Annotated in this window: 435 protein-coding genes, 10 tRNA genes and 1 other RNA gene (1 of these 446 only partly in view); 209 read left to right on the top strand and 237 right to left on the bottom strand. The window is 64.0% G+C overall.

The window, feature by feature from the left end; genetic code table 11:
• Window positions 1-396: the 5' portion of a component of SufBCD complex gene (locus KUW17_RS02210; RefSeq protein ID WP_222475593.1), read on the bottom strand. The gene continues 126 nt to the left of window position 1, outside the view; only the first 396 of its 522 coding nucleotides appear in the window; its start codon is at window positions 394-396; its stop codon lies beyond the left edge, outside the window.
• A 184-nt stretch (window positions 397-580) separates the two neighbouring features.
• Here KUW17_RS02210 and hemB point away from each other — a divergent pair, with 184 nt between their 5' ends.
• Entirely contained in the window at window positions 581-1579 is a 999-nt protein-coding gene (hemB, locus tag KUW17_RS02205; RefSeq protein ID WP_222475591.1) for a porphobilinogen synthase, read from the top strand.
• A gap of 148 nt (window positions 1580-1727) precedes the next feature.
• On the top strand, window positions 1728-2303 hold the full coding sequence (locus KUW17_RS02200; RefSeq protein WP_222475589.1) for a YSC84-related protein: 576 nt from the start codon (window positions 1728-1730) through the stop codon (window positions 2301-2303).
• A 102-nt stretch (window positions 2304-2405) separates the two neighbouring features.
• Here the strand turns inward: KUW17_RS02200 and KUW17_RS02195 are convergent, their stop codons facing one another.
• Window positions 2406-3407 (bottom strand): NAD(P)-dependent oxidoreductase, encoded by a 1002-nt coding sequence (locus tag KUW17_RS02195; protein ID WP_261396935.1) that lies wholly within the window; start codon window positions 3405-3407, stop codon window positions 2406-2408.
• On the opposite strand from KUW17_RS02195, the gene KUW17_RS02190 reads away from it, so the two are divergent.
• Window positions 3399-5876 carry a penicillin acylase family protein gene (locus KUW17_RS02190; RefSeq protein ID WP_222475586.1) on the top strand — a complete coding sequence of 826 codons (2478 nt, stop codon included), beginning with the start codon at window positions 3399-3401 and terminating at the stop codon, window positions 5874-5876. The genes KUW17_RS02195 and KUW17_RS02190 overlap by 9 nt on opposite strands.
• Before the next feature lie 48 nt (window positions 5877-5924).
• On the opposite strand, the gene hflX is transcribed toward KUW17_RS02190, so the two are convergent.
• From hflX to trkA, 4 genes are all read right to left on the bottom strand, one after another.
• Window positions 5925-7196 (bottom strand): GTPase HflX, encoded by a 1272-nt coding sequence (hflX, locus tag KUW17_RS02185; protein WP_222475584.1) that lies wholly within the window; start codon window positions 7194-7196, stop codon window positions 5925-5927.
• Window positions 7196-7435 (bottom strand): RNA chaperone Hfq, encoded by a 240-nt coding sequence (gene hfq / locus KUW17_RS02180; RefSeq protein WP_005611588.1) that lies wholly within the window; start codon window positions 7433-7435, stop codon window positions 7196-7198. Before hfq ends, hflX begins: the two co-directional genes overlap by 1 nt.
• 121 nt (window positions 7436-7556) lie before the next feature.
• A complete protein-coding gene (locus tag KUW17_RS02175) occupies window positions 7557-9092 on the bottom strand; it encodes a TrkH family potassium uptake protein (protein WP_222475582.1) in 1536 nt (511 codons plus the stop codon).
• A gap of 1 nt (window position 9093) precedes the next feature.
• On the bottom strand, window positions 9094-10470 hold the full coding sequence (gene trkA / locus KUW17_RS02170) for a Trk system potassium transporter TrkA (RefSeq protein WP_222475581.1): 1377 nt from the start codon (window positions 10468-10470) through the stop codon (window positions 9094-9096).
• Window positions 10471-10613: 143 nt separating this feature from the next.
• On the opposite strand from trkA, the gene KUW17_RS02165 reads away from it, so the two are divergent.
• From KUW17_RS02165 to KUW17_RS02155, 3 genes are all read left to right on the top strand, one after another.
• Window positions 10614-11051, top strand: a complete 438-nt coding sequence (locus tag KUW17_RS02165; RefSeq protein WP_226428499.1) for a hypothetical protein — start codon at window positions 10614-10616, stop codon at window positions 11049-11051.
• 317 nt (window positions 11052-11368) lie between these two features.
• Window positions 11369-11509 carry a hypothetical protein gene (locus tag KUW17_RS02160; RefSeq protein ID WP_222475579.1) on the top strand — a complete coding sequence of 47 codons (141 nt, stop codon included), beginning with the start codon at window positions 11369-11371 and terminating at the stop codon, window positions 11507-11509.
• Window positions 11506-13863: a caspase family protein gene (locus KUW17_RS02155; RefSeq protein ID WP_261396934.1), complete on the top strand. Its 2358-nt coding sequence runs from the start codon at window positions 11506-11508 to the stop codon at window positions 13861-13863. The genes KUW17_RS02160 and KUW17_RS02155 overlap by 4 nt, the downstream gene beginning before the upstream one ends.
• Before the next feature lie 42 nt (window positions 13864-13905).
• Here the strand turns inward: KUW17_RS02155 and KUW17_RS02150 are convergent, their stop codons facing one another.
• From KUW17_RS02150 to dusB, 5 genes are all read right to left on the bottom strand, one after another.
• On the bottom strand, window positions 13906-15315 hold the full coding sequence (locus KUW17_RS02150; RefSeq protein WP_222475578.1) for a sigma-54-dependent transcriptional regulator: 1410 nt from the start codon (window positions 15313-15315) through the stop codon (window positions 13906-13908).
• Window positions 15312-17591, bottom strand: a complete 2280-nt coding sequence (locus KUW17_RS02145) for a sensor histidine kinase NtrY-like (protein WP_222475577.1) — start codon at window positions 17589-17591, stop codon at window positions 15312-15314. Before KUW17_RS02145 ends, KUW17_RS02150 begins: the two co-directional genes overlap by 4 nt.
• Window positions 17592-17691: 100 nt before the next feature.
• A complete protein-coding gene (locus KUW17_RS02140; protein WP_222475575.1) occupies window positions 17692-19059 on the bottom strand; it encodes a response regulator in 1368 nt (455 codons plus the stop codon).
• A 3-nt stretch (window positions 19060-19062) separates the two neighbouring features.
• Complete coding sequence (locus KUW17_RS02135; protein ID WP_222475573.1) at window positions 19063-20142, bottom strand: two-component system sensor histidine kinase NtrB; 1080 nt, start codon at window positions 20140-20142, stop codon at window positions 19063-19065.
• A complete protein-coding gene (gene dusB, locus KUW17_RS02130; protein ID WP_222475571.1) occupies window positions 20139-21125 on the bottom strand; it encodes a tRNA dihydrouridine synthase DusB in 987 nt (328 codons plus the stop codon). Before dusB ends, KUW17_RS02135 begins: the two co-directional genes overlap by 4 nt.
• Before the next feature lie 182 nt (window positions 21126-21307).
• Here dusB and KUW17_RS02125 point away from each other — a divergent pair, with 182 nt between their 5' ends.
• The 4 genes from KUW17_RS02125 to KUW17_RS02110 all read left to right on the top strand — a co-directional run bounded on the left by KUW17_RS02125 (window position 21308) and on the right by KUW17_RS02110 (window position 24762).
• The gene (locus tag KUW17_RS02125) at window positions 21308-22444 is read left to right on the top strand and encodes a bifunctional 2-C-methyl-D-erythritol 4-phosphate cytidylyltransferase/2-C-methyl-D-erythritol 2,4-cyclodiphosphate synthase (RefSeq protein WP_222476277.1); all 1137 of its coding nucleotides are present in this window, start codon (window positions 21308-21310) and stop codon (window positions 22442-22444) included.
• Window positions 22441-22947, top strand: a complete 507-nt coding sequence (locus KUW17_RS02120) for a phosphatidylglycerophosphatase A (RefSeq protein WP_039187561.1) — start codon at window positions 22441-22443, stop codon at window positions 22945-22947. Before KUW17_RS02125 ends, KUW17_RS02120 begins: the two co-directional genes overlap by 4 nt.
• Window positions 22948-22949: 2 nt before the next feature.
• Window positions 22950-23441, top strand: coding sequence for a CinA family protein (locus KUW17_RS02115; RefSeq protein WP_222475569.1), 492 nt, complete (start codon window positions 22950-22952; stop codon window positions 23439-23441).
• 139 nt (window positions 23442-23580) lie between these two features.
• Window positions 23581-24762, top strand: a complete 1182-nt coding sequence (locus KUW17_RS02110; RefSeq protein WP_222475567.1) for an ammonium transporter — start codon at window positions 23581-23583, stop codon at window positions 24760-24762.
• 99 nt (window positions 24763-24861) lie between these two features.
• On the opposite strand, the gene tmpT is transcribed toward KUW17_RS02110, so the two are convergent.
• Together tmpT and KUW17_RS02100 are read right to left on the bottom strand one after the other, a co-directional pair.
• Entirely contained in the window at window positions 24862-25503 is a 642-nt protein-coding gene (tmpT, locus tag KUW17_RS02105; RefSeq protein WP_222475565.1) for a thiopurine S-methyltransferase, read from the bottom strand.
• 94 nt (window positions 25504-25597) lie between these two features.
• The gene (locus KUW17_RS02100; protein WP_222475564.1) at window positions 25598-26044 is read right to left on the bottom strand and encodes a type II toxin-antitoxin system RatA family toxin; all 447 of its coding nucleotides are present in this window, start codon (window positions 26042-26044) and stop codon (window positions 25598-25600) included.
• A gap of 74 nt (window positions 26045-26118) precedes the next feature.
• Here KUW17_RS02100 and hpt point away from each other — a divergent pair, with 74 nt between their 5' ends.
• Both hpt and KUW17_RS02090 read left to right on the top strand, forming a co-directional pair.
• Complete coding sequence (gene hpt / locus KUW17_RS02095; RefSeq protein WP_222475563.1) at window positions 26119-26664, top strand: hypoxanthine phosphoribosyltransferase; 546 nt, start codon at window positions 26119-26121, stop codon at window positions 26662-26664.
• 268 nt (window positions 26665-26932) lie between these two features.
• Entirely contained in the window at window positions 26933-27262 is a 330-nt protein-coding gene (locus KUW17_RS02090) for a hypothetical protein (RefSeq protein WP_222475562.1), read from the top strand.
• A gap of 3 nt (window positions 27263-27265) precedes the next feature.
• Here KUW17_RS02090 and KUW17_RS02085 read toward each other — a convergent pair whose 3' ends face one another.
• Window positions 27266-28408, bottom strand: coding sequence for an amidohydrolase (locus KUW17_RS02085; RefSeq protein WP_222475561.1), 1143 nt, complete (start codon window positions 28406-28408; stop codon window positions 27266-27268).
• On the bottom strand, window positions 28405-29355 hold the full coding sequence (gene lipA, locus KUW17_RS02080) for a lipoyl synthase (protein ID WP_222475560.1): 951 nt from the start codon (window positions 29353-29355) through the stop codon (window positions 28405-28407). The genes KUW17_RS02085 and lipA overlap by 4 nt, the downstream gene beginning before the upstream one ends.
• 208 nt (window positions 29356-29563) lie before the next feature.
• On the opposite strand from lipA, the gene KUW17_RS02075 reads away from it, so the two are divergent.
• Both KUW17_RS02075 and KUW17_RS02070 read left to right on the top strand, forming a co-directional pair.
• Entirely contained in the window at window positions 29564-30478 is a 915-nt protein-coding gene (locus tag KUW17_RS02075) for a hypothetical protein (protein ID WP_222475559.1), read from the top strand.
• A 174-nt stretch (window positions 30479-30652) separates the two neighbouring features.
• Entirely contained in the window at window positions 30653-31201 is a 549-nt protein-coding gene (locus KUW17_RS02070; protein ID WP_222475557.1) for a peroxiredoxin, read from the top strand.
• Between the two features lie 72 nt (window positions 31202-31273).
• Here the strand turns inward: KUW17_RS02070 and KUW17_RS02065 are convergent, their stop codons facing one another.
• The gene (locus tag KUW17_RS02065) at window positions 31274-32347 is read right to left on the bottom strand and encodes a DUF6456 domain-containing protein (protein ID WP_222475555.1); all 1074 of its coding nucleotides are present in this window, start codon (window positions 32345-32347) and stop codon (window positions 31274-31276) included.
• A gap of 233 nt (window positions 32348-32580) precedes the next feature.
• Here KUW17_RS02065 and KUW17_RS02060 point away from each other — a divergent pair, with 233 nt between their 5' ends.
• Window positions 32581-32931, top strand: coding sequence for a DUF6477 family protein (locus KUW17_RS02060; RefSeq protein WP_222475553.1), 351 nt, complete (start codon window positions 32581-32583; stop codon window positions 32929-32931).
• A 17-nt stretch (window positions 32932-32948) separates the two neighbouring features.
• Here KUW17_RS02060 and KUW17_RS02055 read toward each other — a convergent pair whose 3' ends face one another.
• Window positions 32949-34496, bottom strand: a complete 1548-nt coding sequence (locus tag KUW17_RS02055) for a trimethylamine methyltransferase family protein (protein WP_222475551.1) — start codon at window positions 34494-34496, stop codon at window positions 32949-32951.
• Between the two features lie 9 nt (window positions 34497-34505).
• On the bottom strand, window positions 34506-34634 hold the full coding sequence (locus KUW17_RS23275) for a hypothetical protein (RefSeq protein WP_261396933.1): 129 nt from the start codon (window positions 34632-34634) through the stop codon (window positions 34506-34508).
• Between the two features lie 105 nt (window positions 34635-34739).
• On the opposite strand from KUW17_RS23275, the gene guaA reads away from it, so the two are divergent.
• From guaA to KUW17_RS01995, 12 genes are all read left to right on the top strand, one after another.
• Entirely contained in the window at window positions 34740-36308 is a 1569-nt protein-coding gene (guaA, locus tag KUW17_RS02050) for a glutamine-hydrolyzing GMP synthase (RefSeq protein ID WP_222475548.1), read from the top strand.
• Window positions 36309-36457: 149 nt separating this feature from the next.
• Window positions 36458-37147: a sulfotransferase family 2 domain-containing protein gene (locus KUW17_RS02045; protein ID WP_222475546.1), complete on the top strand. Its 690-nt coding sequence runs from the start codon at window positions 36458-36460 to the stop codon at window positions 37145-37147.
• A 20-nt stretch (window positions 37148-37167) separates the two neighbouring features.
• A complete protein-coding gene (locus KUW17_RS02040; protein WP_222475544.1) occupies window positions 37168-38007 on the top strand; it encodes a glycosyltransferase family 1 protein in 840 nt (279 codons plus the stop codon).
• Between the two features lie 78 nt (window positions 38008-38085).
• A complete protein-coding gene (locus tag KUW17_RS02035) occupies window positions 38086-38964 on the top strand; it encodes a DMT family transporter (protein ID WP_222475542.1) in 879 nt (292 codons plus the stop codon).
• 103 nt (window positions 38965-39067) lie between these two features.
• Window positions 39068-40186 (top strand): OmpP1/FadL family transporter, encoded by a 1119-nt coding sequence (locus tag KUW17_RS02030; RefSeq protein ID WP_222475541.1) that lies wholly within the window; start codon window positions 39068-39070, stop codon window positions 40184-40186.
• A gap of 174 nt (window positions 40187-40360) precedes the next feature.
• Window positions 40361-41224, top strand: coding sequence for an ATPase (locus KUW17_RS02025; protein ID WP_222475539.1), 864 nt, complete (start codon window positions 40361-40363; stop codon window positions 41222-41224).
• A 59-nt stretch (window positions 41225-41283) separates the two neighbouring features.
• Window positions 41284-42201, top strand: a complete 918-nt coding sequence (gene metA, locus KUW17_RS02020) for a homoserine O-succinyltransferase (RefSeq protein WP_222475537.1) — start codon at window positions 41284-41286, stop codon at window positions 42199-42201.
• Window position 42202: 1 nt separating this feature from the next.
• Window positions 42203-43156 (top strand): alpha/beta fold hydrolase, encoded by a 954-nt coding sequence (locus KUW17_RS02015; protein ID WP_222475535.1) that lies wholly within the window; start codon window positions 42203-42205, stop codon window positions 43154-43156.
• Between the two features lie 133 nt (window positions 43157-43289).
• Window positions 43290-43445: a DUF995 domain-containing protein gene (locus KUW17_RS02010; protein ID WP_222475534.1), complete on the top strand. Its 156-nt coding sequence runs from the start codon at window positions 43290-43292 to the stop codon at window positions 43443-43445.
• A gap of 12 nt (window positions 43446-43457) precedes the next feature.
• Window positions 43458-43775 (top strand): DUF995 domain-containing protein, encoded by a 318-nt coding sequence (locus KUW17_RS02005; protein ID WP_222476276.1) that lies wholly within the window; start codon window positions 43458-43460, stop codon window positions 43773-43775.
• Between the two features lie 184 nt (window positions 43776-43959).
• Entirely contained in the window at window positions 43960-44829 is an 870-nt protein-coding gene (gene ppk2 / locus KUW17_RS02000) for a polyphosphate kinase 2 (protein WP_222475533.1), read from the top strand.
• On the top strand, window positions 44822-45439 hold the full coding sequence (locus KUW17_RS01995) for a TetR/AcrR family transcriptional regulator (RefSeq protein WP_222475532.1): 618 nt from the start codon (window positions 44822-44824) through the stop codon (window positions 45437-45439). Before ppk2 ends, KUW17_RS01995 begins: the two co-directional genes overlap by 8 nt.
• Before the next feature lie 9 nt (window positions 45440-45448).
• On the opposite strand, the gene KUW17_RS01990 is transcribed toward KUW17_RS01995, so the two are convergent.
• From KUW17_RS01990 to KUW17_RS01965, 6 genes are all read right to left on the bottom strand, one after another.
• Window positions 45449-46507 carry an adenylate/guanylate cyclase domain-containing protein gene (locus KUW17_RS01990; RefSeq protein ID WP_222475531.1) on the bottom strand — a complete coding sequence of 353 codons (1059 nt, stop codon included), beginning with the start codon at window positions 46505-46507 and terminating at the stop codon, window positions 45449-45451.
• Entirely contained in the window at window positions 46504-46872 is a 369-nt protein-coding gene (locus KUW17_RS01985; RefSeq protein ID WP_222475530.1) for a group I truncated hemoglobin, read from the bottom strand. The genes KUW17_RS01990 and KUW17_RS01985 overlap by 4 nt, the downstream gene beginning before the upstream one ends.
• Window positions 46873-47008: 136 nt before the next feature.
• A complete protein-coding gene (locus tag KUW17_RS01980; RefSeq protein WP_222475528.1) occupies window positions 47009-47620 on the bottom strand; it encodes a CatB-related O-acetyltransferase in 612 nt (203 codons plus the stop codon).
• A 154-nt stretch (window positions 47621-47774) separates the two neighbouring features.
• Complete coding sequence (gene rpsI, locus KUW17_RS01975) at window positions 47775-48260, bottom strand: 30S ribosomal protein S9 (protein WP_222475527.1); 486 nt, start codon at window positions 48258-48260, stop codon at window positions 47775-47777.
• A 5-nt stretch (window positions 48261-48265) separates the two neighbouring features.
• Complete coding sequence (gene rplM, locus KUW17_RS01970; protein WP_174146423.1) at window positions 48266-48724, bottom strand: 50S ribosomal protein L13; 459 nt, start codon at window positions 48722-48724, stop codon at window positions 48266-48268.
• Window positions 48725-48890: 166 nt separating this feature from the next.
• Complete coding sequence (locus KUW17_RS01965; protein WP_222475525.1) at window positions 48891-50294, bottom strand: PLP-dependent aminotransferase family protein; 1404 nt, start codon at window positions 50292-50294, stop codon at window positions 48891-48893.
• A gap of 96 nt (window positions 50295-50390) precedes the next feature.
• On the opposite strand from KUW17_RS01965, the gene KUW17_RS01960 reads away from it, so the two are divergent.
• Both KUW17_RS01960 and asd read left to right on the top strand, forming a co-directional pair.
• Window positions 50391-50624: a DUF1127 domain-containing protein gene (locus KUW17_RS01960; protein ID WP_222475523.1), complete on the top strand. Its 234-nt coding sequence runs from the start codon at window positions 50391-50393 to the stop codon at window positions 50622-50624.
• A 170-nt stretch (window positions 50625-50794) separates the two neighbouring features.
• The gene (gene asd, locus KUW17_RS01955; RefSeq protein WP_222475521.1) at window positions 50795-51685 is read left to right on the top strand and encodes an archaetidylserine decarboxylase; all 891 of its coding nucleotides are present in this window, start codon (window positions 50795-50797) and stop codon (window positions 51683-51685) included.
• Here asd and KUW17_RS01950 read toward each other — a convergent pair.
• A complete protein-coding gene (locus tag KUW17_RS01950; RefSeq protein ID WP_222475519.1) occupies window positions 51682-52104 on the bottom strand; it encodes a PaaI family thioesterase in 423 nt (140 codons plus the stop codon). The genes asd and KUW17_RS01950 overlap by 4 nt on opposite strands.
• Before the next feature lie 58 nt (window positions 52105-52162).
• Here KUW17_RS01950 and KUW17_RS01945 point away from each other — a divergent pair, with 58 nt between their 5' ends.
• From KUW17_RS01945 to gluQRS, 4 genes are all read left to right on the top strand, one after another.
• On the top strand, window positions 52163-52948 hold the full coding sequence (locus tag KUW17_RS01945) for an enoyl-CoA hydratase (protein ID WP_222475518.1): 786 nt from the start codon (window positions 52163-52165) through the stop codon (window positions 52946-52948).
• 327 nt (window positions 52949-53275) lie between these two features.
• A complete protein-coding gene (gene trmFO, locus KUW17_RS01940) occupies window positions 53276-54631 on the top strand; it encodes a methylenetetrahydrofolate--tRNA-(uracil(54)-C(5))-methyltransferase (FADH(2)-oxidizing) TrmFO (RefSeq protein ID WP_222475517.1) in 1356 nt (451 codons plus the stop codon).
• A 33-nt stretch (window positions 54632-54664) separates the two neighbouring features.
• Window positions 54665-55279, top strand: coding sequence for a class I SAM-dependent DNA methyltransferase (locus KUW17_RS01935; RefSeq protein WP_222475516.1), 615 nt, complete (start codon window positions 54665-54667; stop codon window positions 55277-55279).
• The gene (gene gluQRS, locus KUW17_RS01930) at window positions 55276-56136 is read left to right on the top strand and encodes a tRNA glutamyl-Q(34) synthetase GluQRS (protein WP_222475515.1); all 861 of its coding nucleotides are present in this window, start codon (window positions 55276-55278) and stop codon (window positions 56134-56136) included. The genes KUW17_RS01935 and gluQRS overlap by 4 nt, the downstream gene beginning before the upstream one ends.
• Before the next feature lie 48 nt (window positions 56137-56184).
• On the opposite strand, the gene hisI is transcribed toward gluQRS, so the two are convergent.
• Complete coding sequence (gene hisI, locus KUW17_RS01925; protein WP_222475514.1) at window positions 56185-56544, bottom strand: phosphoribosyl-AMP cyclohydrolase; 360 nt, start codon at window positions 56542-56544, stop codon at window positions 56185-56187.
• Window positions 56545-56621: 77 nt separating this feature from the next.
• On the opposite strand from hisI, the gene KUW17_RS01920 reads away from it, so the two are divergent.
• Window positions 56622-57074 (top strand): iron-sulfur cluster assembly scaffold protein, encoded by a 453-nt coding sequence (locus KUW17_RS01920; protein WP_222475513.1) that lies wholly within the window; start codon window positions 56622-56624, stop codon window positions 57072-57074.
• 287 nt (window positions 57075-57361) lie between these two features.
• On the opposite strand, the gene KUW17_RS23270 is transcribed toward KUW17_RS01920, so the two are convergent.
• The 5 genes from KUW17_RS23270 to KUW17_RS01900 all read right to left on the bottom strand — a co-directional run bounded on the left by KUW17_RS23270 (window position 57362) and on the right by KUW17_RS01900 (window position 63265).
• Window positions 57362-57484 (bottom strand): hypothetical protein, encoded by a 123-nt coding sequence (locus KUW17_RS23270; protein WP_024090279.1) that lies wholly within the window; start codon window positions 57482-57484, stop codon window positions 57362-57364.
• A 148-nt stretch (window positions 57485-57632) separates the two neighbouring features.
• Window positions 57633-59723, bottom strand: a complete 2091-nt coding sequence (recG, locus tag KUW17_RS01915; RefSeq protein ID WP_222475512.1) for an ATP-dependent DNA helicase RecG — start codon at window positions 59721-59723, stop codon at window positions 57633-57635.
• The gene (gene ligA / locus KUW17_RS01910) at window positions 59720-61963 is read right to left on the bottom strand and encodes an NAD-dependent DNA ligase LigA (protein ID WP_222475511.1); all 2244 of its coding nucleotides are present in this window, start codon (window positions 61961-61963) and stop codon (window positions 59720-59722) included. Before ligA ends, recG begins: the two co-directional genes overlap by 4 nt.
• Window positions 61964-62140: 177 nt before the next feature.
• On the bottom strand, window positions 62141-62860 hold the full coding sequence (gene ctrA / locus KUW17_RS01905) for a response regulator transcription factor CtrA (protein ID WP_222475510.1): 720 nt from the start codon (window positions 62858-62860) through the stop codon (window positions 62141-62143).
• Between the two features lie 117 nt (window positions 62861-62977).
• A complete protein-coding gene (locus KUW17_RS01900) occupies window positions 62978-63265 on the bottom strand; it encodes a DUF1153 domain-containing protein (protein WP_222475509.1) in 288 nt (95 codons plus the stop codon).
• A gap of 147 nt (window positions 63266-63412) precedes the next feature.
• On the opposite strand from KUW17_RS01900, the gene mnmA reads away from it, so the two are divergent.
• On the top strand, window positions 63413-64558 hold the full coding sequence (gene mnmA / locus KUW17_RS01895; RefSeq protein WP_222475508.1) for a tRNA 2-thiouridine(34) synthase MnmA: 1146 nt from the start codon (window positions 63413-63415) through the stop codon (window positions 64556-64558).
• 267 nt (window positions 64559-64825) lie between these two features.
• Here mnmA and lpxB read toward each other — a convergent pair whose 3' ends face one another.
• The 13 genes from lpxB to pyrH form a co-directional block, all read right to left on the bottom strand.
• Complete coding sequence (lpxB, locus tag KUW17_RS01890; protein WP_222475507.1) at window positions 64826-65992, bottom strand: lipid-A-disaccharide synthase; 1167 nt, start codon at window positions 65990-65992, stop codon at window positions 64826-64828.
• Window positions 65989-66777, bottom strand: coding sequence for an LpxI family protein (locus KUW17_RS01885; protein ID WP_222475506.1), 789 nt, complete (start codon window positions 66775-66777; stop codon window positions 65989-65991). The genes lpxB and KUW17_RS01885 overlap by 4 nt, the downstream gene beginning before the upstream one ends.
• A 4-nt stretch (window positions 66778-66781) precedes the next feature.
• On the bottom strand, window positions 66782-67567 hold the full coding sequence (gene lpxA / locus KUW17_RS01880; RefSeq protein WP_222475503.1) for an acyl-ACP--UDP-N-acetylglucosamine O-acyltransferase: 786 nt from the start codon (window positions 67565-67567) through the stop codon (window positions 66782-66784).
• Between the two features lie 2 nt (window positions 67568-67569).
• Window positions 67570-68037 (bottom strand): 3-hydroxyacyl-ACP dehydratase FabZ, encoded by a 468-nt coding sequence (gene fabZ, locus KUW17_RS01875; RefSeq protein WP_222475501.1) that lies wholly within the window; start codon window positions 68035-68037, stop codon window positions 67570-67572.
• A gap of 75 nt (window positions 68038-68112) precedes the next feature.
• Window positions 68113-68649: an OmpH family outer membrane protein gene (locus tag KUW17_RS01870; RefSeq protein WP_226428539.1), complete on the bottom strand. Its 537-nt coding sequence runs from the start codon at window positions 68647-68649 to the stop codon at window positions 68113-68115.
• 73 nt (window positions 68650-68722) lie between these two features.
• Window positions 68723-71113, bottom strand: coding sequence for an outer membrane protein assembly factor BamA (gene bamA, locus KUW17_RS01865; RefSeq protein WP_222475497.1), 2391 nt, complete (start codon window positions 71111-71113; stop codon window positions 68723-68725).
• 127 nt (window positions 71114-71240) lie between these two features.
• On the bottom strand, window positions 71241-71366 hold the full coding sequence (locus KUW17_RS23265) for a nucleolar protein 16 (RefSeq protein ID WP_261396924.1): 126 nt from the start codon (window positions 71364-71366) through the stop codon (window positions 71241-71243).
• Window positions 71367-71511: 145 nt separating this feature from the next.
• On the bottom strand, window positions 71512-72861 hold the full coding sequence (rseP, locus tag KUW17_RS01860; protein WP_222475494.1) for an RIP metalloprotease RseP: 1350 nt from the start codon (window positions 72859-72861) through the stop codon (window positions 71512-71514).
• A gap of 4 nt (window positions 72862-72865) precedes the next feature.
• Window positions 72866-74038, bottom strand: a complete 1173-nt coding sequence (dxr, locus tag KUW17_RS01855) for a 1-deoxy-D-xylulose-5-phosphate reductoisomerase (protein ID WP_222475492.1) — start codon at window positions 74036-74038, stop codon at window positions 72866-72868.
• Between the two features lie 16 nt (window positions 74039-74054).
• Window positions 74055-74831 (bottom strand): phosphatidate cytidylyltransferase, encoded by a 777-nt coding sequence (locus KUW17_RS01850; protein ID WP_222475490.1) that lies wholly within the window; start codon window positions 74829-74831, stop codon window positions 74055-74057.
• Entirely contained in the window at window positions 74828-75586 is a 759-nt protein-coding gene (locus KUW17_RS01845) for an isoprenyl transferase (RefSeq protein ID WP_222475488.1), read from the bottom strand. The genes KUW17_RS01850 and KUW17_RS01845 overlap by 4 nt, the downstream gene beginning before the upstream one ends.
• 8 nt (window positions 75587-75594) lie before the next feature.
• Window positions 75595-76158, bottom strand: a complete 564-nt coding sequence (gene frr, locus KUW17_RS01840) for a ribosome recycling factor (protein WP_222475486.1) — start codon at window positions 76156-76158, stop codon at window positions 75595-75597.
• Window positions 76159-76419: 261 nt separating this feature from the next.
• Window positions 76420-77169 carry a UMP kinase gene (gene pyrH / locus KUW17_RS01835; RefSeq protein WP_222475484.1) on the bottom strand — a complete coding sequence of 250 codons (750 nt, stop codon included), beginning with the start codon at window positions 77167-77169 and terminating at the stop codon, window positions 76420-76422.
• 129 nt (window positions 77170-77298) lie between these two features.
• Here pyrH and miaA point away from each other — a divergent pair, with 129 nt between their 5' ends.
• From miaA to KUW17_RS01810, 5 genes are all read left to right on the top strand, one after another.
• Window positions 77299-78159, top strand: coding sequence for a tRNA (adenosine(37)-N6)-dimethylallyltransferase MiaA (gene miaA, locus KUW17_RS01830; protein ID WP_222475482.1), 861 nt, complete (start codon window positions 77299-77301; stop codon window positions 78157-78159).
• A 559-nt stretch (window positions 78160-78718) separates the two neighbouring features.
• Window positions 78719-80383 carry an ABC transporter substrate-binding protein gene (locus KUW17_RS01825; protein WP_222475480.1) on the top strand — a complete coding sequence of 555 codons (1665 nt, stop codon included), beginning with the start codon at window positions 78719-78721 and terminating at the stop codon, window positions 80381-80383.
• Between the two features lie 117 nt (window positions 80384-80500).
• Complete coding sequence (locus KUW17_RS01820; protein ID WP_222475478.1) at window positions 80501-81553, top strand: ABC transporter permease; 1053 nt, start codon at window positions 80501-80503, stop codon at window positions 81551-81553.
• 15 nt (window positions 81554-81568) lie between these two features.
• Window positions 81569-82786 (top strand): ABC transporter permease, encoded by a 1218-nt coding sequence (locus KUW17_RS01815; protein ID WP_222475476.1) that lies wholly within the window; start codon window positions 81569-81571, stop codon window positions 82784-82786.
• Window positions 82787-82888: 102 nt separating this feature from the next.
• Complete coding sequence (locus tag KUW17_RS01810; RefSeq protein WP_222475474.1) at window positions 82889-84979, top strand: ABC transporter ATP-binding protein; 2091 nt, start codon at window positions 82889-82891, stop codon at window positions 84977-84979.
• Between the two features lie 53 nt (window positions 84980-85032).
• Here the strand turns inward: KUW17_RS01810 and KUW17_RS01805 are convergent, their stop codons facing one another.
• The 3 genes from KUW17_RS01805 to KUW17_RS01795 form a co-directional block, all read right to left on the bottom strand.
• Window positions 85033-85479: a sulfotransferase gene (locus KUW17_RS01805; RefSeq protein WP_222475472.1), complete on the bottom strand. Its 447-nt coding sequence runs from the start codon at window positions 85477-85479 to the stop codon at window positions 85033-85035.
• A 289-nt stretch (window positions 85480-85768) separates the two neighbouring features.
• Window positions 85769-86143, bottom strand: coding sequence for a hypothetical protein (locus tag KUW17_RS01800; RefSeq protein WP_222475470.1), 375 nt, complete (start codon window positions 86141-86143; stop codon window positions 85769-85771).
• Between the two features lie 118 nt (window positions 86144-86261).
• A complete protein-coding gene (locus tag KUW17_RS01795; protein WP_222475468.1) occupies window positions 86262-86846 on the bottom strand; it encodes a lytic transglycosylase domain-containing protein in 585 nt (194 codons plus the stop codon).
• 232 nt (window positions 86847-87078) lie between these two features.
• On the opposite strand from KUW17_RS01795, the gene KUW17_RS01790 reads away from it, so the two are divergent.
• Both KUW17_RS01790 and KUW17_RS01785 read left to right on the top strand, forming a co-directional pair.
• Window positions 87079-87603 carry a single-stranded DNA-binding protein gene (locus tag KUW17_RS01790; RefSeq protein ID WP_222475466.1) on the top strand — a complete coding sequence of 175 codons (525 nt, stop codon included), beginning with the start codon at window positions 87079-87081 and terminating at the stop codon, window positions 87601-87603.
• A 393-nt stretch (window positions 87604-87996) separates the two neighbouring features.
• Complete coding sequence (locus tag KUW17_RS01785; RefSeq protein ID WP_222475464.1) at window positions 87997-90198, top strand: methyl-accepting chemotaxis protein; 2202 nt, start codon at window positions 87997-87999, stop codon at window positions 90196-90198.
• A 78-nt stretch (window positions 90199-90276) separates the two neighbouring features.
• Here the strand turns inward: KUW17_RS01785 and aroB are convergent, their stop codons facing one another.
• A complete protein-coding gene (gene aroB, locus KUW17_RS01780) occupies window positions 90277-91383 on the bottom strand; it encodes a 3-dehydroquinate synthase (protein ID WP_222475462.1) in 1107 nt (368 codons plus the stop codon).
• Complete coding sequence (locus KUW17_RS01775) at window positions 91383-91973, bottom strand: shikimate kinase (protein ID WP_222475460.1); 591 nt, start codon at window positions 91971-91973, stop codon at window positions 91383-91385. The genes aroB and KUW17_RS01775 overlap by 1 nt, the downstream gene beginning before the upstream one ends.
• A gap of 81 nt (window positions 91974-92054) precedes the next feature.
• On the opposite strand from KUW17_RS01775, the gene KUW17_RS01770 reads away from it, so the two are divergent.
• From KUW17_RS01770 to KUW17_RS01740, 7 genes are all read left to right on the top strand, one after another.
• The gene (locus KUW17_RS01770) at window positions 92055-92204 is read left to right on the top strand and encodes a hypothetical protein (RefSeq protein ID WP_222475458.1); all 150 of its coding nucleotides are present in this window, start codon (window positions 92055-92057) and stop codon (window positions 92202-92204) included.
• Entirely contained in the window at window positions 92194-93711 is a 1518-nt protein-coding gene (locus KUW17_RS01765) for a hypothetical protein (RefSeq protein WP_222475456.1), read from the top strand. The genes KUW17_RS01770 and KUW17_RS01765 overlap by 11 nt, the downstream gene beginning before the upstream one ends.
• A 1-nt stretch (window position 93712) precedes the next feature.
• Window positions 93713-94654: a site-specific tyrosine recombinase XerD gene (locus KUW17_RS01760; RefSeq protein WP_222475454.1), complete on the top strand. Its 942-nt coding sequence runs from the start codon at window positions 93713-93715 to the stop codon at window positions 94652-94654.
• A gap of 77 nt (window positions 94655-94731) precedes the next feature.
• Window positions 94732-96048, top strand: a complete 1317-nt coding sequence (locus KUW17_RS01755) for an HlyC/CorC family transporter (RefSeq protein ID WP_222475453.1) — start codon at window positions 94732-94734, stop codon at window positions 96046-96048.
• A gap of 13 nt (window positions 96049-96061) precedes the next feature.
• Complete coding sequence (locus tag KUW17_RS01750) at window positions 96062-97696, top strand: hypothetical protein (protein WP_222475452.1); 1635 nt, start codon at window positions 96062-96064, stop codon at window positions 97694-97696.
• Window positions 97697-97804: 108 nt separating this feature from the next.
• On the top strand, window positions 97805-100222 hold the full coding sequence (locus tag KUW17_RS01745; RefSeq protein ID WP_222475451.1) for an FAD-dependent oxidoreductase: 2418 nt from the start codon (window positions 97805-97807) through the stop codon (window positions 100220-100222).
• Between the two features lie 253 nt (window positions 100223-100475).
• A complete protein-coding gene (locus tag KUW17_RS01740) occupies window positions 100476-101054 on the top strand; it encodes an NTP transferase domain-containing protein (RefSeq protein ID WP_222475450.1) in 579 nt (192 codons plus the stop codon).
• 95 nt (window positions 101055-101149) lie between these two features.
• Here KUW17_RS01740 and KUW17_RS01735 read toward each other — a convergent pair whose 3' ends face one another.
• The 10 genes from KUW17_RS01735 to KUW17_RS01690 all read right to left on the bottom strand — a co-directional run bounded on the left by KUW17_RS01735 (window position 101150) and on the right by KUW17_RS01690 (window position 113790).
• Window positions 101150-102817 carry a Hint domain-containing protein gene (locus tag KUW17_RS01735; RefSeq protein WP_222475449.1) on the bottom strand — a complete coding sequence of 556 codons (1668 nt, stop codon included), beginning with the start codon at window positions 102815-102817 and terminating at the stop codon, window positions 101150-101152.
• A 958-nt stretch (window positions 102818-103775) separates the two neighbouring features.
• Window positions 103776-103865 (bottom strand) — tRNA-Ser (locus KUW17_RS01730).
• Between the two features lie 81 nt (window positions 103866-103946).
• Window positions 103947-104672: an alanyl-tRNA editing protein gene (locus tag KUW17_RS01725; RefSeq protein ID WP_222475448.1), complete on the bottom strand. Its 726-nt coding sequence runs from the start codon at window positions 104670-104672 to the stop codon at window positions 103947-103949.
• Window positions 104659-107109, bottom strand: a complete 2451-nt coding sequence (locus tag KUW17_RS01720) for a DUF3772 domain-containing protein (RefSeq protein WP_222475446.1) — start codon at window positions 107107-107109, stop codon at window positions 104659-104661. The genes KUW17_RS01725 and KUW17_RS01720 overlap by 14 nt, the downstream gene beginning before the upstream one ends.
• Window positions 107106-108140, bottom strand: a complete 1035-nt coding sequence (locus KUW17_RS01715) for a cysteine synthase A (protein WP_222475445.1) — start codon at window positions 108138-108140, stop codon at window positions 107106-107108. Before KUW17_RS01715 ends, KUW17_RS01720 begins: the two co-directional genes overlap by 4 nt.
• Window positions 108141-108208: 68 nt before the next feature.
• Window positions 108209-109333 carry an NUDIX domain-containing protein gene (locus tag KUW17_RS01710; RefSeq protein ID WP_222475444.1) on the bottom strand — a complete coding sequence of 375 codons (1125 nt, stop codon included), beginning with the start codon at window positions 109331-109333 and terminating at the stop codon, window positions 108209-108211.
• Between the two features lie 28 nt (window positions 109334-109361).
• On the bottom strand, window positions 109362-109802 hold the full coding sequence (locus tag KUW17_RS01705) for a TrgA family protein (protein WP_222475443.1): 441 nt from the start codon (window positions 109800-109802) through the stop codon (window positions 109362-109364).
• 30 nt (window positions 109803-109832) lie between these two features.
• Window positions 109833-111038, bottom strand: a complete 1206-nt coding sequence (locus KUW17_RS01700; RefSeq protein ID WP_222475442.1) for an SAM-dependent methyltransferase — start codon at window positions 111036-111038, stop codon at window positions 109833-109835.
• An 80-nt stretch (window positions 111039-111118) separates the two neighbouring features.
• Complete coding sequence (locus KUW17_RS01695) at window positions 111119-112543, bottom strand: cryptochrome/photolyase family protein (RefSeq protein ID WP_222475440.1); 1425 nt, start codon at window positions 112541-112543, stop codon at window positions 111119-111121.
• A gap of 23 nt (window positions 112544-112566) precedes the next feature.
• The gene (locus KUW17_RS01690; protein ID WP_222475439.1) at window positions 112567-113790 is read right to left on the bottom strand and encodes an aminotransferase class V-fold PLP-dependent enzyme; all 1224 of its coding nucleotides are present in this window, start codon (window positions 113788-113790) and stop codon (window positions 112567-112569) included.
• A 262-nt stretch (window positions 113791-114052) separates the two neighbouring features.
• On the opposite strand from KUW17_RS01690, the gene KUW17_RS01685 reads away from it, so the two are divergent.
• Entirely contained in the window at window positions 114053-114433 is a 381-nt protein-coding gene (locus tag KUW17_RS01685) for a VOC family protein (protein WP_222475438.1), read from the top strand.
• Window positions 114434-114490: 57 nt separating this feature from the next.
• On the opposite strand, the gene KUW17_RS01680 is transcribed toward KUW17_RS01685, so the two are convergent.
• From KUW17_RS01680 to KUW17_RS01665, 4 genes are all read right to left on the bottom strand, one after another.
• Window positions 114491-116131, bottom strand: a complete 1641-nt coding sequence (locus tag KUW17_RS01680; protein ID WP_222475437.1) for a BCCT family transporter — start codon at window positions 116129-116131, stop codon at window positions 114491-114493.
• Between the two features lie 69 nt (window positions 116132-116200).
• A complete protein-coding gene (locus KUW17_RS01675) occupies window positions 116201-116620 on the bottom strand; it encodes a universal stress protein (RefSeq protein ID WP_222475436.1) in 420 nt (139 codons plus the stop codon).
• A 192-nt stretch (window positions 116621-116812) separates the two neighbouring features.
• Window positions 116813-117805: an acryloyl-CoA reductase gene (gene acuI / locus KUW17_RS01670; protein ID WP_222475435.1), complete on the bottom strand. Its 993-nt coding sequence runs from the start codon at window positions 117803-117805 to the stop codon at window positions 116813-116815.
• Window positions 117806-117916: 111 nt separating this feature from the next.
• Window positions 117917-119011, bottom strand: coding sequence for a dimethylsulfoniopropionate demethylase (locus tag KUW17_RS01665; RefSeq protein WP_222475433.1), 1095 nt, complete (start codon window positions 119009-119011; stop codon window positions 117917-117919).
• Window positions 119012-119214: 203 nt separating this feature from the next.
• On the opposite strand from KUW17_RS01665, the gene KUW17_RS01660 reads away from it, so the two are divergent.
• The 6 genes from KUW17_RS01660 (at window position 119215) to KUW17_RS01635 (ending at window position 123794) form a co-directional block, all read left to right on the top strand.
• Window positions 119215-119943, top strand: coding sequence for a FadR/GntR family transcriptional regulator (locus KUW17_RS01660; RefSeq protein ID WP_222475432.1), 729 nt, complete (start codon window positions 119215-119217; stop codon window positions 119941-119943).
• A 101-nt stretch (window positions 119944-120044) separates the two neighbouring features.
• Window positions 120045-120394: a transfer-messenger RNA gene (gene ssrA / locus KUW17_RS01655) on the top strand.
• A 168-nt stretch (window positions 120395-120562) separates the two neighbouring features.
• The gene (locus KUW17_RS01650) at window positions 120563-121018 is read left to right on the top strand and encodes an ester cyclase (protein ID WP_222475431.1); all 456 of its coding nucleotides are present in this window, start codon (window positions 120563-120565) and stop codon (window positions 121016-121018) included.
• Window positions 121019-121115: 97 nt separating this feature from the next.
• Window positions 121116-121931, top strand: coding sequence for a chromate resistance protein ChrB domain-containing protein (locus tag KUW17_RS01645; protein WP_222475430.1), 816 nt, complete (start codon window positions 121116-121118; stop codon window positions 121929-121931).
• Window positions 121928-123199 carry a chromate efflux transporter gene (gene chrA, locus KUW17_RS01640; protein ID WP_222475429.1) on the top strand — a complete coding sequence of 424 codons (1272 nt, stop codon included), beginning with the start codon at window positions 121928-121930 and terminating at the stop codon, window positions 123197-123199. The genes KUW17_RS01645 and chrA overlap by 4 nt, the downstream gene beginning before the upstream one ends.
• Window positions 123200-123317: 118 nt before the next feature.
• A complete protein-coding gene (locus KUW17_RS01635) occupies window positions 123318-123794 on the top strand; it encodes an SspB family protein (protein WP_222475428.1) in 477 nt (158 codons plus the stop codon).
• 60 nt (window positions 123795-123854) lie between these two features.
• On the opposite strand, the gene KUW17_RS01630 is transcribed toward KUW17_RS01635, so the two are convergent.
• The gene (locus KUW17_RS01630) at window positions 123855-124349 is read right to left on the bottom strand and encodes a hypothetical protein (RefSeq protein ID WP_226428570.1); all 495 of its coding nucleotides are present in this window, start codon (window positions 124347-124349) and stop codon (window positions 123855-123857) included.
• Between the two features lie 269 nt (window positions 124350-124618).
• Between KUW17_RS01630 and fumC the strand changes: the two genes are divergently transcribed.
• The 4 genes from fumC to KUW17_RS01610 are packed head-to-tail and all read left to right on the top strand — an operon-like array spanning window position 124619 to window position 126658.
• Window positions 124619-126013 (top strand): class II fumarate hydratase, encoded by a 1395-nt coding sequence (gene fumC / locus KUW17_RS01625; RefSeq protein ID WP_222475425.1) that lies wholly within the window; start codon window positions 124619-124621, stop codon window positions 126011-126013.
• Window positions 126013-126189 carry a DUF4169 family protein gene (locus KUW17_RS01620; protein ID WP_222475423.1) on the top strand — a complete coding sequence of 59 codons (177 nt, stop codon included), beginning with the start codon at window positions 126013-126015 and terminating at the stop codon, window positions 126187-126189. Before fumC ends, KUW17_RS01620 begins: the two co-directional genes overlap by 1 nt.
• Window positions 126186-126404 carry a ribbon-helix-helix domain-containing protein gene (locus KUW17_RS01615; RefSeq protein WP_222475421.1) on the top strand — a complete coding sequence of 73 codons (219 nt, stop codon included), beginning with the start codon at window positions 126186-126188 and terminating at the stop codon, window positions 126402-126404. The genes KUW17_RS01620 and KUW17_RS01615 overlap by 4 nt, the downstream gene beginning before the upstream one ends.
• A 23-nt stretch (window positions 126405-126427) precedes the next feature.
• Entirely contained in the window at window positions 126428-126658 is a 231-nt protein-coding gene (locus KUW17_RS01610) for an N-(5'-phosphoribosyl)anthranilate isomerase (protein ID WP_226428574.1), read from the top strand.
• A 35-nt stretch (window positions 126659-126693) separates the two neighbouring features.
• Here KUW17_RS01610 and KUW17_RS01605 read toward each other — a convergent pair whose 3' ends face one another.
• From KUW17_RS01605 to KUW17_RS01595, 3 genes are all read right to left on the bottom strand, one after another.
• Window positions 126694-128064 carry a cytochrome P450 gene (locus KUW17_RS01605; protein ID WP_222475420.1) on the bottom strand — a complete coding sequence of 457 codons (1371 nt, stop codon included), beginning with the start codon at window positions 128062-128064 and terminating at the stop codon, window positions 126694-126696.
• Complete coding sequence (locus KUW17_RS01600) at window positions 128061-129311, bottom strand: hypothetical protein (protein WP_315899378.1); 1251 nt, start codon at window positions 129309-129311, stop codon at window positions 128061-128063. Before KUW17_RS01600 ends, KUW17_RS01605 begins: the two co-directional genes overlap by 4 nt.
• 110 nt (window positions 129312-129421) lie before the next feature.
• Window positions 129422-130174, bottom strand: coding sequence for a cytochrome c biogenesis CcdA family protein (locus KUW17_RS01595; RefSeq protein ID WP_222475419.1), 753 nt, complete (start codon window positions 130172-130174; stop codon window positions 129422-129424).
• A 94-nt stretch (window positions 130175-130268) separates the two neighbouring features.
• Between KUW17_RS01595 and KUW17_RS01590 the strand changes: the two genes are divergently transcribed.
• Window positions 130269-130502, top strand: coding sequence for a sulfurtransferase TusA family protein (locus KUW17_RS01590; RefSeq protein WP_222475418.1), 234 nt, complete (start codon window positions 130269-130271; stop codon window positions 130500-130502).
• A gap of 196 nt (window positions 130503-130698) precedes the next feature.
• Here the strand turns inward: KUW17_RS01590 and KUW17_RS01585 are convergent, their stop codons facing one another.
• From KUW17_RS01585 to purC, 6 genes are all read right to left on the bottom strand, one after another.
• Window positions 130699-133686: a ribonuclease E/G gene (locus KUW17_RS01585; protein ID WP_222475417.1), complete on the bottom strand. Its 2988-nt coding sequence runs from the start codon at window positions 133684-133686 to the stop codon at window positions 130699-130701.
• A gap of 587 nt (window positions 133687-134273) precedes the next feature.
• Window positions 134274-135611 carry a sigma-54-dependent transcriptional regulator gene (locus KUW17_RS01580; RefSeq protein ID WP_222475416.1) on the bottom strand — a complete coding sequence of 446 codons (1338 nt, stop codon included), beginning with the start codon at window positions 135609-135611 and terminating at the stop codon, window positions 134274-134276.
• Window positions 135612-135641: 30 nt separating this feature from the next.
• Window positions 135642-137414, bottom strand: coding sequence for an ATP-binding protein (locus KUW17_RS01575; RefSeq protein WP_222475415.1), 1773 nt, complete (start codon window positions 137412-137414; stop codon window positions 135642-135644).
• Between the two features lie 36 nt (window positions 137415-137450).
• Window positions 137451-138119 carry a phosphoribosylformylglycinamidine synthase subunit PurQ gene (gene purQ / locus KUW17_RS01570; RefSeq protein ID WP_222475413.1) on the bottom strand — a complete coding sequence of 223 codons (669 nt, stop codon included), beginning with the start codon at window positions 138117-138119 and terminating at the stop codon, window positions 137451-137453.
• Window positions 138119-138349 (bottom strand): phosphoribosylformylglycinamidine synthase subunit PurS, encoded by a 231-nt coding sequence (purS, locus tag KUW17_RS01565; protein WP_019297460.1) that lies wholly within the window; start codon window positions 138347-138349, stop codon window positions 138119-138121. The genes purQ and purS overlap by 1 nt, the downstream gene beginning before the upstream one ends.
• 102 nt (window positions 138350-138451) lie before the next feature.
• The gene (gene purC / locus KUW17_RS01560) at window positions 138452-139213 is read right to left on the bottom strand and encodes a phosphoribosylaminoimidazolesuccinocarboxamide synthase (RefSeq protein ID WP_222475411.1); all 762 of its coding nucleotides are present in this window, start codon (window positions 139211-139213) and stop codon (window positions 138452-138454) included.
• Window positions 139214-139486: 273 nt separating this feature from the next.
• Here purC and KUW17_RS01555 point away from each other — a divergent pair, with 273 nt between their 5' ends.
• The gene (locus tag KUW17_RS01555) at window positions 139487-139804 is read left to right on the top strand and encodes a DUF1476 domain-containing protein (RefSeq protein WP_222475409.1); all 318 of its coding nucleotides are present in this window, start codon (window positions 139487-139489) and stop codon (window positions 139802-139804) included.
• 311 nt (window positions 139805-140115) lie between these two features.
• Window positions 140116-141138 (top strand): betaine--homocysteine S-methyltransferase, encoded by a 1023-nt coding sequence (gene bmt / locus KUW17_RS01550; RefSeq protein ID WP_222475407.1) that lies wholly within the window; start codon window positions 140116-140118, stop codon window positions 141136-141138.
• A 123-nt stretch (window positions 141139-141261) separates the two neighbouring features.
• Here bmt and KUW17_RS01545 read toward each other — a convergent pair whose 3' ends face one another.
• Window positions 141262-141540, bottom strand: a complete 279-nt coding sequence (locus tag KUW17_RS01545) for an acylphosphatase (RefSeq protein ID WP_222475405.1) — start codon at window positions 141538-141540, stop codon at window positions 141262-141264.
• A gap of 73 nt (window positions 141541-141613) precedes the next feature.
• Window positions 141614-142666: a PA0069 family radical SAM protein gene (locus tag KUW17_RS01540; protein WP_222475403.1), complete on the bottom strand. Its 1053-nt coding sequence runs from the start codon at window positions 142664-142666 to the stop codon at window positions 141614-141616.
• A gap of 249 nt (window positions 142667-142915) precedes the next feature.
• Here KUW17_RS01540 and KUW17_RS01535 point away from each other — a divergent pair, with 249 nt between their 5' ends.
• On the top strand, window positions 142916-143614 hold the full coding sequence (locus KUW17_RS01535) for a corrinoid protein (RefSeq protein WP_222475402.1): 699 nt from the start codon (window positions 142916-142918) through the stop codon (window positions 143612-143614).
• A 1-nt stretch (window position 143615) separates the two neighbouring features.
• On the top strand, window positions 143616-144326 hold the full coding sequence (locus KUW17_RS01530; RefSeq protein WP_222475401.1) for a DUF1638 domain-containing protein: 711 nt from the start codon (window positions 143616-143618) through the stop codon (window positions 144324-144326).
• Window positions 144327-144419: 93 nt separating this feature from the next.
• On the opposite strand, the gene KUW17_RS01525 is transcribed toward KUW17_RS01530, so the two are convergent.
• Both KUW17_RS01525 and KUW17_RS23260 read right to left on the bottom strand, forming a co-directional pair.
• Window positions 144420-144830: a SufE family protein gene (locus tag KUW17_RS01525; RefSeq protein ID WP_222475400.1), complete on the bottom strand. Its 411-nt coding sequence runs from the start codon at window positions 144828-144830 to the stop codon at window positions 144420-144422.
• A 91-nt stretch (window positions 144831-144921) separates the two neighbouring features.
• A complete protein-coding gene (locus KUW17_RS23260; RefSeq protein WP_261397007.1) occupies window positions 144922-145110 on the bottom strand; it encodes a hypothetical protein in 189 nt (62 codons plus the stop codon).
• Here KUW17_RS23260 and KUW17_RS01520 point away from each other — a divergent pair.
• On the top strand, window positions 145109-145471 hold the full coding sequence (locus KUW17_RS01520) for a hypothetical protein (RefSeq protein WP_315899377.1): 363 nt from the start codon (window positions 145109-145111) through the stop codon (window positions 145469-145471). The genes KUW17_RS23260 and KUW17_RS01520 overlap by 2 nt on opposite strands.
• Before the next feature lie 94 nt (window positions 145472-145565).
• Here the strand turns inward: KUW17_RS01520 and rnd are convergent, their stop codons facing one another.
• Window positions 145566-146723 (bottom strand): ribonuclease D, encoded by a 1158-nt coding sequence (gene rnd, locus KUW17_RS01515; RefSeq protein ID WP_222475398.1) that lies wholly within the window; start codon window positions 146721-146723, stop codon window positions 145566-145568.
• A 229-nt stretch (window positions 146724-146952) separates the two neighbouring features.
• Between rnd and KUW17_RS01510 the strand changes: the two genes are divergently transcribed.
• A complete protein-coding gene (locus tag KUW17_RS01510) occupies window positions 146953-147138 on the top strand; it encodes a hypothetical protein (protein WP_222475397.1) in 186 nt (61 codons plus the stop codon).
• Here KUW17_RS01510 and purN read toward each other — a convergent pair.
• The 3 genes from purN to KUW17_RS01495 form a co-directional block, all read right to left on the bottom strand.
• Window positions 147135-147731 (bottom strand): phosphoribosylglycinamide formyltransferase, encoded by a 597-nt coding sequence (gene purN / locus KUW17_RS01505; RefSeq protein WP_222475396.1) that lies wholly within the window; start codon window positions 147729-147731, stop codon window positions 147135-147137. The genes KUW17_RS01510 and purN overlap by 4 nt on opposite strands.
• On the bottom strand, window positions 147728-148774 hold the full coding sequence (purM, locus tag KUW17_RS01500; protein ID WP_222475394.1) for a phosphoribosylformylglycinamidine cyclo-ligase: 1047 nt from the start codon (window positions 148772-148774) through the stop codon (window positions 147728-147730). The genes purN and purM overlap by 4 nt, the downstream gene beginning before the upstream one ends.
• A gap of 112 nt (window positions 148775-148886) precedes the next feature.
• Complete coding sequence (locus KUW17_RS01495) at window positions 148887-149867, bottom strand: MBL fold metallo-hydrolase (protein WP_222475392.1); 981 nt, start codon at window positions 149865-149867, stop codon at window positions 148887-148889.
• 119 nt (window positions 149868-149986) lie between these two features.
• Here KUW17_RS01495 and KUW17_RS01490 point away from each other — a divergent pair, with 119 nt between their 5' ends.
• The 3 genes from KUW17_RS01490 to KUW17_RS01480 all read left to right on the top strand — a co-directional run bounded on the left by KUW17_RS01490 (window position 149987) and on the right by KUW17_RS01480 (window position 152458).
• On the top strand, window positions 149987-150922 hold the full coding sequence (locus KUW17_RS01490) for a LysR family transcriptional regulator (protein ID WP_174146315.1): 936 nt from the start codon (window positions 149987-149989) through the stop codon (window positions 150920-150922).
• 37 nt (window positions 150923-150959) lie between these two features.
• Window positions 150960-151035 (top strand) — tRNA-Ile (locus KUW17_RS01485).
• 238 nt (window positions 151036-151273) lie between these two features.
• The gene (locus KUW17_RS01480) at window positions 151274-152458 is read left to right on the top strand and encodes a hypothetical protein (RefSeq protein WP_222475390.1); all 1185 of its coding nucleotides are present in this window, start codon (window positions 151274-151276) and stop codon (window positions 152456-152458) included.
• A gap of 53 nt (window positions 152459-152511) precedes the next feature.
• Here KUW17_RS01480 and KUW17_RS01475 read toward each other — a convergent pair whose 3' ends face one another.
• The gene (locus KUW17_RS01475) at window positions 152512-153831 is read right to left on the bottom strand and encodes an ATP-binding protein (RefSeq protein WP_222475388.1); all 1320 of its coding nucleotides are present in this window, start codon (window positions 153829-153831) and stop codon (window positions 152512-152514) included.
• Between the two features lie 82 nt (window positions 153832-153913).
• On the opposite strand from KUW17_RS01475, the gene KUW17_RS01470 reads away from it, so the two are divergent.
• Both KUW17_RS01470 and KUW17_RS01465 read left to right on the top strand, forming a co-directional pair.
• Window positions 153914-154831 carry an MBL fold metallo-hydrolase gene (locus KUW17_RS01470; RefSeq protein ID WP_222475386.1) on the top strand — a complete coding sequence of 306 codons (918 nt, stop codon included), beginning with the start codon at window positions 153914-153916 and terminating at the stop codon, window positions 154829-154831.
• A gap of 69 nt (window positions 154832-154900) precedes the next feature.
• Window positions 154901-154975: transfer RNA gene (locus KUW17_RS01465), tRNA-Asn, on the top strand.
• Window positions 154976-155161: 186 nt separating this feature from the next.
• Here KUW17_RS01465 and KUW17_RS01460 read toward each other — a convergent pair.
• Together KUW17_RS01460 and KUW17_RS01455 are read right to left on the bottom strand one after the other, a co-directional pair.
• Window positions 155162-155737, bottom strand: coding sequence for an exopolysaccharide biosynthesis protein (locus KUW17_RS01460; protein WP_222475384.1), 576 nt, complete (start codon window positions 155735-155737; stop codon window positions 155162-155164).
• Between the two features lie 199 nt (window positions 155738-155936).
• The gene (locus KUW17_RS01455) at window positions 155937-156851 is read right to left on the bottom strand and encodes a LysR family transcriptional regulator (protein ID WP_222475383.1); all 915 of its coding nucleotides are present in this window, start codon (window positions 156849-156851) and stop codon (window positions 155937-155939) included.
• Window positions 156852-156968: 117 nt separating this feature from the next.
• Between KUW17_RS01455 and KUW17_RS01450 the strand changes: the two genes are divergently transcribed.
• Both KUW17_RS01450 and KUW17_RS01445 read left to right on the top strand, forming a co-directional pair.
• Window positions 156969-157979: a zinc-binding alcohol dehydrogenase family protein gene (locus KUW17_RS01450; protein WP_222475382.1), complete on the top strand. Its 1011-nt coding sequence runs from the start codon at window positions 156969-156971 to the stop codon at window positions 157977-157979.
• A gap of 758 nt (window positions 157980-158737) precedes the next feature.
• A tRNA-Asn gene (locus tag KUW17_RS01445) sits at window positions 158738-158812 on the top strand.
• 150 nt (window positions 158813-158962) lie between these two features.
• Here KUW17_RS01445 and dmdD read toward each other — a convergent pair.
• Together dmdD and KUW17_RS01435 are read right to left on the bottom strand one after the other, a co-directional pair.
• A complete protein-coding gene (dmdD, locus tag KUW17_RS01440; protein WP_222475381.1) occupies window positions 158963-159769 on the bottom strand; it encodes a methylthioacryloyl-CoA hydratase in 807 nt (268 codons plus the stop codon).
• Window positions 159770-159823: 54 nt separating this feature from the next.
• Window positions 159824-161575, bottom strand: coding sequence for an acyl-CoA dehydrogenase (locus KUW17_RS01435; RefSeq protein ID WP_222475380.1), 1752 nt, complete (start codon window positions 161573-161575; stop codon window positions 159824-159826).
• 113 nt (window positions 161576-161688) lie between these two features.
• On the opposite strand from KUW17_RS01435, the gene KUW17_RS01430 reads away from it, so the two are divergent.
• Window positions 161689-162714, top strand: a complete 1026-nt coding sequence (locus KUW17_RS01430) for an AraC family transcriptional regulator (RefSeq protein ID WP_222475379.1) — start codon at window positions 161689-161691, stop codon at window positions 162712-162714.
• A gap of 32 nt (window positions 162715-162746) precedes the next feature.
• Here the strand turns inward: KUW17_RS01430 and KUW17_RS01425 are convergent, their stop codons facing one another.
• A complete protein-coding gene (locus tag KUW17_RS01425; RefSeq protein WP_222475378.1) occupies window positions 162747-163976 on the bottom strand; it encodes a cytochrome P450 in 1230 nt (409 codons plus the stop codon).
• A gap of 162 nt (window positions 163977-164138) precedes the next feature.
• Between KUW17_RS01425 and KUW17_RS01420 the strand changes: the two genes are divergently transcribed.
• The 3 genes from KUW17_RS01420 (at window position 164139) to KUW17_RS01410 (ending at window position 165305) form a co-directional block, all read left to right on the top strand.
• On the top strand, window positions 164139-164486 hold the full coding sequence (locus KUW17_RS01420; protein WP_222475376.1) for a TfoX/Sxy family protein: 348 nt from the start codon (window positions 164139-164141) through the stop codon (window positions 164484-164486).
• Between the two features lie 143 nt (window positions 164487-164629).
• Entirely contained in the window at window positions 164630-164800 is a 171-nt protein-coding gene (locus KUW17_RS01415) for a YqaE/Pmp3 family membrane protein (RefSeq protein WP_222475375.1), read from the top strand.
• Complete coding sequence (locus KUW17_RS01410) at window positions 164793-165305, top strand: DUF4112 domain-containing protein (RefSeq protein ID WP_222475374.1); 513 nt, start codon at window positions 164793-164795, stop codon at window positions 165303-165305. Before KUW17_RS01415 ends, KUW17_RS01410 begins: the two co-directional genes overlap by 8 nt.
• Before the next feature lie 72 nt (window positions 165306-165377).
• On the opposite strand, the gene ndk is transcribed toward KUW17_RS01410, so the two are convergent.
• Window positions 165378-165800 (bottom strand): nucleoside-diphosphate kinase, encoded by a 423-nt coding sequence (gene ndk, locus KUW17_RS01405; RefSeq protein ID WP_222475373.1) that lies wholly within the window; start codon window positions 165798-165800, stop codon window positions 165378-165380.
• Window positions 165801-166001: 201 nt separating this feature from the next.
• On the opposite strand from ndk, the gene KUW17_RS01400 reads away from it, so the two are divergent.
• The 5 genes from KUW17_RS01400 to KUW17_RS01380 all read left to right on the top strand — a co-directional run bounded on the left by KUW17_RS01400 (window position 166002) and on the right by KUW17_RS01380 (window position 169993).
• Window positions 166002-166277: a hypothetical protein gene (locus KUW17_RS01400; protein WP_222475372.1), complete on the top strand. Its 276-nt coding sequence runs from the start codon at window positions 166002-166004 to the stop codon at window positions 166275-166277.
• Window positions 166278-166360: 83 nt separating this feature from the next.
• Window positions 166361-168217 carry an ABC-F family ATP-binding cassette domain-containing protein gene (locus KUW17_RS01395; RefSeq protein WP_222475371.1) on the top strand — a complete coding sequence of 619 codons (1857 nt, stop codon included), beginning with the start codon at window positions 166361-166363 and terminating at the stop codon, window positions 168215-168217.
• The gene (locus KUW17_RS01390) at window positions 168214-168834 is read left to right on the top strand and encodes a MarC family protein (RefSeq protein ID WP_222475370.1); all 621 of its coding nucleotides are present in this window, start codon (window positions 168214-168216) and stop codon (window positions 168832-168834) included. Before KUW17_RS01395 ends, KUW17_RS01390 begins: the two co-directional genes overlap by 4 nt.
• 44 nt (window positions 168835-168878) lie before the next feature.
• Window positions 168879-169460, top strand: a complete 582-nt coding sequence (locus KUW17_RS01385) for a TIGR02281 family clan AA aspartic protease (protein WP_222475368.1) — start codon at window positions 168879-168881, stop codon at window positions 169458-169460.
• 116 nt (window positions 169461-169576) lie between these two features.
• Window positions 169577-169993 (top strand): globin domain-containing protein, encoded by a 417-nt coding sequence (locus KUW17_RS01380; protein WP_222475366.1) that lies wholly within the window; start codon window positions 169577-169579, stop codon window positions 169991-169993.
• A 20-nt stretch (window positions 169994-170013) separates the two neighbouring features.
• On the opposite strand, the gene KUW17_RS01375 is transcribed toward KUW17_RS01380, so the two are convergent.
• From KUW17_RS01375 to KUW17_RS01365, 3 genes are all read right to left on the bottom strand, one after another.
• The gene (locus KUW17_RS01375) at window positions 170014-170565 is read right to left on the bottom strand and encodes a CHAP domain-containing protein (RefSeq protein ID WP_222475364.1); all 552 of its coding nucleotides are present in this window, start codon (window positions 170563-170565) and stop codon (window positions 170014-170016) included.
• Between the two features lie 167 nt (window positions 170566-170732).
• A complete protein-coding gene (locus KUW17_RS01370; RefSeq protein WP_222475362.1) occupies window positions 170733-171191 on the bottom strand; it encodes a DNA polymerase III subunit chi in 459 nt (152 codons plus the stop codon).
• 6 nt (window positions 171192-171197) lie between these two features.
• Window positions 171198-172673 (bottom strand): leucyl aminopeptidase, encoded by a 1476-nt coding sequence (locus KUW17_RS01365; RefSeq protein WP_222475361.1) that lies wholly within the window; start codon window positions 172671-172673, stop codon window positions 171198-171200.
• Between the two features lie 203 nt (window positions 172674-172876).
• Between KUW17_RS01365 and lptF the strand changes: the two genes are divergently transcribed.
• From lptF to KUW17_RS01325, 8 genes are all read left to right on the top strand, one after another.
• Complete coding sequence (gene lptF / locus KUW17_RS01360) at window positions 172877-174004, top strand: LPS export ABC transporter permease LptF (RefSeq protein WP_222475360.1); 1128 nt, start codon at window positions 172877-172879, stop codon at window positions 174002-174004.
• On the top strand, window positions 174001-175104 hold the full coding sequence (gene lptG, locus KUW17_RS01355) for an LPS export ABC transporter permease LptG (protein WP_222475359.1): 1104 nt from the start codon (window positions 174001-174003) through the stop codon (window positions 175102-175104). Before lptF ends, lptG begins: the two co-directional genes overlap by 4 nt.
• Complete coding sequence (locus tag KUW17_RS01350) at window positions 175088-177268, top strand: LPS-assembly protein LptD (RefSeq protein ID WP_222475358.1); 2181 nt, start codon at window positions 175088-175090, stop codon at window positions 177266-177268. Before lptG ends, KUW17_RS01350 begins: the two co-directional genes overlap by 17 nt.
• The gene (locus tag KUW17_RS01345; protein WP_222475357.1) at window positions 177253-178512 is read left to right on the top strand and encodes a peptidylprolyl isomerase; all 1260 of its coding nucleotides are present in this window, start codon (window positions 177253-177255) and stop codon (window positions 178510-178512) included. The genes KUW17_RS01350 and KUW17_RS01345 overlap by 16 nt, the downstream gene beginning before the upstream one ends.
• The gene (pdxA, locus tag KUW17_RS01340) at window positions 178509-179480 is read left to right on the top strand and encodes a 4-hydroxythreonine-4-phosphate dehydrogenase PdxA (RefSeq protein ID WP_222475356.1); all 972 of its coding nucleotides are present in this window, start codon (window positions 178509-178511) and stop codon (window positions 179478-179480) included. Before KUW17_RS01345 ends, pdxA begins: the two co-directional genes overlap by 4 nt.
• A gap of 84 nt (window positions 179481-179564) precedes the next feature.
• On the top strand, window positions 179565-180407 hold the full coding sequence (gene rsmA / locus KUW17_RS01335; protein WP_222475354.1) for a 16S rRNA (adenine(1518)-N(6)/adenine(1519)-N(6))-dimethyltransferase RsmA: 843 nt from the start codon (window positions 179565-179567) through the stop codon (window positions 180405-180407).
• Between the two features lie 37 nt (window positions 180408-180444).
• Window positions 180445-181224 (top strand): pyridoxine 5'-phosphate synthase, encoded by a 780-nt coding sequence (locus KUW17_RS01330; RefSeq protein WP_222475352.1) that lies wholly within the window; start codon window positions 180445-180447, stop codon window positions 181222-181224.
• 94 nt (window positions 181225-181318) lie between these two features.
• A complete protein-coding gene (locus tag KUW17_RS01325) occupies window positions 181319-181858 on the top strand; it encodes a GNAT family N-acetyltransferase (RefSeq protein ID WP_222475350.1) in 540 nt (179 codons plus the stop codon).
• Between the two features lie 99 nt (window positions 181859-181957).
• Here the strand turns inward: KUW17_RS01325 and KUW17_RS01320 are convergent, their stop codons facing one another.
• From KUW17_RS01320 to prfA, 3 genes are all read right to left on the bottom strand, one after another.
• Window positions 181958-182626 (bottom strand): DUF4167 domain-containing protein, encoded by a 669-nt coding sequence (locus KUW17_RS01320; protein ID WP_222475348.1) that lies wholly within the window; start codon window positions 182624-182626, stop codon window positions 181958-181960.
• Window positions 182627-182839: 213 nt separating this feature from the next.
• Window positions 182840-183691, bottom strand: coding sequence for a peptide chain release factor N(5)-glutamine methyltransferase (gene prmC, locus KUW17_RS01315; protein ID WP_222475346.1), 852 nt, complete (start codon window positions 183689-183691; stop codon window positions 182840-182842).
• 2 nt (window positions 183692-183693) lie between these two features.
• Window positions 183694-184749 carry a peptide chain release factor 1 gene (gene prfA, locus KUW17_RS01310; RefSeq protein ID WP_222475344.1) on the bottom strand — a complete coding sequence of 352 codons (1056 nt, stop codon included), beginning with the start codon at window positions 184747-184749 and terminating at the stop codon, window positions 183694-183696.
• A gap of 60 nt (window positions 184750-184809) precedes the next feature.
• On the opposite strand from prfA, the gene KUW17_RS01305 reads away from it, so the two are divergent.
• Window positions 184810-185109, top strand: a complete 300-nt coding sequence (locus KUW17_RS01305) for a hypothetical protein (protein ID WP_222475342.1) — start codon at window positions 184810-184812, stop codon at window positions 185107-185109.
• 200 nt (window positions 185110-185309) lie between these two features.
• On the opposite strand, the gene KUW17_RS01300 is transcribed toward KUW17_RS01305, so the two are convergent.
• From KUW17_RS01300 to KUW17_RS01285, 4 genes are all read right to left on the bottom strand, one after another.
• Entirely contained in the window at window positions 185310-185513 is a 204-nt protein-coding gene (locus KUW17_RS01300) for a hypothetical protein (protein WP_222475341.1), read from the bottom strand.
• Window positions 185514-185864: 351 nt separating this feature from the next.
• On the bottom strand, window positions 185865-186305 hold the full coding sequence (locus KUW17_RS01295) for a DUF1499 domain-containing protein (RefSeq protein ID WP_222475340.1): 441 nt from the start codon (window positions 186303-186305) through the stop codon (window positions 185865-185867).
• Window positions 186306-186377: 72 nt separating this feature from the next.
• The gene (gene speB, locus KUW17_RS01290; protein ID WP_222475339.1) at window positions 186378-187325 is read right to left on the bottom strand and encodes an agmatinase; all 948 of its coding nucleotides are present in this window, start codon (window positions 187323-187325) and stop codon (window positions 186378-186380) included.
• Window positions 187326-187476: 151 nt separating this feature from the next.
• Window positions 187477-188643, bottom strand: a complete 1167-nt coding sequence (locus KUW17_RS01285; protein WP_222475338.1) for a M20 aminoacylase family protein — start codon at window positions 188641-188643, stop codon at window positions 187477-187479.
• A gap of 63 nt (window positions 188644-188706) precedes the next feature.
• Here KUW17_RS01285 and mazG point away from each other — a divergent pair, with 63 nt between their 5' ends.
• A complete protein-coding gene (mazG, locus tag KUW17_RS01280) occupies window positions 188707-189522 on the top strand; it encodes a nucleoside triphosphate pyrophosphohydrolase (RefSeq protein ID WP_222475337.1) in 816 nt (271 codons plus the stop codon).
• A gap of 75 nt (window positions 189523-189597) precedes the next feature.
• Here mazG and KUW17_RS01275 read toward each other — a convergent pair whose 3' ends face one another.
• Entirely contained in the window at window positions 189598-190152 is a 555-nt protein-coding gene (locus KUW17_RS01275; protein ID WP_222475335.1) for a hypothetical protein, read from the bottom strand.
• Window positions 190153-190419: 267 nt separating this feature from the next.
• Here KUW17_RS01275 and KUW17_RS01270 point away from each other — a divergent pair, with 267 nt between their 5' ends.
• From KUW17_RS01270 to KUW17_RS01260, 3 genes are all read left to right on the top strand, one after another.
• On the top strand, window positions 190420-191361 hold the full coding sequence (locus KUW17_RS01270; protein WP_222475334.1) for a nucleoside hydrolase: 942 nt from the start codon (window positions 190420-190422) through the stop codon (window positions 191359-191361).
• Entirely contained in the window at window positions 191358-191807 is a 450-nt protein-coding gene (locus tag KUW17_RS01265; protein WP_222475332.1) for a GNAT family N-acetyltransferase, read from the top strand. Before KUW17_RS01270 ends, KUW17_RS01265 begins: the two co-directional genes overlap by 4 nt.
• A 240-nt stretch (window positions 191808-192047) precedes the next feature.
• Window positions 192048-192323 (top strand): glycine zipper 2TM domain-containing protein, encoded by a 276-nt coding sequence (locus tag KUW17_RS01260; RefSeq protein WP_222475330.1) that lies wholly within the window; start codon window positions 192048-192050, stop codon window positions 192321-192323.
• Window positions 192324-192682: 359 nt separating this feature from the next.
• On the opposite strand, the gene KUW17_RS01255 is transcribed toward KUW17_RS01260, so the two are convergent.
• The 3 genes from KUW17_RS01255 to KUW17_RS01245 form a co-directional block, all read right to left on the bottom strand.
• Complete coding sequence (locus KUW17_RS01255; RefSeq protein WP_222475329.1) at window positions 192683-193135, bottom strand: MEKHLA domain-containing protein; 453 nt, start codon at window positions 193133-193135, stop codon at window positions 192683-192685.
• A gap of 162 nt (window positions 193136-193297) precedes the next feature.
• Window positions 193298-194572: a phosphopyruvate hydratase gene (eno, locus tag KUW17_RS01250; RefSeq protein ID WP_222475328.1), complete on the bottom strand. Its 1275-nt coding sequence runs from the start codon at window positions 194570-194572 to the stop codon at window positions 193298-193300.
• A 173-nt stretch (window positions 194573-194745) separates the two neighbouring features.
• Window positions 194746-195639, bottom strand: coding sequence for a DMT family transporter (locus tag KUW17_RS01245; RefSeq protein ID WP_222475327.1), 894 nt, complete (start codon window positions 195637-195639; stop codon window positions 194746-194748).
• A 259-nt stretch (window positions 195640-195898) separates the two neighbouring features.
• Here KUW17_RS01245 and KUW17_RS01240 point away from each other — a divergent pair, with 259 nt between their 5' ends.
• Window positions 195899-196462: a hypothetical protein gene (locus tag KUW17_RS01240; RefSeq protein WP_222475326.1), complete on the top strand. Its 564-nt coding sequence runs from the start codon at window positions 195899-195901 to the stop codon at window positions 196460-196462.
• Between the two features lie 22 nt (window positions 196463-196484).
• Here KUW17_RS01240 and KUW17_RS01235 read toward each other — a convergent pair whose 3' ends face one another.
• Window positions 196485-196898 carry a Fur family transcriptional regulator gene (locus KUW17_RS01235; protein WP_222475325.1) on the bottom strand — a complete coding sequence of 138 codons (414 nt, stop codon included), beginning with the start codon at window positions 196896-196898 and terminating at the stop codon, window positions 196485-196487.
• A 350-nt stretch (window positions 196899-197248) separates the two neighbouring features.
• On the opposite strand from KUW17_RS01235, the gene KUW17_RS01230 reads away from it, so the two are divergent.
• Complete coding sequence (locus KUW17_RS01230; protein ID WP_315899376.1) at window positions 197249-198568, top strand: DEAD/DEAH box helicase; 1320 nt, start codon at window positions 197249-197251, stop codon at window positions 198566-198568.
• 233 nt (window positions 198569-198801) lie between these two features.
• Here KUW17_RS01230 and KUW17_RS01225 read toward each other — a convergent pair whose 3' ends face one another.
• Together KUW17_RS01225 and KUW17_RS01220 are read right to left on the bottom strand one after the other, a co-directional pair.
• On the bottom strand, window positions 198802-199506 hold the full coding sequence (locus KUW17_RS01225) for an endonuclease/exonuclease/phosphatase family protein (protein WP_222475323.1): 705 nt from the start codon (window positions 199504-199506) through the stop codon (window positions 198802-198804).
• 153 nt (window positions 199507-199659) lie between these two features.
• Entirely contained in the window at window positions 199660-201078 is a 1419-nt protein-coding gene (locus tag KUW17_RS01220) for a protein adenylyltransferase SelO (protein ID WP_222475321.1), read from the bottom strand.
• Between the two features lie 57 nt (window positions 201079-201135).
• Here KUW17_RS01220 and KUW17_RS01215 point away from each other — a divergent pair, with 57 nt between their 5' ends.
• Complete coding sequence (locus KUW17_RS01215) at window positions 201136-201555, top strand: cupin domain-containing protein (protein ID WP_222475319.1); 420 nt, start codon at window positions 201136-201138, stop codon at window positions 201553-201555.
• Window positions 201556-201597: 42 nt separating this feature from the next.
• Window positions 201598-202500 (top strand): fatty acid desaturase, encoded by a 903-nt coding sequence (locus KUW17_RS01210; RefSeq protein ID WP_222475317.1) that lies wholly within the window; start codon window positions 201598-201600, stop codon window positions 202498-202500.
• Between the two features lie 79 nt (window positions 202501-202579).
• Here the strand turns inward: KUW17_RS01210 and KUW17_RS01205 are convergent, their stop codons facing one another.
• Window positions 202580-203689: an anhydro-N-acetylmuramic acid kinase gene (locus tag KUW17_RS01205; protein WP_222475314.1), complete on the bottom strand. Its 1110-nt coding sequence runs from the start codon at window positions 203687-203689 to the stop codon at window positions 202580-202582.
• A gap of 143 nt (window positions 203690-203832) precedes the next feature.
• Here KUW17_RS01205 and tyrS point away from each other — a divergent pair, with 143 nt between their 5' ends.
• Entirely contained in the window at window positions 203833-205089 is a 1257-nt protein-coding gene (tyrS, locus tag KUW17_RS01200; protein WP_222475312.1) for a tyrosine--tRNA ligase, read from the top strand.
• 298 nt (window positions 205090-205387) lie between these two features.
• Here tyrS and KUW17_RS01195 read toward each other — a convergent pair whose 3' ends face one another.
• The gene (locus tag KUW17_RS01195; protein WP_222475311.1) at window positions 205388-205525 is read right to left on the bottom strand and encodes a hypothetical protein; all 138 of its coding nucleotides are present in this window, start codon (window positions 205523-205525) and stop codon (window positions 205388-205390) included.
• Between the two features lie 46 nt (window positions 205526-205571).
• Here KUW17_RS01195 and KUW17_RS01190 point away from each other — a divergent pair, with 46 nt between their 5' ends.
• The 3 genes from KUW17_RS01190 (at window position 205572) to KUW17_RS01180 (ending at window position 208229) form a co-directional block, all read left to right on the top strand.
• Window positions 205572-206489, top strand: a complete 918-nt coding sequence (locus tag KUW17_RS01190; RefSeq protein WP_222475310.1) for a GNAT family N-acetyltransferase — start codon at window positions 205572-205574, stop codon at window positions 206487-206489.
• Window positions 206490-206577: 88 nt separating this feature from the next.
• Window positions 206578-207333 (top strand): SDR family NAD(P)-dependent oxidoreductase, encoded by a 756-nt coding sequence (locus KUW17_RS01185; protein ID WP_222475309.1) that lies wholly within the window; start codon window positions 206578-206580, stop codon window positions 207331-207333.
• A gap of 338 nt (window positions 207334-207671) precedes the next feature.
• Window positions 207672-208229, top strand: a complete 558-nt coding sequence (locus KUW17_RS01180) for a sugar O-acetyltransferase (protein WP_222475308.1) — start codon at window positions 207672-207674, stop codon at window positions 208227-208229.
• 134 nt (window positions 208230-208363) lie between these two features.
• Here the strand turns inward: KUW17_RS01180 and KUW17_RS01175 are convergent, their stop codons facing one another.
• The 3 genes from KUW17_RS01175 to KUW17_RS01165 form a co-directional block, all read right to left on the bottom strand.
• The gene (locus tag KUW17_RS01175; protein WP_261396910.1) at window positions 208364-210172 is read right to left on the bottom strand and encodes an ABC-F family ATP-binding cassette domain-containing protein; all 1809 of its coding nucleotides are present in this window, start codon (window positions 210170-210172) and stop codon (window positions 208364-208366) included.
• Between the two features lie 69 nt (window positions 210173-210241).
• Window positions 210242-210982, bottom strand: coding sequence for a GNAT family N-acetyltransferase (locus KUW17_RS01170; protein WP_222475307.1), 741 nt, complete (start codon window positions 210980-210982; stop codon window positions 210242-210244).
• 64 nt (window positions 210983-211046) lie between these two features.
• The gene (locus KUW17_RS01165) at window positions 211047-211520 is read right to left on the bottom strand and encodes an outer membrane protein assembly factor BamE (protein ID WP_222475306.1); all 474 of its coding nucleotides are present in this window, start codon (window positions 211518-211520) and stop codon (window positions 211047-211049) included.
• A 100-nt stretch (window positions 211521-211620) separates the two neighbouring features.
• Here KUW17_RS01165 and KUW17_RS01160 point away from each other — a divergent pair, with 100 nt between their 5' ends.
• From KUW17_RS01160 to KUW17_RS01125, 8 genes are all read left to right on the top strand, one after another.
• Window positions 211621-212157 carry a YceD family protein gene (locus KUW17_RS01160; RefSeq protein WP_222475305.1) on the top strand — a complete coding sequence of 179 codons (537 nt, stop codon included), beginning with the start codon at window positions 211621-211623 and terminating at the stop codon, window positions 212155-212157.
• A gap of 225 nt (window positions 212158-212382) precedes the next feature.
• Window positions 212383-212589 carry a 50S ribosomal protein L32 gene (gene rpmF, locus KUW17_RS01155; RefSeq protein ID WP_008558107.1) on the top strand — a complete coding sequence of 69 codons (207 nt, stop codon included), beginning with the start codon at window positions 212383-212385 and terminating at the stop codon, window positions 212587-212589.
• A 37-nt stretch (window positions 212590-212626) separates the two neighbouring features.
• On the top strand, window positions 212627-213739 hold the full coding sequence (gene plsX / locus KUW17_RS01150; protein WP_222475304.1) for a phosphate acyltransferase PlsX: 1113 nt from the start codon (window positions 212627-212629) through the stop codon (window positions 213737-213739).
• A 17-nt stretch (window positions 213740-213756) separates the two neighbouring features.
• Complete coding sequence (locus tag KUW17_RS01145) at window positions 213757-214728, top strand: beta-ketoacyl-ACP synthase III (protein WP_222475302.1); 972 nt, start codon at window positions 213757-213759, stop codon at window positions 214726-214728.
• Between the two features lie 101 nt (window positions 214729-214829).
• Complete coding sequence (gene ihfA, locus KUW17_RS01140) at window positions 214830-215132, top strand: integration host factor subunit alpha (RefSeq protein ID WP_008207184.1); 303 nt, start codon at window positions 214830-214832, stop codon at window positions 215130-215132.
• 18 nt (window positions 215133-215150) lie between these two features.
• Window positions 215151-216689 (top strand): MerR family transcriptional regulator, encoded by a 1539-nt coding sequence (locus KUW17_RS23255; RefSeq protein ID WP_261396909.1) that lies wholly within the window; start codon window positions 215151-215153, stop codon window positions 216687-216689.
• A gap of 131 nt (window positions 216690-216820) precedes the next feature.
• Window positions 216821-216897, top strand: a tRNA-Pro gene (locus KUW17_RS01130).
• A gap of 127 nt (window positions 216898-217024) precedes the next feature.
• Window positions 217025-218104: a 2'-deoxycytidine 5'-triphosphate deaminase gene (locus tag KUW17_RS01125; protein WP_222475300.1), complete on the top strand. Its 1080-nt coding sequence runs from the start codon at window positions 217025-217027 to the stop codon at window positions 218102-218104.
• 44 nt (window positions 218105-218148) lie between these two features.
• Here KUW17_RS01125 and KUW17_RS01120 read toward each other — a convergent pair whose 3' ends face one another.
• Complete coding sequence (locus tag KUW17_RS01120; protein WP_261396908.1) at window positions 218149-218709, bottom strand: Lrp/AsnC family transcriptional regulator; 561 nt, start codon at window positions 218707-218709, stop codon at window positions 218149-218151.
• A 44-nt stretch (window positions 218710-218753) separates the two neighbouring features.
• On the opposite strand from KUW17_RS01120, the gene KUW17_RS01115 reads away from it, so the two are divergent.
• Window positions 218754-219908 (top strand): MFS transporter, encoded by a 1155-nt coding sequence (locus KUW17_RS01115; RefSeq protein ID WP_222475298.1) that lies wholly within the window; start codon window positions 218754-218756, stop codon window positions 219906-219908.
• Here the strand turns inward: KUW17_RS01115 and KUW17_RS01110 are convergent.
• The 10 genes from KUW17_RS01110 to KUW17_RS01065 all read right to left on the bottom strand — a co-directional run bounded on the left by KUW17_RS01110 (window position 219889) and on the right by KUW17_RS01065 (window position 228700).
• A complete protein-coding gene (locus tag KUW17_RS01110) occupies window positions 219889-220074 on the bottom strand; it encodes a hypothetical protein (protein ID WP_222475297.1) in 186 nt (61 codons plus the stop codon). The genes KUW17_RS01115 and KUW17_RS01110 overlap by 20 nt on opposite strands.
• A gap of 77 nt (window positions 220075-220151) precedes the next feature.
• Entirely contained in the window at window positions 220152-220835 is a 684-nt protein-coding gene (scpB, locus tag KUW17_RS01105) for an SMC-Scp complex subunit ScpB (RefSeq protein WP_222475296.1), read from the bottom strand.
• Entirely contained in the window at window positions 220835-221629 is a 795-nt protein-coding gene (locus KUW17_RS01100) for a segregation and condensation protein A (RefSeq protein ID WP_222475295.1), read from the bottom strand. The genes scpB and KUW17_RS01100 overlap by 1 nt, the downstream gene beginning before the upstream one ends.
• The gene (gene nagZ / locus KUW17_RS01095; protein ID WP_222475294.1) at window positions 221622-222626 is read right to left on the bottom strand and encodes a beta-N-acetylhexosaminidase; all 1005 of its coding nucleotides are present in this window, start codon (window positions 222624-222626) and stop codon (window positions 221622-221624) included. Before nagZ ends, KUW17_RS01100 begins: the two co-directional genes overlap by 8 nt.
• Window positions 222627-222744: 118 nt before the next feature.
• Complete coding sequence (locus KUW17_RS01090) at window positions 222745-223953, bottom strand: SPOR domain-containing protein (protein ID WP_222475293.1); 1209 nt, start codon at window positions 223951-223953, stop codon at window positions 222745-222747.
• Window positions 223954-224070: 117 nt separating this feature from the next.
• On the bottom strand, window positions 224071-225816 hold the full coding sequence (argS, locus tag KUW17_RS01085) for an arginine--tRNA ligase (protein ID WP_222475292.1): 1746 nt from the start codon (window positions 225814-225816) through the stop codon (window positions 224071-224073).
• A 178-nt stretch (window positions 225817-225994) separates the two neighbouring features.
• Window positions 225995-226333: a YciI family protein gene (locus KUW17_RS01080; RefSeq protein ID WP_222475290.1), complete on the bottom strand. Its 339-nt coding sequence runs from the start codon at window positions 226331-226333 to the stop codon at window positions 225995-225997.
• Window positions 226330-226629: a YciI family protein gene (locus tag KUW17_RS01075; RefSeq protein WP_222475288.1), complete on the bottom strand. Its 300-nt coding sequence runs from the start codon at window positions 226627-226629 to the stop codon at window positions 226330-226332. Before KUW17_RS01075 ends, KUW17_RS01080 begins: the two co-directional genes overlap by 4 nt.
• Before the next feature lie 149 nt (window positions 226630-226778).
• The gene (locus tag KUW17_RS01070) at window positions 226779-227108 is read right to left on the bottom strand and encodes a GFA family protein (RefSeq protein WP_261396906.1); all 330 of its coding nucleotides are present in this window, start codon (window positions 227106-227108) and stop codon (window positions 226779-226781) included.
• A gap of 440 nt (window positions 227109-227548) precedes the next feature.
• A complete protein-coding gene (locus tag KUW17_RS01065; protein ID WP_222476265.1) occupies window positions 227549-228700 on the bottom strand; it encodes a deoxyguanosinetriphosphate triphosphohydrolase in 1152 nt (383 codons plus the stop codon).
• A 102-nt stretch (window positions 228701-228802) separates the two neighbouring features.
• On the opposite strand from KUW17_RS01065, the gene KUW17_RS01060 reads away from it, so the two are divergent.
• The gene (locus KUW17_RS01060) at window positions 228803-229126 is read left to right on the top strand and encodes a HesB/IscA family protein (RefSeq protein WP_222475284.1); all 324 of its coding nucleotides are present in this window, start codon (window positions 228803-228805) and stop codon (window positions 229124-229126) included.
• Window positions 229127-229237: 111 nt separating this feature from the next.
• Here the strand turns inward: KUW17_RS01060 and KUW17_RS01055 are convergent, their stop codons facing one another.
• From KUW17_RS01055 to KUW17_RS01045, 3 genes are all read right to left on the bottom strand, one after another.
• Entirely contained in the window at window positions 229238-230155 is a 918-nt protein-coding gene (locus tag KUW17_RS01055) for a DMT family transporter (protein WP_222475282.1), read from the bottom strand.
• A complete protein-coding gene (locus tag KUW17_RS01050) occupies window positions 230155-231216 on the bottom strand; it encodes a DUF6902 family protein (protein WP_222475280.1) in 1062 nt (353 codons plus the stop codon). The genes KUW17_RS01055 and KUW17_RS01050 overlap by 1 nt, the downstream gene beginning before the upstream one ends.
• A 98-nt stretch (window positions 231217-231314) precedes the next feature.
• On the bottom strand, window positions 231315-231983 hold the full coding sequence (locus KUW17_RS01045; RefSeq protein WP_261396904.1) for a DUF6749 family protein: 669 nt from the start codon (window positions 231981-231983) through the stop codon (window positions 231315-231317).
• Between the two features lie 359 nt (window positions 231984-232342).
• Between KUW17_RS01045 and xth the strand changes: the two genes are divergently transcribed.
• Window positions 232343-233149, top strand: coding sequence for an exodeoxyribonuclease III (gene xth / locus KUW17_RS01040; RefSeq protein ID WP_222475278.1), 807 nt, complete (start codon window positions 232343-232345; stop codon window positions 233147-233149).
• Window positions 233150-233245: 96 nt separating this feature from the next.
• Here the strand turns inward: xth and KUW17_RS01035 are convergent, their stop codons facing one another.
• On the bottom strand, window positions 233246-234412 hold the full coding sequence (locus KUW17_RS01035; RefSeq protein WP_222475276.1) for an FAD-dependent monooxygenase: 1167 nt from the start codon (window positions 234410-234412) through the stop codon (window positions 233246-233248).
• Window positions 234413-234515: 103 nt separating this feature from the next.
• Window positions 234516-234938: an RNA polymerase-binding protein DksA gene (gene dksA / locus KUW17_RS01030; RefSeq protein ID WP_222476260.1), complete on the bottom strand. Its 423-nt coding sequence runs from the start codon at window positions 234936-234938 to the stop codon at window positions 234516-234518.
• 175 nt (window positions 234939-235113) lie between these two features.
• Between dksA and KUW17_RS01025 the strand changes: the two genes are divergently transcribed.
• The 4 genes from KUW17_RS01025 to KUW17_RS01010 all read left to right on the top strand — a co-directional run bounded on the left by KUW17_RS01025 (window position 235114) and on the right by KUW17_RS01010 (window position 238901).
• Window positions 235114-235953 (top strand): AAA family ATPase, encoded by an 840-nt coding sequence (locus KUW17_RS01025; RefSeq protein WP_222475274.1) that lies wholly within the window; start codon window positions 235114-235116, stop codon window positions 235951-235953.
• A gap of 121 nt (window positions 235954-236074) precedes the next feature.
• Window positions 236075-237496, top strand: a complete 1422-nt coding sequence (locus KUW17_RS01020) for a DUF2927 domain-containing protein (RefSeq protein ID WP_222475272.1) — start codon at window positions 236075-236077, stop codon at window positions 237494-237496.
• Between the two features lie 33 nt (window positions 237497-237529).
• Window positions 237530-237697 (top strand): hypothetical protein, encoded by a 168-nt coding sequence (locus tag KUW17_RS01015; protein ID WP_222475270.1) that lies wholly within the window; start codon window positions 237530-237532, stop codon window positions 237695-237697.
• 19 nt (window positions 237698-237716) lie between these two features.
• Window positions 237717-238901, top strand: coding sequence for a vWA domain-containing protein (locus KUW17_RS01010; protein ID WP_222475268.1), 1185 nt, complete (start codon window positions 237717-237719; stop codon window positions 238899-238901).
• A 209-nt stretch (window positions 238902-239110) separates the two neighbouring features.
• Here KUW17_RS01010 and KUW17_RS01005 read toward each other — a convergent pair whose 3' ends face one another.
• On the bottom strand, window positions 239111-239479 hold the full coding sequence (locus KUW17_RS01005) for a hypothetical protein (protein ID WP_222475266.1): 369 nt from the start codon (window positions 239477-239479) through the stop codon (window positions 239111-239113).
• Between the two features lie 186 nt (window positions 239480-239665).
• Here KUW17_RS01005 and KUW17_RS01000 point away from each other — a divergent pair, with 186 nt between their 5' ends.
• From KUW17_RS01000 to KUW17_RS00980, 5 genes are all read left to right on the top strand, one after another.
• Window positions 239666-241108: an alkaline phosphatase D family protein gene (locus KUW17_RS01000; protein ID WP_222475264.1), complete on the top strand. Its 1443-nt coding sequence runs from the start codon at window positions 239666-239668 to the stop codon at window positions 241106-241108.
• Window positions 241109-241331: 223 nt separating this feature from the next.
• Complete coding sequence (gene minC, locus KUW17_RS00995; protein ID WP_222475263.1) at window positions 241332-242081, top strand: septum site-determining protein MinC; 750 nt, start codon at window positions 241332-241334, stop codon at window positions 242079-242081.
• Window positions 242082-242110: 29 nt separating this feature from the next.
• The gene (gene minD / locus KUW17_RS00990) at window positions 242111-242929 is read left to right on the top strand and encodes a septum site-determining protein MinD (RefSeq protein ID WP_409996768.1); all 819 of its coding nucleotides are present in this window, start codon (window positions 242111-242113) and stop codon (window positions 242927-242929) included.
• Window positions 242930-242932: 3 nt separating this feature from the next.
• A complete protein-coding gene (minE, locus tag KUW17_RS00985) occupies window positions 242933-243196 on the top strand; it encodes a cell division topological specificity factor MinE (protein ID WP_222475261.1) in 264 nt (87 codons plus the stop codon).
• A 152-nt stretch (window positions 243197-243348) separates the two neighbouring features.
• Window positions 243349-244791: an HD-GYP domain-containing protein gene (locus KUW17_RS00980; protein ID WP_222475260.1), complete on the top strand. Its 1443-nt coding sequence runs from the start codon at window positions 243349-243351 to the stop codon at window positions 244789-244791.
• Here KUW17_RS00980 and KUW17_RS00975 read toward each other — a convergent pair.
• Window positions 244788-245960: a threonine/serine exporter ThrE family protein gene (locus KUW17_RS00975; RefSeq protein WP_222475259.1), complete on the bottom strand. Its 1173-nt coding sequence runs from the start codon at window positions 245958-245960 to the stop codon at window positions 244788-244790. The genes KUW17_RS00980 and KUW17_RS00975 overlap by 4 nt on opposite strands.
• A 161-nt stretch (window positions 245961-246121) precedes the next feature.
• Between KUW17_RS00975 and KUW17_RS00970 the strand changes: the two genes are divergently transcribed.
• Entirely contained in the window at window positions 246122-246808 is a 687-nt protein-coding gene (locus KUW17_RS00970) for a M48 family metallopeptidase (protein WP_222475258.1), read from the top strand.
• A gap of 49 nt (window positions 246809-246857) precedes the next feature.
• Here KUW17_RS00970 and KUW17_RS00965 read toward each other — a convergent pair whose 3' ends face one another.
• The 4 genes from KUW17_RS00965 to KUW17_RS00950 all read right to left on the bottom strand — a co-directional run bounded on the left by KUW17_RS00965 (window position 246858) and on the right by KUW17_RS00950 (window position 251772).
• Entirely contained in the window at window positions 246858-247406 is a 549-nt protein-coding gene (locus KUW17_RS00965) for an RSP_2648 family PIN domain-containing protein (RefSeq protein ID WP_222475257.1), read from the bottom strand.
• 5 nt (window positions 247407-247411) lie between these two features.
• Complete coding sequence (locus tag KUW17_RS00960) at window positions 247412-248626, bottom strand: RSP_2647 family RNA methyltransferase (RefSeq protein ID WP_222475255.1); 1215 nt, start codon at window positions 248624-248626, stop codon at window positions 247412-247414.
• 85 nt (window positions 248627-248711) lie between these two features.
• Window positions 248712-248984, bottom strand: coding sequence for a hypothetical protein (locus KUW17_RS00955; protein WP_222475253.1), 273 nt, complete (start codon window positions 248982-248984; stop codon window positions 248712-248714).
• Window positions 248965-251772: a glutamine-synthetase adenylyltransferase gene (locus KUW17_RS00950; RefSeq protein ID WP_222475252.1), complete on the bottom strand. Its 2808-nt coding sequence runs from the start codon at window positions 251770-251772 to the stop codon at window positions 248965-248967. Before KUW17_RS00950 ends, KUW17_RS00955 begins: the two co-directional genes overlap by 20 nt.
• Before the next feature lie 784 nt (window positions 251773-252556).
• On the opposite strand from KUW17_RS00950, the gene KUW17_RS00945 reads away from it, so the two are divergent.
• From KUW17_RS00945 to KUW17_RS00925, 5 genes are all read left to right on the top strand, one after another.
• Complete coding sequence (locus tag KUW17_RS00945) at window positions 252557-253402, top strand: DUF6236 family protein (RefSeq protein WP_222475250.1); 846 nt, start codon at window positions 252557-252559, stop codon at window positions 253400-253402.
• Window positions 253403-253818: 416 nt separating this feature from the next.
• A complete protein-coding gene (locus tag KUW17_RS00940; protein WP_222475249.1) occupies window positions 253819-254274 on the top strand; it encodes a DUF2852 domain-containing protein in 456 nt (151 codons plus the stop codon).
• A gap of 80 nt (window positions 254275-254354) precedes the next feature.
• Entirely contained in the window at window positions 254355-254786 is a 432-nt protein-coding gene (locus tag KUW17_RS00935) for an RDD family protein (RefSeq protein WP_222475247.1), read from the top strand.
• A 130-nt stretch (window positions 254787-254916) separates the two neighbouring features.
• Entirely contained in the window at window positions 254917-255741 is an 825-nt protein-coding gene (locus KUW17_RS00930) for an arginyltransferase (protein ID WP_222475246.1), read from the top strand.
• Complete coding sequence (locus KUW17_RS00925; protein WP_222475245.1) at window positions 255741-256124, top strand: VOC family protein; 384 nt, start codon at window positions 255741-255743, stop codon at window positions 256122-256124. Before KUW17_RS00930 ends, KUW17_RS00925 begins: the two co-directional genes overlap by 1 nt.
• 148 nt (window positions 256125-256272) lie before the next feature.
• On the opposite strand, the gene KUW17_RS00920 is transcribed toward KUW17_RS00925, so the two are convergent.
• The 3 genes from KUW17_RS00920 to KUW17_RS00910 all read right to left on the bottom strand — a co-directional run bounded on the left by KUW17_RS00920 (window position 256273) and on the right by KUW17_RS00910 (window position 260781).
• Window positions 256273-258627: a TRAP transporter large permease subunit gene (locus KUW17_RS00920; protein ID WP_222475244.1), complete on the bottom strand. Its 2355-nt coding sequence runs from the start codon at window positions 258625-258627 to the stop codon at window positions 256273-256275.
• Between the two features lie 15 nt (window positions 258628-258642).
• Entirely contained in the window at window positions 258643-259569 is a 927-nt protein-coding gene (locus KUW17_RS00915; RefSeq protein WP_222475243.1) for a TRAP transporter small permease subunit, read from the bottom strand.
• A 129-nt stretch (window positions 259570-259698) separates the two neighbouring features.
• Window positions 259699-260781, bottom strand: a complete 1083-nt coding sequence (locus KUW17_RS00910; protein ID WP_222475242.1) for a TRAP transporter substrate-binding protein — start codon at window positions 260779-260781, stop codon at window positions 259699-259701.
• A 283-nt stretch (window positions 260782-261064) separates the two neighbouring features.
• Between KUW17_RS00910 and KUW17_RS00905 the strand changes: the two genes are divergently transcribed.
• On the top strand, window positions 261065-262492 hold the full coding sequence (locus KUW17_RS00905) for a cache domain-containing protein (protein WP_222476257.1): 1428 nt from the start codon (window positions 261065-261067) through the stop codon (window positions 262490-262492).
• A 54-nt stretch (window positions 262493-262546) separates the two neighbouring features.
• On the top strand, window positions 262547-263191 hold the full coding sequence (locus KUW17_RS00900) for a response regulator transcription factor (protein ID WP_222475241.1): 645 nt from the start codon (window positions 262547-262549) through the stop codon (window positions 263189-263191).
• A gap of 20 nt (window positions 263192-263211) precedes the next feature.
• Here KUW17_RS00900 and KUW17_RS00895 read toward each other — a convergent pair whose 3' ends face one another.
• Window positions 263212-264360, bottom strand: a complete 1149-nt coding sequence (locus KUW17_RS00895) for a lytic murein transglycosylase (RefSeq protein WP_222475240.1) — start codon at window positions 264358-264360, stop codon at window positions 263212-263214.
• 157 nt (window positions 264361-264517) lie between these two features.
• Window positions 264518-265369: a hypothetical protein gene (locus KUW17_RS00890; RefSeq protein ID WP_222475239.1), complete on the bottom strand. Its 852-nt coding sequence runs from the start codon at window positions 265367-265369 to the stop codon at window positions 264518-264520.
• A gap of 404 nt (window positions 265370-265773) precedes the next feature.
• On the opposite strand from KUW17_RS00890, the gene KUW17_RS00885 reads away from it, so the two are divergent.
• Window positions 265774-267525: an acetolactate synthase 3 large subunit gene (locus KUW17_RS00885; protein WP_222475238.1), complete on the top strand. Its 1752-nt coding sequence runs from the start codon at window positions 265774-265776 to the stop codon at window positions 267523-267525.
• Between the two features lie 87 nt (window positions 267526-267612).
• Window positions 267613-268173 (top strand): acetolactate synthase small subunit, encoded by a 561-nt coding sequence (gene ilvN, locus KUW17_RS00880; RefSeq protein ID WP_222475237.1) that lies wholly within the window; start codon window positions 267613-267615, stop codon window positions 268171-268173.
• 30 nt (window positions 268174-268203) lie between these two features.
• On the opposite strand, the gene KUW17_RS00875 is transcribed toward ilvN, so the two are convergent.
• Window positions 268204-268557: a hypothetical protein gene (locus tag KUW17_RS00875; protein WP_222475236.1), complete on the bottom strand. Its 354-nt coding sequence runs from the start codon at window positions 268555-268557 to the stop codon at window positions 268204-268206.
• Window positions 268558-268792: 235 nt separating this feature from the next.
• Here KUW17_RS00875 and KUW17_RS00870 point away from each other — a divergent pair, with 235 nt between their 5' ends.
• The gene (locus KUW17_RS00870; RefSeq protein WP_222475234.1) at window positions 268793-269590 is read left to right on the top strand and encodes a helix-turn-helix domain-containing protein; all 798 of its coding nucleotides are present in this window, start codon (window positions 268793-268795) and stop codon (window positions 269588-269590) included.
• A gap of 2 nt (window positions 269591-269592) precedes the next feature.
• Here the strand turns inward: KUW17_RS00870 and KUW17_RS00865 are convergent, their stop codons facing one another.
• From KUW17_RS00865 to prfB, 3 genes are all read right to left on the bottom strand, one after another.
• Window positions 269593-270363: a DUF2189 domain-containing protein gene (locus KUW17_RS00865; RefSeq protein WP_222475233.1), complete on the bottom strand. Its 771-nt coding sequence runs from the start codon at window positions 270361-270363 to the stop codon at window positions 269593-269595.
• Between the two features lie 187 nt (window positions 270364-270550).
• Window positions 270551-271960: a calcium-binding protein gene (locus KUW17_RS00860; RefSeq protein ID WP_222475232.1), complete on the bottom strand. Its 1410-nt coding sequence runs from the start codon at window positions 271958-271960 to the stop codon at window positions 270551-270553.
• Between the two features lie 189 nt (window positions 271961-272149).
• Window positions 272150-273277, bottom strand: a complete 1128-nt coding sequence (gene prfB / locus KUW17_RS00855; protein ID WP_222475231.1) for a peptide chain release factor 2 — start codon at window positions 273275-273277, stop codon at window positions 272150-272152.
• Between the two features lie 224 nt (window positions 273278-273501).
• Between prfB and KUW17_RS00850 the strand changes: the two genes are divergently transcribed.
• On the top strand, window positions 273502-275484 hold the full coding sequence (locus KUW17_RS00850; protein ID WP_222475230.1) for a Hint domain-containing protein: 1983 nt from the start codon (window positions 273502-273504) through the stop codon (window positions 275482-275484).
• Here the strand turns inward: KUW17_RS00850 and KUW17_RS00845 are convergent.
• The 3 genes from KUW17_RS00845 to KUW17_RS00835 form a co-directional block, all read right to left on the bottom strand.
• Entirely contained in the window at window positions 275478-277979 is a 2502-nt protein-coding gene (locus KUW17_RS00845; protein ID WP_222475229.1) for a penicillin-binding protein 1A, read from the bottom strand. The two genes, KUW17_RS00850 and KUW17_RS00845, sit on opposite strands and share 7 nt — an antisense overlap.
• 177 nt (window positions 277980-278156) lie before the next feature.
• A complete protein-coding gene (locus KUW17_RS00840; protein ID WP_222475228.1) occupies window positions 278157-279386 on the bottom strand; it encodes an N-acetylmuramoyl-L-alanine amidase in 1230 nt (409 codons plus the stop codon).
• A 104-nt stretch (window positions 279387-279490) separates the two neighbouring features.
• The gene (locus tag KUW17_RS00835) at window positions 279491-280636 is read right to left on the bottom strand and encodes a pyridoxal phosphate-dependent aminotransferase (protein ID WP_222475226.1); all 1146 of its coding nucleotides are present in this window, start codon (window positions 280634-280636) and stop codon (window positions 279491-279493) included.
• Here KUW17_RS00835 and KUW17_RS00830 point away from each other — a divergent pair.
• Both KUW17_RS00830 and KUW17_RS00825 read left to right on the top strand, forming a co-directional pair.
• A complete protein-coding gene (locus tag KUW17_RS00830; protein ID WP_222475224.1) occupies window positions 280635-282014 on the top strand; it encodes a M48 family metalloprotease in 1380 nt (459 codons plus the stop codon). The genes KUW17_RS00835 and KUW17_RS00830 overlap by 2 nt on opposite strands.
• Window positions 282011-282775 carry a DsbA family protein gene (locus KUW17_RS00825; RefSeq protein WP_222475222.1) on the top strand — a complete coding sequence of 255 codons (765 nt, stop codon included), beginning with the start codon at window positions 282011-282013 and terminating at the stop codon, window positions 282773-282775. The genes KUW17_RS00830 and KUW17_RS00825 overlap by 4 nt, the downstream gene beginning before the upstream one ends.
• Before the next feature lie 79 nt (window positions 282776-282854).
• On the opposite strand, the gene ispG is transcribed toward KUW17_RS00825, so the two are convergent.
• From ispG to hemA, 3 genes are all read right to left on the bottom strand, one after another.
• Window positions 282855-283976, bottom strand: a complete 1122-nt coding sequence (gene ispG, locus KUW17_RS00820) for a flavodoxin-dependent (E)-4-hydroxy-3-methylbut-2-enyl-diphosphate synthase (protein ID WP_222475220.1) — start codon at window positions 283974-283976, stop codon at window positions 282855-282857.
• A 104-nt stretch (window positions 283977-284080) separates the two neighbouring features.
• The gene (locus tag KUW17_RS00815; protein WP_222475218.1) at window positions 284081-285313 is read right to left on the bottom strand and encodes a helix-turn-helix domain-containing protein; all 1233 of its coding nucleotides are present in this window, start codon (window positions 285311-285313) and stop codon (window positions 284081-284083) included.
• 130 nt (window positions 285314-285443) lie between these two features.
• Complete coding sequence (hemA, locus tag KUW17_RS00810) at window positions 285444-286679, bottom strand: 5-aminolevulinate synthase (protein WP_222475216.1); 1236 nt, start codon at window positions 286677-286679, stop codon at window positions 285444-285446.
• 388 nt (window positions 286680-287067) lie between these two features.
• Here hemA and KUW17_RS00805 point away from each other — a divergent pair, with 388 nt between their 5' ends.
• From KUW17_RS00805 to KUW17_RS00790, 4 genes are all read left to right on the top strand, one after another.
• Complete coding sequence (locus tag KUW17_RS00805) at window positions 287068-288459, top strand: M20/M25/M40 family metallo-hydrolase (RefSeq protein WP_222475215.1); 1392 nt, start codon at window positions 287068-287070, stop codon at window positions 288457-288459.
• Between the two features lie 299 nt (window positions 288460-288758).
• Entirely contained in the window at window positions 288759-289637 is an 879-nt protein-coding gene (locus tag KUW17_RS00800; protein ID WP_222475214.1) for an alpha/beta fold hydrolase, read from the top strand.
• A 127-nt stretch (window positions 289638-289764) separates the two neighbouring features.
• The gene (locus KUW17_RS00795; RefSeq protein WP_222475213.1) at window positions 289765-289986 is read left to right on the top strand and encodes a hypothetical protein; all 222 of its coding nucleotides are present in this window, start codon (window positions 289765-289767) and stop codon (window positions 289984-289986) included.
• Window positions 289987-290054: 68 nt separating this feature from the next.
• Window positions 290055-290438, top strand: coding sequence for a DUF4440 domain-containing protein (locus tag KUW17_RS00790; RefSeq protein ID WP_222475212.1), 384 nt, complete (start codon window positions 290055-290057; stop codon window positions 290436-290438).
• Window positions 290439-290444: 6 nt separating this feature from the next.
• Here KUW17_RS00790 and KUW17_RS00785 read toward each other — a convergent pair whose 3' ends face one another.
• From KUW17_RS00785 to KUW17_RS00745, 9 genes are all read right to left on the bottom strand, one after another.
• The gene (locus KUW17_RS00785; protein WP_222475211.1) at window positions 290445-291428 is read right to left on the bottom strand and encodes a DUF922 domain-containing protein; all 984 of its coding nucleotides are present in this window, start codon (window positions 291426-291428) and stop codon (window positions 290445-290447) included.
• Between the two features lie 120 nt (window positions 291429-291548).
• Window positions 291549-291625, bottom strand: a tRNA-Asp gene (locus KUW17_RS00780).
• A 67-nt stretch (window positions 291626-291692) separates the two neighbouring features.
• Window positions 291693-291769, bottom strand: a tRNA-Asp gene (locus KUW17_RS00775).
• A gap of 82 nt (window positions 291770-291851) precedes the next feature.
• Window positions 291852-291928: transfer RNA gene (locus KUW17_RS00770), tRNA-Asp, on the bottom strand.
• 200 nt (window positions 291929-292128) lie between these two features.
• A tRNA-Val gene (locus tag KUW17_RS00765) sits at window positions 292129-292204 on the bottom strand.
• Window positions 292205-292280: 76 nt separating this feature from the next.
• Complete coding sequence (locus KUW17_RS00760) at window positions 292281-292850, bottom strand: histidine phosphatase family protein (protein WP_222475210.1); 570 nt, start codon at window positions 292848-292850, stop codon at window positions 292281-292283.
• 114 nt (window positions 292851-292964) lie between these two features.
• Window positions 292965-293039, bottom strand: a tRNA-Val gene (locus KUW17_RS00755).
• Window positions 293040-293106: 67 nt separating this feature from the next.
• Window positions 293107-293529 carry an HU family DNA-binding protein gene (locus tag KUW17_RS00750; RefSeq protein ID WP_222475209.1) on the bottom strand — a complete coding sequence of 141 codons (423 nt, stop codon included), beginning with the start codon at window positions 293527-293529 and terminating at the stop codon, window positions 293107-293109.
• A 133-nt stretch (window positions 293530-293662) separates the two neighbouring features.
• Window positions 293663-294118: an Lrp/AsnC family transcriptional regulator gene (locus KUW17_RS00745; protein WP_222475208.1), complete on the bottom strand. Its 456-nt coding sequence runs from the start codon at window positions 294116-294118 to the stop codon at window positions 293663-293665.
• A gap of 132 nt (window positions 294119-294250) precedes the next feature.
• Between KUW17_RS00745 and KUW17_RS00740 the strand changes: the two genes are divergently transcribed.
• Complete coding sequence (locus KUW17_RS00740) at window positions 294251-295306, top strand: Glu/Leu/Phe/Val family dehydrogenase (RefSeq protein ID WP_222475207.1); 1056 nt, start codon at window positions 294251-294253, stop codon at window positions 295304-295306.
• 323 nt (window positions 295307-295629) lie between these two features.
• Here KUW17_RS00740 and lon read toward each other — a convergent pair whose 3' ends face one another.
• The 4 genes from lon to tgt all read right to left on the bottom strand — a co-directional run bounded on the left by lon (window position 295630) and on the right by tgt (window position 301415).
• Entirely contained in the window at window positions 295630-298041 is a 2412-nt protein-coding gene (lon, locus tag KUW17_RS00735; protein WP_222475206.1) for an endopeptidase La, read from the bottom strand.
• 236 nt (window positions 298042-298277) lie between these two features.
• The gene (locus tag KUW17_RS00730) at window positions 298278-298922 is read right to left on the bottom strand and encodes a hypothetical protein (protein ID WP_222475205.1); all 645 of its coding nucleotides are present in this window, start codon (window positions 298920-298922) and stop codon (window positions 298278-298280) included.
• A gap of 137 nt (window positions 298923-299059) precedes the next feature.
• Window positions 299060-300145, bottom strand: a complete 1086-nt coding sequence (locus KUW17_RS00725) for an alkene reductase (protein ID WP_222475203.1) — start codon at window positions 300143-300145, stop codon at window positions 299060-299062.
• A gap of 139 nt (window positions 300146-300284) precedes the next feature.
• On the bottom strand, window positions 300285-301415 hold the full coding sequence (gene tgt, locus KUW17_RS00720) for a tRNA guanosine(34) transglycosylase Tgt (RefSeq protein WP_222475202.1): 1131 nt from the start codon (window positions 301413-301415) through the stop codon (window positions 300285-300287).
• A gap of 70 nt (window positions 301416-301485) precedes the next feature.
• Between tgt and rimK the strand changes: the two genes are divergently transcribed.
• The 3 genes from rimK (at window position 301486) to KUW17_RS00705 (ending at window position 304301) form a co-directional block, all read left to right on the top strand.
• The gene (gene rimK / locus KUW17_RS00715) at window positions 301486-302892 is read left to right on the top strand and encodes a 30S ribosomal protein S6--L-glutamate ligase (protein WP_222475200.1); all 1407 of its coding nucleotides are present in this window, start codon (window positions 301486-301488) and stop codon (window positions 302890-302892) included.
• Between the two features lie 243 nt (window positions 302893-303135).
• Window positions 303136-304026 carry an SPFH domain-containing protein gene (locus KUW17_RS00710; RefSeq protein WP_222475198.1) on the top strand — a complete coding sequence of 297 codons (891 nt, stop codon included), beginning with the start codon at window positions 303136-303138 and terminating at the stop codon, window positions 304024-304026.
• Window positions 304026-304301, top strand: a complete 276-nt coding sequence (locus tag KUW17_RS00705) for a hypothetical protein (protein WP_222475196.1) — start codon at window positions 304026-304028, stop codon at window positions 304299-304301. The genes KUW17_RS00710 and KUW17_RS00705 overlap by 1 nt, the downstream gene beginning before the upstream one ends.
• Window positions 304302-304344: 43 nt before the next feature.
• On the opposite strand, the gene KUW17_RS00700 is transcribed toward KUW17_RS00705, so the two are convergent.
• Window positions 304345-305097: a hypothetical protein gene (locus tag KUW17_RS00700; protein WP_222475193.1), complete on the bottom strand. Its 753-nt coding sequence runs from the start codon at window positions 305095-305097 to the stop codon at window positions 304345-304347.
• Between the two features lie 242 nt (window positions 305098-305339).
• Here KUW17_RS00700 and KUW17_RS00695 point away from each other — a divergent pair, with 242 nt between their 5' ends.
• The 4 genes from KUW17_RS00695 to tpiA all read left to right on the top strand — a co-directional run bounded on the left by KUW17_RS00695 (window position 305340) and on the right by tpiA (window position 308456).
• On the top strand, window positions 305340-305702 hold the full coding sequence (locus KUW17_RS00695) for an SUF system Fe-S cluster assembly protein (protein ID WP_222475191.1): 363 nt from the start codon (window positions 305340-305342) through the stop codon (window positions 305700-305702).
• 111 nt (window positions 305703-305813) lie between these two features.
• Complete coding sequence (locus tag KUW17_RS00690; RefSeq protein ID WP_222475190.1) at window positions 305814-307037, top strand: glycerophosphodiester phosphodiesterase family protein; 1224 nt, start codon at window positions 305814-305816, stop codon at window positions 307035-307037.
• A gap of 169 nt (window positions 307038-307206) precedes the next feature.
• Window positions 307207-307566, top strand: a complete 360-nt coding sequence (locus KUW17_RS00685; RefSeq protein ID WP_222475188.1) for a HesB/IscA family protein — start codon at window positions 307207-307209, stop codon at window positions 307564-307566.
• Between the two features lie 140 nt (window positions 307567-307706).
• Window positions 307707-308456: a triose-phosphate isomerase gene (gene tpiA / locus KUW17_RS00680; protein ID WP_222475186.1), complete on the top strand. Its 750-nt coding sequence runs from the start codon at window positions 307707-307709 to the stop codon at window positions 308454-308456.
• A 212-nt stretch (window positions 308457-308668) separates the two neighbouring features.
• On the opposite strand, the gene KUW17_RS00675 is transcribed toward tpiA, so the two are convergent.
• The 5 genes from KUW17_RS00675 to KUW17_RS00655 form a co-directional block, all read right to left on the bottom strand.
• Window positions 308669-310045 (bottom strand): TRAP transporter large permease, encoded by a 1377-nt coding sequence (locus KUW17_RS00675; RefSeq protein WP_222475183.1) that lies wholly within the window; start codon window positions 310043-310045, stop codon window positions 308669-308671.
• Window positions 310045-310722 (bottom strand): TRAP transporter small permease, encoded by a 678-nt coding sequence (locus KUW17_RS00670; protein WP_222475181.1) that lies wholly within the window; start codon window positions 310720-310722, stop codon window positions 310045-310047. The genes KUW17_RS00675 and KUW17_RS00670 overlap by 1 nt, the downstream gene beginning before the upstream one ends.
• 102 nt (window positions 310723-310824) lie before the next feature.
• Window positions 310825-311826, bottom strand: a complete 1002-nt coding sequence (locus KUW17_RS00665) for a DctP family TRAP transporter solute-binding subunit (protein ID WP_222475180.1) — start codon at window positions 311824-311826, stop codon at window positions 310825-310827.
• Window positions 311827-312564: 738 nt separating this feature from the next.
• A complete protein-coding gene (locus KUW17_RS00660; RefSeq protein WP_222475178.1) occupies window positions 312565-313794 on the bottom strand; it encodes a sigma-54-dependent transcriptional regulator in 1230 nt (409 codons plus the stop codon).
• A complete protein-coding gene (locus KUW17_RS00655; RefSeq protein WP_222475176.1) occupies window positions 313791-315536 on the bottom strand; it encodes a sensor histidine kinase in 1746 nt (581 codons plus the stop codon). The genes KUW17_RS00660 and KUW17_RS00655 overlap by 4 nt, the downstream gene beginning before the upstream one ends.
• A 59-nt stretch (window positions 315537-315595) precedes the next feature.
• Here KUW17_RS00655 and KUW17_RS00650 point away from each other — a divergent pair, with 59 nt between their 5' ends.
• The gene (locus tag KUW17_RS00650) at window positions 315596-316780 is read left to right on the top strand and encodes a cytochrome P450 (RefSeq protein ID WP_222475174.1); all 1185 of its coding nucleotides are present in this window, start codon (window positions 315596-315598) and stop codon (window positions 316778-316780) included.
• A 115-nt stretch (window positions 316781-316895) separates the two neighbouring features.
• Here KUW17_RS00650 and KUW17_RS00645 read toward each other — a convergent pair whose 3' ends face one another.
• Entirely contained in the window at window positions 316896-317804 is a 909-nt protein-coding gene (locus tag KUW17_RS00645; protein WP_222475172.1) for a LysR substrate-binding domain-containing protein, read from the bottom strand.
• Between the two features lie 144 nt (window positions 317805-317948).
• On the opposite strand from KUW17_RS00645, the gene KUW17_RS00640 reads away from it, so the two are divergent.
• A complete protein-coding gene (locus tag KUW17_RS00640; protein WP_222475170.1) occupies window positions 317949-318191 on the top strand; it encodes a hypothetical protein in 243 nt (80 codons plus the stop codon).
• A 55-nt stretch (window positions 318192-318246) separates the two neighbouring features.
• Here the strand turns inward: KUW17_RS00640 and KUW17_RS00635 are convergent, their stop codons facing one another.
• Window positions 318247-318714 (bottom strand): Lrp/AsnC family transcriptional regulator, encoded by a 468-nt coding sequence (locus KUW17_RS00635; RefSeq protein WP_222475168.1) that lies wholly within the window; start codon window positions 318712-318714, stop codon window positions 318247-318249.
• Window positions 318715-318924: 210 nt separating this feature from the next.
• On the opposite strand from KUW17_RS00635, the gene cobA reads away from it, so the two are divergent.
• From cobA to KUW17_RS00600, 7 genes are all read left to right on the top strand, one after another.
• Window positions 318925-319680: a uroporphyrinogen-III C-methyltransferase gene (gene cobA, locus KUW17_RS00630; protein WP_222476255.1), complete on the top strand. Its 756-nt coding sequence runs from the start codon at window positions 318925-318927 to the stop codon at window positions 319678-319680.
• Window positions 319680-319988 carry a DUF2849 domain-containing protein gene (locus tag KUW17_RS00625; RefSeq protein WP_222475167.1) on the top strand — a complete coding sequence of 103 codons (309 nt, stop codon included), beginning with the start codon at window positions 319680-319682 and terminating at the stop codon, window positions 319986-319988. Before cobA ends, KUW17_RS00625 begins: the two co-directional genes overlap by 1 nt.
• Window positions 319981-321645 carry a nitrite/sulfite reductase gene (locus tag KUW17_RS00620; RefSeq protein ID WP_222475164.1) on the top strand — a complete coding sequence of 555 codons (1665 nt, stop codon included), beginning with the start codon at window positions 319981-319983 and terminating at the stop codon, window positions 321643-321645. The genes KUW17_RS00625 and KUW17_RS00620 overlap by 8 nt, the downstream gene beginning before the upstream one ends.
• Window positions 321646-321649: 4 nt before the next feature.
• Window positions 321650-322411, top strand: coding sequence for a phosphoadenylyl-sulfate reductase (locus KUW17_RS00615; protein WP_222475162.1), 762 nt, complete (start codon window positions 321650-321652; stop codon window positions 322409-322411).
• Window positions 322412-322416: 5 nt separating this feature from the next.
• Window positions 322417-322812, top strand: a complete 396-nt coding sequence (locus KUW17_RS00610; RefSeq protein ID WP_222475160.1) for a DUF934 domain-containing protein — start codon at window positions 322417-322419, stop codon at window positions 322810-322812.
• Between the two features lie 144 nt (window positions 322813-322956).
• On the top strand, window positions 322957-323823 hold the full coding sequence (locus KUW17_RS00605) for a ferredoxin--NADP reductase (RefSeq protein ID WP_222475158.1): 867 nt from the start codon (window positions 322957-322959) through the stop codon (window positions 323821-323823).
• Window positions 323824-323958: 135 nt separating this feature from the next.
• Entirely contained in the window at window positions 323959-324471 is a 513-nt protein-coding gene (locus tag KUW17_RS00600) for a hypothetical protein (protein WP_226428710.1), read from the top strand.
• A 96-nt stretch (window positions 324472-324567) separates the two neighbouring features.
• On the opposite strand, the gene KUW17_RS00595 is transcribed toward KUW17_RS00600, so the two are convergent.
• Window positions 324568-325107 (bottom strand): hypothetical protein, encoded by a 540-nt coding sequence (locus KUW17_RS00595; protein ID WP_222475154.1) that lies wholly within the window; start codon window positions 325105-325107, stop codon window positions 324568-324570.
• Between the two features lie 370 nt (window positions 325108-325477).
• Here KUW17_RS00595 and infC point away from each other — a divergent pair, with 370 nt between their 5' ends.
• The gene (infC, locus tag KUW17_RS00590) at window positions 325478-326026 is read left to right on the top strand and encodes a translation initiation factor IF-3 (protein ID WP_222476253.1); all 549 of its coding nucleotides are present in this window, start codon (window positions 325478-325480) and stop codon (window positions 326024-326026) included.
• Between the two features lie 136 nt (window positions 326027-326162).
• Here infC and KUW17_RS00585 read toward each other — a convergent pair whose 3' ends face one another.
• The 9 genes from KUW17_RS00585 to KUW17_RS00545 all read right to left on the bottom strand — a co-directional run bounded on the left by KUW17_RS00585 (window position 326163) and on the right by KUW17_RS00545 (window position 335742).
• Entirely contained in the window at window positions 326163-326951 is a 789-nt protein-coding gene (locus KUW17_RS00585) for an FAD binding domain-containing protein (RefSeq protein ID WP_222475152.1), read from the bottom strand.
• 86 nt (window positions 326952-327037) lie between these two features.
• Complete coding sequence (locus tag KUW17_RS00580) at window positions 327038-329401, bottom strand: xanthine dehydrogenase family protein molybdopterin-binding subunit (RefSeq protein ID WP_222475150.1); 2364 nt, start codon at window positions 329399-329401, stop codon at window positions 327038-327040.
• 99 nt (window positions 329402-329500) lie between these two features.
• Window positions 329501-329986 (bottom strand): (2Fe-2S)-binding protein, encoded by a 486-nt coding sequence (locus tag KUW17_RS00575; protein ID WP_222475148.1) that lies wholly within the window; start codon window positions 329984-329986, stop codon window positions 329501-329503.
• Between the two features lie 162 nt (window positions 329987-330148).
• Window positions 330149-331150, bottom strand: coding sequence for a molybdopterin-binding protein (locus KUW17_RS00570; RefSeq protein ID WP_222475146.1), 1002 nt, complete (start codon window positions 331148-331150; stop codon window positions 330149-330151).
• Window positions 331147-332127: an XdhC family protein gene (locus KUW17_RS00565; RefSeq protein WP_222475144.1), complete on the bottom strand. Its 981-nt coding sequence runs from the start codon at window positions 332125-332127 to the stop codon at window positions 331147-331149. The genes KUW17_RS00570 and KUW17_RS00565 overlap by 4 nt, the downstream gene beginning before the upstream one ends.
• Window positions 332128-332272: 145 nt before the next feature.
• On the bottom strand, window positions 332273-332863 hold the full coding sequence (locus tag KUW17_RS00560; protein WP_222475143.1) for a DUF6691 family protein: 591 nt from the start codon (window positions 332861-332863) through the stop codon (window positions 332273-332275).
• Between the two features lie 3 nt (window positions 332864-332866).
• Entirely contained in the window at window positions 332867-333418 is a 552-nt protein-coding gene (locus KUW17_RS00555) for a YeeE/YedE thiosulfate transporter family protein (RefSeq protein ID WP_222475142.1), read from the bottom strand.
• Window positions 333419-333527: 109 nt separating this feature from the next.
• Entirely contained in the window at window positions 333528-334778 is a 1251-nt protein-coding gene (locus KUW17_RS00550) for a vWA domain-containing protein (protein ID WP_222475141.1), read from the bottom strand.
• Between the two features lie 58 nt (window positions 334779-334836).
• Entirely contained in the window at window positions 334837-335742 is a 906-nt protein-coding gene (locus tag KUW17_RS00545) for an AAA family ATPase (RefSeq protein WP_222475140.1), read from the bottom strand.
• Window positions 335743-335959: 217 nt separating this feature from the next.
• Between KUW17_RS00545 and KUW17_RS00540 the strand changes: the two genes are divergently transcribed.
• From KUW17_RS00540 to KUW17_RS00425, 24 genes are all read left to right on the top strand, one after another.
• Entirely contained in the window at window positions 335960-337021 is a 1062-nt protein-coding gene (locus KUW17_RS00540) for a glycosyltransferase family 2 protein (protein ID WP_222475139.1), read from the top strand.
• A 138-nt stretch (window positions 337022-337159) separates the two neighbouring features.
• Entirely contained in the window at window positions 337160-338116 is a 957-nt protein-coding gene (locus KUW17_RS00535; protein WP_222475138.1) for a phosphoadenosine phosphosulfate reductase, read from the top strand.
• A gap of 64 nt (window positions 338117-338180) precedes the next feature.
• On the top strand, window positions 338181-339221 hold the full coding sequence (gene pyrC, locus KUW17_RS00530) for a dihydroorotase (RefSeq protein WP_222475136.1): 1041 nt from the start codon (window positions 338181-338183) through the stop codon (window positions 339219-339221).
• 132 nt (window positions 339222-339353) lie between these two features.
• A complete protein-coding gene (locus KUW17_RS00525) occupies window positions 339354-340763 on the top strand; it encodes a calcium-binding protein (RefSeq protein ID WP_222475135.1) in 1410 nt (469 codons plus the stop codon).
• Window positions 340764-340893: 130 nt separating this feature from the next.
• The gene (locus tag KUW17_RS00520) at window positions 340894-341571 is read left to right on the top strand and encodes an orotate phosphoribosyltransferase (RefSeq protein WP_222475134.1); all 678 of its coding nucleotides are present in this window, start codon (window positions 340894-340896) and stop codon (window positions 341569-341571) included.
• 334 nt (window positions 341572-341905) lie between these two features.
• Window positions 341906-343426 (top strand): replicative DNA helicase, encoded by a 1521-nt coding sequence (locus tag KUW17_RS00515; protein WP_222475133.1) that lies wholly within the window; start codon window positions 341906-341908, stop codon window positions 343424-343426.
• Between the two features lie 192 nt (window positions 343427-343618).
• On the top strand, window positions 343619-344656 hold the full coding sequence (gene alr, locus KUW17_RS00510; RefSeq protein WP_222475132.1) for an alanine racemase: 1038 nt from the start codon (window positions 343619-343621) through the stop codon (window positions 344654-344656).
• Window positions 344653-345435: an MlaE family ABC transporter permease gene (locus KUW17_RS00505; RefSeq protein ID WP_222475131.1), complete on the top strand. Its 783-nt coding sequence runs from the start codon at window positions 344653-344655 to the stop codon at window positions 345433-345435. Before alr ends, KUW17_RS00505 begins: the two co-directional genes overlap by 4 nt.
• Complete coding sequence (locus KUW17_RS00500) at window positions 345432-346178, top strand: ABC transporter ATP-binding protein (RefSeq protein ID WP_222475130.1); 747 nt, start codon at window positions 345432-345434, stop codon at window positions 346176-346178. The genes KUW17_RS00505 and KUW17_RS00500 overlap by 4 nt, the downstream gene beginning before the upstream one ends.
• Window positions 346179-346198: 20 nt before the next feature.
• Window positions 346199-346852 carry a hypothetical protein gene (locus KUW17_RS00495; RefSeq protein ID WP_222475127.1) on the top strand — a complete coding sequence of 218 codons (654 nt, stop codon included), beginning with the start codon at window positions 346199-346201 and terminating at the stop codon, window positions 346850-346852.
• Complete coding sequence (locus tag KUW17_RS00490; protein WP_222475125.1) at window positions 346849-347301, top strand: paraquat-inducible protein A; 453 nt, start codon at window positions 346849-346851, stop codon at window positions 347299-347301. Before KUW17_RS00495 ends, KUW17_RS00490 begins: the two co-directional genes overlap by 4 nt.
• 145 nt (window positions 347302-347446) lie before the next feature.
• Entirely contained in the window at window positions 347447-348229 is a 783-nt protein-coding gene (locus KUW17_RS00485) for a DNA repair protein (RefSeq protein WP_222475124.1), read from the top strand.
• A 201-nt stretch (window positions 348230-348430) separates the two neighbouring features.
• On the top strand, window positions 348431-349792 hold the full coding sequence (radA, locus tag KUW17_RS00480) for a DNA repair protein RadA (RefSeq protein ID WP_222475122.1): 1362 nt from the start codon (window positions 348431-348433) through the stop codon (window positions 349790-349792).
• 42 nt (window positions 349793-349834) lie between these two features.
• Window positions 349835-350389, top strand: coding sequence for a CvpA family protein (locus KUW17_RS00475; protein ID WP_222475120.1), 555 nt, complete (start codon window positions 349835-349837; stop codon window positions 350387-350389).
• Window positions 350390-350775: 386 nt separating this feature from the next.
• Window positions 350776-351456, top strand: coding sequence for a Hint domain-containing protein (locus KUW17_RS00470; protein ID WP_222475119.1), 681 nt, complete (start codon window positions 350776-350778; stop codon window positions 351454-351456).
• Window positions 351457-351732: 276 nt separating this feature from the next.
• Entirely contained in the window at window positions 351733-353133 is a 1401-nt protein-coding gene (locus KUW17_RS00465; RefSeq protein ID WP_222475118.1) for a selenium-binding family protein, read from the top strand.
• Between the two features lie 3 nt (window positions 353134-353136).
• Window positions 353137-353796 (top strand): hypothetical protein, encoded by a 660-nt coding sequence (locus KUW17_RS00460; RefSeq protein ID WP_222475117.1) that lies wholly within the window; start codon window positions 353137-353139, stop codon window positions 353794-353796.
• A gap of 371 nt (window positions 353797-354167) precedes the next feature.
• Window positions 354168-355688 (top strand): amidophosphoribosyltransferase, encoded by a 1521-nt coding sequence (gene purF, locus KUW17_RS00455; protein WP_222475116.1) that lies wholly within the window; start codon window positions 354168-354170, stop codon window positions 355686-355688.
• 103 nt (window positions 355689-355791) lie between these two features.
• Window positions 355792-356379 (top strand): DUF2199 domain-containing protein, encoded by a 588-nt coding sequence (locus tag KUW17_RS00450; RefSeq protein WP_261396888.1) that lies wholly within the window; start codon window positions 355792-355794, stop codon window positions 356377-356379.
• A gap of 175 nt (window positions 356380-356554) precedes the next feature.
• A complete protein-coding gene (locus KUW17_RS00445) occupies window positions 356555-356815 on the top strand; it encodes a hypothetical protein (RefSeq protein ID WP_222475115.1) in 261 nt (86 codons plus the stop codon).
• A 115-nt stretch (window positions 356816-356930) separates the two neighbouring features.
• A complete protein-coding gene (locus KUW17_RS00440) occupies window positions 356931-357578 on the top strand; it encodes an SDR family NAD(P)-dependent oxidoreductase (protein ID WP_222475113.1) in 648 nt (215 codons plus the stop codon).
• A 216-nt stretch (window positions 357579-357794) separates the two neighbouring features.
• Window positions 357795-358589, top strand: coding sequence for a 5'/3'-nucleotidase SurE (gene surE / locus KUW17_RS00435; protein ID WP_222475111.1), 795 nt, complete (start codon window positions 357795-357797; stop codon window positions 358587-358589).
• Window positions 358586-359233, top strand: coding sequence for a protein-L-isoaspartate(D-aspartate) O-methyltransferase (locus tag KUW17_RS00430; protein WP_222475110.1), 648 nt, complete (start codon window positions 358586-358588; stop codon window positions 359231-359233). The genes surE and KUW17_RS00430 overlap by 4 nt, the downstream gene beginning before the upstream one ends.
• 102 nt (window positions 359234-359335) lie before the next feature.
• The gene (locus KUW17_RS00425; RefSeq protein WP_222475109.1) at window positions 359336-360565 is read left to right on the top strand and encodes a peptidoglycan DD-metalloendopeptidase family protein; all 1230 of its coding nucleotides are present in this window, start codon (window positions 359336-359338) and stop codon (window positions 360563-360565) included.
• 99 nt (window positions 360566-360664) lie between these two features.
• Here the strand turns inward: KUW17_RS00425 and KUW17_RS00420 are convergent, their stop codons facing one another.
• The gene (locus KUW17_RS00420; RefSeq protein WP_222475108.1) at window positions 360665-361507 is read right to left on the bottom strand and encodes an ATP-binding protein; all 843 of its coding nucleotides are present in this window, start codon (window positions 361505-361507) and stop codon (window positions 360665-360667) included.
• A gap of 127 nt (window positions 361508-361634) precedes the next feature.
• On the opposite strand from KUW17_RS00420, the gene KUW17_RS00415 reads away from it, so the two are divergent.
• Window positions 361635-362798 (top strand): adenylate/guanylate cyclase domain-containing protein, encoded by a 1164-nt coding sequence (locus tag KUW17_RS00415; protein ID WP_261396887.1) that lies wholly within the window; start codon window positions 361635-361637, stop codon window positions 362796-362798.
• A 63-nt stretch (window positions 362799-362861) separates the two neighbouring features.
• On the opposite strand, the gene KUW17_RS00410 is transcribed toward KUW17_RS00415, so the two are convergent.
• Complete coding sequence (locus KUW17_RS00410; protein ID WP_222475106.1) at window positions 362862-363503, bottom strand: hypothetical protein; 642 nt, start codon at window positions 363501-363503, stop codon at window positions 362862-362864.
• Between the two features lie 242 nt (window positions 363504-363745).
• Here KUW17_RS00410 and KUW17_RS00405 point away from each other — a divergent pair, with 242 nt between their 5' ends.
• Complete coding sequence (locus tag KUW17_RS00405) at window positions 363746-364633, top strand: DUF2189 domain-containing protein (protein ID WP_261396885.1); 888 nt, start codon at window positions 363746-363748, stop codon at window positions 364631-364633.
• A 12-nt stretch (window positions 364634-364645) separates the two neighbouring features.
• On the opposite strand, the gene KUW17_RS00400 is transcribed toward KUW17_RS00405, so the two are convergent.
• The 5 genes from KUW17_RS00400 to KUW17_RS00380 all read right to left on the bottom strand — a co-directional run bounded on the left by KUW17_RS00400 (window position 364646) and on the right by KUW17_RS00380 (window position 367268).
• On the bottom strand, window positions 364646-364903 hold the full coding sequence (locus tag KUW17_RS00400) for a hypothetical protein (protein ID WP_222475104.1): 258 nt from the start codon (window positions 364901-364903) through the stop codon (window positions 364646-364648).
• Window positions 364904-364940: 37 nt separating this feature from the next.
• Window positions 364941-365513 (bottom strand): GNAT family N-acetyltransferase, encoded by a 573-nt coding sequence (locus KUW17_RS00395; RefSeq protein WP_222475102.1) that lies wholly within the window; start codon window positions 365511-365513, stop codon window positions 364941-364943.
• A gap of 169 nt (window positions 365514-365682) precedes the next feature.
• Window positions 365683-366573, bottom strand: a complete 891-nt coding sequence (tatC, locus tag KUW17_RS00390) for a twin-arginine translocase subunit TatC (protein WP_222475100.1) — start codon at window positions 366571-366573, stop codon at window positions 365683-365685.
• Window positions 366570-367046, bottom strand: a complete 477-nt coding sequence (tatB, locus tag KUW17_RS00385; RefSeq protein WP_222475098.1) for a Sec-independent protein translocase protein TatB — start codon at window positions 367044-367046, stop codon at window positions 366570-366572. Before tatB ends, tatC begins: the two co-directional genes overlap by 4 nt.
• Window positions 367047-367052: 6 nt before the next feature.
• Window positions 367053-367268 (bottom strand): twin-arginine translocase TatA/TatE family subunit, encoded by a 216-nt coding sequence (locus KUW17_RS00380; protein WP_222475096.1) that lies wholly within the window; start codon window positions 367266-367268, stop codon window positions 367053-367055.
• Window positions 367269-367495: 227 nt separating this feature from the next.
• Between KUW17_RS00380 and KUW17_RS00375 the strand changes: the two genes are divergently transcribed.
• Window positions 367496-367804 (top strand): hypothetical protein, encoded by a 309-nt coding sequence (locus tag KUW17_RS00375; RefSeq protein ID WP_222475095.1) that lies wholly within the window; start codon window positions 367496-367498, stop codon window positions 367802-367804.
• Between the two features lie 101 nt (window positions 367805-367905).
• Window positions 367906-368580, top strand: coding sequence for a helix-turn-helix transcriptional regulator (locus tag KUW17_RS00370; RefSeq protein ID WP_222475093.1), 675 nt, complete (start codon window positions 367906-367908; stop codon window positions 368578-368580).
• 64 nt (window positions 368581-368644) lie between these two features.
• Here KUW17_RS00370 and KUW17_RS00365 read toward each other — a convergent pair whose 3' ends face one another.
• The 5 genes from KUW17_RS00365 to KUW17_RS00345 form a co-directional block, all read right to left on the bottom strand.
• Complete coding sequence (locus KUW17_RS00365; RefSeq protein ID WP_222475091.1) at window positions 368645-369496, bottom strand: GNAT family N-acetyltransferase; 852 nt, start codon at window positions 369494-369496, stop codon at window positions 368645-368647.
• 42 nt (window positions 369497-369538) lie between these two features.
• Complete coding sequence (locus tag KUW17_RS00360; RefSeq protein WP_222475090.1) at window positions 369539-370645, bottom strand: ABC transporter ATP-binding protein; 1107 nt, start codon at window positions 370643-370645, stop codon at window positions 369539-369541.
• Window positions 370646-370867: 222 nt separating this feature from the next.
• Window positions 370868-371917, bottom strand: coding sequence for a methyltransferase domain-containing protein (locus tag KUW17_RS00355; RefSeq protein WP_222475089.1), 1050 nt, complete (start codon window positions 371915-371917; stop codon window positions 370868-370870).
• Between the two features lie 264 nt (window positions 371918-372181).
• Complete coding sequence (locus tag KUW17_RS00350) at window positions 372182-373306, bottom strand: hypothetical protein (RefSeq protein WP_222475088.1); 1125 nt, start codon at window positions 373304-373306, stop codon at window positions 372182-372184.
• Window positions 373307-373321: 15 nt separating this feature from the next.
• Window positions 373322-374101 carry an SDR family oxidoreductase gene (locus KUW17_RS00345; RefSeq protein WP_222475087.1) on the bottom strand — a complete coding sequence of 260 codons (780 nt, stop codon included), beginning with the start codon at window positions 374099-374101 and terminating at the stop codon, window positions 373322-373324.
• A 202-nt stretch (window positions 374102-374303) separates the two neighbouring features.
• Here KUW17_RS00345 and KUW17_RS00340 point away from each other — a divergent pair, with 202 nt between their 5' ends.
• From KUW17_RS00340 to KUW17_RS00330, 3 genes are all read left to right on the top strand, one after another.
• Window positions 374304-375329, top strand: a complete 1026-nt coding sequence (locus KUW17_RS00340) for a Hint domain-containing protein (protein WP_222475086.1) — start codon at window positions 374304-374306, stop codon at window positions 375327-375329.
• Between the two features lie 456 nt (window positions 375330-375785).
• Complete coding sequence (locus KUW17_RS00335) at window positions 375786-377024, top strand: HlyD family efflux transporter periplasmic adaptor subunit (protein ID WP_222475085.1); 1239 nt, start codon at window positions 375786-375788, stop codon at window positions 377022-377024.
• Window positions 377014-379227, top strand: a complete 2214-nt coding sequence (locus KUW17_RS00330; protein WP_222475084.1) for a glycosyltransferase family 2 protein — start codon at window positions 377014-377016, stop codon at window positions 379225-379227. The genes KUW17_RS00335 and KUW17_RS00330 overlap by 11 nt, the downstream gene beginning before the upstream one ends.
• A gap of 600 nt (window positions 379228-379827) precedes the next feature.
• On the opposite strand, the gene KUW17_RS00325 is transcribed toward KUW17_RS00330, so the two are convergent.
• The 5 genes from KUW17_RS00325 to KUW17_RS00305 all read right to left on the bottom strand — a co-directional run bounded on the left by KUW17_RS00325 (window position 379828) and on the right by KUW17_RS00305 (window position 383830).
• The gene (locus KUW17_RS00325; protein ID WP_222475083.1) at window positions 379828-381534 is read right to left on the bottom strand and encodes a pyridoxamine 5'-phosphate oxidase family protein; all 1707 of its coding nucleotides are present in this window, start codon (window positions 381532-381534) and stop codon (window positions 379828-379830) included.
• Between the two features lie 184 nt (window positions 381535-381718).
• A complete protein-coding gene (locus KUW17_RS00320) occupies window positions 381719-382423 on the bottom strand; it encodes an SDR family NAD(P)-dependent oxidoreductase (RefSeq protein WP_222475082.1) in 705 nt (234 codons plus the stop codon).
• Window positions 382424-382527: 104 nt separating this feature from the next.
• On the bottom strand, window positions 382528-382938 hold the full coding sequence (locus tag KUW17_RS00315) for a VOC family protein (RefSeq protein ID WP_222475080.1): 411 nt from the start codon (window positions 382936-382938) through the stop codon (window positions 382528-382530).
• A gap of 61 nt (window positions 382939-382999) precedes the next feature.
• A complete protein-coding gene (locus tag KUW17_RS00310) occupies window positions 383000-383485 on the bottom strand; it encodes a YHS domain-containing (seleno)protein (RefSeq protein WP_261396883.1) in 486 nt (161 codons plus the stop codon).
• Between the two features lie 87 nt (window positions 383486-383572).
• On the bottom strand, window positions 383573-383830 hold the full coding sequence (locus KUW17_RS00305; RefSeq protein WP_222475079.1) for a hypothetical protein: 258 nt from the start codon (window positions 383828-383830) through the stop codon (window positions 383573-383575).
• A 210-nt stretch (window positions 383831-384040) separates the two neighbouring features.
• On the opposite strand from KUW17_RS00305, the gene KUW17_RS00300 reads away from it, so the two are divergent.
• Window positions 384041-384898, top strand: coding sequence for a helix-turn-helix domain-containing protein (locus KUW17_RS00300; protein ID WP_222475078.1), 858 nt, complete (start codon window positions 384041-384043; stop codon window positions 384896-384898).
• 755 nt (window positions 384899-385653) lie between these two features.
• On the opposite strand, the gene KUW17_RS00295 is transcribed toward KUW17_RS00300, so the two are convergent.
• Window positions 385654-386310, bottom strand: coding sequence for a GntR family transcriptional regulator (locus KUW17_RS00295; RefSeq protein ID WP_222475077.1), 657 nt, complete (start codon window positions 386308-386310; stop codon window positions 385654-385656).
• 168 nt (window positions 386311-386478) lie between these two features.
• Here KUW17_RS00295 and KUW17_RS00290 point away from each other — a divergent pair, with 168 nt between their 5' ends.
• Entirely contained in the window at window positions 386479-387921 is a 1443-nt protein-coding gene (locus KUW17_RS00290) for an NCS1 family nucleobase:cation symporter-1 (protein WP_222475076.1), read from the top strand.
• Window positions 387922-388448: 527 nt separating this feature from the next.
• Here the strand turns inward: KUW17_RS00290 and KUW17_RS00285 are convergent.
• Together KUW17_RS00285 and KUW17_RS00280 are read right to left on the bottom strand one after the other, a co-directional pair.
• Complete coding sequence (locus tag KUW17_RS00285; protein WP_222475075.1) at window positions 388449-388784, bottom strand: BrnA antitoxin family protein; 336 nt, start codon at window positions 388782-388784, stop codon at window positions 388449-388451.
• A gap of 290 nt (window positions 388785-389074) precedes the next feature.
• On the bottom strand, window positions 389075-390688 hold the full coding sequence (locus tag KUW17_RS00280; RefSeq protein WP_222475074.1) for an ATP-binding protein: 1614 nt from the start codon (window positions 390686-390688) through the stop codon (window positions 389075-389077).
• 189 nt (window positions 390689-390877) lie between these two features.
• On the opposite strand from KUW17_RS00280, the gene KUW17_RS00275 reads away from it, so the two are divergent.
• The 4 genes from KUW17_RS00275 (at window position 390878) to KUW17_RS00260 (ending at window position 395489) form a co-directional block, all read left to right on the top strand.
• Window positions 390878-392485, top strand: coding sequence for a peptide chain release factor 3 (locus KUW17_RS00275; RefSeq protein WP_222475073.1), 1608 nt, complete (start codon window positions 390878-390880; stop codon window positions 392483-392485).
• A 100-nt stretch (window positions 392486-392585) separates the two neighbouring features.
• Window positions 392586-393527: a glycosyltransferase family 2 protein gene (locus KUW17_RS00270; protein ID WP_222475071.1), complete on the top strand. Its 942-nt coding sequence runs from the start codon at window positions 392586-392588 to the stop codon at window positions 393525-393527.
• Window positions 393528-393710: 183 nt separating this feature from the next.
• A complete protein-coding gene (locus tag KUW17_RS00265; protein ID WP_222475069.1) occupies window positions 393711-395105 on the top strand; it encodes a DEAD/DEAH box helicase in 1395 nt (464 codons plus the stop codon).
• A 204-nt stretch (window positions 395106-395309) separates the two neighbouring features.
• Window positions 395310-395489, top strand: a complete 180-nt coding sequence (locus KUW17_RS00260; RefSeq protein WP_222475068.1) for an RSP_7527 family protein — start codon at window positions 395310-395312, stop codon at window positions 395487-395489.
• A gap of 159 nt (window positions 395490-395648) precedes the next feature.
• On the opposite strand, the gene KUW17_RS00255 is transcribed toward KUW17_RS00260, so the two are convergent.
• The 28 genes from KUW17_RS00255 to KUW17_RS00120 all read right to left on the bottom strand — a co-directional run bounded on the left by KUW17_RS00255 (window position 395649) and on the right by KUW17_RS00120 (window position 423319).
• Window positions 395649-397316, bottom strand: coding sequence for a ribonuclease J (locus tag KUW17_RS00255; protein ID WP_222475067.1), 1668 nt, complete (start codon window positions 397314-397316; stop codon window positions 395649-395651).
• Window positions 397313-398095 carry a type III pantothenate kinase gene (locus tag KUW17_RS00250; protein WP_222475066.1) on the bottom strand — a complete coding sequence of 261 codons (783 nt, stop codon included), beginning with the start codon at window positions 398093-398095 and terminating at the stop codon, window positions 397313-397315. Before KUW17_RS00250 ends, KUW17_RS00255 begins: the two co-directional genes overlap by 4 nt.
• A gap of 12 nt (window positions 398096-398107) precedes the next feature.
• Complete coding sequence (locus tag KUW17_RS00245) at window positions 398108-398854, bottom strand: biotin--[acetyl-CoA-carboxylase] ligase (protein ID WP_222475065.1); 747 nt, start codon at window positions 398852-398854, stop codon at window positions 398108-398110.
• 71 nt (window positions 398855-398925) lie between these two features.
• On the bottom strand, window positions 398926-400365 hold the full coding sequence (nuoN, locus tag KUW17_RS00240; protein ID WP_222475064.1) for an NADH-quinone oxidoreductase subunit NuoN: 1440 nt from the start codon (window positions 400363-400365) through the stop codon (window positions 398926-398928).
• 15 nt (window positions 400366-400380) lie between these two features.
• Window positions 400381-401928: an NADH-quinone oxidoreductase subunit M gene (locus KUW17_RS00235; RefSeq protein ID WP_222475062.1), complete on the bottom strand. Its 1548-nt coding sequence runs from the start codon at window positions 401926-401928 to the stop codon at window positions 400381-400383.
• Window positions 401928-404024, bottom strand: a complete 2097-nt coding sequence (nuoL, locus tag KUW17_RS00230) for an NADH-quinone oxidoreductase subunit L (protein ID WP_222475060.1) — start codon at window positions 404022-404024, stop codon at window positions 401928-401930. The genes KUW17_RS00235 and nuoL overlap by 1 nt, the downstream gene beginning before the upstream one ends.
• 5 nt (window positions 404025-404029) lie before the next feature.
• Window positions 404030-404335: an NADH-quinone oxidoreductase subunit NuoK gene (nuoK, locus tag KUW17_RS00225; protein WP_008553673.1), complete on the bottom strand. Its 306-nt coding sequence runs from the start codon at window positions 404333-404335 to the stop codon at window positions 404030-404032.
• Window positions 404336-404339: 4 nt separating this feature from the next.
• Window positions 404340-404942, bottom strand: coding sequence for an NADH-quinone oxidoreductase subunit J (locus tag KUW17_RS00220; protein WP_222475059.1), 603 nt, complete (start codon window positions 404940-404942; stop codon window positions 404340-404342).
• Window positions 404939-405358, bottom strand: coding sequence for a carboxymuconolactone decarboxylase family protein (locus KUW17_RS00215; protein WP_222475057.1), 420 nt, complete (start codon window positions 405356-405358; stop codon window positions 404939-404941). The genes KUW17_RS00220 and KUW17_RS00215 overlap by 4 nt, the downstream gene beginning before the upstream one ends.
• Window positions 405355-405849: an NADH-quinone oxidoreductase subunit NuoI gene (nuoI, locus tag KUW17_RS00210; RefSeq protein WP_019295985.1), complete on the bottom strand. Its 495-nt coding sequence runs from the start codon at window positions 405847-405849 to the stop codon at window positions 405355-405357. Before nuoI ends, KUW17_RS00215 begins: the two co-directional genes overlap by 4 nt.
• Before the next feature lie 3 nt (window positions 405850-405852).
• Window positions 405853-406890, bottom strand: coding sequence for an NADH-quinone oxidoreductase subunit NuoH (gene nuoH, locus KUW17_RS00205; protein ID WP_019295986.1), 1038 nt, complete (start codon window positions 406888-406890; stop codon window positions 405853-405855).
• A gap of 6 nt (window positions 406891-406896) precedes the next feature.
• Window positions 406897-407283: a hypothetical protein gene (locus KUW17_RS00200; RefSeq protein WP_222475056.1), complete on the bottom strand. Its 387-nt coding sequence runs from the start codon at window positions 407281-407283 to the stop codon at window positions 406897-406899.
• On the bottom strand, window positions 407280-409298 hold the full coding sequence (gene nuoG, locus KUW17_RS00195) for an NADH-quinone oxidoreductase subunit NuoG (RefSeq protein WP_222475055.1): 2019 nt from the start codon (window positions 409296-409298) through the stop codon (window positions 407280-407282). The genes KUW17_RS00200 and nuoG overlap by 4 nt, the downstream gene beginning before the upstream one ends.
• A gap of 3 nt (window positions 409299-409301) precedes the next feature.
• Window positions 409302-409706, bottom strand: coding sequence for a DUF5333 domain-containing protein (locus tag KUW17_RS00190; protein ID WP_222475054.1), 405 nt, complete (start codon window positions 409704-409706; stop codon window positions 409302-409304).
• A 101-nt stretch (window positions 409707-409807) separates the two neighbouring features.
• Window positions 409808-410149 carry a hypothetical protein gene (locus tag KUW17_RS00185; RefSeq protein WP_222475053.1) on the bottom strand — a complete coding sequence of 114 codons (342 nt, stop codon included), beginning with the start codon at window positions 410147-410149 and terminating at the stop codon, window positions 409808-409810.
• Window positions 410150-410169: 20 nt separating this feature from the next.
• Window positions 410170-410586, bottom strand: coding sequence for an MAPEG family protein (locus KUW17_RS00180; RefSeq protein WP_222475052.1), 417 nt, complete (start codon window positions 410584-410586; stop codon window positions 410170-410172).
• 2 nt (window positions 410587-410588) lie between these two features.
• Window positions 410589-411887, bottom strand: a complete 1299-nt coding sequence (gene nuoF, locus KUW17_RS00175) for an NADH-quinone oxidoreductase subunit NuoF (RefSeq protein ID WP_222475051.1) — start codon at window positions 411885-411887, stop codon at window positions 410589-410591.
• Window positions 411888-411893: 6 nt separating this feature from the next.
• Complete coding sequence (locus tag KUW17_RS00170) at window positions 411894-412121, bottom strand: DUF5337 domain-containing protein (RefSeq protein ID WP_222475050.1); 228 nt, start codon at window positions 412119-412121, stop codon at window positions 411894-411896.
• Between the two features lie 44 nt (window positions 412122-412165).
• On the bottom strand, window positions 412166-413290 hold the full coding sequence (gene nuoE / locus KUW17_RS00165; protein ID WP_222475049.1) for an NADH-quinone oxidoreductase subunit NuoE: 1125 nt from the start codon (window positions 413288-413290) through the stop codon (window positions 412166-412168).
• Window positions 413290-414513 carry an NADH-quinone oxidoreductase subunit D gene (locus KUW17_RS00160; RefSeq protein WP_222475048.1) on the bottom strand — a complete coding sequence of 408 codons (1224 nt, stop codon included), beginning with the start codon at window positions 414511-414513 and terminating at the stop codon, window positions 413290-413292. Before KUW17_RS00160 ends, nuoE begins: the two co-directional genes overlap by 1 nt.
• 166 nt (window positions 414514-414679) lie before the next feature.
• The gene (locus KUW17_RS00155) at window positions 414680-415285 is read right to left on the bottom strand and encodes an NADH-quinone oxidoreductase subunit C (protein WP_222475047.1); all 606 of its coding nucleotides are present in this window, start codon (window positions 415283-415285) and stop codon (window positions 414680-414682) included.
• A gap of 17 nt (window positions 415286-415302) precedes the next feature.
• The gene (locus KUW17_RS00150; RefSeq protein ID WP_019295997.1) at window positions 415303-415836 is read right to left on the bottom strand and encodes a NuoB/complex I 20 kDa subunit family protein; all 534 of its coding nucleotides are present in this window, start codon (window positions 415834-415836) and stop codon (window positions 415303-415305) included.
• Window positions 415827-416192 (bottom strand): NADH-quinone oxidoreductase subunit A, encoded by a 366-nt coding sequence (locus KUW17_RS00145; protein WP_019295998.1) that lies wholly within the window; start codon window positions 416190-416192, stop codon window positions 415827-415829. The genes KUW17_RS00150 and KUW17_RS00145 overlap by 10 nt, the downstream gene beginning before the upstream one ends.
• 233 nt (window positions 416193-416425) lie before the next feature.
• Complete coding sequence (locus KUW17_RS00140) at window positions 416426-417208, bottom strand: crotonase/enoyl-CoA hydratase family protein (protein ID WP_222475045.1); 783 nt, start codon at window positions 417206-417208, stop codon at window positions 416426-416428.
• 20 nt (window positions 417209-417228) lie between these two features.
• Complete coding sequence (locus KUW17_RS00135) at window positions 417229-418086, bottom strand: hydroxymethylglutaryl-CoA lyase (protein ID WP_222475043.1); 858 nt, start codon at window positions 418084-418086, stop codon at window positions 417229-417231.
• Window positions 418087-418164: 78 nt separating this feature from the next.
• Window positions 418165-420102 (bottom strand): acetyl/propionyl/methylcrotonyl-CoA carboxylase subunit alpha, encoded by a 1938-nt coding sequence (locus KUW17_RS00130; protein ID WP_222475041.1) that lies wholly within the window; start codon window positions 420100-420102, stop codon window positions 418165-418167.
• Window positions 420103-420111: 9 nt separating this feature from the next.
• Complete coding sequence (locus KUW17_RS00125; RefSeq protein ID WP_222475039.1) at window positions 420112-421716, bottom strand: carboxyl transferase domain-containing protein; 1605 nt, start codon at window positions 421714-421716, stop codon at window positions 420112-420114.
• Between the two features lie 76 nt (window positions 421717-421792).
• Window positions 421793-423319, bottom strand: a complete 1527-nt coding sequence (locus KUW17_RS00120; protein ID WP_222475037.1) for an AMP-binding protein — start codon at window positions 423317-423319, stop codon at window positions 421793-421795.
• 149 nt (window positions 423320-423468) lie between these two features.
• Between KUW17_RS00120 and KUW17_RS00115 the strand changes: the two genes are divergently transcribed.
• Window positions 423469-424071 carry an OmpW/AlkL family protein gene (locus tag KUW17_RS00115; RefSeq protein ID WP_222475035.1) on the top strand — a complete coding sequence of 201 codons (603 nt, stop codon included), beginning with the start codon at window positions 423469-423471 and terminating at the stop codon, window positions 424069-424071.
• A gap of 95 nt (window positions 424072-424166) precedes the next feature.
• Here the strand turns inward: KUW17_RS00115 and KUW17_RS00110 are convergent, their stop codons facing one another.
• Together KUW17_RS00110 and KUW17_RS00105 are read right to left on the bottom strand one after the other, a co-directional pair.
• The gene (locus KUW17_RS00110) at window positions 424167-425327 is read right to left on the bottom strand and encodes an isovaleryl-CoA dehydrogenase (RefSeq protein WP_222475033.1); all 1161 of its coding nucleotides are present in this window, start codon (window positions 425325-425327) and stop codon (window positions 424167-424169) included.
• A gap of 156 nt (window positions 425328-425483) precedes the next feature.
• Entirely contained in the window at window positions 425484-426137 is a 654-nt protein-coding gene (locus KUW17_RS00105) for a DUF1236 domain-containing protein (protein ID WP_222475031.1), read from the bottom strand.
• A gap of 164 nt (window positions 426138-426301) precedes the next feature.
• Between KUW17_RS00105 and KUW17_RS00100 the strand changes: the two genes are divergently transcribed.
• The gene (locus tag KUW17_RS00100; protein WP_222475030.1) at window positions 426302-426760 is read left to right on the top strand and encodes a CreA family protein; all 459 of its coding nucleotides are present in this window, start codon (window positions 426302-426304) and stop codon (window positions 426758-426760) included.
• Here the strand turns inward: KUW17_RS00100 and KUW17_RS00095 are convergent.
• Together KUW17_RS00095 and KUW17_RS00090 are read right to left on the bottom strand one after the other, a co-directional pair.
• The gene (locus KUW17_RS00095) at window positions 426748-427941 is read right to left on the bottom strand and encodes a DegT/DnrJ/EryC1/StrS family aminotransferase (RefSeq protein ID WP_222475029.1); all 1194 of its coding nucleotides are present in this window, start codon (window positions 427939-427941) and stop codon (window positions 426748-426750) included. The two genes, KUW17_RS00100 and KUW17_RS00095, sit on opposite strands and share 13 nt — an antisense overlap.
• 79 nt (window positions 427942-428020) lie before the next feature.
• Window positions 428021-428683 carry an HAD-IA family hydrolase gene (locus KUW17_RS00090; RefSeq protein WP_222475028.1) on the bottom strand — a complete coding sequence of 221 codons (663 nt, stop codon included), beginning with the start codon at window positions 428681-428683 and terminating at the stop codon, window positions 428021-428023.
• A 131-nt stretch (window positions 428684-428814) separates the two neighbouring features.
• Between KUW17_RS00090 and glmU the strand changes: the two genes are divergently transcribed.
• Genes glmU through KUW17_RS00070 form a run of 4 tightly spaced genes read left to right on the top strand, consistent with a single transcriptional unit; the run spans window position 428815 to window position 433238 of the window.
• Window positions 428815-430170 (top strand): bifunctional UDP-N-acetylglucosamine diphosphorylase/glucosamine-1-phosphate N-acetyltransferase GlmU, encoded by a 1356-nt coding sequence (glmU, locus tag KUW17_RS00085; protein ID WP_222475027.1) that lies wholly within the window; start codon window positions 428815-428817, stop codon window positions 430168-430170.
• Window positions 430170-431990, top strand: a complete 1821-nt coding sequence (glmS, locus tag KUW17_RS00080) for a glutamine--fructose-6-phosphate transaminase (isomerizing) (protein ID WP_222475025.1) — start codon at window positions 430170-430172, stop codon at window positions 431988-431990. Before glmU ends, glmS begins: the two co-directional genes overlap by 1 nt.
• A 3-nt stretch (window positions 431991-431993) precedes the next feature.
• Entirely contained in the window at window positions 431994-432536 is a 543-nt protein-coding gene (locus KUW17_RS00075) for a pyridoxamine 5'-phosphate oxidase family protein (RefSeq protein WP_222475023.1), read from the top strand.
• Between the two features lie 21 nt (window positions 432537-432557).
• Window positions 432558-433238 (top strand): DNA alkylation repair protein, encoded by a 681-nt coding sequence (locus tag KUW17_RS00070; protein WP_222475022.1) that lies wholly within the window; start codon window positions 432558-432560, stop codon window positions 433236-433238.
• 87 nt (window positions 433239-433325) lie between these two features.
• Here KUW17_RS00070 and KUW17_RS00065 read toward each other — a convergent pair whose 3' ends face one another.
• Complete coding sequence (locus KUW17_RS00065; RefSeq protein WP_222475020.1) at window positions 433326-433766, bottom strand: hypothetical protein; 441 nt, start codon at window positions 433764-433766, stop codon at window positions 433326-433328.
• A 90-nt stretch (window positions 433767-433856) separates the two neighbouring features.
• Here KUW17_RS00065 and moaA point away from each other — a divergent pair, with 90 nt between their 5' ends.
• Genes moaA through KUW17_RS00050 form a run of 3 tightly spaced genes read left to right on the top strand, consistent with a single transcriptional unit; the run spans window position 433857 to window position 437240 of the window.
• Window positions 433857-434867: a GTP 3',8-cyclase MoaA gene (gene moaA / locus KUW17_RS00060; protein ID WP_222475018.1), complete on the top strand. Its 1011-nt coding sequence runs from the start codon at window positions 433857-433859 to the stop codon at window positions 434865-434867.
• Window positions 434868-434869: 2 nt separating this feature from the next.
• Complete coding sequence (locus KUW17_RS00055; RefSeq protein WP_222475016.1) at window positions 434870-436189, top strand: 3-deoxy-D-manno-octulosonic acid transferase; 1320 nt, start codon at window positions 434870-434872, stop codon at window positions 436187-436189.
• The gene (locus KUW17_RS00050; RefSeq protein ID WP_222475014.1) at window positions 436182-437240 is read left to right on the top strand and encodes a glycosyltransferase family 4 protein; all 1059 of its coding nucleotides are present in this window, start codon (window positions 436182-436184) and stop codon (window positions 437238-437240) included. The genes KUW17_RS00055 and KUW17_RS00050 overlap by 8 nt, the downstream gene beginning before the upstream one ends.
• Window positions 437241-437351: 111 nt before the next feature.
• Here the strand turns inward: KUW17_RS00050 and KUW17_RS00045 are convergent, their stop codons facing one another.
• The 4 genes from KUW17_RS00045 to KUW17_RS00030 all read right to left on the bottom strand — a co-directional run bounded on the left by KUW17_RS00045 (window position 437352) and on the right by KUW17_RS00030 (window position 442956).
• A complete protein-coding gene (locus tag KUW17_RS00045; RefSeq protein WP_222475013.1) occupies window positions 437352-438515 on the bottom strand; it encodes a M20 aminoacylase family protein in 1164 nt (387 codons plus the stop codon).
• A 34-nt stretch (window positions 438516-438549) separates the two neighbouring features.
• Complete coding sequence (locus tag KUW17_RS00040) at window positions 438550-439716, bottom strand: M20 aminoacylase family protein (RefSeq protein ID WP_222475012.1); 1167 nt, start codon at window positions 439714-439716, stop codon at window positions 438550-438552.
• Window positions 439717-439900: 184 nt separating this feature from the next.
• Window positions 439901-441082, bottom strand: coding sequence for an acetylornithine deacetylase (argE, locus tag KUW17_RS00035; RefSeq protein ID WP_222475011.1), 1182 nt, complete (start codon window positions 441080-441082; stop codon window positions 439901-439903).
• A gap of 2 nt (window positions 441083-441084) precedes the next feature.
• Window positions 441085-442956: an ABC transporter ATP-binding protein gene (locus tag KUW17_RS00030; RefSeq protein ID WP_261396971.1), complete on the bottom strand. Its 1872-nt coding sequence runs from the start codon at window positions 442954-442956 to the stop codon at window positions 441085-441087.
• Between the two features lie 289 nt (window positions 442957-443245).
• On the opposite strand from KUW17_RS00030, the gene KUW17_RS00025 reads away from it, so the two are divergent.
• The 3 genes from KUW17_RS00025 (at window position 443246) to KUW17_RS00015 (ending at window position 447069) form a co-directional block, all read left to right on the top strand.
• Window positions 443246-444949: a peptide ABC transporter substrate-binding protein gene (locus KUW17_RS00025; RefSeq protein ID WP_222475009.1), complete on the top strand. Its 1704-nt coding sequence runs from the start codon at window positions 443246-443248 to the stop codon at window positions 444947-444949.
• Between the two features lie 148 nt (window positions 444950-445097).
• Complete coding sequence (locus KUW17_RS00020) at window positions 445098-446105, top strand: ABC transporter permease (RefSeq protein ID WP_222475008.1); 1008 nt, start codon at window positions 445098-445100, stop codon at window positions 446103-446105.
• Window positions 446098-447069 (top strand): ABC transporter permease, encoded by a 972-nt coding sequence (locus KUW17_RS00015; RefSeq protein WP_222475006.1) that lies wholly within the window; start codon window positions 446098-446100, stop codon window positions 447067-447069. The genes KUW17_RS00020 and KUW17_RS00015 overlap by 8 nt, the downstream gene beginning before the upstream one ends.
• Before the next feature lie 72 nt (window positions 447070-447141).
• Here KUW17_RS00015 and KUW17_RS00010 read toward each other — a convergent pair whose 3' ends face one another.
• Entirely contained in the window at window positions 447142-448422 is a 1281-nt protein-coding gene (locus tag KUW17_RS00010) for a DUF3422 family protein (RefSeq protein WP_222475004.1), read from the bottom strand.
• A gap of 189 nt (window positions 448423-448611) precedes the next feature.
• The coding region (locus tag KUW17_RS00005; protein ID WP_222476249.1) for an NAD(P)(+) transhydrogenase (Re/Si-specific) subunit beta at window positions 448612-448770 on the bottom strand (159 nt) is incomplete at its 5' end.

Raw genomic sequence — 448770 nt, 5'->3', positions numbered from 1 at the left:
AGCCCCCTCGCGCGCGATCCGGCGCGCGGTCAGAAAGCTGATCAGCCCCACAACGGACATCGGAAAGGCCAGCAGAAACACCGCCTGCGCGATTTCCAGCAGGTAGACAAAGCCAAGCGTCGCCAGCGCCGACAGCAGGAAACACGCCAGCGCCACCAGCCAGGGGCCGGACACTTCGGCGATATAGAGCATCCGGTTCACGTTGACCCGGGTGATGTCCTCCAGATCCTGTTCGGCCTGCCCGCCGCGGCGGCGCGCCCGGTACACCATGTCGAAAGGAACACCCAGGATCCAGTGGCTGGCAGAGGACCACATGACCGCAAGCGAAATCCAGTACCAGAGGTTGGAGAACGACCGCAGGTCAATCATCTCGTAGATAATGTGAAGCAGATCCACTCCAGCCCCCATCTTGCCGCTGCCGGCCCTTCGGGCCTGTTTTATGTAACCGGCCCTATATCAACCGGGAAAGGCGCGCAGGCAAGCCCGCTTGGCACACAAGTTTTCCGGCGCGGCGAATGTGCCTCTTGTTCCCGGGGCCGCTTCCATGCCACCCATGGGCCAGCCAAAACGAGAGACCGCCATGAAGCCCACCGTCGCGCCCTTTCCCGCCGCCCGCCTGCGCCGCACCCGTGCCAGCCAGGCGATCCGCAATCTGGTGCAGGAAAACACCCTGACCCCGTCCGATTTCATCTGGCCGGTGTTTGTCCGCGAAGGGGAAGGCCAGGAGGAGCCCGTCGCCTCGATGCCGGGCGTGGTGCGCCGCTCGGTGGACAAGATTGCCGAAGCCGCAGCCGAGGCGCAGGCGCTGGGTATTCCTGCCATCTGCCTGTTTCCCTACACCGACGCCTCGCTCAAGACCGAGGATTGCGCCGAGGCCTGGAATCCGGACAACCTGACCAACCGCGCCATCCGCGCCATCAAGGACGCGGCGCCGGATATTGCGGTGATGACCGACGTTGCGCTGGACCCCTACAATATCAACGGCCACGACGGCTATGTGGTGGACGGCGAGATCGTCAACGACGCCACAGTCGAGGCGCTGGTCAAGATGACCCTGGCCCAGGCCGATGCCGGCGCCGACATCATCGGCCCCTCCGACATGATGGACGGCCGGATCGGCGCCATGCGTTCGGGATTGGAGCGCGCCGGCCACCACAATGTGGCGATCCTCTCCTACTCGGCCAAATACGCCTCTGCCTACTACGGGCCGTTCCGCGATGCGGTCGGCGCCTCCGGCGCGCTGAAGGGCGACAAGAAGACCTACCAGATGGACCCGGCCAACAGCGACGAGGCGCTGCGGCTGATCGAGCGCGACCTGATGGAAGGCGCCGACATGGTCATGGTGAAGCCTGGCATCGCCTATCTGGACATCTGCCACCGGGTGAAATCCGCCTTTGGCGTGCCGACCTATGCCTATCAGGTTTCCGGGGAGTACGCGATGATCCAGGCTGCGGCCCAGAACGGCTGGATCGATGGCGAAAAGGTGATGATGGAAAGCCTGATGGCCTTCAAGCGCGCGGGCTGCAACGGCATTCTCACCTATTTCGCCCCCGCCGCCGCCCGGCTGCTGAACGGCTGACATCCAAGGCCGGCGGCGCCGGATCACTTCAGCGGGAAGCCGCCAACATCGGCCTGCAAACGGATGACAGGCAGCGGTTTTCCGCGTATAACCCTGACCAGAGCCGGAGCGAACCGGCCTTGGAGCAATTCATTACAGGCACCTGAAAATGAGCGATATTTCCTCTACCCGCATGACCCGCCGCGGTTTTGCCCTGGCCGCGCTGGCAGGCGCAGGCGTGACCGCCGCCTGCGGAAACGGCGTCGGCAACAGCAACGCCGCCACCATCGACGCCCGCGTCGATGCCACGCTGAACCAGATGTACAGCCAATACCCCAACACCCGCACCCTGGCGGAGAAATCAACCGGCATGCTGGTGATGCCGCTGGTGACCGAGGCAGGGTTTGTCTTTGGCGGCGCCTACGGTCGCGGCGCCTTGCGCATCAACGGTGTGACCGTCGACTATTACGCCACCTACAAGGGCAATGCCGGGCTGCAGATCGGCGCCCAGCAGTACGCCCATGTGCTGTTCTTCATGACCCAGGACGCGCTGGCCGGCTTCCGCCGTTCCTCCGGCTGGGCGGCAGGTGCCGATGTGGAATATGTGATCAAGGACGAAGGCAACGCGCTGAGCGCCGACACCAACACCCTGACCTCGCCGGTGCTGGCCGTGGTCTTTGCCCAGGCGGGCCTGCGTGTGGGCGCCACCCTGGAAGGCACCAAATACACCCGCATCATCCCCTGACCAAGCGCAGCGGAGGCGGCAGGATCCGCCTCTTCATCTGGCCGGAAATATCTCCGCCGGAGGCATGGCCTTTCCATCCGGAAAGGCCATTTCTTTTTGCCTTCAGCCGTCCAGCTTGCGCAGCCGCTTGAACAGCGACGAGGTGTCCCAGCGGCCGCCGCCCATTTTCTGCACATCCTTGTAGAACTGGTCGACCAGCGCCGTGACCGGCAGGCTGGCGCCGGTTTCATTTGCCGCGTCCAGGCAGATCCCCAGATCCTTGCGCATCCAGTCCACCGCAAAGCCATGCTCGAAATGATCGTCCAGCATGGTCTCGTACCGGTTCGCCATCTGCCAACTGCCCGCCGCGCCCTGGTTGATCACCTCAACCACCGCGCGCCCGTCCAGCCCGGCCTTCTCGGCGAAATGCAGCGCCTCGCTCAAGCCCTGCACGAGGCCCGCGATGGCGATCTGGTTGCACATCTTGGTCATCTGGCCCGCGCCGGTCTCTCCGATGCGGCGGCAGATACGGGCATAGGCATCAATCACCGGCTCCGCGCGCGCATAGGCATCCTCGTCGCCGCCGCACATCACGGACAGCACGCCGTTCTCCGCCCCTGCCTGGCCGCCGGAGATCGGCGCATCGACAAAGGCGATCCCCTGCTCCGCCGCAGCCCCGTACAGCTCCCGCGTGACCTTGGCCGACACCGTGGTGTGATCGGTGAAAACCGTGCCCTTTCCCATGCCGGCAAAGGCCCCGTCGGCCCCCAGGCAGACCGAGCGCAGATCGTCGTCATTGCCAACGCAGGCCATTACGAACTCCGCGCCGGAGGCCGCCGCCCGCGGGGTCGCCGCAAAATGGCCGCCATGCTGTTTGGCCCAGGCCTTGGCCTTGGCCTCGGTGCGGTTGTAGACGGTGACCTCATGGCCCGCGGCCTGCAGGTGCCCGGCCATCGGGTAGCCCATGACGCCAAGCCCCAGAAACGCGATTTTTGCCATCTGCTTTTCCCCTGATCTGTCTTCGCATATGTTGGCGCCAACCCTAACACCGCCGCCGCGGGGCGCAATCTGCCATGCGGCTGGAAATGACAAAAACCCAAGGGAAAACAACCGCTGATGGGACATCTTTTCCGCTGGCTGCTGCGCCTTGCTGCGGGCCTGATTCTGCTGAGCGTTCTGGCCGCTGCGCTGGTCTACTACCTGGCTTCGCAGTCGCTGCCCGAGTATGACAAGGAGCTGGCCCTGCCCGGCCTCTCCTCGCCAGTCGAAATCGTGCGCGATAATGCCAACGTGCCGCATATTTTCGGCAGCTTCGGCGCCAGCGACGAGGATGTCTACTTCGGCCTCGGCTATGCCCATGCCCAGGACCGGCTGTGGCAGATGGCGGTGATGCGGCGCACAGCTCAGGGCCGCCTGTCGGAAATTTTCGGCACCCGCACGGTGGAGACCGACACCTACCTGCGCCGTCTCGACCTCTACAATCTGGCCCGGCAGTCGGTGGAGGTGCAATCGCCGGAAGCGATGGCCGCGCTCAAGTCCTATGCTGCCGGCGTAAACGCCCGGCTGCTGGAGATCAACGAGGATGCCCTGGGCCGCGGCGCGCCGGAAATGTTCCTGTTTCAGATGCCGCTCGCGCCCTGGCAGCCCGCCGACAGCATCGCGATCATGAAGCTGATGGCGCTGCAGCTGTCCGGCCACATGCGGGAAGAGATCCTGCGCGCCCGCACCTCTCTGGCGCTGAACGATGCGGACCGCATCCGGGACATCCTGCCGGATGCCCCCGGCAAGGGCCTGACCGCCCTGCCCGAATACGCCGAACTGGTGCCCGATGCCCGGCAGTTTGCCGCCACGGTGCCCGCAGAGGAAAACAGCCTGCTGTTCCCGGTCGCCCCGCGCGGGCTGGCCGGCGCCTCCAACGCCTGGGCCGCCGCGCCCAACCGTTCGGCGGCAGGCGGCACGCTCTTGGCCAATGACCCGCACCTCGGCCTCAGCGCTCCCGGCGTCTGGTACCTGGCGCGGCTGGAACTGGGCACCGGCGGGGTGATCGGCGGCACCATCCCGGGCATCCCCGCGGTGATCACCGGCCGCTCCGACACGCTGGGCTGGGGCGTCACCTCTTCCTACCTGGACGACCAGGACCTGTTCATCGAACGGCTCAACCCGGAAAACCCGCAGGAATACCTGAGCGTCGGCGGCTACAAGAAATTTGTTACCCGCCCCTCGATCATCAAGATCAAGGACGAGGCCCCGGTTACCCTGACCCTGCGCTGGACAGACAACGGGCCGGTGCTGCCCGGCTCCATGTTCAACCTGGCGCAAATCACCCCGCCAGGCCATGTGGTGTCGCTCGGCTGGACCGTGCTCAGCCCCAAAGACACCTCGATGAGTGCCGCCATCGGGCTGATGCGCAGCGCATCGGTGCAGGAGGCGATCATCGCAGGCGAGGATTTCGTCGCCCCGGCGCAGAACCTGACGCTGGCGGACAAGGACACCATTGCGATGAAAACCGTCGGCGCCTTCCCCCTGCGCGACGCAGACCATCAAAGCAAGGGCCGGATGCCCAGCCAGGGCTGGCGCCCGGAGAACCGCTGGCAGGGCCAGGCGCCTTATGCGGAGAACCCCGAATTCGTGACCCCTGCAGGCGGCATTCTGGGCAACACCAACAACAAGATCCTCGAACGCCCGTTCCCCAAGCATGTCTCCTTTGACTGGGGCGACACGCAGCGCATCCACCGCTGGGAAAAGCTGATGCAGAACCGCGAGGTGCATACCCGCGACAGCTTCATCGAGGCGCAGCTGGACACGGTCTCTTACACCGCGCGCACCCTGTTGCCGCTGATCGGCGCAAACCTGTGGTTCACCGGCGAGGCCGCCCCTGCCGGCACCCGCGAACGGCAGCGCCAGATCGCCCTCACCCTGCTGTCGGAGTGGAACGGCGAAATGAACGAGCACCTGCCGGAGCCGCTGATCTACGCCGCCTGGCTGCGCGCGCTGCAGGCGCGGCTGATCACCGATGAATTGGGCCCGGTCGCCAAGTCCTTCCGCCATGTGGAGCCGCTGTTCATCGAGCGCGTCTTCCGCGATGTCGAGGGGGCTGCCGCCTGGTGCGACGTGCGCCAGAGCGCGCCGCAGGAAACCTGCACCGACATGGCGCGCCTTGCACTTGATGACGCGCTGATCTGGATCGAGGAACGCTATGGCGACGCGCTGGAATCGCTGCGCTGGGGTGATGCGCATCAGGCGGTGCAGGACCATGCTGTTCTGGGCGAGGTGCCGCTGCTGCGCTACTTCGTGAACATCCGCCAATCCACCAGCGGCGGCGACAACACCCTGCAGCGCGGCAAAAGCTCCGGCAAGGATCCGGACCCGTTCCAGAACATCCACGCCGCCGGCTACCGCGGGGTCTATGACTTTGCCGACCCGGACAGTTCGGTCTTCATCACCGCCACCGGCCAGTCGGGCCACCCGCTGTCGCGCTACTATGACGACATGGCCCAGCTGTGGCGCCGGGGCGAATACATCCCGATGTCGCTGGACGAAGAGCTGGCCCGCGCCGCTGCGGTCGGCATAACCCGGATTGCACCGAGGCAATAAAAAACGGGCGCATCAGCGCCCGTTTTTCTTTGTAAGCAGTTCGGAAGATCACAGCCTTTCGAATTTCGCCTTCTGCCGGTCGGTCCAGAGCACAGTGATGTCAAAGCCGCTCTCGGTCTGCTCCTCGCGCTGCACCAGGTCTTCCTTGAACAGCCAGGCGCGCTGCTTGCCCTGCGCGAAGGTAAGCTGCAGCAGTTCCTCGTGCCGCACGCCCTGCAGCTTTTCGGCGATATCGGCCAGTAGGCCGTCCAGCCCCTCGCCGGTCAGGGCCGAGATCGCATGGATACCCTCCTCGCGCGCCGCGCGCTGGCGGCGGGCCTCGGCTTCTTCCTCCGGCAGCTGGTCCAGCTTGTTCCAGATCTCGATCCGGGCCCGGTTTTCGTCCACGCCCAGCGAGGCCAGGATCGCCTCGACATCCTCTGCCTGCTCTTCGCTTTGGTCGTGGCTGATGTCGCGGACATGCAGGATCACATCCGCGGCCAGCACCTCTTCCAGCGTGGCGCGGAAGGCGGCGACCAGCTCCGTCGGCAGGTCCGAGATAAAGCCAACCGTATCGGACAGGATGATCTCCGGCCCGTCCGGCAGCTCCACCCGACGCATGGTCGGGTCCAGCGTGGCAAAGAGCATGTCCTTGGCCATCACCTCCGCCCCAGTCAGGCGGTTGAACAGCGTCGACTTGCCAGCGTTGGTGTAGCCCACCAGCGCGACAATCGGGTAAGGCACCTTGGCACGCGAGGCGCGGTGCAGCGTCCGGGTTTTCACCACTTTGTCCAGCTGGCGGCGCAGCCGCACCAGCTGGTCGTCAATGGCGCGCCGGTCGGCCTCGATCTGGGTTTCGCCGGGCCCGCCGACAAACCCCAGGCCGCCGCGCTGGCGCTCCAGGTGGGTCCAGGCCCGCACCAGCCGCGTCCGCTGATAGCTGAGCGCCGCCATCTCGACCTGCAGCACGCCTTCGCGGGTCGCCGCACGGTCCGAGAATATCTCCAGGATCAGCCCGGTCCGGTCGAGGATCTTGACCTTCCAGGCCTTCTCCAGGTTGCGCTGCTGAACCGGGGAAACCGGCCCGTCGATCAGGACCAGTTCAATTTCATTCGCCTTCAGGATGCCTGCCAGCTCTTCGATCTTGCCGGAGCCGAACAGCATCCCCGGATGCGCCTTGGGCAGGCGCACCACATTTGATCCGATCACGTCAAGATCGGGCAAGGCCGCTGCCAGCGCAACGGCCTCCTCTAGCGCGGGAGCAGCCTCGCGGCGCCCGCTGTCTGATTTGATTTCCGGATGCAGCACCCAGGCGCGGGTCTGCTTCCTTTCATGCTCCATCAATTGGAGTCTTCACCCTCATAGAGACTGATCGGCTGGGCCGGCATGATGGTCGAAATCGCGTGTTTGTAGACGAGCTGCGACTGTCCGTCGCGGCGCAGCAGCACGCAGAAATTATCGAACCAGGTGATCACACCCTGCAACTTGACCCCGTTGATCAGAAAGATTGTAACCGGAACCTTGGTTTTGCGAACGTGATTCAGGAAGGCATCCTGAAGATTCTGTCTGTCCGAAGCCATTTTTTATTGTCTCGCCTTTGTTCTTGCCGCGCGCTGCGGACCAGCACGCACGTTAAAAATCAGTATGGAGAAAGAAAAAATAAGTTTCCACCCGAAAAACACTTTTTACCCGCGGGGGCTGTCAGCTGCGCCAGAGGTTCGGTGACAGCAGCGCGATGAAGGCAAGGGTTTCCAGCCGCCCCAGCACCATCGCGATGCACAGGATCAGCTTGGCCGGCTCAGTCAGCTGGTTCAGCACGATGGGGGCACTGCTGGCGCTTTCGGTCAGCGGCCCGGTGGTCGACAGCGCGGCGATTGCCAGCACCAGCGACTGTTCGAAACTCGATCCGACCGCGGCCAGCGCGGTGCTGACAAGCGCCAGCGACAGCGCAAACAGCATGAAGAACACCCAGGCGACAAAGGCGCCGTTCTTTTGCAGGCGCTTGGTGCGGTCACCCGCGCCGCTGACGGAATGGGGATGCACCAGCCGCTCCATCTCCCGCAGCCCGTTGAGGTAAAGCGCGTAGACCCGCAGCAGCTTGACCCCGCCGGCTGTTGTCGCCACGCCGCCGCCGAACACCGCAAGCCCCAGCAGGATCATGCCCGGGGTTTCCAGCCCCGACCAGCTCCGCGCGGCCTGCCAGTGCACGCTTTCGAACCCGGTTGTCGACAGGAAGGACATCACCGTGAACACGGCCCCCCACAGCGCCTGCAGCGCCTGCAGCAGGTCCTCGCCCGCATCCACCTCATAGGCGGCGAACCAATGGCGCAGGAACAGCAGCATTGGAACGCCGAAGACGATCAGCAGCCCGGTGCGGAACTCCGGATCCATGTCCAGACGCCCCTGCCCGGACGTCACCGTGTCGCTGGAGAAAGTCAGCCGCGACAGGGCGAAGAACATGAACAGGAACATCACCATCTCGCCGGCAATGCCGCTGCCGGCGTTCTCCACCCCGCCGGTTGCGGATATCCCGGAGGTCGCCATCACCGACATCGCGTGGCTGAGCCCGGTCAGCGCCTGCGCGCCGGTAATCATCAGCAACAGCCACAGCACCATGGTCAGCCCGGCATAGACCGGCGCCAGTGTGCGGGTGACAAGCAGCAGCTGGCGGCGCGGGTCGGCTCTTTCCATCTGCGCAGGGCCGGCGACACCGCCGCCCGGCTCCCCCTTGGCGGTGACTTCGAACCCGCCCAGCGACATCGGGGCCAGCACCGCCGAGGCGGCAATCCACATCAGCAGACCGCCCAGCCAGCCGACCATCGCACGCCACAGATGCACGCTTGGCGGCAGCCGGCCCGGATCGCCCCAAATGTCGGCCCCGGTGGTGGTAATCGCGCTGACCATGTCGAAATAGGCGTTCACAAAGCGGGTGGTGACCAGCGCGTCCTGCACCGGCACCGCCAGGAACAGCGGCAGCACGGTGAAGGTGGCCAGCAGCGACAAGAGCTGCCCCGGCATCCCGTAGCGCGGCACCCGGCTGCCCAGCGACAGCGCAATCAGCACCACCACGATCATCCCGGCGAGGCCGGAGTAAAAGAAGCTCTGCGATGTGTGATGGTCGTCCAGCACCAGCGCATGGATGGCCGGCAGCCACATCGCCAGCGAGGCGATGCCCCAGATCAGAAGGAACAGCGGCAGGCGCATCACGCCGATGGGGGCTTGGACAACGCGGCGCATCTTAGAAGTAGTCGATCGACACCTGCAGGAGACGCTCCACCTCGGGCACGTCGTCGGCCATCGCGAACAGCGCGATCACGTCGCCCTCCTCGATGCGGGTCTCGCCCGAGGGGCGCAGCATCTCGCCGTCTTTCAGGATGCCGCCGACCAGCACCCCTTCGGGGAAATCGGTCTCCCGGATCATCTGCCCGGCAATCGGCGAGGTCGACAGGACTTCAGCCTCGATCATCTCGGCTTCGGCGTCCCCCAGGGAGTAGACCTGCCGCACCCGGCCGTAGCGGATATGGCGCAGGATCGAGCTGACGGTGGTGGAGCGCGGGTTGATGTACGCATCGATGCCCAGGTGCGGCAGCAGCGGCACCAGGGTCGGGTCGTTGATCAGCGCAATCGCCAGCGGGCAGCCTTCGGCCTTGGCCCGCACCGCGGCCAGCATGTTGACCTTGTCGTCATCGGTCACCGCCAGCATTGCATCCGCCTTGTCGATGCCCGCCTCGATCATCAGCGACCGGTCCAGGCCGTCGCCGTTCAGAACGATGGTGCGCTCCAGTTCCTCGGCGGCGCGCTCGGCACACCTGCGGTCCCGCTCAATCACCTTGGCCCGGATCCGGTAGGCACTGCTTTCCAGCGCCTTGGCCACTTCCAGGCCGACGTTGCCGCCGCCCACCACGACCACGCGGTCCTGGCGTTTCTCATGCTTGCCGAACACCTCGATGGTGCGCGGAACGTCCTCGACGTGGGAAAAGACATAGCAGCTGTCGCCGACAAACAGCTGGTCCCCCGGTTCTGGCGCAAACAGCGTGCCGTCCCGGCGCACACCGACCACGATGGCGCGCAGCGTCGAGAACAGGTCGGTCAGCTGCCGCAGCGGCGTGTTCACCACCGGGCAGTCCTCGTCGATCTGAATGCCCAAAAGCTGCGCCTTGCCGCCCATGAAGGTCTCGGTGTCGAACGCCGCCGGCGCCGACAGCCGCTGCATGGCCGCCGCAGCCACCTCCCGCTCCGGGCTGATCACCACGTCGATCGGCAGATGCTCGCGCTGGTAAAGATCGGAATAGATCGCGGTCAGGTAGCTTTTGGCCCGCAGGCGGGCAATCTTGCGCTGTACCTTGAACACCGAATGGGCCACCTGGCAGGTCACCATGTTGACCTCATCCGAGTGGGTGGCTGCGATGATCATGTCGGCGTCCCGCGCGCCGGCCCGGTCCAGCACGTCCGGGTAGGAGGCAAAGCCGTGAATTCCCTGCACGTCCAGGGTGTCCGTCGCCCGCCGCACCAGCTCCGCGTTGCTGTCGACGACGGTGACGTCGTTGTGCTCTCCGGACAGGTGCCGTGCGATCTGCCAGCCGACTTGGCCCGCGCCGCAGATAATGACCTTCATGTGCGTGTCCCTTGGCGGAAATTCAGGCTGAGTTTTGCCCGATGTGAATGACAGATGCCGCAATCACGGTCAAATTAATTGTAACTTCCTCAGTTTGCGCCCATTCTTTCCCCATGCAATGGAGCGTAACGGTCACGGCGGGCATGGCACTGCTGCTTTTCGCAACCGCCTGCGGCCCCCTTCCGGTCTATTACAGGCAGGGGGCAGAGGTTTCCCGCCTGCAATCCGATGAGCTGGCCTGCGCAGCGCAGGCGCTGAAGGATGCGCCCGTAGCCAATGAGATCCGCCAGCACCCGCCGGTCTATTACCCCGGCCGCAAGGTCTGTTCCGGCGGCAGTTGCTACTACTATCCCGGTTACTGGTCGCAAGGCAGCATATACACCGTTGACGTGAACAAGCCCCTGCGCCAGCGGCTGGAGAGATCCTGCATGGCTTCCAAAGGGTATCAGCAGATTGCGCTGAAACGCTGCACCCAGCGCAGCGCAGCAGCGGTATCCGGGCCGCGTCTGGCGCCGCTGACCGAAGCCGCCTGCGCGCAGCGCAACCGCGATGGCAGCGTCACCATACGCCCCGGCGGCTGACGGCCCGGATCAGCCGCACCTGCTGAGAGCCAGCCTGCGGCGGGACAATTTTGATTTGCGGCCTAAGTTCAAGTAAGCTGAACGCCAATTGTTTTTGCCCAGTATTCTCAAAAGAGAAAGGTACCCGATGCGGATACATTTCCTGTTTGCCGTGCTGCCGGTTGCAGCCGTTACCGCAGCCTGCGAACCCACTGCGCCAATTGCTCCGCCGCCATCGGCAGCACCGGCACCGGCTGCTGCCCCCTCAACCTACAGCGCACCTGCCACGCGCCCGGCCAGCACAACAGCACCGGCCCCGACGCCAACCGCTCCGGCGGTTGAGACCATCGGGCCGCCCGGCGGCGGCGGTGCCGGTCCCGGCGGCGGTGGTGGCGGCGGCGGCGGCGGCGGTGCCGGTGGCGGCGGTGGTGGAAGCGGCGGCGGCGGGGGCTGGGGTTAACACCCGGATCACGCCATGACACTCCATTCCCCCGAACGTCCCGCTGTTGCTGCCGCGCTCCTGGCCTCTTTGCTGCTGCCACCCGCGGCTGCACAGGCGGCCTATGAAACCAGCGAACGGGGCGCAGCCCCGGAAACCGCGATTGTGATCGGCATTCAGGACTACGACCACGTCACCGACCTGACCAACACCCGCAAGGACGCCGAGGCGATGGCAGAGATGCTCAAGTCCTTCGGGTACACCGTCTATGAAGGCTACGACCTGGACAAACGCGGGTTCGAGGCGCTGCTGCGCCAGGCTGCCCTCAACATCCGCGACGGCAGCCAGGTGTTCTTCTATTACGCAGGCCACGGCATCCAGCTGGGGCGCCGCAACTACCTGCTGACCAGCGACGCCAAGCTGTCCGGCATCAACGACCTGCCCTTCCAGTCGGTCACGCTGGACAGGGTGTCCGCCATCATCGGCGGCAAGGCGGGCAGCCAGATCCTGATGCTGGATTCCTGCCGCGACAACCCGGTGCCGGATGCCAAGCTCAACGCCGAGGTCGGCGCCCAGCTCTATGAGGCGCGCGAAGGCTTCGACGTGTTCCGCCCGCCGCTGAACACCCTGGTGGCCTTCTCCACCTCCCCCGGCGCCACCGCGCTGGATGGCGAGCCCGGCGGCAACAGCCCCTATACCGCTTCCGTGGTGCGGCATTTCCCGGACAACCCGGACGAGGATGCGATGACCGTCCTCTCTGCAATCCGCAGCGACGTCTACAACGCCACCGGCAACACCCAAGTGCCTTGGGAAAGTTCGACGCTGATGCAGAAAATCTACCTGCGCCCGGCGGACCGGTCGCTGAACATCGCAGCGGCGGACCTGGGCACCGCACCGCAGACAACCGCCCCGGAGGCCGCTCCGGCCAGCCTCGGCCAATTGCCGGCCGAGCTGTCGGTCAAGATACCGCTTGGCCGGGCACTGGAGCTGGCACCGGAGATCAGCCCCTATGTCCAGGCGGGCACCACTGTGTCGATTGTCGAAACCCCGTCCGCCGGTGTCACCTCGCTGAATGCGGGTGATGGCCGCGCGCTCAGCCTCAGCTATGCGCCCAAACTGACCGAGCTGCCCGCCCGCAAGGATGGCGGCCAGGTCCGCAAGGACCGGATGGTGCTGCGGCTGGCGCAGGCGGACGCGGTGCGCGACGTGACGGTCAATCTGGAAATGATTGCACGGCAATGCGACCTGGAGGCCGGCGATCTGCTGGATTTGCAGGGGGTGGGCCTCTACCGCTTCCCCAATGAAATCGACCTCCGGGCAGCAGAGGCGGCCTGCCGCGAGGCGGTGGAAGCCGCCCCGGAAATCGGACGCCTGCATTATCAGCTCGGCCGCGCGCTGCAGGGCCAGGGCCACCTGATGGACGCCTACGAAGCCTTTGAAAAGGCGGCCGAGCTGGGCCATGTCCGCGCCTATAACGCGGTGGCCTATCTGCATGTCACCCCGAATGTCGACCGCGAAACCGTGCCGATCCCGTTTGACCCGGACAAGGCGTTTGCCCTGTGGGACAAGGGAATCGAAGCCGGCGACCCCTTCTCGATGCATGCCCGCGGCAAGCGGCTCCTGCGCAGAAGCAGCACGCCCGAGGAAAAACAGCGCGGCTTTGACCTGCTCAGCCGGGCGGTGGAACTGGGCCACACATACGCCTTGAATGAGCTGGGCGTCTTCTTCCTGTGGAGCGGCGATGAGCTGGCACAGCCGGACCGTGGGCTGGCCTATCTGGAAGCCTCCGCCGGGCGCGGCGACATCTACGGCACCGCCAACCTCGGCTATGTCTACCGGGACGGCGGCGCGGGCAAACCGGTGGACAAGGAAAAGGCCAAGGCGCTGTTTGCCGAAGCGGCGCAGCTTGGCCACCCGCATGCGCCGGGTGAGATCGGCCGGATGATCATGAACGGCGACCTGCCCGGCAGCGATGCGGCCGAGGCGCTGGAATGGTATGATATGGGGCTTGCCCGCGGCGATGCCTGGGGCGGCGCCAATGGCGCCTGGGTGGCGCTGAACCGGCTGCAGGACCGGGTGCCGGCCCATGCCGCCGCGGCCCGGGCGGGCAAGGCGATGGCGCTGAATGATCCGGAGGCCCGCGCTGCCGCGCGGGATCTGCTGTCCGGCATGACTGAGAAGGATGTCTCAGCAGCCACCCAGTACATCCTGCGGCAGTTGGGATCCGCAATTGCTGTCGACGGCCAGTTCGGCCCGGCATCGCGCAAGCAGCTGGCCAATTGGGCGCGCGAAGCGGGCCTGCCCGCGATTGTCCCCGACGATCCCATCAGCCAGCTGCAGCTGGCTGCCCAGGTTCACTTTGCGCTGAACCCGATCCGCCAGGACCTGTTCTGATGGCGCCTGCGCCCGGTGCAGCCGGGCGCAGCGGCAGCCTGCTCAGGCCTGCTCTTCTTCGGTCTCCACATGCGCCACCCGGGCGCCTGCCTTGTTGGATGTCACCACCCCCAGCGACTTCAGCTTGCGGTGCAGTGCCGAACGCTCCATGCCGACAAAAGACGCGGTGCGGCTGATATTGCCGCCAAAGCGGTTGATCTGGGTCAGCAGATACTCGCGCTCGAACGCCTCCCGCGCCTCGCGCAGCGGCAGGGTGGCCAGCGCGCCGGACAGCACCACCCGGCCCTCCTCCTGCGGCTTCTCCTCCTCGCGCGGCAAGTCCTTGGCCTCGATCGGGCCGCTGCCGTCGCCCAGGATCAGCACCCGCTCCACCAGGTTCTTCAGCTGCCGCACGTTGCCCGGCCACAGCATCGTCTGCATCAGCGCCACCGCCTCCTCGGTCAGTTCGCGCAGCGGCAGGCCCTGCGCCTCGTTGAACTGGGCGATGAAATGGCCGGCCAGCAGCGGGATATCCTCGCGCCGGTCCGCCAGCGACGGCACCGCCACCGGCACCACGTTCAGCCGGTGGTACAGCTCCTGGCGGAAGGTGCCGGCCTCGATTTCGGCGTCCAGATCCCTGTTGGTCGAGGAGACCACCCGCAGGTCGACCCTGATCTTATCAGAGCCGCCGACGCGCTGGAACTGCTGGTCCACCAGCACCCGCAGGATCTTGGACTGGGTGCCCAGCGGCATGTCGGCGACCTCGTCGAAGAACACCACCCCGCCGTGCGCCTGCTCCAAAAGGCCCGGCTCCACCCCCCGCTCCGCGGACTCACGCCCGAACAGCACCTCTTCCATCCGGTCGGGCTCGATGCTGGCGCAGTTCACGGTGATAAACGGCGCGGACGCCCGGTTCGAATTGGCATGGATGTAGCGGGCGGCGATTTCCTTGCCGCTGCCGGCCGGGCCGGTCAGCATCACCCGGCCATTGGACTTGGTCACCTTGTCCAGCTGCCCGACCAGGGTGCGGAAGGCCGCGGAGGTGCCGATCATCTCTGCCGGTCCGGTATCCTTGCGCTTCAGATCCGTGTTCTCCCGGCGCAGGCGCGAGGTTTCCATCGCGCGGCGGATCACCACCATCAGCTGGTCGATGTTGAACGGCTTCTCGATGAAGTCATACGCCCCCTGCTTGATCGCGGCGACGGCGATTTCGATGTTGCCGTGGCCGGAGATGATCACCACCGGAATATCCGGGGTGTCTCGCTTGACCGCTTTCAGGATGTCGATGCCGTCCATCTGGCTGTCCTTCAGCCAGATATCCAGGATCATCAGCGCCGGCTGGGCCTCTTCCAGCTGGGCCATGCATTCATCGGAACTGCCCGCCTTGCGGGTGGCATAGCCCTCGTCCTCCAGGATGTCCGAGATCAGCTCGCGGATGTCGCGCTCATCATCTACAATCAGAATGTCACTCATGTCAGACCTGCTTTCACTGTGCTCTTGTTAGGCGCCGCCGCTTTGGCCGCGGCGGGCAGGCGGATCACCGCCATTGCGCCGTTATGCGCGTGTCCCTCAAACACCGGGGCGTCTTCCAGCGTCAGCGTGCCCCCGTGCTCCTCGATGATTTTCTTGACGATCGGCAGCCCCAGCCCGGTGCCCGCGTCGCGCGTGGTCACATAAGGCTCGAACAGCCGTGCCCGGTCTTCGGGCAAACCGATGCCGTTGTCGGCAATCCGGATTTCATAGGCATTGCCCGCCTGCTCGGCCGAAACCCGGATTTCCGGAACCAGCCCCTCGGGCGCGCCTTTTTTCTGCAGGCTTTCAATTGCCTCGCCTGCGTTCTTGATCAGATTGGTCAAGGCCTGGCCAATCATGGTGGCGTCCAGATCCGAAGGCATCGCCGCCTCAGGCAGCGATGCGGTGATCCGCACACCCGGCTGGCCCTGCTGCTGCAGGATCACCGCGTCCCGCACCAGCTTGGCCAGATCTTCCTCGCGCCGCTCCGGTTCCGGCATGCGGGCGAATTTCGAAAACTCGTCGACGATGCGGCGCAGGTCGTTGGTCTGGCGCACGATCACATCGGTCATCGATTGCAGCTGGTCGCTGTTTTCCTCGCCCAGCTTCGGCGCGAACTTGCGCTTGATCCGCTCCGCGCTCAGCTGGATCGGGGTCAGCGGGTTCTTGATCTCATGCGCAATCCGGCGCGCCACGTCGCCCCAGGCCGCCATCCGCTGGGCGCTGACCAGGTCGGTCACATCGTCAAAGGCCACAACATAGCCTTCCAGGCCGCCCTCGCCGGAGCGGCGCGGCGACATCCTGACCAGCAGGTTTTCGAGCCGGCCCTGACGGGTCACCTTGATCTCTTCCTGCACCACCTCGGCGCCGGTTTCAGCCAGCTCGGCAAACAGCGGCCCGAATTCCGGCACCGCCACCGCCAGCGCCAGCGACTGCTGATCCTCCTGCCAGTCCAGCAGGCGCTCGGCGGAACGGTTCACAAAGGTCACCCGCCCGTCCGCGTCCAGGCCGACCACGCCGGAGGTCACCGACGACAGCACCGAGTCGAACAGGCGGCGGCGCTGTTCGATCTGCCGGGTATTGTCCAGCAGGCGGCCGTGCTGCGCCTTCAATTCACGGGTCATCTGGTTGAAATACTGGCCCAGCTGGGAAATCTCGTCGCCGCGGTCGTCAATCGGCACCTGCACATCCAGATTGCCGGCCCCGACCCGCTGCGCTGCCACCGTCAGCCGTCCCACCGGTCGCGACAGCCGTTCGGCGAACCACATGCCCAGCCACATCGCCGCCAGGATCAGGATCACCGCAAAGCCGATATAGAGCAGCGCAAATTCGAACAGCACCCGGCCGCGTTCGCTCTCCAACTGCTGATAGAGATGCGCCGTTTCCTGGGTATCATCCAGCAGGTTCAGCAACTCGCCGTCCACATCCCGGCTGATGTACAGAAACCGGTCGACAAAGGCGTCAAGCCGCACCAGCGCGCGGAACTCGCTGTTGTCCCAATCCTCGATCAGCAGCAGGCCGTCATCGCGGGCGGCACCGATCTGCCGGTTGTTCGGCTCCTCGAAATCGAACTCGTAAGAGCGCTCCCCCCGCGCCCGGATCTGCCCGGCGCCATCAACGATATAGGCTTCGCGCAGCCCCCGCTGGACTTGCAGCTGGCCCTGCGACAGCACCAGCCGCAGTTCCGCGTCGTTGATGAAGAAACTGCGCGCGCGGCTGTTGTCGAGGAATCGCGCCAGCGCGCGGGCGTCCTCGGTCAGGTCGTCTTTCTGCTGGGCCTGGTAGGCCTCGGCTGCGGCCAGCGAGCTGCCGATCACCTGGCGGACCCGCTGCGAAAACCAGCCCTCAAGCCCGACGTTCACGGTGAGCACCGCAAAGACCGCAACGATGACAGTGGGGATCAGCGCCAGAAACCCGAAGGCCCCGATCAGCCGCAAATGCAGCCGAGAGCCCGCGGATTTCGACCGCCGCGCTGCAAACAGGCGCACGATCTGGGCCATCACCAGCGCAGCAATGGTCAGGATGTAGACCAGGTCTGCCAGCAGGATGAGCCGCAGCGACCGGGACGACGCGCCCTGCCCCAGCGGACCGATGATAAGGAATGTTGCCAGCGCCAGAACCGGCCCCAGCACCACCAGCCCGATGGTCCCGATATTGCGGGCCCGGCGGGTTCTGCGCCACCTGTCCAAGGCGGCAAACGGCCCGTATGCCGCCCTCAGATGTGACTTATGCGCCACTGACTGCCCTCATCCTGATGTGCGACTCTTTGCGAGTCACCGCCATATCTCGTGGCTCTGCCTAGGAAATTCACGGCACGGCCACATTTCTGTGGCGATATTACATCAGTTTGCGGCGGCGTGTCACCTCAATATCCAGATCGGTAATCTTCTTACGCAGGGTATTCCGGTTGATCCCCAGCAAATCCGCGCATTTTGCCTGGTTGCCTCCGGTTGCAGCCAGGGCGATTTCGATCAAGGGCGTCTCCACTTCGCGCAGCAGCCGCATATACAGGCCCGGCGGCGGCAGCATGTCGCCGTGCAGGTCGAAATAGCGCTGCAGATGGCGGCCCACGGCTTCCGACAGCTTCTCGTTCGCCAGCCCCGCCACGGCAGGCTGTGCCTCCGCCTGCGGCCCCAGCACGGCCTCGGCATCGGCCCGGCTGATCTCCTCGCTGCGCGCGGTCAGGGCCAGCCGCCAGACCGTGTTCTCCAGCTGCCGCACATTGCCGGGCCAGGCAAACCGGCGCAGCACCTCGCGCGCGTCCTCGCTCAGCTGCCGGTGCGGCGCGCCTTCGTTTTCCGCCTTGATCAGGAAATGCTCCGCCAAGAGCGGGATATCCTCCACCCGCTCGCGCAGCGCCGGGACGTGCAAGGCGGTGCCGCAGATCCGGTAATACAGGTCCTGACGCAGCTCCCCGGCCTCCATCGCCGCGGCCAGATCCTTCTGGCTGGAGGCGATGAAGCGCGGCGCGTGATCGCCCGGCGCATCCATCATCCGCACCAGGCGCGCCTGCGCTTCCTCCGGCAGGTCGGCCAGCTCATCAATCACAAGGGTGCCGCCCCTGGCTTGGGCCAGCAGCCGCGCCGGGCCTTCCAGCTCAATCATTGCGGCAGCGTCCGCATGCACCAGCGGCAGGGTCCGCCGGTCTGAGAAATCGTGAATTGCCTGCGCGATCAAGGATTTGCCGGTGCCGCTTTCACCGGTGATCAACAGCGGCAGATCGGTGTTCATCACCCGTGCGATCAGCCGGTAAAGCGCCTGCATCACCTCGCTGCGGCCGATCAGCGGCAGCTCTTCCGGGCGCTCCCGCGCCTCCGCCTTCGCCGCGGCCGGTGCCACCCGCTTGGCGGACAGCGCCTTGGCGGTGCGCTTCATCAGCTCCGGCAGGTCAAAGGGCTTGGGCAGGTAATCATAGGCGTCCGCCTCCTCTGCCTTGATCGCCGTCATGATGGTGTTCTGCGCGGAAATGACGATTACCGGCAGGCCGGGCCGGTCGGCCTGGATCTTGGGCAGCATCTCCAGCCCGTTCCCGTCCGGCATCATCACGTCCGATATCACCACATCGCCCTTGCCCTCGCCGACCCAGCGCATCAGCGTCGTCAGCGAGGAGGTTGCATGCACCTTGCAGCCTGCGCGGGTCAGCGCCTGGGTCAGAACAGTGCGGATTGTGCGGTCGTCGTCAGCGACCAGAACGGTGCCGTCCATGGATCAGCTCTCCTGCGGTTTTGCATCGCGCGGCACGCGCGACAGCGACAGCCGGAACACTGTGCGCCCGGGAACCGAGCTTACCGATATCCAGCCATTATGCTCCGAGACGATCTTGCTCACCAAAGCAAGGCCGAGCCCGGTGCCGTTCTCCCGGCCCGAAACAAACGGGTCGAAAATGTCATCCCTGATGTTTTCCGGCAGCCCCGGCCCATCGTCGGTGATCTCGATCTGAAGGGGCAGCAGCTTGCCGGTTCCGTCGCTGCGACGCAGCCGGAAAGAATGTTCATAGAAAGTGCGGATATGAATGGTTCCGCCTTTTGGATCAGCCGCTTCCGAGGCGTTCTTCAGCAGGTTCAACACCACCTGCAGCAGCTGGTCCGCATCGCCCCAGGCCATCGGCAAGGAGGGGTCGTATTCCTCGGAGATGGTCATATGGGCGCCGAACCCCAACAGCGCCGAGCGCCGCGCACGGTCCAGCACGTCATGCAAGTTCACCGGCTTGAAGTCCGGCTCGGTCAGGTTGCCGAACTGCTCCACCTGCTCCAGCAGTTTCACGATGCGGCGGCTTTCGCTGACGATCAGGTCGGTCAGCTCCAGATCTTCCGGTCCCAGCCCCATGCTCAAGAGCTGCGCCGCGCCGGTGATACCCGCCAGCGGGTTCTTGATCTCGTGCGCCAGCATCTCCGCCATGCCGATGGCAGAGGCAGCCGCGGATTTGGCGGAATGGGTCTGCGTCATGCGCCCGGCCAGTTCCCGCGGGGTGACCATAAGCAGCATCACCCCCTCATGCCCCTGCAGCGGCGCGATCTGCACCCCGCACTGCAGCGGCGCCCGGCTGCCGGAGCCGACGTCGATGTCGTTCACGAACAGCGGCGTGCCTTGCACCCGGGCGCGGGCAAAGGCCTCCTCGATCGGCGCGTCGATGGCCAGCGTGTCCCAGACCGGCTGCCCCGTCAGCGCCTTGCGCGAGGTGTTGAGGAACCCCTCGCCGGCCGCATTCACATCGGCGATCTTGTCCCAGGCGTCGATCAGAAAGGCCGGCACCGGCAAAGAGGCCCACAGAGCAGTGCTGTCCATCATGCGGCGGCCTCCGGTCTTTGTGCGCTCAGCGCCTCCGGCAGCAGGGCCAGCACCTCTTGCGGGTTCTTCTCCGTCAGCACTGCGCGGCGCATGGCGGGGCCGGTTCCGGCCTCATCCATGTACCAGCCCAGATGCTTGCGCGCGACGCGCACCCCCAGATCCTGCCCGTAGAAGTCGAGCATCGCCCGGTAATGATCTGAAACCATTTGAATAAATGCATCCCCTTCCGGGATTTCCGGCGCCGGAGCTCCCCACAGATGATGGGCCACCTCCGCCAGAAGCCAGGGCTTTCCTTCAGCCCCGCGCCCGATCATCACGCCATCGGCACCGGACTGCTCCAGCGCCTGCCGCGCAGTTGCCGTGTCCACAATATCGCCATTGGCCAGCAGCGGCACATTCACCGCGTCCTTGACCGCCCGGATTGCCGCCCAATCGGCGGAGCCCTTGTAGAACTGGCAGCGGGTGCGGCCGTGGATCGTCACCATCTGCACCCCGGCCTCGCAGGCGCGGCGCGCCACGTCCGGTGCGTTCAGGCAGTTGTCGTCCCAGCCCAGCCGCGTCTTCAGCGTCACCGGCACGTCCACGGCGCCGACCACCGCCTCGATCAGCTTTAGCGCGTGGTCCGGCGTCTTCAGCAAGGCAGAGCCGGAATAGCCGTTTGTCACCTTTTTTGCGGGGCAGCCCATGTTGATGTCGATGATCCGTGCGCCCTGCCCGGCGACCTGTTTCGCGGCCTCGGCAATCCAGTATTCGTCACGCCCCGCCAGCTGCACCGCGGTGTTCTCCACATCCGCGCTCAGCTCGGCCCGCTCGCGCACGCCGGGCTTGGCCTGCACCATCTCCTGGCTTGCCACCATCTCGCTCACCATCAGCCCCACACCAAAGGAGCGGACCAGATCCCGGAACGGCCGGTCGGTGATTCCCGCCATCGGCGCCAGTGCGATGGGTGGAGACATGGAGGTGGTTCCAAGCGTGAAGGACAACTGCCTAATCCTTGTGCAACTGAGAGGTTTTTACCCGAAGCTTCTGCTATGCAGCAATGAATTGCGCCTCTGCAAGCCGCTCCCGGCCTTCATTTGCCTATTTTTTAATCACATTCCGCCGGGTGATTGCCACTTCCCGCGCCACCTCATAAACAATGAGCGAACTTCCGCACGAGGACCGCATGACCACAGCCGCCCTGATCGTCGCCGCCGGCCGCGGCATCCGCGCAGGCGGCGGCACACCCAAGCAATGGCGCCCGCTGAAAGGCCGCCGGGTGATCGACTGGACCCTCGAAGCCTTTGCGCGTGCGGGCGTGGACCTCATGGTTCTGGTGCTGTCAGCGGATGACACCGCCGCTTGGGAGGAATTCGCCGGCAATCCCAACCTGATCCTGGCTGAAGGCGGTGTAGAGCGGGCCGCCTCCGTCCTGAACGGTCTCAAAGCGCTGGCGCCGCACAACGTGGACAAGGTGCTGATCCACGACGCTGCCCGGCCCTGCGTCAGCCCGGCCCTGATCCACAGCATTCTCAACGCCTTGGACGAAACACCTGCCGCAGCCCCGGCGCTTGCAGTGACTGATGCGCTGTGGACCGGCGCGGATGAAACCGTCACCGGCACCCAGGACCGCAATGGGCTGTTTGCCGCGCAGACGCCCCAGGGTTTCCGGTTTCAGGACATTCTAGCGGCACATCTTGCCCACCCCGGCGGAGCCGCCGATGATGTCGAGGTGGCGCGCGCTGCAGGGCTTGACGTCCGCATCATTCCGGGGGAGCCGGACAACATCAAAATAACCCGCCCCGAGGACTTCACCCGGGCGGAACGCATTCTGGGAGCAGACATGGATATCAGGCTTGGCAACGGTTACGACGTGCACCGCTTCGGCCCCGGCGACAGCGTGATCCTGTGCGGGGTGGAAATCCCGCATGAAAAAACCCTGCAGGGCCACTCCGACGCCGATGTCGGCATGCACGCCGTCACCGACGCCATCTATGGTGCGCTGGCGCAGGGCGACATCGGCCAGCACTTCCCGCCGTCCGATCCGCAGTGGAAAGGCGCTGCCAGCGAGATTTTCCTGCGCCACGCCGCCAACCTGGCGCGCGAGATGGGGTTCACCCTGTCGAACGTCGACTGCACCCTGGTCTGCGAATACCCCAAGGTTGGCCCCCACGCCGCCAGGATGCGTGCCGTAATGGCTGAAATCCTCGGCATCGGCGCAGACCGAGTGTCGATCAAGGCCACCACGTCGGAACGCCTCGGCTTCACCGGCCGCGGCGAGGGCATTGCCGCCATCGCCACTGCAGCACTGGTGAAACCATGAAGAGATCGCGCCTGGCTTTCCTGATCGGCACCGTCGGCGGCATCGGCTACCTGCGGCCTGCGCCCGGCACCTGGGGCTCGCTTGCCGCCCTGCCCATGGCCTATGCGCTGCACCAGCTGGGCGGGTTCCTGCTACTGGCGCTGGCGACCGTGATCTGCATGATCGTTGGCGTCTGGGCAGCAGAAGCGATGACCCGCAACCGCGAGAACATGGACCCCTCGGAATTTGTCCTGGACGAGGTCGCAGGCCAGTTCACCGCGCTCTGGGCCGTGTCCTATCCGGCCTGGGCGCATGATATCGAGATCACCGCGCTGTGGCCGGGCTGGATTGCCGCCTTTGTGCTGTTCCGCCTGTTTGACATCCTGAAACCCGGCCCTGTCGGCTGGGCCGACCGGCAGAAGGGCGCGACCGGCGTGATGATGGATGACATTATCGCGGGTATCCTGGCTGCCATCTGCGTTGCCGCGCTTGCCTTTCTGTCGCACGGCGTCCTGGGAATGTAAGCATGGTCACGGATGAGCTGATCAGACGCGCAACAGCCGCAGGCATCACCATCGCCACCGCTGAGAGCTGCACCGGCGGCATGATCGCCGCGGCGCTGACGGACATCCCGGGCTCCTCCGCCGTGGTCGACCGCGGCTTTGTCACCTATTCCAACGCCGCCAAGATGCAGATGCTGGGCGTCAAGGCGGACACGCTGGACGCCGAGGGCGCCGTCAGCGAGGAGGTCGCCGCGGAAATGGCCGAAGGTGCGGTCCGGAACGCGGGTGTCACCCTGGCCGTCTCCGTCACCGGTATTGCAGGCCCCGGCGGGTCGGAGTTCAAGCCCGAGGGCCGCGTCTGCTTTGGCCTGGCCCGCGCAGGCCGGCCCGCCACAACGGAAACCGTGGAATTCGGCGCCATCGGCCGCGCCAATGTCCGCGCAGCCACCCGTGACCACGCACTGGACCTGCTGGCGCAGGCCGTTTCCCAAATCGAACGCGAAACGGGCAGCTGACCCGCTGCGGCGCTCAATTTTTCAGCATTTGCAAAAAAGCCCCGTTTTTGTGCGCCCTCCGCACCTCTGCCGCTTTTTTCTGCGCCCGGACTGCGCTTTCTCCTGACCGCACCGGTTATTGAGGGGAAGGAACAATCGGATGAACGGAGCGGATACCGCATGGATCATTGTGGCCACGGCCCTGGTCCTCTTCATGACATTGCCAGGACTGGCCCTGTTCTACGGCGGCCTTGTGCGTGCCCGCAATGTGCTCAGCGTCTTCATGCATTGCTACGCCATTGCCTGTTTGATGAGCGTTCTGTGGCTGGCCTTCGGCTATACCATTGCCTTTGGAAGCGGCACGTCAGGTATCTGGGGAGGTCTGGACAAGATGTTCCTGAACGGCGTCACCGCCGACAGCCTGTCCGGCACCCTGCCTGAGGTTCTGTTCTTTGCCTTCCAGATGACATTTGCCATCATCACGCCCGCGCTGATCGTCGGCGCCTATGTGGAACGCGTCGGCTTCGGCTTCGTGCTGGTGTTCTCCGGCCTCTGGATGCTCTTGTGCTATGCGCCGGTGGTGCACTGGATCTGGGGCGGCGGCTTCCTGGCAGACGGCGGCATTTTCGGCGACACCGGGGTCAAGGATTTTGCCGGCGGCATCGTGGTGCATGAAACCGCAGGCCTCGCAGCACTCATCATCGCCTTCTTCCTGGGCCCGCGCAAAAACCGCACCATCCCGCCGCACAACCCCGGCTATGTGATGATTGGCGCCGCGATGCTGTGGGTCGGCTGGTTCGGCTTCAACGGCGGCTCGCAGCTGGCCGCTGACGGCGGCGCGGCGATGGCGCTGACCGTGACCCATATCTCCGCTGCCACCGCGTCGCTCAGCTGGGCGCTGTGGGAAAAGATCAAATACGGCAAAGCCTCCCTCGTGGGCTTGGTCACCGGCACCATTGCGGGCCTCGCCTCGATCACTCCGGCCTCCGGCTTTGTCGGCCCGATGGAGGCGCTGATCATCGGTGCCATCGCAGGCGTGCTGTGCCAGGAGATGGTCAACCTGGTGCGCAACAAGATGCAGATCGACGACACCCTCGACGTCTTTGCCGTGCACGGTGTCGGCGGCATCTTCGGCACTATCATGATCGCAGCCTTCGGCGCCGGCGCCTGGGCCGCGCAGCTGGGCGCGCTGGTTATCGTCGGCATCTTCACCGTGGTTGTAACCATCCTGCTGGTAAAGGTCTCCGCAGCGATCACGTCCCTGCGCGTGGATCTTGAAAGCGAGACCAACGGCCTCGATCTCTCTGTTCACGGTGAGCGCGCATACGACATGAACAGCTGACCCCGGCTATGACGAATGCCACCACTCACGGCAGACGGTGCAATTTCCGCACCGGACGGGTCCCTTCGGGGGCCCGTTTTCCGTTACAGATCAGCGGCTTCAGGACAAAGATTCCAGCAGCCATGCCTGTTCCAGCGCATTGCAGCGTTCTCCGACACGGCCACCCGCTGCGCGCTCCTCGATCAAGGTGATGCCATGGCTGCCCTGGTACAGCGCCTGCACGGCTGATCCCGGCACCGAAAACGGCGGCCCGTCCATCAGGGACTGGTCATAGTCAAAGCCGATCAGAAGCTGCCTGGCAGTGCCGGTGATCCGGTTCAGATGCGCGGCATAGGCCTGCCGGTCCTCCGGTTTCACGGCAACCAGCGCCGCCCGGTCATAGACTGCATCAACCTGCCCGAGATGCGCCGGCGACAGGGCAAAAAAATCACCGGCGTAGAGGGTCAGTTCACCTGCCTGAAAGCGGATCAGGCCATCCTGCCTGGACACCTCCGGCGCCAGCTCCAGCCGCGCAAACACCTCTTCCACCGCGCCCTGATTGAACTCCACACCGGTCACACGCAATCCCTTGGAAAGCAGCCAGTCCAGGTCCAGCGCCTTGCCGCAAAGCGGCACAAAGACGGATTGACCCGCCTCCAGTCCAAGCCGGGAAAAATGCCTGGTCAGCAAAGAGTTGGGTGCGGCCTCATGAAACCCGATCCGGTTCTCGCGCCAGCGCGCCTGCCAGAATTCCTGCTCCATTGCGGGGTGCTCCTTCCGAGGGAAATGACGAATTCAGCCGTTGATACGACTTGAAGCCCGCTTGAGGTCAACAGGTATCTCGCCCCGCTGAGCTTCAGCCGTACAATTCCGCCGCCCGCCGCTCAAACGCACGCACGATCCGCTGCATCGCCTCGTTGAAGACCACCCCGATGATGCTTTGCAGAACCGCATTCTTGAATTCGAAATCGACGAAGAAGTCGACGTCGCAGCTGCCGTCCTCGCGCGGGGTGAAAATCCAGTTGGACTTCATGTAGCGGAACGGGCCGTCCAGATACTCGGTGTCGATTTTTCTCTCATCCGGATAAAGAGTTACCCGGCTGCCAAAGCGTTCGCGGAAAACCTTGAAGGAGATCACCAGATCCGCTTCCATCACCTCAGCATCGCCCAGCGGCGCACGGCTGCGGATGCGGGCGGCAGCGCACCAGGGCAGGAACTTAGGGTATCGCGCGACATCGGCCACCAGATCGTACATCTGCTGTGCCGAATAGGGCATCTGGCGGGTTTCCGAGTGTGTGGGCATCTGTCCGCTGATTTTCTGCTACAATTACCGGGCGTGATGTCCTATGTACGCGCGGGAAATTCAAGGGGGCAGCCATGACACAGCGTCCATATGTCATTGATGTGATGATCTCGGCCAAGGCAATCGCCGCGCGGATCGAGGAGCTTTGCGAGGAAATCCAGAAGGAATTCGGCAATACCGACAAGCTGGTCGTGGTCGGCCTGTTGCGCGGCAGTTTCGTGTTCATCGCCGATCTGGTGCGCGAGCTGGACCTGCCGATCGAGGTCGATTTCCTGGAGGCATCCTCTTATGGAGATGCCATGGAGAGCAGCCGGGAAGTGCGTATTCTCAAAGACTTGCGCGGCGCCATTGAAGGACGCGACGTGCTGGTCGTGGAGGATATCGTCGACACCGGCCACACGCTGAACCACGTCACCCACCTGCTGCAAAGCCGCAATCCGGCGCGGCTGAAATCCATTGCGCTCCTGGACAAGCCGTCGCGGCGCGAGGTGGATTTCCGCTCTGACTGGGTGGGTTTCGAGATCCCGGACGAATTCGTTGTCGGCTATGGCATCGACTATGCGCAGCGCAACCGGAACCTGCCGCATATCGGCAAGGTGCGGTTCACTGACGAGGGCTAACCGCCGCCCGAGCGCGGGCGGGGTTACCCGCCCGGCACCCCGAAATGCGGGCGGCACCCTGCGTGCACCCCCTGTGCACCCCCCGTACACCGCCTGATCCGCTTACCGGCAGAAATGCCACAGAATCCAGAAACCAGCGCGAAACAGGGAACCGGCGCAAGACCGCCGGTTTCGTCCCGCCGCCGGCATTTTCCGGCGCAGGGGATTTGCCTTTCGCCGCTGCCTCCCCCATGTGATGTTCAAACGCAGCGATCACAGGAGATCCGCAATGCAGAAGATTCTGACGGCAGCCGCCGCCGCGGCGATGACCCTGTCCCTTATCCCCGCAGCCTCTTACGCGGGGCCGCCGAAGTGGGCGCCGGGACACAAGAACAGCGCGTCTTACTACGCACCGGGCCAAGTGAAGAAGCGCCACGCCCGGCACGGATACATTCACGGCGACAATTGGGTCTATGTGGACGATTACCGCCGCTGGGGCCTGAACCCGCCGCGCGACGGGCACCGTTACGTGCGCCAGGACGACAAAATCTATGAGGTGGTCAAGGACACCCTGGCGATCATCGGCGCGGTTGCTGTTGTCGATGCGCTGGTGAACTGACGGTCAGCCAAGCACTTTCCTGACAGCTTGCAGAAAAATCCCGGCTCCGGCCGGGATTGCCGCGTCAGGGAAATCGAAATCCGGGTTGTGCAGCTGCGGCTGCGCTTCGCCGGAGCCCAGCCAGAACATCGCCGCCTTTGCGTGTTTGCCGAACTGGCCGAAATCCTCGGACCAGCGCTGCGGATAGTCCCGCATCTGCGCCGGATGCCCGGCTGCGGCACAGGCGGCCTGCAGCACTTCCACCGCTTCCGGGTGGTTGGTGCAGGCGTCGAAGACGTCGTCGAACCCGATAGAAAACCCCAGCCCCTCCGCCGCGCAGACCTGCTCCACCAATGCGGTGGCGTCTGCAATGAGCTGATCCATCCGCGCATCCGTCACGGTGCGCAAAGTGGCCCAGACCTCGCCCTCGCCCGGCGCAATGCCGAACGTGGCTTCGCCCAGCCGGGCGTGGGTCAGCGTGACGAGGGCAAACTCTGGTCCCAAGTCACCGCCGCTGGCGAGGGCCGCCAGCCCAGGCAGCAGCCGGGAAATGGCCCCAGCGGGTGATACCCCGTCCTGCGGCGCGGCAGCGTGGGAGGTTTTGCCGGTCAGCTTGATGCGCATCCCGCGGGAGGCGCAATTTGCTGCGCCAGAACACAAGGCCACCTGCCCCACTGGCAGCCCCGGCAGGTTGTGCAGCGAGAAAGCGTAGTCCGGTGCAATCTGCGCGAAAGCCGGATCGGCAATCACCGCCGCTGCGCCCTTGCCGGTTTCCTCGGCGGGCTGGAACAGCAGCACGGCGCGGCCCTTTGCCGGGCGCTGCGCCGACAGATCCTCTGCCAGCGCCGCCACCATCGTCATATGGCCGTCATGGCCGCACAAATGGCCGCGGCCTGCGTGGGTGGAACGGTAGGGCTGATCCGACAGTTCCTCGATCGGCAAGCCGTCGAGTTCACAGCGGATGAGGACCGCGGGGCCGTCTCCGCTGCCCTCAAAAACCGCTGCAACACCGTGGCCGCCAAGGCCGGTCAGAAGCTGATCGGGGTTATGCAGCCGCAGGTAATCCGCCACCATGGCAGCGGTCTTTTCCTCAGCGCCGGAGACTTCGGGAATTTGATGCAGGGCGTGGCGCAGCCGTGTCAGCCGCGCCAGGCGCTCAGGCGTCATGCCAGGCCCAGCTTCTTGTTGCGGGCCTCGCGCAGTTGGGCAAAGTCGTCGCCGGCATGGTAGGAGGAGCGGGTCAGCGGTGTTGCCGAAACCATCAGGAAGCCCTTGCCATAGGCAGCTTTCTCATAGGTCTTGAACTCCTCGGGCGTCACGAAGCGGTCCACCGCGTGGTGCTTGGGCGTCGGCTGCAGGTACTGGCCGATGGTCAGGAAATCGATGTCCGCGGCGCGCATGTCATCCATTACCTGCTTCACTGCCTGCGTGTCCTCGCCGAGGCCGACCATGATGCCGGACTTGGTGAAGATCGACGGGTCCAGCTCCTTCACGCGCTGCAGCAGGCGCAGGGAGTGGAAGTAGCGCGCGCCCGGGCGGACCTCAGGATAGAGGCCCGGCACGGTTTCCAGGTTGTGGTTGAACACGTCGGGCTTGGCTTCCACCACCGCCTCCAGGGCGCTGTCATCGCATTTGATGAAGTCGGGGGTCAGGATCTCGATGGTGGTCTTGGGGCTGCGGTGGCGCACGGCGCGGATGGTCTGGGCGAAATGCTCGGCGCCGCCGTCCTCCAGATCGTCGCGGTCCACCGAGGTGATCACCACGTGGTTGAGGCCCAGTTTCTCCACCGCATGGGCGACCCGGCCCGGCTCAAACGCATCCAGCGCGTCGGGGCGGCCGGTGGCGATGTTGCAGAAGGTGCAGCCGCGGGTGCAGATCTCGCCCATGATCATCATGGTGGCGTGGCCCTGGCTCCAGCATTCGCCGACGTTGGGGCAGCCCGCTTCCTCGCAGACCGTGGTCAGCTTGTTGTCGCGCATGATCTTGTGGGTGTCGGCATAACCTTTGCCGCCCGGCGCCTTGACCCGGATCCAGCTTGGCTTCTTGGGCTGAGCGTTGTCGGGACGATGCGCCTTTTCGGGGTGGCGCTGCTCCGGGATCTTGAGGTCTCTCACGTGGAATTTCCCTTCCGGCCTTTGGCGTTCTGAGCGGGTTTACCACAGCTGATGTGGCTTGGCACGGTCATATCGTCAACCCTGCCCTGCAGCTTTGTCATGGCTCAAACTCCGGAAATATGCCGTTTTCCTTTGCCAAAGTGACGCAGGGGAACACATAATCCCCGCAAGCATGGGATTTCGCCGCAGATCATTCAGGGAGGGACGCATGGCCAAGGAGCTGGAGAAGTTCAAGGCAGAGCACAAGAAGCTGGCTGCCGGCACCAAGAAATTCACCACGGCCGAGGGCGACAAGCTGAAAAAGCGGATCGGGATATCGCTCGGCAACGCCTGGGAGGGCGAGGATTATTTCCGCGAGAGCCTGGCCAAGGCGCGCAAGAACGGGGTGAAGTCCGAGAAACTGGCCGATTTCCAGAAGGACAAGAACTTCAAGGACGGGCTGACCACCTGGAACAAGGCCGTGGACATCCTTCAGGGCGACGTCGACGCGATGAAGGGGTTCTGCGCCGATGCCAAGGCGCATATGGCCAAGCAGCAGAACCTCTTGAAGGACATCGAGAAGGATCTGAAGAAACGGGCCAAGTCTTCCGGCTCCAAGAAGGACATCGAGGCGCTTCAGGGCGAGTTGGAAAAGGAGATGGCCGCGGTCAAGAAAGCCTCGGAGTACGAAGGCAAACTGAATGCGGCGCAGAAGCTGTACGCGGCGAATTTCCAGAAGAAGGTCAACGCCATCCTGAAGGAAAAGCCGGACAGCCATGACAAGAAGAAGGACGCAACCGAACTGCCGCAGCTGCTGGTGGACCGGAACCTGAAGAAATACGCCAATCAGGTCGGCGCGCTGGTGAAGGCGATCAACGCCCATTGCGTGGCCGCTATCGACAAGGCGGGCGAGGATCTGAAGGCCGCAGCGCCGGAGCTGAAGGCGGCGGCGGCGAAATACAAGGATCTGAAGAAGATCAACGACCAGTACCAGACCGCCAAGAAGAAGTTCCCGGGCGCCATCGAGGATTCCAAGGACAAGAAGAAGCTCTTGGCGACGCTCAAGAAGTTCAATGACCTGACCACAGCCGCAGAGCGCAAGCTGCGCGGCACCACGGTGACCATCAAGAAAGCTGCGGCGTAACGCCCCGCAGGGGTGGAAGATGCCGTTTTTGCACAGGTTTCCGGCGCTGGATTGCCGCATTCGCGGGTCGGCGGAGGAAACCTGCGCGCAATGCTCAGGGACATGTTGAAGCCAGCTTAGAATCATTTTAAGCCTGCCCGCCGAATACATCTTTTGATACAGGAGCAAGCTGAGATGAAAGCTGGCGTTAAGCTGCCCGACGTGACCTTCCACACCCGTGTCCGCGACGAGTCGATCGAGGGCCCGAACCCGTTCCGCTGGGAAGACAAGACCACCGCTGACTACTTTGCCGGCAAGCGCGTTGTGCTGTTCTCGCTGCCGGGCGCCTTCACCCCGACCTGCTCGACCTACCAGCTGCCGGGCTTTGAAAAAGGCTTTGCCGACTTCCAGGCCGAAGGCATCGACGCGATCTACTGCATGTCCGTGAACGACAGCTTCGTGATGAACGCCTGGGCGCGCGCCCAGGAGCTGGAGAACGTGGAAGTGATCCCGGACGGCTCCGGCGAGTTCACCCGCAAGATGGGCATGCTGGTTGCCAAGGACAACCTGGGCTTCGGCAACCGCTCCTGGCGCTATGCGGCCATCGTCAACAACGGCGTGGTCGAAGCATGGTTCGAAGAGCCGGGCCTGTCCGACAACCACGGGGAAGACCCCTATGGCGTGTCCTCCCCGGAGACCGTGCTGAAGCACCTGAAAGACGCCAAGGCAGAAGTCGCGGCCTAAGCTGCGCCGCCATATCAAGCACTCGAACGGGTCCGCGCAGCGGGCCCGTTTTCTTTTGCGGCGCAGCCAGGTTCAGCCGATCATCTCTTCCTCTTGCGGGCTGGCCTCGCCGTAGTACTCGGCCAGATGCTGCAGCGCGATGCGCAGCACCACTTTGCCCGATCTGGCCGGCCAGCCGAGGTTTCGCTCCGCCGTTTCCAGCCCCTCCAGATGGCAGCAGCAGCGCAGGGCAATGTCGCTGAGGCCTGCGCCCAGTTTCTGCAGCGCCTCTGTCATCCGCTGGTGCGCTGCCGCCGCCGCCTGGTGGCTGGTGCTGCGCATGGGGTGGCTTCCTTGGGCGAAATACAGCTCCTCCTGCATCAGGTGGCTGCTGATCTGCGCCAGCTCGAAGTCCTCGCGCAGCCGCCGCCCGGCCCGCACCATCGGCTGGGTGAGGAAGGATTTGCCGTCCTTGTCCAACAGCCTGGCCAGCATTTCCAGCGGCGTCTCGGCACCGCTGTAGCGAGATTTGCGGCCCATTCCGCCCGCCTCGGCAGGCTCCGGGGCCTCGAACGGCGCCTGCGCCTCGGCAAAACCGCCTTCCAGCCGGGCGCGGGCGCGGTTTTCCTGATCGGCAATGATCCGGTTCAGCGCGCTGCGGCCCGCGGCGGTGATCGAATAACGGCTGATCCGTCCCCGGCGCGTGCAGGCAATCCAGCCGGTCAGCGCCAGCGCCCCTGCCAAGGGGCGCGACACCGCCACCTTCTGCCCGTCGGCCTCCTGGCCTTCGCGCACGACCACGGCCATTTCCATGCCCTCGGCCGCGGCCAGAACCGCGCCGCCGCGGCTGAGCAGGGTCAGCACGCTGGCAGCCTCGCGCTCGAAACCCGACCTCAGGCTGCGGTTTGCGGCGGATGGACTATCGGGCTGCCCCGGTTTCGCAGCGGCGGACTTGTAGCGCCCGGCAAGATAAGTCAGCACCTCGTCAATCAGCGGGTCGTCCCGCAGGGTTTCCACCCGGCGCACCTGCCGCAGGATGGTGGAAGGATGGCAACCCGCCTTGCGGGCCAGCTGCCGGATCGGGCGGCCTGCCTCGGTGTGTTGAAGGTAGCGGCATGTTTCCAGCGGCACCCAGCCTGGAAAGGGTGCCTGTGTCATGTCTTGCATTCGTAACCCCCCGGTCGTGAGCCAGGCCGCCGGGCCAGCCGCACTCAAAGGTGCCTGCGGCCTGTCCCCTTGCGCCCGGCTGAATTTGGACAAAAGCGCGGATCGGACATCATTGTTTCCAGAAAAAACATAATCATCACAAAACGTACCGTTCGCCGGTCTCCCCCTTTCCGCAACACCACCTAGGGTTGTGTTATAGCAGAGCCTGCAAAGAGATAGGAAAGGAGAGCACGATGCAGGATGTCTTCACCCGGCTCACACTGCTTCGGCGCCCGAGGATTCTGGCGCGGGCGGCGCGGCTTGGCGCCCGGAACTATTGCCGCCAGCGCGACCTGCGCCGCATCCTGGGCTATGGCGAGGTGCCCAAGCCCGCTGCGGCGGTGATGCGGCTGCTGGAGCTGGAAGACGGGCTGAACACGGCGCGCCGGGACGGCGAGGCCGGCTATTCCCTGATCCGCCACGTGGATGTGCTGATCGCGCTGGCCGGCGAGGCCGGCTTTCTGCGCGCCAGGCCAAACGCAAAAACGGCGGCCCGTGCGGACCGCCGTTTTGCTGCGGCAGAGGGTGCGGCCCCCTGCCCCTGAGTTTCCGCCTCGCGCGATTACATGAACGCGTCGGGCATGGAGGCCTTCTTCTCGGCCACGTATTCGTCCAGCGCCTGCTTGATGGCAGGATCCAGAGCCGGCTGCTCATAGGTGGCCAGCAGCTTCTCGACCCGGTTGGAGGCCAGCGCATAGGTGTCGCGCGCGCCTTCCTCTTCCCACTGCTCGAACGGTTTGTAGTCGAGCAGGTCGGACTTCCAAAAGGCCGATTTGAAGTTGGCCTGGGTGTGGGAGCAGCCGAGGTAGTGGCCGCCGGGGCCGACTTCGCGGATCGCTTCCATCGCCTGGCCGTTCTCGTCCACCGCGATGCCTTTGGCGAGGCCATGCAGCGCGCCCAGCTGGTCGGCATCCATCACGAACTTCTCGAAGTCCGCAACCAGGCCGCCTTCGAGCCAGCCGCAGGAGTGCAGCATGAAGTTCACGCCGGACATCAGGCCCATGTTGAGCGAGTTGGCGGTCTCATAGGCTGCCTGCGCATCCGGCAGCTTGGAGCCGCAGAAGGAGCCGGCCGAACGGAACGGCACGCCCAGGCGGCGGGCCAGCTGGCCTGCGCCATAGGTGACCAGCGACGCTTCGGGGGTGCCGAAGGTCGGCGCGCCGGAGTTCATGTCGATCGAGGACACAAAGGCGCCGAAGATCGCAGGCGCGCCGGGGCGGCACAGCTGGTTATAGGCGATACCGGCCAGAACCTCTGCCAGCACCTGGGTCAGGGTGCCTGCCACCGACACCGGCGCCATGGCGCCGCCGACGATGAACGGCGAGATGATGCAGGCCTGGTTGTTCTGCGCGTAGACTTCCAGCGAGCCCATCATCACGTCGTCGAAGGTCATCGGCGAGTTGATGTTGGTCAGCGAGGTCATCACGGTGTTGTTCTGCACGAACTCCTTGCCGAACAGGATGCCGGCCATGTCGACGGAATCCTGGGCGCGGCTGGGTTCGGTGACGGAGCCCATGAACGGCTTGTCGCTGAGGGTCATATGCGCCATCAGCATGTCCAGGTGGCGCTTGTTCACCGGGATGTCGGTGGGTTCGCAAACGGTGCCGCCGGAGTGGTGCAGCCACTTGGACATATAGGCCAGCTTCACGAACTTGTTGAAGTCGTCCATGGTCGCATAGCGGCGGCCGCCGTTGCGGTCGCGCACGAAGGGCGGGCCGTAGACCGGTGCCAGAACCAGGTTCTTGCCGCCGATGACCACCGATTTCTCGGGGTTGCGGGCGTGCTGGGTGAACTCGGCCGGCGCGGTTTCGCACAGCTTGCGGGCCAGGCCGCGGGGGATGCGCACGCGCTCGCCCTGGACATCGGCACCGGCATCGCGCCAGCGCTGCAGCGCCGCCGGGTTGTCAACGAAATTGACGCCGACCTCTTCCAGGATCGTGTCCGCGTTGTACTCGATGATCTCCAGCGCTTCCTCGTTCAGGATCTCGAAGTTCGGAATGTTGCGCTCGATGTACTTGGCGGTCTCGATCTTGACGCTGGTGCGCTCGGCGCGGCGGGCGGCGCCGCCGCCGGAACCGCGGGCACGACGGCGCGGGGCTGCTTCTGTCATGGTTTATCCTCACCACAGGCATTTCATTGCGATGGGTATTATAGCCAGTGCGCGCGCCGCCGCCGCAGGATTGCGGCCATTCAAGTTGAAAAGCGACATTGCCGCTGCAATTTCCACCGTGCCGGTGGACTTTGGCATACCCGTTGCGGCCCTGATGCCGGTCTGCCGTTAAATAACGCCCAGCCCCCAGCATCGCGGCCAAACCCCCTTGCAGAAAACGCGTTCCTGCCCTATGGCGCGTGCATGACAGAGACATCCCATGACCGCCTTCTCATCATCGACTTTGGCAGCCAGGTCACGCAGCTGATTGCGCGCCGCCTGCGCGAGCTGAACGTCTATTGCGAAATCCACCCCTATCAGAATGTCACCATGGACTTTGTGCGCGAGTTGGCGCCCAAGGCGGTGATCTTCTCGGGCGGGCCGGACAGCGTGACCCGCGAGGGCAGCCCCCGGGCGCCGCAGGAAATTTTCGACTATGGCGTGCCGATCCTGGGCATCTGCTATGGCCAGCAGGTGATGATGCACCAGCTGGGCGGCAAGGTGGAAAGCGGACACGGCACCGCGGAGTTCGGCCGCGCCTTTGTGACCCCGACCGTTGACCGGCTGGAGCTGCTGGACGGCTGGTTCGCAAATGACGCCGACCGCGAGCAAGTCTGGATGTCGCACGGCGACCACGTGAGCCAAATCGCCCCGGGGTTCGAGGTCTACGGCACTTCCCCCAACGCGCCTTTTGCCATCACCGCCGATGTCTCCCGCAACTTCTATGCGGTGCAGTTCCACCCGGAGGTGCACCACACCCCGAACGGCGCCAAGCTCTATGAGAACTTCGTGCGCCTGGCCGGTTTCAGCGGCGACTGGACCATGGGCGCCTACCGCGAGCAGATGATCGAGAAGATCCGCGAACAGGTCGGCGACAAGAAGGTGATCTGCGGCCTGTCCGGCGGCGTCGACTCCTCTGTTGCGGCGATCCTGATCCACGAGGCGATCGGCGACCAGCTGACCTGTGTGTTCGTGGACCACGGCCTGCTGCGCAAGAACGAGGCGGAAGAAGTCGTCTCGATGTTCCGCGACAACTACAACATCCAGCTGATCCACGCGGATGAGAGCGACCTGTTCCTGGGTGAGCTGGACGGCCAGTCGGATCCGGAAACCAAGCGCAAGATCATCGGCAAGCTGTTCATCGACGTGTTCCAGAAACACGCCGACACCATCGACGGCGCCGAATTCCTGGCGCAAGGCACCCTGTACCCGGATGTGATTGAATCGGTCTCCTTCTCGGGCGGCCCTTCGGTCACCATCAAGTCGCACCACAACGTGGGCGGCCTGCCGGAGAAGATGGGTCTCAAGCTGGTCGAGCCGCTGCGCGAGCTGTTCAAGGACGAGGTCCGCGCGCTCGGCCGCGAACTGGGCCTGCCGCAGAGTTTCATCGGCCGCCATCCCTTCCCCGGGCCGGGTCTGGCGATCCGCTGCCCCGGCGAAATCACCCGCGAGAAGCTGGAGATCCTGCGCGAAGCGGATGCGATCTATATCGACCAGATCCGCAAGCACGGTCTGTACGATGACATCTGGCAGGCTTTCGTGGCGATTCTGCCGGTCCGCACCGTTGGCGTGATGGGCGACGGCCGCACCTATGACTACGCCTGCGCCCTGCGCGCGGTGACCTCGGTCGATGGCATGACCGCGGACTACTACCCCTTCAGCCACGAGTTCCTGGGCGAAACCGCCACAAGGATCATCAACGAGGTGAAGGGCATCAACCGCTGTACCTACGACATCACCTCGAAGCCTCCGGGAACCATCGAGTGGGAATGATCACGGGCGGCGCGGATTTCCCTGCAGAAACGGGGCAGTCCGCGGCAGTTTTAAAGAACGTTTAAGCAATTTGCGCCATCTTGAGCGGAACACCTGGCCGCCGGTTTGTAGCCGGCGGCCTTCTGCTTCAAGGCAAATGGAGGCGCAAAATGCCCGTGATCAAATACAAGGACGTGCTGCTGCACTTCGCGCATATTCCCAAGTGCGGCGGCACCTCTGTCGAGCGCTACGTGCAGGGCCTGAAAGGCGTCAGCCTCGCCTTCCTGGACGAACAATATGTGTCCAACCCGCCGCAGCAGCAGCACTGGAACATCTCTTCCCCCCAGCACATCGACGGGGAATCCCTGTCGCGGCTGTTCCCCAAGGATTTTTTCACCGCCTTTTTCACCATCGTGCGCCATCCGATTGCGCGGCTTGAAAGCGCCTACAAATTCCAGCGGCTGGTCGAGCGCCGGATCGGCAGCGACGAAACCCTGGACCAATTCGTCAAGACCCGCCTGCTGGAAAACGTTCTGACCAAAGGCTGGATGGATGGCCATTTCTATCCGCAGTCGGGCTTTTTCTATCCCGGCGCCAACTACCAGGTTTTCAAGCTGGAGGAGAACGGCGCGGAGCACGCCAAGGCCTTCATCGATGCGGCCCTGTTCAGCAACCCTGCCAGCCAGCAGATGACGCACAGCAACCACCTGCGGCTGCCCGACAGCTTTGACCCCGGCGACCTTGTTCTGAGCGACGAGGGCCTGGCCGTCGCCCAAAAGCTCTACAGCATGGACTTCGACAACTTCAACTACGACCGGCAACCGGCCGCACAGCCGCACCCCCAAGCGGCCGCCGGCTGAGGCGCAATTGGCTGAGATACATGACACAGAAGTTCAACATCTGCCTGATTGAGCCCCAGAACTACGTCCATTCGGGCGCGTTCTACGAGATTGCCGACCTGCTGCTTTACGCACTGCGCGATCTCGGCTTCGAAGCTGTCTCCACCAGAAACAGAATCGACCCGGCGGCACGCAACATCGTGATCGGCATCCACCTTCTCAATCCTAGTTTTGCCAAGCAGATGCCGCCCGGCACCATCATCCTCAACACCGAGCAGCTGGGCGCGGTGTTCGGCGACTGGAACAAGCGAATTCTTGAGTGGTTCTCGCAGGACTTCACGCTGTGGGACTACAGCGAGGCAAATGTCGCCCACCTCAGGGACTTTGGCGTCAAACGGGTGGAAAAGCTTCAGCTCGGCTATCAAAAGGAACTGTGCCGGATCACGCGGCGGGAGAATCCCGACGTCGACGTGCTGTTCTACGGCTGTATCAACCCGCGCAGGAAGGCGGTTCTTGCAGATCTCGAAGCCCGCGGCCTGCGGGTCAAGGCACTGTTCGGCGTATACGGCCAGGACCGTGATGCGTGGATCGCCCGCTCGCGGATTGTTCTGAACCTTCATTACTATGAGACGCAGATTTTCGAGATCGTGCGGACCTTCTACCTGATGACCAATGGTGTTCCCATCGCGGCCGAAGTGAACCCCGGAACCCGGATCGACGACTGCTACCGCGACGGGATGCTGCCCCTGCCCTACAGCCAGCTTGCGGCGGGAATTGACGATGCGCTGAAGGACGAGGCCGGGCTGGCACAGCTTGGGGCGCAAGCGAAGGAGACAATCGCAAGCCTTCCGCAGGCCGGGCTGCTGCGCGAGATTATCTGAACCGCTGAACCTCCTGGCTACGAGGCCCCTTGACGCCGCTGCAGGATCGCGCCTTCCTGCGGCAACGGGAGGTCCTTCATGCAGAAATCGGAACCGGTAGCCGCCGCCGTTTGGATGATCGGCGCCATCGTCTCCTTTTCCGCGATGGCGATTGCGGGCCGCGAGGCAGGGCTGACGCTGGATACCTTCGAAATCATGGCCTACCGCAGCCTGGTGGGTGTAATGATCGTGATTGCAGCCCTCACCGTAACAGGCCGCTGGCACCAGGTGCGGGGGCAACGGCTGAAGGTGCATCTGCTGCGCAACATCTTCCACTTCACCGGCCAGAACCTGTGGTTCCTGGCGGTGACGCTGATTCCGCTGGCGCAGGTTTTTGCGCTGGAGTTCACCTCGCCCCTGTGGGTGATCATCCTGTCGCCGATCCTGCTGGGAGAGGTGCTCTCCCGGCGGCGGATGCTGGCGGCGGCGCTGGGTTTTGCCGGCATCCTGATTGTTGCCCGCCCAAGTCCCGACACCATCAACATCGGCCTGATGGCAGCGGCCAGCTGCGCCATCTTCTTTGCCCTCACCGCAATCCTGACCAAGCGGCTGACCCGGCATGAGAACACCGCCTCAATCCTGTTCTGGCTCACCTCCATGCAACTGGTGATGGGGGTGCTGGCGGCGGGGTGGGACGGCGACATGGCGCTGCCCGATGCCGCCACCCTGCCCTGGCTGGTGCTGATCGGCATTGCCGGCCTCGCCGCGCATTTCTGCCTGACCACCGCCCTGTCGCTGGCCCCGGCCAGTGTGGTGGTGCCGGTGGACTTTGCCCGCCTTCCTGCCATCGCGATCCTGGGCATGGTGATCTACGGCGAGGCGCTGGATGCCTGGGTGCTGGGCGGCGCCGCCGTCATCTGCATCGCAAATTACCTGAACATAGTTGCAAGACAGCCCCACAGAACCCCTCAGGGCTGACTGAATCCGCCTAGTTGCCGCGCGGTTAATGTTGATTTGCGGAAATCCCGCCGATTACGTTCGCGTTAAGCGGCTTGGAACAGCTGCAATACTGGGAGGAACAATGAAACGCTATCTTGCAACGTCAGCCGTTCTGGCGCTGGCATCGGGTTCTGCTATGGCAAGCGGCCTGGACCGCACCGGCCAGCCGATCGGGATCATCTTCGAAGAAGGCAATTACGCCGAATTCTCTTTCGCGACCACATCCGTGGACCTGTCGGGCGACGACCGGGACCTAAGCCCTTTTGTGACCCCGTCTACCAGCGGAGATGTTGGTGAGCGCTTCAACATGTTCGGCGCTGGCTACAAGCGGGACCTCAACGAAAAGCTGTCGTTTGCTCTGATCTTCGATCAACCCTGGGGTGTGGATGTGAACTATCCGGTGGATGGCTCCGCTTGGCTCGGTGGCACCACAGCGCAAGCAGATTCGAACTCCATCACCGCTCTTTTGCGTTACAAGTTCAACGAGCGCTTCAGCGCCCACGGCGGCATCCGCTATCAGGAAATTGACGGCGAGATCAATTTGGCCGGCGCCGCCTACGCAGCCATTCCCGGCGGCACCTACAATGTGAAAGTGGACAAGGACGGCGCCTTTGGCTGGGTGGCCGGCGTTGCCTATGAGATTCCCGAGATCGCCCTGCGCGCTGCGCTGACCTACAGCTCCGAAATCGAACACGAATTCGACCTGACCGAAACCTTTGCCGGTTTCCCGCTTGCAAGCGGGTCCAGCACGACCAAGACCAAGACGCCGCAGTCGGTGAACCTGGATTTCCAAACCGGCATCGCACAGGACACGCTGCTGTTCGGCGGCATCCGCTGGGCCGAGCACAGCGTAACCAACCTGGTTCCCGGGATTCTGGACCGTGACCTGATCGACCTGGACGACTCGGTGACCTACACGCTGGGTATCGGCCGCGCTTTCAACGAGAACTGGTCCGGCTCTGTCGCGCTGATCTATGCAGATGCGGACGGCGACGATCTGGTCTCGCCGCTGGCGCCGACCCACGGCTATGAGGCGATCCGCCTTGGCGTGCAGTACAAGCAGGACAACATGACCGTCTCTGCCGGTGTCCGCTACACCCAGCTGGGCGACGCAGTTGCCTCCCCCGGCGGCAACCCGGTGACCGATTTCGAGGACAACGACGCGGTCAGCTTCGGCCTGAAAGTCGGCTTCCACTTCTGATCCCGGCACAGGCAGCAGCCGCTGCAGGCAGAAACGAACAGTTCACCCCCGCATCCGGAATGCGGGGGTTTTTCTTTGCGCCTGCCGCGGGCTGCGGCGCAAGCGCACACGCAATTGACCAAGCCCGCGCGGGTGATTAGCAAGGCGTGAAACCTTCAGGGACTTGGAAACTCCATGCTTTACTCTTCTGCGCAGGACTGGCGCGACGCGCCGAACAAACGGGTGCTGTTCTTTGGCATGTCCGGGCTTGGTAAAACCTATGTCAGCAATGTTCTGCGCGGCGCCGGCAGCTGGTTCCACTACTCGGTGGATTACCGCATCGGCACCCGCTACATGGGCGAATACATCGCCGACAACGCCAAGGCGGAGGCGATGAAGGTGCCGTTCCTGCGCGAGCTTCTGCTGTCGGATTCGATCTTCATCGGTTCCAACATCACCTTTGAGAACCTGACGCCGGTGGCCGCCTACCTGGGCAAGCCCGGCGATGTGGCCAAGGGCGGCCTGCCGATCGCGGAATACAAGCGGCGCCAGGAGCAGTTCCGGGTGGCGGAAATCCGGGCGCTTCTGGACACCGAATATTTCGAAGGCCGCGCGCAGCAGCTGTATGGCTATCCGCATTTCATCTGCGACACCGGCGGGTCGATCTGCGAATGGGTGGATGCCGATGACCCCAAGGACCAGATCCTGTCTGAACTCAGCAAGCACACGCTGATGGTCTGGATCAAAGGCAGCGAGGCGCATACCGCCGAGCTGGTGCGCCGGTTCGACCGCGCGCCCAAGCCGATGTCCTACCAGCCGGAGTTCCTGGACCGGGTCTGGCAAGAGTATCTCAAGGCAAACGGGATATCCGAGGTTGATGTCGACCCCGATGCCTTTATCCGCTGGACCTATGCCCAGGCGCTGGCGCACCGCCAGCCGCGTTATCAGGCGATGGCCGACAACTGGGGCGTCACCGTTACCGCCGACCAGATCTCAGCCGTCAAGGATGAGGCTGGTTTCGTGGATTTGATCGCCTCGGCCCTTGAGGACCGCGGCTAACCCGCTTATCTGAAAACTTCCGCTATATCGCACAACCTTCCGCAAATCAGGACACTGACATGCCCATCAAGATCCCCGCAGACCTGCCCGCCTATGACGTTCTGACGAACGAAGGCGTGATGGTCATGTCGCCGGATCAGGCGGCGCGGCAGGACATCCGCGCCTTGCGCATCGGCCTGCTGAACCTGATGCCCAAGAAGATCCAGACCGAGAACCAGTTTGCCCGGCTGATCGGCGCCACCCCGTTGCAGATCGAGCTGAGCCTGATCCGGATGACCGAGCATCAGACCAAGAACACCGCGGCTGAGCACATGGAGGAGTTCTACCACTCCTTCCAGGAAGTGAAGCACGAGAAGTTCGACGGGCTTATCATCACCGGCGCGCCGATCGAGCACCTGGAATTTCCCGAAGTGACCTATTGGGACGAGATGCAGGAGGTGTTCGAATGGACCCAGACCAACGTGCATTCGACCTTTGGCGTCTGCTGGGGCGGCATGGCGATGATCAACCACTTCCATGGCGTCAAGAAGCACATGCTGGACCACAAGGCATTCGGCTGCTTCCGGCATCAGAACCTGGCGCCGGCCTCGCCGTACCTTCGCGGGTTCTCGGATGATTTCGTGATCCCGGTCAGCCGCTGGACGGAGATGAAGCAGGAAGAGGTCGATGCCGCAGAGGGCCTGAAGACGCTTCTGGGCAGTGACGAGGTCGGCCCCTGCCTGATCGAGGACAAGGCGCACCGGGCGCTCTATATCTTCAATCACTTCGAATACGACAGCGATACGCTGAAGCAGGAGTACGACCGCGACGTGGCCAACGGCACCCCGATCAACGTGCCGGGCAACTACTATCCAGACAATGATCCCAGCCGCCAGCCGCAGAACCGCTGGCGCAGCCACGCGCATCTTCTGTACGGCAACTGGATCAATGAGATCTATCAGACCACGCCATACGATCTGGAAGAGATCGGCCGCTAGAATGCTGGCCTGGGCAGGCCTCGCCGTGGCAGCGGGGGCTGCCCTCACCGCCTGGCAGGCAGGCCGGCGCGAGGCGGCGGCCATGGCCAGCCACCCGCCGCAGGGCCAGATCCTGGCGGTGGGCAGCCACCGGGTGCATGCAGTGGAAATGGGCCGCCCCAAGGGCAGCGCCCCGGATCTGGTGCTGATCCACGGCTCCAGCGGCAACACCCGGGACATGACCTTCCGCCTGGCCCCTGCGCTGGCCGATGACTTTCGCATCCTGATCTTCGACCGTCCCGGACTGGGCTATTCCAGCCCGCTGAACGGCAGCGGCGCGACGATCCGCCAGCAGGCTGATGTGCTGCGCCAGGCCGCCGCGCAGATGGGGGCCGTGGCCCCTGTGGTTCTGGGCCAGAGCTATGGCGGCGCGGTGGCGCTGGCCTGGGCGGTGGACCACCCGCAAAGTGTTGCAGCCTTGGTTTCGGTTGCCGGGGTATCCCATCCCTGGGACACGCCGCTGGACCTGTTCTACCGGGTGACTTCCACACGCCTGGGCAGCGCGCTGGCTGTCCCGGCTGTGACTGCCTATGTCTCCCGGGCAACCGTTATGGAAACACTGGACGCCGTGTTTGCCCCCCAGGCTGTCCCGGAAGGCTACGCCAGTCATTTTGGCATCGGACTGACGCTCAGGCGCGCATCGCTGCGGGCCAATGCCAAACAGCGCGCCAACCTGCTGGACGAGGTGAAATCCCTGGCACCGCACTACGACCGGATCAGCATACCGGTTGAAATCATCCATGGCACTGCGGATGACACCGTTAGTCCCGACATCCACGCCCGGCAGTTGGAGCGCGATGTCCCGACCGCAGACTTGACCCTGCTGGAGGGCATCGGCCACATGCCGCACCATGTGGCAACGGATGAGGTCGCTGCCGCCGTTCACCGCGCCGCCGCGCGCGCGAATTTGAGCTGAAACAGCCTGTTCTGCTGCAATTCAATGGGCCATCTTTACTGCGGACACGGTGCTAAAAGAAGCGGACAGAAACAACCCCAGAGAATTGTTACTCAAGCTGTGGCATACTATCCCTCTGGTAATGGAGGGCACTATGAAAACACCCGGTCTCGCCATCATTGCAACGATCTTCGGCGTAATTTTTTCAACATCACAGCCCACGGCTGATCCCAAACCGCAGAACGCGACAGTTCCAGCGGCGCAGGATTTGGCCAGCTTGTACGGCGGCAAAACGCAGCGATGGAAGTAGTGCGAGGGAGGCATCTATTACGGCCCCCGCTGGGAAGCGCAGGCCTATTGCGGAAAGCATCCTGACAGTGTTGGAGTCGGGAAATGGTATATCGATGCCAAGGGCCGCGTGTGCCAGAAGTTGACCTGGTACTGGGCCAAGAATGGTGAACGCCTGTCCGAACCAGGTGAAGAAGAATGCATCTCTCACCTGACGGCGGCGGACGGTATTGTCTGGCGCAGCTGGCCGAAGGACCGGGAATGGTGGAAGGCCACCAACAGTGCAAGCCTGGAAAAGGGGTTCAAGTTCAAATCGAAGATCCGGCGGCTGCGAAAAAAGCTCAAGGTGTAAAACCGCGGCAGCTGATCCCCAACAGTCTGTAACCCTCAACTGCACCCGCCCGCGCCGGGCCGGTGCAGCACCCTCCGGCTTTTGCCGCAACGCCCCCATGTCAGCTGCGCAAATTTGCGTTAAAGCGATTCACATTCCATACTGTCTTCCCATATAAGGGGTTGAGGACAGAAGGGTTTTGCACATGCCGCTGCCATTTGACGGGGCTATCAGCCGCTACAGCCAAAGCGGCGCGCCGGAGGAGATCCGCGCGGCGATCAAGGGTGCGGACAAGGATGATATCCTGAGCCCCGGCTACCCGCACAACGAGCGGATGAAGCGCAAGTCCTATGAGGCAGAGCTGGAGGCACTGCAGATCGAACTGGTGAAGCTGCAATCCTGGGTCAAGTCCAGCGGCGCCCGCATTGCCATCGTGTTTGAAGGCCGGGATGCGGCCGGCAAGGGCGGTACCATCCGGCGGTTCCGGGAAAACCTGAACCCGCGCGGCGCACGGGTGGTGGCGCTGCCGAAGCCCAGTGAAGCCGAACAGAGCCAGTGGTATTTCCAGCGCTACATCCAGCACCTGCCGTCCGGCGGCGAAATCGTGTTCTTTGACCGCAGCTGGTACAACCGCGGCGTTGTGGAAAAGGTGTTCGGCTTTTGCACGGACGCGCAGCGCGAGCGGTTCTTTCACCAGGTGAAGGGGTTTGAGCAGGCCTTGGCCGAGGATGGCATCCGGCTGTTCAAATTCTGGCTCAACGTTGGCCGGGCTGAACAGTTGCGGCGGTTTCTATCGCGGGAGTCGGACCCCCTGAAACAGTGGAAGCTCAGCCCGATTGATGTGAAGGGGCTGGAGAAATGGGACGAATACACCGCCGCCATCTCCGAAACCTTTGCGCGCAGCCACTGCGCCGAAGCCCCCTGGACTATCATCCGCTCGGATGACAAACGGCGGGCCAGGCTGGCGGCGATGCGCAGCGTGCTGCACGCCATTGACTATGCCAGCAAGGACTCCAAGGCGATTGGCGCCCTGGACACCAAGATTTGCGGAGGCCCGGACATCTGGGATGCCTAAACGCGGTTATCATCACGGCAATCTGCGCCAGGCGCTGGTCGAAGCCGCCCTGCAGCTGATCGAGGCCAAGGGGCCGACCGGCTTTACCCTGTCGGAGGCCGCCAAGCAGGCCGGTGTCACCCCGGCGGCTGTTTACCGCCATTTCGAAGGGCGCGAGGATCTGATCGCCGAGGCCTCGCGTCAGGGCTACGTTATGTTCGCAGACCTGATGCAGCATGCCTATGACAAGTACCAGCCCTCTGCACTGGCGGCGTTTGAGGCGACCGGGCGCGCCTATCTGGCCTTTGCCCGCAAGCATCCCGGACATTACATCGCTATGTTCGAAAGCGGGATTTCGGTGAACCGCACCCCGGAACTGGCCGATGCCGCCGCGCGGGCGCGGCAGATCCTGGAACGAGCCGCAGCCGACCTCAGCCAGCATATCCCGGCCGAGAAACGCCCGCCGGCCTCGATGTTCTCGGCACATGTGCTGGCGATGAGCCACGGGGTAGTGGAGCTTTATGCGCGCAACTCTCCTGGTGCCGCTTCGCCCTTCCCGCCGGAGGATCTGCTGGAAAGCGGTATTGGCATCTACTTGCGCGGCTTGGGGCTGATCGGACCGGACAATTAGACCCGGCTGCTAGAACCGGCCGCTCGGCTGCGGCGCGCTCAGCTCACTGCCGACATTGACCAGGTTCACTTCGCCGATCCCCTTGATATCCTCAGGCCCGATATCGGTGACATGGAATTCCTCGGACAGGGCTTCCTTCATTTCTTCGGGCGCGACGATTTTCATCGGGTTGGCAAAGACTTGCAGGCGGGAGGCCAGGTTCACCGCCGGGCCGAAGACGTCATAGACATACTTCTGGATGCCCACCACGGAACCGACGGCAGATCCGGTTCCCAGGCCGATCCGGGCCTGCCACTTGTGCTGATGGCTCTGGTTGCGCCGGTCCAGGTAGCGCAGGAAACGGGTGGCGCAATGGGCCACAGCGGTGGCGTGGTCCGGTGCCGGGTCCGGCATTCCGGACACCGCCAGGTAAGCGTCGCCGATGGTCTTGATCCGCTCGCAGCCGTATTGTTCGACGATGCGGTCGAAGGCAGTGAAAATGTCGTTCAGCTCTCCCAGTGTCACCGTCGGATCGGTGCGCGAGGCAAAATCGGTGAAATCAACAAAGTCCAACATTACGACCGAGACCTTGGGATAGAGCTGCGGTGTCACCACCCCGAAGGTCTTGAATTCCTCATAGACGGAGCGTGGCATCAGGTTCAGCAGCAGCCGTTCCACCCGCTCCTTCTCGCGCTCCAGCTCGCGGGTGTTGCGCTCCACCATAGCGGAGTAGCTGTCGATCATGCTCTCCAGCTCGCGGATGCGGGTGATGTTCTGGCATTCCACCACCAGGAGCGGCTCGTCCAGATGGCTGGCCTGGGAGATATTTATGGCAAACACCAGCGTGCGGCGCTTGCGCTTGATCTTGAGCTCTGCGGAATAGCGCAGCCCTTCGTCGCACAGCGTGCTCAGGTCTTCCGCGCTGAGGCCGTCAATAGCATCTATCAGGGACGCGCCGGGCCCCGGGGTGCCGAACCATTCCGCAAACGGCTGGTTGTGAAAGACAAACCCCAGATCAGAGGCCCGAACGACAGCCACACCGACGCCTATTGCGCGCAACAACTGTTCGTTGATGGCGGCAATGCTCATGCCGCATCCCTGGTGACAATGATGCTGCGTTTCGATTCGATGGCGCTGAGTGTGGTTCGGATATCCGGTTCCGACAGCCCATGTTGCTCCAGCGCTTCTTTCAGCAGCGTGCCCATTTCGTCGAAGTCTTCGTGACTGATGCCCAAGGCGCGGTGCACTGCCTCCAGCCGGTCATCGCTGAACGAGGCCGGCCCGCCCAGCAGCGAGGAAATGAACTTGGTCTGGTGGTCGATGAGGCGCGCCATATCCACGTCGGCGAAGTAGTCGCCGATCTGATCGGAATCGAGCGCCAGCTCGTAAAAGGTCATCACGACCCGGCTGATAGCGCTGAACCCGCCGTACTTCTCGTAGATCGTTTGCGGCATGACTGCTGTCCCCCAACAGGAAGCGGTCTGCCCATGTTACGCTAGTTTTTTGAAAAAGTTAACGCCCGGGGACAGCGCAGGCCGCCCCGGGCCGGAAATCAGCCCTGATACAGACGGGTTTCGCGGTTTCAAGCGGTCAGGCTGCGCTTTCGCCGGTGAAGGTCACGAGGTCGCTGACAATGCCCTGCAAGCCTTCGATCAGGTCCGCAGTGGGCTGCGCGGACAGCAGCGGCGCCATCTCCCGGATCAGGGGCAGCGGCAGATCCCACCAGCGCAGTTCCTGTAGCTTTTTGCAAACCGCGTCGTCAAAGCGTTTGCGGACCATCTGTGCCGGGTTTCCCGCCCAGACCTCGTAAGCGCCCACATCGCCGGCCACGGTGGCATTGGGGCCGATAACAGCGCCGTCGCCAATGGTCACCCCGCCCAGCAGCGTGGCATTGGCGCCGATCCAGACGTCATTACCGATCACCACATCATGGCCGCCCTGCCGGGGCGCGTGCGTTTCCGCGCCGCCCAGATGATCGGTGAAGACCTCGCCAAACGGAAAGGCAGTGATCCGGTCCAATGCCGGCGACTGATCCAGCAGCACCCGCACCCCCCGGCCCACCGAGCAGAACGATCCGATGGAGATACTGGCGCCGCTGTCCTGCCCCTGAATGTCCATGTCCTCATACCCGTGGGTAAAGCGGCCGATTTCCAGCTGCCCGGCGCCAATCGGGGCGGTCTTGAAGTTCTCAGGAGAAGCCATTGTCTGTCCCGCCTTCCAGTGTTGATCCGTTGAATACCGGGCCAACCTAGAAAAACTTTCTAAAAGAACTCTGAAAGATTGCAGGAAATGGCGGAGGCCGGAACGGAAAAGGGCCCGCCAGCGGCGAGCCCTTCCAAAAGCATGTGTTTCCAGCTTAGCGCTTGGAGAACTGGAACGAACGGCGGGCTTTGGCCTTACCGTATTTCTTACGTTCCACAACGCGGCTGTCGCGGGTCAGGAAGCCGGCCGCTTTCAGCGCGCCGCGCAGGGACGGATCGTACAGCTGCAGGGCTTTGGAGATGCCGTGCTTGACCGCACCGGCCTGACCGGACAGGCCGCCGCCCTTGACGGTGGCGTAAACGTCGAACTGGTCTTCGACGCCGGCAACCTGGAACGGCTGGCGCAGGATCATCTGCAGCACCGGGCGGGCGAAGTACTTGTTCAGCTCTTTGCCGTTCACCTCGACCTTGCCGGAGCCCGGCTTGATCCAGACGCGGGCAACAGCGTCTTTACGCTTGCCGGTGGCATAGGAGCGGCCGAGTTCGTCACGAACCGGCTCACGCGCGATGGTTTCTTCGGCCACTGCTTCCACACCGGTTGCAGCTGCGAGCTCTTCGAGAGTGTTGATCTGATCAGCCATCGGTATCAGCTCCGGGTGTTTTTCTTGTTCATGGATTTGACGTCCAGAACTTCAGGTGCCTGGGCTTCGTGCGGGTGCTCGGCACCGGCATAGATACGCAGGTTGGTCATCTGCTGGCGCGACAGGCGGTTGCCCGGCAGCATGCGCTTGACAGCCTGGAACACGACGCGCTCCGGGTGTGCACCTTCCAGGATTTCCTGCTTGGTGCGCGACTTGATGCCGCCCGGGTGGCCGGTGTGCCAGTAGAAGTGCTCGTCGCGCTTCTTGCCGGTCATCTGCACCTTGTCGGCGTTGATGATGATGACGTTGTCGCCCATGTCCATATGCGGAGTGAACGAGGCTTTGTGCTTGCCACGCAGGCGCATGGCAACGATCGAGGCAAGACGGCCCAGAACAACGCCCTCGGCGTCGATCAGGATCCACTTCTTCTCGATGTCTGCCGGAGTAGCAGAGAAGGTTTTCATGGCAGGTCAATCCTGTTTGTCGTGAAGGCAGAATCCCATAGGTCATCGGCCTGAATTCGATGGACGGGGTTTACGGGCATCCAAAGCCCCAGTCAACACCACCAAACAAGAATAAACCATTACAAATCAGTACGTTAAAAAATAGGTATAATAATACCCCACAAAATCACACGCTGATCTGCTCCGGCGGGTTGTCCAGAAGCGCGCGCAGGCGCAGCATCGCCTCTTCGAATTGCTTCAGCGGCACATGCGCGTTGATGGCGATGCGCACCGCATGCGGCGCGCGACCGTCGCGCAGGGCGAATTCATCCGCCGAGCGGATCTGCACCCCGTTGGCCTCTGCCGCGCGGGTAAAGGCGGCGGCGCGCCAGCCGGACGGAAGTTTCAGCCACAGGAACGGCACCTCCGGGTTCCAGGTCAGGTCAAAACCGCCAAGCGCGTTGACCGCCACCCGCACGTAGCGGGCCATTTCGTTTCGCACGCTTTGAACCAGCCCCGGCAGCCGCGGGTCGGTGAGCAGGATCCGCACCAGTTCCGCCAACGGCTGCGCCAGGCCGAAATAGCCGTATTCCGCCACCCGCCGCAGGTCTGCCGCCCGCCCCTCCGGCGCCAGCGCAAAGCCGACGCGCAAGGCCGGCGTCAGGATCTTGGAGATCGAGGAGACATGCCAGGCCAGTTCCGGCGCCAGCGCGCGGTAGCTGGGCGCGCGCGATTCCCCCAGGCGGTAGCAGTCGTCCTCGACAATCTGCACGCCGTGGCGGCGGGCAATGCGGACGATCTCCTTGCGGCGCTCCAGCGGCGTGAACAGCCCGGTGGGATTATGCACTTCCGGGCTGGTGCAGATGACGGAGGCGCCGGATTTTCGGATCGCCAGCTCCATTGCGTCCGGGCGGATGCCGTGTTCATCCATGGCGACCTCGACCACCTGCGCCCTGAGCAGCTCTGCTGCGCGGCGGAAGCCCGCATAGGTCAGATCCTCGACCATGATCACCGGCTGCGGGCCTTGCAGGATTGCCTGCAGTGCCACCATCAGCCCGTTCTGGCCGCCGTGGGTCAGCACCACGTCCTTTTCGCTGACCGGGCCAACCGGCGCCTGCGCAATCCAGGCGGCAGCCGCCTGGCGCACCGGCTGATATGCATCGCGGGTCGGATAATTCAGGAAATTGCGCGCCTCGCCCTCGGCCACCTTGTGCAGCGCTTCGCGCACCGCCGCCACCTGCCCCATGTCGGCAATCCGCGGGCTGAACAGGCTGACATGGCCGGGATCGCGTGCCTCCAGCAGATGCAGCTCCCGCGACCATACGTCATCGGGCACCGGTTTCTTCTTTTCGGCTACGAAAGTGCCGCGCCCGACCTCAGCTTCCAGCACGCCCTCATCGGTCAGAATGCTGTAGGCACGGGCGACGGTGCCGGGTGTGATGCTCAACTGATACGCGAGATCGCGTACCGGCGGCAGCTTTGTACCAATTTTCAGGCTGCCCATTTCAACAGCCGACCGGATTGTATCTGCGACCTTTTTGTACTTGGGACCTTTTGTCTCACCCAGGGCCTGCGGCCAAATTGTACCCATTACAATCCATCCTTGGACAATACTGCACCCCCTTTGTATCAAAACGCCACGACAAATCAACAGGATTGTATCAACACAATACGAAGGAAGCCTCCCATGGCACAGCATACGCAAATGGCACAATCGAACATGTCCTATCTGAACAGCCGCCCGGCCCTGCCGGTGCTGGCGCAATGGGCCGTCTCCTTTGCCGTGCTGGTGACCAAGTGGAGCCTGCGCCATCGCACCCGAACCCATTTGAAACACCTGAGCGATACGCAGCTGAAGGACATCGGGCTGTCCCGTGAGGACGCCCACTATGAAGCCACTCTTCCGTTCTGGCGCCCGTGATCCCCTGGGCAAAAGAACAACCTTACGGCCGGGGCATGCCCCGGCCTTTTTTATTTGCGCCGCCACCCGAAAGAAGCGGAACCGCCCAACCGCCATATGAAAATCCGCTCTTGGCCCGCCCCCCGCGCTTTGCTAGGCGCAGCGGGACGAAACCAGATTTGGCAGATTTGATGCAGCGCGACCCCATTCTTGTTGTAGACCGCGAGACCGGCGAGACCTTTGAAGAGGCGGTGCTGGGCGAGAAGTGGATCCGCTGGGCCTATCAGAACGCCAGCGCCAGGCCGGTGGAAAAACTGCTGTTCCGATCCAGCCTGATCAGCCGCCTGATGGGCGCCTGGTTCGACTCGCGGTTTTCCAAGGGCAAGATCGCGGCAGTGGTCGACGAACTGTCCATCGACATGAGCGAGGCCACGGCCCCAGCGGACAGCTTTGGCTGCTTCAACGACTTCTTCGTGCGCCATCTGAGGCCCGAGGCCCGTCCCTTCAGCGCGGACCCGAAAGACATTGTATCCCCCGCTGATGGCCGGGTGCTGGTGTTCCCGGAACTGGCAGAGGACGTGTTTGTCCCGGTCAAGGGCTATCCGATGTCGGTGCGCACCATGCTGCCCGGCATTGCGGAGCGGTTCATCGGCGGCGCGCTGGCGATCGTGCGGCTGTGCCCGGCGGACTACCACCGCTACCATTTCCCCGCCGCGGGCCGTATCACGGCGTCGCAGGACATTCCCGGCGCGCTGCATTCGGTCAACCCGATTGCCCTTGGCGCCGGGCCGGATGTGTTCGGCGAGAACAAGCGGACCTGGACGCTGATCGAAACCGAGGCTCTGGGCAGCTACTGCTTTGTCGAGGTCGGCGCCTTCGGGGTCGGCTCCATCGTCAACACCCGCACTTCCGGCGCCGTGCAGAAGATGGACGAGAAGGGCTATTTCAAGTTCGGCGGCTCCACCGTGGTGGTGGTTTTCGAGCCGGGCAAAGTGCAGTTCTCCGATGATCTGGTGGCAAACAGCGCCAAGGGGCGGGAGACCCTGGTCAAGGTCGGCCAGCCCTTCGCCACTGCGCTCTAACGCTTGGGCGGGATCGAATAGGTCATCGAAGCGCGGGCCACAGGCTGTGCCATACCCTCGGAATAGATCAGCACATCCGCCACCGCCAGCACCCGGCCCAGTTTCAGCAGCCGCGCTTCGCCGATCAGGTCGGCACCGGCCGCGGGCTTGCGCATGAAATCGAGCGAGCAGTTGGTGGTCACAGCCAGCGCCTCCTGCCCCAGATGCGCCAGGATCAGCGCGTAGACCGCGCAATCGGCCAGCGCAAACATCGACGGACCGGACACCGTGCCGCCGGGGCGCAGGTGCCTCTCCGCCGTCAACAGCCGCATCCTGAGATGGTTTTCCTCCATCGTTTCGATGGCAAAGTCATCCCGCACCTGCGGAAAAATCTCATGCAAGTATTCGGTCAGACCTGCGACATCAAATGCCAGCGCCATGCTTTCCCTTTCCGTTCGCCCCGCCTAGAGTTGCCCCCGGATTTGCACGGAGGGCAAGATGGCAATTCTGGAACGTCACGACACGGGTGCGATTGCTCGGCTCACCATGAACACGCCCGAGAAGCTGAACGCGCTGTCGGACGAGATGCTGGCCGCGCTGCAGGAGCAAATCGATGCCCTGCGCGAAGACAGCCGTATCAAAGTGGTGATTCTGTCCGGCACCGGCAAAGGATTCTGCGCTGGCCATGATATCAAGCAGATGACTGCAGGCCGCGCGGCGGAGGATGGCGGCAAGGGGTATTTCCAGGATCTGTTTGCGCGCTGCACCAGCGTGATGACGGGGTTGCAGTCGCTGCCCCAGCCAGTGATTGCCCAGGTCCACGGCATTGCTACCGCTGCGGGCTGCCAGCTGGTTGCCTCCTGCGACCTGGCGGTGGCGGCCGAAGGCACCAAGTTCGGCGTCAACGGCGTGAACATCGGACTGTTCTGCTCCACCCCGATGGTGGCACTGTCGCGCAATATCCCGCGCAAACAGGCGTTTGAGCTGCTGACCACCGGCGAATTTGTGGACGCTGCACGCGCCGTTGAGCTGGGGCTCGCCAACCGCGCCGTGCCGCTGCAGGACTTGGAGGCAGAGACCACCCGGCTGGCGGAAACCATCGCGTCCAAGCTCGGCGCGGCGGTGAAAATCGGCAAGCAGGCGTTTTATGAACAGCTGCAGATGCCGCTGGACCAGGCCTATGCCTATACCAGCGGCGTGATCGTCGAGAACCTGATGTACCGGGACACAATCGAAGGCATGGCCGCCTTTATCGAAAAACGCCCCCCCGACTGGCAGGAGTGAGTTTTTCCGAAAATTTACGGAAAGCTTTAGCCTTTGTTTACCAATCGGAACGTAATGTTTCCGCAATAAGCCAAATAGCCGCCTTCCAATTCGGGCGGAAAGATGGCAGAGATTGGGCAAGGTCGCTGACCGGCACAATTTGGGCTGCTGCTGCGGAAGGGTCCCTCCAACCGGTTCTCTCACCCCGGTCATCCATTCCCGCAGCGGCGGCCCCAAATCTCCCCCCAACAAGCCCGCCTGCCCGCCTTTTGGGCGAAGGCCCTGCTTGCGGCCCGGTATCTCCCCAAGCCTGTTGCACGCGCACGTCCCCTGCCCTATGTGGCGGGCATGACAGATCATTCGGCACAGACATTGCATATCGTGGGCGGCGGCATGGCCGGCTCGGAAGCGGCCTGGCAGGCGGCAAACATGGGTGTACAGGTGGTGATCCACGAAATGCGCCCCAAGGTGGAAACCTTTGCCCACCAGACCGGCAACCTGGGCGAGATGGTGTGTTCGAACTCCTTCCGCTCGGATGATGACGAGCAGAACGCCGTGGGCCTGCTGCATTGGGAAATGCGCGCGGCGAACGGCCTGATCATGACCACCGCGGATGAGCACCGGCTGCCCGCCGGCGGCGCATTGGCCGTGGACCGGGAGCCCTTTGCCGAAACCGTGACCGCCAAGCTGAAGGCGCATCCGAATGTCACGGTTTCCTACGAAGAAATCACCGAACTGCCCGCCGAAGGCCACTGGATCTTTGCCACCGGCCCGCTGACCTCGCCGGAGCTGGGCAAGGCCATTCAAGCCGAAACCGGAGCCGAGGCACTGGCCTTCTTCGATGCTATCGCGCCGATCGTCTATGCCGAGTCGATCGACATGTCGAAGGCCTGGATGCAGTCGCGCTATGACAAGGGCGAAACCGAGGAGGAGCGCACCGCCTACCTCAACTGCCCGATGGACAAGGACCAGTACGAGGCCTTCATCGACGCGCTGCTGGCCGCCGACAAGACCGAGTTCCATGAGGGCGAGACCGCGGGCTATTTCGACGGCTGCCTGCCGATCGAGGTGATGGCCGAACGCGGCCGCGAAACCCTGCGCCACGGACCGATGAAGCCGGTGGGGCTGACCAACCCGCACCAGCCGGAGGTCAAGGCCCATGCGGTGGTGCAGCTGCGCCGCGACAACGCGCTGGGGACGCTGTTCAACATCGTCGGCTTCCAGACCAAGATGAAATACGGCGCCCAGACGGAGGTCTTCAAGATGATCCCCGGCCTGGAGAACGCCAGCTTTGCCCGCCTCGGCGGCATCCACCGCAATACCTTCATCAATTCGCCCACCCTGCTGGACGCGCAGATGCGGCTGAAGTCGAAACCCAACATCCGTTTTGCCGGCCAGATCACCGGGGTCGAGGGCTATGTGGAAAGCGCCGCCATGGGCCTGCTGGCAGGCCGCCTGGCCGCGGCGGAGATCCTTGGCCGGGAGCTGCCGGAAGTGCCGCAGGACAGCGCCATGGGCGCGCTGATCCACCACATCACCGGCGGCGCCGAGGCCAAGACCTTCCAGCCGATGAACGTGAATTTCGGGCTGTTCCGCCCGGTGGACGGCCTGAAGGGCGGCCGCCGCGGCCGCAAGGACCGCTACAAGGCCTATACCGACCGCGCCAAAGGCGTCTGGCAGGACTGGCTCAGCAACTTTTCCTAGACGCTGCGCAAAGCGCGGGTCTAGGATTGTGGCATGAGTGAAAAATTCCTCGGTAAATCCTATGGCCTTACCAGCCAGGACGCGACCCGCGACCACTATGACCGCTGGGCCGCCTCATATGACGCTGAAATCGCGGAAATCGGTTACGCAACGCCGGCCCGGATCGCCGCGGCGCTGTGGAAGTACCTGCCGGAGCCGGACGCGCCCATTCTAGATTTCGGCTGCGGCACCGGCCTGGCGGGCCTCGCGCTGAGAGCGGCCGGCTACAACGTGGTCGACGGGCTGGAACCCTCGCCCGAAATGCTGGCCCAGGCACGGGACAAGGGCGCCTACCGGACCTTGGCCGAACTGGACGTCACCGACAAGGCTCCGGTGAAGCCCGGCACCTACCGCGCCATCGTCGGCTGCGGTGTGCTCGGCACCGGGGCGGCACCGCCGGAAACCTTCGACGTGATCATGCGCGGACTGGACCGCAAAGGGCTGTTTGCCTTTTCCTACAACGATCACGCGCTGGAGGACCACGCCTATACCGGCAAGCTCAATGAATGGCTGGACTGTTCGGCCGCACGGCTGCTATTCCGGGAATACGGGGAGCACCTCCCCGGAATAAACCTGAAGTCTACCGTCTATGTAATTGAGAAAGCGTGACATTCACCACACGTTTCGCGCCGTCGCCGACCGGACCGCTGCACCTGGGCCATGCCTATTCCGCCATGCTGGCGCATGACATGGCCGTGGCCAACGGCGGCCGCTTCCTGCTGCGCATCGAAGACATTGACCAGTCGCGCGCGCGCCCGGAATGGGAAGCGCAGATCTATGAGGACCTGCACTGGCTGGGCCTCAGCTGGCCGCAGCCGGTGATGCGCCAGTCAGAGCGGCTGCCCCGCTACCGGGCAGCATTGGACCAGCTGACCGCGATGGGCCTGACCTATCCCTGCTGCTGCAACCGCGCAGATATCGAGGCCGCCGCCGGCGCACCGCAGGAAGGCGTGCCGCAATTCGGCCCGGACGGGCGCATCTACCCCGGCACCTGCCGCAGCCGGCTGCCATCGGAGTCCACGGGCCGGGACGTGATCCGGCTCAATATGGAAAAAGCCGTCCGCGCCGCAGATCTGCGCAGCTTCTCGGAGACGGGCCCGGAATTCCAGGGTACGCACGCCTTGGACCCAGATGAGCTGATCTCAGCTGTTGGCGACATTATCCTGGTGCGCCGCAACATGGGCAGCTCCTACCATCTGTCGGTGGTGGCGGACGACGCGGATCAGGGCATTACGCACGCCGTGCGCGGTGCTGACCTGTTCGAGGCGACCCAGATCCACGTCCTGCTGCAAAGCCTGCTGGGCCTGCCCTCGCCCATTTACCACCACCACCGCCTGATCCGCGATGAGAATGGCAAACGCCTCGCCAAACGAGATGATGCGCGTGCCATTGCCAAATACCGCGCCGAAGGCGCCACGCCGCAGGACATCCGCGAAATGGTGGGCCTGCCGCCTTCGTCTGGCTGAAAACACCCCGCCGAAGGCACGGCCCGCCAGGGCCGCACCCGAAGCGGATCAGCTCATTGGCGTCATCAGTTCGACCTCTTCCCCGTCCCGCACCGCGGTATAGAAACAGGTCCGACGGTTGGTGTGGCAGGCCGCACCGGTCTGGCGCACCAGCGCCAGCAAGCAGTCGCGGTCGCAGTCGATCCGCAGGTCCACCAGTTCCTGCACATGGCCGGACGTCTCGCCCTTGATCCAGAACGACTGCCGCGAGCGCGACCAATAAGTGACCTTGCCGGTCTCCAGGGTGCGGGCCACTGCATCGGCATTCATCCAGGCCATCATCAGCACCTCGCCGGTGGCTTCGTCCTGCGCGATGCAGGGGATCAGCCCGGCGTCATTGTAGGTCAGGCTGGCGGGATCAAAGGACATGGGTAAAAACCTTTTGCATCTGCTGTTCGGCTCCCTATGTATGGGGAACCTGCAAAATGGGAAAGACCGGGAAAGCGATGTCTGGCGATAGTGATCTGATCAAGCTGTATTCCTCGCGCATTCTGGCGCTGGCCGCCGACATCCCGCACCTGGACCGGCTGCAGGCGCCGGACGCCACCGTCAAGAAACGCTCGCCGCTGTGCGGCTCTGCCGTGACCGTCGATATCAAGGTCGAGGACGGCCGGATCACGGATTTCGGGCAGGACGTGAAGGCCTGCGCATTGGGGCAGGCCTCTGCCGCTGTGACCGGTGCCAATGTGATCGGCTGTTCGCTGGAGGAAGTTGAAACCGCCCGCAACCAGCTGAAGGCCATGCTGACCCAGGATGGTCCGGTGCCGGATGCGCCGTTTGACGGTCTGGAAGTGCTGCAGCCCGCACGTGAGTTCAAGAACCGCCATGCCTCGATCATGCTGGCGCTGGAGGCGACTCTGGAAGCCATGCAGACCGCCGCCAAGGAGCAATGCGCCTAAGGCCGGCTAGCACAATTCGCAATACACGCTGTCCCGCGCCCAGGCGGGAAACGCGCGCCTGCCCCCCCCCCTTCTGACATGAAAAAACCGCCGCACATCCGGGCAGATGGCGGCGGCAGTCATGCTCTGCGGTGCGGGACCCGGGCGGGCCAGGCAGGATCTTGAGGCAATTCAGTCGAAGATCGGGCCGAGGGGGATCTGTACAGGCGGTTGATCCCCGGAAACAGTCCGGGACAGGAAAGGGCCAGCCCGGCACAGCAGATGCAATCAGGAAAACGATGCGGGGATCAGAGCAGCCCCGGCAGATGCAGCGCCGCCACCAGCATCACCATCAGCGAGGCCGCCCCGATGGCGTCCTGCAGCAGGGTCGAATGGGCATTCTGAATGGTGGTCTTGATCTGTGCAATCATGGCTCGGGCCTCCTCCAGTCTGTGATGCTGCTCTCTGGCAAACTTGTTGCCTCTTTGTTCTCATTTTTAGGAACGCCTGTAAAGAACTTTTTGAGAACATTTGCGAACACAGGAGAACACCGCAGTAGAACAGTGGTGGGGATGCAGCCTAACCCACTGAAATCAAACGGATCGCCTGATCCTGTTTCATCAGCCACAGGAGAACGCGCGCCGCCTTGCCGCGCTCGCCCTCCAGCTTCGGATCAGCGGCCAGCAGCGCCCGCGCATCGCTTTGCGCCACCGCCATCAGCCCGGCCTGTCGCTCCAGGTCGGCAATCTGAAATCGCGGCAGGCCGGATTGCGCGGTGCCGATCATATCGCCCGCCCCGCGCATCTGCAGGTCGGTCTCCGAGATCCGGAACCCGTCCTCTGTCTCCCGCAGCACCTCCAGCCTTTTGCGGCCGCCTTCGGTCAGCGGCGGCTGGTACATCAAGAGGCAGGTCGAATCGGCGCTGCCCCGCCCGACCCGGCCGCGCAGCTGGTGCAGCTGGGCGAGGCCGAAGATCTCGGCCCGCTCGATCACCATGATCGAGGCATTGGGCACATTCACCCCGACCTCGATCACCGTGGTGGCGACCAGAACCTTGGTATGGCCTGCGACAAAGGCAGCCATCGCCGCATCCTTTTCGGCGGGCGGCATCTGGCCGTGCACCAGTCCCACCGTGCCTTCGCCCAGCACCGCGCGCAGGTGCTTGAATCGTTCCTCAGCCGCGGTCAGGTCGCTTAGCTCGGACTCGTCCACCAGCGGGCAGACCCAGTAGCACTGCCGCCCCTCGGCAATCGCCTTGCGCAGGTGGCCGACCACCTCCTGCATCCTCTCGGTGCTGACAACGGCGGTCTTGACCGGCTTCCTTCCCGGCGGCTTTTCATCCAGAACCGAGACATCCATGTCGCCGTATTGCGCCAGCGCCAGGGAGCGCGGGATCGGTGTCGCGGTCATCACCAGAACGTCGGCGCCCTTGCCCTTTTCCGCCAGTTCCATCCGCTGGCGCACGCCGAACCGGTGCTGTTCATCGACGATGGCCAGGCGCAGGTCGCGGAATTCCACATCCTGCTGGAACACCGCGTGGGTGCCGACCAGGATTTGGATATCGCCGCGCTTCAGCGCCGCCAGCTTGGCCTTGCGCTCAGAACCCTTGTCACGGCCTGTGAGGATTTCGATCACCACGCCAGCGTCTTCGGCCAGCGGTGCAAGGCCTTCCATATGCTGCTGCGCCAGGATGCCGGTCGGGGCCATCATCACCCCCTGCCCGCCCGCTTCAACAGCAACCAGCAAGGCCATGAAGGCAACCAATGTTTTCCCGGCCCCGACATCCCCTTGCAGCAGGCGGTTCATGCGCTTGTCCGCCGCCATATCGGCAGAGATTTCCTCGATCGCGCGGGCCTGCGCGTTGGTCGGGCGGTACGGCAGCGCCTTCAGCACTTTGGACTGCAACCGGCCGGTGGCGGCGCTTTGGATGCCGCGGGCCTTGCGCTCCTTCTGGCGGGCCAGCGCCAGGGTCAGCTGGTGGGCAAACAGCTCATCATAGGCCAGACGTGCCCGTGCCGGCGCCTGCGGGCTGAGGTCATCGGGCCCCTGCGGCGCGTGGGCAGACTGCAAGGCCTCATGCCAGGCAGGCCAGTTTTCCTGCAGCATCTGCGCCGGGTCGATCCACTCTGCCAGTTCCGGCATCCGCGACAGCGCGCTTTGTGCTGCCTTGTACATGGTCTTTTGCGTGACCCCGTGGGTCAGGCTGTAGACCGGTTCGTACTCAGGGATCCCGTGCGCCTCTTCCACCGGCAGCATGTGATCCGGGTGCACCATCTGCGCCAGGCCATCAAACAGTTCCAGCTTGCCAGAGACCACCCGCCGGGCGCCTTCGGGCAGCTGCGCCTCCAGATAGCGGCTGCGGCCGTGGAAGAAGACCAGCTGAAACTCGGTCTCCGCATCCTCCACATGAATGCGGTAGGCGCCGCCGCGGTTGCGCGCCGGGCGGTGGCGGCCAATGGTCACCTCCACCGTCACAGTGGCGGGCAGCTCCACCCCGCGGATGGTATCACGGCGGCGCCGGTCGACCACCGAATAAGGCAGCGAAAACAGCAAGTCGCGCGGCGTTTCTATGCCGATCTGACTGAGATTCTGCGCGGTTTTCGGGCCGACACCCTGCAGGGTCTCGGCGCCGGCAAACAACGGAAACAGGATCTCGGGACGCCCGCTCATGCTCCTGCGATCAGCTCCAGCCAGCCGTCTTCGTCCATAGTCCGGATGCCAAGCTCCGCCGCCTTCTTGGCCTTGGAGCCGGCCCCGGGACCAGCCACCAGAATGTCGGTCTTCTTGGAGACGGAACCGGAGACCTTGGCCCCCAGCGCCTCTGCCCGTGCCTTGGCCTCGGCGCGGGTCATCTTCTCCAGCGTGCCGGTGAAGACCACGGTTTTGCCCGCCACAGGGCTGTCAGCAGCGGGGGCATCCGGCGGCACGATGGTCAGCTTGGACACAAGCCGGTCAAAGGCCGCGCGCTCCTCCGGGTTGGCAAAGGCATCGGACAATGAAAGACCCAGGACCGCACCGATGCCATCCACACCGATGAGGTCCGCCCAAGCGGCAGAAGCTTCCACCGGGACATCGCAAGCCGCCACGGCTGCCGCTCGGGTTTCGGAAATCTTCGCGCGCCGGCCCTCGTCAGCTGCCGCTTGGCGCTCCGCCTCCTCGGATTCATCCGCAGCCCGGTGCGCCAAGGCCGCCGGGCGGGCGGCGTCGATCGCATCCGCCATTGCCTGCCAGTCCCGGTAGTGCAGCGCCAGATCGCGGCCTGCAACCTCGCCCGCGTGGCGGATACCCAGGGCAAAGATCAGCTTGGCCAGAGGGATTGTGCGCTTTTCCTCGATCGCTGCAAACAGGTTCTCCGCAGACTTTTCGCCCCAGCCCTCGCGGTTCTTCAGCTGCTGAAGGCCGGAGCCGTAATTCGCTTGCAGATCAAAGATATCCGCAGGCTCCTTGATCCATCCATCGCTGTGGAACTGCTCCACCTGCTTGGCCCCCAGACCTTCGATATCGAAGGCCGCGCGGGACACGAAATGCTTCAGCTTCTCCACCGCCTGTGCCGGGCAGATCATGCCACCGGAGCAGCGGCGCACGGCATCGCCTTCCTCCCGCTCCGCCGGGCTGCCGCATTCCGGGCAGATGTGCGGGAACTGATACGGCTCGGCCCCATCCGGGCGCTTGGACAGGTCCACATCAGCCACCTTGGGGATCACGTCGCCCGCACGGTAGATTTGCACCCAATCACCGATGCGGATGTCCTTGCCGCCGCGGATTTCCTCGCCTTTGGAGTCGCGGCCCTGGATGTAGTCCTCATTGTGCAGCGTGGCATTGGACACCACCACCCCGCCAACGGTGACCGGGGTAAGACGCGCCACCGGGCTGAGCGCGCCGGTGCGCCCGACCTGAATGTCGATGGCTTCCAACCGGGTCCAGGCAAGCTCGGCCGGGAATTTATGGGCAATCGCCCAGCGGGGCGTGGTGGAGCGGAATCCCAGCCGCGCCTGCAGCGCCAGATCGTTGACCTTGTAGACCACGCCGTCGATGTCATAGCCGAGCGTGGCGCGCTGTTCCTCGATACTGCGGTAATGCGTGATCATGTCCTCTGTCGTCGCACACAGCCGGGTCAGCGGGTTGGTCTGAAAACCCAGAGCGTTCAGCCGCGCAATTGCCTCCATCTGCGTTGCCGCCAGCGGCTCGCTCAACTCCCCCCAGCTGTAGGCGAAGAAACGCAAGGGGCGCGCGCGGGTGATTTCCGCATCGAGCTGCCGAAGCGATCCCGCCGCCGCATTGCGCGGGTTGGCAAAGGTTTTGCCGCCGCGTTCTTCGTGCCGGGCATTCAACGCCTCGAAATCCGCATGGCTCATGTAGACTTCGCCACGCACCTCCAGCACTTCCGGCGCCCCTTCCAGCTGCTGCGGAATGTCGGTGATGGTGCGCGCATTTGCGGTCACATTTTCCCCGACGCTGCCATCGCCGCGGGTGGCCGCCTGGATCAAGGCTCCATTTTCGTAGCGCAGGGAAAGCGACAGCCCGTCGATCTTGGGCTCCGCCGTGAAGGACAGTGCATCCGCCGGGCTAAGGCCCAGGTATTTACGGATGCTGCGGTCGAAATCGGCAACGTCTTCATCCTCAAACGCGTTGCCCAGCGACAGCATCCGCACCGCATGGGCAACTTTGCCAAAACCGGTGGCCGCAGGCGCGCCGACCGCGTCCAGCTGGGTGGCCGCCTCCGCCAGACCCGGAAACGCGTCTGCCAGTGCCCGGTAGCGGCGCTTCAGCGAATCATATTCGGCGTCGCTGATCTCCGGGGCATCCTCCTGGTGATACGCCAGATCCGCCGCCCGCAGCCTCTCTTCCAGCGCCGCAAACTCGGCCTTGGCATCTTCTGCCGTCAGGCTGGCCACGTCTTTTTCTGTCATTCCTGCCACGCGCGGTCCCTCTTCGTTCTCACCTCTGGTGATAAGGTGCCGCAAGCGCCGCGTCCAGCGCATCTGCCGGCCTGCGTGCCGCAGGCGCCAAAAACAAAAAGACCCGCCTATTGGCAGGTCTTTGCAACCGGCGGCACATATTCACGCGCCGCCCGGGTGTTCATCCTTTCAGGCGCCGACAGCCATCCGCTGGCCGCCGGACATATGATCCTCCTGCGGATCGCGCAGCACGTAACCGCGGCCCCAGACGGTTTCGATGTAGTTCTCGCCGCCCGTCGCTGTGCTGAGTTTCTTACGCAACTTGCAGATGAAAACGTCGATGATCTTCAGTTCCGGCTCATCCATGCCGCCATAGAGATGGTTCAGGAACATCTCCTTGGTCAGAGTGGTGCCCTTGCGCAGCGACAAAAGCTCCAGCATCTGGTATTCCTTGCCGGTCAGATGCACCGCCTTGCCGCCGGCTTCCACCGTCTTGGCGTCCAGGTTGACCGCGATCTTGCCGGTCCGGATGATCGACTGCGAATGGCCCTTGGAGCGGCGGATGATGGCATGGATCCGCGCCACCAGCTCTTCGCGGTGGAAGGGTTTGGTCAGATAGTCATCCGCGCCAAAGCCGAAGCCCTTGATCTTATTGTCGGTATCATCGGCACCGGACAGAATCAGAATGGGGGTTTCGATGCGGGACATGCGCAGCTGGCGCAGCACCTCATGGCCGTTCATATCCGGCAGCCCCAGATCCAAGAGGATCAGGTCATAGTCGTAAAGTTTGGCCAGATCGATCCCCTCTTCGCCCAGATCCGTCGTGTAAACGTTCAGGTTGGCATGGGTCAGCATCAGCTCGATGCTTTTTGCCGTGGTGGGATCATCCTCAACCAGCAGAATGCGCATATTATTTTCTCCGCCTGTACACTGTTTCCCTCAGGTCGCGTTAACCTTGGTGGAAAAAAGTTAATGCCTCGTTACCATGATGGTTAATTTACAAATGCAACTCAAGGGCGGCGCAGTCTATTTGGAGTCATGATCCCTGAATTTCTTGAGACGTGTGGTTTTCAGGGCCTCTTCACCGTGGTCGGCCACCGCCGCAACCCAGCTGCGGAACTCTTCCTCGCTCAGGCCATAGCGGCGCATCGCCTCCTTTTGCGGCAGCAGCCCGTACAGCACTCCGCGCACAACCGCAGCCTTGCGCGAGGCAACCCAGCGCTTGGTGGTTTCCGGCGGCAGGTCCGCCCGGGTCATGATGGTGCCGTCCGGCAGGGTGACTGCCCGCGGCCCGTCGACTTTCTTCAAAAACATTCTTCTTCCCTCTGAAGATCTTGTTCGTTGGGTCTGGCAACAGGATTTACGAACAGGCTTAACGCCGCATGAACCACGCCCCTTGAGAGTCCTTAGGATTTTCATATATTCTGCGGCGCCTGCCCCCTTGCCTTTAGGAGCTGCCCCATGGCGCTGGACCAAGACCTGGAATTGAACTCGCTCGGCTTTGCCAAACCGCCCTCGGAGACCCGGGTGGTGGTGGCCATGTCCGGCGGCGTCGACAGCTCTGTAGTTGCTGCATATTTGGCCGATCAAGGCTATGACGTGGTGGGTGTGACGCTGCAGCTATACGATCACGGCGCAGCGCTGGCGAAAAAAGGCGCCTGCTGCGCGGGCATCGATATCCACGATGCGCGCCGTGTGGCGGAGGAGCGCGGCTTCCCGCATTACGTCCTGGATTATGAGAACATTTTTAAGGATGCGGTGATTGACGAGTTCGCCGACAGCTATCTGGCGGGCGCAACTCCGGTGCCCTGCATCCGCTGCAATGAGCGGGTGAAGTTCAAGGACCTCCTGGAGACCGCCAAGGACCTGGAAGCCGACTGCATGGCAACCGGCCATTACATCCAGCGCAAGATGGGGCCGAACGGGCCGGAACTGCACTCTGCCGAGGACGCGAACCGCGACCAGAGCTACTTCCTGTTCTCCACCACGCCGGAGCAGCTCGACTACCTGCGTTTCCCGCTGGGGCACCTGCCCTCCAAGGACGCCACGCGCGAGATGGCGGCCCAGTACGGCCTGGCAGTGGCGGACAAGCCCGACAGCCAGGACATCTGCTTTGTGCCGGACGGCAACTACGCCAGCGTGATCGAGAAACTGCGCCCCGGCGCCGCCGAGCCGGGTGAGATCGTGCATGCCGACGGAAGGGTGCTGGGCAGCCACGAGGGCGTCATCCATTACACCATCGGCCAGCGCCGCGGCCTTGGCATCGGCGGGCTGTCAGAGCCGCTTTACGTGGTGAAACTGGACGTCGACAAGAAACAGGTGGTCGTCGGCCCCAAGGAGCTCTTGGCGACACGCACCATTCCAGTGCGTGAGATCAACTGGCTGGGCGACGAACCCTTCACCTCGCGCAAGGAATGGCACCTGAAGGTCAAGGTCCGCTCTACCCGCCCGCCGCGGGAAGCGATCATCCGGCCGCTGACGGAAACAACCGCCGAGGTGGAACTGCTGACACCCGAGGAAGGCGTCTCCCCCGGCCAGGCCTGCGTGTTCTACGCCAACGAAGGCAGCCGCATCTTCGGCGGCGGCTGGATCTGGCGCGGCTACTGATCCCCTGCCCGCCGGGTCAAGGAAGGCACAACCTCCGCGCGGCACGCGCGGCTTGCCCTTGACGCGGCATCTTCAAACCAAAATCGGAAGAGCGCCTAAGGGCAGACCTGCCCTTAGGCGCTTCTCAGCAAAAGAACTCCAGCGTTTTCACTACTATCACCGGCCGGCGTTCTGCGGCAGCCTTGCGGCAAGCGCCGCGCGGGTGCGCAGCGCCCGCGCCACCAGAAGCCGCGCGGCGGAGGCTTTGCATCCGGCGCGCTCCTGCCCCTAAGTCACGGGCAGCCGCTCGAGAACAGCCCGCGCGGCCCGCAGCCCCGGGGCCTCTCCGCCCTCCCCCAGACGCTGCATGGTCAGCTTCATTGCCTCCAGCTGAGCCCCCGGGCCGGCTGCCAGCGCCTCAAGGCTTGCAGCAATCTTTTCGGGCGTGCAGTCCGGCCCCAGGCATTCCGGCACCACGCGGGTGTCGCTGACCAGGTTGACCAGTGTCACGGTGTCGATCAGCGCCATGCGCTTCATGATCTGCCAGGTCAGCCATTGAAACTTGTAGGCGATCACCATCGGGGTGGCTGCCGCGGCCAGCTCCAGCGAGACCGTGCCCGAAGCCGCAAGCGCCAGATCCGCTGCCCCAAAGGCAGCGCGCTTGTGCGCCTTGGCCGTGGCGGCGTCAAATTCGTTCGGATTAACCAGCACTGCCCCCTCAGGCCAGTTCTGCACGGCATCGCGCACCAGGCCGGCCACCGGGGCGGCGGCTGGCACGACGATCCGGTATTCCGGGTGTCTGGCAGTGAAGCGGTGCAGCGCGCCGCCGAAATCCGGGGCCAGCCGCGACACCTCAGAGCGGCGCGATCCCGGCAGCGCCAGAACAAATGGCGCATCACCCAAGCCGAATTCACTGCGAAAAGCGGCGATCTCCGGTTCCGTGGCCTGCGGTTCCGCCACCACCGGGTGGCCGACGAAATCGCAGTCCATACCTGCGGCTTCCATATAGGGCGGCTCAAACGGCAAGAGCGCCAGCACGTGATCGATGACTTCCGCCATTTTCCCGGCCCGCTTGGGCCGCCATGCCCAGACCGAAGGCGCCACGTAATGCACGGTGCGGATATTGCTTTGCGCCTTGACCAGCCGCGCCACGCGCAGGGAGAAGTCAGGGCTGTCGATGGTGATCAGCACGTCCGGCCTGGTTTCCAGCACCGCGTCCGCCGTTTCCCGGATCCGGCGCTTCAGGTGGCGGTACTTGGGCAGCACTTCTGCCAGCCCCATCACCGACAGCTCATCCATCGGAAAGCGGGACACCAGCCCCTGCTCGGCCATCAGCGCGCCGCCGATGCCGTCAAAGCTGACGCCGGGTTCCAGCTGTTTCAGCCCTGCCATCAGCGCCCCGCCCAGCCGGTCGCCCGAAGGCTCCCCCGCCAGGATGAAGACCCGCAGGCTCATGCCTCGCGCAGCCAGAGGAACAGGCCCAGCCGGTCACAGGCCGCAATTACCGCGTCCTGATCCAGAACGATGACGCCGCCCGCCTCCAGCACGATGCCGGAAAGGCCGGCCTTGGCGGCGGCTTCAACCGTTTCCACCCCGATGGCGGGAAGATCGGCGCGGCGGTCCTGCGCCGGTTTCGGCGCCTTGAACAACAGGCCGCCCTGCCCGTCCGGGCGCTGCAGCAGCGAAGCCAGCATCCAATCTGTGCCAAACAGGTTTTCCACCGCTATCGCCTGCCGCTTGCGCACGGCGCAGGACTGGCCGATGTCGGCAGCCGACATGGCCGCGACGATTTCCGCGCCGCGTTCCGCGTCAGCCTTGTCCAACTCACCCGGCTGCACCTTGGTCGGCACACCCGCGGCCATCAGCAGATCGGGCGCCACCTCATGGGCGGCGCGGACAGCAAAACCCGCCTGTTCAAAAATTCCGATAATCGCCCGCAATGCCCCGTCGTCGCCTGCGGCCAACGCGCTTTGCAGCACCGGCACCAGCGGCATGGTGGCCGCATCAATGGCAGAGGGGGCAATATGCGGGCGGCGCACCGCACCTGCCATGCAGATTTCGGTCACTTCCGCCGCCTTCAGCCGCTCTAGAAAGCTTCCCAGCTGCTCAAAGCGGAAGGTGATCTCCGGATCCACCGCATCAGGCTCAGAGCCTGCCATCGCGCAGACCAGAGGGCGCCCCGCAGCACGGGACACCACTTCAGCCGGCAGCATGCCGGTGCCTGCAATCACTGCCAGCATCTGTTCAGCCTCCCGGCGTCAGGAAGGAACGGTCGCTCTCACCGGTGATGAAGGCGACGATTTCCTGCACATACTGGCTCTCGGTCTCGTCACCCAGCCGCTTGGCACGCTCCTGGAAAGTGCCTTCGCCCTGTGCCAGCATCTGAAAGGCCGCGCGCAAGGCGGTGATATCGCTGCGGGCGACGCCGCGGCGCTTGAGCCCGACCAGGTTCAAGCCGTCCAGCTCGCCGCGCTGCGCCTGCACCAGGCCATAGGGGATCACATCATTGGTCACCATGGTGACCGCTCCGATAATCGCGCCCCTGCCGATCCGCACCCACTGGTGGATGCCCGACAGGCCGCCGATGATCACATCATCCTCCAGCACGCAGTGGCCCGCCACCGCGGCAGAGTTCACCACGATCACCCGGTCGCCGACCTGGGCGTCATGAGCGATGTGGCAGCCGGCCATGAACAGCCCGTCGTCGCCGATGCGGGTCACGCCGCCGCCGCCCTCGGTGCCGGCATTCACCGTCACATGCTCGCGGATGCGGTTGCGCTTGCCGATGACGGTCTTGCACTTCTCGCCCTTGAACTTCAGATCCTGCGGGATCTCGCCCAGCACGGCAAAGGGGAAGACTACGGTTTCATCGCCGATTTCGGTGTCGCCGGTGACAACAACATGGGACTTCAGAACAACCCGGTCCCCCAGAACCGCCTCAGGGCCAACCACGCAGAACGGGCCGATTTCGCAGTCCTTTCCAAGCTTGGCGCCCTCTTCAATCACAGCACTGGGGTGAATCCGGCTCATTCTCAATCGTCCTTCTGCACGTCGACCATGGCCGAAAACTCGGCTTCAGCCGCCACTTCGCCGTCGACAGTTGCGCGGCCGGAGAATTTGAAGATCTTGCCGCCGGGTTTGCCGCGCAGGGTCTCCACATGCATTTCCAGCACATCGCCCGGCACCACCTTGCGGCGGAACTTGCACTTGTCGATGTTCATGAAATAGATCAGCAGGTTGGTATCGACCATGTCCATGCCCACACCCAGCATCACGCCTGCAGTCTGCGCCATCGCCTCGACAATGGTGACGCCCGGCATGATCGGAGTGCCCGGGAAATGGCCTTGGAAGTGCGGCTCGTTCATGGTGACATTCTTGATGCCGCGCGCCGATTTATAGCTGTCGATATCGACCACCTTGTCGACCAGCAGGAACGGGTAGCGGTGCGGCAGGATCCGCTGGATCAGTTGAATGTCAGCGCTTTGCAGCTCGGTGGTCATGCTTGGTTTCCCATTTACATCAATGATACTGGCCCGTCCCTAGCAAGCGGACGGGCATTGGGCAAGTTCGCGCGATCAGCGCTCGCCGTCGTCATCCTCTGCGCCGTCCCCCAGGACCGCATCGATGCGGGCAATCGCCAAGGCCGTGATATCGGCGGAATCCGCGCTCAGAAAGACTGACGAGTGGTCAAGAATTGCACCAGCCCCGGTTTCCCGCAGGATCTGCTGCAGAACCGGCAGCGAGGCGGCGATAAACTCGCGCCGGGCCTCTTCTCCCATCTGGGTAATTTCACGCAGTTTCTGGTCCTGGCGGCGGCGGGTTTCCTGCACTTTCTGATCGAAGGCATCCGCCAGAGCCCGGAATGCTTCCGGCTCCATTTCGCTGCGCCGCTCGGTCAGCTCCAGTTCCTCGGTGCGCAATTGCGCCTCGATCCGCCTGTTTTCCGCGGTCAGCACCGCGCCTTCAGCTTCGATTTCGCGTTCGGCCCGCTTGCCAAAGGCGCTTTCGGAGAACAGCCGGTCGGGCTGAATGGTCAGGATGCCGCTTTGCGGCAGCCCCAGCTGGTAATCAGCCCCGCCGTTTGCGGCGGTCTCCTGCGCGCGGGCAGGCACTGCCCCGGAGAAGGACAGTGCCAGAGCAAGGCCGCATGCGGCCCAGATACCGGGCGCCGGCTGCCGCACCAGATCAGAACCTCGCCTGCAGAGTCAGGTCGAAGCTCTGCTCCTCGTCAAAGTCCTCTTTCTGGAGGGCCTTGGAGAAGTTGAACCGCAGCGGACCGAACCCAGTTGTCCACAGCAGGGAGAGACCGACCACGTGGCGGAACGACCTGTCGCGGCCGACCACGGTTGCACCCGACGTATTCACGTCCTGCAACCCCCAAAGGCCGCCCACATCGTAGAACAGGCCGCCGCGCATGCCCAGTTCCTCGGGCAGGCCAAGCGGGAACTCAGCATCGAAGCGCGCAACGGCATAGTAGTTGCCACCCAGGAAGTCGTTGTAGTTGCCGCCGTCCGGGTCGCCGGGGCTCCGGTCGCGGGGGCCGATGCCGCCCGGCTCGAAGCCGCGCATGACCGAGGGGGTCAGGACGAAGCGATCAATCGACCGGCTGCTGCCGCTGCCCTCCCACTGGAAGGCCCCCGCTTCCAGGGTTGCGCGGATTGTCACTTCCTCGTTCCAGATCTGCTTTTGGGCGACAAGTTTCGTGGTGGTCTTGATGTATTCGGAATCACCGCCAAGGCCGGCGTAGTCGGCGCCGATTTCCACCAGGAAGCCAGCAGTCGGATCCAGGCCGGTCAGGCGGCTGTCGTAACGGTAGGTGAAGCCGATTGCACTGGCGGTGCGCTCACCCTGACGGATTTCGCTTTGCACCACCGGGCCTGCCAGATCCATGTCGTCATCGTCGTCGTCGAACAGCATTTCGTCCGCGTCCCAGGTGTAGCGGACCTGCAGCGACGTATCCTCGCCGGTATTGAAGGTCAGGGCGGGACGGAAGAAGACACGCTTGGTGCGGTACTCCGAGAAGCTGGAGTCCGTCTCGTTCAAGCCCAGATCCAGATCGAAGCGCAATTTCCGGCCCAGCAGGTAGGGTTCGGTGAACCCCAGCACATAAGAGTCGGATTCCGTCGCAGTCGCGATGTTGAACGACAGCCGCTGGCCGCGGCCCAGGAAATTGTTCTCGGTCAGGCCCACACTGATCCCGAAACCATCGGTGACCGAGTAGGCGCCGCCCAGGTTCAGAGAGCCGGTCGGCTGTTCTTCGACGTCTACATCAACGATCACCTGATCCGCGGAGCTGCCTTCGCGGGTTTCCACGTCGGCATTGGCAAAGAATCCCAGTGCGCGGATGCGTTCGGCGCTGTTGCGGATCGAACGCGGGTTGAACGGATCGCCCTCCACAGAGGTGAACTGCTGACGGACCACCCGGTCAAGCGTCGTGGTGTTGCCTTCGATGTCGATCCGCTCGACAAAGACACGCGGGCCGCGGCGCAGCACAAATTCGATGTCCAGGGTCAGATCGCGGTCGTTGCGGGTGACACGCGGCTCCACCCGCAGGAAGTCGATCTCGTTGCGGACTGCCAGTCCTTCCATCCGGTCGATGGCATTTTCCACCAGGGTCGGCGAATAGGTGACGCCCGGCTTGATCTTCAGCGTGGTCGCAAAAAGGTCGGCATCCGCCTCCGGCATCTCGCTGGTGACAGTGATATTGCCGAACTTGAACTGCTGGCCCTCGGTCACATCGACCACCAGGAACACGGCATCCCGCTCCTCGGTGACTTCGGCATTGGTGCTGTTCACACGGAAATCGACATAGCCGCGCGACAGGTAGAAGTCCCGCAGAACCTGCTTGTCGAACTCCAGCCGGTCTTCGATCAGGGTGTCGGAGCGGATGAAGCCGCGCAGCAGGCCTGCCTGCTTGGTCTCCAGCACGCGGCGCAGGCGGCGGTCGGAATAGACCCGGTTGCCGGTGAAGGACACGCGTTCCACCTCGATGGTGTCGCCTTCGGAAATCTCGAAAACCAGATCGACGCGGTTGTTGTCGCGGCGGATGATACGCGGGGTCACGCGGGACGCCAGGCGGCCCTGCACGCTGTAGGCTTCAGCGATGGAGGCAGCGTCGCGCTCAGCCTGAGAAGGATTGAACACCCGGCGCGGCGCGGATTCGATGATCTGTTCCAGCGCATCGTCCTTGAGCCGCCGGTTGCCCTCAAAGCTGATCTGATTGATTGTCGGGAATTCGGTGACCTTGATCACCAGCGTGCTGCCGCGCGGCACGATTTCCACTGTTTCAAATACGCCACTGTCAAGAATGCGCTGGTAGGCATCGTTCAGCTCGCCCGCGCTGACAGTCTGGCCGCGCTCGATGCCCGTATAGGCCACAACGGTGGATGTCTGAATTCGCTGGTTGCCCTCAACCTGAACCGAATTGAAGCGGTAGCTTTGCGCCTCTGCCGGAAGCGGCGCCAGAGCGTAGCCCAACGCAACTGCCAGAGAAATAGCAGAAACTTTCCGGTACAAGATGTTGATGCCCGACTTACGCTCACCACAGGACTTGCCTGCGAAATTCCCCCAAACCATTTTTTAGAACCCGATTATTATAGCAGCTTTGCGACGTGCGTACCGGGTTTAAAGGCGCTTGTCAAAACCAACTAAAGCGCATTTTGGAGGCAACCGGCGCGGCGGGTTTACACGCCGGTTGCGGGAATCACAGAGTGGCGAGCCAGGTGCCTGCGGCCAACGCGCCCAAAATGACAAAACCGGTCAGCGCCCGGTCCCAGTTCAAACGCACAAGGAGGCCAAGGCCACGGTAGGATTGGGTGAGTGTTTGCATCGGTCTTCCCCCGGTTTTTTTCATCCGTCCGCCGGCCGGGGCGCAGCATCGCGCTGCCGGCGGATTGAGAAAAAGTTAACGGAGGAATGTGGCAGCACTTGGGCGGCACCATGGCCGCCCTTAGTCAAAGCCCGGCGCCGTCGGCTCAGCAGAACAGGTCATTGCCGAGCGCAAACACCATCAGCGACAGCACGATGGCGATACCGAGCGACATCAGCACCCGCACCGCCCGGTCGCTCGGCGGGCGCCCCGCCACCGCCTCATAGGCGTAAAACATCAGATGGCCGCCATCCAGCGCCGGCACCGGGAACAGGTTCAGCAGGCCCACTGCGGTCGACAGGACCGCGATGAAGCGGATGAAGCTTTCGGCACCCTGGCTGGCCATTGCGCCCGACGTTTCGGCAATGCCGATCGGCCCGGACAGGTTGCAGGTGCTGATCGCCCCGGAGATCATGTGCTTCAACCCCGACAGCGACGTCTCGATCACCGCCCAGACCTGATAGGAGCCCGCCGCCAGCGACTCGCCAAAGCCCGCGGGCTCGGTTGCCGGGGTAAAGGCCAGACCGCCGACGATGCCGATCCGCCAGCGGGTGGCAAAACTGCCGTCCGGCTGCGCTTCATCGGTGCGCCGCGGCGCCAGCGCCATTTCGACAGTTTCGCCGCCGCGCCAGACATCCAGGACCAGAACTTTGCCGTCTGCAGCCTCGACCAGTTGCTTCAGCTGGTCAAATGACACCAGCGGGGCGCCGTCCACTGCGACAATCACGTCCTCCTGCTGCAGCCCTGCGTCAGAGGCTGCGCTGCGCGGCACCACCCCGCGCACGTAAGGCGGATATAAATACGGACCGCTGACGGTGGTTTCGGCACCGTCGCGGCGCACCACATACTCCAGCGGCTGCTCCTGCGGAATGGCATCCCGGAAGGCCTCCCATGCTGCGCTGTCCAGGTAGTTGGGAACCGCCACGCCGCCGGCAGAGACCAGTTCATCGCCCTGCTGCAAGCCATTCTCGATCGCAGGCAGCGGCGCCAGCTCGCCGATGGTCAGAGGCTCCCGCATGGTGCCCTGTGACAGTGCCACCGCGGTGAAGATGATCGCAGACATCGCGAAATTGAACACAGGGCCCGCAGCAACAGTCGCCGCCCGCGCCCACAAGGGCGCGCCATGCATGGTCCGGCGCAAGGCTTCCGGATCAGCGGCTGCGGCCTCCATCGCCGCAGCATCCTTTCCAGACGCCGCGTCCACGTCGCCAAGGAACTTCACGTAGCCGCCAAACGGCAGCGCGGCGACCTGCCAGCGGGTGCCGCGCTTGTCCATCCGGCTCCACAGAACAGGCCCGAAGCCCAGCGAAAAAACCTCCGCATGAATCCCCGACCAGCGGCCGACAATGTAGTGGCCGTATTCGTGCACCGCCACGATCACCGACAAGGCAACGACGAAGCTGGCGACTGTGTAAAGAAAACCGCCGAACTGCGGGACAAAAGCGAGCAAGTCCAAAAATCTATCCTATGTGTTCTTCTGCGGCCCTGGCGGCCTCTTGCCTTGCGAGATGGTCAACCCGGGTCACGTTATCAAGTGTGATTGCGGCATCAATGAGGTCGGCCTTGGCCTCAAGGCGCTCCAGCACCGCTGCCGTCACCGCTGCCATATCGGTAAAGCGGATACGGCCGGCAATGAACTCATCCAGCGCCTGTTCCTTGGCAGCGTTGAACGCCGCTCCCATCAGGCCGCCCCGTTCCATCACCTCATAAGCCTGGCGCAGCGCCGGGTAGCGGGCTGGCTCCGGGGCACGGAAGTTCAGCTGGCCGATGCGGGCCAGATCCAGGCGCTCCACCGGCAGGTTCTGGCGGGCCGGCCAGTGCAGCGCATAGCCGATGGCGTGGCGCATGTCGGCCGCGCCGAGATGCGCCATCAGCGCGCCGTCATTGAACCCGACCAGCGCGTGAACCAGCGATTCCGGGTGTACCAGCACCTCGATCTGATCCGGCCGGACGCCAAAGTATTCCCGGGTTTCTATAACTTCCAGCGCCTTGTTGAACATGGACGCGCTGTCAATGGTGATCCGCTGCCCCATGTCCCAGTTGGGGTGTGAGGAGGCCTGCGCAAGAGTTGCCCTGGGCAGGTCTTCCAGCGGCCAGTCGCGGAACGCACCGCCCGACGCGGTGATGACAATCCGTTCGACGGCCTCGATATCTTCCCCGACAAGCCCCTGAAATACCGCTGAGTGCTCGCTGTCGACCGGCAGCAGCCGGGCGCCGTGTTTTTCTGCGGTTTCCAGCAGCAGCTTTCCCGCGCAGACCAGCGATTCCTTGTTGGCCAAGGCCAGCGTGGTGCCGTGTTTCAGCGCCTCCAGTCCCGGGGCCAGCCCGGCAGCGCCGACAATCGCTGACATGATCCAGTCAGCCGGGCGCGCAGCCGCCTCAACCAGCGCCGCCTGCCCCGCTGCCGCCTCCACGCCGGAGCCGTCCAGCGCCGCCCGCAGATCCGGCAAACGTTCCTCAAAGGCGGTTACCGCCACCTCGGCCCGCAGCGCAATGGCATCCTCAGCCAGCCGCGCGATATTGGCGCCGCCGGTCAGCACCACCACGTCATAGGCTTCGGGCGCGCGGCGGATCAGGTCGATGGTGTTCTGGCCAATCGACCCGGTAGCGCCGAAGATCGAAACTTTCCGCATGTCTCTTCCTGTCTGGTTATCCCCAGATGGCGGTCACGGCCAGGAACATGGCCGCGGCGCCCAGCATCCCGTCGAAGCGGTCAAACAGCCCGCCGTGGCCGGGGATCAGCGCACTGGAATCCTTGACCCCGGTCATGCGCTTCAGCGCGCTTTCCGCCACATCGCCGGCCTGGCTGGCCATCGACAGCAGCACCGACAGCACGGCAATGCCATAGCCCAGTCCCATCTGATTGGCAAAGACGGCCCCCACAATGGCGGCCGCAAGCCAGCCCGAGGCGGTGCCGCTCCAGGTTTTCTTGGGGCTGACGCGAGGCCAGAACTTGGGTCCGCCAATGGCCTTGCCCGCGAAATAGCCGGTGACATCGGTTGCCACGACGATCCCGATCAGCCACAGCATCCAGGCCACGCCCATCTGGCCGCGCAGCCAGATAAAGCCGAAGCCCGCCAGCAGCACCCACAGGGCAAAGCCTGCAAAATACTGCCGCCGGACAGTGACCTGGCTGATGCCGGCCGCCACCGGGGCCGCCAGAACCGACAGAACCCAGAGCGGCGGCAGCAGCGACGCCAGCAGCACCGCAATGGCGGAAACCGCGCCGAGCTGCAGCGCTGCACTGCCCCGCTCAGGCGCCAGCATCCGCACCAGTTCCCAGATCATGCCGCCGCAGCACAAGGCGATCATCGCATTGAATACCAGCCCGCCAGCCCAAGTGGCATAGCCGCCCGCCGCCACCATCACCACGGCGGACAAAGCGCGCGGCAGCAGGTCTGCCCAGCGGCCCTTGGCGGCGCTCATGTCTTTACGGCCCCGAACCGGCGGTCGCGGCGGCTGTAGCTGCTGCACAGGCGCGCCAGTTCCTCAGCCGTGAAATCCGGCCACAGGGTGTCGATGAACTCGTACTCGGCATAGGCCGACTGCCACAGCAGGAAATTCGAGATCCGCGCCTCGCCGCTGGTGCGGATCACCAGATCCGGGTCCGGCAGCACATGGGTGTCGAGGTAGCGCGGCAGGGTTTCCTGGTCGACGTCCTCGGGGTCCAGCCGTCCTGCGGCCACATCCCGCGCCAGCCGCTTGGTGGCGCGCGCCACCTCGTCGCGGCCGCCATAGTTCAGCGCGATGGTCAGCTGGGTGCCGTCGTTGCCTTCGGTCTTCTGCTCCAGCTTGTCCATCAGCTCTATCAGCTTGGCATCCAGACGTACCCGGTCGCCGATAAAGCGCACCCGGACGTTCTTTTCCGCCAAGGCGTTCATTTCCTTGGAAATGTAGCGGCGGAAAAGGCTCATCAAACCGGCAACTTCGGTCTGCGTGCGCTTCCAGTTCTCGGTCGAGAAGGCAAAGATGGTAAGGTATTTCACGCCCAGTTCCGGGCAGCACTCGACAACTTCCCGCACCCGGCGGGCGCCGGCATGGTGGCCGAACAGCCGCGGCCGGCCGCGGGCCTGGGCCCAGCGGCCGTTGCCGTCCATGATAATGGCGACATGGCGCGGACCGGAACGGGCCGCCGGAGCATCTCCGGCGGCCCTGATTTGCGGATTTGAATCACCCGGCATATTGCCCGTCAGACCTGCATGATCTCGGCTTGCTTGGTCTCAAGCGCCTCATCCACATGCTTGATCATCTTGTCGGTCAGCTCCTGCACTTCGGCTTCCCAGAACTTCTGATCGTCTTCCGACATGCCGTCGGCCTTGGCCTTCTTGATCTGATCCATGCCGTCGCGGCGGACGTTGCGGATCGACACGCGGGCATGTTCGGCGTACTGGCCGGCCACCTTGCCCAGCTCGCGGCGGCGTTCCTCGTTCAGCTCCGGAATCGGCAGCATGATGATGGTGCCGTTGAGCTGCGGGTTGATGCCGAGGCCAGACTCGCGGATGGCCTTCTCCACCTTGCCGACCAAGCCCTTGTCCCAGACGTTGATGGTGACCATGCGCGGCTCCGGCACGTTGACGGTGCCCACCTGATTGATCGGTGTCATCGAGCCGTAAGCATCCACCATCACCGGCTCCAGCATCGAGGCAGAAGCCCGGCCGGTGCGCAGCGATGCGAATTCGGTGCGCAGGTTGGCCATCGCGCCGTCCATGCGGCGTTTCAGGTCGTCGGTATCCAGTTCAAAATCATCAGACATGCTGCTCTCTCCCCTTATCTGAGGCGGTCTTCCATTGGCTCATAAGCCATTGGAAGGCTGATGTATAGCGATGTTGGGGAGGATTTGCCGACACCGGGGCTGCAAGTTTACCCCTTGGCGGTCTTCCCCTTAATGAAAGAATTAGCCTGCCTGGCGCAGAATTCACGGCTCCGATCCGCTCTCCGCGCATGCGCCTCGGCCAAAACACACAAAAACCGCGAGCCACCAGAGGCACGCGGTTTCAGCTGGTCCAGCGGCGGTTTAGCCGTGAACCTTGGTATAGGTCCCCTCACCCGCCAGAATACCGCGGAAGCCGCCCGGCTCGTCCAGCGGGAACACAATCAGCGGCAGGTTGTTGTCGCGCGCCAGCGCGATGGCGGAGGCATCCATGACCTTCAACCGCTTGGCGAACACGTCGTCATAGCTGATTTCGTCATAGCGGACCGCATCGTTGTGCTGCGCCGGATCCTTGTCATAGACGCCGTCCACGCCGTTCTTGCCCATGAAGATCGCTTCGCACGCCATTTCGTTGGCGCGCAGGGTCGCGGCGGTATCGGTGGTGAAATAGGGGTTGCCGGTGCCGGCAGCAAAGATGCAGACCCGTTTCTTCTCCAGGTGGCGCACAGCGCGGCGGCGGATGTAGGGTTCGGCAACCTCGTCCATGCGGATCGCGGAGATCACCCGGGTGAACACGCCCAAGCCTTCCAGCGCGGACTGCATTGCCAGCGCGTTCATCACGGTGGCCAGCATCCCCATGTAATCCGCGGTGGTGCGCTCCATCCCCTGCGCCGAGCCGGACAGCCCGCGGAAAATGTTGCCGCCGCCGATCACCATGCAGATTTCGACCCCCATATCATGCACGGTTTTCACCTCGCGGGCGATGCGCTGCACAGTCGGCGGATGCAGGCCGAACCCCTGGTCGCCCATCAGTGCCTCACCTGAAATTTTCAGCATGACGCGTTTATAGGCGGCGGCCGGATCCAGTTCCGGCTTTTCGTGCGGTTGAGGCATGTTGCGCTCCAGAAGATGTGAGGGTTAATTTGCGCGGCAAAATGGAGCAATTCGCTGCCGGTTTCAATCCGCGCAGCGCGGATTCCGCGCAGATTTGCGGAACCGGACTGAGAGACGGATCACGCCTGCATGTACCTGCCTGATATCGCCCCCGGAAAACCTGTGCTGATCGCAGGCCCGACCGCCTCGGGAAAATCCGCGCTGGCGCTGGACATTGCCGCCCGCCACGGAGGCATCATCGTCAACGCCGATGCCAGCCAGGTCTATGACTGCTGGCGGGTGATCACCGCCCGCCCCTCGGCAGAGGAAGAGGCACAGGCGCCGCACGCGCTTTACGGACATGTGCCCTATAATGCGGACTATTCGGCCGGCCACTGGCTGCGCGAGGTGCTGCCGCTGCTGGACGGACCCGAACGGCTGATCATCGTTGGCGGCACCGGCCTCTATTTCACCGCACTGACAGAAGGCATGGCAGAGATTCCCGCCACCCCGCCCGCGGTCCGGGCCGCAGCCGATGCCATGACGCTTGGGGCGCTGCTTGCAGAGCTGGACCAGGAAACCGCCAGACGCATCGACCTGCAGAACCGCGCCCGGGTGCAGCGGGCCTGGGAGGTGCTGAAAGCCACCGGCCGGCCGCTGGCCAACTGGCAGGACGGCACCCCCGCCCCTGCGCTGCCGCTGCAGGATTGTACGGCGATGGTTCTGAACTCGGAAAAAGACTGGCTGGAGGCCCGCATCCGCAGGCGCTTCGGCATGATGCTCGCACAGGGCGCGATGGCAGAGATCGAGGCCATGCGCGGCCGTTACGATCCGGCACTACCCTCCTGCAAGGCGATCGGGGTGCCGGAGCTGATGGGCTATGCGGAAGGAACCCTTACGCTGGAGGAAGCCGAGGAGCGTGCCGCCATCGCCACCCGTCAGTTCGCCAAACGCCAGCGAAGCTGGTTCCGCGCCCGGATGAAGGGCTGGCATCAGGTTTCTTTGGCCTGAGACCTTCGGCTTGGTTTTCCTGACGTGGCGTCCGAGCCCTGAGCCCGCAATTGCGGTGCCTGCGACCGCCTTAGCCTGCCTCCGGCAACAACGCGATAGGCTGGCCGGGGCATGCGCGAAGGCAGCACTTGGACAGGGTTTCGCAACCGGGGGCTGCGGATGGCAATCCTTTCGGACCGGCAACCGAGTGCACTTGGGGTCCGCAGCCGCGGCCGGCGGTGCAGGTTTCCTCAAAGCAGGAACACAATAGTTTGATCCGTCAGCAGATTCCCGCCGCACCGCCAGGCGCACCCCGATCTTGCGCTGATCCCGGGCTGCATTACTGGGCAGTTTTGAACAGTATGCGGCTGCATGCCGGCCGCAATCAGAAAAGCGACGTCAAAAATGTCGTATTTTTACATGGAAACGCCGAAACTGTGCATTGACGAAAAGGCATATCTCTGCCGGAATGCGGGCATGGGGAAACTATAATCCACAACTCACACTATAATCGCCTGGCCAGCGGCTGGGCCAATACCCGTTTCGCAATAAGACAGAACGGTATGACAGGGAGACCTAAATGACCAAAGACACCATCAACGGAGCCCCGATCCATTGGGCCGCCAAGATGCACGCCAAGGAAGTGCTGGACGGCAAGCTGGACCGCCGGGAGTTCCTGACCCGCGCCACCACCTTCGGCGTCACCGCGGCGGCTGCTTACGGGATGATCGGCATGGCCGCCCCGGTTAAGGCTGCTGAAGAGAAAAAGCAGGGCGGCACCCTGCGCGTGCAGACCGAAGTCCGCCCGCTGAAGGACCCGCGCACCTTCGACTGGTCGCAGATGGCCAACAAGACCCGCGGCACCATTGAATACCTGGTGGAATACAACAATGACGGCTCTTTCACCGGCATGCTGCTGGAAAGCTGGGAAATCAACGAGGACGCCACCGTCTACACACTGAACGTCCGCCAAGGCGTCAAGTGGAACAACGGCGACGACTTCACCGCCGAAGATGTTGCCCGCAACATCGCCGGCTGGTGCGACAAGGGTCTGGAAGGCAACTCCATGGCCGGCCGCTTCGCAACCCTGATCGACAATGACACCGGCCAGGCAGTCGAAGGCGCCATCGAAGTGGTCGACAGCCACACCGTCAAGCTGAACCTGCCGGCCTCCGACATTTCGCTGATTGCAGGCATGGCCGACTATCCGGCGGCGATCGTGCATTCCTCCTTCCAGACCAATGACTTCACTCAGAACGTTGGCACCGGCCCGTTCCTGCTGACCGAGCTGGAAGTCGGCGTGCGCTCGGTTCTGGAACGCAACGACAACCACACCTGGTGGGGTGAGGCGATCTATGGCAAGCCCGCTTTGGACCGCATCGAGTACATCGACTTCGGCACCGACCCGTCCTCGTGGCTGGCGGCCCTGGAATCCGACGAAGTCGACATGCTTTATGAATCGGTTGGCGAATTCATCGATGTGATGGACGGCCTCGGCTACAAGAAGTCGGAAGTTGTCACCATGTCCTCGATCGTGATCCGCACCAACCAGCTAGCCGAAATCGATGGCAAGAAAGTCTATGCCGACAAGCGCGTCCGCAAGGCAATCCAGATGGCCGTCGACAATTCGGTCTGCCTGGAACTGGGCTATGGCGGCCGCGGCGAACCGGCTGAGAACCACCATGTCGGCCCAATCCATCCGGAATACGCCGAACTGCCGCCGCAGAAGGTTGACCCCGCTGCTGCAAAGGCGCTGATGGAAGAAGCCGGCATGATGGATTTCGAGCACGAAATCCTGTCGATCGACGACGACTGGCGCCGGAACACCACCGACGCCGTGGCCGCTCAGCTGCGCGATGCGGGCTTCAAGGTGAAGCGGACCGTTCTGCCGGGCTCGACTTTCTGGAACGACTGGGCGAAATACCCGTTCTCCTCGACCAACTGGAACCACCGCCCGCTGGGCGTGCAGATCTGGGCGCTGGCCTATAAGTCGGGCGAAGCCTGGAACGAGTTTGGCTGGTCCAACCCGGAGTTCGACGCCCTGCTGGAAGAAGCCCTTTCGATTGCTGACGCCGACAAGCGCCGTGAAATCTCGGCCAAGGGCCAGGCGCTGATCCAGGAAGAAGGCGTGACCATTCAGCCCTACTGGCGCTCGCTGTACCGCCACATGCGCGAAGGCGTTGTCGGTGCGGACATGCATGTCTCCTTCGAGCATCACCACTACAAATGGGGCTGGGCAGCCTAAGCCCGACCGGCTCCTGCTTCCCGCACCGCCCCCTTCGGGGCGGTGCTTTCCAGCTTAAAAGATAAGAGACCCGCCCCGCGAGCCGGGTCCGATCCGCCAGACTGACAGGGGACCCCAATGGGACTTTTCATTCTCCGCCGCTCGGGCGTGATGCTGCTGACGGCCCTGTGCCTGACGTTCATCGTGTTCTTCTTGACGAACCTCTACCCCAACCTCGAAAAACTCGCCAAAACCCAGGGCAACTTCCGCATGACGGATGAGGCCGTGGCCAGCTGGCTGGACAAGAACGGCCACAGCGGTTGGATGATCAGCCGTTACGGCGAATGGCTGGGCGTGTTGCCTGGCTGGACCCGCGAGAGCGAGGAAGGCATCACCGGCCGCTGCATCGCCGGTGCGGTCAGTGCAGAGGAGGCTGCAAATGCGCCAACCTTCTGCGGCATCCTGCAAGGGGACTGGGGATACTCCAGCGTTTTCAAGAAGGATGTGGCCAGCATCATCACCGAGCGCCTGCAGAACACGCTGCGCCTGATGGGCTGGGTGCTGCTTCTGATGGTCCCCTCGGCCTTGATCATCGGCGTTCTGGCCGGGATGCGCGAGGGCTCGGCAACCGACCGGGGATTGTCGACGGTCTCCATTCTGACGACAGCAACCCCCGAATATGTCTCTGGCGTTATCTTCATCGCGGTTTTCACGTCGTCCACCGTCGGCCTGAAGTGGTTCAAGGGCACCGCAACCGCGGCAACCGACAATCCCACCTTTGAAAACTTCTTCCTGCCGGTGCTGACCATCGCGCTTTACGGGATGGGCTACATCGCCCGGATGACCCGCGCCTCGATGACCGAGGTGATGACCGCGCAATACATCCGCACCGCCCGGCTCAAGGGCGTGAGCTTCCACAACATCGTCATCAAACATGCTCTGCGCAACGCGCTGATCGCGCCTTTCACCGTGATCATGCTGCAGTTCCCCTGGCTGCTGAATGGTGTGGTGATCGTGGAAACCCTGTTCAACTACAAAGGCTTCGGCTTCATCCTGGTGCAAGCTGCCGGCAACAACGACATCGACCTGCTGCTGGCTGTGTCGGTGGTGTCCGTGTTCGTTGTTCTGATTACCCAGATGATCTCCGACATTGGCTACGTGTACCTCAACCCGCGTATCCGGATCTCCTAAGGAAGGCAGCAAAGCATGGAACCTCTTAGCGCACTCGATATCACCGCGCGGATCCTCTACCAGCTGTCGCCGGTCTGGATTTCGCTTCTCATCCTCTTTGCCCTCTCTGCGGCCTTCAAGCGCCGCCTCGGGCTTTATGGCAAACTGTTCGACAGCCCCATCGGCATGATCGGTTTTGCCTTGGTCATGTTCTGGGTCTTCACCGGCATTTACGGCGCGATGGACATGATCGTGACCCACGACCCGCTGTCCCAGGTCTCGGGCATGAAGAACAAGGTGCCCGGGACCGCGGTCCGTGGCGTTGGCGAGGGGGAATACCAATGGTACCTCCTGGGCGGCGACAACCTAGCCCGCGACGTCTTCAGCCGCCTGGTCAAGGGGGCCTGGGTGGTCGTGCAGATCGCCCCGCTGGCCACATTGTTCGCCTTTATGGTCGGCATCACCCTGGGCCTGCCAGCCGGCTACTACGGCGGACGGCTGGACACCATCCTGTCGTTCCTGGCGAACCTGATCCTCGCCTTCCCGGTGATCCTGCTGTTCTACCTGCTGGTGACGCCCGAAATCGTGGCAACCGGCGTGCCGAACTACATGGCAATTGTCCTGTTCATGTTCCCCATCGTCTTCATCGGGGTGCTGCTGAACTCGCGCTATTACACCCGGCCAAAGCTGCGCAACCCGCTGATGGCCGGTGTGCTGGGCATTGCGATCTGGCTCTATCTGCAGCTGGTGTCCAACGGCGGCTACCTGATCAACACCAGCACCGGGTTCAAGATCCCGGGGCTGCCGAAGGTGCTCGATTTCTTCGACATCCCCGGCGGTATTCTGGTGGTGTTCGTCTCGGTGGTCTTCGTCAACTCGCCCACGGTGTTCCGTATCGTGCGCGGCCTGACGCTGGACATCAAAACCCGCGACTATGTGGCCGCCGCCCAGACCCGCGGAGAAGGCCCCTGGTACATCATGCTGTGGGAGATCCTGCCGAACGCCCGCGGGCCGCTGATCGTCGATTTCTGCCTGCGCATCGGCTACACCACCATCCTCTTGGGCACCTTGGGCTTCTTCGGCCTCGGCCTGCCGCCGGAAAGCCCGGACTGGGGATCGACCATCAATGACGGCCGCAAGCTGTTGTCGATCTACCTGCACCCGGCGCTGCCGCCCGCCTTTGCGCTGCTGACGTTGGTTCTGGGCCTGAACCTGCTGGCTGACGGCCTGCGCGAAGAAAGCCTGAAGGATTGATCCGAACCGGCGGGTCCGGGGGCTAGCCCCCGGACCCCCGGGATATTTGAGGCCAGATGAAAGGGATCCTGTCCCTTCCAGCCTCAACAGGGAGAAAAGAACATGAACAAACTGGCAGACTACGACGGCCCGATCCTCGAGATTAATAAGCTGTCGATCTCCTTCTTCACCCGCCTGCGCGAGATTCCTGCGGTGATGGATTTCTCGGTCACCGTGCAGCCCGGCGAGGCGGTGGGCCTGGTCGGCGAAAGCGGCTGCGGCAAATCCACCGTGGCGCTTGGCGTCATGCAGGACCTGGGCAAGAACGGCCGCATCGTCGGCGGCACCATCAAGTTCAAGGGCCGCGACCTCAGCGAGATGAGCGCCGAGGAACTGCGCGACATCCGCGGCAACGAGATTGCGATGATCTATCAGGAGCCGATGGCCTCGCTGAACCCGGCGATGAAAATCGGCAAGCAGCTGATGGAAGTGCCGATGATCCACGAGGGCGTCAGCGAAAAGGAAGCCTATCAGCGCGCGCTGGAAGTGGTGACCGACGTGCGCCTGCCCGACCCGGAGCGGATGCTGAACTCCTTCCCGCATCAGCTGTCGGGCGGCCAGCAGCAGCGGATCGTGATTGCGATGGCGCTGATGTCCAAACCGTCATTGCTGATCCTCGATGAACCCACCACGGCGCTGGACGTGACGGTGGAGGCCGCGGTGGTCGAGCTGGTCAAGGACCTGGGCAAGAAATACGGCACCTCGATGCTGTTCATCTCGCACAACCTCGGCCTGGTTCTGGAAACCTGCGACCGTCTCTGCGTGATGTATTCCGGCGAGGCGGTGGAACGCGGCTCGATCCACGACGTCTTTGACGAGATGCAGCATCCCTATACCCAGGCGCTGTTCCGCTCGATCCCGCTGCCCGGCGCCGACAAGAACTCGCGCCCGCTGGTGGCGATCCCCGGCAACTTCCCCCTGCCCCACGAACGCCCGCCAGGCTGCAACTTCGGTCCCCGATGCGACTATTTCGAAGAGGGCCGCTGCGACCAGGACATGGTGATCCCGATGTCGCCTGTGCATGGCAACGACCGGCACGAGACACGCTGCCTGAAGTTCCAGGAAATCGACTGGAACGCGCCTTTGACCGTGGGCGAGCAGAAAGAGAAGACCGCGCCGGGCAAGGTTATCCTGAAGATGGACAACCTCAAGAAATACTATGAGGTTGCTGCAAATGCCCTGTTCGGCGGCGGCGAAACCAAGGTGGTGAAGGCCAATGAGACGCTGAGCTTCGAGGCGCGCGAGTCCGAAACCCTGGCAATCGTCGGCGAGAGCGGCTGCGGCAAGTCCACGTTCGCCAAGGTGCTGATGGGGCTGGAAACCGCCACCGAGGGCCAGATCCTGCTGGACAACCGCAACATCGAGCAGATCCCGATCGAGGAGCGCGATACCAGAACCGTCTCCGACGTGCAGATGGTGTTCCAGAACCCGTTCGACACGCTGAACCCGTCGATGACAGTTGGCCGCCAGATCATGCGGGCGCTGGAAATCTTCGGCATCGGCAACTCCGAGGCGGAGCGCCGCAGGCGGATGCTGGAGCTTCTGGACCTGGTGAAACTGCCCCGCGCCTTTGCCGACCGGATGCCGCGGCAGCTGTCGGGCGGCCAGAAGCAGCGTGTGGGCATCGCCCGCGCCTTTGCCGGCGGCGCCCGCATCGTGGTGGCCGACGAGCCTGTCTCGGCGCTCGACGTGTCGGTGCAGGCGGCGGTGACCGACCTCTTGATGGAGATCCAGCGCAACGAGAAAACCACGCTGCTGTTCATCTCTCACGATCTTTCGATCGTGCGCTATCTCTCCGACCGGGTGATGGTGATGTACCTCGGCCATGTGGTGGAGCTGGGCGACACCGATCAGGTGTTCGCGCCCCCCTACCACCCCTATACCGAAGCGCTCCTGTCGGCGGTGCCGATCGCCGACACTTCAATCGAGAAAGAGCACATCGTCCTGGAAGGCGACATCCCGTCGGCGATGAACCCGCCACCGGGCTGCCCGTTCCAGACCCGCTGCCGCTGGAAGTCCGAAGTGCCGGGCGGGCTGTGCGAGAAGGAGGTCCCGCCGGTGCGCACCCTTGACGGCGGCCACCAGATCAAATGCCATCTCAGCGATGAGGTGCTGGACCGCATGAAGCCGGTGATCAAGGTCGCCGCGGAGTAAAAATACCCTTTCAAAAAACGGGCCGGGAACTTCCCGGCCCGTTTTTTTTGCTGCTAACTGCCGTGCAGCGTGTTGTCCCAGTCTTCCCATTCACGAAGCCATTCGTCGCCGTCCAGAGTTTCCTTTAGCGGCTCCAGCTCCGCAGCGTAGGCTTTCCACTTGTCCAGCGCGCCCGTGTTGATTTTCTGGCGGACTTGAACAAGCGATGCGGTGATCACTGCTTTTCTGGACTTTTCCGGAGACAGGCAACTGTCTTCCCATTCCAGCCCCGCGTGCTCCAACAGCCGGGCGATCTGAGCTTGCGGGTCACTGACCAAAGCGCGGTAGGATTGGGCTCTGAACTGGCTGCCAAGCTTGCCCTGATAGTCCCATGCAGACTCGTATTCCAGCCGGGTCATCTCGCCCAGCCAATCCATCCGTTGCGTAAACGCATTCCCCTCAGCAAAGTCAGCCATAATGTTGGACAGGCCGGTATCCAGCGGATGACGGGACACGAACACGAACCGCGCGTCAGAACCGGCAGCAAAACCTGCAGTGCCCGGGCAAAGCGGCCTGTTTTCATCAGCCCGCTGCAGCGCCGACTGCCTACTCTGAGCCTTGCAGATGATCCGTCGAAATCGGTGATTGCTTCATGAAGTGCCCAAGCCCTCAGATTTTGGACATATTCTGGGGAACCTGCCTCAAAAAAATGGAAGCAATGGCACGGTCTCGCAGGTAAAACCCCATCCGCTGTACTTCCAATTGCAGATGAAGCCTTTCTGCGCTCCGCGCTCTAGCAACCGGTCAGGTTCAGCTCAGCAGCAGCACCACGATCATCAGCAGGTTCATCGAGGAAAACTGCATCAGACGCGGCGCCCGCTGCCCCTTGACCGCCGCAAGCAGGGCCGCTGTCACCGATGCCGCCAGCCCGGCCAGCGCCAGGCCGCCGCCGATGACACCGGCAAGCCCCGCATCCAGTCCCCAGGGCACCCCGGGCAGGAACATGCCCTTGAGCCCGGTGCCGATCAGAATGCCTGTCACAGCCCCTGCCAGGCTCAGAACGGCACTGCGCGGCTGCCGCGGCAGCCGGCCTGCCAGCACGCTGTCGATCATCTGGCGGGTCGGCACAGCGCTTGGCTGCCAGTTGATCCGTTCAATGCGCTCGTCAAAGCTGTTGATATACAAGGCAATTCCTCCAGGTCCTGGAGGCAGATTTACGAAAAATTAAGGCAAATGCTTGACACTCCGGCGGAGTTAACGGGGCATTAACGGAAGTTGCCCGCAGGTTAACCGCTCCGCTGTGTCAGCTGCCCCAGATCTTTTTCACGTAGTTCTGGGTTTCCCTGTAAGGCGGGACGCCGCCGTATTTCTGCACTGCTTCCGGCCCGGCGTTATAGGCCGCCAGCGCCAGCCGCCAAGACCCGAACTTGCGGAACTGCCGCGCCAGATAGCGCGCGCCGCCCTCCAGGTTCTGCTTTGGCACCGCCGGGTTGACTCCCAGCGCCCGCGCCGTGGCCGGCATCAACTGCGCCAGCCCCAGCGCCCCCTTGTGCGATTTGGCATTCGGGTTCCAGTTGCTTTCCTGCTGCACCAGACGCAGGAACAACTCCTCCGGTACGCCATGCTGGCGCGCGGCATCCCGTGCCATCTGCAGATACTGGCCCCGGTACTTGCCGCTGTAAGGAAGTGTGCCGGCTGCGGACGGAATGCTGAAGGTCTTGGGCTGCAGCCGGGCGGAGTTCTTGTACTGCGTCGCGGCGCGGCCATCCAGAACCCTGGTATGAGCCGCAAACAGGTCCCGCCGGTTCTTGGTGCTTAACATTTCGGCGGCCGCAGGCTGCCCTGCCCCGATCACGGCAATAACCAATCCCGCAACGGCTTTGCGCATTTCCGCTGTCCCGACACTGTCCCACTTTGCGCGAATATAACGAATGCGGGACAAATTTAAAGCTTCACAGGCGAAAGCTGCCGTCATTGCCGCGTAAACAACCGCAAAACCATCCCCAGAGAGCTGCTTTCCACACCCTGCCCGGGTCTATAGTGTGCATGGAAATCAGCGCAGACGGATTCGCAGCCGCATGCTGCTGGACAAGATTATCAAGAACAAAGGACCCAACCCTATGGCCGGCTCACTGAACAAAGTCATGCTCATCGGCAACCTGGGCCGCGACCCCGAGGTGCGCAGCTTCCAGAACGGCGGCAAGGTATGCAACCTGCGCATTGCCACCTCTGAAACCTGGAAAGACCGCAACACCGGCGAGCGCCGCGAGAAGACCGAGTGGCACTCTGTCGCGATCTTCAACGAGGGTCTGGTGCGGGTGGCCGAGCAGTATCTGCGCAAGGGCTCCAAGGTTTATGTCGAAGGCCAGCTGCAGACCCGCAAATGGCAGGACCAGAGCGGCCAGGACCGGTATTCGACCGAGGTCGTGCTGCAGGGCTTCGGCTCCACCCTGACCATGCTGGACGGCCGCGGCGAAGGCGGCGGCGGCGGTGGTTACGGCGGCGGCCAAGGCGGCGGCAGCTATGGCGGCGGCAGCCAGGGCGGCGGCTACGGCGGCGGCTATGACAGCGGATCGCAAGGCGGCGGCGGCAACTTCGGCGGCGGCGCGTCCCACAACATCGACGACGACGAAATCCCGTTCTAAGCCTGACAGGGCGAATCGCAAGACCCAGGCGGTTTCGCGCCGCAGCCCTCCGGCCCCTCGGCCGGGGGGCTTTTCTTTGTTAACGGTGTCTTTTCGCAGACTTCACGAAAGACCTGTGCCCCCTGGCCGACACAGTGTGGCGGCCCGCTGCTTCCTTACTCTCACGGTGCTGCAATGGTGCGATTCGCCTTTGGAAGGGCAGTAGTTTAGTTTTATATTTCAATAATTTATGCAATGACACCCGTAGCCTGCACACATTCGGCCGCAATATAGGCCAGCGGCCCCAAGCGCTTCTGCCTTTTACGGCCTGCTTACCAAGCCTAGGCAAAAATTAAGACATATCACGGATGGTGAATAGGTCGATCGTGAAAAGGTACATCAAGGATTCAAGATATGGGTATGCGTTTTTTGCAGCATCTCTCGATCAAGACCAAGATCGGAATGCTTCTGGCGGCACCGCTGCTTCTCAGCCTTTGGTTCATCGGGCAGACCCTGCTCGATCTGCAGCGAAAGGCGCAGGTTAATACGGTCCAGGCCGGCGAGGTGCTGGAGCACATGAGCAGCTTGGTCCACAATCTGCAGCTGGAGCGCGGGCTGAGCGCGAGCTACCTGGAAAGCGCAGCCAAGGCGCCGCCGGAAAAGCTGATCAAGGTCCGGCAGGCGAATGACGCCAAGATGGCGGCCTATCTCGAGGAGATCAGCCGCATTGATCTGGAGGCCATGCCGCCTGAATCCGTGCAAGCGGTCCGGTTTGCCAAGTCCGAACTGGCCCGCAAAAAGAACATCCGCCAGAAAATCGACACCCACTCCCTGAAGCTGAAAGCGCTGATTGCCTACTATACCGACCTGAATGACGCACTCATTCAAACCGGCCTCGCCATGGCCAAGGGTATTGATGATCCCCGCATCTCGCAGGAGGCGGTGGCCCTGTCCTTCTTCATGCGCGCAATCGACGCCGCGGGGCTGGAACGCGCGGCAGGCGCTGTAGGCTTCAAGCACGGCTGGAAGCCAGAAGACCGGGAAGCCTTCTTTGCCGATCATGAACTGTTCAAGGAACGCCTGCGCACATTCAAAAATTTTGCAACCGCCGAGGACCGGGATGCCGTTAAAGGCCTGTTCGCGGATCCTGCAATGAAGAAATTCGATGAGCTGCGCGAAACAATCCTGCACGGCAACGGCGGCGAAGGCGTCAGTTCAGAAGACTGGTTTGCCGCTGCAACCAAGGCGATCGAGGTGCTGCAGAAGAAGGAGATGCTCCTGATCAAGCACCTGGAGCGCGACATGGCCGCCTTTGACGCGCACAACAAGCTGCTGCTGACAGAGATGGCAATCTTTGCCGTGGTTCTGCTGGCCGGCGTTCTGCTGCTCAGCCTGGTGATCGCCCGCGACATGACCAGGGGGCTGTCGGTCCTGAACGTGGCGCTGCACAAGCTTGGCTCCGGCGAGACCGAAGTTGAAGTCCCCGGCGCGGCCCGGCGTGATGAAATCGGCGACGTTGCCCGCAACGTTGTGGACCTGCGCACCGTTACCCAGCGCAAGCAGGAGGAGCGTATGCAGGAGGAGAGGGAGCGCCGCGAGGAAATCCTATCCGTCACCCGCAGCATCGGCCGCGCGCTCTCTGATCTGCAGCACAAGCGGCTGGACAACCCGATCGAAGAACACTTCCCCTCGGAGTTCAAATCGATCCGGATGGATTTCAACGACTCGCTGACTTCACTGAGCGCCGCGGTCTCCGTGATTGCGGAACTCACCAGCAGTGTCGACGAAAGCACCAAATCCATTGCAGAGGCATCCATGGACCTGGCCCACCGCACTGAGGCGGAGTCCGCAACGCTGGAGAAGACTACCCACGCGATGGGAGAACTGACCGGCAGCGTCCAGCGGTCCGCCGAGAACGCCGGCCGTGCCGAAGAACTGGCAGACAGCGCCCAGCATGACGTCAAATCCTGTGATGAGGTGGTCAGGGACACCATCGCCGCAATGGACAAGCTGCAAGAATCCTCGCAGGAGATTTCCCAGATCACCAAGGTGATCCAGGACATCGCCTTCCAGACCAACCTGCTGGCGCTGAACGCCGGGGTTGAGGCCGCCCGCGCAGGCGAGGCAGGCCGCGGTTTCGCGGTTGTCGCCTCCGAGGTTCGGATACTGGCGCAGCGCTGCGCCGATGCGGTTCAGCAGATCGACGAGCTGACCGCCCGCAGCTCCGACCAGGTCAAAAACGGTGCGGCGCTTGTGGATCAGGCCGGCCAGGCGATGGCCGCCGTGAACCAGCAGGTCGGCGAGATTTCCTCTCTGGTGGTCGAGATTGCCGGCAACATGAAGGAACAGTCGGCGCAGATGAGCGACGTCAACACCGCCGTGGGCGAACTGGAGATGATGGCACAGCAGAACGCCGCCATGGCCGAGCAGACCACCGCGGCGACCACCTCGCTGTCCGACCAGGCGCAAGAGCTGCGTGAGCAGGTGACTCAGTTCACCATCGGCACGGCCTCAATCCCCCTGCCCGCGCCCGCAGCGCAGCCGCCGCTTGCCATCGGCTTCGATGCAGACGGCGACGGCTGGGATCAGGACCTGGGCAGCAGCAACGCCGCCTGACCCGTCCGTTTACCAGCACAAACACTAGAGGGCAGCCTCAGCGGCTGCCCTTTGACTGTCTGCGGCCTGCGGCCCGGTTCAGGCGCCCGCGCTGCGCAGAACCTCCAGCACCGCATCCGGCGGCACATCGCCGGTCACGAAGGCCTCGCCAATGCCGCGCGCCAGAATGAACCGCAGCTGGCCGGCAACCACTTTCTTATCCTGGCCCATCAGGTCCAAAAGCGCCTCTGCCCCGGGCAACTCGCCCGGAATATCGGCCAGATCGGTTTTCATGCCCATCGCCTTCAGATGCGCCCGCACCCGGCTGGGATCTTCCTGCGAGCACAGGCCGAGCTTGGACGACAGCTCAAACGCCAGCGCGCAGCCGATAGCCACCCCCTCGCCATGCAGCAGCCGGTCCGAGTACCCCGTGGCGGCCTCCAGCGCGTGGCAGAAGGTATGGCCCAGATTGAGCAGTGCCCGGTCGCCCTGCTCAGTCTCGTCGCGCACCACGATGTCGGCCTTCATCTGAACCGAACGCGCCACCGCCTCGACCCGCGCCGCCACATCGCCTTCGGCCAGCGCAGGGCCGTTCGCTTCGAGCCAGGCAAAGAACTCCGCGTCGCCCAGCAGGCCGTATTTCACCACTTCGCCATATCCGGACAGGAAATCGCGCGCTGTCAGGGTTTCCAGCACAGAGGTGTCCGCCAGCACCAGCGACGGCTGGTGGAAGGCGCCGATCAGGTTCTTGCCCTGCGGCGCATTGATGCCGGTTTTGCCGCCCACCGAACTGTCGACCTGCGCCAGCAGCGAGGTCGGGATCTGCACGAACCGCACGCCGCGGCGCAGCACTGCGGCGGCAAAGCCCGCCAGGTCGCCGATCACGCCGCCGCCAAAGGCAACAACCACGTCGCCCCGTTCCACTTTCTGCTCCAACAGCCATTCGACCGACCGGGTGAACTGCGGCCAGCCCTTGGTCGCCTCGCCCGGCGGCAATGCCAGTGCGGTCATCTCCACCCCGGCGGCGGCCAGCCCAGCACGCAAGCTTTCCAGGTGCTTCTCCGCCACGGTTTCATCCGTCAGCACCGCCACCTGCGGCCGACTCAAGAGCGGCTTGATCCGCTCCCCCGCCTGCGCCAGCAGGCCCGGGCCGATCACAACATCATAGGCGCGATCGCCCAGGGGCACATGAACCGTGCGCTCCATCAATTCCACTCCAATACATCGGGGCGTGCCTTCAAGGCATCCAGCACGCGGTCCACCATGGTTTCAATCGAGGCCTGCCCGTCCGAGACCACCGACACATCCGCCTTGGCATAAAGCGGCACCCTCTGATGATACAGGTTGCTGAGTGTCGCACGCGGGTCGGCCGTGCGCAGCAGCGGCCGGGTGTCGCGATGGCGCACCCGGTTCCACAGCACCTCAAGGTCGGCGTTCAGCCAGACCGAGACGCCCTTGGCGGTGATCACCTGCCGGTTCTCCTCTGCCAGGAAAGCCCCGCCGCCGGTCGACAGCACGCCGCGCTCTTCTTCCAGCAGGCGCGCGATCACCTGGCGCTCCTTCTGGCGGAAGAAAGGCTCGCCATCGCGCGCGAAAATCTCCGGAATGGTCATGTTGGCGGCGGCTTCGATCTCGTGGTCGCTGTCCAGAAACGGCGCATTCAGCCGGGCCGCCAGCGCCCGGCCCACGGCGGTCTTGCCGGCCCCCATCATGCCCACCATCACGATGGTCTTTTTCAATTTCCCCGGCACCGGCGCTGCTGCCTTCTGGCCGCTGATTTGCTCTTTTTCGCTCATTCTTCAGTGAATGACGTGATCTTGCCGAAAAGGGAATATATAACTTGAGCAAAAGAGCAGGAAACAGGCATTGGATGCGCTATGGGGCGATTGATTAAGTACTTGGTCTACTTGGTGGTTCTGGCCGCAATCGGGCTTGTGGGCTATGCCTACGTGGGACCCTGGTTCGGTGCCGATTTCAGCGCGCCCAGCACCGAGGTGCGCAAGCCGGTGGTGCTGAATGCGGATTAAGGCAGCTGCCGCCGGGGTGATGCTGGCAGGCAGTGCGCTTGCCAATGAACCGCTGGCGGCAATTGAATGGCTGAACCAGCCGCAGCCCAGAAACGGGCTGCCCGGCACCGTGCTGCTGGAGCCGCCCGTCGCGGGCACCGCCGCGCTGCCGCAGGTGTCAGTCACCCCGCTGGAGGCGCTGCTGCCGCCCATTGGGCTGGTCCCGGCTGCTGCCACTGGCCTGCCCGCCGACCTGTGGCGCGGCAGCGCCGCGGATGACATCACCCATCTGATCGAAACCGTGCCGGTGCGCGGCAGCCCGGCGATGCAGGCGCTACTGTTCACCCTGCTGCTGTCGGAAACCCGCCCGCCTGCAGCCACCGGCGACCGGATCCTGCTGGCCCGGCTTGACCGGCTGATGGCACTGGGTGCCACCGATCCCTCGCAAGCTTTGGTGGAGCACGCAGGCCCCACCGGCAGCAAGGCGCGTTTTTCCCGCTGGTTCGACGCCACCCTTCTGACCGGCAGCGAGGATGCCTCCTGCGCGGCGCTCACCGCCTCGCCGCATCTTTCAGACAGCTATGCGGCCCGGATCTTCTGCGCGGCGCGGCGCGGCGACTGGCCGACCGCGGCGCTGATGCTGGAAACCGCCCATGCGCTGGAGCTCTTGCCCAAGGACCAGATGGATCTGCTCGACCGGTACCTGAACCCGGACCTGTTCGAACTGGCGCCGCCCCTTCGGCGGCCCGCAGATCCGGACCCTCTGACGTTCCGCCTGTTTGAAACCATTGGCGAATCCATGCCCACTGCGCCGCTGCCGCCGGCCTTTGCCGCCGCCGACCTGCGCGATATCGCCGGCTGGAAGGCGCAGCTGGAAGCGGCAGAACGGCTGGCCCGCGCCGGGGCGCTCAACCCGAACCAGTACCTTGGACTGTTCAGCGCCCGCAAACCCGCTGCCTCCGGCGGCATCTGGGACCGGGTTGCAGCGGTGCAGCAGCTGGAAAGCGATTTGAACTCCGGCAGCGCCGGGGCCATCGCCAAATCCCTGCCCCAGGCTTGGGAAGCGATGCAGGAGGCCGGCACCGAAACCGTTTTTGCCGATATTTTCGCCGAACCGCTGGCGCGGGCCAAACTGACTGGCCCGGCGGCGGCACTGGCCTGGCGCATCCGCCTGCTGTCGCCCGCGTATGAATTGGCCGCTCATGACGCGCAGGCCTCTGGTGCCGCGGACCATTTCCTGGCGGCGTTGGCGCAGGGCCGCCCCGGCGAGGCCGCGGCGCCGTCACCGCTGGCGGAGGCCATTGCGCTGGGGTTTGCCGCAAACACCGCTGTGCCGCCATCCATCCGCCAGCTGCTGGATAACGGCCAGTTGGGCGAGGCGATCCTGCGCAGCATGGTGCTGTTTGCCCAGGGCGCCGACGGCAATCTTGGCGACCTCACTGCAGCGCTGGCCGCCTTCCGCGCGGTCGGACTAGAGGACACCGCCCGCCGGGCCTCCCTGCAGTTGATGCTTCTGGAGCGCGGCTGACATGGCCGCGCCGTGCGATAATTTCCAGTGGATCTCCACATTCCTCGACGCCCAGGCGGCTGAGACCGGCGCTTCGCAAAACACGCTTTTGGCCTACGGCCGCGATCTCAAGGATCTGACCGCTTGGCTGGAGCACCGCAAGCTCAGCTTCCTCACCGCAGTCCAAGACGATATTGAGGCCTACCTGATTGATTGCGACGCCCAGGGACTGGCCCGCTCAACCCGGGCCCGGCGCCTGTCGGCGGTCAAGCAGATCTACCGGTTTGCGTTTGAGGAAGGCTGGCGCGAGGACAACCCTGCCATCCAGATCCGCGGCCCTGGCCGGGAAAAGCGGCTGCCGAAAACCCTTGACGTGATCGAAGTCGACCGCCTGCTGGAGGCCGCCCGCAAGACCGGCCGAAGCGAGGCCGACCGGCTGCGCAACACCTGCCTGATGGAGCTGCTCTATGCCACCGGCATGCGGGTGACCGAACTGGTCTCGCTGCCGGTGTCCGCCGCCCGCGGCGACCCTAGGATGCTGCTGATCCTCGGCAAGGGCGGCAAGGAACGCATGGTGCCGCTGTCACCGCCTGCGCGCGAAGCACTGGCGCAATGGCTGCTGGCACGCGACGGCGCCGAAGCAGAGCGCGAGGCCAAGGGCCATCCGCCCTCGCGCTTCCTGTTTCCGTCCCGCGGCAAATCCGGCCATTTGACGCGGCACCGGTTTTACCTGCTGATCAAGGAACTGGCGGTGACCGGCGGCATTTCTCCGGGCAAGGTGACGCCGCACACCCTGCGCCACGCCTTTGCCACCCACCTTTTGGCCAACGGTGCAGACCTGCGCGCGATCCAGGCCCTGCTCGGCCACGCCGACATCGCCACCACTGAAATCTACACCCATGTTTTGGACGCGCGGCTGCAGGAACTGGTGCTGGAACACCACCCGCTGGCCAAGCGCGGCTGACCGCGACGCTTGAAGCGGCGGGGCTAAGACCCCATAAATACAGCGAACAAAAACCAGACCGGACATCTGACCTCCTCATGGACACTGCCTCCACCGTACTCGACAGCGCCTTCTGGACCACTGCCGGGGCCATCGTGCTGCTCCTCGTCTTTTCCGGCTTCTTTTCGGGCTCGGAAACGGCGCTGACCGCCGCCTCACGCGGCAAGCTGCGCGCCCAAGCCGACAAGGGCTCCCGCGGTGCTCAGCGCGCGCTGGTCATTACCGAAGACAACGAGCGCCTGATCGGTTCGGTCCTGCTGGGAAACAACGTTGTCAACATCCTTGCAGCTTCGCTCGCCACCGCGCTCTTTACCAGGATCTTCGGAGAAGGCGGTGTCGCGATGGCAACGCTGGTGATGACCCTGCTGGTGCTGGTCTTCGCCGAAGTTCTGCCCAAGACCTACGCCATTTCCAACGCCGAGAAGGCCGCCTCGGCCGTATCGGCGCCGATCAGCATCCTTGTCATGATCCTGTCGCCAATCGTGGGCGCGGTGCGGCTGTTCGTGCGCGGTGTGCTGCGCATATTCGGTGTGCAGATCGACCCGGACAGCCACATCATGGCTGTGCGCGAGGAAATTGCAGGTGCCCTGCAGCTGGGCCACTCCGAAGGCGTGGTCGAAAAGGAGGACCGCGACCGTATCCTCGGCGCGCTTGATCTCTCCGACCGCTTTGTCGAGGAAATCATGCTGCACCGCTCCAACATCGAAATGATCGACGCGGATGCAGAGCCGGAAACCATCCTGGAGCAATGCCTGCACAGCCAGCACACCCGCCTGCCTGTGTTCCGCGGCGAACAGGAGAACATCATCGGCGTGGTTCATGCCAAGGACCTGTTCCGGGCGATGTATGAACAGGCCGGCGGTGCCGGTGCCGGCGCCGATACCGGCCGCCTGCAATCCTTTGATATCGCGGAGGTCGCCAAGGCCCCCTACTTCGTGCCCGAGACCACCACGCTGGACGAGCAGATGCGCCAGTTCCTGCGGATGCGCTCGCATTTTGCGCTGGTGGTTGATGAATACGGCGCCCTGCAGGGGCTGATCACGCTGGAGGACATCCTGGAAGAGATCGTCGGCGAGATCACCGATGAATTCGATCCGGCAGAAGAGACCGTGGCCAAGAAGACCGCCGACGGCTCCTATCTGGTTGAAGGCGCAACCACCATACGCGACCTGAACCGGGCCATTGAATGGAACCTGCCGGATGACGAGGCCAACACCGTTGCTGGCCTGGTGATCCACGAGGCGCAGATGATCCCGGTTAAGGGGCAGGTGTTCTCGTTCCACGGCTTCCGCTTCGAGGTCACGGCGCGCGAGGGCAACCGCGTGACCGAGTTGAAGATCCGGCCGCTGTCTTGACCAGGGAGTGCTCATGACCCGTGCAGCAGTACTGGCCTGGGGCTGGTTCGACAGCATTGTGCTGGAGTTGTTCCGCCAGCTGCGCTGGTCCTTTCTGCCGCCACTCCTGATCTATTTCGCCTATGGCGCGCAGGGCATCAGCACCGTTGCCGCGTCCTTTTTCGTCAAGGAATACCTCGACCTCTCCGCCGCCTTTCTGGCCGGGCTGGCGTTCTGGGTCGGGCTGCCCTGGGCGCTGAAGATGCCGCTGGGCCATCTGGTCGACCTGATCTGGCGCTGGAAATACCTGCTGATCCTCGCGGGCGCGGCGTTGATGGCCGCCAGCTACGCCATTCTGGCCGCCATCGTTCTGCACCCGGATATGATGGGCGCGCTGATGCCGCTCAATGCCTGGTACGTCACGTCCGCCTTGCTGGCCCCTTGCGGCTTCGTGCTGCAAGACGTGGTGGCAGATGCGATGTCGGTAGAGGCAGTGCCGCATGCTGACGACCGCGGCAATCCCCTGCCCGAGGCTGAGACCAAGTCCCTCCACACGACCATGCAGACATTCGGCCGCTTCGTTCTGATCGGCGGCTCCAGCGCAGCGGCCGCGCTGAATGTCGCCCTGTTTGACGGCGCCGATGCCCTGCCGCAAGCCGAGAAAGGCGCACTTTACGGCTTTGTGTTCACCCTCGCGCTGCTGATCCCGGTGATTTCACTGTCCGGTGTGGCGCTGGCGATCTGGCAGAAATGGCGCAACACTGTCCGGCTGCGCCGCGCAGGTGTAGACGAAACCGAAATCCGCACCCGGCTCGAACCGCCCCGCGACCCGATCACCCCGAACCACTGGTATTTCATCGGCGGAGGCGCCTTTGTGGCGCTGTCGCTGGCCGTGGGCCTCGGCGAGGTGCCCTACTCGCAGGAAATCGTCTTTGCCGGGTCCATGGCCATCGTGCTGCTCCTGATGCGCCAGCTTGTTGCGGTGCTGCCAGCTGATCATGCCCGCGCCCTCATTGGCACCGCCATCATCATCTTCGTCTACCGCGCCACACCGCTCCGCGGCCCCGGCGCCACCTGGTTCGAAATCGACGTCCTGGGATTTGACCAGCAGTTCCTGTCGGTCCTGTCCCTCATCACCTCGCTGCTGACGCTGGCCGGCATGCTGATCTTCCGCCCGATGATGGCCAGCCGCCCGATTGCCTGGATCGTCGCCTTTCTGGCAATCACCGAGGCCGTCCTCAGCCTGCCCAACATCGCGCTTTACTACGGCGCCCACCACTGGACCGCAGCGATGACCGGCGGCGTGGTCGATGCCCGCTTCATCGCCATCGTCGACACCGCGGTGGAATCGCCGCTCGGCCAGGTCGCGATGATCCCGATGCTCGCCTGGATCGCCCGCAACGCGCCCTCGGGGCTCAAAGCCACCTTTTTTGCGGTCATGGCCTCCTTCACCAACCTGGCGCTTTCGGCCTCCAGCCTCGGCACCAAATACCTGAACGAGATCTTTGTGGTGACCCGCGAAGTCACAGATTCGGCAGGTGCTGTCACCACCCCTGCCGACTATTCACAGCTCGGCATGCTCTTGATCACTGTCGGCGTCATTCTCCTCGCCGCCCCCCTGACGGCGATTTTCCTCATCCAGAACAGCCGCTTCCGCACCTCTGAATAGCCCTAGGCGGCGCAGACGGCCTGGAAGCGGCACGCCATGCCGTTTTTCTTCTGGACTACTGTTCACTTCTGTACAGAATGCGGGAAACACCTATTCAGGGAGGCCCACATGAAAACCACCACCCGCGTGGCAGTGATCGGCGGCGGCGTCGTCGGCTGCTCTGTCCTCTACCACCTGACCAAGCTCGGCTGGTCCGATGTCATGCTGATCGAACGCTCGGAGCTGACCAGCGGCTCCACCTGGCACGCGGCGGGCGGTTTCCATACGCTGAACGGCGACACCAACATGGCGGCGCTGCAGGGCTACACCATCAAGCTGTATAAGGAGCTGGAAGCGATCACCGGCATGTCCTGCGGCCTCCACCACGTCGGCGGCGTCACCCTGGCCGAGACCCAGGAACGCTTCGACATGCTGAAGGCCGAACGCGCCAAGCACCGCTTCATGGGCCTGGAGACAGAGATCGTCTCCCCCGAGGAGATCAAGAAGATCGCCCCTGTCACCAATGTCGAAGGCATCATCGGCGGGTTGTATGACCCGCTCGACGGCCACCTCGACCCTTCCGGCACCACCCACGCCTACGCCAAGGCCGCGCGTATGGGCGGCGCCACGATTGAGACTCACTGCAAGGTGATCGAGACCAACCAGCGCCCGGACGGCACCTGGGACGTGGTGACGAACAAGGGCACCATCCACGCCGAACACGTCGTCAACGCAGGCGGCCTCTGGGCGCGCGAGGTCGGTGCCATGGCCGGCGTCTACTTCCCGCTGCACCCGATGGAACACCAGTATATCGTCACCGACGAGGTGCCGATGATCGCCGAGATCATCGACGGCGGCGGCGAGCACCCGCATGTGATGGACCCGGCCGGCGAAAGCTACCTGCGGCAAGAGGGCCGCGGCCTCTGCATCGGTTTCTACGAACAGCCCTGCAAACCCTGGGCGGTGGACGGCACGCCGTGGGATTTCGGCCATGAACTCTTGCCCGATGACTTCGACAAGATCGAGGATTCCATCGCCTTTGCCTACAAACGCTTCCCGGCGCTGGAGGCCGCAGGCGTCAAATCCGTGATCCACGGCCCCTTCACCTTTGCCCCCGACGGCAACCCGCTGGTCGGCCCGGTGCCCGGCATGCGCAACTACTGGTCCGCCTGCGCCGTCATGGCCGGCTTCTCCCAGGGCGGCGGCGTCGGCCTGATGCTGGCCCAGTGGATGGTCGAGGGCGAATGCGAGCGCGACACCTTCGCGATGGACTGCGCCCGCTTCGGTGACTGGATAACCCCGGGCTACACACGGCCCAAAGTCATTGAAAACTATCAAAAACGCTTCTCCATCGCCTACCCGAACGAGGAACTGCCCGCGGCCCGCCCGTTCCGCACCACACCGATGTACGACATTTTCGATGGCATAGGCGCGGTCTGGGGCGCGCAATACGGCATGGAAGTTCCGAACTACTTCGCGGAAGGGAACGAACCCCGCTATGAAACCCCCTCATTCCGCCGCTCCAACGCCTTTGAGGCCACCGCGCGCGAAGTCAAAGCCGTGCGCGAAAACGTCGGCATCAACGAGGTCCACAACTTCGGCAAATACCTGGTCAAGGGCGCCGGCGCCCGCGCCTGGCTCGACCGCATCATGGCAGGCCGGGTGCCGCAGCCGGGCCGCCTGTCGCTGACACCGATGCTCTCGCCCAGGGGCCGCCTGATCGGCGACTTCACCATCTCCTGCCTGTCGGAACAGGAATTCCAGCTCACCGCCTCTTACGGCTCGCAGGCCTACCACATGCGCTGGTTCCTGCAGAACCTGGACGAGGGCGTTCACCTCGAAAACATCTCCGACACCCGCAACGGCTTCCAGATCGCAGGCCCCAAGGCACGCGAGGTGCTGCAGGCCTGCACCCGGCAGAACATCTCGGATATGCGCTTCATGGACGTGCGCCGCCTGACCGTGGGCATGGCCGACTGCATCGTGCAGCGCGTCAGCTACACCGGCGATCTGGGCTACGAGATCTACTGCGACCTGCCCAGCCAGCGGTCCCTGTGGGACAGCCTTTGGTCTGCTGGTCAAGAACATGGAATGAAGCCGTTTGGCATGCGGGCAATGATGTCGCTGCGGCTCGACAAGTTCTTCGGCTCCTGGCTGCGCGAGTTCTCGCCCGATTACACAGCGGCGGAGACCGGGCTGGACCGCTTCATCTCCTTCAAGAAACCCGTTGATTTCATTGGCCGCGCCGCCGCAGAGGCTGAACACGACGCTGGCCCTGCCCGCCAGCTCTGCGCCTTTGAGGTCGAGGCGGAAGACGCCGATGTGGTGGCCTACGAGCCGATCTGGCTAGACGGCGCTGTCGTGGGTTTCTGCACTTCCGGCGGCTACTCGCACCACGCGCAGAAATCCATCGCGCTGGGGTTTGTCCCCACGGAGAAAGCCACTGAAGGCCTGGAAGTGGAAATCGAAATCCTCGGCAAGATGTACAAGGCCCGGCTGATCACCGAGCCGCTGTTCGATGCCGACGGCGCCCGGATGCGCGGCTAAGCTAAAAAACACACCGGATTCAGGTCAGCCCGCCTGACCTGAACCCGCCCTGTTGCCAAGGCACCGCTCGCTGACGCCGCGGAACTTACGCAAGACAAACGTCAGCCCCCATACCCGAATGTTTCGTGCGCGAAACATTCGGTCATCCTTACTGACCTATACGGCTTTCGCTGGATCCGTCTCTTGTTCTGGCTAAAAATATCCCCGCCGGAGGCATCCATCATCCCGGCACAGCGCCGAGGTTCGAAAAATCATGACCGCCATCGCCATTCTCCTGCTCGCCGCCGGCGCCTCCTCGCGGATGCGGGGCCGCGACAAGCTGATGGAGGACGTGGAGGGACAGCCCCTGCTCACCCTGATGTGCCGCCGCGCCGCGCTGACCGGGCTGCCGGTCTATGTGACCCTGCCCAGCACCGCCCATCCGCGCGCAGCGGCTGCCTGCGGCGCAATACGTGTCCCGGTGCCGGATGCCGCCGAGGGCATGGCTGCCTCGATCCGCGCAGGCACCGCCGCCCTGCCGGAAGGAATACAAGCGGTGATGATCCTGCCCGCAGACATGCCGGAAATTGAGACCCGCGATCTGCGGCATATCGCTGCGCAATTCCACGGCCAGGACAGCCCGATCCTGCGCGCAGCGGCGGAGGACGGCACGCCCGGCCACCCGGTGCTGTTTCCGCAACGCTGCTTTGCTGGGTTGAAATCGTTGAAGGGGGATCTAGGCGCACGCCGCATCCTGAAAACGGAAGAGGTGCAGAGCATCACGCTGCCCGGCAGCCACGCTGTTACGGATCTGGACACGCCGGAGGACTGGGCCGCCTGGCGCAACCGCTGAGCCCTCCGCAATCGCAGAGAAGGCAGGGCACAAGGCCCTGCCTTCCTGCGCTTCGCCCTTGTCCACCGTTTTCCCCCAAACGGCAGCTGCACCCATCAGTGCACGAGCAGATGCGCCTCGTGTTTACGCAGCGACCGGCGCGCCGCGGTATAGCCCTCGCGGCCCTTTTGCGATTTCAGCTCCGGGAACAGCTCGAACAGTTCGTTGCGCTGCGCGTTGTCCAGCCCGCGCAGGGACTGGTCGCCGGGCTGGAAGCTCTCGGTCCAGGCCCCGTCGGACAGCACAACCTCATGCTGGTCGAACATGAAGTGGATGTAGGTGACGCTGGCAAGCTCCACCACGTCCACGCCGGCCAGGCCGGTCAGATGCTTGGCTGCGACCAGAACCTCGCGGTCCTCGAAGTAAAGCGCTGTCTTGTCGTTAGCGACCAGCACCCGGTGGTTCGGGCTGACCATCATGTCCCGTTCCGGCAAACCGTTGCCCAAGGCGCCCTGGCGGATCAGCACCGGCTGAAGATGCGCACGGCCTTTCATATCAGCGCCTTCCAGTGTTCGGATGCCAACCCAGCGGATCTCCTGAATGCCATTGTCGCGGGTGATCACCCGGTCGCCGGCCTGCAAATCCTCAACCCGGCGTTCGCCCAGCGGCGTGGCGATCAGCGTGCCCGGCGTGAAGCAGGGAATGATCTGCTCGATCTCGCCAAAGGTCATCGATCCGGTAACCTCGCCATCCCCGTCGAGGAAGTTGACAGTGCCCGACAGGCTGTTGCCATCCGGATCCACGGTCACGCCGGTCAATTCAAACGGGCCCGAGCCGGACAGATCCAGGGTATCGAAATCGTCACCGCCCGAGCCGCCGTCAACGACGTCGCCGTCGGTGCCGCCGATAAAGGTATCGCGGTCATCGCCGCCTGACAGGGTATCGGCACCGTGGCCGCCGGTGATCACATCGTTGCCGGAGCCGCCCTCGACCAGGTCGTCATCGATGCCCGCGTCAATGGTGTCATTACCGGTGCCGCCATAGATCTCGTCGTCGTCGTCCTGGCCATAGATCACGTCATTGCCGGCGCCGCCATAGATCGTGTCCATCCCGTTGGTAGGATCGGGGTCCGCCGGACGCCCGTCGCCGCCATCATCGGTAATGTTCAACCCGTCATCAAAGCTCGGATCCAGCCCGCCGAAGATGATGTCATTGCCTTCGCCGCCGTCCAGGACGTCGGAACCTTCGCTGCCGATCAGCACATCGTTGCCGCCGCCGCCCAGGATGGTGTCGTCGTCGATGCCCCCGTCAAGAACGTCCCGGCCTTCGCCGCCGTCCAGCAGGTCGGCATCGTCGCCGGTGAAGATGGTGTCGTTGCCGGCCCCGCCAAAGACAGTGTCCATGTCGTCGTAGGGATCGGGGTCCGCCGGAATGTACGGAATGTCCGGATCGGTCCCGGTATAGCCCGGGAACCCGCGGTCCGGCAGCGGCGTTCCGGAATGCGTGGTGTTGATCACGTCGTCGCCATCACCGCCGTCCACGCAATCAGAGCCGCCGCCGGCTTTGACGGTGTCATTCCCCGCACCGGCACGCACGGTATCATCGCCGTCGCCGGCAATGATAAAGTCGTCGTCCGGCCCCGCAGCCGGGTCGATGGCATCGCCATTGTCGACCATGTCGCCTTCGGGGTCACCGGTGTAGGCCGCATCAATCCGGTCATCACCGGAAGTGCCCTCAACAATGCCATCAAGCCCTTGTTTCGGCTCTTCGTTCTTATTCGTCATTACCCTCTCCTCACCGGTTTGGACCCGAGCCCCGTCTTTCGGGCCAGCCGGGCAGCCTCACGCCTTGCGGGATGCCGCAATCAAAATTCACCAGCCCGTGCAGGAAGAGGGCCAGAACGCGCAAGCGCCCTGGTTTGCGTGCTGACGCAGCACGCAGCCGGAATGCAGAAGCTTTCAGATACGGTGGAGTGCTCGCATCGCGGCAAAGCCGCTTGAATAAAATTTTAGCAGTCCACCACTTTCCAGCAGCTTACAAAACTTGCCCCCCCAATGGGCTAATCCATGCATACTTTAGGTATAGCGGCCTACAAAGCCAAAAAATTGCCTAAAAAAGTGCACATTCTGCAAGGCGGATTTGAGCATGCCGTAAATCCGGCTCCTGCGCCGCCGCTATTGTTTCCAGTTTGCAGCAACATAGGCGGCCCCAAGTCAGAAAAACATGCCAAAATCGCTATTTACCCGCGAAACCGGAGCCGGTTTTGTTTCCATATCCGAAACCCGCGCTATTCGCGCCCGTGCAGCCGACCACGGCCGCAATGATCCGGTTTCAACCTGCAAAAGGTGCCGCTGAAGCCACCAATCACCGGCTTATGAAGGTTTTGTTTCCGGCCAGCCCTGCAAGTTTCCGCGAGCGCGCTCGAATCAACACGGTTTACGGGCCTTCCCGGCAGCACCGCGGGCAAGCCGTTACTTTCACCAAGTTTAATCAAATCCGCATCTTACCGCGGGTAAGCGCCGGAGAGCCTCGCCCCTCGGAGACAGCGTCCCGCAACTTGCTTGCCAGCGGGATATGCGGCTGGCCTGGAGCCGACTCCCTTTCTGTGAAGCTGAGGCGGCACACCCTGGAAACAGACAGAAAGCTGTCCGACAGCTGCCGGGATACATCCGACGCGGTCGTCTGAACACAGGCAGAAATGCGGCCCTTTCAGGACTTTGTCTTGGCAACTTGTGATGATTATGGCGGAGAGACAGGGATTCGAACCCTGGAGACGGTTTCCCGCCTACACACTTTCCAGGCGTGCGCCTTCGACCACTCGGCCACCTCTCCGTTGAGGGGGCTTTTGAAGGATCGGCAGGGGAATTGCAAGGCCTGAAACGGCAAAAAATTCGCTCTGCCCCGAATTCTTTTTCAGACCTCCAAGTGCAGGTAGACTCGGCGGTTCTGCTTGCCCTTTTTCTCCACCTTGCCCAGACGGATCCTGCCGATTTCACCGGTGCGCCGGACATGGGTGCCGCCGCAGGGCTGCAGGTCGATCTGTTCGTCCGGAGAACCGATGCGGACCAGCCGCACCTGCCCTGCCCCGCGCGGCGGCGACACCGACATGGTCTTCACGAGCTGCGGATTCGCATCGAGTTCCGCGTCCGTGATCCAGTCCTCGGTCACTTCCAGATCGCGGTCGATGAGCGCCTGCAGCTGGTCCTGCAGCACCTGTTTGTCTTTCGGCGCGTCCGGCATGTTAAAATCCAGCCGGCCCTTCTCTGCGCCGATTGAACCGCCCGTGACCTCCAGCGGGATCACCACCGACAGAAGGTGCAGGGCGGTGTGAACGCGCATGTGGCCATAACGGCGGTCCCAGTCGAGCACCTGTGTGACGGAGGCGCCTGCAGGCGGCAGGGCTGCTCCCTCTGCGGGGATCAGCGCAATGGCCCCCTCCGCGCCCTTTACCGTTGTGACAACTTCGCATTGCCCATCGCCCCACAACAGCTTGCCGCTGTCCCCTGGCTGGCCGCCGCCGGTGGCATAGAACAGGCTGCGGTCCAGAATGATGCCGCCCTGCTCCGTATAACCCAGCACGGTTGCATCCGTCATCCGGGCATAGGCGTCCTTGCGGAACAGCGGCTCACTTGTCGGCATCACCATCTCCATCTCCCTCTGCGTCCTGCTGCAAGTCGCCGACGTCCGGTTTGGGCGGCGGCGCCGGAGCCGCCGGGCTGCCGGATGCGGAATCGCTGGCCGCACTCTTGCCCTGGGCCAGAACCTCCGGATTGCGGATCCAGATGTCGCGCTGCATGAAGGGGATCTCGATCCCTTCTTCCTGGAACCGTTTGGAAATCTCATAGTTCATGTCGGATTTCACCGACAGAACCCAATTCACATCGCGCAGAATCGCACGGATCTCAAAATCCAGGGAGTCCGCCCCGAAGCCCTGGAACACCACATAGGGCGCCGGGTTCAGCAGCACCATCGGATGTGCCTTGGCAATCTCGTTCAGGATTGCTTCCACCTTGCGCGGGTCGGTGCCATAGGCCACGCCCACCGGCACGATCACCCGGCCAACGGTGTTGCCGCGGGTGTAGTTGGTGACGGTGCCGGAGATCAGATCGGAGTTCGGCACAATCACGTCGGAGCGGTCGAAGGTCTCGATCCGGGTGGAGCGTACCGAGATGTCGCGCACATAGCCCATCAGCCCGCCGACCTCGATCCAGTCACCCTTGGAAATCGGGCGTTCGATCAGCAGGATGATACCGGAGACGAAGTTCGACACGATAGTCTGCAGGCCGAAACCGATGCCGACCGACAGCGCGCCTGCGACAATCGCCAGCGATGACAGATCGAGACCGGCCATCGAGATGGCAACCACTGCCGACAGGAAGATGCCGACGTAGCCGAGCCCGGAGGTGATGGCATTCTGGCCGCCCGGGTCGATCTTGGTCTTGGGCAGCAGCGAGTTGCGCAAGCTTCCCTGGATCAGCCGGGTCAGCGCATAACCTGCAGCAAAGACAACGGCAAAGGTCAGGAAGGCGGTTGGCGAAATGCGGGTATCGCCGATCTGGAAGCCTTCGAGGAAGCGCGACCACAGCTCGGTCATGTCCGCCACACGCGCGCCCCAGATCAGCGCCAGCAGCGGCAGCGCCAGGGCAGCCAGCAGGAAGCCGATCAAAACCGCAAACAGCGAGTCGCGCGCGGCGGAGCCCTTGCCGGACAGCCAGCCGTAAACGTCGCCCAGGAAACGCTGCACTACCAGCAGCGCAGCCAGAAGGGCGAGGGTCGAGACCGCCGGGTAGATCAACGCCTCAGCCGCGTTGACATAGCCGAGCGCGGCCAGCAGCGGCGAGATGAAACCGAGCAGATAGGTGGCCCGCCGGACCAGGGTCAGAATACGGTTGGCACCGGTGGCAATGGCGCCGTCGTCCTCGGTCCCAGCCGTTTGCTTCTGGCGCCGCTTGACCCCGATCCGGTGCAGCCGCAGCAGCACCAGCGCCGCCGCGGTGATCAGCGGGAAACTGGCCACCGCATGGACAGAGGGCGGAATCGTTTCGAAGTTTTCCAGCTTCACCAGCGCGTCCTGCAGAACCAGGATCACCGCCAGGGTATCGACCATCAGCCGGGTCTCGTTCAGCCGCCCCTCCTGCACCGGAACCAGATCGTTTTCCAGCCGGTTGGAGAACAGCTGGTTGCCCAGCCAATGGAAAGACAGCATCACCAGCGCCCAGCCCGGCACATAGTCCAGCAAAAGAGAGCCGCGGGTGCCCAGGATGCCCGAAAGATCCACCGCCGCCACCAGGCAGATGATGCCGATGAAGGGCAGGATGACTTCGAGCAGGGAAACGATGAAGCCCCAGACGCCGCGGCCGCTGCTGCCGAACTGGCGCAGGTAATCGCCCGCAGCATGGGCCCAGGGACGCCCCCGCAGCAGCAGGAACGCAGACAGGCCCAGCAGCAGCAGCAGTGCCGGCAGGCTGTTTTGCACCCGCTCGGCGGTAGTGGCGCTGCCGACACGGGAGGCGGTTTCATTCCAGATAGAGCTGGCCGACCGGCTCAGGGTGCGCAATGCGCCGGGCCAGTGCTCGGGGTTCAGCGGCGACGGGCCGCGCTCCAGCAGTTTGCGGGTGCGGCGCTCGCGGATGATCTTGTCGATTTCGGAGATCAGGCCGTTGGCGCGGCTGTAGGCTTCTTCCGAGACAATGCGCGGAACCTTGAGGTCCTTCAGCTGCCGCTCCAGAGAGGAGCGCAGCTGGGCGATGTCCTCGGGCTCGCTCTCGCCTTCGCCCGGCGCCTCGCCGAGGGCGCTTATCTGGCCTTCGAGCGTCTTGATGCGGTCGCCGTTTTCAGTGCGCGCCTGCAGGAAATTCTGCCGGTAGGTGGTCAGTTCCTTGCGCAGGGTTTCCAGTGCGCCACTGGAGGCGCGTCTGGCGTCAATCACTTCTTCCGCGCGGTTCGCGGTCTTGAGCCAGTCCTGGTAATAAGCGCGAGACTCAGCGGTCAGCTGAGCCAGCGCAGGCACTGCGAGGCCGGTCACAAGGACCAGCCCCAGCAGCAATTTCCGCAAAGCGGTTATGAAAGGTGTCATACGTCCTCAAAAACACCGGGAATCGACGCGGGCGTGTGGGTCATCCACTCCGGCACCGGCAGGTTCTTCTCCCGCAGGAAGTCCGGGTTGAACAGTTTGGACTGGTAGCGGGTGCCGTAGTCGCACAGAACCGTGACGATGGTCTTGCCCGGCCCCATGTCCTTGGCCATGCGCACCGCCCCGGCAACGTTGATGGCAGAGGAGCCGCCCAGAACCAGGCCTTCCTCGTGCAAGAGATCGAAGACATACGGCACGGCCTCGTCATCCGGCACCTGGTAGCTGAAATCAGGCCTGAAGCCTTCGAGGTTCTTGGTGATCCGGCCCTGGCCGATGCCTTCGGTGATCGAGCTGCCTTCGGAGGCCAGCTCGCCGGTGGTGTAATAGGAGTAAAGCGCCGCGCCCATCGGGTCCGCGAGGCCGATCTTCACGCCCTTGGGCTGCAGCGCCTCAGCCACGCCTGCCAGGGTGCCGCCGGAGCCGACCGCGCAGACAAAGCCGTCCACCTTGCCGCCGGTCTGCTCCCAGATCTCCGGGCCAGTGGTTTCCACATGGGCCTGGCGGTTGGCCACGTTGTCGAACTGGTTGGCCCAGACAGCGCCGTTGGGTTCCGTCTTGGCCAGCTGTTCGGCCAGACGCTGGGAATAGCGCACATAGTTGTTGGGGTTACGGTACGGCGCCGCTGGAACCTGGACCAACTGGGCGCCGGCCAGACGCAGCATGTCCTTCTTTTCCTCGGACTGGGTTTCCGGGATCACGATGACCGTCTTGAAGCCCATCGAGGCCCCGACAAGCGCCAGGCCGATGCCGGTGTTGCCGGCGGTGCCCTCAACAATGGTGCCGCCCGGCTTCAGCTCGCCGCGGGCGATAGCGTCGCGGATGATGTACAGCGCCGCGCGGTCCTTGACCGACTGGCCCGGGTTCATGAATTCCGCCTTGCCCAGGATCTCGCAGCCGGTCTCTTCGCTGACGCGGTTCAGGCGGATAAGAGGTGTGTGGCCGATGGCATCAGCCAGATCGCGTGCAATGCGCATGGTATCCCTTTCGATCGTTCCCCCAAGGTGTATCCAAGGCACCCGGTGATCACAAGGCGGGAAGCGGGTCAGACCGCGCCGTTGCGCAGCCGTTCACGGTGCCGTGACAGCCACAGCGCCGCTGTCACCAAGGGCATGTCCTGGTAGGTCTGCGCGTCAATGCCGTCCATCAACTCATCATAGCTGAGGATCCGGCTGCGGATATCTTCCCCTTCACCCGCGACTCCGCCGCCGCCGTTCACATCAGAAAGGTCGGATATGCCTATGAAAATGTGAATGTATTCCGCCAGAGCGCCGCTCGACGGGTAGCCCTGCGCCACGGTTTCCAGATGCCGGACCGTAACGCCTGCTTCCTCCACCGCTTCGCGGATTGCGGTTTCCTCTGCCGTCTCGCCCGGATCGATCACACCTGCAACCGGCTCCCACATCCAGGGATGCGCATCCCCCATAATGAAGGGAGGTGCGCGGAATTGCTCCACCAGAAGCACCTGGTCACGGACCGGGTCATATGGCAGCAGCACCGCAGCGTGGCCCGCCATTGCCGAAGACCGGTTCATCACCGGACTCATGCTGCCGTCGAAACGGCGGTATTGCAGGTCCATCTCCTCCATCGCAAAGAAATTGAGATGGGCGCGGTTGTGCCTGTGCACGATGACATCCTTGGTAAGGTCATGCACCCCATCGCCGGGCCGGGCCTGTCCCGCCAGCCAGGCAGCCGCGCGGCGGCGGACGGAGGGGAAGCAGCGGGCCACCTCTTCGGCGCTCATCCTGCCGTAGTAGTCCATTACCTCCTCAGCCGCGCGCAGCGACAGAGCCCCCCAATTGGCCACCCAGGCTTCCAGATCCCAGGGTTCGGCCGTTTGCCACAGGCCCGGCTCGGGGAAATAAACCTCAGCCGGAGCTGTGCGGCCATCCTCCAGCCCGACGGAGACAGGTTTCAGAGCGTAGCCGAAGCCGCCTTCGTAGAAATTGAGCCTGTCCAGATCAACTTGTGAAAGGTCCTGAACCAGGACCCCGTCTGCCATGTCGCCGTTGCGCTCCTCGATCGCCGGGAACGGCTGCCCGACCACTTGGTACACGCCGTGCCCGGGCAGTTTGGCCGGTTGCGCCCGCAGCGCATCACCGCTCCGGCCCAGCACCAGTTCAAGCAAAGGAAGATGGCGCAGCGTGCCAAAGAAGAAGAGATCAGCCACGGATGATAACCTGTTGTTAATGGTGATATTAGCGCCAGCGGCGGGAAGCGTTCTCGGTTGCGAGCCCGGAAAGGACACCGCCGATCACCAGCGGCACCAGCACCGTCGGCACAGCGATAACAAAGAAATAGTCCAGCGCAATCACGAATATCGCGGACAAGGCTTCAAACGGGCCGCCGTACCGATTGCGCGTGGCAAGGCGGAACATTTCCCAAGCGCCCTGTGCAAACAGCGCCCAAAGCACCATCACCGCCATACCGGTAAGCCCGTTGTTGATTCCGGAAATCAGTCCGCCGCCGGCCCGGTTTCCCATGACGATCCAGCCGGACAGAATCCCCAGCAGAACGTTCACATGAACGAAATACCCGAAATTCGTGCCTTCAGGCATCTGCGGCATGACCAGGAAAGAAACGATAAACGCCAGCAAAGCCAGGGATACTGCGGCAGTTAGTCGGGCTCCGGTAGGCATGTCTGGTCAGATTCCGTGCGGAAAAGTCAATTAGCGGTGAGCAACTGTAATCTGCGTCACGTCGCAATTGCCAGTCTTAAAGGCGGCCGCGCAGGAAGTGAGGTAAAAGTTCCACATCTTATGGAAGCGCTCGTCGAACCCCAGGCGGGCAATCTGCTCCCAGCGGGCATTGAAGGTCTCGTGCCAGCGCTTGAGCGTCAGCTCATAGCTGTCTCCAAATTCGATCGACCGCACCACTCCCAGACCCGCCTTGTCCACCTGTTGGCGCAGCACCCCGGGCGAGGGCAGCATACCGCCCGGAAAGATGTGCTTCTGGATGAAATCAACACCCTTGCGGTACACCTCCCAGCGCCGGTCGGCAACCGTGATGATCTGCAGCGTGGCCTTGCCGCCGGGTTTCAGCCGGTCACGGATTGCGCCGAAATACGCTGGCCAGTATTTCTCGCCAACGGCCTCGAACATCTCGATTGACGCAATCCCGTCGAACTGGCCGCGGCAATCGCGGTAGTCCTGCAGGCGCAGCTCCACCTGGTCCGACAACCCTGCCTTTTCAATGCGCTGGCGGGCAAATTTCAACTGCTCCCGGCTGATCGTCAGGCCGGTGACCCTCAGCCCGCGCTCCTTGGCGGCGTATTCGGCAAAGCCGCCCCAGCCGCAGCCGACCTCCAGCACATGGTCGCCGGGCTGCACTCCCATCTGATCCACCAGCGAGGCGTACTTGGCGGTCTGCGCCTTCTCCAGACTGTCCTGGCCGCTGCGGAACAGGGCGCTTGAATAGGTCATCGTGTCATCCAGCCACAGCCTGTAGAAATCATTGCCCAGGTCATAGTGATGCGCGATGTTCTTTTTCGCCTGTTTCCGGTGGTTCCGGTGCAGCCAGAAGCGGAAGCGTTCATAGGCCCGCGCCAGCCCCTGGCCCGGGAAGCCGTCATAGACCGTGTTTGCGCCCATATGCACCAGGTCCATGAAGGCCTGCAGATCTGTGGTGCTCCACCAGCCTTCCAGATAGGCGTCGGAAAAGCCCAGATCGCCTTCGCGGATCAGCCGCGCAAAGCAATCAGGGTGGTGGATGATCAGATCGGCTGCCGGACCCGGGTTTCGGCCCTTGCCGGTGAAGATGCGCCCGTCCGGCAGCTGGATGTCCAGCTGGCCGACCTCCATGGCCTTCACCTTGGCAAACACCGCCGGAAAATAGCGCGGCAGGTTTTTCTGTCCTTCAACGGACGTGAGCTTCATTCGCTCCCCCCATGCGAGATACGGACGTGCTACAGGGAAAAGCTAGGCCGCAGAGGCCTTTGTGGCAAGAAAACTGTGCGTTAGCCGGTTTCACGGCTTTCGTGATAGGCCGTGAGCGCCCGATCCCGGCCCGCCTGCAGACTGACAACCGCTTCCGCGCGCGCCATGTCCGGGGAGAGGTTCCACGACAGCGGCGCTGCAGCGTAGAAGTCCAGCGCGGTCTGCGGCGGATTGCCCTGGCCTTCGGCAATCCAGCGGCGGGTATAGGCACCATCCGGGTCGAATTTGTCCAGCTGGCCGGAAGGGTTGAACACGCGAAAGAAGGGCGCGGCGTCGGGACCGGACCCCGCCACCCATTGCCAGCCCATGGCATTGGAGGCCGGGTCCCAGTCCACCAGCGTGTCTGCAAACCAGTCCATCCCGGTTTTCCAATGATTCATCAAGTGCTTGGTCAGGAAACTTGCCACGATCATCCGGGCGCGGTTGTGCATCTTTCCGGTTACATACAGTTCCCGCATGGCGGCATCGACAAAGCCGTATCCGGTCTGGCCGCGCCGCCAGGCCTGCACTTGCGGAGTTGCCTCCTGCGACCATGGGAAATCCTGCCACTCCTGGCGCCAGCTGTCCGTCAGGATATGCGGCGAATGGAACATCAGATGATAGGCAAACTCGCGCCAGACCACCTCTTTCAGGAAGGTCTCGGCACCCTGGCTATTATGCTCCATCGCCGCGCGCCCCTGATGCCACAGGCGGTGCGGGCTGATTTCGCCCCAGGCGAGGTTTTCCGACAGGCCGGAGGTTGCATCCTGCCCCGGAAAGTCGCGGCGGTCCTTGTAGGCGGAGACCTTGTCTTCCAGGAACTCATCCAGCCGTGCCTGTGCCGCGGCCTCGCCCACGCGGCAATAGCGGGCCACAACTTCGGCGCCGCGGCGCATGGCAGCGCTCATGTTCCAGCTGGCCAGATCCTCGCCGGCCGGCCATGCGTCCGGCGCGGGCAGCTTGCCCGGCGCAGACAGCAGGCTGTCCACATCGCGCACCCGCACGGATTTCCAGAACGGAGTAAAGACCTTGTACATGCCGCCGGTTTTGGTCTCGACGGTCCAGGGTTCGAACAGCAGCCGCCCGCCGTGGGATTTGGCCGCGACGCCCTGCTCTTGCAGCTGTTTCTTGACGTCTGTGTCGCGGGCTATCGCCTGCGGATCGTAGAGGCGGGACCAATGCACCGCGCCTGCCCCGGTTTCCTTGATCAGGTCCCGAAGCACCGCAAGTGCCGTGCCTCGCCGCAGGATCAGGCGCGACCCCGCCTTCTCCAGTTCTCGCGCGAAATGATCCAGCCCGAGGCCAAGCCGGAACTGGGGAGCGGCGCCCAGCGCCGCCTCCTGTGCGTCCAGAATATAGACCGGCAGCACCGGGGCGCCGCTGTTCACAGCAGCCGTGAGGGCCGGATTGTCTGCCAGGCGGAGGTCCCGCCTAATCCACCAGATGACCGGGGCACGGCTGCTCATGTCGTTTCCTTGTGCGGTTCCTGTTACAGCACCCGGTCCAAGGCTTCGATCAGCTTGGCGACCTCTGCCTCGGACGTGTAGTGGGTGAAGCTGATACGCAGCACGCCCTCGGCTGGATCAATGCCCATCGCCTCCAGCGCACGCACGGCGTAGAAATCGCCGCCGCCTGCCATGATGCCATGTTCTGCCAGCTGGGCAGCAACCGGCTCAGCCGCACGGCTGAGGGCCAAGGCCACGGTGGGCGCACGGTTTTCGGCGGTGGACGGCCCCAGCAGGCGCACATCGTTGCGGGCCTTTACCGCGTCCAGCAGCGGCTGCAACAGCTTGATTTCATGCGCGCGCATCAGGTCGTGGACAAAGGCGCCGGTTTCCGCCGCGCTGCCGCTGTGGCCGTGGTGGGCCGCCAGCGCTTCGAAGTAATCCGCCATGCCAGCGGAGGCCGCCACCTGGGCGTGGTCAGGACCGGCCGGGGTGAAGCGTTTGTACAGATCGCCTGCGTTAAAGTAATGCGCCTGGTTCGGCAGCAGCTCGCCCAGCGCCCGGCGGATCACCATGACGCCCTGATGCGGTCCGTAGGTCTTGTAGGAGGAGAACAGGTAGATGTCGGCGCCCAGCTCATCGACGTTGGGCAGGCCGTGCGGTGCGTAAGAGACGCCATCGACGCAGACAAAGGCACCTGCGGCATGGGCCATCGCGGTGATCTCCGCCACCGGGTTGATCTCTCCCACCACGTTGGAGCAATGCGGGAAGCAGACCAAGCGGACCTTTTCATCCAGAAGACTTTCCAGTTGCGCCACGTCCAGATGGCCGGTCTGCGCGTCGAGCTGCCATTCGCGGATCTCGATCCCTTCCTCCGACAGACGCCGCCACGGGCCGGTATTGGCCTCGTGGTCCTGGTTGGTGACGATGATCGCCTCCCCCGGCTTCATCACTTTGCGGAAGGCCTGCGCCAGCACATAGGTGTTCTGGGTGGTCGAAGGGCCAAAGCTCAGCTCATCCGTGGCAACGCCCATCAGCGCGGCTAGGCGGGCGCGGGCCTCGTCCATTTCGTCGCCGCCAAGACGGGACGCCTCATAGGGCGCGTAGGGCTGGACCTTGCGCTGGGTGTAGAACCGGGTCAGCCGGCCGATCACATGGCGGCAGGTGTAGGACCCGCCAGCATTTTCAAAGAACGCCTGCCCCTCAAGGCTGGGTTCTGCAAAGGCGGGGAACTGTGCCCGGACGAAATCAATATCCAAAACGCTCATCGCGTGTCTCCTCAATCGCTGCGGTTCAGGGGGCGACCGGCACATGCCAGGGATCACCCCGAACATGGCAGGTCTTCCAGCCGAGCCGCGCTCCCGCACAAGGATTGAGGGATCGCAGGCAGCCCTGCAAGGCGCAAAAAGCCCTGACAGGACGCAAGGGTCGTAACGTACCGGAAGCGGTCCGGTCAAGCGGAACGGCTGATGCCGGAAAGTGTCAGGAGCGCATGGCAATCTGGCGGCATCACATCATGGAGGATTAGACATGGGTTTCACGCCAAAGGATTTCCTGGTCTGGGGCGAACTGCCCGTCAGCGACTTGGACGCGGCGGTTACGTTTTACAGCAAAGTGACTGGTGCAGACCTAAGCATTGACAGTAGCGGCCCGAACCCGATCGCGATGTTCAAGCCCGCCGATCAGGCAACTGGTGTTGCCTTGCATCTCTACCCCGGCAAGCCTGCAGGCGACGGCCGCGGCCCGACCCTGCATCTGACCGCCGAGGGCGCGCTGGAAGACGTGATGGAGCGGGTCACGGATGCCGGCGGCAAGGTGGTCTCAGAGACCATCGAGATCCCGCCCGGGCGGTTCTTCTATGCCACCGATCCGGATGGCAACTCTCTCGGGTTCTTCAAGTACAATAGCTGACACTGAAAACGCCCCGGCATCTGTGCCGGGGCGTTTCGCCGTGGGCGGCCGGATGCTTCAGCGCGCCTCTGTCAGCAGGCCGCGGAAGATGGCCCAGCACATCAGCAGCAGCACCACGGTGAACGGCAGGCCGGTGGAGATCACCATCGCCTGCAGCGCGCCGAGCCCGCCGCCGAGCAGCAGCACGATGGCAACGGCGCCCTCGAAGATGCACCAGAACACCCGCTGCGGCACCGGCGCGTCGACCTTGCCGCCTGCGGTGATGGTGTCGATCACCAGCGAGCCGGAGTCGGACGAGGTCACGAAGAACACCACCACCAGCACGATCCCGACGAAGGAGGTGATCCCGGCCAGCGGCAGTTCGCCCAGCATCTTGAACAGCTTGAGTTCAAGCGCCGCGTCCTGCGCCCCGGTGAAGCCGTCAGACAGTACCTGATGAATGGCGGTGCCGCCAAAGACGCTCATCCAAAGGACGCAGACGAGGCTGGGGATCAGCAGCACGCAGATCACAAACTCCCGCACGGTGCGGCCGCGGCTGACGCGGGCGATGAACATGCCGACAAACGGCGACCAGCTGATCCACCACGCCCAGTAGAAGGCGGTCCAGCCCTGGCTGAAGTTCACATCCTCGCGCCCGATCGGGTTCGACAGAGCCGGCAGGTACTCGATGTAGGCCATCAGGCTGGAGGCGAACCCGGTCAGGATTACCGCGGTCGGGCCTGCAATCAGCACGAAGATCAGCAGCAGGAAAGCCAGGCCCATATTGATTTCCGACAGCACCTTCACGCCGCCATCCAAGCCGCGCATCACCGAGATCAGCGCGATAACGGTAATGACGGAAATCAGGATAACCTCGGTTGTGGCGCCTGTCGGCACGCCGAACAGCTCATACAGGCCGGCATTGGCTTGGGTGGCGCCAAAGCCCAGCGAAGTCGCAAGGCCAAACAGCGTGGCATAGACCGCCAAAATGTCGATGATATGGCCGACCCAGCCCCAGACACGCTCGCCAAAGATCGGGTAGAAGGCGGAGCGGATCGTGAGGGGCAGCCCCTTGTTATAGGTGAACAAGGCCAGCGCCAGTGCCACGATGGCGTAGATCGCCCAAGGGTGGAGCCCCCAGTGGAAGATCGTTGCCGCCATGCCTAGACGCACCGCTTCGGCCTGATCGCCCGCGGCCGCGCCCAGCGGTGCCCAATCGGTGCGGGCGCCGCCGCCCTCTGGCACGGCGGTGCCGCCGAAGGACGAGGAGAAGTGGCTCATCGGCTCGCTCACGCCGTAGAACATCAGGCCGATGCCCATACCCGCCGCGAACAGCATCGCGAACCACCCGATGTAGCTGTAATCCGGAGTTGCCTCATTGCCGCCCAGGCGCACCTTGCCCCAAGGGGAGACAATCAGAAACAGGCAGAACAGGACAAACAGGTCTGCGGCGCCGAAGAAAAACCAGTCAAAGCTGCTGGTCACCGCCGGGCGCAGCCAGTTGAAGAATGTTCCCGCCTGCTCAGGCAGCGCCAGAGCGTAGAACACGAAGGCCACGATCACGAATCCGGAGACCGGGAACACCGGGTTGTGGATGTCGACCCCGATCGGGCCGATCTGGGTTTCAATGTTGTCCTGGCCGATCTCGTAATCGGTATCGATGATATCCGCTTCGCCTTCGGGCGCAGGGATACCCTGATTTGTGGATTCGTCAGCCATATTGGCCTCCTTCCCTGTAATCTTTGGTCCTATTAGCCGGGGTTAACGCTGCCGGAGGCCTCCGGCAGTTCAGCTTTCGCGCACTACCAGCACCGACACCGGTGCCTTCTCCGCAACCCGGCCGCCATGGGCATGGAACAGGTAATCGCTGACACTGGGAACATGGCTGGCCATCACGATCAGCTCCGCCCCTATGTCGCTGCAGGCTTTGAGCAGTGTGGCTTCCAAGTCCACCGCCGGATCGTGGCTGACGACGGCGCAGCCGGATGCCGCTATGCCGCGCTTGCCCGCTTGTTCCGCCGCAAAACTGTCCAGCTTTGCCGCGTACTCCTGCGGATTATGCGCCATGGAACTGGGCTGGGACGTTGTGACCCCCACAAAAACCACTTCGGCCTTATAAAGATGCGCGAGATCCGATGCCATTTGCAGCGCCCTGTCCAGGCGGGCGGCGTGGGCCAGATCGACGGGCACCATGATTTTTGAAAACACGGTCTCCCTCCTTTGCTTCAAATGTCGCGCGTTTCCGGCACAGGGGCCGGGAACGTGCCGGGCGAAGCACGGATCAGGGCCGCACAACCGCGGCAGTGCTCACCCATCGGGCTGCGGCGATGCCGCGCCCTGAACAAAAAACGCGCGGACATCGCCGCGCGCCTTCCGACAGATGCAAGGTATTATAATGATTTAGGCGTTCACGTCCACCACCACCCGGCCCTTGACCTGGCCCTTGAGGATATCCGCGCCCAGCTGCGGCAAATCGCTGAGGGCAGCAGGCTGGATCATCGCCTCCAGCTTGTCCATCGGCAGGTCGCTGGCGATCCGCTGCCAGGCCCGGACGCGGTTGTCATAGGGCTGCATGACCGAGTCGATACCCAGCAGGTTCACCCCGCGCAGCAGGAACGGGATCACGGTGGCGGGCAAATCCGCACCGCCTGCCAGCCCGACCGCGGCAACCGAGGCACCGTATTTCATCTGCCCCAGAACCCGCGCCAGCATCGCTCCTCCGACCGCATCGACACAACCCGCCCAGGTCTCGCTTTCGAGCGGCCGCTTGGTGGTCTCGTTGATCTCCTCGCGGGCCACGATTTGGGTCGCGCCCAGCGATTTCAGATACTCCGCAGTTTCCGGGCGCCCGGTCACCCCGGCAACTTCATACCCGAGGTTTGCCAGGATCGCGGTGGCGACAGAGCCGACACCGCCCGCGGCGCCGGTGACCAGCACCGGGCCATGTCCGGGTTCCAGCCCGTGATCCTCCAGCGCCATCACCGCCAGCATCGCGGTAAAGCCCGCGGTGCCCACCGCCATCGCCTGGCGGCTGTTCAGCCCCTCCGGCAGCGGCACCAGCCAATCGGCGCGCACATTAGCCTTCTGGCTGTAACCGCCCCAATGGGCCTCGCCCACGCGCCAGCCGGTCAGAACCACCTTGTCGCCCGGCTTGTAGCGGTCATCCGACGACGCCTCGACGGTGCCGGCAAAGTCGATCCCCGGCACATGCGGATACTTGCGCACCAGCCCGCCGCCCGGCCCGATGCACAGCCCGTCCTTGTAGTTCACCGTGGAATACTCCACGGCCACCGTCACCTCGCCCCCGGGCAACTGATCCAGGCTGATCTGCTCCACCGCGGCAGAGGTTTTGCCGCTGTCTTCGTCCTTGTTCACCACCAATGCATTGAACATCTTGCCATCCTTTCCTGTACCGCAAGCCAGATCCCATGTTCATCTGGCCCATAATATCCCGGGGGAGCCGCGGCCTACCGCGGCGGGGGCAGCGCCCCCGGCGCTCACTCCTCAGCGCCAGAACCGCTCCTGAACGGTTACAGGGCGCATTCCAGCCGGGGTTTCCACTTCCATTGCTGTGCCCGGATCCCAGTGGGACCGGTCGACCATGCCAATCGCCGCGTTCACCCCGAACTCGGGCGAGAAGATGGCTGAGCCCACCTGCCCCACCCGGCGTCCGTCTGCGTAAAGCGGCCATGCATCCTGGCAGGGCGGGATGTCGCCGCCGATCACCAGCGGGCGGATCTGGCGTTGCGGCCCGTTTGCGGCCTGCTCCGCCAGCGCGGCCTTGCCGATGTAGTCCTCCGGCGAGTTGCAGAACTTGCCCAGGCCGCATTCATAAGGCGTGTTTTCGCGGGTCATGTCATTGCCATAGCTCAAAAGCCCGCTTTCGACCCGTTCGATGTTGTTGGGGCACCCGGCGCGCACGTTCAGGCCCTCACCAGCGGCGAACAGTACGTCCCACAGGGGCATCCCCAGTTCGCCGCCTTCGACATAGACCTCGAACCCGCCCTGCTTGGACCAGCCGGAGCGCGCCACAACCAGTTCTACCCCCTGAAACGCCAGGCGCTTGTAGCGGAAGAAGCGGATATCGCGCACCGCTTCGCCAAAGACGCGGGCCATCAGCTCGTCCGCCTTCGGGCCCTGCACCGCCAGCGGGGAAACATCAGGCTCCGTGATCTCCACGTCGAACCCTTTGGCAATGGCGATGCCCAGCGCAAACTGCAGCAGGTCGCCATCCGCCAGCGACAGCCAGTAGTGGTCCGCTGCCAGCTTCACCGCCACGGGGTCATTCAGCATGCCCCCCTGATGATCCACCGTCGGCACGTAATAGCACTGGTCGTCCGCCATCCTGTCCATGTCGCGCGGGCTGATCAGCTTCATCAGCCGCAGCGCGTCCGGCCCCTTGATGCTGACCTGGCGCTCGCAGGCCACGTCCCAGACCTGCACGTGCTCCTTCAGGTGGGCGCAGTCGTATTCCAGGCTGTCAAACACGGTAGCCAGCAGCATGTGGTTATAGACCGTATAGCCCTTGACGCCTGCGGCCTCGACACCGGGGGAAAAGGGCGTGCGCCGGATGCGGCGGGAAGGAAAGATGCTTGCCATGCTCAACTCTCCATTTGAGCGTTTCAGGTAATTGGCTGCCGACGGCACAGATCCAATGCCGCAAAAGCCTGAGTACGGAGGTTCCAGGCATTGCCCTTCCCCGACTCAAGCCATAGATATTTAAATGTCAGACTTTTAAATGTCAGACAAATGATTTCTTGCCGGGGCCGCTCCCGGTGCGGAGAGCTGCCAGGAGTGCGGGCATGAAGATTGACCCCAACAGTTCCGCCGATCTTTCGGTTCAGATAGCCCAGGCGATCAAGGATGCCATCATCTGCGGCGAATTGATTGTGGATGAGCGGCTGCCGTCAGAGGCCGAGCTGTCCGACCACTTTCAGGTCTCCCGCCCGACGGTGCGCGAAGCGCTAAAGCGGCTGGCGGCGCAATCGCTGATCCGCACCCAGCGCGGCGCATCCGGCGGGGCCTTTGTGAACCGGCTGAGCTTCGAGGATGCCTATGCGCAGCAGGTCACTACCTCGACCCTGCTCCTGAGCATGAATGCGGTGAGCTTTGATACCGCCTGCGAGGCGCGCTATGCCCTGGAGCGCGCCTGCGCGCCGCTGTCGGCACAACGGCGCAGCGCCGACCACCTGGCAACGATGCGGGCGGAAATCTTCCGCCAGGGGCAGCCGGGGCTGACCGACGTGGCCTTCTGCGCCTCTGATGTGGCCTTTCACCGGGCGCTGGTGGACGGGGCTTGCAATCCGGTGCTGTCCTATCAGCTGGCGGGCGCGGTGGAGGCGATGCAGCCCTTGATGAACATGATCACCTTCAGCGCCCGCGACCGCGCTGCGATCACCGGCCTCCATACCCGGATTGCAGACGCCATCGAGGCCGGAGACGGCAGTGCCGCGGTCTGCGGGCTGCAGGATCTGGAAAGCGAGACCCGCAAACTGGCCGCCGATGTCTTTGCCGCCAGGGCAAAACGGTAAGAACTTCCCAACGGTGCACCGGGACACTTCCGGCTTGGCCACTCCCGGTTCCGCTCGGCGCCCCTGAAAACTGGCCGGAATCCTTAGGGGATTCCGGTTGCCCCCTTTGCAACCGCCAAGAAGCCGACTATATGACTTCTGTTCCCTTGTGGAACTATGGACATAAACGCGCTCGTAATAAGCGGATCGGACCCGGGGGCGGTACCCGGCGGCTCCACCAATATCCTTCGTTTGGGGATCATGGGGCCGAAACAGGATCGACGGACGTCTAAAGGGGTTTGCTTTGTCTCGGCGGGGTGCCACCGTACCGGCCCAAACAGTACAATTGCAAACGACAATCGTGCTCCGGTTGCTCTGGCTGCGTAAGCAGTTCGAGGAATCGAAATCTAAGCCCTTGCGCCTAGCCGCGTAAGGCGGGGTTCGCAGGTACCTGGCAACAGAAACCTGCACTTTCCCGCATACGCTCCCTGCAGTTCAACATGCACCGCCGTGGACCTGAAAGCGTATCGCGGCGTGGCGCGTTTTGCCGTTTGCGGAAACATTTACGCTTGAATTCCTATGCTTTAGGTGGTTCCTGCTTTCCTGCACCCCTTCAACGCGCGGATGGAAAGGTTTGCAGATGTCGAAGACAGACGTGCTGCTCAGCTGGCTCAATGAAACCTGGGGAAACAGGAATTTCGGCTTTGCGGACAAGCTTCTGACGGAAAACGCCACAGTCCGCGGAGCAATGACCCGGGAACCTGTCAGCGTGGATGAAGTCAAGGAGTTTGCCCAAACCATCAGCAGCCTCCTCGGGCCGCTGAAGGCGTCGGCGGACCTGGTGGTTGAACAGGACGACTGGCTGGCTGCCCGGATCATCGTCGACACGGAAAACCCGCGCGACCGGACCCCGTTCCGCTTCAGCGATCATTTCTTTGTCCGGTTCGAAGGCGGCAAGATTGCTGAGGTGATCAGCCAGGTTGATTACTTTACCCTTTTTGAAAACCTCGGCCAGCTGCCGCAAGAGGCACTTGCCGCCTGCATGACCGGCGAAATCCTCGACTGGAAGCAGTCCGGGCTTGACACGGACCTGTAGGCTCCGGTCTCATGAACCTATGGGGAGTCCCGCGAACGCCCCGTGAGGCGACAGCCCAAGGTTCGCATGTTACCCTTGCGCGCGAGGAGACATGCCCATGGCTGCCCCGAATGAAATCAACCCTGCCCAATTGCTGCGCCTGACCGGCCTGCCGGATGCTCCGGTCCTGGCGGACGTCCGCACGGACGAAGACTTTGCAGCAGACCCCTATCTGATACCCGGCTCCTTCCGGCACCCGCACACTGACATCGACCGCCTCAAGGGCCGCCTCAACGGGCGGCACTGTGTAGTGATCTGCCAGAAAGGCCTGAAGCTGTCACAAGGCTTGACCGCCTGGCTTCGCAGTGACGGTATCGAGGCGGAGTACCTGCAAGGCGGCATGTTTGCATGGCGTGATCTGAAGGGCGCACCGCGTATTCCGGCCGGCGCCCTGCCCGCCCCTGTCGGCGGCAGCACCCTGTGGGTGACCCGCCACCGCCCCAAGATCGACCGGATCGCCTGCCCCTGGCTGATCCGCCGCTTTGCGGATGCCGGGGCACGGTTCCTGTTTGTATCCCCCTCTGAGGTTGCCGGGACCGCGGAACGCTTTGGCGCAACACCCTTTGATGTCGAGGATGTGTTCTGGTCGCACAGGGGGGAGTTTTGCACCTTTGACACCATGCTGGAGGAGTTCGGCCTGCGCACGGCTGCACTTGACACCTTGGCGCGGGTTGTGAGAGGCGCCGACACCAACCGGCACGACCTGGCGCCCGAGGCGGCGGGGCTTCTGGCCCTCTCGGTGGGGCTGTCACGCCAGTTCAAGGACGATCACCAGCAGCTTGAGGCAGGCATGAAGCTATATGATGCGCTATACCGCTGGGCCCGAGACGGCCAGAGCGAAGGCCACGATTGGCCGGCGGACCGCAAGGCATGAGCCATCCCAGCTGGACGGAAATGTTCCACGTCTTCGGGCGCATAGGAGTGCTGAGCTTTGGCGGCCCGGCGGCGCAGATTGCAGTGATGCACAAGGAACTGGTCGAGGACCGCCCCTGGCTGAGCGAAGAAAGCTTCCTGCGCGGGCTGAGCTTCTGCATGCTGCTGCCGGGCCCTGAGGCGATGCAGCTGGCAACCTATACCGGCTGGCGCATGCGCGGCACCGCAGGCGGGCTTTTGGCCGGGCTGCTGTTTGTGCTTCCGGGGGCGGCAGTGATTGCCGGGCTCGTCTGGCTTTACGCGCAATACGGCACCCTGCCCGCGGTTCAGTCCGCCTTCCTGGGCGTGAAAGCGGCGGTGGTGGTGATTATCCTGCAGGCGCTGCGGCGGCTGGCGGGCAAAGCGCTGAACCATCCGCTGGACTGGGCGCTGGCCGGATTCGGCTTTGCCGCACTGTTCCTGTTTAACCTGCCGTTTCCGCTGGTCGTCCTTGCTGCCGCCTGCACCGGCCTGATGCGCAAAGCCAGGGGCGGAGCGGGCACAGCGCACAATCCGCCGGCCAGCAACGGAAGCACCCTCGGCACCATTGCGGTCTGGGGCGGGCTGTGGCTGCTGCCGCTGGTCCTCCTGAGCCTGACGGGCGCCGGGTTCCTTGCGGATATCGGCTGGTTCTTCTCCAAGCTGGCGGTGGTCACCTTTGGCGGCGCCTATGCGGTGCTGGCCTATGTCAGCCAGACCGTGGTCAGCCAGTTCGGCTGGATCAATGCGGGCCAGATGATCGACGCGCTGGGGCTGGCAGAGGCAACGCCCGGCCCGCTGATCCTGGTCACCCAGTTTGTCGCCATGCTCTCGGGCCTGCTGAAAGGGGGAACGGGGCTGTTCCTCGCCGCTGGCGCGGTGGCGCTTTGGGCCACTTTCATGCCCTGTTTCCTGTGGATCTTTGCCGCCGCGCCCTATGTGGAGCGCATTGCCGCGCACCCGCGGCTGGGCATGGCACTGAAGGCGGTGACCGCCACCGTCGCGGGCGTCATTCTGAACCTGTCGGCCTGGTTTCTGATCCATGTGGTCTTTGCCGAAACGCGGGTGTTTGAAGCCGGAATTCTGCAGGTCCCCGTACCGGTCTGGGACAGCTTGAACCCCACCGCGGCACTGCTGGTTCTGCTGGCGCCCGTGGCGGCTTGGCTGGTGCGCGGCAAAATGCTGCTGCTGCTGGCCTTGATGGCTGCAGCCGGGCTGGCAATTGCAGAATTCCCGTTTGCAATCAGCTGACTGAGGCTGTCTGGCCGGCTCAGCCCGAGTCAAAAAATTTTCGGGCAGCCAGAAGGCTGCCCTTTTGTTTCCGCCAGAATCTCTTATGCTTGACCGCAAATGAACAAAGGGTGACTGCATGTCCCGTGAAATCGACTATGGCAACCTGATGCACTCTGCCATGCGCGGCCTGATCCGGACCGTGCTGCAGGACATCGCTGACAATGGCTTGCCCGGTAACCACCACTTTTTCATCACCTTCGACACGGCCCACCCGGATGTAGAACTGGCCGATTGGCTGTCCGACCGCTACCCGGGAGAAATGACCGTGGTCATGCAGCACTGGTTCGACAACTTGACCGTCGATGAGGAAGGTTTTGCGGTCACGCTGAACTTTGGCGACTCTCCGGAGCCGCTTTACATCCCCTATGATGCGATCCGCACTTTCGTAGACCCGTCGGTGGAATTCGGGCTGCGGTTTGAAAGCGCTGATGAGGAGACCGAAGGCTTTACCGCGGTGCCGGATGCGGACGAAGAAGCGGACAATGCCGACGACCAGCTGGAACCGAAAAAGAAAGACGCCGATGTGGTGTCGCTCGACAGCTTCCGGAAATAGGGCTCCGCTCTTGCGGCAAAAATATCAGGCAGCCTTGCGGGCTGCCTTTTTCTTTCCGGGTTATTTACGCTTCAGGAAAGTGGACAATTGCCGACGCGGCTCGCCGTTCAGGCGGGAGCTGTAGACCAGGTTCAGACCGCCCTCCGCCAGGGTCCGGTCATACTGCTGCATTTCGTAGTCGCCGTTTGGATGAATGAACAGTGAAAAGACCGTCAGCGTGTCACCGGTGATGCGGCCCCAGACAAAGGGCTCCCCTTCCATCGGGTCCAGCGGCACCGAATGGCCGAACACATTGCGGGTCATGGCTGCCGAGTAGATGCCGTTTCGCCCGGTTTTCCGGAACTCGATCTCGTAGGTTTTGGTCTTCCTGCGGCCGTCGTCCTTTTCCGTGGTGGACGTCCACTTGATGGTGAACCCCTTCTTCATTTCGCGGATCACAACACTCATGTCCCTCGGGTCGGTGTCGCCATCTTCTTTGACGAGGTCGACACTGCCGGAATACTCGCCTGTGAACTGCGAAATACCCGCCGCAAACCCCGGGATGGCCGCAAGCATCAGAAGGCCCGCCGCCAGAAGCGCGGCCTGCAACGGCAGCAAAGAACGCAAGCAAATGAGCACACGCATCTCCTTTCCGGGTTAGGCGGCACAAGTCCATGTATTGCCAGCATAACACGGTTCCAGACATTTACAGCGCCCGGATTGCGCCAATTCACCACTATACCTTGCGGCCCTTTTGGCTATGCTGCGCGCAACTGGCCAATTGCGCTGCATTCCGGCACAGGCTAAACGGCATACAATCGCATACTCAACGGAGATACAGACGGATGTCCGCAACCCGCACCGAAACCGACAGTTTTGGCCCGCTTGAAGTCCCGGCAGAGAAATACTGGGGCGCGCAGACCCAGCGTTCGATCATGAATTTCCCGATCGGCTGGGAAAAGCAGCCGGTGGCCATCGTGCGTGCGCTCGGCGTGATCAAGAAGGCCTGTGCCATGGCCAACAAGGCCTCCGGCAAGCTGGACGCGGCAATCGCCGATGCAGTCATCCAGGCGGCCGGCGAAGTGATCGAGGGCAAGTTCGACGACAACTTCCCGCTCGTGGTCTGGCAGACCGGCTCCGGCACCCAGTCCAACATGAACTCCAACGAAGTGATCGCCAACCGCGCAATCGAAATCCTGGGCGGCACAATCGGCACCAAGGACCCGGTGCACCCGAACGATCACTGCAACATGGGCCAGTCCTCCAACGACACCTTTCCGACCGCCATGCATATCGCCACCGCGATGTCCGTGCGTGACGTGCTGGTGCCGGGCCTGACCAAGCTCGCCGAGGGGCTGGAAGCCAAGGCGGAGGAGTTCAAGGACATCATCAAGATCGGCCGCACCCACACCCAGGATGCGACCCCGCTGACTCTGGGTCAGGAGTTCGGCGGCTACGCGCATCAGATCCGCCAGGGCCTGGCACGGGTCGAGGCGGCCATGCCCGGCATCTACGAGCTGGCACAGGGCGGCACCGCCGTCGGCACCGGCCTCAACACCCAGAAAGGCTGGGGCGAAACCGTGGCCGCCAACATGGCAGAAATCACCGGCCTGCCCTTTGTCACCGCGCCGAACAAGTTCGAAGCACTGGCCGCTCATGACGCCATGGTGTTCCTGTCCGGCGCGCTCGCGACAATTGCGGGCAGCTGCTACAAGATCGCCAACGACATCCGCTTCCTCGGCTCCGGCCCGCGCTCCGGCCTGGGCGAGCTGATCCTGCCGGAGAACGAGCCCGGCTCCTCGATCATGCCGGGCAAGGTAAACCCGACCCAGGCAGAGGCGCTGACCCAGGTGGCCGCGCATGTGATGGGCAATGACGCGGCGATCAAGTTCGCAGGCTCGCAGGGCCATTTCGAGCTGAACGTCTACAACCCGATGATGTCCTACAACCTCTTGCAGTCAATCCAGCTGCTTGGCGACGCCGCGGACAGCTTCACCGAGCGGATGCTGAACGGCATCAAGGCAAACGAGCCGCGAATCGACAAGCTGATGAAAGAAAGCCTGATGCTGGTCACCGCACTGGCGCCGACCATCGGTTATGACAACGCCACCAAAGTTGCCAAGACCGCCCACAAGAACGGCACGACCCTGAAGGAAGAAGCAATTGCCCTGGGTTTTGTCGATGAGGCAACCTTTGACGCCGTGGTCCGTCCCGAGCAAATGATCGGGCCTAAGGACTGATGGAAAAGCCGGTCAATTTGAACCGGTACAGAAAGGAAAAAGCGCGGGCCGAGAAGAAGGCCCGCGCTGCCCGGAACGCCGTGACATTCGGGCGCAGCAAGGCAGAGAAAGATCTGGACAAGGCGCGCAATGCGCAAGATTCCCGCCGCCTGGACGATCACAAGCGCGACGAATGAACGGGCGACCCAAGAAGCACTCCTTGACCCTGCGCGGGCACCGCACGTCGGTGTCCCTAGAAGATGACTTCTGGAATGCCTTCCGCGATATCGCGGCACAGGAAGACCGCGCAATCAATGACTTGGCAGCCGAAATTGATGAAACCCGCGGCGATGACTGCGGGCTGGCATCCGCCATTCGGCTGTTTGTGCTGCACCGGTTAAGGGCGCGTTAACCACGTTTGCGGACACTTGCCGCATGGCACATGTGTTTCGCACTATCTCACCCGAATTGTGGATGCAGCAGATCTTCGATGTGAAGTCTGCCCGCCAAGGCGGTGTCGTGCGCCGCAAACTGCGGGATGTTGAACGCAATGTCGGCCTGGCCCCGCTGCATAACGAAGTGCGGCGGCGCGGATATCATGCGGTCTTGAATGGTGAGCAGGTTAACATCTTCAGCAATAATCAGCCTGTTCGCTTGCTGTGCTGACACCAAAGTTTTCTGAAAACCTTGGTCAAGGCTTTTCAGAAAAGTTTTGGCTGCCGGGGCGATAGCCGCAGCCAGATCCCGTTTTTCGACCGCACTGTCAGATGCGCCACCGGTACCGGCGTCTTGCCTTCCACGGGTTCAATCCGGAACCGGCGCAGGATCATCGACAGGATCAGCGGCCCCTCCACCATGGCGAACCCTGCCCCGGTGCAGACGCGAGAGCCTGCAGAAAACGGGATATAGGCATCGCGCTGGCATTGCTTGCCGTTCTCCGTCTGCCAGCGCGCGGGGTCAAAACCATCCGGGTTTTCCCACAGCTGCTCATGCCGGTGCAGGTGCCAGGGGCTCAGCACCATCTGCGCCCCTTCGGGCACTGCGCGGTTCCTGAACCGTTCCGGGCAGGCTGCCTCGCGCACCATCATCGGCACCGGCGGATAGAGCCGCAATGTTTCGCGGAACACGTCACGGCTGATCTTCAGCTTTGACACCGCGGCAAAGCTCTCATCCTCCAGCGCAGCCGCTTCCGCCGCCACTTTCTCCTGCCACTCCGGGTACAGTGCCATCAGGTAAAGTGCCCATGCCAAGGCAGAGGCGCTGGTTTCATGGCCGGCAAGAAAGAAGATCGCCACCTGATCCACCATCTCGGCCGTATCGAAGGTGCTGCCGGATTCCGGGTCACGGGTGGTCATGATCTTGGTCGCCAGATCATCCGGCGCTGTGCCAGCCTTGATTGCCGCCATGCGCTCGGCCGTGAGTTGTTCAATCAAGGCCCGTATCTCAGCCGCATTCCGGCGGGTGCCGCGGCGAAAGAACCGCGGCACCCAGCGCGGCAGCGGCACAAAGGCGGCCAAGTTCAGCAAGGGCTGGCTGCGCTGGTAGTCGCGGAAGCGGGTAAAGACCTTCCCCGCCACCTCATGTTCGATAGGGATCGAAAACAGCGTCCGGAAAATCACGTCCGCTGCCGCGTGCGAAGTCTCTTCCTCAATCTCCACCGGCCCCTGCCGCCCTTCCAAACGCGCCACGGCCGCCTCTGCTGCCGCCCGCATGGCCGGGAAAGTGTCCTTCAGCCTTCCGCCCTCAAACGCCGGGTCAATGATCCGCCGCTGCCGCTTCCAGGCTTCGCCATTGGTCAGAAACACCGAGTTTCCCAGCAAGGGCTTTAGCCCTTCGGCGATGCGGTCCGACTTCGGAAAGTCATCCGGGCGCTCCTTCAGCAGCAGCTTCACCAGCTCCGGCTGGTTGACGAGAAAGGAGCGGAAAAAGGGCGTACGAAACTCCGCCATCCAGGCCCGGTAGAGCTTTGCAGGCTGCGCCGAAAGGATATCCTGGCGGAACAGTTTCACATAGCGCCACAGCGACACCCGGTCGGGCCGTGCGGATGGTTTCGGCGGCAGCACAGGGGTCATTCGGCAGCCACCGAGGTGAATTTCGAGACCGGCACATCAATCCGGGACTGCGACGGTTTGCGGTCCCTGTAGCGCTCCGCCAGCGTCAATGGCCCGGCAGTGATCCGGAAGTAGTCATAGTCGCCTGGCCGGTCAAAGGCGCAGAGATACTGGAAATGCAGCCGGAAGAAGCGCCAGCGCAGCTGCTGCCAGCGCTCCGGGCTGAGGGTTTGGGTGAAGGCAGCCGAGAACACCAGCGGCCAGCGCTTACCCTCCGGTGCGACGCCGCTGACGGCCACCGGATCACATAGAGCGAAGGCGCATCCGTCACCCGGCGCGGTGACATCAATCCAAGTGATTTCATAACTCTGCGACAGATACTTAAGGTCGGTCCGCAAACGCTTTGCCTTCGGCAGGAAAGAAACCATCGGCACCACCTGCCCCAATGTCAGAAATCCCAAGGCCGGCCGCTCCGGCGGCAGCCCGTTACGCAACAGATCCGCCAGCACCGACACCCCCAGATGCGCACCGGAGGAATGGCCGACAACCAGCACCTCATCCAGTCCCTGGTCATCCAGCGCCTCGCGGATCAGGGAGCGGAACTGGCGCATCCGCGCCTCCATGTCGGGCGGGATGGCGCCCCGCGACGCTGCCGAATGAGCGTAGTCATGCATAAGATAATAGGCAAAGAACTTGCCATCGCGCTTCTTGAACCAACGCAGCAGAGCATAGCCCGCTCCAAGGCCCGCGGCCCATCCAATGAGTGCGGCCAGCGGGCCGCCGAGGCTGGCCAACGCATCCAGGATGGCGAATACATTTGCCACGCCCCAAGCCAGCAGCAGCGCCAGCAGCGCCTGCAGCAGCAGCATCCCGACCGGGTACAGTGCGGCAATCACTGGACCCTTGCGCAGCCGCATCAGCCGCCGCAGCGCGCCGGTGGAGATATAGATCCAGGCGGTCCGCAGCAGCTGCCAGTAGGTGCCCGGGATCGTTGCCTCCATACTGCCGCGCACGATGTCGGACCAGACCAGCACTTCAATGTCCACCCCGGTCCGCTGCCCGTCCATTTCCGCAGCGGCATGCCAGCCGTAGGGGCCTTTGGTCCGTTTCGGGGACAGGGTCAGGCTGTAGCCGGAAATCTTCGCCTGCGCAGCGCCTTCCTTCCGGTAAAGCTCGCGGTAGCGGCGCGGGTGAATCGGGTCATAGCCGGGGATGTAGAACACCCGCCGCCTGCGCACCTGCTGGGGTTTGGAACTGGTTTGATCCACGCTGACCTGCTCTGCCTTTCCGCGGTGAGACTAGCAGCGCATTCCGGCAAGAGTAAGGCCTGGAAGACGCAAGAAAAAGGGGCCCGAAGGCCCCTTCCCATTCCCCGGTCTCAACCCAGCGTTGCCAGCGCCGGAAAGGTCTCCAGCAGCCACCAGGAGAAAGTGGTAAACAGGCCGGTGACCAGCATGATGCCGACAAACAGCAGCAGGCCGCCCATCACCTTTTCGATCAGCCCCATATGGCGCTTCATCTTGTTCATCAGCGTCATCGACCGGTTTAGGAACATCGCCGCCAGCAGGAACGGCACCCCCAGTCCTGCGGCATAAACGCCCAGCAGGATGGTGCCGCGGCTGACAGAGGCTTCCGATGCTGCCAGAGACAGGATCGCACCCAGCTGCGGGCCGATGCAGGGCGTCCAGCCAAAGGCAAAGGCCAGACCCAGCACATAGGCGCCCAGGGCAGAACCGCCGGACTCGCCTGCCTCCATCCGCGCCTCACGGTCCAGCAGGGGGATACGGAACACCGACAGGAAATGCAGGCCGAAAATGATTACTACAACACCTGAAACCTGCGCGAAAAGTTCCTGGTTCTTCAGCACGAAGGCGCCAAAAGCCGACGCGGTGAAGCCAAGCAGCAAAAATACCGTGGAAAGCCCCAGCACAAAGAACAGCGCGGCGATGATCGCCTTGCGCCGCGCAGCGGAGGTGCCCTGCATCTCGCCGATGGTCACACCGCTCATGTAGGCCAGATAAGGCGGCACGATCGGCAGCACGCAGGGCGACAGGAAACTGATCACGCCGCCCAGCAGCGCCACCAGCATGGCAGGGAGCAGCCCTGCGTCGATGATCTCGATTCCAAACATGTTGCAACACTTATGTCAGCAGCGGGCCAACGTCACGGGGACGGCTGGTCACATCCTTGTGGACAGCATGAAACATCCCGCTTATCTGCACACCATGACCGAGATCAAAGAGACATTGGACGCAATCGGGCTGCTGTGCCCCCTGCCCGTCCTGAAGGCGCGCAAGCGGCTGAAATCACTGGAACCCGGCCAGGTTCTGGAATTGCTAGCGGATGACCCGGCGGCGGTGATCGACGTGCCGCATTTCTGCAATGAAGCGGGCCATGAGTTTCTCGGCCACAGCGCCGGCACGGACCACCAGATCTATCTGATCCGCAAACGCAGCTAAACTGATTCAGCGCTGACGTCGTTCAGGGTGTCCGGAATTCGGCGCGAATTACGGCACGGAAAACGCGTGTGTTCCGGGCTGCATCGCGCATTGGGAAACGGCTGCCGTCATGCGCGAGGGCTGCCAGAGAAGCGCCAGCAGAGTAAAAAAGAAAGGCAGGCCAAACAGCCTGCCTTTCCCTAGATCTTCTTCAGCCTTAGCTGCCCATCGACCACCACCCGCGGCGCTTAGGCTTGGGGGGGGCTGCCGGTTCCGGCTCAGCCTCAGCTCCGGCCATGGCAGGCTCCGGCTGCTTCTCCTCAGCCGCGGGCGCAGGCTCGGCTTCTGCGGTCTCTTCCTCAGCAACCGCTTCTGCAGCAGGCTCTTCTGCGGCGGGTTCGGCTTCCGCCTCAGCCTCAACAACAGCGGCTTCTTCTTCGGCTTCCTCAGCGTTCTCTGCAGTCTCAGCTTCAGCTTCCGCAGCATCCTCTGTCTCTGGCGCGGCTTCAGCTTCCGCCGGAGCCTCTTCGGCCTCTACGGCCGCCGGTTCTGCAGCCTCTGCCACCGTCGCTTCTGCTTCCTGCTCGGGCGCTTCCTCTGCATCGGCAGTTTCCGCAGCTGCGGCAGTTTCCTCAGCAGCTTCCACCGGGGCCTCTGCCTCTCCGGCAGCGGCGTCTTCAATGGCGGCGGCTTCTTCTTCAGCCTGCTTTGCCTTCGGCTTGCGCGAGCGGGTACGGGTACGGGAGCGTTTCTTCTCCTTCACCTCTTCCGCAGGGGCTTCTTCGCCTTCAGCGGCAGCATCAGAGGCTTCGGCGGCCTCTTCCTTGGGCTGATCCTGGTCCTCAGATGCCTCGTCGCCGGTGTCGCCAGTCTCACCGTTCTGAGACTGCTCGCCATTGCCTGACTTGCGGCGGCGGCGGCGGCGGCGCTTGCGCTTGGGCTTGTCTTCCTGCGAGGCCTCGTCTGATGCCTCAACTGCGGCGGCAGCTTCTTCCTCGTCCTGCTTGGCCTCGTCAGCGTCCACCTGATCCATGATCGAGGTATCCACCGACACCACCGGTGCGGTGGCCGCAGGCACGTTGCGCGAGGCGGTCTTGAATTTCTCCAGCACAAAGTCCGGGCTGACCAGGTGCGGATCGCCTTCGATGCGCACGGACAGGCCATAGCGGGCCTCGATCTGCGCGATATGCTCGCGCTTCTGGTTCATCAGGAAGTTGGCGATGGACACCGGGCAGCGCACCAGAACCTCGCGGGAGCGGCGGCGGGTGCCCTCTTCCTCGATCTGGCGCAGGATCGACAGCGCCATCGAGTCGTCGGAGCGGATCAGGCCGGTGCCGTGGCAGTGCGGACACGGGGCGGTGGTCGCCTCGATCATGCCGGGGCGCAGGCGCTGGCGCGACATTTCCATCAGGCCGAAGCCGGAGATCCGGCCCACCTGGATACGGGCGCGGTCGGTCTTCAGCTTATCCTTCATGCGCTTTTCGACGGCAGCGTTGTTCTTGCGCTCGTCCATGTCGATGAAGTCGATGACGATCAGGCCGGCAAGGTCGCGCAGGCGCAGCTGGCGGGCAACTTCTTCTGCCGCTTCCAGGTTGGTCTTGAGCGCGGTTTCCTCGATCGAGCCTTCCTTGGTGGCGCGGCCGGAGTTCACGTCGATCGCCACCAGCGCTTCTGTCACGCCGATCACGATGTAACCGCCGGACTTCAGCTGCACGGTCGGATTGAACATGCCGCCCAAGTAGCTTTCGACTTGGTAGCGCGCGAACAGCGGCAGCCCTTCCTGGTAGTGCTTCACGTTCTTTGCGTGGGACGGCATGATCATCTTCATGAAGTCCTTAGCGATGCGGTAGCCGCGGTCGCCTTCCACCAGAACCTCGTCGATCTCGCGGCTGTAGAGGTCGCGGATCGAGCGTTTGATCAGATCGCCTTCTTCGTAGATCTTGGCCGGCGCGATGGATTTCAGCGTCAGCTCGCGGATCTGTTCCCACAGGCGCTGCAGGTATTCATAGTCGCGCTTGATCTCGGATTTGGTGCGCTTGGCACCGGCGGTGCGCACGATCAGGCCCGCACCGGTCGGCACGTCCAGTTCGGTTGCGATGTCTTTCAGTTTTTTGCGGTCGGCTGCATTGGTGATCTTGCGGGAGATGCCGCCGCCGCGGGCGGTGTTGGGCATCAGCACGCAGTAACGGCCCGCCAGCGACAGGTAGGTAGTGAGAGCAGCCCCCTTGTTGCCGCGCTCTTCCTTCACAACCTGCACCAGCAGCACTTGGCGCACCTTGATCACTTCCTGGATCTTGTAGCGGCGCGGGCGCGGCTTGCGCGGCGGACGGATGTCCTCGCTGTCGTCCTCGTCGGCAACCGACTCGATGCTTTCATCCTTGGTCGCGGCATCAGCGCGGCCAGGCTTGCCTTCGTCGTCTCCTTCGTCGTCGCTGTCTTCGGCGTCGTCTTCGGCTTTTGCTTCTTCAGCCGCTGTCTCGGCATCCTCCGAAGCGATTTCCGCCTCTGCCTCGGCTTCGCCTTCGCCGGTTGCTTCCGCCACGGCTTCCTCAGCCGGAGCCTCTTCAGCTTCCGGGGCCTCTGCAGCGGCAGTCTCTCCTGCTTCAGCCTCTGCGGTTTCGCCCTCCTCCGGCTCTTCCACCGGGGTTTCGGCAACACGCTCCATCGGCGAGGAGCCCTCGGGCACCTCGGCCAGCTCCGCCGGGACATCCGCGGCTTCACCCTCGCTGGTCAGGTCAATGGTTTCCATGCCGGCGATTTCACCGGTTCCAGCGTCAGCAGCCTCGACGTCTTTGGTTTCGACAGCATCCTTGGAAGACGCTTTCGCTGCTTTTGCAGAGGATTTGGACCGGCGCGAGCGTTTCGGCTTGGCCGGTTTTTCTTCCTCGTCCTCATCGCGGGCGCGCATAGCCTCGGCATAGGCGCGCTCTTCCTCCATCAGGGCCTCACGGTCCGCGACGGGGATCTGGTAGTAATCCGGGTGAATTTCGGAAAACGCCAGGAAACCATGGCGGTTGCCGCCATAGTCCACAAAGGCCGCCTGCAGGGACGGTTCGACGCGGGTTACTTTTGCGAGGTAGATGTTGCCAGCAAGCTGGCGTTTGTTTTCGGATTCAAAGTCGAACTCCTCAACCTTGTTTCCATCGACCACCACAACGCGGGTCTCTTCCGCGTGGGTGGCGTCAATAAGCATCTTCTTTGCCATGGGTCCTTGGTGCACCTGCCCTGTGCGCCCGCAAGCCTCCTGCTTCCAGGCGGCCGCGCGCGTTTCGGGTGGTGTCTTGTCAGGGCGATCTTGGACGGCGCGGTGCAGCAGGTGGTCCCGGGTTCGATGCCCGGCCTTCCTGCCTCAGTGCTCTTCGCTCTCGCGCGCGTCATCGCGGTTCTTCTCCGGCAGACGGGGTGTGCCCGTGCCTGCCTTGTTATCCCTGCACCGGTGATAATTCCGGCTTGGGCGCTAAACTGCCCCCTTGGTTCAAGAGGGCCAATCGGTCTGGCTGCGGCTTTCTCGGATCATGCCGGACAAAAGCCGAAGCCAGCGAAACTCATCAGAACGGGAGAAACCAAATGCCGGTTTCCGGCCCGTTGCGCCAGCATAAGGCCTGTGGATAGGTAATGACAATGGACATTCGTCACCACGCGGCCTGAAAATGCAAACGGCCCGCCGATAGCAGGCAGGCCGTTAATTTCAGGTAACTTTTTGGATCGAAGCCGGCATCCGTCTAACATTCCGGCTCTGAAAACACGTGCTTTCCGGGCCGTTTTCCGCGCAAGGAAACGGCTGGTGCAGGCTCAGGCCAGGTAATCCGACCGCTGCAACCCGTATTTCGCCATTTTCTCGTTCAGAGTCCGGCGCGGCAGGCACAGCTCATCCATGACGCTGGCGATCGAGCCCTTGTGCCGGCGCATGGTGTTGTCGATCAGCATCCGCTCAAAGGCTTCCACATATTCCTTCAGCGGCTTGCCTTCGGTGGTCATGACAGGCTGCATTTCCTCGTGATCGGACATCAGGAGCGAGGCAATGGTGCCGGAGCCGCGGCGCGATTGCAGCACGGCGCGTTCGGCGATGTTGATCAGCTGGCGCACGTTGCCCGGCCAGGGCGCCTGCAGCAGCTGCGCGGCTTCTTGGGCGCTGACCTGCGGTGCATCGCAACCGTACTCCTCCGAGAACTGCTCGCTGAGGCGGGTGAACAGGGTCAGGATGTCCTCGCCGCGCTGGCGCAGCGGCGGCACGGTGATGCGCAGCGCCGCCAGGCGGTAGAACAGATCCGGGCGCAAAGCATCCTCGCAGGTCTTGCCTGCTTCCTGCAGGTTGGAAATGGCGATGATCCGGGTTTCCGCAGGGGTACCCTGCTCGTTGATCACACTCAGCAGCTTGGCCTGCAGGGTTTCCGACAGCGCGTCGATGTCCTCCAGCACCAGGGTGCCGCCGCGCGCCTCCTCGATGGCCGGCAGCATGCTGTCTTCCGGCAGCATCGGGCCGAACAGTCGCTTGGACAGCACCTCCTCCTCCAGCGCGGCGCAGGAAATCAGCACAAATTTCTTGCCCGCACGGCTGCCAACCGCGTGCAGAGCATGTGCGACCAGCGTCTTGCCGGTGCCGGTCTCGCCGTCGATCAGCACGTGCCCGTCGGCCTGGCCCAGGTCCAGGATATCCTCGCGCAGGCGCTCCATCACCGGGCTCTGGCCGATCAGTTTCTTCATGATCTGCGACCCGTCCGACAGCTCGCGGCGCAGCGCGCGGTTGTCGAGTGTCAGGCGGCGCGCGCCGGTGGCGCGCTTGGCCAGCTCCGACATCCGGTCCGGGTTGAAGGGTTTTTCCAGGAAGTCGAAGGCGCCGACGCGCATCGCCTCAACCGCCATCGGCACATCGCCGTGGCCGGTGATCATGATCACCGGCAGCGCGGAATCGCTGCCCATCAGCTTCTTCAGAAACTGCATGCCGTCCATACCCGGCATCTTGATATCAGAGATCACGATGCCCGGGTAATCCGGCCCCAGAACCTTCAGCGCCTCTTCTGCGCTGGAAAAGGTCTCCGTGTCGTAGCCTGACAGCGCCAGCCACTGGCTGATCGACTGCCGCATATCCTGTTCGTCGTCCACGATCGCGATTTTCATAGCCTGGGCCATGCGCGTTCTCTCCTAATCACTCCGGGCTGCCTATTCGGCAGCTTCGATGCCGTCCACCAGGACCGGCAATTGCATCTCAAAGACCGCCCCGCCGTTCTGGCCGTTGCGGGCGGTCAGCCGTCCCCCAAGGTCGTTGACGATCCCCGAGGAGATGGCAAGACCCAATCCAACGCCGTCGCCGGGCTGCTTGGTGGTGTAAAAAGGCTCAAACAGGTTGTCGAAGTCCTTGATACCCATCCCATTGTCGCGCACCGACAGGGTCGCCGTCTCACCCGCCGCCAGCAGGATTTCCACCTCAGGATCCGCCACGGATTTGGTGGCGTCCAGCGCGTTGCGCAAGAGGTTGACCATCACCTGCTCCAGCCGCATCCGGTCCCCCATCACCATAACAGGTTCTTCCGGCAGGATGCGGGTTATTTTCACATGCCGCTGACGCAGCTGCGGCTCCATCATCGACAGGCTGGAAGCCAGCGCATCGCCCAAGTTTACAGGGCTGAACGCATCGCCTCCCTTGCGCGCGTAGGATTTCAGCTGGCGGGTGATCGCGCCCATCCGCTCGATCAGATCGTCGATGCGCCCGAAGGAGGCCAGTGCCTCGTCCGGACGGTTCCGGTTCAGCAGCAGCCGGGCGCCGGCCAGATAGGTTTTCATCGCCGCCAGCGGCTGGTTCAGTTCGTGGCTGACGGCGGCAGACATCTCGCCCAAGGCGGCCAGTTTGGAGCTCTGCGCCAGGCTCTGCTCGGCCACGGCGAGGGTCTTTTGCATGCGTTCACGCTCGGCAATTTCCCGCTGGAGGCGAGCGTTCAATACGCGAAGCTCTGCCGACTCGCGCTGGAACAGCGCCATCCGCAACGCGGTCTTTCTGCTCAGAAAGTAGAACGCAAGCGCCAGAAGGATTGCGAATCCCATGATCTCCAGCGCCAGCACCGCATTGACCCGCTCTCGGACGGAGGAATAGGTGGTGAATGTGGCCATCCGCCAGCCCTGGAACGGCACCCGCGTTTCCAGCCGCATCACCGCCTCGCCCTGCAGGTAGGCGTCCGGCGGCAGCGCCGTCCAGTCCGTGGTGGCACGGATCGCCCGCTGGATGGCCCCTTCGGGCGTCTGCAGCGTCAGCGCATCGCCCTCTTTCAACCCGCGCCAGCGCGCTTCGGTGGCCAGAATGATGTTGCCGGTGCTGTCGGTCACCAGAACCGCGTCCGAGATCCCGGCCCAGGCCCGTTCGAATTTCTGCAGGTCGACCTCGACAACGATGGCCCCCAGCACTCCGGTCGCGTCGATCACCCGCCGGGAATAGGTGAAGCGGTAGCCGCCCACCTCCCGCGGGATGACCGAGAACACCGTCGACTTTGCCCGCACCGCGTCGACAAAATAGGCCGCGTTGCGGTGGTTTTCCCCCAGCCGATTGCGGTCGGTTGCCGCCACCGTGCGGCCGTCCTGCGCCAGAAGCATGATCGAGGCGGCGCCGATTTCATCGACAAAGGAAATCAGCCGCTGGGTGGAGAGGGAGAAATCGCTGGACTGCAGCGCCGAGATCAGCGTCTGGTCACGGGCCAGCAGCTGCGGCACGATGGCATGCTGGCGCAGCTCGCTCAGCAGGTTGCCCGAATAAAGCGCGAGACGCAGCTCTGCCCGGTTGCGGGTGCTTTCGGTGAAACGGTGGGTCAGCGCACGGTTGGTGGTCCAGACCGTGACGGCCGCCACCACCATGAACAGCACAAGCGCCAGCCGCGCCCGCCATGAAATCGTGCGGGAACGCGCCTTTGGCTCAGATTTATGCAGATCAGTACGCGGGGCGGTCATATTGACACACTATGGCCGCCGCCCCGCATCCTCAAGTCACGCAGCGGTGACCATCCCGGCCAGTGCGCGGAACACTGCCGCACCATCGGTGCCGCCATGACCCTCGTCCGCAGCCCGTTCCGGATGCGGCATCATACCGAGAACACGGCGGTTCTCGGACAGGATGCCCGCAATGTCAGCCACCGAACCGTTGGGGTTTTCCTCGTATGTGAAGGCCACCCGGTCCTGATCGTGCAGCGCCTTGATGGTCTCTGTATCGGCAAAGTAGTTGCCGTCGTGGTGGGCAATCGGCACGCCGATCACATCGCCTGCATTGTAGCCCTGGGTAAAGACGCTCTCGGAAGTCGCGACTTTCAGGTTCACGGTGCGGCAGATGTACTTGAGCCCCGCATTGCGCAGCAGAGCGCCCGGCAGCACGCCGGTTTCGGTCAGGATCTGGAACCCGTTGCAAACGCCGATGGCATAGCCGCCGCGGTCCGCGTGATCGATCACCGCCTTGCAGATCGGCGACTGTGCCGCGATCGCGCCGCAGCGCAGGTAGTCGCCATAAGAGAAACCGCCCGGCACGCCAACGATGTCCACGCCTTCAGGCAGCGCGCTGTCCTTGTGCCAGACCATCGACACGTCGAAACCGGCCTGTTCGAACGCCACCGCCAAGTCGCGGTCGCAGTTCGAACCCGGAAATACAACAACCGCCGCCTTCATCAGGCCATCTCGATGCTGTAGGATTCGATCACGGTGTTGGCCAGCAGCTTCTCGCACATCGCGGTCACATCCGCCTCGGTTGCGCCTTCGGCCAGGTCCAGATCAATCACCTTGCCCTGGCGCACACCCTCGACCTTGTCAAAGCCCAGAGCGCCGAGCGCGTGGCGCACGGCCTCGCCCTGCGGATCCAGAACCCCGTTTTTCAGCATCACATGCACCCGTGCCTTCATCGCATCATCCCTCAGGTTTTCGATGGCGAAGCCCTCCCGGGCTTCATCTTTCCAAAAATACTCAAAGACCCGCGGCGCGGCAGGCGCAGCGGGTCCCTTGTCTCAGTTCACCAGCGTCGGCTTGCCTGGCGCGGGCGGATTGTTCGGCATCACGCCCAGGCGGCGTGCGACCTCAGAATAGGCGTCCGTCAGGCTGCCCAGGTCACGGCGGAACACGTCCTTGTCCAGCTTCTGGCCGGTCTTGATGTCCCACAGGCGGCAGCTGTCGGGGCTGATCTCATCGGCGACCACCAGGCGCTGGAAGTCGCCCTCGTAGATGCGGCCGATCTCGATCTTGAAGTCGACCAGGCGGATGCCGACTGCCAGGAACACGCCGGACAGGAAGTCGTTCACACGCAGCGCAAGGCTCAGGATATCATCCATGTCCTGCTGGCTGGCCCAGCCGAAGGCCGCGATGTGCTCTTCGGTGACCAGCGGATCGCCCAGGGCATCGTCCTTGTAGCAGTATTCGACCACCGGGCGCGGCAGCTGGGTGCCCTCGTCGATGCCCAGGCGCTTGGAGATCGAGCCGGCCGCGTAGTTGCGCACGATCACTTCCAGCGGAATGATCTCGCAGCTGCGCACCAGCTGCTCGCGCATGTTCAGGCGCTTCAGGAAATGGGTCGGCACGCCGATCTGCGCCAGGCCCAGCATGAAGAATTCGCTCAGGATGTTGTTCAGGACACCCTTGCCCTCGATCACGTCGTGTTTTTCGGCGTTGAAGGCGGTGGCGTCGTCCTTGAAATACTGGACGATGGTGCCGGGCTCGGGGCCCTCGTACAAAGTCTTGGCCTTGCCTTCATAAATCTTCTTGCGACGCGCCATTGGGAACCTTTCGGGTCAATGCCGGGAATCCGGCCCTGCGATGTGCCGCTCTCATAGTGCAAGGGGGCCTCAGCCGCAAGCTTGCTGCAGCGCCCGGGCGAACGGCATCCCAGACCGCAACCGCATCTGTCCGCGCCCGCAGCTCCGGGCACACCCGCCCGCCCCGTTTGCAGCAGTGTTCAAAGGCTTTTCCAGACACAGTTTTTTCTTGCCCTGAGCCAGTATCATGCTCCTATCATACAAGGGGTACAATAGGTTTAATGAGGACGCGACATGACAACATTTGACGAGCGCGAACAAGCCTTTGAAGCGAAATTCGCGCATGATGAGGAGATGCAGTTCAATGCGCAGGCGCGCTGCAACAAGCTGCTGGGCATGTGGGCCGCGGATCTGCTGGGCATGACAGGCAGCTCTGCCGCATCTTATGCCCAGGCGGTGGTCGCAGCGGACGTGGAGGAAGCCGGCCACGAAGATGTGGTGCGAAAACTGGAAGGCGACCTGAAAGGCAAGGCAACGGAAGAGCAGATCCGCGCCAAGCGCGCAGAGCTGCTGATCGACGCAAAGGCCCAGATCCTCAGCGAATCCAGCTGATTGGCCTGCCACTGGCAACCACGGACCAGCAGGCCCGAAGGCCCGTGTGCAAGCAGGAGACGCCCCCGCCAGTGCCTTGATGCCTATTCCGGCTTCTGAGCGGCCATACTGCCGGACAGACAGAACGGCACCCGGCCCTGCGCCTTGGCGCATTCATGCGCCTGCTGCCGGTTTTGCGGCAGCAGGTCCGCAGTCTCATAATGAAGATGAAGAAAATGAAATTGCCCTTGCTCGTCCGGCGTGAGACAGGGGAAACAGACCTATTTGCCGCCCGGCCCGCCGGGGCGGCCTGCTGACACGGGACACGACCGATGACAAACACATTCAAACAGCTGCTGGACACCAAAGACGTGCTGCTGGCGGATGGCGCGACCGGCACCAACCTGTTCGCCATGGGCCTTCAGTCCGGCGACGCGCCGGAGCTGTGGAACGTAGACGAGCCCAAGAAAATTCTGGCGCTGTATCAGGGGTCTGTTGATGCCGGCAGCGACCTGTTCCTGACCAACAGCTTTGGCGGCACCGCCGCACGCCTGAAACTGCACGATGCGCAGGGCCGCGTGCGTGAGCTGAACCGCATCGCCGCCGAGCTGGGCCGCGAAGTTGCAGACAAGGCAGAACGCAAGATCGCTGTTGCCGGCTCCGTCGGCCCGACCGGGGAAATCTTCGAACCGGTTGGCGAGATGTCCCATTCCCTGGCAGTTGAGATGTTCCACGAACAGGCCGACGCCCTGAAGGAAGGCGGCGCTGATGTACTGTGGCTGGAAACCATTTCGGCACCGGAGGAGTTCCGCGCCGCCGCCGAAGCCTTCAAGCTGGCGGATATGCCCTGGTGCGGCACCATGAGCTTTGACACCGCGGGCCGCACCATGATGGGCGTGACCTCGTCAGATCTGGCCCAGCTGGTGGAAGAGTTTGAGAACACGCCGCTGGCTTTTGGCGCCAATTGCGGCACCGGCGCCTCCGACATCCTGCGCACCGTTCTGGGCTTTGCCGCGCAAGGCACCGAACGCCCGATCATCTCCAAGGGCAATGCCGGCATCCCGAAATATGTCGACGGCCACATCCATTACGACGGCACCCCTGAACTGATGGGGGAATATGCGGTGATGGCCCGTGATGCCGGCGCCAAGATCATCGGAGGCTGCTGCGGCACCATGCCTGCGCACCTGCGCTCCATGCGCGATGCGCTGGACAGCCGCCCGCGCGGCGAGGCACCCGCGCTGGAGAAAATCGTCGAGGTTCTGGGGCCCTTCACCTCTGACAGCGACGGCACCGGCGAGGATGCCGGGGCTGGCAGTGAGCGGCGCGGCCGCCGCGGCCGCCGCCGCGCCTGAAACGCGCTGCCGTCCATTTTTGCAGCCTGATACGAGGACCAGTACGGCGCCGCACATCTATTGCGGCGCCGCTTTCATTCTGCCGTTCGGCACGGGGCCAGCCGCCACCGCGTTCCGGCTGCTTCAGCCGACGATCTGAAACCCGCTGACACCCGGTTCCGGGTCGGTCCTTTCGGTCAGCACGTCCTTGACCGATGCCGCACCAGGGCCGCGGCCCATTCTGCGCACCATGTCTGCGACGCTGTCAGACGGCCCCATAAGCAGGGCCCGAACGGAGCCATCAGGTTCATTGCGGACCCAGCCTGTCAGCCCATGGCGCAGCGCCTCCGCCCGCGCCCAGGTGCGGAAAGCCACGCCCTGCACATGCCCGGTGACACGCGCCTTCATAGCAACAGTAGTCATTGGACACCCTCCTTTCAGTCATGGAGATGTCCAGCATATCACAAAACTGCCGCCCCGGCTGTTCAAGAACCGGTCAAAACAGAGCCAGCTGGTCGCCTGGCTGCGGCGGCCGGGCAAACAGATCACAGCGCAGTGCCGCTGTCCGCTGCTGCAGCCCCAGGCGCTTGCAGGCCGCCTTGAACCGCTGGGCAATCATCTCGGCATAACGCCCCTCGCCCCGCATCCGGTGTCCCCAGCGCGGATCATAGTCGCGCCCGCCGTGCATTTCCCGAAGCCGCGCCATTACCTTGGCGGCGCGGTCCGGCTCATGCTGAGCCAGCCATTCCTGCCACAGCTCCGACACCTCGCGCGGCAGGCGAAGCATGATCCAGCTGGCCGCATCCGCGCCCGCCTCCGCCCCGGCGGCCAGCAGCGCCTCCAGCTCATGATCGGTCAGCCCCGGCACCACCGGCGAGGTCATCACGCGCACCGGCACCCCAGCCGCGGTCAGCCGCCGGATGGCGGCCAGCCGCCGCGCCGGCGGCGGCGCCCGCGGTTCCATCCGGCGGGACAGATCCGGGTCCAGCGTGGTCAGCGAAATTCCGACCCTGACCAGGCCCTTGGCCGCCATCGGTGCCAGAATGTCCAGATCCCGCTCCACCATTGCGCCCTTGGTCACAATTGCCACCGGGTGGTTGAAACCGCGCAGCACTTCCAGGCAGGCGCGGGTAATGCGCAGGTCCCGCTCGCAGGGCTGGTAAGGATCAGTATTGGTGCCAAGCGCAATCGCGGCCACCCTGTAGCGCGGCGCCGACAGCTCCCTGCGCAGCACCTCGGCGGCATTGGGACGCGCAATCAGCCGGGTTTCGAAATCCATCCCCGGCGACAGCCCCAGATAGGCATGGGTCGGCCGCGCAAAACAGTAGATGCAGCCATGCTCGCAGCCGCGGTAAGGGTTGATCGAGCGGTCAAACGGCAGATCGGGCGAGCGGTTGTAAGTGATCAGCGAGCGCGCCGTTTCCTGGCGCACCTCGGTGGGAATCACCGCTGGCGGAACCTCCTGGAACCAGCCGTCGTCCACGGCCTCCCGCGCCATGTCGAAACGGCCTGCCGCATTGCTGAGGCTGGCGCGCGTTTTGCGGCGCATTGGATGTGGCGTAATTTCCGTCGGCATGGGCGCAAAATAACCGCCCCGAGAGAACAAATAAAGAACAAATGGGCGAATTCGAAGATTTCCATGTGGAATCTTCATTATTCTTGCGCCGGAATTGTCTCTATACGTCGGTTAGAACAGCGGCAATGTCGCAAATAATGCAGTCCGCGGGCGGCATTCTGTCACAAAAGCCTCTGAAATAGGCCAACACCGGGGATTCCCCCGTCAGCAAGGATTAGGCGCATGTCGGACGAAGAAGACATCATCCTCTCGGAACTCGATGACGAGGAACTTGTTCAGCAGATGTTTGACGACCTCTATGATGGTCTCAAAGAGGAAATCGAAGAAGGCGTGAACATCCTTCTGGAGCGCAAGTGGACTCCCTACGACATCCTGACCAAGGCGCTGGTCGGCGGCATGACCGTTGTTGGCGCCGACTTCCGCGACGGCATCCTGTTCGTTCCGGAAGTGCTGCTGGCGGCAAACGCGATGAAGGGCGGCATGGCCATCCTGAAGCCGCTGCTGGCCGAGACCGGCGCCCCGCGCGTCGGCTCCATGGTGATCGGCACCGTCAAGGGCGACATCCACGACATCGGCAAGAACCTGGTTTCCATGATGATGGAAGGCGCAGGTTTCGAAGTTGTCGACATCGGCATCAACAACCCGGTCGAAAACTACCTGGAAGCCATGGAAGAGCACAAGCCCGACATCCTCGGCATGTCCGCTCTGCTGACCACCACCATGCCTTACATGAAGGTGGTTATCGACACCATGGTCGAGCAGGGCCTGCGCGACGACTACATCGTGCTGGTTGGCGGCGCACCGCTGAACGAAGAGTTCGGCAAGGCAATCGGCGCCGACGGTTACTGCCGTGACGCAGCCGTGGCCGTGGAAATGGCCAAGGACTTCGTTGCGCGCAAGCACAACTCGATGAGCGCCTGATTTGGCACGCAAAGGACGCGCAGCCCGCTTGACAGAGCGGGCTGCCTTCCGCCCTCCGACAGGGCGGACGCTTGAGGAAAGCTCCCTCACCGAACAGGGCCTGGCCGCGCCCGAGAAAAAGTCGGGCCGCATCCTGCTGATCGCCTGCGGCGCGCTGGCGCGCGAAATCCTTGCCATCAAGGACGCGAACGGGCTGGATCACATCGACCTCACCTGCCTGCCCGCCAAACTGCACCTCTATCCGGAGCAGATCGTCGACGCTGTCGAGGGCGCCGTGGCCAAGCATTCAGCGGTCTACGACAAAATTTATGTGGTCTATGCCGACTGCGGCACCGGCGGCGCACTGGAGCGCAAATGCGCGGACCTCGGCGTGGAGATGGTCGCGGGACCGCACTGCTATTCCTTCTTCGAGGGCAACGAAACCTTTGCCCGCCACGCTGAGGAAGGCGAAATCACCGCCTTTTACCTGACCGATTTCCTGGTCAAACAGTTCGACGCCTTCGTCTGGCGGCCGATGGGCCTCGACAAGAACCCGGAGCTGCGGGACATGGTTTTCGGCAACTACACCAAGCTGGTTTACCAGTCGCAGATCAGCGATCCCAAACTGGTGGAAAAGGCGCGCGAATGTGCCGACCGCATGGGGCTGGCGTTTGAGCATCGCCATACCGGCTATGGCGATCTGGAAACCGCCATTTCCGCCTGGGCGCGCTAACCGCTTCTTCTATGTGAAAATACTCCGGGGGGCGTCATTGCGGCGCCTTTGGTTCGAGCCCAACGACGACGAGCCCCCCTCACCCGTGATTTGTCAGGCCTGCGCCATCGCGGTTTCGCGGATCCGCTCGATCATCGCGCGCAACCCATTGGACCGCTGCGAAGACAGATGCTCATTAAGTTCCAGCCGCGCCAGTTCCGCCTTGGCGTCCACTGCGGGCACTTCCTTGACCGCCAGCCCGTTGTAAAGGCAGCGCAGCACCGCAATCAGGCCGCGCACGATCATCGCGTCGCTATCGCCGTCAAACCGGAATGCGCCACCCTCAATGGTGGCATGCAGCCACACCTGGCTGGCGCAGCCATCGACCTTGGTGGCAGGCACCTTCAGCGCGTCGTCCAGCGGCTCCATCGCCTTGCCCAGGTCGATCACATGACGGTAGCGGTCCTCCCAGTCCTCCATGAACTCGAAGTCTTCCACAATCTCTTCAAAGGCGGCAGTGGCCATCGTCCGTCAATCCTCAAAACCCGCTTCCGGTGCAGTTCAGCACCTAAGCCCCTGCCCGTCCCTTTTCAACCGCTTTTCAAGCTGCGGCCAATCAGGTAATCCGTTGCAAAGACATTTTGAATGGGCGGGGACAGATGCACAAACCATTGGCTCTTACATTGGCCTGCGCGCTGGTGCTTTCAGCTTGCGGCTGGCGGGATTCACGGCTGAACCCGAGCAACTGGTTCGGCAGTTCCGCACCGGTGGAGGCAGCCGCAACGGAGAATGGCAATCCGCTCATGCCCCAGGAAAGCAATGCCCGCGGCATTTTTGCCAAGAAGCCGCCCAAGGACAAAAGCGTGCTGATCAGCCAGGTGTCCGGCCTGCAAATCGAACGCACAACGTCGGGCGCCATCATCCACGCCACCGGCATTGCCGCACGGCAGGGCGCCTTCAAGGTTGAACTGCGCCGCGCCGAGCAAAGCGAAGAGGGCGTTCTGGCCTATGATTTCCGGATCGTCTATCCGGACGAACCCACGATCACCGGCAGCGAGTTCAGCCGCACCCTGCACGCCGCCCGCACGCTGTCGAACCAGGATCTGCAGGAGATCCGTGTCGTTCGTGTGAATGGCGCCGAAAACGCCCGCGAAAGCCGCCGCTGAACCGCTGCCGCGCAGACATAGAAAAACGCCCGCGGCCGCGGGCGTTTTTTTCTTTCCAGTGCACCTCCGGTGATCAGGCGGCAGGTGGCTGTGCTTACAGCTCCACAACCCTCACGTCCTGCCCTTTCGCAGCAAGTCCTATCTTACCTTCGCACAAGCGCAGCGCGTCAGCCCCGAACACCTCGCGGCGCCAGCCGCTCAGCGCCGGCACGTCACGCATACCCGCAGCGATCGCGTCCAGATCCGCGCTCGGCGCGATCAGCTTGGCGGCAACGCCCTCGGCTTCTGTCTTCGCCTTCAAGAGCACCCGCAGCAGGTCGGCCAGCGCCGGGTTAACCTGCAGCTTCTCCTTGCTGCGGTCCATCTTGGGATGTTTTTCAGCCGGACAGGCAACACCCTTGGCCACGGCCTCAAGGATGCCTTCGGCAATCGCCCCCTTGCGCGCCTCGCGCAGCAGCAGCCGCGAGCCGCCCAGTTCGCCCCCTGTGCGCGGTTTGGTCGAGGCCAGCTCCACCAGCGCGTCATCCTTGAACACCCGGTTGCGCGGCACGTTGTTGGACTGGGCATAGGTCTCGCGGAAGGCCGCCAGCTCGCGCACAACAGCCAGGAACTTGCCGGAGTTGGTGCGCGTCTTGATCCGTTTCCAGGCATCTTCGGGACGGATGTCATAGGTCGCGGGATCGGTAAGCACCTGCAGTTCCTCGGCCACCCAATGGGCGCGGCCGCTCTTGGTCAGCTCCGCGGCCAGAAACTCGTAAATCTTGCGCAGGTGGGTCACATCGGCCAACGCATATGTCTTTTGCGCCTCGCTCAGGGGACGGCGGGACCAGTCGGTAAAGCGCGAGGTCTTGTCCAGCCCCTGCTTGACGATCTTGCGCACCAGCGTCTCATAACCCGCCTGTTCGCCAAATCCGCAAACCATTGCCGCAACCTGGGTATCAAACAGCGGCTTGGGGAACACATTTGCATCCACCCAGAAGATCTCCAGGTCCTGGCGCGCGGCGTGGAACACCTTGACCACGCTTTCGTTTCGGAACAGCGCATAAAGCGGCTCCAGCGATATGCCATCGGCCAACGGATCCACCAGAACCGCGTCGTTTTCCCCGTCCCCGGAAAAGGCCAGCTGAATCAGGCACAGTTTGGAATAGTAGGTCCGTTCACGCAGAAACTCGGTATCCACCGTAACATACGGGTGCTGTGCAGCGGTTTCGCAAAAGGCCTGCAGGTCTTCGGTGGTGGTCAGAGTCTTCATCAATTACGGCTTTTCAATCTTATATGGGCCGGGCCGTGATACGCGCTTGTCCCGGCCAATGCAAACAGGTGCCGCAGCCGCCGGAGATTTCCCCCTTCCTGCCGCGCCGGCAGGTGCACGGCCGCCCCACGGCTTCACGTATCGTGATGTGAAATGGATCAAACATTCATTTTCATGATGGTAAAGCCGCGCCTACATTGGCGGGGTATCACCTAGAGGAGAATGAATGATGACCGCACTCGATCTCACCCCCGCAAAATCCGCCGGGTTCGCGCCGCTGGGCGGGCTGATTCCGCTGCTGGCCGCTGGTGCGCTTCTGGTGCTGGTTGGATTGCCGGCCCTGCTGGCACCAGCGCCTGGCGCAGAGCCGCAGAACTGGCACGGCAACAGTGCCGCCGTGCAGGCGACACGCTAGGGCAATTGCACCGGTGTCTTGTCGCCCGCAGCAAAGCGGCGCAGCACGGCCGGGTACAGTTTGTGCTCCTGCACCAGCACCCGCGCTGCCAGCGCGTCCGGCGTATCATCCGCCAGCACAGGCACCCGCGCCTGGCCCAGGATGGGGCCGTCATCCAGCAGCGGTGTCACCTCATGCACGGTGCAGCCGTGCTCGCTGTCGCCTGCTTCCAGCGCGCGGGCGTGGGTGTGCAGCCCCTTGTACTTCGGCAGCAAGGAGGGGTGGATGTTCAGCATCCGCCCTTCAAACTGAGAGACAAACCCGGCGGTCAGGACCCGCATGAACCCGGCCAGGCAGACGATATCTGCACCCGCCTCAAAAATGGGTTTCACAAGTTCGGTCTCAAAGGCTTCCCGGTCGCCCTTGAACGGGCGGTGGTCGACCACGGCGGTTGCAACACCGGCCGCGGCAGCCTTGGCCAGACCGCCTGCTTCGGCGTTGTTGGACAGGACCAGGCAGGGACGCGCCGGGTGATCGCCGGTCATGCTATCCAGCAGCGACACCATGTTGGAGCCGCCGCCGGAAATCAGGATCGCGACCTTCTTGTGGCTCACAGCAGCTTGCCCGAATAGCGCATGCCGGCACCTGCGGTGACGGCGCCCAGACGGGCCACGGTCTCGCCTTCGCCCTCCAGAACCTTCACCAGCTCATCAGCGCGGTCTGCAGAGACGGACAGGATCATGCCGATGCCGCAATTGAAGGTCTTCAGCATCTCTGCCTCGGCAATGCCGCCGGTTTCCGCCATCCATTTAAACACGGGCGGCAGGTCCCAGGCGTTCAGGTCGATATCGGCGCCCAGGTCCTCGGGCAGGACCCGCGGCAGATTCTCGGTCAGGCCGCCGCCGGTGATATGGGCCAGCGCATGCACGCCCCCTGCCCGCACCGCCGCCAGGCACTGTTTGACGTAAAGGCGGGTCGGGGTCAGCAGCGCCGCACCCAGCGAGCCTTCGCCGAACGGGCAGTCAGCCTCCCAGCCGAGACCGGAGACCTCAACCAGCTTGCGCACCAGCGAGTAGCCGTTGGAGTGCACGCCGTCGGACGCCAGCCCCAGCAGCACGTCGCCTTCCTGAACACCGTCGGGCAGCGCAGTGCCGCGTTCCATCGCCCCCACGGCAAAACCAGCCAGGTCAAAGTCGCCTTCGGGGTACATGCCCGGCATTTCCGCGGTCTCACCGCCGATCAGCGCGCAGCCGGAGCGCACGCAGCCCTCGGCGATGCCTTCGATGATGCGGGCCGCGACGTCGGTTTCCAGCTTGCCGGTGGCAAAATAGTCGAGGAAGAACAGCGGCTCGGCGCCCTGGCAAACCAAGTCGTTCACGCACATGGCCACCAGATCGATGCCGACGCCATCCACCACACCGGTGTCAATGGCGATCCGCAGCTTGGTGCCGACGCCGTCAGTGGCGCCGACCAGGATCGGATCGTTGTAGCCGGCAGCTTTCAGATCGAACAGCGCGCCGAAACCTCCCAGCCCGCTGGCCACGCCGGGGCGGTTGGTGCGCTTGGCGGCCGGCTTGATCCGGTCAACCAGGGCGTTGCCCGCATCAATGTCCACACCTGCATCTGCATAGGTCAGGCCGTTCTTGCCGCTGGTCATCACATGGCTCCTTCCAACACGTTGCGGCAGCCTTTAGCGCAAGGCGGAACGGAAGGAAACAAGCGATTGCACCGCACCCCGATTAAGGGGCGCGGCGCGGGGTTTTACCGGCTCAGAGGCCGAACTGCCAGGGCGCCGGCTGATAGGCAAAGGCCTCCCCCTGCGGCAGCACCCGGCCCAGCGCCGGAAAGTCCAGATGCGCGCCGGTGACCAGCAGATTGTCCGCCGCCGCCCGGTCCAGCGTCCGCCGCCGGGTCTGGGCGGTCAGGCCAGGGTCGGTGTCAAAGGCGATGGTCCAGTCCGGCAGCGCAAACTGCAAGGCGGCGCTGTGGATCAGGTCGCCCCAGAACAGAAGCCCCTCGCTGCCCGCATCCAGCATAAACCCGGTGTGGCCCGGTGTGTGGCCCGGCAGCTCCAGCGCGGTGAAACCGGGTGCGGCCGCGCCTTCCCCCTGCAGCAGCTGCAGCCGGTCCGAATAGGGCGCGACAGAGCGGCGGGCCATGTCAAAGAAACCACGGCTCCCCTCAGGCACGCCGGCCATTATGGCATCGTCATGCCAGAAGTCCCATTCCCGCTGCGCCACCACCAGCTCTGCATTGGCAAAGGCCGCGGCTCCGTCCGGCTTGATCAGCCCGCCGGAATGGTCCGGGTGGATATGGGTCAAGAGCACGGTATCAATGCTCCCCGGCGCAACCCCGGCCGCCGCCAGCCCGGCGCCCAGCGCTCCCAGGCCCGGCCCCATCAGCTGGGCGGTGCCGGTGTCGATCAGCAGCTTTTTCCCGCCGCGCTCTATCAGGTAGCCATTGACCGGGATCTGCAGCGCATCGTCCTGCATCCGGTGCAAGCCCTGCGCCAGCACGGTTTCCGCCTTGGCAGCGTCATAGGTGTTGAACAGCTGGGTGCCCAGCGGCAGGTGCCCGTCCAGCAGCACCGTGACCCTGGCATCCCCAAGGGTGAAGGAGTGGATGACCGGGGTAGCCGCCGCTGCGCCTTCGGCGGCCCAAGCCCAACTGCTGCCTGCAAACCCGGTGGCCAGCGCCGCCGCCGGGGCCGCTGCCAGCCCGCCCAGAAATGCCCTGCGATTGATTATCATAAGAAACTCCAATATCTGTTTCAGGAAATACTCCTGTGCAACGGACTTAACCGCGCGTTTCTGCGGCTTGCAGCCCGGCAGCACCTATAACAGTTATTAGCAACCCTTATAGGATGGACATGGATAAGCTGACGCTGCTGGAGACATTCACCATCGCCCTGGACGAAGGCAGCCTGAACCGCGCCGCCCAGCGCCGCGGCATCACCCAATCTGCGGTCAGCCAGCAGATCAAGCAGCTGGAGGCGCTGATGGGCCAGCAACTGCTGCACCGCACAGCCAAGGGCATCCACGCCACCCGCGCGGGCGATCTGGTCTACAGCCACGCGCAAACGCTGCTGTCCGGATACAACCGCATGACAGCGGAGGTAGACGCGCTGGAAGGCAGTGTCTCCGGCACCTTCCGCATCAGCGTGAACTCCTTTCTGGGGCGCAGCGTGATCGGGCCGATGCTGCTGGACCTGAACCGAGAGCACCCGGATCTGAACATCGTGATGCGGCTGGAGGACCGGCTGGTCGATGTGGTGCGCGAAGGCTACGACCTGGCAATCCGCACCGGGCAACTGGGCGACACCGACGGCTTTGGCCGCAAGATTTCCACCCTGGAAACCGTGCTGTTTGCAACCCCGGACTACCTGGACCGCGAAACCCGGCCGCAAACGCCGGAGGAACTGAAGCGGCTGAAGTTCATCCAGCATCACGAGGACCAGACCCGCGGCTTCTTCCCCCTGCGCCGCGGCGGGCAGGAATATCCGGCGCCGGTGCAGGTGGGTTTCACCGCCGATGACCCCGACCTGATCATGCGCGCCGTCAGCAGCGGCTCCGGCTACACCCGCGCACCCCGCTTCATGGTCGAGGCGCAGCTTGCCAGCGGCGAATACGAACAGGTGCTGCCCGGCTATGAGGCGCCCCTGAAGGACGTGTTTGCCGTCTACCCCTCCCGCCGGACACCGGACCGGCGCCGGGATCTGACCATCCAGCACACGGTGGCCCGTCTGGAAGCCCTGCACCGGACCCCGGCAGCGAAATCGCCCGCCGCTTCTGCAATCACCGCTTGACCTTGCCCGCCCCATTTCCTAACCACAACCCCATGGCGGGCCTGTAGCTCAACGGTTAGAGCAGAGCGCTCATAACGCTTTGGTTGCAGGTTCGAATCCTGCCGGGCCTACCATTCTCTTGCTCTAATTCGGCTATGGTTCCGCGACAGCACCGCTGCACGCCGGGAAGCACCGCTTCCTCCGTCCCATTCCCGTTAAGGCATCCTTCATGCCGCCAGCAGCTTTTGCTTTCATTCACCCTGCCGTGGGGTAAAGTGGCATCCGGGCAAGCCACACAATTCTTTTGACGATTTCCATTCCGTTTTCAGCTGCCGGACCCGCCGCAAAACAGTTTCAGAGGCACGAGATTTCATGGCGACAGAAAAGCTCACCATCATCAAGGCAGACGTCAAGAACGAGGTCACGAAGAAGGTCAAGCCGAAATTCGTGAAGCTCGGCAACATGACCTTTGTTGCGACAGTCGAAGTCGACAAGGACGTCGCCAAGGAACTGGACACCGATGCCCGTTTTGTCGCCAAGCTCTATGATGACGCGACGAAAGAATACAAAATGCTGCTGAGCGAATGCTGCCTGCGGGTCGACGCTGCCAACAACCTGGGCTCGGTCATGCCGCTGAGCGACAAGGAGGTGAAGGAGCTTGATGCCGACATCAAGAAGATCTTTGCCAAATACGAAAAGTCGATTGAGCAGGTCACGAACAAACATCTTACGAAATGGAAACAGGGCAACAAGGCCCGCAACAAGTACCGGTTCAAGGTGGTCAGCACGATTGTGCTGGGCAGTGCAGCAGTGATCGGCAGCACCGCCTCGCTGGCGGCCGGTGCGGTTACCGGCGGCGCCTCGATTGCCGCCAGCATATATGGCATCGCCCAAAGCGTCGTTTCGATCGCACGCGCGGTGCAAAAAGTGACCTCCGACATCGTCAAGGTCCACGGGGAGCTGGAAAAGGCGCTGAAGCAGCTGGTCTCAGCCTATGAAAAGGAATCCAAGACCAAGGTGAAGGCCAAGGAGATCGGCAAGGAATTCCTGGCGGATTTCCTGATGATCGAAACCGCAGGCTTCAACCGGGTCAACAAGCATCTGGCGACCTACAAGGCCAAGCTGAAGAACATCGAGGTTGAGATCGCGGGCCTCGGCAAGGAGCTGAACAAGCTCCTGGACAAGCAGTCGAAGCTCGACAAGGAGATTGACAAAAAGCTGGGCAAGATGGCCAAGGACCGGGGCTACAAAAGCAAGAAGCTGGATGGGCTCTATGCCGCGATGGAGGAGGCCCGCAAGGCCACCGCAAAGCTGATCAAGGACATCGAAGCCTATCACGTCAGCATCAAGCCGGCCGAGAAGTTCCTCGACAGCACGGAAAAGGCGGTCGATGCCCTGCGTCACAAGGACCCGGTTTGGGCGAAATGGCTGATCTGGGTCGGAAGCCTGGGCGTCGGCACCACTGTTGCCAGCATCGCATCTGGCGGAGAGAACCTGGCCAAGGCCGCTTCGGCAATCGAGACCGGCTTCAACACTCTGACCAAGGAATTCGCCTAGCGCAATGGCGCACTCTTCGGCGGCCTGAGCCGCCGCAATTGCCCGCGGCCAAATCAGCGGGCGATGACGATGTCCGCCTTCAGCCCCCCCAGGTCTGCGCTCTCCCCCAGCCGCAGGGTGCCGCCATGCGCACGGGCGGTGTCTGCAACGATTGCCAGGCCCAGCCCCACACCAGAGCCCCGGTCCTGATTGCGGGCCGGGTCCAAACGGGTAAAGGGCCGGACTGCATCGCCCCGCTGCTCTGCGGGAATGCCCGGCCCGTCATCCTCCACCCGGATCCGCACCGAGCGGTCAGTCACCGCGACAGAAACCCGCGCCTGGGTTCCGTAGCGCACCGCGTTTGAAATCAGGTTCTCCACCGCCCGGCGCATCGGGTGGCGGCGCAGCATGACCTCGCCCGCACCGGTCATTTCACCGACCGCCACCAGATTCTCCTGGCGCTGCCAGCCGCTAACGATATCGCGGACCAGCTCATGCGGGTCCACCGGCTCAGGCTCGCTCACCGCAGCACCGCGGGAGAAATCCAGAAACGCATCCAGCAGCGCCTGCATCTCGTCGACGTCGCGCAGCATAGGCGCCGCCTCCTCCTCATCCAGCATCGCCAGTTCCAACTTCATCCGGGTCAGCGGCGTGCGCAGATCGTGGCTCACCCCCGACAGCATCAGCGTGCGCTGCTCGATCTGCCGCTCTATTCTGGCCCGCATATCCAGAAAGGCGCTGCCGGCCGCCCGCACCTCGGTTGCGCCGGCAGGGGAATAGGGCACTGCCCTGCCCCGCCCGAATGCCTCAGCCGCATCCGCCAGGCGCTTGATGGGGCGCAGCTGATTGCGCATGTACAGGAAAGAAATCATCATCATCAGAAAGCCGAACAGCATCATCGTGACAATCAGCTGATGCGGCGCTGCGGCAGTCACCCGGCGGCGGTCGAAACTCAGCTCCACCAGCCCGTGCGCAGTGCCGAAGTAGACCTGAACAAGGCGGTTCGGCAGGAACCGTGCCGACAGAAAACTTGGGAAAGTCTTCCCCAGTTCCTCCCGCACCACACGGCCGGAAAACTCGATCAGGCTGAACTCATCCTCCGGCAACGGCGCACCCGGCGGCAGAAACCGTGCCTGCATCTGCAACGGCTGCAATACCGGCGCAATCTGCGCCAGCGCTGCCTCCTGATCCGGTGCGGCGTCCGCGATCTGGCGCAGCAGCTCCATTTCCCGCTGGATAGTTGCCGTCATCTGAACGGTCACATCCTCCAGATCGCGTTTGATGAACACGACTGAGATCACGATCTGCAGTGCCACGATGGGCACAACCAGGATCAGGGCCGCCCTGGCGTATAGGCTGCGCGGCATATATCGTTTGAGCCATTTGAAGAACATGGGCTAAGCCTATAGGGCGCCGGGGAAAGAGAAAAGATTGCCTGCGGTGCAATCACTAGGAAAACAGCTTTGGGACTGAACCATGCAGGCACCGGATGAATTCAACCCGCAACCCGGCCTCGCCGAGGAGCTGGAGCCGGGCTTGCGCCGCATTCTGGCCCCGAATCCCTCACCGATGACCTACCGGGGCACCAACACCTACCTGCTGGGCACCGGCGGGCTGGCGGTGATCGACCCGGGCCCGGAGTCGGACGTGCATCTCGCGGCAATCCTCGCGGCGGTGCAGCCTGGCCAGCAGATCACCCATATCATTGTGACCCACAGCCATCTGGATCATTCGCCGCTGGCCCGCGGCCTCAGCCAGGCCACCGGCGCGCCGGTCTATGCCTTCGGCGGTCCGCAAGCGGGGCGCAGCAGTGTCATGGCCGGGCTGGCCGCGAATGGGCTGGCCGGCGGCGGCGAAGGCATAGACCAGGCGTTCACCCCGGACACCACCCTCGCCGATGGTGAAACGATTGCCGGGGACAGCTGGGATCTGGAAGTGATTCACACTCCGGGCCATCTTGGCAACCACATTGCGCTGGCCTGGAAAGATGCCTGTTTTACCGCCGACCATGTGATGGGCTGGGCCAGTTCCCTGGTGTCGCCGCCGGATGGCGATCTCACCGACTTCATGGCCTCCTGCCGCCGCCTGCGCCAGCGCAGCTGGCGGGTTTTTCACCCCGGCCACGGGGCGCCGGTTTCCAACCCGGGCGCACGGCTTGACTGGCTGATTGCCCACAGGGAATCGCGTGAAGCCGCCATTCTGAAGGCCTTGACCTCGGCCCCCGCCACCGCCCGCTCCCTGGCGGAACTGATCTACACGGACACCCCGCCCGCACTGCTGAAAGCCGCTGAGCGCAATGTGTTTGCGCATCTGGTGGACCTCACAGGCCGCGGATTAGCGGCGCCGCAAGGCGGCCTGTCGGCCTCTGCGGTTTTCGAACTGGGCGGCAGCTGATTTTTTTTCAAAAAATTTCCGCCGCCCTCTGGACGCTTAAATCGGGGGGCGTTATACGGCACGAACCGTTCCGGCGTAGCTCAGCGGTAGAGCAGTTGACTGTTAATCAATTGGTCGTAGGTTCGATCCCTACCGCCGGAGCCAACCTCCCCTTACAGGTTGGAAAGAAAGCACAAAGCGCTCCATCCAGGGCGCTTTTTCTGTTTTGGGCTGGCGCCGCCTGACTTGATCGAACAACCCCCTCGGCTGAAGCGCCGCCGTGCAATGCCGGACGCAGCCTGAGGCCGCTGGATTGCAGCGGGGCAGAAGCAATCCCGGAACACGGCAGGGTCAGTGCAGCAGACTGTTTGCGCCTATCAGGATCGACGCGGCCACAAACACCGTCAGCGCTATCGAAAAGATCCCGGCGACAGCCCCTGTCAGCACAATCACACCGTCACGCTCGACCAGCCCTATACTCGTCACAAACAGGGAAATGGCGGGAAACCAGCCGCTGAGCGGCAACGGCACGAACAATGCCAGGGCGACCAACAGCAGAAGGCACCCGATCAGCTGCTCCCGACGCGGCTGAAAAACAGCCGGAAGGCGCGGCCGGGCGATCCGCTCCAGCCGCCGGGAAATCGGGCGCAGGCGCAGAACTATCCGGCGCATCGCACCGCCTGAAATGCGGATCCGCGCAAGCCTCTGCGGCAGCCGCACGCTGGAAAACCCCAAGGCCAGCTGGGTACAGAAGATCAGAAGCGGGATGGCGGTGATCAGCGTGGCCCCAGGCGGCAAGGGCAGCAGGTTGACCAGGCATGCCAGCAGAATGGCCCAGCCGAAGGACCTGTCGCCCAGCTGCTCCAGAAATGTTCCCAGAGACATCTCTTGGGCATCCTGATGATCACGGATCACCTGAAGCAGCATGAAGGAGAGAGACCGCTTTCTGACCAGCCTTGCGGAGCCAGGGAACGGGCAACCTGGAATAGCTTTCAATCTCGCCTCGCAACATGGACTGCGCCCGGCACCTGCTTACCGCCTTCCTGCGGCCGCAACAACAGTCTAATCCGCGGTCGCCCCTGAAGAGCGTTGCCCGCTGCGCAGGCACACCCAAAGCTTCGAAGGGTCAGCTGAGCCGGTTAGCTGCGGCCAACGGGCCCGAGAGGCGCTTCAGGAGAAAATCCATGAAGCACCGGACTTTCGGCGTCAGAACGTTGGAGCGCGGATAAATCAGCCACAGAACCGATGCAGCTTCTAGCTGCCAGCCTGGAAGCACCGGCACCAGCCGGCCCGCCGACAGTTCGTGCGCGACGTTCCACAAGGAATTTACCGACAGGCCCGCACCCGCCACCGCCGCCACCCGCTGGGATGTGCCGTCGTCCAGGATCGTTCGGCAATCCATGCGCGCGGGATCCAGCACCGCGCGCCGGCCATCCGCATGAACCAGTCTGCGTGGCGCCAGATCGGCCCAGGCAAGGAACATGTGGCCGGCCAGGTCATCGGGGGTCTCGGGGGTTCCGCAGCGGTTCAGATAGTCCGGCGCCGCGCACAAGATGCGCCTGTCATCAGCCAGTTTGCGGCCCCGAAGGCTGCTGTCCTCGAGTGGCGCGCTGCGAAGGGCAAGGTCGAAACTGCCCTCGATCAGATCGAAGCGCGTATCAGACAGGCGCAGGTCCAGCGTGATCTGCGGATACTTCGCGTGAAAGTCTGGCAGGAGCGGCATGAGGTGCAGCTGGGCAAAACTGCTGGGCGCAGCAAAGCGCAGCGTCCCAGAGGGGCCGGCCGAATTCAGACCAAGCGCGGCGCGGCCTGCCTCGGACTGGGCAACAATCTCGCGCGCATACGGCAGAAAGGCCTCACCGTCCTGGCTGAGCGACACCTTGCGGGTGGTTCTGTGCAGCAATTCCGCACCCAGCTCATGCTCCAGCTTTGCCAGGCGCCCGCTCGCCACTGCCGGGGCCATGCCAAGGCTGCGCCCGGCTGCAGAGATGTTCAACCGCTCGGCTGCCGAAATGAAAAGGCGCAGGGAAACAATGTCCATCAGCCCTCATTATTCAAAAAATCAGAATTCTGAACTCCAATTTGCGGCATTTATTCCGATTTTCAAAGCCATATCTTCGCTCAGAACAACAAAACCCGGTTCCTTGGAGAAGTGAACATGAAAGCTATCGGATACACACAAACCGGCCCGGTTGACGGCAGCGGCGCCCTGTCATTGGTTGAGGTTGAGAAACCGCAGGTCGGCCCGCGCGATCTGCTGGTCGCGGTCAAGGGCATCTCGGTCAATCCGGTCGATGTCAAACTGCGCGCAGCCCGCACGCCCGAAGGCGGCCCCGGCATTCTCGGCTTTGACGCTGCGGGTGTGGTGGTGGCAACAGGCGGCGAGGTCACGGAATACACCGCAGGCGACGAGGTGTTTTATGCCGGCGACGTGACCCGCACAGGCACCAACGCCGAGTTTCACGCGGTGGATGAACGCATCGCGGGCCGCAAGCCGGCCTCGCTGGATTTCACAGAAGCCGCGGGGCTGCCGCTGACCTCCATCACAGCCTGGGAGATGCTGTTTGACAGTTTCCGCCTTGCCGAGGGCGGCGGCGCAGGGCGTACGCTGCTGGTAATCGGCGGCGCGGGCGGTGTCGGCTCAATCCTGATCCAGCTTGCAAAGAAGCTCACCGGACTGACAGTGATTGCGACGGCCTCGCGCCCCAAGACACGGGACTGGGTCAAAAAGATGGGCGCGGACCATGTGATCGACCATCGCGCCGATCTGGCAGCACAGGTGCGGGACATTGGCCTGGCGCCAGAATACGTTGCCGCGCTGACAGCAACAGGCCAGCACTGGCCCGCAATTGTCGAATTGATCGCACCGCGCGGCCACGTCGCACTGATCGACGACCCTGAGGATCTGGACATCGACCCGGCCAAACCCAAAGCGCTGACCATTTCCTGGGAGTTCATGTTCACCCGCCCGATGTTCGGCACCGCCGACATCGCAGCGCAGCGCAGCCTGCTGAACCGGGTGTCCGCAATGCTGGACCAAGGCGTGCTGCAATCCACAGTGACGGAGCGTGCCGCTGGGCTGACTACCGAAACTCTTACTGAGGCGCACAAACGCCAGGAAAGCGGCCGGGTTATCGGCAAACAGGTCCTGCCGGGGCTGTCCGCATAATTTCGGAGAGAGAAGCGGCCCTTGCACTTTGTTCTTCCGTTAGGGTCGCACCAATATTGGATGACCGGGTTGCGGGCTATCTGCTCGCCAAGAACGGCTTGAATGCCCCCCGCAGCCTGGTCACACCCTGCTTTCCCCAAACACATCCGAGACCACGACAAAATCCGGACACCCGGCAACTTACCGCACCTGCGGAACCGACCTCGCCGTGGAAACCGCCAGCACCCGCACCGCCGTAAACCGGCCACTGCGGGAAACTGGCATAGGAAGGCTGCCTGAAGCGGAAAAGGCAGGCACCAGAGACCTGAGTGGGCAGATCAGAAAGGCGTAATGTGCCAGTCCGCTTGCCTGAGGTGGAATCACCGGAACCTGGTCTGGCTATCGGTACGCGCTCGTCTAAAGAAAGGTCATGCCGGCGCCGCCTGGCTGCAGTGTCAGCCGGGAACCTCTGCCGAGTCGCTCTTTGCGCCTGGCAGCAAGTTTACATCTCATCTTTGACTACCCCGAATTACAAGTCTTGGACTGCTCGCCCGGTCGGCTATGGCGGCATACCTGCCTGCCGAAAGGGCCGCACCAAAGATCCTCGCCTTCCAGCGTATGATGCCCACGAACACCAATGCAGAGCGTGTAAACCGGCCGCTTCCGGCCTGCCCGCAGCGCCTGAAGGCAGGCCTCATACAAGGGGCGAAAAAAATTCCCGGTTCATGAGAATTTCCTCTGGACGCCGCAGATTGGAAACCCTATACGACGCCACATGTTCCGGCGTAGCTCAGCGGTAGAGCAGTTGACTGTTAATCAATTGGTCGTAGGTTCGATCCCTACCGCCGGAGCCAAAGAATTCAAGGGCTTAGCGATTTCTCGCTAAGCCCTTTTCTTTTGCGCGCCTAACAAGCCGAGCAGCCGCCGCACTGGCTGGAACCCCGGAAATAGTGCTGTATGCCGCCGCCAAGCTGCCCCTGCCCCTGGCGGCGGGCTTTACCGTATCAACTGTTGGGACGCACCCGCGCCGCGGTCTTGTTGGCAAAAGCCTCCAGCCGCTCACGCGCCGCAGGCTGGGTGTTCACCACACCGGCCACCACCGCCTCGGCATAGGCCGCGTCCATGCCGGACATGTTGTTCAGATGGCTGATCGCCGAGCAGATCGCATAGTTTGTCAGCGGCAGGTTCTGGGCAACCTTGTCGGCCAGTTCCAGCGCCTTGTCAAAACTGGAGCCTTCGGTGATGTACTGTGCCAGTCCCAGATCAACTGCCTCCTGCCCCTGGTACACCCGGCCGGTCAGAATCATGTCGATCATCCGGTACTTGCCGATCATGTCAGAGACCCGGATGGTTGCGCCGCCGCCAGTGAAGATGCCGCGCTGCCCCTCGGGAAGCGCGAAATAGGTGCTCTGGTCCATCACCCGGACGTGCGCGGCACTGGCCAACTCCAGACCCCCGCCAACAACCGCGCCCTGCAGCGCAGCGATGACCGGCACGCCGCCGTATTCCATCTTGTTGAAGGCTTCATGCCAGCGCAGGCACACATGCATGAAATCGTCGGGGCTGCGGTCTGCCTTCCAGTGCTCAACCAGGTCAAGACCGGCGCAGAAATGGTCGCCCTTCCCTGCCAGCACCACCGCCTTCACGCCGTTGCGGTGGGCGTTGCTGAAGAAGCTGACCAGTTCCTCGATGGTCGCGGTATCTAGCGCATTGCGCTTGGTTGGCCGGTTCAGCCAGACGATGCTGACGCCATTGTCCCGCTGTTCAATGTCCAGGTTTTCATAAGATTGCGCGTTTACCGCTTGGGTCATGGCTCTGGCCCTTTCCTTAGTTCCCGGCATACATGTGCCGTTGTTATTTGTCGTTCAAAGATGGAGCGCCGCGTCATTCAGGCTGGCGCTGCCCTCGGTAACCCGGACGCTTTCGGTGCCGCACTCCACCAGAATGTGCTGTGCATAGAACACCGCGGTTGCGATCTTCTGGGCCATAAAAGCTGTGTCCTCGCCCTGGTCCAGCTTGGCGCTGGCCGCCAGAACGGAGCGGCCGAGTTGCCATGCGACAGCAAGATTGCCTGTGAGCATCAGGAAAGGAACGCTGCCGCCATAGGCCGCATTCGGATCCGCCGCTGCGGTGTCCAGCAGCCAGGCCAGGCTGGCCTCAAACGCTTGGCGGGCTTCACCCAGCCGCCTTGCCACGGCCTGCGCCTGCGCGGAGCCGTCCTGCAGGGCCTGCTCAGTCTCCTGCACCAGCCCGGCAAAACGGCGGGCGGTTGCGCCGCCATCCCGCAGCACCTTGCGGCCCAGCAGGTCGTTTGCCTGAATCGCGGTGGTGCCCTCATAGATCGGCAGGATCCGCGCATCGCGGTAGAATTGCGCAACACCGGTTTCTTCAATGAAGCCCATGCCGCCATGCACCTGCACCCCAAGGGAAGTGACTTCCAGCGACCGCTCGGTGCAGAAAGCCTTGACCAGCGGCACCAGGAATTCAGCCATATCCTCGGCGCCATTTCTGCCCTGCTTGGCCAGATCCAGCCAGCCCCCAGTCGCAATCGCCAGCGCCCGCCCGCCTTCGGTCAGCGCCCGCATCCGCAACAGCATCCGCTGGACATCCGGGTGCCGGATGATTGGCGCGGCATCCTTGGTGCTGCCATCCACCGGGCGGCTCTGCACACGCTCCTGCGCATACAGCAGTGCGTGCTGGCAGGCCCGCTCCGACACGGCGACCCCCTGCACGCCGACAGCAAAGCGGGCCGCGCGCATCATCACAAACATATACTCCAGCCCGCGGTTCTCTTCGCCCACGAGGAAGCCGGTCGCACCATCGTATTCCAGCACCGCTGTCGGGCTGGCCCGGACGCCCAGCTTGTGCTCCAGGCTGACGCAGGTGACCGCGTTGCGGCGGCCCAGCGAGCCATCTTCCTCGACCAGGAACTTGGGCACGATGAACAGGCTCAGCCCCTTGGGGCCGGCCGGGGCGCCCGGTGTCCGTGCCAGCACTAGGTGAATGATATTCTCTGTCAGCCCGTGCTCGCCATATGTGATGAAGATCTTGGTGCCGGAGACCGCATAGGTGCCGTCTGCGGCAGGCTCCGCCTTGCAGCGCACCCGCCCCAAGTCGCTGCCGGCCTGCGGCTCTGTCAGGTTCATGGTGCCGGACCACTGGCCGGAAATCATCCGTTCCAGATATTTCTGTTTCTGCGTATCCGATCCGGTTAGCAGCAGCGCCTCCACCGCGCCATCGGTCAGCAGCGGACACAGGCCGAAGCTGAGGTCAGAAGCATTCAAGATCTCGGTCGCAGCCGCCGCAGCCGCCCGCGGCAGCCCCATGCCGCCGAATTCTTCCGGGTGCGGCAGACTCTGCCAGCCCATCTCGGCGAATTGCGCATAGGCCTGCGCATAGGATTCCGGCAGCACGGCCTCTGCCCCCTCCAGCCGCGCCCCGGCCTCATCCCCCACCCGCGACAGCGGTGCAATGACGTCTGAGCAGAAGCGCCCAAGCCCTTCCAGCGCCGCCTCCATGTCCGCGAGGTCAATGCCGCCATCCGAGGCCGACTCCGGCACCGGTGGCAAATGCTCAATGTTGAACATGATATCGCGAATGGGCGCCTGATAGGTCATTTCCGTCGCTCCGGATTATTGTTCCTTCTTGACAGATACGCGTTGCAAGTTGGCAGCTCCACGTTCATTACAGACAATATCCTTTCCAAAAGTGACAAACCACCCTGACACCCATGCAGATCCCCGCACCGGACTCGTCAAATCTTGCAACAGTGTCGCCCCAGTTTGCCGGGGATTGGATACTGGCGCTTCGGCAGTGCTGCACGCACGAGCAGCTTGCGTCCTTTCTGCAGCGGGCCGGGCTGCACCTGTCCGGCGGACAACTCACACACCGGGTCACCCTGGATCAGATCGTCCGGCTTTATCAGATTGCCGCCGTCGAAACCGGGGACGAAATGACCGGCCTCTGGAGCCGCCCCGTCCGGTCTAGAGCGCTGCAACATCTTCTGACCACGGTACGCGAAGCCGGCACGCTGCCCGCTGCCCTGCACCGGTTTTCCACCTTCTGGAACCTGCTGCTGGACGACTACCGGCTGGACCTGACCGAGGACAGCGCCAGCACCGGTCTGCAGCTTGTGCCGCAGGGCGCGCAGCCGGTACAGCGGTTCGGACACATGCTGATTCTCAAGCTCGCGCATGGGCTCTTGTCGTGGCTTGCAGGCTATGAGGTGCCGGTCCGGGCTGTGCACTTTGCTTTCGAACGGCCCGGGTTTGCCCAGGATTATTCGGTCATCTTCCCCGCTCCGGTCAGCTTCAGCGCGCCGGCTTCGGCAATTCTGTTCGATACTGGCAACCTTGGCCTGCCCGGCCCCCGCAACAATGCGGAGCTGAATGATTTTCTCGCCCGGGCGCCCCGCGACTGGATCTTCACCGGGTTCCGCGAACACACCCAGTCGCTGAAGGTGCGGGAATTCCTGTACCGGAGCAGTTGGGAGAGCTGCCACCTGGCGGATGCGGCACGGGCGTTGAAAGTCACCCCCAGAACGCTGATGCGGCGGCTGGATGCGGAAGATACCTCTTTCCAGGCCATCAAGGACGGGCTGCGCCGCGACCTGGCGATACGCGATCTGCAAACCGGCCAGAAAAGCATCGAGGAAATCTCGCAGGACGTCGGGTTCTCCTCCGCGGCAAACTTTCACCGGGCGTTCCGCCGCTGGACCGGCGCGCCGCCAAGCGCATACAGATCACCGGCAGCCTGAAGGCAGGCTTCTGGCCGCCGGCCTTTCCCGCATCATCCCAGCTCCGCAGGCAGCGTGGCATAACCGCGGAACCGGATCCGCCCGCCTGGCACCCGCCCCGGCAGCAGATGGTAATCCGGGAAGCGGTGCAGCAGGCGCTCGATGGCAATTTTGCCCTCCAGACGCGCCAGCGTCAGCCCGACGCACACATGCGGCCCGCCGGCAAAGGCCAGATGCCGGTTCGGCGTCCGGGTGATGTCGAAACTCTCAGAATTATTAAACACCTCCGGATCGCGGTTTGCCGCCCCTATCACCAGATGCAGGTTGGTTCCCGCGGGCACCCGGACGCCGCCAACCTCTGCCTCGGCAGTAGTTTCGCGGTTGCCCAACTGGTTCGGAGAGCGGAACCGCAGCATCTCCTCCACCGCGGGCTTGATCAGCTCAGGCTCCTCCAGCAACCGCTGCTTCTGGCCCGGATGATCATTCAGCAACGCCAGACCGTTGCCGATCAGGTTGGTGGTGGTCTCATGGCCCGCATTCAGGATGAAGATGCAGTTCTGGATCAGTTCAATCTCGCTAAGGGTCCCGTCCGCGCCCTCGCCCCGGATCAGCCGGGTCAGCACGTCTGTCTCGAGGTCGCCGGGATTGGCCCGCCGCCGGGCGATCAGGTCCTGAAGATAGGCCTTGAACTCCCCCACCGCCCGGTGCCCGGCCGCAAGTTGCGCCTCGCTTAGCGCAGGTTCCAGCGCCCCCAGGATCGCCAGAGACCAGTCGCGCAAGGGCGCCCGTTCCTCCATCGGCACATCCAGCAGGTTGCCGATGATCTGGATCGGGATCGAGGCTGCGAAATCATCAATCAGATCCACCTTGTCCCTGCCCGCCATCGCATTCAGCAGATGGTCGACGGTTTCAATCAGCCCCGGCTCCATCCTGGCAATCGCCCGCGGCGTCAGCGCCGACGTCATGATCTTGCGCACTCGTGTGTGCAACGGCGGGTCGGAAAACACGAGCGAGGTGGTGTGATGCTCAAACAGCGGCGAACCCGCGCCGTACTTTGGGGCAAACACGCGCTTCTTGTCCGAAGAAAACAAAGTTGTATCACGGTAAATCCGGTCCAGCTCCGCATGGCGGCAGACCAGCAGCGAGCCGTCCGGCTGCGGCAGCACCGGAGCGTCGCGCAGCAAGGCGTCGTAGTATGGGAAGGGATCCTCCGCGAAACCCTCAGGCGGATTTGCCAGATCAAATCCTTCAATATTCACAGGCACGTGCGATCCATCGCTCATCCGTCATCCTCCCATCGGACCTGTTGGCAGCGTTTCCGGCGCAAATGCGACTGTCAATCGTCCAATCCGGCACGGAACCCAGCGTCAGTGCGCAGGAGCGTGATTTACGATACCGCCGGATTTCCGCGTGACAACGGCAGTCGGCGCGGATAGAAACAAACCATGAACACTGCGATTTCCTCCATCCGCAACCTTGGCCCCGCCTATGAGGAGGCCTGCCTCCGGGCCGGGATCACCTCAGCTGAGGATTTGCGCACGATTGGCGCCGATGCGGCTTATGCCCGGCTTTTGCAAACCGGCACCCGCCCGCATTTCATCGGATACTATGTGCTGGTGATGGCCCTGCAAGGGCGCCCGTGGAACGACTGCAAGGGCAAGGAGAAGGAAGAGCTGCGCAAACGTTTCGACGCGATCAAGGCGGAAGCCCGGCCGCAGCACAGCTCAAAGCTTTTGGCGGAACTGGACGCCATCGGCGTGCGTGCCACAGCGGCGGATCTCAAGACACTCTGAGGCCCGCCTGAAGCGGCCGCGGAAGCTGCTGGCCGCATCCCGAATGCACGAAGGGCACCGCTTGCCCTGCAGCGAAGATGCAACCATTTGCCAGGTCCAGCCGTTGAGCACCCAACAAAAGGCTCAACAATGGGAGTTCCGTCATGGACCTGATCCGCATCATCTTCGCCATCATTCTGCCGCCGCTGGGCGTGTTCCTGCAGGTGGGGCTTGGCAAGCATTTCTGGCTCAACATTCTGCTCACGCTTCTCGGCTACATCCCCGGCATCGTTCATGCGGTCTGGGTCATCGCACGGACGCCGAGCCATGCCTGAGCTGCCGGAACATCAGCAACTGCAACTGCAGACGCTAGAGCGCCTCGCGCGGCGCATGGACCGCGCCTTCCGTATCCCGCTGATTGGGGTGCGGATCGGCTGGGACGGTGTCGCAGGCCTGGTGCCGGGCATCGGCGATGCGCTTGCCCTGGTCCCTGCCGGATATATTCTATACTCCGGCTATCGGATGGGCGCCTCTGCCCCTGTGCTGGCGCGGATGGCCGCCAATATCGGGATCGATACGCTCATCGGCGCGATCCCTTTTGCCGGCGACCTGTTTGACGTGGCCTGGAAGTCCAACACCCGCAACACGGCCCTGCTCCGCCGCCATCTGGAAGAAAACGGCAATAAGGGTGAACCGCTGCCCAAACGCCTGGGACGGCGAAAGTTTTCCAGCCTGACCGCACCGCGGGAACTGCGGCTTTCTCCCGCCTGCGCCGACAATTCGAACTCTCTGCGGAAACAGCCGGGTATCCGCCGCCATCCGCTCGGCAGGCCCATGTAAACGCAAATAGTAGACACAAAAAAGGCTGCAACCCACAGGCTGCAGCCCCTTTTTACCGGTTAAGCCTGAAGCTTAGCCGACCAGTTCGATGCCGGAGAAGAAGTAGGCGATTTCCACAGCAGCGGTTTCCGGTGCGTCGGAGCCGTGCACGGAGTTTTCGCCAACCGATTCAGCGAATTCGGCGCGGATAGTGCCGGCGGCTGCGTCTGCCGGGTTGGTGGCGCCCATTACTTCGCGGTTCTTGGCAATGGCGTTCTCGCCTTCCAGAACCTGCACAACCACCGGAGCGGAGGACATGAATTCGCACAGTTCGTCGTAGAACGGGCGCTCGGCGTGCACTTCGTAGAACTTGCCTGCCTGCTCTTTGGTCATGTGGATGCGCTTCTGCGCCACGATGCGCAGGCCGGCGTCTTCAAACTTGGCGTTGATCTTGCCGGTCAGGTTGCGGCGGGTTGCATCGGGCTTGATGATCGAGAAAGTGCGTTCCAGTGCCATGGGGCAGACTCCTGTGCTGAAAAGCCGGACGTCATGCCCGGCCCGTTACGATTTGCCGCCCCGATAGCATGGCTCTGTGACAGGATAAAGAGGGGATTGCGCAGCATTGACGCAGCTGCCGTTTCGGGGTTGCAATTACCTGATTATTTTTGTCAGGTAGCGCGGCGCGAACAGGTTTGAAACTTGAAACAAGGTTGAACAATGAGACCTGCATTTACTCTGATCGCCTGCCTTGCAGCCGCACCGGCCCTTGCCGCTGAAACTCCCCTGCCGATGACCTATGGATTGTTTGAAACTGCCATAGCCCACACTGACCTGGACAGCTGCCCCGGACAGCTTGCGAAGGAGGGCACCTTTTGCCGCGCCACCCTGCGCCATGACGAAATCCATGTCTTCGCCTTCAGCCGCGAGGACGGCAACCCGCTGGTCGGCTTTGCCTCCTACTCCTTCGACGAACTCGCACAGCACTTGAACTAACACCTGCACCTGATGGGGCCGCCAGCCGCCGCCAGCGCCCTCCCCCATTGACAAGACCGCAGCACTGCCGCAGTGCTCCGTCCATGTTACGCATTCAGGACATTACCTATTCGGTCGAAGGCCGCCCGCTGATCGAGGGCGCCTCTGCCACCATTCCCACCGGACACAAGGTCGGGCTTGTCGGGCGCAACGGCACCGGCAAGACGACGCTGTTCCGGCTGATCCGCGGCGAACTGGCGCTGGAGACCGGCAGCATTTCACTGCCCTCCAAGGCCCGCATCGGCGGCGTCGCGCAGGAGGTGCCCTCTTCAGACGTCTCGCTGACCGACACGGTGCTGGCCGCCGACACCGAACGCGCCGCCCTGCTGGCCGAGGCGGACAACGCCACCGACCCGGCAAGGATTGCCGAAATCCAGACAAGGCTCTCGGACATCGACGCTTGGTCGGCTGAGGCCCGCGCGGCCTCCATCCTCAAGGGACTGGGCTTTGACGACGAGGACCAGAAACGCCCCTGCTCCGATTTCTCCGGCGGCTGGCGGATGCGGGTGGCGCTGGCTGCCGTCCTGTTTGCCCAGCCCGACCTGCTGCTGTTGGACGAACCGACCAACTACCTTGACCTCGAAGGCGCGCTGTGGCTGGAAAGCTACCTGGCGAAATACCCGCACACCGTGGTGATTGTCAGCCACGACCGGGGCCTGCTGAACCGGGCGGTGGGTGCGATCCTGCATCTGGAAGACAAGAAGCTCACATTCTACCAAGGCAACTACGACACCTTTGCCGAGACCCGCGCCGCCCGCATTCTGGCGGCCCAGTCCGAAGCCAAGAAGCAGGAGGCCCGCCGCGCCCACCTGCAAAGCTTCGTTGACCGCTTCCGCGCCAAGGCGACCAAGGCGAAACAGGCTCAAGCCCGCCTCAAGATGATCGCCAAGATGAAGCCGATCACCACCCCGCAAGAGGCCGCCCTGCGCGCCTTTACCTTCCCGGAGCCGGAGGAAATGTCGCCGCCAATCATCCATATCGAGGGCGGCATCACCGGCTATGGCGACACCGAAATCCTGAAGCGGCTGAACCTGCGCATCGACCAGGACGACCGCATCGCACTGCTGGGCAAGAACGGTCAGGGCAAGTCGACCCTGTCGAAGCTGCTCGCGGACCGGCTGCCATTGATGGCGGGCAAGATGCCCCGGTCCTCCAAACTGCGCATCGGCTATTTCGCCCAGCATCAGGTGGATGAACTTTACGTCGATGAAACCCCGTTGGACCACCTGCGCCGCCTGCGCCCGGACGAAGCGCCGGCCAAATGGCGCGCGCGGCTGGCCGGCTTCGGCCTGGGGGCTGCGCAAGCGGAAACTGAAGTCGGGCGGCTGTCCGGCGGCCAGAAGGCGCGGCTGTCGCTGCTGATCGCCACCATCGACGCACCGCATATGCTGATCCTTGACGAGCCGACCAACCACCTCGACATCGAAAGCCGCGAGGCGCTGGTGGAAGCGCTCACCGCCTACTCCGGCGCGGTGATCCTTGTCAGCCACGACATGCACCTCCTCAGCCTGGTGGCAGACCGGCTCTGGCTGGTTTCGGACGGCACCGTCAAACCCTATGACGGCGACCTGGAAAGCTACCGCAACTTGCTGCTGGCGCGCGAAAAAACCGCCGCCAAAACCGAGGCGCCGAAACCCGCCAAGCCCAAACGCGCGTCCCGCGATGTGCTGATTGCGCTCCGCTCGGAAGTCCGCAAATCCGAAGCGAGGGTGGAGAAGCTCAGCGAAATGCGTGAAAAGCTTGACGAAAAGCTGGCCGACCCTAGCCTGTACGAACCGGGCAAGGCGGCGGATATGGCTGTCTGGCAGAAAAAGCACGCTGAGTGCATCGAGGCGCTGGAACGGGCCGAGGGCCTGTGGATGGACGCGCTGGAAAAACTGGAGCAGGCAGAGGCACAATGATCGACACCGCATTCCTGATCACCTCCTTTGTGACACTGTTTGTGATCGTCGACCCAATCGGCCTGACGCCGGTTTTCATTGCGCTCACCCAGGGTATGTCCTCCGCCCGCCGCCGCTCCATCGCGCTGCGAGCCACCATTACGGCCGCGGTTCTTCTGGCGATCTTTGCTGCCCTGGGCGAGGCTGTGCTTGGCTTCATCGGCATTTCGATGCCCGCCTTCCGGGTGGCCGGCGGTGCGCTTTTGTTCCTGACCGCGCTCGACATGCTGTTTGAACGCCGCAACAAGCGGCGCGAGGACCGGAGCGAGGAAGATGATTTCGACGACCCTTCCGTCTTTCCGCTGGCAATCCCGCTGATGGCCGGACCGGGCTCCATTGCGACCGTGATCCTGCTCTCCGGCCAGCAGCCCGGCTTCACCGGTTTTGCCATGGTCATGGGCGTGGTGATCGCGGTGCTGGCGATTATGCTGGTGATGTGCCTGTTCTCGGGCCTGTTCGAACGGATGCTGGGCAAGACCGGCATTACCGTCGTCACCCGCCTTCTGGGGATGCTACTGGCGGCGCTTTCGGTGCAGTTTGTGCTGGACGGCCTGCGCGCCTTCGGGTTCGCAGGCTAGCATAACGCCCCGGCCCGCCTACATTATAATCAGGAGGTGAGCGCATGGGCGAATATGAAATCGGGCGGTTTATCTATCTAATCATCCTGCTGGTTGCGGTTGGGTCCTGGGTCTTTGTCCAGAACCGCCAGAGCATCGGCAAGACGCTGCAGATGTTTGCCGTGTGGGGCTTCATTTTCCTTGGCGTGATCGCCGCTTACGGGCTGTGGGAAGACATCCGCAAGACAGTGCGCCCGCAGCAGAGCGTCGCCATCGACGCAGGCCGGGTCGAGGTGCCGCGCGCACCCGACGGCCATTATTACCTGACGCTGGACGTGAACGGCGCCCCGGTCGAATTCCTGGTCGACACCGGTGCCAGCCAGGTGGTGCTGAACGAACGCGACGCGAACAGCGCAGGGATCGACACCGGCAACCTCGCCTATCTCGGCCGCGCCAGCACCGCCAATGGCGAGGTGCGCACCGCTTCTGTCTGGGTGGACGAGATTTCGCTGGGCGGCATCACCGACAAGCACGTCCGCGTCTGGGTGAACCAGGGAGAGCTGGAACAGTCCCTGCTGGGCATGGGCTACCTGCAGCGCTGGTCCAGCATAGAAATCCGCGACGGCGCATTGCTGCTGACCCGCTAGGCTCCTCTGCTCGCGAAGCTGTGAAGAGCAAAGATTGAGGCGGATCAAGGAACTGCCGCCGCATGTCCGCTAGATTGGAAGCCACCAATCCAATCAGAAAGGAGCAAGTCAATCCCGTGACCGAAGACGAACTGAAGCAACTGCAGAACAGTTACAGCAAGCTGAAGGATGAGGCCGACAAGGTTCCCGCCTACTTCTACGACGCGCTGTTCCGCCACGCGCCTGAATTGCGCCAGATGTTCCGGGAAGACCTGGAAGGCCAAGGCATGAAGTTCATGACCACGCTGGGCGTCATTCTGGCCAAGCTCAATGATGAGGGCGCCGTGAGCTCGCAATTCCAGCAACTCGGCAAGACCCATGCGTCGCTTGGCGTCCTGATCCCCCACTTTGCCCCGATGGAGGAAGCGCTGATCGACACGCTGCGCCATGCCCTGGGCAAGGAGATGACACCGGAACTGGAAGCCTTATGGCGTGAAGCCTTCGAAAAGATTGCCGAACAGATGATCCAGCGCGGCAATATCCCAAGCAGCTGACCCTGGCCCCGGCGGCGGCGTTATCCGTTGCCTGGCTCAGCTGTAATGAACCCTTTGACGGGGTAGACCCGTCCGAACGCGCCCGGATAGCTTTCCAGCCGGACAGCGGACCAGTCATTTTTTTCGGACACATCAACCACGGCCATGCCGAGCGAGATCTTGTTGCGGTGCCAGTTGGCGTGGTTGACCCGTATCCTGCGTGACTCTTCGACCTTGGAGACCACTGCGACATGGCCCAGCGGGTTGGACCGGGTTGCGCTGAATGCCATCACGGCCCCTGGCTGCGGTTCCTGGCTGCGGGTGAACTGGTCCTTGGCCTGCGCCCACCAGGTCTTGGCATTGCCGAAAATCTCAATACCGCTGGCGTTGCGGGCAAAAGGCACACACCAGACCCGGCGGCCCTTGGATTGAAGGTACTGAACTTCCTGAACCGCATACTCCAGCCGCGCCGCCTCAGCTTCCGCCCGGCTCACAGACCCGTTTTGCACATCACCGCAATTGGCCAGGAAAAGAAGGCCCGCTCCGGCAAAAGGAAGCAGCCGCAGCCGCTTGACAGCACGTTGAAAAATCATCCGTCCCCCCAGTGTCCTGGTCGCGTCATCCGGTTATCCGGATTTTGATGGCCGCAGGCTTAATGCCCGGGTGACAAAAAATCGAGAGATTGTTGCCCGAGTGAAACAATTCACACAGGCCATCGGCAGGTTTCTGCCAACCGCAGGTCCGGAACCCGGATATCCGCCTATTTCTCAGCCTTCTTTTCCCAGCGGCCGCTTTCCTCTGACCAGTACTGGGCGGAACAGCCTGCATCAGTCAGGCTCTTCCACTGGGTGCGGGCATGCTGGACGGCCTCGGGGTCGGTGCCGTCGAACAAAATGCAGACGCGTTGCAGCGCCTGCACCTCCTCGGCGCTGACGGCAGCGCCGTCCATCGCCATTACGCAATCAGGCGAATTGGCCGCCTCGGGTCCTGCCGTCAGCAGGATCGGCTGCAATGCATCATGCGGGCCGCCCGCCAGGCCATGGGCCAGAAAGCTTTCCTCCGGCCCCTGCCACAGGCGGTCGTCCAGCCAGGCCATGCGCTCAGGGTCGCGCCCGCGCACGGCGATGCGCCAGCCCGCCCCGCGCGCCTTGTCCAGCAGCACAGGAAGCGTCTCTTCCAGCGGCCTGCGTGTCAGATGGTAAAAGTAGGCAGCCCCCATGGGTGCTTATTCCGCCTCGAACTTGTCCGCGACCAGGCGGTTCAACGCCATCACACCCCAGCCGGTCGCACCTTTGGGCGCGTAATCCGTATCCTTGCTGACCGAGGCCACCCCCGCGATGTCCAGGTGGATCCACGGCATGCCGTCCTTGATGAACCGCTGCAGGAACTGCGCTGCGGTGATTGAGCCGGCCGGGCGGCCGCCCACGTTCTTCATGTCGGCAATCCGCGATTTCAACTGCTCGTCATAAGCCTTGCCCAATGGCATCCGCCACGCGCCCTCATCCTCGGTCCTGGCGGCCTTCAGGAAGGCGTTGCACAGGTCATCGTCGTTGGAGAACACACCTGCATTCTCATGCCCCAGCCCGATGATGATCGCGCCGGTCAGCGTCGCCAAATCAATCACGCCCGCAGGCTTGAACCGCTCCTGCGCATACCAGAGCACGTCGCACAGCACCAGGCGGCCTTCGGCGTCGGTGTTGATGACCTCCACCGTGTCGCCCTTCATGGATTTCACCACGTCGCCGGGGCGGGTCGCATTGCCGGAGGGCATGTTCTCCACCAGCCCGACCAGGCCAACCACATTTGCCTTGGCCTTGCGCAGCGCCAGCGCCCTCATGGTGCCGGCCACCACGCCGGCGCCGCCCATGTCCATGGTCATCTCTTCCATGCCCGCTGCCGGTTTCAGGGAGATGCCGCCGGTGTCAAACACCACGCCCTTGCCGACCAGCGCCAGCGGCGCGGCATCCTTGGCACCGCCCTTCCACTGCATCACCGCCACCTTGGAGGGGCTGTCAGAGCCCTGTCCAACGCTCAGCAGCGTGCGCATGCCCAGCTTTTCCAGATCCGCCTCTTCGAGGATCTCCACCTCCAGGCCGATATCCTTCATCCCCTCGATACGACGGGCAAATTCCGTGGTGGTCAGCACATTTGCGGGCTCGTTGACCAGGTCACGGGTCATATGCACGCCCTCGGCCACTGCCAGCAGCGGAGCGCAGGCGGCCTCCAGTTCCGACGGCGATTTCGAGGCGATCACAACCTCACCCTCGGGCTTGTCCTCCTTCGGCGACTTGTGGTTATCGAAAGCATAATCCCGCAACGCCATGCCCAGGGCCAGGTCGGCGGCCTTGTTCATGCTGCCCGCCATTACCGTCAGCCGCTTTCCCCTGGCGCCCCTGACCAGCTTGGCACCGGCCTGGCGCGTCTCCACCGGGGTCAGCTTGCGCGGCAGCACCAGAACGTCCAGCGCCTCCGCTTGCATGCCCGCAGGCCAACTCAGGGATATCACATCCCCTGCCTTGGCCTTTTTGAAACCTTCCGAGTCGATCAGCCGGGCAATGGCGCCCTTGGCCAGCCGGTTGGCGCTGCGCGCGGCCTGATCCATGCTGCCTTCCGGCGTCACCATTACCGCCACCCGGCCGATCATCTCCGCCAGCGACTTGGGATCGTATTCGGCAAAACGGATCGGGGTAAGGCTACTCATTTTTGCGCGCTCCTGCTGAAATCATTTGGTTCTTAGCACCAGAGGTATCCTGCGCAGCAGCGCTTGGAAAGACCCGGCTGCGCAGCGCTTCTGCCCGCGGTCTGCCGCCGATCTGCAATCCGTGCGAGAATGCAGTTTTCCCCGCCAGCCAAATCCACTAAGGTCCGGCAAAATAACAATGCCAAGGTCTTTGGGGGGATCGGGTGTCACGCTACGACAGATATGTGCTGTCACAATACCTGCTCTTCTTCAGCTTTTTCGCGCTGATTCTGGTGGCCGTGTTCTGGGTCAACCGGGCTGTTGTGCTGTTTGACACTCTGATCGGCAATGGCCAGTCCGCGCTGGTGTTTCTGGAATTCACCGCGCTTACCCTGCCGAATCTGATCCGCATGGTGCTGCCGATTGCCGCCTTTGGCGCCGCTGTCTGGGTGACCAACCGGCTGAACGGCGAAAGCGAGCTGACCGTGCTGCGCGCCACCGGCACCAGCCCCTGGCAGATGGCCCGGCCTGCACTGGCCTTCGGCGTTATCACCGCGCTGATGATGTCGGCACTGACCCATTACCTGCTGCCCGCCTCGATCAGCCAGCTGGAAGTGCGCGAAAGCGAGGTGTCCCGCAACATCACCGCCAAACTGCTGAGCGAGGGCGACTTCCTGCACCCGGCGGATGGCCTCACCTTCTATATCAGCCAGATCGACACCGACGGCACGCTGAACGACGTCTTCCTGTCAGACCGCCGCGACCCGACAGTAACAGTGACCTACACCGGCGCGCGGGCCTATCTGGTGCGTGACGGCGCCAATGCGCATCTGATCATGTTAGATGGCATGGCACAGCGGCTTGAACACGGGACTCAGCGCCTGTCCACTACGTTCTTCTCGGATTTTTCATACGATATCAGCAGCCTGGCCCGCGAAGCTGAGAATCCCTCCCGCAACATCCGTGCCATTCCCAGCCTGGAGCTGATGAACCAGACTGCGGCGATCACGGAAAACGACGGCCATTCCGTCGGCGCCCAGGCAGAGGAGCTGCATCTGCGCTTCGCCCGCGCGCTGGTCTGCGTCGCAGTTACGCTGATTGGTTTTTCCACGCTGATGCTGGGCACCTTCTCGCGCTTCGGGGTCTGGCGGCAGGTCTTCCTGGCCTTTGTCATGCTGATCTTCATCGAGGGGATGCGCGGCGTGGTGTCCGAACCGGTTCTCCGGGACCCCAGCCTGTGGCCGCTGATCTACCTGCCTACCATTCTGGGACTGGCGGTGGCGCTGATCTTCCTGGTTCTGTCGGCTCGCCCGAAACGGATCCGGGCCCGATCCCCGGAGGCCGCCGGATGAAACTGGATATTTATTACGCCCGGCGCTTCACGCAATGGTTCCTGGTCATCGTTGCGGTGCTCATGACTCTGGTGGTGCTCATCGACCTGAATGAGCAGATCCGCCGCTTCGAGAAAGTTGACCTCAGCCTGGCGCAGCTGGTCGGGCTGACCTTGCTGAACGTGCCCGCCGCGCTTTCGGAATTTCTGCCGCTGATCATGATCCTTAGCACCATTGTTCTGTTTGTCGGTCTGGCCCGCAGCAGCGAGCTGGTGGTGACCCGCGCCATCGGCCGCTCCGGCATCCGGGCGCTGGCGGCACCCGTGCTGGTGGCAGCGGCCATCGGCGGCCTGGCGGTCACCATGCTGAACCCGATCGCGGCGGCGACCGCCAACCGCTATCAAGATCTGGCCGAGACCTATCACAACGGCGGCCCCTCTGCGCTGTCTCTGTCGGGTGAAGGCCTTTGGCTGCGCCAGGGCGGGGCCCGCGGCCAATCGGTCATCCACGCCAAGGGCTACAGCGGCGATGCGGCGGATATCACCTTGTTCGACCTCTCGATCCACACCTATACCAACGCCGGCGGCCCGGTGCGCCGCATCGTTGCCGAAAGCGCCCGGCTGGACGGCAGCAACTGGGTGCTGACCAATGCCAAGGCCTGGCCGCTGACAGCAGGCATCAATCCGGAAACCAATGCCGCGCAGCACGAGGAGCTGCGGCTGCCGACGACCCTGACCACCGACCGCATCCGCGATACGCTGGGATCTGCCAGCGGCATTTCGATCTATGACATGCCCTCCACCATCCGCGAACTGTCTGCCGCCGGGTTCACCACCAAACGCTATGAGGTCCGGTTCCAGTCGGAACTGGCGCGGCCTCTGTTCCTGATTGCGATGGTTCTGGTCGGGGCCTCCTTTACCATGCGCCACACCCGTTTCGGCGGCACCGGCCTGGCGGTGCTCATGGCGGTTCTGTTGGGTTTTGGGCTTTATTTCATCCGCAATTTCGCGCAAATCCTTGGCGAGAACGGGCAAATTCCGGTGGCATTGGCCGCCTGGGCCCCGCCCGCCGCTGCAATACTTTTGACTTTGGGACTGCTTCTCCATGCTGAAGACGGGTAATCTGCGCCGCGCACTGCTGCTGTCTGCCGTGCTGCCCTGGCTGGCGCTGTCCGCTCCGGCCCCGCAGGCTCAGACCGCCGGTCCCGCCGATCCGGCGCAGCCCGCGATGTTGGTGGCGGACCAAGTCTTTATCACCCCCGACCGCACCCTCGTGGCCGAAGGCAATGTCGAGGCCTTTCAGGGCAACATCCGCCTGCGCGCGCAGAAAATCACCTTTGATCAGGAAACCGGCACCCTTCAGATCGAGGGCCCGATCCGTATCGATCAAGACGGTGACATGACGATTCTGGCCAACGCCGCCGAGATGGACAGCGGCCTGCGCAACGGTCTGCTGACCGGCGCCCGCATGGTGTTTGAACAGCAGCTGCAGCTGGCCTCCGCGCAAATGACCCGGGTCAGCGGCCGCTATACCCAGCTCTACAAGACCGCAGTCACATCCTGCCATGTCTGCGAGGACGGCCGGCCGCCGCTCTGGCAGATCCGCGCCGAGCGCGTCACTCATGACCAGCAGGAGCGCCAGCTCTACTTTGAAAACGCGCAGCTGCGGGTGCTGGATGTGCCGGTGTTCTATTTCCCGGCATTCCGGCTCCCGGATCCTTCGCTGGAACGAACCAGCGGCTTTCTGATCCCCTCCTTGCGTTCGACCTCGAACCTCGGCACCGGGATCAAGGTTCCTTACTTCTTTACCCTCGGCCCGCACAAGGACCTGACGCTGGCGCCCTATGTCTCTTCCAGCACACGGACATTGGATCTGCGCTACCGCCAGGCCTTCCGCAACGGCCGGATCGAGCTCGAAGGCGCCTATACGCGGGACGACCTGTATCCGAACGAGGACCGGGGCTACTTCTTCGGCAAGGGCCGTTTCAATCTGCCGCGCGATTACCGTTTCACTTTTGACATCAAGACGGTGTCCGACGACGCTTACTTGTCCGACTACGGCTTGCCAGACCTCGACCGCCTGCGCTCGCGTGCGGAACTGGCACGGATCCGGCGTGACAGCCTGTTCCTGACGTCGCTGTCCCATTACAAAACCCTGCGCGACAGCGAGATTCAGAGCGAAATCCCCTCCGGCATTGCCGAGGCCTTCTACCAGAAACGCTACTTCCCCAGCCTGACGGGTGGTGAACTGCGGCTGACGCTGCAGGGACATGGCCACCACCGCAGCTCCAGCCTGGAAGGAAATGAAACTGCCAGCAACGGCCGTGACGTGGCCCGGCTGACTGCGGATCTCGGCTGGCGCCGCAGCTGGCAGCTTGGCTATGGCGCGCTGGCTGAAGCTGAACTTGGCGCTGCCGGCGATGCAGTCCGCGCCTACGATGACACCTTTTTCACCGAAGATGTCACCCGGCTGACCCCGCGCGGCGCCCTCACCTTCCGTTTGCCGATGACCCGCCGCGAAACCAGCGGTGCAACCCAGTATTTGGAGCCGATCCTGCAATTGGGCTGGCGCGACGAAGGCGGCGGCAATGTGGTCAGCGAGGAAAGCCGCTTCATTGAATTCGATCAGGGCAACCTGCTGTCGCTGTCGCGCTTTCCGTCAAACGACGCGCGTGAAGACGGCTTCACCCTGGTCTACGGCGCCAATTGGGCACGCTACGCCCCTGACGGCTGGCAGGCTTACGCCACCGTCGGCCAGGTGCTGCGCAGCGATGGCGACCCCCGCTTCACCAAAAGCTCCGGTCTGGGCGGCACCACTTCGGATATCCTGATGGCCGGCCAGATCAAGTTTGGTGAGCGGCTGGCGATTTCCAGCCGCGGCCTGCTCAACGGATCTCTGAATTTCTCCAAGGCCGAATTGCGCGGCGAGTGGCGCACGGACCGGGCCGGTCTGTCCGGCACCTACCTGTGGCTGGGCACCGATCCCGCAGAGGAACGGGAAAAAGAGACCTCTGAGCTTTACGTCACCGGCCGCTACAGCCTCAACCCCAACTGGTCGGCCCGCGCCCGTCTGCGGTATGATATCTCTGACGCCCGCGCCACCCGGGCAGGCCTGGGCCTGGCCTACAGCAACGAATGCGTGACGGTCGACCTTTCGGTCAGCCGCCGCTATACCTCAACAACAAGTGTTGAGCCGACAACGGATTTCGGCTTTACCATCTCCCTCAGCGGATTTTCCGTGAAGAGCGGCAACAAACAGTACAGGCGGTCATGCAGCAAGACGTGAAAACCCGGTTCCCGGCTCCCTTCCTCTCCCGTGCTTTCAAATCCGCAGCTGCAGTTGCGCTGGCCGCGGGTCTTTCTCTGACCGGCCTGCCCGCCGCTTCGCAGAACCTCTTTGCCCCGGCGATCACGGTGAATGACGAGGTCATCACCCGCTACGAGCTGGAACAGCGCGCCCGCTTCCAGGCTGCGCTTCGGGTGCCTGGCGATCCGCTGGAAACCGCCCGCGAGGAACTGATCAACGACCGGCTCAAGCTGGAAGTGATGGAACAGGCCGGCATCCAGTTGTCCGAGGAAGACATCACCGCCGGCATGGAGGAACTGGCCGGGCGCGCCAACCTGTCGCTGAACGAATTCCTGACCGCGCTGCAGCAGCAAGGGGTGGCGCCTCAGACCCTGCGCGATTTCACCAAGGTCGGGCTCGGCTGGCGCGAATTCACCCGCGCCCGCTTCCTGTCCCGCGCCAGGCCCACACCAGAAGAGATCGACCGCGCCATGGGCAGTGCAGGCACCGGCAGCGTTCAGGTGCTGCTGAGCGAGTTCATCGTGCCGATCAACGAGCAGAACGCCGCCCAGGTCGAAGAGCTGATTGAACAGGTTGCGCAGCTAAAATCCTACGACAGCTTTTCTACGGCGGCGACCCAGTACTCCGCCGCGGCCAGCCGCAACGAGGGCGGCCGCCTGCCCTGGATGCCGTTGACCAAACTGCCGCCGCAGCTTCAGGAAGTCGTGCTGGCACTGCAGCCCGGCGAAATTTCCGAACCGATGCCGCTGCAAAACGCTGTTGCGCTGTTCCAGATGCGCGGCGTGCGCGAGGTCGAGGGTGCAGCTCCGCAGTATTCCGCAATTGAATATGCCAGCTTTTACCTGCCCGGCGGGCGGACATCCGAGACCCTGGCCGCTGCCCGGAACGTGGTGAACAGTGTCGACACATGCGAGGATTTTTACGGCCTTGCCAAGGGCCAGGACCCCTCGGTGCTGGAGATCCAAAGCCTGCCGCCCGCTGACATCCCCCGCGACATCGCGCTGGAACTGGCCAAGCTGGATCCAGGTGAAACTTCCACTATGCTGACCCGCAACAACGGCCAGACCCTGATGGTGCTGATGCTCTGCGGCCGCACCGCCGACCTCGGCGAGGGCGCCTCGCGCGAGACGGTGGCCAATGCTCTCACCGCGCAGCGTCTGACCTCGCTGACAGACAGCTACCTGGAGCAGCTGCGCGCCGACGCCCGGATTGACATCAAATGACCCGCTCCGGGCCTATTGCTCTCAGCTGCGGCGAGCCCGCAGGTATCGGCCCGGAAATCGCCGTCAAGGCATGGGAAGCTTTGCGGGACAGCTGCCCGTTTTTCTGGATCGGCGACCCGCGGCATCTGCCCGAAAACACGCCGTTCAAGGAAATCTCCAGCCCGGCAGAGGCTCCGGCGGCAAGTGCCGCCGGCTTCCCCGTCCTGCCGCTAGCCTTCCGCGGCAGCTCCGCCAAGGGCACGGCCGATCCGGCCAACGCCGCAGGGGTGATCCAATCGATTGAGACCGCTGTGAAGCTGGTCCAGGCTGGCGAGGCCTCAGCCGTCTGCACCGCCCCCATTCACAAGAAGGCGCTGATCGACGGCGCAGGCTTTGCCTATCCCGGCCATACCGAATTCCTCGCCGCGCTGGCGGGCCGCAGCCGGGTGGTGATGATGCTGGCCAGCGAGCAGCTGCGGGTGGTGCCCGCCACCATCCATATTGCCCTGGCTGACGTTCCCGGCACGCTGACGCCGGACATCCTGCGCGAAACCATCGAGATCACCGCCGCCGGCCTGCGGGATCAGTTCGGCATCGCCGCGCCGCGCATCTCTGTTGCGGGGCTCAACCCGCACGCCGGCGAAGGCGGCGCCATGGGACGCGAGGAGCTTGACTGGATCAACGGACTGATCCGAGGGATGCAGGACGAAGGGCTGAGTGTCACCGGTCCGCATCCGGCTGACACCATGTTCCATGCCGCCGCCCGCGCCCGCTATGACGCGGCGGTCTGCATGTACCACGACCAGGCACTGATCCCGATCAAAACGCTGGATTTCGACCGCGGTGTCAACGTGACCCTGGGCCTGCCCTTCATCCGCACCTCCCCCGATCACGGCACCGCCTTTGACATCGCCGGCACCGGACAGGCCAATCCCTCCAGCCTGATCGAAGCGCTGAAGCTGGCACAGGCCATGGCCGCCAGCACTTGATTCTTCCTCTTGCCGGAAATATCCCCGCCGGAGGCATGAAAATTCCGGCGCGCCGCCCGCGCCATGTCCCAGGGTCCAGATCATATGAGCGCCATTGATAGCCTTCCCCCCTTGCGCGAAGTGATCGCAACGCACCAGCTGTCCGCGCGCAAGTCGCTGGGCCAGAACTTCCTTCTGGACCTCAACCTCACTGCCAAGATCGCGCGGCAGGCCGGCGACCTGACCGGCTGCGACGTGCTGGAAATCGGCCCCGGCCCTGGCGGCCTGACCCGCGGCTTGCTGGCCGAAGGCGCCCGCCGGGTGCTGGCAGTTGAAAAAGACAGCCGCTGCCTGCCTGCACTGCAGGAGATCGCAGACGCCTACCCGGGACGGTTTGAGGTGATCAACGGCGACGCGCTGGAAATCGACCCGCTGGAACACCTGACCCCGCCGATCCGCATCGCCGCCAACCTGCCCTACAACGTGGGCACCGAACTGCTGGTGCGCTGGCTCACTCCCAAGGAATGGCCGCCGTTCTGGCAGAGCCTCACCCTGATGTTCCAGCGCGAAGTGGCCGAGCGCATTGTTGCCCAGCCCGGCACCAAGGCCTATGGCCGCCTGGCAATCCTGGCCCAGTGGCGGGCGGATGCCCGCATCGTGCTGTCGCTGCCCCCCGGCGCCTTCACCCCGCCGCCCAAGGTGTCCAGCGCCGTCGTGCATCTGGACGCCCTGCCCGAGCCGCGCTTCCCGGCGGATGCCGCCATCCTGTCGCGGGTCGTGGCGGCCGCCTTCAACCAGCGCCGCAAGATGCTGCGCGCCTCCTTGAAGGGCATCTCCCCGGATATCGAGGCGCATCTGACTGCCGCCGGCATTCCGCCCACCGAACGCGCCGAACAGGTCAGCCTCGAAGCCTTCTGCGCTCTGGCCCGCGAACTGGCCCAGGCCTGAACCCCTTTTCCTTCCCAGTTGGAGCCTGAAGTTTCAGATGACCCAAGCAGTTGCCTCGCGCCCGACCCTCCTGTCCGTGAATGTCAATGCGGTCGCCTATCTGCGCAACCGGCGCGAGGTGCCGTGGCCGGACCTGATCGACATCTCCCGCGCCATCCTGCAGGCAGGTGCCCACGGTATCACCGTGCATCCGCGCCCGGATGAGCGCCACATCCGCTTTGCCGACCTGCCGGCGCTGTCCCGGCTGATCGCAGATGAATTCCCCCTGGCGGAGTTCAACATCGAGGGCTACCCGACCCGCCACTTCATCGACCTGGTGCTGGAAAACAAGCCGCATCAGGTGACGCTGGTTCCTGACACGCCGGAGCAATCCACCTCCGACCACGGCTGGGACTTTGCCGCCGACGGAGACATGCTTTTGCCCATCGCCCAGGAGTTCAAGGCGGCCGGCATCCGGGTCTCTTACTTCGTGGACGCCAACCCGGGCGACCCGGCGCTTGCACAGCAGGCGGGCGCCGACCGCATCGAATTCTACACCGGCCCCTATGCTGACCAGACCGATCCTGATGCAACCGCGCGTGAGTTGGACAAGATCCGCCAGACGGCAGACGCCGCCCGCGCGCTCGGCAAACCGGGCAGCGGCCTGATGATGAATGCAGGCCACGACCTGACGGTTGAAAACCTGCCCGGCCTGCGCCAGGCGGTCCCCGATCTGGCCGAGGTCTCCATCGGCCATGGCCTGACCGCAGACGCCCTGATGCTGGGCTTCCCCGAGGCTGTCCGCCGCTACCTGCGGGTTCTGGGCCACGAGGTCTGAACGCCCTTTCAGCGCGGAACCTTGACTGCCATCTGCGCAGGCAGGCTATTGTGCCTGCGAAGTTGGCAGTCAATCCCCGTGGAAAGGGCCGCAGATGCAGTTCGCCGAAGATTACAAAGACCGTATCCCGGAGATCACCGGTCTCTTCCGGTCCGTCTTTGCCGCTTCGGAGGGCAAAAGCGAAGGCGATCTCATCGCCAGCTTGGTACAGGAGATGTTTGCGACGACTGCCGCCGGGGATCTGTTTGCGTTTTCAGCCCTGGACGGCGGCAGCCTTGCAGGCAGTATCCTGTTCACCCGGCTCCGCTACGATCAGGACAGCCGCACAGTATTCATCCTGTCTCCCGTCGCCGTTCAGATACAGCGGCAGGGCCAAGGCATCGGGCAGGCACTTATTTCGCACGGGCTGAACGCAATGCGCGGTCACGGCGCAGATGCCGCCGTCACCTATGGCGATCCCGCCTATTACTGCAAGGTTGGCTTCCAGCAGATCGCCGAGGCACAGGCCGCAGCCCCCCAGCCTCTCAGCCACCCCGAAGGCTGGCAGGCACAATCCCTGAAGGGCGCGGAGCTGACGCCCTTGCGCGGCCGCGCTCACTGCGTTCCGGCTCTGGACAACCCGGTTTACTGGTAAGTCCCGCGGTACGCTGGCGGCCTGCTCCAGGCCTCATCCAGTAAAAACCCCCGGGGCCGCTGGCACCGGGGGTTCATTTTTGGCGCTTTTGGCAAAAGCTTATTCAGCTGCTTCCGCCGGGCCTTCCTCCGCCTTTGGCTTGGGCTTGGCCCGCGCGCGGCTGGGCTTCTTTGGCGCTGCCGCCTCGCCGCCCTCACCCGCGTCTTCTGCCTTGGCCGCAGGCTTGCGGGTGCGCGGTTTGCGGGCCGGGGTCTTCTTCGGGGCTGCGTCATCGCCGGACTCCGGTGCAGCCGCGCTCTGACTCTCCGGCGTCTCAACCAGCCCGCTGTCCTGGCCGTTGCCATTGTCGCCGCGCGGATCAATCACCTCGGGCTGCGGCGCGCTGGCCGGGTCGCTGTCCGCCGGCGCAGAGGCCGCCGCCTCGCGCTCCTGGCGCTCCAGCCGCTCGGCGCGCTCGCGGTCGCGCTCGGCCTGGCGCTCGCGGTTCTGGCGTTCCTGCTCCTCGCGGCGTGCCTCGATTTCGCGCTGCGCCTCGTTCAGCATCCGCAGATAGTGCTCTGCATGCTGCTGGAAGTTCTCTGCTGCAACGCGGTCATTGCCCAGCTGCGCATCGCGGGCCAGCTGGTTGTACTTGTCGATGATCTGCTGCGGGGTTCCGCGCACCTTGCCTTCGGGGCCGGAGCTGTCGAACACCCGGTTGACCACATTGGCGCCGTTCGGGCGGTTCCGGTTCGACTTGGAGCGTGAACGTGATTTGGACGATCTCATATGCCTATCATAAGCCTTGAGTTAATGCGCCGTTGACCCTTTGCAGCGCGCCTCAGCGCCGGATCGTTAGCTTTTTTGGGCTTGATGCCGTGGGAAGGCTTGAAAAGCGTTCTCCTCATACGGCTCATCTTGAGTAACCATGTTACGAGATCACAGACAAGGGGGACAATGAAATTTTCTGTGTTTTTTCTGCCGAATCCGCAGCTTTTCGCGCTAAAATCCGCAATTTGAGGGGGAATGCGCCCGCACCACCCGGTCGCGCCCGTCCATGTCCGGCAACACCGCGATGCCGCTCAAACCCGCGGCCTCCAGCAGCGCGCTGACCGCTTGACCTTGCGTCGGGCCGATTTCCAGCAGCAGCCGCCCGCCCGGCGCGAGGTGCTGCGCGGCGCGGGCAGCGATCTGCCGGTAGGCACCCAGCCCGTCACCGCCATCTGTCAGAGCAATGCCCGGCTCATGCCCGCGCACCTCTGCGGAGAGTCCTTCCATCTCGTCGAGCGCGATATAGGGCGGATTCGACACGATCAGATCGAACGTGCCCTCGACCTCCTCGAACCAGTCTGACTGCCGGATATCGGCGCGCGCCTCGACCCGGTGCAGCACCGCATTGGCGCTGGCCTGCAGGCAGGCCGCCTCGCTGATGTCGACTCCCAGCCCGGTGGCCTCCTGCCGTTCGGCCAGCAGCGTCACCAGAATGCAGCCGGAGCCGACGCCCAAATCCAGCACCCGCTCATACGGCTCCGCCAGCGCCGCCTCAATCAGGATCTCGGTCTCCGGGCGCGGGTCCAGCACATCGCGCGACACCTTGAAGCGGCGCCCGTAGAACTCCCGCTCGCCGATCAGATGCGACACCGGCACCCGCACCGCGCGCAGGGCAATCAGCTGCTCATAGCGTTCCGCCACTTCGGTCGCCAGCTCCTCGGGCGCGATCAGCGTCACCCGGCTGGCCTCGATCCGTGCTGCATGGGCGAGCAGCACCCGCGCATCCCGCGCCGGATCCGGCACCCCTGCCGCCCGCAGCCGTGCCGTTGCTGCCGCCATTGCCTGTGCCGCGGTCTCTGCCATGCTTATTGCCCCATCTCGGCCAGCAGCCGCGCCTGATTGTCCGCGGTCAGCGCGTCGATAATCTCATCCAGATCGCCGCCCATCACCTGATCCAGCTTGTAGAGCGTCAGGTTGATGCGGTGATCGGTCATGCGGCCCTGCGGAAAATTATAGGTGCGGATGCGCTCCGAGCGGTCGCCGGAGCCCACCTGGCTGGCACGGTCCGCCGACCGCTCGCTGTCTATCCGCTGCCGCTCCAGGTCATAAAGCCGGGTCTTCAGCACCTGCATGGCGATCTCGCGGTTGCGGTGCTGGGATTTCTCCGACGAAGTCACCACCAGACCGGTCGGCAGGTGGGTGATACGCACGGCGGAGTCGGTGGTGTTCACATGCTGCCCGCCAGCCCCCGAGGCGCGCATGGTGTCGATGCGGATGTCATTTGCGTCAATGTGGATGTCGACATCCTCCGCCTCCGGCAGCACCGCCACGGTGGCGGCCGAGGTATGGATGCGCCCGCCGCTTTCGGTGGCCGGCACCCGTTGAACCCGGTGCACGCCGGATTCATACTTCAGACGGGCAAAGACATTGTCGCCCTTGATATGGGCCACCACCTCCTTGATGCCGCCCAGCTCGGTCATCTGCTCCTCGATGATGTCGAACTTCCAGCCCTGCCCCTCGGCATAGCGCTGGTACATCCGCAGCAGGTCGCCGGCAAACAGCGCCGCCTCATCGCCACCCGTACCGGGGCGGATCTCCAGCATCGCCGGGCGGCTGTCCGCCGCGTCCTTGGGCAACAGCGCCAGCTGCAAGGCGTGCTCGGCCTCCGGTATCGCGGCCTTCAGCGCCGGGATCTCCTCTTCGGCCAGATCCTTCATGTCCGGATCCGCCAGCATCAGCTCGGCCTCTTCCAGATCGCCCAGCAGCTTGCGGTAGGCCGTCACCTGTTCCGCCACCGGCCGCAGGTCGGAGTATTCCTTGGCCAGTGCTGCAATATCGCCGCCCCCGGCACCATCCGCCATTGCGGCTTCAAGATACTGAAACCGCTGCAGGATCTGTTCCAGCCGTTCTTCGGGGACCATGGGTGCGCCTATTGTTGTTCATGTTTTGGCCAAGTGACCCCCATGTGATATGCTAGAGCCATGCGACATGCCAGAGCCCTTATTGCCACAATCCTCCTGACCCTGCCCGGCGCGGGGCTGGCAGACGTGAAGGGACCGGGCGGCAAGACCATCGACTGCTACTGCACCGACAAGTCCGGTGCCCGGGTTGAGCTGGGCGAGCTGCGCTGCCTGCAGGTCGACGGGCGCATGTTCATGGCGCAATGCCAGATGTCGCTGAACGTGCCGATGTGGCGCGAAGTGCAAAGCAGCTGCCTGTCGGCGTCGCTGGAACCGCTGCCGGGCATGTCCGGCGTGCCATCAGACATGCCGCAGCTCTGATCTGGCAGACCCCAGCCCCCGCACCAACACAGGTAAGGCGGGCAGAAATCCCTCCGGTGCTGGAAACATCCCATTGCCGCCCTATTTCCCTTGGCATCCCGTTATCCTTTTGAGGGATTAGGCACGGGAGAGAGCGGCCTGTATTACTCTTAGTTCAATTACCATTGCAGGCCGCTCGACGATCAGGCGGCCGCACGTTCCTATTTGGCCTTCACCCATTTTTCTGCCTCGCCGTCGTAGCGGTACGTCACCACAACACTGCCCAGCCCGACCTTAAAGAACACGTCGATGGTCGCCTCTTCAATGCCAGAGTAGTTCTGGGCCCATTTGGACGTTGCCTCCTCAAGCCCCTTGCAGTGTATCCTTCGCCCATCACCAAGATCGAGAACCGCAATACTCTCCAAAAGGCACCTCCCTCCTTAGCCGGGTTCACTCCGGCAGGCGGCTGACTTGTCCGGCCCGGAGCTGAGCCGGGATTCCGCCGCCAGCATGGAAATCAGGAAAAGCCGATCCGGCCCCTCATCAGACGGACGGGCATTCCTTCCAGTTGTTTCCGCCCTTGCGCTTTCTTCATCCTTCAATGATTTCACAAAGCGCTGCCGGGTCAAGGGTGGCGCGGCCACCGCGCGGCACGCGCGGCTTGCCCTTGACGCGGCAGAAACAAACACAATCGGAAATGCGCCTTCAGGGGCAGCCCTGCACCTGAACCGCTTCTCAGCAAAAGCCTGCGAACAGGCGAGACCCCGCCCGCACGGCTACTCGCTCGCTGAGGCCTCTTGCGGCGCCTGCGCCATTTCTGCCAGCCAGCCGTTGATCCGCTCCTTGTTGGCGCCCAGGTCGGAGCGCCCGAACCGCAGCCGGGCATAGACCTTTAGCAGATCGCCGTCCTGCGCCGCGGTGGTGTAGTCGGGAAAGCCCAAAACCTGAGTGCGGGTGATATAGGTCACCATTCCGTCCGCAGGCCCGCCCGCCAGCACGCTGGTGCGCGGCGCATGGCTGGCGATGCGGTGGAATCGTTCCAGCCCGTCCGGTCCGGTCCGCACCACCCGGAACACGCCGCCGCGGAATTCCTTGTCTTCGCTCAGCTCCGGCTGGGTATTCCAGTCCAGCGGATCGCTCGGCGCCAGGCGGATAAACCCCAGCCCGGCAACAATGGCGGCCAGCAGCAGCCAGCCCAGCAGCATCAGCCGCTTCATTGCGGTTTCAAGGTCAAACCTTGCCTCCTCCCTGCGCGGCCCTCCCCCGGCCTAACGCTCAGGCCGGACCGCTTATCTTGTTGCCACGCCCGGCAGTACGCACAACAGCTCATAGAGCAGATTGGCGCCCACCAGGGCGGTGTTGCCCGAGGGGTCATAAGGCGGCGACACCTCCACCAGGTCGCAGCCCACGATGTTGACCCCCTTCAGCGACCGGATCAGCTCCAGCGCCTGCGGCGTTGTCAGCCCGCCGATTTCCGGCGTGCCGGTGCCCGGCGCATAGGCCGGGTCAAGACTATCGATATCATAGGAGACATAGACCGGCCTATTGCCGATATCGCGGCGAATTTCCGCACCCATCTGGTGCAGCTGCCGCCCCCAAAGCTCCTGCGCCGGGAAATGCTGATATCCCCAGCCCTGCGCCTCGGCGAAATCGGTGGCGGCATAGCCGGTGCCGCGGATGCCGATCTGATAGGTCTTGTCCGGAACGATCAGCCCTTCCTCATAGGCGCGGCGGAACACGGTGCCATGAGTCTCGCGCTCGCCGAACATCTCGTCGTTCACATCGGCATGGGCATCCACATGCACCAGCGCCACGGGGCCGTATTTCTTGGCAATCGCGCGCAGGATCGGCAGCGTGATCGAATGATCGCCGCCCATCGCCACCGGAATCACTCCGCCCGACAGGATCGCATCATAGCTATCTTCGATGATCCGGAGCGAATCCGGCAGCGAAAACGTGTTGATCGCCAGATCGCCGATGTCGGCAATGTTCAGGCTGTCGAACGGCGCCGCCCCGGTCGCCATGTTGTAGGGCCGCAGCATCGCACTCTCGGAACGTATCTGCTTGGGCCCGAACCGCGTGCCGGACCGCCAGGAGGTGCCGATATCCATCGGCACGCCCAGCACTGCCACATCCAAACCATCCAGCGAGGTTGCCTGCGGCAGCCGCATAAAGGTGTTCGGCCCGGAAAACCGCGCCAGGTCGTTACCGCTGATCGGTTGATTGAAGTCAGTCATAGTCTCTCACGTTCCAGCAAAGTAGGCGGAAAAGCTCTGCCGCCGCATGTCCCGGCAATAGCACCTGCGCCGCCCGTGTCAAAGGGCGGAGACCGCCGCTGCGGCTCCGCCTGCGGGAGTGGTGCAGACGCGCCGCGCCCGTGCTGCAGCGCTAGCCGTTCAACGGCTGCGCCCGCTCCACCAGCCGGGCAAAGAAGGATGCCCCCACCGGCGCGATCTCGTCGTTGAAGTCATACTTCGGATGATGCAGCCCGGCGCTGTTGCCCTGCCCCAAAAACAGGTAGGATCCGGGCCGCACCTGCAGCATGTAGGCAAAATCCTCTGCCCCCATTTCCCGGCCGCCGTCCGCCTGCACATTGGTATCGCCGGAAATTTCCTTGGCAACTTCCACTGCAAAGCCGGTCTTTTCCGCATCGTTGAACGTCGCCGGATAGCCGACCTCATACCCCAGTTCCGCCTCGACCCCATAGCTGGCGGCCTGCCCTGCCACGATCTCCTTCATCCGCCGCATCACCATCTTTTGCACTTCGGGGTTAAAGGTCCGCACGGTGCCGTTGATATAGGCGGTGTCCGGGATCACGTTGTCGACGGTGCCGGTGTGAATCTGGGTGACCGAAACCACCAGATCCTCCAGCGTGTGGTGATTGCGGCTGACGATGGTCTGGATCGCCTGCGCCATTCCGCAGGCCGCCATCACCGGATCGCGGGTTTCATGCGGCATCGCCCCATGGCCGCCCAAGCCCTGGACATGGATATGGAAGGTATCCACAGCCGCCATCAAGGCGCCCGGCGTGGTCAGGAAATGCCCCTCCGGCAGGCCCGGCGCATTGTGCAGCGCATAGACCTCGCCGATATCAAACCGCTCCATGATGCCTTCCTCGACCATGATCCGGGCGCCGCCAATGGCTTCCTCGGCCGGCTGGAAGATCAGCGCGACCCGGCCCTGGAAATTGCGCGTTTCCGCAAGGTATTTCGCCGCCCCCAGCAGCATAGTGGTGTGGCCGTCATGGCCGCAGGCATGCATGTTGCCGGCATGGCCGGACGCGTATTCCACCCCGGTTTCCTCCGGGATCGGCAGCGCATCCATATCGGCGCGCAGGCCAATCGTCGGCCCCTCTCCCTGCCCGTTGATGATCGCCACCATGCCGGTCTGCGCGATGCCTTCATGCAGTTCATCAACCCCGAACTCCCGCAGCCGCGCTGCTACGAAGGCCGCCGTCTTGGGCAGGTCCAGCGCCAGTTCCGGGATCTGGTGCAGATGCCGCCGCCAGGCCTTCATCTCTTCGGCGTAATCGGCAATACGGTTCACAACGGGCATCGGGGTGGACTCCTGCTCCAGACTCGGGATGATGCATCTGACACCGGAAAAAGAGCAGCCGCAATGCAAGAAACAGACCTGATCCACGACCGATCCGCAGGCATCGAGCGCCTGCTGGAAATCATGGCGCGCCTGCGCGACCCGCAAACCGGCTGCCCCTGGGACATCGAACAGGATTTCGCCACCATCGCCCCCTACACCATTGAAGAGGCGTATGAAGTTGCCGACGCCATCGAACGCGAGGCCTGGGACGAACTGAAGGGGGAACTAGGCGACCTGCTGTTCCAATCTGTCTTCCACGCGCAGATGGCGGAGGAAGCGGGCCACTTCACCTTCCAAGACGTGGTCCGGACCATGTCGGACAAAATGGTCTCGCGCCACCCGCATGTCTTCGGGGATGAGTCCCGCGACAAATCCGCGGAACAGCAGACCCGGGACTGGGAGGCGATCAAGGCCGCCGAACGCGCCGGCAAGGCGCAAAAGGGCACGCTGGACGGCGTCGCCATTGGCCTGCCCGCCCTTTTGCGCGCCTACAAGCTGCAGAGACGCGCTGCGCGGGTCGGCTTCGACTGGCCTTCGGCCAGCAATGTCATCGCCAAGATCACCGAGGAATGCGCCGAACTCGTCGAAGCCCGTGACAGCCTGTCCCACGCAGAGGTCGAGGAAGAATTCGGCGACCTTCTGTTCGTGATGGCCAATTTGGGCCGCCACCTCGGCGTTGAACCAGAGGCTGCCCTGCGCGCCGCCAACGCCAAATTCACCCGCCGGTTCGAAGGCGTCGAGGCCAAGCTCGCCGCCCGCGGCAAACGCCCCGAGGACAGCGACCTGGCGGAAATGGACGCGCTCTGGGACCAGGTGAAAGCTGACGAGCGCGCCTGAGCACAGCCCTTCTTCATCTTTCCCCAAATACTCAAGCCCCGGCGGCCCTGCCGCCGGGTTCCGCCGGGTTCGGGATCAGACCAGGCTCGCCTTTTTCAGCGCCGAGGACATCGCCTTGTAATCCTCGATGATCTTTTCCTTCTTCATCATCTCCTTCCAAAGCTTTTCAGCGGTCTTCTTGTCATCGACCGCGACGTTGACCATCACGTCTTTCAGCTTCTTCACGTCAGTGATGCCCAGCAGCTTGGCCGCCTTCTTGGGATCGCCCATGCCGTTTTCAGCGACGTATTTCTTGTATTCGTCGCTGCCGGTGAACCCCATCACATCCTTGTTCAGCATCTTCACAACCTCATCCTTGCCGGTCGCAATGATCTTCTTCCAATCACCGCTCTTGAAGTCGCCCTTGTCGGCCAGCGCCTTGGCGGCAAGATGGGTTTTCGAGGTGATGTTGACCGGCTCCTTGCCCTTCTTCTGGTCCAAGTACCGGGTCCACAACGATTCCGGATTTCCCTTGTTCTGGGTGAACATGAACTCGTTCAGACAATAGCGCCGCTTGCAGTAATCCATGTAGGCGGCGGTCATTTTCTTGTCCTTCAGAATATCGCCGACAACCTTGGGCTCTTTGGGCATCTCTCGCTTTCCCCATGCAAATCAATGTGTTTCCGGCCAAACAACGCCGTACCAATAGTGCCCGCGAACCGGGCTGAAAAATCACCGCCTGCGCCAGCCGGCCATCCCGCCCGTGACGCTGCGTCAGGCAACTATAGGAAGCAAACGCAACAGCAGCAAACCTCCGTCGCAGAAAATCCGGTGAAATTTGCGCAGACCTGCGCGGCAGCGGTTCAATCCCGGCCCAACAGCGCGTAGTCTCGTGGCTCACGACCAGCGGAGGCCCCCATGAGCGCCAGGAAAATCATCATCGACACTGATCCGGGCCAGGATGATGCCGTCGCCATTCTGCTGGCACTGGCCAGCCCGGATGAACTCGATCTGCTTGGCATCACCTGTGTGGCCGGCAATGTGCCGCTTCCGCTGACCAGCAAGAACGCCCGCATCGTCTGCGAAGCGGCAGGCAAGACGGACGTGCCCGTCTACGCCGGCAGCAAGGCGCCGCTTGCCCGCCCGCTGATCACCGCCGAGCATGTGCACGGCCAGACCGGCCTCGACGGGCCGAAGCTGTGGGAGCCGCAGATGCCGCTGGCGGGGGGCCACGGCGTGGATTTCATCATCGACACCCTGCGCAATCATGCGCCTGGCTCCGTCACGCTCTGCGCGCTGGGGCCGCTCACCAACATCGCCGCCGCCTTCAACACCGCCCCGGACATCATCGACCGGGTGCAGGAAATCGTGATGATGGGCGGCGCCTATTTCGAAGTCGGCAACATCACACCGGCAGCTGAATTCAACATCTACGTCGACCCGGAGGCCGCTGAAATCGTGTTCAGATCCGGCGCGACGATCACCATGATGCCGCTCGATGTGACGCACAAGGTGCTGGCCACCAAACCGCGCGTCGAGGCGATCCGCGCTCTGGACAGCCGGTTGGGCTATTTCACCGCCGAAATGCTCGACTTCTTCGAACGCTTCGACGTGGAGAAATACGGCTCCGAGGGCGGCCCGCTGCATGACCCCTGCGTCATCGCCTGGCTGCTGCAGCCAGCGCTCTTCTCCGGCCGCCATGTGAACGTGGAAATCGAAACCTCCTCCGCCCTCACCCTCGGCATGACCGTCGCCGACTGGTGGGGCGTCACGGACCGCAAGCCCAACGCCCTTTTCATCGGCGACGCGGACGCGGACGGTTTCTTCAAACTCCTGACCGAAAGGCTTGCCCGCCTATGAGCGCCGCCCTGCATCTCGCCAAACCCGAACACCTGGACACGGTTCTGCCGCTGGTCGCCGCCTTCCACGCGGAGTCCGGGCTGGACAGCAGCGACGAGCACCGCCGCGCCGGCATCGAGCCTTTGCTGAACGGCCACCCTTACGGCGCCGTCTACCTGATCGGCCCCACCCGCGCCCCGATCGGCTATATCGTCATTACCTTCGGCTGGTCGGTGGAATTCGGCGGCATGGACGGCTTTGTCGATGAGCTCTACATCCGCCCTGCCGTGCGCGGCCGCGGCATCGCCACCGAAGTGCTGACCGAACTGCCGAAATCGCTGGCCACGGCCGGCATGCGCGCACTGCATCTGGAAGTCGACCGGGAAAACGAGACCGCCCAGCGGCTCTATCTTCGCACCCGCTTCCAGCCGCGCAAAAATTATATCCTGATGACCAAGGGGCTGTAACGCCGCTGCAAAACGGCCCGGCAATAAAATGACTGCCGGACCGCTTCTTTTGCTTGCCTTCTTATACCGCTGCTGGTCCCCCCCGGCGGAACACCGCCGCCCGGCAACCCTGTCAGGCAAGTCTGCGCCTGCGGCAGGGGGCAATGCAAAAATTGCGGAACCATCCCCCTGAAGCTGGCGTTATAGTCCCGTCTGCGGCCCGCAAACCGGCCGCCCTGGACCTGAAAATGGAGATACTACATGACTTTCCGCTGGATCCCTGCTCTTGCAAGTTCCGCCGTACTGGGCCTGGGCGCCTGTACCAACATGACCCCGGAACAGCGCACCGTTGCCGGTGTGGCAGGCGGCGCCGCCGCTGGTCTGATCGCCGCCGACGCGCTCAAGGCCGATGATGACTGGCGCCTGATCGCAGCCCTTGGCGGTGCAGCTGCCGGCACCATGGTTGCGCAAAACAACCAGTCCAAGCAGTGCGCATACTCCCGCGGCGACGGCACCTATTACACCGCCCCGTGTTAAGTGAATTCAATCTGGCGCCCTCCCCCGAACAGGGCGCCAGATCTCCGGATGCAGCATGTTGTCAGGCCGCATCCCCGTCATCAGCGCAGTTCGGCACCGAGATTTAACCGTTTAACCGGATCATCCGGTGAAGCAGCCTCGCCGCTGAACGGATAGGTTCCCGGTCCGCTGCATCCCCAAAGTGCCGAAAGAACTGCACAGAGTGCCACTGTGCGCAAAACCCGCGTCGTCATGGCCTGATCCCCTTTCCCGCTGCACGCATCGTGCCGCGTAAGATCAATCTAGCATGACGCCCGCGTGAACGTCTGTGATCCGGGCCACACATGCAACTTCCGGAAGATAAAGGTCGGACAGGCAGGTCAGATAAACGTGTAATCCTGGAAGGTTGCCGCCTCACCCAGCTTGGCCCCGTCCCGCCCCACCAGCGGCCAGATCACCGCGTTGCGGATCTCGAACCGCCGCCCGGAGGCGCTGATCCGCACACCCTGGTAGTTCTCGATAAAGCCCTTGGCGCGCATCTCTGCAAACATCGCATCGCGCTGGCCGCGATGCGCGGGTTCAGCTGTCAGCCGCGAGGGCATCGCCGTCAGCTGCTCCCAACTCATCTCCCACAGCTCCTGCGCCGCCAGGTTGCCGTAGGTCAGCACCGGGTCGGCTGCGGTGTTATGCGACAAGACAGGGAACGGCGCGTGATAAAGCGCTTCGGCATCCGCCCCGTTCAGCAGCGACCGGCCTGTCACCTGCGCAAAGCACTGCATCAACAGCTCCGCATGCGCAATTTGAAAGCGGTTTTCCGGTCCGGGTGCCTGCATCTCTAATGCCTCTGAAAAATTTCCTCAAAGGAGCGTTAGACTGCCTTCCCTTTTACTTCCAGCCGCTTCGCGTGCGAACCGGCTGGAAGTAAAAGGTAAAAGCCCCGCCAGTCAGGCGAGGCTTTCCGACAGTTTTTCCCGTCAATCTTTTGGCCTGCGGCCTTACTTCAGGATCGAACGGCCCGCGTATTCGGCCACTTCACCCAGCGCTTCCTCGATCCGGATCAGCTGGTTGTATTTCGCAAGCCGGTCCGAGCGCGCCAGCGAGCCGGTCTTGATCTGGCCGCAGTTGGTGGCAACCGCCAGGTCGGCAATGGTGGCATCCTCGGTCTCACCCGAGCGGTGCGACATCACGTTGGTGTAGCGCGCGCGGTGGGCCATATCGACCGCCTTCAGGGTCTCGGTCAGGGAGCCGATCTGGTTCACCTTCACCAGCATCGAGTTCGCCACACCGCGTTCGATGCCCTCAGCCAGACGCGCCGGGTTGGTCACAAACAGATCGTCGCCCACCAGTTGAACAGAGTTGCCGATCTTGTCGGTCAGCAGCTTCCAGCCGTCCCAGTCATCTTCCGACATGCCGTCTTCGATGGAGATGATCGGATAGTCATTGACCAGCGCCGCCAGGTAGTCGGCGTTTTCCTCGGAGGTCAGGGACTTGCCCTCGCCCGCCAGGACATATTTGCCGTCCTTGTAGTACTCGGTCGCGGCGCAATCGAGTGCCAGGTAAATCTCTTCACCGGGCTTGTAGCCTGCTTTCTCGATCGATTTTAGGATGAAGTCCAGCGCCTCGCGGGAGGAACCGATGTTGGGGGCAAAGCCGCCCTCATCGCCGATCCCGGTGGAAAGGCCAGCCGCGGACAGCTCTTTCTTCAGGGTGTGGAACACTTCGGAGCCCATGCGCACTGCTTCGCGGATGTTATCCGCGGCCACCGGCATGATCATGAATTCCTGAATGTCGATCGGGTTGTCGGCATGCTCGCCGCCGTTGATGATGTTCATCATCGGCACCGGCAGAACCCGGGCCGAAGTGCCGCCGATATAGCGGTAGAGCGGCTGGGTGGTGAAATCGGCGGCTGCCTTGGCCACCGCCATCGACACGCCCAGAATGGCGTTGGCGCCCAGGCGGCCCTTGTTCTCGGTGCCGTCCAGCTCGATCATCGCCTGATCGACCGCGACCTGCTCGGTCGCATCAAAGCCCACCAGCTCCTCGGCAATCTCGCCGTTCACCGCGGCAACCGCTTCCAGCACGCCCTTGCCCATGTAACGGGACTTGTCGCCGTCGCGCTTCTCCACCGCCTCATAGGCGCCGGTCGAGGCGCCGGAGGGCACGGCAGCACGGCCCATGGTGCCGTCTTCCAGGATCACGTCGACCTCAACCGTCGGGTTACCCCGGCTGTCGAGGATTTCACGGGCGTGAATGTCGATAATGGTGCTCATCTGTCCATCCTTGGTTGGGCCTGAAAGCGGCGCGTTTTGCTGCCAGCGTCATACCAGCCGCGGCGGAAATGTAAACCGTCATCGTTATCGCTAACACACCTAAAACCGGCAGGTTAGGGCTAACAAGACGCTGTTTGCGCCAACAGGTCAGAGGATTTCCGCCAGGCGGGACGTCAGGCCGCAGCCGCTGCCGCCCGGCGCGCCCGCCGCGCCAACCGTTGCTCGCGCACAAAGGTGTATAGCCCCGACCCGATAATCAGCGCAGCCCCCGTCAGCGTCAGCGTATCTGGACGCTCGCCAAAGACCAGCACGCCCGCCAGGATCGAGAACAGCAGCCGGGTATAGCGGAACGGCGTCACCGCCGAGGCATCCCCCACCCGCATCGCGGTGACGATGCCGTAATACCCCAGCACCCCGAACAGCACCCCGCCTGCCATCATCAGGTACTCATTCTGCTCCATCACCTGCGCCTCGCCAGGGGTAAAGGCCAGCAGCAGCAGGCCCGCGGGAACAACCGCCAGAAACGCCTGGAAGCTGACAACGGTAGAGGGCACCGCGCTGTCCATCACCCGCGTCATCAGATCCCGTGTGGCCACCCCCAGAACCGCAATTACCACCAGAAGCGCGGCAGGCTCAAAACTGTCCAGCCCCGGCCGGATGATCAGCAGCACACCGGCAAAGCCGACGCAGATCGCCAGCCAGCGCCGCCAGCCGACTTGTTCCCCCAGAAACAGCGCAGCACCCATGGTGATCACCAGTGGCGTCGCCTGAAACACGGCTGCCACAACCGAGATGTCGACCAGCGCCAGCGCCGAGGCAAAGCCCATTGCCGACACCGCTTCTGTCCCCGCGCGCAGAACGGGGCGCAGCCGCCAGGACCGCGGTGCAAACAGATTGTGCCCCTGCATCTTGGCCATCACTGCAAAGACCAGCCCGCTGCCAATGCCAAGGCAGATCAGGATCTGCCCGACGGGCAAGGTACCGGACAGCTGCTTGATGAACATGTCTTCAAGCGTGAAGGCCGCCATTGAGGCGATGACCAGCAGAATGCCGTGCAGGTTGTTCATGTTCGCGCGTCCCGTACTACAGACCGGCAGCACGCCGGGCCATCCGGGCAAAAAACATCAGTGCCCCGGTGCGGGCAACTCCGTTTCCGACCCCCTGCCATGACAAGTCGTTACGGTGACCATCAAGACTTCTGATATATGTTAAGGAATGGCGGCTCCCGGTTACAGCCGCGGCATCCCGGCAGTGCCCCGGGTTTTCGCCGCATCTCACCGCATTTTGCACCGCTTTCCGTTTCCATATCCAGCAGGAGACACCCAGATGCCAGACTTCGACCCGCTGAATTCACTAATCAAAACCGCCAAGGACGCCGAGAAAGCGATCGACGAGTTGGGCAAGTCCGCTGTGGATGAAGTCAAGGCGGCCATTCATGATGCCAACAAGGCGGAAAACAAGAACTATCCCATCGCCTATGAGCACATGAAACGCTCCATTGATGGCAAGGGGAACATCAGCCACGGGGTGAAATCAAAAATCTCGCAGGCCATCCTGAACAGCGCGGAACTGCGCCAGATTGCGGCCAAGCACAAGAAGCCGGTCAAGCTGAAGAACGCGACGATCTTCTTCGTCAAGAACCGCGACCTGGCCAGAACCCTGTATCAGGCGTCCCTTTCCGGCAATCTGACCCCCAAGGGCAAGACGTTCGAATTCGACGGGACGGTGAATGATGTCTATGATTTCCGCTGGGACTGGCTGCCCAAGAAGAAAACCGTCAGAGGGTTCAAGCTGCGCTACGCAGGCAATGCCGCCTATCTGGCGCAGCAAATGAAACTGATGAAGTCCTACAAGATCACGGTGCAGATCAAAGGCGAAGCCAAGCTGTAGCCCCGCTTTTTTTGCGGCGGGTTCAGACCTTTTTGGCTGGCACCCCATAAAGTTCCAGCCTATGCCCGCGCAGCTCATAGCCCAACTTGCGGGCGATCCGCTCCTGCAGTTCTTCAATCTCCGGGTCGCAGAACTCGATCACCTCGCCGGTGTTCATGTCGATCAGGTGGTCGTGATGCTCGCGCTCGGCATCCTCATAGCGCGCGCGCCCGTCTCCGAACTCCAGCCGCTCCAGAATGCCCGCCTCCTCGAACAGCTTCACGGTGCGGTAGACGGTGGCAATCGAAATCCCGGCATCCTTCGCGCTGGCGCGGGCATAGAGCTCCTCGACATCCGGGTGATCATCGCTGTCCTGCAGCACCTGGGCGATCACCCGGCGCTGGCCGGTCATGCGCAGCCCCTTGGCTTCGCAGCGGGCGATAATCGTTCTTTGCATCTCTTCCTCGCGGTTTTCTGGCCTTCCTCTTTAACGGATGCATTCTGTGGCGAAAACAGGCTTTTCACGCGTATCAAAGGTTGACAAACGGCTTATCCACAGCCATTTGGCGCCCAGGCATCCCTCCCTGCCGCGTGAGCAGAGGCCATAGACCGGACGCGCACCCTGCGCACAACCAATGATCCGGGGTCTAGTGATATGCCGCCATTCCCAAGATCACGCGTGGGGATTGCAGAGGCCAGCGGCCTGGCATCCGGCCAGCGCGCGCCCGAGGTCCCTGCCCCGCATGAACCCGCTGCCGTGCAGCGGACCCGGCCCGTGCAGACCGCAGGGCCGTGAAAGGACGATACGTGACTGAATTTTCGACCATGGGGCTGCCAGAGAAGCTCCTCGCCCGGCTCAAGGACATGGGTCTGAACGACCCCACCCCGATCCAGGCGCGCGCCATTCCCCATGCCCTCAACGGCAAGGACGTGCTGGGCCTGGCGCAGACCGGCACCGGCAAGACCGCCGCCTTCGGCGTGCCGCTAGTGGCGCGGATGCTGGAATACGGCCGCAAGCCCGCCGCGATGACTGTGCGCGGCCTGGTGCTGGCGCCGACCCGCGAGCTGGCCAACCAGATCGCCGATACCCTCAAGGGCCTTACCGAAGGCACCCCGATGAAAGTCGGCCTGGTGGTCGGCGGTGTCTCCATCAACCCGCAAATCGCCCGCATCGCCAAGGGCACCGACATCCTGGTTGCCACCCCGGGCCGCCTCATTGACATCCTCGACCGCGGCGCGCTGGACCTCGGCTCCTGCGACTTCCTGGTTCTGGATGAAGCCGACCAGATGCTGGACCTGGGCTTCATCCATACGCTGCGCAAGATCGCGGCGCTGATCCCGGCGGAACGCCAGACCATGCTGTTCTCGGCCACCATGCCCAAGCAGATGAACGAGATCGCCAACTCCTACCTGCAAAGCCCGGTCCGGATCGAGGTATCGCCTCCGGGCAAGGCCGCCGATAAGATCACCCAGTCGGTGCATTTCATCGCCAAGGCCGCCAAGCTGGACCTGCTCAAGGAATTGCTGGACCAGCACAAGGATGAGCGCACGCTGGTGTTCGGTCGCACCAAATGGGGCATGGAAAAGCTGATGAAGACGCTGGACAAGGCGGGCTTCTCGGCCGCCGCGATCCACGGCAACAAGAGCCAGGGCCAGCGCGAGCGTGCCCTCGCGGCCTTCAAGGAAGGCGAAATCAAGGTGCTGGTCGCCACTGACGTGGCGGCCCGCGGCCTGGATATCCCGGACGTGAAATACGTCTACAACTACGAGCTGCCGAATGTGCCCGACGCTTATGTCCACCGCATCGGCCGCACCGCGCGTGCGGGCAAGGACGGCCAGGCCGTCGCCTTCTGCGCCCCGGATGAGATGGACGATCTGAAGGCGATCCAAAAGGTGATGAAGCTCTCCATCCCCGTCGCCTCCGGCCGCCCCTGGGAAGCGATGCCCGATCCGGCAGCCCCCGCAGGCAAACCGGGCGGCCGTCCCGGCGGCGGGCGCCGCGGCGGCAAGCCTGGCGGCCAGCGCCGCCGTGGCGGCGGCAGCGCTGGCAACAGCAGCCAGGGCAAACCCCAGGGCGGCAAGCCCGGCAACGCCCAGCGCCGCGGCCAGAAGCAGCGCGCACGCTAACTCTGCCCCGTGCTGCTCCGGGTCAAGGACGGCAAAGCCGCAGCGCGCCAGCGCTGTTCATCCTTGACGCGGATCAGCACAATTTACACTCGAATTGGCGCCTTAGGGCACACCTGCCCTTAGGCGCCTCTCAGCAAAAAAATTCCGCGCTGCGCAGCAGCGCCCTGCCCAAGCCCGCCAAGGGGCCTCTGGCGCAGCCTGAAGCCCCTTCGGGCGCGGGAGATCTCAGCCCTTTAGACCGCCCGCAAATCCGCCCAGACCGGCAGATGGTCGGAGGCGATATGCGCAGGCCGCCCCCCATGCACCCCGTGCGCCACCGCCTTCAGCCGGTTGCAATGGGCAATCCGGTCCAGCGCCCCGAGGGGCCGCAGCGCCGGAAAGCTGGGCCGCGGCGGCAGAAAGGTCAGCGCCGGGGCGATATGCTCCAGCACCGGTGTGCGCGACCATTCATTGAAATCCCCCGCCAGCACCACCGCCGCGTCATCGCGCTTGGCGGCCCGCGCCAGCGCATGCATTTGTTCGCGCCGTGCCCGCCCTGTCAGCCCCAGGTGGGCGCCGATCACCCGCACCGGGCCGAGCGCGGTTTCCAGCTCCACCCAGACCGCGCCGCGCGGCTCCAGCCCCGGCAGCGCGATATGGCCCTTGGCCCGCAGCTGCACCCCGTTGCGGTACAGCACCGCGTTGCCATGCCAGCCCAGCGACCCCGCGCCGCCCAGGTCCGCCGCCCGCCAGCCGGTCTCCTCGACCAGGAAATGCGGCAGCGCGGCCGGGCGCGGCGGCAGCCGCTTGTCGGCTTCCTGCAGCACGGCCACATCCGCCTTCAGCCCGGCCAGCACCTGCAAAATGCGCTCCGGCCGCCGGCGCAGGTCCAGGCCGACGCATTTCTGGATGTTGTAGGTGGCAATCCGCAGCGAGTCCGGTGGGGGTGTCTTTGGCATCTGCTTGTCCCGGGTCCTGCCGCAAGTGTGGCCAGATCACAGCTTGAGCACAACCGGCAACACGCCGCAGGCTGCGAATGGGCGGGCCGCCTGCCTCCTCTTGAGCCAGTGGCTCCAGTCACCCTTGAGGATATCCTGGGCCGAATAACAGGATCAGGTGCCGCAGAAGGTCGCCTGCACCACTTCCTCCGGCAGCGGCGGGCGCTGCAGATCGCTGTGCTCTGGCTGCTCCTCGTACGGGGTGGCCAGCACCGCGCTCAGCCGGTGGAACAGCGCATAGTCGCCGGCCACCGCGCCTGCGATCATCTCTTCGATCCGGTGGTTGCGCGGAATAAAGGCCGGGTTCGCCGCGCGCATCACCGTTACGGGATCGGGCTCTCCCTCCAGCCGCGCCTGCCAATCCTGCTCCCAGGTGTCAAAAGCCGCCGGATCGGTGAACTGGTCGCGCGCCGAGCCACCGGCAAGGGCGCGGAAGGTGTTGGTGAAATCGCTTTGGTTCTCCGCCATCCGGCCCAGCAGTGCGGTGATCAGCTCCAGATCGCCGTCCCGCTCCGTGGTGATCCCCAGCTTGGCCCGGAAGCGCCGCAGCCAGGCCGACTCGGTCAGCGCGGGCATCGCATGCACGATCTCCGTCGCCTGCTCGACCCCGGCCTGCGGGTCGTCCATCTGCTGGATCAGCGCGGTCGCCAGCTGCGCCAGGTTCCAGACCGCAATTGCGGGCTGGTTGGCATAGGCATAGCGCCGCCCCCGGTCGATCGAGGAAAACACCGTATGCGGGTGATAAACATCCATGAAGGCGCACGGGCCATAATCGATGGTCTCGCCGGAGATCGCAGAGTTGTCGGTGTTCATCACGCCGTGGATGAAGCCCACCGCCATCCAGGCGGCAATCAGCTCCGACTGCGCATCGCGCACCGCGCTGAGCAGCCCCATCGGCCCGTCCGCATCCGGATAATGGCGCGCAATGGCGTATGCTGTCAGCCGCTGCAGGCTCTCCTTGTCGCCGCGTGCGGCAAACACCTGGAAGGTCCCCACCCGCAGATGGCTCGCCGCCACCCGGGTCAGCACCGCACCGGGCAGACCGCCCTCGCGCCAGACGGTCTCGCCGGTCTCCACCGCCGCCAGCGCCCGGGTGGTCGGGATGCCTAAGCTGTGCATCGCCTCGCTCACCACATATTCGCGCAAGACTGGCCCCAGCCAGGCCCGCCCATCGCCGTTCCGCGAATAGGGCGTGCGGCCGGAGCCCTTCAGCTGGATATCCCGGCGCTTGCCGTCCGTGCCCACCGTCTCCCCCAGCAGGATCGCGCGCCCGTCGCCCAGCTGCGGATTGTACGTGCCGAACTGATGCCCGGAATAAAGCTGCGCCAGCGGATCAGCCCCCTCAGGCACCTGATTGCCGCCGAACACCTCTGCCATCTCTCCGGCCTCACCGGGCGTGATCCCCATGATCCGCGCCAGGTCCTCGTTGAACGCCGCCAGCCGCGGCGCCTTCACCGCCTGCGGCGACAGTTTGGAGTAGAACTGCCCCGGCAGGGCGGCATAGGTGTTGTCAAAGGGGATCGTGAGTGTCATGGCCCAAACATATGACTGGGACACAGATTTACCAGCACCAATGCGGAGGAAGCAGCAATGGACGCGGACCGGATCATCGAGCACCTGGGCCTGCAGCAGCACCCGGAGGGCGGCTGGTACAAGGAAACCTGGCGCGCGGAGAATGAGGGCCGCCCCACAGGCACCTGTATTTACTTCCTTTTGAAAGCCGGCGAGGCCAGCCACTGGCACCGTGTGGATGCCGCCGAGATCTGGCTCTACCATGCCGGCGCGCCGCTAGTGCTGTCGCTGGCGGCCACCGGTGAAGGCCCGGCGCAGGACCATCTGCTGACCCCGGACCTGGCCAAAGGCGCGCCGCAGCTGATCGTACCACAGGGCCACTGGCAAGCCGCCCGCAGCACCGGGGACTACACGCTGGTCAGTTGCACGGTGTCGCCGGGGTTCGAGTTTGAGGGGTTTGAACTGGCTGCTCCAGGCTTCGACATCCCGCGCGGCTGACCGGCCCCTTGCGGCGAATCGGCGGGCGGCCAAGACTGCCCTATGCCTGCCGCACTGGATCACACAGCCCTGATCAAATCGCTGCCGCCAGAGGCAAAGGCCGCCTTGACGGCCCGTTCCGATGCGGCGGGCCTGCGGCATCTGGCCCTGTATCTCGCCGCCCTCGCCGCCTGCACCGCGGGTATCGCTCTGCAAATACCCCTCTGGCCGCTGCTGATGCTGCCGCAAGGCATACTGCTGGTCTTTCTCTTCACCCTCAGCCACGAATGCACGCACCAGACACCCTTCCGCAGCAAATGGCTGAATGAGGTCTTGGGCCATTCCTGCGCCCTTGCCATCGCGCTGCCCTTCGTCTGGTTCCGCTATTTCCACCTGGCGCATCACAAATACACCAATGACCCCAAGCGCGACCCGGAGCTGGAACACGGCGGGCGTCCAGCGACCCTGCCGCAGTGGCTCAGATACCTGAGCGGCTGGGGCTACTGGCGCGGCATGGGCGGAACCCTCTGGCGCAACGCCTTCGGCACCATCAGCGCGCCATACCTGCCCGAACGGCGCCACGCTGATATGCGGCTGGAGGCGCGGCTGCTGCTGGCCCTCTACGCTGCCGCGCTGGTGAGCCTCATAGCGTCACCGCTGATCCTGTGGCTGTGGATCGTGCCGCTCTTGATCGGGCAGCCTTTCCTGCGCGCCTACCTGCTGGCAGAGCACGGTCTCTGCCCATCTGTCGCCAACATGCTGGAAAATTCCCGCACCACATTCACCAACCGGATTGTGCGCTTTCTGGCCTGGAACATGCCCTATCACGCCGAGCATCACGCCTTTCCAAATGTGCCCTTCCACCAGTTGCCTGCTTTCCATGCAATCACTCAGGACCATTTAATATCGACGTCAAATGGATACGGCGAGTTCACTGCAGACTATGTAAGGGAACTGGCCCGCTGAACGGACCGCCGTCCGCATAAATTTCTTCGAAGAAATTTGGCAAGAAACTTCGAAGTTTCTTGGCTGCCAAGTCTCAGGCTCATACCCCCGGCACGCTGACCACGCCGCCGCCCACACAGGCGCTCACCCCGGTGGTGCCAGGCGCCGACGTCGGCATCCCGCGCGCCACCCGCACCGCCAGGTGGGCAAAGGCCTGCGCCTCCAGCATGTCGCCGTCCAGGCCGACGTCCTCCACCGGTTTCACCAAGCAGTCGAGCGACACCCGCAGCATCTCCATCAGCACCGGGTTATGCCGCCCGCCGCCGGTCACCAGCACCACCTCCGGCGGCTCCGGGCAATGCTCCATGCCCTGCGCCACGGCGGCCGCGCACATGGCTATCAGGGTTGCCGCCGCATCAGCATCATTCAGCTCGTTCACCAACCCGACCATCTCGGCAAAATCGTTCCTGTCCAGCGACTTGGGCGGCATTCTTGAAAAATAGGGCTCGGCCAGGAACAACTCCAGCGCGCCGGTTTCCACGGTGCCGGAACGCGCCACCTTGCCATCCGCATCCCAGGGAATGCCCAGCCGCTTCTGCACCAGATCATTGACCGGCGCATTGGCGGGACCGGTGTCAAAGGCCAGAAGCGCGCCCGGCTCCTCCGGCCTGTCGAACCGCGGGTCCACATAGGTAAGGTTGCCGACCCCGCCCAGGTTCAGGAAGCACAAGGGCCGTTCGGCGCCGATGTATTTGGCGCAGGCAAAGTGAAAGAACGGCGCCAGCGGCGCGCCCTCGCCGCCCATCGCCACATCGTCGCTGCGGAAGTCCCAGACGACCGGCTTGCCCAGGTGTTCGGCCAGCGCCGCGCCGTCGCCCACCTGCAGGGTTCCCTGCAGCCGCGGCGCATGGGCCAGGGTCTGGCCGTGAAAGCCGATGATCTCCACATCCCGGAACTCCGCCAGCGCCGCCGCATGGGCCGCGTCGCAGACCGCTGCCGCGGCATCTACCTCCGGCCCCGTCCATTTGCCCAGGCCCGCGCGCAGCACGCTGCGCTCCTCCGAGGAATACTCGCGGTAACTGCTCTCGCCGAACCCGTGAATGCGCGCGCCGTCGGTCACCACCACCGCCGCATCCACCCCGTCTAGCGACGTGCCGCTCATCGCGCCCAGCGCCCTGACCGCACCCGTTTTTGCAATGGCCTTGCTCATCGCCCCTGCCCCTTCCAGAGAACCGGGCCGTCCCGCCCGTTTGCGCGCCACAATACAGCGCATATTTTGCCGGGAAAACAGGTTCCAACCGGCGCCAATGCGATTTATAGGGCATGGTGCAAAACCATAGACCGAGGCATGTTATGACCTACACACCGAAATCGGATTTCGTCGCAGTCATGATGGAACGCGGGTTCCTCGCGGACTGCACCGATTATCAGGGCCTGGACGAAGCCCTGCTGCAAGGTGTGCGCCCGGCCTATATCGGCTTTGACGCGACGGCAAATTCGCTGCACGTCGGCTCGCTGATCCAGATCATGATGCTGCGCTGGTTCCAGAAGACCGGCCACCAGCCGATCACCCTGATGGGCGGCGGCACCACCAAGGTGGGCGACCCCTCCTTCCGCGCCGACGAACGGCCGCTGCTGACCGAGGCGCAGATCGACGACAATATTGCGGGCATCAAGAAGGTGTTCTCCGCCTACATCGACTATGAAACCGACGCGCCGAACAAGGCGCTGATGCTGAACAACGCCGAATGGCTGGACGGGCTGAACTACCTGGAATTCCTGCGCGACATCGGCCGCCATTTCTCGGTGAACCGGATGCTGTCGTTCGAAAGCGTGAAATCCCGCCTCGACCGCGAGCAGTCGCTCAGCTTCCTCGAATTCAACTACATGATCCTGCAGGCCTACGACTTCATGGAGCTGAACCGCCGCTACGGCTGCATCCTGCAGATGGGCGGCTCCGACCAGTGGGGCAATATCGTCAACGGCATCGACCTCACCCGCCGGGTGATCGACAATGAGGTCTACGGCCTCACTTCGCCGCTCTTGACCACCTCTGACGGCAAGAAAATGGGCAAGACCGCCGAAGGCGCGATCTGGCTCAACGCCGACATGCGCTCCCCGTATGAGTTCTGGCAGTTCTGGCGCAACACAACGGATGCCGACGTCGGCCGCTTCCTCAAGCTCTACACCGAACTGCCGGTGGAGGAATGCGAGCGTATCGGTGCCCTGCAAGGCTCCGAGATAAACGAGGGCAAGGTGATCCTCGCCAATGAGGTGACCACCCTGCTGCACGGCGCCGAGGCAGCCGCCACCGCAGAAGCCACCGCCCGCGAGGTGTTCGAAAAGGGCGGTGTGGGCGATGACCTGCCCACCCTGTCGCTCACGCCTGCCGATCTGGGCGACGGCATCTCGATCGTGCAGCTGATCGTGAAATCCGGTCTCGCCAAATCCGGCAAGGACGCCAAGCGGCTGATCTCCGAGAATGGCGCCAAGATCGACGACCAGCCGCTGACCGATGCAGGCCTGATGATCGACGCAGGCGCGCTGTCCTCGCCGATCAAGCTGAGCGCCGGCAAGAAACGCCACGCGCTGGTCAAGCTGGACGGTTAAGTTCTTTGGCATAAGCCGGAAAAAGGGAGGCTTTGCGCTCCCTTTTTTGTTGCCCGCAAATGCTCCCGCCCCTTCCAGCCCCGTCAAAGACGGGTCCTCACGGTTGGGCCGGGCGCCGCTGCGCGGCGCGCCAGCGGTTTCAATCAAAGGCCCAGTCAGGCCAGCCCCGGGTCAAGGGCCGGCCATGCGACCGTGCGCAGCGCGGTTTATCCTTGAGGCAGGGGTTGGCCGGGATACACTTGTAAAGGCGCTTATGGGCAGACCTGACCTTAAACGCCTCTCAGCAAATCATCCTGCCTCAAAGAAACAGCGCCTCCACCAGTGTCAGCACCAGAAACACCGGCACCGACAGACCGATGGCGATCAGCAGCGCCGCCGCCTTGGTCATCCGCGGGGCGGCGGCCGTATGCCCCATGATCTGTTTTGCTTTCTTCATATGTGAAATTAACCATGATTTAGGTTTCCAGCGCGTTAATGGAGACATGTTCGACAGCGCCCCTGATCCCGAATTGCCCGCAACAGCAACCAGCTGCCCCCGGCCCCGCGCCCTGCAGCAATCGCCGGAGTTTGCCCGAGCGCTGATGGCCTGCGGTCAGGACCCGCTGATGCTGGGGGATACGCTGGTTCTGCGCCGCCGCTTCCCCGGCGGGCTGCGGCTGGCGATGGTGAATCGGGCGGATCTGGCTGATCCCGCCCCGCTGCTGGCCGCCCTGCGCGAGAACGGCTTCGCCCGCACACCGCTGATCCTGTCGCCGGAGACCCCCGCCCTGCATCTCTCCCGCCTCGGCGCAGTGCCGCTGGTCACGCCCGCTCATGCAGCGATATGGGACCTCAGCGGCGACTTGGACCAGCGCCGCGCCGCGCTGCACCAGAAATGGCGCAACCGGCTGAAGCACGGCGCGGCGCAGAACCTCCGCCTCACCCGCCAGAACCTGCCGCATGACGTGCGCCACTGGCTGTTCCAGGCCGACGCAAAACAGCAAACACTGCGCGGCTATCGCAGCTGGCCCATCGACCTCACACTCGCCTATGCGCGCGAGAACAAAGGGCACGCGAAACTCTTCCAGGCGTTTGAGGGCAAGGAAGCGGTCGCCGCCATCCTGATCCTCTCCCATGGCAGCGGCGCTACCTATCACATCGCCCACACCACCGCCCGCGGCAAACAGCTCAGCGCTCATACCCTGCTGCTGTGGGAGGCCGCCAATTGGCTCGCCGCCAAGAGCATCTGCCGCCTCGACCTCGGCCTCATCAATACCGAGGACGCCGCGGGCCTTGCCCGCTTCAAACTCGGCACTGGCGCCCATCTGCACCGCCTGGGCGGCACCTGGGGCCTGTGGCCGCCGCTCGGCAGCATCTTACGCCCGCTAGCACGTCTCGACCGCCGCCTGATGGGCGCCTGAACATCCGCGACGCCCCGTCCCGCTGGACAGGCGCCCGGCCTCTCCATTATATGAACACATGTTCAGATAACCGGGAGGAGCCCCGCTCATGAAACTTGCAGACACCGCAGCCGTCATCACCGGCGGCGCTTCGGGCCTGGGTGAGGCCACCGCGCGCTATTTTGCCGAACAAGGCGCCCAGGTCACCATCCTCGACCGCGACGCAGAGCGCGGCGCTCAGGTGGCAGATGAAATCGGCGGCCACTTTGCCCAGACCGACGTGACCAGCGAGGAGTCGGTTTCAGCCGCCATCGCCCATGCGGCAGAAAAGATGGGCAAGATCACCGCTTGCGTGAACTGCGCAGGCATCGCCATCGGCGCCAAGACCGTGGGCAAGGAGGGCGCGCATCCGCTGGATGCCTACAAGCGCACCATCGACATCAATCTGGTCGGCACCTTCAACGTGGCCCGCCTGGCCGCTGTCGAGATTGCCAAGAACACCCCCGATGCGGACAACGCCCGCGGCGTGATTATCAACACCGCCTCGATTGCCGCCTTTGACGGGCAAAAGGGCCAGGCCGCCTATGCCGCCTCCAAGGGCGGGGTTGCCGGCATGTGCCTGCCGATGGCGCGCGATCTCGCGTCTTCCGGCATCCGGGTGATGACCATCGCACCCGGCATCTTCATGACCCCGATGCTGGCCGGCCTGCCGGAAGAGGTGCAGCAGCAGTTGGCCGCCGACGTCCCCAACCCCGCCCGCCTGGGCGACCCGCGCGAATACGGCCGCCTCGCCGGCTTCATCGTCGAGATGGGTTACCTGAACGGCGAAGTGATCCGCATCGACGGCGCCCTGCGCATGCGCTGACCTCTGTTGCTGGTTACGGGTCAAGGAGTGAGCAAGCTACCTGGAAACGCTCTGTGGGAGCGTTTCGCTTGCGAACGGGCGGAGCCCCAAGCCGCCGTGCGCAGCGTAGCTCACCCTTGACGCGCAACCAGCCGCTAACGCACTCGATTGGGCGACTTGAGGGGCACACCTGCTCCTCAAGCGCTTCTCTGCAAATCCTTCGACGCTGCGCAAGCAGCGCCCGGCCCAAGGCCGCACAAAGATGCCTTGGCGCAGCCAGGGCATCTGCGGGCGCGGGAGCCCTCCGCCAATTGACAAGCCGCCGCGCCCGGTGTCCTCTCCCCGGCAAGGAGACACCGATGACCAAAACCGAACGGCAGAAGATGCAGGCCGGCGACTGGTACTGTTGCCTGGACAGCGAACTCTCGGCGTTGCGCCATCAAGCCCGGGTTGCGGTGCATCAGCACAATACAGCGCCCCCTGATCCGGCGGAGCACCTCAGCCCAGCCTTGGCAGCGCTCTTTGCTGCCCACGGTGAAAACTGCCTGATCGAGGCGCCCTTCCACTGCGCCTACGGCATCAACATCCGCCTGGGCCGCAACGTCTACATGAACGCAGGCTGCACAATTCTGGACACCGCCCCCGTCACCATCGGCGATGGCACCATGCTGGGGCCGAATGTGCAGATCTACTGCGCCCAGCACCACAAGGACAGGGCGTTGCGGGCCCAGGGGCTGGAGATCGCCTATCCCGTCACCCTCGGTGCAGACGTCTGGATCGGCGGCGGTGCCATCCTGCTGCCCGGTGTCACCATCGGTGATGGCGCAATTGTAGGAGCGGGCGCAGTGGTGACCAAGGACGTCGCCGCAGGAAAAACCGTCACCGGCAACCCTGCTGCACCGGTAGCGAAACGGTAAAGCCGGCGTCCGCCCGCTTTATATCCGCTTCATCTTTCTTGATGAATTCCAAAGTTTTACGGCAGCCTCTTTGACCAAATGTTTCGCGCGCGAAACATTTGGTCAGGCACGCTGACCTGCCTCAGGAAGCCGCCTTATCCCCCGGCTTTTTCCTCCAGCTCCAGCCATTCCTCTTCGGCGGCGGCCAGTTTTTCCTGCCGCTCCACCAGCGCCTCGGTGGCCTTCTTGAACTTGACCGGCTCGCGGGTGAACAGTTCCGGATCGCTCATCAGCTCCTGCAGCTTGCCGATCTCCGCCTCCAGCCGCTCGATCTCCGCAGGCAGCGCTTCCAGCCGGTGCTTTTCCTTGAAGCTCAGGCCGTCCTTGGGCTGGCTTTCCTGTTTCGGCTTGGGCTTTGCAGGCTTCACCTTTTCCGCCTTTTCCACTGCCTCCAGCGGCCCGCGCTGCGCGATGTAGTCGCTCCACCCGCCGGCATAAGCCGTGGCCCGCCCGTTGCCTTCCATCGCGATGGTCGTGGTCGCCACCCGGTCCAGGAAATCCCGGTCGTGGCTGACCAGCAGCACAGTGCCGTCATAATTGTCCAGCAGCTCCTGCAGCAGGTCCAGCGTCTCGACATCCAGATCGTTGGTCGGTTCATCCAAGACCAGCAGGTTCGAGGACCGCGCCATCAGCCGCGCCAGCAAGAGCCGCGCCTTTTCGCCGCCCGACAGCGACCGAACCGGCGCCCGCGCCTGACGTTCGTCGAACAGGAATTCCTTCAGGTAGCCCACCACATGCTTGGGCTGGCCGCGCACCATCACCTGATCGGCCTTCCCGGAAATCCCCAACAGCGGATCCGCGGTCAGATTCTCCCACAGGGTCGAATCGCCATCCAGCTGGTCGCGGGTCTGGTCGAACAGCGCGATTTCCAGGTTGGTGCCCAGCTGCACAGAACCCGCATCCGGGTCTTCCATGCCCAGAAGCATCTTCAACAGCGTGGTTTTCCCCGCGCCATTAGGGCCGACAAAGGCCACCCGGTCGCCGCGCTGCACCTTCAGCGAGAAATCCCTGACAATCTCCTTGCCGCCGAACGCCTTGCTCAGCCCCTCGGCCTCGATCACCTTGCGGCCCGACTTGGGGCCTGCCTCCAGCGCCATCTCGGCAGCACCCTGGCGCTTGATCTGGCCCGCGCGTTCCGCCTTCAGGTCCTGCAGCGCCCGCACCCGGCCCATGTTGCGCTTGCGCCGGGCCGATATGCCCTCCACCGCCCAGCGGCTTTCCGACTTGATCAGCCGGTTCAGCTTGTGGCGCTGCATGTCCTCGTCTTCCCAGACCTTGTCGCGCCAGGCCTCGAAATGCTCGAATCCCTTCTCCTGACGGCGCACCTCGCCGCGGTCGACCCACAGCGTCGCGCGGGTCAATGCCCGCAGGAACGCCCGGTCGTGCGAAATCAGCACAAAAGCCGCGCGGGTGGCCTGCAGCTCATTCTCCAGCCAGGTGATCGCCTCGATATCCAGGTGGTTGGTGGGCTCGTCCAGCAGCATCAGGTCCGGTGCTTCGGCCATCAGTTTGGCCAGCGCCGCGCGGCGGCGCTCCCCGCCGGAGGCGGTTTCCACCGGGCGTGCCGGGTCGAACTTCAGACCCTCGCCTGCACGTTCCACCTTGTACATCTCACCGGGGTCCAGTTCGCTGGCGGCAAAATCGCCCAGCGTCGCAAACCCCTCCATCTTCGGGTCCTGCTCCATGTAGCCGACGGATTTGCCCGGCGGCACCACGATGTCGCCCTGATCGGCTTCAACAATCCCCGCCATCACCTTCATCAGCGTGGATTTTCCAGAGCCGTTTCGGCCCACCAGCGCCACCCGGTCGCCGGGCTGCACCACCAGATCGAGGTTCGAAAAAACCGGATCGCCCCCGAATGTGAGGGAAATGCCGGACATCTGCAAAAGAGGAATACGTGCCATGCCAGCCAGCTACCCCGGCGGCAAAATCGCGTCAACGCTCCGCTTTCATCTTTCCAAAAATACTCAAAATCACCCGGCAACCGCCCGCAGCAGCCGTTTGCGGGATTCCGGGATTGCTCCGGTTTCCAGACCGGTGAACACATGCAGCGTGTTCATCTGCCGGTCCACCACCGCATGGTCGCTGACCCAGCCGCCCATCGCCAGATAGGTCCGCAACAGCGGCGGCATCACCTGCAGCGCTTTCTTCGTATCCGCCTCCTGCGGCAGCTCCGCCGCATAGCGGACCACCTCAGGCGCCTTCTCCTCCGGCAGCCATTGCACCGGAGCAAGATGCCGCTGCCGCAGCAGCGCAAATGCGTCGAGGTAAGGCGCAGCGGAGGTGCCTGCGAAGGACGAGCAGCCGATCAGCATCTGCACCCCCTGCCCGTCAACCAGGCCCGTCATTGTGCCCCAGGCCAGCCGCAGAATGTCCGGGTCGCGCCATTCAGGATGGATGCAAAAGCGGCCCAGCTCTGCCATCCGGCCCGCAAAGGCCTGCAACGCAGTCAGGTCATAGAATTGCGCCGCATAGCTGCGCGCCAGCTCTGCACCGCTCGCCAGCATCAGCAGCCGGAAACAGCAGACCAGCGCACCGCCGGCCTGCTCCTCCACCAGCACATGGCTGCAAATAGGGTCAAAAGCATCGCCGTCAGGGCTCGCGGTTTGAAAGCAAAAGGACCGCAGCGCCTGCGCCGCAGCCAGATCCGCTGCCCCCGCCGCCAGACGGGCGCGGTAGCGCCCCTTGCTCAGCAAAATCACAGGTTCCGCCACCGCGGCCTCCCCGTTTCGGGCTCAGCCATTAGCACAGTCACTGCGGCAAGCCTGTGAAACCGGCCTATTCGTTGTCCAGGAACTGACCCGGGTTGAAGGTGCCCAGGTTGCCCAGCAGCTGGCGCAGGAAGGTGTTGTCCTGCACCCCGGAACTGGTCACCCGGCGTTCCAGCGGCACTGCCTTGCCGTCTTCCAGGCTGTAGCGCTCAATCCCCTGCACCACCCCGGCCGCGTCAAAGCTGATCGCAACCAGATCGCGTGCCACCGGCTTGGGCGCTGCCGCGCCATAGTGGCGGAAGCGGGTGGCCACATAGTAATAGCCGCTCTCGTTCAGCACACCGGTCGAGGTCGGGATGCCAATGCTTTCGGCCACCGAATCCCGCGTGTCAACGCCCGGCACCACCTCGGCCAGCTGGTCCGGCGTCGGCACATAACCGTGCTTGCGGTAAACCGGGGCACAGGCCGCAATCGCCAGTACCGCCGCTGCCAGCACCGCGCCGCGCAGCACCCTCTTCGTGTGAAACGTCTTGCCGATCATGACTGCCCCCCAGTCTCCGCTTCGAACTGCGGCTTGAATACGTCTTTGAACCCGATTACCTAATGACCGCTTCCGGTTCAAGAAACGAAAGTTCCCGAATATGTCTGACAGCACCGCCCTGCGGGTCGCGGATCTGCCGCAAAACGCCCCCACCGCCTTTGAAATCACCCCGGACAAGGCAGAGCTGGCCGCGCTGGCCGCGGAACTGGGGGTAAACGCCCTGCGCAAGCTCCGCTTTGCAGGCGAGATCAAGGCCATGGGCAAGAAAGACTGGAAGCTGGCGGGCCGCCTGGGCGCCACAGTGGTGCAGGACTGCGTGGTGACGCTGGAGCCGGTAACCACCCGCATCGAAGAACCAGTGGAGATCACCTATCTGGCCCGGTTCGAGAGCCCGGAAGGCGCCGAGGTGGAAATGCCCGAGGACGACAGCATCGAGCCGCTGGGCACACATATCGACCCGGCGGCGGTGATGGCCGAGGCGCTGGCGCTGCACATTCCCGCCTACCCGCGCAAGGACGGCGCCGAGCTGGGCGAGGCAGTCTATGCCGAGGACGGCGTGCAGCCGATGCGCGACGAGGACACCAAACCCTTTGCCGGCCTGGCTGCGCTGCGCGGCCAGCTGAAAGGTGACGATTGAGCGCAGAATTTTTGCAGCGCAGAAAATCGCCTCTGGCGCCGCCGCCCTGCCTGTCTTAAAAAACAGCTTGCGCCAGCGGAGATTCGCAGTATTTTCGCGCGCTCATCGGAATTTTTGGTTGGACAATGTTTGGGCAGACGCCTAAACGCACGTCAGACTGATCGAACAGAATGCAATCGCGCCGCGGGGCTGCCCCCCAAGGCCCAAACAGACAAAGGTTGAGACATGGCCGTCCAACAGAACAAAGTATCCAAATCGCGCCGCAACAACCGCCGCGCGCACGATGCACTGGTTGCTGCGAACCCGAACGAATGCGGCAACTGCGGCGAGCTGAAGCGCCCGCACCACGTATGCCCGTCCTGCGGCCATTACGACGACAAGGAAATCGTCGCAGCGGCTGACGAGATCGAGATCGACGAGGACGCGGCGTAAGCCACGGACAGGATCCTGATGCCAGGCAGGCTTTCGCATGACGGGTAAACCCGATCAAAATCAGGCAAAAGCCGGCCGTATCATCATTTCTGTTGACGCCATGGGCGGAGACGCCGGCCCCGCAGTTGTGGTGGCCGGCATTGCCATATCTGCGGAAAAGAACCCGGATATCGGGTTCATCCTGCACGGGCCTTCCGAACAGCTGACCTCTCTGGTTGCCAAGAAGCGCGCGCTCAAGGGCCGCGTCGAGTTTCGCGATGCCCGCGACGTGGTGACGATGGAGGACAAGCCGAGCCAGGTGATGCGCAACGGCAAGGGCACCTCGATGTGGTCGGCGCTGGAAGCGGTCAAGAACGGCGAAGCTGCCGGGGCTGTTTCCTGCGGCAATACCGGTGCGCTGATGGCCCTGTCGATGCTGCGCCTGCGCAAGCTGCCCGGCGTCAACCGCCCCGCGATTGCAATCCTCTGGCCCTCGCTGAACCCGCAAGGCTTCAACGTGATGCTGGATGTCGGCGCCGACGTGAAGGCGGACGCCGAGGATCTGCTGCAATACGCCCTGATGGGCACCTCCTACGTGCGCAACTCGATGGACCTCGCCCGCCCGCGGGTGGGCCTCCTGAACGTCGGCACCGAGGAGCACAAAGGCCGCGCCGAGCTGAAAGAGGCCTATGGGCTGATTGCGGAAAATGCGGCGCAGGCGAATTATGAATTTGTCGGCTTCGTCGAAGGCAGCGACATTCCCGGCGATGCGGTCGATGTGATCGTCACCGACGGCTTTACCGGCAATGTGGCGATCAAGACCGGCGAAGGCACTGCGCGGGTGATGCGCACGGCCCTGCGCGAGGCGTTCGAGTACTCGTTCTTGTCGAAGATTGCCGCAGTTCTGGCGATGACCTCGCTCAAGCGGCTGTCCAAGCGCATGGACCCGCGCCGGGTGAACGGCGGCGTGTTCCTGGGCCTCAACGGCACCGTGGTGAAATCCCACGGCGGCGCCGATGCCACCGGCGTTTCCGCCGCGGTCAAGCTGGCTTTCCGCCTGGCCCAGCACGGTTTCGCCGAAAAACTGGCGGCGCGGGTTGCATCTGCAGGCGCCCATACCCAAGATAATACTGCTGCCCGCGAGATGCGGACGGCCACTGAAAAAGACTGATATAGGCAGGCAGACGAATGACGCGACGCGCGGTAGTTGTTGGCACAGGACACTATCTCCCAAAGCGGGTGGTTGAAAACGCGGAATTCGAAGCCACGCTGGATACATCGGACGAATGGATCCGCAGCCGGTCCGGCATCGAACGCCGCCATTTCGCCGCCGAGGGAGAGACCACATCCGACATGGCCGCCAAGGCAGCGACACGCGCTTTGGCGGACGCGGGCCTGACGGCTGATGATGTGGACGCCATTGTCGTTGCCACCTCCACCCCGGACCTCACCTTCCCCTCTGCCGCCACCATGGTGCAGTCCAAACTGGGCATGACCAGGGGCTTTGCCTTTGACGTTCAGGCGGTCTGCGCAGGCTTTGTCTATGCGCTGTCCAATGCCAGCGCGCTGATCGCCTCGGGCCAGGCAAACCGGGTGATGGTGATCGGGGCTGAGACCTTCAGCCGGATCATGGACTGGACCGACCGCTCCACCTGCGTGCTGTTCGGCGACGGCGCCGGCGCGCTGCTGCTCGAGGGCCAGGAGCTGGCGGGCACCAACAAGGACCGCGGAATCCTGTCGACCGACCTCAATTCGGACGGCCGCTACAAAGACCTGCTGTACGTCGACGGCGGCGTTTCGACCCAATCCACCGGCCACCTGCGGATGCAGGGCAACCAGGTGTTCCGCCACGCGGTCGAGAAACTGGCCTCCACCGCCAACACCGCGCTGGACCGCGCCGGCCTGTCTGCAGATGATGTCGACTGGATCGTGCCGCATCAGGCCAATATCCGCATCATCCAGGGCACCGCCAAGAAAATGGGCCTCAGCATGGACAACGTGGTGGTAACCGTGCAGGATCACGGCAATACCTCCGCCGCCTCCATTCCGCTGGCCCTTTCCGTCGGCAAAGAGCGCGGCCAGATCAAAGAAGGCGATCTGATCGTGACCGAGGCCATCGGCGGCGGCTTGGCCTGGGGCGCAGTTGTGCTGCGCTGGTAACCGCGCAGCCCTAATTTCCGCCCGAATTCCCCGGCGCAATTCATTGATATTGACAGGGAAATTCCCAACGCCCTATGCTTTGGCAAACAACGGGGATTGGTATGGGCGAAAAAACACTGACACGAATGGATTTGAGTGAAGCTGTTTTCCGGGAAGTCGGTTTGTCGCGCAACGAAAGCGCGCAGCTGGTGGAAAGCATGCTGCAGCATATGTCGGACGCCCTGGTGCGCGGTGAACAGGTGAAAATCTCCTCGTTCGGGACATTCAGCGTTAGGGACAAATCAGCCCGGGTCGGACGCAACCCGAAGACGGGTGAAGAAGTGCCGATCCAGCCGCGCCGCGTGCTGACCTTCCGGCCCTCCCACCTGATGAAAGACCGCGTGGCAGACGGCAACCGTAAGTAAAACGGGACCAATTGAGCCATGTCGAAATCACCGGACGCCTTCCGCACAATTAGCGAAGTTGCGGATTGGCTGGGCGTGCAGGCGCATGTTCTGCGCTTCTGGGAGAGCAAGTTCACCCAGGTCAAACCTGTGAAGCGCGCCGGCGGGCGGCGCTACTACCGGCCTGCGGATATGCAGCTGCTGGGCGGGATCAGGAAGCTGCTGCACGACGACGGCATGGCAATCAAGGAAGTGCAGGCGCTGCTGCGCGAGCATGGCACCGCCCATGTCGCCGGCCTGTCGCACCCGCTGGACGGCGAGGCTGCGGAAAAACCCGCCCCCGTGCCGCCTGCGGACAAGCTGGGCGATGACTGGCAGGGCTCGCTGGAACTGTCGGCACAGGCCGCGCAGGAGACGCCCGAAGACAGCTCCGAAGACAGCAACGTGCTCGGCTTCCCGCAGCCCGCCGGTGCGGAAGCGCCGCCGCCTGCACCGGCCGCCCCCGCATCCCCGAGGCCCGAGGCCGCCGCCGCCCCGCAAATGCAGATGGATCTGGAGCCCGTCGCTCCGCAAAATGGTGCGCCCGCGGAAGAAGACATCGCAGCTGAAAGCGCAGAAGAGCTGCGCGAGACTGAGGCGGAGCCGGACCCCGGCGCGCCTGTCGCCGCCAGCCTGCAGGACACCCCGGCAATACCGGAAGAGGCCCCCGTTGGAGAGGACGCTTCTGAGCCGACCTCGGAAACTGCGCTGATGGATGACCAGCCGGAGGCCGGAGGCCTCGCCCCTGCCTCAGCGCCGGAGCAGCCCGCTGCCGCAGAGGCTGAGGCGGAGACACAGACCGACGCCGGAACGCTGCCAGAACCGCCGCAGGAACGAGCCACTGCAGATGACAGTTTGGCGGCAGAGCTGGCGCCGGAACCAGAGGCCGCCCCGGCACCGGTTGAAGACATTGCGCCGCTGGCGGATCGGGAGGAGACTGCCGGCGCCGCCCTTGCGGCTGAGGCGGAGTTCGCGGAGGACGACAGCCCTGCCCCCGGCATGGCCCCGGCAGAAGACCCGGCGCCTGATGCAGCCGGCACCGAAGCCGGGGAACTGGAACCTGAACTGCCGGCGGAGCCTGGCCCGGCAGAGGACACGCTGGCCGCCGCCGCGGGCCTGCAGCCCGAGGAGCCGCTGGCCTTCACCTTTGAAGGAGCAGAGCCCGATCCTGAGCCCGAACCCGAGCCAGAGACGCCTTCCGATCCTGCTGCCGCCTTCCCGCCGCATGATCTGGACGAGGCCGCGCGCCGCGTCGACGCGCTGGAGTTCGTCGGCGGCTTCAACGGCGGCGGTGATGAGGCAGAAGACGACGACGGCCAGCCGGAAACAGAAGAGACGGATGGGGCCGAGGATGAACCGGCTGAGCTGGAGCCGCTGAAACCGGCGCCCGCGCAGGAGCAGCCCGCCGCCGCCCCACCCCGGCAGCAGTCCGGCATCCTCACCCTTCTGGCCGCAACCAGCAGCCTGCCGCTGCACGCTGTTGTGGAAATTGCGGCCTGCGCAGAGGAATTGCGGGAGCTGGCGGGCGGCGATTCCTGAACCGGGAACCGGACGGCCCTTGCGGGAAAACGGGGCAATGCCCTCAGCCGTCAGGATTTTTGGCGGGGCGCGTAAAAAATCTTGCCGCCCCCTCTTGCCCCCGCTGTGAAAACGGTTAGAAGGCTCTTCAACGGGCTATGGCGCAGCCTGGTAGCGCGTCCGTCTGGGGGACGGAAGGTCGCAGGTTCGAGTCCTGCTAGCCCGACCATATGAAAAACGCCCGGGTGTTCATGCACCCGGGCGTTTTCGTATCCGGCGCAAGGCTTTGGCGATTGCGCAACGGGGCCAATTGAGCCAGCATCGCCGCAAAGCCGGCGCGCGGAGGGGGACAGGAAATGACAGGCGTTTTGCCCAGCCAAACCATTGAAAACATGCTGCAGCGCGGTGAGATCACCGTCAGCACCCCGCTGGTCGAAGGTCAGGTGCAGCCCGCCAGCCTTGATTTGCGGCTGGGCAAGGTGGCCTACCGGGTGCGCGCCTCCTTTCTGGCAGGCCAGGGCCGCAGCGTCTCCGACCGGCTGACGGAATTCGAGATGCACCGCATCAGCCTCGATGGCGGCGCGGTGCTGGAAAAGGGCTGCGTCTACGTGGTGCCGCTGATGGAGGGGCTGGCGCTGCCGCAGGATGTCTCCGCCGTCGCCAACGCCAAAAGCTCCACCGGGCGGCTGGACCTGCTGACCCGCACCATCACCGACGGCGGCGAAGAGTTCGACCGCATCAAGCCCGGCTACACTGGCCCGCTCTATGCAGAGATCTGCCCGCGCTCCTTCTCGGTGCTGGTCCGCCCGGGCATGCGCCTCAACCAGATCCGGTTCCGCACCGGCCAAGCGGTGCTGTCCGACGCGGAGCTGAAGATGCTGCACGCCGGCTCTCCTCTGGTTGATGGCGAGGCGGTGATCGAGGACGGGCTGGGCTTCTCCGTCGATCTCAAGCTGCCCGGCACCGACCTGGTAGGCTACCGTGCCAAGCCGCATACCGGCGTCATCGACCTGGACCGGATCGGCGAATACGACCCTCAGGAATACTGGGAGGAAGTGCGCACCAAGGACGGCCGCATCATCCTGGACCCCGGCGCGTTCTACATCCTGGTGAGCCGCGAGGCAGTGCATATCCCGCCCGCTTTTGCCGCCGAGATGGCGCCCTATCTGGCGATGGTCGGCGAGTTCCGGGTGCATTACGCGGGCTTCTTCGATCCCGGCTTCGGCCATGACGCCGCCGGCGGCACCGGCTCGCGCGGGGTGCTGGAAGTGCGCTGCCACGAGGCGCCGTTTGTGCTGGAGCACGGCCAGGTCGTGGGCCGCCTGGTCTATGAGAAGATGGCCGAGGTGCCGGAGCAGCTTTATGGCGCCGGCATTGCCTCCAACTACCAGGGCCAGGGGCTGAAGCTGTCGAAGCATTTCAAGACGCCTGCTTGACCCCTTTCGCCCGGCGGCACCGCCGGGCCGCGACATCCGCACCCTCAGCGCTTGATATACAGCTCCTCTTCCAGCTCCGCACTGACGTCGGCCTGCACGGTGCGCTCCAGATGGGTGGAGAGCGTCATGTAGGTGCGGGTGCCGCGCACCCCTTCGACGTCATAGATACGGGCCAGCAGCCCCTCCAGCGCATGCGGCGAGGCCACCCGCACTTTGAGGATCAGGCAGGTGTCGCCGGTGGCGGTGTGGATCTCTTCCACTTCCGGCCAGGCTTCCAGCGACAGCAGCTCTGCCGTCTTGCCCCAGCCCACCGTGTCCACATGGATGAAGGCCAGCATCGGCTTGCCCACCGCAGGCCCATCCAGCTGCGCCACTGTCGCCCGGATCGCGCCAGAGGCCCTGAGCCGCTTGACCCGTTCATGCACTGCCGGGGCCGACAGGCCCACCTCCTGGCCGATGGCCGCGTAGGACAGCGTCGCATCGACGCTCAGCGCGCCTAATATTTTTCGGTCCAAAGCATCAAGAACACGGGCGGCCCCGCCGTTCCTCCGAACCTCATCTGTTTTTTCCCTGACCATTTCCGCCTGCCCTTCACAGAACCTCATTCAGAACATAGCAAAGATACCCGAACATTCTTCAAGGTAAACCCATGCGAACCCCGATTCTGATCCTGATGAGCGCGATTGGCGTGATTGGCGCGAACTCCCTGCTGCTGTCGCCGGTGGTGACGGCTGTCAGCGAAACCCTGAATGCCTCCACGGCAGAGGTGATGCGGGCCGCCAGCGCCTATGGCCTGGGGGTTGCGGCGGCGGCATTGCTGCTGGCGCCGCTGGGTGACCGGATCGGCGCCGGGCGAGTGATGCGCGCCGCCCTCCTGCTGCTTGGGGCCGGGCTGGGCGCTAGCGCCGCGGCACCGGATGCGTGGTGGCTGATGGCAGCACAGGCGGCCTGCGGACTGGCAGCCGGGGCTGCCCTGCCCTCAATCTACACGCTGGCGATGGTGATTGCCCCCAAGGGGCGCGAGGCGCGGGTGCTGGGCTATGTGCTGGCCGGATGGACCGTGTCAATGGTGCTGGGTGTCAGCGTCAGCGCCTGGGCCACCGACCTGGCAGGCTGGCGCGCGGTCTACGGCACGCTGGCGGGCGTGGCGCTGCTGCTGTGGGCCGCCTCCGCTTCGCTGCGCGCCGCAGGCAGTCCCAGCGGCCAGGCCACCTCGCCGCTGACGGCGCTGCGGGTGTCCGGGATCTTCCGCGGCCTGTTGGCAACCGGCCTGCTGATGCTGGGTTTTTACACCAGCTATTTCTTCACTGGCGCCCATATCACCCAAGCACTTGGCCTCAGCACCACCCAGGCCGGCCTCTTGCCGCTGTTCTACGGCATCGGCTTTGGCCTCGCGGTGCTTCTGGATCCGTTGCTGGACCGCTTGGGGCTTGCACGCGCCACCGCACCGGTTCTGCTGGTGGTCGCGGCCAGCTACGTGCTGATGATGGCCGTGGCGCCGCACTACTGGCTACTGTTGGGGGCCGCTCTGGTGTGGGGCGTGTTCCAGCATCTTGCACTCAATCTGCTGGTGGCGCGGCTCACTGCGCTGGATCCGTCGCAGCGCGGCGCGATCATGGGTCTTTACAGTACCGTCACCTACCTCTGCGTCTTTGCTGCGCCTTTTGCCGGCGGGCTGCTGTTCGCAGGCTGGGGACTGGCGGGCTGCCTGATGCTGTCCGCGCTGCTGGCGCTCAGCGGCGCGGCAGAGGCGCTTGGCCTCCGGCGCCAGCCCGGTGCGCTGCCTACCAGCGCCCCGGTTTGATCCTGGGGATGCGCGATGTTGCACTGCGCAGCTTGCGCTGCGGGCTCAGGCCTGCGTCTTTCTGAGGGCGGCGCTTGCCGCTGCCCGCGGCGTGGCGCAGCCCGGCATTGACCGCGCGCCCGATCAGGCGGCGCAGCACCATGCGGATGATCCAGTTCGCATTCATGACCTCAAACCCTCCCTGCTTCCGCCAGCCACAATGGCAGCGGATTGCGGCAATTTCCGGGCGCCAGGGGCAGCGGGTTATTCCTCGAACAGTTCCGCCTGTTCTTCCGCCTCGTCGTCCTCGTCGCCACCCTGCCCCAGCGGCAGGCTGCCTGGCGGCGGCCGGTTTTCCAATAGGCCCGCGGCACGCAGTTCCTTGAGGCCCGGCAGGTCACGGGCGCTTTCCAGTCCGAAATGGTCCAGGAAATCCGGCGTCACCACAAAGGTCACCGGGCGGCCCGGCGTCATCCGGCGGCGGCCTAGGCGGATCCAGTCCATCTCCATCAGCTGGTCGATGGTGCCGCGCGACACCGACACGCCGCGGATCTCCTCGATCTCCGCTCGGGTCACTGGCTGGTGATAGGCGACGATGGCCAGGGTTTCGATTGCGGCGCGGCTCAGCTTGCGCAGTTCGGTGGTTTCCTTCTGCATCAGGAATCCCAGATCCGGCGCAGTGCGGATCGCCCAAGCATCGCCCAAACGCACCACCCGCACGCCGCGCCCCTCATAGCGCTTGCGCAGATGCTCCAGCGCCTCGCGCGGGTTGCAGCCATGCGGCATCCGCCCTTCCAGGTCACGCAAGGTCACCGGCTCGGCGCTGGCAAACAGCACCGCTTCCACCATCCGCTCCTGCTCCGCCATCGGCGGCGCGTCGAACAACGTGTCATTGTCCTCGCGGACGGGGGCGCCCTGGCCGTGGCCGTCCATGATCTGGTCTTCCATCAGCTATCCTCGTTCAAGCTGCGCAGCTGGATCGGCGCAAATGTTTCGCTCTGGCGCAGCTCGGCCTTGCCTTCCTTGACCAGCTGCAGCGAGGCGGCAAAGGTCGCCGCAGTGGCCGACCGCCGCTTGACCGGATCGCTGTGCCAGCCATCCGGCAGATAGCTGATCAGATCGGTCCAGTCGCCGGTAAAGCCCAGCAGGTGGCGCATCCGGTCCAGCGCCTCCTCCATGGTGAAGACCGAGTCGCGATCCATCACGAAGGGGCGGAAATCCTCCTTGGTGCGGATACGGGCATAGGCTTGCATCAGGTCCAAAAGGTTGGCGGTATAGGTGACGGTCTTGATCCTGGCGACACTCTCTTCCTCGCCGCGGGCAAAGAAGTCGCGGCCCAGCCGGTCGCGGCCCATCAGCCGCGCGGCCGCGTCGCGCATCGCCTGCAGCCGTTCCAGCTGGAACGCCAGGTGCGCCGCCAGTTCCTCGCCCGACGGCCCCTCTTCCTCCGGGTCCGGCGGCAGCAGCAGGCGGGATTTCAGGAACGCCAGCCAGGCCGCCATCACCAGATAGTCGGCCGCCAGTTCAATACGCAGCTCCTTGGCCTTCTCGACAAAGGCCAGGTACTGTTTCGCCAGCTCCAGCACAGAGATCCGGCGCAGGTCCACCTTCTGGGTGCGCGACAGCGTCAGAAGCAGGTCGAGCGGCCCTTCGAACCCGTCCACATCCACGATCAGGGCCTCGGCCGCCAGCCGTTCCTCTACCGATGTGTCCTGATCTGAAAAGAGTGTCTGCTCAGCCATAAACCTGTCCGCCCATGAGGGCGGCAAGTTCGTCTTCGGCAGCCTGAATGTCAAGGTCTGCGGGCGGTCGGCGGGCCTCCAGTGCGGCCTCTGCGCGGGTCTGTGCCGCCGCTGTCATGGCGCCCGCGGCCTCTGCTACGGCAATGCGGTCTGCCAGCGGCGCGTTGCACAGCAGGATCACGTCGCAGCCTGCCGCCAGCGAGTCCTGGGTGATATCCGTCAGCGATCCCTGCAGCGCCTTCATCGAGATGTCATCGGTCATCACCAGCCCGTCAAAGCCGATCTGCTCGCGGATCAGCTGCATCATCACCGGCGAGGTGGTGGCGGGCCGGTTGTCATAGGCGTCATAGACCAGATGCGCGGTCATCCCCAGCGGCAGATCGTTCAGCGCTTTGAAGGCCGCGAAATCGTTCTGCTCCAGTGTCTCCGCGGCGCTGTCCACATGCGGCAGGTCCAGGTGGCTGTCGGCGGTGGCGCGGCCATGGCCGGGGATGTGCTTCAGCACCGGCAGCACGCCGCCGTCCAGGTGCCCCTGCGCCACCGCGCGGCCGATGGCGGCGACGGCCTGGGTGTCTTCGCCATAGCAGCGGTTCTTCAGGAATTCATGGGTGTCCGCGCAGGCCACATCGGCAATCGGGGCGCAGTTGCTGTCGATGCCAAGGCCGTGCAGTTCGTGCGCAATCAGCCGGTAGCGCAGATACATGGCGCGGACCGCGCCCGGGCCTGCCCGCTGCACATGCTCCAGCGGCGGCAGCCATTCCCGGGCCAGCGGCTTGCGCAGCCGCTGCACCCGGCCGCCCTCCTGATCGATGGTGATGGGACACTCGCGCCCCACTGCCTCGCGGAAATCGCCGCACAGGGCGCGCACCTGTTCCGCGTCTTCGATGTTGCGGGCAAACACGATGAAGCCGAAGGGGTCGGCGTCACGGAAGAACGCCTTTTCATTTGCGCTCAGGCGCAGGCCGTCGGCGTCAAGGATGGTGGCTCCGTAAGTCATGATGGACCTCTGCAATGCCCCTGGCTGTGTCTCGGAAAGGACTGCGCCCGCCCCGTGGGGGGCGGGACGGGCGCTGCCCGGCCTGGCGGCCGGGCGGAAAATCGGATCGGCGGAAAGCTTAACGGGTGGTCACCGGAATGCAATCGGCATTGCCCGCGACCAGCGCCGAACAGAACCGGCGCGCGTCCGACAGCCCGTCAAAGCCCATCGCCCGCAAGCGGTAGAAGGTGCGGCCGCCGCTTTCGGCGCGCTGGATCACCCGCTGCTTGGCTTCCAGGTAGTCCGGGAAGCGCGACCGGATGCGGTCCCATTCGGCGCGCGCCACTTCCGGGCTTTCATAGGCACCCAGCTGCGCCAGCCTGGTGCCGGCCGGGAGGGCAGCCGGATCCACATCCACGGTGGCGGCCCGCGTTGCCGGTGCGGCTGCGGCCGGAGCGGGGCTGAACCGTGCCGGCCGGGCCGAGGGCCGCAGCGAGACCTTGACGCCGGGCGCGTTCAGCAGCGCCGGAGACGGCGCAGCAGCGGCCAGGGCCGGCTGCAGCGGTTCCGGCTGCACGATCGCAGGCGCTGCTGCCGAGGCGGGCACCGCAGCCGAAAGCGTCTCCGCCTCACGCGCAAGCTCCGCCACCAGCGCATCAATGTCGCCGTTCTGGAAAGAAGCCACCGCCGCCTCGCTGACCGCGGCATCCGCCCCCGGCGCCGCCGGTATGTCCGGCTCCGCCGGAGCGGATGGCAGCGCGGCAGCTTCAACGGCCGGCGCGGCCTCCGCCGCCAGTTCCGGCAGCGGCTTGTCATCTTCGGTAAGTTCAATGGCCGGCGGCGCCAGGGTCAGCCGGTCGGCCGGCGCCGCGGCGCTGCCGCTGGCGGCCACGGCGTTCACCGCCAGCCCCTGATGGTCGGCCTGCGACCCGCCCGGGTTCTCCGGCTGCTCGCGCATCGGGCCTTCGGCGGCCCGCACCACCGGCACGCCGCTCACATCGCGCATCACCAGCTTGTAACCCCAGAAACCGACGCCAGCCACCAGCGCGATGGAGGCCGCCGCGCCCAGCACGCTCAGCGCTTTGGAAAACCGCGCCCGCAGCCCGGCTGGGGCAGCAGCATAGGCGGCGTAGCCGTCATCCTCATAGCCCTGCGCGTCCGGCTGGTAGCCATAGGCGGGGCCGGCGTAGCCGTAGTCCGGCTCGGCACCAGGCCCGGTATACTGCTGTTCTGCATACTGCTGATCGGAGTACTGCTGCCCATAGGGGCCGCCAGTTGCGGTGTCCTGCTGCCGGCCACCGCCCTGTGTATAGGCGTGCCCCTGGCCCGCCTGCGCAAAATACGCCATTGTCCGCCTCACTGCCCAGACGGCGGCGCCTTCCGGCACCGCGCTCCCAGGTCTCTTGAACTGCCTCAATCCGGCGGAATGCGCGATTTATGCCTGCAGGGGCTTGCGCCCCTTTGGTTATCGCATCTCTTCTGCCGGTTTCACGCCAAGAATACCAAGACCTGCGGAAATGACAACGGAAACGGCCCGCGCCAGCGCCAAATTTGCATGTGTTGCCAATTGGCTGCTTTCGTTAACAAAACGTAAACCTTCATTCGATTTGCCCAGGTGATAGAGCCCGTGCAGCTCGGAGGCGAGGTCGTAGAGGTAGAAGGCCACCCGGTGCGGCTCATGGGTGCGGGCGGCAATTTCCACCTGGCGCGGCCATTCGGCCAGCTTCTTGGCCACTGCCAGCTGCGCCGGATCGGCGATCAGGCTGAGGTCGGCAGCGTTCAGGGTGGCGTCATCCGCGGCAATACCCTGCTCCTCCGCCTTGCGCAGGGTCGAGCAGATCCGCGCATTGGCGTATTGCACATAGAACACCGGGTTGTCCTTGGACTGCTCCAGCGCCTTGTCGAGGTCGAAGTCGAAGCCCTGGTCGTTCTTGCGCGTCAGCAGCATGAAGCGGGTGACATCGGGGCCGACGGCATCGACCACATCGCGCAGGGTGACAAAGGTCCCTGCCCGCTTGGACATCTTGAATTCCTGGCCATCCTTGAACAGCTTGACCAGCTGGCACAGCTTGATGTCCAGCGGCACCTTGCCATCGGACAGCGCCGAAACCGCCGCCTTCATACGCTTGACATAGCCGCCGTGGTCGGCGCCGAAAATATCGATCAGCTCGTCAAAGCCGCGCTCCACCTTGTCGTAGTGATAGGCGATATCCGGCGCGAAATAGGTCCAGGAGCCATCGGATTTCTTCACCGCCCGGTCAACGTCGTCGCCGTGATCGGTGGATTTGAACAGGGTCTGCTCGCGCGGCTCCCAGTCGTCGGGCTTCTTGCCCTTCGGCGGCTCCAGCACGCCCTGATAGATCAGCCCCTTGGCTTCCAGGCTGGCCAGCGCCGCCTCGATCTTGCCGGTGCCATAGAGCGACTTCTCGGAATAGAACTTGTCCATCTCGATGCCGAGCTGGGCCAGATCCTCGCGGATCAGCGCCATCATCGCATCGGTGGAGAACTCGCGCACATCCGCCAGCCAGACCTCTTCCGGCTGTTCCAGATAGGCATCGCCCACCTTGTCCTTCAGCGCCCGCCCCACCGGGACCAGGTAGTCGCCGGGATAGGTGCCGTCGGCAAAAGCGATCTCCTGCCCGTGCGCCTCCAGGTAGCGCAGGTAGACAGAGCGCGCCAGCACATCGACCTGGCCGCCGCCGTCGTTGATGTAATATTCGCGGGTGACGTCATAGCCGGCATAAGCCAAGAGCGCCGCCAGCGCATCGCCGAACACCGCACCGCGGGTATGACCCACATGCAGCGGCCCGGTCGGGTTGGCGGAGACATATTCCACATTGACCCGCTTGCCTTCGCCCATGGCGGAGCGGCCGTAATCCGTGCCTGCGTCCAGGACCGATTTCAGAATCCCCTGCCAGATCACCGGCGCCAGCCGTAGGTTGAGGAAGCCGGGGCCCGCGACCTCGGCGGAGGTGATCCGCTCGTCCGCGGCCAGTTTCGCGGCCAGCGCCTCGGCAATGTCGCGCGGCTTCATCTTGGCGGGCTTGGCCAGCACCATCGCCGCATTGGTCGCCATGTCGCCATGGGCGGCATCGCGCGGCGGCTCCACCGCCACATTGGCAAAATCGAGCCCCTCGGGCAGCACGCCTTCGCCGGTCATGGCGGTCAGGCTGTCAATCACAAGCGATCGGATATCGGTAAAGAGGTTCATATCTGGCGTCCCAACTGTTCAGCACTGCGGATACCGGGGGCCAGAGGCAGGGTCAACAGGATTGCAGGGGATGCCCGGGGCCTCGGGCCGGCGGCGCCGGAAAATCCGGATTTTCCGGCCTGTTTTCCGGCTGAAGCAAATTGCGCCGCTGCCGCGGCGCCGGCCTCACAGCCCCGTCTCACAGCACCGCGGTGCGGTCTTCCAGGATCTTGCCCCAGGTGAAGATCTCGTAGGAGCGGAAAGCGGGCACATAAAACGGATCGCCATGGATCAGATGCTCCACCTCGATCCGGTCCTCGGCCTCGACAATCCACAAGGCGCCGCAGAAGTCGCCGTCGGTGTCCGGCTTCAGCCCGCCGCCGATGCGCAGCTCGGGATGATCCTCGACATAGGCCACATGAGCATCGCGCCGGGCCCTGTCGGCGCGAACATCCATCATCGCGGGCGCGTCGCGGAACAGCACCGCCCAGCGGGTCAGCGCCGGGGCGGATTTGGAGATTTCCTGAGGTGCGGTCATGACAGCATTCCCTGAACGGCAGAGGCCGTGCCCCATTCGGTGATCTTGTAGGTGCGCAAGCTCGCCACGTAATAGGGGTCCTGCAGGATCAGCCGCTCCACATCCTGGCGGGTTTCGGCCTCCACGTTCCAGATCGCACCGGGGAAGTCCTGCATCGGCCGCATCGCCAGCCCGCCGCCGATCTGCAGCTCGGGCCGCGAGCGCACAAAGGCGATATGCGCCTCGCGCCGCTTCCTGTCGCTGCGCACCCGGTCCATGTCGGGCTTGTCCGTGAATGTGACGGTCCAGCGTGCCATGGCTTTCCCCTCGTTCTGCCTCCTTTCGCGGATACCGCCGATGCCCCGCGGCATCATAGGGCCAGATCATAACACGGCTTACGGCCAATTTGCAGCGCGATGCAGGAACCGGGGTGCGGACGACGCTCCCGCTCGCAAAGAACCCCGGACTAGGCCGGATGCCCCTGCGACTGCTTTGCCCCGTCGCAGATTTCGTACCATCCGGGCTTCTCACCCACGAACTCATGGAAGCTGTTGCGAACCTCCAGCGCCCCGTCCAGCGCATTTGCGGCGATCGGGAAGCTCTCTTCCTCAGACAGGATCTCCCCCAAGGAGCTGCCGCAGATCCGGCAAAAGCAGCGGCCGTATTTATAGGGCGGCGCGGGCTGGTACAGCGCCACCTCCTCCTTGCCCGCAACCCAGCGCAAATCGGCCTTTTTCACAAAGACGATGGTGCTGGCTCCGGCCTTGCGGCAGCGCGAGCAATGGCAGGTGCCCATCAAACCGGGCTGCGCCAACAATTCAAACCTGACCGCGCCACAGCAGCAGCTTCCCTCAATCATTCCGGTAATCCTTCTGTTCAATGAAATTTGGCAAGAACATTACAGGAACATTGACCGCCGAACAAGCCGCCGAAAGGCGTTGCGCAAAGACCAGCAGCTGCGCACGCCCCGCTTGCGCGGCCTTAACCGGACTATGCGATTGTCACCCCCGCTGCAGCACACCGCGCGGGTCTGGCACCCCGCGCGCATGAGGAGACCAGGACCCCCAAGACCACCTCCACAAAAGGTGCAGGGGCGTCTGACGGATGAAGCTTTTGACCGGACCCGGGCCGCGCTGGCGTTCCGGCCCTATCCTCCGCCCCCGTTGGCGGCGCCGCCATCTTTACCCGGCCACTGAACGGCACATGTGAAAGGAAAGAAACAGCAGCCGGAAACCCTTACACCTCGACTTTCACCCCGATCAGCCGCTCATGCAGCTGCAGCGCAAATCGGTCGGTCATGCCGGCGATATAGTCGGACACGATCCGCGCCAGCGCTGTGCGGTCCTGTGCAGCCGCAATTTCGGCGTGCCAGCGCTCCGGCATGTCCTGAGGATTGTCCAGGAAATAGGGAAACAGCGCCTCGACCACCTTGGCGACCTTGGCGCGCTTCTCCATCACCGAGGGCGCCCGATACATGCGGGTGAACAGGAAGGCGCGGATTTCCTTCAGCCCCTCCCAGATCTGCGGCGAGAACTGCACCACTGGATGGTCCAGCGCCCGCACCTCCTCGACGCTTTGCACGCCGGTGTCCGCCAGCAGGCTCCGGGAGGTAGCGATCACATCCCCCACCATCACCCCGAAAAAGCGGCGCAGCGCCTCGTGCCGGCGGCGGTTCAGGTCTAGGCCGGGATAGAGCCGGTCCACTTCGCCATAGGCCTTGTCCAAAAGCGGCAGCCGCGCCAGATCATCGTCGCTGAACAGCCCGGCCCGCAGCGCATCGTGCAGGTCGTGGTTGTTATAGGCGATGTCATCCGACAGTGCCGCCACCTGCGCCTCAGCGCTGGCATGGGTGTGCAGTTCCAGGTCGATGGCAGCATTGCATTCGGCAAGCGCCCAGGGCAGCTCCCCCACCACCGGGCCGTTATGTTTGGCAATCGCTTCAAGGGTTTCCCAGGTCAAGTTCAACCCGTCGAATTCAGCGTAATGGCGCTCCAGGCAGGTCACGATGCGGATCGCCTGGGCATTGTGGTCAAAGCCGCCGTAGGGCGCCATCAGCGCATGCAGCGCATCCTCGCCGGTGTGCCCGAAGGGCGTGTGACCCAGGTCATGCGCCAGCGCCACCGCCTCGGTCAGTTCCTGGTTCAGCCCCAATGCTCCGGCGATCGTCCGCCCAACCTGCCCGACCTCGATGGAATGGGTCAGCCGGGTGCGGTAATTGTCGCCCTCATGCTCCACGAAAACTTGCGTCTTGTGCTTCAGCCGCCGGAAGGCGCTGGCGTGGATGATCCGGTCGCGGTCGCGCTGATAGGGCGAGCGGAAGGAGCTTTCCTCCTCCGGCACCTGCCGCCCGCGGCTGCGGTCCGGCATCGTGGCATAAGGTGCGTGCAGTTCAAATCTTTTAACCAAAGCCAGGGCTCCACATCTTGCCGCTTGAATTGCACCTTTCTATATAAAGCTTTGCACTGCAACCTACGCCCGTGGAGAAACCCCATGAACCTGCCTCCGAAAGTCACCGACCGTGCCTTTGCCCGGCTGGCCGAGATCGGCGCCGCGGACCAAGGCCAGGTGCTGCGGGTCGCGGTGGAGGGCGGCGGCTGCTCCGGCTTCCAGTACGAGATCGCGCTGGATGAGGCCAAAGAGGACGATTTGGTGCTCGAAGGCCAGGGCGAAAAAGTCGTGGTCGACAGCGTCTCCCTGCCGTTTCTGGAAAACGCAGTGATTGACTTCACCGAAGAGCTGATCGGCGCGCGGTTCACCATCGAGAACCCCAACGCCACCTCCAGCTGCGGCTGCGGCACCTCGTTCTCGATCTGACCCCGCCTTTTCCGGCAGAGAATACGGTCCGGTAAGCGCGTGCTTGCCGGGCCGGAATTACCGCCTGCGTCCGGCGCCCGTTGCGGAGCGCTGCGGATCAGGGCTCAGGTGCTACGGATCGGTCCGCAGCCGCCCGGCGCTGCGCAGCCGCGGCATCGCCGGGGCAAACTGATCCCAGACCAGATAAAGGCCGGAGGCAATCACGATGGCACCGCCGAGATAGGTGGAGGCTGACGGGAACTCCCCGAAGAACACCGCGCCGATCACCGCCATCCAGATGAACTGCAGGTTCATCAGCGGCGTCACCGCATAAGACGCCAGCAGCCGCAGCGCCACCACCAGCAGCCAGCGCGCCCCGAACAAGAGGAACGCATAGGCCGCAGCCCAGGCCACATCCGCCAGCGGCATCGGCAGCCAGACAAAGGGCAGCACCAGCAGCATCGCCGCGCACAGGGTCAGGTTCGGATAAAGCACCTGCGCCAGCGCGTTGCTTTCATAACGCCCGATAAACCGTGCCATGGTCATGGAAAACGTGCCGGAGACCACTGCGCCAAATGCGATGATGTGGCCCCAGTCCGCATGCGCCCCGCCGTCGTTGTGGGGCAGCAGGAAAAGCACCCCCGCAAATCCCGCCGCCAGCGCAATCCAGGCCGCCGGGCGCACCGGCTCCTTCAGCACCAGCCCGGACATCGCGCCTGCCAGCAGCGGCATCAGCCCGATGAACACGAACACCTCGGCAAAGGGCAGCAGCCGGAAGGCATAGAAGAAGCACACGGCGGCAATCAGCGTCGCCACCGACCTGAGCGCCATCGCCCGCGGGCAGGCCGTGCGGAACCCGCCGCGCTGGCCCGGCAGCCGGTCGGCCAGCAGGCAGAAGACTGCCACCATGGCGCCGGACAGCGCATAAAGCTGCGCCGCAGCATACTGGCCCGCCAGCAATTTCGTGATCCCGTCAGCGGAGGCGATGAGCCCGGTGTAGACCACCACCAGCAGCGCGCCCGCCAGCGCCTGCCTGCGTGCGCACTGCATCACGCCGCCCCTGCGCTGCCCGCGCGGGCAAAACCTTCGAAAAAGCCGGGAAACCCGGCGCAGCTGCGCTCAGCCGCGGCAAGCAACCGGTGTTCTTCCTCATTCAGCAGGGCTTCGGCGTGCACCTTGACCGCGCTCCAGCTCGCGCGGGCTGCTCCGGCATCAAAAACGGCTTCTGAAAGGCTTTTCAAAATACTTCCTCCCCGTACAGCTGACACATGCACGCCCCCTGCGGGAACCGCCTGCCGGAAAGGTTTTCGCCCGGACAGGATCATGAGCCAGTTGGCAACAAAATACTCGTGATAAGAATCGTGAAGTCCAGAAAATTCTCGTTCTGATAGAATAAAAGCGGAAACCTGCCTGTCAAGCCAGCGCTCCCAGGCGCCAGGCGGCTGCTGCCCGGCATAGCGCAGCGCAATGCAGATCTCGGCCAGCAGATCGGCGTTCTGGTCGAGGAAGGCTACCAGGCCGGCGAACTCCAGGCTGGTCAGCGCGGCCTGCGGCAGCTGCGGGTCGCGGCGGCCGTATTCCGACAGGTAAAAAACGATGTGGGTCAGTTCGTATGCCGCCTTCTTATTCGGGATGGCAAAGGTCCGCGGGCAGCAGATGAAGGCCCGCAGCCGGTCGTCCAGCCCGTCGTCGCGCAAGTTTTCACCGCGGCGCGCAAGCAGGCGGCGGGCTTCGGCGCGTTGCAGGTCCGACAGCTCTGCCTGCGCCAGCCCCTGCGCCTGGACCCATGCCGCCAGCTGCGCCCCGGTTTCCCCGGGCAGGCCCAAATCCTCCAGATCCAGGCAGATCGAAAGGATGAAACGGTAATACTGGCGGAAGAAACTGATATGCCGCGCCGCGCCGTCATAGAACATCTGCAGCGGCGCCAGGGCTTCAGGGGCGACATCGGCCCCGGTGCACTCCAGGATGTTCAGCAGTTCGGCGTTTTCCTTGAGCCAGAACACGTCCTCCTGGCTGCGCCGGTGCGTCGAGAAACCGGCAATCAGCGCCTCATGCGCGGCCGCCCGGGACTGACGGGCGGCGGGAGAGAAGAACGGAATGATCTGGGCCATGGAAACCTCCTGCGGATGGATGCGGCGCGGCTGAGGGCGGCCCCGGCCTGGAGCCGCCCGGAGATCCGGGGCCGGGAGGGAGGCCGGCCCCGCGCTGATCAGCTGCCCGAGGAGAACAGCCGGGTTGCGTCGCCGTCGCTGGTACGGGCCTCTGCCGCCGGCGCGGAGCCGGAGGAGAACAGATGCGTTCCTTCGCCCGCGCCAGCCTCCGCCGTGGCTGCCGGGGCCGAGCCGGAAGAGAACATCTCCACCCCTTCGCCAGCCCCGGTTCCGGCCTGCGCCGCGGGTGCGGAGCCGGAGGAGTACATGCCTGTCAGATCGCCAGCTGCGGCTACATTTTCTGCCGCCGGGGCGGAGCCGGAGGAGAACATTTCCGTCAAACCGCCTTCCGCAATCTCAGATTGCAAAACAGGCGCCGATCCGGAGGAGAACATCTGCACCAGATCCCCCTCAGCAGCAGCCGCCCGCACCGCCGGGGCGGAGCCGGATGAGAACATCTCCACCAAATCGCCGGCAGCGGTATCACTGCGGGCCGCAGTGGCTGAGCCGCTGGAGAACAGGCCGGTTTCGCCGCCTGCCCAGCTGTCCGACATCTGCGGCATGGAGCCAGAGGAGAACAGCGAAACACCCTCCCCTGCAGACAGATCCGCAGTGCATTCGGGCGCCGAACCGGAGGAGAACATCTCCGTCGCCTCGCCCCCGTACAGGCTGGCACCTGCGGCCGGGCGGGTTGCGCGGATGGTCTGGATTTTACGCTGAGCAGTCATGTTGGAACCCCATTCGTTAGAGACAAAAGGTTCCTTGACGCTGGCACGGCAATCGCGCAGCGCAAACAAAAAATGCAATTTTACATTGCATTTTGTAACTCAGATTACTTTAACTTCAAGCTGCTATTTTTTGCTCAATTTCAATTAATTCGACTTATTCACAGGTTATTCACCGCGTTATTCACACGCACATTATTGCAAAATAAGGAAACTCAACCTGAGGGTTATTTTTCACCTGCGCAAAACGGACCCGAATTCCTGGCCGCAGGTGATTCGCGTGCCGCGCATCGGGCTTGCCCCGGAGCGCTGATTCAGCGATAGGTCGGCTGGAATAAAGAAATCTGCGCCGGAGGCAAGCCATGAAAATCGCCACATTTAATATCAATGGCATCAAGGCCCGGGCGCAGGCGCTGCCGGACTGGCTGGACGAGGCGCAGCCCGACGTTGTGCTGCTGCAGGAAATCAAGTCGGTGGATGAGGCCTTCCCGCGCGAGATCTTCGAGGAGCGCGGCTATAACGTCGAAACACACGGCCAGAAAAGCTTCAACGGCGTGGCAATCCTGTCGAAACTGCCGCTGGAGGATGTATCCCGCGGACTGCCCGGCGACGACAGCGACGAGCAGGCGCGCTGGATCGAGGCCACCGTGGTGGGCAAACAGGCGATCCGGATCTGCGGCCTCTACCTGCCCAATGGCAACCCGGTGGAGCTGGAAGCCGATGGCAGCCCGGTGGCGGGCGGAAAATACGCCTACAAGCTGGCTTGGATGGAGCGGCTGAAGGCCCGGGCGCAGGCGCTGCTGGCCGAGGAGATGCCTGCGCTAATGGCTGGCGATTACAACATCATCCCGCAGGCCGAGGACGCCAAGCGGCCCGAAGCCTGGATCGAGGACGCGCTGCACCGCCCGGAAAGCCGCGCCGCGTTTCAGCGGATCGTCAACCTGGGCTTTACCGAGGCCTTCCGCGCCCGCCACCAGGGGCCGGGGCAGTACTCCTTCTGGGACTACCAGGCCGGCGCCTGGAACCGCGACGACGGTATCCGCATCGATCATTTCCTGCTGACACCGCAGGCCGCCGACCTGCTGCTGGACTGCCGGATCGACAAAGACGTGCGCGGCCGCGAAAAGCCCTCCGACCACGTCCCCGTCTGGGTCGAACTGGATAACTGAGCGCCATCCGCGCCGCGCGCCAGCGCGGCGCCATGCCCAACCTGCTCCGGTTCATTTCAATGAATCGGAACCGGGCGGGAGCCTCCCCTTGGCGCCTCAGGCAGTGACGTCGTGACGGTAGATCCAGTCGAATTGGCTGACCATGCGGTCCGGCGCAAAACGGCCGCCCAGTTTCAAAACCTGATGCGCAGGCCAGCTGAGCGGCGCGCGCAGGTGGTATTTCCAGGCGTTGCCGCTGGCGGCCTTCACCACCTTTTCTGCCCGGTCGCGGCGGCGCGACTGGTACAACGCCAGACCAGCCTTCAGCCCGGGCGCCTCCTGCAGCGAGCGGGCCAGAACCCAGGCATCCTCCAGCGCCAGATTGGCGCCCTGGGCCATGAACGGCAGCGTCGGATGCGCTGCATCGCCCAGGATCGCGGTGTTCTCACCGTGCCAGCTGGCGGCCACCGGATGGCGGAACAGTCCCCAGAGCAAGACCTCCTCCACCGCCTCAAGCAGCGCCGCGGCGGCGCCGCCGAAGCCTGAAAAGGCCGCGCGCAGGTTGGCCGGGTCGTCCTTGAAATGCCAGCCTTCCTCGGCCCAGGCGCGGCGTTCCTGCACCGCCACCAGGTTCATCAGGCTGCCGTCGCGCAAGGGATAGGCGACCAGATGCCGCCCCGGCCCCATGAACACCTGCGCCTCCGGCGGCAGGTTCAGGTGGTTCGGCACGGTGGCGCGCCAGGCCACCTGGCCGGTGAAGGAGGGTTTGCGCTCACCGTTCAACGCTACCCTTGTTTTCGAATGCAGCCCGTCGGCGCCGATCACCAGGTCGCCGCCGCAATGGACGCCGTGGCCGAGGTGCACCAGCGGCTGCGGGCCGGGCTCGACCCGCTCTGCCTTCTGCAGCAGCCGCACCTGCACGCCTTCGCGCCGGGCGGCGCCGGCCAGGATGCCAACGAGGTCGGAGCGGTGCACGAAGTAATAGGGCAGCCCGGCGGCATATTCATCCAGATCCAGCCGCAGCACCTGATTGCCGCGGCGGTGGCCGCGCAGCACCACCGCGCGCGCCCGCTGCGAGCACCAGGCCAGGTCATCCGCCAGCCCCAGCGCCTTCAGCACGGCCACGCCATTGGGGGTGATCTGCAGGCCCGCGCCGACCTCGGAGATCGCCTCGGCCTGCTCCAGCACGGTGACAGCGGCGCCAAACCGGCGCAGCGCCAGCGCCGCGGCCAGGCCGCCGATCCCGGCGCCGATGACGTTTATTTTCAGGCCTTTGAGTTCCATGGGCTCCAGCAGATTCTCCGCCCGCCCCCAATGGAACAAAAAACGCCGGAGCAAAAGGCCCCGGCGTCATTGTTTTGTGCGTTTCCGCCGCTGAAATCAGCGGTTAATCGTCGCGGTGGACTTTTTCACGGCGCTCGTGGCGTTCCTGCGCTTCCAGGCTCATGGTTGCGATCGGACGCGCATCGAGGCGCTTCAGCGAGATCGGATCGCCGGTCACTTCGCAGTAGCCGTATTCGCCTTCGTCGATGCGGCGCAGCGCCGAGTCGATCTTGGCGACGAGCTTGCGCTGACGGTCGCGGGTGCGCAGCTCCAGCGCGCGGTCGGTCTCTTCGCTGGCACGGTCTGCGACATCCGGGATATTGCGGGTGCTGTCCTGCAGCCCCTCAATGGTGTCGCGGCTGTCCGCCAGCAGTTCCTGCTTCCATTCCAATAGTTTGCGTCGGAAATACTCAAGCTGCCGTTCGTTCATGAACGGCTCATCTTCGGCCGGGCGGTAGTCGTCCGGCAGAAACACTTCTTGCTTCATTTCGGCTCCTTCGGTCTGGCCCATAATGTTGGTCATAATTTGCACCTGAACATTTTGGCTCCCCCTCTTCCGCAGCGTTTATCCCTATCGGCAGGGAATGTCACTACACAATAGTGGCGCGGTTTGGTTAAAAGCGTGGTAACAAGGCGGCAACCACGGCTGATACGGGAAAGATATGCGATTTCAGGGCACTAAGGAATATGTTGCAACGGACGATCTGAAGGTGGCGGTGAATGCCGCGGTCACGCTGGAGCGTCCGCTGCTGGTCAAGGGCGAGCCCGGCACCGGCAAAACGGAACTGGCCAAACAGGTCGCCAGCGCGCTGGGGCTCCGGATGATCGAGTGGAACGTGAAGTCCACCACCCGCGCGCAGCAGGGCCTCTATGAATATGACGCGGTGAGCCGCCTGCGCGACAGCCAGCTGGGCGAGGAGCGCGTCCATGATGTGAAGAACTACATCCGCAAGGGCAAGCTGTGGGAGGCGTTCGAGGCGGACGAGAAGGTTGTGCTGCTGATCGACGAGATCGACAAGGCCGACATCGAGTTCCCCAACGACCTCTTGCAGGAGCTCGACAAGATGGAGTTCCACGTCTACGAAACCGGCGAGACCATCAGGGCAAAGCACCGGCCGGTGATGATCATCACCTCCAACAACGAGAAGGAACTGCCGGACGCCTTCCTGCGCCGCTGCTTCTTCCACTACATCCGCTTCCCGGATGCGGAGACGATGAAGAAGATCGTTGAGGTGCATCATCCCGGCATCAAGGAGACGCTGCTGACCGCCGCGCTGACCCAGTTCTACGAGATCCGCGAAACCCAGGGTTTGAAGAAGAAGCCGTCAACCTCCGAGGTGATCGACTGGCTGAAACTGCTGCTGGCGGAGGATCTGAGTCCAGAGGACCTGGCCCGCGACGGCGCCAATGCCCTGCCCAAGCTGCACGGGGCGCTGTTGAAGAACGAGCAGGACGTGCATCTGTTCGAACGCCTTGCCTTTATGGCACGCGGACGGCGCTGACAGCACAGCGGCAGGCGCAGTTCCCGGCGCCTGCCTGTTTCGCTTCAAATCGCCTCTGCATTCCCCTATCTGTGAAAGACAGAGCCAGGCTGCGCCAGCCCGGCCGGTAGGAGACACCTGAGTGCCCGCTGACGCTGCTTTGCATGTGACCAAGCCCTCCCGCCAAGACGGGTGGCGCCTGCTGTCCGGGATTGCGGCTGCTCTGGCAGCGCTGGCGCTGGCCGGCTGCACCGCCCCCGCTGCCCGGGTCGAAGCGCCGACACGGGCCGCTGCAGCGCCGCTGGCGCTGCCGCCTGTCAAGGTGTTCACACCGAGCCCCGCGCCGCCGCCGCAGCGCTCCAATGCCGAGATCGCCCGCGATTTCCTGGACCTGCATTTCCAGCTGGAAGGCGGCAGCACCCTGCCCCACTTCACCCGCTTTGAAACCCCGATCACCCTGCGCGTCACCGGCACGCCCGCGCCCGGGCTGAACCGCGACCTGGACGCGCTGCTGGCGCGGCTGCGCAACGAGGCCGGGATATCCGTCCGACGGGTTTCCGGCGCCGACGCCGGCATCACCATCCAGTCGGTCTCCCGCGCCGAGATCCGCAGGGCGCTGCCCAAGGCGGCCTGTTTCGTGGTGCCCAATGTCTCGTCGCTGGCGGAATACCGGCGCAACCGGCGCAGCCCGCGCACCAACTGGACGCAGCTGCGCAGCCGCGAGAAACTGGCGGTGTTCATCCCCAATGATGTTGCCCCGCAGGAAGTGCGCGACTGCCTGCATGAGGAGCTGGCGCAAGCGATCGGGCCGCTCAATGACCTGTACCGGCTGCCGGATTCGATTTTCAACGACGACAACGCCCATTCGGTGCTGACCGGGTTTGACATGCTGATCCTGCGCGCCACTTACGCGCCGGAACTGCGCACCGGCATGACCCGGGCCGAGGCCGCCGCCCGCCTGCCCGCCATCCTGGCACGGCTGAACCCGGGCGGAGCCCGCAATGCCACCCAATGGCTGCCGGAAACTCCGCAGGACTGGGCCGCTGCCTATGAACAGGCATTGGGGCCGAAATCGGCGCTGCGGGAACGGCTGCGCGCAGCCAACAGGGCGGCCGCGATTGCCCGCAGCCAGGGCTGGACCGATCACCGGCGGGCCCAGAGCCACTATACCCTGGGCCGGATGCTGAGCATCCGCGAGCCGGAGCTGGCCCTGCAGCATTTCCAGACCGCCCAAGGCTTTCTGCAGCAGCAGCCCGGCACCGGCATCCACCAGGCCAAGCTGGCGGTGCAGCTGGCAGCCTATGACATCTCCGCCGGCAACGGCGCCGCCGCCCTGGCGCGGCTGAAACCCGCCGTGGCTGCCGCCGCGGCCCACGAAAACGCGGCCCTGCTGTCGACCCTGCTGATGCTGCAGGCGGAAGCGCTGGACCTGGAGGGCCGCGAGACAGAGGCGCGCGGGGTCAGGCTGGACAGCCTGGGATGGGCGCGTTACGGGTTTGGCCCGGATTGGGTGGTGGAGGCCCGGCTGGAAGAAGTGGCGGCGCTGCGCCCTTCCGGCTCCTGATCCTGCAACATGAGACAACGGACGGATAAGACCATGATCGTAATTGCCGGTGTGCTGCTGGGCGCCCTGATTGGCGCTGTGAAGGCCCGTAAACGTGGCGGCAACACCATGGACATGCTGCAATACGGGGCTGTCCATGCCATCATCTTTGGTATTCTTGGCCTGCTGGCAACCATCCTGACCCACCGGGTGCTGGCGTAATTGCTGACAGAGGCCCGCGATGTTCCAGCCCTTCTTTGAAAACCTGCGCAAGGCGTCCATTCCGGTCAGCTTGCGCGAGTACCTCACCTTTCTGGAGGGGATGAAGGCCGGGCTGGCGACTTATGACATCGAGGCCTTCTACTTCCTCGCCCGCGCCGCGATGGTGAAGGATGAGCGCAACATCGACAAGTTCGACCGCGCCTTTGCCGCCACTTTCGAGGGGCTGGAGGCGATTCCGGCGCAGGCGGTGATGGAAGCCGTCGACATTCCCGAGGAATGGCTGCGCAAGATGGCCGAGAAACACCTGAGCGCAGAGGAAAAGGCCGAGATCGAAGCGCTTGGCGGCTTCGAGGCGCTGATGGAAACGCTGAAGGAGCGGCTGAAGGAACAGCAGGGCCGCCATCAGGGCGGCAATAAATGGATCGGCACCGCCGGCACCTCGCCCTTTGGCGCCTATGGCTACAACCCCGAGGGCGTGCGCATCGGCCAGGACAAGAGCCGCCACCAGCGCGCGGTCAAGGTCTGGGACAAGCGCGAGTTCAGGAATTTCGACGGCGATGTGGAGCTGGGCACCCGCAATATCAAGGTCGCCCTGAAACGGCTGCGCCGCTGGGTCCGCGAAGGCGCGCAGGAAGAGCTGGATCTGGACGGCACCATCCGTTCCACCGCCGAGCACGGCTATCTGGATGTGAAGACACGGCCGGAGCGGCACAACGCAGTAAAGGTGCTGCTGTTCCTGGATGTGGGCGGTTCGATGGATCCGCATATCCAGGTGGTGGAGGAGCTGTTCTCTGCCGCCCGCGCCGAGTTCAAGCACCTGGAATACTACTACTTCCACAACTGCCTGTATGAGGGCGTCTGGCGCGACAACCGGCGGCGCTGGAACGAGAAGACGCCGACCCATGAGGTGCTGCGCACCTACGGGCCGGATTACAAGTGCATCTTCGTCGGCGATGCCTCAATGTCGCCTTACGAGATCGCCTATCCCGGCGGTGCCAACGAGCACTGGAACGAGGAAGCGGGCCAGGTCTGGCTGCAGCGCGCGCGCGAGGCCTGGGCGTCGAACCTGTGGATCAACCCGGTGCCGGAAAAGTATTGGGATTACACCCATTCGATCAGCATGATCCGCGAGATCTTCGAGGGCCGGATGGTGCCGATGACCCTGGATGGCCTGGAACGCGGCATGCGGGAGCTGAGCCGCTAGGCGGCATCGTGTCATACAGCCAAGCCCTCCCGCGCCTGCAGGTGGCGCGGCTGGCGCCGCACCCCCTTGGCAGCCTTGGGCATGGCATCCTGCCCTACGGGCAGGATACGCGCCGGAGCCGCGGCTCCGGCGCCTGGCCCAACCGGGAGGCGGGCATGCCACATGCACGCTGGACGGGCGGGAGGGCCGTCCTGGTGTTTGATCTGGCGTTAACTGCCCGCCAGCCCCCAGGCACCCAGAGCTGCCACAGGCACAAACAGCCAGCCCTGCGGCAGCAGGCCGTAGCGCGCCCGGCGCAGCGGCGGCAGCAGCAGGCCAACCGCCGCCATCATCGCGGCCATTGCAGTTCCGGCCACCGCCATCCCCTCTGCACCGCGGGCGCCGAGGAACAGGAACAGGGCCATCAGCCCCAGGCAGCCGGTGACCAGATGCCAGCACAGCAAGGTGGTCTCGCGCACTACATCCGGCAGCTGCCGGTCCTGCGCCAAGGGACGGGCGCATTCACGGCCTCCAACAAAGGCATGAACAATCATCCACAGGGCAGCCAGAAAGGCGGCGGCGAGAAAACTCCATTGCATGTCAAATCTCCTGAAAAATCGGCGCCTGCGGGCGGGCCGGAGGCGGCAGGGGCAATCTGCGGGCAGTCTGACCATACCCGCCCAGGAAGCGCCACCGGCATTTCTGCCGCAGACTCCGGCCACCGCACAAAGTAATGCCGCCAGCGGTTGATTGCGCCACCGACCGAACCTAGGTGCTGTGACGGCATGAGCAGCAGCACCCGTACAACAAGCCCGGTCACCGGACCCATTCTGATCCTTGATGATCTGCGCGATGGCCGGATGCATCTGGCCGCTTTGTTCATTGCGCCCAAAGGCACGGCTCTGCCGCCTGTTGAGCTGGACGGCGGTGAAGCGCAGCCCGCACCGCTGGCGGAGTACAGCACCCATACGGTGCTGCGGGCGCGGTTCAGCCTGCCGGCGGGCTGCCCTACCGCCTATCAATGGAACGGCACGCGCTTTGAGCTGGCCGGCGGGTTCGGCGGCGACCTGCGGATCGCCTTTGCCTCCTGCAACGGAGAGGAACACGGAGACCTGGACCGCGACGGGGACGAACGCAACGCCATGTGGGCGCGGATGGGCGCGGAGCACCGCGCCGCCCCCTTCTCGCTGCTCCTGCACGGCGGCGATCAGGTCTATGCGGATGAGGTGACCGGCGGCCATCCCTTGAGCCAGGACTGGCCGGAGCGCATCCCGCGCGATCCCGCGCAAGAGGGCTTGGTCTCTTTGCACCGACACCTGCGAGAGCGTTTCCTGCAGCGGTATCTGGCGGCTTACAGCACACCGGAGTTTGCCTGGATCGCCGCCCGGGTGCCCTCGCTGATGCAATGGGACGACCACGACATCTGTGACGGCTGGGGGTCCTTGCGCCGTTCGCGCACCTATTCCCCGGTCGGCCAGACGCTGTTTGCGGCCGCGCGGGAAGCGGCGCTGCTGTTTCAGCACGGCTGTGCGGACGGCGACCTGCCCGCCCGCTTTGCCGATCCCGAAGGCACCCATCTGGGCTGGCGCGTCGAAGCGCCGGGGCTGCGGCTGCTGGCGCCCGACCTGCGTTCCGAGCGCAGCCGGCGCCGGGTGATGGCGCGGGGCGGCTGGCGGATGATGAGGGCAGCGGCGGAGCAGCGCTTTGCCGGGCGCAGCCTGATCCTGTCGAGCGTGCCGCTGCTGGGGCCGCGGCTGTCGCTGCTGGAGCTGTTGATGGTGCTGACGCCGCGGATGCAGAAATACGAGGACGACCTACGCGACCAGTGGCAGAGCCGGGCGCACCGGGCCTCCTGGCGGCGGATGCTGCGGCTGACCCGGGACATTGCGGCGCACGACGGCCAGCAGGTCACTGCCATCTCCGGTGAGATCCACCTGGCCACACGCGGCGAGATGGCGCTTGGCGGCGGCAAGGTGCTGCACCAGCTGGTCGCCTCCGGCATTGCCCACCGGGCGCCGCCACGGGCCTGGGCCCGGGTGCTGGGGCTGCTGTCCTGGCTTGGTGATGCTCCGCTGGCAGGCCACCCCATCCGCATCCGCAAAATCCCCGGCCAGGCCGGGCGATACGTGGCGGAGCGGAACTATCTGATCCTAGAGCGGCAGGGTGCTGACTGGTCCGCCAGCTGGGAACTGGAAACCTCCGGCCGGTCGGCGCCGCTGCCGCTTTAGCCGCGCGGCAGACGCAGGGCGGCCGCGCGGCGTCCGCGGGAACGGCAACCCTTTTCTGCGCAACCTCAGGCAGATTATATGCGGAAATCCGCCGCCCGAAGCGGCCGCAGGCGCTTGTCCGCCGAAGCCGCCCCGCGCCGGTTGAACGGCCTGCCCACCAGACGCTACCCAAGGGAAAAAGGCGCGGCGAAACAAGGCCGCCAATCCCGAGCAGGAGCATCGCGTGAGCGTGCCGCATCAAGACATAAAACCGCGTGGCAGTGCGCCTGCCGCAAGCGTGAAACCGTTCCAGATCCGCGGCCGGTATTTCACCGCCGTGGCGCTGCGGCCAGAGGACGGGCCGCTGGACCAGGCTTTTTACGCCGCGCTGGACGCGCAGCTGCGCTGGAGCCCGCATTTCTTTGACGGCGCGCCGCTGATCCTGGACCTGGCGCAGGCGCACGGGCTGAGCCGCCCGGCAGAGCTGCGGGCGCTGGCAGACAGCCTGCGCAGCCGCGGGCTGGCGGTGTTCGGGGTGCAGAACGCAACCCCCGGCCAGCTGGCCGCGGCAGAGGATGCCGGGCTGATCGCCATTGCCAGCGGCAAGGATGCGCCTCTCAACACCGGACCGGGTACACGCCGGGAAATCCCCAAGAAATTGCGCCCGCCTGAGAATGTGCTAATCACCCGGCCGGTGCGCTCCGGCCAGACGGTGGTGGCTGAGGGCGGCGATCTGGTGGTGGTCGGGCCAGTCAGTTCCGGCGCCGAGCTGATCGCGCGCGGCAGCATCCATGTTTACGGGCCGCTCAAAGGCCGCGCGATGGCCGGCGCCGAGGGCGACGAGAGCGCGCGGATCTTCTGCCAGCGGCTGGATGCGGAGCTGCTGGCGGTGGCGGGCCTGTACCGGACGAACGAGAATTTGGAGCCGGAGCTATTGAACCGCGCAGCACAGGTATTCCTGCGCGACGGCCGGCTGTGTGTGGAGGCACTGTAATGAGCAAGGACCTGACATTGGAAGAACCGCTGGGCCGGGTGATCGTTGTCACCTCGGGCAAGGGCGGCGTCGGCAAGACCACAACCTCGGCGGCGGTGGGCGCCGAGCTGGCGCGGCGCGGCCACAAGACTGTTGTAATCGATTTCGACGTCGGATTGCGCAACCTGGACATGATCATGGGGTGCGAGCGCCGGGTGGTCTTTGACTTCATCAACGTCATTCAGGGCGACGCCAAGCTGAAGCAGGCGCTGATCCGCGACAGGCGGCTGGAGAACCTGGCGGTGCTGCCGACCTCGCAAACCCGCGACAAGGACGCGCTGACCAAGGACGGCGTCGAGAAGGTGCTGGATGAACTGCGCAAGGAGTTCGACTACATCATCTGCGACAGCCCGGCAGGGATCGAGCGCGGCGCCCAGATGGCGATGCATTTCGCCGATGAGGCGATTGTGGTGACCAACCCCGAAGTGTCCTCGGTGCGTGACAGCGACCGGGTGCTGGGGCTGCTCAACAGCATCACTGAGCGGGCCGGCAAGACCGGCGCCGAGCCGGTGAAGGCGCAGGTGCTGATCACCCGCCATGACAAGGCCCGCGTCGACAGCGGCGAGATGATGACGGTGGAGGACGTGCTGGAGGTTCTGGCGGTACCGCTGCTGGGGATCATCCCCGAAAGCAAGGCGGTGCTGCGCGCCTCCAACCTCGGCGTGCCGGTGGTTCTGGACGACCCCTCTGCGGCGGCAGCCGCCTATGAGGACGCGGTGGGCCGGCTAATCGGAGAGCAGATCGAGATGCGGATTGCCGCAGACCCGCGCCGCGGCTTGCTGCAGCGGCTGTTCCGGCGGGCGGTGTAAGCGATGTTCGGATTTTCCCTCCGCCCCCGCAAGGCCTCTGCCAGCACCGCCAAGGAACGGCTGCAGATCCTGCTGGCGCATGAGCGCAGCGGCGGCGGCGCCGCCCGCCCCGACTGCCTGCCGCAGCTGCAGCGCGAGATCCTGGAAGTGATCCGCCGCCACATGCAGATCGGCGACGAGGCGATCGACATCCGCATGGAGCGCGGCGACGAGCTGTCGAGCCTTGAGATCAACATAGAGTTCCCCGGCAAGCTGGGCGTCAACTGACCGGCAACACAGGTGCCCGGCCGACGCGCCTGTGCGGTCAGTTTTACTAAATTCCGGCGCAGAGTCCCCGCCCCTTTCCTGCGCCGGGGTAAGGGCAGGTTAAGCCTGCCTGTGCTGTCATGGGCCTTCCGCATCTTACCTGCAGAAGGCCCATGACACGTCAGGACCCCTCTTTCAGCCCCGCCCGCGCCACGCCGCAGGATACCCTGCAGCTGGGGGAGCTGCTGGGCGCGCTCAGCCATGCGCTGGATCTGACCGAAGGCCAGCCCAAGGGCCATTGCGTCCGCTGCTGCTGGATCGGCATGCAGGTTGCGCGGGAGCTGGAGATGCCGCCGCAGGCGCGCTCCGACCTGTATTTCACATTGCTGCTGAAGGATCTGGGGTGCAGCTCCAACGCCGCCCGCATCTGCCAGCTGTACCTGACCGACGACCTGTCCTTCAAACACAGCTTCAAGACGGTGAGCGGCACCCGCCAGGGCATCGAATTCCTGCTGCGCAACACCGCGCTGGGGGCCAGCCCGCTGCAGAAGCTGAAAACGCTGGGCCATGTGATTGCCAGAAACGGCCAGCTGGCAGGCGAGTTGATCGAGACCCGCTGCAACCGCGGCGCCGGCATCGCCCGGCAGATGCGGTTCTCCGAGGATGTGGCGGAGGGCATCGCCAGCCTGGATGAGCACTGGGACGGCGGCGGCCAGCCGCAGGGCCTGACTGGCGCGGCGATCCCCTTGTTTTCGCGCATCGCGCTGATGGCGCAGGTGGCGGACGTCTTTGCCGCCAGCGCAGGGGCAGAGGCCGCCGCGGCGGAACTGGAGGCCCGCGCGGGCAGCTGGTTCGACCCGGATCTGGTGCCGGTCTTCACCGCGGTGATCCGGCGCCCGGGTTTCCTGCAGGAGCTGACAGATCCCGGGCTGGAAGCGGAGGTGTTTGCCACCCGCCACGCGCGCCACATCCATCCGGTGGACGAGGATTACCTGGATGAGATCGCGCGGGCCTTTTCGCTGGTGATCGACGCCAAGAGCCCGTTTACCCACGGCCATTCGCAGCGGGTGGCGCGTTATACCGGGCTGATCTGCGACCAGCTGGGATACTCCCCCGAACGGCGCCGCTGGATGGTGCGGGGCGCGCTCTTGCATGACATCGGCAAGCTTGGGGTCTCCAACACCATCCTCGACAAGCCGGGCAAGATGACGGAGGAGGAATTTGCCCTGATGAAGCAGCACCCGGTGCTGGGCCATGAGGTGCTGAGCCGGATCGCCGCCTTCCGCGAACTGGCGGAGGTGAGCGCCGCGCATCACGAGCGGCTGGACGGCAAGGGCTACCCCTATGGCCTGGACGCCAGCCAGCTGACGCAGGAGATGCGGGTGATGGCGGTGGCCGATATCTTTGACGCGCTGACCGCCGACCGCCCCTACCGCGCGGCACTGCCGCTGGAGAAGACCTATGCCATCATGGATGACCTTGCAGGCCCCGGCATCGACCCGGAGTGTTACGCCGCGCTGCAGGATGCAGTGACCGCCAGCGGCTGGCCCTCGGCCTCGGACGCGCCGCTGCCCGGAGGTGAGTGGGAGCTGCCGCCGGCCGAGCGCAGCGCCTAGCTGGCGAGGTTGCGGTTCTTCTGTGAATAGAGCGCCAGCGCCGTCACCTGCCCCGCCACGATGGCCGAGAACATCAGCAGCGCCGACAGGCCGATGCTGGCATCCGCCATCAGGGTCTCGTTGAACAGCGACTGGGTGGCGCTCATCAGCACCCGGCTGCCGGGGACCAGGATCAGAATGCCCTGCACGATATAGATGGCGCCGGTGAGGTTCAGCGTCTTGGCAAGCCAGGTGCCGTAAAGCGTGATGCACATGGCAGTAACCCAGGTGCCGACGATCCAGCCGCCGCCGAAGCCCAGGTACAGCGGTCCCCACATGCCCAGCACGGTGACCGGCAGCGCCCGCAGGATGTCGACCATCCGGGCGTTGAAGATCACCCCGATCGAGAACGACAGCGCCGGCAGCGCCAGATAGGGCATCCACCACAGGACCCCGTTCACATTCTCCACATGCGGCGTTGCCCCCCAAAGTGCTGCACCGATGCTGACGCCGATGTAGATGCCGATGAACAGTTTCATCAGCACGAAGATCGACTGGGCAAACAGGCTGGAGCCGGAGATCACGTCGTTGAAAGCAAGGCATTCCAGCGAGTTGGCAATCGACAGCCCCGGCACGAACAGCACGATGGCGGCAATGCAGGTGCCCCAGACCGGCACCTCCACCCCCATGCTGCTGACCAGCGAGACCGCCAGCCCCGCGACCAGAGCCGACAGAAACTCCACCAGGATCACCCGGTCGCCGCGGCAGAACAGCTGGCAGAGCCAGACCAGGAAGCCCAAGACCGCCGACAGGGCGATGGTAGTGAGCGCGCTGCCGATCAAGGTCAGGAAAGCCGGCGGGATGGCTATATTGGCCAGCATGATCAGCCAGCCGGGGTAGCGCCCCGGCTCCTCGATCCCCGGGTCCTCGACCGCGTTGATGCGGATGATGGTGCGCGCCAGCAGGCTGAGGTTGATCTGCGCGGGCTCCAGGCGGCGGATGATGAACTGGTTGTCCTCGTCCGGGAACTGGCAGGAGATCGAGGTGGGGGTGGCCTGCACGATCACATTGATGCCCTGTTTCCTGGCAAAGAACTGCAGGTACTTCTCGATCTTGTAGGGTGCGCAGCCGCTGCGGTGCAGGGTCTCGCCGGTGTCGGCGATATTGCGGAGCTGAGAGAGCGGTGCCATGAGCCGGAAGCCGTTGTTATCTGGAGCCTTTGGGAAGCCTCCCCTTAAAGGATGCGATGTGCCGCGGCGAGTGCGGATTTTGCATGGCGGCCTGCGCAGAATGCAAGGCTTCGCGGGCGCAGGCCCTTGCTGCCGCCGGTGTTTCCGCCCATATCTGTGCCATGCTGCGCCTTCTGCCCATTCTGCTGGCCGTTGCCTATGGCCTTGTGATGTACCGGATTTCCGTCTGGCGCACCCACCGGGAGCTGGACCAGCGCTCAACCGAACTGGCGGACCCCAGGCTGAAACAGCTGACGGACCGGCTGGCAGCGGCGCTGAACGTGGCTCGCATCCCGGTACATATCTACGAGGTCGATCCAGTGAACGGGCTGGCGGCGCCGGACGGGCGGATTTTCATCACCCGCGGCTTTTACCGCAAGTACCAGAACGGCGACGTCAGCGCCGAGGAAATGGCCTCGGTTATTGCACATGAGCTGGGCCATGTGGCGCTGGGGCATGCGAAAAAGCGAATGATCGACTTCTCCGGCCAGAATGCGTTGCGCACCGCGCTGATGATGATCCTGGGCCGCTACATCCCCTTTATCGGACCGTGGATTGCCGGGGTGCTGACATCTTTGCTGGCAGCAAGGCTATCGCGCGGCGATGAATATGAGGCCGATGAATACGCCGCCGCGCTGCTGACCAAGGCAGGCATCGGACTGGCGCCGCAGAAAAGCCTGTTTACCAAGCTGGAAGCACTGACCCAGCAACGGGCGGGCATGGCCCCGGCCTGGCTGATGAGCCATCCCAAGACCGAAGAGCGCATCGCCGCGCTGGAGCGGCTGGAGGCGAAATGGGCCAAGGGCTGAGGCAGCAGCAGAGTTGAGGGGCCGGCCCCTCAAACTCCCCGGAGTATTCTTACAAAGAAGAAGAGAGAGCCTTGGCCAGCCGCGGCAGCCGGGCTTTCTTCAGCAGCGGGCGGATTTCCCAGCTGCCGCCGGACAGGCGGTTGGCTTCTGCCAGCACCTCTGCCCCCAGCGCTTCCATGCCAGCACCGTTCTGCAGCCAGAAGCCATAGAGCAGTTCGTCCGGGCCGAGGCGCTCCAGTCCTTCCTCTGCCAGCGTGTGGCGCGGAAAGTCCTTGTTGTTGACGGTGACGATGGCGTCGGCGTGGCCTGCGATAGCTGCGGCCAGCACATGGGTATCCGCGCTGTCGGGCAGCCAGAGGCGGGATTCGATGCCCGGCGCGGGGGCGACCTCCGCCTTGGGCCAGTTGGCGCGGATCAGCGCAATCTCTGCCGTGGCCTGCGCCGCGCCCGCGGGGCCGAGTTTCAGCGCAGCCCGTTCCCATTCGCCCAGGATCCGCGCGGACCAGAGCGGGGTGAAATGGCCGAGACGCGCCGCGCCCAGCAGCATTTCCCGCATCACCGTCGGGTAGAGGACGCAAGTGTCGAGGAGCAGCTTCACCCGCGTCAGTCCAGCCGGAAGAACACGGCCTTCAGATAACCGCTTTCGGCCAGCTGCGGCAGCTGCGGGTGGTCGGGGCCTGCGTATCCGGTGTGGATCAGCGCACCGCGGCGGCCTGCCTTGCCGATGCCACGGGCCGAGGCGTTGCGGAACCTGGAGAGATCGGCGGCGTGCGAGCAGGAGCAGAGGCCGAGGTAGCCGCCCGGCTTGACCAGCGGCGCCGCCAGTTTGGCCACGCGCTCATAAGCCCGCAGGCCGGCCTCAAGCGCCTGTTTGGAGGGCGCAAAGGCGGGCGGGTCGCAGATGACGACGTCGAAAGTTTCGCCCTCTTCCCCCAGCGCCGCCAGCACGTCGAAGGCGTCGCCCTGGCGGGCGGTGAATTTGTCCTGAACTCCGGCAGCCTCGGCGCCCTGTGCGGCCAGGTCCAGCGCCGCGGCGGAGCCGTCAACGCAGGTCGCCTGACCTGCCCCGCCTGCCAGCATCGCCAGTCCAAATCCGCCGACGTGGGAAAACACATCCAGCACCTTGGCGCCCGGCGCAGTAAGGCGGGCGGCAAAAGCGTGGTTTTCGCGCTGGTCGAAGAACAGCCCGGTTTTCTGGCCGCCGGTGAGGTCGGCCATATAGGTGGCGCCGTTCATCACCACCGGCAGCGGCGCGGCGGGGGCCTCACCCAGCAGGGTTTGGTTCACGTCATCCAGACCTTCCAGCCCGCGGGTGCGGCCAGAGGCGTTTTTCAGGATCACCTCTGCGCGGGTTACCTCGGCCAAAGCGGCGGTGAGCAGGTCCAGATGCGCCTCGGCCCAGGCGGCGTTGGGCTGCACCACGCAAGCTGCGCCAAAGCGGTCGATCACCACGCCGGGCAGGCCGTCGGATTCGGCATGAACCAGACGATAGAACGGCGCATCATAGAGCTGCTCGCGCATTTCCAGCGCACGTGACAGGCGGGCGGCAAACCAGGCCTGATCAATTACCGCCTCCGGATCGCGATCGAGCATCCGGGCGATGATCTTGCTTTCCGGGTTCACCGAAACCAGCCCCAGCGGGCGCTGCGCCTCATCCTCCAGCACCGCAAGGGTGCCGGGTGCCAGCTTGCGGGTGCGGCGGTCGGTCACCAGTTCGTTGGCATAAACCCAGGGAAACCCGTGCCGGATGGCGCGGGCGTTGGACTTGGGCTTCATTTTCACGCGGGGGCGCTGGAGCGCATCGGAGGAGGCTGTCATGAGCCCCTCTTATCCCTAAGCCCGGAACAGGAAAAGGGGCCGCGTGACCCCTGTCCTTGGGAACTTCCGCGCTGCGGTGCTGCCCTTACCGCTCGCGCGAGCGCCAGCCGCCGCGGCGGCGCGGCTTTTCAGCGCCTTGCAGGCCGTCGCGCAGCACCGTCGTCATCGGGTGCTCCGGCTGGGCATCGCCGTACAGCGCCAGCAGCACCTGGATGTCGGTGCGGCTGTCGCGGGCGGCGTCCATGCCCAGCGCCCAGTCGAAAAAGATGCTGCGGCACTGGGCATCGGTGATGCCCTCGATCCGGTAGGCCTCGTAGATCAGACCGCGCGGGTCCTGTTCAGTGCTGCCCTTCTTCATCCGCCGCTTCCCTTTCCAAGGTTTCGCCAATCAGCGCAGCACAGCGGCTGTAGCGGTCCTGCAGTTCCTGCTCCAGCGTCTCCAGCCGGGCATAGCCGGTGGTGCGGCAGAGGAACTGCGCCCCGCCCTCCCCCATGGTTTCGGCCTCGATGGCCTTGCCGGAGAGCAGCCGCGCTGCGCATTGCACCGACCAGAATAGCCGGTAACCGGCGGCGAGGTATTCTGCATCCGCGTCATTCAGCCACCCGGCAGCGACAGCGCCCTTGAGGCCGGAGGCCACATCGCGGGCCGCCGAGCCGGAGGTAAGGGTGCCGGCCTGCGACAGCAATTCGATGTCCATCATCCGCCCGGGGCCGTTCTTGGCGTCCCAGACCCCCGCGGGTGTCTTGGCCGCAGCAAGTCGCTCACGCATCTTAGCCACCTCGCGCAGGACCTTGCCGCACTCGCGCGGCTCCGACAGGAAGCCGGTGCGGAAATCCTCGATCTCTGCGGTCAGGCTGGCATCGCCTGCGATGGTGCGGGCGCGGGTCAGGGCCAGATGCTCCCACACCCAGGCCTCGTTCTGCTGGTAGAGCGTGAACCCCGCCAGGCTGACCGCAACAGGGCCCTGGGTGCCGGAGGGGCGCAGGCGCATGTCGACCTCGTAAAGACGGCCCTGCGCCATCGGCGCCGACAGCGCAGTGACAAAGGCCTGGGTCAGGCGGGCGAAATAGGGGCGAGTGGCCAGCGGGCGCTTGCCTTCCGACATGTCCACTCCTGCCGGGTCGTAGATCACGATCAGGTCGAGGTCGGACTGCGAATTGATCTGCCCGGCCCCCATCGAGCCCATCGCCAGCACCGCGGCGCCGCGGCCCGGCGGCGGCCCGTGTTTCTTGGCGAAATGCGCTACCACCTCCGGCGAAATCCCGGCGATCACCACCTCTGCCAGTTCCGCATATTGGGCGCCCGCCTGGTGGCCGTCGATCAGCCCGCGCAAATGATGCACGCCGATGCGGAAATGCCATTCCTTGCACCAGCGGCGGGTGGCGTCCAACCGGGTTTCATAGTCGTCCTCCTGCTGCAGCCGCGTTGCCAGCTCTGCCCGCAGCTTCTCCGCTCCCGGCCAGGGATCGAAGAAGGAGCCGCCGATCACCGCATCAAAAACGGCGGAGTTGCGCGACAGGAAGGAGGCCAGATCGCGCGAGGTGCCGGCAATGTCGACCAGCAGGTCGATGAGCTGCGGATTGGCGCCCAAGAGCGAGAACAGCTGGACGCCCGCAGGCAGCCCGGCCAGAAAGCCGTCCAGCGCAAGCAGGGTTTCGGCGGGCTTGGCGGTCTTGGCAACGCGGGACAGAAGCTCCGGCTTCAGCCCCTCGAAGATGCGCGCGCCGCGCGACGAGCGCAGCGCCGGATAGGTGGGCCAGCGGGCGATAATGGCGCCGTCCAGCTCCGCGGTTTCCTCCGGCAGCGCTGCCGGGGGCGGGGCCGCGCCGGGGGAGAAGAACCCCTCGGTCAGCTCATGCACCTCTTGCAGGCGGGTCTTGATTTCGGCCTGCAGATCCGCCGGATCACGGTCCATCAGGCAGGCAATGCGGGCGATGCCGTCCTCGGATTTCGGCATCCGGTGGGTCTGGGCGTCATGCACCATCTGAATGCGGTGCTCGACCTCGCGGTGGGCGCGGTAATGGGCGCTGAGGGTTTGGGCCACTTCCGGCGGCACCCACCCCTTGTCCGCCAGCGCCGCCAGCCCTTCAACAGTGCCGCGCAGCCGCAGGGACTCGTCGCGCCCGCCGGCGATCAGCTGGCGGGTCTGGGTGAAAAACTCGATCTCGCGGATGCCGCCGCGGCCCAACTTCATATCGTGGCCCGGCACGTGGAGGGCACCGCCGGTGCCCTTGCTCTCGCGGATGCGCAGGCGGATGTCGTGGGCGTCCTGGATCGCGGCAAAGTCCAGGTGCCGCCGCCAGACAAAGGGGCGCAGGGAATTCAGGAACCGTTCCCCCGCGGCGATATCGCCGGCGCAGGGGCGCGCCTTGATATAGGCGGCGCGCTCCCAGGTGCGGCCCAGGCTTTCGTAGTAGCGCTCCGCCGCTTCCATCGCCAGGCAGACGGGCGTGACCGCCGGGTCCGGGCGCAGCCGCAGGTCGGTGCGGAACACATAGCCGTCACCGGTGCGGTCGCTGAGAGCGGCGCACATGTTCTTGGTCGCGCGCACCATTCCCTGGCGCGCCTCATAGAAATCATCCGGGTCGAAACGGGTTTCGTCGAACAGGCAGATCAGGTCGATGTCGGAGCTGTAGTTCAGCTCATGCGCGCCCATCTTGCCCATCGCCAGGATGGTCAGCCCGCCCGCGGTCTCCACGTCGTCCTCCGTGAGGCCCGGCAGCTTCTTGCGGCGGATCAGGCTGGCGATCTCCGCCTTGGCCGCAACGTCTGCGCAAAGCGCCCCGAAATCGGTAAGCGCCCCGGTCACCTGCTCCAGGCTCCAGCCGCCCGAGAGGTCGCAGAGCGCGGTCAAGAGCGCCAGCCGCCGCTTGGCCTGGCGCAACCCCGGTTTCAGCTGCGCCGCTTCCAGCGCGCGGCAGTCCGCAAAAACCTTCTGCAGCGCGCCTTGCGGGTCCTCCAGCGCCTCAGGCAGCCAATCCGCCTCGCGGTCTGTCAGCTCTTTCAGGTAAGGACTGGAGCCGCAGGCCCCCGCCACCAGATCCGCCAGATCGCTGGACAGGGCCGGCACCAGCGCGCGCGCCTCGGCGCCAAGGTCAGAGTCATAGGGGCGGGGAATGCGGAAAATCGTCAGGCCAGTCTTCATGGACAGAGACTGTGCCGCCGGCCCGGGCGCGTCAATGGCCGAATTGCCGCGCTGCCGCACAGGTTTACCTTGGGTCAGGAATACCCGAATAGGTTAACATCCAATTTTAAGCTAATGTTAACGTTACGGTTATGCACCCGTTGCGGAGCTTTTTTGGTTTACTGAGTATCTTGTTGTCCGGGGATGCCTGGACCAGTCCGCGGTTTGGACCGGTCCCGGCAGCGGAAGGTTTCCGCTGCAACCTCCCTCATCCGGTGTCGCAACCGGAGCATAACCGCGCTTGTTCCCCGTCGTCATTGCGTTCCGGCCTTCGCTTCTGCGCCTGTTAGGAGACACTTGACACTGCAGTAACCGGAAGAGGCAGGAAGAACTCGGAAGAACCCGGATTGAGCAGTAGAAAGAAGGGCTTTTAGGGGAGATGAGCACGGAGTGCCGCCAGGAGCCTTTGTCCTTCAAAACTCGGCAAATTTGCCCATATGGCGCCTGAAGGCTGATCAAGGACATCTCCCATTGCAAACTGCTCCCCCCCCTGAAACGCCCGTAGAATATGGTTTTAAGGAGAATACGGCGGCCAGAAGGCTTCTGAACTCCTGTTCCCGAACTTGGAAATAAGCTGTGAAGTTGGCGCCTGCTTCCCAGTTCACAGTTAGCTCTTAAAAAACATGACGTTAGGAAAATCAGAGCACTAGTAATTGCCCTTTGAACCTGGAACTGAATTCTGCAACTTTCTGAACATAGTGGGTATGTCCACGTGTGGCGTCTAGGCTTACAGGAGACCAAAAGCTTGCTGAAAAACGGTGTTATTCTGCCTCCGATCTCCATCAGTTCAGAGGATTCCTTTTACATGCCTGGAGACGTGCTGCTGTCAAGCAACCTCAACCGAGCTTTGCTGTATTGGGAAGATGTAGCTGCGCCGCTTCTTACGAATCCACGGCTTATTCAGACGCCCTACTCTGAGAAGTTGATAGCCCTGCACAAGGAAGATCTCATAGGCATCCCCCAGTACTTTGAAACGATGAGCGCGGTAAGCTACTCCACTCAGCTCAATAATAAGCGGTTACTCCGTCTGTACGAAACCAAACGCAACACACCTGGAGAAAACTGGGCGTTGCTTCCGGTCGAGGAGGAGGGCAACATTTCCAACCTGTCCATACTCTCGGAAGACTTGGGCGTTTCGCGTCAAAGTGCGCTTCATATGCAACTTGCGAAAAAGCTTCCCGTACCAAGTGGAACAGTGAACCCAAAGAAAATCATTGAGTTCCGGGAAAACAACCTAAGTGCCCTTCGAAGCGTGCATTATGCATTGAATGAACTGAGCGCAAAATACCAGAGCCTGAGCGATGAAGAAGAACCACTTCTGCAAGCTCAAGCTCGGCTTGAAGATGAGCTTGACGGGTACATAACGAAGGCTCAAGCCAGTGTAGCCAAAGGTGGATTGGTAACATTGGAGTATGCTGTAGCCATTACTACCGCCGTCGCCGGAGCTGCCGCTGGAGGAATACCAGGGACAGTTCTAGGTGCAATTGCAGGACTAGGCGGTGCGAAGCTGATCTCTACAATCCAATCTAAAATCCCCAAACCTGAAACGTCTTCTCCTTACGCATTCGCGCTACGTGCAGCAGACTTATAGTCACTGTTTTCGGCCCCCTCTCAATTATTGTTCAAAGAGCTTCTAAAAGGGCGGCTGCCGCTGCAGTTTTAAACGATTTTGGGTGCAGACTTCCCGGTATTGAAATGCGATGTGTCCGGAGATACATGCGCGGCCGCCCGTCTCGAAAGCGAAGCGTCTTGCCAGGGAAAACCGAAAAAAGGCCCTGAAAACCAGCTATCTTTCAAAAATCGTTTGCTGCAACTTGAAGTGTCCCGCACTGCAACGCGAAGCGTCCCGCTACAGCGCCCTGTTTCCGCAGGCTTTTCCAGCCTTCCGCCCTCCGCTACCGCAAAAATGTGAAAAAGATTTACATAGGGGCTTGAAAGCCCCCCGGAGGCTTCCGATATGCATTCATGTGAAAGGGATTTACATTCACCCTAACCTGGAGGACCCCGATGACGAGTTTCACCCCAACCGCCCCCGCTGCGCCGGTGCAGGGCTGGTTTTCCCGCAGCGAAGCCTGGCTGGACAGCAAGGGCAAGGGCGCCTGGATCGCCGCCATGGTACTGGGCTTCGTGTTCTTCTGGCCGGTCGGCCTGGCCCTTCTCTTCTACATGATCTGGAGCAAACGCATGTTCAGCAAATCCTCCTGCCGCCACCGCAAGTCCTGGGCCCGCCACGGCTACTCAGCGATGAAACCCTCGGGCAACAGCGCCTTTGACGCCTACAAGGCCGACACGCTGCGCCGGCTGGAGCAGGAACAGCATGATTTCGAGGCTTTCCTGGACCGCCTGCGCGAGGCCAAGGACAAGGCAGAGTTCGACCAGTTCATGGACGAGCGCGCCCGTACCGCCTCCAGCGAGGACCTGGAGGACGAAGATGAGGACCAGGGCGAACCCAAGCGCCACTGATCCCGCTGACCTTCGGCAGCCCCGCCCGCCGTCCGGGCGGGGTTTTCGTCCCCCTCCCCCTTTAGCAAAGGACCCCCTGCATGACCGCCCTGCCCGATCCCGACTACCAGGCAGAATTCTATGCGTCTGTGCCCGCCAAGCGGCTGATCGCCTGGATCATCGACAGCATCCTGATCTTTGCGCTCAGCGCCGGCGCGGTGGTGCTGACCGCCTTTACCGGCCTGCTGATCTGGCCGCTCCTGTATCTGGCGGTGGGCTTTGCCTACCGGACCGTGACCATCGCCAACGGCTCTGCCACCTGGGGCATGCGCTTTGCCGGCATTGAACTGCGCGACGGCGCAGGCCAGCGGCTCGACAGCGGCATGGCGGCACTGCACACCGCGGGCTATTCGCTGTCTCTGGCGCTGCCGGTCCTGCAGGTGATCTCGGTGATCCTGATGCTGACCTCCGCGCGCGGCCAGGGGCTGACGGACCACTTCCTGGGCACGGCGATGCTGAACCGGCGGGTTTGACCGGAACCGGCAAGATACCGTTAAACCATTTTCCACAAGACCGCTTGGCGCACCGGAACCGCGTTGCTATCATCGTCGGGACCACAGGCAAACTGCTCTGCCTGTTCCGCGAAACTGCTGACGGGTTCCAATGCGCCATACGCTTCCTATTGCACCGCAGTTCTATGTGACTGCGCCGCAGCCCTGCCCCTATCTGGAGGGCCGGATGGAGCGCAAGCTGTTCACCGCGCTGCAGGGCGACGGGGTGGAGCAGCTCAACAACAGCCTCAGCCAGCAGGGGTTCCGGCGCTCGCAGAACGTGCTGTACCGGCCGTCCTGCTCGGAATGCTCAGCCTGCCTTTCGGCACGGATCGACGTGGCCGCCTTCAGCCCCACCCGCAGCCAGAAGCGCACCCTGAAGCGCAACGCGCATCTGGAGCGGCGCGCCACCTCGCCCTGGGCGACGGAGGACCAGTTTGCCCTGTTCCGCAGCTACCTGGACAGTCGCCACGCCGATGGCGGCATGGCCGATATGGACGTGTTCGAATACGCCGCGATGATCGAGGAAACCCCGGTGCGCAGCCGGGTGGTGGAATATGCAGCGCCGGGCAGCAGCGAACTGACCGCGGTGTCGCTGACCGATGTGCTGGAGGACGGCCTCAGCATGGTCTATTCCTTCTACGCCCCGGACCGGCCGCAGGACTCGCTCGGCACCTTCATGATCTTGGATCACATCAAGATCGCGCAGGAAGCGGGACTGCCCTATGTCTACCTCGGCTACTGGGTGCCCGGCAGCCAGAAGATGGGCTACAAGGCCAAGTTCTCCGGCCTGGAAATCTATCATCAGAGCGAATGGAAGAAGATGACCGATCCGGAGCAGTTCGAGACCGCCAGCCACCCGCTGTCGACCGACCCGATTGCCGAGCAGGTCGCCAATATCCAGCTGCCCGAACAGCCCATTCACCGCGGCGGCTGATGCAGTATCTCCACGCCGTTTCGCTGCTGGTGCCGGATTACGACGCCGCCATCGCCTTCTACTGCGGTCAGCTGGGCTGGCAACTGGCAGAGGACGTTGACCAGGGCCGCAAACGCTGGGTGCGGATCCTGCCGCCCGGGGCCGAACAGGGCAGCCTGATCCTGGCCCGCGCCGAAGGGCCCGAGCAGCAGGCCGTGACCGGCAATCAGTTCGGCGGCCGCATCGGCCTGTTCCTGGCCACCGATGATTTTGCCCGCGACCATGCGGCAATGCTGGCCAAGGGCGTCCATTTCGAGGAAGAGCCGCGGCACGAGCCCTATGGCACCGTCGCCGTCTGGCGCGACCCCTTCGGCAACCGCTGGGACCTGATCCAGTTCACCTGAGGCCCGCGCCGCCTCCTTTCATCTTTCCGCAAATACTCCGGGGTGAATGCGCCAGCGGCGCAGAGGGGCGGCGCCCCTGTCCGTTCCGAACATGCAAAAGGGGCCCGCTCGGGACCCCTTTTTTTGTTTTCTTGTCCTGCGGCCCGGATCAGTTCGGGATCAGCGCCGGCACGATGGTCACAATCGACGGGAACATCCAGAGGATACCGATGCCCACCACCTGGATCAGCACGAAGGGCACGATCCCTCGGTAGATATGGGCCGTCGTGACCTCCTTCGGTGCCACCCCGCGCAGGTAGAACAGCGCAAATCCGAAGGGCGGTGTCAGGAAGGAGGTCTGCAGGTTCACTGCCACCATGATGGTCACCCATTTCGGGTCGAACGACCCGCCATAGATCACCGGACCAACAATCGGGATCACGATGTAGATGATCTCCAGGAAGTCCAGCACGAAGCCCAGGAAGAACAGCACCAGCATCACGATCAGGAAGACCGTCATCTCGTTGTCGAAGCTTTTCAGGAACTGCTGGATGTAGTGCTCGCCGCCAAAGGAGATCACCACCAGGTTCAGAAGCTGCGAGCCGATCAGGATGGTGAAGACCATTGAGGTCACCTTGGCGGTTTCCCGCACCACCGGGGTCAATACGCCGGAGCGGAACAGAACCCAGCAGCCATAGAGCAGCCCGAACAGCGCGTAGAGGTACATCACATAGGCGGCGATGAAGGCGATCCAGCTCTCGACAGAGACGCCGCCCTGGTTGACGCGCAGGTCGAAGTTCATGCCGATCAGGATGCAGATCATCACCGCGAAGGTGGACCAGATGATGATCCTGCCCGATTTGCCCTCGTCCTGCAGCTTGCGGTAGGCCGCCAGCATGATGGCGCCGCCTGCCCCCAGCGCCGCGGCGGGCGTCGGGTTGGTGATGCCGCCCAGGATCGAGCCCAGCACCGCAACGATCAGCACCAGCGGCGGGAACACCACACGGATCAGATCGTTTTTGGCGCAGCGGGCGGCAGCCTCGCGGCAGCCCCAGAGCGCCAGCAGGAGCGGCAAGGCAATCCACAGCACCGTGGCGCCTGCAGAGGTGGTTGGCGCAATCGCCACCAGATCCACCAGTGCAATCAGCAGGATGCCGATGGAACCCAGGATCAGCGGCTTGGCGTCGCGCGAAGGCGCCACGCCGCGGCCGAAGGCCAGCACCAGGCCCAGGAGAACCATGATCACGGTGATGCCGGTGCCGATCGGCGCAGCAGAGGCGATCTTGGCTTCGCGGGCGGCGGCGATTTCCTCGTCGCTCAGCCGCTTGGCCAGGGCCACACCGCCTGCCTCGTTGATGGCCTTCTGCTCCTCCACCGCAGCATCCCAGGCTTCCTGCCCGTGCAGCTCGATCATCGAGGCCTTGCATTCCGCGCCGACACTGGTGCGCAGGGACGCGGTTTCACCCGCATCCGAGAAGGTCGAGACGGTGATGTTCTGGCTGCCGATCACGTTGAAGCTGGAGAGCAGGATCGCGCCGCCGATCAGCGCCGCAGGCACACCCAGGAACCAGATCAGCCCTTCGTTGCGGGTGATCACCTCGCCGGTGCCGCCATCCAGCGTCACGGCAGGCGCCTTGTGCGGGTTCAGGAGCGCATAGCCGAAGGCATAGGTGGCATAGAGGATCGCCAGCAGGATACCCGGCAGCAGCGCCGCCTGGAACAGGGTGCCGACCGATACCACCGCCGGCTCGCCCAGGTAGGTGAGCGCGTCGGAGCAGCCTGCCTCCATCGCGCGGGTTTCCTGCGCGGTGGAGTAGAGATCGCCCGCCAGCGTGCCGAGAAGAACGATCACGATGGACGGCGGGATGATCTGGCCCAGGGTTCCCGAGGCCGCGATCACGCCGGTCGCCAGCTCCGGCGAATAGTTGTTGCGCAGCATGGTCGGCAGGGCCAGCAGGCCCATGGTCACCACGGTGGCGCCGACGATGCCGGTGGAGGCCGCAAGGAACGCGCCCACAACCACGATCGACACCGCCAGACCGCCGGGCAGCGGGCCAAAGACGCGCGCCATGGTGGTCAACAGGTCGTTGGCGATCTTGGAGCGTTCCAGGGTGATGCCCATCAGCACGAACATCAGAACCGCCAGCAGGGTTTCAATCGACGCGCCCGCCAGCACCCGCTCGTTCATCCGGTTGACGATGAAGGAGACGTTGCGGTCCAGCGCCACTTCCCAGCCCTGGGCAAACACCGGTTCCGCCATGCGCGGCAGGTCCGGGTAGCGGAATACAGATATCTTGTCGGGCCTGACGCCCGACCCCACCAGGTCGCGGTAGGCCTGCGACGAGGTGTCGATGGCCTGGTGGATCAGGATGCCGGCGCTGTCCAGCGCGGCGATGATCCCGAAGGAGATGATCCCGGCGCCGCCGATGGCAAAGGCCACCGGAAAGCCGGAGAGGATGCCCCCGAAGAGGCAAAAGAATACGATGAGCAGGCCGATCTCGACGCCATCAAGTCCAAATAGCATGTTTCCGACGTCCCCTTAGTGCGTGCCTTCGTAGGCTTCTTCACCCTCTCCAAGGCTGTCCTTGTCGAGGTATTTGTTTTCACTGCCCTGGCCTTCGACGAACTCGAGGAACGAGCGGTAGAAGAAGGCGATGGCGTGCAGGAACACGAGGCCTGCAAAGGCGATCAGCAGGATCTTGAACAGGAAGTAGGCGTTGAACCCGTTGGGGCTGAAGCCGATGGTCTCCACGTTCCAGCGCAGGGCGCGGGATTTCATCACCAGCCGGTCGAGCGTGTCCGAGGCCGAGGGTTTCGGCACGATCAGATGGCGCCACAGGAAGAACCAGCCGTACATCCACGTCAGCACCGCGGCGGGCATCATGAACAAAAGCGAGCCGAGCATGTCGACCACCCGCTTGGCGCGGAAGCTGATGCCGGAATAGATCAGGTCCACCCGCACATGGCCGCCCTGCACGAAGGTGTAGGTCACGCAAAGGCAGACCACCAAGGCGTTGTAAAATTTCAGTTCTTCGGCAAACCAGCTGATGTCCTGGCTGAACGGGATGCCAAAGCCGAAGCTGATGTCGGGCCGGGCGAACACCCGCTGCATGAAGACAATGATGATCTGCTGAAGCACCATCAGGAGGCCCGCCCAGGCAAAGAAGCGGCCAACGGTGTTGGCCATTCCTTCCAGGCCGCGGACCATGCCCCACATGAAGCCGCGGAAGTAAATTCCGACGGCGGTCAGCACCAGGAAGGCGGTGAAGACGACAAAGAAGAACTCGACCGAGCCGCCGTAGTAGACGAAGCGCATGATCGAGGCCTTGTCGGACCAGTCGAGCCAGAGCTGCGGATGGGTGATGGCATAGCCGAAATTATAGAAGGCGCCGGCGATGTTCTGGACCAGCCAGAGCAATCCGCCCGCTATGGCGCCGAAGAAGGTGAGGCCACTCTCTTCCTGCATGTTTCCCCCGGGGGTCTTTGCTGCGGCGGGTCAGGCACGCGGCCCATCGGCCGGACTGCCCGCGTCACGCAACTGGAAAAGGATCCCCCGCCTGTCAGCGGAGGATCCGGTTGATGCCGGTCAGGCAGATCAGCCCAGGACGCGGTCGCGCTGAACGCGGTAGGCGCCTTCGGATTTGGTGATCCAGCCGGAGGAGGCTTTCATCGACGCTTCGACGCTGCCGCGGATTTTCGCAAACAGCTCGTCGCCCATGAACTCGTCCAGGGTTTCTTTGGTGGCTGCACCGAAGGCATCCCAGACGCTGTCGGGGAATTCCAGGGTCTTCACACCGCCGGACTGCAGGCGCTGCAGCGCTGCACCGTTGTTGTTCATGAACTGCGCCAGGCTCCACTGGTGGCCGGCGGCCGATGCCATCTCGATGATCTTCTGATGGGCAGGCGACAGGCCTTCGAACACTTCGCGGTTGGTGGCAACCGACAGCGCCGCGCCCGGCTCGTGGAAGCCGGCGGTGTAGTAGGTCTTGGTGATTTCCTGGAAACCGGCCTTCTCGTCCGCCCAGGGGCCGATCCACTCAGTGCCGTCAATCGCGCCGGAGGACAGCGCCTGATACACTTCGGATCCCGGGATGTTCTGCACCGAGGCGCCCAGCTTGCCCAGCGCCTTGCCGCCCAGGCCCGGCATCCGGAACTTGAGGCCGTTAAAGTCCTCGGGGCCTTTGATTTCCTTGTTGAACCAGCCGCCGGCCTGCGGGCCGGTGTTGCCGCCGATGAAGGACTTGAGGCCGAAGATCTGGCCCAGCTCGTCATGCAGCGCGTGGCCGTCGCCGTGGTAGTACCAGTTCACCAGTTCCTGCGGGGTCATGCCGAACGGCACGGCGGTGAAATAGGCATAGCCCGGATGCTGGCTGACGAAGTAATAGTCAGCGGCGTGGTACATGTCGGCCTGGCCCGCGGTCACGGCGTCGAACACTTCGAACGCGCCGACCAGCTCGCCTGCGGCTTTCACGTCAACGGTCAGGGTGCCGTCAGACATTGCGGTGATGGTGTCGGCCACAAATTGCGCCGAGTCATGCACGCCTGCCAGACCGCGGCCCCAGGTGGTAACCATGGTCAGGGTGCGGTTGCCCTGGGCATAGGCCGGAGCCGCCAGGGTGCTGGCTGCTGCCGCGGTCCCGCCCAGCGCGGATGTTTTCAAGAAAGAACGGCGATCCATTAATTATTCCTCCCATTATCAATTCGGATTGCCCCTGGGTCCCCCCGGGGCGGATCGGTTCGAGTGCGGTCAGCCTAGCGGCAGCGGATTTTATGTGAATACCTAGTACTGCGTAGAACGGAACGTTTTTGCCGGTTTTCGCAGCAAATCGCACGCATTTCAGGCGGGTAGCGAACAATGCACACTCCCGCATCAAGGGAAATCCGCCCTGCCCCATTTGATTCCGCTGGGCGGCTGGGCAATGATTCGGTACACGATTCTGACCAATTGCTGCGGAGTGCCGATGCGCCTGTTTCACGCCCTGCTGCGCCCCACCTACGCGCAGAAGCTGTCGCTGCTGATGACCCTGCCGCTGATCGTGGCCGGCACCGCCATCGCGGTGCTGGTGGGCTACCAGTCGCGCAGCCTGGCAGAGCGCGAGATCCAGGCGCTGGAGATGCAGCTGCTGGAAGCCAAGAAAGCGGAGCTGCGCAATTACGTCACCCAGGCGCGCAACGGCTTTGCCCACATCTATGGCCTGGCGGCGCCGGATGATGCGGCGGCCAAGGAACAGGTCACCCAGATCCTCAGCGCGATGATCTACGGCAAGGACGGGTTCTTTTTCGTCTACGACTATGACGGCACCAACCTGGTGAGCCCGCGGCAGACCGAATACATCAACCGCAACTGGGCAGGCCTGACCGACAGCGCAGGCGTGCCGGTGGTGGATGAGTTCATCCGCCTGGCCCGCGACGGCGCCGGCTGGCACAGCTTCACCTGGGAAAAGCCCTCCACCGGCGAAGAGGCGCAGATGATCGCCTATGTGCTGGGCCTGCAGGACTGGCAATGGGCGATCGGCACCGGGGTTTTCATCGACGATGTGCTGGCCACGGTGGCCGCCTCGCGGGCGGAGGTGGAGGCGCGGGTGCGGCGCACCTTCCTGTATATCGGGGCGATCACGCTGACGTCGCTGGTGCTGGTCTTTGCCTCCGGCATGTTCCTGAACATACGCGAGCGGCGGCTGGCGGATGCCAAGCTAAAGGAGCTGACCCAGCGGGTGTTCGACGCCCAGGAGGAAGAGCGCGGCCGGGTGGCGCGGGAGCTGCATGACGGCATCAGCCAGCTGCTGGTGGGGGTGCGCTACGCGCTGGACAACACCCGCCGCCGCCTGTCGCGCGGCGATGGCGAAGGCGCGGCGGCGCCGCTGGAAAAAGGCACCGAGAGCCTGCTGACCGCCATTACGGAAGTGCGCCGGATCAGCCGCGACCTGCGCCCCGGCGTGCTGGACGACCTCGGGCTGGGGCCGGCGCTGAAGGCGCTGACGGACGATTTCGCCGCCCGCACCGGCATCGAGACCGAGTTTTCCACCGTGGTGTTCCGCAACCGGCTGGACCAGGATTCCAAGATCGCGCTCTACCGCATTGCGCAGGAGGCGCTGACCAATATCGAGCGCCACGCCGAGGCGACAAAGGTCAGCATCGACCTGCGCGGCCACACCCGCGGCGCCACCATGCGGATCTCCGACAACGGCCGCGGCCTGCCGCCGCGCGATGCCCGCAGCGGGCCGGGGATCGGGTTGCGCAATATGCAGGAGCGGATCGAGCAGCTTGACGGAACCTTGCGCATTCTGTCATCACGGGGCACCCAGAGCGGCACGGTGATCGAGGCCAGCCTGCCGCTGAGCCACCTGCTGCCACCGGGCGAGGAAGGCACACCTGCGCAATTGCCGTGACCGGAGGAGGCTGCGGCGGCCTTTGGATGAATGGAAAGCTGCATCGGGGGAATGATGGCTGATCCGGTTAAAGTTCTGATCGTGGATGACCACCCGATGGTGGCCGAGGGCATCCAGTCGATCCTGGAAAGCTACGACGACATCGAGGTTGTCGGCTCCCTGACCGACGGGCGCGACGCGGTGGAGCAGATGGGCCGCCTGGCGCCTGACGTGGTGCTGATGGATCTGAACATGCCCAAGCTCGGCGGCCTCAGCGCCACCGAGATCATCCTGGAACAGCACCCCGGCACCCGCATCCTGATCCTGTCGATGCATGACAGCGCCGAATATATCTCCACCGCGCTGAGCCACGGCGCCATGGGCTATGTGCTGAAGGATGTGCCGACGGAAGAGATCAAGCAGGCGATTGACGCGGTGATGGAAGGCCGGACCTACCTCTGCACCGGCGCTGAAGGCTCGCTGAAGCCGAAGGACGGCAACAGCCGCGAGGCGCTGACCGGGCGCGAGCAGACCATCCTGCTGGAGCTGGCGCAGGGCAAGTCCAACAAGGAAGTTGCGCAAGTGCTTGATATCTCGGTCCGCACCGTTGAGACCCACCGCAAGAACATCAAGCGCAAGCTGGGCATTTCCTCCACTGCCGGCCTCACCCGCTATGCGCTGGAGCATGGCGTGCTGCAGGGCACCGGCGCCGGGTTCTGAGGCGCCGGTGCGCGGCGGCCTTAGCCGAGGCTGGCCAGCAGCGCCGGGGACGGGTCGCCGGTCGCCGGCAGGCCGCGGCTGGACTGGTAAGCGCTGATCGCCGCCCGGCTTTTCGGCCCCAGCACCCCGTCGGCGCCGCCGGTATCGAAACCGCGTGCGGTCAGCCGTTTTTGCAGCAGAATGCGGTCGTCCTTGGTCAGCCCGTATTTATCCGGCGGGAAACCGGTGCGCAGCGGCCCGCCGCCGGCAATGCGGTCGGCCAGATGGCCCACCCCGATGGCGTAGGAATCCGAGTTGTTGTAGCGCTTGATCGCGTTGAAATTGCTGGTGACCGAAAACACCGGCCCGCCTGCCTGCGGCTGCAGGCTGCGCCCCGAAGGCGTGCCCGGCGCCCCGGCCTCGCCCCCCCATTTCACGCCTCGCGTCCAGCCGTTGCGCTGCAGGTAAGCGGCGGTTGAGGCTAGCGCATCGGTCGGATCCTCCGACCAGATATCGCGGCGGCCGTCGCCGGTAAAATCCACCGCAAAGGCTTGGTAGGACGTCGGGATGAACTGGGTATGCCCCATGGCGCCGGCCCAGCTGCCGGTCATCCGGGCGGGCGTGATGTCACCGTTTTGCAGGATCTTCAGCGCCGCCAGCAGCTGCTTTTCGAAGAACACCCCGCGCCGCCCGTCATAGGCCAGCGTCGAGGTGGCGGAGATCACCGGCACGTTGCCGCGGCGCTCGCCGAAGAAGCTCTCCAGCCCCCAGATCGCGCAGATGATTTCCGCATCGACGCCATAGTTGCGCTCCAGCGTGCGCAGGGTGGACTGGTGCCTGGCAAAGGCGGCACGCCCCTTGCTCAGGCGCTCGTCCGAGACGGCGATGGAGAGGTAATCTTCCAGCGAGCGTTTGAATTCGGTCTGGTTGCGGTCGCGCTTGATGACACCCGGCAGATACCCCGCGCCGCGGAAGGCGGCACGCAGGGTGGACCCCGAAATGCCTCTGGCCTCGGCCCGTGTGCGGAAGGACGCGACCCAGGCGTCGTAGCCCGGATTGGGCACCGGGCGCAGGTCCGCAGGCAGGCCGGAGGTGCCGCCGGGGCCGCTGCCGGAGGGCACCGCGGTGCTGCAGGCCGCCAGCCCGAAGGCGGCCAGACCGAATCCGAAGTGGCGACGTGTGATGCTCATGCTGCTGCCCGTTCTGTTTTGTTGCGCCCGTTGAAGCAGGGCGTTTGCAAATAGGCTGCCAGAAACAACGCAGGCCGCCAAGGGGCGGAAATCCGCCACAGCGAAGTCCCGCCGCAGACAGGGCCAAGGCGGCATCAAGCGGCAGCAGGCCGCCTTTTCAATCGCGCAGCGCGTCGGCGCGCAGTCCCTCGCGCTCGTAGTGGCGCGGCAGCACCCGGCCGTAAAGCTGCCTGGTGCGCTCCACTCCGCCGCACATGCCCTCTGTCTCGACAAAGGAGAAGATGCCGACGTAGCGCCTGCGCGGGCCTGCCACCGGGGCCACACGGTGCAACGAATAACGGCCGCGGAAAATCTGCAGATCTCCCGGCTGCAGCACCAGCCTGCGCACCAGCGGCGAGCCGCCTGCCAGCACCCGCGCAACCCCGTCGTAGTTTTCATCCGTGGGGGTGCGCAGCATAGGCGCATATTCGAAATCGCCGCCCGCCTCGCCGTTCTGGATCGCCAGCGTCACCGTGTAGTTGTTGGTGTCGAAATGCCAGGGAAAGCCGTCACCCTCCTCCACCATGTTGATGATCACATCGGCCAGCGGATCGTCATAACGGAAGAAGCGGTCCTCCGGCTCCCCCAGCGCCTCGCGGATGAAGGGCATGAAGCCGGGAAACTCGTAAATTGTCCGCAGCGGACTGCCGGCGCCAAAATTGTCCGCTGGAATGAAGGCATTGGAGCGGTCATAGAACTGGCGCACCGGGTGGCCCTCCGGCAGCGACGGATCGTCCTTGGAGAAATAGGCATTGGTGCGGCTGAACGACTTATGCCCCTGATCCGCCACGGAATCAGCTTCCGCAATCAGCTTGCCGATGCCGTCCGGGTGCACAAAGCCCGGCAGCACCGCGCAGCCGTCGGCTTCCAGCTCGCCTTGCAGATCCGACATCATCCGCGCATAGGCCGGCGACCCCGGCCTGTCGATCGGATAGCGCCCCAGGTCCACCAGTTCCGCAAGTTCAGCCATGTCCAAGTCCTTCCCTGTCGCCTCTTTTGGGATAAGCTTGCCTGCTGGCGCTGGGGCGATCTGGCACAAACGGGACACGGGCATGCCGGTTTTGAACGAATCCGCACTGGCACGCGCCGTCACTTTCGCGGAAATTTCACCGCACCCCGGTCCGCAAGCAAGAAAATGTCCCTGAACCGGTGTTTTTTGACAGCTTTCGCGGTTGACGCCCCTGTCCGGCAGACATAATGTCGCCCGCAACGCAAGAAGGAGCCTGTGGCAGTGACCACCCTAGTCGTAATCGTAGGAACCAAGCGCATGGGCCGGTAACGGTAGACCATAATCGAACCCATGCGCCTCCGAATGAAAATCGGGGGCTTTTTTTATGCGAAACGGACGATGCCGCCAATTGGAGCAAAAAGCAGATGACACGTGAAATGACCGGCGCAAAGATGGTTGTCCAAGCCCTGAAGGATCAGGGTGTGGACGTAGTCTTCGGATACCCAGGCGGCGCCGTGCTGCCGATCTATGACGAGATCTTTCTGCAAAATGACATCCGCCACGTGCTGGTCCGGCATGAACAGGGCGCGGTCCACGCCGCCGAAGGCTATGCCCGCTCCACTGGCAAGCCCGGTGTTGTCCTGGTGACCTCCGGCCCCGGCGCCACCAATGCGGTGACCGGCCTCACCGATGCGCTCTTGGACTCGATCCCGATCGTGGTTCTGACCGGCCAGGTGCCGACCTTCATGATCGGCTCCGACGCCTTCCAGGAGGCCGATACCGTTGGCATCACCCGCCCCTGCACCAAGCACAACTGGCTGGTCAAGGACACCGATGCGCTGGCCGGCACCCTGCACGAGGCGTTCCATGTCGCCAAGTCCGGCCGCCCCGGCCCGGTTCTGGTCGACATCCCCAAGGACGTTCAATTCGCCAACGGCACATATCAGGCACCGAAACCCTCGGTTTCCCATTACCAGCCGCAGGTCAAAGGCGACATGGAGGCGATCACAGAGCTGGTCGAGGCCATCGAAAAGGCCAAGCGCCCGGTGTTCTATACCGGCGGCGGCGTCATCAACTCCGGCACCGCGGCCAGCCAGCTGCTGCGCGAGCTGGTGGACGGCACCGGCATTCCGGTCACCTCGACCCTGATGGGGCTTGGCGCCTATCCGGCCTCGGGCAAGAACTGGCTGGGGATGCTGGGGATGCACGGGCTTTACGAGGCCAACATGGCGATGCACGGCTGCGACCTGATGATCAACATCGGTGCCCGGTTCGACGACCGCATCACCGGCCGCATCGACGCCTTCAGCCCGAAATCGAAAAAGGCGCATATCGACATCGACCCCTCCTCGATCAACAAGGTGATCCGGGTCGATATCCCGATTGTCGGCGATGTTGCCCATGTGCTGGAGGACATCCTGAAGGTCTGGAAGTCGCGCGGCCGCAAGGTGAACCGCGAGGCGCTGGAAAAATGGCACAAGCAGATCAATGAATGGCGCGCGATAAACTGCCTGTCCTTCAAGAACTCGGAAAAGACCATCAAGCCGCAGTACGCGCTGCAGCGCCTTGAGGCGCTGACCAAGGGCCGCGACCGCTATGTCACCACCGAGGTCGGCCAGCACCAGATGTGGGCGGCACAGTACCTGGGCTTTGAAGACCCGAACCGCTGGATGACCTCCGGGGGGCTCGGCACCATGGGCTATGGCTTTCCGGCCTCGATCGGCGCCCAGATGGCGCATCCGGACGCGCTGGTGATCAACGTCGCAGGCGAAGCGTCGTGGCTGATGAACATGCAGGAGATGGGCACCGCGGTGCAGTTCCGCCTGCCGGTGAAGCAGTTCATCCTCAACAACGAGCGCTTGGGCATGGTGCGCCAGTGGCAGGAACTGCTGCACGGCGAGCGCTACAGCCACAGCTGGTCCGAGGCGCTGCCCGATTTCGTGAAGCTCGCCGAAGCCTTCGGCTGCAAGGGCATCTGCGTCAGCGACCCCGCCGATCTGGATGATGCGATCATGGAAATGATCAATTACGACGGGCCGGTGATCTTCGACTGCCTGGTCGAAAAGCACGAAAACTGCTTCCCGATGATTCCGTCGGGCAAGGCGCACAACGAGATGCTGCTGGGCGAGGCCGAGACGCAGGGCGTCATCCAGGCCGGCGGCGCAGTGCTGGTGTAACCGCGGCGGCGCCGCAAATTTCTACGAAGAAATTTGCCAGGAAAATCCAAATTTTCCTGGCAGCGACATACGAGAGGAAGACCACGAATGTCTGCCCTGCATATCAAAAAAGGCTCCACCCGCCACTCCGCCTACAACCTGCGCCCGACGTTCTCGGACGTGCAGGAGCGCCATACCATTGCGGTGCTGGTGGAAAACGAACCCGGGGTTCTGGCCCGTGTCATCGGCCTGTTCTCGGGCCGCGGCTACAACATCGAAAGCCTCACCGTGGCGGAGGTGGACCATACCGGCCATCTATCGCGCATCACCATCGTCACCACCGGCACCCCGCAGGTGATCGAGCAGATCAAGGCGCAGCTGGGCCGCATCGTCTCGGTCCGCGACGTGCATGACCTGACGGTCGAAGGCGCCGCGGTGGAGCGTGAGCTGGCAATCCTGAAGGTGGCCGGCGAAGGCGACAAGCGCGTCGAAGCGCTGCGGCTGGCGGATATCTTCCGTGCCAATGTGGTCGACAGCACGCTGAACAGCTTTGTTTTTGAGATCACCGGCGCACCGGAAAAAATCGATGCCTTTGCCGATCTGATGCGCCCGCTGGGGCTGAGCGAGATCGCCCGCACCGGTGTTGCCGCCCTTCTGCGCGGCAACTGACTCCTATGCCGGCCCGCAGCCGGGCCGGCGTTAGCTCCGAATGACCTGAAGCGGTGCGGAAACGCGCCGCTTTTCTGCTGCCTGCATCGGGAACGGGACAACCGTCTGCCCCTGCGGGGCAGCGTCAGTTTCCTTGCCGCAGCCTGCCGATGCGCTCAGCTGATCTGCCAGCCCGGGGCTGCCCTGTTCGGCCAGAACGGTAAGGTTTTCGGCAATCCGCAGGCTGTCGCTCAGCCTGATGTCGAACTCAACCCAGTCACCAGGATGCAGCTCCCCAAAATCGGCACCGGCTTTATTTGTGAAAAAAGCAAGATCCCCCTGATCATCACACCAGATCACGGCTTTTGTGAGGGGATCGTCACTCCATAAAATGACTCCAATCATACCAGTCCTCGTTTTGCCCCAAGTTAATTCTGAAACAAATAGACTGACGCCAACACGATAAAAAGCGGCCTGTCCTATTGCAATTTGTGTCAGTTCAACTAGCCTTTTGACGTTAATTAGCGACAGCAGTGACTGCAGCCAGCAGCAAGGCTTGCCTTACTGGTGCAGCAAATTCGCATAAACCACCGGCAAGCGGGACAAATCCTGCGCAAAAGCAGAACCGACAGGAACCAGAATGAACAGCCAGAACCGCTCTCCGGCCGACTTGCGGAACATGTTTGGCGCCAACCTGCGTCTATTGGCGCGGCAATTCCCGTCGATTTCCGAACTGTCGCGCCAGCTGGGCATCAACCGCACCCAATTCAACCGGTATCTCTCCGGCGAGAGTTTTCCCCGGCCGGACGTTCTGGACCGTATTTGCCGTTTCTTTGACGTTGACGCCCGCATTCTCCTGGACCCGGTGGAAAGCCTTTCCAAAGCCGGGCAGGTCATCAACGGCGCCTACCTGGCGGATTTCCTGGGCCATGGCGTGCAGCAGCTGAGCGAGGAATTCTTTCCGGCCGGCTTCTACCGCTTTACCCGCCGCAGCTTCATCAACGAGGACAAGTTCGTGATTGGCCTGGTCTATGTGTTCCGCGACGCAGGCGTCACTTATATCAAGGGCTTCGAGGCCAAGGAGGCGATGCTGAGCCAGGGCCTGCCGTCCACCCCGGCCGTGCGCGAGTTCCGCGGCTACATCAGCGGCCATGAGGACGGCGTCGCCTTTGTCATCGCCCGCCGCAAGTCGATGACCTACTCCTTCAACTACCTGGCGCGGGTAGCCTCGCTGGAAAACAACTTCTGGTGCGGCTACGTCGCCCGCACCGTCCGCGAAGGCGGAACCGGGGAACGGGTGACGCGGATGGTCTATGAGCACCTCGGCCGCGACACCGCGCAGGTTCTGGCCGCCGCCCGCAGCGCCGGATTTGCCGATGAAGAGGCTCTTCTGCCCTTCCACCGGCGCCTGCTGCAGACTGGCCAGCCCTTCCGCTGACGCTAATCAGCGGCAGCTTGGCGGTAGATGTGCCATGTGGCGTGGCCAAGCAGCGGCAGCACCAGGAACAGCCCCAGGAACCAGGGCAGCAGAGCGGCAAAGGTGGCGGCAGCGATCAGCGCTGCCCAGATCATCATCACCACGAAGTTCTGCTGGACATACTGGAAACTGGTGATCATCGCGGTCACGAAATCCACCTCGCGGTCCAGCAAGAGCGGCAGCGAGATCACCGTGATCATGTAAAGAAGCAGCGCAAACAGCGCGCCGACCACGGTGCCGACGGCCAGCATGGTCAGCCCATTGGCTGTCAGGAACACCTCCGCCGAGGTGGAGACATTGGTCATGGTGGCATGGCCCAAGAACAAGGCAAAGATCATGTGGCCGAGGAAGAACCAAAACAGGAACACCACAATGATGATGGCGCAGATTGACGGCAGCTGGCGGCGGCTCTGCTGCAGCACCACCCCCAGGATCCGGCCGACAGCAATGCCCCGCCCCTGCTCCAGCCGGTGCGAGACCTCATAAAGCCCAACAGCGGCGAACGGGCCGATCAGCGGGAAGCTGATAGCCGCCAGCACCAGCCAGTAAGTGGTGCCCGTGCGCACGGTGATCCAGGCCATCATCCAGCCCGCCAGGACATAGACCGCGGCGAAAAACAGCCCGTAGAGCGGCTTCTTGAGGAAATCGGCCCAGCCCCGGCGCAGCGCCTCGAACAGCATCGGCGTCGTGACCGGTTTCAGCGGCGGCACGCCAAAGGGCTTTTCAGATGTCATCGCGGATACTCCTCCCTCTTTTTGTCTTTTTGCCAGCCTAACCGCGAACCAGCCACTAAAAAATGCCTCCTGGATATATGTTTGGCGGGCATTGCCCGGCCGGCAGCCCGCCGTTCCGACGACCTCATGCGCCGGCAAATGCAAGGCCGGCCAATGGGCCCGCCTGCCAGTTTACTGCAGCCTGCTGTCAGACAAAGGCAAAGTCATCAGCGGTCAGGCCAAGCCCCGCGTCGCCGTCCAGCCGGATGCTGCCGCCGTCATGGGTGATCAGGCGGTCGCCGCTGTCATCGGTGATCGCCAGGCTGGCGAACCCGCCGCTGTGCCCCTGTATCTGCAAAAGATCGGTGCCATCGGCAAAATCCCTGACCAGATCATCGCCGCCGCCGGGACCAAAGACAAAGGTGTCTGCACCGCTGCCGCCGGTGAGCGTGTCATTGCCGCCGCCGCCGTTCAGCGTGTCGCCGCCGGCGCCGCCAGTCAGCCGGTCATTGCCGCCGCCGCCATTCAGCGTGTCGGCTCCCGCAAGGCCAAAGAGCCGGTCGTTGCCGCCCTTGCCCGACAGCAGGTTGGCACCGGCACCCCCTGTCAGCTTGTCTGCCTTTGCGGTGCCCGCCAGATTTTCGACCCCCGACAGCTGAAAGAACCCGCTGCCGTCAGCGCCGAGTTTCCCGCCCGGCGCGCCGGGGTTCTGCCACGCGCCATCGAGATTCAGCGACACCACGACGCCGGCGGAAAACTTCGAGAAATCCACAGTGTCCTTCCCGCTTCCGCCGCTGATGTGCAGCCCGAGACCCGGATCGGTTTCCGAAACCTTCAGCAGGTCCCGGCCGCTGCCCAGCCGGACCACAGCGCCGCCGCCGGTGCCGATCACCACCGTATCGTTGCCGCCGCCGGCAGAGATCAGTTCAACCCACTCCGTTCCGGTACGGATTGTATCCTTGCCGTCTCCGGTCCGGACAACGCCGGCGCCGCTGGCACCCACAATCACCGTGTCATCGCCGCTTGAAGTGCTGACATATTCAGCAAACCCTTTGCGGATCACCACCTTGTCGTCCCCGGCCCCTGTGCGCACGGTCCCGGCGCCGCCCGCGCCGATGGTGATCACATCGCCCTTGGCCCGGTCAGCATCGCTGCTGCCAAGACCGGTCTGGATGCTGAACACATGCGCATTGCCCGTGGTCAGGATGTTCTCCTCGGCAAACAGGAAAATGGAAAAGGTGCTGCCCTCCTGATTGTTGCCCAGCGTGACCTTGTGCTGTTCACCGTCCCAGCCGTTGATCTGCCGGACCCGGGTGGAGTCCAGCTCAACCTCGGAGTTGTAGCCAACTTCCAGATAGTCGATCCGGCGGTCCGCGCCGCTGTCGGCGTCCGTGATCCGCGTCAGATTGGATTCGGCGGCGTCGCCAAAGCGGACGATCTTGGCCATCCAATCCTCGCCGGTCAGTGTGACATCTGCCACCAGGCGGTTATCGGCGTCCCCTTCAAAGACGTTGTAGGTGTTCAGGAACCTGTTGTCCCAAGCAACCGGAGGCTGCCCTTCGCGCCGGGGAATATCTGTTGCACCGTCAAAGGTCAGATTCAACTCAACATCGGCCATGGCACCGTCTCTCTCATTAACTGATTGAAATCTTTAACAGCGGTTCCGGAATTGGAAACAATTCACAAAAACCGCAAGTTTAGTTTACCAGAGGTAGACAGATTTATGAATGCGCACGGAAAAAGAGCCTCAGGGCGGCAACCCTGAGGTTCGGCAGAAAACATGCGGAAGTTAAGCCTCGGCGGCGGATCAGTCCTCGGACTGTGCGTCTGCCCGGCTCTTGCCGGAGACATTAAGCGCCAGGGTTGCGGCCATGAAACCGTCCAGATCGCCGTCCAGCACTCCCTTGGTGTCAGAGGTCTCATGCTGGGTGCGCAGGTCCTTCACCATCTGGTAGGGCTGCAGCACGTAGGACCGGATCTGGTTGCCCCAGCCGGCATCGCCCTTGGCTTCGTGGGCGGCGTTGATCTCGGCGTTGCGACGGTCCAGCTCCATCTGGTAGAGGCGCGATTTCAGCGCCTTCATGGCGATGTCGCGGTTCTGGTGCTGCGATTTTTCCGAGGAAGTCACCACGATGCCGGTCGGGATGTGGGTGATCCGAACCGCCGAGTCGGTGGTGTTGACGTGCTGGCCGCCCGCGCCCGAGGACCGGTAGGTGTCGACGCGGATATCGGCCGGGTTCACCTCGATCTCGATATTGTCGTCCACCACCGGATAGACCCAGACCGAGCTGAAGGAGGTGTGCCGCTTGGCCGCCGAGTCATAGGGCGAAATGCGCACCAGCCGGTGCACGCCGCTCTCCGATTTCAGCCAGCCGTAGGCGTTGTGGCCGGAAATCTTGTAGGCGGCGGACTTGATGCCCGCCTCGTCGCCTGCGCTCTCGGACTGCAGCTCGACCTTGTAACCTTTCTTCTCGGCCCAGCGCACATACATCCGCGCCAGCATCGAGGCCCAGTCGCAGCTTTCAGTGCCGCCGGCGCCTGCGTTAATCTCCAGGAAGGTGTCATTGGCATCGGCCTCGCCGTCCAACAGCGCTTCCAGCTCTTTCTCGGCCGCCTTGTCCTTGAGCGCCGCCAGCGCCGCCTCGGCATCCTTGACGACCTCGGCGTCGTCTTCCATCTCGCCCAGTTCGATCAGCTCGATGTTGTCGGACAGATCCTGCTGGATGCCCTTGTAGGTCTCGATCGAGTCCACCAGCGCCTGGCGCTCGCGCATCAGCTTCTGCGCCGCCTCGGGATCGTCCCAAAGATTGGGGTCCTCAACCCGCGCGTTGAACTCCTCCAGCCGGTATTCGGCGGTTTCCCAGTTCATCCGCTGGGCCAGTAGCTCCAGCGATTTCTCGATGTCCGCCACGATGTTCTGGGTTTCCGCGCGCATGGGAGGTCCTTGCAATCTGAGATCAGGCTTGCGTGATAAACCACCCTTGCGCTGCGGGCAAGCGGGGAGGCTGTGCCCACGCTTGCCGGGAGTGTTGGAACATCCATCTAAAATGCCGCACATTATCCACCCGTAAAAATACGCCAAATTAACGCGGTCAGCTTGACTTTGAAGCTAGGCACACGCGGGCCGCCTGCCCGCCGTGAAATTGGGGAATCGGGATCATGCCTAGCGGCTATCTTGTTCAGCTTGGAGACGGATCGCTCGATCACGGCGATACGATTACCTCCACCTATTCCTCATTCACCACAGACCAGACCCTCGGCGCGGGCAACTGGACTTGGAGCGGCTGGGCCGGCGGCAACTACTACTCCAACCAGGCTGAGCCCGGCGACTACTACCTCGGCACCGACGGCAATGTCTATTTCGTGCCCGACTACGGGCCTGTCGATACGATGGAATCGGCAAGCGCAAACAACCCCCCTGCCTATACCGACACCGACGGTCCGGTCGAAGGCACCAGCGGCGGCGACCTGATCGACAACAGCTATACCGACAGCGACGGCGACCAGATCGACAACGGCAGCGGCGGCGGCGCTTCCGGCAACCAGGACACGGTAGAAGCGGGCGCCGGGGACGACACCGTTGATGCCGGCGCCGACAATGACATGGTGTTCGGCGGCGCCGGCGGCGACAGCCTGGCAGGCGGCAGCGGCGATGACACCATCTATGGCGACAGCAGCTCAGAGGCCGGGCTGAGCAGCTCTCAGCAAAGCATCTCCACCTCCAACGTCACCGACACCAGCAGCGGCTTCACGGTCATCGCCAAGGACATCTCCGGCAATGCCAGCGCGGCCAACATCGACTACTACGATGGCGGGTTTGGCGTTGCCGGGGCAATTTCGGATACCGACAGCCCCGGCGTCTACGAACAGATCGGCTATGACAAGGCGTCCGGGGTTTCGGAAGAACTCATCGTCGACTTCGACCAGGACACGACCGACGCCAGTTTCTCGTTCAAGCACCTCTATAGCGACGGCTACGGCGAGGAGGGCCACTGGGCGATCTACAACGATGGCGTTCTGGTAGCCGAGGGCGACTTTACCGAGGATACGCCCGGCTCCGGCACCGGCACGGTGGACATCAGCGGATACGGCCCCTTTGACCGGCTGGTGCTGTCCGCCAATCTGCAGACCGACGGCACCGACGGCTCCGACTACATGGTCACCGACATCACCTTCACGGTGCCGCCGGAGACCCCACCCGACGGCAACGACAGTATCGACGGCGGCGACGGCAGCGATGTGATCTATGGCCAGGGCGGCGATGACACGATATCCGGCGGCGGCGGCGCCGACACGCTGGACGGCGGCGCGGGCGACGACAGCATTTTCGCGGGCGAAGGCGATTCCGCCAGCGGCGGCTCGGGCGACGACTATTTCACGATTCAGTCCGACGAGGCCTTCGTCACCGGCGATGTCACCATCATAGGCGGAGACGACGGCGAAACCGCCGGCGACACGCTGGATTTCAACGGCCAGCTCGACACGGGCAGCCTGGTCATCACCGACGACACCGGCGGCAGCAAGACAGGCACTGCAACGCTGCTGGACGGCAGCACCGTCCATTTCTCCGGCATCGAGAACATCATCTGCTTCACGGCAGGCACCCGCATTGCCACCATCGCCGGGCTGCGTGCCATCGAAAGCCTGCGCCCTGGCGATCTGGTGATGACCCGTGACAACGGCATGCAGCCGGTGCGCTGGATCAGCCGGTCAACGGTGCCCGCGGCGGGCAACCTGGCCCCTATCCGCATCGCGGCCGGCCAGTTCGGGGCTGAACGCGACCTCCTGGTCTCGCCGCAGCACCGGATGCTGTTCAGCGGCTCCCAGGCCAGCCTGCTGTTCGGCGAAAGCGAGGTGCTGGTTTCGGCTCTTCATATGCTCAATGACCGCTCCATCCGGCGCGAGCCCGGCGGCACGGTCACCTATGTGCATGTGCTGTTCGGCCAGCATGAGATCATCTATGCCGAAGGCGCCCCCTCCGAGAGCTTCCATCCAGGGGTTCAAGCGGTCTCGGCGCTGGAAGAGCCCATGCGCGAGGAGCTGTTCCGCATCCTGCCGGACCTGCGCTGGCACAGCGGCGAAGGCGGACAGACTGCCCGCCTATGCGCCAGCCGCCACGAAGCGGCACTGCTGCTTCAGTAAAGCCCGCCGGAACTGACGGTGCCGAAAGTGGCCTTGGGGCCCAGCACCGCGGTGCCGCCGCTGGAGGTGGTGACCTTGCGGCCCGACTGCTGCACCTCTTCGATCAGCGGCAGGTTCGACCCCATGGCAAAACCGCCGTCGTAGGTGAGGCCGAAGATCGGCTCTGCACCGTCGCGGAAATACTCGGAGACCACATAGGCGCCAGAAGCGTTGTCAGGCAGGCGTGCGCCGGTGTAGCGGTCGATCTTGATGAAATGGCCACCTTCCGGCACTTCGAACGGGCCGCCGCCGAATTTCTCCACCGCCTTGGTCATGAACTGCTGGAACACCGGGCCGCACATGGTGCCGCCATAGGCGCCGCGGCCCATCGGGCGGGGCTGGTCAAAGCCCATGTAGCAGCCGGCCACAATGTTGGAGGTGAAGCCCACGAACCACACGTCCCGGGAATCGTTGGTGGTGCCGGTCTTGCCCGCGGTGGGCACCGGCAGGTTGATCACGCTCGACGCGGTGCCGCGGTCAACCACGCCCTTCATCATCGAGGTCAGCTGATAAGCGGTAACCGGATCCATCACCTGCTCGCGGTCGGTGACGATGCGCGGCGGCTGGCCGGGTGCCAGCGCCGGGTCCGAGCAATCGACGCAGTCGCGGTCGTCGTGGCGGTAGATGGTCTTGCCAAAGCGGTCCTGCACCCGGTCCACAAGCGTCGGCTGCACCCGCTCGCCGCCGTTGGCGAACATCGCATAGGCCGCGACCATCTTGTAGAGCGTGGTTTCCTCCGCGCCCAGCGAGTTGGCCAGGAACGGCCCCATGTTGTCATAGACGCCGAACCGTTCGGCGTAGCCCGCCACAACCGGCATCCCGACCTCCTGCGCCAGGCGGATGGTCATCAGGTTCCGGCTCATCTCGATGCCGGTGCGCAGCGGCGTCGGCCCGTAGAACTTGTTGGTGGAGTTCTTGGGCCGCCACAGGCCCTGCGGCGTGTTGATCTCGATCGGGGCGTCGACGACGATGGTCGCCGGGCTGTAACCGCTGTCCAGCGCCGCCGCATAGACAAACGGCTTGAAGCTGGAGCCCGGCTGGCGCATCGCCTGGGTCGCGCGGTTGAACACCGAATGCTGGTAGGAGAAACCGCCCTGCATCGCCAGTACCCGGCCGGAGTTCACGTCCATCGCGACAAAGCCGCCCTGGACCTCAGGCACCTGGCGCAGCGACCAGTGGCTGAAGGCATCGTCCTTCTTCTCGGCCCGCACCAGCACCACATCGCCGCGGGCGAAATTCTCGGCAAAGCCGCCCCTCATCCACTTGATGTCGGAGCGCGGCACCGTGCCGGTTCCTTCGCTGTGCTCGACGCCGACGGTCAGGTTTTCGCTGCCGACCTCCAGCACCACCGCCGGATACCAGCGGCCGCCCAGCACGATATCCCGGGAAACATCGGCGTTTGCCAGTGCCTCGCGCCAGGTTGCCTCATCCTTCAGCTGCTCTTCGGCCAGCGTCACCCCTGTGCCGCGCCAATTCCCGCGCGAGCGGTCGTATTTCTCCAGGCCCCCGCGCATCGCCAGCGCGGCCTCGGCCTGCATGTCGTGATCGATGGTCGCCCGCACGGTAAAGCCGCCGGTGAAGAACTCGCCCTCGCCGAAATCCTCGGTCAGCTGGCGGCGGATTTCATCGGTGAAATAATCGCGCGGCGGCAGCGCGGTGCGGAACGCCTCGAAATCGCCGTTCTGAACGGAGCGCAGCGGCTGCGCCACTTCGACCTCATAGACGTCCCCGGAGATGTAGCCGTTCTCGCGCATTTCCCGCAGCACGTAGTTGCGCCGCGCCAGCAGGCGGTCCTTCTGGCGCACCGGATGATAGTCGGACGGCGCCTTGGGCATCGAGGCCAGGGTGGCCGCCTCATGCGGTTCCAGCTCGCTCAGGGTCTTGTTGAAATAGGTCTGCGCCGCCGCGGTCACGCCATAGGAGTTCTGGCCCAGGAAGATCTCGTTCAGGTACAGTTCCAGGATCCGTTCCTTGTCGAGCGTTTCCTCCAGCCGGGTGGCGAGGATGATCTCCTTGATCTTGCGCTCGGCCCGGCGGTCGCCGGACAACAGGAAGTTCTTCATAACCTGCTGCGTGATTGTGGAGGCGCCGCGCACGTTCTTCCCGCGCGAGCGTACTGCCTCGATCGCGGCGGCCGCGATGCCGCGCGCGTCGTAGCCGGAGTGGCTGTAGAAATTCTTGTCCTCCGCCGAGATGAAAGCCTGTTTCACCAGATCCGGAATTTCATCCGACGGGGTGAACAGGCGGCGCTCCTTGGCGAATTCGTCGATCAGGTGCCCCTCGCCGGAATAAATCCGGCTGATCGTCGGCGGCTGGTACTGCGCCAGCGATTCATGGCTCGGCAGGTCGCGCCCGTAGATCCAGAACACCGCCCCGATGGTCAGCGCCACCATTGCCACGCCCAGGGTGATGGTGCTGAAAATGGAGCCGAAGAAGGAGAAGATGAACCTGAGCACGGAGTTTGGCCTTTCACGCGGAGTGCCGCCTATATAGGGACGGCAAACGCCCGCGTCAAAACGGGAAACAGATGTTCTTCGCCTGGAAGGGTGGGAAAATCCTACCAGTTTTCACCCCGGGTTGCCGCGATTTGCGCGGCAGGCGGCCAAACCGGCGCGAAAACGCCGATTGCCGCCCTACTGCCGCACCAGCGCGCGGCGCGCATCATCCTGGGCGCGCCAGGTGATCAGCCCGTTCAGGATGCCGCGGGCCGCCTTGGCCCGCCACTCTGCATCCACCAGATTCTTCAGGTCGCGCTTGCTGGACAAAAAGCCGATCTCCACCAGCACCGACGGTATATCGGCCGATTTCAGCACCGAAAACCCGGCAGAGCGCAGCGGCCGGTTGTTGATCGGCTGCCCCTGCGCGCGCAGGCCGCCGATCAGCGCCGCTGCCAGCGCGTCGCTGCGGGGCTGGGTTTCCTGCCGGGCCAGGTCCAGCATCACGCTGGTCACCCCATCGTCCGCCTGGCTGAGGTCGGTGCCCGACAGCAGATCGCCGCGCAGGTGCCGCTCAGCCAGCTTGGCCGAGGCGGCATCCGAGGCGTCCTTGGACAGCGTATAGACGGTGGAGCCATGCGCGCGGCCCTCGGAAATGGTGTCGGCGTGCAGCGAGATGAAGACATCCGCCCCGGCCTGATGCGCCAGCGCAATGCGCCGCTCCAGCGAGACGAAGTAATCGTCGTTGCGGGTCATCTGCACCGTGAACTGGCCGGAGCGCACCAGCGCCTCGCCCAGTTCTCGGGCGAACTGCAGCATCAGGTGCTTTTCGACGACGACCTCGGTCTCGGCGCCCGGATCAATGCCGCCGTGGCCCGGGTCCAGCATTACCAAGAGCGGTGCATTCTCGTCCCGCTCAGCCTTGCCTTCGATCGCTTCCGGCGCGGGCAGGTCCCAGCGTGGGTCCTGCGGCGCACCGGCACGGGCGGCAAACTGCTCTGCCGTGGCCGGTTCCAGCGTCACCGCAAGGCTGGCCGCTGCTGTCACCTGGTCCACTTGCATCGCGGCGCTGGCGACCTTCATCGGTTTCGCCAGTTGCAGCACCAGCCGCGACCAGCCGGGCACATAGGTGCCGAATTGCGCAGCAGTGATCCGGTCGCCCTGCAACAGCTTCCCGGCCGCCAGCCCGCTCCAGTCGACCTCTTGGAAATCCAGCACCAGACGCGGCGGCTCCGCCAGGGTGAACAGCCGGTACGGCACCCCCTGGCTGAGGCCCAGTGTGATCTCTGCCCCCTGCCCGGCGTCCCGCACATGGCTGGCGGCGGCGTCAATGCGCGCCAGGCCGCTGAAGCGGCTGCTGCCGGATTGCGCCCAGGCGCCTGCCGCCAAGGCCCAGATCAATGCGGTGAGTGCGATCAGTCTGCCCATTTCTGCCTCTTGCCCGGCCTGCCGGCCCTTTTGGCCGGCAGACTAGGCAATTTGCCAAGGGATGGAAATCCGCCTTCTGGGGTTATCCACGGCTTTAGGGCAGGTCAGTCGCGCGACGCCATGAACAGCGCCAGCCGCGCCAGGCCTTCCTCGATATCCACGGTGGAGCGCGCATAGGAAAAGCGCAGCGTGGTGGCGCCGCGGACGGGGTCGAAATCCAGCCCCGGCGTGACAGCAACGCCCGCCTTTTCAAGGATTTCCGCGGCAAAGCTGCGGCTGTCATCGGTCAGGTCCGACACATCGGCATAGACATAAAACGCCCCGTCAGGCGGTGCGATCTTGGTGAATCCCGCCTTGGGCAGCCCGTCCAGCATCAATTGGCGGTTCCTTGCGTAGATGGCCAGGTTCTCGCGCAGCTCGTCCTCGCAATCGAGTGCGGCCAGCGCCGCCACCTGGCTGGCGTGCGGCGCGCAGATGAACATGTTCTGGGCGATGCGTTCGACCACCCGCACATGATCCTCCGGCACCACCATCCAGCCGACCCGCCAGCCGGTCATCGAGAAGAACTTGGAGAAGGAGTTGATGACATAGCACTCATCGGTCAGCTCCAGCGCGGTGACCGCTTTCGCCTCGTATTCCAGCCCGTGATAGATCTCGTCGGAGATGAAGCTGGCGCCCTCGCCCCGCGCTGCATCAATCAGCGCGCCCATCGCCGCGTGGTCCAGCATGGTGCCGGTCGGGTTGGCAGGCGACGCCACCATCAGGCCCGCCAGATTCTGCCCCGCAAGATCCGCCGCGACCGGCTGCAGCCGGTTTTCCGGTGCGGTCTGGATGTCCACCGGGGTCAGCCCCAGCGCTTTCAGGATCTGCCGGTAGGAGGGATAGCCCGGCGCGCCGATGCCGACCCGGTCGCCGCTGTCGAACAAAGCGGTGAAGCTGAGCAGAAAAGCGCCGGAGGAGCCCGGCGTCACAATCACTCGCTCCGGGTTCAGATCGACGTTGTACCAGTCGCCGTACAGCTGTGCGATGCGCTTGCGCAGTGCGGGCAGGCCCAGGGCAACCGTGTAGCCCAAGGCGTTGTTTTCCAGCGCATTCCCCAGCGCCTTCAGCGCACCGGACGGCGCCCCGGTCGAGGGCTGCCCCACCTCCATGTGGATGATGTGGCGGCCGGCCTCCTCAGCCTTGCGGGCGGCTTCCATCACATCCATCACAATGAAGGGATCGACCTCGGACCGGCTTGAGTTTCGCATGCTTATCTCCCAATGTGCGCGCATGAGTTTTGACCGTTTCTTCCGGCTGGCGTCAATCCCGGCTCTTGTTCTTTGCGCGCTGGTTCAATTTTCGGCAGCGGCGCAGGCAGCATCCATTTCATTGCTGCGCGATCCGGATATCGAACACGGGCTGAACCGGCTGGCGGCGCCGGTGCTGCGCGCCGCGGGGCTGAATGCAAACCGGGTGCGCATCCTCTTGGTCAACGACTCGTCCTTCAATGCCTTCGTTTTGGATTCCCGAACGATTTTCGTGCATTACGGGCTGATCCTCAAGGTCACTTCCCCGGAGATGCTGCAGGCGGTGCTGGCCCACGAGGCCGCCCATATCACCAATGGCCACCTGTCGCGGCGGATGCAAAACCTGCGCTCTGCCAACAGTGCTGCAGGTCTGGGCCTGGCACTCGCTGCGCTGGCGGCTGCGGCCGGCGCAGGCGAGGCGGCCGGCGGAATTGCCATCGGCACCCAGAACTCTGCCCTGCGCAGCTTCCTGGCCCATACCCGGGCCGAAGAAAGCTCTGCCGACCGTTCCGCGGCCGATTACCTGAACCGCGCCGGCATCAGCCCGCAGGGGCTGGTCGACCTGCACCGCGCCTTTGCCGGCCAGGAAGTGCTGAGCGCAGGCACCCAGGACCCCTATACCCGCTCCCACCCTCTGAGCCGCGACCGCATCCGCGCCGCGCAGGCCTATCTGGCGGCGCATGGCGACAAGGGCGAGGCCAGCCCGGAGGCGCAATACTGGTTCGCCCGCGTCCGCGGCAAGCTGTCGGCCTTTACCCGCGCCCCGAAATGGACCCTGCGCCGGGTGCGCGAGGAGCAGTACAAGGACGTCCGCCTGATGCGCGAGGCCGCGGCTTATCACCGGCAGAACAGCCTGCAGAAGGCGCTGAAGGCGGTGAACGGAGCGCTGGCGGCCCGGCCGTCCGACCCGTTCTATCATGAGCTCAAGGGCCAGATCCTGATCGAGAACCGCCAGTGGTCCGCAGCGCTTGCCGCCTATGGCAAGGCCGTCAGCCTCGCCCCCAAGGATCCGCTGATCCTGACCGGCTACGGCCGCGCCCAGCTGGCGGCAGGCCGGCCCAAGGCCGCGCTCAAGTCCATGGAACGCGCCCGCGCCATCGATTTCCGCAACCCGGTGCTGCTGCGCGACATGTCGCTGGCCTATGCCAAGACCGGCCAGACCGGAATGGCGGCGCTGGTCACCGCCGAACGCTATGCCTTGCAAGGGCGTCTGGACGACGCCGGCATTCACGCCAAACGGGCCGTCGCCCAGCTGCCAGCAGGATCCCCCGCCGCCCGGCGGGCGCAAGATGTGCTGTCGGCCTATGAACAAGCTCAGAAGAGAAAGAGACGCAAATGACCCTTTTCACCCGCACCGCCGCCGCGGCTGCCACCGCCCTCGCCCTGCTGGCCGCCCCGGCGCAGGCCTTTGACATCAACGCGATGTCCGAGGCTGAGCGCGAAGCCTTCGGCGCGCAGGTGCGCGAATACATCCTGGCCAACCCGGAGCTGATCCTGGAAGCCGTTGACCTGCTGGAACAGCGCCAGCAGCAGGCCGAGGCCGCCCGCGATGACGTGCTGGTGGAGGAGAACCTGGCCGAGCTGCAGAACGACGGCTATTCCTGGGTTGGCGGCAACCCTGACGGCGATATCACCCTGGTCGAATTCATGGACTACCGCTGCGGCTATTGCCGCCGGGCTGCGCCCGAGGTGGCCAAGCTGTTGGAAAGCGACGGCAACATCCGCCTGGTGATCAAGGAATTCCCAATCCTGGGCGAGGCCTCGGTGCTGTCGGCACGCTTTGCCGTCGCGACCAAGCATGTGGCAGGCGAAGATGCCTACAAACAGGTGCATGACGGGCTGATCGAGTTCGGCGGCGAGCCGAACGAGGTTGCCCTGCGCCGCCTGGCCGAGGGTCTGTCGCTGGATGCTGATGCGATCTTTGCCAAGATGGACAGCGAGGAGGTCACTGCCGAACTGCGCCAGACCCGCGCGCTGGCGCAGAAGATGGCGATCTCCGGCACCCCGACATTTGTGCTGGGCACCGAACTTCTGCGCGGCTACCTGCCGGCCGATCAGATGGAGATCATGGTGGCGGAGATCCGCGAGCAGCAGAGCTGATCGGTTGAGTTGAACCGGCAGGACCGGGGCGCAGCCCCGGACCCCGGAGTATTTGTGAAAAGATGAAACGGCTGGAGTATTACTCCGCCGCTTCCTGGGCCGCCTCGATCTGCGCGGCCTTTTTCTCGACCTCTTCGACGATGTGGTCGACCATCTGTTCGTTGGACATCTTGTGGCTGGCCTTGCCCGCCAGATAGACCATACCGGAACCTGCGCCGCCGCCGGTGAAACCCACATCTGTCATCAACGCCTCGCCGGGGCCGTTCACGACGCAGCCGATGATCGAAAGGCTCATCGGGGTGTGGATATGGGCCAGCCGCTCCTCCAGCGTTTCCACCGTCTTGATCACGTCAAACCCCTGGCGCGCGCAGGACGGGCAGGAGATGATGTTGACGCCGCGGTGGCGCAGGCCAAGTGATTTGAGGATCTCGAACCCCACCTTCACCTCCTCCACCGGATCGGCGGAGAGGCTGACGCGCAAGGTGTCGCCGATGCCCATCCACAACAGCTGGCCTAGGCCGATTGCAGACTTGATGGTGCCGGAGACAAAGCCGCCGGCCTCGGTGATGCCCAAATGGATCGGCGCGTCGGTGGCCTCCGCCAGCTGCTGGTAAGCGGCCGCGGACATGAACACGTCGGAAGCCTTCACCGAGATCTTGAACTCGTGAAAGTCGTGATCCTGCAGAATGCGGATGTGGTCGAGGCCGGATTCAACCATCGCCTCCGGGCAGGGTTCGCCGTATTTGTCCAAGAGGTGCTTTTCCAGGCTCCCTGCATTCACCCCGATGCGGATCGAGCAATTGTGGTCGCGGGCGGCCTTGATCACCTCGGCCACGCGCTTTTCATCGCCGATGTTGCCCGGGTTGATGCGCAGGCAGGCGGCGCCGGCCTCGGCGGCCTCGATGCCGCGCTTGTAGTGAAAGTGGATGTCGGCGACGATCGGCACCGGGCTTTCGCGCACGATCTCCTTCAGCGCCTTGGACGACGCCTCATCCGGGACCGAGATCCGCACCAGATCAGCGCCAGCCTCAGCCGCCGCTTGCACCTGGGCGACAGTTGCCGCCACATCGGTGGTCAGCGTGTTGGTCATGGTCTGCACCGCAATCGGGGCGTCGCCGCCGACGGGCACATTGCCCACATGGATCTGGCGGCTTTTGCGGCGCTCGATATGGCGCCAGGGGCGGATGTGGTTCATCGACATTGCGGCGGGTGTCCCGGCTGGATCCTGTTAGCGCCTAGATACGTGCAGACGCCCGGCGCTGCAATGGCGGCACCGGGCGTCATGTGCGAATTCCTGCGCTTGAGTTACTCGGAGGGCTGCGTCACTTCCGCCTGCAGCTGCGCCACCAGGGTGGCCAGCGCCTCGTTGCGGGTGTCCTGCAGATCGGCCAGCGCAAACCGGCCGGTAATCGCATCCATCGACAGCTCGACATTCTTGGTGACCTGGCCGCGTTCGCCGACTGGGCCGAAATGTTCGCCGTTGACAGCGAAATAGATGGCGCTGCTTTCGCCGGTGCGCAGTTTCGGCGCGTCCTCGGTCATCGGCACCTGGAACCTCTGGCCCGCGTCCATGATGGTTTCCAGGATCACGCTGCCGTCGGCCGCGGTGACCTGCACCCAGGAGGGGCGGACCGCAACCATTTCCACACCCGGGGCAATCTCGGCCACGACCTGCGGCACTTGCGGCCCCTCGGCGGTCTGCTGCTGCAGCGGGCCGAAGCCGTCAAACGGCAGGCTGGCCTCCGCCAACGCAACAGTCGGCAGCTCAGGCGCCGCGAAATTGCCCAGCGTCGACGGATCGATAGTGGAAATCGGCGCATCCCGCGCCACCAGCACCGGCACATCCAGAGCCTGCGGGCGGTAGAGCCGGTCCAGCGCCTCTGCTGCGGGATCCTGGGCGTCTCCGGCGTCCGCCAGCACCGCGCTGTTGAGCGGGTCGAGATCGGCCAGCACAGCCGGCGTCTGGTCAACCGGCGCAAACTGTACCTGCTGGACCTCTTTCAGCACCGCCCAGCCGCCGTAGCCGATGCCGCCGATCAGCGCGGCCAGCACCATCAGCGAACCGACGGCCCGCAGCTCGATCTGGCTGAGGAAGCTGCTGGGCGCAGGAATGAACGGTGTGTTCGGCGAGGCAAAGGCATCCCCGCCCAGCCCCTTGGACGCAGGAGCGGACACGCCGCCGGACTTGCTGCGGCTGGAGGCTTCCGCCGACATGCCGTGGGCCACGGAAAAACCGCTTTCCTTGCAGAAATCCTGGAACGCCTGCTCGGCATCCATGTTCAGGTAGCGCGCATAGGAGCGCACGTAGCCGGCGATGAAGCCGGGCGTGTCAAAGGCCGAAGGGTCGGAGTTTTCGATGGCAGCGATATAGGAGGCCTTGATCCGCAGCTCGCGCTGGACGTCGAGCAGCGATTTGCCCATGGTGGCCCGCTCGCCGCGCATCACGTCGCCAAGCTTCAGCTCGAAATCATCAAAACCTTTCGGCTCCAACGTTCCGCCATGGTCATCTTGCTTGCGCTGGGTGAAGCGCCCGATCATGCCTGCCGTCCCATATTTTGCCTGCCGCCATCGTTTCTGTACGGTGAAAGAATCACATTTGCGACTCAGATCCGTTCATTGATTAGCAACAGCGTAACACACTCAGTGTTAATTTACACTGATCAGTATGTTAACCGGCAAGTTCGGCACGATTCAGCGCACAATGCGACCACAATGAGTCCATTGCCTTTACCAGCGCATCGATCTCCTTGGGGCCGTGCACCGGCGAGGGCGTGAAGCGCAGGCGCTCGGTGCCGCGCGGCACGGTGGGGAAGTTGATCGGCTGCACGTAGATGCCGTAATCCTCCAGCAAGTGATCGGACAGCACTTTGGTATGGACCGGATTGCCGACGATCACCGGCACGATGTGGCTGCCGTGATCGATGATCGGCAGGCCCAGCCCCTTGAGGCGCAGTTTCAGCACCTTTGCCTGGTCCTGATGCTTGTCGCGCAGGTCCTGCGCGCCTTTCAGATAGGCGACCGAGGCCGCCGCCCCCGCTGCCACGGCAGGCGCCAGCGAGGTGGTGAAGATGAAGCCAGGCGCATAGGAGCGGATGGCGTCGCACATCTTGGCCGAAGCGGCGATATAGCCGCCCATCACGCCATAGGCCTTGGCCAAGGTGCCGTTGATGATGTCGATACGGTGTGCCAGCTGGTCGCGCTCGGTGACGCCGCCGCCGCGGGGGCCGTACATGCCGACCGCGTGCACCTCGTCTATATAGGTCAGGGCGCCGAATTCGTCGGCCAGGTCGCAGATTTCGGCAATCGGGCCGAAATCGCCGTCCATCGAATAGACCGATTCGAAGGCGATCAGCTTGGGCGCCGCGGGGTCGTCGGCTTCCAGCAGCTCGCGCAGGTGGGCGACGTCGTTGTGGCGAAAGATGCGCTTGGCGCCGCCGTTGCGGCGCACGCCCTCGATCATCGAGGCATGGTTCAGCGCGTCGGAATAGATGATCAGCCCGGGGAACAGCTTGGGCAGCGTGCTCAGGGTCGCGTCATTGGCGATATAGGCAGAGGTGAACAGCAGCGCCGCTTCCTTGCCGTGCAGGTCGGCCAGCTCGGCCTCCAGCTGCTTGTGGTACACCGTGGTGCCGGAGATGTTGCGGGTGCCGCCGGAGCCTGCGCCGGTAGAGTCGATGGCGTCATGCATCGCGTCCAGCACCACCGGGTTCTGCCCCATGCCGAGATAGTCGTTGCCGCACCACACGGTGATGTCCTGCTTGGTGCCGTCGGGACGGGTCCAGACCGCATGCGGGAAATGGCCCTTCTTGCGTTCGATGTCGATGAAGGTCCTGTAACGGCCCTCTTCGTGAAGGCTGGCAATCGCTGCGTCCAGTTTCGCGGTATAGTCCACCGGCATCTCCATAGCTAATTGTGCTCCTGCGGAGCACGCGGGCTGTGTAAAGGGCACGGGTCTGTTGACGGTAAGGCCGCAATCACGTTCGCGAATGGTTACCTTAGGCGTCCCCTTCGATCAACTGCATACGCGCCGCCGGGGGTGCGCAACATTGATGCAGGTCAAATAAAACTTAAACAGGCGCCGGGCAAGGACAGCTGCGGCCAACCTTTGGCCGTTTGCGTCGTATCTGGCGCCGGTTCTGCAGCAAAATGCGCAGGATCGGAAACCGCGGCAGCCGGAAATGCCGGAAAATTCCGGCACTGCGGCCTCTGGCCCCTCCCCAACCGCGCTGCTAGGGTCCGCGGCAAATTGGCCCGTTTCCCGGGCCTCCCCCGGACAAACAGGAGAGCAAGAGATGGCACTGAATGACGTTCTGGACCGGATCGACGCAGAGCTGGACGCCGCAACCGAACGGCTGATGGAGCTGCTGCGGATCCAGTCGATTTCCACCGACCCGGCCTTCAAGGCCGAATGCGACAAAGCCGCCGACTGGCTGGTCGCCGACCTGAACTCCATCGGCATCAAGGCGGAAAAGCGCGCCACCTCCGGCCACCCGATGGTGGTCGGCCACGTGGGCGAGGAAAACACCGATGCCCCGCATGTGCTGTTCTACGGCCATTATGATGTGCAGCCTGTCGACCCGCTGAACCTCTGGAACACGCCGCCGTTCGAGCCGCAGCTGGAGGAGACCCCGAACGGCACCGTGATCCGCGGCCGCGGCTCTTCGGACGACAAGGGCCAGCTGATGACCTTTGTCGAGGCCTGCCGCGCCTGGAAGGCCGTCAACGGCTCCCTGCCCTGCCGCATCACCTTCTTCTTCGAGGGCGAAGAAGAATCCGGCTCTCCGTCGCTCATTCCCTTCATGGAGGCCAACGCAGAGGAGCTGAAAGCCGACATCGCTCTGATCTGCGACACCTCCATGGTGTCGCGCGGGGTGCCGTCGATCTCCTCGCAGCTGCGCGGCATGCTGAAGGATGAGTTTACCCTCGTCGGCCCCCGCATCGACCTGCACTCCGGCCATTACGGCGGCCCCGGCCTCAACCCCCTGCGCGAGCTCAGCCGCATCGTCGCCTCCTTCTATGACGAAGAGACCGGCAAGGTGGCGGTCGAAGGTTTCTATGAAGGCGTGCACGAGGTGCCCGAGGACCAGCTGCGCCAGTGGGAGGGCTGCGGCTTCGACGAGAAGGACTACCTCTCCAACGCGGGCTACACCCAGGCGCACGGCGAAAAGGACCGCTCGGTGCTGGAACAGCAATGGGCGCGCCCGACGCTTGAGGTGAACGGCCTCTGGGGCGGCTACAACGGCGCCGGTTCCAAGACCGTGATCCCGTCGGAGGCGCATTGCAAGATCACCTGCCGCCTGGTCGGCGACATGGACCCGGACGCGCTGCGGGTGAAGATCCGCAAGCACGTGGAGGCGCAGCTGAAGCCCGACTGCAGGGTGGTCTGGGACAACGATCTCGAAGGCTCCAAGGCCTCTGTCATGGACATCACCCGCCCCGAATTCGCCGCCGCCCGCGCCGCGCTTTCGGACGAGTGGCAGCGCGAGGCGGTGTTCTGCGGCATGGGCGGCTCGATCCCGATTGCGGGTTTCTTCAAGTCGATCCTGGGCATGGAATCGATGCTGGCCGGCTTTGCCAACGAGGATGACGCGATCCACTCGCCGAACGAGAAGTACGATCTGAAGAGCTTCCACAAGGGCATCCGCTCCTGGGCCCGCATTCTCGATGCGCTGACACAGAAATAAGGACCGTGGGGCGGGCAAATCGTCCGCCCCGCCACAGTTCCTCCCCAAACAACAGGGCACTCTCCCGCCCTCCATCAAGGCTCTGAAGAGCCCCTCTTCCCGTTGGGCCAGGCGCCGCCACAGGCGGCGCGCGCTGTGCATCCGCACAGCGCCGGGCCCAAGGCTTGCTGTGCGGCATCCAAGATGCCGCGCCAAGACGCGGGAGCCCTCCCGTTTCACCCAAACGCAACGGCGGGCTTGATACGGCGGACAGCTGCGGCTCCAATACGCCAGACGCCCCCAGAAAAGGGAGAGAGCCCATGCCAGCCGTCATCGAAACCGGCACACTTCAGGTGAACGGCCAGGAAATCGCTTATACAAGGCGCGGCGGCGGCCCGCCGCTTCTGCTGCTGCACGGCTTTCCGCAAACCAAGGAGATGTGGGAGGACGCCATCCCCGCCCTCGCCCGCCGCTTCACAGTGGTTACGGCGGACCTGCGCGGCTATGGCGCCAGCTCCAAGCCCGAGGGCGTGGACGCCATGAGCTTCCGCAGCATGGCCACCGACCAGCTGGCGCTGATGCAGGCGCTGGGGTTTCCGCGCTTCCACCTGGCCGGGCACGACCGCGGCGGCCGCACCGCGCACCGGCTGGCGCTGGATGCACCCGAAGCCGTCGCCAGCCTCACCGTGATGGACATCATCCCGACCCATCTGCTGCTGGACCAGCTGACCCGGCAGGTCGCCCGCGCCTATTACCACTGGTTCTTCCTGGCCCAGCCCGCGCCGCTGCCGGAGCGGATGATCGGCGCCGATCCGCAGGCCTACTTCGAAAGCTGCCTGCTGGGCTGGGGCGGCGCCTCGCTGTCGGATTTCCCGCCTGATGCGCTGGCCGCCTACCGGCGCGCCTGGGCGGACCCCGCCTGCGTGCACGCCATGTGCAACGACTACCGGGCCGCGATCGAGGTGGATTTCCACGACGACGCCCGCGACCTCAGCCGCAAGGTCCGCTGCCCGGCGCTGGTGCTCTACGGCGCCGATGGCGCCATGGCCCGGGCCTATGACGTCGCCGCCACCTGGGCGCCGCGCCTGCAGGACATGACTGCGCGCGCCATCCCCGGCGGGCATTTCTTTATCGACAGCGCGCCAGAGGAAACTGCTGCCGCACTGCTGGATTTCCTCGGGCCGCTGCCGCAGCCCTGAAACGCCTGCAAAGCCCTGCCAGAACCGCGCCGTTTTCCGTTCGTTTTACGCACCGGTTAAGACTCGCTTATCGCTCTTGCCCTACCCTTGCGGAAACACGCGAGCGATAGGCAAACGGAGGCAGCACATGTCACAAAGCAGGTTCAACCGCCCGCCCGGTTTCGAGGGCAACCAGACCGACCCGGAGGAAAGCTACCGGGCCGGGTATCAGCACGGCACCCGGGTGCTGCTGCGCTACTTGGAATCCAGCCCGAAACCGGACCTGGAACGCCTCAAGCAATGGGTCAACACGGAACTGACCGGCTGGCGCCACGACACCGAGGCCAACCCGAACCCGCCCGCGCTCTGACCGCCTCCCCCCCCCCTTCGGCCGCTGCACGGCTTGCATCGGGTGGCCTGCAGCGGCAGGCTGGCGGCATGAGCACGAAGATTCTGACAGACGGGCCGCTGCTGGCCGAAATCCTCGCCTTGGAAATCAAGGTCTGGCAGGCGCTGGTTGCAGGCGACCCGGAGGCCGACGGCCGGATGCTGTCGGAGGATTTCCTTGGTGTCTATCCCAGCGGCTTTTCGGACAAGGCATGCCATTGTGGTCAGCTGAACGCCGGGCCGGTGATGGCGGACTACCGCCTCAACGACGCGCAGCTGCGTGTCATCTCCGGGGACACGGTTCTGCTCTGCTACCGCGCCGCCTACCGCCCGGCCGCCAGCCAGGAGTGGAAGGAAATGCTGATCTCTTCCCTCTGGGAGCAGGGCGAAGACGGCTGGCTCAACACCTTCAGTCAGGACACCCCGACCGCTTGATCGCCTTCAGGGGTCATGCGAGGCGTCAAGCTCGACTCCCTCCTTCACCCCGTGGTCTGTCTTGCTGTCATAAGCGTCCTGCTTCTTCTGCCATTCCTTGGTTTCGGTCTCCCAGAATGACTTAAGATCCGCCTTCAGAACATTCTCCGACGCCAGGCTCGTCTCCAGCGCTGCCACGCAATCGGTGAAAATCTTGTGGTGGTTGTTCTCATGGGCATAGAGCTTCTTCCACATGGTGTCCCAGCTGCCCTTTTGCCCCTTGTTGCCCTTGCTGTATTCCTTCCACTTGGGCATCGTGACGACCGGCTTGCTGGTCAGCTTGAACTCCTTCACATGGCCGTCCAGCTGAAAACTGGCCGAATAGCTGGCATTTGACCGGTAGCGCCCCCAGAAACTGCGTTTGTTCAGCGCCTTGAACACCGCTTCGATGGTCTTGCCGCTGACCGAATAGGACACGTCCTTGGGCTTCGGGATGGTCTTTTTGAACACCGCGGGATCCGGCGGCACGTCGTCCAGCTTGACCCCCACGCTGTAGCCGTTCGAGGTCTTCGACGCATAGCCCTCGACCGCCGCCAGCATCGCCTCCTTGGCCTCCTTGAACAGCGCCTTCAGCTCATCCTTCTGCAGCGGCTCCTTCCGCGCCTGCATCCTGGCCGCAAACTTCGCCGCTGACTCCAGAGCCAGATTGTGCAGCGCGGTCAGATACTTCTCCAGCGCCTTGATCATCCGGTCCCATTCCGCCTGCCGCTTCTTGGTGGTCTTGCCGTACTCCGCCCAGGAGGGCTGCCTGGCCACCGGCTTGCAGGACACCGTGATCTGGCTGACCGATTTGTCCTTGGCAAACTTGGGCACGAACACCGGCGCCGGGTCGTAGCTGCCCCAGGCATCCTTGCTGTCCAGCGCGTCCCGCACCCCGTCGATATCGATGGCTGAAACTTTGTAGGGCTTCTTTGATGGTTTCGGCAGCTTGACCTTCACGTCGACGCCCATCGCCTGCCTCCCCTTCTGTAAATACACACAACAATACGCAGGCAGCCGCCAGCCGCCGCGCAGCAAATGTATCACAGGCAGGCCTGATTGATGAGAATTTATGCGGAGAAGGAGGGAAAGTGGCGCGGTTGACGGGGCTCGAACCCGCGACCCCCGGCGTGACAGGCCGGTACTCTAACCAACTGAGCTACAACCGCGCATGGGCCTTTCGGCTATGTTCCCCGTCCGGGGCGGACCCTGAAACGCCAGGGCGGCGGGCGAAAGTGGCGCGGTTGACGGGGCTCGAACCCGCGACCCCCGGCGTGACAGGCCGGTACTCTAACCAACTGAGCTACAACCGCATTTTCGCCTTGCGGCGGACCGTTTCCGATCCAGGTCCCCTCCGGGGCGGTCCCTGTTCAGCCCCGGGACAGGGCACAGCAGTGGCGCGGTTGACGGGGCTCGAACCCGCGACCCCCGGCGTGACAGGCCGGTACTCTAACCAACTGAGCTACAACCGCCCGCTGCGCATTCAGCATCGCTGCTGAATGTTGGGCTGTAATATTCCCCGCCCCCCAAGCCGTCAAGCGGTGTTTTGCCATTTTCCCGACTTTCCCGGAAAAAAATCCGCCGCGCAATTCAAGCCCCTGAAAAGCAACAGAAAACACCCGCAGCAAGCAGCTGCCTTGCGGGGCATTCATGATACTTCGAACAGGGGGAATGGTGGGTGATGAGAGACTCGAACTCCCGACATCTTCGGTGTAAACGAAGCGCTCTACCAACTGAGCTAATCACCCGGTGACGGCGGATTTAGACAATGACGCCGGACAGTGCAAGAGGAAATCGCAGAATTTCTTTGCGCGCAGCAGACGGCTACTCCAGCACCGTTTCGCGTCCGTTTTCCAGCACATAGACACAGCCCTGCCCGTTCGGCAGCGCCGCCATCCGGTCGCGGCTGAGCCCGCAGACGATGCCGCGCATCACCTGCCCCAGCAGCCCGTGCGCCACCACCACCGACGGCCCGGTCAAGGACTGCATGAAATCCAGGATCCGGGCATGAAAGCTGTCATACCCCTCACCTCCCGGCGCCTCGCAGAACAGGTCGAGATTGCGCGGGTTGCCGCCGTAAACTAGCGGATACTGTTCTGCCACTTCTTCCAGCGTCATGCCCTGGAACACCCCCGCATAAGCTTCCGCCAGGCGCGGATCGGTCAGGAAAGGCGCACCGCCCAGGGCAATATCCGCGGTCTGCTGCGCCCGGCCCAGCGGCGAGGCATAACATGCGGGCGTCTGCGCCATCACCGGCGCCATCAGCACAGCCTGCCTGCGGGCGTGCTCCACTCCCAATGGGCTCAGCGGCGATTCCAACTGCCCCTGAATGCGGTGCTCTGCATTCCATTCGGTCTGCCCGTGCCGCAGCAGCCAGATTTTCGGAAATTGCATGATATGCCCCCTGCCCGTTTTTTCAGGCAAATTGGTAGCGGCACAACTCCCCCAGCGAAACCCCGGAAAGACAAAAGGCGCTCAACCTTTTCAGGGAGCGCCTTTCAGGAATAATGGTGGGTGATAAGAGATTTGAACTCCTGACATCTTCGATGTGAACGAAGCGCTCTACCACTGAGCTAATCACCCGTGAGGCAGGCTTTTAACGGTCCGCTGCGGGCTCCGCAAGAGGGGCAATGGAAGAATTTTGGCGTTCTTATGTATTTTCTTCTGCCCCGGCATTCGCCGTGCCTTCAACCGTCTGCGGCTGGCGCAGCCTGCAAACGAACACCCGGCCGTTGCCGCGCTCCTGACTGCGGTTGACGCGCAGCTTGCCAAAGGGTTTCAGGTTCAGCTCACGACCCTCTGCAACGGCCTCCCCCAGCAGCGCCAGAACCGCCTCGACCACCGGCTTGGCGTCCTTCTTCTTGACGCCGGAGCGTTCAACGGCCTGTTCCACCAGCTCCCTCTTGGCCAGTGCCGCGGCCTGGACCACGGGCGCTGCGGCGGCAACAACCACCGGCTCCGGCGCCGCCGGTGCCGCATCTGCTGGTTTAGCCGCGCCCGTCTTGCGCGCGGCGGCCTTGCCAGCGGCCGGTTTGCGCGCGGATGCCCCGCTTTTCTTTGCCGTTCGTGCCATTTACTGCCCCTTTGCCTGAAAGAATCCCGCTCCTGGCGTTCGCGCTGGCGCACCCCTGTCGCGGGCGGCAGCGGACTGGCGGGCCGGTGTTGCGAAACCAGCCTAGCACAGCCGGCCCGCCGCCGTGAACCGGTCAGCAGGCGGGCAACGCGTCGCGCTGTATCATGGTGCGCAGGGTAAAGCTGGAGCGGGTGTTGCGGATGCCCGGCACCCGCATCAGCCGGTCCTCCAGGAAGCGGTCGAAGTCCGGCAGATCCTCGGCCACCACCCGCAATAGAATGTCGCGGGTGCCTGTCATCAGGTAGCACTCCATCACCTGGTCGAACTTGCGCACCGCCTTCTCAAAGGCCTGCAGCGCATCGGTGGACTGCCGCTCCAGCTCCACCGCCACAAAGATCGTCACCGGCAGCCCCAGCTTGGCCTGGTCCACCCGCGCCGAATAACCGCTGATCACGCCGCTCTCTTCCAGGTTGGCCACCCGGCGCGCGCAGGGGGTGGCCGACAGGCCGACCATTTCCGACAATTCGGAAATCTTCAGCCTCCCGTTGCGCTGAAGCGCAGCTACAATCTTGCGGTCAATCGAATCCATGGAGCTTTCCCCTAAATCTGGCGCCATTTTTGGACCATACTACCAAACCGCCCCGCGCAGGCAGTGCTTTTTGGTGAAAACCGGCGTCTGCGCTCTAGTATCATCTGGAAAAGTTTTGGAGGAGTCATCCAGATGACAGTGACCGCTGTTGCGTCCAGCACCCATGAAGAAATCTACCGCGTCGAGGAGTCCTCTGTCGGCCTCCTGGGCTTTATTGCCGTGCATTCCACCCAGCTTGGCCCGGCGGCCGGCGGCCTGCGCATGCGCCCCTATGCCAGCGAAGACGAAGCGCTGACCGACGTCAAGCGCCTCAGCGAAGGTATGACCTACAAGAACGCGGCGGCAGGCCTGACCCTGGGCGGCGGCAAGGCGGTGATCATCGGCGATCCGGCCAAGGACAAGTCGCCGGAGCTGCTGCGCGCCTTTGCCCGCGCCATCGAAGGTCTGGACGGCCGCTACATTACCGCCGAGGACATGGGCATGAGCCCGTCCGACATGGCGATCCTGGCGGAAGAAACCCGCTTTGTGGCCGGCCTCGCGGACGGCGAGTTCGCCAGCGGCGACCCCTCGCCGATCACCGCGCGCGGCATCTTCAACGCGATCCGCACCACCCGCGCCCACAAGCACGGCAGCCGCGATCTGGACGGCGTCACCGTGTCGGTGCAGGGCCTGGGCCACGTTGGCTGGTACCTCTGCCAGTTCCTGCACGAGGCCGGTGCCAAGCTGGTTGTCACCGACATCGACGACGCCCGCGTCGAGAAGGCGGTTGCCGAGTTTGGCGCCAAGGCGGTGCCGCTGGCGGAAATCTACGGCGCCGAGGCAGACGTCTTTGCCCCCTGCGCCATCGGCGGCATCCTGAACGCCCAGACCATCCCGCAGCTGAAGGCAGACATCGTCGCGGGCGGCGCCAACAACCAGCTGGCAACGGCTGAGGACGGCGCGGCGCTGCATGTCCGCGGCATCCTCTATGCGCCCGACTTTGTGGCCAATGGCGGCGGCATCATCAACGTCGCGACCGAAATCCAGAAGATCAAGGACCGCGAGGGTTTTGTCGCCGAGAAGCTGCAGGCGCTGGACGAGACCATGGCGGCGATCCTGAACCAGGCCAAGGCGGCGGATGTCAGCCCGGCGGAAATGGCCATTGCCACGGTACAGGCCAAGATGGAGCAGGCCAGCAAGGCCGCCTGACCGCTAGTTCTCTGCAAGGCTGCGGGCGCACTCCCGCAGCCGCACGGCGCCCGGCCAGAGGCCGGATGCCATCCGGATTTTGGGCCCGGCGGCCTGCCCCATCCGGGGCAGGCCGTGCGCCGCACCCAAGGTGCAGCGCCACGCCCAACCGCAGCGGCGGCGCGTGAAGCGCTGCCAGCGGCGGGCGGGAGCGCTCCCCGCGATGCCGCGCAGACGCCAAGAACCATACGCCCCGGCAAGAAGGGCCAGAACGGAAGAGAACACTAAAAAGGGCGGCCCCCTCGGACCGCCCTTTCCTTTTGCCTGCTGATTTGATCAGCGGATCAGTGCGCGGTAGCACCTGCGCCCTCGCCGGAGCCTTTCAGCGCCGACTTGGCGGCTGCGGCTTCCTCCGCCTCCTCATCCCATTCGATGGGTTCGGGCTTGGCGACCAGCGCGTGCTCCAGCACCTCGGACACATGGGACACCGGGATGATCTCCAGTCCTTCCTTCACGTTGTCCGGGATCTCCGGCAGGTCCTTTTCGTTCTCCTGCGGAATCAGCACCGTCTTGATGCCGCCGCGCAGCGCCGCCAGCAGCTTCTCCTTGAGGCCGCCGATCGCCAGCGCATTGCCGCGCAGGGTGACCTCGCCGGTCATCGCGATGTCCTTGCGCACCGGGATCTGGGTCAGCACCGACACGATGGAGGTGACCATCGCAAGGCCCGCCGAGGGGCCGTCCTTGGGCGTCGCGCCTTCCGGCACGTGCACGTGGATGTCCCAATGGTCGAACTTCGGCGGTTTGATGCCCAATTTCGGCGAGACGGAGCGCACATAGCTGGACGCCGCCTCGATCGATTCCTTCATCACGTCGCCCAGCTTGCCGGTGGTCTTCATCCGGCCCTTGCCCGGCAGCCGCAGCGCCTCGATCGACAACAGCTCACCGCCGACAGAGGTATAGGCCAGCCCGGTCACCACACCGACCTGATCCTCCTTCTCGGCCAGGCCGAAGCGGTACTTTGGCACGCCCAGAAACTCGTCGAGGTTGTCCGGCGTGACGGTCACGCTGTCGGCCTCTTTCTTGACGATCTTGGTCAGCGACTTCCGTGCCACCTTGGCGATCTCGCGCTCCAGGTTCCGCACCCCCGCCTCGCGGGTATAGGTGCGGATCATCTCGGTCACGGCCTCCTCGGTCAGCTCGAACTCCTTGGCCTTCAGGCCATGGTTCTTCACCTGCTTGGAAATCAGGTGCTGCTTGGCGATCTCGCGCTTTTCATCCTCGGTGTAGCCCGACAGCGGAATGATCTCCATGCGGTCCAGAAGCGGCCCGGGCATGTTGTAGCTGTTCGAGGTGGTCAGGAACATCACGTTCGACAGGTCGTATTCCACCTCCAGGTAGTGATCCATGAAGGTGTTGTTCTGTTCCGGATCCAGCACCTCCAGCATCGCCGAGGCCGGATCGCCGCGGAAATCCTGGCCCATCTTGTCGATTTCATCGAGCAGGATCAGCGGGTTGGTGGTCTTCGCCTTCTTCAGCGCCTGGATGATCTTGCCGGGCATCGAGCCGATGTAGGTGCGGCGGTGGCCGCGGATCTCGGATTCGTCGCGCACGCCGCCCAGGCTGATGCGGATGAACTCGCGCCCGGTCGCCTTGGCCACCGATTTGCCCAAGCTGGTCTTACCCACGCCCGGAGGGCCGACGAGGCAGAGGATCGGCCCCTTCAGCTTGGCCGAGCGCTGCTGCACCGCCAGATACTCGACGATCCGCTCCTTGACCTTCTCCAGGCCATAGTGATCCGCATCCAGGATCTCCTGCGCCTTGTTCAGGTCTTTCTTGACGCGGGACTTGTTGCCCCACGGGATCGACAGCATCCAGTCGAGGTAGTTGCGCACAACCGTGGCTTCCGCCGACATCGGCGACATGTTCTTGAGCTTCTTCAGCTCGGCCTCGGCCTTCTCGCGCGCCTCTTTCGACAGTTTGGTGGCGGCGATTTTCTCTTCCAGCTCGGCGATTTCGCCGGCACCTTCCTCGCCGTCGCCCAGCTCCTTCTGAATGGCCTTCATCTGCTCATTCAGATAGTACTCGCGCTGGGTTTTCTCCATCTGGGACTTGACGCGGGTCTTGATCTTCTTCTCGACCTGCAGGACCGACATTTCGCCCTGCATCAGGCCATAGACCTTCTCCAGCCGCTCCGAAACAGAGAGCGTCTCCAAAAGTTCCTGCTTGCGGTCCACTTCGATGCCCAGGTGGCCCGCCACCAGGTCGGCCAGCTTGGCCGGCTCCGCGGTTTCACCGACGGCAGACAGCGCCTCTTCGGGAATGTTTTTGCGGACCTTTGCATAACGCTCGAACTCGTCGCCCACGGTGCGCACCAGCGCCTCGGTGGTGGTGACGTCGCCCGGAATCTCGCCCAGCTCTTCGGCCTTGGCTTCGAAGAAGTTGTCGTTTTCCAGGAATTCGGTGATCTTCACACGGCTCTGCCCCTCGACCAGCACCTTGACGGTGCCATCGGGCAGTTTCAGCAGCTGCAGCACATTGGCCAGCACGCCGACGGTGTAAATGCTATCGGTTTCGGGATCGTCCTCGGAAGGGTCGATCTGGCTCGACAACAGGATCTGCTTGTCGTCGGCCATCACCTCTTCCAGGGCGCGCACCGATTTTTCCCGGCCCACGAACAGCGGCACGATCATGTGGGGGAACACCACGATGTCGCGCAGCGGCAGGACTGGGTAGGAGGAATTGAGTGGCTCTTGCATACTCGGTCCTTTGGTTAGGCAAGACGGCCCGGCCCCGGTATTGGCAGCTTTGGCCCGTCTCCTCATTGGATGTCTTTACTTGGTGGGGCGGCACAGGATTTTCAACCGCGGCACCTCAAGGCTGGGGCACACCTTGCCCGCTGCGCGCCGGGACCACAAGGGCGCAAATGAAGGAACGGTGAGCAAATGATGAAGGCTGCGCCGGGGTGATCCTGTGGATAACTGCGCCGCATCAATCAGCGCCGCAGCAGCGTGATCAGCCCGCGCTCCAGCCGTCCGCCCGGCCCGGTTTCACGGTAGGTTCCGCTCATCCGCGACTGGTCGATCAGAAACAGCCGGATGTCCTGCCGCAGCGCCTCTCCGGTGCCGGTATCACGCTCCGCGCGCAGGTTCAGCCGCAGCAGCTGATCCGCGCCGCAGGGCAGCGCCCCCAGCGCCAGCTGGTCCAGGTAAACCTCTGTGCCGTCAGCCAGATCGCCGCGGCCCACGCTTTCGGCCCTGAGCCCGGTGCCCGGCTGTACCGGCGCCCGGTCCTGAACCCCGATGGGCATGATCCCCAGAACGGCGGAATCCGCCACCAGCCGCCCGTTGCGGAACCCCAGGCGCAGCAGCTCGCCGGTCCGCTGCGGCAGCGGCTGCATTTCGATGCGCCCGCCTGCGGCCAGCCCGGTTTCCCCCGGCCCTTTCTGTACGATCCATTGCCCGCGCAGGGCCTCAGAGCCGCCCTTGACCAGATCCTCAATGGTGATCGTGCAGCCATCCAGCGGCGGCGCTTTGAAAAAACCGGATGCCTCTGCCAGCGACCCCGGCGCGGTCTGCGCCAGAACTGCCGGGCTTCCGCCCATCATGGCTGCAGCTGCCAGCACACGAAACCAGACCATCGCCATCCTCCCCGTTTGGGCGCGAGGGTAGCAGAGAGGTCTTCACATCCGGTGAACGGCGCGCATGGCCCGCCGCATTGGTACCAGCGGCCGGGCGTGTGCTGCCCGGCCGCCGGCCCTGATCAGCGCCGCAGCGGCTACTCGGCCGCCAGTTGCTCCAGCACCGGGTAATCAGTATAGCCCTCGTCTTCGCCGCCATAAAAGGTTTCCGGATTGCCTTCGTTCAGCGGCGCGTCCGCTGCCAGCCGGTCAACCAGATCCGGGTTGGCGATGAAGTGGCGCCCGAAGGCCACAAGGTCGGCCTCGCCGGATGCCGTCCGCGCCAGCGCAGTTTCACGGTCATAGCCATTGTTGGCCATATAGGTGCCGGTGTAGAGCTTGCGCAGGGCTTCGAAATCACCGTCGCGGGCGCCGCCGGGGTCCCCTTCGACCATGTGCAGGTAGGCCAGGCCATAGCTGTTCAGACGCTGGATGAGCGGCGTGTAAAGGCCCACGGGATCGCTGTCGGACACATCGTTGAAGGTGGCGAAAGGCGACAGGCGCAGGCCAATGCGGCCGGCGTCCCAAACCGTCAGAAGCCCGTCAAGAATCTCGAAAACGATCCGGGCGCGGTTTTCCGGCGATCCGCCATAGGCATCCGCGCGGGTGTTCACCCCGTCCTTCAGGAACTGCTCCAGCAGATAGCCGTTAGCCGCATGCAGCTCGACACCGTCGAACCCTGCGTCCTTGGCGTATTTTGCCGCCTGCACATAGTCGGCGATGACTCTCTGGATGCCCGCTGTGCTCAGCGCCTGCGGTTTGGCCGTCGGCTCGAAACCATTATGGGTGAAGGTCTGGGCCTCTGCAGCGGTATCGGTGGATGACACGGCTTTGGCACCTTCGGGCAGCAGGGACTCATGCGTGATCCGCCCGACATGCCACAGCTGAATGACGATCTTGCCGCCCTTCGCATGGACCGCATCGGTGACCTTGCGCCAGGCCGCGGCCTGCGCCGCCGTGTGGATGCCCGGGGTCTGGATATACCCTTTGCCCTCGGGGCTGATCTGGCTGCCCTCGGTGATGATCAGGCCGGCGCCCGCCCGCTGGGCATAATATTCTGCATGCCGGTCCAGCACCTCGCCGGTCTGGTCGTCAGCCCGGTTGCGGGTCAGCGGCGCCATGACGATGCGGTTACGCAGCTCGATTGCACCAGCAGTGCTGGCGGAAAACAATTCTTGGCTCACGGGGATTTCCCTCCGGTCAAAGTTTCCAGCAACAGGAACGTTGCCGGAAAGACCTGAGCATTCCACCCCGCGCGTTCAAGCGGGGGGCAGCCGGAACAGCTGCTCACCTGCGCACAGCAGACTGTTCAATTGCGCGGCTTTACAGCCGCTCAATATCCCCTTGTGCGCGGGTGTCGTGGAAATCCTTCTGCCAGGCCTCAAACGTTCCGGCAGCAATAGCCTCCCGCATTCCTCCCATGATCTCCTGGAAGTAATGCAGGTTGTGCCAGGTCAGCAGCATGCCGGAGATCATCTCGTTGGAACGGAACACATGGTGCAGGTAGGCGCGGGAATAGTTCGAGCACGCCGGGCAGCTGCACTGCTCATCCAAGGGCCGCGGGTCGTCCTGGTGGCGGGCGTTCTTGATGTTCACCACGCCATAGCGGGTGAAGGCCTGCCCGGTGCGGCCCGACCGCGACGGCAGCACACAATCCATCATGTCGATACCGCGGGCGACGGCACCGACGATGTCGTCGGGCTTGCCTACCCCCATCAGGTAGCGCGGCTTGTCCTCGGGCAGGAAACCGGGGGCGTAGTCCAGGCATTCGAACATCGCCTCCTGCCCCTCGCCCACTGCCAGGCCGCCAACCGCATAGCCCTCGAACCCGATCTTCTTCAGCGCCTCGGCGCTTTCCTCGCGCAGGTCCTGCTCCAGCCCGCCCTGCATGATGCCAAAGAGCGCATGGCCCGGACGGTCGCCGAAGGCCTCCCGGCTCCGCTCCGCCCAGCGCATCGACAGGCGCATCGACTCGGCAATGCGGTCGCGGTCCGCAGGCAGCGCGGGGCATTCGTCGAAGCACATCACGATGTCGGAGCCCAGCAGCCGCTGGATCTCCATCGAGCGTTCCGGCGTCAGTTCATGCTTGGAGCCGTCCACATGGCTCTTGAAGGTGACGCCCTTCTCGGTAAGTTTCCTGAGTCCCGCCAGCGACATCACCTGAAACCCGCCGCTGTCGGTCAGGATCGGGCGCTCCCAGTTCATGAACTTGTGCAACCCGCCCAAACGGTCGATCCGCTCCGCCGTCGGGCGCAGCATCAAGTGGTAGGTGTTGCCCAGCAGGATATCGGCCCCGGTCGCGCGCACGCTCTCCGGCATCATCGCCTTTACGGTCGCAGCAGTCCCAACCGGCATGAAGGCAGGCGTGCGGATTTCGCCGCGCGGCGTATTGATGACACCCGTGCGCGCCTTGCCGTCGGTTGCCTTCAGTTCAAAGTTGAAAAGCTCTGCCATCTCGTATTCCTGCCGTTACTATCGAACCGGCACGCCGGTGATTCACCCCTAATGCCAAGGAGCCAGGCCCATGTCCACAGCCGACCCCGCACCGAAACTGAAACTCGGCTGGGAGGAGTGGGTCAGCCTGCCGGACCTCGGCTTGCCGGCGCTGCGGGTCAAAGTAGATACCGGCGCCCGCACCTCGTCGCTGCATGCCACCGGGATCGAAACCTTCGGCCCGGCAAGCGCCCCCAAGGTACGCTTCATGGTGCACCCCATTCCCGGCCAGTATGATCTGGAAATCCCCTGCTCTGCCCTGATCAAGGACAGGCGCGAGGTGACGTCCTCAAACGGCGAAAGCGAGATGCGTTTCGTGATCGAGACCCAGCTGACAATTGGCGGCGAGTCCTGGCCAGTGGAACTGACGCTGACCGACCGGCGCGGCATGGCCAAGCACATGCTGCTGGGCCGCCAGGCGCTGACCGAGAACGTGACCGTAGTGCCGGGGGAGCGCATGTGCCAGCCGGCGCTGGACTATTCCGTCTACGCCTCTGCCAATATCCGCAAATCCGCGCCCAAGCGCGCCCTTCGCATCGCCGTTCTCAGCCGCGAGGACAACTATTCAACCCGCCGTCTGGTGGAAGAAGGCGAAAACCGCGGCCACACGGTGGAGGTGATCAACACCACCCGCTGCTACATGGCGCTGAATGCGCTGGCGCCGGAAATCCACTATGACGGCAAACGCCTGCCCCGCTATGACGCGGTGATCCCGCGCATCGGCGCCTCTGTCACCCAGTATGGCACCGCGCTCTTGCGCCAGTTCGAAACGCTCGGCACCTTCTGCGTCAACGGGTCTGAGGGCATCACCGCCAGCCGTGACAAGCTGCATGCGCACCAGATCCTGGCACGCCACAAGATCGGCATGCCCGCCACCGCCTTTGCCTCCTCGCCCAAGGACACCGGCAGCCTGATCCAGATCGTCGGCGGCGCGCCCCTGATCGTGAAACTGCTGGAAAGCACCCAAGGCAAGGGCGTGGTGCTGGCCGAAACCAAGAAGGCCGCCGAAAGCGTCATCACCGCCTTCCGCGGGCTCAAGGCCAACTTCCTTGTTCAGCAGTTCGTGAAAGAAGCCGCGGGCGTGGACATCCGCTGCCTTGTGGTCGGCTCCAAGGTGGTGGCGTCGATGAAACGTTCGGGGGCAGAGGGCGACTTCCGCTCCAACTTGCACCTGGGCGGCAGCGCCGAGACGGTCCGCATCAGCAAGGAGGAGCGCTCCACCGCTGTGCGCGCGGCCCGCGCCTTCGGCCTCAATGTGGCGGGCGTCGACCTGTTGCGCTCGGAAACCGGCCCCAAGGTGCTGGAAGTGAACTCCTCCCCCGGACTGGAAGGGATCGAAAAGACCTCCGCCAAGAACATCGCAGGCCTGATCTACGCCGAGATCGAGAACCGGGTCCGCCCGGCACCGGTGCGGCGGTTGAAACCCTCCAGCAACTGACACTGCATGGCAGGCCCATCCGGGCTTGCCAGCCTGTGTTTCCGGGCGTCATATACACCCGCAACCTCTTGAAACCGCCGCTGCTGGAACCCATTTGTATACTATTGCACACAACGGGGCGTGTCATTGAACAAGGCCAAAACGCCAGGCGCACAGCCCCTGCCCAGCGGGCCGCCGGAACCGGCTGCGCCCAACGCGCCCGCCGCCCCTGCGGCCCCCGCTGAACAACCTAAGGAATTTTACATGAACGAAGACCTGATTCTCGAGCTGCTGTCCGGCAACCTTTTGTACCTGCTGGGCGCCCTGCTGCTGATCATCGTGGTCCTGAAAGGCATCAAGATCGTGCCGCAGTCGGAAAAATACGTGGTCGAACGCTTTGGCCGCCTGCACTCGGTGCTGGGGCCGGGCATCAACTTCATCGTGCCGTTCCTGGATGTGGCCCGCCACAAGATCTCGATCCTGGAACGCCAGCTGCCCAACGCCACCCAGGACGCCATCACCAAGGACAACGTGCTGGTGCAGATCGATACCTCGGTGTTCTACCGCATCCTGGAACCGGAAAAGACCGTCTACCGGATCCGCGACGTGGACGGCGCCATCGCCACCACCGTGGCCGGCATCGTGCGCGCCGAGATCGGCAAGATGGATCTGGACGAGGTGCAGTCGAATCGCGCCCAGCTGATCACCCGCATTCAGGAAGCCGTGGAAACGGCGGTGGACGACTGGGGCATCGAAGTCACCCGCGCCGAGATCCTGGACGTGAACCTCGACCAGGCCACCCGCGACGCCATGCTGCAGCAATTGAACGCCGAACGCGCCCGCCGCGCCGAAGTGACCAAGGCCGAGGGCCAGAAACGCGCCGTTGAACTGCAGGCCGACGCAGAGCTTTATGCCGCCGAACAGACCGCTAAGGCCCGCCGCATCCAGGCCGAAGCAGAGGCCTATGCCACCGAAGTGGTGGCCAAGGCAATTGCCGAAAACGGGCTGGAGGCGGCACAGTACCAGGTGGCGCTGAAACAGGTGGAGTCCCTGACTGCGCTCGGCAAGGGCGAAGGCAAGCAGACCATCGTGGTCCCCGCCCACGCGCTTGAGGCCTTTGGCAACGCCTTCAGCCTGCTGAAAGGAGGCAAGTGATGGACACCGCTTTCTGGGCCTTGTGGTGGGTCTGGGGCGCTGCTGCGCTGCTGCTGGCGATACTTGAGGTGCTGGTGCCCGGCTTCGTGTTCCTGGGCTTTGCCATCGGCGCCGCGGCGGTGGCCCTGCTGCTGCTGGCCGGTGCCGGTTTCGGGCTGGCACCGCTCCTCCTGGTCTTTGCTGCGCTGTCGCTGGCGGCCTGGCTGCTCATGCGCCGCTTTTTTGCCCTGCCCAAGGGCCAGGTGAAAACCTTCAACCACGACATCAACGACTGATCCTTGGCCGGGGCGCCGCGCGCGCCCCGCCTGTCCTGCGGCCTCAGAACCGCAGCCCGGCCCCTGCCAGCAGGCTGTGTGTCACCGCATCATGGCGGAAGAAGCTGCTGGTGCCGCGGGTGCCCTCCTGATACTCCACCCCCAGCCCGCGGTAGAGGACGTAGATCGAGGCGTTCTTCCAGCGATGGTGGATCAGCCCGCCCATCAATGACCAGCTCTCCTCCGACCCGGCGCCAAAGCCGCCGATATCGCCCTCCAGGGTGAAACTGAACTCGTCCGACAGGCGGCGCTCCCAGCGCATACCCGCAACCGGATCGGTCCAGTCCGCCCCGCGCCGCAGGTTGACGCCCGGCAAGGAGGCGGTCACATCCACATCCCAGTGGCGCACACCGCCGAACAGTTCGAACAGGTCGCGGCCGCGCCCGAACCGGTAGGTCAGCAGCGCCTCGCCCAGGTTCTGGTCATAGCGCACCCCGCCCGGCCCCTCCGAACTGAACACATCGGCGTCGGCATCCAGCACCGCATAGCGCAGGCGGAAGCCGAAATTGCTGTAGTGCACACCCTCGAACTGCAGCATGCCGCCGGCCTGCAGCTGGTCAAAGACATCGCCCGCGTCGATCGAGACATCCCCGCCGGTCCAGCCCAGCTCGGTTGTGCTGTCGATCGAAGGCGCCACCACAAACGGCGTCAGCTGCCATTCCCAATTGTCGCCGGCGGCGGCGGAAACGGCCCCTGCCATTGCCGCCGCCGCCAGCACAATACGGACGGCTGCTCTCAGCGCAGAAGGTTTTTGCATGGCTCCTCCCAAGGCCGGCCCGGCACCGCAGAGCCGGCAGCAATAACATGCCGGACCGCTGCAGCCTGGCAGCCGTTACAAAAACATGATGGGGGAACCACAACTTAGCGCGGCCATTGTCCCAAATCAAACCGGCGGGCGGAATCCGGTGAAATATCATTGCCGCAGACGCGACCGCCGCCTCTGGACGCCCGGCCGCATATTCCCTATATAAACCGTCGGAAAATAGAACCGGGATCCTCATGACCAACCCTGCCGAACCGCTCGAAGGCGCCCCGCTGATCGCGCCCTCCTCCGTCAGCCACCCGCTGTACGAAGCCGTCGTCGACGCCTGCCGCACCGTCTATGACCCGGAAATTCCGGTGAACATCTACGAGCTGGGCCTGATCTACACCATCGACATCACGGACGAGAACGACGTGAAGATCATCATGACCCTGACCGCGCCGGGCTGCCCGGTGGCAGGCGAGATGCCGGGCTGGCTGATTGATGCGGTTTCCCCGGTCGACGGCATCAAGAGCGTCGATGTCGAGCTGACCTGGGAGCCGCCCTGGGGCATGGAAATGATGTCCGACGAGGCGCGCCTCGAACTGGGCTTCATGTAACTCCCGCACCAGCTGTCATGAGAACTTGATGCGCCCGTCATGCGGGCGCAATCCGGCTGTTACATTTGCGCGCCACTCTCGCCGCAAATTTGACCAACCGGAGAAAATTCCATGCGCCTTGCCCTGACTTCGGCAGCCGCCCTGCTTGTTTCCACCGCCGCCCTCGCAGGCAATCCCCCGAAAGCGGCAGATGCGGGCCTCAGCTACGGCCCCCGTCCTGCCTACCTAATTTCCAAGCTGCCCGAGGGCGCGCTGAAGGACAAACTGCAGTCCTGCGCGGGCCAGACGCCGCAGCGCTCCGATTTCTCCATCGGCCACCGCGGCGCGCCGCTGATGTTCCCGGAACATACCGTCGAATCCAACATCGCCGCCGCCCAGATGGGCGCGGGCATCCTGGAATGCGATGTCACCTTCACCAAGGATCTGGAACTGGTCTGCCGCCACGCCCAGAACGATCTGCACACCACCACCAACATCCTGACCTCGGATCTGGCGGACACCTGCGCCACCCCCTTCACCCCTGCGGACGGCGAAACGCCTGCCGCCGCCGAGTGCCGCACCTCCGAAATCACCCTGGCCGAGTTCCGCACCCTGCAGCCCAAGATGGACAGCGCCGACAAGACAGCCCTCACCGCCGCAGCCTACCAGGGCGGCACCGCGGACTGGCGCTCCACCCTGTTTGCCGGCGGCGCAACCAGCATGACCCACGCGGAATCGATCGCCCTGTTCAAATCGCTTGGCGCCAAGTTCACCCCGGAGCTGAAAAGCCCGGCAGTGGAGATGCCCTTCAACGGCTTCTCCCAGGCAGACTACGCCCAGAAGCTGATCGACGAATACAAGGCCGCCGGCATCCCCGCCTCCGACGTCTGGGCGCAAAGCTTCAACCTGGATGACGTTCTCTACTGGATCGAAAACGAGCCGGAGTTCGGCAAGCAGGCGGTGTTCCTGGACGCCAGCTACGACCTCGAAGGCTTCGACCCGAACAACCCGGCGACCTTCCCGCATGACTTTGCAGAACTGCACGCCAAAGGCGTCAACTACATCGCCCCGCCGATGTGGATGCTGGTCACCTCCGAGGACGGCAAGATTGTCCCCTCGGCCTACGCCAAGAAAGCCAGGGCGGCAGGCCTCAAGCTGATCACCTGGACGCTGGAACGCTCCGGCCCGCTGGCCACCGGCGGCGGCTGGTACTTCCAGTCGGTCTCCGACCTGACCGTGGACGACAGCATGTACTACCAGCTCTTGGACGTGCTGGCCCAGGATGTCGGGGTCGAGGGCGTGTTCTCCGACTGGCCCGCCACAACGACTTACTACGCGAACTGCATGGGGCTCTGACCACCGTCTCCCCAACGACGGACACCCCATCAACGGCCGCCTCCCTGCCCAGGAGGCGGCCCCTTTTAATTTCGCAGGACAGGTATATGTTATTGCTTCCCCGGCGGATCCGGGGTTGAGCCGCCCCCGCACCCATCCTAGATAACAGGGGAAGCGCAAGGAGACATACATGTTCGGCATTCCCGGCAAACAGGCGGTGACCATGACGCCCAAGGCTGCGGCCCAGATCGCCAGGCTGATGGCAAAGGACGGCCGTGCCGGCCTGCGCATCGGCGTCAAGAAGGGCGGCTGCGCGGGCATGGAGTACACTATGGAGTATGTCGACCAGGCCGATCCCAATGACGAGGTCGTGGAACAGGACGGCGCCCGCATCCTGATCGCGCCGATGGCGCAGATGTTCCTGTTCGGGACCGAGATCGACTATGAGGTGACGCTCTTGGAAAGCGGCTTCAAGTTCAACAACCCCAACGTGGCCGAGGCCTGCGGCTGCGGCGAGTCGATTTCCTTCAAGGAAGCGCCCGGCACCTGATCCGCGGCACCGGCACGGAAAACACAGGGCGGGGCATTCTCCGCCCTTTTTGCTGCCCGGTCCGAACTTTCAAGCGAATTGCGCCGCCCCGCCGCCGGTGCTACCAGTCACGCCCAAACACCACATTCGGAGGCACCCCCATGCGGCGGAAACTGGCAGCAGGCAATTGGAAGATGAACGGCACCGGCGCGAGCCTCGCGGAACTGGCGGCGCTGGCCGAAAGCCACGGCGCCCCCGCCGCTGACATCCTGATCTGCCCGCCTGCCACCCTGCTGTCGCGCGCCGCGGACACTGCCAAGGGCAGCACCGTCGCTATCGGCGGCCAGGACTGCCACGCCAACGCCTCCGGCGCCCACACCGGCGATCTGTCGGCGGCCATGCTCAAGGACGCAGGCGCCTCTGCGGTGATCCTCGGCCACTCCGAACGCCGCGCCGACCACGGCGAAAGCGACGCGCAGGTCTGCGCCAAGGCCGAGGCCGCCATCGGCGAGGGCCTCATCGCGGTGATCTGCATCGGCGAAACCCTGGCGGAACGCGAAGCCGGCGATACTCTGAAAGTGGCCGGCACCCAGCTCGCAGGCTCTGTCCCGGCCAATGCCACCGGCGCCAATACCGTGATCGCCTATGAACCGATCTGGGCCATCGGCACCGGCAAGGTGCCGACGCTGGAACAGATTGCAGAAGTCCACGATTTCCTGCGCGCTGAACTCACCAGCCGCTTCGGGGCTGAGACCGCAGACAGCATCCGCCTGCTCTACGGCGGCTCGGTCAAGCCGTCCAACGCCGCGGAAATTTTTGCCGTCTCCAACGTCGACGGCGCGCTTGTGGGCGGCGCCAGCCTCAAGGCCGCGGATTTCTCCCCGATCATCACCGCACTGGAAGCCAGCTGACCGGCACCCTGCGGCGCGGGCCCCGGATTTGAGTATTTTCCGGAAAGATGAAGCCCGGGCAGCTTTCACCTTTCCCAAAGTACTCCGGGGTGAATTGGCCAAGGGCCAAGAGGGGCAGCGCCCCTCTGACAATCAAACCTGCGGGGCAGCGCCCCAGCCCTGAAAAAGAAACGCCCCGGTTTCCCGGGGCGTTTCTTTTTTTAGCAGACCGCCTAGTTCGTTATGATCTCCGGCCCCATCACCGCGTTTGGCAGCACGGTGGACAGCCAGGGCACGTAGGTGATCAGGATCAGGAACACGAACAGCACCGCCAGGAACGGAAGTGCGGCCCGCACCACCCCCATCATCGGCATCCCCGCCACGCCTGAGGTCACGAACAGGTTCAGGCCCACCGGCGGGGTGATCATGCCGATTTCCATATTCACCACCATGATGATGCCCAGGTGGATCGGGTCGATGCCCAGCTCGATGGCGATCGGGAACACCAGCGGCGCCACGATGACCAGCAGGCCCGAGGGCTCCATGAACTGGCCGCCGATCAGCAGGATCACGTTCACCACCACCAGGAACATGATGGGACCGAAGCCCGCCGACAGCATCGCGTTGGCGATATGCTGCGGCACCTGCTCATCCGTCAGCACATGCTTCAGGATCAGCGCGTTGGCGATCACGAACAGCAGGGTCACGGTCAGCTTGCCCGCCTCGAACAGCGTGTGCTTGGTGTCGCTGTGGAAGAACGCCGTCACCAGCGCATAGGGCTTCTTGATCAGCGGCGTCTTGGCCTCGCCCTCGCCGTTCGACAGCGGACCCATGTCCTTGTAGACAAAGCTCGCAATCAGGAAGGCATAGACCGCCGCCACCGCCGCCGCTTCAGTCGGGGTGAAGATGCCGCCATAGATGCCGCCCAGGATGATCACGATCAGGAACAGCCCCCAGCCGGCCTCGCGGCCAGAGGTGATGATCTCGCCCCAGCCCTTCCAGTCGCCCTTAGGCAGGTTCTTGACCTTGGCCATCACGTAGATGGTGACCATCAGCAGAAGGCCGGCCAGAAGCCCCGGAATGACACCGGCCAGGAACATCCGGCCCACCGAGACCTCAACCGCGGCCGCATAGACCACCATCACGATCGACGGCGGGATCAGGATGCCCAGGGTGCCTGCATTGCAGATCACGCCCGCCGCAAACTCCTTGGTGTAGCCCACCTGCCGCATGCCCGCGATCACGATGGAGCCGATCGCCACAACGGTGGCGGGCGAGGAGCCGGACAGCGCGGCAAACAGCATGCAGGCAAACACGCCCGCAATCGCCAGCCCGCCCGGCAGGTGCCCGACACAGGCGATGGAGAAGCGGATGATCCGCCGCGCCACGCCGCCCGTCGTCATGAAGCTGGAGGCCAGGATGAAGAACGGGATCGCCAGCAGTGTGAAATGCCCTTCAAAGGCTTCAAACAGCGTGCCTGCGACACTCGCCAGCGAGCTGTCGGAATAGATCAGCAGAAAGATGGTGGAGCTGAGGCCCAGGGACACCGCAATCGGCACCCCGATCAGCAACAGGCCGATCACCATCGCAAAGAGGATTACCACTTCCATCAGTCATGCTCCCCGCGCTGCGCCTGCACTTCTGCAATTTCATCTTCGACCTCATGGCTCGCGACCAGCCGGTCGGCATCGCCGCGGGCAATCTGGAACGCCGCCTGGGTGAAGCGGAACACCAGAAGCAGCATCGACACCGGCAGCACCACATACGGCACCACCTTCGGCAGTTTCTCGTAGGAATCGCCGTAGTTGATCATCTCTTCGAGGAACTTGAAGATCCCCACCATCGGCACGTCCTGCACCTCATAGAAGCTTTGCGAGCGTGCCTTGAAGTCGAGCCCGGTCGGGAACCAGCGGCCTGAAGTGGGCGGCAGGTCGGCAAACACCGCCCAGTAGTCGTAAGCGCCCTTCAGCAGGAGCAGCGAAAACACGATGCAGCAGCCGGCGGCAAACAGCCCGACGGCGCGGCGCGCGCCAGGCGCCAGCATGTTGACGATGGCATCAACGCCCAGATGCGCGTGGACCTTAACGGCATAAGACGCGCCCAGGAGCACCAGCCAGGCAAACAGGAACACGGTCAGTTCCAGCGCCCACAGAATGTTGGAATTGAACACGAAGCGCGCGATCACATTGGCAAATGTTATCGCCGTCATCAGCCCCAGGAGGAGCGCGATAAGGGTTTCTTCGAGTGAATTGATAAGCCCGCTCGGGCCGGTTCTGGACCCCGCCATGGCTGCCTCCCAAGTTTTGCGGAAAGTAGGGGTGCAGGCGGCGGATCCCCGCGCCGCCTGCGGGAACGGGGCGCCGGCACGGGCACCCCGGAAAGGCCCGGATTAAAGGCCTGCGTTGATGGCTTGCGCGGCGTCGATCTTCTCCTGGCCGACGTCGCCTGCAAATTTCTCCCAGACCGGCTTCATCGCCTCGACCCAGGCCGCGCGCTGCTCAGGCGTCAGCTCGCGCACCACGCCGCCGGCGTCGATGATCGCCTGCTTGGCCTCGCCGTTCACCTTGGCGGATTCGGCGTTCCGGGTGGCGGTCACCTCATTGAGGATGGTCAGGAACTGGTCGCGCACTGCCGGCTCCAGGCTGTCCAGCCAGTCGACGGAGGTCACCACCAGGTAATCCAGCGCGCCGTGGTTGGTCTCGGTGATGCCGTCCTGCACCTCAAAGAACTTCTTGCCGTAGATGTTGGACCAGGTGTTTTCCTGACCGTCGACAACACCCTGCTGCAGCGCGCCGTAAACTTCCGAGAACGCCATCTTCTGGGGCGAGCCGCCGATCGCTTCCATCTGCGCCACTAGCACGTCGGAGGATTGCACGCGGAACTTCAGCCCGTTGGCGTCTTCCGGTGCCACCAGCGGCTTGTTGGCGGACATCTGTTTCATGCCGTTGTGCCAGTAGGCCAGGCCCTGCAGGCCGCGGCGCTGCATCGAGTTCAGCATCTCCTGGCCGGTCTCGGAGCCCTGGAACGCATCCACGGCTTCGATGCTCTTGAACATGAACGGCAAGTCGAACAGGCGGAACTGTTTGGTGAACTTCTCGAATTTCGAGAGGCTCGGCGCGGCTAGCTGCACGTCGCCCTGCAGCATCGCCTCCAGCACCTTGTTGTCATTGTAAAGCGTGGAGTTCGGGTAGACCTCCATGCACATGGTGCCGTTCATTTCCTCGTTCACGCGCTTTTCCAGCAGCGCGGCAGCAATCCCCTTGGGGTGCTTGTCAGTGTTGGTGACGTGGCTGAACTTCACCACGATCTCACCGTCGTCGCAGGCGGCAGAAGCTGCGCCTGCGGTAACAGCCAGTGCCAGTGCGGTTGCGGCAGTGGTCAGGAATTTCATGGTTTTTTCCTCCCAGAAAAATCGTCTGTAAATCCGATGTTGCGCTCAGCGCATGGCTGAGGCCCGCTCAGAGCATCCCAAGTTGCGGAAAACCGCTCAACACTTGATTCGGGAATCACGCGCGGCCTGAATTTTCCACTGCTTTGCATAGGCTTACGAACCGGCCCAAAGACATCCGGGCTGCGCCTTCCGAAAGCTGTGCGAAATCCCGCACAGGGCGTTCCGGGCTTTGTGCGGAAAACCGCACAAATGTTAGCGCCCGACAAAATCAATAGGGGAATCAAAGGGCGGCCTGTCTGCAACATCAGGCCCGCGACCGGCCTCGGGCGGGTGCGAAGCGCCCCCCGAGGGAGGTCGGGCGCGGGCCGTGCCACTGCGCGGCACGGCCCAAAAATGCGCGCATCCAAGCCCCCATGCTTCGGCATTTGCCAGGGTGTTGCGCCCCCGCCGTACGCACCGCTTGCCGCTCCTTAACCCGGGCTTGCGATACTCAATCCCGTCGCGACACCGGTGCGGACTGACACCCCGCACCAACAGGAGATCACAGGGCCCCCGAGACCACCTCCTCATTGGGTGCAGGGGCGTCCCGCACGAAGGCTTCAGCGGACACGGGGGCTTGCGACCCCCGTCCTCCCTCCGCCCATGGCCCCAATGGGGCTTCTCGGCGGCGCCGCCTCCATAAATACCCCGGCAAAGACGCCGGATAAGACGCACCGCAAGGCTCCAAGCCCGGCGCCCTCAGCGGCGGTAATCCTCGGGCCGGATGCCATAGCGGGCCAGCTTGTCATAGAACGTCTTGCGCGGCAGCTTCAGGGCTTCCGCGGCCGCAGCCGCGCGCCCGTTTGCCCGCCCCAATGCGGCAATCAGCAGGGAGCGCTCCACCTGCGCCATCTGCTCTGCCAGCCCCAGCCCGGCCGCAGCAGCCGCTTCCTCCGGCATCCCCAGCACAAACCGCATCGCCGCCGACATCAAAGAGCGCGCATTGCCCGGCCAGTCCTGCGCCATCAGCGCCGCCAGATGGTCCTGCGAAATCTCCGGCGCCTCGATCCCCGCCTGCTCTGCCGCCTGTGCCACGTAATGCCGGAACAGCACCGGAATGTCGCCCGGCCGCTCCGCCAGCGACGGAATCCGCACCCGCATCACGTCCAGCCGGTAGAACAGGTCGGCACTGAACCCGCCCGCTTCCGCCTTGCCTGCCAGATCAGCGCTGGAGCCCGCGATGATCCGCACCCCGCCGCCCTGCTCCAGCTGCGCCAGCAGCGCGTATTGCGCCGCCTCCGGCAGCGCCTGCACCTCGTCCAGGAACAATGAGCCGCCCGCCGCCTCCTGGCACAGCTCCGCCACCGTCTCTGCCGCCAGCCCGGCCGCGGGGTGTTTCACAAACGGCCCCTGGCCCGCGGGCGACATCAGGTGGATGACTTCCGCAACCTTGGAAATGCCGCTGCCCGGCGCCCCGGTGACCAGCACCTCTGCCCCTGTCGGCGCCACCGCCCGCACCCGCTGGCGCATTTCCTTGGCCTGCGGCGAGGTCCCGAACAAGAGCCGCGCCGCCGGGTCGCCGGTTTCCAGCTGGTGTTTCAGCCGCCGGTTTTCCAGCACCAGCGCTCGGGTCTTCAGGGCGCGCTCCAGCACCGGCAGGAAGTCGGCCGCAGCGCAGGGCTTCTCCAGAAAGTCAAAGGCGCCTTGCGACATCGCCTTGACCGCCATCGGAATGTCGCCCTCGCCTGTCAGCAGCACCACCGGCAATTCCTCATCCATGCTGCGGGCATAGTCCAGCAGGTGGAACCCGTCCCGGCCCGGCATCCGGATGTCCGAAACGATGATGCCGTCGAAGGCGGGCCTGATATGGTCCTTTGCCGCCACAAAGGACCCGCAGGCGACCACGTCCAGGTCGTTCAGCTCCAGCGTCTGCGACAGCGCCTCGCGCACCGCCGCGTCGTCGTCCACCAAAAGCACCTTGCGGGTCATGCGGCATCACCCTTCTCGGCGCCTTCGCGCCACGGCTCCAGCTCCACCGTGAACACGGCGCCGCCGCCGGTGTTGGCGCCGCGGATGTTGCCGCCAAAGCTCTGCACCAGCCCGTATGAAATCGACAGCCCCAGCCCCATGCCCTCGGAACTGCCCACCGCCTTGGTGGAATAGAACGGATCGAACATCTTCTCCGGCTCCTTGATGCCGGGGCCGCTGTCCTGCACCCGCACCTGCAGCCGCGGGCCAATGTCGACAGAAATCGAGATCACCTTCTCCACCTGCCCCTGCATCGCGTCGGCGGCATTGTTGATCAGGTTCACGAAGACCTGCGTCAGACGCACTTCGCCGCCCCAGGCATGGACCGGTCCGGCACAGGCCGCCGGGTTCCAGCGCAGGTCGATGCGGTCCGCCTTCAGCCGCGGCGCCGTCAGCTCAACCGCGGCGTCGATCACCTGCACCAGATCCACCTGCCCCATCGGCTCGCTCTCGTTGCGGGCAAAGGCGCGCAGGTTCTTGATGATCCGCGCCATCCGCGCCGCCATATCGGCAATCCGGCCCAGGTTCTCGCCGGTGCGCTCGGCCTTGCCGCGCTCCAGGAAGGCGGCGCCGTTCTCGGCATACTGCTGGATCGCCATCAGGGGCTGGTTCAGCTCATGGCTGATCCCCGCCGACATCTGGCCCAGCGCCGACAGCTTGCCCGCCTGCACCAGCTCCTGCTGCGCCCGTTTCAGCGCCGCTTCGGCCTCCTCCCGCTCCCGCACCTCGCGGCGCAGCCGGGTGTTGGCCGCCGACAGGTCGCGGGTGCGCTGCTCAACCCGGCTTTCCAGCACCGCGTTGGCCTCCGCCAGGGTGCGGCGGCGCTCCATCACGATGAACAGCATGGCGCCCAGGGCCAGGCACACCGCCGCCAGCGCCGCCGCCTGCAGCGCCGCAATCCGCCGCGCCGGGGCCACATCCACCAGGATCTCCCCGGTCATGCCGATGACCGGCAGCCCGACCGACAGGTGCAGCGCCCGGGCCGGCAGATAGGGGCTGCCCTCCAGGCGCCAGATCTCATGGCCCGCGAAATAGCCCCGGTCCGTCACGCTTGGGGTTTGCCCTTCGGCGCTGCGCCGCCAGAACAAGAGCTCCGAGCGGTTGGCAATGAACACCTCGCCGCCCTCATCGGTAAAGAACACCGCGGGCAGCGAGCCGCGCCAGGTCTGCTCCACATCGCCGACATCGGCCACCACCACCAGCGCCCCGCGCACCCCGCCATCGGGGGCAAAGGCCGGCGCCGCATAGAAATAGGCGCGCTTGCCCTCCGGCTGCAGCACGCTGTGGCCGGTGCCCAACGCGCCTTGCGTGGCGCGCTCGAAATAATCCGCCGCCGCCACGCTGGCGCCTGTCACCCCTTCGGCTGCGGCCAGCACCCGGCCGTCCGCGGCGGCAAAGAACACATCCAGCGCCGCGGTCTTGTCGGCGACCGAGCGCAGCAGCTCCGCCGCCGCCGCCCGCGCCGCCGGGGTTGAAAGATCCGCCAGCACCGGGTGCTCCGCGGTCAGCACCGCCAGTTCCTGATAGACCTGCAGCTGGGTGCTGACACGGTCAGAGGCCAGCGCCAAATCGGCCGCGCTGCGCTCTGCCAGGCCGTTGAGCGCCTGCCGGTACCCGTAGGACCAGACCGCGAGCGCCAGCGCCGCCACGGCCAGAAGGAACCCGGCGGGCAGGCTCCAGCGGAGAAGGTTCTGTGTTTTCATTGCGGCACGTTATCAAAGCGCCCCTTGCATTGACCAGATGCAGCGGCAAAAACCAGTGTATGAAGATTTTAAACCAATCCCCCACCGATCCGGCCTTCGTGCAGGACCCCTACTCCTTTTATGCCGCTGCCCGGGAACAGGGCCAGCTGCACCACTGGCAGGACTACGGCATGGTTGCTGCCTTTGGCCATTCCGCCGTGCACATGCTGCTGCGCGACCGCCGCTTCGGCCGCGAGGTGCCGGAAGAGCTGCGCAAGCCCGGCCCCGCCCACCTGGCCCCCTTCCTGGCGGTTGAGGCGCATTCGATGCTGGATGCCGAGCCGCCCCGGCACACCCGCCTGCGCCGCCTGGTGCTGCACGCTTTCACTACTCGCGGAATCGCGGCGCTGGAGCCGGGGATCAGGGACTTGTGCCACCAGCTGATCGACGCCTTTCCAGACCGGCCCTTCGACCTGCTGGAGGCCTATTGCACCCAGGTTCCGGTCGTGACCATCTGCCGCCTGCTGGGTGTGCCGGAAGAGATGGGCGCCAATCTGGTGGATTGGTCGCACAAGATCGTGGCAATGTATCAGGCCGCGCGCACAGAGGCGACAGAACACACCGCAGCGCAGGCGGCCCAGGAGTTCACGGACTTCCTGCGCGGCTACATTGACAGCCGCCGCAGCGACCCGCGGGACGATCTGATCACCCGGCTGATCGCAGCCGAGGAAGAAGGCGACAAACTCTCCACCGACGAGCTGATCGGCACCTGCATCCTGCTGCTGAACGCCGGCCATGAGGCCACGGTGCATTCGCTGGGCAACGGCGTGAAGACCATGCTGCAGCAGGGCTGGCAGCCGGAGTGGCTGGCACCGGAAGGGATCGAGCGGCTGGTGGAGGAAATCCTGCGTTTTGACCCGCCGGTTCATCTGTTCACCCGCTACGCCTACGAGGAGGCAGAGGTGTTCGGCCACACCTTCCAGCGCGGTGACCAGGTGGCCTTGCTGCTGGGCGCCGCCAACCGCGACGCATCGGCGCTGGACGATGCGGATACGTTCGACCCCACACGCCCGCCCAAGGTGAACAAAAGCTTCGGCGGCGGCCTGCATTTTTGCGTCGGCGCGCCGCTGGCGCGGCTGGAAATGCAGATCGCCCTGCCGATCCTGTTCGACCGCTGCCCGGGGCTGAAACTGGCGGCGGAGCCTGAATACTCAAACACCTACCACTTCCACGGTCTCTCGCGGCTGATGGTCGCCCGCACCTAGCAACCGGGGCGCTCCCCTTTTTCACCTTTGGCGAAATACTCCGGGGGTGAGGCGCGTCAGCGCCGAGGGGGCAGCGCCCCCTTTCGCCCTCGCCCCGTCCCGCCCGGCCCGGACTTTACTCCGGCAGGGCGGACAGCGCCGCCATGCAGGGGCCGCTCAGCAGCCACTCCCGGAAGGCGGCCACCTTGGGGTCATGCCATTTCTGCCGCTCTCCGATCAGCGCATAGGCGCCGTCCGGGGTGCCGCAGGTCATGTCCGGGAACGGCAGCACCAGATCGCCGCGGGCCAGTTCCTCGTGGCACAGGACAAGATCCGCCATCACCACACCGGCCCCCATCACCGCGGCGCGGGTCGCCATATCGAGGTTCGGAAACACCTCGCCGCCGCGCGGGTCCGCCTGCTCCACCCCGAAATGCTGCACCCAGGTGGCCCAGTCGCTGCGCCGCGGGCTTTCATGCAGCAGCCGCTGGGACGCCAGCGCCGCCGGGCCAGCGGCCAGCGCCGGCAGCAGCGACGGGGCGCAGGCCGGGGCCAGGATCATCTCGAACAGCGGCAGCACCTCAATGTCCGGCGGCCGCCCCAGCCGGTTCTGCAGGGAAATGCCAAGATCGTATTCCGCCCCCTCGAACCCCTTGCTGCCGTAGAAGTCGGTGGTCAGCCGCAGCTTGATCTCGGGATGCGCGGCGCGGAACTGCTCCAGCTGCGGCAGCAGCCAGCGGATCGACAGGGTCGGCGGGCAGATCACCCGCAGCTCCGAGGCATCCGCCGCGATCTGCTCCACCTCGCGCAGCATCCTCGCAAAGGCCTCGGTCAGCACCGGGTAAAGCCGCTGGCCCGCCATCGTCAGCTCCACCCCGCGGGCATTGCGGTGGAACAGCTGCACGCCGATGTGGTCCTCCAGGATCTTCACCTGGCGGCTGATGGCGCCGCGCGTCACGAACAGCTCCTCCGCGGCAGCGATGAAGCCCTGGTGGCGGGCAGCGGCCTCAAAGGCGCGCAAGGCGTTGAGGGGCGGCAGGCGCATCAGATCACCATGGGTCAGTTTTCCTGATCCATGGTGGAGATTAACTGGTTTGCGCGCAAGCCCCCTGCGGCCGTATTTCTCAACAGCCAGAACGGAGGAATACCCATGATTGCCAAGTTCGAAAACGCAAATACTCAGCGCCCCATGTCTCCGCCCCGCGGCCTGTTGCGCCTGCTTGCGGGTTTTCCATGGCCGAGAAAAGCTGAACCTCACCGCCTGGCTGCCCCCACGGCGGTGCTGGTGCCGCGCGACGAGCTGGAGCGGCTGACGGAGATATCCCCGCATTTGCTGGCAGATATTGGGGTCATGCCGGCGGCCTCCGGCGGGGAGACATCCCCCTGGCGGCTGAAGGACGGGCGGCAGCTGCTGCTGCGCCCGCCGCTTTGACTGATCAGAAACGCCGGCCTGCCGCCGGCTCCGCGAAGGAAGCCGGCGCGCGCTTTCAGCTGTCCAGCGGCAGCATGGTGGTCGACTTGATCTCCTCCATCGACAGAAGCGCGGTCACATTGTGCACCTTCACCTCGGAAATCAGCGCCTGATAGAACACGTCGTAGGCGCGCGCGTTCTGCACCCGCACCTTCAGGATATAGTCGATGTCGCCCGCCAGCCGGTGCGCCTCCTGCACCTCCGGGCGTTCCTGCAGCGCCTTCAGGAACTTGGCCTGCCATTCCGCCTCATGCTCCGAGGTCCGGATGAGGACAAAGAAACAGGCCTCGAACCCCAGCGCCTCTGGGTCCAGCAGCACTGTCTGCTGGCCGATCACCCCGGCCTCCTTCAGCTTGCGGATTCGATTCCACACCGGGGTCTTGGAAGACCCCACCCGGCGGGCTATTTCATCCAGCGACTGGCTGGCGTCGCGCTGCAGTTCAGCCAGAATTTTCCGGTCCGTGCCGTCGATCCGCACCGTCATTCCTGTTTTCTCCTTTTGTGAGGACCAATCGGCCCGATGTCCCGCCACGGCAAAACCAATGTTCTTATTTCCGCGCCCATATAGCGCAATACCGGGAATATTTCCTATATCTACCCTCAAGTCAAACACACCGCAGAGGGTACAGGAATGTCCGCACCATCGACACATGCTGCCAATGCCGCCACTCACGTCCGTGGCAGCATGGACTGTATGGTTGCGGGCCAGGTGACCTTTGCCGGTTCCGGCCCCGGCGATGCAGAGCTCCTGACCCTGAAAGCCCTGCGCGCCCTGCAGACCGCCGACGTGATCCTGCATGACCGCCTGGTCAGCGCAGAGATCCTGGCGCTGGCGGGCCCGCAGGCAGTGCTGGAAGACGCCGGCAAGGAAGGCTTTGGCGCCCAGGTCTCCCAGGCCGACATCAACGCCCGGCTGGTGGAGCTGGCCAAGGACGGCAAGAAGGTGCTGCGCCTCAAGGGCGGCGACCCGGCGGTCTTTGCCCGGCTGGATGAGGAGCTGAGCGCCTGCGAGGAAGCCGGCATCATCTACAGCATCATTCCCGGCATCACCGCAGCGTCAGCCGCTGCCGCCGCCATCGGCCAGAGCCTGACCCAGCGTGGCCGCAACACCGCAGTGCGGTTCCTGACCGGCCACGCGATGACCGGCTTTGCCGATCACGACTGGGCGGCGCTGGCGCGCCCGGGCGAGGTTGCCGCGGTCTACATGGGCAAGAAATCCGCCCGCTTCGTGCAAGGCCGCCTGATCATGCACGGCGCCGACCGCGCAACGCCGGTGACCATTGTCGAAAACGCCTCGCGCCCCGAACAGCGGGTGCTGGAAACCACATTGGACCGCCTGCCCGCCGACCTGGATGCGGCCGGTTTCAGCGGCCCTGCCCTCACATTCCTGGGTCTTGCCCCGCGCCAGGCGGCGGCAGCCCTGAACGATCTCAAAACGGAGCTTGCATAATGGCCCGCGCCTTTACGCCCAAAGTCATCACCGCCAACGACCTGCTGGAAGGCGACGTGATCTATTTCACCGCTGACAACGGCTGGACCCGGAACCTGTCCGAGGCCGAGCTGATCACCGATGAGGCCGAAGCCCAGCTGCGCCTGATCGAAGCGGAGAAGCAGAACATCCGCATCGTCGGCGCCTATCTGGCCGACGCCAAGGCAGGCCCGAACGGCCCCGAGCCGACCCACTTCCGCGAGGAATTCCGCCGCACCGGCCCCTCGAACTACTTCCATGGCAAGCAGGAGGCGCAAGCCAATGTATAAGTACAACGAGTTTGACGAAGCCTTCCTGGCCGAACGCAACGCCCAGTTCCGCGCCCAGGTCGAGCGCCGCATCGACGGCTCCCTCACCGAGGACGAATTCAAGCCGCTGCGCCTGATGAACGGCGTCTACCTGCAGCTGCACGCCTATATGCTGCGGGTCGCGATCCCCTATGGCACCCTGAACCCGCACCAGATGCGCACCCTGGCGCTGCTGGCCGAAAAGTGGGACAAGGGCTATGGCCATTTCACCACCCGCCAGAACATCCAGTACAACTGGCCCAAGCTGCGCGACATCCCGGAGATGCTGGATGCGCTGGGCGAGGCCGGCCTGCACGCGATCCAGACCTCGGGCAACACCATCCGCAACACCACCGCTGACCATTTCGCCGGTGCCGCCGCGGATGAGCTGACCGACCCCCGCCCCTATGCAGAGCTGATCCGCCAGTGGTCCACCGACCACCCGGAGTTCCAGTTCCTGGGCCGCAAGTTCAAGATCGCCATCACCGGCAGCCCCAACGACCGCGCCGTGACCAAGGCGCATGACGTCGGCCTGCGCATGGTCGAGCGCGACGGTGAAATCGGTTTCGAGGTTGTCGTCGGCGGCGGCCTGGGCCGCACCCCGCTGGTCGGCAAGGTGCTGCGCGAGTTCCTGCCGCAGGCAGACCTGCTGCCCTACCTGGAAGCGATCCTCAGCGTCTACAACGTGCTGGGCCGCCGCGACAACAAGTACAAGGCGCGCATCAAGATCACCGTGCAGGAAAACGGCATCGACACCATCCGCGCCAAGGTGGAGGAAGCCTTCCTCGCCCTGCGCGGCCAGTTCGACGGCACCGACCAGGCGCTGCTGGCCGAGATCAAGGAGCATTTCAAGGCGCCGGAGTTCCGCTCCGGTTCCACCGAAGCGTTCGACGCGGCCTATGCAAACGACCCGGTGTTCCGCGCCTGGGCCGACACCAACCTGGCCGAGCACCGCGCCGAAGGCCACGCCATCGCCACCATCTCGATCAAGGCGCACGGGCAGACCCCGGGCGACGCGACGGCTGAGCAGATGCGGGTGATGGCCGACCTGGCCGAACAGTACGCCTATGGCGAGCTGCGCATCAGCCACCAGCAGAACGTGATCCTGCCGCATGTCCACAAGAACGACCTGCCGGCAATCCACGCGGCTCTGAAGGCAAACGGCCTGGCCACCGCCAACATCGGCCTGATCTCGGACATCATTGCCTGCCCGGGCATGGACTACTGCGCGCTGGCGACCGCCCGCTCGATCCCGGTGGCGCAAGAGATCGCAACCCGCTTTGACGAGCTGAAGATGGAGCACGACATCGGCCATCTGCAGATCAAGATCTCGGGCTGCATCAACGCCTGCGGCCACCACCATGTTGCCCATATCGGCATCCTGGGCCTGGACCGCGCTGGTGTTGAAAACTACCAGATCACCCTGGGCGGCGACGCCACCGAGACGGCTGCCATCGGCACCCGCACCGGCCCCGGCTTTGCCTATGACGAAATCGTTCCCGCCGTGGAGCGCATCGTCGAGGTCTACATGGCCCAGCGTGAAAGCGCCGAGGAAACCTTCCTCGAAACCTACCGCCGGATCGGCATGGAGCCGTTCAAGGCAGCACTGTACCCCGAGGCTCAGAAAAAGGTCGCCTGATCTGATGTTCCAACCAGCCGGAAATAGGCCCGCCGGAGAAGCTGACATTCTCCGGGACCGGGAGCTGGCCGCCAAGGCGGAAGCGCTCAATGCGCGCTACCGCCACCACTCGGCCACCTCGGTGATGGAGGGCGCATTGCGGGACGCAGGGCACATCGCCCTGGTCTCCTCTTTCGGCGCGGAATCCGTGGTGCTCCTGCATATGGCCGCGATCATCGACCCGATGACGCCGGTGGTATTCGTGGACACCGAACTGCTGTTCACCGAAACGCTGATCTATCAGCAGGAGGTGAGCGAGCGGCTGGGCCTGCGCAATGTGCGCATTATCCGCGCCGATGACATCGCCGAGAAGGACCCCTACGGGGCGCTGCGGTTCAGCGACAAGGATGCCTGCTGCACCCTGCGCAAGACCGTCCCGCTGCAGAAGGCGCTGGACGGCTACGACGGCTGGATCACCGGCCGCAAGCGGTTCCAGTCCGGCACCCGTGCCGCTCTCGAATTCTTCGAGGTCGAGGACGGCACCGGGCGGCTCAAGATCAACCCGCTGGCCCACTGGGCGCCCGAGGACGTGCGCGTCTATATGGATGAAAACCGCCTGCCCCGCCATCCGCTGGTGGCCAAGGGCTATCCCTCGATCGGCTGCGCGCCCTGCACCAGCCCGGTCAAGGAAGGCGAAGACCCCCGTGCCGGGCGCTGGCGCGGTGAAAACAAGGAAGAATGCGGCATCCACGTGGTGGATGGCAAATTCGTACGCACAGGAGCGTGAGTGAGATGACTGTTATCGTGACCGACACGGGCTTTGCCCCCGATGACTGGACCGGCGGCTTTGACGGCGCCAACGTGCTGGAGCTGGCCTCGGACGCCAGCCTCAATGATGTGTCGCTGGACGGCGTCGAGCTGGTGCGGGTGCAGTTCCCCAGCTTTGCGGACGGCCGCGGCTTCACCCTGGCCCGGCAGCTGCGGCTGAAGGGTTTCGAGGGCCGCCTGCGCGCCTTCGGCCATGTGATCGCCGACCAGTACGCTATGGCCCGCCGCTCCGGCTTTGACGAGGTGGAGCTGAGCGACGATCTGGCCGCCCGCCAGCCCGAGGACCAGTGGCTGGCCCGCGCCAACTGGAAGGACCACAGCTATCAGGCCCGCCTGCGCGGCAGCACCGCTGCCCGCTGAGCCAGCCCGCTCCGAACCCGGGATACTCCCTGAAACCGGTTCCGTTGCGTCCTGCGCGGGGCCGGTTTCGCAAAACAGGGGGTTTTCCTGACCTGTATCAAAGACTAATCAGAGGTGCCGGCTACTCCTCCGGCAGTGGAACCGATGAATGAGATGACACCCGTGACCGACACTGCAACCGATCTGAAACCGGCCAAAGCGGTGCCGGCCCTGCCCGACGCCCAGACCGTCACCCAAGTGAAACACTGGACCGACCGGCTGTTTTCCTTCCGCTGCACCCGCCCCGCCAGCCTGCGCTTCCGCTCCGGCGAGTTCGTGATGATCGGCCTGATGGGCGACCCGGACCCCAAGACCGGCAAGCAAAAGCCGCTCTTGCGCGCCTATTCCATCGCCTCCCCCTCCTGGGACGAGGAAATGGAATTCTACTCGATCAAGGTGCAGGACGGCCCGCTGACCTCCAAGCTGCAGCACATCAAGGAAGGCGACGAGATCATCCTGCGCCCCAAGCCGGTCGGCACCCTGGTGCATGACGCGCTGGTTCCGGGCAAGCGGATCTGGTTCTTTGCCACCGGCACCGGCTTTGCGCCCTTCGCCTCGCTGCTGCGCGAGCCGGAAACCTATGAGAAATTCGACGAGGTGATCATCACCCACACCTGCCGCGAAGCAGGCGAGCTGACCTATGGCCGTGAACTGATCGAGAGCCTGAAGGACGACGAGCTGCTGAACGAGGTGATCGGCGAAGGCTTCTGGAAGAAGATCAAGTACTACCCGACCACCACCCGCGAGGAGAGCCCCAAGATGGGCCGCATCACCGACCTGATGCGCTCCGGCGAGGCGTTTGCGGATCTCGGCGTGCCGCCGCTGAACCCGGAAAGCGACCGGGCGATGATCTGCGGCAACCTGGCCTTCAACCTGGAGCTCAAGGACCTGTTCGAGAACACCTACGGCCTTGAGGAAGGCGCCAACTCCAAGCCCGCGCATTTCGTGGTCGAGAAGGCGTTCCTGGACTGATCCGGCGCCGCCCCGCCCCGGCGGGCTGCCCGAATTTTGACACCGTTTTGACGGGAGGCTGCCGCCTCCCGTTTATCATTTGTTGGGGATGAATCGGTATCCCGGTTGCTGAGATCCAGAATGGAGCAGCAGCAGATGCACAATGAAACGGCCTCCGGGCAGTCCCCCGTTTTCCAGTCCGTCAGAAGCGAGGCAGGCAAGGCCCGCATCAATGCGGCGGTTGCCAGTTTCCAGAACCGCCCCGGCCAGGTGCAGCCCTCGACCCCGGAAAAGATTGCCGCCATCAAGGCAGGGTTCGACTTGCGCGCCATGGGGCCGCAGGACATCGACCGGATGTTCGACGCGCTGGTGCAGGCAGGCCACCCGATGACCGCGCCGATGCTGCTGCTGAATTCTATGGGCGAACGGTTCCGCAGCCACCTGTCGGGCCTGTCCGGCAGCGCCTATGACGGCAGCCGGCAGCTGGACCTGATTGCGGTGGCGCAGCTGCAGATCCAGCGCGCCCGCAAGCAGGGCGGCAGCAGCGCCGGCTGGGAAAGCTTCCTGGCGTTCCTGATGCCGCAGCCGCCGCAGGAGCGGCCCGCAGCCCAGCCGCCGGTGGACCACATGGCACGCCTGGCGCAGCAGGCGCAGGCGCGGCCGAACTGACCGGCCCCTGTCGGCCGCACAGCCCCCTTGAAACAAAATAAGGCGGCCGGGAACTCCCGGCCGCCTCTTCTTTTTCTGCACCTTCAGCGACCGCTATCAGTCGCTCGCGGTTGCGGACTCGTCAGCAGCGCCGGTTTCGCCGGCACCGCTCTGGTTCAGCAGTTCCTCGGCCGTGGTGGTTGCGCTGTCCAGCGCCTCGCTGGCAGCATCCTGGGTGGCGTCAGCCGCGCCCGCGGCGGTGTCCGCAGCGCTGTCAACTGCAGTGGCTGCCGCATCTGCTGCGGTGCCGGAGGCCTCTCCGGCCGCTTCAGCAGCACCGTCAAGCGCGTCGCCCACGGTTTCCGAGACCGCACCGGCGGCCTCGTTCACTGCATCCTGAGCCGCCTCAACCGCGGCGCCTGCGGCCTCGGCCCCGGATTCGATCGCCTCTTCCACGGCCTCAGCCGCGTCCTGCGCCGCCTCTTCCGCCGGCGCTGCAGCCGGTTCTTCCGCGGTTTCCGGCGCGGTGCTGCTCTGCTCTTCCTGCACTGCAGGCGTCTCCGCCGGGGCGGGCTCCTGCGCCTCCTGGCCGGCCACCAGCAGGTAGGCGACCACCGCTGCGGCACCCAGCCCCAGCACGATCAACAACTGTTTCATAATCCTCTCCTTGCTCCTGCCGGCCTGCGGCAGGCCGGGGCCGCTCCTGTCGCGGCATCTGCCCTGCCAGATGGCGATGCGGGAGCCGCGGCTCAAGGGGGAAGTTTGCGCCATGCGCGTCACGGGCGGCCCGCTGCCGCCGGTCCGCGCGAAACTGGCGGAAGGCCGCCGCAATCGGGCCTTTTCAGGCTGTTGCGCCGCAGCTTTGAAGCGACGCCCGCGCCGAACCTGCCGCCGTTTTCAGGGCCATTTGCAACATGCGGCCTTGAAATGCGGCTTTCCTGCCGCCATACCGCCCATAACGCTTGAATCACACGCGCGGGGGCAGTAGCGTTCCCGCACTTTTTGCAATGACAGAAGGATCGCAGTCATAGCCCGCAGACCTCATAACGCGCCGCCGCAACGAGACACCGGCCCGCGCGTCAACGAAAAAATCCGCGCCCCCGAAATCCGCCTGATCGGCGCCGATGGCGAAAACGTCGGGGTTGTGCACCCGGCCAAGGCCATGGACATGGCGGCTGAGGCCGGACTTGATCTGGTTGAAATCTCGCCCAACGCCACCCCGCCCGTGTGCAAGATCATGGACTTCGGCAAGTTCAAGTACGAACAGCAGAAGCGCGAGAGCGAAGCCCGCAAGAAGCAGAAGATCATCGAGGTCAAAGAGGTCAAGTTCCGCCCCAACACGGACACCCATGACTACGACGTGAAGATGCGCAATGTGGTCAAGTTCCTAGAAAACGGCGACAAGGTGAAGGTCACCCTGCGCTTCCGCGGCCGCGAGATGGCGCACCAGAACCTGGGCCGCGAACTGCTGGAGCGGGTCGCCGAGGACATCAAGGAAATCGGCAAGGTCGAGAACATGCCGAAGATGGAAGGCCGCCAGATGATCATGATGATCGGGCCGCTCGCCAAGAAATAAGCCCGCGCACCACTGGTGCCGGAGACAGCCCCGCAGGCCGCCGCCTGCGGGGCTTTTCTGTGGCTTGCGCGGCCGCGCACAAAAGAAAACAGGCGCCGGAGCCCGCCGCCTGCTGCACTACACCTGCCGGGCGGTGTCAGCCCGCGGCCGCCACTGCCCGCTTGGCCATCACCCCAACCAGATGGGCGCGGTACTCCTTGGAGCCGTGCAGGTCGCCGATCATGCCGCCCGCGTCCACGCTGAGGCCGTCCAGCGCGTCCGGCGCAAAGCTTGCATCCAGCGCCGCCTCGGCCTCGCGCCAGCGGAACACGCCCTCCTCTGACGCTCCGGTGACCGCCACCCGCACGCCCGCCGCATATTTCGCAACAAACACGCCCACCAGCGCAAAGCGCGAGGCAGGCTGCAGGAACTTCTGGTAATTCGCCTTCTCCGGCACCGGGAAGCGCACCGCGGTGATGATTTCGCCTTCGTTCAGCGCGGTGTCGAACAGCCCCTGGAAATACTCGTCCGACGGGATTTCCCGGGTGTTGGTGACGATGGTCGCACCGCTGCCGAGCGCCGCCGCCGGATAGCAGGCGGCCGGGTCGTTGTTGGCCAGCGAGCCGCCGATGGTGCCGCGGTTCCTGACCGCAGGGTCGCCGATATGGCCGGCCAGATCCGCCAGCGCCGGGTAACTGGCTGCCGCGGCTTCGGCCACTTCGGCATGGGTGACGGCGCCGCCAATGGTCAGCATGCCGCCGTTGTCGCTCAGCTCCTTCAGCTGGGGAATGGCGGTGAGGGAGACCAGTTTCGACGGCATCGCAAGCCGCTGCTTCAGCGTCGGGATCAGCGTCTGCCCGCCGCCCAGCGCCTGCGCGTCCTCGTCCGCCAGCGCAGCCACGGCCTCGGCGACGGTTGAGGGCTTCTCGAATTCGAATTCATACATTTCGTATCCTTTCTGAAAACCGGCCCGCCGGCTTTCATCTTTCCGAAAATACTCCGGGGGTATGGGGGCAGCGCCCCCATGAGCCCTTACCCGTTCATCGCTGCCCAGACCCGCGCAGGCGACAGCGGCATGTCGATATGGGTGACGTTCTTGCCGCCCGACTGCAGCGCGTCGATCACCGCGTTGACCACCGCCGGCGGCGAGCCGATGGCGCCGGCCTCGCCGCAGCCCTTCACCCCCAGCGGGTTGTGGGTGCAGGGCGTCTGGCAGGAATGATCCACCTGGTAGAACGGCACGTCATCGGCCCGGGGCATGGCGTAATCCATGAAGGAGGCCGACAGCAGCTGGCCGTCTTCGTCATAGGCGGCGTTTTCCAAGAGCGCCTGGCCGATGCCCTGTCCCAGTCCGCCATGCACCTGGCCGTCAACGATCATCGGGTTGATGATATTGCCGAAGTCATCGGCGGCCGAGAACCGCTCGATGCTGACCTTGCCGGTGTCGGGATCCACCTCCACCTCGCAGGCATAGGCGCCGGCCGGATAGGTGAAGTTGGCGGGGTCGTAGAACGCGGTCTCCTCCAGCCCCGGCTCCAGCTCCTCCAGCGGGTAGTTGTGCGGGACGTAGGCGGTCAGGCAGACATCGCCCCAGGCCACCGACTTGTCGGTGCCCGCAACAGTGAACTGGCCGTCCTTCAGCTCGATGTCGGCGTCGGAGGCCTCCATCAGATGGGCGGCGATCTTCTTGGCCTTGGCGATGATCTTCTCGGTTGCCCGCACCATGGCCGAGCCGCAGACCGCGATGGAGCGCGACCCGTAGGTGCCCATCCCGAACGGCACCCGCCCGGTGTCGCCATGCACGATATCGACCATGCTTTCGTCGATGCCGATCATATCCGCAACGACCTGCGGGAAGGTGGTTTCATGCCCCTGCCCGTGCGCATGCGCGCCGACCATCACACTGATGGAGCCGGTGGCGTTCACCCGCACCGTGGCCGCATCATAAAGCCCTGCACGGGCGCCCAGCATGCCGACGATGTTGGAGGGGGCGATGCCGCAGGCCTCGATATAGCAGTTGATGCCAAAGCCGCGCAGCTTGCCGTTCTTCTCGCTTTCGGCGCGGCGGGCGGCGAAGCCTGCCACATCGGCGACCTGCTCCAGCTTGTCCATCGTCGCCACGTAATCGCCGGTGTCATAGGTCAGCGCCACCGGGGTTTCATAGGGGAACTCGGTGATGAAGTTCTGGCGGCGCAGCGCAATCGGGTCGGCGCCAAGCTCGCGCGCGGCCTTGTCGATCACCCGCTCCAGCTGGAACGTCGCCTCCGGCCGACCCGCGCCGCGGTAGGCATCGACCGGCACCGTGTTGGTGAAAACGGTTTTGACGTTCACCTGCACGATGGGCGTCTTGTAGTTCCCCGCCATCAGGGTGCCGTGCAGGTAGCTGGGCACCGAGGTGGAGAAGGTCGAGAGATACGCGCCCATATTGGCCATCGTATTGGTGCGCAGCGCGGTGAAGTTGTTGTCGCCATCCAGCGCCAGTTCGATCTTCGTCACGTGGTCGCGGCCATGGGCATCGGAGATGAACGCCTCTGCCCGGGTGGAGGTCCATTTCACCGCCCGCCCGCAGGCCTTGGCGGCGAAGGTGCAGAAGGCTTCCTCGGCATAGTGGAAGATCTTGGAGCCGAAGCCGCCGCCCACATCCGGCGCGATCACCCGCACCTTGTGCTCCGGCAGGCCCAGCACAAAGGCGCACATCAAAAGGCGGATCACATGCGGGTTCTGGCTGGTGGTGTGCAGCGTGTATTCATCCGTTGCGCGGCTGTAGTCGCCGATGGCCACGCGCGGCTCCATCGGGTTGGCGACCAGGCGGTTGTTGACCAGCTCCAGCGTGGTCACATGCGCGGCGCTGTCAAAGGCCGCCTGCACCGCATCGTCGTCGGGGTTGCCGAACACCCAGTCATAACAGAGGTTTGAGGTCAGATCCTCATGCACCTTGGTGGCATCTTCCGCGAGCGCAGCCGCCATATCGACCACCGCAGGCTTGTCGCTGAGGCTAAACTCGATGGCTTCCGCCGCATCGCGGGCCTGTTCCAGCGTGTCGGCCACCACCGCGGCGACGATCTCGCCCACATGGCGGATAGTATCATGCGCGATAATCGGATGGCGCGGCTCCTGCTGCGGATTGCCGTGGCGGTCGGTGACGCCCCAGCCGCAGGGAATGCCGCCCACCTCAGCGAAATCGGCGCCGGTGAAGATCTTCACCACGCCGGGCATTTCAGCCGCTGCAGATGTGTCGATGGAATTGATGGTTGCATGGGCCACATCCGCGCGCAGGAAATGCACGTAGGCCTGGCCGTTCACGTTGATGTCGTCGGTGTAATTCCCGGCTCCTGTCAGGAACCGCACGTCCTCGCGCCGCTTGGGGCTGGCGCCGATGCCTTGGTCCTTGGGCATGTCTGATCTTTCCTCCCTGGAGGGTGCTGCCTCTGGCGCACCTCTTGGTCAAATTCTCCTTGTCCGTTTCAGGCCGCATCCGGCCTGGGCCGTCGCAAATTATTCCGCCGCGATGGAGGAAACATCCTGCCCCGAGGCCGCCATGATCGCCTTGACGATATTGTGGTAGCCGGTGCAGCGGCACAGGTTGCCCTCAAGGTAGTCGCGGATCTCCGCCTCGGTGGGCTTGGGGTTGTCCTTCAAAAGCGCTGCCGCCGACATCACCATGCCCGGCGTGCAGAAGCCGCATTGCAGCCCGTGGTGGTCCTGGAATGCCTGCTGGATGTTGTTCAGCGAGCCGTCGGCATTGGCCTGGCCTTCGATGGTGGCGACCTCCGCCCCTTCGGCCTCCAGCGCCAGCATGGTGCAGGCCTTCACCGCCTTGCCATCCACATGCACCACGCAGGCGCCGCATTGGCTGGTGTCGCAGCCCACATGGGTGCCGGTGAGCCCCAGGCTGTCGCGCAGGAATGATGACAGCAGCGTGCGCCCTTCAACGTCGCCGCTGGCAGCCTTGCCGTTCACGGTCATGGAGACCTTGGCCATAGTACCCTCCCTTTAGCTTGTTCTTGTCTGGCTGAGGGGAGTTAAGCACGGGGACCCCGATCCGCGAAGTGTTTTCCGGCGGGGCTGCAGCGCAAATTCGCGTCAGCAGGGCTCACCTATGGTTGTGACCTTGCGTCATATTTCACGCGCCGCGCTGCGGCATCAGCCTTCTGCATCGCGGCGCGGCATCGGCCGGGTGGGGATTTCCTTCAACAGCCCGCCGACGCCCATGGCGGCAATATCGGCGGAGCTGACTGGCAGTCCGCAGATCACCCGCTCCAGCACCCAGTCGGCGCCATTGAGGGCCGGAGAGCGGGCGCAGCCCGGCAGGCCGATCACCGGCTTGTCCTCGTATGCGCCCAGGAACAGCAGGTTGCCGGGGTCAACCGGCATTCCGAAGCGGGTCACCGTGCCGCCTGCGCTGCGCAGCGCCTCCGGCGCCACGTCATGGGTGTCGGAAGTGGCAGAGCCGGTCAGCACCAGCACCAGCTGCCCCGGCGCGTTTGCAATGGCCTCGGCCAGCGCATCCTCGCGGTGCGGCACCACCACCCGCGGCGACAGGCTGAGCCCCAACCGGTGCAGCCGCCCTGCCATCGCGGCGCGGCCCTTGTCCGAAGGCGTCTGTTCGCTCACCTGTGTTTCGATCAGCGTGGCGGAGGAAAGGACCGGCGGCAGCACCCGGATCGCGTCCCCCGCCCCGTCGCTGGCGCGGCGGACGGCGTCGGCGGCGACGCCATAGGAGATGATCTTGATCGTTGCCAGCATGCCGTCCGCATCCGCCCGGTGATAGTCCGGCACGGTGGCGACGGTGATCATCGGATCGACCGCGTTGACCCCCTCCAGCTTGTCCCGGTCCAGCCGCACTAGACCGGCGCCCGTTGCATAGAGGTTCACCCGTCCGGTGCCAGCGCCGGAGATGCGGATGCCCTGGGCGGACGGGTCCGGCACCAGCGCCTTGGCCAGTGCCTCCGCCGCGGCATCCTCGTGCATGTCCGCGGGGTCGAGCCGGGCAACGGTCAGTGTCTCATGGCCCGCGGCAGAAAGGTCCGCAAGGTCTTCACCGCTCAGCACCGTGCCCTTGGCGATCTTGCGGCTGGCGCCCTGCAGCGAATGCGCGAGGATGGCGCCCGCGGCGTCCTTCAGGGGAACCGGGCCGAACCTCATGGCTGCTTGCCACGCAAAACGGCGGTCATTTCCGCGAGGATCGAGACGGCGATTTCCGCCGGGCTGGCGGCGCCGATATCCAGGCCGATGGGGCCGTGGATGCGGTTGATCTGCGTCTCGGTGAAGCCCGCCTCCTGCATCCTTGCGACGCGGGCGGCATGGGTTTTCTTGCTGCCCAGCGCGCCAATGTAGAACACATCCGCCGCCAGCGCCGCCTGCAGGGCCGGGTCGTCCAGTTTCGGGTCATGGGTCAGCAGCACCAGCGCGGTGCGGCTGTCGAGACCGAGCTTCTGGACCGCCTCGTCCGGCCAGTCGTCCATCAGCGTCTCGCCGGGGAACCGCTCAGACGAGGCGAAGGCTGCGCGCGGGTCGATGATCACCGGGTCGTAGCCGGCAATCCGCGTCATCGGCACCAGCGCCTGGGTGATGTGGACCGCGCCGACGCAGACCAGCCGCAAGGGCGGGTTGTGCACGGCGACGAAGGTCTTGCCGTCCTCCTCCAGCCCGGAGCGGTCCAGACGGATCCGGTCCGGGTACCCGGCGCGGGCCAGGCGGCGCGCGCCGGTTGCCAGATTCACCTCATAGGCAACAGGGGCGCGGCTGGCGCGGGCCTCAACCAGCTCTTCCAGCAGGTCTGCAGGCAGCGCGGTGCCGACCGGTTCCACCAGCACCTTGATGGTGCCTCCGCACGCCAGGCCGACGGCAAAGGCGTCCTCGTCGCTGACGCCGAATTCCAAGAGCCGGTGCTTGCCGTCTTCCAGCGCCTCCAGCGCCTCGACCACCACCGCGCCTTCGACACAGCCGCCGGAGACCGAGCCCTCGATCCTGCCATCCCCGGAAACCACCAGCTGCGACCCGGCCCGGCGCGGGGCGGAGCCCCAGGTCTGCACCACCGTCGCCAGTGCAGCGCCAGTGCCTGCGCGGTGCCAGTCCAGCGCGGTTTCCGGCGCGTGCTCGAATTGGTCGGTGTGCTGCATCTCGCGTCTCTCCCAGCGCCTTGACGGCCTCTGCCTTCAAACCTCGGCGCTGGCAGGGCAAGTTTCAAGCCGGAACCGCCTGTGCGGCACAGGAAAGCGCCCGCCATCCCCCCAGGCGGGCGCTCCCCTCTGCCCCTTGCGCAGCTTATGCCGCAGGCTGCGCAGCCGCTTTCTGCGGCACCAGCCGTTCCGGCAGGGCAAAGGCCAGGGCGATAAAGCAGAGGCCGAGGAAAATACCCAGAAGATCGCCGGGCAGCGCCGTCAGCCCCTCGTATTCGGCGCCTGGCACCGCGCCCAGGGTCACCTTGCCGCCTGCGATGCTGTCCAGGAGGCCGCTGGCCTTCCACGCCGGGTATGTGACCATATAGGCAGCCGCGCCCAGCAGCCCGCCGGCGATGAAGAACAGCGCGTCTATGCGCCCCGATGCGGCGGCGACCACGCCGGTGCCGGGGCAGTAGCCCGCCAGCGCCCAGCCCGCCCCCAGCAGCAGACCGCCAAGGAAGACACCGGCATAGGCTGCCTTGACCGACATGTGCCCGACGTCCACCAGCCCTGCCGCCTGGCCGCCGAACATCAGCACCGAGCCGGTGCCGATCGCCAGCAGGATGGCCTTGGCCAGGTTCAGGTTGGTGAGGTTCAGCATCTTGCCGATATAGGCGGGGTTGGACGCCCCGATCCGGTCCAGCACTGCGCCAAAGGCGGCGCCGATCACAATTGCCAATAGGATGGTTGTCATGGCTCAGGCCTCCTTCTTGAACAGCAGCAGCGAGACGGGGATGGCGGCGACAAAGGCACCGGCGGCGAAGATGTAGCCGGACAGCGCGGTCTGCATCATGCCGGACATCATGTGGCCGGAGGTGCAGCCGCCCGCCAGCCGGGCGCCGTAGAGCACGATGAAGCCGCCGAGGAAGGCCGCGGCGTAGCGTTTCACCGGGCTGTCCCCGAAATTGGCGCGCCACAGGGCGTGCACGCTGCGGTCCGCCCGCGCAATGCCGCCGCGCAGCCTGGCAGACACCAGCCCGCCCAGCGCCATCGCCAGCACGAAGACAAAGCTGTAGTTCAGCGGGTCGGCGACGGACTTGGCATATTTGCCGCCCGATTTCGCCAGATAGTCATTGGTCGAGGTGTATCCGTCCGCGGTCTGCGTCACCAGTTCCGGGTTCACCGCATCCCAAAGGATTCCGTCGAGGATGACAAACTGCGTCGACACCCCGATGGGTTTGACGAGCCAGACAGCCAGGAAGAACACCAGCCCCAGCAGCAGCCCGCCGGTTTTCCAATTCAAAGGCATAATCACTCCTTTCGCGCATCATATTCACGTTCCAGAATACATTGCCGGGCGGAGTGCGAATTGACACAGATCAAATCACATTCATTTTAGTGAATTTGTAAGGCGGCGCTCAGAGCAGCGCCATCAGCCGGGCCTTCTCGCCCGCATCCGAGGGGCTGGAAATCACCTGGGCCAGATCCTGCAACGAGGCGATGGAGTGGCCGGCGCGGAAGCTGTCGGTATAGGGCAGCATGGCGCGGATGCCCTGCGCCTTGGGGGCAAAGCCGTCCCAGCGCAGCAAGGGGTTCAGCCAGATCAGGCGGCGGGAGGAGAGCTGCAGGCGCTGCATCTCGCGCGCAAGGCCCGCCGGGTCGCCGCGGTCCAGCCCGTCGGTGATCAAGAGCACCACCGCGCCCTGCCCCATCACCCGCCGCGACCAGTCGCGGTTGAAGGCGTGCAGGCAGTCGCCGATCCGCGTGCCGCCCTCCCAGTCCTGCGCCTCTGCCCCCGCTGCGGCCAGCGCGGCGTCCACATCGCGCTGCGCCAGGTGGCGGGTGATGTTGGTCAGGCGGGTGCCGAAGGTGAAGCCGTGCACCCGCGCCCAGCCCTGCCCCTTGGCATTGGCGGCTGCGTGCAGGAAATGCAGGATGATGCGGCTGTACTGGCTCATCGAGCCGGAAATGTCGCAGAGCACCACCAGGTTGGGCCAGCGGATGCGGCGCCTGGCGCGGGCGATCTGCTGCAGGTCGCCGCCCTGCCGCGCGGCATTGCGTAAGGTTTTGCGCCAGTCCGCCCGCTGCCCGCGTTTTGCGGCCATCAGGCGGCGGGACTGGATCGGCGTCACCGGCAGTTTCAGCTGAGACAGGATGCGCTTGGCGGCGGCAACCTCCGCCGTGCTCATCTGCTCGAAATCGAGGGTTTTCAGGCGTTCCTCTGCCGAGGCGGTGCGGGAGGCGTCGATGTCTATTTCGGTGCCGTCCGGCTCCTCCCCGGGGATGTCCGGCTGTGCCAGCATGCCGTCCAGCAGCGCCTCTGCCGCGCGTTTTTCGGCGGGCTTGGCGGGCCGCTCCTCCTGCACGCCGCGGATAGCGGGCAGCATCGCGGCCATCATGTGCTCAAGGTACCTGGGGTCGCGCCAGAACAGGCGGAACACCTGGGCGAACACGGTGCGCTGCTCCGGCTTGGTGACGAAACAGGCGTGCAAAGCCCAGTAGAAATCCTGACGGCTGGTGAAGCCTGCGGCAGCAACTGCCCGCACCGCATCCAGCACCCGGCCCGGGCCGACCGGCAGCCCGGCCTTGCGCAGGGCGCGGGCGAAGTGGGTGATGTTGCGGAGCAGCTTGGGATTGTCCGGCAGGGTGAGCGGCGGGTAGTCAGGCACTAGTGCTCATGGGGGCGCTGCCCCCATACCCCCGGAGTATTTTGGGAAAGATGAAGCATCAGGCCGCGTCCAGGCTGGCCTTGGCTTCATCAAGGATGCGCTTGGCCTCGGAGCCGTGCAGCCGGGCGATGTCGTCCTGGTATTTGAGGATCGCGCCCAAGGTGTCGGCGATCACCTCGGGGCTGAGGGCGATGACGTCGAGCGCCAGTAGGCAATTGGCCCAGTCGATGGTTTCGGCGACTCCCGGTTTCTTGAACAGATCCTCAGTGCGCAACGCCTGCACGAAGGCGACGATCTCGCGGCTGAGCTGTGTGCTGGCCTCCGGCGCGCGGGCGTTCAGGATTTCGACCTCGCGGGTGAAGTCCGGGTAGTCGACCCAGTGGTAGAGGCAGCGGCGCTTCAGCGCGTCGTGCACCTCCCGCGTGCGGTTGGAGGTGAGGATGACAATCGGCGGCTCCGGTGCCTGGATGGTGCCAAGTTCGGGGATCGTCACCTGGAAGTCGCTAAGCGCCTCCAGCAGAAAGGCCTCGAACGGTTCATCGGTGCGGTCCAGCTCGTCGATCAGCAGGACGGGGGCGCCGTGCTCGTCGGGGCGCATCGCCTGCAGCAGCGGCCGTTCGATCAGGTAATCTGCGGAAAACAGTTCGTTCTGCAACGCAGCGCGGTCGGCGCTGCCCGCGGCCTCTGCAGTGCGGATCGCCACCATCTGGGCGGCGAAGTTCCATTCATAGACCGCGCTGGCGGCATCCAGGCCCTCGTAGCATTGCAGCCGGATCAGGCGGCGGCCGAGGCCCGCGGCCAGCGCCTTGGCGATCTCGGTCTTGCCGGTGCCGGCCTCGCCCTCCAGGAACAGCGGGCGGCCGAGTTTCAGCGACAGGAACACCACGGTGGCCAGCGCCCGGCCGCAGACATAGCCCTGGGCTGAGAGCAGTTCCTGAACCTGTTCGATGGATTGTGCCTGCATCTGAAGCCTCCCCTTGCCCCGCCCAACAGGCCACGGGCGGGCGTATCGGTCAAGCGGCGGGTGCCTGCGACGCTGCGGCCCGGATGCGGCGCGGGAGGGTTTGTATCGCCGCCGCCTTCGGGTAAGACTGGCGGCAAAGCAAAGAAGGCCGAGGCATGAGCAAGACACCCTACAGGCTGCAGCGATTGGCAGCACTGCCCGGCGGGCAGGTGTAAAGATGCGGGTGCTGGCCATCCTTTGCGTGCGCAACGAGGGCGCCTTTCTGCTGGAATGGCTGGCCCATTACCGGGCGGCGGGGTTCACGGATTTCCTGGTGTTTTCCAACGATTGCCAGGACGGCACGGATATGATGCTGGACCGTCTGGAAACGATGGGGCAGCTGGCGCATGTGCGCAACGACGGCCCCTATGGCGGCGAGGGCATCCAGTTCACCGCGCTGAAGATGGCGGACAAGCACCCGCTGATGAAGGCCGCCGACTGGGTGCTGGCCGCGGATATCGACGAGTTTCCCTGCATCAAGACCGGCGATGGCACGGTGGCGGACCTGCTGGCGGCGCTGCCGCAGGCGGATGCCATCACCCTGACGTGGCGGCTGTTCGGCAATGGCGGCGTGGCGGCGTATGAGGACCGTCCGGTCACGGAGCAGTTCACCCGCTGCGCGCCGGAGGTGATCCACTGGCCCTGGCGGGCGGTGATGTTCAAGACGCTGTACCGCAATGACGGCACCTATGGGAAATGCGGCGTGCACCGGCCCCGCAGTGTGAAGGACAAGGCGCGGCTGGAGGGCTATCGCTGGTTCGACTGCGAGGGGCGCGAACTGGGCGGGGCCTTCAAGACCAAGCGGCTGTTTTCCGATTACGGCCAGCCAAACACGCGGCTGGCGCAGCTGAACCACTATCCGCTGGGTGCGATGGAAAGCTATGTGGTGAAGGCCGACCGCGGCAGGGTCAACCGGCAGGCGGGGCTGGGCATGGACTACTGGGTGGAGCGGAATTACGGCACCTGCGAGGACCGATCGATTGCCCGCTATGCCGCCCCGCGCGGCGCGCTGAAGGCAGAGCTGATAGCAGATGCTGAGCTGTCCCGGCTGCACCGGGAGGCGGTGGCCTGGCGCAAGGCGCGGTTCCGGGAGCTGATGCTGGCGGAGGAAAACCGGGCGCTGTTCACCCGGCTCATGATGACGCCGCCTGCGCGCCCGCTGGATGCGGCACAGGGCGCGCAGATGCGCCGTTTTGCACTGCTGGGACAGGCGGCTGAGGGCGGCAGGCAGGCGCGTTAGGAGCCGGCAATTGCCCGCCGGCGGCAGTCCGCGAGACAGTAAAGCGGCCTGAGTTTTTCCAATTTTAGCCTTATTTGTCTCCTAACCGTAAATTAACAAACGCGCCGCTAGGCGTATGGGGTACCAAAGGTGGCAGTCATGCAGGACGGACTCGAAAATCTGGATGAGGACCTCTCCGGTCTGAAACCGGCCCAGTGGAAAGCCCGTATGGCTGCGCTGGCGGAAGAGCATGGCATGTACCAGCCGCTGGGGGCCAAGCATTTCGCCACCTTCATCGACCAGGGCAATACCCTCCTGGTGACGTTTGAGACCATTCAGGGCATTCACAACCTGTCGGACCAGGCGCAGCCCCTAGGATTCGACCTGGTGAAGAACCTCGGCTGGTCGCATATGTGCGTGATCTCCGACGGCGACACCTGGTTCCGCGACGATCTGATCTACGGGTTTTTCGATCAGCTGATCGACGACGGTTTCTTTGACGAATTCGACAACGTGATCTTCTACGGCGCGGGCCCCTGCGGCTATGCGGCGGCGGCCTATTCGGTGGCTGCGCCCGGCGCCACCGTGGTCGCGGTGCAGCCGCAGGCGACACTGGACCCGCGGATGACCGAATGGGACGACCGCTTTGCCGAGATGCGCCGCCTGTCCTTCACCGACCGCTATGGCTATGCGCCGGACATGGTGGATGCAGCCGGCCAGGCCTATGTGATCTATGACCCGCAGGAGAAGCTGGACGCCATGCATGCGTCGCTGTTTGCCCGCAAGAACGTGACCCGGCTGCGGGTGCCCTATATGGGCGACGCGGTGCAGACCCGGCTGATCGAGATGGAGATGCTCTATCACATCCTGTCGCTGGCGGGCAGCGGCCGGCTGAGCAGCGCCGCCTTCAGCAAGCTGTTCCGCAGCCGCCGCAACAACTCCTTTTACCTGCGCAACCTGCTGGGCCGGCTGGAGCGGGAACAGCGCAGCTGCCTGGTTGCGCTGCTGTGCCGCAACGTGACCGAGCGGATGCGGGCGCCGCGGTTCCGCCGCCGCCTGCAGGAGTTGGAGCAGCGCGCCGAAAGCGGCGAGTTCCGGATTCCGCCCAAGCGCTGACCAGCTGCGGAACCGGCGCAATCCGCCGCTTTGTTTCGCCGCCGCCATGTGCTAACGCACGCGCATGACCCGAGAGCTGACCATCCCCCGCCCCGACGACTGGCACCTGCATCTGCGCGACGGCGCGATGCTGCAGGCCGTGCTGCCCGAAACCGCCCGCCATTTCGGCCGCGCCATCATCATGCCGAACCTGGTGCCGCCGGTGGTGACCGGGGACCAGGCCGCCGCCTACCGCGACCGGATTCTGGCAGCGCTGCCGGACGGCATGGCGTTTGAGCCCTTGATGACGCTTTACCTGACCGAGGACACCGATCCCGAAGACGTCGCCGCGGCCCATGCCTCCGGCTTGGTGAAAGCGGTGAAGCTGTACCCCGCAGGCGCAACCACCAATTCCGCCTCCGGCGTGCGCGATTTCGACAAGGTGCGTCCGGTGCTGGAGAAGATGGCCGAGATCGGCCTGCCGCTGTGCACCCACGGCGAGGTCACCGACCACGACATCGACATCTTCGACCGCGAGGCGGTGTTCATCGACCGGGTGCTGGACCCGATCCGCAAGGCAACCCCCGGCCTGCGGGTGGTGATGGAGCATATCACCACCAAAAACGCCGCGGAGTATGTAGCCAGCCAGGACAAGGACCTGGGCGCGACGATCACCACGCACCATCTGATCATCAACCGCAACCACATTCTGGTCGGCGGTATCAAGCCGCATTACTACTGCCTGCCGGTGGCCAAGCGCGAAGAGCACCGGCTGGCGCTGCGCGCCGCCGCGACCTCGGGCGATGTGCGCTATTTCCTCGGCACCGACTCGGCGCCGCACACCGACCCCAACAAGGAAAGCGCCTGCGGCTGCGCCGGCTGTTTCACCGCCACCAACACCATGTCCCTGCTGGCGCATGTGTTCGAGGAAGAAGGCGCGCTGGACAAGCTGGCGGGCTTTGCCTCGGAACATGGCCCGGCGTTCTATGGCCTGCCGGTGAACGCTGAGGCAATGACCCTGACCAAGGGCGACGCGCCGGTGGCGTTCCCGGAAAAGATCGAGACCGGCGACGGCCCGGTGACGGTGTTTGATCCGGGATTTGACGTCTACTGGAGTGCCGAATAGCAACACTTGTTAACCATCCGGTAAGAAAATCTGCCTTGTCCCTTGCTGGGAATCAGAGGCCCTTTGCAATCTTCGGGCCATTGATTTCCGCCAGCTGTTGCAGCTGGCTTTATACCAGTAAGGGGCAAGTACATGACGACATTTACATTCACTGGCGTGCGCGTTGACTTTGTGAACGGCAACGACGATTTGGTCGGGCCGGCCGACGCCGAAATTACGGTTCCGTCCGGATCCGCAACCTTTTCTTACTCAATCACAGGCGAAGAAGACCCTGGCGTTTCCCATATCGACATTTCGGACAATATCATCCAGGCGATAGTTGACGACATCAACCTGGACGACCCGAGCATCACCATTCTTGAGGAATCGACGCTGATCACCGAGATCGAGTGGTCGGGGGGCACCAGCGTTGTTCTGATCCTCAACCTTAAAACCGGACCGGACACCGATACCGAGTTCTACTTTGTTCTCGAGGGGCCCGCGCTTCCGCAGCCGGACACTCTTCAGGATTGGCTGGACTTTGCGGATTCCATCGACAGCTTTGATGTTCCGACCGGCGACTTCGGGCCAGGCGCCGATATTCCCTGGTCCACCATTCCGGGCGTCGAAATCACCCAGGAGGACGAGTTCTACGGCACCCCGGAGGATGACGTCTACAACGGCGGTGCAGGCGATGACTTCTTTGTAAGCTCCGACGGCGCTGACACCTACCGGGGCGGTACCGGGTTCGATCAGGTCGCCTACACCTGGGACGACAATGGCGTCACCGCAAACCTCAAGACCGGAACCGCGACCGATGGCTGGGGGAATACCGATACCTTGGTGAAAATCGAAATGCTCCGCGGCTCTGCTTATGCTGACAAGTTCATCGGCAACGGCGGCCGCAACATCTTCCGCGGTCTGGAAGGCGAGGATACGCTGAACGGCGGCGGCGGCCGGGACGAGGTGCGTTACGACCGCGACGACCGCTACGGCGGCTCTGAAGGGGTCACTGTCAAGCTGAACAAGGGGTTTGCTATCGACGGGTTCGGCGACCGTGACACCCTCCGCAATTTCGAGGATGTGCGCGGGTCGGAATTCGGCGACAACATCACTGGCAACGGCGGCCGCAATGAGCTGGAAGGCCTGAGCGGCAATGACACGCTGAACGGGCTGGGCGGCAACGACACGCTGCTTGGCGGCGCCGGCAACGATGTGCTGAACGGCGGCGCGGGCAACGACACGCTGAACGGCGGCGGCGGCCGCGACAAGCTGATCGGCGGCGCAGGCGACGATCTCCTGAGCGGCGGCGGCATGGCAGACCGCTTCATTTTCAAGGGCAGCTTCGGCAACGACACCATTACCGACTTCCAGACGGCCGGCACCAAGGAGAAGATCGTCCTGTCGCAGATCGCAGAGATCACCTCCTTTCAGGATCTGACGGACGAACACCTGTCCGAGAACGGCGACGGCGATGCCGTCATCAGCGACGGCAACGGCAACACGATCACCTTGGACGGGGTCGCGATGGCCGACCTGTCGGCAAACGACTTTTTGTTCTGATTAACGCCCTTCCTGCCGGGCCGCTGCTTTTGCGGCCCGGCGGGCTTTAAAACACCTTCCGGGGACTTCAAAACGGCTTCCTTCCGGGCTATGGACAGCAAAACCGCTGCCGCAAAGGATGCCCGCTGCCATGATCCCGACCTCCTATCCGTCCAAAGAAGAAATCGCCCGCCTGTCGGCCCGGATGCTGCTGGAAATCGGCGCGGTGAACTTCAACACGGATGAGCCCTACACGCTCGCGTCCGGCCTGCCCTCGCCCAGCTACATCGACTGCCGCAAGCTGATCTCCTTTCCGCGGATCCGCACCACGCTGATGGATTTCCTCACGGTGACCGTGATGCGCAACGCGGGTTTCGAGGCGTTTGACAATGTTGCGGGCGGCGAAACCGCCGGCATCCCCTTCGGCGCACTGGTGGCCGAGCGCATGGCCCTGCCGATGACTTATGTGCGCAAGAAGCCCAAGGGCTATGGCCGCAATGCCCGCATCGAAGGGGTGATGACCGAGGATCAGCGCGTGCTGCTGGTGGAAGATATGACCACCGACGGCGGCTCCAAACTGTCCTTTGTCGATGCGATCCGCGAAACCGGCGCCTCCTGCGGCCATACCGCGGTGATCTTCTATTACGACATTTTCCCCGAAACCACCAAGCGCCTGGGCGACCACGGCGTTGAGCTGCATTACCTGTGCACCTGGTGGGATGTTCTGGCCGAGGCCAAGGCGCAGAAGAGCTTCAGCGACGAGACGCTGGCCGAGGTGGAGAAATTCCTGAAGGACCCGCGCGCCTGGCAGGAAGCCCATAAGGCATAAGGCAGTTTCAGGGCGCGCAGCGGCGGGCAGACTGCCCGCCATTGCGCCGCCGGAAGCCGCACAGGCAGACAATCGCCTTACGCAAGGGAAAGCGTTACAGGACGGGCTGTGGACAAGCCCGTCCCGAATCGCTTCCCGCGAAGGTTGAAACATAGATCTTGAGGCCTTCCCAAGCGGCACCGCATCATGTAGTCTGAATAGGACAGGCTTGCTGGCCTATCATGGTAAACGGCCCACAAACCTTGCGCGGTTATCCACAGGGCATCCACAGAGATTCCCAGATAGGAGAAACCCGCGCGGCACCGTATAAGCGGGCCGAGTGACGAGAGCAGTGATGAACGAGATTACCCCTTTCGACGGCGACATGCCGCCCCCCGCCCCATTGCCTGAGCCCGGCCCGGCTGAGACCGCGATGCCGGACAATGAGCTGCCGCATTCGGTGGAGGCGGAACAGCAGCTGCTGGGCGCGATCCTGACCAACAACGAGGTCTACGACAAGATCGCGCTGATCATCGACTCGTCGCATTTCTACGACCCGGTCCATGCCCGCATCTACGAGGTTGCTGCGGCGCGGATCTCCAAGAACGCGCTGGCCTCGCCGGTGACGCTGAAGGCGTTCCTGGAGGATCACGAAGGGCTGAAGGAACTGGGCGGGCCGGCCTATCTGGCCAAGCTCGCGGGCGCCTCGATCTCCGCCTTTGCGGTGCGGGACTATGCGCAGATGATTTACGACCTGGCGATCCGGCGCGAGCTGATCGCCCTGGGCCAATCGATTTCAGACAAGGCACGCCGCGTTGACGTGGCATCAGAACCTAAAGAGCAGATCGTTGAGGCAGAGCAGGCGCTTTACCAGCTGGCAGAGCAGGGCCAGACGGAAAGCGGCTTCAAATCTTTCCTGAAGGCCGTCACAGAAGCGGTCAATGTGACCAACGAGGCGTATCAGCGGGGTGGCGGCATGGCCGGCATCTCGACGGGCCTGATAGACCTCGACAAGCAACTAGGCGGCCTGCATCCCTCGGACCTTCTCATCCTCGCAGGCCGCCCCTCTATGGGTAAGACGTCGCTGGCGACCAACATCGCCTTCAACGTCGCCAAGGCATATAAACGCGGTGTGAAGCCGGACGGCAGCGAAGGCGCCATCGACGGCGGCGTGGTCGGCTTCTTCTCTCTCGAGATGAGCGCCGAGCAGCTGGCAGGCCGTATTCTGGCGGAAGCCTCGGAAATCTCTTCGCACAAGATCCGCCAGGGCGACATGACAGAGGGTGAATTCCGCCGCTTCGTGCAGGCGGCAAAGGACCTGGAAAGCTGCCCGCTGTTTATCGACGACACGCCGGCCATTCCGATCTCGCAGCTGGCGGCCCGCGCCCGCCGTCTGAAACGGACCCACGGTCTGGACCTCTTGGTTGTCGACTACCTGCAGCTCTGCCGCGGCATGTCGGACAACCGGGTGAACGAGATCGCCGAAATCTCCATGGGGATGAAGGCGGTTGCCAAGGAATTGAACATCCCGGTGATCGCGCTGTCGCAGCTGTCGCGCCAGGTGGAAAGCCGCGAGGACAAGCGCCCGCAGCTGTCGGACCTTCGGGAATCCGGCTCGATCGAACAGGACGCCGACGTGGTGATGTTCGTGTTCCGCGAGGAATACTACAAGGAGCGGGAAAAGCCCGGCGACCACGAGCTGGAAAAGATGGAAGAGTGGAAGCAGGCAATGGAGCGGCTGCACGCCAAGGCCGAGGTGATTGTCGGCAAGCAGCGCCACGGCCCCATCGGCACGGTGGAGCTGTCGTTCGAGGCGCAGTTCACCCGCTTCGGCAACCTCGCCAAGTCCTGGCAGCAGGACTACGAGGAACACTGATCCCGGCCCGCGCGGCCCGGATCGCGGAATTTCAGTGCCAAGGCCCGGCGGACCCTGCGTCCGCCAGGCACCGGCACCAGCCCGGTCCTGCCCCCCGCTGGACCGGGCTTATTTGTTTCCTGCAGGCAAGCCTCCGCCGCCATTCCGGTTTTTCCCCCTTGACCTGCGGCCTCCCCGTGTCATGAACACCGCATGAGCACGGCAAGATTGACAATCAACCTGGATGCGCTGGTCACCAACTGGCGGAATCTGGATGCGCTGACCACCTGCGAGACCGCAGCCGTGGTCAAGGCGAACGGCTATGGCCTGGATGCAGGCCGGGTGGGCAAGGCGCTGGCCAAGGCGGGCGCCCGCAACTTCTTTGTGGCGGCGGCAGAGGAAGGCGGCGCGCTGCGCCGTGCGCTGGGGCCGGGTCCCGGCATCTCGGTGTTTTCCGGCCACATGGAGGGCGACGCCAAGCTGCTGAAGGATTTCCAGCTGACGCCGATGCTGAATTCGCTGGACCAGATGCTGCGCCATTTCGAGGCGCTGCCGGGCCACCCGTTCGGGGTGCAGCTGGACAGCGGCATGAACCGGCTGGGGATGGAGCCGGGCGAATGGGCCGCGGTGGCGGAAATCGCCCTAAGCCAGAACCCGGTGCTGCTGATGTCGCACCTGGCCTGCGCCGACGAGCCGGAACACGCGATGAACGCGCAGCAGCTGCAGGTGTTCCGCGAAATGACCGACGGGCTGGAGATTCCCCGCTCGCTGGCCGCAACCGGCGGCATGCTGTTGGGCAAGGACTACCACTTCGACCTCTGCCGCCCCGGCGTCGGCCTTTATGGCGGGATGCCGTTCAAGGACGCGGTGCCGGTGGTGCAGCTGGACCTGCCGGTCATTCAGGTGCGCGATCTGGAGCCGGGCGAGACCGCCGGCTACGGCAACGCCTGGACCGCCCGGCGCCCCAGCCGTATCGCCACCGTTGCCGCCGGTTATGCCGACGGGCTGCACCGGGCGATGGGCGCGGGCGGCATCCAGGTCTATGCCGGCGAAACCCCCTGCCCGGTTGTGGGCCGGGTCTCGATGGACATGATCACCGTCGACGTCACCGATCTGGCAGAGGTGCCGGACATGCTGGCGATCCTCAACGAGCGTCAGACGGTCGACATGCTGGCCGATGCGGCAGGCACCATCGGCTATGAGATCCTGACCTCCTCCGGCCACCGGTCCGCACGGACCTATCTGGGATGAACCCGCTTGCCCTCCTGGCCCGGCTGGGCCGCACGGCGCTGGCGTCGCTGGCCGCGGTTGGCCGTGCGGCGCTGTTTGCGCTTTCCGCCTTCAGCCACATGGTCCGCCCGCCCTATTACCCGCGCGAGTTCCTGCAGGCGCTGTTGAACGTCGGCTGGCTGTCGCTGCCGGTTGTCGGCCTCACCGCGATTTTCACCGGCGGGGCGCTGGCGCTGCAGATCTATGCCGGCGGCGCCCGCTTCAACGCCGAGGCGGTGGTGCCGCAGATCGTTGCCATCGGCATGGTGCGCGAGCTCGGCCCGGTGCTGGTCGGCCTGATGATCGCCGCGCGGGTGACCTCGTCCATCGCGGCAGAGATCGCCACCATGAAGGTGACCGAGCAGATCGACGCGCTGGTGACCCTGTCCACCCACCCGATGAAATATCTGGTGGCGCCGCGGGTGCTGGCGGCCCTCATTACGGTGCCGGTTCTGGTCGGCACCGGCGACATCATCGGCATCATGGGCGGCTACACGGTGGCGGTGCAGAACCTTGGCTTCAACGCCGCCGCCTACCTCAAGAACACGGTCGATTTCCTGGAGCCGCTCGACATCATCTCCTCGCTGGTCAAGGGCGCGGCCTTTGGCACCATCGCGGCGATGATGGGCTGCTATTACGGCATGCAGTCGGGCCGCGGCGCCCAGGGCGTGGGCCGCGCCACCAAGGGCTCAGTGGAATCCGCCGCGGTGCTGATCCTGGCCGCCAACTTTGTCCTGACGGGGGTGTTCTTCTCGCTATGATCCGAATGGAAAACGTCCACAAGGCCTTTGGCGACAACCACGTTCTGAACGGCATGAACCTGGAGATCGCCAAGGGCACCTCGATGGTGATCATCGGCGGCTCCGGCACCGGCAAGTCGGTGGCGCTGAAGAGCATCCTGGGCCTGATCCAGCCGGATTCGGGCGAGATCTATGTCGACGGTAAGCCCTCTGGCTCCGGCGACCGCGACAAGTTCCTGGCGCGCTTCGGGATGCTGTTCCAGGGCGGCGCGCTGTTTGACTCGCTGCCGGTCTGGCAGAACGTGGCCTTCCGCCTCTTGCGCGGCGCGCTGAAGCGCCCGGTGGAGGAAGCCCGCGGGATCGCCATCGAGAAGCTGCGCCGGGTGGGCCTGCGCGCCAATGTCGCCGACCTCTTCCCCTCGGAGCTGTCCGGCGGCATGCAAAAGCGCGTCGGCCTCGCCCGCGCGATTGCGGCGGAGCCGGAAATCATCTTCTTCGACGAGCCGACCACCGGTCTCGACCCGATCATGTCCGGCGTCATCAACGACCTGATCCGCGAGATTGTGGTGGAGATGGGCGCCACCGCGATGACCATCACCCACGACATGACCTCAGTCCGGGCGATTGCCGACAATGTGGCGATGCTGCACGGCGGGGTGATCCAATGGACCGGCCCGGTGGCAGAGATGGACCACTCTGGCGATCCCTATGTGGAGCAGTTCATCCACGGCCGCGCGGAGGGGCCGATCGAGGCGGTGAGGTAGTAATCAAAGGAGCAGTAATAATGGATCCAATAAGTAGGATCATTGAGGCGATCCGTAGGATTAAGGAAATAAACCGCGGAGGTTTGGCCGTAACTCCAAATCACGATCACGCCGCTGAAATCGCAGGTGAATTGTTTGAGCTCTACGGAAGCATCGTTGAGTTTGCCAAGTTGTCTGGGTTAACAATCTCAGCTGTTGATCCGTCGCAGCATCAAAGCGTTGAAGGAGCGTGTGACAGTGTTCTTCGCCAGCTGGCACAATTGGAACTAACTTTCGCTATGAGGCGAGGTAGCACCAGCGCCAGATCCAACTACGAAACTAATCTGGTTGAATTGAGCAAGGAACAAGTTAGAGAAATTGAGACCCATATCAGTGAGGCACGTGAAAAAATCCGAGACTCCGATGCGTTTGAGGAGAAGCACAAACGTCGCCTTCTGAGACGTCTCGAGAAACTTCAAGCTGAAATTCACAAAAAGATCAGTGATCTAGACGTGATGCTTGCTGGCGTGACGGAAGTTACCGCTGTAGCTGGACAAAGTGCAAAGAACCTAAATCCAGTAGTCGACCTTTTCAACAAGATATTCCAGATTGCTGATAGTGGTAACGAAGAGCAGCTTAAATTGCCTGCTCCACCTAAGCAGATCGAAGATAAGCGAGAGATTGCGGAGGAATGACCCTCCGCCTCCTCACTCTCTCGCTCTTGATCCTCTACCCCGTCGCCTGGTTTGCGCCGTTGATGCGGGCGGGGCTGCTGCCCATTTTCGGCCTCAGCGAGATTTCGGTGATCACCGGGCTGCAAAGCCTTTGGGGCAGCGACGCGGTGCTGGCGCTGATCGTCACCTTCTTTGCGATCTTCGCCCCCTACCTCAAAACCATCGGCACCGCGCTGGTGCAGTGGGATCTGCTGGACGCGCGGGTGCAGAAAGTGCTGCATGTGCTGGGCAAGCTGGCGATGGCCGACATCTTCCTGATCGCGCTCTACATCACGCTGGCCAAAGGGATCGGCCTCGCCACCATCGAGACCGCCTGGGGGCTGTATCTGTTCACCGCCTGTATCCTCGCCTCCATCGTGCTGGGAATGCTGACAGAGCGCGCCGCCAAGGCGCAGCGGGACACCGGCTGACCCCTTGATCCGGGGCAAAACCGCGCCATTTCATAGAGTTCGACTCGTTTACCGCACGGAACCGGCATGCTGTGCCCTCCTGCAGGGCTCCCCCTCTGGCCGCCGGGCCCGGCAACTGTTTCGTATTGCTGCTGGAGGGGGCGCTATGTCCGGCATTCAACCCATCCTGTTCACCGCGCAGACCGTGCTGATGCGGCTGTCCTTCCTGCTGATCTGCCTCGCCGCCGCAGCGGCGCTGGCGGCAACCGCGCTGGCGGCGCTGGGGGTATGGCCCTGGCTGTCGCTGCAGGCCGGGCTGGACGGCGGCGTTCACCCGCAGGCCGGCATGATTGCGCAGATCGCGCTCACGGTTCTGGCAGTGATGCTGGTGTTCTTCCTGCCCGCAAACGGGCGCATCCTGGCGCTGGAGACCTCGCACCGGCGGTTTGCGCTCAGCATGGAGGACGTGCAGCAGGCCTATCAGCTGGCCCATGCCGGCGACCGTGCGGGCGTGTTCACCCTGGCCTCCGAATTTGACGCGGTGAAGGAGCGGCTGGCGTTTCTGCGCAGCCACCCGGACCTGTCCGGACTGGAGCCGGATGTGCTGGAGGTGGCGGCGCAGATGAGCCAGGTGAGCCGCGAGCTGGCGGAGACCTATTCCGATGCCAAGGTGGCCCGCGCCCGCCAGTTCCTGAAACAGCGGCAGGAGGAGCTGGAGACCTTCAAGGCGCGGCTGGAGGATGCCCAGATCATCATGCATGAGCTGCGCCAGTGGACCCGCGACGTGGAGATCGAGGAAAGCATCGCCAAGTCGCATCTGGCCCGTTTGCGCGGCGAACTGTTCGAACTGCTGCCGGAACTGTCGGCCCAGTTGCAGGGCCAGCCGGACGGGTCGGACCCCGAAGGCGGCAGCGTGGTGCCGATCCAGCCGCCGCGCCGCGCCGACTGAATCTCTGCCACCGCAACTTTCGGGGGGCTCTGCCCCCGGCCCGGACGGGCCTCCCCGGGGATACTTTGAGCCAGATGAAAAAGGGGTCCTCTCTTCATCTGGCCGCAAATACCCCGGAGCGCGAGGCAGAGCCTCGCATCCTGCGGCGCCGCACGCGCAGCCCCTTGAACAAAAGGGAAACATCTGCCACTGATCAGTGCCATGGCAAAATCATCTTTCTCCTGCTCCGCCTGCGGGGCCAGCTTTTCGAAATGGTCGGGCCGCTGCGAGGGCTGCGGCGAGTGGAACACCATCACCGAGGATCAGGGGCTGTCCTCCGGCCCCTCCAAGAAGTCGCTGGGCGTCAAGCGCGGCCGCACCATCCAGCTGACCGATCTGTCGGCGCGGGAAACCCCGCCGCCGCGCGCCTGTTGCGGCGTCGGCGAGCTGGACCGGGTGCTGGGCGGCGGGCTGGTCGCCGCCTCGGCGATCCTGGTGGGCGGCGATCCCGGCATCGGCAAATCCACCCTGCTGCTGCAGGCGGCGGCGCGGTTTGCCCAGGCCGGCGTCAAGACCGTCTATGTGAGCGGCGAGGAGGCGTCGGCCCAGGTGCGGATGCGGGCGCAGCGGCTGGGCCTGGCGGATGCGCCGGTGCAGCTGGCCGCGGAAACCAACCTGCGCGACATCCTGACTACGCTGGAGGCGGAGAAGCCGCAGCTGGCGATCATCGACTCGATCCAGACCATGTGGGCGGATCATGTGGACAGCGCTCCCGGTTCCGTCAGCCAGGTGCGGGCGGCGGCGCATGAGCTGACCACATTCGCCAAGCGGCACGGGATTTCGGTGATCATGGTCGGCCATGTCACCAAGGAGGGCCAGATCGCAGGCCCGCGGGTGGTCGAGCATATGGTCGACACCGTGCTTTATTTCGAGGGCGAGCGCGGCCATCAGTTCCGCATCCTGCGCGCGGTCAAGAACCGCTTTGGCCCGGCGGATGAGATCGGCGTGTTTGAGATGACCGGCAGCGGCCTCAGCGAGGTGATCAACCCCTCTGCCCTGTTCCTGTCGGAACGCGGCGAGCCCTCGCCCGGCTCGGTGGTGTTTGCCGGCATCGAAGGCACAAGGCCCGTGCTGGTCGAGATGCAGGCGCTGATTGCGCCCTCGCCCCATTCGCAGCCGCGCCGCGCCGTCGTCGGCTGGGACAGCTCGCGGCTGGCGATGATCCTGGCGGTTCTGGAGGCGCGCTGCGGCATCCCCTTTGCCGGGCTGGACGTCTATCTGAACGTGGCCGGCGGCATGAAGATTTCCGAGCCGGCCGCCGACCTTGCCGTGGCCGCAGCGCTGCTGAGTGCGCGGGAGGACGTCGCGCTGCCCGCCGATACGGTGGTTTTCGGAGAAATTTCGCTATCCGGTGCGCTCCGCCCGGCGCCGCAGACCGAAAACAGGTTGAAAGAGGCGCAAAAACTTGGTTTCACGGCGGCGATTGCCCCTGGCGGCAGCAAAACCGTGTCCGTGAACGGCCTGAATTTGCGAAAATCGGGCGATCTGGCAGGTTTTGTTGGCGAATTCTTCGGGGCCGGTTAAAGTCGCAAAAAATTTGAGATCGCAGGCAAACGGGCGAGGGACATGGAAGGTTTCACAATCATCGACGGGGTCGTTGCCCTGGTCATTGTCGTATCGGCGCTGCTGGCCTATTCGCGCGGTTTCGTGCGCGAGGCGATGGCAATTGCCGGCTGGATCGCCGCCGGCGTCCTGGCCTTCATCTTTGCCCCTCAGGTGGAGCCGCTGATGGCGGAGATCCCGGTGGTGGGCGAATTCATCGCCGACAGCTGCGAATTGTCGATCATCGCCGCCTTTGCGGCAGTGTTCGCCCTGGCGCTGATCGTGGTCTCCTTCTTCACGCCGCTGTTTTCCACCCTGGTGCAGCGCTCGGCGCTTGGCGGGCTGGACCAGGGCGCGGGCTTCTTCTTTGGCGTGCTGCGCGGCATCCTTTTGGTCGCCATCGCCTTCTTCCTGTATGATGTGGTGATGACCGGGCAGAGCTTCACAATTGTTGACGAAAGCCGCTCAGCCGTGGTGTTCGAACGCATGACCGGCAAGATCGAGGAGCGCAATCCGGAACAGGCCCTGGGCTGGGTTACCGAGCAGTATGAATCGCTGATCGGCGCCTGCGGCCAGTAATTCCAAGGGATTACCACCATAGGATTGTAACGCGGGCGCCCCATGGGCGCCCGTTTTGCTTTGATTTCAATGTGTTCACAAGGTTATCCACAGGACGCCTGTAAAGCAGTTAACACGGCAACTTCACATTAACACCTTGTTAACCAAAAGGAATCGGCCTCTGAGGGGCTTTCCCGGGCGTCTCAATAATTGCGTCAAGTCTTAACAAATCCTCACCCCGGCCGGCCGAAAGGTTAACAATCCCGCTGAAAAACCAGCTTTTGTCCCCAAAAAATCGCGCCATCCCGAAATGGGACGCAAGCCTGCCCCAATTTGGTCCCAATTCGGGGGCCACATGGCTTCAACGGCAAAACGCCAGGCCAAAGACGCTCAGAAGGGACACCAAGATGCAGCTGGATCACACCACAGATTTCGCCGACTACCTGCCGGTTGATGTGCTGCTGCTGGCCAATCCGATGCCGCGCACCCCTGCCCCTGCACCCAAGCGCGCCCGCATCCGCAGCGGCGGCTTCCTGCCCGATACGCTGGTGGAAACCGAAGAAGGCTTCAAGCAGGCCCGCGACGTGAAACCCGGCGACATGGTGTTCACCTTCGACGGCGGCGCCCAGGAAGTGAAAGCGGTGAAGCACGCGGTGCCGCGCCTGACCACCCTGATGCACATCCCGGCCGGCGCGCTTGGCAACGACACCGACCTGATGCTGCCGTCGGACCAGAAGGTGGCGCTGGAGATGGACACCGCGGAACGCCTGTTCGGCCTGCCGGTTGTGGTCGCGAAACTGATCGCGCTGAGCGGCTACAAGGGCATCAGGGCCGCGGCGCCGGAACGCCTGGGCCGCATTCATTTCGAGTTCGAAGAGGAAGAGCTGGTCTGGGCCGAAAGCGGCATGCTGCTGCCCGCCGGTGACACCGCCGAGGACTCTGCCTTCCACCAGCTGTCGCTGACCGAGACCCGCCAGGTTCTGGCCAGCGACGAAGGCCGCGCGCTGTCGCAGACCGGCATGGGCGAAGTTGACGCCCGCCTGCCCGGTCCGCTGGACAACCTGCTGGACCGTATCCTGGCGGCCTGATCCCAGAGCCAGCCTGCAAGACATTCCCTCCCCCCTCGGGCCCGCCTTCGTGCGGGCCTTTCCTTTGGTGCAGCTGCCGGAGGCAATGGCCTCCTTTCCGGCGGGGGACAGCATCTTCAAAAGCCTGCCCAGCGGCGCCGCGCACAGAACGCACGTTCCGCATACAGGGTGTTTCCCAAAAAAAATTGCCCGGGGAAATTATGTATGCCAGCATCCCCTCAGGCGCCAAAGGCACCGCAGAGCAACCGGCGCCCGGTATTTAGGGAGGATTTGACGATGAACTTGCGGCCTGACCCAACATTTCACGCAACACCCAAGCTTGCCATGGAAGCACCGGCGGAAAAGCTGGCCTTCACCTTGATGCTGAGCCCCGATTTTTCCCAGCCCGACGGGCTGGCGGTGGTGGATGTCGACCCGGAGTCGGACACCTACGGCCAGATCGTGCACCAGCTGATCATGCCCAACAAGGGCGATGAGTTTCATCATTTCGGCTGGAACGCCTGCTCCTCCTCCCTGTCGCCCTTGTCGGGCCATGCGTTTCTGGAGCGGCGCTACCTGATCATTCCCGGCATCCGCTCCAGCCGGATCTACGTGGTGGACGTGAAGGAGCCGCTGAAGGCCAAGATCCACAAGATCATCGAACCGGAGGAGGTCTTTGCCAAGACCGGCTATTCGCGCCCGCACACCATCCATTGCGGCCCCGAGGGGATTTATGTCTCCACCCTGGGCGGCGGCGGCAAAGACGGCACCGACGGGCCGCCGGGCATTTTCATCATGGATTGCGAGACCTTCGAGATCCTGGGCCGCTATGAGATGGACCGCGGCAAGCAGGACAAGCACTATGATTTCTGGTGGAACCTGCCGCGCGACTACATGGTGAGTTCGGAGTGGGCGCTGCCGCCGCAGTTCGAGAACGGCATCGTGGCGGAGGACCTGCTGAGCAACAAATACGGCCATTCGATCCATTTCTGGAACCTGCGCCAGCGCAAGAACGTGCAGACCATCGACCTGGGTGAAAACCACCAGATGGCGCTGGAAATCCGCCCCGCGCATGATCCCTCGCGCGATTACGGGTTCTGCGGCGTGGTGGTGGACACCACCAACCTGCAAGGCTCGATCTTCACCTGGTGGCAGAAGGACGACGGCACCTTTGATGCCAAGAAGACCATCACCATCGACCCGCGCCCGGAAAAGGCCGAAAACCTGCCGCCGTTGCTGCAGGGGTTCGAGGCGGTGCCGCCCCTGGTCACCGACATCGACCTGAGCCTGGACGACAAATACCTCTATGTGGCCTGCTGGGGGCTGGGCGAGATGCATCAGTACGACGTCTCCGACCCGATGAGCCCGAAGCTGGCCGGCAAGGTCGAGCTTGGCGGCATCGCGCGCGGCGCCAAGCACCCGAACGGCAAGGATTTTGCCTATGGCCCGCAGATGGTGGAGATCAGCCGCGACGGCAAGCGGGTCTATTGGACCAACTCGCTTTATTCCACCTGGGACGACCAGTTCTACCCGGACAGCGGCGGCGGCCAGATGGTGATGGCCAACGTCGGCGAAAACGGCGGGCTTGAGCTGGACAAGGACTTCTATGTCGAATTCCCCGAGGGCTACCGCAGCCACCAGATCCGGCTGGAAGGCGGCGACTGCTCCACCGACAGCTTCTGCTACCCCTCCGTCTGACGCGTGGCAGAGATCAGCACGGCGGCGGCCCTTTGGGGGGCCGTTGCGCTTTCGGGCGTGTATCACGGCGTGAACCCCGGCATGGGCTGGCCGCTGGCGGTCTCGGCGGCGCTGATGGACCGGTCGCAGGGCAGCCTGTGGCGGGCGCTGGCCGCGCTGGCGGCGGGGCATCTGCTGGCAATGGCGGCGGTGCTGTTTCCGTTCTCGATGCTGCTGGTGCTGGCCGAATGGCAGCGCGAGATCCAGATTGGCGCTGCCTGCCTGGTGATAGCGCTGGGGCTCTATCTGCTGTGGAACCGCCGCCACCCGCGCATGCTGGCGCGGGTGCCGCCGTCGCGGCTGGCGCTGTGGTCGTTCCTGGCGGCGATGGCGCATGGCGCCGGCCTGATGCTGGTGCCGATCTATCTGGGGATATGCGCCACGGTGGAAACAGATGCCGGACACGCTGCCGCCGGGACGCTGATGACCGGCAGCGCGGGCATCGCCGCGCTGGTCGCGCTGGCGCATACCCTGGCGATGGCGCTCGCGGGCGGTGCCATGGCCTTTGGCGTCTATCACTGGCTGGGGCTGAAGTTCCTGTCCCGCGGCTGGTTCAACCTGGATCTGGTCTGGGCGCTGAGCCTGGTCCTGGTCGGGGCGGTGTCGCTGCTGACGCTGCATTGATGCCGGCGGCCTGTCCCGCCCGCGCATTCGCCAAACCGCCCCTATTGCCGCAGCGCAGAAGGGAAATGTGATCCTTTGATGACAGCAGCGGCGAAAGCCTCTATGTGAGGGCGCGAACAGGAAACGGATTCGGAGCCACACCGCCTTGCCGCTGCTGCAGACGCTGCCCGCCTGCCCTTGTGGACCTGACCTGATGCGCGCGGCGCCGGGGCACAGGGCTGCAACCGGCCATCAGGCTCCGGACGCATGGCCGGCAGGGACCTTTGGCGCGGCCGGATTGGCGCAGGCACGGAAAAATGCGCTAGACTGCCGCCAGCACCGCTTCCATCAGCCATCGAACAGCAAAGCCTAATCGGGATTGGAGCCAGCCAATGTGCGGGATTTTGGGGATCGCAAGCCGGGACACGGAAGTCTTTGCGGAGATATATGACGGGCTTCTGATGCTGCAGCACCGCGGCCAGGACGCCTCGGGCATCGTGACCTACACCGGCGAGTTCTTCCGCGAGCGCAAGGCAAACGGGCTGGTCAAGGATGTGTTCGGGCCGTCGGACGCGGAAACCCTGACCGGACGCGTCGGCATGGGCCATGTGCGCTACCCCACCGCGGGCTCCCTCAGCGCCGCAGAGGCGCAGCCGTTTTTCGTGAACGCGCCTTACGGCATCTACCTGGTCCACAACGGCAATATCACCAACACAGCCGAGCAGCGCGAGAAAGTGACCGGCAAGTACAGCCGCCACTTGCGCACCACCTCCGATTCCGAAATCCTGCTGAATGTCTTGGCCGACAAGGTCGCCGATGCGATCAAGGTCAATGGCAACGCCGAGCCGATCCGCAACATCTTTGCCGGCGTCAAGATGACCATGGAGCGGGTTCAGGGCGCCTATTCGGTGCTGTGCATGATTGCCGGTGTCGGTATGCTGGCCTTCCGCGACCCGCATGGCATCCGGCCCTTGTCGCTGGGCAAGCGCCCCGCGCAAGGCGAAGGCGATGATTACTGCATTGCGTCTGAGGACGTGGCGTTCGGCATCAACGGGTTCGAGAAGGTCCGCGATGTGAAGGCCGGCGAGGCGGTGCTGATCGACCTCGACGGCAACCTGCATACCTTCCAGGCGGTCGAGGGCAAGCTGACCCCCTGCATCTTTGAATATGTCTACCTGGCGCGCCCGGACTCGATGATGGACGGCGTCTCGGTCTACAAAACCCAGCTGCGCATGGGCCAGGCGCTGGCCAAGCAGATCCAGGAGTCAGGGCTGGAAATCGACAGCATCATCCCGGTGCCTGATTCGGCCCGCCCCGTGGCGCTGGAAGTCGCCAACTCCACCGGCATCCGCTACCGCGAGGGGCTGGTGAAGAACCGCTACGTGGGCCGCACCTTCATCATGCCCGGCCAGGCGGAGCGGCAGAAATCGGTGCGCCGCAAGCTCAACGCGATCCCGCTGGAGTTCAAGGACCGCAACGTGCTGCTGATTGACGATTCGATCGTGCGCGGCAACACCATCAAGAAGATCGTGCAGATGTGCCGCGAGGCCGGCGCCAAGAAGGTCTATATCGCCTCTGCCTCGCCGCCGGTCGTGTACCCGAACGTCTATGGCATCGACATGCCGACCAAGCATGAGCTGATCGCAAACGGCCTCAGCATCGAGGAAATCCGCCAGGAGCTGGGCGCGGATGCGCTGTTCTACCAGAAGCTCGAGGACCTGATCTGGGCGGCGCAGGAAGGCAACCCGGACATCCAGGGCTTCGACTGCTCCTGCTTTGACGGCAACTACATCACCGGCGTCACCGAGGAGTATCTGGCGGCGCTGGAAGGCAGCAGCCGCGTCAGCGCCAAGATCAAGGACATGCCGGCGCCCGGCGCCTCCTGGAACGCGTCCAAGCTGGCCACTGGCTGAGACACCCCGCCAACAGGGGTTTGAACTTCCGGCCGCATCCGCGTATGAGGGCCTGGAATTCTGCATGGGGAGGCGCTGGCCGTGACGGCCCGCGCCTTTTCCTATGATCCTGACGAAAGGCCGCCCCTTGGACGCGCATCTTGCCCGCATGCTGACCTCTCCGCGCCAGTGCCGCTGCTGCGGCGCAACTTTCGCGCAATTGCTCAGCCTCAGCTGCGACCGGCCCGACATCTGCGCCGAGGATATGGAGGTGGAGGACAACTCTGCCGTGCTGGCCACCCGCGGCGACATCCTGACCGAGGATTTCTGCCGCCTTGGCGATCTGCGCTTTGTCCGCGCGGTGCTGGCGATACCGCTGTCCGGCACCCGCGGCGAGGAGTTCATCCTGGGAACCTGGGCCAGCCTCAGCCGCGATGATTTCGACGCCTATCTCGACCTCTTCGAGATGCGCGAGACCGAAAGCCTGGGCGACCGCCCGGCCTGGCTGGCCAATGCCATCCCGCCGGATATGCCGATGCCTGCAGGCTGCATGCTGGAAATGCGCCCGGGCGGCCAGTACCCGGAGCTGAAGGTGACCGAACAGAACCACCCGCTCTATCCGCTGCAAAAGGACGGTGCCGCGCTGGAGGAGCTGCTGGAGCTGCTCTATGCCTACGGCCACGACCTGCCGTCACTGGTGTTTGACGCCTGATTCAAGGGCTGCGCGGCCCGGCATTTGGCCGCGCCCGCTGGTTTCGGCGCTGTTCCTCTCATTTTCCGCCCCTGCCCCGCGGCTTTCCGCCGAGGCCCGTCGGCGCAGCATTGCCCCGCTTGATGCGCCCGTCCCGGCACGCCAGATACGCCCGGATCGACGAAGGACGGAAAACATGGCGAATGAACAGACCTCCGCCAAGGTTGCGGGGCTTGCAACACAGACCAACGCGGTGAACCGCAGCAACCTGAGCCTGCTGGGCCTCTACGGGCCTGAGAACAGCATGACCGCGCTGATCCGCCTGCCCTCGGGCCGGACCCGCGCCGTCACCCGCGGCACCCGCCTGTCGCAGGGCCAGGTCGTCGCCATCGACGCCCATGGGCTGGTGCTGAACCAGCGCGGCGAAACCAAGCGCCTGGTGATGCCGGGCAGCTGATCACGCCGCGTTCGCCGCAAATTCCTGCAACGGAATTTGCCAGGGGTTTTCGAAAATTCCCGGCCTTGCCCGCCGCCTCTTGACCTGCCCGCGCGGGCGGCCCAAGAAGGCGGCCATGACAGAAAAAATCGCTCTCATCACCGGTGCATCGCGCGGCCTGGGCTCGGCCCTGGCCGAGGCGCTTGCGCCCACCCACCACATCGTTGCCGTCGCCCGCACCACCGGCGCGCTGGAAGAGCTTGACGACCGCATCAAGGCGGTCGGCGGCTCTGCCACCCTGGCACCGATGGACATCACCGTGCCGGAGGCGATGGCGACGCTCTGCCGCGGCATCCATGACCGCTGGGGCAAGCTGGACCTGTGGCTGCACACCGCGATCCATGCCACCGCCCTGTGCCCGGCGCCGTCGGTTGCGCCCAAGGACTGGACCAAGGCCGTGGCGATCAACGCCACCGCCACTTCGGTGCTGATCCCCTATGTGGCGCCGCTCCTGGGCCAATCGGGCCGCGCGGTGTTCTTTGACGACCCCAGGGCAGGCGAGAAGTTCTATGGCACCTACGGCGCCACCAAGGCGGCGCAGATGGCGCTGGCCCGCAGCTGGCAGGCCGAGACGGAGCGCACCGGCCCGCGGGTACAGATCCTGGAGCCGAAGCCGATGGCCACGGCGCTGCGCGCCCGCTTCCACCCGGGCGAGGACCGCGATGCGCTGACCCCGATCCAGGACGAGGCCGCCCGCCTGCTGCCGCTGATCCTCGCGGACTGACGCCTGAGACCAGCGCCGCGCCGCGCTTCTGCGCGGCGCTCGGCCCAACGCTTTGGACGGCATCTTTGATGCAGGCAAAAGGGGCGGGAGCCCGCCCCGCCTGTTGCCTCCCTGCCCCGCTTTGCGGCGGATGCCGCTTCTCCTTGCGAAAACCTTGCCCCCTTCTGGCACAGGTCCTATTCAATCGAAAACCCGGTTGAAGACGGCAGGCACCCCATGCGCATTCTGATCACCAATGACGACGGCATCAGCGCCGAAGGGCTCAAGGTTCTGGACGCCATCGCCCATGAGGTTGCAGGCCCGGACGGCGAGGTTTGGACCGTGGCGCCTGCGTTCGAGCAGTCCGGCGTCGGCCATTGCATCAGCTACACCCGCCCCACCATGCTGAGCCAGCTGAGCGAGCGCCGCTTTGCCGCAGAAGGCTCGCCTGCCGACTGCGTGCTGGCCGGCATTCATGTGGCGATGCACGACCAGAAACCGGATCTGGTGCTGTCGGGGGTGAACCGCGGCAACAACTCGGCTGAAAACGCGCTCTATTCCGGCACCCTGGGCGGCGCGATGGAGGCGGCGCTGCAGGGCATCCCGGCGATGGCGCTGTCGCAGTATTACGGCCCCGCCAACCGCGAGACCGAAAATCCGTTTGAAGCCGCCGCGGTGCACGGCGCGGCGCTGGTCAATAGGATCCTGGCCGCGCAGCCGCAGGAAAACCAGGATTACCGGCTGTTTTACAATATCAACTTCCCGCCGGTGCCGGCGGCGGATGTGAAGGGCGCCCGCGTCGCACCCCAGGGCTTCCGGCGCGGCACCCATTTCTCGGCTGAGGAGCAGCTGTCGCCGACCGGCCGCCGCTATTTGTGGATCCGCGGCGGCAACCAGCATGTGGAGACCACCCCCGGCTCCGACGCGGCGGTGAACCTCGACGGCTATATCTCCGTCACCCCGATGCGCGCCGATCTGACCGCCCAGGACGCGATGGACGCGCTGAAGGCGATTGAGGGCACCGGCGCATGAGCGGGCCCGACGCGCAAACCAAGATGCAGTTCGTCTACTCCGTGCGCTCGCGCGGGGTGACCGACCAAAAGGTGCTGGAGGCGATCGAGGAGATCGACCGCGGGCTGTTCGTGCGCGGCATCTTCTCGGAACGCGCCTATGAGGACGTGCCGCTGCCGATTGCCTGCGGCCAGACCATCTCGCAGCCTTCTGTGGTGGGCATGATGACCCAGGCGCTGCAGATTTCCCCCCGCGACACGGTGCTGGAGGTCGGCACGGGCTCCGGCTACCAGGCGGCGATCCTGTCGAAACTGGCGCGCCGGGTCTATACAATCGACCGCCATGCCCGGCTGGTGCGCGAGGCGCGGGCCGTGTTCGAGCAGCTGCAGCTTGCCAATGTGACCTCGCTGGTGGGCGACGGCAGCCACGGCCTCAGCGAGCAGGCGCCTTTTGACCGCATCATCGTGACGGCCGCCGCCGAGGACCCGCCGGGCCCGCTCTTGGCGCAGCTCAAGACCGGCGGCGTCATGGTGCTGCCGGTGGGCCAGTCGGACCACGTCCAGACCCTGATCCGGGTGCGCAAGACGGAAGACGGGCTGGAGTATGACGAGCTGCGCCCGGTGCGGTTCGTGCCCCTGCTTGAGGGTCTGGGGAAAGACACGTAAACTGGCGGCGGATTTCAGCGCATGCGCAAACCGCATGGGCTATAGTGATTGACGCGAGAGAATCCCCGGGAAAAAGGGGAACCGTGTTTTGAGGAGAGCGAAATGACCCGGACCCCCCACTCCCGGACCGCATTCCGCGGGCTGCCCCGCGCACGGCTGCTGGCGCTGCTGCCGCTGGCCGGGGTGCTGGCCGCCTGCCAGGGCCCGCTGGACTATGACCTGCGCGGCCAGCTTGGCGCCTTCAACACAACCAGCGCGGCGCAGGCTGCCACCGCCAGCCGCCCGTCCCCGGATGGCCGCGGGCTGATCACCTACCCCTCCTATCAGGTGGCGGTGGCCCAGCGCGGCGACACGGTTGCGGATGTGGCCGCCCGCATCGGCCTGCCGCCGGAGGAAGTCGCCCGCTTCAACGGCATGCAGACCGGCGACAAGATGCGCCAGGGCGAAGTGCTGGCGCTGCCGCGGCGCGCGCCCGGCAGCCTGCCGGGAGGCGGCACCCCCGGATCGGTGGATATCGCCACCCTGGCGGGCCAGGCCATCGACACTGCGCCGCTGACCTCCCCCAACCCGGGATCGGTGACCACCACAGAAATCCAGCCCGCTCCCAAGCCGCAGCCCGCCAATGTGCAGGCCGGGCCGGAACCGGTGCGCCACAAGGTAAAGCGCGGCGAAACCGCCTATACCATCTCGCGGCTTTACCAGGTGCCGGTGAAATCGCTGGCGGAATGGAACGGCCTGGGCAGCGATTTCGCGGTGCGCGAAGGCCAGTTCCTGCTGATCCCGCTGAAGGAGGAACCGGCGGCACAGCTGGCCCCGGCGGCAGCGCCTGTGGCGGTGACCGTGCCGGGCGCAGGCAGCCAGACGCCGGTGCCGCCCAGCGCCAGCAAGCCGCTGCCGGAAGAACAGGTCACGCCGGCCGCGGTCAAGCCCGCGGCTGAGAGCCTGCCCAAGCCGGCGCTGCCGGAACCCACCCGCGCCAGCAGCGCGGCGATGGAGTATCCGGTGCAGGGTAAGATCATCAAGACCTACGCCAAGGGCCGCAATGACGGCATCGACATCGCCGCCGCTGCCGGCGCGCCGGTGATCGCCGCCGAGGCGGGCACCGTCGCCGCGATCACCAAGGATTCCAACAACGTGCCGATCGTGGTGATCCGCCACAGCCAGAAGCTGCTGACGGTCTACCAGAACGTTGACAACATCACCGTCAACAAGGGCGACAGCGTGGCCCGCGGCCAGCGCATCGCTTCGCTCCGCGGCGGCGACGACGCTTATGTGCATTTCGAAGTGCGCGACGGGTTCGAGAGCATCGACCCGCTGACCTACCTGAACTGACGGCGGCAAGGACCTGTTAACAAACAAAAGCCCGGCCTCTCGGCCGGGTTTTCTTGTTTTGATTTTTGCCCTGCGCGCAAGCAGGCCAATGCCGCCGGGTCAGCGCAATGCCACCCCATGCCGCCCGGCCAGATCGGTGAAAAACTGCCACGCGACCCGGCCCGAGCGGGCGCCGCGGGTGGCCTGCCATTCGACCGCCTCGGCGCGCAGGTCCTCTGCGTCCACCTCGACGCCATAGGCCGCGCAGTAACCCTCGATCATCGCCAGATACTCGTCCTGATCACAGGGGTGGAAGCCCAGCCACAACCCGAACCGGTCACTGAGTGACACCTTCTCCTCCACCGCCTCCGACGGGTTGATGGCGCTGGAGCGCTCGTTCTCGATCATGTCCCGCGGCATCAGGTGGCGGCGGTTCGAGGTGGCGTAGAACACCACGTTTTCCGGCCGCCCCTCGATGCCGCCGTCCAGCACCGCCTTGAGGCTCTTGTAGTGCTGGTCGTCATGGCTGAAGGACAGGTCGTCGCAGAACAGGATGAACCGGTGTTCAGAGCCGCGCAGGTGCCCCAGCAGCCGCGCGACCGAGGGCAGATCCTCGCGCTGCAGCTCCACCAGTTTCAACTGCGGGTGGTCCCCTGCCAGCGCCCCGTGCACGGCTTTCACCAGGCTGGATTTCCCCATCCCCCGCGCGCCCCACAGCAACGCGTTGTTGGCGGCAAAGCCTTGGGCAAACCGCCGGGTGTTCTCCAAGAGCGTATCGCGGGAGCGGTTGATACCGACCAGCAGGTTCAGATCAACCCGGTTCACCGCCTCCACCGGCTCCAGCCGCTCCGGCCCCACATGCCAGACAAAGGCGGCGGCCGCGTTGAAATCGGGGGTTTCCAGCGGCGCGGGCGACATCCGCTCCAGCGCCTCGGCAATGCGGGTCAATGCGATCTGGTCCATGGGGTGCCTCCCTTCGTCATCGGGCCGTCTTTGCCGGATTTCAAAGCATGTTCCGGCAAGGGCGGCAAGGGGAAGCCGACCCCTGTTCTGCAGCGTGCCTTAAGTATACCCTGTCCCTATGGACGCCATGGACGCTCTCTCCCGCTGGATGATGACCGAAGGCCGCCGCTGCGGCGATCCGGTCAAAGTTGTCTCGTACTTTTGCACAACGCTAATCGAGGCCGGCGTGCCGCTGTGGCGGGTCAACATCGGGCAACGGTTTGCAAACCCGCTGCTGATTGCCTGGGGCGTTGTCTGGACGCCGGAGAGCACGGAGAGTTACGACGTCACCCATGATGTGATGCTGACGGACAGCTATGTCGGCAGCTCCTTTGAGTACATTCTGGCCCACCGCCGCCCGCTGCACAAAAGCCTGCGCGGCCTAGACCCTGAGGCCGATCACATTTCCTATCATGAGTTCGCGGAGGCTGGCGGCACCGACTACTATGCCACGCTCTTGTATTACGGCGACAAGTCTATGCACGGCTGCACCTTTGTCACTCAGGCTGACAGCGGCTTCACGGCGGAGAACCTGGCGATGATCGAGGCCTCCCTGCCCGGCCTCTCCTGCGCCCTGGAACCCGTCACCATGCGCAAGTCCTCGCGCAGCCTGCTGCGGACCTATCTCGGCGATGGGCCGTCGGACGCGGTCTGGAATGGTTCCATCAAGCGCGGCGAGCGCACGGCGCTGGACGCTGTTGTCATGTTCACCGATCTGCGCGGCTTCACGGCCCTCTCGGACAGTGACAGCGAAGAGGACGTGTTCGACGCTCTGAACACCTATTTCGACGTGGTGGTGCAGGCGGTTGAGGACGCGGGCGGTGACGTGCTGAAGTTCATGGGCGACGGCATTCTCTCTATCTTCCCCGCCGCTGACGGGCACAGCCGGACAGACCAGTGCAAACAGGCCGCAAAGGCCGCGCAAACGGCGCTCGCTGGGCTTGCCGCGGTGAACGGCTCACGCACGGAAGCAGGCAAACCGCCTCTGGAAATCGGTATCGGCTTAAACGCGGGCCGCGTCAGCTATGGTAATATCGGCAGCCCCGGCAGGCTGGATTTCACCGTGCTCGGCGCTGCAGTGAACCTGGCGAGCCGGATCGAAGGCCTGACGAAATCCACCGGGCATCCCGTTCTGGCATCTGCCTCTGTCGCCGCGGCTGCGCCCGATTTGTTTGCCAGCTGCGGGCACCACGGCGTGCGCGGGATTTCCGATCCGGTAGAGGTATTCTTCCTGCACGGGCCTGCCATATAAAAAGGCGCGCCGAAACCGGCACGCCATAGTGGTTTCGGAACTCTCCAGTCCGCCCTTGCCGCCTCAGTCCGCCGCGAAACAGTAGAAATAACCGTTGCCGCCGGTGGAGCGCAGGTTGTCAGCGCTGCAGCCGCGCGAATTATGCGCCGCGTTCCACGATGTGTTGCCGCCGCCGTGGCGGTCATGGTGGCCGACAGTGGCGGAACCTTCGCCGTTAGAGGTCCAGTTCGAACAGGTCTTGTCTCCCTCCTGCCAGGGGAAATAGGCGGTTCCGTCAGCCTGGGTGCCGGTCAGGATGTCATGCTCGTTGACATCGTCGCCGCGGCCCTTGATCCGGTTTCCGTTCTCGTCGACCGCGGTCCGCAGATACAGGTTGGGCATGATGTGCAGCTGGTCCAGATCCACCGCGATCAACTCGCCGTTGGCGTTGTACCAGGGGCCGGTGCCGATGCGCGAGCGGGCGGAGATGCCGCGCTTGCCTTCTTCCTGGGTGCTGAGGTAGGCGCGCCAGGTCCGCCCGGTGGAGCCCGCGGCCTCTGCCAGGCTGGCGCAATGGGCGTCCGCCCCTTCCAGCCCGCCAAGATTGCCGCCGTCGCCAAGGCCGACGGAGGTGACAAAGAACCCCATCGGCGGATCTACCGCCATCGACGCGGAAGCCAGCGCGCAGGCCGCGGTGCAGGTCAGGGCTGCGAGAAACTTGTTCATGGAAACCTCCCATTCTCCAGGACTGGCCGCAGGATGCCGCATGGGGCGGCGCAAGGATACGCTGGCGGGCGGGGTTTCACGAAAGATTGTTGGGGGGACCGGTTCGGCGGCTTGGCGTTTCGCTGATGCGGGCGGCGACTGAATACGCTGAAGCCCCAGAGGAAAACTGAGCGCGACCCAGCTGCCATACTCCCCCCTTGCCCGCATGCCTCACCTGATGCAGACTTGTATGCGGAGGAGGGATGTCTGTTTTCCGCTGGGTCCGCTGGCAAACGGACCAGCTCGGTGCCATGCTTTGGGAGGAGTGTGTCATGACATCCAAGACTGCAGGTTCTACACCGCCGGGCAAGCTGACGCCGCAGCCGCAGGCCATGCCCAAGGTCAACAAGGTGACTGCGGATGATATCACCGCGTCGCTGAAGGCCGGATTTTCCGACTTTCTGGCCCGCCCCCTCATGAGCGGCTTCTTCGGCCTGTTCTATGCGGTTTTCGGAATCCTGTTTGTTTGGATCCTGGTCTGGCTCGGCAAGATCTGGATGATCATTCCCGCCGCTATAGGATTTCCGCTGGTCGCGCCTTTCGCCGCCGCCGGGCTTTATGAAATGTCCCGCCGGTTGCAGAAGGGGGAGAGTTTCGGCTGGTTCGAAATCCTCACCGTCATGGCCAATCAACGCAAGCGCGAAATGGGCTGGATGGCCTTTGTTACCCTGTTCATTTTCTGGGTGTGGATGTACCAGGTCCGGCTTTGGCTGGCGATCACCCTGCAGGACGTGTCCTTCTCGGGTTTTGACGGGTTCTTGAACGCGGTATTCTTCACACCCCAAGGCTGGATCTTCCTTGCGATTGGCACCTGCGTCGGCGCCTTTCTGTCGGCTGTGCTGTTCACAGTGACCGTCGTCGCCATGCCCATGCTGCTCGACCAGGAAACCAATTTCGTTTCCGCCATGTTGACTTCCATTCGCGTGGTCACGGAAAATCCGGTGGTCATGCTTGTCTGGGCGGCAATCATTTCGGTCACCGTGCTGTTGTCGCTGGTGCCGGCGTTTCTGGGCCTGATCTTCACCCTGCCAATCCTTGGCCACACCACATGGCATCTCTATAAGCGGGCGGTGTCACCAGCGGAGGAGTGATCTGCCCCGCCATCACCGGGGGCAGCTGCGTGCTTTTTCGTCCGCAGGGTTGTGAAGCTCAATTTTCAGGCTTTCGAGGGGCAAGTCCCCGGGCGAACAGAGCTGAGCAATGGCAGCAAACAGCGGCAGGCGTATACCGCTGATCCTGAAGATGACCGGAATAACCGGGCCGAACGTTTTGACGAACCCCTCCTCCTTGCCGGTGGAAGCAGGATTGGCGCTAAATACGATTGGGTCGAGACGCCCGCCGCCGCACAGCTGACTTTGCACTCACAGACCGAAGTTATGCTGCCGCCACGCCAATAGATCAGGCCGGCTGTCTGAGCATCGGAAACAAGGGAGGTGCTTCCCCTGTTTCGATCAGCCCGATCTGCTCGAACCCAAAGCGCCGGTACAGCGTCAAGTTGGCGGGATTGGTGGATTCCAGATAGGCCGGCCTTCCGTCGGCGTCGCATTGTTCAAGCGATGCCTTCAGCAGAGCCGAACCAACGCCCTTGCCCTGGCGGGAGGGGTCGACCGCAATGAACGCCAGATGCCAGCAGGGATTCTGCGGGTGAAACTTGTCCATCTGTTCGAATGTGGCAAACAGTGCGGCGTGTTTTTCCGGGGCAACCGATTCCTCGAAGTACGCCACAAGGCTCTCCTCGTCTGGATGCACTTCCGGCGGAAGCCATAAGACGGCGGCAGTGAAGTCATCGTTCCGGTAAGCGCCACCGTGGTCAAGCGCGCGCCCGCCGAAGAAATTCATCACCCGCGGCAAATGTTTCAGGAGCGCGTGCGGCTCGGGGTACAGCCAGCGCATGAAAGGATCGGCGGAGAAGCCCACTGTCAAAGCGCTGAGCACCTCATTTTCAACAGACCGGTCGGCTTTCCGGAACATGGCAGCCCTCGTTCAACAACATGCGGTTCGCATTTCTCAGCGCAGCGCAAGCGTATCACAAGGTTGAGATTCGGTCGCCTTGCGGCTCTGAACTCTCGACCTTTCCTGCGGCAAGAAAAAAGCGCGCCCTCTCAGGCGCGCTTTTCCATTTCAAACCCTCTCAGGCCCGTCAGCCCTTGCCATCCCCGGCCTCGGCGGCCGCCGGATCATCCGGATGGGCCTCCATTTCCTCGTCGTCATAGTAGCCCTCCGCGCGCAGCTGCGCCTCGCGCTTGGCCTCTACGCGGCCGACCAGGAAGATCGAGACTTCGTACAGCCCGTAAACCACCACGAACAGGATGATCTGGGTGATCACATCCGGCGGCGTCACCAGCGCGGCCAGCACCAGGATCGCCACCACCGCGTATTTGCGGACAGAGCCCAGGCCCTCGGCGCTGACCAGACCGGCCTTGCCCATCAGCGTCAGCAGCACCGGCAGCTGGAAGCACAGGCCAAAGGCCACGATGAACTTGATGGTCAGGTTCAGGTACTCCTGAGCGGAGCCCTGGAACACCACGCTGAGACCCTGGTTCACCTCCTCGCTGGTCACCGCCTCGCCGCCAGAGCCGAACTGCTGGAAGCCCAGGAAGAAATCGTAGGCCAGCGGTGTCACCACATAGAAGGCAAAGCTGGCGCCCAAGAGGAACATGAAGGGCGAGGCGATCAGGAAGGGCAGGAACGCCCCCTTCTCGCTCTTGTAGAGCCCCGGTGCCACGAACCGCCACAGCTGGAAGCCGATATAGGGAAACGCCAGGATAAAGCCGCCCAGGAAGGAGATCTTGATCGCGACAAAGAAGCCCTCCTGCGGGCTGATGAAGATCAGCGCACAGTCCTGGCCGCTCTCGGCCAGCACCTGGCACAGGGGGGCGGTCAGGAAGTTGAACACCGGCGTCGCCACGGTGAAACAGATCACCATGCCGACAATGAAAGCCGCAACCGAGTGGATCAGACGGTTGCGCAGCTCGGCCAGATGCTCGATCAGCGGTGCGGTTGAGTCGTCGATCTCATCCGTCTTGCTCATGACTTGGCCTCTTCTTCCTTCGGTGCCGCAGGCTTCAGCGCCGCCTCGGCGGCCTCCGCCTTGGCCAGCGCCTCCTCGGCCTCGCGCGCCTTGCGCTCGGCTGCGGCGCGCGCTGTCGACGCCTGGATCTTCTTGGCGTCCTCGGCGCGCTCAGCCGCCAGCTTGCCGGTCTCGCTATCGGGGTCGTATTTGGTGGGGTCGATCGACTTGGCCATGTCCTGCGCGGCCTGCTTGACCCCGTCCATGGCGGTGCCGACGGGATTGGTTGCAGCTTTCAGCCCCTTGGCGACCTCATTGACCCCGGCCTCATCCGCCGCGTCATGCATCGCCCGGCTGAACTCGCGCGCCATCCCCTTGGCCTTGCCGACGAACCGCCCGATGTTACGGAACAGAACCGGCAGGTCCTTGGGGCCGACGACGATCAGCGCGACAACGCCGATGACCAGCAGTTCGGTCCACCCAAGATCGAACATCCGCGCTTACGCCTTGTCTTTCTCGGCCTCGGGGGTCACGTCCTTGGCCGCATCCGCGGCATCCTGCTCCAGCTCCTTGGTGCCTTCGTTGATGCCCTTCTTGAACGAGGTGATGCCCTTGCCGACCTCACCCATCAGCGAGGAAATCTTGCCGCGGCCGAACAGGACCAGAACCACGACGGCGATGAGCAGCAGGCCAGGCAGGCCGATATTGTTGAGCATGTGAGTCTCTCCTTACTTGATCCGGCGCGGATTGCGGGCGCCGGTGGAATTGTTCGCTACGGGTTTAGCGCGCGGCCCGCCTTGAGCGAAAGCAACTCCGTCTTCCAGAATGCTCCGCAAGGGGCGGTTTCCGCATTTTTTTACAGATGGCTTGCATCCAACTGACAGGTTTATGTCAGTTGCAAGGCGGTAAATCCAGCCCATCACAGCACATTAGGAGAAACGTGATGAGCAAACATGTCGCCGAAATCGTGACTTTCAAACTGGCCGAGGGCGTGAGTCCGGCGGATTTCACTGCCCTGATGCAGCGCACCGAAGGGTTCGTGCGCGCCCAGGACGGCTTTGTCACCCGCCAGCTGAGCCAGGGCGAGGACGGCAAGTGGACCGACTACGTTGTGTGGAAGGACATGGCCACGGCGCAAAAGGTGGCGCAGGAGTTCATGCAGCAGGATTTCGCGCCGGAGGTGGTGGCGGCCCTTGCGCCGGACAGCGCCAGCATGCGCCACGAAGAGGTGCTGTGGCAGATGGCGCCTTAATCACCGGGGGCTGCGCCTGGGGGCCACAGGAATTGCAGGCTGCGCCTGCGGGCCGGGCGCAGCCCTTGACCTCCCCCTTTCCCCGCGCGAAGGCTAGGCCCATGCGCCGCACCGACCGCCTTTTCGAAATCATCCAGATCCTGCGCGACGGGAAGCTGCACCGCGCCCAGGACATCGCCGAACGGCTGGAGGTGTCCACCCGCACCATCTACCGCGACATGGACACGCTGGTGGCGTCCGGCGTGCCGGTGGAGGGAGAACGCGGCGTCGGCTACATGGTGCGCGAGCAGATCAGCCTGCCGCCGCTGACATTGACGCCGGAGGAGCTGGAGGCGCTGAACCTCGGCATGGCCATTGTGGCTGAGGCCGCCGATCCGGACCTGAAGGCCGCCGCCCTGTCGCTGGCCGCCAAGGTGGACGCAGTGCTGCCGGAGCAGACCATCGCCGAGGCCGATGCCTGGAAGTTCGCAGTCTACCCGTTCTCGGACGCGGCCCGCGCCCTCGCGCACATGCCTGCGCTCCGCGCCGCCATCAAGGCGCGGCAGAAACTGCAGCTGAGCTACCGGCGCATCGACGGCACTTTGACAGAGCGGAAAATCCGCCCGCTTCACATGGAATACTGGGGCCGGGTCTGGACCCTCACCGCCTGGTGCGAGACCCGCGGGGATTTCCGGGTGTTTCGGGTCGACCTGATCGAGGACGCCTCTGCCCTGCCCGAGCTGTTCGTGGACGAGCCCGGCAAGCGGCTGCAGGACTACGACCCGCACGGCTCCTAAGATCCTTTATTCATCTGGCTGAAAATATCCCGGGGGTGGCCCACAGGGCCGGGGCCAGAGCCCCCTACCCGAGTTCGAAACTCGTCACGCCAAAGATCAGATCCGTCTCCAGCTGCGGCGCAAGCCCGCGGTACATCCGGGCGGTCTCGAACACCGGTTCCAGCCCCAGCGCGCGCGCCACGTCAACCGCCGCGGCATGGGGCTCCGGCGCATCCAGGAACACCTCCTGCCCGGGTGGCAGCTCCTGCAGCAGCCGCGCCAGAACCGCCTCGGCCGCCGGGCGGGACACTGCAACCAGCGGCCCGATCTTGCAGCCGCTGCCGCAGGGCCGCAGGGTGCCGAAACCGGCAAGACTCCCGTCCCGGTACGCGGCAACGGAGTGATGGCCCTCTGCCCCCAGCCACTGCTGCCAGAACGCCCGGCGCGGCGCCGGAAAGACGCGGGCGTCCAGCGCTTCCAGCTCCGCCGTTGGGGCGGTCAGCACCTGCACTTCAAACCCGGTGGAAACCGCCAGCCCGGCTGACGGCACCCCGCCAAAGCGGATATTGCGATAAGCAAGCTCAAATCCGGACCGGCGGTAGTTCTCTTGCTGGTCCACCACCCCGTCAAGGCCGACAACCCGGCCCCCGGCATGCTCCAGCGCCTTTTGCCACAGGGCATAGCCATAACCCTTGCCGCGATGCTCCGGCGCCACGATGTAGAAGCCGAGGAAAGCAAATGACTGCCCGTAGTTCACCACCGAGATGCAGGCGATCATCTGCCCGTCCAGGAACCCGCCCCAGAATCCCTGCGGATCCACAGAGGCAAAACAGGCCGCATCCTGACGGCCGGGGTTCCAGCCCTCGCGCGCGGCCCAGTCCGCGGCGGTCCGGATTTCCACGGGCAGCAAGGCCCGGATCTGATAGCTGCCCTGCATCTGCACCTCCCGTTTCGCTGGCTGCAGAATGCCCGCTAACGGTCAGGCGGGAAAGACAAAACAGCGGTTGCGGCGCACTGTCAGCCACATCACCCGGCCGGCTTCCGGCAGGAACACGTTGGGCACCGTCGCCCTGAGGATCGAGCCGTCGAAATCCATCCGGAACTCGACCAGGCTCTCGCTGCCCAGGAAGCGCGCGCGTTCCACCACGGCCCGCGCCGGGACGCCGTCGCTGGGGGTCGGCAGCGGCCCCTGGCCGCCGCGGTCGAAGTCGATGCGCAGATGCTGCGGGCGGAACACGATCTCCACCGCGGTGCCGTCCGCTACGCCGGGCGCCAGAAACTCGCCAAAGGCAGTGCGCGCCAAGGCGCCGTTCACCTCGGCCTTAAGCACGTTCACATCGCTGAAAAAGGAAACCGCGGCCTTGTCAACGGGGTGGGTATAGACGTTGTAGGGCGCACCCTGCTGCACGATCCGGCCGCCGCGCATCAGCGCGATCTCGTCGGCCATGCGCATCGCCTCTTCCGGCTCATGCGTCACCAGCAGGACGGCGGTGTCCTCTTCCTTCAAAAGGCTCAGCGTCTCGTCGCGGATGCCGTCGCGCAGCCGGTTGTCGAGACCGGAGAACGGCTCATCCATCAGCATGATGCGCGGCCGCGGCGCAATCGCGCGGGCCAGTGCCACCCGCTGCTGCTCACCGCCCGACAGCTGATGCGGGTAGCCGTCGATGAATCGCTTGAGCGACACCCGGTGCAAGAGTTCCTCGACCCGGGCGCGTTTCTCGTCCTTGCTGCCCTTCAGGCCAAAGCCGACGTTGTCGGCGACGCTCAGGTGCGGAAACAGGGCGAAGTCCTGGAACATCAGCCCGATCTCGCGCCGTTCCGGCGGCACCCGGAACACGGTGTCGCAGATCAGTTTGCCATCGACATAGATCTCGCCGCTGTCCTGCATTTCCACCCCGGCGATCATCCGCAGGGTCGTGGATTTGCCGCAACCGGACGGCCCCAGCAGGCAGGTCACCTGTCCGGCCTGAATTTGCAGCGAAACATCATCCACCACCGCGCGCCCTTCGAAGAAGCGCCGGATGTTGCGGATTTCCAGCCGCGGCGGGGCAATCGTGCGGCTGATGCCGGCGGGGGCAGTGTTCATGGGGCCTCAGTGCTGTTTCCGATGAAAACGCTTGGGTTCACGCCGGGATAGCAACCCAGCGGCAGAGCTGCAAGCGGTCAGAAACGCAGCGGACAGCCATGAAATCGCCCTGAGGCCAGCACCCGTCCGAGGGCGGCGAAGCGAAGCGTCCGCCCGTGCGGGCGGACGGACGCCGCCCGATGGTGCCGCCGGGCGGTCTGATTCACTGGCGAATTGACCGTTCTAACAGCAGCCCGGCGCCGCGCTGTCCTGTTCCAGCCCGCTGAAGGGCGAGTTGCCGCCGCAGCCGGCAAAGATGCCATAGTGGGTATCGAAGCTGCCGATGAACTCGAAATGCGGGGCAAACCGGCTGTCCTGCAGCATCATCCAGGTGTTGCCGCAGACCGGAAACACCTTGCCCGCCTCGATCACATGATGGTTATCCAGCATGAAACGATGCGGCGCGTGGCCGATGGTGCCCTTGTAGATCACCGCCTGCCCGTAATCCTCGCAAGCCGCCTCCAGCGCGGGCAATTTGAACAGCCGGTAGGTGGCCGACAGGAATTTCAGCGGCTGCACGCGCTTCTCCAGCACCGGGTTTTCAATGGTCAGAAGGCGCGAGGTCACCATCCGCGGGTCCTTGAAGCCCGACTCTTTCGCGATCGTCAGGAAGTCGTTCCAATAGAGCGCCCCGGACAGGCATTCGCCATAGAGCACCTCATCCTTTGCCATCTCTTCCGGCACCCGGCGGTCGGCGTAGACGTCGGAGAAATACATCTCACCGCCCTCTTTCAGCAGGTGATGCGCCCCGCGCAGCACCGCGCCCTTGTCGGTGGCCAGGTTGATCACGCAGTTGGAGACGATGATGTCGAACGAGCCCGACTCCAGCTCCAGCTCCTCCAGCTGTTCGATGTAGCCATGGTGGAACTCGACGTTGGACCTCGCATAGCCAAAGGCCTCCGCGTGGTAGTCCTGATGGCGCTTGGCCACCTCCAGCTGCGCAGGGGTCATGTCGACGCCGACCACCTTGCCGTGCTCGCCCACCAGCGCAGACAGCGCATAGACGTCCCGCCCCGCGCCGCAGCCAAGGTCGAGGATGCGCGCACCCTCCAGCGCCTCGGGCGCAATCAGGCCGCAGCCGTAATAGCGGGTCAGCACCTCGTCATGGATTTTCGACAGCACCGCCTTCACATGATCCGGCATGTCTTCCGGCGTGCAGCAGGCATTGGTCTGAAGGTCATCGCTGCCCTGCAGCACCTCGCCGTAATAGGCCTGCACGTTTTCATGTTTCATGGGGGGCGCCTTTCCTGATGGTTCCGGACCATCGGGATAGCGCCCCTCAGGCCCTCCGGCAATCGGGCCGGCGGGAGCCTTGACGCAACTGTGATAGAACGTGGGGATTGCGGTAGTTCGGTTAGGGCAGCACCCGGCCCGGCGAGGCAGGAAGCGAAGCGCCCGCGTCGTGCTGGAAGCACGCCTCCGGCATGAAGGGGGGCGGGACGGGCGCTGCCCGGCCTTCGGCCAGGCGGAACAAATTTTCGATGACGTGGCTGAGGCTCAGCCCTCCGGCAGCAGCTCAAACGCCGCCTCGGCCCGCACCCTGCCGTTCACCATCAGTTCGATCCGGTGCGCACCCGGCACCAGCTTGAAGGTTGTGGCGTTGCCTTTCAGCTTGTGCTTCTTGCTCAGCGCCAGCTTGCCACCGGTGATCTTCGTCTGCTTCAGCTTGAACACCTTGGCGGAAACCTTTCCGCCAGGCCGTTGGAAATGCAGGATATAATCCACCAGCACCGGCGCGCCTGCCTGCCCTTCCAGCTGTGCGGAGAACTCCAGAGCACCGCCAATCCGCACATTTTCCGACTGCAGCGCGATTTCGGCGCCCAGCGCCAGATCCGGGTCATAGCCCAGCATCTTCATCGCCCGCGGGTGGCCTGCCTTGACCAGCCCGCGCAGCGCGTGGGAGGTCATCCAGTCCAGCTCCTTGGCCGCTTGCGCCCCCGCGGCGCGCCATGTTTCCAGCCGGTCCATCACCAGATCCGGATCCTTCTTGGCAATGTCGTTCAAATGGTTGGCGATCGAGCGGGTGACATAGCGGGTGCCGTCCCCGTGCAGCCGGTCCAGCAGCGGCAGCGGCTCTTCCAGCTGCAAACCCACCGCCTCGCCCCAGGGTAGCCGCGGCCGTGTGCCTTCGCTCACCAGGCGGCGCACATGATAGCTGGAATGGCTGGCCCACGCCTCCATCCGCGCCAGAACTTCACCCGGCCAGCGGTTCAGGAACGGGCGGATCGCCCATTCCATGGAGAACCGCTGAGTAATCTCCTCCAGCAGGTCCAGCGACAGTTCCGGATGCACCTCGACACCCCTGGCCGCCACATACTCGCCCAGGGGGGCAAAGATGAAATCGCCGAAGTCATCATCGGTCCTGGACGGATCCAGCGGCGGCGGCAGCGCCTTCAGCAGCACCGGCGCGGCCTCCGGCAGATCCTCCGGCAGGTGGTCCGCCAGCACACCGGCAATCAGCGTCATCCGCTGCTTCAGTTCCAGCGCCGGCAGATCCGCCATCACCCGCGTCTCGAATCCGCCGGCATCAAAACCGCTGTCCGCCGCGGCGAACAGCCCCGCCAGATAGCGAACCTTATCCCGGTTAAACAACTGGTCCTTCAAGGAAAACCCGCCGTCCATCTGCGCCGCCCCTCGTCACATCGTGGTGTTGGTGGCGCCGCCGTCCAGCAGGATGTTCTGCCCGACGATGAAGCCCGCGTGCTGCGAGCACAGGAAGGCGCAGGCGGCGCCGAATTCCTGGCGGGTGCCGTAGCGGCCCGCGGGAATGGTGGCGAAGCGCTGTTTCTGCGCTTCTTCCGGGGTGATCCCCTGCGCCTTGGCCGCGCCGCCATCCAGCGCCACGGCGCGGTCGGTGGCATGGATGCCCGGTTGCAGGTTGTTGATGGTGACGCCAAAGCCCGCCACCTGCCGCGAGGTGCCCGCGACATAGCCCGTCAGCCCCGCACGGGCAGAGTTCGACAGCCCCAGCACCGACACCGGCGATTTGACCGAGACCGAGGTGATGTTGACTACCCGGCCCCAGCCGCGCTCCATCATCCCCGGCAGCAGCGCCTTCATCAGCGCAATCGGCGCCAGCATGTTGGCATCCAGCGCCTTGATGAAATCCTCGCGGTCCCAATCGGTCCACATGCCCGGCGGCGGCCCGCCCGCATTGGTCACCAGGATATCGACGCCCTCCGCCGCATCCAGCACCTGCTTCTGACCCTCCGGCGTGGCCACATCCGCGGCCACCGTCACCACATCGACGCCGTACCGGTCGCGGATGGCTTGCGCCGAGGCCTCCAGCGCCTCCGCCCCGCGGGCGTTCATCACCAGGTTCACACCGGCCTCTGCCAGCGCCTCGGCGCAGCCAAGGCCCAGCCCCTTGCTGCTGGCACAGACCAGCGCGCGCTTGCCCGAAATACCCAGATCCATTGTTGTCCTCCCTCCGGAATCTTCACCGTTTGCCGGAGCTTGCACCGCCCGCCCGCCAAAGGCCAGACCCGCCCGGCGCCTGACGCAATCGTGAAGCTGCCGGAAAATCAGCCCCGTTCCACCGCCATTGTGCCACATTCAGCAGGCAAACCCGTTGGACAGCACCTGCGCCATGCGCATATGGATTTGAAAACACACGCAGATGGGACAGACAGTGACCGCCAGCCTTTCTTCCGTCCAGGCCTACCCGGCCGAGCGTTTCCGCGTTGAATACGGCGCCAACATGGGCGACCCGCTCGGCGTGCTCGAGGATCTGGTGCTGGATGACATCTATCTGCTCGACAGCCCGGCGCCGCCGCAGCGGCTTGGCATCGCCGCCCATCACGACGGCAGCTTCACCATCGCCGGCGACAGCGCGCTTGGCACTCCGGGCGCCGTGCTGCATCTCGACTGCCTGCTGACCCTGATGCCCGACCGCGGCCCCAACACCGAAACCCTGGTGATGGTCGAGGCCGACGCCGAGGGCTATATCGCCGCCATCTACCTGGTGCCGCTGGCGCCGCTGCAGCCGCAGATGCCCTACACCCTGGTCAAGGCAGAGCGCGAGCCGGCCCGGCGCAAGCTGGCGCAGTCGGCCTGCGTCTCCTTCACCCGCGGCACCCGCATCACGCTGTCCACCGGCGCCCAGCGCGCGATCGAGGACATGCGCCCGGGCGACCGGGTGCTGACCCGCGACGACGGCGTCCAGGAGGTCCGCTGGGTCGGCCAGTCGACCTTGCGCGCGGTGGGCGACCTGGCCCCGATCCTGATCCGCAAGGGCGCCCTGAACAACGCCGAGGACCTGATCGTCAGCCCCGGCCACCGGCTAATGGTCTACCAGCGCCGCGACGAGATCGGCGCCGGCGCCCCGGAAATCCTGGTCCGCGCCCGCGACCTGGTGAACGGCGACAGCGTGGTGGTGCTGGACGGCGGCTTTGCCGACTACTTCCAGATCCTGTTTGACCAGCACCATATCATCTATGCCGAGGGGATCGCCGCCGAGAGCACCTTCCTCGATCCCGTGACCCGCCCGGTGCTGCCCGAGGATTTCTGGACTGCCCGCCCCGGAGACCGACAGGTCTCCCTGCCCGCCGCCCACAAGCAAGGCGCCCACGGGCTGGACGTGAGCCGGTCGCTCTTGGACCGGCCGGATGCGGTGCGGCTGTTGAAACGGGCGTCATTGAGGTAGGCCTGCTTAATAGCAAATAGTCCGCTTCCGGCTCGAATCCGTCATCGGGCTGCATGGCCAAGTCAGCAAAAGCAGACCTTCAGTGAATGGACGCCGGCTGACTGGTGGGCGGACGAAACAGACTTTCGCTGCGCTAGCTTTCAAAGGCCGCTTATAAATTTCATGCGTTTAGTGTCCGCACGAAAGGAAGTCTGCCAAACATCGAGCCGGTGGAACTTGTTAGAATAGAAATCCCGCCTCCCTGCGCTGCGAGCTTACACTTCCAAGCCTGGCTGGATTTGGTTTGATTGATGGGATTTTAACTAAACTGAGGTTGGCGGCCTCCGCCTGGCAATCAACAATTAACGCGGCAATGCGATAGTCCATTGTATTTATTTTCAGGCGCCGGGTCCCACCATGAAACTGAAGCGAGCGGCGCGGATTGCGGCAGGCCTTGCCTGCCTTGGTGCCGCGTTCATGATTTTTGCACCACACGCAACGAATTATATTTCACGGGCTGCAGTGGTCAACGCACCCATCATTTCCGTCAAAAGCCCCTTTGACGGCGCTCTGATGTCCGGCGCGCTCACGCCCGCAACGCCAGTGCTGCCGGCCACTGCAATTGTAGAACTTCAGGCGTCGCGCTCCAGCCGGACCGAGCTTGCGCGGCTGGAAGCCAGGATTGGAATCCTGGCCCGGGAGGCGGTTTCGATCAGCACTGAAATTACCGCCCTTACGCAGCTGGACCGGCAACTTCTGGTAAGGATGGAACAGGTCCAAACGCTTGCCCGTCAAGTGCTGGAGGCGCAGCTGAGCGGTTTGCGCGGGGAGCTGGCGGCAGCGCGCGAACGCCAGGACCGGCTGGCGCGGGATGCTCAAAGGCTTGAGCGGCTGTCTGCCAATGGGTCTGTGCCGCAGACGCAGGCTGAGACAGCGGCGTCGCTCGCAGCCGAGGCAAACGGCGAGGTCATCCGGCTGGCCGCCGCGGTCGAGGAGACGGTGCGGAGCATGGCCGGGGTCAAGGATGGTATCCTCCCAGGGCTGGGAACAGAGGATGGCAGCTATGCCCGGCAACGCCGGGATGAGGTCGCAATCCGGCTGGCTGACCTCAAGGGCCGGAAGGCCCGCGTTAGCGCACAGCGCATCGGTCTGCTTCAGGAGGCCGAGGCGTTGCGCGAGGAGGTGGACCGGCTTGACCGGTTTGCCCCGCAATTGCCCACCGGCGCCGTGGTCTGGTCTGCAACCCCTGCCAAGGGCGCGGTGATCGCGGCGGGAGACGAAGTCCTGCAACTTCTTGATTGCTCCCGCAGGTTCGTCGAGGTGTTTGTGCATGAAACGGCGTTTGAGGCGATCCGCCCCGGGGATATGGCGCGGGTGCGGCTGCGCGGCTCGGATGAGACCTTCCCCGCCACTGTCGAGGCGCTGCGCGGCGCTGGCAGCCAGCGCGCCACCGGGTTGCTCGCTGCTGAGCCGGAAAATCTCACAGAGGGCAGCCTGTCTGTCATGCTGCGCCTTGCCCCGGCAAATGTGGCAACGGCCGGAGTCGCGCAGAATTTCTGCGATGTCGGTCGCACTGCCGAAGTGCGCTTCGACCGCGGATTGGGCAACATGCTGACGGTCGCGGGTCATTGGTTTGAGGAACTGCTGCGCGGTATCGCACCTTCGCTGGCTGCGTCGCCCGCTCCTGACGGGGATGGCCCGCCGGATGCAGGCTGAATCCCTCGTTCCCCTGCTGCTGATCACCGCCGCGATACTGCTGTTCGGCAACCGGTGGCAGAACAACGCTTGGGCAGACCGGCTGGTGGTGGCGGGCTTGACAGTAGTGATCCTGCGCTACCTCGGCTGGCGGCTGGTTGAAACGGTGCTGCCGGCCGGTATTTTCAGCGTGACCGGCGTGTTTATCTGGACCGTTTTCATCATCGAGATCCTGGCCTGGCTCGATACCGCGGTGCTTTATGCCTACATGCTTCGCCGCACCAACCGCACTCCGGAAGCGGACGAGCACGAGACGCGGCTGCGCGGCATGACCCCCATTGACTTGCCCGAGGTCGACATCTTCATTGCCACCTACAACGAGCCCGCCGAAGTGCTAGAGAAGACAATCGTCGGCGCAGTGGAGCTGGACTGGCCGCAGGCAAAGCTCAATGTCTGGGTGCTGGATGACGGTCGGCGCGGTTGGTTGCAGCGCATGAGCGAGCGCCTGGGCGCCGGCTATCTGACCCGCGCCGACAATGCCCACGCCAAAGCCGGCAATATCAATGCTGCGGTTGCGCGCACCTCTGCTCCCTTCTTCCTTGTTCTTGACGCGGATTTCATTCCGCAGCGGAATTTCCTCTACCGGACTATGGGGTTTTTCGAGGACCCGAAAATCGGGATCGTGCAGATCCCTCATAACTTTTTCAACCCCGATCCGATGCAGGCGTCGCTGAACATGAGCAAGGTCATGCCCGACGACCAGCGTTTCTTCTTTGAGGCGATCATGCCCGGACGCGACGGGTATGACTGCGCCTTTTGCTGCGGATCTAACGGCATTGTGCGGCGCAGCGCGCTGGAGGAGATCGGCAACAAGCTGCCCTCTGGCTCGATCACTGAAGACATGCTCCTGACGCTTGCCCTCAAACGTAAAGGTTACATTACGCGCTATCTGGATGAGCGTCTGGCATTTGGCCTGGCCCCGGAGAACATCAACGCCTTCTTCATTCAGCGGGCACGGTGGGCGCGCGGCGCCATCCAGATCATGTTCCTTCGCGAAGGCCCGTTTGGCGGTCCTGGCCTGAAATGGTATGAACGCCTTTTTTTTCTGCCGTTCCACTGGATCACCCAGTCATTCGGCCAAACCATTGCTATGGTGACGCCGGCCATATACCTGCTCACGGGAGTGCCGCCGCTGGTCAATGCGTCTGCGGACACGGTGATGTCTTACCAGCTGCCTGCAATTGTCGCAGCCATTGCGGCCGTCCGGCATTTTGCACCGGGGAAATACCACCCGCTGGCAACGATGGCGCACGGCGTTCTGCAAGCCTTCCGGCTGCTGCCCGTGGTGGTCGCCACGCTGCTGAAACCGCACGGCCATGCGTTCAAGGTCACCCCCAAAGGCGGCGAAGGGACGGAAATACAAGACACAGCAACAGTTGCCATCTGCCTTCTGCTTTGCGGCCTGATGACTGCCGGGCTGGCCATAAACTCCAGCTACAACCTTCAGATCATCGCTTCCAGCCACCTGATGCCAGTCGTTGCCTTCTGGTCGGCGGTTAACATGGTCGTACTGCTGCTGGTGGCAAAAATCGCCATCACGCCGCAGCTCCTGCGCAGCGAAGTTCGGTTCGAACTGAATGAGCCTGTGGTCTTGCGTACGGAAGGCGGCGGGCAGGCTGCGGGCAAATGCCATGACATGTCGCTGAACGGTATACAGGTAGAGGTGCATGCGGGCCGCTCTTGTCTGCCTGAGGCTGGCGGCTGGATCGGTGTGGATGTCGCACAGGTCGGCGTAGTGCCGGCACAGCTTCGCCGTGTCTTCAAGGGAGAAGATGGCAGCCTTCGCGCCGGGCTGTCCTTTGCCTTACCCGCGGCGGAGGAACTGGCAGAGCCTTGGAAAGAAAGGAACCCGGACCGCATTGCGGAGGCGGAGGGCGCAGCACAGCTACGGCGGCGCTTGATCCGCAAGCTGTTTACCAAGGACCGGGTGCGCAAGTTCGATGGCCAAGACGACTGGAGGATAGGGGTCAGCATGCTGAAAAGCATTGTGGCCTCAGAACAGGCCGTCTCGGCGGTCAATAGTGCCTGTCAGAATGCCGCCCGCCCAGTCGTGCCCGTCTGGCTGCATGAACTTCAGTCGCGGACTGAAACAGCACTGGATGACGAGTGGCGTGCGGTGCTGCGAGCGCGCGCAGAGGCCACGAATGACAGTTCCGCTGCTTAAATGAGTTCTCAAACAGGCTTGCTCGTATGACTTTGGTTGAACCCTGCGAAGGGTTGAGCAAAGAACAGACAATCGCTACTGCGCAGCAATACAGTAAATTGGGCTCATGCCGCAAGTTCGCCGCGTCGGGCGTGAATGGCTGACCTCCGAGACAGAGGCCGTTCACTTGGTCGGGCTTGGACTGGCAGCGAGGCCGGACAAAGCGGACATTTGCCGCCGCGGCGGATGCGGTTGCAGAAAGCATCAGAACTTTTTTGCGCCCACAGCAGCGGCCTTTCAGCGGTGCCGCAGGTTCCCCCAGACCAGACCTTCAGAGGCAGGCTGTAGGGCGCATTTCAAACCGCCATTCGTTGCAGACGGCCTCAACTATCTACACGCCGGACAATGCAGACGTCCTATCTTCGTGCTGTAAGAGGCAGGCAATCCGCTGGAACGGCGAGGCCGTCGTCGTCGCGGAAGGAGTGCTTGTTTGGGCATGCGCCGAGCGGCATGAGGTTCTGCCCCCAGTCTGCCCGAGGCCGCGCGGCCCGTTTCGGGACCGGATCCAAGCCAGCAGGGAACAGCTGGCCGTGACGCCGGTGCCCTAGACCGCACGCTTTATCAACTGAGCATCTGCGGCCCAAATGACTCGACGTGGATTTGTTCCGCTGAGACGCCTAGCTGACCCAATCCTCTCTCGAGACCAGCCATGAAAGCCGGTGGCCCGCACAGGAAGTATTGGGCGTCGGCGCGATCCACCAGCGCCCCAATCACTTCAGGGGTAAGGCGGCCCTCGCTGTCGTAGTGCGTGCCGCGCTTGTCCTGGTTCCTTGGCCTGCTGTAGGCAAAATGCGTGTGGATACTGGGGTGCGCCGTGGCGAGGCTGCGCACCTCGCCGGCAAAGGGATGGTGACGGCCGTCGCGGACTGCGTGGATGAACCAAACCGGGCGGCCGCTGTCCTCCGCGGCAATGGCGTGCAGCAGGCTGATCATTGGCGTGATGCCCACCCCGGCACCGATCAGCACAACCGGGCACGTGCTGCACCGAAGCGTGAATATTCCGGCTGGCCTGCGGCTCTCGATGATCGTGCCTGGCTCGGCATGGTCGTGCAGATAGCGCGATACGAGACCCTTTGGTTCGCGTTTCACGGATATCCGGTATCGCGCATCGGCGGGTGCGCCCGAGAGCGAGTAAGTGCGCCTGGCGGGAGCGGGCGCATCTGGCAAGGCAATCTCGATCGGCAGGTGCTGCCCTGCCTCGAATTGATCGAGCGGCCCGCCGTCGCGTGCTTCGAACACGAAGGAAGTTACGTCGGCGCTTTCCCTGATCTTTTCAGACAGGCGCAGCGACCGGACCGACTCCGCGTCGGCATCCCAGCGCAGCGCAATGGCGTTGCGGGTTTCGACAGCTTCATGGACACGTACGGTGATCAGGCGCCGGGCGCCGGGATAATCAGCGAGGTCTGCCGGATCCCATTCAATTGACGCTTCGCCGGTCACCTGCAGCAGGCTGCCGGTTTCGAATTCGACGAACAACAGGCCCACACGCGGGTCCAGGACGAGATTGCCAACCGTGTTGAAATGGTTGTTGCCGGCATAGTCGGGAAACCGCAGCGATCTGCCATCCAGCGTGCGCACGAAGCCCCGGTCGCCGCCCCGGTGCGAAGCGTCCATGCCGAAGGCGGGGTTGCCGCCCTCGCCACGGTAGCCGCTGGCGATGAAAAAGGTGTCCGCAGTGTCGATCCAGACACGCTGCGCCTCTGTCAGCGAGGCGCAGCGCTTGGTTTTACCGGGCTGGTTTGCCGGGGCCCGGCGCCATCGGCGTTCGCGAATGTACTGCGGGCAATTCCCGAACGACTGCGCGACGTTAACCGTAATCGCACCCGCTGCGCCCTGGCCGATGCAGCCGTTCACGCGGTTGCGCCGCCGTGTTTCAAGTTCGATCCCGAGGATGCCGATGTCCGCGCCAGGGACAAACGCGCCTGACAGCGCATCGCCGGGGTGCGGTTCCGAGGCCAGGACCATGCGGTGCGGGTCGGGCGAGGTCACAAATCCTTCCGGGCCATCGAGCAGCGTCGCCCAGGGACGGCCGGCGCGGTCTCTGGCAGCGGTAACGAGGAATGGCTGAGCCGTATGGAACTCGCGGTGCTGCTCCGGCAGATAGCCGCGCACGACCTGACGGGCCCAGTCCTCGATATCACGGACGCCCAGCCTTTCCTGGACCGCCTGCTCACCAGCATGGAACGGAGACGGGGAGCCTTCGGCTTCTGCGCGTGAAGTCTCCGGGCTGCTGTTAGAGAATTTTGCGGTTTCTTCTGTCATGTTCATAGGAACCTCCATTCTTAAGGTTTCTGGTGCCGGAGGAGACGGCAGATCCGCCTTGGCGCCAAATTCCCAGCGGCAGCGGACATGTCTTGTGCCGCCCTTTGTCCGGAGCGCTCCGGCGGCCCCGCCTTTCAGGTTCCTTCCGCACGAAAGTCCCGCGGCAAGCCACGGCGGGGCGGCATGGCAATCACCAGCGTTCGCCGAACGGACGGATCTCCACGTCGAACGACCAGGCTGAGCGGGGTTGCTGCGCCACATTCAGCACTTCGCCGGCAATGTCGGCGGGCTCGATGAAGAAGTCATCCGGCTTATCAGGATGGAACCTGTCCCGTGTCCACGGCACGTTGATGACAGCGTCGATGTTGAAGTAGGCAACGTGAATTCCCTTCGGGCCAAGATCGCGCGCCAAAGCTTGCGCCAGGTTGCGCTGAGCCGCCTTTGTCGGCGAGAACAACGCATAGCCCGGCACACCCCGAAAGGCTGCGGTGTTGCCGGTGACCATGATGGCGCCCTCACCGCGGGTCAGCATGTCCGGGACCAAGGCGCGTGCCAGGTAGAGGAGAGCAGTGGTGTTGACGCGGAAGTTGCGCTCCAGGTCTTCCGGATCCCCCTCGTCGAACCGTTCGAACGTGGCCCGCACGGCATTGTGGACAAGGACGGAGGGTGGCCCCATCGTTTGCTTGACGGCCTCGCATGCCCTAACCAGCGCATCGAGATCTGACACGTCGCATGGGAAGGCCACGGCGCCGTCAAGCTCCCGTTCCAGCGCCTCCAGCCGCGATTTGCCGCGCGCCAGCATGGCGACGCGGTAGCCGGCTTTGGAGAAGCGCCGGGCGATGGCGGCGCCAGTTCCTTCGCCGACACCGGTAATCATAGCGATCGGTTTGGTCATCTATGCCTCCTGTTCAACCGTCCCGGACCGGGCGGTTGCATCGGTAAGAAAGGGCCCGGGAGGGGCGGCAAAGCGGCGCAGGATGGCCTGCGCCGCTTTGGGCATCATGGCGCCGGGGCAATCAGCTCCATCCGGATTCCGCCCGGGATCGCGCACATCATGTGCTGGGCCGGGCCGCCTTGCAGCGGCTCAGGCGGAAACTCAACTTCCACGCCGGCGGTGGCCGCCAGTGTCTCATGCAGCGCGACCAGCGCGGCACTGCCGTCAACAGTCAATGCGAGGTGGTGCAGCCCGATCACGTTCTTGCGGTCGAACGGAACTGCAGTTGCCGGATCCTGCGCTTGCCAAAGCGTGATCATCGTGGTGCCGTCGCTCAGGAATACGGCAGGATAGTCCGGCAACTCGCCAACTTGGGCGAAGCCAAGTGTGCCAGTGAAAAAGTCGCGGGTTTCGCCAAGATCGCGAACTGTCAGCCCAATGTGATGGGCCCCTTTTGTCAGTGCGTCAGAGGGCATTTCCATCTCCCTTTCAAATGTTTGGATACAGGCGGTCTAAGGAGCGCGGCATCGAACCGGATCAGAGTTCAGCCGCGGCAGCATGGCGGATACGCGGCCAGTTCTCAGCGGCGCGCGCAATGGTGCCGGCACGGTCCTCCTGATAGGCGCGCAGCACCTCCTCATTCAGGAATACATAAAGTTTGCCTTCGACGATCTCTGCATATTGGGGATCGCCGTCTAATTTCTTGCCCTTGGAAACGCCAAAGGTGCAAAAGCCGCCGTTCTGCGGCAGGTACGCCTTGGGATTGGCCTCGAAGGCATCCTTGTTGCCGGAAGAGGTGAAAAAATAGGCCGCACCGTCATGGACTGCGGTGTAACGGGCGGAGCCCGCCGACTGGCTGCCAAGCTCGAGAAAGGCGACAGGATCCGTGCCGTGCAGTGCGAGCGGCGCGCCAGCGGCGGTCGACCCGGCAGAGACATTGTATTCATCGGCAGCAAAGGCGCTTTCGGAAAAGGCGGCAAAGCCAGCCAGCACGGCGGTGGCCATAGCAGTTTTGGGTCTCATGTCAGTCTCCTTGGTTGAGATGAGTGAAAGCGGCCGCTGGCGGGGCGGATTTCCCGCGTAGAGAGCTGCTGCCCTGCGCTGATGCGTTCAGGGGCGAACGGCGGCCTGCAAAAGGCGCAGTTCGGCGCGCAAGACAATGTCCGGCGCATCATTGCCGATCAGATACTCCAGCCTGCTGGCGCGGGTGAGCAGCAGTTGCAGAGCCGGGGAAAGAAGCACGGTGTCTGCCAGGCCGCGGCGGCGCAGGAGGTTTTTTATGGCTCTCGCGCCTCTCCGGCATCCCCGGATTTTCAGGGCAGGAGAGGTAAGAGTAGAATGTTTCTCCAGTTCAGAAATACCAGTCATCGGACGTCTCCCATTTGCGTTTGCGCCAGGCCTGAGAGGGTGGCCGGGGGATGTCAGGAAGAATGCCAGACTAGCCGGCCCAGCTCTTTCAGATTTGCACGTTTCACAATTCTGCAGACCGGCGGAATGCTCCGACAAGGGCGTTCAGGAGAAGATCCTGCGAGTTTTTGCTACACTCGGCTTGAAGGTGTTTCTGGGGGAGGAGTTGCCTTGAAACAGCTACTCGACATAACTGCGCCACCTCTCGGAGAGCTGCCGGTCTGGGGCAAGCGCATTGCGTTCGGAGATTTTTTTGTTGAGCTGGTGCCGGCCGGCAAAAGGCACTTCAATGTCCGCCTGCGTGACAGCTTTGCAAGTATCAGCTTCTCTGGCGATGAGGGGCAGAGCTCGCTCGCCGGCGGCCGGTTAAGGCATTATGACCGCCGGCCTTACGAGTATATTGTCGCGCCCCCATGTTTTCCCCTGCGCGGCACCTCGGAGTCTGCGCCGGAAGTGCTCGCGCTCATATTCAGTTTCGAAGCCTTGAGAACAGATCTGGCCGCCGCCTTGCAAATCCCGGAGGACCTCCTTGAACCTCGCGTCGTCATTGGCGGCCCCAAGCCGTTCACAACCGAACTCGCAAACCGCATCCGCCGGCACATCCTGGCAGATGACATATCCGGCGACTATTTGCGCGCGCTCTGTTTCGCGCTGATTGTGGAAATGCTGACCTTGCCGCCGGAGCAGCAACGCACCCGCCGCACTGATCTGCTTGATCAAAACATCTTGGACAAAGTTATTGAATACATTGACGGAAATCTCGATACGGATTTGACAGTGGAGAAACTGGCTAGGCTTTCCGGGGTGATGGCGCACCGGTTTGCCCGCGCATTCAAACAGAATACGGGTGAAACGCCGCACAATTACGTCTTGTCGAGAAGGATTGAGCAAGCGCGCAGGCTGCTTAGTAAAACAAATGAGCCGATAGCCAGCATTGCTTATGCCACCGGCTTTTCGTCGCAGAGCCACATGACGACCACTTTCCGCAGACGATTGGGCGTCACGCCGGCACAATTTCGCGGCGCTTGAAGCCTAGCAGATGCAATTTGACCCAAACGTTGGCAGCATCGCGCAAGAGCACAGACCGGGCCGCAATACCCCTGTGTCAGCAAGAGCCGCGCGCCCACGGCGAAAGGTTGCCAGATCCCGGCTGTTTTTTTTCATGGCCCATAACTTTCTGCACGCTGCCTGAATGGCCGGGTTTCCCCCTGCTATCCGGCGGTAGTTTTTGGGCGGCGCGGCGAGGCGGCACGCTGCGTGCTTGCGCAGCAGATTTTGACAGTTCCGCTGCGGGCTCACAGCCAGGTTTCACCGCTTTCGGCGCAATAGTCGGTTCTTGCAGCGTGAAGGACGGCACGTCGAACCAAACGGCGGATAGCCAGAGGCTTGACCGGTACTGCCGACAACTGGTTCCGTTGCGCTTGCATAATGGTGCTTGCTGCATAGGCATTCCAGCGGCCATACATGTGTCCGCTGCGTAGGCCACCTACGCCTTGAACCCATTGCGGTTGTTGATCGCCTGGCACCCCATCGAGTGTACAGCACGCCAGGAACGGAGCACGGCAGCCGTTTGTGGGGGCGCCAACAAAAGACCGCAGCCCCAAGGTCAGCAATATGTGCTTTTGCGATTGCGGCAAAAACGAGATTTTCTGTTGGAGATCCACGCCGAAGATATGGTTTCTTCAACGGACACTTTCGCTGAGAGCACCTGGTGACGAACAAGACCGCAACAATCCTGTGATTTGGGGTAAGAAATGGATCTGCCGCGGGGAGGGTGCTGGACGTCAGGCAACACCCCACCAGCGCTTCGTCTGCTCGCAGTGGTACTGGATTGCTTCTGCAGCTGCAGTGCCGTCACGGCGCTGCAAGGCATCAATGACCGCAAGGTGCTCTTCCATTGCCGAGACGATGCGGAGCTGGAGAAACGGCCGTGCGTTCTGGATAATCGCGATGCGCATCCGGTTGGCATTGTAAGCTGCAGCCAGCTGGGAGTTTTCCAGCCCAGCAGCCAGATAGTCATGCAGCGACAAATCAACCTGGATCGCTTGCGGTGGCAGGTCACTGCCAGCATTGCCGCGGGTGGCGTCCAGCATTGCCTGATGCTGTTCCCGCAGTGGCGCAAGATCGTCGCAATTTCCGCCGGCCGCCCGGCGCCGGGCCCCCTCCTGATCCAGTACCATGCGGAAATCGAGGCATTCGCGGATCGTTACCGGATGCGCCTCCATCACTTGGATACCGCGTTTGGGCAGGGTAACTACCAGCCCCTGTGAACTGGCTTGCTTAACCGCTTCACGAACCGCGGACAAAGGGAGATCAAGTAGCGTCACCAGCTGCGACATCGACAGGAATTGCCCGGCCCGCAGCTGCCCGCTCCGCAAAGCAGCCCACAGGGCATCCTGGGCTTGATCCGCAAGAAGCTGGACATCCTGTGCTTTGTTCATGACCGCTCTCCCCCTTCATTACCCGCAGATGCCTTAAAGTCCTATCTGAAGTTTTTTATAGTCCACTTCGTAAGATACCTTCTAACATGTCAGTTGCAAGCTCAATTTCTTACGCGGCCAGGCGGTTGAACACCTGCCGCCCGCACACTGGGCTCAAGGGAGGAAAACATGACCGCAACTGATGAAATGCATGTCGTGCATGGGGGCACACTGAACCCCGAAGGCAATGCGCTGAACCCCGTTGGCAGCGACGAGAAAACCTGGGGCTGGTTCGCCATCTTCAATATCTGGGCAAACGATGTGCAGTCGCTGTTTGGCTATTCGCTGGTGGCGTCGCTGTTCATCTCCTATGGCGTTGGGGGCTGGACTGCCTTTGCAGCGCTGATCACAGCCGGGCTGTTCGTCATGTGGATGGTGAACCTGTCAGGTGCGGCAGGTGAGAAATACGGCATCCCCTATCCTGTCCTTGCACGGGCCAGCATGGGTACCGAGGGCGCCAAACTGCCAGCGGTGCTGCGGGCCACAGTGGCCGTGTTCTGGTACGGCGTGCAGGTCTATTTTGCCTCAACCGCGCTGGCGCTCCTGATCCGTTCGGTCACAGGCATAAGTGGCGGGACGGAAATTCTTGGTCTCACCGGTATCGACTGGCTGTCCTTCGTCATCGTCTGGGGCTTTCACATCGTGATCTTCTGGCGCGGTATGAGCTGGGTTGAGACTTTCCTGAATATCGCGGGTCCCTTCGTCTATCTGGTGATGATCGGCCTGGTCGTCGTGCTGTGGCAGCGTTCGGATGGGCAGCTGCTGGAAGCCACCGCCACAATTTTCGCCAACCCCGAGGGCACTTTCTGGACCGAAGTCACAGGCTTCATTGCCATCGTCGGCACCATGGTCGCCTACTTTGCCGCAGTGATGATCAACTTCAGTGACTTCTCGCGCTATGCCAAGGATAAGCCCGCCATGATCATGGGCAACCTGGCAGGGCTTCCGTTCAACATGATCCTGTTCTCGGCGCTGGCACTGCTGACCACCGGCGGCGCGGCCGTGGTGTTTGGTGAAGAGATCATCAACCCGACTGAGATCGTCGAGCGCACCGACAGCGTGCTGCTGGGCATCGTTGCTGCGATCACCTTCTTTGCCGCTACTGTCGGCATCAATCTGGTGGCGAACTTCATTCCCGCAGTGAACGGTATCGCCAATCTGGCGCCTGAGAAAATCAGCTTCCGAAAGGCGGGCCTCATTACATCCATCTTCGCCCTGGTGATCGGCGGTTTCTGGAACAGCTTCATCAGCCAGTTTGGCATCAGCGGCTTTGTCAACACATTGGGTGCAACGCTGGCGCCGGTCTTTGGGATCATGATCGTTGACTACTACCTGCTGCGCAAAGAGCAGCTGAAAGAAGATGACCTCTACAACATGGACGGCGGCATCTATCACTACGACAATGGCTGGAACCGGGCTGCGGTGAAAGCTTTCGGGCTGGCGGCGGTCTTCTCGGTCGCAACGGTCTGGGTTCCGTGGTTCGCCTTCCTGTCGGGCTACAGCTGGGTGATCGGTGCGGTCCTGGGCGGCGTGATCTACAACGCGCTAGTCAAGGGTCAGACGAAATCCTGACGGCCTCCAGAAAAAACCAACCGGTGGCGCTCAGCCGCCACCGGTATCTTGTTTAAAAATTGATGATGTTTCAAACCCTTAACGATCAACTTTCGATTTTGGACCGGAAGAACTGATTGGCCCCCAATTCCTCTACCAGGCGTTTCATTGTCTTCGTCGAATTGCGGATTTCCCCCAATAGAAAGCTCAGCATCATTGCTCTAAGAGATCCGGGACCATTACTGCTCAATGCTGTCGTCCCTGACCATCCATGCTGCTCTCGCGGCGAAAGCCGGGAAGGTCCCGCATCCTGTAGATTGCCGCCTACGGCCTCGCTGCATCCCGAACGAATGGCCGCTCATCACGCCGCACGGCGGCTCTGAAAAAGATGCGGTCGCGGCGATTTTATGCTGCGAGCGCACGCAGTGAGAAATGGCAATAGCTGCCTCGGGCTCGAAACCGTTGTTGGCTGCGCTATTGCTGAAGGTCGGCTCCCGGACAGTGGCCAGGCGATTCAAAGCGCGCGCTCCGCATTTCCGCCAACACCCTCACTCCCGCTCCGTCCCATCCGCATTTCGCCCCATCGCGATGTATCGTGCCGCAAGACTCAAACGCAGGATCGTATTGTCCTTGTCATGGGCCTGGATTTGGCCCGCCATCAGCGCCATCCAGTACGTCCGCAGCACCGAGTTGATGCGGCGGCTGTAATTCGGACCCAGCTTGCGGAACCATTTCACCATGTCCGCGTCCAGCCGGATCGTCACCCTTGTCTTCGGCTTGTCGATCCGCTCCCAGCTGTCCATGCCGTCCCACTCGCGCGGCAGGCTCTTGTCCAGCCAGTCGCGGCGCAGGTCCTGCTGCAGCGCGTCCAGCTCCAGCTGCATTTCGTTGTCGTAATATCGCTTACTGGGTATCGCACCCTCCCTTGGCAGCAGCGGTTCCGGCGGGCGGCCCTCCCGCGCTGATCCCAGCCTGCCCCGATCAGGTTAATTCCGCCCCAGCGGTGCGTACGGTGCCCGCGCAACACGGCAGGGCGGACGGTTTCGTCCGCCAACCGGTGCACAAGGGGTGCACAGGCGGTGCACGCATGCCGCCCCCGTCTTTCCCGTCTCTTTCCGCGTATTGCCGGCCAGGCCCCGGGCCCCGCCAGACGGCCCGGCGGAGGCTGCCAGCCCTACCCGCCCTGCCGCAGGATCCGGGCCAGCAGCTCGTTCTTGCGGAAGGGCTTGGACAGGAAGTCATTCATGCCGGCGGCCAGGCACGCCTCGACATCGCTGGGCTGGGCGTTGGCGGTCAGGGCGACAATGGGGCACTCCGGCAGTCCGGCGCTGCGCTCGTGGGCGCGGATCCTGCGGGCGGCCTCCAGACCGCCCATGACCGGCATCGACAGGTCCATCAGGATCAGGTTGCAGCCCTCGGATTTATAAGCCTCCAGCGCAATCCGGCCGTTTTCGGCAAACCGCAGTTCGGCACCGGTGGTTTTCAGCATTTTCCGCACCAGCAGCTGGTTGGTCCTGTTGTCCTCGGCCACGAGAATGCGTTTTCCCGCAAGCGCGCCCGGCGGCAGCTCCGGCACCGGCTGGCTTGGCTGCAGGTTCAGCGCCTGCCTGTGGTCCCGGAACACGGCAGCCGCCTCATCGGTGGGCCGCGGAAGATGGTGATCCGGCTGTTTCAGGTCAAGGGCAACCGTGAACACCGATCCCTGCCCGGGCACGGAACCGGCGGTGATCGTGCCCCCCATCCGCTCCACCAGCGCCTGGGTGATCGCCAGCCCCAGACCGGTCCCCTCGATCACCCGGGCGGACCGGCGGTCGACCTGTTCGAAGGCGGAGAAGATCCATTTGAGCTGCGACGGCTCAATCCCGATGCCGGTATCGGAGACCTGGATGCGCAGGGGCAGCGCTGCCGCCCCGGGATCATAGCTGACGCTGACGGCCACGTGGCCGTCTTCGGTGAACTTGATGGCATTGCCGAGCAGGTTCATCAGAATCTGGCGGATCTTGCTGGCATCGCCGGTGAACTCGTGCGGCGCGTCCGCAGGGTAATCGGTGCGCAGGTCGATCCCCTTGTAGGCGGCTCTCGCCCACAGCAGGGTTCCCACATCCTGCACAAGATCCTGCAGCGAAAACGGCGCGTCGTGCAGCGAGATCTTGTCGGCCTGGATTTTGGAGAAATCGAGCACATCGTTGATGACGCCAAGCAGCGCAGTCGCAGAGTTGAGGATGGTGTCTGCAAACAGCCGCTGCTGCTCGTCCAGCTCCGTCTCCTGCAGCAATTCGCACATGCCAATGATGCCATTCATCGGCGTCCTGATTTCATGGCTCATGTTGGCCAGAAACCGTTCCTTGGCCTGGCTCGCCTCCTCCGCCTTGTCCAGGGCCATCCTGGTCAGTTCCAGCGCCTCGTCCCGCTCCCGTTCGGAGGTTATGTCGCTGGAGGAGCCCACCAGATAGACCAGGCGGCCGTCTGCGTTGAACACCGGCCTGAGCGTCGTGCTGAGGTATTTTTCCTTGTGCTGCGTGGGAAGGACGATGTCGTAGGTTGCCTCCTTGCCGCTGCTGATGACCGCCAGATGCTGGTTCAAGGCACGGCGGCCAGTTGCCCCGCCATAGAGTTCAAGCGCCGTCTTGCCGGCATAGTCCTTGTGCTCAAACTTGGTGAACTCCCGCGACTTGGTGTTCATGGCGATGTAGCGCGGCAGCCCGTCGTCCCCCACTTCCAGAACGATCACCGCAAGCTCTACGGCGTCGAGAACTTCAAAATGATATGAAAATTCATCTTGTTGCACGTATCGTTCCTGAAACGGGGAGGCCTTTGAAATTCTGTAACACACGGTCCTGGCGCCCGTGTTACAGGAAAAGCGTTAGCAATTTATAGGCCAAACTGAATTTGGCCCGCTTGCGGCCCGTTCTTGCAGCGGGGCACAGGGACGCCGTTTTCCTTGCCTCTTTCGCGGTTTGTGGCTACAGCCAGCCGCATGTTGGACACCGCTGCAAACCGCCCCGAATTGCCCGCCGAAATCGCGCGGCGCCGGACCTTTGCGATCATCTCGCATCCGGACGCCGGCAAGACCACGCTGACTGAAAAGTTCCTGCTCTATGGCGGTGCGATTCAGATGGCCGGCCAGGTGCGCGCCAAGGGCGAGGCGCGGCGCACGCGCTCGGACTTCATGCAGATGGAGAAGGACCGTGGGATCTCTGTCTCAGCGTCTGCAATGTCGTTTGATTTCAGCGGCTTCCGTTTCAACCTGGTGGACACGCCCGGCCACTCGGACTTTTCCGAGGACACCTACCGCACGCTGACGGCGGTGGATGCGGCGGTGATGGTGATCGACGGCGCAAAGGGTGTGGAAAGCCAGACCCAGAAGCTGTTCGAGGTCTGCCGCCTGCGCGACCTGCCGATCCTGACCTTCTGTAACAAGATGGACCGCGAAAGCCGCGACACCTTCGAGATCATCGACGAAATCCAGGAGATGCTGGCGATCGACGTGACCCCAGCCAGCTGGCCGATCGGCGTCGGGCGCGATTTCATCGGCTGCTATGACATGCTGCGCGACCGGCTGGAACTGATGGACCGCGCCGACCGCAACAAGGTGGCGGAAAGCATCGCGATTGAGGGCCTGGACGACCCCAAGCTGGCCGAGCACGTGCCTGCGCATCTGCTGGACAAACTCTTGGAAGAGGTCGAGATGGCGCGCGAGCTGCTGCCCAGCTTAGACCCGCAGTCGGTGCTTGAGGGCCACATGACCCCGATCTGGTTCGGCTCCGCCATCAACTCCTTCGGCGTCAAGGAACTGATGGACGGCATCGGCAAATACGGCCCCGAGCCGCAGCCGCAGTCAGCCGAGCCGCGCCAGGTCAGCCCGGAGGAAAAGAAAGTCGCCGGTTTCGTGTTCAAGGTTCAGGCCAACATGGACCCCAAGCACCGCGACCGGGTGGCCTTTGTGCGGATGGCCTCGGGCCACTTCAAGCGCGGCATGAAACTGACCCATGTGCGCACCAAGAAACCGATGGCGGTGTCGAACCCGGTGCTGTTCCTGGCCTCCGACCGGGAACTGGCGGAGGAAGCCTGGGCTGGCGACATCATCGGCATCCCCAACCACGGCCAGCTGCGCATCGGCGACACGCTGACCGAGGGCGAGGCGATCCGCGTGACCGGCATCCCGTCGTTTGCGCCGGAACTGCTGCAGGGCGTGCGCGCGGGCGACCCGATGAAAGCCAAGCACCTGGAAAAGGCGCTGATGCAGTTCGCCGAGGAAGGCGCTGCCAAGGTGTTCAAACCCTCGATCGGCTCCGGCTTCATCGTCGGCGTTGTGGGCCAGCTGCAGTTCGAGGTTCTGGCCAGCCGGATCGAGATGGAATACGGGCTGCCGGTTCGGTTTGAGGCAAGCCAGTTCACCTCCGCCCGCTGGGTCAGCGGTGACAAGGCGGCGGTGGACAAGTTCATCAACGCCAACAAGCAGCACATTGCCCATGACCACGACGGCGACATCGTCTATCTGACCCGCCTGCAATGGGACATCGACCGGGTGGTACGGGATTACCCCGAGCTGAATTTGACAGCGACCAAGGAAATGATGGTCTGATTGAAACGCCCGGATCACCCGGGCGTTTTTCTTTGCGGGGCTTGCGCTTTTCCCTGCCTGCGGAAATGGTTGGGGCAATCAGCAGGGCAAGAGGCAGGCAATGGCGGACCGGGATGTCAAATGGGGCATCGTCAGCACCATCAAGGCTGACGCCAGGACGGTTCTGGATTTTGCCGCCTACCACCTCGACCTGGGCGCCCACCGGCTGCACATCTATCTGGATGAACCCAACCCCGAAGCCTATGCGCATCTGAAGCAGCACCCCAAGGTGCGGGTCACAGTCTGCGACAGCGCCTATTGGAAACGGCATGACAGGAACCGCCCCGCCAAGCACCAGTTCCGCCAGACGCTGAACGCCACCCACGCCTATGAGCGGATCCAGACGGATTGGGTCGCCCATATCGACGCGGATGAGTTTCTGTGGCCGGAAACGGATCTGGGGCAGATGCTGGCCGCCCTGCCCGGCGGCATCCAGAGCGCCCGGGTGCGCCCGGTCGAAGCGCTGGCGGGCCGGGACGGGGAATTCAAGGCGATGGTGCCAAAAGGGCCGGACCGCGAAACCGAGGTGCGCGCGCTCTACCCGGCTTTTGGCAGTTTCCTCAAAGGCGGCTTTCTGAGCCATACCACCGGAAAGGTCTTTGCCAGGACCGGCCTGTCAAACGCCGAGCTGCGCATCCACAATTTGTTTCTGGACGGCGAGAAGGCCGCCGCTACCTGCGAGCTGGATCAGGCGGACCTGTGCCATTGCCACGCCGCCAGCTGGGAGCACTGGCAGTCCGTCTACCGGTTCCGACTGCAGCGCGGCTCCTACCGGCCCGGGCTGAGTGCCGGCTTTTCCCGGCTGCTCGGCGGGCTCAGCGCGCATGAGCTGCTGTCGCTGATCGAAGAGGAGCACGGGGCCGAGGGCCTGCGCGGATTCTTCGACGAGGTCAGCGCGCGGGACCCCGATGTCTACCGCAAGCTGCAGAACCGCGGGCTGCTGAGGATTCGCCGCCTCGGCCTGGAGGAGAAACGGCAAAAACACTTCCCCGGTTTTGGCTGATTTGTTTCCATTTTGCCCATCCCGGGAACGAAAACCTTGTAAAATCCGCCATTAATTGACCTGCGCACGGGATTTTGCTATGCCCCGCCACGAGCCGGCAGCTGCCACACCGCATGACCTTTTGCGGAGCCGGCTGCAACACACACGCGCGGGCCAGGTCAGTGTCCGCAATCACGGATGCATATGACAAAATTCACCGATCTGAACCTTAATCCCAAGGTCCTCAAGGCTATTGAGGAAGCCGGGTACGAAAACCCCACTCCGATTCAGGCAGGGGCCATCCCGCCGGCGCTGGAGGGTCGTGATGTACTGGGAATCGCCCAGACCGGCACCGGCAAAACCGCGTCGTTCACGCTGCCGATGATCACGCTTCTGGCCCGCGGCCGCGCCCGCGCCCGGATGCCGCGCAGCCTGGTCTTGTGCCCCACCCGCGAGCTGGCCGCCCAGGTGGCGGAAAACTTCGACACCTATGCCAAGCATGTGAAGCTCACCAAGGCGCTGCTGATCGGCGGTGTGTCCTTCAAGGAGCAGGACGCGCTGATCGACAAGGGCGTCGACGTTCTGATCGCCACCCCGGGCCGCCTGCTGGACCATTTCGAGCGCGGCAAGCTCTTGCTGACCGGCGTGCAGATCATGGTGGTGGACGAGGCCGACCGGATGCTTGACATGGGCTTCATCCCGGATATCGAGCGCATCTTCTCGCTAACGCCGTTCACCCGCCAGACCCTGTTTTTCTCGGCCACCATGGCGCCGGAGATCGAACGGATCACCAACACGTTCCTGTCCGGCCCTGCCCGTATCGAAGTGGCCCGCCAGGCCACCGCGTCGGAGACCATCGAACAGGCCGTGGTGCAGTTCAAGGCATCGCGCCGCGACCGCGAGGGCAGCGAAAAGCGCAAGGTGCTGCGGGCGCTGATCGACGCCGAGGGCGACAAGCTGACCAACGGCATCATCTTCTGCAACCGCAAGACGGATGTGGATATCTGCGCGAAATCGCTCAAGAAATACGGCTATGACGCGGCCGCGATCCACGGCGATCTGGATCAGAGCCAGCGCACCAGAACCCTGGACGCCTTCCGTGAAGGGTCGTTGCGCATCCTGGTGGCCTCGGATGTGGCGGCCCGCGGCCTGGACGTGCCGAGCGTCAGCCATGTGTTCAATTTCGACGTGCCCGGCCATGCCGAGGACTATGTCCACCGCATCGGCCGCACCGGCCGCGCCGGCCGCGAGGGCAAGGCGATCACCATCTGCATTCCGCGCGACGACAAGGCGCTGGATGCGGTGGAAAAGCTGATCCAGAAGGAAATCCCGCGCCTGGAGAACCCGGTCAAGCCGGAACCCAAGCGGGAAAAGCCCGCCCGGTCCGCCAAGCCGGAGGCTGAGGCCCGCGAGAGCCGCGAGCCCCGCACGGAAGACACCCGCGGCGGCCGCAAGGACGAGAAGCCCGCACAAAAGGTCGACCGGTCCACCTCGGGCCGCGGCAAGCACGGCAAGCGCGACGACAAGGTTGTGGTCGGCATGGGCGACCACCTGCCGAGCTTCATCGCCCTCAGCTTTGCAGAGCGCCGCGCCAGCTGATCCGGCCCCTCCGATGGAATTTGAGGCCGCCCCCCGGGGCGGCCTTTTTCGTGGCACCCGGCGCCGCGCACCATGCACAGGCAGCATGGCCACCTTTGCACTTGCAGCATAACGGGTCTTCGATCTTGGCCGGTGTCAGCCCGCCGCAACAGGCGTATAGGGTTCGCAACACTGAGAAACGCGCCATTGATGATGGGCCAAGCCATGAATACCAACGACACCAAAACCCTGACCATCTCCCAGTACCAGGCCATCGAAGCCCGCGCCCACGAACTGCGCGCCCAGGCCTTTGCCGCCATGATGCGCAGCCTGTTCCGCGCCGTTTTCAGCGCCCCGCGCAAAGTGGTCTCCTGCCCCAGCTGCGCCCGCCCGCTGCACGGCTGAGACGTCCGCCGCTCCCACTGGAGCTGCATCTGAATTGAAAACGCCGCGTGCCTCAGGGGCCGCGGCGTTTCTCATTTTCAAGCGGTGGCAGTTTGGGCCCGCTGCATCTTTGGTGCAGCCTGGGCCGGGCGGGAGAACCGCCCTGCCCTTCCGGCAGGATCAGCGCATGCGGCTGACCACCACCGTCACCTCCGGCTTCTTGCCGATTTCGGCCTGTGCGGTCTGGCGGGCGATGCGGCGCAGCTCCTGCTCCAGCTTGTCGTCGTCGCGCAGGGTTTTCGCACCGGCGCGCATCAGGAACTGGTTCAGATCCTCTTCCATCACCTCCACCAGCGCGGCCTTGGAGGTGCCGGTTTCCGGCAGCCCCTTGAGATCGCACCAGGGCTCGCCCAGCGGCTCGTCTTCCTCGTCCAGGATCACCGTCACCAGCACATGGCCGTTCAGCGCCATGCGGATGCGGTCGCGCACGATGCCGTCCAGCGCGCCGTATTTCACCGAACCGTCCAGATAGGTGCGGCCGGTCTCGATCCACTCGGTCACAGAGGGGGCATCGCCGGTCAAGTCCATCATCATGCCGTTCACGACCACTGCGCTGGCGATGCCCTTTTCCTCGCCCAGGCGGGCGTGCTGTCGCAGGTGGCGGTGCTCGCCATGCATCGGGATCAGCATCTTGGGCTTCAGCAGCTTGTGGACCGCTTCCAGGTCCGGGCGGTTGGCGTGGCCGGAGACGTGGTAGAGGCCGGAGCTGTCATCAACCACATCCACGCCCATTTCGGAGAACTGGTTGATGATGCGGATGACGCCCTTTTCGTTGCCCGGAATGGTCTTGGAGGAGAACAGGAACAGGTCGCCCTCCTTCAGCTCCAGCCCGCGGTACTTGCCGCGCGCCAGCTGCGCGGTGGCGGCGCGGCGCTCGCCCTGGCTGCCGGTGGTGATCAGCATCAGGTTTTCGCGCGGCACGTTGGCGGCGTCTTCCGGGCTGATCACCTTTGGGAAATCCACCAGCACGCCGGTTTCCACCGCGGCTTCGATCATCCGGCGCATTGCTCGGCCCAGCAGGACAACGGAGCGGCCCGCCTTCACCCCGGCTACGGCCAGGGTTTTCACCCGCGCCACGTTGGAGGCGAATGTGGTGGCCGCAACCAGGCCCCTAGCCTCGGAAAACAGCTTGGTGATTTCTTCCGGCAGTTCCGATTCCGAGCGGCCGGGGTGCTGGGAGAACACATTGGTGGAATCGCAGACCAGCGCCTGGATGCCGCCCTTGGCGATCTCCGCCCACATGTCCGGGTCGAAGGGCTCACCGACCAGGGGGTTTGCGTCCAGTTTGAAGTCGCCGGTGTGCACCACCCGACCCGCCGGGCTGTCGATCACCAGCCCGCCGCTTTCGGGGATCGAGTGGCTCATCGGCGCAACGCCGATGGTGAAGGGGCCAAGCTTTGTCACTTCGGGCCAGGCCTGCACAGTGTGCACGTTGGCCGGGTCGTGGCCTGCCTCTTCCATCTTGCGGCGCGCCAGGTTGGCGGTGAAGGCGCGGGCGTAGACCGGCACGTTCAGATGCCCATAAAGATGGGCAATCGCGCCGATGTGGTCCTCATGCCCGTGGGTGATGAAAATACCCTCCAGCCGGTCGGCGCGCTCCTTCAGCCAGGTAATGTCGGGCATGATCAGATCGACGCCCGGGGTGGTGTCCATGTCCGGGAAAGTCACGCCCAGGTCGACCAGGACCAGCCGTTCCTTGCCCTGCGGGCCGTAGCCGTAAACATAGGCGTTCATGCCAATTTCACCCGCCCCGCCGAGGGGCAGGTAGATCAATCTATCACTGCTCATGCGTCAGTACCGTTTTCCTTGTTGTATTTATGGATGATCTGCAGCCCATGCATGGTGAGATCATCCTCATATGCGTCAAACAGATCGGCAGATTGCTGGAACAAAGGCGCCAGCCCGCCGGTTGAGATTACTTTCATCGGCACCGCGCGCTCGGCCTTGATACGGGCGCAGATCTCGCGCACGAGGCCGACATAGCCCCAGAACACGCCGGACTGCATGCAGGCGACGGTGTTGGTTCCGATCACGTTCTGCGGCTTGGAAATGTCGACATGGGGCAGCGCGGCGGCGGCCTGGTGCAGCGCCTCCAAGCTGAGGTTCACGCCCGGCGCGATCACCCCGCCGACATAGGCGCCGTCTTCGGCCACCACGTCAAAGGTGGTGGCGGTGCCAAAGTCCACCACGATCAAGTTGCCGCCGTAGGTGTCGAAACCCGAGACCGTGTTGACCAGCCGGTCGGGGCCGACCGCGGTGCCCTCGTCCACCCGCACCGCAACGGGCAGCAGGCATTCGGGTTTGCCCACCACCAGCGGCCGGGTGTTGAAGTAGCGGTCCGCCAGCACACGCAGGTTGAACACCACCCGCGGCACGGTGGAGGAGATGATCATGTCGGTGATATCCGCCTCGATCCCCTGCAGCCGCATCAGCGTGTTGAGCCAGACGTAATACTGGTCGGCGGTGCGCTGCCATTCGGTGGCGGTGCGCCACATGCCGATGAACTTCTCGCCGTCATAGATCGAGAAGACGGTATTGGTATTGCCGCAATCAACTGCCAGAAGCATTGCTGCTCCTTCCTAGAAATAGATGTCCGCCGCGGGAATGCTGACGCGGCCCTTGGCGGTGTTTAGGACAAGGTTGCCGCTGGCGTCCACCGTTTCAAAGGTGCCTTCGGTCTCTGACGACGCGGTCTTGGCAGTGATTACCTCACCCAGCTTGGCCGCACGCGCGAGCCATTCGGTGCGGATCGGCTCGAACCCGTAGGTCGCGAACTGCTGCTCGTAGCGGGCAAAGGCCTCGGCCACGGCTTCCAGGAATTCCTCCGGCGTGACCTGCACGCCGGTCTCAGACAACAGCGACACAGGCCAGACTGCGCCGGGCTCCAGCCATTCCTTCATCGGGGTTTCCACCAGATTGACGCCGATGCCGACAAACAGGTGGTTGACCCCCTGCCCGTTGCCGGCGCTTTCCAGCAGGATGCCGGCCAGCTTGCCGCCCTTCAGCAGCACATCGTTGGGCCACTTCAGGGACAGCCCTTCGCTGCGGCCAGTGACCGCGACGCAGGCGTCATAGACCGCCAGTGCCGCCACAAAGCTGCGCAGCGCGGCCTGGTCCGGTGCGCCTTCGGGGCGCATCACCAGGGTGGCGGCGAAGTTGCCCTTGGGGTCCTTCCAGTCGCGGCCGCGGCGGCCGCGCCCCTGGGTTTGGCGCAGGGCCAGGATCCATTCCGGACCTGCCAGTTCCCCGGCGATGCGGGCTGCCTCATTCAGGGTGCTGTCCACCTCATCAAGCACCCGTTTTCCGTATCCTGCTGGCCAGCTCATCTGCAATCCTTAGAAAGTGCGAAAAGGCCCGGTCGCGTGACCGGGCCTTTCCAGCCTGCCTGAAAAGCAGATCAATTTACAAGGGTTGCTGCGGCGGCAGCGGCGGCGCCGTCGATGCCGAACTGGTAAACCACCCCCACCAGCATCAGCGCGGCAGAGGCCATCAGCGCCACGCCCAGAACCGGCGAGCCCTTGGCTTCCACTTCGTCCTCGCCGGTGCCGAAGTACATGTAGAAGACGATACGGATGTAGTAGAACGCACCGATGACGGAGGCCACGGCGGAGGCGATGACCAGGCCCATCAGGTCTGCAGCCACACCGGCCTGCCACACGCCCAGCTTGGCAAAGAAGCCCAGCATCGGCGGCACGCCTGCCAGCGAGAACATCAGGATCAGCACAGCCAGCGCCTTGCCCGGCTCGCGCGCAGCGAACTGGTTCAGGGCCAGGATGTCGGTCACCGGCTTGCCGTCTTTCTCCAGCATCAGGATGAAGGAGAAGGTGCCGATGTTCATGGTGACGTAGATCGCCAGGTAGACCAGCATCGCGGTGATGCCCTGCTCGGTGCCTGCCGCGAGGCCGATCATCGCATAGCCCATGTGGGCGATCGAGGAGAACGCCATCAGCCGCTTGATGTCGCGCTGGCCGATCGCCGCGATGGCGCCCAGGAACATCGACAGCACCGACAGCACCACGATGATCTGCTGCCAGTCGGAGACCGCGCCGCCGAAGGCGTCAAACAGAACGCGTGCAAACAGGCCCATGGCCGCAACTTTCGGCGCGGTGGCAAAGAAGGCGGTGACCGGGGTCGGCGAGCCTTCGTAGACGTCCGGGGTCCACATGTGGAACGGAACCGCCGAGACCTTGAACGCCATGCCGGAGATCATGAAGACCAGGCCGAACAGCATGCCGATGGACATATGGCCCTGCTCCGCCACCTGGATGATGCCCGCGAACTGAGTGGTGCCGGCAAAGCCGTAGACCAGCGAAGCGCCGTAGAGCAGCAGGCCGGAGGACAGCGCGCCCAGCACAAAGTACTTGAGGCCCGCCTCGGTCGACTTGACGCTGTCGCGGCGCATGGCGGCCACGACGTAGAGCGACAGCGATTGCAGCTCTAGCCCCATGTAGAGGGACATCAGGTCGCCGGCGGAGACCATCATCATCATGCCGACAGCGGCCAGCGCCACCAGGATCGGGAACTCGAACCGCAGGATGCCGCGGCGCGCCATGTAGTCCTGACCGATCAGCAGCACGGCGGACGCGCCCAGCAGCAGCGCCACCTTGGCAAAGCGCGAGAAGCCGTCGTCGATGAACATGCCGCCAAAGGCGGTCCTGGTGCCGTCCGGGCTGGAGGCGATCCAGAAAGCCAGCAGCGCCAGCAGCGCGGCCGTCGCCCAGACCATCGGCACCGCCAGCTTGTCCTTGCCGGTGTAGACGGCGCCGATCAGCGCCCCCATGGCGTAAAGCGCCAGAACGATCTCTGGCAGGATTACAGTAAGATCAGCTTGGATCATCTGCCTGATGCTCCCTTAGTGCGAAGCAATCTGGGTGGCTGCCGAGGTATCGGCCGCCGCCAGAGACTGGTTGAAGTTTGCGATCAGCGCCTCGGTCGAGGGGCCGATGATGTCGGTGACCAGCGCCGGGTAGACGCCCAGCAGCAGGGTCATCACGACCAGCGGCGCAAAGACAAAGCGTTCGCGCGCGGACATGTCCTTGATGCCCATCAGGCTGCCCTTGATCAGGTCGCCGAACACCACGCGGCGGTAGAGCCACAATGCGTAACCGGCCGAGAAGATCACGCCGGTTGCCGCCACCGCGGTCACCCAGGTGTTCTTCTGGAAGGTGCCCATCAGGGTCAGGAATTCACCGATGAAGCCCGAGGTGCCCGGCAGGCCGACGTTGCCCATGGTGAAGAACATGAAGACCAGCGCGTATGCGGGCATCCGGATCACCAGGCCGCCGTAGGCGTCGATGTCGCGGGTGTGCATGCGGTCATAGATGACGCCGACGCAAAGGAAGAGCGCGGCGGAGATGAAGCCGTGCGACAGCATCTGGAAGATGGCGCCGTCGATGCCCTGCTGGTTGGCGGCAAAGATGCCCATGGTGACAAAGCCCATGTGCGCAACCGAGGAATAGGCGATCAGCTTCTTCATGTCCTCCTGCACCATCGCCACCAGCGAGGTGTAGACCACCGCAATCGCGGACATCCACAGCACCACATCGGTCATCACGTCCGCGCCCACCGGGAACATCGGCAGGGAGAAGCGCAGGAAGCCGTAGCCGCCCATCTTCAGCAGGATCGCCGCCAGCACCACGGAGCCCGCTGTCGGCGCCTGCACGTGCGCGTCCGGCAGCCAGGTGTGCACCGGCCACATCGGCATCTTCACCGCAAAGGAGGCAAAGAAGGCGAGGAACATCAGCGTCTGGGCGCCGCCCAGCACATGGATGCCCAAGACGTCGAACGACGCCGCCGAGAAGCTGTGGGTCAGCAGGGTCTCGATATCGGTGGTGCCGGCATCCACATACATGAAGACCATCGCAACCAGCATCAGCACCGAGCCGAAGAAGGTGTAGAGGAAGAACTTGAAGGAGGCGTAGATCCGCTCCTTGCCGCCCCAGATACCGATGATCAGGAACATCGGAATGAGGCCCGCCTCGAAGAACAGGTAGAACAGCACCAGGTCCAGCGCCATGAAGACACCCAGCATCAGGGTCTCCAGGAGCAGGAAGGCGATCATATATTCCTTCACGCGGGCCGTGACCGACCAGCTGGCCAGGATGGTCAGCGGCATGATGAAGGTGGTCAGCATCACGAACAGAACCGAGATGCCGTCGACGCCCATCTTGTACTTGAGCCCGAAGATCCACTCCCGGTCCTCGACAAACTGGAAGCCGGTGTTGGCGGGATCGAACTCGAAATAGATGCCCAGGCTCACCAGGAAGGTGATCGTGGTGGCAAAGAGCGCAACAAACTTGGCGTTGCGCTGCGCCGCCCTATCCTCGCCGCGCAGGAACAGGGCCAGAATGGCCGCCGCGAGCGCCGGGATGAAGGTGACAATAGAAAGGAGATTGTCCATCAGTGCGTTCCTCCGCCGATCGACATCCAGGTGACCAGGGCTGCAATGCCCAGCACCATCCAGAAGGCATAAGTGAAGATGTAACCGGACTGCGCCCGGCCCGCGAGGCGGGTGAAGAAGGGAACAACGCCCATGGCCAGGCCGTTCAGGAAGCCGTCGATGGTGCTGCCATCGCCGCGTTTCCAGAAGAAGCGGCCGATGGCCACGGCCGGTTTGACAAAGATCACGTCATAGATTTCGTCAAAATACCATTTGTTGAGCAGGAACAGGTACAGCGGGCGCTGCTGCTGCGCCAGGCGCGCGGGTAGCGACGGGTTCCAGATGTAGAACCACAGCGCCAGGACCAGGCCGCCCAGCATTGCGACGAACGGGGACAGCTTCACCCATTTCGGCGCCGCATGGGCATCCTCCAGGATGTGGTTGTCCTTGCCGATGTACAGCGCGCCCTCGCCCGGCTTGCCGGCAAACACATAGTGGTGCTCGCCGCCATGTGCCGCGTCTTCGCCGTGCGCGGCCTCTTCACCGTGGCCGGCCTCTTCGCCATGTGCCGCAGCGGATGCTTCCGCCACCGGGATGCCGTAGAACTTGCCGACCTGATCAGCGTGGCCGAAGAAGCTGCTGTACCAGATCATGCCCGCGGTGACCGAACCCACCGCCAGCACACCGAGCGGCACCAGCATGGTCCAGGGGCTTTCATGGGCATGGTCATGGGTGTGCTTGTCGCCGCGCGCCTCGCCGTAGAAGGTCATGAAGATCAGGCGCCAGGAGTAGAAGGAGGTCATGAAGGCGGCGATCACCAGCGCCCAGAAGCCGAACATCGAGCCGCCCGCATAGGCGCTTTCGATGATGGCGTCCTTGGACACGAAGCCGGCAAAGCCAACCCAGCCGCTCAGCGGGATGCCAACACCGGTAATGGCCAGCGTACCGATCATCATCGCCCAGAAGGTATAGGGGATTTTCTTGCGCAGCGCGCCGTAGTTCCGCATGTCCTGCTCGTGATGCATGGCGTGGATCACCGAACCGGCGCCAAGGAACAGCATCGCCTTGAAGAAGGCGTGGGTGAACAGGTGGAACATCGCCGCCGAGTACATGCCGACGCCAGCCGCCACGAACATGTAGCCCAGCTGCGAGCATGTCGAATAGGCGATCACGCGCTTGATGTCGTTCTGAACCAGGCCCACGGTGGCCGCGAAGAAGGCAGTCGCAGCCCCCAGCACGGTGATGAAGGCCGCGGCCTCAGGCGCGAACTCGATCAGCGGCGACATGCGGCAGACCAGGAATACGCCCGCGGTCACCATGGTCGCCGCGTGGATCAGCGCCGACACCGGGGTCGGGCCTTCCATCGCGTCCGGCAGCCAGGTGTGCAGGATCAGCTGCGCCGATTTGCCCATCGCGCCGACAAACAGCAGGAAGGCCAGCAGGTTCGCCGCATTCCATTCGCTCCACAGGAAAGACACCTGGGTTTCCGCCAGCGTCGGGGCAGCGGCAAAGATGTCAGACAGGTTGATGCTGTCGGTCAGGAAGAACAGCCCGAAGATCCCCAGCGCAAAGCCGAAGTCGCCGACCCGGTTCACGATGAAGGCCTTCATCGCCGCTGCATTGGCGCTAGGCTTGCGGTAGTAGAAGCCGATCAGCAGGTAGGAGGCCACGCCCACGCCTTCCCAGCCGAAGAACATCTGCACCAGGTTGTCGGAGGTCACCAGCATCAGCATCGCGAAGGTGAAGAACGACAGATAGGCAAAGAAGCGCGGCTTGTAGCTTTCGCCCTCTTTCCACTGCGGGTCATGGTCCATGTAGCCGAAGGAATAGAGGTGCACGAGCGACGAGACCGTGGTGATCACGATCAGCATGATCGCGGTCAGCCGGTCCAGGCGGATCGCCCAGGAGGTCGACAGCGAGCCGCTTTCGATCCAGCGGAAAATCTCGATGTTCTGGGTCACCCCGTCAAACGACAGGAAGGTGATCCAGCTAAGCAGCGCCGCAAGGAACAAAAGCGCCGTAGCGGTCACGGTGGCGGCTTTCTCACCGATCATCTTGTGGCCGAAGCCGCAGATAACTGCGCCAACCAGCGGGGCAAAGAGGAGGATGGTTTCCATCGGTGTTAGCCCTTCATCACGTTGACGTCTTCCACGGCAATGGTGCCGCGGTTGCGGAAGAAGCAGACCAGGATCGCAAGGCCGATGGCGGCCTCTGCGGCGGCCACGGTCAGCACGAACAGGGTAAAGACCTGCCCCACCAGATCGCCCAGGAAGCTGGAGAAGGCGACCAGGTTGATGTTCACCGCCAAGAGCATCAGTTCGATGCTCATCAGCAGGATGATCACGTTCTTGCGGTTCAGGAAGAGCCCGAAGATGCCGATGACGAACAACGTCGCCGCGACGGTCAGATAATGTTCAAGTCCAATCATTGGATCACAGCCCCTGCCCCGGTTTCACATCCCTAAGCTCCATCGCGGCGGCCGGGTCGCGCATCATCTGCGCAACCACGTCCTGGCGCTTGACGTCGGTGCGGTGGCGCAGGGTCAGCACGATCGCGCCGATCATCGCCACCAGCAGGATCAGGCCCGCCAGCTGGAACAGAAGGAAATATTGGTCATAGATGATGAGGCCGAGCGCCTCGGTGTTGTGGCGGTCCGCAGGCACCGGATTGGCCAGCAGCTCCGGCGCCTTGTGCGCGGTTTCCCAGACGCCGAAGGCCATCACGAACTGCATCAGGATCACCAGGCCGATCAGCAGCGCCAGCGGCATGTATTTCGCCATCTCCGCTTTCAGCTCGGCAAAGTCGACGTCGATCATCATCACCACAAACAGGAACAGCACCGCGACCGCGCCCACGTAGACGATGACCAGCAGCATGGCGACGAACTCCGCCCCCAACAGCACAAACAGCCCGGCCGAGGAAAGGAAGGCCAGGATCAGCCACAGTACCGAATGCACCGGCTGGCGGCTGATCACGGTGAACAGCCCGCCGGTGATGGCGCTGATGGCGAAGAGGTAGAAGGCAAAAACGCTCATGTCTCATCGTCCCTTTTGTCGTCCATGACCGATTGCGCCAGATCCAGCGCCCGGTTCATGGCCGGAATGCCGGCAAACACCGACATCTGTCCGATCGTTTCCACGATCTCTTGTTTCTTGGCGCCGGCCGCGAGGGCGTGGCGCACGGTCTGGCGCACGGCACTGTCGGCCTGCGCGCCCTGCATTGTCAGCCCGGCCAGTGTCAGCAGCAGCCGGGTCTTGGCATCCAGCCCGTCCTTGTTGACGGTGTTGCCGAACATCATTTCCATGACCTCTTTGGGCATGGTGGGCCACAGCGCCTCGAACTCCTTGAAAGCCTCGGAGGGCGAGAAGTTCTCCAGCGCCGGGTTGAACGCCTTGGCCATCTGCTGGGCCTGGGCCATCATGGCCTCGAAAGGGTTCTTGGGGTCAGTCATCGGTACGGCGCGTCGATTTCCAGGTTGCGGGCGATCTCGGCTTCCCAGCGCTCCCCGTTCGAAAGCAGCTTCTCCTTGTCGTAGAACAGCTCCTCGCGGGTTTCGGTGGCGAATTCGAAGTTCGGGCCTTCGACAATCGCATCCACCGGGCAGGCTTCCTGGCAGAAGCCGCAGTAGATGCATTTGGTCATGTCGATGTCATAGCGCGTGGTGCGGCGGCTGCCGTCCTCGCGCGGCTCCGCGTCGATGGTGATCGCCTGCGCCGGGCAGACCGCTTCGCAAAGCTTGCAGGCAATGCAGCGCTCTTCGCCATTCGGATAGCGGCGCAGTGCGTGCTCGCCGCGGAAGCGGGGCGACAGCGGGCCCTTCTCGTGCGGGTAGTTCAGGGTGGCCTTGGGGGCGAAGAAATACTTCAGCCCCAGTTTGAAGCCGACCCAGAAATCCTGCAGCAGGAAGTATTTGGCGGCGCGGGTGTAGTCGATGTTCGCCATCAGTTAGCCTCCCACGGTCCAGCGGGCGAAGATGCCCCAGAACCAGTCAAATTTTGCAGCAAAGGACACGAAGACCACCCAGGCCAGCGAGAACGGCAGGAACACTTTCCAGCCCAGGCGCATCAGCTGGTCATAGCGGTAGCGCGGGGTGATCGCCTTCACCATTGCGAAGAGGAAGAAGAAGAACGCCATCTTGCCGACCATCCACAGGACGCCATCGGGCAGGCCCGGGATCGGGGACAGCCAGCCGCCGAAGAACAGCAGCGAGGTCAGCGCGCACATCAGGAAGATGGCGATGTACTCACCGGCCATGAACAGCAGGAACGGGGTCGCCGAATATTCCACCTGGTAGCCCGCGACCAGTTCAGATTCCGCTTCCGGCAGGTCGAACGGCGGCCGGTTGGTTTCCGCCAGCGCCGAGATGAAGAACAGGAAGACCATCGGGAAATGCGGGATCCAGTACCAGTTCAACAGGCCCAGATCGCCGTCCTGCGCGCGCACGATGTCGCCGAAGTTCATCGACCCGGTGGAGATAATCACACCGATGATGATGAGGCCGATGGAGACCTCATAGGAGATCATCTGTGCCGCGGAGCGCAGCGAGCCCAGGAACGGGTACTTCGAGTTCGACGCCCAGCCGCCCATGATCACGCCGTAGACCTCCAAGCTGGAGACCGCGAAGACATAGAGGATAGCGACGTTGATGTCAGAGAGCACCCAGCCGTCGTTGAAGGGGATCACCGCCCAGGCGATCATCGCCAGCACGAAAGAGGTCATCGGCGCCAGGATAAAGACGGTGCGGTCGGCGCCGGCCGGGATCACCACCTCTTTCACCACGTATTTCAGCGCATCGGCCACCGATTGCAGCAGGCCGTAGACGCCCACCACGTTCGGGCCCCGGCGCATCTGGACCGCGGCCCAGATCTTGCGGTCCCCGTAGACGAGGAACAGGAGCGAGATCATCACAAAGGCAACAACTGCAAGCACTTGCGCCAGGATCAGAACAGCGATGCCGCCTGGAGTGTTAAAGAAATCAGCCATAGGTCCTCACACCGTAGGTATTCCGTTTGCCGCGCAATCCGCGACCGCGACGCTGGCGTCGATGGTGCGCAGGCCGCGCGGCAGAGAGGGCGAAATCAGATAGACCGCATCAGCGGTCCGGCTGCCCCCTGCCTGTTTCGTTGTTGTGCGCACATGGCGCGCGAACCCGTAGTCCCGGATCAGCGCATATTGCGCGGCGGCGCATTCCGCATATTTGTCGAGGTCGCCAGGCGCGGCAGCGCCGCGCATGGAGACGTTGAATTGCACCAGATCGCCCTCCAGCAGGCTGGTTTCCACCCCTTCGTAGACAGGAGCGGGCTGCGCGCCTTCAGTGCCGGGCGCCATTGCGCAGGCGGCCAGCAGAAACGGCGTTATGAGGGCGAAGCGGATCATTCGGCGGCCAGTTTCCCGGTTTCGCGGGCCTTCACGCCTGCCGACAGCTCCGCCATCAGCTGCGATGCGCGGGCGATCGGGTTGGTCAGGTAGAAATCCTTGACCGCGGGCAGGAAGGACGCGCTGCCGAGCTTGTCCTGCTCCAGCGGCTCGCCGTCCTTTTCGGCCACTTCGTCGATCCGGGCCAGATGCGGAACTTCCGCGACCAGCGCCTGGCGCAGCTGCGCCAGCGAGTCATAGCCCAGCTTGGCTTCAGCTTCAGCGCTCAGCGCGCGCAGGATGGCCCAGTTTTCCTTGGCCTCACCCGGCGCAAAGGCTGCGCGCATGGCCAGTTGGGGTCGGCCTTCGGTGTTCACGAACAGGCCGTTCTCCTCGGTGTAGGCTGCGCCCGGCAGGATCACGTCGGCGCGGTGCGCGCCGCGGTCGCCGTGGCTGCCCTGGTAGATCACAAAGGCGCCTGCGTCGATTTCCACCTCATCGGCGCCGAGGTTGTAAATCACCTCTGCCCCGTCGATAGCTGCGGCCATGCCGCCTTCGGTCACAGCGCCGATGTCCATCGCCCCGACGCGGGAAGCGGCGGTGTGCAGCACCATCAGCTTGGAGCCGGTACCGGCAGCCAGTTTCTGCGCGGCGGCCAGAACCGCCAGGCCGTCGGCCTCGCGCAGGGCACCCTGCCCCACGATCACGACAGAGGGTGCGTCCTTGACGGCGCCGTAGTCCTTGTTCAGCAGGCCTTCCAGCGCAGCGCGGTCGGTGCCGACGTGGGCGTATTCATAGGTCAGGTCCGCCGGCTGGCCGACCAGGCCGACCTGCGCGCCGTTCAGCCATGCTTTGCGGATGCGGGCGTTCAGCACCGGCGCTTCGTCGCGCGGGTTGGTGCCGATCAGCTGGATGAACTTGGCGCTGTCGATATCCTCGATGGTGGCGGTGCCGGCATAGCCCGCGCGGTTGCCGATCGGCAGGCGGGCGTTGTCGGTGCGGCATTCAACCTTGCCGCCCAGGCCCTCGACCAGCTGCTTCAGCGCAAAGGCTGCCTCGACCGGAACCAGATCGCCGATCAGGCCCGCAATCTTCTTGTCCTTTATGGCATTTGCAGCAGCAGACAGCGCCTCCGCCCAGGTGGCGGGCTTCAGCTTGCCATCGACCCGCACGTAGGGACGGTCAAGGCGCTGGCGGCGCAGGCCGTCCCAGACAAAACGGGTCTTGTCGCTGATCCATTCCTCGTTCACGCCGTCGTGGTTGCGCGGCAGGATCCGCATCACTTCTCGGCCCTTGGTATCCACGCGGATGTTCGACCCCAGCGCGTCCATCACGTCGATGGTTTCGGTCTTGGTCAGCTCCCACGGGCGGGCGGTGAAAGCATAAGGCTTCGACGTCAGCGCGCCCACCGGGCACAGGTCGATGATGTTGCCCTGCAGGTTCGATTGCAGCGTCTGGTTCAGGTAGGAGGTGATCTCCGCATCCTCGCCGCGTCCGGTCTGGCCCATCTGGGTGATGCCTGCCACCTCAGTGGTGAAGCGAACGCAGCGGGTGCAGGAAATGCAGCGGGTCATGGTGGTGGAAACCAGGGGACCGAGGTCCAGATCGTCCACCGCGCGCTTGGCCTCCTTGAAGCGGCTGCCCGACAGGCCATAGGCCATCGCCTGGTCCTGCAGGTCGCATTCGCCGCCCTGGTCGCAGATCGGGCAATCCAGCGGGTGGTTGATCAGCATGAATTCCATCACGCCTTCGCGGGCCTTCTTGACCATCGGCGAGTTGGTCTTCACCTGCGGCGCCTGGCCTTCGGGACCCGGGCGCAGGTCGCGCACCTGCATGGCGCAGGAGGCGGCGGGCTTCGGCGGGCCGCCGACGACCTCCACCAGGCACATGCGGCAGTTGCCGGCAATCGACAGCCGCTCATGGTAGCAGAAGCGCGGGATCTCGACGCCGGCCTCCTCACAGGCCTGGATCAGGGTCATCGCCCCATCCACCTCGATCTCGGTTCCGTCAATGTTGATCTTGCGGAGGTCAGACATGGTCTATTTCGCCCTCAGTAACACGCCGATCGCGCTGTTTTTCTCAATCTCTGCGCGGCCATAGGCGCAGAATGTTTCGGGTTCGCCGTAGTCAACGCCGTTCTGCGCCAGGAGTTCTTCTCCCTTGGCGCGCATCCGGGCCTTTTCGGCATCAGATTCGATGTAGCTGCGGATTTCCGTGTCCGAGTATCCCAGCTCGTTTGCCCGCGCTTTGAGCCGGCGCAACTCGACCAGCCCTTTCAGGTAGCGCGGGGAAATATCCTCGCAGTAATCCGAGACTTCCTTGGCCACGGCGACGGCAAACAGCGGGTCTTCGATTTCCTGCACTTCGCGCAGCGACGGCTTGGTCAGGGCCGGGGCAGGCAGGGCAACAACGGTGGTCAGAACAGCAGCAATCAGGGCACGCATGGCATGGGACTCCTTCAGTTTCGAAGCCCCCATGCGCAAGGCCGCGCCTCTGCTATGCAATAGCAGCCGGGCCGCACGGCCCTGATATGCCGGAAATCCGCTCACGGAGTGCAGGTCCCCTGGAAGACGGCGCGGCCATCGGTGATGGTCAGCGGAATATCCTCGTTGCGCGGGTCGTTGGCCCATTCGATCTTGGAAGAACCATAGGTCGTCACGCAGTAGGTGGTGCCGCCATGTGCAGCCGCTTCGCGCGCACCCGTAAGCGACCGTTCGACGCCCTTGATGTCGATCTGGAACACTGCCGGATCGGTTTTCTTGTCGATGGGCTTGGCCTTGGCCTTGAACGGCACGCCGTCATACAGCGTGCGGCTCTTGTTGGTGACGGAGGTGCCGCAGGCCGAAACCAGCGCCAGAGCCGCCAGGCAGGCCGCAGGAACGGCCATCCGGTATGTCTTCAAGATGCTCAAAATACTGCCACCAATGCCAGGATCGCCAAGCCGGCCATGCAGGCCCAGCCGACAACATAAAAAACAGAGCGCGGGCCGCTGTGCGGTTTGCCGATGCCCTGAAGGTGAATGAAAATCATGATGACCCGCGCCGCCAGCGCCAGCGAGGCCAGCAGGTTCACCCAGAACGGCGCTGCACCCGCCAGAATTGCCACCAGTGTCACGGTGAGGAAGACAGGCAGCGTCTCGCAGCCGTTCAGGTATGCGCGGTTCAGCCGGTACGCCTTTTCCGCATAATCCTCCCGCGGCGTGGCCCCCGGTGCGAGGCCCGCCTTCTGCTTGGCCAACGCCGAAAACGGCGACAGCGCCAGGGTGATCAGAGTAAAGATCACCAGCGCGGCCAGAGCGTGGGAATATGCAGCGAAGGCTTCCATTGTTACTCAGCCGCCATCGCGCCCATGCGGCCGGTCTTCTGGGCCCGGATGCGGTCTTCGATTTCCTCGCGGAAGTTCTTGATCAGGCCCTGGATCGGCCAGGCCGCCGCATCGCCAAGGGCGCAGATGGTGTGGCCCTCGACCTGCTTGGTCACGTCCCACAGCATGTCGATTTCTTCCAGCTCTGCCTCGCCCTTCACCAGGCGGTCCATGACGCGCATCATCCAGCCGGTGCCTTCGCGGCAGGGGGTGCACTGGCCGCAGCTCTCGTGCTTGTAGAACTTGGACAGGCGCCAGATCGCCTTGATGATGTCGGTCTGCTTGTCCATCACGATCACCGCCGCAGTGCCGAGGCCGGACCCCAGCTCGCCGCGCAGGTAATCGAAGTCCATGATCGCGTCGCGCATGTTCTCGCCGCGCACGCACGGCACGGAGGAGCCGCCGGGGATCACCGCCAGCAGGTTGTCCCAGCCGCCGCGGATGCCGCCGCAATGCTTCTCGATCAGCTCCTCAAAGGAGATCGACATCGCCTCTTCAACGACACAGGGGTTGTTGACGTGGCCGGAGATCGCAAACAGCTTGGTACCTGCGTTGTTCTGGCGCCCGAAGGAGGCGAACCAATCGGCGCCGCGGCGCAGGATGGTCGGCACAACCGCGATCGATTCCACGTTGTTCACGGTGGTCGGGCAGCCGTAAAGGCCCGCGCCTGCCGGGAACGGCGGCTTCATCCGGGGCATGCCCTTCTTGCCTTCCAAGGACTCGATCAGGGCGGTTTCCTCACCGCAGATATAGGCCCCTGCTCCGTGGTGCAGGAAGACGTCGAAGTCCCAGCCGGAGCCAGCGGCGTTCTTGCCCAGCAGGCCCTGGTCGTAACATTCGTCGATTGCCGCCTGCAGCGCCTCGCGCTCGCGGATGTATTCGCCGCGAAGGTAGATGTAGCAGGTATGTGCGTTCATCGCGAAGGAGGCGATCAGCGCGCCTTCGATCAGCGTGTGCGGATCGTGGCGCATGATTTCCCGGTCCTTGCAGGTGCCGGGCTCGGATTCATCGGCGTTGATCACCAGATACGCCGGGCGGCCGTCGCTTTCCTTGGGCATGAAGGACCACTTGAGGCCGGTCGGGAAACCCGCGCCGCCGCGGCCGCGCAGCCCTGAGTCCTTCATGGTCTGAATGATCCAGTCGCGGCCCTTTTCGATGATGCCGGCAGTGCCGTCCCAATGGCCGCGCGCCTTGGCGTCCGCCAGGTTGCGGTCGTGCATCCCGTAAAGGTTGGTAAAGATCCGGTCCTGATCCTTCAGCATGTGTGCCTACCTTTGGCTGTCCCGGCGCATGCGCCAGAGTTGAAATATGTTGACCAGGGCATAGATCATGCCCGCCAGCGCGGCGAAGTCGAACAGCAGCGCATAGCGCCCCGGCAGCCCCAGCATGGGGCCGATGAACAGCGACAGGACGATCCACAGCGAAATTGTCCCGGCGATCACCAATGCGATGTGCCGGCCCTTTGCTGCAATGGCCTGGTCCTGTTCCTTGCTCATCTGTTCCCTATCACCCGGAGACAGCCCGGCCGGGCCGCATCCGATCAGTCTTCTTTGTCGTCGTAGATGTGCTCTTCTTTGGCACGCTTCGCGAACTCGGTCTCATCGCCGACCTGCAGGCGCTTGGCCTGCTCGATCCAGCCGTCCCGCTCGATCCGGCCCTTGAACTGGAGCCGCGCATCAACCCAGGCAATCTCTGCCTCGGTCCATTCGGCGATCTGGTCGAAATGGAAGAAGCCCAGTTCGTTGAGTTTTTCCTCCAGCTTGGGGCCAACGCCTTTCAGCAGCTTCAGGTCATCAGGGAGACCACCGCGGGCCTCTTTCAGAACTTCGGGCTCTTTCTCTTCCACCGCAGGAGCTGCGTCCTTCTTGGCCTCAGCTGCCTGCTTCACCGCCGACTTGGGCGCCTCGGGGGGTTTGGGCGGTGCACCCGCTGCCGCGCGGCCGGCAACAACGCCGTCCTTGCCGACCCACGGGGTCAGCAGCGGCACTTCATCGCCCTGGATGCGCTTGACGCCGTCCTTGATGTCCATCGCCAGCTGCACCGACGCGTTGTACTGCGTCTTGCCGCTGTCGAAGTCGGTCAGCGAGGTGAGGCCCGCTTTCGGCTCTGCTGCATAGCGGCCGTTCTGCGGCCCGGGGGCAACCACCTTGCCCGCGGCCAGATCATCCAGCAGCTTGGCAAAGCCCTCTGCCGTCAGATCCTCGTAATAGTCCTTGCCGATCTGTGCCATCGGCGCGTTGGTGCAGGCGCCCAGGCACTCGACCTCTTCCCAGGTGAACTTGCCGTCCGCCGACAGGGTATGCGGCTTTTCGGCGATCTTCTCCTGGCAGACGGCGATCAGGTCCTCCGCCCCGCAGATCATGCAGGAGGTGGTGCCGCAAATCTGGACATGAGCAACGGAACCAGTGGGTTGCAGCTGGAACATGAAGTAGAAGGAGGCAACCTCCAGCACCCGGATATAGGCCATGCCGAGCATGTCGGCGATGGCTTCGATCGCGGGCTTGGACACCCAGCCTTCCTGTTCCTGCGCACGCCACAGAAGCGGAATGACCGCGGAGGCCTGACGCCCTTCGGGGTATTTGGTGATCTGCGCCTCGGCCCAGGCCTGGTTGGCCGGGGTGAAGGCAAAGCTGTCGGGTTGTTCGGAATGCAGACGGCGAAGCATTAGCGGTCAATCTCTCCAAATACGACGTCCATGGTGCCGATGATGGCGGCGACGTCGGCCAGCTGGTGGCCCTTGGCAACGTGGTCCATCGCCTGCAGGTGCAGGAACCCGGGCGCGCGGATCTTGGAGCGGTAGGGTTTGTTGGACCCGTCCGCCACCAGATAGACGCCGAACTCGCCCTTGGGCGCCTCGACGGCGGCGTAAACCTCGCCTGCCGGGACGTGGAAGCCTTCGGTGTACAGCTTGAAATGGTGGATCAGGCTTTCCATCGAGGTCTTCATGTCGCCGCGCTTGGGCGGGGTCAGCTTGCCGCGGGCCAGCACGTCGCCGGTGGCTTCGCGCAGCTTGGCAATCGCCTGGCGGATGATCGAGGTCGACTGGCGCATCTCTTCCATCCGGCAGAGGTAGCGGTCGTAGCAGTCGCCGTTCTTGCCGATCGGCACCTGGAACTCGAACTCGTCATAGCATTCATAGGGCTGTGCGCGGCGCAGGTCCCATGCAAGGCCGGAGCCGCGCACCATGACGCCGGAGAAGCCGTATTTCTGGATGTCGTCCTCGGTCACCACACCGATGTCGCAGTTGCGCTGCTTGAAGATGCGGTTTTCGGTCAGGAGGCCATCGATGTCGTCCAGCACCTTGGGGAATTCCATCGCCCAGAGGTCGATATCATCGAGCAGTTCGTCCGGCAGATCCTGATGCACGCCGCCGGGACGGAAGTAGGCCGCGTGCAGGCGCGCGCCGCAGGCCCGCTCGTAGAAGATCATCAGCTTTTCGCGCTCTTCAAAGCCCCACAGCGGCGGGGTCAGCGCGCCGACGTCCATCGCCTGCGTGGTGACGTTCAAGAGGTGGTTCAGCACCCGGCCGATTTCCGAGTACAGCACCCGGATCAGCTGGCCGCGGCGCGGCACCTCGGTGCCGGTCAGCTTTTCAATGGCCAGGCACCAGGCGTGTTCCTGGTTCATCGGCGCCACATAGTCGAGGCGGTCGAAATACGGAAGGTTCTGCAGGTAGGTGCGGCTTTCCATCAGCTTCTCGGTGCCGCGGTGCAGCAGGCCGATATGCGGATCGCAGCGTTCGACGATCTCGCCGTCGAGTTCGAGTACTAGACGCAAAACCCCATGCGCCGCAGGGTGCTGCGGGCCGAAGTTGATGTTGAAGTTGCGGATCTTCTGCTCGCCGCTCAGCGCGTCGACGCTGCCGTCGTCAAATTTGGAGCCGTCCATCATTTTGAACCTCCATGCGAGATAGCTCTCCCACGATTTGAACGCACTACAACAAGGGAGCGCTTCGTAGAAAACTTCTCATTTTTAAAAAAGGACATAGCGACACCCAGCAAGGCCGCACAGCCTGCCAGCAAGGTTCCCACTTCGGCCAGAGGTTCAAACCACATCAGTTTGCGCCCTCCTTCTCGTCGCCGGGCAGGATGTACTCGGCACCTTCCCACGGGGACATGAAATCGAACTGGCGGTATTCCTGCACCAGCTTCACCGGCTCGTAGACCACGCGCTTCTGCGCCTCGTCATAACGGACCTCGGTGTAACCGGTGGTCGGGAAATCCTTGCGCAGCGGGTAGCCGCGGAAGCCGTAGTCGGTCAGGATCCGGCGCAGGTCCGGGTGGCCGGAGAACAGGATGCCGAACATGTCGTAGACTTCCCGCTCAAACCAGTTGGCCGAGGGGTGCACGTCCACGATCGAGGGCACCATCTCATCCTCGCGCACGGCGGCGCGCAGGCGGATGCGCTGGTTCCGGTACATCGACAGGAAGTGGTAGACCACGTCGAACCGCTTGGCGCGGTCGGGGTAATCCACCGCGGTGATGTCCACCAGGGTTGAAAACTTGCAGTTGGCGTCCGATTTCAGGAACTCCACCAGACCGGCGATGTTCGAGGGCGTCACGTCGATGTTCAGCTCATCAAAGGACACATCCCAGGCCACCACGCAATCGGGGCGTTTGGCTTCGATCTGGGCGCCAAGCTCTTTCAGTGCTTCAGTCATGTTGTCTCCGCCCTTCCTTAGCGCACCAGGGTGCCGGTGCGGCGGATCTTGCGCTGCAGCTGCATCAGGCCGTAGAGCAGCGCCTCAGCCGTCGGCGGGCAGCCGGGCACATAGACGTCGACCGGCACAACCCGGTCGCAGCCGCGCACCACGGAATAGCTGTAGTGGTAGTAGCCGCCGCCGTTGGCGCAGGAACCCATCGAGATCACGTAGCGCGGCTCGGGCATCTGGTCGTAGACCTTGCGCAGGGCCGGCGCCATCTTGTTGGTGAGGGTGCCTGCGACGATCATCACGTCCGACTGGCGCGGCGAGGCGCGCGGCGCGATGCCGAAGCGTTCGGCGTCATAGCGCGGCATCGAGGTGTGCATCATCTCCACCGCGCAGCAGGCGAGGCCAAAGGTCATCCAGTGCAGCGAGCCGGTGCGCGCCCAGTTGATGATGTCCTCAGCCGAGGTGAGCAGGAAGCCCTTATCCTGAAGCTCGGCATTGATGGCCCGGGTGACAACTTCCTTGTCCACGCCCGCCGTGTTGGGTCCGGTCATCACTGCCATTCCAGGGCCCCTTTCTTCCATTCATAGGCAAAGCCGATGGTCAGCACGCCCAGGAACACCATCATCGACCAGAAGCCGAGGTCGCTGATGTCCTTGAAACCGACGGCCCAGGGAAACAGGAAGGCGATTTCCAGGTCGAAAATGATGAAGAGAATCGAGACCAGATAGAACCGGACATCGAATTTCATGCGGGCATCGTCAAAGGCGTTGAAACCGCATTCATAGGCGCTGACCTTTTCCGGGTCCGGGTTGCGGACCGCCAGCACCACGGCTGCCAGGATAAGGACAATCCCCAAACCTGCCGCGACGGCCAGGAAGACCAGAATAGGCAGGTATTCCCTCAACATCTCTTCCAAGAGCAGCTCCTTTCCCCGGGCGGATTTCCGCGCGGCGTCAATTGGCGTGTTGATTTGGACTGTGCATACCCCCGCGCCCGGGGAGCGTCAACTGAAGCGACGTTAATCCACAAGGGTTTGGACAGAAAAAGCACGGCTGCCGTGCGGGGCGAATTCCCAAGCGTTTTCATAAGAAAAGCGGCCGCAAGGAAAACCGCGGCCGCCGCAAAAACGTGAGTCAATTATGCCGGTTTTCAGCTTTGCCAGGCGGGTTTGCGTTTTTCGAAGAACGCCGCGATACCCTCGCCGGCTTCCGGCCCTTCCCAGCGCTCGACAAGCGCCTTGATTGTATGGTCAATCACGCTGTCATCCAGCCGCGGCCCCAGATCGCGGGCCAGCTTCTTGGCCGCGGCAACCGCGCCGGGGGCGCAGTTCAGGTAGGGGGCAACTTCTGCCTCAACCGCCTCGGCCAACTGGTCCGCGGGCACCGCCTTGGCCAGCAGGCCGAGCTCCACCGCTTCTGCCGCGCCAAACAGACGCGCCGACATGAACACCCGCCGCGCCTTGGCTTCCCCCATGCGGGCGATCACATAGGGCCCGATGGTGGCGGGAATCAGTCCCAGCTTGGTCTCGGTCAGGCCCATCTTCAGATGATCCGCACCAATGGCCACGTCGCAAACCGACGCCATTCCGACACCGCCGCCGAATGCGTTGCCCTGCACCGCGCCGATCAGCGGCTTCGGCAGGGTGTTGAGCGCCATCAGCATCTCCGCCAGCACCCGCGCCTCGCGCGCGCGGGTTTCGGCATCGGCATCCATCTGCGCCCGCATCCAAGCAAGGTCGCCGCCTGCGCAAAAGCTTTTGCCGGCACCGGTCAGCACCACTACGCGGACAGTCTCGTCCCCGGCCAGCCGCTTCGCCGCCTGGGTCAGCTCCTGCAGCATCTGGCCGGACATGGCGTTGTGCTTCTCGGCCCGGTTCAGGGTCAGGGTGCAGACGCCGCGGGCGTCGGTGTCCAGGGTGATTGTCTCAAACATCTTGTGTCTCCGCTGAATTCTTACTGCAGGCCGCGCATCATCCGGGCCAGCGCCGCGGCTTCTTCCAGCACCTCCGCATCCAGGCCGGTGTCATAGCCCAGTTCGGTCAGGCGCTTGTGCACCGCTTCCGTTGCCACATTGCCCGCCGCGCCCGGCGCATAGGGGCAGCCGCCCAAGCCGCCGACGGCCGCATCGAACACCCGCACGCCCTGCGCCAGCGAAGCCTCGATATTGTCAAGCGCCCGGCCCGCGGTGTCGTGGTAGTGGCCCGCCAGCTGTGCCGCGGGCACCCGCGCGGTGACAGCCTTGAGCATCGCAGTGATCGCCTCCGGCGTTCCTTGCCCGATGGTGTCACCCAGCGAGATCTCGTAACAGCCAAGCGAGAACAGCCGTTCGGCCACCTCTGCCACCTTCCCGGGCGGCGTCGCCCCGTCATAGGGGCAGTCGGTCACACAGGAGACATAGCCCCGGACCGGCAGTCCGATCTCCTTGGCCGCGTCTAGAATGGGCAGGAAGCGGGTGATGCTTTCCTCGATGGTGGCATTGATATTGGCCTTGGAAAACCCTTCGGAAGCGGATGCAAAGACAGCAATCTCATCCGCCTGTGCCGCCACCGCATCCTCATAGCCGCGCATGTTGGGGGTCAGGGCTGCATAGCGCACGCCGGGCGCGCGGGTTATGCCGGCCAGCACCTCCGCGCTGCCGGCCATCTGCGGCACCCATTTGGGCGAGACGAAGCTTGCCACTTCGATGCGCCTGAACCCGGCGCGGCTCAGGCAGTCGGTCAGCGCCACCTTTTCCGCAACCGGAATCTCGCGCTTTTCATTCTGCAGCCCGTCGCGCGGGCCAACCTCGAAGATTTCGGCAAATTCGCCCATGGAATGCCCTCCGGCTTCTTCTTTCCAAAAATGCTCAAACTGCAGCGGGGGCGGCAGGCGCGCCGCCCCGGACCCGGGTCAGCCGTCTTCTTCTTCCAGCCGCACCAGCGCCGCGCCGGCCTCAACCTGGTCGCCGGCTGCGGCCAAAACCTCGGCCACCACGCCGTCGCGGGCCGCCAGAAGCGAATGCTCCATCTTCATCGCTTCCAGAATGGCAAGCCGGTCGCCCTCTTTCACCGCCTGGCCGGCCTCGGCAAAGACCGCCTTGACCAGACCGGGCATAGGCGCCTCGATGACGTTGCTGTCGCCGCCTGCTGCCGCATCGCGGTCCAGCGGATCCAGCGCGGTGAACTCCAGACCGTAGGCATCATGCACGGTGATCAGCGTTCCCGACTGCGAAACCGCGGGCATCCGGCGCTCATCAATGCGCCACTGGCCCTGGCTGCGTTCGGCCACGACGGTTTCGCCATCAACGGTCCACAGCTGCCGGTCCGGCCCGTCCACCTGCACGTCAGCGGTGAACTCCTCGCCCGCATGGGAAAGGGTGACAGCCCGGTGCAAGGGCGCCCAGAGGGTAAAGCCGGTGTCCGGTGCAGCCTCCGCCAGCTCCAGCGCCACCATGCCGGCCGCCGCCTTATGGCGCAGCTCCACCACCGGCGCCGCGGTCAGCGCGTCCAGATCGCGGGCAATCAGGCCGGTGTCCACTTCGCCGTTGGCAAAGCCCTCATGCGCCGCCAGTGCGCCAAGGAAGGCCAGGTTGGTGACGGTTCCGCCGACCTCGGTTTCCTCCAGCGCGCGGGCCAGCCGCGACAGCGCCACCTTGCGGGTGGAACCATGCACGATCACCTTGGAGATCATCGGGTCGTACCAGGGGCTGATTGTGTCCCCTGCCCTGACACCGCTGTCGGCGCGGGCCTCTGCCGGGAAGGACAGATGCGTCAGCGTGCCGGTTGCAGGCAGGAAGCCCTTGGGCACATCCTCCGCATAAAGCCGCGCCTCAAACGCGTGGCCGGTGATGGTGAGGTCTTCCTGCTTGGCAGGCAGGCTCTCGCCAGAGGCAACCCGCAGCTGCCACTCCACCAGATCGACGCCGGTGATCAGCTCCGTGACCGGATGCTCCACCTGCAGGCGGGTGTTCATTTCCATGAACCAGAACCCGTCGGGGCGCAGCCCGTCAGAGCCGTCGACGATGAATTCTACCGTGCCGGCACCCTTGTAGCCGATAGCTTCGGCCGCGCGCACGCCAGCCTGTCCCATCGCCTCGCGCATTTCCGCGGTCATGCCCGGCGCGGGCGCTTCCTCGATCACCTTCTGATGGCGCCGCTGCAGGGAGCAGTCGCGCTCGAACAGATGCACCGCGTGGGTCCCGTCGCCAAAGACCTGAACCTCGATATGCCGCGGCTGCTGGATGTATTTCTCGATCAAGACATCCGGGTTGCCAAAGGCGGTGGTCGCCTCGCCTTGGGCACTTTTCAGGGCATCGGCAAATTCGGCAGGCTTTTCGACCAGCCGCATCCCCTTGCCGCCGCCGCCGGCAACCGCCTTGATCAGCACCGGGTAGCCGATCTTCTCCGCCTCGCCCGCCAGGAACTCCGGGTCCTGATTGGTGCCGTGATAGCCCGGCACCACCGGCACGCCGGCCTCTTCCATCAGCGCCTTGGCAGCGTCCTTGAGACCCATCTTGCGAATGGCGTCTGCCGAGGGACCGATAAAGACCAGCCCCGCGGCCTCCACCGCCTCGACGAATTTCGGGTTTTCCGACAGGAAGCCGTACCCCGGGTGAATCGCCTGGGCGCCGGTTTCCTTTGCGACGCGGATGATCTCGTCGCCCTTCAAATAGCTGTCCGCCGGGGCCGGGCCGCCGATATGCACGGCCTCATCCGCCAGCGCCACATGTTTCGAAGCCGCATCGGCGTCGGAGTAAACAGCCACGGTCCGCACCCCCATGGCACGGGCGGTTTCCATCACGCGGCAGGCAATCTCTCCGCGGTTGGCAATCAGGATTTTGTCAAACATGGGAGATCCTCACATCCGGAAGACGCCGAAGCGCGTATCTTCGATCGGGGCGTTCAGGGCGGCGCTCAGCGACAGGGCCAGCACCTCGCGGGATTTGCGCGGGTCGATGATGCCGTCATCCCAGAGGCGTGCAGAAGCGTAAAGCGGGTGGCTCTGCTCCTCGAACATCTCGATGGTGGGACGCTTGAACTCCGCTTCTTCCTCGGTGCTCCAGCTGCCGCCCTGCCGTTCGATGGCGTCGCGTTTCACCGTCGCCAGCACGCCTGCAGCCTGCTCGCCGCCCATCACCGAGATGCGGGAATTCGGCCAGGTCCACAGGAAGCGCGGGGAATAGGCGCGGCCCGACATGCCGTAGTTGCCGGCACCGAAGGAGCCGCCGACCAGCATGGTGATCTTGGGGACATTGGTGGTCGCCACCGCCGTCACCATCTTGGCACCGTGGCGGGCGATGCCCTCGTTTTCGTACTTCCGCCCGACCATGAAGCCGGTGATGTTCTGCAGGAACACCAGCGGGATCTTGCGCTGGCTGCACAGTTCCACGAAATGCGCGCCTTTCTGGGCGGCTTCCGAGAACAGCACGCCATTGTTGGCGATGATGCCGATGGGGCAGCCCTTGAGGTGGGCAAAGCCGGTGACCAGCGTCTCGCCAAAGCGCGGTTTGAACTCGTCAAAGCGGGAGCCGTCGACCAGCCGCGCGATCACCTCGCGGATGTCATAGGGCGTGCGCAGATCGCCCGGCACCACGCCAAGGATTTCCTCGGGGTCATAGGCAGGCTCTTCCGGGCTGGCCCAGTTCACCGTCAGCGGCCTGGTGATATTCAGCGACTGCACCGCACGGCGGGCCAGCGCCAGCGCATGGGCGTCATCCTCGGCCAGATAATCCGCCACGCCGGAGAGGCGCGTGTGCACGTCGCCGCCGCCCAGGTCCTCGGCGCTGACAACCTCGCCCGTGGCGGCCTTCACCAGCGGCGGGCCGGCCAGGAAGATGGTGCCCTGCTCCTTCACGATGATGGTGACGTCCGACATCGCCGGCACATAGGCGCCGCCCGCGGTGCAGGAGCCCATGACGACGGCGATTTGCGGGATGCCCTTGGCCGACATCCGGGCCTGGTTGTAGAAGATGCGGCCGAAGTGGTCGCGGTCAGGGAAGACCTCGTCCTGGTTCGGCAGGTTGGCGCCACCGGAGTCTACGAGGTAGATGCAAGGGAGACGGTTTTCCTCGGCGATTTCCTGCGCGCGAAGGTGTTTCTTCACCGTCATCGGATAGTAGGTGCCGCCCTTCACGGTAGCGTCGTTGCAGACCACCATGACCTCCTGGCCGTGCACCCGGCCGATGCCCGCTATCACGCCGGCCGAGGGTGCGGCGCCGTCATACATGGCATGCGCCGCGGTGGCGCCGATCTCCAGGAACGGGGAGCCGGGGTCCAAGAGGTTCGCCACCCGGCGGCGCGGCAGCATCTTGCCGCGGCTTTCATGGCGGGCGCGGGATTTCTCGCCGCCGCCCATGCGCGCGGCCTCAGCCGCCTCGCTGATCTGCGCAAGCGCGTCCAGATGCGCCTCGCGGTTCTGCTTGAAGCCTTCCGAGGAGGGCATCGCCTTGGATGTGAGTTTCATGTCCACTCTCCCGTTATAGGGTTGAGATCTTTATTTCCGGTTGGGGCAGCGTACGCCGGGTATGCAACACCTTGAGTCATTCAGTTTCTCCCGCCGCCCGCGCCTTCAGCTCCTTGCGGATGACCTTGCCGGTCACCGTCATCGGCAGCGCATCCAGGAACGCCACTTCGCGCGGGTAGGAATAATGCGCGAGGCGGTCCTTGACGTAGTCCTGAAGCTCCTTCTCTGAGGCCTCCGCCCCAGGCTTCAGCACCACATAGGCCTTGACGATTTCGGTGCGCAGGCTGTCGGGCTTGCCGACCACGCCCGCTGTCGCCACTGACGGGTGCGTCAGCAGGCAATCCTCGATCTCCGCCGGGCCGATGCGGTAGCCGCCGGAGGTGATCACGTCATCCTCGCGGCCGACAAAGCGCAGGTAGTCGCCCTCCCAGATGCCGCGGTCGCCGGTCACCAGCCAGTCGCCGCGGAACTTGGCCGCCGTCTCCTCGGGCCGGTTCCAGTATTCCAGCAGCATCGAGGCAGAGCCGCGGCGGATGGCGACGTCGCCCTCGTCCTCCGTTGGGTTGCCTGCCGCGTCGATCACCGCCAGCTCATGCCCCGGCACCGCCTTGCCGATGCAGCCCGGGCGCGGCTCGAATTCAGCGGCGCAGGAGGAGGCCACCATGTTGCATTCGGTCTGGCCGTAGAACTCGTTGATGGTCACGCCCAAGCGCCGCCGGCCCCAGGCGAGCATCTCGGCGCCCAGGGGCTCTCCGCCGCTGGCAACAGAGCGCAGGCCGCTGAGCCCCTGCCCGGCTGCTTTCAGCATCCTGAGCGCGGTGGGCGGGAAGAAGATATTGCGCACCCCTGCCTGTTCGATCAGCGCCGCACATGCTTCCGGCGTGAACTTGTCCAGCCGCGCGGCCACCACCGGCACGCCCAGCGCCAGGCCCGGCATCAGCACGTCGAACAGACCGCCGATCCAGGCCCAGTCGGCGGGGGTCCAAAGGACATCGCCGGACTGGCCGAGGTGGTCGTGGCTGATGGCCACCCCCGGCAGGTGACCCGTCAGCACCCGGTGGCCGTGCAGCGCGCCCTTGGGGCTGCCGGTGGTGCCGGATGTGTAAATCAGAACCGCAGGTGTTTCAGGCGTGGTATCCGCAAAGGGCACCGGCGGGCCGTCGAAGCCTGCGCTGTCTGCCATCACCGCCTCAGCCAGATCGCCAAGCAGCTCCGCGCCTTCCGGATCGGTCAGGACAAACCGCACCCCGGCGTCGCCGGCGCGCGACGCCAGCGCGTCGCGCTTGAACAGCTTGAACAGCGGCACCGAAATGCCGCCCGCCTTCCAGATCGCCAGATGCGCCGCCGCACACCAGGGCGACTGGCTGAGCAGCACGCCCACGCGGTCGCCGGGCTGAATGCGCGCCAGCAGGTAGCGCGCCAGCCCGTCCGTCATCGCCGCCAGATCGCTATAGGAGATGTCGCGGCGCGCCGGGCCGGTCATGTCGATCACGGCGGTCGCGTCCTGCGGCCGTGACAGGCATTGCGCCGCCATGTTCAGCCGGTCCGGCAAGTGCCAGCTGCCATCGCTGCGGAGTCCCGGAATGTTACAATCTTCATGCATGTTTAGACATTCCTGAAATGCATAGCAGATATGCAGTTTTTCAGCGCATAATCAATGACTAAGGCGGCGCAGTTTTGATCCAGATCAGGGCTGGAACAGGGTTTGGCAGGCATCACCTCAGCGTGAACACAAGAAAAGGGACGCACCCCATGAAACGTATGGTTTCCGCACTTGCGCTGACCTCTGCCCTGGCCGCCCTGGCCGCCCCTGCCTTTGCCCAGCAGCAAGGCGACTGGACCGTCGGCGTCGGCATCGCCAACGTGAACCCGAAATCCGGCAACGGCACCCTGGCCGGTTTCGACGCCGACATCGACGACGGCACCGCGCTGTCGCTGACCGTCGAGTACTTCTTCCGCGACAACTGGGGTGTCGAGCTGCTGGCGGCGTCGCCGTTTGAGCATGACATCAGCCTGGGCGGCACCGAGATCGCCTCGGCCAAACAGCTGCCGCCGACCCTGTCGATCAACTACCACTTCCCGACCCAGGGCGCGATCAAGCCGTTCCTTGGCCTGGGTGTGAACTACACCACCTTCTTCGAGGAAGAGACCGCCCTCGGCAATCTTGAGCTGGACGACAGCTTCGGCATCGCGGTCAATGCCGGCGCCGACTACCAGATCTCCGACAACGGTGCGCTGCGGCTCAACGTCCGCTGGATGGACATCGACACCGACGCATCCCTGGACGGCGCCTACCTCGGCACCGCGGAGATCGATCCGGTTGTCGTGAACCTCGCTTACGTGCACCGCTTCTGATCCTTTGTGATCCGGTTCCGGTCCGGTGGCTGCTCCTGCGCCGCCGGGCCCGCTGAAAGACCCCGCCGCCCCTCTGGAGCTGCGGGGTCTGCTTTTTACATGGTGCCCATCAGTTCCCGGCCGATCAGCATCCGGCGGATTTCGCTGGTGCCTGCACCGATCTCCATCAGCTTGGCATCGCGGAAAATGCGGCCCACCGGGTTGTCGGACAGGTAGCCCGCCCCGCCAAAGGCCTGCACCGCCTGATGCGCCTGGGTCATCGCGACCTCGGAGGCGTAGAGGCAGCAGGCTGCGGCGTCCTGGCGGGTCACGGTGCCCTTGTCGCAGGCTTTGGCAACCTCATAGACGTAGGCACGCGCCGTGTTCATCGCCGTGTACATGTCGGCGATCTTGGCCTGCATCAGCTGGAAGTTCCCGATCGGCTGGCCGAACTGCTTGCGCTCTTTCATGTAGGGCATCATCTCGTCCATGCAGGCAGCCATGATGCCGGTGCCGATGCCTGCCAGCACCACGCGCTCGTAATCGAGGCCGGACATCAGCACGCGCACGCCCTTGCCCTCTTCGCCCAGAATGTTCTCGAACGGCACTTCGACATCCTCGAACACCAGCTCGGCGGTGTTGGAGCCGCGCATGCCCAGCTTGTCGAAGTGCTTGGAGGTGGAAAAGCCCTTGAATTCCTTCTCGATCAGGAAGGCGGTGATGCCCTTGGAGCCCGCTTCCGGATCGGTCTTGGCGTAGACCACCAGGGTGTCGGCATCGGGACCGTTGGTGATCCAGTACTTGTTGCCGTTCAGGCGGAAGTGGTCATTGCGCTTTTCCGCGCGCAGGCTCATCGACACCACGTCGGAGCCGGCGCCCGCCTCGGACATGGCCAGCGCGCCGACGTGTTCGCCGGAGATCAGCCGCGGCAGGTATTTCGCCTTCTGCTCGGCGTTGCCGTTCAGCTTGATCTGGTTGACGCAGAGGTTGGAATGCGCGCCGTAGGACAGCGACACGGAGGCGCTGGCACGGGCGATTTCCTCAATCGCGACGGTATGGGCCAGATAGGACATGCCGGCACCGCCGAATTCCTCCGGCACGGTGATGCCCAGGAGGCCCAGGTCACCCATCTCCCGCCACAGCTCCGCCGGGAACTCGTTCTTCTGGTCGATCTCCTGCGCCATCGGCTTGACGCGGTCCTGCGCCCAGCGGTGAACCACATCGCGCAGCGCGTTCACGTCCTCACCAAGATCGAAAGTCATGCTTGCGTTGAACATCCCGCAGATCCTCCAGGCCAGAGCCGATTATATGAACAGTTGTTCAATTCAATAGAGGAGCCCGCGATTCGGGTCAATCGTGTTCCTGTTTGGGGTGCCCGAACGGCAGCGGGCGGCCCGCGTGGGGCCGCCCGCATCCGGCAGTTTCAATTTGGCTTAGCGGACCACATGGACCACGGTGCGGCTGTCCGCCCCCACCAGGACCGGCAGGCCGTTCAGGTAGACATAGCGGTAGTCAGATTCCGGAACCGGGGTCAGCTGCACCTCTTCCGGGATCATGACGCCAGTCACCACTTCGCCCTGAACATAGACAGGTTCGGTGGCGTGACTGCGCACATAGGTCACGACTTCCTCGTCCGGCACGGCGGCCTCGCCCGCAGCGGCGCCTGCAATCGCCCCGGCCACGACACCGGCCGGGCCGGCAATCAGGCCGCCGGTGATGGCACCGCCTACGGCACCCAGCTCAGCATCGTGTTCGCCGGTTTTTTCATAGGTCACGGTGCTGATTTCCACCGGGCTGTCCTTGGCCACCACCGGCACGTATTTCTCGGTGACGGCGCCGGTCAGATATTCGCCATAGGCCCAGCCGTCAGCGCCCTCGTAGCTCACCTTGCACCAGTTGCTTTCCTCGATGCAGCCCTCAAGACCGACCGAACCCGAAGGCGAAATGACGCCGATGATCTCGTACTGCGGCCCCGGACCCGCGCGCAGGTTCAGGTCGGTCACAGCCCGCACTTCAGCGCCGGCCCAGACCGGCGCGGCCAGCAGGGCCAGAGCGGAAGCCGTCAGGGCGGTTTTGGACGTGTGCATCGTTCTCTCCTCAATGCAATTTCTGTTAAAAGGCGCCTCCTTGCGCCGTTGCGGAGAGACAACGCCGGCTTTTCCTGAAAGGTTCCCGGGATCTTTTGAGCGCATCTGCGCGTAGAGTTGGCATGAGCGGGAAACAGCCGCCCCAACGCCATCAGGAGCACCACATGACACGATTGATCCGCACCCTGGCCGCTGCATTCTGCCTGGCGGGCCTGCCCGCCGCCGCCGAGGAGGTCGGCCAGATCGGAGTCGACTGGGTCGGCAACGACATCATCATCGAGGCCATCGCCGACCCCAAGGTCGAAGGCGTGACCTGCCACATCGCCTATTTCGAACGCGGGCTGATTGACCGGCTGTCCAAGGGCAACTGGTTCGAGGATCCGTCAAACGCCTCTATCGCCTGCCGTCAGACCGGCCCCATCACCGTGGGCGACATCGACCGCGGCCGCGACGGCGAGGATGTGTTCCGCGCATCGCGCTCCATCATCCTGAAATCGCTGCGGGTGAAGCGCATCTTTGACGAGGCCAACCAGACGCTGATCTATGCCGCCCACGCGGCAGAGCTGACCGACGGGTCGGCCAAGGTCTCGATCTCGACGGTGCCGCTTTATCAGGCGGACTGATAGACGGCGGAAACCTCTGCCCGGATGATGCGGGCGATCTGGGCGCAGTCCTCCAGGCTGAAGGTCAGCGGCACCCGCATGTCGATGATGCCTGCCAGAATCCGGTCGCTTTGCGGCAGCCGCGGGGTGTCCGCATAGCGCCAGCTGTCGTAGCGGGAGGTGAAGGCAACCGGCTCCGGCGTGCCGAACCACTTCAGCTCCACCCCGCGCGCGGCACAGCGGCGCACAGCCTCCTGAACCGCTTCTTCGGACCAGTCCAAAAGCAGGAACTGGATCGAGGAGCCGACATAGACCTCCTGCGCGGGGCGCTCCACTACGGTGAGCCCCGGGGTGCCGCGCAGGCCGTTCTCGACCGCGCGGTAGCGGTCGTTCCAGCGTTCCACCTGGGTATCCAGGTCGCGCAGCTGCGGCCGCAGGATGGCAGCGCGAAGATTGTCCATGCGTCCCGAGATGTTGGGGGTCTCGTATTTCACCCGCTCGAACACCTCCGGCCCCGGCGCCGCCAGATGGCGGCCGTAAAGCATGTAGGAGCCGGACAGCATGATGGCGCGGGCGGCAATCTCTTCGTCATCGGTGATCAGCAGCCCGCCCTCGCCCGAGTTCACGTGCTTGTAGGTCTGGCAGGAATAGCAGCCAACCGCGCCATGTCTGCCAGAAAGCACCTTGTTCCAGGACGCCCCCATTGTATGGGCGCAATCCTCGATCACGGTGATGCCTGCCGCGTCGCAGATCTCCATCAGCCGGTCCATGTCGCACAGATGCCCGCGCATGTGCGACAGCATCAGCACCTTGGCCTGGCCCGCCTTGGCCGCCAAGTCATCCAGATCAATAGTCAGGTTTTCGGTCACCTCGACAAACACCGGCTCCGCCCCGACGGAGGCGATCGACCCGGGCACCGGCGCCAGCGTGAAGGCGTTGGTCAGCACCTTGTCGCCGGGCTTCACCCCGACTGCGCGCAGAGAAGTTGCCAGCGCGTAGCCGCCGGACGCCACCGCCAGGCAGTATTTCGCGCCCATCTGCACCGCGAACTCCTGCTCCAGCAGGGCGGTTTCGCCCTCTTCACCCTCCGCTACGTTGTAACGGTGCAGGCGCCCGTGGCGAAGCACCGCCAGCGCGGCCTCGATGGCGTCTTCGGGAATGGGTTCTTGCTGGGTGAAAGACCCGGTAAATGTCTCGCTCATGCGGCGTTTGTGAGCCGCCGCCGGCGACGCGTCAAGTGCGAACCCCGGCAGACGAATATCCCGAAACTAAGTTGCGGGATCACGCAATCAGCCGTTCGGCGACTTCCGGCAGGTCCTCAAACCGGTGCAACAGCGCTTCTGGCTTGAGGGCCGCCATATCATCCCCCGAGGGGCCGAAGGTCACCAGCACCGAAGGCACGCCGGCATTGGCCGAGGTGTTGCGGTCGGTGTCGCTGTCGCCGACCAGCAGTGTGCGGGACGGATCGCCGCCCGCGCGGCGGGCGGCCTCGAACAGCGGTTCGGGATCTGGTTTGCGCACCGGCAGCGTGTCTGCACCGACCAGCGAGGCAAAGGCATCCCGCACCCCGAGGCTGCGCATCAGCTGGTCTGCCAGCCCCTCCGGCTTGTTGGTGCAGATGCCGACGCCGAAACCTGTGGTTTTCAGCGCGTCCACGGCTTCCATCGCGCCGGGATAGAGCACGGTGTGAAGGTCGATTGCTTCACGGTAGACATCCAGGAACACAGGGTAGAATTCTTCCACTACCGCCGGATCATACTGACCCACACGTTTCAACCCATGCGTCAGCATCATCCGGGCGCCGCGCAGCGACACTGCCGCATCCTGCGGATGGCTCAGCACATCGCCCAGCCCCATTTGGCGGAAACAGGCATTGGCCGCCGCCAGCAGATCGCCGGAGGTATCCGCCAGCGTGCCGTCCAGATCGAAGATAACCGTTCGCATATCCTGCCCTTTCGGCACTTTTCCGCCGCCGCATATTGCAGCCCGCAATCTTGTTTGATGGCGCGGTCCCTTGCGCCCCGCCCCCCAGCGGATAAAACGGGAGCGCTAAAAAGACAAAGAGAAAAGCGATTATGAGCATTGCCCTTGTCATCCTGGCGGCCGGAAAAGGCACGCGGATGAACTCCGACCTCCCCAAAGTGCTGCACCCGATCGCCTATGCGCCGATGCTGGAGCATGCGATGGCCGCAGGCCGTGCGCTGGAGCCGGAGCGCACCATCATCGTGGCAGGCCACGGGGCCGAGGCAGTGCGCGAAGCCGTGGCCGGACTCGACGAGACCGCCGAAGTTGTGCTGCAGGAGGAACAGCTTGGCACCGCCCATGCGGTTGATCAGGCCCGCGCCGCGCTGGAAGGGTTCGCGGGTGATGTGATTGTCCTTTATGGTGACACGCCTTTCGTCAGCGCCGGGACATTGGAACGGATGGTCGACGCCCGCCAGCGCGCCGATCTGGTCATTCTGGGGTTTCAGGCCGCCGACCCGGGCCGCTACGGCCGCCTGGTGATGGACGGCGACAGCCTGGAGCGGATTGTCGAATTCAAGGACGCCAGCGAAGCCGAACGCGCCATTACCTTTTGCAATTCCGGCCTGATGGCAGGCAAGGCCAGCGTGGTCTTCGATCTGATTGCCAAGGTCGGCAATGAAAACGCCTCCGGCGAATACTACCTGACCGATCTCGTGGAACTGGCCCGGCATGAGGACTTCAAGGTGACCGCCGTTTACTGCGACGAGGCAGAGACGCTGGGCGTCAACTCGCGGGCTGAGCTGGCGCAGGCGGATGCACTGTTCCAGGCGCGGGCGCGGGCGGAACTGATGGAACTTGGCGTTACCCTGATGGTGCCGGAAACCGTCTACCTGGCTTTTGACACCGTCATTGGCAGAGACACGGTGATTGAGCCGAATGTGGTGTTCGGCCCGGGCGTAACGGTGGAAAGCGGCGCGCTGATCCGGTCGTTTTCGTATATGGAGGGCTGCCATATCAGCCGAGGCGCCCAGGTGGGGCCTTTTGCCCGCCTGCGCCCAGGCGCCGAGCTGGCCGAAAACACCCGCATCGGCAATTTCGTGGAAATCAAAAACTCTGAGATTGCCGAAGGCGCCAAGGTGAACCACCTTAGCTATATCGGCGATGCCTTTGTCGGCGAGGCCGCGAATATTGGCGCAGGCACAATTACCTGCAACTATGACGGGGTTCTGAAGCACCGCACCGAGATCGGAGCGCGCGCCTTCATCGGCTCGAACACCATGCTGGTGGCCCCGGTCCGCGTGGGCAGCGAGTCGATGACGGCGTCCGGCACGGTGGTGACAAAGAATGTCGAAGACGGCGATCTGGCCATCGGCCGGGCCGGACAGACCAACAAACCGGGCCATGCGCGCAAGCTGATGGACATGCTGCGCGCCAAGAAGGCCCGCCTGAAAAAGGGGACTAAGTGATGTGCGGAATTGTCGGTGTTCTGGGTAATCACGAAGCCGCACCTATCCTGGTCGAGGCGCTGAAACGGCTGGAATACCGCGGCTATGACAGCGCAGGCATTGCCACCGTGAACAATGGCGCCCTGCGCCGCCGCCGCGCGGTGGGCAAGCTGGTGAACCTCAGCGATCTCCTGGTGCATGAGCCGCTGGCCGGCAAGGCCGGCATCGGCCACACCCGCTGGGCCACCCATGGCGCGCCCTCTGTCAGCAACGCCCATCCGCACCGCGCCGGTGCCGTCGCGGTGGTGCACAACGGCATCATCGAAAACTACAAGGAATTGCGCGCAGAGCTTCTGAACTGCGGCATGGAGTTCCGCACCGAGACCGACACCGAAACCGTTGCCCTGATGACGGAACGCTATCTGAAAGAGGGCCACTCTCCGGTGGATGCCGCCTTCAAGACGCTGGACCAGCTGGAGGGCGCCTTTGCGCTGGCCTTCCTGTTTGATGGCGAGGAAGACCTGATCATTGCCGCCCGCAAGGGCTCGCCGCTGGCGATCGGCCACGGCGACGGCGAGATGTTCGTGGGCTCCGACGCCATCGCGCTGGCGCCGCTGACCGACCGGATCACCTATTTGGAGGAAGGCGACCGCGCGGTTGTCACCCGCGCGGGTGCCGAGATCCGCGGCGCAAACGGCGAGCTGGTGAACCGCGAAACCAAGACCATCCAAATCGACGCCACCCAGGTCGACAAGGGCGGCCACAAGCACTTCATGGCCAAGGAAATTGCCGAGCAGCCGCATGTGATCGCTGAGGCCATCCGCCATTATCTGCCGGTCGAAGAAGACGCGGTGCGCCTGCCCGGAGAGGTGGATTTCTCCAATGTCGAGCGGCTGACCATGGTCGCCTGCGGCACTGCCTATTACGCCTGCGTCACTGCGAAATACTGGTTCGAGCAAATCGCCAGGATGCCGGTCGAAGTCGATATCGCCTCGGAGTTCCGCTACCGCGAGCCGCCGATCCCGGGCAATACGCTCGCGCTGTTTGTCTCCCAGTCGGGCGAGACCGCCGACACCCTGGCGGCGCTGCGCTACTGCCAGGAGAAGGCGGACAAGATCCTGTCGGTGGTGAACGTCCCCGAAAGCTCCATCGCGCGGGAAAGCGACCTGGCGCTGCCGATCTTTGCAGGGCCGGAAATCGGCGTGGCCTCCACCAAGGCATTCACCTGCCAGCTGACGGTTCTCTTGTCGCTGGCGCTCAAGGCAGCCTGCGACCGCGGCCACCTTTCGCCCGAGGAAATGGCGGACTACGCCACCGCGATCCGCGGTCTGCCCAATGTGATGTCTGCCGCACTGGAGCAGAACGAGGCGATCCGCCAGGCTGCCCTGAAGGTGAGCGAGGCCCGCGACGTGCTGTTCCTGGGCCGCGGCCTGATGTTCCCGCTGGCGCTGGAAGGTGCGCTTAAGCTCAAGGAAATCAGCTACATCCATGCCGAGGCTTATGCGAGCGGAGAGCTGAAGCACGGCCCCATCGCGCTGATTGACAAGAACATGCCGGTGGTGGTGCTGTCACCCAAGGACACGCTGTTCGACAAATCCGTCTCCAACATGCAGGAAGTCCTGGCCCGCAAGGGCAAGGTGCTGATGATCTCCGACCAGGATGGCATCGACGAGGCCGGCGACGACGTCTGGTGCGCGATCCGGATGCCCCGCATCAAGGAAGCGCTGTCGCCGATCCTCTACGCGATCCCGGCACAGCTCTTGGCCTATCACACCGCAGTCGCCAAAGGCACTGATGTGGACCAGCCGCGCAACCTGGCGAAATCGGTGACAGTGGAGTGAGCCATGTCCAAGCAGTTCCCGCAGATCGAAGAGGCGCACCGCAAGTTCATTGAAGAGCAGCACATGTTCTTCACCGGCTCCGCCGGGCCGGAGGGCCGTGTGAACATCTCCCCCAAAGGGATGGACTCGCTGCGGGTGCTGGGGCCGGACCGGATCGTCTGGATGAACCTGACCGGCAGCGGCAATGAAACCGCGGGCCACCTGCTGGAGGTGAACCGCATTACCCTGATGTGGTGCTCTTTCACCACCCGCCCGCAAATCCTGCGCGCCTATGGCACCGCCAAGGTGCTGCATGCCGGCGTTGAAGGCTGGGCGGATTTGGCCGCCCTGTTCCCCGCCCACCGCAGCGCCCGGCAAATCTTTGATGTTTCGGTCGATCTGGTGCAGACCTCCTGCGGTTATGCGGTGCCCTTCATGGAATACCAGTCCGACCGCGACACCATGCAGAAATGGGTCGACGGCAAGTCGGACGCGGACATCCGCGCCTACTGGGCGGAAAAGAACCAATCCACCATTGACGGCAAGCCGACCGGCGTGCCGGTGTGACGTCCCAAGCCAAGGATCGACATGCTCGAAACCTATCTTGATGCGCTGAAAGCCCAGGCCGAACCCGGCCGGGCAGAGCAGATGGCTGCCTATCACAAGCAGACACGCGAAGTGCTGGGGGTGCCGAACCCGGCCACCAACGACCTGACAAAGTCCTGGCGTCAGTCCCTAAGCGTGACGGAGCGCGTGGATCTGGCCCGCGCCCTGTGGGACAGCGATATCTTCGAGGCCCGCATTGCCGCAGGCAAGCTGCTGACCCAGGCGCGGATCAAGGAGGACCAGGCGGTCTGGGAGCTGCTGCAATCCTGGGTGCCCCAGTTCGACAGCTGGGCCATTGCCGATCATGCCTGCTCTGCCATTTCAAAACGCCTGCTGGCGGACCCTTCCCGGCTGGACACGGTGGAAGCCTGGTCGCAATCGGACCACATGTGGACCCGCCGCGCGGCACTGGTGGCAACCCTGCCCTGGGCCAAGATGAACAATCTGAAGCCCGCCGACAGCGCGGCCCGCGAGCGCATTCTGGGCTGGGCTGCAGCTTATGTGCCCGACCGTGACTGGTTCATGCAAAAGGCCGTCGCCTGGTGGCTGCGCGACCTCAGCAAGCACGACGCGGACCGCACCCGCGCGTTTCTGACGGAACATGGCGGTTCCATGAAGGGGTTTGCCCGCAAGGAAGCGGCGAAGTATTTGAAAGACGCTTAGGCCTGCCATTGGCCCGCCCGGCACCCGCCGGGCAGCGCACGCGAACGCCCCAAGCGGGCAGGCGCTGCCCCGGCTTCAAACAACCGCTCAGCCCGCAGGCAGCACCTGCACCTCGGCCAGCTCCGTCAGCGGCAGGCCCAGCGCCCGCATGGCGTCAATTGACAGGCGGCTGCCGCCCGTGGCCTCGCCCGGTATGGGCTTCAGTGTGACCACGGCCTGGGTATTGCGGCTGGACCGGATCAGAGCCTGCTGCTCTGCCGCCACCAGCGGTGTTTCCATCCACATGCCCGGCAGCGAGGGATCGCCCAGCGAGGCCACAGTAGACGCAGAACCCCGGAAGGACGGCGCCGATGGCGCCAGCGGTTCAGCCGCTGTCACATCAACGCCCGGCGCGGGCTGCAGCACCGGGTCCTGCGGCTCAGCCGCAACCGGCCCGCCGGATCCGTTCAGAATGGAGGAATTCAGCTGGATGCCGTTGCAGGCGGCCAGCAAGGAAATTGAAGCAAGGGAAATGACTGTCATACGCATGGGCAAACCCTAGCCAGCCGCGAAACTCTTTGCCAGTCACAAAAGCTGTCCCCCCTTGCCGCGGGCGGTGCCCCGCTTTACCTAGGAGGCATGACGGCTCCGCTTATCGATCCCTTCGCCCGCGCAATCACTTACCTGCGTGTCTCGGTCACCGACCGCTGCGACTTCCGCTGCGTTTATTGCATGTCGGAAAACATGACCTTTCTGCCCAAGAAAGATCTGCTGACACTGGAGGAACTGGACCGGCTGTGCTCCACCTTCATACGGCTGGGCGTCGAGAAGCTGCGGATCACCGGCGGCGAGCCGCTGGTGCGGCGCGGCATCATGACCTTCTTCAACGCAATGAGCCGCCATCTGGAAACCGGTGCGCTGCGGGAACTGACGCTGACCACCAATGGCTCGCAGCTGATGAAATACGCCGATGACCTCTACGCCGCCGGGGTGCGCCGGGTGAATATCTCGCTCGACACGCTGGACGAACAGAAGTTTGCCGATGTCACCCGCTGGGGCCGCCTGCCGCAGGTGATGAAGGGCATCGATGCGGCGCAGAAGGCGGGCCTCAAGGTCAAGATCAACGCGGTTGCGCTCAAGGGCTTCAACGAAGAGGAACTGCCCCGCATCACCGAATGGTGCGCCGGACGCGGCCTTGACCTCACCTGGATCGAAGTGATGCCGATGGGCGAGGATATCGGTGCCATGGAGCGCATCGGCCAGTACTGGTCGCTGAAGGACGTTCGCAAGGAATACGAAAGCCACTACACCGTCACCGATCTGGCCGAGCGCACCGGCGGCCCGGCGCGTTATGTGCGGCTGGAGGAAACCGGCCAGAAGATCGGTTTCATCACGCCGCTCTCCCATAATTTCTGCGAAAGCTGCAACCGGGTGCGGGTGACCTGCACCGGCGAAATCTACACCTGCCTCGGCCAGGAAGGCAAAGCCGACCTGCGGGCGCCCCTGCGCGCCAACGAGGAAGGCACCGGCGTGCTGGAGGCCGCGATCCGCGCCGCCATCGGCGACAAGCCCCGCGGCCATGATTTCGACTACTCCCGGCAGGAGGCCGGCGGCCAGATGTCCCGCCACATGAGCCACACCGGCGGCTAACTATGTCCGGGACCGCTCCAGCGCGCAGGACGCTGCTCTATTCCCTTTACTGCGGCGCCAGCGCGCTGATTGCCCCCTTTGCCTGGCGCAAGGTCGCAGGCAAGCTGCGCGATTACGGCCTGCCGGAAGAACGGGTGCGCGAACGCCTCGGCCACGCCTCCCTGCCCCGCCCCGCCGGGCGGCTGATCTGGTTCCACGCCGCCTCTGTCGGCGAAAGCCTGTCGGTGCTGACCCTGATTGCCCGCATGGGCGAACAGGCGCCGGATGCGGAATTTCTGATTACCTCCGGCACGCCCACCTCGGCTGAGCTGATTGCCAAACGGATGCCGCCGCGCTGCCGCCACCAGTTCCCGCCGCTGGACACCGCTGCCGCCGTGGACCGCTTCCTCGCCCATTGGCAGCCCGATCTGGGAGTGTTCGTGGAAAGCGAGCTGTGGCCGCAGATGCTGGTGCGCGCCCGCAAGATGGGCTGCCCCCTGGTGCTGCTGAACGCGCGTCTTTCGGACAAATCTGTGGCGGGCTGGACAAAACGCCCGGCCACCGCGCAGTTCATCCTTGACCAGTTTACCCTGCTGGTCACCCAGAACCAGAAAACCGCTGCCAACCTGCAGGCGATGGGGGCCGCACCGGAGCGCATCCGGCCCGGCAGCAACCTCAAGGCCGTCTCCGCACCGCTGCCGGTCGATCAGGATGCCCTCGCCAAGGCGCGCACCAGCATCGGCGAGCGCCCCGTCTGGGTCGCTTCCTCCACCCACGAGGGCGAGGAGGAAACCGTGCTGGAGGCCCACAAGACGCTGCTGAAGCAGCACCCGGACCTCTGCCTGCTGCTCGCTCCCCGCCATCCGGAACGCGGCGATGCGGTTGAAGCACTGGTCAAGGACGCAGGTCTCAGCTGCGCGCGGCGCAGCAAAGGCGTGCTGCCCGGCACCCAAACCCAGGTCTATCTGGCCGACACCCTGGGCGAGGTCGGCACCTGGTACGCGCTGTCCCCGCTGGTGTTCCTGGGCGGCTCCTTGCGCGAGATCGGCGGCCACAACCCGTTTGAACCCATGCAGGCAGGCGCCGCGGTGATCACCGGCACCGGGCACTACAATTTCGCCGAGACCTATGCCGAGCTGACCGCTCTTGGCGCCGCGGTGGAAGTACAATCTGCTGCGGCGGAACTGGCGGAGCAGGTCTCGAAATGGCTTGAAAAGCCCGCGGTCTTCCAGGCCGCCCGCGATGCCGCCAAGGCGTTCATCTCGCGGCAGTCGGATCAATTGGACAAGACGGTGGACGCCCTGCTGGCGCTTCTGCCCCGCAAAGGAGGCCAGGATGGCTGAAGTGGACGCCAGCACGGTCGAGGTTATCGCGCCGAACTTCAAGCGCCGCCTGTCCGGCGTCACCTCCACCATCGTGCGGCTGGTGCCGCTGCAACGGCAGCATATCGCCATCGCCACTGCGGGCAGCGGCCTGCCGGGGGACATGCCGCATCTGTCGGCCTCCCAGCTTATCCTGATGGGCCGCAACGGCCCCGCAGGCGCCCGCGTCTGGCACGCCCGGCGCAACGTGGAAATGCTGGGCGGGCTGGCGCTGAAATACCTCTTGGGCAAGCGGCTGAAGCTGTTGTTCACCTCCGCGTCGCAGCGCCATCACTCCGGCTATACCAAATGGCTGATCTCGCAGATGGACCGGGTGATCGCCACCTCGGCCAAGGGCGCGGCCTACCTTGAGAAACCTGCGCAGGTGGTGCACCACGGGATCAACACCGAAGAGTTCTCCCCGCCTGCCGACAAGGCGGCGCTGCGGCGCGAGCTGGGCCTGCCGGAGGATGCGATCTTGATCGGCTGCTACGGCCGCATCCGGGCGCAGAAGGGCACCGACGTTTTTGTCGACGCGATGCTGGAGGTGCTGAAGGCGCATCCGCAAGCGGCTGGCGTCGTGATGGGCCGCGCGACGGAAAAACATGTGGCGTTTGAGAAGGGCCTGCGCGCCAAGGTTGAAGCCGCGGGCCTGTCGGACCGTCTGCTGTTCCCGCCGGAGGTGCCGGTCTGGGAGGTTTCCCGCTGGTACCAGGCACTGGATCTTTACGTTGCCCCGCAGCGCTGGGAGGGTTTCGGCCTCACCCCGCTCGAAGCGATGTCTTGCGGCGTGCCGGCCGTGGCCACCCGTGTCGGCGCCTTCGAAGAGCTGATTGCACCGCATGAGACCGGCCTGCTGATCGATCCGGGCAAAACCGGCCAAATGGTGGATGCGATCAATGAGGTGATGTCCACCGAAGGCCGGCTGGCGCAATGGTCAGAGGCCGCCCGCAAACACGCCATGACCAATTTCGCGCTGGAGAAAGAGGCCGAGACCCTGGTCGCCATCTACCGCGAATTGCTGGAGCACTGACGCCTGCCGCGGCGCAAAACCTGATCCCTCTTCATCTGGCCGGAAATATCCTCGGGGGTGAATTGTGCCGCAGGCGCAAGAGGGGGCAGACAGCCCCCTCCCCGATATCATTCAGGCCGCAGGCATCCGCTGCTCGACGATCTCCGCCCACCAGCTGCAGCCCGCGGGAATGGCCTCGTCGTTGAAGTTGTACTCCGGGTGATGCACCATCGCGGTGTCGCCGTTGCCCATCAGGATATAGGCGCCGGGGCGCTCCTCCAGCATAAAGGCGAAATCCTCGCCGCCCATCACCAGCGGCGCATCCCCGCAGCTGCCGGACACGCTGGCGGCCACCTTGGCGGCAAACTCGGTCTGCTCCTCGTGGTTCACCATCACCGGATAACCGCGGTGATAGGTGATGTCCGCGGTGCCGCCAAAGGTCGCAGCGATGCCATTGCAGATCTCTTTGATCCGCTTCTCCGCCAGGTCGCGCATCTCCTTGGACATGGTGCGCACGGTGCCCTTGATCTGCACCTTCTGTGGGATCACGTTGAACGCCTTGGAGGACGTCTCGAAAGAGGTCACCGAAACCACGATCTGGTGCACCGGGTCGGCATTGCGCGAGGCGATGGTCTGCAGCGCCAGCACGGCTTGCGCGGCCAGAACGGTGGTGTCGATGGTCTCATGCGGTTTGGCCGCATGGCCGCCGCGGCCCTCGAAGGTAATGTCGAACTGGTCGGTTGCGGCAAAGAAGGATCCCGGGCGGATTGCAAAGGAGCCCAGCGGCTGGCCCGGCCAGTTGTGCAGGCCGTAAACCTCCTGCACGCCCCAGCGGTCCATCAGGCCGTCGTCGCACATCACCTTGGCACCGCCGCCGCCTTCTTCGGCGGGCTGGAAGATCACCACCACGGTGCCGTCGAAATTGCGGGTCTCCGACAGGTACTTGGCGGCGCCCAGCAGCATCGCGGTGTGGCCGTCATGGCCGCAGGCATGCATCGCGCCGGGGGTCTTGGAGGCATAGTCCAGACCAGTCTGCTCATGGATCGGCAGCGCATCCATGTCGGCGCGCAGGCCGATGACCTTACCGGAGGTGTCCGCCTTGCCCTTGATCACGCCAACCACACCGGTGCGGCCGATGCCGGTCACCACCTCGTCGCAGCCGAATTCCTGCAGCTTTTCCGCCACCAGCGCGCTGGTGCGGTGGGTTTCGAACAGGATTTCCGGGTTTTCGTGGATGTCACGGCGCCAGGCGGTGATTTCGTCCTGCAGTTCGGCAAAGCGGTTCTTGACCGGCATTTCTCACTCCTTTGGTTATCTGTTCCCCGCAGCCTCAGGCCGCGGGCATTCTTCGTTCCACCAGCTCGGCAAACCAGCTGCATCCCAGCGGGATCGCCTCGTCGTCAAAGACATAGGCCGGGTGGTGGCACATCTGGGTGTCGCCATTGCCGAGGAAGATATAGGCGCCGGGGCGCTGCTCCAGCATGTAGGAGAAATCCTCGGACGGCATGATCGGCGGGGTCTCGGCATCGACCTTGGCAGAGACCGCCTGCGCCGCCTCCACTGCATGTGCAGTGCCGTTTTCATCATTGATTGTAACGGGGTAGCCTGGAAGCCACTCGACCTCTGCCGTGGCACCAAAGGCCGCGGCGGTGCTCTCAGCCACCCGGCGCACCCAGTCCTCGGCCTGGGTGCGGTACTCGGGATCCAGGGTGCGCACAGTGCCTTGCAGCCTGGCGGTATGGGCAATCACGTTCGACGCCGTGCTGTCTGTCTCAAAGGTGCCGACGGTCAGCACCACGCGCTTAACCGGATCCACATTGCGCGACACGATGGAATGCAGCGAGACCACGATCTGCGAGGCTGCCAGCGTCGTGTCGATCGCCTCATGCGGGGCGGCGGCGTGGCCGCCCTTGCCGGTGACGGTGATGACGAATTCGTCCGAGGACGCCATCAACGGGCCCGGACGGATGGCAAATTCGCCCACCGGCAGGCCCGGCATATTGTGCAGGCCATAGACCTCCTGGATGCCCCAGCGGTCCATCAGCCCGTCGTCGCACATCGCCTTGCCGCCGGCGCCGCCTTCCTCGGCCGGCTGGAAGATCAGAACGACCTTGCCGTCAAAATTCCGTGTTTCTGCAAGGTACTTGGCAGCGCCAAGCAGGATCGAGGTGTGGCCGTCGTGACCGCAGGCATGCATCACGCCGGGCGTCTTGGAGGCATAGTCAACGCCGGAAGCCTCGGGGATCGGCAGCGCGTCCATGTCGGCCCGCAGCCCGATGGCGCGGCCGGAGGTGTTGGTTTTGCCCTCGATCACCGCCACCACGCCGGTCTGGCCGACACCGGTGGTGATATCGGTGATGCCGAATTCCTTGAGCCGCTCCACCACAAAGGCAGCGGTCTCGTGCACCTCGTACATCAGTTCGGGGTTCTCGTGCAGGTGATGGCGCCAGGCGGTGATCTCCTGGTGCATCTCGGCAAAGCGGTTCTTGGCCGGCATATTCCCCTCCCCTTTTTTGTTTCAGTTCCTGTGCGGCAAACTGTCCGCGAAAAAACTTAGCTTCGCAAGTATCTGGTTCCACGGGGACGCGGCTGAGCCTGCCAGAGCGCCGACACCATGCGTGCACCCCCTGTGCACCGCCCATGCACCCCTTGGCATCAATCTGAGCACGAAGCGCGCGGTTTCAAGGCAAAGGGAAATATCCGCTCAGCTTTTCCACCAGCTTGCGCATGAAGTCGTGGCCCGCGTCGAACTGGGCAACAGTGATGTATTCGTTGGGCTGATGCGCCTGCGCAATGTCGCCGGGGCCGCAGATCACCGCAGAGTAGCCCGCCTGCTGGAACTGGCCCGCTTCAGTGCCGTAGCTGACCACATGGGAGCCGTTGTCGCCGGTCACCCGGCGCACCAGCGCCTCGGCCTCGCCGTTTTGTTCCGGCACCAGCCCGGGCACGTCGAAGTGCTTGGACACATCAATGCGGGCTTCCGGATGGATCATCTGCATCTCCGCCTCTACCTCGCGCACCTTGGCGAGATAGGCGGCTTCCCAATCACCGGGGTTTTCTCCCGGCACCACCCGGAAATCCATCATGAAGCGGCAGTCCTTGGCGGTGATGTTATGGGCGGTGCCGCCTTCGATCATGCCGACATGGCAGGTTGTCCAGGGCGGGGTGAACATCGCCTGCACCTCGCCGGGCTCCTTGGCCATGTTTTCGGCATTTTTCTGGTTGGCCCAGTCAATCAGCCTGACCCCTTGCATGATGGCGCTGACGCCGGTGTGCATGAGGGAGGAATGCACTTCAAACCCGACCACATGGGTGTCATAGCCGGTGCCGCCCTTGTGGCCGGTCACTGCTTGCATCATCGACGGTTCGCCGACGATCACCGCCGACCCCTTGGGCAAAAGGGGCTGCATCGCCTCGATCATCGGCGGCGCACCGGTGCAGCCGATCTCCTCGTCGAAACTCAGCGCCAGTTGCAGCGGGCGTACGACACCTTGGGTATGCGCCTCGACCAAGGCCCAAATCGCGAGGGCATCGAAGCCCTTCATGTCACAGGTGCCGCGGCCGAAGTATTTGCCGTCCTTCTCCACCACCGTGAAGGGATCGGTGTCCCAGGGCTGGCCGTCCACCGGCACCACATCGGTATGGCCCGACAGCACTACCGCGCCCTCTTCCCACGGGCCGACATGGGCAAACACCGCGGCCTTGTGCGGCTGGTCAGGATCCACCCAGCGGTGGCTTTCGATGCCGTGGGACGACAGATACTCCTGCACCCAATCGACCAGCGGCAGGTTTGTGTCCCGGCTCACGGTCGGGAAGGAGACCAGCTGTTGCATGATCTCCAGCGGCGTCAGTCTGGCAGCCATGATCAGTAGCCGCTGTCGGTGGTCAGCACGAAATGGCCGGGCTCCAGTTCCAGATACTCCGACGGCTCCGGCTGATAGCCGACCTCGTGAATCGGCGACGGGATCGGCTTGAAGTTCAGTTCCTTCTCGGACTTGCGCTGGCGCGGGTCGGCGATCGGCACCGCCTTCATCAGCGCCTGGGTATAGGCATGCAGCGGGTTCTCGAAGACACGTTCACGGGGGCCGATTTCCACGATGCGGCCCAGGTACATGACGCCCACCTGATGGCTGACGCGCTCCACCACCGCCATGTCATGGCTGATGAACAGGAACGACAGGCCCAGTTCCGCCTGCAGTTCCATCATCAGGTTCAGCACCTGCGCCTGCACCGACACATCGAGCGCCGAGACCGCCTCGTCCGCGACGATCAGCTTGGGGTTCAAAGCCAGTGCGCGGGCGATGGCGATCCGCTGGCGCTGGCCGCCGGACATCTCGTGCGGGTAGCGCCGCATGAAGCTGCGCGGCAGGTGGACGCGGTCGAACAGGCTGGCAACCCGGTCATGCAGTTCGGAGCCCGAGGCCAGGCCGTAGTTCCGGATCGGTTCCGCCACCTGATCGATCAGCTGCATCTGCGGGTTCAGGGACGCAAACGGATCCTGGAAGATCATCTGCATGTCCTGGCGCGCCTTGTGCATCTGGGACGGGCTGAATTGCAGCACATCGCGGCCTTCAAAGTTCACCTTGCCCGACAGCGGCTCCACCAGCCGCAGGATCGAGCGCCCGGCAGAAGACTTGCCGCAGCCGGATTCCCCGACCAGCGACAGGGTCTGGCCCTTGAAGACCTTGAAGGACACGTCCTCCACCGCGTGCACGTTGGAGATGGTGCGGCGCAAGAGGCCGCCCTTGACCGGGAAGCGGGTGGTCAGGTTCTGCACGTCCAGAAGCACCTCGTCGGTGCCCTTGATCGGCTCGATCTTCTGATCCTCAACCCCCATCAGCTTCATCGGCTCGGGGTAATGTTTGCCGCGCATCTCGCCCAGTTTCGGAACCGCCGCCAGCAATGCCTTGGTGTAGTCGTGCTTGGGGTTCTCGAAAATCTCCTCGACGGTGCCTTCCTCGACCTTGTTGCCGCGGAACATGACGACAACACGGTCGGCCATCTGGGCCACCACCGCCATGTCGTGGGTGATGAACATCACCGCGGTGCCGGTCTCGCGCTTCAGCCGGTCCATCAGCGCCAGGATCTCTGCCTGGATGGTCACGTCCAGCGCGGTTGTGGGCTCATCCGCGATCAGAAGCCGCGGCTCGCAGGCCATCGCCATGGCGATCACCACCCGCTGGCGCATGCCGCCGGACAGCTCGTGCGGATACTGCTTGAGGCGGCGTTCCGGTTCAGGAATGCGGACCTGGCGCAACAGTTCCAGCGCCCGCTCCTCCGCCTGGGATTGCGACATCTTTTTGTGGATGCGCAGGCCCTCGGTCAGCTGGCGGCCGACGGTGAACACCGGATTGAGCGCGGTCATCGGCTCCTGGAAGATCATGCCGATCTCGTTGCCGCGAATCTGCTTCATCATCTCCTGTTCGGAGTCCGCAAGATTGGTCTCGCCGCCCTCGCGGCGGTTGAACAGCAGCTCGCCGCCGGCAATCTCGCCGCCGCCGAACTCCACCAGACGCATCAGCGACAGCGAGGAAACCGATTTGCCGGAGCCGGATTCGCCAACGATACAAACGGTTTCGCCGGGGCTCACGTCAAAGGAGACATTCTCGACGCCGACTACCGGGCCGTCCTTGGTCTGAAACTCCACCCGCAGATTTCTTATGGACGCAATGGCGTTGTCCAGCATGACGGCTCCCTGGTTTTTATTTCTCTGATCCGCCGGAAAAGGCGGCCTCAGGTTTCGGAGTAAACTCTACTTTGCACAAAAAAGCTCATGCAAATTATGCATGAGCGTTTCGAAATTGGAATTTGCATTTTCGCGGCAAAAGGTTTTCGATACCCCTGTGGTTGCCTGCAGGCGGCATGCGCCGGTGCGTCCGGGGCGCCGTCAAAGCTGCTTGCTTTCAGCAGCTTAACGGGGCTTGCAGAGCCCAACGCAACACTTCCGCAGCAATGCGGCAAACCTCCGGGCCTTTTCCGGCCCGGCCAACAAAAAGACACAAAACGTGTCCGACAAGGAGTGTGTGATGAAATTGAAATCCCTATTGATGGGTGCTGTTGCCACGGCTTCGCTGGCGCCTGCGGCCTTTGCCGAGCGCGGCTCCGACGGCCAGGTCAACATCATTTACTGGCAGGCGCCGTCGATCCTGAACCCGTTCCTGTCGAGCGGCACCAAGGACGTGCAGTCGGCATCGCTGGTGATCGAGCCGCTGGCGCGCTACGACCCGCAGGGCAACATGATCCCCTATCTGGCGTCGGAAATCCCGACCGTTGAAAACGGCGGCGTCAGCGAGGACCTCACCTCGATCACCTGGAAGGTCGCGCCGGGCATCAAATGGTCCGACGGCACCGACTTCACCGCCCATGACGTGAAGTTCACCGCAGATTACTGCATGCATCCCGAAGGCGGCTGCGCCCAGCTGACCAAGTTCCAGGGCGTCACAGGCGTCGAGGTGGTGGACGATCTGACCGTCAAGGTCACATTCGACAAGCCGACGCCCTTCCCCTATGGCCCGTTTGTCGGCGGCGAAAGCCCGATCCTGCAGAAGGCCCAGTTCGAGAACTGCATGGGCGCCAAGGCGCCGGAATGCACCGAGGCCAACTTTGGCCCGATCGGCACCGGCCCGTTTGTGGTGGATGAGTTCAAGCCGAACGACGTGATCACCATGTCCGCCAACCAGAACTACCGCGACCCGGCCAAGCCTGCCTTTGCCAAGGTGCTGTTCAAGGGCGGTGGTGACGCAACCGCTGCGGGGCGCGCGGTGATGGAAACCGGCGAGTTCGACTATGCCTGGAACCTGCAGCTGGCGCCGGAAGTGATCGCGCAGATGGAAGCAGGCGGCAAGGGCACGCCGGTTGCCGGCTTCGGCTCGCTGGTGGAACGCATCATGCTGAACCAGACCGACCCGTCGCCGGAGCTGCCGGAGGGCGAGCGCTCCACCGCCAAGCATCCTCACCCGTTCCTGACCGATCCGGCTGTCTACAAGGCAATGTCGATGGCCATCGACCGCCCGCTGCTGGTGGAAATCGGCTATGGCAAGGCCGGCAAGGTCAGCTGCAACTGGGTGCCCGCGCCTGCGGCCTTCGCCTCCGACACCTTTGACTGCTCCACCCAAGACATCGAAGGCGCCAAGGCGATGCTGGAAGAAGCCGGCTACAAGGACACCAACGGCGACGGCGTGCGGGAGACCCCGGACGGCAAGCCGATGAAGATCCTGTACCAGACCTCGACCAACGCCGTCCGCCAGGACTTCCAGGCGCTGATCAAGGAATGGTGGAGCCAGATCGGCATCGAAACCGAGCTGCGCAACATCAACGCCTCCGTCTTCTTCGGCGGCGACCCGGGCTCGCCCGACACCTTCCAGCGCTTCTATGCCGACGTCGAGATGTACGCCAACAACTTCGACGGCACCGACCCGCAGTCCTACCTGGGCAACGGCCTGTGCGACAAGGCGCCGAAGCCGGAATCCCAGTGGCAGGGTGAGAACATCTCGCGCTTCTGCAACGAGGAGTTCGACCAGCTGCACGCCGAGCTGGCCAAGACCGCCGGCCTGGAAGCGCGCGCCGAGATCGGCCGCCGCCTGAACGACATCATGGTCGAAAACGGCGGCATGATCCCGCTGGTGCACCGCGGCCGCCTGTCGGCGCATTCCAATACCCTGGGCGGTGTCGACCTGAACGTCTGGGACAGCGAGCTGTGGAACGCAGCCGACTGGTACCGCATCAAGTAAGCACTGCTTGCTTCCCCGGGGCCCCGGCGCGACGCCGGGGCCCCTTGCCATCTGCAGGGGCTGCCACCGGCTGCTGTGCATGGCCTGGACGCGGGGCCCCCGCCCTGCCTGTTCCGATTTCAATACAAGTTGCAAAGGCGCTTAGCAGATGCTGACCTTTACAATCCGGCGGCTGATCCTGGCAGTTCCGACACTGCTGTTCATCAGCCTCGTGATCTTCCTGCTCCTGGAGCTCGCCCCCGGCGACCCGATGGCGCAGGTTCCCCTGACCGTCCCCGCCGAAGTCAAAGAAAAGATGCGCCTGGCCCTGGGCCTGGGCGAGCCGATGCATATCCGGTTCTGGAAATGGCTGGTGCAGTTCTTCTGGATCGAGCCGCAGGTGCTGATCGACAATATCTTCGGCACCAGCCTCGCCGAAGGCCAGCTGCGGGTGATCTCCTGGCAGACCCGCTCGCCGGTGATGGACATCGTGGTCCAGCGCATTCCGCAGACCCTGTGGGTGGTCGGCACCGCCTATGTGGTCGCCATCCTGATCGCGCTGCCGATCGGCATCTATTCCGCCTACCGCCAGTACAGCTGGTTCGACCAGATGGGCACCTTCGTGTCGATGGTCGGCTTCTCGGTGCCGCCGTTCTTCTCGGGCGTGCTGGTCATCGTGATCTTCTCGGTGCAGCTGGGCTGGTTCCCGTCGATCTATGACACCACCCATGTGGTCGACAGCTGGGACGCCTTTGTCTACCAGCTGAAGCAGATGATCATGCCGGTGATGGTGCTGGCGCTGCAGATCACCGCCCAGCTCTCCCGCTTCATGCGCGCCTCGATGCTGGACAACCTGAACCAGGATTACGTCCGCACCGCCCGCGCCAAGGGCCTCAGCGAATATGTGGTGGTGATGGTGCACGTGCTCAGGAACTCGATGATCCCGGTGGTCACGGTGATCGCGCTTGGCATCCCGTCGATCTTCGGCGGCGCCATCATCACTGAGCAGGTGTTTAAGGTGAACGGCATCGGCCAGCTGCTGATCGGCGCCATCCAGGCCAACGACCTGCCGATGGTGCAGACGCTCACCTTCATCTTTGCGGTGCTGATCGTGCTGTTCAACCTGATCGCCGACGTGCTGTACGGCATTCTTGACCCGAGGATCCGCTATGACTGACAAGGAACGCTTTGTGCCCGATGAAGGCATGGCTCCGGCCTCGACCGCGGTTCCCGCCGCCGGGCAGATGGAGGAGCTGCACCAGCCGCCGCGCAGCCAGTGGCTGGACGTCTGGGACCAGTTCAAATCCCACCGCGGCGCGCTGATGGGCGGGGCGCTGTTCCTGCTGATCATCCTGGCGGTCTATGCCGGCCCGCTGGTGTGGGATCTGGAAGCCACCAAGATCGACATCCGCGCCCGCAACCAGGGACCCAGCTGGGCGCATCCCTTCGGCACCGACCAGCTGGGCCGCGACATGCTGGCCCGGATGATGGCAGGCGGCGCGACTTCGGTCTCCGTCGGCCTGACGGCGATGCTGCTGGCACTGTTCCTCGGCTCCTTCATCGGGGTGATGGCCGGCTTCTTCAAGAAGCTGGACGGGCCGCTGATGCGCCTCACCGACCTGTTCCTAGCGCTGCCGCTCTTGCCGCTGCTGCTGGTGATGATGCTGCTGTTCCGCGAGCCGCTGAACGCCGCCTTCGGGCCGGAACAGGGGATCTTCATCCTGATCGTGATTTCCATCGGCGTGACCAGCTGGATGCCCACCGCTCGGATCGTGCGCGGCGACGTGCTGGCGCTGAAGGAGCGCGAGTTCGTGATGGCGGCGCGTTCCATCGGCACCACCAACCAGAAACTGATCACCAGGCACATCCTGCCCAACGTGCTGTCGCCGATCATGGTCTCGGCCACGCTGGGGATCGCCACCGCGATCATCACCGAGTCGTCGCTCTCCTTCCTCGGCCTCGGCTTCCCGCCGGATTTCCCGACCTGGGGGCGGCTGCTGTTCGATGCCACCGATTACCTGCAGCAGTATCCTGAGCGGGTGTTCTGGCCCGGCATGGCGATCTCGCTGACGGTGCTGAGCGTGAACTACCTGGGCGATGGCCTGCGCGACGCGCTGGATCCGCGGATCCGGGGCCGCTGAGCGGAACACGCAGAAACGATAAAGGGCCGCCCCGCCGGGCGGCCCTTTCCTTTTGCACCTGCGCGGCGCGGCTCAGCGCAGCTTGCGCCGGATCCGCTGGATGCCCAGCCAGACCAGCCCGATCACCGGCAGGGTAACGGCGGCGATCAGCACCTTCCGGGACATCCCGTAGCGTTCGGCCAGCGGGAACAGAAAGTCGGAGACCAGCGCCACCGCGTAATAGCTGACGGCCACCACCGACAGCCCTTCCACCGTGTGCTGAAGCCTGAGCGCAATGTCGGCGCGCCGGTCCATGCTGGCCAGGAGCGCCTGGTTCTGCGCCGACCGCTCCACATCCACCCGCGTCCGCAGCAGCTCCCCTGCCCGGCGCGCCCGGCTGGCGAGGGTATCCAGCCGCTTCTCGGTGGAGTTCACCGTGCGCATGGCAGGTTCAAACCGGCGCAGCATGAATTCGGCAAAGGTCTGGAAGCCCTCGTGGCGTTCCTCGCGCAACAGGCTGATGCGCTGGCTGACCAGCGCGTCATAGGCGCCGGTGGCCCCGAAGCGGAATGCGGACTGCGCCGCCTTCGCCTCCAGCTCAGCCGACACCGCCAGCAGTTGGGTCAGGATCTCCTCGGCCGGTTTGGTGCCGGTGGTCATCTCCGCCATCATCTCGCTGAGGCGGGTGTCCAGTTTCCCAATCACCGGCGTCAGCCCGCGGGCGCGGGAGAAACCAAGCATCGACATCGCCCGGTAGGTCTCGATCTCGCACAGCCGCTGCACCACCCGGCCGACCCGCTGGCTGCCGGTGCCCGGGTTCGGGAAAATGGCAAAGCGCACGTGGCCGGCCGGGTCGATGCGGAAGTCCCCGGCCACCACGGCGCTGTCGTCCAGCACCTGCGACACCGCCAGGCTTTCCGGTACAAACCAGTCATGCAAAGCCGCCTTCAGCTGATCCGGCTCCGTGCGCGGCACCACCCGGATCAGCGCCGAGGTGATCCGCTGGCCCGGCGCCTCCGCCAGCCAGTCGGCCGGGAAGACGTCGAAATCCGCCGGATCGAAGGCCCGCGCGCTCACCCCGTCGTAATAGACGGTGTAGCTGACAAACTCGGTATGCTGCTCCCATTTGACCATGTGCCGCCCGATCTGCGCGGTGTGGTGGGTCGCCCCCGGCTGGGGGTGCGGCGCGCCGTGGCGGTCCAGGAGCTGGATCAGATGCTGCATGTCCTGCATGCGGTCGCGGTGCACCGCCTCCTGCGGCTGTTTCACCGCCAGATAGACCACCGTGCAGGGGCAGGTCATGGTCGGGAACGGGCGGGCGTGCAGCTCATTGGTCAGCTGGTAACGCAGCGGGTGATCCTGGATCGGGGGCATTCTTGGTCTCCGGGGCAATGCCGGCGACCATACTGCGGCCATCGAAACATGTACAGAATTGTTTTATTTCAACACGTTACCGGAATGCAACGGTATACATTGCCCCTGCACCGGCCCGGCCTGACAGAAGATCCGGAACAAAAAAGGCGCCCCGGATGGAGCGCCTTTTCACTTGGTGTGAGGATCCGCTTACTGGACCAGGCCCAGCAGCGTATCGAGGCTGGCTTTCGCGTCGCCGTAGAACATGCGGGTGTTTTCCTTGAAGAACAGGGGGTTCTCGATGCCGGAATAGCCCGTGCCCTGGCCGCGCTTGGAGACAAACACCTGTTTCGCCTTCCAGCACTCCAG

The organism is Leisingera aquaemixtae (assembly GCF_019801145.1).
Lineage (GTDB): Bacteria > Pseudomonadota > Alphaproteobacteria > Rhodobacterales > Rhodobacteraceae > Leisingera > Leisingera aquaemixtae_A.
Note: the sequence above shows the minus strand (reverse complement) of the source record. Positions and strands in the feature narration are given on the sequence as shown.

Bases quoted from the DNA above. Each gene is read 5' to 3' on its own strand.
- hemB (WP_222475591.1), top strand. From the start codon at position 581: ATGAAGCCCACCGTCGCGCCCTTTCCCGCCGCCCGCCTGCGCCGCACC.
- KUW17_RS02200 (WP_222475589.1), top strand. From the start codon at position 1,728: ATGAGCGATATTTCCTCTACCCGCATGACCCGCCGCGGTTTTGCCCTG.
- KUW17_RS02190 (WP_222475586.1), top strand. From the start codon at position 3,399: ATGGGACATCTTTTCCGCTGGCTGCTGCGCCTTGCTGCGGGCCTGATT.
- KUW17_RS02195 (WP_261396935.1), bottom strand. From the start codon at position 3,407: ATGTCCCATCAGCGGTTGTTTTCCCTTGGGTTTTTGTCATTTCCAGCC.
- hflX (WP_222475584.1), bottom strand. From the start codon at position 7,196: ATGGAGCATGAAAGGAAGCAGACCCGCGCCTGGGTGCTGCATCCGGAA.
- hfq (WP_005611588.1), bottom strand. From the start codon at position 7,435: ATGGCTTCGGACAGACAGAATCTTCAGGATGCCTTCCTGAATCACGTT.
- KUW17_RS02175 (WP_222475582.1), bottom strand. From the start codon at position 9,092: ATGCGCCGCGTTGTCCAAGCCCCCATCGGCGTGATGCGCCTGCCGCTG.
- trkA (WP_222475581.1), bottom strand. From the start codon at position 10,470: ATGAAGGTCATTATCTGCGGCGCGGGCCAAGTCGGCTGGCAGATCGCA.
- KUW17_RS02165 (WP_226428499.1), top strand. From the start codon at position 10,614: ATGGCACTGCTGCTTTTCGCAACCGCCTGCGGCCCCCTTCCGGTCTAT.
- KUW17_RS02155 (WP_261396934.1), top strand. From the start codon at position 11,506: ATGACACTCCATTCCCCCGAACGTCCCGCTGTTGCTGCCGCGCTCCTG.
- KUW17_RS02150 (WP_222475578.1), bottom strand. From the start codon at position 15,315: ATGAGTGACATTCTGATTGTAGATGATGAGCGCGACATCCGCGAGCTG.
- KUW17_RS02140 (WP_222475575.1), bottom strand. From the start codon at position 19,059: ATGGACGGCACCGTTCTGGTCGCTGACGACGACCGCACAATCCGCACT.
- KUW17_RS02135 (WP_222475573.1), bottom strand. From the start codon at position 20,142: ATGATGGACAGCACTGCTCTGTGGGCCTCTTTGCCGGTGCCGGCCTTT.
- KUW17_RS02125 (WP_222476277.1), top strand. From the start codon at position 21,308: ATGACCACAGCCGCCCTGATCGTCGCCGCCGGCCGCGGCATCCGCGCA.
- KUW17_RS02120 (WP_039187561.1), top strand. From the start codon at position 22,441: ATGAAGAGATCGCGCCTGGCTTTCCTGATCGGCACCGTCGGCGGCATC.
- KUW17_RS02115 (WP_222475569.1), top strand. From the start codon at position 22,950: ATGGTCACGGATGAGCTGATCAGACGCGCAACAGCCGCAGGCATCACC.
- KUW17_RS02110 (WP_222475567.1), top strand. From the start codon at position 23,581: ATGAACGGAGCGGATACCGCATGGATCATTGTGGCCACGGCCCTGGTC.
- tmpT (WP_222475565.1), bottom strand. From the start codon at position 25,503: ATGGAGCAGGAATTCTGGCAGGCGCGCTGGCGCGAGAACCGGATCGGG.
- KUW17_RS02100 (WP_222475564.1), bottom strand. From the start codon at position 26,044: ATGCCCACACACTCGGAAACCCGCCAGATGCCCTATTCGGCACAGCAG.
- hpt (WP_222475563.1), top strand. From the start codon at position 26,119: ATGACACAGCGTCCATATGTCATTGATGTGATGATCTCGGCCAAGGCA.
- KUW17_RS02090 (WP_222475562.1), top strand. From the start codon at position 26,933: ATGCAGAAGATTCTGACGGCAGCCGCCGCCGCGGCGATGACCCTGTCC.
- KUW17_RS02085 (WP_222475561.1), bottom strand. From the start codon at position 28,408: ATGACGCCTGAGCGCCTGGCGCGGCTGACACGGCTGCGCCACGCCCTG.
- KUW17_RS02075 (WP_222475559.1), top strand. From the start codon at position 29,564: ATGGCCAAGGAGCTGGAGAAGTTCAAGGCAGAGCACAAGAAGCTGGCT.
- KUW17_RS02070 (WP_222475557.1), top strand. From the start codon at position 30,653: ATGAAAGCTGGCGTTAAGCTGCCCGACGTGACCTTCCACACCCGTGTC.
- KUW17_RS02065 (WP_222475555.1), bottom strand. From the start codon at position 32,347: ATGCAAGACATGACACAGGCACCCTTTCCAGGCTGGGTGCCGCTGGAA.
- KUW17_RS02060 (WP_222475553.1), top strand. From the start codon at position 32,581: ATGCAGGATGTCTTCACCCGGCTCACACTGCTTCGGCGCCCGAGGATT.
- KUW17_RS02055 (WP_222475551.1), bottom strand. From the start codon at position 34,496: ATGACAGAAGCAGCCCCGCGCCGTCGTGCCCGCGGTTCCGGCGGCGGC.
- KUW17_RS23275 (WP_261396933.1), bottom strand. From the start codon at position 34,634: ATGCCAAAGTCCACCGGCACGGTGGAAATTGCAGCGGCAATGTCGCTT.
- guaA (WP_222475548.1), top strand. From the start codon at position 34,740: ATGACAGAGACATCCCATGACCGCCTTCTCATCATCGACTTTGGCAGC.
- KUW17_RS02045 (WP_222475546.1), top strand. From the start codon at position 36,458: ATGCCCGTGATCAAATACAAGGACGTGCTGCTGCACTTCGCGCATATT.
- KUW17_RS02040 (WP_222475544.1), top strand. From the start codon at position 37,168: ATGACACAGAAGTTCAACATCTGCCTGATTGAGCCCCAGAACTACGTC.
- KUW17_RS02035 (WP_222475542.1), top strand. From the start codon at position 38,086: ATGCAGAAATCGGAACCGGTAGCCGCCGCCGTTTGGATGATCGGCGCC.
- KUW17_RS02030 (WP_222475541.1), top strand. From the start codon at position 39,068: ATGAAACGCTATCTTGCAACGTCAGCCGTTCTGGCGCTGGCATCGGGT.
- KUW17_RS02025 (WP_222475539.1), top strand. From the start codon at position 40,361: ATGCTTTACTCTTCTGCGCAGGACTGGCGCGACGCGCCGAACAAACGG.
- metA (WP_222475537.1), top strand. From the start codon at position 41,284: ATGCCCATCAAGATCCCCGCAGACCTGCCCGCCTATGACGTTCTGACG.
- KUW17_RS02015 (WP_222475535.1), top strand. From the start codon at position 42,203: ATGCTGGCCTGGGCAGGCCTCGCCGTGGCAGCGGGGGCTGCCCTCACC.
- KUW17_RS02010 (WP_222475534.1), top strand. From the start codon at position 43,290: ATGAAAACACCCGGTCTCGCCATCATTGCAACGATCTTCGGCGTAATT.
- ppk2 (WP_222475533.1), top strand. From the start codon at position 43,960: ATGCCGCTGCCATTTGACGGGGCTATCAGCCGCTACAGCCAAAGCGGC.
- KUW17_RS01995 (WP_222475532.1), top strand. From the start codon at position 44,822: ATGCCTAAACGCGGTTATCATCACGGCAATCTGCGCCAGGCGCTGGTC.
- KUW17_RS01990 (WP_222475531.1), bottom strand. From the start codon at position 46,507: ATGAGCATTGCCGCCATCAACGAACAGTTGTTGCGCGCAATAGGCGTC.
- KUW17_RS01985 (WP_222475530.1), bottom strand. From the start codon at position 46,872: ATGCCGCAAACGATCTACGAGAAGTACGGCGGGTTCAGCGCTATCAGC.
- KUW17_RS01980 (WP_222475528.1), bottom strand. From the start codon at position 47,620: ATGGCTTCTCCTGAGAACTTCAAGACCGCCCCGATTGGCGCCGGGCAG.
- rpsI (WP_222475527.1), bottom strand. From the start codon at position 48,260: ATGGCTGATCAGATCAACACTCTCGAAGAGCTCGCAGCTGCAACCGGT.
- rplM (WP_174146423.1), bottom strand. From the start codon at position 48,724: ATGAAAACCTTCTCTGCTACTCCGGCAGACATCGAGAAGAAGTGGATC.
- KUW17_RS01965 (WP_222475525.1), bottom strand. From the start codon at position 50,294: ATGGGTACAATTTGGCCGCAGGCCCTGGGTGAGACAAAAGGTCCCAAG.
- KUW17_RS01960 (WP_222475523.1), top strand. From the start codon at position 50,391: ATGGCACAGCATACGCAAATGGCACAATCGAACATGTCCTATCTGAAC.
- asd (WP_222475521.1), top strand. From the start codon at position 50,795: ATGCAGCGCGACCCCATTCTTGTTGTAGACCGCGAGACCGGCGAGACC.
- KUW17_RS01950 (WP_222475519.1), bottom strand. From the start codon at position 52,104: ATGGCGCTGGCATTTGATGTCGCAGGTCTGACCGAATACTTGCATGAG.
- KUW17_RS01945 (WP_222475518.1), top strand. From the start codon at position 52,163: ATGGCAATTCTGGAACGTCACGACACGGGTGCGATTGCTCGGCTCACC.
- trmFO (WP_222475517.1), top strand. From the start codon at position 53,276: ATGACAGATCATTCGGCACAGACATTGCATATCGTGGGCGGCGGCATG.
- KUW17_RS01935 (WP_222475516.1), top strand. From the start codon at position 54,665: ATGAGTGAAAAATTCCTCGGTAAATCCTATGGCCTTACCAGCCAGGAC.
- hisI (WP_222475514.1), bottom strand. From the start codon at position 56,544: ATGTCCTTTGATCCCGCCAGCCTGACCTACAATGACGCCGGGCTGATC.
- KUW17_RS01920 (WP_222475513.1), top strand. From the start codon at position 56,622: ATGTCTGGCGATAGTGATCTGATCAAGCTGTATTCCTCGCGCATTCTG.
- KUW17_RS23270 (WP_024090279.1), bottom strand. From the start codon at position 57,484: ATGATTGCACAGATCAAGACCACCATTCAGAATGCCCATTCGACCCTG.
- recG (WP_222475512.1), bottom strand. From the start codon at position 59,723: ATGAGCGGGCGTCCCGAGATCCTGTTTCCGTTGTTTGCCGGCGCCGAG.
- ligA (WP_222475511.1), bottom strand. From the start codon at position 61,963: ATGACAGAAAAAGACGTGGCCAGCCTGACGGCAGAAGATGCCAAGGCC.
- ctrA (WP_222475510.1), bottom strand. From the start codon at position 62,860: ATGCGCATTCTGCTGGTTGAGGATGATCCCACCACGGCAAAAAGCATC.
- KUW17_RS01900 (WP_222475509.1), bottom strand. From the start codon at position 63,265: ATGTTTTTGAAGAAAGTCGACGGGCCGCGGGCAGTCACCCTGCCGGAC.
- mnmA (WP_222475508.1), top strand. From the start codon at position 63,413: ATGGCGCTGGACCAAGACCTGGAATTGAACTCGCTCGGCTTTGCCAAA.
- lpxB (WP_222475507.1), bottom strand. From the start codon at position 65,992: ATGAGCCTGCGGGTCTTCATCCTGGCGGGGGAGCCTTCGGGCGACCGG.
- KUW17_RS01885 (WP_222475506.1), bottom strand. From the start codon at position 66,777: ATGCTGGCAGTGATTGCAGGCACCGGCATGCTGCCGGCTGAAGTGGTG.
- lpxA (WP_222475503.1), bottom strand. From the start codon at position 67,567: ATGAGCCGGATTCACCCCAGTGCTGTGATTGAAGAGGGCGCCAAGCTT.
- fabZ (WP_222475501.1), bottom strand. From the start codon at position 68,037: ATGACCACCGAGCTGCAAAGCGCTGACATTCAACTGATCCAGCGGATC.
- bamA (WP_222475497.1), bottom strand. From the start codon at position 71,113: ATGGTTTGGGGGAATTTCGCAGGCAAGTCCTGTGGTGAGCGTAAGTCG.
- KUW17_RS23265 (WP_261396924.1), bottom strand. From the start codon at position 71,366: ATGCAAACACTCACCCAATCCTACCGTGGCCTTGGCCTCCTTGTGCGT.
- dxr (WP_222475492.1), bottom strand. From the start codon at position 74,038: ATGCGGAAAGTTTCGATCTTCGGCGCTACCGGGTCGATTGGCCAGAAC.
- KUW17_RS01850 (WP_222475490.1), bottom strand. From the start codon at position 74,831: ATGAGCGCCGCCAAGGGCCGCTGGGCAGACCTGCTGCCGCGCGCTTTG.
- KUW17_RS01845 (WP_222475488.1), bottom strand. From the start codon at position 75,586: ATGCCGGGTGATTCAAATCCGCAAATCAGGGCCGCCGGAGATGCTCCG.
- frr (WP_222475486.1), bottom strand. From the start codon at position 76,158: ATGTCTGATGATTTTGAACTGGATACCGACGACCTGAAACGCCGCATG.
- pyrH (WP_222475484.1), bottom strand. From the start codon at position 77,169: ATGCCTCAACCGCACGAAAAGCCGGAACTGGATCCGGCCGCCGCCTAT.
- miaA (WP_222475482.1), top strand. From the start codon at position 77,299: ATGTACCTGCCTGATATCGCCCCCGGAAAACCTGTGCTGATCGCAGGC.
- KUW17_RS01825 (WP_222475480.1), top strand. From the start codon at position 78,719: ATGACCAAAGACACCATCAACGGAGCCCCGATCCATTGGGCCGCCAAG.
- KUW17_RS01820 (WP_222475478.1), top strand. From the start codon at position 80,501: ATGGGACTTTTCATTCTCCGCCGCTCGGGCGTGATGCTGCTGACGGCC.
- KUW17_RS01815 (WP_222475476.1), top strand. From the start codon at position 81,569: ATGGAACCTCTTAGCGCACTCGATATCACCGCGCGGATCCTCTACCAG.
- KUW17_RS01810 (WP_222475474.1), top strand. From the start codon at position 82,889: ATGAACAAACTGGCAGACTACGACGGCCCGATCCTCGAGATTAATAAG.
- KUW17_RS01795 (WP_222475468.1), bottom strand. From the start codon at position 86,846: ATGCGCAAAGCCGTTGCGGGATTGGTTATTGCCGTGATCGGGGCAGGG.
- KUW17_RS01790 (WP_222475466.1), top strand. From the start codon at position 87,079: ATGGCCGGCTCACTGAACAAAGTCATGCTCATCGGCAACCTGGGCCGC.
- KUW17_RS01785 (WP_222475464.1), top strand. From the start codon at position 87,997: ATGGGTATGCGTTTTTTGCAGCATCTCTCGATCAAGACCAAGATCGGA.
- aroB (WP_222475462.1), bottom strand. From the start codon at position 91,383: ATGGAGCGCACGGTTCATGTGCCCCTGGGCGATCGCGCCTATGATGTT.
- KUW17_RS01775 (WP_222475460.1), bottom strand. From the start codon at position 91,973: ATGAGCGAAAAAGAGCAAATCAGCGGCCAGAAGGCAGCAGCGCCGGTG.
- KUW17_RS01770 (WP_222475458.1), top strand. From the start codon at position 92,055: ATGGGGCGATTGATTAAGTACTTGGTCTACTTGGTGGTTCTGGCCGCA.
- KUW17_RS01765 (WP_222475456.1), top strand. From the start codon at position 92,194: ATGCGGATTAAGGCAGCTGCCGCCGGGGTGATGCTGGCAGGCAGTGCG.
- KUW17_RS01760 (WP_222475454.1), top strand. From the start codon at position 93,713: ATGGCCGCGCCGTGCGATAATTTCCAGTGGATCTCCACATTCCTCGAC.
- KUW17_RS01755 (WP_222475453.1), top strand. From the start codon at position 94,732: ATGGACACTGCCTCCACCGTACTCGACAGCGCCTTCTGGACCACTGCC.
- KUW17_RS01750 (WP_222475452.1), top strand. From the start codon at position 96,062: ATGACCCGTGCAGCAGTACTGGCCTGGGGCTGGTTCGACAGCATTGTG.
- KUW17_RS01745 (WP_222475451.1), top strand. From the start codon at position 97,805: ATGAAAACCACCACCCGCGTGGCAGTGATCGGCGGCGGCGTCGTCGGC.
- KUW17_RS01740 (WP_222475450.1), top strand. From the start codon at position 100,476: ATGACCGCCATCGCCATTCTCCTGCTCGCCGCCGGCGCCTCCTCGCGG.
- KUW17_RS01735 (WP_222475449.1), bottom strand. From the start codon at position 102,817: ATGACGAATAAGAACGAAGAGCCGAAACAAGGGCTTGATGGCATTGTT.
- KUW17_RS01725 (WP_222475448.1), bottom strand. From the start codon at position 104,672: ATGCCGACAAGTGAGCCGCTGTTCCGCAAGGACGCCTATGCCCGGATG.
- KUW17_RS01720 (WP_222475446.1), bottom strand. From the start codon at position 107,109: ATGACACCTTTCATAACCGCTTTGCGGAAATTGCTGCTGGGGCTGGTC.
- KUW17_RS01715 (WP_222475445.1), bottom strand. From the start codon at position 108,140: ATGCGCATTGCACGCGATCTGGCTGATGCCATCGGCCACACACCTCTT.
- KUW17_RS01705 (WP_222475443.1), bottom strand. From the start codon at position 109,802: ATGCCTACCGGAGCCCGACTAACTGCCGCAGTATCCCTGGCTTTGCTG.
- KUW17_RS01700 (WP_222475442.1), bottom strand. From the start codon at position 111,038: ATGAAGCTCACGTCCGTTGAAGGACAGAAAAACCTGCCGCGCTATTTT.
- KUW17_RS01695 (WP_222475440.1), bottom strand. From the start codon at position 112,543: ATGAGCAGCCGTGCCCCGGTCATCTGGTGGATTAGGCGGGACCTCCGC.
- KUW17_RS01690 (WP_222475439.1), bottom strand. From the start codon at position 113,790: ATGAGCGTTTTGGATATTGATTTCGTCCGGGCACAGTTCCCCGCCTTT.
- KUW17_RS01685 (WP_222475438.1), top strand. From the start codon at position 114,053: ATGGGTTTCACGCCAAAGGATTTCCTGGTCTGGGGCGAACTGCCCGTC.
- KUW17_RS01680 (WP_222475437.1), bottom strand. From the start codon at position 116,131: ATGGCTGACGAATCCACAAATCAGGGTATCCCTGCGCCCGAAGGCGAA.
- acuI (WP_222475435.1), bottom strand. From the start codon at position 117,805: ATGTTCAATGCATTGGTGGTGAACAAGGACGAAGACAGCGGCAAAACC.
- KUW17_RS01665 (WP_222475433.1), bottom strand. From the start codon at position 119,011: ATGGCAAGCATCTTTCCTTCCCGCCGCATCCGGCGCACGCCCTTTTCC.
- KUW17_RS01660 (WP_222475432.1), top strand. From the start codon at position 119,215: ATGAAGATTGACCCCAACAGTTCCGCCGATCTTTCGGTTCAGATAGCC.
- KUW17_RS01650 (WP_222475431.1), top strand. From the start codon at position 120,563: ATGTCGAAGACAGACGTGCTGCTCAGCTGGCTCAATGAAACCTGGGGA.
- KUW17_RS01645 (WP_222475430.1), top strand. From the start codon at position 121,116: ATGGCTGCCCCGAATGAAATCAACCCTGCCCAATTGCTGCGCCTGACC.
- chrA (WP_222475429.1), top strand. From the start codon at position 121,928: ATGAGCCATCCCAGCTGGACGGAAATGTTCCACGTCTTCGGGCGCATA.
- KUW17_RS01635 (WP_222475428.1), top strand. From the start codon at position 123,318: ATGTCCCGTGAAATCGACTATGGCAACCTGATGCACTCTGCCATGCGC.
- KUW17_RS01630 (WP_226428570.1), bottom strand. From the start codon at position 124,349: ATGCTTGCGGCCATCCCGGGGTTTGCGGCGGGTATTTCGCAGTTCACA.
- fumC (WP_222475425.1), top strand. From the start codon at position 124,619: ATGTCCGCAACCCGCACCGAAACCGACAGTTTTGGCCCGCTTGAAGTC.
- KUW17_RS01620 (WP_222475423.1), top strand. From the start codon at position 126,013: ATGGAAAAGCCGGTCAATTTGAACCGGTACAGAAAGGAAAAAGCGCGG.
- KUW17_RS01615 (WP_222475421.1), top strand. From the start codon at position 126,186: ATGAACGGGCGACCCAAGAAGCACTCCTTGACCCTGCGCGGGCACCGC.
- KUW17_RS01610 (WP_226428574.1), top strand. From the start codon at position 126,428: ATGGCACATGTGTTTCGCACTATCTCACCCGAATTGTGGATGCAGCAG.
- KUW17_RS01605 (WP_222475420.1), bottom strand. From the start codon at position 128,064: ATGACCCCTGTGCTGCCGCCGAAACCATCCGCACGGCCCGACCGGGTG.
- KUW17_RS01595 (WP_222475419.1), bottom strand. From the start codon at position 130,174: ATGTTTGGAATCGAGATCATCGACGCAGGGCTGCTCCCTGCCATGCTG.
- KUW17_RS01590 (WP_222475418.1), top strand. From the start codon at position 130,269: ATGACCGAGATCAAAGAGACATTGGACGCAATCGGGCTGCTGTGCCCC.
- KUW17_RS01585 (WP_222475417.1), bottom strand. From the start codon at position 133,686: ATGGCAAAGAAGATGCTTATTGACGCCACCCACGCGGAAGAGACCCGC.
- KUW17_RS01580 (WP_222475416.1), bottom strand. From the start codon at position 135,611: ATGGCCCAGGCTATGAAAATCGCGATCGTGGACGACGAACAGGATATG.
- KUW17_RS01575 (WP_222475415.1), bottom strand. From the start codon at position 137,414: ATGACCGCCCCGCGTACTGATCTGCATAAATCTGAGCCAAAGGCGCGT.
- purQ (WP_222475413.1), bottom strand. From the start codon at position 138,119: ATGAAGGCGGCGGTTGTTGTATTTCCGGGTTCGAACTGCGACCGCGAC.
- purS (WP_019297460.1), bottom strand. From the start codon at position 138,349: ATGAAGGCACGGGTGCATGTGATGCTGAAAAACGGGGTTCTGGATCCG.
- purC (WP_222475411.1), bottom strand. From the start codon at position 139,213: ATGGCGCGTCGCAAGAAGATTTATGAAGGCAAGGCCAAGACTTTGTAC.
- KUW17_RS01555 (WP_222475409.1), top strand. From the start codon at position 139,487: ATGACAACATTTGACGAGCGCGAACAAGCCTTTGAAGCGAAATTCGCG.
- bmt (WP_222475407.1), top strand. From the start codon at position 140,116: ATGACAAACACATTCAAACAGCTGCTGGACACCAAAGACGTGCTGCTG.
- KUW17_RS01545 (WP_222475405.1), bottom strand. From the start codon at position 141,540: ATGACTACTGTTGCTATGAAGGCGCGTGTCACCGGGCATGTGCAGGGC.
- KUW17_RS01540 (WP_222475403.1), bottom strand. From the start codon at position 142,666: ATGCGCCGCAAAACGCGCGCCAGCCTCAGCAATGCGGCAGGCCGTTTC.
- KUW17_RS01535 (WP_222475402.1), top strand. From the start codon at position 142,916: ATGTCGGACGAAGAAGACATCATCCTCTCGGAACTCGATGACGAGGAA.
- KUW17_RS01525 (WP_222475400.1), bottom strand. From the start codon at position 144,830: ATGGCCACTGCCGCCTTTGAAGAGATTGTGGAAGACTTCGAGTTCATG.
- KUW17_RS01520 (WP_315899377.1), top strand. From the start codon at position 145,109: ATGCCCCAGGAAAGCAATGCCCGCGGCATTTTTGCCAAGAAGCCGCCC.
- KUW17_RS23260 (WP_261397007.1), bottom strand. From the start codon at position 145,110: ATGAGCGGATTGCCATTCTCCGTTGCGGCTGCCTCCACCGGTGCGGAA.
- rnd (WP_222475398.1), bottom strand. From the start codon at position 146,723: ATGAAGACTCTGACCACCACCGAAGACCTGCAGGCCTTTTGCGAAACC.
- KUW17_RS01510 (WP_222475397.1), top strand. From the start codon at position 146,953: ATGACCGCACTCGATCTCACCCCCGCAAAATCCGCCGGGTTCGCGCCG.
- purM (WP_222475394.1), bottom strand. From the start codon at position 148,774: ATGACCAGCGGCAAGAACGGCCTGACCTATGCAGATGCAGGTGTGGAC.
- KUW17_RS01495 (WP_222475392.1), bottom strand. From the start codon at position 149,867: ATGATAATCAATCGCAGGGCATTTCTGGGCGGGCTGGCAGCGGCCCCG.
- KUW17_RS01490 (WP_174146315.1), top strand. From the start codon at position 149,987: ATGGATAAGCTGACGCTGCTGGAGACATTCACCATCGCCCTGGACGAA.
- KUW17_RS01480 (WP_222475390.1), top strand. From the start codon at position 151,274: ATGGCGACAGAAAAGCTCACCATCATCAAGGCAGACGTCAAGAACGAG.
- KUW17_RS01475 (WP_222475388.1), bottom strand. From the start codon at position 153,831: ATGTTCTTCAAATGGCTCAAACGATATATGCCGCGCAGCCTATACGCC.
- KUW17_RS01470 (WP_222475386.1), top strand. From the start codon at position 153,914: ATGCAGGCACCGGATGAATTCAACCCGCAACCCGGCCTCGCCGAGGAG.
- KUW17_RS01460 (WP_222475384.1), bottom strand. From the start codon at position 155,737: ATGCTGCTTCAGGTGATCCGTGATCATCAGGATGCCCAAGAGATGTCT.
- KUW17_RS01455 (WP_222475383.1), bottom strand. From the start codon at position 156,851: ATGGACATTGTTTCCCTGCGCCTTTTCATTTCGGCAGCCGAGCGGTTG.
- KUW17_RS01450 (WP_222475382.1), top strand. From the start codon at position 156,969: ATGAAAGCTATCGGATACACACAAACCGGCCCGGTTGACGGCAGCGGC.
- dmdD (WP_222475381.1), bottom strand. From the start codon at position 159,769: ATGACCCAAGCGGTAAACGCGCAATCTTATGAAAACCTGGACATTGAA.
- KUW17_RS01435 (WP_222475380.1), bottom strand. From the start codon at position 161,575: ATGACCTATCAGGCGCCCATTCGCGATATCATGTTCAACATTGAGCAT.
- KUW17_RS01430 (WP_222475379.1), top strand. From the start codon at position 161,689: ATGCAGATCCCCGCACCGGACTCGTCAAATCTTGCAACAGTGTCGCCC.
- KUW17_RS01425 (WP_222475378.1), bottom strand. From the start codon at position 163,976: ATGAGCGATGGATCGCACGTGCCTGTGAATATTGAAGGATTTGATCTG.
- KUW17_RS01420 (WP_222475376.1), top strand. From the start codon at position 164,139: ATGAACACTGCGATTTCCTCCATCCGCAACCTTGGCCCCGCCTATGAG.
- KUW17_RS01415 (WP_222475375.1), top strand. From the start codon at position 164,630: ATGGACCTGATCCGCATCATCTTCGCCATCATTCTGCCGCCGCTGGGC.
- KUW17_RS01410 (WP_222475374.1), top strand. From the start codon at position 164,793: ATGCCTGAGCTGCCGGAACATCAGCAACTGCAACTGCAGACGCTAGAG.
- ndk (WP_222475373.1), bottom strand. From the start codon at position 165,800: ATGGCACTGGAACGCACTTTCTCGATCATCAAGCCCGATGCAACCCGC.
- KUW17_RS01400 (WP_222475372.1), top strand. From the start codon at position 166,002: ATGAGACCTGCATTTACTCTGATCGCCTGCCTTGCAGCCGCACCGGCC.
- KUW17_RS01395 (WP_222475371.1), top strand. From the start codon at position 166,361: ATGTTACGCATTCAGGACATTACCTATTCGGTCGAAGGCCGCCCGCTG.
- KUW17_RS01390 (WP_222475370.1), top strand. From the start codon at position 168,214: ATGATCGACACCGCATTCCTGATCACCTCCTTTGTGACACTGTTTGTG.
- KUW17_RS01385 (WP_222475368.1), top strand. From the start codon at position 168,879: ATGGGCGAATATGAAATCGGGCGGTTTATCTATCTAATCATCCTGCTG.
- KUW17_RS01375 (WP_222475364.1), bottom strand. From the start codon at position 170,565: ATGATTTTTCAACGTGCTGTCAAGCGGCTGCGGCTGCTTCCTTTTGCC.
- KUW17_RS01370 (WP_222475362.1), bottom strand. From the start codon at position 171,191: ATGGGGGCTGCCTACTTTTACCATCTGACACGCAGGCCGCTGGAAGAG.
- KUW17_RS01365 (WP_222475361.1), bottom strand. From the start codon at position 172,673: ATGAGTAGCCTTACCCCGATCCGTTTTGCCGAATACGATCCCAAGTCG.
- lptG (WP_222475359.1), top strand. From the start codon at position 174,001: ATGAAACTGGATATTTATTACGCCCGGCGCTTCACGCAATGGTTCCTG.
- KUW17_RS01350 (WP_222475358.1), top strand. From the start codon at position 175,088: ATGCTGAAGACGGGTAATCTGCGCCGCGCACTGCTGCTGTCTGCCGTG.
- KUW17_RS01345 (WP_222475357.1), top strand. From the start codon at position 177,253: ATGCAGCAAGACGTGAAAACCCGGTTCCCGGCTCCCTTCCTCTCCCGT.
- pdxA (WP_222475356.1), top strand. From the start codon at position 178,509: ATGACCCGCTCCGGGCCTATTGCTCTCAGCTGCGGCGAGCCCGCAGGT.
- rsmA (WP_222475354.1), top strand. From the start codon at position 179,565: ATGAGCGCCATTGATAGCCTTCCCCCCTTGCGCGAAGTGATCGCAACG.
- KUW17_RS01330 (WP_222475352.1), top strand. From the start codon at position 180,445: ATGACCCAAGCAGTTGCCTCGCGCCCGACCCTCCTGTCCGTGAATGTC.
- KUW17_RS01325 (WP_222475350.1), top strand. From the start codon at position 181,319: ATGCAGTTCGCCGAAGATTACAAAGACCGTATCCCGGAGATCACCGGT.
- KUW17_RS01320 (WP_222475348.1), bottom strand. From the start codon at position 182,626: ATGAGATCGTCCAAATCACGTTCACGCTCCAAGTCGAACCGGAACCGC.
- prmC (WP_222475346.1), bottom strand. From the start codon at position 183,691: ATGGCAGAGACCGCGGCACAGGCAATGGCGGCAGCAACGGCACGGCTG.
- prfA (WP_222475344.1), bottom strand. From the start codon at position 184,749: ATGGTCCCCGAAGAACGGCTGGAACAGATCCTGCAGCGGTTTCAGTAT.
- KUW17_RS01305 (WP_222475342.1), top strand. From the start codon at position 184,810: ATGCGACATGCCAGAGCCCTTATTGCCACAATCCTCCTGACCCTGCCC.
- KUW17_RS01295 (WP_222475340.1), bottom strand. From the start codon at position 186,305: ATGAAGCGGCTGATGCTGCTGGGCTGGCTGCTGCTGGCCGCCATTGTT.
- speB (WP_222475339.1), bottom strand. From the start codon at position 187,325: ATGACTGACTTCAATCAACCGATCAGCGGTAACGACCTGGCGCGGTTT.
- KUW17_RS01285 (WP_222475338.1), bottom strand. From the start codon at position 188,643: ATGCCCGTTGTGAACCGTATTGCCGATTACGCCGAAGAGATGAAGGCC.
- mazG (WP_222475337.1), top strand. From the start codon at position 188,707: ATGCAAGAAACAGACCTGATCCACGACCGATCCGCAGGCATCGAGCGC.
- KUW17_RS01275 (WP_222475335.1), bottom strand. From the start codon at position 190,152: ATGCCCAAAGAGCCCAAGGTTGTCGGCGATATTCTGAAGGACAAGAAA.
- KUW17_RS01270 (WP_222475334.1), top strand. From the start codon at position 190,420: ATGAGCGCCAGGAAAATCATCATCGACACTGATCCGGGCCAGGATGAT.
- KUW17_RS01265 (WP_222475332.1), top strand. From the start codon at position 191,358: ATGAGCGCCGCCCTGCATCTCGCCAAACCCGAACACCTGGACACGGTT.
- KUW17_RS01260 (WP_222475330.1), top strand. From the start codon at position 192,048: ATGACTTTCCGCTGGATCCCTGCTCTTGCAAGTTCCGCCGTACTGGGC.
- KUW17_RS01255 (WP_222475329.1), bottom strand. From the start codon at position 193,135: ATGCAGGCACCCGGACCGGAAAACCGCTTTCAAATTGCGCATGCGGAG.
- eno (WP_222475328.1), bottom strand. From the start codon at position 194,572: ATGAGCACCATTATCGACATTCACGCCCGTGAAATCCTCGACAGCCGG.
- KUW17_RS01245 (WP_222475327.1), bottom strand. From the start codon at position 195,639: ATGAACAACCTGCACGGCATTCTGCTGGTCATCGCCTCAATGGCGGCC.
- KUW17_RS01240 (WP_222475326.1), top strand. From the start codon at position 195,899: ATGCCAGACTTCGACCCGCTGAATTCACTAATCAAAACCGCCAAGGAC.
- KUW17_RS01235 (WP_222475325.1), bottom strand. From the start codon at position 196,898: ATGCAAAGAACGATTATCGCCCGCTGCGAAGCCAAGGGGCTGCGCATG.
- KUW17_RS01225 (WP_222475323.1), bottom strand. From the start codon at position 199,506: ATGCCAAAGACACCCCCACCGGACTCGCTGCGGATTGCCACCTACAAC.
- KUW17_RS01220 (WP_222475321.1), bottom strand. From the start codon at position 201,078: ATGACACTCACGATCCCCTTTGACAACACCTATGCCGCCCTGCCGGGG.
- KUW17_RS01215 (WP_222475319.1), top strand. From the start codon at position 201,136: ATGGACGCGGACCGGATCATCGAGCACCTGGGCCTGCAGCAGCACCCG.
- KUW17_RS01210 (WP_222475317.1), top strand. From the start codon at position 201,598: ATGCCTGCCGCACTGGATCACACAGCCCTGATCAAATCGCTGCCGCCA.
- KUW17_RS01205 (WP_222475314.1), bottom strand. From the start codon at position 203,689: ATGAGCAAGGCCATTGCAAAAACGGGTGCGGTCAGGGCGCTGGGCGCG.
- tyrS (WP_222475312.1), top strand. From the start codon at position 203,833: ATGACCTACACACCGAAATCGGATTTCGTCGCAGTCATGATGGAACGC.
- KUW17_RS01195 (WP_222475311.1), bottom strand. From the start codon at position 205,525: ATGAAGAAAGCAAAACAGATCATGGGGCATACGGCCGCCGCCCCGCGG.
- KUW17_RS01190 (WP_222475310.1), top strand. From the start codon at position 205,572: ATGTTCGACAGCGCCCCTGATCCCGAATTGCCCGCAACAGCAACCAGC.
- KUW17_RS01185 (WP_222475309.1), top strand. From the start codon at position 206,578: ATGAAACTTGCAGACACCGCAGCCGTCATCACCGGCGGCGCTTCGGGC.
- KUW17_RS01180 (WP_222475308.1), top strand. From the start codon at position 207,672: ATGACCAAAACCGAACGGCAGAAGATGCAGGCCGGCGACTGGTACTGT.
- KUW17_RS01175 (WP_261396910.1), bottom strand. From the start codon at position 210,172: ATGGCACGTATTCCTCTTTTGCAGATGTCCGGCATTTCCCTCACATTC.
- KUW17_RS01165 (WP_222475306.1), bottom strand. From the start codon at position 211,520: ATGATCGGCAAGACGTTTCACACGAAGAGGGTGCTGCGCGGCGCGGTG.
- KUW17_RS01160 (WP_222475305.1), top strand. From the start codon at position 211,621: ATGTCTGACAGCACCGCCCTGCGGGTCGCGGATCTGCCGCAAAACGCC.
- rpmF (WP_008558107.1), top strand. From the start codon at position 212,383: ATGGCCGTCCAACAGAACAAAGTATCCAAATCGCGCCGCAACAACCGC.
- plsX (WP_222475304.1), top strand. From the start codon at position 212,627: ATGACGGGTAAACCCGATCAAAATCAGGCAAAAGCCGGCCGTATCATC.
- KUW17_RS01145 (WP_222475302.1), top strand. From the start codon at position 213,757: ATGACGCGACGCGCGGTAGTTGTTGGCACAGGACACTATCTCCCAAAG.
- ihfA (WP_008207184.1), top strand. From the start codon at position 214,830: ATGGGCGAAAAAACACTGACACGAATGGATTTGAGTGAAGCTGTTTTC.
- KUW17_RS23255 (WP_261396909.1), top strand. From the start codon at position 215,151: ATGTCGAAATCACCGGACGCCTTCCGCACAATTAGCGAAGTTGCGGAT.
- KUW17_RS01125 (WP_222475300.1), top strand. From the start codon at position 217,025: ATGACAGGCGTTTTGCCCAGCCAAACCATTGAAAACATGCTGCAGCGC.
- KUW17_RS01120 (WP_261396908.1), bottom strand. From the start codon at position 218,709: ATGAGGTTCTGTGAAGGGCAGGCGGAAATGGTCAGGGAAAAAACAGAT.
- KUW17_RS01115 (WP_222475298.1), top strand. From the start codon at position 218,754: ATGCGAACCCCGATTCTGATCCTGATGAGCGCGATTGGCGTGATTGGC.
- KUW17_RS01110 (WP_222475297.1), bottom strand. From the start codon at position 220,074: ATGAATGCGAACTGGATCATCCGCATGGTGCTGCGCCGCCTGATCGGG.
- scpB (WP_222475296.1), bottom strand. From the start codon at position 220,835: ATGGAAGACCAGATCATGGACGGCCACGGCCAGGGCGCCCCCGTCCGC.
- KUW17_RS01100 (WP_222475295.1), bottom strand. From the start codon at position 221,629: ATGGCTGAGCAGACACTCTTTTCAGATCAGGACACATCGGTAGAGGAA.
- nagZ (WP_222475294.1), bottom strand. From the start codon at position 222,626: ATGACTTACGGAGCCACCATCCTTGACGCCGACGGCCTGCGCCTGAGC.
- KUW17_RS01090 (WP_222475293.1), bottom strand. From the start codon at position 223,953: ATGGCGTATTTTGCGCAGGCGGGCCAGGGGCACGCCTATACACAGGGC.
- argS (WP_222475292.1), bottom strand. From the start codon at position 225,816: ATGAACCTCTTTACCGATATCCGATCGCTTGTGATTGACAGCCTGACC.
- KUW17_RS01080 (WP_222475290.1), bottom strand. From the start codon at position 226,333: ATGACCGCACCTCAGGAAATCTCCAAATCCGCCCCGGCGCTGACCCGC.
- KUW17_RS01075 (WP_222475288.1), bottom strand. From the start codon at position 226,629: ATGGCACGCTGGACCGTCACATTCACGGACAAGCCCGACATGGACCGG.
- KUW17_RS01070 (WP_261396906.1), bottom strand. From the start codon at position 227,108: ATGGGCACCTGCCATTGCTCGCGCTGCCGCAAGGCCGGAGCCAGCACC.
- KUW17_RS01060 (WP_222475284.1), top strand. From the start codon at position 228,803: ATGAACCTGCCTCCGAAAGTCACCGACCGTGCCTTTGCCCGGCTGGCC.
- KUW17_RS01055 (WP_222475282.1), bottom strand. From the start codon at position 230,155: ATGCAGTGCGCACGCAGGCAGGCGCTGGCGGGCGCGCTGCTGGTGGTG.
- KUW17_RS01050 (WP_222475280.1), bottom strand. From the start codon at position 231,216: ATGGCCCAGATCATTCCGTTCTTCTCTCCCGCCGCCCGTCAGTCCCGG.
- KUW17_RS01045 (WP_261396904.1), bottom strand. From the start codon at position 231,983: ATGACTGCTCAGCGTAAAATCCAGACCATCCGCGCAACCCGCCCGGCC.
- xth (WP_222475278.1), top strand. From the start codon at position 232,343: ATGAAAATCGCCACATTTAATATCAATGGCATCAAGGCCCGGGCGCAG.
- KUW17_RS01035 (WP_222475276.1), bottom strand. From the start codon at position 234,412: ATGGAACTCAAAGGCCTGAAAATAAACGTCATCGGCGCCGGGATCGGC.
- dksA (WP_222476260.1), bottom strand. From the start codon at position 234,938: ATGAAGCAAGAAGTGTTTCTGCCGGACGACTACCGCCCGGCCGAAGAT.
- KUW17_RS01025 (WP_222475274.1), top strand. From the start codon at position 235,114: ATGCGATTTCAGGGCACTAAGGAATATGTTGCAACGGACGATCTGAAG.
- KUW17_RS01015 (WP_222475270.1), top strand. From the start codon at position 237,530: ATGATCGTAATTGCCGGTGTGCTGCTGGGCGCCCTGATTGGCGCTGTG.
- KUW17_RS01010 (WP_222475268.1), top strand. From the start codon at position 237,717: ATGTTCCAGCCCTTCTTTGAAAACCTGCGCAAGGCGTCCATTCCGGTC.
- KUW17_RS01005 (WP_222475266.1), bottom strand. From the start codon at position 239,479: ATGCAATGGAGTTTTCTCGCCGCCGCCTTTCTGGCTGCCCTGTGGATG.
- KUW17_RS01000 (WP_222475264.1), top strand. From the start codon at position 239,666: ATGAGCAGCAGCACCCGTACAACAAGCCCGGTCACCGGACCCATTCTG.
- minE (WP_222475261.1), top strand. From the start codon at position 242,933: ATGTTCGGATTTTCCCTCCGCCCCCGCAAGGCCTCTGCCAGCACCGCC.
- KUW17_RS00980 (WP_222475260.1), top strand. From the start codon at position 243,349: ATGACACGTCAGGACCCCTCTTTCAGCCCCGCCCGCGCCACGCCGCAG.
- KUW17_RS00975 (WP_222475259.1), bottom strand. From the start codon at position 245,960: ATGGCACCGCTCTCTCAGCTCCGCAATATCGCCGACACCGGCGAGACC.
- KUW17_RS00970 (WP_222475258.1), top strand. From the start codon at position 246,122: ATGCTGCGCCTTCTGCCCATTCTGCTGGCCGTTGCCTATGGCCTTGTG.
- KUW17_RS00960 (WP_222475255.1), bottom strand. From the start codon at position 248,626: ATGACAGCCTCCTCCGATGCGCTCCAGCGCCCCCGCGTGAAAATGAAG.
- KUW17_RS00955 (WP_222475253.1), bottom strand. From the start codon at position 248,984: ATGAAGAAGGGCAGCACTGAACAGGACCCGCGCGGTCTGATCTACGAG.
- KUW17_RS00950 (WP_222475252.1), bottom strand. From the start codon at position 251,772: ATGAAGACTGGCCTGACGATTTTCCGCATTCCCCGCCCCTATGACTCT.
- KUW17_RS00940 (WP_222475249.1), top strand. From the start codon at position 253,819: ATGACGAGTTTCACCCCAACCGCCCCCGCTGCGCCGGTGCAGGGCTGG.
- KUW17_RS00935 (WP_222475247.1), top strand. From the start codon at position 254,355: ATGACCGCCCTGCCCGATCCCGACTACCAGGCAGAATTCTATGCGTCT.
- KUW17_RS00930 (WP_222475246.1), top strand. From the start codon at position 254,917: ATGCGCCATACGCTTCCTATTGCACCGCAGTTCTATGTGACTGCGCCG.
- KUW17_RS00925 (WP_222475245.1), top strand. From the start codon at position 255,741: ATGCAGTATCTCCACGCCGTTTCGCTGCTGGTGCCGGATTACGACGCC.
- KUW17_RS00920 (WP_222475244.1), bottom strand. From the start codon at position 258,627: ATGCTATTTGGACTTGATGGCGTCGAGATCGGCCTGCTCATCGTATTC.
- KUW17_RS00915 (WP_222475243.1), bottom strand. From the start codon at position 259,569: ATGCAGGAAGAGAGTGGCCTCACCTTCTTCGGCGCCATAGCGGGCGGA.
- KUW17_RS00910 (WP_222475242.1), bottom strand. From the start codon at position 260,781: ATGGATCGCCGTTCTTTCTTGAAAACATCCGCGCTGGGCGGGACCGCG.
- KUW17_RS00905 (WP_222476257.1), top strand. From the start codon at position 261,065: ATGCGCCTGTTTCACGCCCTGCTGCGCCCCACCTACGCGCAGAAGCTG.
- KUW17_RS00900 (WP_222475241.1), top strand. From the start codon at position 262,547: ATGGCTGATCCGGTTAAAGTTCTGATCGTGGATGACCACCCGATGGTG.
- KUW17_RS00895 (WP_222475240.1), bottom strand. From the start codon at position 264,360: ATGAGCATCACACGTCGCCACTTCGGATTCGGTCTGGCCGCCTTCGGG.
- KUW17_RS00890 (WP_222475239.1), bottom strand. From the start codon at position 265,369: ATGGCTGAACTTGCGGAACTGGTGGACCTGGGGCGCTATCCGATCGAC.
- KUW17_RS00885 (WP_222475238.1), top strand. From the start codon at position 265,774: ATGACACGTGAAATGACCGGCGCAAAGATGGTTGTCCAAGCCCTGAAG.
- ilvN (WP_222475237.1), top strand. From the start codon at position 267,613: ATGTCTGCCCTGCATATCAAAAAAGGCTCCACCCGCCACTCCGCCTAC.
- KUW17_RS00875 (WP_222475236.1), bottom strand. From the start codon at position 268,557: ATGATTGGAGTCATTTTATGGAGTGACGATCCCCTCACAAAAGCCGTG.
- KUW17_RS00870 (WP_222475234.1), top strand. From the start codon at position 268,793: ATGAACAGCCAGAACCGCTCTCCGGCCGACTTGCGGAACATGTTTGGC.
- KUW17_RS00865 (WP_222475233.1), bottom strand. From the start codon at position 270,363: ATGACATCTGAAAAGCCCTTTGGCGTGCCGCCGCTGAAACCGGTCACG.
- KUW17_RS00860 (WP_222475232.1), bottom strand. From the start codon at position 271,960: ATGGCCGATGTTGAGTTGAATCTGACCTTTGACGGTGCAACAGATATT.
- prfB (WP_222475231.1), bottom strand. From the start codon at position 273,277: ATGCGCGCGGAAACCCAGAACATCGTGGCGGACATCGAGAAATCGCTG.
- KUW17_RS00850 (WP_222475230.1), top strand. From the start codon at position 273,502: ATGCCTAGCGGCTATCTTGTTCAGCTTGGAGACGGATCGCTCGATCAC.
- KUW17_RS00840 (WP_222475228.1), bottom strand. From the start codon at position 279,386: ATGGGCAGACTGATCGCACTCACCGCATTGATCTGGGCCTTGGCGGCA.
- KUW17_RS00830 (WP_222475224.1), top strand. From the start codon at position 280,635: ATGCTTATCTCCCAATGTGCGCGCATGAGTTTTGACCGTTTCTTCCGG.
- KUW17_RS00835 (WP_222475226.1), bottom strand. From the start codon at position 280,636: ATGCGAAACTCAAGCCGGTCCGAGGTCGATCCCTTCATTGTGATGGAT.
- KUW17_RS00825 (WP_222475222.1), top strand. From the start codon at position 282,011: ATGACCCTTTTCACCCGCACCGCCGCCGCGGCTGCCACCGCCCTCGCC.
- ispG (WP_222475220.1), bottom strand. From the start codon at position 283,976: ATGTCGATGAACCACATCCGCCCCTGGCGCCATATCGAGCGCCGCAAA.
- KUW17_RS00815 (WP_222475218.1), bottom strand. From the start codon at position 285,313: ATGATCGGGCGCTTCACCCAGCGCAAGCAAGATGACCATGGCGGAACG.
- hemA (WP_222475216.1), bottom strand. From the start codon at position 286,679: ATGGAGATGCCGGTGGACTATACCGCGAAACTGGACGCAGCGATTGCC.
- KUW17_RS00805 (WP_222475215.1), top strand. From the start codon at position 287,068: ATGGCACTGAATGACGTTCTGGACCGGATCGACGCAGAGCTGGACGCC.
- KUW17_RS00800 (WP_222475214.1), top strand. From the start codon at position 288,759: ATGCCAGCCGTCATCGAAACCGGCACACTTCAGGTGAACGGCCAGGAA.
- KUW17_RS00795 (WP_222475213.1), top strand. From the start codon at position 289,765: ATGTCACAAAGCAGGTTCAACCGCCCGCCCGGTTTCGAGGGCAACCAG.
- KUW17_RS00790 (WP_222475212.1), top strand. From the start codon at position 290,055: ATGAGCACGAAGATTCTGACAGACGGGCCGCTGCTGGCCGAAATCCTC.
- KUW17_RS00785 (WP_222475211.1), bottom strand. From the start codon at position 291,428: ATGGGCGTCGACGTGAAGGTCAAGCTGCCGAAACCATCAAAGAAGCCC.
- KUW17_RS00760 (WP_222475210.1), bottom strand. From the start codon at position 292,850: ATGCAATTTCCGAAAATCTGGCTGCTGCGGCACGGGCAGACCGAATGG.
- KUW17_RS00750 (WP_222475209.1), bottom strand. From the start codon at position 293,529: ATGGCACGAACGGCAAAGAAAAGCGGGGCATCCGCGCGCAAACCGGCC.
- KUW17_RS00745 (WP_222475208.1), bottom strand. From the start codon at position 294,118: ATGGATTCGATTGACCGCAAGATTGTAGCTGCGCTTCAGCGCAACGGG.
- KUW17_RS00740 (WP_222475207.1), top strand. From the start codon at position 294,251: ATGACAGTGACCGCTGTTGCGTCCAGCACCCATGAAGAAATCTACCGC.
- lon (WP_222475206.1), bottom strand. From the start codon at position 298,041: ATGCAAGAGCCACTCAATTCCTCCTACCCAGTCCTGCCGCTGCGCGAC.
- KUW17_RS00730 (WP_222475205.1), bottom strand. From the start codon at position 298,922: ATGGTCTGGTTTCGTGTGCTGGCAGCTGCAGCCATGATGGGCGGAAGC.
- tgt (WP_222475202.1), bottom strand. From the start codon at position 301,415: ATGGCAGAGCTTTTCAACTTTGAACTGAAGGCAACCGACGGCAAGGCG.
- rimK (WP_222475200.1), top strand. From the start codon at position 301,486: ATGTCCACAGCCGACCCCGCACCGAAACTGAAACTCGGCTGGGAGGAG.
- KUW17_RS00710 (WP_222475198.1), top strand. From the start codon at position 303,136: ATGAACGAAGACCTGATTCTCGAGCTGCTGTCCGGCAACCTTTTGTAC.
- KUW17_RS00705 (WP_222475196.1), top strand. From the start codon at position 304,026: ATGGACACCGCTTTCTGGGCCTTGTGGTGGGTCTGGGGCGCTGCTGCG.
- KUW17_RS00700 (WP_222475193.1), bottom strand. From the start codon at position 305,097: ATGCAAAAACCTTCTGCGCTGAGAGCAGCCGTCCGTATTGTGCTGGCG.
- KUW17_RS00695 (WP_222475191.1), top strand. From the start codon at position 305,340: ATGACCAACCCTGCCGAACCGCTCGAAGGCGCCCCGCTGATCGCGCCC.
- KUW17_RS00690 (WP_222475190.1), top strand. From the start codon at position 305,814: ATGCGCCTTGCCCTGACTTCGGCAGCCGCCCTGCTTGTTTCCACCGCC.
- KUW17_RS00685 (WP_222475188.1), top strand. From the start codon at position 307,207: ATGTTCGGCATTCCCGGCAAACAGGCGGTGACCATGACGCCCAAGGCT.
- tpiA (WP_222475186.1), top strand. From the start codon at position 307,707: ATGCGGCGGAAACTGGCAGCAGGCAATTGGAAGATGAACGGCACCGGC.
- KUW17_RS00675 (WP_222475183.1), bottom strand. From the start codon at position 310,045: ATGGAAGTGGTAATCCTCTTTGCGATGGTGATCGGCCTGTTGCTGATC.
- KUW17_RS00670 (WP_222475181.1), bottom strand. From the start codon at position 310,722: ATGGCGGGGTCCAGAACCGGCCCGAGCGGGCTTATCAATTCACTCGAA.
- KUW17_RS00665 (WP_222475180.1), bottom strand. From the start codon at position 311,826: ATGAAATTCCTGACCACTGCCGCAACCGCACTGGCACTGGCTGTTACC.
- KUW17_RS00660 (WP_222475178.1), bottom strand. From the start codon at position 313,794: ATGACCCGCAAGGTGCTTTTGGTGGACGACGACGCGGCGGTGCGCGAG.
- KUW17_RS00655 (WP_222475176.1), bottom strand. From the start codon at position 315,536: ATGAAAACACAGAACCTTCTCCGCTGGAGCCTGCCCGCCGGGTTCCTT.
- KUW17_RS00650 (WP_222475174.1), top strand. From the start codon at position 315,596: ATGAAGATTTTAAACCAATCCCCCACCGATCCGGCCTTCGTGCAGGAC.
- KUW17_RS00645 (WP_222475172.1), bottom strand. From the start codon at position 317,804: ATGCGCCTGCCGCCCCTCAACGCCTTGCGCGCCTTTGAGGCCGCTGCC.
- KUW17_RS00640 (WP_222475170.1), top strand. From the start codon at position 317,949: ATGTCTCCGCCCCGCGGCCTGTTGCGCCTGCTTGCGGGTTTTCCATGG.
- KUW17_RS00635 (WP_222475168.1), bottom strand. From the start codon at position 318,714: ATGACGGTGCGGATCGACGGCACGGACCGGAAAATTCTGGCTGAACTG.
- cobA (WP_222476255.1), top strand. From the start codon at position 318,925: ATGGTTGCGGGCCAGGTGACCTTTGCCGGTTCCGGCCCCGGCGATGCA.
- KUW17_RS00625 (WP_222475167.1), top strand. From the start codon at position 319,680: ATGGCCCGCGCCTTTACGCCCAAAGTCATCACCGCCAACGACCTGCTG.
- KUW17_RS00620 (WP_222475164.1), top strand. From the start codon at position 319,981: ATGTATAAGTACAACGAGTTTGACGAAGCCTTCCTGGCCGAACGCAAC.
- KUW17_RS00615 (WP_222475162.1), top strand. From the start codon at position 321,650: ATGTTCCAACCAGCCGGAAATAGGCCCGCCGGAGAAGCTGACATTCTC.
- KUW17_RS00610 (WP_222475160.1), top strand. From the start codon at position 322,417: ATGACTGTTATCGTGACCGACACGGGCTTTGCCCCCGATGACTGGACC.
- KUW17_RS00605 (WP_222475158.1), top strand. From the start codon at position 322,957: ATGAATGAGATGACACCCGTGACCGACACTGCAACCGATCTGAAACCG.
- KUW17_RS00600 (WP_226428710.1), top strand. From the start codon at position 323,959: ATGCACAATGAAACGGCCTCCGGGCAGTCCCCCGTTTTCCAGTCCGTC.
- KUW17_RS00595 (WP_222475154.1), bottom strand. From the start codon at position 325,107: ATGAAACAGTTGTTGATCGTGCTGGGGCTGGGTGCCGCAGCGGTGGTC.
- KUW17_RS00585 (WP_222475152.1), bottom strand. From the start codon at position 326,951: ATGTATGAATTCGAATTCGAGAAGCCCTCAACCGTCGCCGAGGCCGTG.
- KUW17_RS00580 (WP_222475150.1), bottom strand. From the start codon at position 329,401: ATGCCCAAGGACCAAGGCATCGGCGCCAGCCCCAAGCGGCGCGAGGAC.
- KUW17_RS00575 (WP_222475148.1), bottom strand. From the start codon at position 329,986: ATGGCCAAGGTCTCCATGACCGTGAACGGCAAGGCTGCCAGCGGCGAC.
- KUW17_RS00570 (WP_222475146.1), bottom strand. From the start codon at position 331,150: ATGAGGTTCGGCCCGGTTCCCCTGAAGGACGCCGCGGGCGCCATCCTC.
- KUW17_RS00565 (WP_222475144.1), bottom strand. From the start codon at position 332,127: ATGCAGCACACCGACCAATTCGAGCACGCGCCGGAAACCGCGCTGGAC.
- KUW17_RS00560 (WP_222475143.1), bottom strand. From the start codon at position 332,863: ATGACAACCATCCTATTGGCAATTGTGATCGGCGCCGCCTTTGGCGCA.
- KUW17_RS00555 (WP_222475142.1), bottom strand. From the start codon at position 333,418: ATGCCTTTGAATTGGAAAACCGGCGGGCTGCTGCTGGGGCTGGTGTTC.
- KUW17_RS00545 (WP_222475140.1), bottom strand. From the start codon at position 335,742: ATGCAGGCACAATCCATCGAACAGGTTCAGGAACTGCTCTCAGCCCAG.
- KUW17_RS00540 (WP_222475139.1), top strand. From the start codon at position 335,960: ATGCGGGTGCTGGCCATCCTTTGCGTGCGCAACGAGGGCGCCTTTCTG.
- KUW17_RS00535 (WP_222475138.1), top strand. From the start codon at position 337,160: ATGCAGGACGGACTCGAAAATCTGGATGAGGACCTCTCCGGTCTGAAA.
- pyrC (WP_222475136.1), top strand. From the start codon at position 338,181: ATGACCCGAGAGCTGACCATCCCCCGCCCCGACGACTGGCACCTGCAT.
- KUW17_RS00525 (WP_222475135.1), top strand. From the start codon at position 339,354: ATGACGACATTTACATTCACTGGCGTGCGCGTTGACTTTGTGAACGGC.
- KUW17_RS00520 (WP_222475134.1), top strand. From the start codon at position 340,894: ATGATCCCGACCTCCTATCCGTCCAAAGAAGAAATCGCCCGCCTGTCG.
- KUW17_RS00515 (WP_222475133.1), top strand. From the start codon at position 341,906: ATGAACGAGATTACCCCTTTCGACGGCGACATGCCGCCCCCCGCCCCA.
- alr (WP_222475132.1), top strand. From the start codon at position 343,619: ATGAGCACGGCAAGATTGACAATCAACCTGGATGCGCTGGTCACCAAC.
- KUW17_RS00505 (WP_222475131.1), top strand. From the start codon at position 344,653: ATGAACCCGCTTGCCCTCCTGGCCCGGCTGGGCCGCACGGCGCTGGCG.
- KUW17_RS00500 (WP_222475130.1), top strand. From the start codon at position 345,432: ATGATCCGAATGGAAAACGTCCACAAGGCCTTTGGCGACAACCACGTT.
- KUW17_RS00495 (WP_222475127.1), top strand. From the start codon at position 346,199: ATGGATCCAATAAGTAGGATCATTGAGGCGATCCGTAGGATTAAGGAA.
- KUW17_RS00490 (WP_222475125.1), top strand. From the start codon at position 346,849: ATGACCCTCCGCCTCCTCACTCTCTCGCTCTTGATCCTCTACCCCGTC.
- KUW17_RS00485 (WP_222475124.1), top strand. From the start codon at position 347,447: ATGTCCGGCATTCAACCCATCCTGTTCACCGCGCAGACCGTGCTGATG.
- radA (WP_222475122.1), top strand. From the start codon at position 348,431: ATGGCAAAATCATCTTTCTCCTGCTCCGCCTGCGGGGCCAGCTTTTCG.
- KUW17_RS00475 (WP_222475120.1), top strand. From the start codon at position 349,835: ATGGAAGGTTTCACAATCATCGACGGGGTCGTTGCCCTGGTCATTGTC.
- KUW17_RS00470 (WP_222475119.1), top strand. From the start codon at position 350,776: ATGCAGCTGGATCACACCACAGATTTCGCCGACTACCTGCCGGTTGAT.
- KUW17_RS00465 (WP_222475118.1), top strand. From the start codon at position 351,733: ATGAACTTGCGGCCTGACCCAACATTTCACGCAACACCCAAGCTTGCC.
- purF (WP_222475116.1), top strand. From the start codon at position 354,168: ATGTGCGGGATTTTGGGGATCGCAAGCCGGGACACGGAAGTCTTTGCG.
- KUW17_RS00450 (WP_261396888.1), top strand. From the start codon at position 355,792: ATGATCCTGACGAAAGGCCGCCCCTTGGACGCGCATCTTGCCCGCATG.
- KUW17_RS00445 (WP_222475115.1), top strand. From the start codon at position 356,555: ATGGCGAATGAACAGACCTCCGCCAAGGTTGCGGGGCTTGCAACACAG.
- KUW17_RS00440 (WP_222475113.1), top strand. From the start codon at position 356,931: ATGACAGAAAAAATCGCTCTCATCACCGGTGCATCGCGCGGCCTGGGC.
- surE (WP_222475111.1), top strand. From the start codon at position 357,795: ATGCGCATTCTGATCACCAATGACGACGGCATCAGCGCCGAAGGGCTC.
- KUW17_RS00430 (WP_222475110.1), top strand. From the start codon at position 358,586: ATGAGCGGGCCCGACGCGCAAACCAAGATGCAGTTCGTCTACTCCGTG.
- KUW17_RS00425 (WP_222475109.1), top strand. From the start codon at position 359,336: ATGACCCGGACCCCCCACTCCCGGACCGCATTCCGCGGGCTGCCCCGC.
- KUW17_RS00420 (WP_222475108.1), bottom strand. From the start codon at position 361,507: ATGGACCAGATCGCATTGACCCGCATTGCCGAGGCGCTGGAGCGGATG.
- KUW17_RS00415 (WP_261396887.1), top strand. From the start codon at position 361,635: ATGGACGCTCTCTCCCGCTGGATGATGACCGAAGGCCGCCGCTGCGGC.
- KUW17_RS00410 (WP_222475106.1), bottom strand. From the start codon at position 363,503: ATGAACAAGTTTCTCGCAGCCCTGACCTGCACCGCGGCCTGCGCGCTG.
- KUW17_RS00405 (WP_261396885.1), top strand. From the start codon at position 363,746: ATGTCTGTTTTCCGCTGGGTCCGCTGGCAAACGGACCAGCTCGGTGCC.
- KUW17_RS00395 (WP_222475102.1), bottom strand. From the start codon at position 365,513: ATGTTCCGGAAAGCCGACCGGTCTGTTGAAAATGAGGTGCTCAGCGCT.
- tatC (WP_222475100.1), bottom strand. From the start codon at position 366,573: ATGAGCAAGACGGATGAGATCGACGACTCAACCGCACCGCTGATCGAG.
- tatB (WP_222475098.1), bottom strand. From the start codon at position 367,046: ATGTTCGATCTTGGGTGGACCGAACTGCTGGTCATCGGCGTTGTCGCG.
- KUW17_RS00380 (WP_222475096.1), bottom strand. From the start codon at position 367,268: ATGCTCAACAATATCGGCCTGCCTGGCCTGCTGCTCATCGCCGTCGTG.
- KUW17_RS00375 (WP_222475095.1), top strand. From the start codon at position 367,496: ATGAGCAAACATGTCGCCGAAATCGTGACTTTCAAACTGGCCGAGGGC.
- KUW17_RS00370 (WP_222475093.1), top strand. From the start codon at position 367,906: ATGCGCCGCACCGACCGCCTTTTCGAAATCATCCAGATCCTGCGCGAC.
- KUW17_RS00365 (WP_222475091.1), bottom strand. From the start codon at position 369,496: ATGCAGGGCAGCTATCAGATCCGGGCCTTGCTGCCCGTGGAAATCCGG.
- KUW17_RS00360 (WP_222475090.1), bottom strand. From the start codon at position 370,645: ATGAACACTGCCCCCGCCGGCATCAGCCGCACGATTGCCCCGCCGCGG.
- KUW17_RS00355 (WP_222475089.1), bottom strand. From the start codon at position 371,917: ATGAAACATGAAAACGTGCAGGCCTATTACGGCGAGGTGCTGCAGGGC.
- KUW17_RS00350 (WP_222475088.1), bottom strand. From the start codon at position 373,306: ATGGACGGCGGGTTTTCCTTGAAGGACCAGTTGTTTAACCGGGATAAG.
- KUW17_RS00345 (WP_222475087.1), bottom strand. From the start codon at position 374,101: ATGGATCTGGGTATTTCGGGCAAGCGCGCGCTGGTCTGTGCCAGCAGC.
- KUW17_RS00340 (WP_222475086.1), top strand. From the start codon at position 374,304: ATGGGACAGACAGTGACCGCCAGCCTTTCTTCCGTCCAGGCCTACCCG.
- KUW17_RS00335 (WP_222475085.1), top strand. From the start codon at position 375,786: ATGATTTTTGCACCACACGCAACGAATTATATTTCACGGGCTGCAGTG.
- KUW17_RS00330 (WP_222475084.1), top strand. From the start codon at position 377,014: ATGCAGGCTGAATCCCTCGTTCCCCTGCTGCTGATCACCGCCGCGATA.
- KUW17_RS00325 (WP_222475083.1), bottom strand. From the start codon at position 381,534: ATGAACATGACAGAAGAAACCGCAAAATTCTCTAACAGCAGCCCGGAG.
- KUW17_RS00320 (WP_222475082.1), bottom strand. From the start codon at position 382,423: ATGACCAAACCGATCGCTATGATTACCGGTGTCGGCGAAGGAACTGGC.
- KUW17_RS00315 (WP_222475080.1), bottom strand. From the start codon at position 382,938: ATGCCCTCTGACGCACTGACAAAAGGGGCCCATCACATTGGGCTGACA.
- KUW17_RS00310 (WP_261396883.1), bottom strand. From the start codon at position 383,485: ATGAGACCCAAAACTGCTATGGCCACCGCCGTGCTGGCTGGCTTTGCC.
- KUW17_RS00305 (WP_222475079.1), bottom strand. From the start codon at position 383,830: ATGACTGGTATTTCTGAACTGGAGAAACATTCTACTCTTACCTCTCCT.
- KUW17_RS00295 (WP_222475077.1), bottom strand. From the start codon at position 386,310: ATGAACAAAGCACAGGATGTCCAGCTTCTTGCGGATCAAGCCCAGGAT.
- KUW17_RS00290 (WP_222475076.1), top strand. From the start codon at position 386,479: ATGACCGCAACTGATGAAATGCATGTCGTGCATGGGGGCACACTGAAC.
- KUW17_RS00285 (WP_222475075.1), bottom strand. From the start codon at position 388,784: ATGCAGCTGGAGCTGGACGCGCTGCAGCAGGACCTGCGCCGCGACTGG.
- KUW17_RS00275 (WP_222475073.1), top strand. From the start codon at position 390,878: ATGTTGGACACCGCTGCAAACCGCCCCGAATTGCCCGCCGAAATCGCG.
- KUW17_RS00270 (WP_222475071.1), top strand. From the start codon at position 392,586: ATGGCGGACCGGGATGTCAAATGGGGCATCGTCAGCACCATCAAGGCT.
- KUW17_RS00265 (WP_222475069.1), top strand. From the start codon at position 393,711: ATGACAAAATTCACCGATCTGAACCTTAATCCCAAGGTCCTCAAGGCT.
- KUW17_RS00260 (WP_222475068.1), top strand. From the start codon at position 395,310: ATGAATACCAACGACACCAAAACCCTGACCATCTCCCAGTACCAGGCC.
- KUW17_RS00255 (WP_222475067.1), bottom strand. From the start codon at position 397,316: ATGAGCAGTGATAGATTGATCTACCTGCCCCTCGGCGGGGCGGGTGAA.
- KUW17_RS00250 (WP_222475066.1), bottom strand. From the start codon at position 398,095: ATGCTTCTGGCAGTTGATTGCGGCAATACCAATACCGTCTTCTCGATC.
- KUW17_RS00245 (WP_222475065.1), bottom strand. From the start codon at position 398,854: ATGAGCTGGCCAGCAGGATACGGAAAACGGGTGCTTGATGAGGTGGAC.
- nuoN (WP_222475064.1), bottom strand. From the start codon at position 400,365: ATGATCCAAGCTGATCTTACTGTAATCCTGCCAGAGATCGTTCTGGCG.
- KUW17_RS00235 (WP_222475062.1), bottom strand. From the start codon at position 401,928: ATGGACAATCTCCTTTCTATTGTCACCTTCATCCCGGCGCTCGCGGCG.
- nuoL (WP_222475060.1), bottom strand. From the start codon at position 404,024: ATGGAAACCATCCTCCTCTTTGCCCCGCTGGTTGGCGCAGTTATCTGC.
- nuoK (WP_008553673.1), bottom strand. From the start codon at position 404,335: ATGATTGGACTTGAACATTATCTGACCGTCGCGGCGACGTTGTTCGTC.
- KUW17_RS00220 (WP_222475059.1), bottom strand. From the start codon at position 404,942: ATGAGCGTTTTTGCCTTCTACCTCTTCGCCATCAGCGCCATCACCGGC.
- KUW17_RS00215 (WP_222475057.1), bottom strand. From the start codon at position 405,358: ATGACTGACCCCAAGAACCCTTTCGAGGCCATGATGGCCCAGGCCCAG.
- nuoI (WP_019295985.1), bottom strand. From the start codon at position 405,849: ATGGCGAACATCGACTACACCCGCGCCGCCAAATACTTCCTGCTGCAG.
- nuoH (WP_019295986.1), bottom strand. From the start codon at position 406,890: ATGGCTGATTTCTTTAACACTCCAGGCGGCATCGCTGTTCTGATCCTG.
- KUW17_RS00200 (WP_222475056.1), bottom strand. From the start codon at position 407,283: ATGATCCGCTTCGCCCTCATAACGCCGTTTCTGCTGGCCGCCTGCGCA.
- nuoG (WP_222475055.1), bottom strand. From the start codon at position 409,298: ATGTCTGACCTCCGCAAGATCAACATTGACGGAACCGAGATCGAGGTG.
- KUW17_RS00190 (WP_222475054.1), bottom strand. From the start codon at position 409,706: ATGCGTGCCCTGATTGCTGCTGTTCTGACCACCGTTGTTGCCCTGCCT.
- KUW17_RS00185 (WP_222475053.1), bottom strand. From the start codon at position 410,149: ATGGCCGTTCCTGCGGCCTGCCTGGCGGCTCTGGCGCTGGTTTCGGCC.
- KUW17_RS00180 (WP_222475052.1), bottom strand. From the start codon at position 410,586: ATGGAAGCCTTCGCTGCATATTCCCACGCTCTGGCCGCGCTGGTGATC.
- nuoF (WP_222475051.1), bottom strand. From the start codon at position 411,887: ATGCTGAAGGATCAGGACCGGATCTTTACCAACCTTTACGGGATGCAC.
- KUW17_RS00170 (WP_222475050.1), bottom strand. From the start codon at position 412,121: ATGAGCAAGGAACAGGACCAGGCCATTGCAGCAAAGGGCCGGCACATC.
- nuoE (WP_222475049.1), bottom strand. From the start codon at position 413,290: ATGCTTCGCCGTCTGCATTCCGAACAACCCGACAGCTTTGCCTTCACC.
- KUW17_RS00160 (WP_222475048.1), bottom strand. From the start codon at position 414,513: ATGGACGGCTCCAAATTTGACGACGGCAGCGTCGACGCGCTGAGCGGC.
- KUW17_RS00155 (WP_222475047.1), bottom strand. From the start codon at position 415,285: ATGACTGAAGCACTGAAAGAGCTTGGCGCCCAGATCGAAGCCAAACGC.
- KUW17_RS00150 (WP_019295997.1), bottom strand. From the start codon at position 415,836: ATGGCAGTGATGACCGGACCCAACACGGCGGGCGTGGACAAGGAAGTT.
- KUW17_RS00140 (WP_222475045.1), bottom strand. From the start codon at position 417,208: ATGTTTGAGACAATCACCCTGGACACCGACGCCCGCGGCGTCTGCACC.
- KUW17_RS00135 (WP_222475043.1), bottom strand. From the start codon at position 418,086: ATGGGCGAATTTGCCGAAATCTTCGAGGTTGGCCCGCGCGACGGGCTG.
- KUW17_RS00130 (WP_222475041.1), bottom strand. From the start codon at position 420,102: ATGTTTGACAAAATCCTGATTGCCAACCGCGGAGAGATTGCCTGCCGC.
- KUW17_RS00125 (WP_222475039.1), bottom strand. From the start codon at position 421,716: ATGAAACTCACATCCAAGGCGATGCCCTCCTCGGAAGGCTTCAAGCAG.
- KUW17_RS00120 (WP_222475037.1), bottom strand. From the start codon at position 423,319: ATGCATGAAGATTGTAACATTCCGGGACTCCGCAGCGATGGCAGCTGG.
- KUW17_RS00115 (WP_222475035.1), top strand. From the start codon at position 423,469: ATGAAACGTATGGTTTCCGCACTTGCGCTGACCTCTGCCCTGGCCGCC.
- KUW17_RS00110 (WP_222475033.1), bottom strand. From the start codon at position 425,327: ATGTTCAACGCAAGCATGACTTTCGATCTTGGTGAGGACGTGAACGCG.
- KUW17_RS00105 (WP_222475031.1), bottom strand. From the start codon at position 426,137: ATGCACACGTCCAAAACCGCCCTGACGGCTTCCGCTCTGGCCCTGCTG.
- KUW17_RS00100 (WP_222475030.1), top strand. From the start codon at position 426,302: ATGACACGATTGATCCGCACCCTGGCCGCTGCATTCTGCCTGGCGGGC.
- KUW17_RS00095 (WP_222475029.1), bottom strand. From the start codon at position 427,941: ATGAGCGAGACATTTACCGGGTCTTTCACCCAGCAAGAACCCATTCCC.
- KUW17_RS00090 (WP_222475028.1), bottom strand. From the start codon at position 428,683: ATGCGAACGGTTATCTTCGATCTGGACGGCACGCTGGCGGATACCTCC.
- glmU (WP_222475027.1), top strand. From the start codon at position 428,815: ATGAGCATTGCCCTTGTCATCCTGGCGGCCGGAAAAGGCACGCGGATG.
- glmS (WP_222475025.1), top strand. From the start codon at position 430,170: ATGTGCGGAATTGTCGGTGTTCTGGGTAATCACGAAGCCGCACCTATC.
- KUW17_RS00075 (WP_222475023.1), top strand. From the start codon at position 431,994: ATGTCCAAGCAGTTCCCGCAGATCGAAGAGGCGCACCGCAAGTTCATT.
- KUW17_RS00070 (WP_222475022.1), top strand. From the start codon at position 432,558: ATGCTCGAAACCTATCTTGATGCGCTGAAAGCCCAGGCCGAACCCGGC.
- KUW17_RS00065 (WP_222475020.1), bottom strand. From the start codon at position 433,766: ATGCGTATGACAGTCATTTCCCTTGCTTCAATTTCCTTGCTGGCCGCC.
- moaA (WP_222475018.1), top strand. From the start codon at position 433,857: ATGACGGCTCCGCTTATCGATCCCTTCGCCCGCGCAATCACTTACCTG.
- KUW17_RS00055 (WP_222475016.1), top strand. From the start codon at position 434,870: ATGTCCGGGACCGCTCCAGCGCGCAGGACGCTGCTCTATTCCCTTTAC.
- KUW17_RS00050 (WP_222475014.1), top strand. From the start codon at position 436,182: ATGGCTGAAGTGGACGCCAGCACGGTCGAGGTTATCGCGCCGAACTTC.
- KUW17_RS00045 (WP_222475013.1), bottom strand. From the start codon at position 438,515: ATGCCGGTCAAGAACCGCTTTGCCGAACTGCAGGACGAAATCACCGCC.
- KUW17_RS00040 (WP_222475012.1), bottom strand. From the start codon at position 439,716: ATGCCGGCCAAGAACCGCTTTGCCGAGATGCACCAGGAGATCACCGCC.
- argE (WP_222475011.1), bottom strand. From the start codon at position 441,082: ATGGCTGCCAGACTGACGCCGCTGGAGATCATGCAACAGCTGGTCTCC.
- KUW17_RS00025 (WP_222475009.1), top strand. From the start codon at position 443,246: ATGAAATTGAAATCCCTATTGATGGGTGCTGTTGCCACGGCTTCGCTG.
- KUW17_RS00020 (WP_222475008.1), top strand. From the start codon at position 445,098: ATGCTGACCTTTACAATCCGGCGGCTGATCCTGGCAGTTCCGACACTG.
- KUW17_RS00015 (WP_222475006.1), top strand. From the start codon at position 446,098: ATGACTGACAAGGAACGCTTTGTGCCCGATGAAGGCATGGCTCCGGCC.
- KUW17_RS00010 (WP_222475004.1), bottom strand. From the start codon at position 448,422: ATGCCCCCGATCCAGGATCACCCGCTGCGTTACCAGCTGACCAATGAG.